Raw genomic sequence first — 461,373 nt, forward strand, 5'->3', positions numbered from 1 at the left:
CTTCTGGCCGCTCTGGTGCGGCCTCGGGCTGTTGTGGCTGATCGTGCAGCTGCCCTATCCGGCGTTGCTGGCCATCGGTCGTTTTCTCGGTGCCCTGATGTATCGCTTCGCCGGCGACCGGCGGCGCATCGCCAAGCGCAATCTGGAACTGTGTTTCCCGGAAAAGTCCGCCGCCGAACGCAAGCGCCTGCTCAAGGAAAACTTTGCCTCCACCGGCATCGCCTTCTTTGAAATGGCGATGAGCTGGTGGTGGTCGCGTCAGCGTCTGGCCAAACTGGCTCACGTCGAAGGTCTGGAGCATTTGCAAAAGGCCCAGCGCGAAGGCAAGGGCGTGATTCTGATGGCGGTGCATTTCACCACCCTGGAAATCGGCGCGGCGCTGCTCGGCCAGCAGCACACCATCGACGGGATGTACCGCGAACACAAGAATCCGCTGTTCGACTTCGTCCAGCGTCAGGGCCGCGAGCGGCACAACCTCGATTCGCTGGCGGTGGAGCGTGACGACGTGCGTGGCATGCTCAAGCTGCTGCGTTCCGGCCGGGCGATCTGGTATGCACCGGATCAGGACTACGGCGCCAAGCAAAGTATCTTCGTGCCGCTGTTCGGCATTCAGGCTGCAACGGTCACCGCCACCAGCAAGTTCGCCCGGTTGGGCAAGGCGCTGGTGGTGCCGTTTACTCAGGAGCGTCTGGCCGACGGCAGCGGTTATCGTCTGGTGATTCATCCGCCGCTGGAAGGTTTCCCGGGCGAGACCGAAGAGGAAGATTGCATCCGCATCAATCAGTGGGTCGAAAGCGTGTTGCGTGAATGCCCCGAGCAATACCTGTGGGCGCACCGACGCTTCAAGAGCCGGCCACCGGGCGAGCCGAAGCTGTACGCCAAACGCGGTTGATTTGACCCATCCCCACAAGCACCACGGAGCGTTGCGATGAGCCCAGCTGAACCGGTCACAGGTTTGATTCTTTCCGGCGGTGGGGCTCGGGCGGCGTATCAAGTGGGAGTGCTGGCGGCGATCGCCGAATTGCTGCCATTGGGGGCGGACAATCCGTTTCCGGTGATCGTCGGCACTTCTGCTGGTGCCATCAACGCGGTCAGCCTGGCCAGCGGTGCCACGGATTTTCGCGCCGCCATCGAACGTCTGACGCTGTTCTGGCAAGGCTTTCGCAGCCATCGCGTGCTGCGCAGCGACTGGCCGGGGGTGATCCGCCAGGCCAGTCGTTTTGTCAGCCACAGTCTGTTGGGCATGGGCCGGCAAGTGCCGGTGGCGCTGCTCGACAGTTCGCCGCTGCGTCATCTTCTCAATGAAAAACTGCACATGCCCGGCATCGCCGAATCCATCGCGCGCAAGCAATTGCACGCGGTTGCAGTGACGGCGTTCGGCTACGAGTCCGGGCAAGCGGTGACCTTCTACCAGGGCGGCGGCACCATCGATTCCTGGCTGCGTCACCGTCGCATCGGCGTGCCGACGCAGTTGTCGGTTGAGCACTTGCTGGCCAGTTCGGCGATCCCCCTATTGTTCGCGCCGGTGAAAATCGGCGAGGAGTATTTCGGCGATGGCGCGGTGCGGCAGTCAGCGCCGATCAGTCCGGCGCTGCACCTGGGGGCGAGCCGGGTGCTGGTGGTGGGTGTCAGCGGCAACCCGCGCGGTTTTGATCCGGCGCAACCACTGGAGCGCACCTACACCGGTCAACAGCCGACACTGGCGCAGATCGGCGGGCACATGCTCAACAGCACCTTCATTGATAGCCTGGAAAGCGATATCGAATTGCTTCAGCGTCTCAACCAGTTCAGCCGGCTGATGCCCGAAGGCACGCCGACCCGCGCGCTGGGTGTGGCGCCGGTTGAAGTGCTGGTGATTTCACCAAGTCAGCCGATCGATGAAATCGCGGCGCGGCATCGCCAGGAACTGCCGGCGGCGTTGCGGTTGTTCTTGCGTGGGCCGGGGGCGACCAAGACGAGCGGGGCAGGGGTGTTGAGTTACTTGCTGTTCGAGGCGGGGTATTGCAGCGAATTGATCGACCTTGGGCGGCGCGATGCCTTGGCCAAGCGCGATGAGCTGTGCCGGTTTCTCGGGATCGGCGAGGCGCTGGTTCCCGCTTGAGATTTGGGCGCAGCAATCGCTGGCAAGCCAGCTCCCACAGGGTTCTGCGGTGTACACAACCGCTGTGAACGGCGCGTGACCCTGGGGGAGCGAGCTTGCTCGCGATGGCGTCCGTAAGGACGCCGCCGGATCAGAAGTGGAATTTCACCAGGAAGCTGGTCACGTTCTGATTGGTGGTGAAGGCACGGGTGTCATCAATCCCGTACTTGTCTTTCCAGTAGTCGTATTCAACACCGACGTACAGCTGCTTCTCGCCGAAATTCAGCGCCTTGCCCAGGTCGTATTTGACCTGTGGGTTGAAGTGCAGGTTGGCGTGGTATTCGCCCTTGCTGTTAACGTCGTTGTCGACCACCCAGTCCATGAAACCATCGATCAGGATGTTCGAGTCGCCGACCGGAATGGTGTAAGACCAGACCGGTGTGATCTGCCAGACATTGTCGCCCGGACGCGAGCCTTCGGTGTGACGCTGATAGAAGTTCAACTGGAAGTAGTCGAAGCCGGGAATCGCCAGGTCGAAGCCTGGACCGATCAGGTAGGACTCGACGTCGCCTTCGCCGAACTCGTAGGTCATCGCCAGCAGCACGTCTTTGACCGGGCCGAATTCGATCTTCTGATCGAGGATCTTGCCTAACGACAGGCGTGGACTGAATTCGCCGTAGTAAGTGTTGTTGCCGACACCACCGTCAGGCTTGCCGTTGTAGAAAATCTTGTCGACGAACAAAAAGTTGTCCCCGTACTTCCAGGCATCGGCGTGCTCGAAGGTGACGGTCTGCTGGATGGCCGGGTTGACCTTGAAGTCCTTGCCGTAAAGGTAGGTCAGGCTGTTGTTCTGCCATTGCAGCAGGCCGTCGGCCATGGCCTGACCCCCTGCCAGCAGCGATCCCGCGAGCATCAGGCTGGTGCACATACGTTTCATTCGGTTGCTCCCAAAGTAGGTGTTCCACGTTTATTTTTTTGAGTCGGCGCTCTGGTGTGGCGCCTTTTTTCGTTGCAGCAAAAATCATCCATCCGGTCAGCTTTCATGCTGTTAGCAAGAGCTGAGCCAAGGCTTTTCGAAAAACAAAAAAACGCCCGTCGGCTGCTGAAAAACAGTCGATTGAGCGTGTTTTCGGGATGCCTCGGTACTGACCGCGGCCGGGATAAGTTGGCTTTTCGGTCAGGAATTAAATTCGGGCTTTTTTTTAGACCGAATTCAGGAGGCCGCGGAGAATACTGACTCAACGGCCAGGCCTCAAGTGCCCCGCAACAGAGCACCGACGACAGGTAAGGCGCACGGTTGCGGGTCATCTTAGAAGTGCACCTTCACCAGCAGGCTGGCGGTGTTCTGATTGGTGTCGAAACTGTGGGTGTTTTCGATGCCGTATTTATTTTTCCAGTAGCTGTATTCGGTGCCGACGTACACCTGCTTTTCGCCCCAGCCAAGGGCTTTGCCCAAGTCGTATTTGATCTGCGGGTTGATGTGCAGGTTGGCGTGATAGGTGCCGCGCGAGTTCTGGTCGTTGTCGACCACCCAGTCCAGATAGCCGTCGATGAGCAGGTCGGAATTGCCCACGGGAATGCTGTAGGACCAGCCGGGAGTGATCTGCCAGACTCCGTCGCCAGGGCGCGGGCCTTCGGTCTGGCGGCGATAGAAATTCAGGATGAAATAGTTGAAACCCGGCACCTTGAGGTCGAAGCCGGGACCGATCAGATAGGCCTCGCTGTCGCCTTCGCCGTACTCGTAGGTCATGGCCAGCAGCACGTCCCTGATCGGGCCGAACTCCAGCTTCCTGTCGAGGATCTTGCCGAACGACAGGCGCGGGCTGAATTCGCCGTAGAACGCGTGGGGGCCTTTGTTGCGGTCTTCCTTACCGTTGTAGAAGATCTTGTCGACGAACAGGAAGTTGTCACCGTATTTCCATTTGTCGGCGTGCTCGAACGTCACCGTCTGCTGGATCGACGGGTTGATCGCGAAGTTCTTGCCGTACAGGTAGCTCAGGCTGTTGGTCTGCCACAGCAATAAATCGCCGGCCATGGCCTGGGATGCGGCCAGCAGGCCGCCGCTCAACAACACGTTGGTTTGAGTCCGGATCATCTGTTGCTCCCTCTTGTTTTTATTGTTTGAGGCAAAGCTGTCGCGAGGGGCTGGCGTTGGCGAGCCCCTTTTTTACTCTTCGGATCAGTGCGGGTGTGCGTGGCAGTCGTTGATCGCGGCGCGTTCGGCGCCACCGAGAATGTTGAACAACAGGTTCAGCGTCAGCGCGCTCAGGGTGGCCATGGCGATCCCGCTGTGGGTGATCGGGCTCATCCACAACGGCAGGTGGGCGAAGAATTCCGGACGGACCACGGGAATCAGGCCCATGCCGATGCTCACCGCCACCAGCAATTGATTGCGCCGGTCGCCAATGTCGGCTTCCTGCAAAATCTTGATGCCGGTCGCCGCCACCATGCCGAACATCGCGATCGCCGCCCCGCCCAGCACCGCCGGTGGAATCGACGCCACCAGGAACGCCGCTTTCGGCAGCAGGCTCAGGACGATCAGCAAGCCGCCGGCAACGATGGTCACCGAGCGGCAGCGCACGCCGGTCATCTGCACCAGTCCGATGTTCTGCGCGAAGGAGGAGTGGGTGAAAGTGTTGAAGAATCCGGCGAAGAACGATGCGCCGGCATCACACAGCAGTCCGCGACGCAGCATGCGCGGGCAGACTTCCTGGCCGGTGATCTTGCCCAGCGCAAGGAACATCCCGGTGGACTCGACGAAGATGATCACCACCACCAGGCACATCGACAGGATCGGCGCCAGTTCGAACTTCGGCATGCCGAAATGCAGCGGGGTGACGAACTGAACCCATGGCGCGTTGGCCATGCCGCTCAGGTCGACCATGCCGATGGCGCCGCAGAGCACGTAGCCCAGGCACATGCCGATCAGCACGGAAATGTTGACCCAGAAACCACGCATGAAGCGGTGGATCAACAGAATGGTGGCCAGCACCAGTGCGGCGATGGCCAGGTAAATCGGTGAACCGAATTGTGCGGCGCCAGCGCCGCCACCGGCCCAGTTCACGGCCACGGGAAACAGCGACAAACCGATCGAGGTGATGACCGTGCCGGTCACCAGGGGAGGGAAGAAGCGTACGACCTTGGACATGAACGGCGCGATGATCATGCCGAAGAACCCGGCGGCTATGGTTGCGCCGAAGATTCCCTGCAGACCGATGCCGGGCATGCCGGCCATGGCGACCATGCTGCCGACGGCGGCAAAACTGGCGCCCATCATCACCGGCATGCGAATGCCCATCGGGCCGATCCCCAAGGATTGCACGATGGTGGCGATGCCGGCGACCAGCAGGTCGGCGTTGATCAGGAAGGCGATTTCTTCACGACTCAGGCCAGCGGCCTGTCCGATGATCAGCGGTACCGCGATGGCGCCGCCGTACATCAGCAGTACATGTTGCAAACCGACCAGGATCAGTTGCAAAAGGGGCAAACGCTGAATGGCGGGTGCGTCGGGGATGCGCGCTTTGGACAGCTCGGACATGCAACACCTCGGATCTTTTTTATTCTTGTGATGAACAGCTGCCGGGTTGCTCACAGCTGTTTCTTTGCATCAGGTAAACCGCGTTGCGGCTGATCGCTGGCAAGCCAGCTCCCACACAGGCAGTGCAAAACCCTGTGGGAGCCGGCTTGCCAGCGATGTTTTTACGGCTTAGTTGGTCTGGGCTCCCTGGGCGATCCATGCACCGATCAGGTCACGTTCCTGCTGGGTCATCTGTGTGATGTTGCCCAGTGGCATGATCTGCGTGGTGATGGCTTGCGCCTGGATCCGCGCCGCGTTCTGGCGGATCTGCTCGGGGGTGTCGAACATCACACCGGCCGGTGCAGCGCTGAACAGCGGGCTGGTCGGTTTGGCCGAGTGGCAGACCGCGCAGCGTTCCTGGATCACGTTGTGCACCTTGTCGAACGCAGGGCCGGCGTTGGAGGCCTGAGCGGGAGCGGCGGCCGGTGCAGCAGGGGCTGCTGGCTGCGCCGCTTCAGCCGGTTTCGCGCCACCACCCAAAGCCGTTTCCGGCAGCGGCTGGTACTCGATTTTCGCAGGCGCCTTGGCCACGTCCGGAGCGGTCGACATCGGCGCAGGGCCGGTGACGTACGCCAGACTGATCATGCCCACTGCTGCCACTGGCAGGGTCCAGGCAAATTTGTGGCTGTCGTGACGGGTGTTGAAGTAGTGACGCACCAACACCGCCAACACTGCGATCCCGGCCAGGATCAGCCAGTTGTACTGGCTGCCGTAAGTGCTCGGGAAGTGGTTGCTGATCATGATGAACAGCACCGGCAGGGTGAAGTAGTTGTTATGACGCGAACGCAGCAGGCCTTTGGCCGGCAGGGCCGGATCCGGCGTGCGGTTCTCGGCAATCGCGGCAACCAGTGCGCGCTGCGCTGGCATGATGATGCGGAACACGTTGCCGACCATGATGGTGCCGATGATCGCGCCGACGTGCAGGTACGCACCACGACCGCTGAACACCTTGCTGAAGCCATACGCCGCGCCGATGATCAGCACGAACAGGATGAAGCCGAGCAGGGCGGGTTTCTTGCCGAGGGGTGAATCGCAAAGGAAGTCGTAGATGAACCAGCCGGCGATCAGCGAACCGATGCCGATGGCCACGCCTTCAGGGCCGGTCAGGCCGCTGCCGGGTGCCACGAGATAGAGCACGGGGTTGGAGTAGAACACCACGCACAGCAGCGCGATCCCCGACATCCAGGTGAAATAGGCTTCCCATTTGAACCAGTGCAGGTTCTCCGGCATCGACGGAGGGGCCAGTTTGTATTTTTCCAGGTGATAGATACCGCCGCCGTGGATCGCCCACAGATCACCGGCAAGACCGGTTTTCGGGTTGACGCGGTTGAGGTTGTTCTCCAGCCAGACGAAGTAGAACGACGCGCCGATCCAGGCCACGCCAGTAATCATGTGAACCCAGCGCACGCTCAGGTTCAGCCATTCCAACAGATGTGCTTCCACAGTCTTTACCTCTCGCCTGTCACTCTTGTTGTCGAGTGATCAGACCTTCTCTTATTGGTGGGGGGCGAGGATCAAACGCTCATCCTCTTTGAAAAAATGCTCATCGCAGTTATTGCCTGTGCCACTGCGATCAACCACCAGGAAGTCATCCCGCTTTTCGATCGTCAGCACCGGGTGGTGCCAGACGCCGCGATGGTAATTGATGCCCTGCCTGCCGTTGGTGACGAAGGCGCGGACCAAGCCTGATACAGGTACATCGCCAAGTGGCGCGACCACGATCAGAAAGGGGTTGCCGAGCAGCGGAATGAAAGCCTGGCTGCCCAGCGGATGGCGTTCCAGCATGCTGACGGTCAGCGGCATGTCCTGCGCGTCGGCGCGGAAGATGCTGATGATCGCGTTGTCCTCTGGCGTCGCGGTTTCGACCGTCGCCAGTTTGTGGAAGCGCATGGTCGAACCGTTGTTGATCATGAAGTGATCGCTGCCGTCGGTTTCGATCACGTCACCGAAAGGGGCGAAGGCTTCTTTGGTCAGCGGTTCAATCGTCAGTGTGCGCATGCTGTTCTTCTTATCCGAATTCTGTGTTGTTTGATCTGACGCTTTCGCGAGCAAGCTCGCTCCCACAGGAGTTGCGATCAATGTGGGAGCGAGCTTGCTCGCGAATGGTCGCGCCGCTTACTTCGCTACCTTGCCGAGAACGCGCAGGCGGCTCACGCCACCATCCGGGAACACGTTCAGACGGATGTGGGTGATCGGGCCCAGTGCCTTGATCTGCTCGACGAAGGTGTGTTCGGCGTGCATTTCCAGCTTCTGGCTTGGCAGCAGTTCGCGCCAGAACAACGACTGGGTTTCGATCTGGCTGTCGGTGCCGCCCTTGACGAACGCGCCCTGGATCGAGCAAGTGTCCGGGTAGTTGCCCTTGAAGTGCAGGGTGTCGACGATGATTTTTTCGATCTCGCCCGGGTGGCCCAGCGCGACGATCACCCAGTCATTGCCTGGCGTGCGACGACGTGCGGTTTCCCAGCCATCGCCCATGTTGATGCCTCGGCCCGGGTTGAGGATGTTGCTCATGCGGCCGAAGTGTTCGTCGGAGCAGGCGAGGGCGCGGCCACCGTTGAGGGCTGCTGCCAGGTCGACTTGCTCGTTGTCGCCAACTGCCGACCAGTCGCGGAACGGAATGCCGTACACGCGCAGACGGGCCACGCCGCCATCCGGGTAGATGTTGAAGCGCAGGTGGCTGAACGCCTTGTCGTTGCTGATTTCGTGGTAGTGGTGGCTGTTGCCTTGCAGTTCGACGGCCGACAGCACCTCTGTCCACTGGGTGTTTTCGTCCGGCTCGCCCGACGCCAGGAAGCACGCTTCCAGCGAGGCCGATGGCGGGAAGTTGCCGGTAAAGAATGAAGTGTCGATGTCCACGCCTTTGATCGAACCCGGCACGCCCAGGCGGATCACCGCGCTGTCATAGCCTTCGAAGCGCTTGCGGCGGGACTCCCAGCCGTCCATCCACTTGCCGTTGTCATCGAACACGCCCTCCTTCCACACGGCCGGGGTCGGCTGAAACAGACGATTGGCGTCTGCGAACCAGTCATCGGTGACCGAGATGATTTTGGTGCCCAGACGGGCGTCGGCCAGGTTGACGAACTTCTCGAAAGGTACGGCGTAAGCTTTCATTCTTCTTGTCTGCCTTTAAATAAGTGGCTGGGGATGCTTGCAAGGCCCTGGGAAACGCAAGCGTTCTAGAGGTTTCTCGGGCCAGGCTTGCTAGAGAGTCAGTAATCGGAACAGGGCGATCTTGTTGATCTCCGCCAGCGCGCATTTGAACTCGGTGTCGACCGGGTTGTGAATGCGCGTTTCGAACGCCGCGAGGATCTGATGCCGGTTGCTGCCTTTTACCGCCATGATGAAGGGAAACTTGAACTTGGCTTTGTAGGCGTCGTTCAGCTCGGTGAAGCGCTGGAACTCTTCGGCCGTGCATTGGTGAATACCGGCGCCAGCCTGTTCATTGGTGCTGGCTTCGGTCAACTCGCCCTGGACGGCAGCTTTGCCGGCCAGGTCCGGGTGAGCGTTGATCAGTGCCAGTTGACTGGCGTGATCGGCGCTCAACAGGATGTCGCTCATGCGCTGGTGCAGGGTTTCGATCTGGTCGATCGACGCGTCCTGGCCCAGGTCGAAGGCCTTCTCGGCCACCCATGGCGAATGTTCGTAGATGTCGGCGAAGGCTTTGACGAAGGCGTCGCGGCTCAGGGTCGACGGTTGCAGGGTTTGAAAGGTGCTCATTTGGCAGCCCCTTGGTACGGGTGGGTTTCGTGCCAGTGACGCGCGATGTCGACGCGGCGGCTGAACCACACCTGCTCATGACTTTTAGCGTATTCGATAAAGCGCTTGAGCGAAGCCAGACGCGCCGGACGGCCCACCAGACGGCAGTGCAGACCGATCGACAGCATCTTCGGCGCTTCGGCGCCTTCGGCATAAAGCACGTCGAACGCATCCTTGAGGTATTCGAAGAAATCGTCGCCCTTGTTGAAACCCTGGACCTGGGTAAAGCGCATGTCGTTGGTGTCCAGGGTGTACGGGATCACCAGGTGCGGCTTGCCGGTCGGGTTGTTCGGTTCCCAGTAGGGCAGGTCGTCGTCGTAGGTGTCGCAGTCGTAGAGGAAACCGCCTTCTTCCATCACCAGGCGACGAGTGTTCGGGCCGGTGCGGCCGGTGTACCAGCCCAGCGGGCGCTCGCCGGTGAGTTCGGTGAGGATGCGGATCGCTTCGAGCATGTGCTCGCGTTCCTGCGCCTCGTCCATGTACTGGTAGTCGATCCAGCGATAACCGTGGCTGCAGATCTCGTGACCGGCATCGACCATCGCGCGGATCACGTCCGGGTGGCGCTGGGCAGCCATGGCCACGGCAAAGATGGTCAACGGAATGTCGAATTCCTTGAACAGTTTCAGAATCCGCCAGACGCCGGCACGGCTGCCATACTCGTAAAGCGACTCCATGCTCATGTTGCGCACGCCTTGCAGAGGCTGGGCCGCGACCATTTCCGAGAGGAAGGCTTCCGATTCTTTGTCGCCGTGCAGAATGTTGCGCTCGCCGCCTTCTTCGTAATTGAGTACGAACGACAGGGCGATCCGGGCGTTGCCCGGCCAGTGTGGGTGAGGAGGGTTACTGCCGTAACCGATCAGGTCGCGTGGGTAGTCAGCGCTCACTGCAGTCTTCCTTCTTATTCGTTGACAGATTGTGTGGCGCCCTGAAATTTGGATGGCAGGCTGGCGTCACAGCGATGGGCTGATTGTATACAACTTTATTCTCAATTTGTAAGCCTGATTTTTCGCATTTTTCGCCGGCTGTCATCTTTTGCTGTTAATGGCGTGAACCTGCAAGAAACCTGCCTGACCAGTCAGCTAATGGATTGGGGGTTCAATGAATGCAAGGTTGCACGGCAAATCACCGGAAAATCGAAGGATGGCGGGGGTGGCAGGAAAAATGTCGTTTTTATTGTGTACAATTTTTTTGAAAAGTGTCTTAATCAATCGCTCGCCGCAGCTTTTCGTGCTCCGAAACGGTGCGGTCTCCTTTTCAACTGACTTCGGGAGGCGCGAAGTCTGACTGCTCCACGCAGGCAGGCGCGCAGAATCAATGGGACGTTTGACAACACACGTTTTGGACGCTGCACACGGTTGCCCGGGCAGCTCGATCAAGGTCGAGCTGTACCGCGTTGAAGGTTCGCACCTGGAATTGGTCGCCAGTGCGCTTACCAACAGCGATGGCCGGGTTGATGCGCCGCTGCTGCAAGGCGATGACTACCGTACCGGTGTCTATCAGGTTCAGTTCCACGCCGGCGATTATTACCGCGCCCGTGGCGTCCAGTTACCGGAGCCGGCATTCCTGGACGTGGTCGTGCTGCGGTTCGGCATCTCTGCCGAACAGGATCACTACCACGTACCGTTGCTGATCTCGCCTTACAGCTATTCCACCTATCGGGGCAGCTGACCCCCAAGCGGCTGCCCCTGCCGGGAAGCGACTGCGCATATAGCTTCTTTGGTCTTTCGCCCGCTCACACTGCGGGCTTTTTTCGTGCCCCGAAAGACGTCCCGGATTAACGGTCGGGAAGCGCTCCAAACTTCGAATCATCATCCCTGACGATGAAAACGGAATCGGTCTGCGAAGCCAGGATCTGCGATCCTCCCTTGAGCCAGACCAGCCTTTTTTCGGCATGCGCCTGAAGCATTTCCTGATGGGCCGAATAGCCAACCTGAGTGGTCAGGCGCATATCGGCTGCCTCGGGAGCGAACCTCAAGTGTTGGTAAATTTTCTTTCCTCTGATGCGGTACAGGCTGATGAAAAAAACAAAAGGATGATTCTTGCGACGAAACACCAGCGCCGGATAAGCATCTGCCTGGGTCGGGGTAAAAACGTCATAACCCTGCCGGTTCAGGACACCGGCCATGACGCGCTTGAGTTCTGTGCCTGACTGCGTTGTTTTGAAATAGTCCCATTCCTTCTTCGTCAGATCGAAGTCCAGTCGCCGGAGAGGACCTTCCGGGGACGCGGAGGGTAGTTCCAGAATCCGGTTGAATCCCCCCTCGCTGGTGGTTGGCAGTATCGGGAGCATCAGTAACGGATCGGCCAGCTCCGGGCGGGGAGTGCTGTTGCCACTTTTCCAGTCATTGAATGTCTGCCTGAGCCGGGTCAGGCCGACGCTGGTTGCCATGTCCCCTTCATTGGCCAGACCGAATTGATGCCTGGCCACCTTGTTCACTGAGGTTTCGGACAGTTGAGGAAAAAAAGTGGCGATGTATTGCTTCAGTGGATGTTGGAAGGGGAGATTCGGATCTATCTCCCACTGATTGGCGGGCGGAACGCGGATCGCGCCTCTGGGTTGCTGCATCAGGTCTGTGCCAAGGATGCGTTCCATGTAATCGAAATCGTATACCCAGTGGTTCGGATTCTTGATGTAGGCGATCGGGTGATCCGGGTCGCTGCCTCGAGGCATCAGTGGAAACCGGATGCCATCGACTTCAATGCTGCCGAAGGGAGCGTGCTCGAGTGAAACACCCCAGTTTTTCCAGGGATCGGACCATTCATCATCCGTCGTAGTGGCAGAGCGTTTGGGCGCGACAATCTCTTCAGGATCTTCATCCGGGTTGCGCAGGCGTTTGAGCGTTAATGTGGAATCGCTGCTGCCAGCGCTGTTGTCAGTGGGTTTGACGCGCCACAAGAGCGAGCCCTCAACCTGTTCGACGCGTGGCCCGGTGGGTCTGTGGTCGCTGTTCAATCGGGCCCGAAAATGGTTTTCCGAATCGATGCCCAGCAATATCGTCCCCCCTTCCTGAAGGTCGACGAAGTGCCTTTGCGTCCCGAGTTCTCGAATGCCGGAAAGTGCATTTGGCGCCGGTAGTCGGGACAAGTGATTGGGCGGAAGGAAAAAGTGCTCGATCGGTGCATGGGTGATGACAGGGGTGACATGGGTGTCGCCCGGAAGATCGACGATCTCTAAAGCCAATGGTTGGGAGGAGGATGATTGAACTGGCGGGTCGACAGAGACTCTGCCTGCATCGTCGAGGGCGACGTTCAGCGGCAGCCTGTGCAGCGGCGGTAGCCCGACATCGGGACGGGTGAAAGGCGTTTCGGGGGAGGTGCTCGAGGCACCGGGTTTTATCGGGCGTTTGGGGCTCATGGGTAGTTCGCTCGCAAGGTTGATTCACGTTGATCTGGCCAGAAGGGCCGGATGTTCGGTGAATCAACTTCGCGAAGTGCGGTACATATATCTATGTGTGAGGCGAAATGTGGTCGGGTGTTGCCCGCCCTCTGTGGCCTCAGTGACTGCTCAACAATGAAGCTGCCCCAGCGCCGCCGAACAAACCGGCACTGATGCGGTTGAACCAGCTCTGGCCCTTGCCGCTGCGCAGGTAGCGTGCTGCACCGTGAGCGCCGAGGCCGTAGGTCAACTTGCACAGCAGATCAAGCACTGTCCAGGTCGCAATCATCACCAGCAGTTGTGGCAGAAACGGCTGCTCGGCGTTGAGGAACTGCGGCAGGAAAGCGGCGAAGAACAGGATGTCTTTCGGGTTGCTGGCGCCCAGCATGAACGCACGTCCAAAGAGCGCGCGAAAGCGTGGAACAGGCGCCGCCTGCGGTACTTCTGGGCCAACCGATGGCTGACGCGATTGCTGCCAGCTCTGCCAGGCGAGGTAGAACAAGTACAGCGCACCGACGACCTTCAATGCGCTGAAGAGTTTTTCCGAGGCCAGCAGCAGGGCGCCCAACCCCAGTGCCGAAGCGCTGAGCAGGCAGATCGACGCACTCACGCCTCCCAGAAAGGCCGGATAGGAACGGCGCAAACCGTAATTCAGACTGTTGCTGATCATCAGCAACGACAGCGGCCCCGGAATCAGGATCACCACCAGCGCAGCGCCGCTGAACAGCAGCCAGGTTTCCAGACTCATCACTTGCTCCTTTTTATCGTTATCAAGAATGTGCAAAAGCCCCACCCGTTGGGGTGAGGCTGTTTTGAAGCGTGAACCGCGTAGCGCTTACAGGAAGATGAACTTGGCGATGAAGATCGCGCAGAGCACCCACAGGCTGACGGAGATCTCTTTGTATTTACCGGTGCCGGCCTTCAGCGCGACATAGGTAATGAAGCCCAGCGCGATACCGTCGGCAACCGAGAAGGTCAGCGGCATCATGATCGCGGTGACGATCGCCGGAATGCTGTCGGTCGCTTCGTCCCATTCGATGTGCGCCATGCCGCCCATCATCAGCATCGCTACGTAAATCAACGCGCCGGCGGTGGCATAGGCGGGAATCATGCCGGCCAGCGGTGCAAAGAACATCGCGGCTATAAATAGCACACCCACGGTGACTGCGGTAAGACCAGTCCGACCACCAGCCGCTACACCGGCAGCACTTTCCACGTAGCTGGTGACCGGCGGAACGCCGACGACTGCACCGAATACGCTGGAGGCGGAGTCGGCTTTCATCGCGCGGGAAAGGTTCTCGATGCGGCCGTCAGCGTTCACCAGGTTGGCGCGCTGGGCGACGCCCATCAGGGTGCCGGCGGTGTCGAACATGTGTACGAAGAGGAAGGCCAGTACCACGCTGATCATGCTGACGTTGAATACGCCGGCGACGTTCATGGCCATGAAGGTCGGCGCCAGGCTTGGCGGGGCGGACATGATGCCCTCGTAGTGCACCAGACCAATCCCCCAGCCGGCGAGGGTGACGGTGATGATGCTGATGAGGATCGCGCCAAACACTTTGTGGTAGCTGAGGATCGCGATCATCAGGAAGCAGATGGCGGCAAGCAGCGGGCCGGGTTCACGCAGTGAGCCGAGTTTGATCAGGGTGGCCGGGCTATCGACCACAATGCCGGCGGTTTTCAGGCCGATCAGCCCGAGGAACAGACCCACGCCGGCGCCCATTGCATAGCGCAGGCTGACCGGAATGCTGTTGAGCAGCCATTCGCGAATCCGCGAAAAGGTCAGGATCATGAACAGCACGCCCGAGACGAACACCGCACCGAGGGCGGTTTCCCAGTTGTAGCCCATGGTGCCGACCACGGTATAGGTGAAAAACGCGTTGAGGCCCATGCCCGGCGCCAGGCCTACCGGCCAGTTGGCGTAGAGGCCCATCAGCAGGCAGCCCAGCGCAGCGGCGATACAGGTGGCGACAAAGGCTGCACCGTGATCGATCCCGGCATCGGCCATGATGTTCGGGTTGACGAAAATGATGTAGGCCATGGTGATGAAGGTTGTCAGACCGGCAATCAGCTCGGTCTTCACCGTGGTGCCATGCAAGCTGAGTTTGAAGATGCGCTCAAGCAGGCCAGTGCGTAACGGCGGCGAGAGTTCCAGCGTCGATGCTTCGGATTTGCGGCTTTCCACAGCGAGTACTCCTCAAGAGTTTTATTGTTATTTCCAGGACCGGACCCATGAGGGGTGGCAGCGGCCCTTTGAGGCATACGCGAATTTGTTGACCATGCGGTCAGGAACTCGCACGCTGTGGATTATGCTTTTGTGTACAAATAAAGCAAATATTGTTTTTGATTTTGTGGACGAAAAGATCGGCGATCGAGCTATATCACTCGTTCGGGCGATTGGTTCCCAGCGCCAGATTCACCGCCAGCCAACCGTTGACCGCCGTTTCGCCGGCTTCGGCAAAGACCCGCTCGAGCAATTTCACCTGCTCGCGGCGCAGCGCCTGTTCGAATTTCGCGCCTTCAACCGTCAGCTCCAGCAGGCGCTTGCGCTTGTCAGTCTCGGACGCCACGCTGTCCACCAGATGCATTTCCTGTAACTGACGCAACGGCATGTTCAGCGCCTGCTTGCTGACGCCGAGCAGCGCGAGCAATTCCTTGACGCTCAGGTTCGGGTAGCGGGCGATGAAAAACACAATGCGTTGGTGCACTCGGGACAAGCCGCGACGCTCAAGCATTTCATCGGCCTTGGCGGTGAATGCCTGGTAACCAAAGAAAAAGGCTTCCATGGCCTGTTGTTGGCTGGCGCAGTTTTTAAGGTCAAGCATATTGACGCTTCCAGTGAGGGTGTCGTAATTTCAGTCAACAAGTTTGACTCATTTTTCCCATGCCTCGCTAGCGGTGACTTCCATGGCTTTTTCCGAACGTGTCTCGCGCCTCAAAAGTTCTCTGATCCGTGAAATCCTTGCCGCGGCCCAGCGCCCGGAAGTCATGTCTTTTGCCGGCGGTTTGCCTGCAGAAGCCATGTTGCCGAAGGTCGAGTGGGCCGACATGCCGCTGTCTCTCGGCCAGTACGGCATGAGCGAAGGAGAGCCTGCACTGCGCGAAGCGCTGGCGGCAGAGGCGAGGGCGCTGGGTTTGCCGTGTGAGGCGAGTCAGGTGCTGGTGGTCAGCGGTTCTCAGCAGACCCTCGACCTGGCGGCCAAGCTGTACATCGACAAAGGCACCGAAATCCTGCTCGAAGCGCCGACGTATCTGGCGGCCTTGCAGATTTTCCAACTGTTCGGCGCCGATTGCCTGACCGTGCCGCTGGAGGCTGACGGTCCGAACCTTGCGCAATTGCGTCAGCGTCTGGAGCAGCATCGTCCGGCGTTCATCTATTTGATTCCGACCTTCCAGAACCCGTCTGCCGTGCGCTACAGCGAAGCCAGGCGCGAAGCCGTTGCAGCATTGCTCGACGAATTCGGCGTTACCCTGATCGAAGACGAACCCTACCGCGAACTGACCTTCGACGGCGGCAGCGCCCAGCCGATTGCCGGACGCCTGAAAAAATCCAGCTGGATCTACACCGGCACCGTGTCGAAAACCCTGTTGCCAGGCTTGCGTGTCGGCTACCTGATCGCCAGCCCGGAGCTGTTCCCGCACCTGCTCAAACTGAAGCAATCGGCAGATCTGCACACCAATCGTATCGGTCAGTGGCAAGCATTGCAGTGGATCGGCAGTGAGAAATATCAGCAGCACTTGAGTGAATTGCGCAGCTTCTACCGTCAGCGCCGCGATGCATTTCAAGCAGCGCTGGAAATCCATTTCGCCGACCTGGCGGACTGGAACACGCCGCAAGGCGGGCTGTTTTTCTGGCTGACACTGAAGCAACCGCTGGACACCCGAACGTTGTTGAATACCGCGCTGGCCAATGATGTAGCGTTCATGCCAGGCGAACCGTTCTTCCCCGAGCCCGATCGCAATCCCGGCCACCTGCGCCTGAACTTCAGCCACATTGATCCGGCTCGTCTGGACGAAGGGCTCAAGCGGCTGGCAGCGGTGGTGCGCCAGGCGCAGGCGGCGCAGGCGGCATGAAAAAGCCGGCCCTCAGGCCGGTTTTTTTTGAGTCAGACTGCGGCGAACCGCTGGTTCAGATATTCGATGATGGTGTTGGACTCGTACATCCAGGTGGTCTGGCCGTTCTCTTCGATGCGCAGGCACGGCACTTTGATCTTGCCGCCCTGTTCCAGCAGGGTCTGACGATCCTGCTCGTTGTTTTTCGCGTCCTTCAGGGCCACCGGAACGTTCAGACGGCGCAGGCTGCGGCGGGTCTTCACGCAGAACGGGCAGGCGTGGAACTGATACAGGGTCAGGTCCTTGGCGGCGGCGTCAACCTGAGCCTGGGCAGCGGCGGGGCGCTGTTTCTTGCCTGGGCGAGTCAGGAAATCAACGAAGATGATCAGTTGGCCGAGGCCGACACGAAGCGCTTTGACGAACACGTTACAAGCCTCACAGGGACATTGAAGAAGGCGCGCAGCTTACCCGATTTTTCACGGACGAAAAAAAACCGGCGATCAACGCCGGTTCTTTTCTGCAATCAATTACTTGATCAGGCTGAGAAACTCGCTGCGGGTCGCCGCGTTTTCGCGGAACTCACCGAGCATCACCGAGGTGATCATCGACGAATTCTGTTTCTCCACACCGCGCATCATCATGCACATGTGCTTGGCCTCGATCACCACCGCCACGCCCAGCGCGCCGGTGACCTGCTGGACCGCGTCGGCGATCTGGCGGCTGAGGTTTTCCTGGATCTGCAGGCGGCGGGCGTACATGTCGACGATCCGCGCGACCTTCGACAGGCCCAGCACTTTGCCGCTCGGGATGTACGCGACGTGGGCCTTGCCGATGAACGGCAGCAGGTGGTGTTCGCACAACGAGTAGAGCTCGATGTCCTTGACCAGCACCATTTCGCTGTTGTCGGAGCTGAACAGGGCACCGTTGGTGACCTCTTCGAGCGTCTGTTCATAACCGCGGCAGAGATACTGCATGGCTTTGGCGGCACGCTTTGGCGTGTCGCGCAGGCCCTCGCGGGAGACGTCCTCGCCCAATTGGCCGAGAATCGCGGTGTAATTCTGTTCCAGTGTCACAGAGGCTGATTCCATAAGGGTTTCAGAGGGGTACTGTTTCTGTCTGTACCAATTTTGTACCAATCAAGCTGTTTTCGAGCTTTCCGAGTTCACCCCAGTCGGTGCTGGAGTTGATCCATCGGGCGTAGGTCGATAGCAAAATCTGAACGCTATGACCGAGCTGAGTGGCAATAAACGCAGGGTTCATACCCGCCATGAGGCACATGGTAGCGTAAGTGTGTCGGCAGTTGTATTGCCGGTGGGCGCGGATTCCTTATTTGTTAGCACCATTAACTTAGATTGCACAGTCTGGACGGCAGCATTGCGCTCAGGTTTGTTTTGGCAGGCTTCGTAAAGCGTGCGCTGGAGTCGTGAAATTGACCTTTGCAGATTTGAGGTAATTTCGATCTTGAAGGGCAAACACTACATATAGTGGTTTATCCTTTGGATCCAGCCTCGCAACACAACATATTTGTGTATAAGTACTAGTGGCGAATTGCCATCACTTTCCGGTGGGCAAATTACGAAGCAATCCCTTTTGTTTATTGCCCTTGGAGATTTTCACCTCAACTGGACGCCACATCTTATCCACAGACTTATCCACAGATGATTGTGCATAAAAAAGGAGTTGATTTCTCTTAAAAGAGATGGTTATTATCTTCTCGCCGACCCTAGATGTAGGGGCGGCGTTTTGATGGGGTCTTTTTTGACGCCATAAAAAAGTCCCGAATGCTTTCGCACACGGGACTTCTAGGCTGACTTTGGGGACGATTTTCCAGACCTTCCCAAATCAGAAACCATAGCCAACAAGAAGCTACAGGTTTATTGATTCTATATGCGCTTGCGTTTCAACGCAAACGTAGTGATGTGTCTCAGTGTCTGTAGCTCCTTTTAGGCATCATTGCCAATTAGGAGAACCTCCATGGCAGACGGTAAAAAACCCGGTCAGAACACCGGAAAACAAGGCGGCATTTTTCAAGAGCAAGGCCCTCGTGGTGGCTTGAGGGATAACTACGCGGCGGTGCCTGACGGCAAGCCGTTACCTCCCACCAGCAAGCCAGGAAGCACGTGGGTTCCGACCCATACGACTCCTGATAGTAAGCGCTAAACAAAAGGCCGCGGATTTTTATCCGCGGCCTTTTTCTTTTATTGTTGATTTTGGACGAGGCGGCTTACTCGAATAGCCCCTTATGCATTTTACTTTTTCTTCTAGAAGAAGCTGCTCAGATTCTTGAAGGTTTGCACGTACGGCCAAATTGGATTTGTTACTCCAAAAAAAGCCCTAGCACTTGGCTAGGGCATCTTCTTTTTGCCATCAGTATCAGGCGCAAGCTTCTTCAGCTCGATGTGATACAACCTTAGACATTCCTACGCCTAGTGCTTGAAGCACTTTGAGAATGGTAGAGAGCTTTGGATCTCCACCTACAGCGATAGATCTGTAGAGATTGCCCCGGGCTAGGCCGGTGCTCTGAGAAAGGCTGACCATGCCACCCCTAGCTTCTACAAGGCGGCGAATGGCAACGAGGAAAGCATCCTCTCCACCGATTTCGTCGATTTCTTCAAGCGCGACGGAAAGATATTCGATGGCAAATGCTTCATCGTCTCTTAGCATTTCGAGAACGCTGTCTTCATGAGAACGAGTGCGAGTTGTCATTTTCTTTTTACCTTAAAAGAGTTCCAGAGAGCCTTGGCCTGATCGATGTCGTTTTGCTGTCTATCCTTGGAGCCTCCGCCCAATAGGAAGACCACCTTTTGTTCCTGAATTGCGTAATAGACGCGAAATCCAGGGCCAAAATTCAACTTCATTTCGAAGACCCCATCACCTACCGGCTCGGTGTCGCCAAAGTGCCCGAGGGAAGCTCGGTCCACTCTGGTGGTGATTCTTGCTTTGAATCGCATGTCTCGAACGGTGTCGAGCCAAGCTTGGTAAATATCCACTCCATTGGCAGACAGTACGTGTTCCACTTCGTACATCACAAATGTACCTTAAAAGAGACACTGCGTTGATTGATATTTTATATCGAGTCCAGTGGTTGGCCCGAATTTTCAGTGTGGTGGCAATGTTGTAACAGTGTATCTGTTATGCATCGGTATTGGGAGGAACCCAAAAATTTCAGCTCCTTTGAGGTGGTCAGGATGGGCATCTGTGACGATTTAGCCAGCTGGAGCAATATATAAGTTCCTGATTAATAAGATAAAAATATACATATGTGTTTTCTCAACGACTCCGGTTTCTTACCGAGCCATCTGGCGCTCAGTCAAATTTTTTTCAAGTTTCATGATTTCTCCCCAGTCTGTTTGAGAGTTGATCCATCGGGCGTATGTCGATAGCAGCATCTGAATGCTATGACCTAGCTGATTGGCAATAAATGCAGGGTTCATCCCCGCCATGAGGCATGCGGTAGCATAGGTGTGGCGGCAGTTATATTGTCGCCGTGAGCGAACGCCCAATTCGGTCAGTGCAGCCTGGAAGTGTTTGTCGGTCACACTCGATTGTTGAATGAACTCAAAGTTCTTCGTCGGCGGGAATACATAGGGCGATTCGGCGCGTTTGCGGCGGCTCTGCAAGGCGCGTAGTTGCGCCTCCAGCTCGGCCTGCTCGAGGGCGTGCAGCGCGCGGCTATTGAGCATGACCTGTCGCACGTTCCGGGTTTTGGTGCGCTCCTCGATCTTGTAGTCCGCGACGATCCGACACACGTTGACCAGTCGCTTTTCCTTGTCGACCTCTTCCCAACGCAGCGCCGCGATCTCGCTGGGGCGCATGCCGGTGTAGAAGGCGAACTCGAAGTAGGCCGCGTAGATCCGCATCGAGTGGGTCAGTGTCTTATATAGGTGATCAATAATCTGGTTGGCCTCGCCCACGGTGAAGGGATCGATGGGTTTCTTGGCCTTCACCGGCAGTTCGATGGACTCCACGGGGTTACGGTTGATCAGGCCGTCTTTCACTGCGGTACCGAACACTGTGGTTAGGCGCTGGATCGCCGCACGCTTCACGCCGGGCGTCGGCCATTCAGTGTTCGCTACCACTTTGCGCAGCATCACCGACGTGATGCTGTCGATGGGCAGCATTGCCAGATACGGCATCCAGTAGAGATTGAGCGAGCCGAGGTAGTTCTTGCGTGTCCCGGCCACGATCTCGCGACTGTTGAGCCACTCCTGGGCGTACTCCCCGAAACGGGGAGTCGCCGAGTAGTTGGCATAGGTGGAGTTGGGGAACAGTTCGGCATAGCGCTGATCATCCAGAACGCCGTGCTTGATCAGGCTGGTTACGTTAGCGCGTAGGTCGGCGGCAGCCTTAATCCCCTTCGGCGTTTGGGGATAGGGGAGGGTTTCGCAACGGCGTTGCCCGTTCCAAGTGAAGCGAATGCGGACGGACTGTCCAGCAAATTCAACTCCGGTGGGCAATCCCATTGGCTCTCGAGCCATGCTTCGTATCTCCTCAGGCTGTAATAAATGCGGCTATCGATGGTGTTCCAGACACCTTTGGGAATGACGCCTCTGGCGCGCTTGCCTTGCAGTGCTCGGCGGGTCGTGCCGACCAACTCGGCCATCTTGTCTTCTGGAATTTTGTCCAGGTGGTAGGTCGGTAGCGACAGTTCCGCAGTGGCATCGCAACGCTTGTCTTCCTCAGCAGGTAGCGCGGGTAAACGGTTGTTGCCAGTCGGAATTTGGTCGATCACATGTAGGCGCATGCTGCTTTCAACTGACATGCGATAGTGAGTTGGTCCGAAGCAGGAGAATGATTTGTTCATAAGCCTTCTCCTTGCACTACCACCTGCAGCAGTCCGGCCATGATCAGAGCCTGCTCGCGAAGGAACCGAGTGTCTCGTTCGAGTTTTTTGCCTGTGCGAAATGCACTGAATGTTTCAGCAGCCACCCGGAGGTGCTCTGCAATATCGAGCAGAACTCGCTGTTCTTTTGATCCGAATGCTTGGCTTTCTCTAAGTCGTCTGCACTGTCTCGCCAGATTTTTGTGATCAGTGCGAATGAACTGGGCGGAAGCCTCCAGCTGACGAATAGTCTTGGCGAACTCAGCGCGCTGGCTATCGTCCGCTTCTAGCTTTCCATCGCTACGTCCCATTTTGTAGCCGGCCCATACGAGGAGACCGGTGAAAGCGATTAGGATGATTAGCGCGCAAATTTGGATTGTGGTCATGTGCTGTGAGCCTCTATGAAACCCCCGCCGGGATGCTTGGTGAGAGGCCGGTGGGGGTGTAAGTGGTTAACCCAAGTTGAAATCAAGCTGCTTGCGTTGCCGCTTGGCCGTCGAGGAACTCGGCCAGGTCGTGCAGGTACACCACTCTTTGTGCGCGAGCCGACCCGTGCAGACGCTTCACAACCAGCGCGATCCGACCTGCCTTGATCTCGGCAAGTAGGTAGCGGTCAGTGCGAATGTGAGCGAAGTACTGTTCCCGAACTGCCGCCAGGGTCGGACATGGAGTAGCGAACTGACGTCGCAATAGTTCTAGTGTGTTGTTCACGCTGCGTTCTCCCCGAACCCCTCCGATGGGGGCAGCAACTTGAGGCGAATCAGCTCGGCGAGACCTTCTTTACTTTTGCCCATGGCAGCCGCGCAGATGTTGCCCTTGGCGTCAGCCACCACGGCGCCGAATGGGAACTCAGGCGAGTTGGTCGGCGTAACGTAGGCGACTTGCCCGTCAAGGATCACGTTGTTGACGCAGCGAAATACCTCGGCCAACTCGGTGCTTAGGGCGGGCATGCTTTCCAGTAGTTGGATGGCTTCCGTCGAGGCGCCAACAAGTGTTGCGCGGCTGACTACCCCCGGGCAGTTCAAGTAGATCGGGATCAGCTTCAGGGCGCCTAGGGCTTGCGTGTAGGCGTTGAGGTTGTTGGTTTTCATGCAGCTGCGTCCTTTTTAGTGATGGCGATTCCCAGCTTCTTGGCCAGCCATTCAACCCCTTCTTCCTTCACCATCACCACGGAGTAATGACGGCACTTGTTGAGGGATGGAATCAGGGAGCTGCGCGGATCCGAATACAGATAGCCGCGATCACGGTGCTGGCTGGCTAGATCGCCACTACTGTTGAGAATGCCCAGCTCGCGCAATCTGGTGCGGAAGGCGCGGGGCTTGAGTCCGAGCAATGCGGCTGTTGCGTCCAGGGTGTGGTTCGTCATTGCGCGATCCTCAGACGACTGCTGCGCGTGTGTGCAGCGTGTCCACAATCTCGTTGATATTGATTTGAAGGGCTTCAATGGTTCCGTCATTCGGAAGGAACCAGTCGTCCTCGGTACCCCGGATGCCGCTTTCGCTACGATGCGGCGCCACGGCTTCTGCTGCGGTGCGCTGGATATGGATCACAATTCCGCCGCGCTGGCGGATGAATGACGCTTCATTCTCGAATCGCAGGTCGCTGACTACGAAGCCGCGAGCGGTATCGTGGGTACGAGCCATTAGGTCAAGATTTTGCGAAGCCAGTAGCAGCCATAACTCGGGGTGCACTTTGTCACGGCCCCACTCGGTGCCGAGGGTCTGCATCAGGTAGCGTGGAGAGCGACCCAGCCACGGTAGAACTCGTTCCTTTTGCTCTCCTTCGAAGTCGCACGGACTCAAGTTGAGGATATGCATCAGGCCGTCACGCAGCGGGTCGGCGAATGCGTAGGACTGGAATCCATGATGGTTGACTAGATGGTGGGCGGCTGTGTCTTTGCCAGAACGAGCAACGCCAGCGAGGCCGATTAATAGAGGCTTCATGCTGCATCACCCCGAATGGTTCGGGTTTGATAGCGACGACATTTGCTTTCGAAGGCGCCAAGCGAGTGCCAGGCGGCGTGACAATTACCAGTAGGCCGGTGTGCTTTTGAATTGATTCAACGGCTGCTGGGTTAGTGCAAGCTGTTGGGTGTAGGTACACCGGGCAGCGAGTGTTGCTGTGCTGTGTGGTTTGCATGCTCGTACTCTTTGGTGAGAGATTTACCATGCAAACGATACAAATACGTATTGATCCAGTCAATACGAATGTGAATTGAATTTTTGCTTTTGCCAAAAAAACCCGCATCTCAGCGGGTCTTTTTTGGGCAGTGTATTAGAAAATTTCGAGCTTCGAGAATACTACGCCGCAAATTATGGCGTCGGTCCCTAATTCAATGATTGGCTCCGGCCATGCTGGATTCAGCGCTTTTAGAAATCGGCGGCTGCCCTCCATTACTAACTGCTTGAAAGTTGCTTCTTGGCTATCCATGAGTTTTGCAATCACGAGAGAACCATTTTCCGCGTCTTTCGCGGGATCAACAAAAATGATGTCTCCGTCTCGGAAGGACCTCCGTTCATATTGATTGAACATGGATAGTCCGCGTACTCGAAGGGCATAGCTTTGGCTGCTGTGGGAAGCGGCGCATGGCAGCCATATTTCTGCATCGTCAAGGGTCCTAACGTCCGCAATCTCACACCAAGCTCCGGCCTGAACCCATGAAATTAGAGGGACATAGCCTTTAACTGCTGGCCCAGGTTCGACGTTGGATTCATTCGCAGATGTAGCGCTCTGCTCAATCATCGGGTCTTTGTGTTCGCCTCCCTTCCAGAGCCAGTTGCTACTTACCTTCAAGGCTCTGCTGATCTTTTCGATATTTTCATGGCGTGGGCTGGCTACCGCATTCGTCACAATTCTATGAATCGTCGGTTGCGGAACGCCGGAGCGTCGGCCGAGTTCGCCTTCTGACAGTCCCAATTCCTGCATGCGTTGGGCGATGCGGTCTCCGATCACTTTTTCTCTGCCTTGATTCAAAAACGTATCGGCGAGTGTATTGAATCGTTCAATACGTTTGTGTATTGTGGCGACCAATGCGAAAGCGCATCGGTGAACGATATGACTATCCAAGAAATGCTTGCAGAGCTGCTGCGGTCTGGTTTGTCCCAGAGAGTTATTGCAGATCGCGTAGGAACAACACAGCCGACTATCAATCGCGCCGCGAAAGGTGCAGATGTTCGGTACGTAACGGGTAAGGCAATTGAATGCCTATATACCCAAGAGAAAGAAGCGGCCGATCTTAAGTCGGCAGCTTAAAAGGTGCTGAGCTGGGGCCTCTCACCAAAGAATCCCCCAGCCCAGCTACGACGATACACAGCACATGCACATCGGTCGTGGTCGTAGGATAGGGATTACCCTGGGCTATGGCTACACCGTAAATAGGGGATTTACGGTTATGAGTCGCACAGATCTTTTGCCGGACGCTGGTCCGGTCCTGCCACTACGCCAAGCGATCTATCGCGCTGGTCGTGACTACAAGGGCGGAATTACCGCCCTTGCCTTTGAAATGGTGTTGGACAACGACACCCTCCAGAAGAAACTCAAGCTCGATGAAGAACGCCGCTGGCTGAATCCAGATGAGCTTGAGGAAGTGATCAGACTGACCGCTGATCCACGCCTGCTGGACGCATTGATGCGACCAGCAGGTGCGGTTTGGTACCGGCCTGTACCCGTACCGGCAACCCGTGACGCCTTGAAAGCAGTCGGTAAGCTACTCGGGGAAACCGGTGAATTCGTGGCCAAGATGCATGACGGCGCGGCGGACAACATCTGGGAGCTTCATGAAGTCGTGGATCTCGAAAAGTACGGAATGGATGTGATTCGCGAAGTCCTGGGCATCATGGCGGGTGCTCGTCAGGCGATGGAGGATCGCATCAATGGCTGATGATATCGACCGCGCAAACGAGCAGGCGCAATACCTGCTTGATGTTGCTATTCATCGTAATCGCCGCGCGCCATCGAGCCGCGTCAGCGCGCAGTTCTGTGACGACTGCGACGAACCAATCCCGTTGCTACGACAGCAGAAGGTTGAAGGTTGCGAGACCTGCGTCGCTTGTCAGGAGCTGCGGGAGGCCCGGCGATGAGTGAATCGGGCAAAGGAACAGCCATCGCTACATGGGCAAAGCGTTACATCAGTACTTTTGACTTGGCACTGGTATCGATTGATCCAGGTGAAAAGGCCCCGAAAGGCCTAGGGTGGAATAAGCCGGGAGGCTATATCACCGACGCCGACGCGGCCGAAGCGTTCTGGCAACGAAACCCAAATCACAACCTTGGCGTCGTACTGGGGCCGAGCCGTGTTTGTTCATTGGATGTTGATGACGTTCAGTGGACGCGACATGTTCTGTATGAACTGTTGGGCCTGGACCTTGATGCGATGGCAGTGGTGTTCCCGACTATCGTCGGGAATCCGCTGCGATTCCGAGTGGTATTCAAGGTCCCCGAAGGCATCGAACTCACGCGTCACTCGCTTTCATGGCCAAATGAAAAAGACCCTGATGGTTCGATTTTCAAAGGGCTGATTGACAAGGCCAAGGCTGCGAAAGAGCAGGGTGATCTTGCCGCAGAAGCTGCTGCCCGAACCGAAGCCGAGCCGTTCAAACGCTTCACGGTCTTTGAGCTACGTGCGGGACTGGTGCAAGACGTATTTCCACCATCCATTCATCCCGGTACCGGCAAACCTTACATCTGGAAAACCGCTCCAAGTGCTACTGAAGGGCTGCCCACGCTGACCAAAGAGTTGCTTACCATTTGGCAGAATTGGGAGTTTTTTAAGAGAGATGCTGAAGCTGCGTGTCCATGGGCGATTGCGCCACCGAAGCCACCGGTCAAAGCCTCAAAGCGTCCTGCGCTCGGTGGCGGCAAACGCCCCTCCGTAATTGATGAATTCAACCGTTGTCACGATGTTGCGGAGCTTCTTCGCTCCCATGGGTACATCAAGCGAGGCAATAAGTGGCTGTACCCTCAAAGCAGCACCGGTCTGCCAGGGGTGACGATCAGTGAGGGCAAGGTTTATTCGCATCACGGTGCTGACCCTCTCGCGAACGGACATCAGAACGACGCCTTTGAAGTGTTCTGCTTACTCGAGCACGGCGGCGACCAGTCGAAGGCTGTGAAGGATGCTGCGCGAATGTTGGGCATGCAACACGCCGCCCGTCCAGATCCTAATGATCTTCCCCCCACCCCATCCGGTGAATTGAGCGGGCCGACCTCCGACGAAACAAACCCGTCCAGCGAGGCCGCTCCTGCTCCTGACGGGGGGGCGGGGGAGGTCATAACGGTGGACCACATACTGCGTCGTTTTGCGCTGGTAGAAGGCACCACGCACGTGTGGGATTGCGACCAATCGAAGGTAATGAAGAAGTCCGCCTTCGAAGCTCGTGTGGGCAAGCCACTGGCCAAAGCCTGGTTGGACGACACCGGAAAGAGACTGATTTCTGACGACCATGTTCGCGAGATCGAGCAGGCGCGCCGCATGGCTGGGAAGAAGGGCGGTGCATTCGGGATGTCCCCAACCGATCGATACGTTTACATCGATGGCACCAAAGACGTTTGGGATCGCGAAAAGAAGCGGCGCATAGCCGAGGGCGCGGTGAAGATGGCGCTGGGTGATACATACCCGTTGTGGCTGAACAGCAGCGAGCGCCGCACCGTCGATGTTGAACACATCGTGTTTGATCCGACCATGACGAAGGATCCTGCGGTGTACATCAATACCTTTGATGGGTTGCCACTTGAGCCAGTCAGGGATGATGCAGCGTGTGCAAACCTGCGTTGGCTGATCTCATTTCTTTGTAATCATGATGAAGCCGCGACCGATTGGTTAACTCGCTGGCTGGCGTATCCGCTGCAGCACTTGGGCGCCAAGATGGACACCGCTGTATTGATGCATTCGATCATGGAAGGTTCGGGCAAGAGCCTTTTGTTCGCTGACGCACTCGGCATGCTTTATGGCCAATACGCGGCGACTGTTGGTCAGACGCAGTTGGAAAGCAGTTTCAACGCGTGGCAAAGCCGCAAATTGTGGTCCGTCTTTGAAGAGGTGGTCAGTCGCGATCAACGTTATAACCAGGTGGGCAAGATCAAGCACTTGATCACTGGTAAAACGGTGCGGATGGAGTCGAAGTTTATTAATGGCTGGGAAGAAGCCAACCATATGAATGCGGTATTTCTCAGCAACGAGATTCTTCCTTGGCCAATCAGCGACAGTGATCGGCGAATGCTGGTCATGTGGCCTATGGAGACCCTACCAGTCGCTCGGCAAAAGGCGATTGGTCGTGAACTGGAGCAGGGTGGGGTGGCGGCGCTCTACGGTTGGTTACTGTCGGTCGATCTTGGGGACTTCAACCAGCGCACGCGGCCGCCATCGACCGAGGCGCGTGAGCGTTTGGTGGCCTTGAGTCGGGCCGGCTGGCAAACATTCTTGCATTTGTGGAAGTACAGCGAGCTGGGCCATGGGCTTTGGGGGCCATGTCTATCGACCGACCTCTATTCGTTGTTTCTCGAATGGTGTCAGCGCAACAAAGAGCATGTGATGAGTCAGACGAAGTTCTCTCTGTTCATCAGTTCCGAGGTGGATAAATCGCGAGCAATACCATGGACTGACGGCAATAACCGTCGTTTCGGCGCGTTTTTCTTTCCCGCGGACCTGGATGCTTCCCCGCCCCCATCACTCAAGGCGGCTGAGCTGGGCAAGCAGGTGGAAAACTGGCGGGCCAAGGCCAGGCTGGCGGGCTGGCACGTGGACAGCTGGGATCACATCAAGGCGCTTGCAGCATGACTATTTTCAAAAGTGTGTTGGGTGTGTTGAGTGTGTGTCGGGTTGATTTTGAATACTCCACACAATTTGAGTGCCCGAATCACATGCCTTTGCGGGGGTTGTGTGGGGTGTGTTGGGTTTTGTGTCGCGCACGCGCATACATGACGTTCTTTGCAACGAATTCAACGGAACGAATTTTTTCTTATGCGAAGACTGATAAACCCAACAAACCCAACACACTCAACTCAAGTTCGATTGAAGCATTGAATTTAAAGAGATTTATCTGTGTTGGGTTTGTGGCGGGTTGCGGTTTTTCTGTGTTGGGTTGGGTTTTACGGGGGGCAGGGCAATGATTGAGGCGATGGAGTTATTGCTGAAACATTGGGGCGAGCAATGCCGACATGCCGGTGAAGCGGGAGGCATGGGTAGCCCGATGGCGACGATCATGGAGTGGGGCGGTTGTGCGCCGCGGGGCACACCCGGTTCTCGGATCCTTCTCGGAGGTGGTGCGGGTCCAGATGCAATTGCGCAGGAAATTGGTGCCGCCCTTTCCGAGATTGCCCGGCAAGATGGTCGGGGTGAAAGGCTGCAACAGTTGGCAGTTATGCGTTACGGCTTTGACCCTGCACCGACATGGGCAGCGCAGATGCACGAACTGGGCTACGTCTCAAAGGCGAAACAAACCTACTACGATCTTGTGCACCGTCTTCATGTCCGACTCTTTGAGGTGCTGGCCGAGCGCAAGGACGCACGTAAGTGGCTTACCGTTGGTCGGGGCGCTTTACCTCAAAGTCTCCTCAAAGTTGCGTCAAAGTTGCGTCAAGTTGGATAACCGAAAATGCCCCCTTTTCGGTTCCGTACTCAGGGGGTAAAAAGTCCCCACGATATGGATTCTGCGCCTTGGCGCTCCCCCCGAGCACGTGCTGTGCACTACGTCCTGGCGTATGCCGCGACATTGAAAACCCTGCCCACCGGCGGGGTTTTCTTTTTTGTGTTCGGCATGCTCCTTCACTTGAGGCACAACATGACAAATGAGCAGCAAGCGCTGGCAGAAATGCCGATCTGGTTGGTGATCGTCCTGGCTCTGGTCGGTGGCGTATCCGGTGAGATGTGGCGAGCAGACAAGGATGGTGCTCGTGGCTGGGCGCTGATGCGTCGGCTTGCGCTTCGATCCGGTGCCTGCATTGTCTGCGGAGTCTCGGCAATGATGCTGATGATCGCGGCGGGCATGACGATCTGGACGGCAGGCGCCTTGGGTTGCCTGACGGCGATGGCTGGTGCCGATGTGGCCATCGGGTTGTACGAACGCTGGGCCGCCAAGCGGCTGGGCGTCAGCGAAGTCCCGCCAGTCGGAGGCGGGCAGGGGTGATGCACCGATCTGGGGCGCCGAAACTCGCCGGGGACCCTGAAGGTATCTGAGGGGCACGGGGTCGGAAACCCGCGGGAAACTGTTAGCCGCAGACTTCCCAGCTTACTGAAATTTCAATCATTGAAATCTTGAAAGGATTCATTGAAATACGTTGAAAAAGGAGGGCTCATGACAGAACCAACCTACCTGTCGAAGAGCGCCTTCGCGGCCCGGCTCGGCAGGTCGCCGAGTTACATCACCTGGCTGAAAGACAACAACCGTTTGGTGCTTTCGCCCAATGGCAAACAGGTTGATGTACATGCCACCGAAGCGCTGATTCGCGACACCGCCGACCCGAGCAAGGCCGCCGTTGCTGAACGCCATCAACAAGATCGGATTCAGCGCAACGTTTACAGCCAACTGTCGACCCAAACCGAGCCGACTTCCATGGCTGCGCCGCCGCTGGCGGCTCCGACGACAGACAAGCATCCGGATTTTCAGAAGGCACGCGCGCACCGTGAGTTCTACTTGGCGCAGATGGCCGAGATGGAGTTTCACAAAGCACAGGGCTCAACAGTCGAGGTTACGGCAGTTCAGTCCGGGGCATACAACGCCGGTCGCATGCTTCGCGACACGTTGCTGGGTATGCCTCCGCAACTGGCTCCGGAACTGGCGGCCATGTCGGATCCATGGGAGATCGAACGACACCTGACTGCAGCATTGAGACAACGGCTTGAGGACGCCGGCCGTATGTCCTCTGAGGAATTCGGCCACACACTGGATACTAACTGGGAGGTGATAGATGAACCTGACCAGATCTGATGGAGCGACGGTGTACTGCGAGGCTTATTTCCGGGGGCTCAAACCTGACCCGGATGTGTGGGTGGACGAGTGGGCCGACGAATACATGCGTATTCCGCGTGATTCAGGTGCGGCTGAGCCCGGCCAATACCGCACCTCTCGCACCCCTTACGCACGTGAGCCGATGCGCTGTTTATCGCCAGCTCACCCCTGCAAGCGCGTCGTTACGATGGTGGCTTCGCAGTTGATGAAAACCCAAATCGCCTTAAATTGGATTGGTGGCCTGATCCATATGGCACCGTCCAATATCCTGACACTGCTGCCGAGCCTTAGCCTGGCTAAGCGGGTGTCATCGAGGATCAGCAAGACCATCAAGGCCACGCCCGTTCTGCGTAAGCGAGTGGCGTCCAGTCGGTCTCGTGACTCCCGCAACACGATGGACACCAAAGAGTTTGAAGGTGGTTCGCTGTACGTTACCACTGCGGGTTCCGCGGCCAACTTGGCCGAGCTCTCAGCGCGTTATGTGTACGGCGATGAGGTGGATCGTTGGGAAGTCGACGTCGGAGAGGAGGGTGATCCCATCGAGCTGGCAGAGACTCGGGGCAGTACCTTTGGCCGGAATGCCAAGTTCTACTTCTCCAGCTCACCAACGATCAAAGGTGCTTCGCGTATCAGTGATCTGTTCGAGTCCAGCGATCAACGTTACTTCTACGTGCCGTGTCCAACTTGCGGGCACAAGCAGGTACTGGAGTGGGAACGTTTGCTCTACTCCAAGGATTACCAGCTCATTCACTACCATTGTGCTGGGCCTGAGTGCGACGTGTTGATCGAGGAGCACCATAAGGGCTGGATGCTTGCCAATGGCGAGTGGATAGCCCATGCCGAAGGTGATGGCGAAACGGTTGGCTTTCATCTCAACGCGTTGTACTCGCCACCAGGCTGGATGGACTGGCGTACGCTGGCCAGGCAGTACGAGAAGGCCAAGCGGGCACAGGCGAAAGGCGATCTTGAACCGATGCAGGTGTTCTACAACACCCGACTGGCCAAGGTCTGGGACAGCGCTCAAGAGCAAACTAAAGCCGATGTTCTTATGGACCGGGCGCGTCTGGAAAGCTACGGCCTCGGCTCAATGCCGTCCGGTTCGCTGATGCTTACCGCCGCCGTCGACGTTCAGGCTAACCGTCTGGAGTTGATGGTCATGGGCTGGGGCTTTGGTATGGAGCGTTGGGTGATTGATCACAAGGTGATCTCAGGCGATCCCGCTGATGAGCGAACTTGGGCGGTACTTGATGACTTGCTCAAAGCTCGCTACCGGCACCCTTGCGGTGTCGGCTTGGCGATTCTTGCCACGGCTGTCGACTCCGGGGGGCATCACACCGATGAGGTCTACCAGTTCTGCCGCATGCGGCGCTGGCGCAACATCTTCGCCATCAAAGGTGCGAGCAAGCCCGGCAGACCGGTGATTGCCCAGCGGCCCTCGATGGTCGACGTGACCTGGAAGGGTCAGACCGAGCGCCACGGCGCCGAGCTGTGGTTCGTCGGTACCGACACCGCCAAGGACTGGATCTACAACCGTTACCCGTTCCCGGATGGACCCGGCTCGCTGCATTTTGCCAACGATTTGCCGGACGACTTCTTCGCCCAATGTGTGGCAGAACGCAAGGTCGCTCGCTACGTCCGCGGTCATAAACGTGTCGAGTGGATCAAGGGCAAAGCCGAGCGCAACGAAGCTCTGGACCTGATGGTGTATTGCCTGGCCATGGCGCATTACCTGGGCATCAATCGGTACCAGGAGCATGACTGGGATCGGGTGCGGCAAGCTTTGGCACAATCCGGATTGTTCGACGATGCACCGGCCCAGCCTGTTCAGGCCCCACGTGTTGAACAAGCCCAAACAACCGAAACAGCGCCGCCGGCTGTTTTCCGGCAAGCCCAGCTTGCACCGCCTACACCGGCTGCACCTGTCGCACCCACGCGACCTGCTGCATCGCCATCACCACGCCGCAGCTCTACCAGCGGTTATCTGAAGAGACGCTGATATGTCCTTTACCCAACAGCACCTCGACGTAATCGAGAAGGCCATCGCGCGCGGTGAAAAAACCGTTCGCTTTGGCGACCGCACCGTCGAGTACCGCACCATCAACGAGCTTCTGCAGGCGCGCGAAGAAATTCGCACCTCGTTGCTCAACGCTGCCGGGCCGCGTTCACGCGTGGTCCGGCTTTATCACGGAGGCAAAGGACTGTAATGGCTCGTTATCCGACGCTGACCCGTAACGGATTCTTGCTGCCGTCGAATATTAAGGCCAGTTACGAAGGCGCCGGGGAGGGCCGTCGTTCTGCTGGCTGGGATGCGCCCGACAATGGCTTGAACACCATCAACACGCCAGCGCTGCGCAATCTGCGTTCCCGATCGCGGGCCGCAGTGCGCAACGACCCATATGCTTTCAACGTCATCGACAAACGCGTCAGTAACCTGATCGGCACCGGCATTAACCCCCGGCCGAAGACGGACGACGACGCCCTGCGTAAGCAACTGCAGGAGCTATGGGAAGACTGGGTCGATGAGTCGGACGCCGATGACCTCACCGACTTCTACGGTCAGCAAGCGCTCGCCGCGCGCACAGTCGAAACCTCCGGCGAATGTTTTATTCGGCTGCGACCACGCAGTCTGGACGATGGTCATGCGGTACCGCTGCAGTTGCAGTTGCTTGCACCGGAGTTCGTGCCGCACGACAAATTCGAAACCACCCGCGACGGTAACGTGATCCGTGCCGGCATTGAATTCAACTCGGTCGGCAAGCGCATGGCGTACTGGATGTACCGCTCGCACCCGGGCGATCCCTCGGCATTGAATTCCGGCTACAACCAGCTGGTGCGCGTGCCAGCCACGCAAGTGCTGCACATCTTCGAGCCCCTGGAGCCCGGACAGTTGCGGGGCGTGCCGCGCTTGTCGCCGGTACTCAAGCGCCTGCGCAGCCTCGACAACTACGACGACGCGGTGCTGTTTCGCCAGGAGGTCGCGAACCTGTTTGCGGGCTTTATCACCCGCCCGCCGCCGGACTCCGGTCCCATGCCGCGCGATCCGGTCACCGGTCAGCCACTGGTGACCGACCGCGACGGCTTCACGCCAATGGTCGCGCTTGAGCCGGGCACCATGCAGGAACTCGGGCCGGGCGAGGAGGTGGAATTCTCCAAACCACCGGACGCCGGCAACAACTACCCGGACTTCATGCGGCAGCAACTGATGGCCGCTGCCGCCGGTACCGGCACGCCCTACGAGATCCTCACCGGCGACATGCGCGAGATCAACGACCGCGCCTTGCGCGTCGTGCTCAACGAGTTTCGTCGGCGGCTCGAGCAGCTGCAGTTCAGCGTTTACGTGCATCAGCTGTGTCGGCCGGTTCGTGCCGCATGGATGGACATGGCGGTGCTGTCCGGTGCGCTTGTGCTGGAGGATTACGCCCAGCGTCGACGCGAGTATCTGCGCACCCGCTGGGTGCCGCAGGGCTGGGCTTACATTCAGCCGGTGCAGGACGTTCAGGCGCGCACGATGGAAGTCAAAGCCGGATTCGCTTCGCGTAGCGAGATGGTGCTGCGCACCGGCTACGACGCCGAAACGGTCGATGCGGAAAACGCCGCTGATCTTGCCCGGGCCGTTCGCCTGGGCCTCAACTACAACACCCTCGACGTCATCGAGTCGCTCGACGACAAGGAGCAACCATGAGCAAACAGGCGCGACCGCGCATTTACAACAAGGCCGGCGAGCGCGTGCAGGTCTCTGACAAGAGCTGGTACGCCATGCAGGCCAACGGCGACGCCGAGCAGCGCACCATTGAAGTGTTCGTCTACGGCGAAATCGGTACCTGGGGCATCACCGCCAATCAGTTTGTCCAGGATCTGCGCGCCATGGATGACGGCGTGTCTCCCGTGGTGGCTGCTTTCAACAGCGTCGGCGGCGATCTGTTCGATGGGCTGGCGATGCACAACGCGTTGTCGCGATTGGGCGAGCGTTGCACCGGCCGGGTTGATGCACTGGCGGCTAGCGCAGCCAGCGTTGCAGTGTGCGGAGCGCACCGAGTGGTGATAGCGTCCAACGCCATGTTGATGATCCATAACCCTTGGACCTACGCCGCCGGCGACGCCGAGAGCTTTCGCAAGGTCGCCGATGTGCTGGACCAGACGATGGAAGCCATCATCGCGGCTTACAAGGCCAAGGCTCCTGACATCGATGAGCCCGAGTTGCGCCGCCTGGTGGCGGCCGAGACCTGGTTGACGGCGAACGAAGCGGTGGCCTTGGGTCTGGCCGATGAGATCGGCGATGGCGTCAAAGTCAAAGCGTGTTTGGGGCAGGGCGCCGTGCTGCAGCGTTTCCAGCATGCCCCGGCCGCGCTGCTGGCTCAACTGGATGAACCGACCGATCCGGAGCCCGAACCTACACCGGAGCCTGCGCCGCCGATCCCGGATGACCCGCCAGCGCCGGCGACCAATGCCGCACAACTCGCGGTGCTGATCAGCCAGCGTTGCACGGCGGCGGGTATCAGCAACCTTATCGAGCCGCTGCTCGCTGTCACCAAGCTGGAAAGCGAAGCGGTGGTGCAGGCGTCGCTGACCCAGGCCAAAGCCATCAACGACTTGTGCGTCGCCGCGCGGTTACCGGAGTTCAGTGCCGAGTACGTTTCGGCGGGCCTGGATACCTCGGCGGTGCGTGCCCGGCTCTTCGACAAACTGGTGGGCAGCGGCAAAGGGTTCGAGATCGACAACAGCCTGCCGCTGGCCGATGACCCTCCGCCGAAAGTGCAGGCCAAACAGATTGACCAATCCTCGATCTGGTCCGCACGCCAAGCGGCGCAGACCGGCAAACGAACCTCACTTAATGGAGCTACTGCATGAACATTCAACGTGAACCGATGCACGCTGGGGAATTCCTCCTCTCCGAAGGCGCCGGCACCATTTCCCGCGAAGCAATCAACGTCGCCGCCGGCCCCGCGCTGGAGCCTGGCCAGATCCTGGGTCTGGTCACCGCCACCGGCGAATTCGCTCCGTACAACCCGACAGCCGAAGACGGCAGCGAGAACGCGCAGGCGATTCTCTTCGGCCCGCTGAGCACGTCCGACATTGTTCGTCGCGGGCGCGCCGTGGTGCGTCTGGCCGAGGTCAGTGAAGCACACCTGACCGGTCTGGATCTGGCCGCCGAGAAAGCGCTGGCCGCCCATAATGTGATCGTCCGCTAAGGCGATCGCCTTCAAATTTTCAGCCCGCCCTGTGCGGGTTTTTTGTTTTCTGGAGACTGCTGCATGGCTGACATTCAAATCTTTAATGACGAGGCATTCTCGGTGTCCTCGTTGACCGCCGCGATCAACGAACAGGAATACGTCCCCGGGCGCATTGGCAGCCTGGGCCTGTTCCAGGAGGAAGGCATTACCACCCTGACGGTGCAGATCGAGAAAGACGGCGACACCCTTGCCTTGGTGCCGGCCGGTGAGCGCGGCACCTCCGGTCTGGTGGTCTCGGGCAGCAAGCGCAACCTGATCCCGTTCAACACCGTGCACCTGCCAGAACGCTTCACCATCAGGGCTGACGAGATCCAGGGTATTCGTGCCTTTGGATCGCGCTCCGAGTTGCAATCGGTGCAGGACGTGGTCAATAAGCGTTTGGCCAAGGCGCGCCGTCAATTGGACGTCACCCATGAGTTCCAGCGGCTCGGCGCGCTGAACGGCAAAATCTACGACGCTGATGGCAAAACCGTACTGCTCGATCTTTATGATCGCTTCGGGGTTCAACGTCGGTCGTTGTCAATGAAATTGACCGGTGACAAAAAGTCTTTTCGTGTGCAATGCGGTGAAGCGCTGGACATGCAGGAGGAAGCTCTGGGCAGTGTGACCCGCAGCGGTTCGCGCGCGTTCTGCGGCAAGAACTTTTGGAATGCAATGTTGGAGCTTGATGAGGTAAATAGAACGTACCTCAATACGCAGCAGGCGGCTTCGCTGCGTGGTGATGCTCGCGAGAGTTTCGACTACGGAGGCATTACCTGGGAGCGTTATCGCGGCAAGATCGCCGGCATGACCTTCGTGCATGATGACAAAGCGCTGCTGATTCCCGAGGGCGTACCGGACCTGTATATCTCGGTGTTTGCACCGGCCGACTACATGGAAACGGTCAACACTGAAGGCGTGCCGTACTACAGCAAGATCGAACCCTTGCCGTTCAACAAGGGCATGGTCGGTGAGGCGCAGTCCAATCCACTGCATATGTGCACTCGGCCGCTGGCGCAGATCCTGCTGGAGATGTAGTCATGGGCATTCGCGAGCTGATGGCCGATGTCGACGACGTCGTCTTCGAAACCTTGGGCGACCGTGCGCGGATCGAGGGGCGCATCGAACCGGTGCTGGGCATGTTCTCGGCGCCCTGGTTGCAACCGCGTATGGGGCGGATCAATACAGCCATTCGTGAGCCGCGCTTCGAGGTCCGCGTCGCTGACGCCGATGGTTTGAGCAAGGGGCTGCTGGTAAGCGTCGACGTACCGGAACTGGACGGTGGTGGGGATTACGACCTGCTGCAGCTTGAGCCTACCGGTGACGGTCTGGTCGCCTTGATTTTGAGGAAACGACCATGAGTGTCGGCAGCTACTTCAAACCCTCGGCCGGCGGCGGAATGATCTCGCTGCAAACCTCGGCGGCAGACCTGAAAGCTTTTCAGGATTTCGCCGCTTTGGTACCCAAGGCCGCTGCTGCGGCACAGCGGCGAGCCATCAACAAAACGTTGCGATGGCTCGCCACGCAAATTGCTCGCGCCGTTGGCCGACAGGAGCGCATTGCGGTTGCTGCTGTGCGGCAGCGGCTGCGAGCTTACCCGGTCAGCGGTAGTGCGAACAGCGGCAAGCTGTGGTTCGGCCTCAACGCCATGGAAGCCAGCCGCATTGGCCGGCCTCGACAGAGCCGTTCCGGTGTGTCAGTGGCGGGGCGTCGCTTTGAGGGGGCGTTCTTCAAGAAGGTTTACGGCAACAGCGCGGACGTCTGGATCCGTACAACCAGCAAGCATTTCAACGCTAGTGACTACCCCGACAGCGACGTCAGTGGCGCGGGTGGGGTCAGTTCGGGCTGGATTGCCGAACACGGCAGTCGTTTCCCGCTGGCGAAAGCCAAGGTGTCGCTGGAGCAGGCGCGGCCACACTTCGAAAGCTGGATCCGCAAGGCCGACGAACAGTTGCTGCACGTCCTGCAGCAGGAACTCAATTTTGAACTGTGGAAACACCTGAAGGGGACATGACATGACGGACCAAGTCGATGAGCCGTTCAGCCTGGAGCAGTTGTATCAAGCCATTGAACGGCATATTCAGGATCACCTGCCAGGTATTCAGACTGTTGCAGTCTGGCCGCACATTGATGATCGCATCGCATTGCCGGCGGTTCTGATCGAGTTGGCAGAGATGGAGCCGGGACTCGATCCGGGAACGGGCGAAACGGGTCTGTCCTGCAAGTTTGAGGCGCGGGTGATTACCGACCCGATCCAGCCCGATCACCATCAGCAAGCGGTGTTCATCGCCGGGCAGTTGGCCGTGCTGCTGCGAATGCAGTCGTGGGGTGTGGAAGTCGAACCGGCAGAGTTTGTTCAGGCCATGCAGGACTGGACCAAGCCGGAGCTGGACGGCTACACCGTCTGGGTTGTGGAATGGACGCAGCAGATCTACCTCGGTGAAACGCAATGGCCGTGGCCTGATCAACCACCGGGCACGTTGCTGTTCGGCGTGGAGCCTGACACCGGTCTGGCCAACAAGGACAAGTACTTTGCGCCGGAGGATCTACCATGAGCGGCGGCTACGTTAGCGCCCAGCATGACCGCATGCTCGCCGGCCTGGTTAAGGACTGCTACGTGGTGGCGGTGGATCTTACGGCGTCACCACCGGTGTGCCGCGTTTCGGACGGTGAATGGGTCAGCGGTTGGGTGCGCTGGCATAGCGTCGCCGCCGGCAAGGCACGGCACTGGCGAGCGCCAAGCCTGAATGAGCAGGGCACCTTGATCAGTGCCAGTGGCGAAGTGGCACAAGGCACGTTCATTCCCGGCTTATACGGTAACGGCGGGCCACCGCCTGACAACCGTGACCACGTCGAAGTCTGGCGCTTTGAGGACGGCGGATCCCTGATCTACGACTGGGAAGCTAAGAGCTACACCATCAGTCTGCCAACCGGCACCGTCACCATTAAGGTCGGGTCAACTCAAGCCGAGGTGACCGACAGTGCTGTCACTGTGAAGTCGGGAACGATTGCTCTCGAAGCCAAGGTGAACATCAAGGGATCGCTGCACGTCACCGGAGACATCACCAGCGACGGCGCGATCCTGGACACGACCGGCAACAGCAACCACCACAAACATTAGTGAAACCATCCATCTCGGCCCGCCTTGTGCGGGTTTTTTCATGCCCGGAGCAATCATGGCCAAACCTCAAGACGATACATCGGGGCAGGATCCTGTCGCCGTAATCCTACCGGTTCCGATCACATCCGCAGTGAAATTTCGCGACGCCCTCTACACCTCCCGCACGGTGGTTCTGCCGGACGGTCGCACCCTTCCCGTGGTCAAGAGCCTGGTCATGGTCGAGGCGGGCGATGACGTCGCGCTGAAATACCTCAAGGCTCACCCTGAATACGAGCAGCTCAAGGAGTAGACCCGATGATCGGAATGGATCGCCACACCGGGCAGCCCATCTCCGGCATCGAGCATCTACGTCAGTCGGTTGCGGACATCCTCGGCACACCGTTGCTGAGCCGCCGCGAACGGCCGGAGTACGGCAGCAAGCTGCGGCGCATGGTCGACCTGCCGATCAACGAAGGTTGGAAGAGCGCGGCGCAGGCTGAGGCCGTGCGGGCACTCAACCAATGGGAGCCGCGACTCAAGCTTGAGCGCATCGTGGTTGTCTCCGTCCTCGGCGGGAAAATCAATTTCAAGATCAGCGGCGAATACCTCGGTGAGCGCGGCACGTTGGAGGTGTGGGTATGAGTACCCTGGTAGATCTGTCGGAGCTGCCGGCACCGGACGTGCTGGAACCGCTGGACTTTGAAGACACGTACAGCGAAGCGCTGGGCGTGTTCCGAGGGCACATGGGGCAGAACTGGACCGCCTCGCTGGAAAGCGATCCAGTGACCAAGCTGCTGGAGGTCGGCAGCTACATCAAGCTCGGTAACCGAGCACGCGTGAACGACGCGGCCAAGGCTCAGCTACTGGCCTACGCCACCGGCGCCGATCTGGATCACCTGGCCGCCAACGTCAACCTCAAGCGCCTAGTGATCCAGGCGGCGGATCCTCTGGCTGTGCCGCCGATTGCAGCGGTCATGGAATCCCATGATGCGTTGCGTGAGCGCGTGCAACTGGCCTATGAAGGGTTGACCACGGCCGGCCCCCGCAATAGTTACATCCTCCATGCACGGAACGCTTCGGCGCTGGTCGCTGATGCCACGGCGGAAAGCCCAGCGCCGGCCTGCGTGGATGTCACGGTGCTGGGACTTGAGGGTGACGGTACGGCCGAACCGGAACTGCTGGCCTTGGTCGCGAAGGCGGTGAACGATGACGACGTGCGGCCCGTTGGTGATCGCGTCACCGTGGGCGGCGCCGAGATCCTGCGTTACCGGGTCGACGCCGTGCTGCACATGAAAGGCGCCGGCCCGGAGAACGACGCGGCGCTTACCGAGGCGATTCGTCGATTGGGAGCCTGGATCAATCCACGGCGCCGGCTGGGCGTCGAGGTAGCTCGGTCTGGGGTCGATGCGCAGCTGCATGTTGCCGGTGTTGCGCGAGTGGAACTGAAGGATTGGCAGGATCTGAAACCCACCAAGGCGCAGGCCGCGTACTGCACGGGTTACACCGTCGTGCTGGGAGGCTGACATGCGCAGTCTTTTGCCGCTCAACAGCACTCCCCTGGAACGGGGTATCGAGGCGACCTTCGCCGAGACCACGTTGATTCCGTTGCGCACGTTGTACAACCCCGACACCTGTCCGGAGCACCTGCTGCCGCATCTGGCCTGGGCCTGGTCGGTCGACCGCTGGGATCCAGCCTGGTCGGAACCGGTCAAGCGCTCGGCCATCAAGGCGTCGTTCTTTATCCACAAACACAAGGGCACCATCGGTGCCTTGCGCAGAGTCGTCGAACCGCTGGGTTACCTGATCGAGATCGTCGAATGGTTCAACACGGTGCCAGAAGGCGTGCCGGGCACCTTTGCGTTGAAGGTCGGGGTGCTGGATACCGGCATCACCGAGGAAATGTACCTCGAACTCGAACGCCTGATTGATGACGCCAAACCGGTTAGCCGCAAGTTGACGGGTCTGGCCATCAGCCTTGAAACGCAAGGCAACCTGAATGTGGGTGCATGCCTTTACGACGGCGACGAACTCGACATTTACCCGCCTGAAATGCAGGACATCAACGTCACCGGCAACTTCGGTGTGGTTGGGCGGGAACACTCCATTGACACCTTGGACATTTATTCATGATTGATGAGAATTCGAAGTTCTTCGCGATCCTCACGGACGTGGGTGCCGCCAAGCTGGCGAATGCCAACGTGCTTGGGGTTCCCTGGAACATTACACAGATGGGCCTGGGCGATGCGAACGGCACTGACCCGCAGCCCAGCGCCAAGCAAACCAAACTGATCAACGAGTGGCGCCGGCGGCCGCTGAATCAGCTACGCATTGATCCGGTCAATGCGGCAGTAATCATCGCCGAGCAGGTGATTCCAGCCGATGAGGGTGGCCGCTGGATTCGTGAGGTCGGACTGTACGATGCGGACGGCGACCTGGTCGCGGTGGCCAACTGCGCGCCGAGCTTCAAGCCAGTTCTGTCGCAGGGTTCGGGACGCACGCAGGTGGTGCGGATGAACCTCATTGTTTCCAGTACCGCACAGATCAGCCTCAAGATCGATCCGGCGGTGGTGCTGGCAACGCGCGAGTGGGTCGATTCACGCATTCTTGAGGAACTGAGCAAACTCGACATCAAGCAGTCGGTGCGAGCAGCCACCACGGCTAATATCAACCTGGTCGGTTTGCAGGTGGTGGACGGGGTTTCGTTGAACGCCGGTGACCGGGTACTGGTGAAGAACCAGACGTTGGCCAAGGACAATGGTCCATGGGTGGCGGCGGTAGGTGCTTGGGTGCGGGCCAAGGATGCGGACAACAATACCAAGGTGACGCCGAATCTGACGGTGGCGGTCGAGGTTGGCGCAACTCAGGCTGACACGATCTGGCAGCTGGTAACGGATGGCCAGATTGTTGTGGGCACCACCGCACTGACGTTCAAGGACATCACAGACGGTTTTGCCCGGTTGTTCTCGCCGACGTTCTCCGGCAACCCCACGGCCCCCACGCCTGCGCAGTTCGATAGCAGCAAGTCGCTGGCGACGACTGAATTTCTCAAGCGGCGCGGTATCGAGTTCTCGGGGTTCACGACCAGCGATGCGAGCCTGGTGCTTTCGGCGGCGCACGTCGGAGGCCTTCACAGTTTCTCCGCCGCAGCACAGCTCACGGCGACCTTGCCGCCGACAGCAGGTGTTGCGCAGGGAGCCACGATCACGTTGGTCAGTGCTGGCCCGGGTGGCTTGAAAGTCGTGGGTTCGGGTACAGACGTGGTGTACACCTCGACCGGTGTGGCCGGGCCTCTGGTGTTGGCCCTGGGCGACACGGCCGAGTTTATCCGCCTGCAAGACCAGTGGCGACTGGTCGGCGGTTCGGCGCTATTGCGCTTTGCAGGCACGATGAGCGGCGCGCACTTCATCACGCAGCCGCAGTTCGATAGCGGCAAGGCGCTGGCCACGACGGAGTTTGCGCAGCGAGCACAGGGGAATTTTGCCGGGCGTGTGGATATCGGGGCGTTGCCCGCTTCACTCACTGCCTCGGCTGCTGGCTGTCGTATTGTGCTGGCGGCGTCAGGGACGCTGACCCTGCCGCCTCTGACGTCGGTGCCCAGTGGCACGAATTTTTATTTATTCAACTCCGCGCCTGGAGTGATCACCATTGCTCGTCAGGGTGCGGATTTTATTGCCGCGCTTACCGGCAATTTGCTGACTTCTGTGACTCTGCAATCGCTTTCTACCATCGTGATAACGGCGGGGAACGGGCAATGGGTCGTTGAAAGCGGATTGTCTGCTTTGAAATACGCGCCAGAGTTCGCTTGTAATAATGCCGTGGCCGGCTGGGTCAAGAACCCTAGCGGTTTGATCGAACAATGGGGCGTAGGGACAACGGATGCCAATGGTCAAGTTTACGTTTCTTTCCCGTTAGCCTTTTCCGGGGCCGGTGTGCGTAACGTTTCCCTATTGCATCAAGGCGGGCTGCCTGTGATGGCGTGTGTCGTCGCAGGAACTTTGAATAATTCCGGCTGCACTCTCCGCGTTGCGCAGGCCTCGGGCGGTCAAGCGGGATGGTCGGTTCTTTGGCGAGTAATAGGTTTCTAATTATGGATAAAGTTATTTTCTTTAGTCCTTCTACCTGCGGGGCTTACAGGTTGGATGTGCATGGCTCTGATATGCCAGCGGACGTGGTGGAGGTGCCCGAGGGCAATTGGCTTGGACTGCTCAAAGAGCTTGAAACCAGTCCTAAAAAAATGTCGTCCCGCCCCGACGGTCAGCCAGTGCTGATCGATCCGCCGCCGCTGGATGCTGCCGAGCTGGGGGCAATCGAGCGGGTTTGGCGTGACGCACAGTTGGCCCTGACTGATCCGTTGGTGTCTCGCCACCGCGACGAACTCGAGGAGGGTGGCGCGATTTCGCTCGCGGTCGAGCAGTACGCGGAGTTGCAGGCCTATCGCCGGATGTTGCGCGACTGGCCGCAAGGCTCACAATTCCCGCTCGCAGAACACCGACCGCTGGCGCCGACCTGGTTGGCAACGCAAACCACCTGAACGCCCCGCAATGACGGGGCGTTTTTCATTGCGCCTCACGCAACACCAACACCTCAAGCCTCGCAGACACGCGGGGCTTTTTCGTTTCTGGAGAACGAGCCTTATGAGTTTCTTTCACGGCGTCACGACCACAGCGGTCGACACCGGCGCGCGCACCATCACGCTGCCGTCTTCCTCGATCATCGGTTTGTGCGACACCTTCACGCCGGGTGTGCTCGGCGGCGGCACTGCCAAAGCTGGGGAACTGAAGCTGATCACCACTGAGCGCGAAGCCATTGCAGCGTTTGGTGCGGATTCGGCAATTACCCGAGCCTGCCAGGCGATCTACAAAAAAGCTAAGGCGGTGATCGTCGCCATCGGCGTGCCGAAGATGGACGACCCCGCGCTGCAGACCTCGGCGATCATCGGCGGCGTCCTGGCCTCCGGCCAGCGTACTGGCCTGCAGGCACTGCTCGATGGCAAAAGTCTGTTCAACGCCCAACCGCGTTTGTTGATTGCACCTGGTCATTCGGCCACTAAGGCGGTGGCCACCGCCATCGATGGTCTGGCGCAGAAGCTACGCGCCATCGGCATCATCGACGGGCCATGCACCACCGACGAAGAAGCCATGGCCTACGCCGACAATTTCGGCAGTCGCAACTTGTTTATGGTCGATCCCGGTGTGCAGTTCTGGGATTCAGGAGTAAGCAAGACGGTGGATGCTCCCGGCTCTGCCTGGACCTCCGGCCTGTTTGCTTGGACGGATGCGACCTACGGTTTCTGGGCCTCGCCGTCGAACAAGGAGTTCACCGGCATCACCGGCACTACTCGCGCGGTCGAGTACCTGGATGGCGACGAGACCTGCCGGGCCAACCTGCTCAACAACGCCAACATCACCACGATCATTCGCGACGACGGCTACCGCCTTTGGGGTAACCGCACGCTGTCGAGCGATCCGAAGTGGGCGTTCGTCACCCGCGTACGCACGCTGTTCATCCTCATGGATGCGGTGCAGGCCGGCCACAAGTGGGCGGTCGACCGCTCGATCACCAAGACCTACGTCAAGGACGTCACCGACGGCCTGGAAGCGTTCATGCGCGACCTGAAGAACCAAGGTGCGGTGATCAACTTCGAAGTGTTCCCGGATCACGAATTGAACACGGCCAGCCAGATCGAGCAGGGCAAGGTGTACTGGCGTATCCGCTTCACCGATGTGCCGCCAGCTGAAAACCCGAACTTCCTTTTTGAGGTCACCAACGAGTGGATGACCGAAGTGCTTGAACCTGCCTAAGGAGGCACCCTGATGATTCCTGAAGTTCTCTCCAACTGCGCCGGGTTTATCGACGGCGTCAGTTTTGCCGGCGAAATGCCGAGCCTGACCCTGCCCAAGGTGGTGCTCAAAACCGAAGCCTATCGAGGTGGCGGTATGGCCGGCGAGGTCGAGATCCCGACCGGCGTGGAAAAACTGGAAGCCGGCTTTACCACCAACGGTGTGCGGCGCGAAGCGCTCAAATTCTTCGGTTTGTCCGACCGCACCGCCTGCAGCGCTGTGTTCCGAGGTTCGTTCAAGGGGCTCAAGGGCAAGGTCACCCCGGTGATCGTCACCATGCGTGGCGGTATCAAGGAGGTCGACATGGGCGACTGGAAGGCCGGTGAGAAGGCTGAGACCAAACACAACATGGCATTGACCTACTACAAGCTCGAAGTCGCCGGCCGGGTGATTTACGAGATCGACATGCTGGGCATGGTGCTGGTCATCGATGGCGTCGACCAGCTCGCAGACGAACGTGCGGCCCTGGGCCTTTAAGGATTACAAACAATGAAGCAAGACATGCAATCGACCACTGATAAACCGCTGCCTAAGTGGCTGCAGCTGTCCGACGAAGGCTTTCGCATCAGCCTCAAATACCCGACAGAACTATCAGGTGTCACGGTGGACACCCTGATGATGCGTGCACCGTGCGTGCGTGATGTGCGAGCTGCGCAGGCGGCCTCCAACGGTGATGCTGAGCAGCGCGAAATGTCGCTGTTCGCTTCGCTGACCCAAACCCCTGAAGCGGATCTGATGAGTCTGAAGATGGTCGATTACCTGCGCCTGCAGGCCGGCTACTTTCGCCTGGTCACGGACGAGTAAATGCGACGGCAATACGTTGAAGATCCTGGCCAAGCGCATGGCCAAGGAGACCGGGTTCTCAGCAGCCGAGATCCTGGCCATGCCCTTCAACGAACTGGTGTGGTGGCTCTCTGACTGAGCCACCGCTCAACTCTTTCCGACGCATAAGGCACGCACATGGCGAAGAACCTCGCGCTTGGCTTTGTCATTGGCGGCGCCGTCGATCAGACGGTAGGCAAAGCGTTCAAGGACGTCGAAAGCAAGATCAAACATCTGGATTCGGTGGGCAGTAAGGCCCGAGTCCTGCAGAACACCATCGGCGACACCATGCGTCTACGCGAAGAGTGGCGCAAGGCTCACGCGACCGGCGCCGAAGGCGCGGACAAGCTGCTGGCCAAATATGAAAAGAACCTCGCGCTGCTCAAGAAACAGGGCGTCGAGGTCGGACGGCTGAGCAAGGCTTACGCGACCATGGGCCGCGTCGCCGCCGGTGCCGAACTGAAAGCGCTGGGACACCGGCAGATCGAGGAGGGGCGGGCCGGCCTGAAAAGCACCCTCGGTCAGGCTGGTGCGCTGACTGCCGCCGCAGCCATCCCGACCAAGGTCAGCGCCGACTACGGTGCGATCATTCGCGACATCGCGATCAAGGCCAACATTGCCAATTCACCGGAAGAGGCGCAGTTGTCCAAGACGGTGATCGACACGTCGCGCGACACCGGCATGGCGCGCAACCAAGTGGCCGAGGTAGTCAACGCGCTGGTCGGCGCCGGTATGGAGCTGGACAAGGCGTTGGCTTATGCACCGACGGCGGCCAAGTTTGCCGTGGGCCAAGGATCGGATGGCACTGAAACGGCCAAGATGATCAACGCACTGGGACAGAACGCCAAGATCACTGACCCCAAGGTGATGGAAAAAGCGCTGGAAGCCATCGCCTATCAAGGCCAGGCAGGCAGCTTTGAAGCGGTCGACATGGCCAAATGGTTCCCCGAGCTGCTGGCCGGCATGGGCAAGCTGGGTATCACCGGCATGGATTCGGTGACGCAACTGGGCGCCATGCTTCAGGTGCAGATGAAGACCGCCGGCGGTTCGGACGAAGCGGCGAACAACCTCAAAAACTGGATGGAAAAAATCGGCTCCGGCGAGACGGTCGACGCTTACAAAAAGGCCGGTATCGACTACAAGGGCTCGATGCAGACCGGTTTGCAAAACGGCATGTCCACACTGGAATCCAGTTTCGCCCTGGCGCAGAAGTACATCGAAGCGACCGATCCGAAACGGGCCGCCGAGATGGCTAAGGCCACAGCCGCGATCAGCAAAGAGGCTGATCCCGAAAAGGCCAAGGCCATGATGAAGTCTTTGGAGGAGGCTTTGCGCACCGGTGACCTGTTTGCCGACATGCAGGTGAAAGCGGCTCTGACCGCGTACATGCAGAACAAGGATCTGTACAACCAGCTGAAAAAGGATTCGGCCGATGCCACCGGGATCCTCGACAAGAACCTCGCCGAACGCCGGCAAACCTCAGCGCAGAAATGGTCCGAGATGGCCCAGTCCATGGATGACGCCATGCGCAGCATTGGCGATGCGATCCGGCCGGTTACCGACGCAGTGGCTGACGGCATCAACAACGTCAGCCGCAAGCTATCAGGCTTCGCCGATGAGTTTCCACGGGTCACGCTCGGCATTGGTACGGCCGTGGCTGGGCTGGTCGCACTCAAGGGTGCCGTCAGCGCTTTTAAGGTCGGCAAGGGGCTGATGAACCTCGGGCGCGGCACGCTGATGGGCAACCCGAACATCCCGCAAAAAGTGATCGTCACCAACCTGCCGGGTGCCGGCGGTGGATTGGATGCCGGTGATCTGGATGGCGGCGAAGGCAAGAAGGACAAAGGCGGGAAGGACGGGAAGGCCGGCGAAGGCAAGAAGAGCAAAGGCAGCCGGGGCGGCGGTCACGAAGGCGGCGGTCGCGGTGCCAAGATCGCCGAAGGCGTCAAGGGCCCGGCGTTCTTCGCGGTGGTTGATGCCGGCTTCAAAGCCTACGACACCTACGAAAATGCGGTGACTCAGGACGAAAAGGCCGAAGGCTACGGCGAGGCAGCAGGTGGGCTGGCCGGCACTTTGGCCGGTGCAGCTGCAGGCGCTGCTATTGGTTCGGCGGTGCCGATCATTGGCAACATCGTTGGCGGCATGATCGGCGGTTATCTCGGTTACATGGGCGGCGACGCAGCGGGAGGTTTTCTGGGAAAAAAACTGTTCGGCACCGACGAGTCGCTGAAGCGTGTACCGGACGCCGGGCCATTGATGATGGCCGATGCCGGAAAAAACCTGCCGCCGGTGATGGGTGACATCGCCCGATCATTCGCGCCGAAATCCGCCCCCGGCCCGCTTGCGCCGGATGCAACTTCACCTGCGGTGCCCACGGTCAGTAAGTTGCTCCCTGAGCGCCCAGCCGACGCTGCAGCGCTGGGCGATGTCGCCCGCTCGTTGACCACGCCTGCTAGCGCTCTGATTCCACCACTTCTGCTGGCCGCGCCGATCCCGGCACCCCGATCCGAAACACCGAAGGTCGAACAACGGGTCGAGATCTCGGCGCCGCTGCACATTACCGTGCAGGGCGATGCCAAGGATCCGGCACAGATGGCGCGGGAGCTACAGCCCTTCATCGCGCAGCAAATGCAGCAGGCCACACAACAGCTGCAGAACCGCAAACTCTACGATGAACCGCATGTGTAAGGAGGACTGATGGCCTACATGGAACAGCTGCAGTCAGGGCTCAAGCTACTGGCAGCGGCCGGGGAGACCGGGCGGCGTAGCCTCGACGGCATGATGGGACCGGTCAACGGCGCGATCAGCGAGATCAGCGGCGCGGCCTCGGAGCTGGAAGGCATTCCGATTGTCGGTCCGGCAGTCGGTGAAAAACTGCAGCGCGTGATGCGCGGGGTGAACGCCGCCCAGGCCAAGGTCGGGCAGGTGGTGGCCACCTACAACAAAGCCACGCGAGCTGTGTCGCAGATCGATGAACGCATGGGCGAGTTGAAGGAGCAGGCGGCGCGAGCGTCGACCGCGATCACCAAGATTGCTGGCAAGGTCAGCCCGTCGCTGGGGAATATCCTGCCCACCGGATCGCTGGCCGGTGACGCGACGCCGGTACCGGAAGCGGTGAAGCCATTTCCGCACCTGCTGATCGTACAGCCGCTGGATCCCAAAGCGGTTTCGTATTACTTCAACCTAGACACCGCCGCCTTCGAGGAACTGCGGCGCTCCACGGAATACCGCTGGGCCTCGCAGGAACGCCTGACCCGGCGGCCGGCGCAACAGGCGGTTGGCATTGGTGAGGAAAAGATCACGCTCAAAGGCGCGATCTTTCCGGGCTTCAAGGGTGGGATCAAGCAACTGGATACGCTGCGCAGCCTCGGCGCTCAGCAGCTGCCGCTGACACTTACCACCGGCTATGGCGACGTGCTCGGCACCTGGTGCTTGAAGAGCGTCGATGAAGAACAGAGCGCGTTGCTGCAAGGCGGGATCCCGCGCAAGCAGGCGTTCACTTTGGAGTTTGTGCGTTATGGCGATGACCTGCAGAACGTCTGACGGGGATCTGCTCGATACCCTGTGTTACCACGCTTATGGGCATCTCAGCGGAACGGTCGAGGCTGTTCTCGATGCCAATCAGGGGCTGGCCGATGAGCCGCAGCCGTATCGCGCCGGCATCGTGATCGAACTACCGGACCTGCCTGGTCCCATTCAAGAAGGCCTGGTACTTTGGAATTGATGGTCTACAGTCATAGCGTAGCCGTTGTTGTACCTGCAGCTACACCCCTTCAAAACCCGCCTTGTGCGGGTTTTTTTATGGAAAAAATAAATGACCCCAAACTTTCGTGTCGTGGCCGACGGCGCCGACATCACCCAGCGGATCAATGACCGCTTGCTGCAGCTGAAAACCACCGACAAACCCGGTATGGAGTCCGACGAGTTTGAATTGCGCATCGACGACCGCGACGGCGCGGTGGTGCTGCCGCCGCGCGGAGCCAGCATCGAGATTTACCTGGGCTACGCGGAAACCAAACTGACCCGCATCGGCCGTTACGTCGTCGATGAGATCGAGCTGTCCGGCCCGCCGGACACGTTGGTGATCAGCGGCAAGGCCAGCGACATGCGCGGCAGTGGCAAAACCACTCGCAGCGGCAGCTGGGAAAATGTGCCGTTGTCGCGGATCGTCGCTGATGTCGCCGCACGCAACGGCTGGCAGGCGGTCTGCCCGGTGCAGACCAAGGTGCCGCGCGCCGATCAGCTCAACGAGTCGGATTTCAATTTCATCACGCGCTTGGCCAAACAATACGACTGCACGGCCAAGGTGGCCGACGGCAAGTTGTTGGTCATGCCACGGCAAGCGGGGCAGAGCGCCTCGGGCAAGGCGTTCGGGGTGGTGACTATTCAGCGTCGGGATGTAAGCCGCTTTCAGTTCCGACTCGGCGACCGCAATACCCACAAGGCCGTGTCGACCAAGCACCAGGACAAAAAGACTGGAAAGCTCGCCGTGGTCACCCTCGACAACGACGAATCGCCGGATGGCTTGCCGCCGGTGCACACCGACCGCCATATCTACCCGAACAAGTCAGCGGCCGAGGCGGCAGCCCAGGCGCGTCTCACCGCATTCAACCGCTCCACGGCCGGCGTTCGGCTGGAGATGGCGGGGCGCACTGATCTGTTTGCCGAACGATCAATCAACGCCCAGGGCTTTAAGGTCGGGCTCGATGGCGAGTACCTGGTCGACTCGGTGGAACAGGTATTCACTCAGGCCGGCTGGAGCACGACAGTCGAGTGCAACGGCGGCAAAAAGGGTAAGGCGAAAGCCAAAGGCAAGAAGAAAAAGCCGGCGAAGGATCTGAAGGTTGTTCAGATCAAGCAGTAGCGCGGCATTCCCATCACCCAGGAGAAATTCATGTCACTAACGGAACAACAGCTGCAACGCATCATGCCCAACGCCCGCCGCCAAGCGGGCGTTTTTGTTTCCGCGCTCAATGCCGCTATGGCCTACCGGCAGATCAACACACCGAAACGCCAAGCCGCATTTCTCGCCCAGGTCGGACACGAATCCGGCGAGCTGAATTACGTGCGCGAATTGGGCGGTGACCAGTACCTGAGCAAGTACGACACCGGCACTCTGGCCGTGCGGCTGGGTAACACGCCCGAGGCCGACGGCGATGGCCAGCGTTACCGGGGCCGGGGCCTGATTCAGATCACCGGCCATAACAACTACCTGCGCTGCAGCTTGGCGCTGTTCGGCGATGAGCGATTGCTGCGCACGCCGGAGCTGCTAGAGTTGCCGCAGTGGGCTGCCGAGTCGGCCGCGTGGTTCTGGTGGGTTCGCGAGCTGAATGCCCTGGCGGATCAGGGCGAGTTCGAGGCAATCACCCGCAAGATCAACGGCGGCCTGAACGGTCTGCAGGAGCGCCTGCAGTTGTGGGGGCGGGCGAGGGCGGTGTTATGCGTCTCGGCGAACTGATTCCGGCGCCGTATCGGCTGCTGGTCAGCGTGTTGCTGCTGGCAATTCTCGCCGGCGGATCCGCGGCCACCGTCTGGCAAATTCAAGATTGGCGCTACGGCAAACAGCTCGCCGAGCAGGCGCGCCTTCATACCGAAACCCTCAATCAACTGGCCCTGGCCTCGGCCGCACAGCAGCGTGTCGAACAAGACAAACGCCTCGCGATCGAGCAGCGTCTGGCAGCCAGCGAACAAACCCATTACCGAGCCTTGAGCGATGTCCAACGTGATCAAGGTCGCCTGCGCGACCGCCTTGCCACTGCTGATCTGCGCCTGTCAGTCCTACTCGATGCCGCCACCGTTGCCGGCAAAGGATCGGTGTCAGCCACCACCGCCACCGGCGGCGTGGTTTATGGCCCCACAAGAGCCGAACTTGACTCAGCGCATGCTCAACGAATTATCGGCGTCACCGACGACGGCGACCGGGGGCTGATTGCCCTTGCAGCCTGTCAGGCATACGCCAAAGAAGTCTCAGCACCGAAGTGAAAAAGAGCGGCCGGTCCGGATGCGCCAACATCCGGATCGACCGCCGTCCCTGCAGATTGTCCCTGCAAGTCCAGCCAAGGCTCTTGCTCCGTGCACAAAGCGCGGCGAGCCTAGCACCTGTTTATACATACAGTAAAGGTCTTGCTTTTATGTCTACACCCATCATCCCTTGGATGGGCGGCAAACGCCGCCTGGCCGACCGCCTCCTTCCGCTTTTTCCGCCACACGAATGCTACGTCGAAGTCTTTGCCGGCGGAGCCGCGCTGTACTTCATGAAGCCCCAGCCATCGCCGGTCGAAGTCCTCAATGACATCAACGGCGACCTGGTCACGCTTTACCGCGTCGTGCAGAACCACCTCGAAGAGTTCGTGCGCCAATTCAAATGGGCGCTCAGCTCGCGACAGGTGTTCGAATGGCAGAAAATGACCCGCCCCGAAACCCTCACCGACATCCAGCGCGCCGCACGATTCTTCTACCTGCAGCACCATGCCTTCGCCGGCAAGGTCTCCGGTCAGACGTTCGGCACGGCGACTACCGCTCCGGCCATCAACCTGCTGCGCATCGAGGAAAATCTCTCGGCCGCGTGGCAGCGCCTGTCCGGCACCTACGTCGAAAATCTCCCCTGGCTTGAATGCGCGGAACGCTATGACCGTGCCCATACCTTCCACTACATGGACCCGCCTTACTGGCAGACCGCCGGCTATGGCGTGGACTTTCCGTTTGAGAACTATGAACGGATGGCCGACTTCATGGGCCGCTGCGAAGGCAAGGTGATGGTCAGCATCAACGATCATCCCGATATCCGCCGTGTGTTCAAAGGCTTCCACTTTGAGACTCTGGACATCCGCTACACCACAGCCAATCAGCGGCAGGGGAAGGCTGAAGTCAGTGGCGAGCTGGTAATCATGAACTGGGAGCCGGTAGTGTTGGGTGGATTGTTCTGACGGATGTTGGTTGTCATTTCTTTAGTCCCCGCCCTCCCGTTTATCCGATATTTCCTACAAAAATTGACCGAGTGCCGTTCTGAACGTTAACTGTATATTCGTACAGTATCGGAAGTCGTGCGTCATGAGCTTTTCAATCCTAAGCCCTATTGCTGTGGCCGGTCGGAAATTACCTCTCTGTCTTTTTCGGGTGCCGGCAGGCTTTCCTTCGCCGGCAGCGGATCACATCGAAACCCATATCTCGCTCGACGAAGTGCTCAATATTCGTGCCCCGCATGTTTACTTGGTGAGAATTGCCGGAGAGAGCATGCAGGGCGCAGGAATCTTTGACGGCGATTTGGCGGTAGTGGATCGCTCACTGGAGCCGGCGCACGGGCATATTGTTGTTGCGCTGCTTAACAATGATCCGCTTTGCAAGCGGCTGTGCATCCGTGGAAAAGAGGTGATCCTCCTGTCTGAAAATCCCAAGTATCCACCGCGCTACGTGCTGGAAAGCGACGAGCTTGCGATCTGGGGCGTGATCATTGGCAGCGTGCGCAGTCATGTCTAAGCGAGTGCCGGTGTTCGGCCTGATCGATTGCAACAGTTTCTACGCCAGCTGCGAGCGAGTGTTTCGTCCTGACCTGGCAAAGGTCCCCATCGTTGTCTTATCGAATAATGACGGCTGCGTCATCGCCCGCAGCTACGACGCCAAGCCTTACGTGAAGATGGGCGAGCCGTACTTCCAGATCAAACACAAGCTTAAGCAGCACGGCATCGTCCCGTTCTCCTCGAACTACGCGCTTTACGGAGACATGAGTGAACGCGTCATGACGCTGATTGAGTCGATGGTGCCGGCCGTTGAGGTCTATAGCGTCGATGAAGCCTTCGTCGAGCTCACCGGCATCAACGATTTGGACGGCCTTGGTCGAAAAATTCGGAGTCAGGTACTGAAGTGCGTTGGCATTCCAGTCGGGGTTGGTATTGCTCAGACCAAGACACTGGCCAAGTTGGCCAACCATACGGCCAAACGCCTACAGGCGCAGACGGGCGGTGTCGTCAATATTTGCGACCCAACTAAGCGTGACTGGGTGCTGCGCAACACTGATGTTTCAGAGGTGTGGGGTATAGGGCGTCGAATGAAAGCGCACCTGGATACGATGGGAATCAAGAGTGCGATGGATCTGGCAAAAGCTGATCCTTGGACGCTACGTAAAAACTTCAGTGTGGTGATCGAAAAGACGGCGCGAGAACTGGCCGGCACTCCCTGTCTGGAACTCGACGAGCCCGAACCTCCGAAGCAGGAGATCTGCTGCAGTCGAATGTTCGGCACCCGGCTGACGGAACTGGCACCGATCAAGGAGGCGGTGGCCACGTACATGATGCGAGCCTCAGAAAAGCTCAGGGCGCAAAACTCGCTGTGCAAGAAAGTGCGCGTGAGCATTCGCACCGGCATGTTCAATCCGGAGGAGGCGAAGTACGCCAATGGTGTGGTGATCGATATGCCTTACCCCACGGATGACGTCCGGCTACTGACCAAGTCCGCAGTCGATGCGCTGGATCGGGTATATCGCCCAGGGTTCAAGTACAGCAAGGCGGAAGTATTGCTGATGAACCTGTGTCAGCCAGGTGAATACACGGATGATCTGTTTGCGGCTTCTCAACCGACTGAATCTACCAAGGTCATGGCCGTACTTGATCAGATCAACGAACGGTGGGGAAGGGGGACGTTGCGAGCAGCTAGCGTCCCTAGCAACCCGGAGTGGGCCATGCGGCGAGAAATGATGAGCCAGAGCTACACTACACGGCTGGATCAGCTATGGACTGTGAATTGCAAATGACTCAACAGATGCGCTGATAGTCGCGTTTATATCGTGCATAAGCACTGATACCTGCCGAGTACAAAGCGAGGGCAGGGACGATACACGATGATCAGGCAGAGGCTCTGGCTTTTGGGTATAACAAGGTAAGAATGGTAGTAATTAACAGATCTGGCGACCACTGTTTGTGCAGATAGGTGATGTGAGCGGGAATAGTGGCGGGTTCCAAAAGGTGTCCGGAGGTGAGAATAGAGCGTACCGCCGGCCATTTTGCCCTAACCATTTCAATGAACTCACAGCCCTGAATCTTTCCTGGTAATCCCTGGTCGACAATCACCAGCGAACAATGGGCGTGCGTGCCAAGAAGATAGTTGAACGCCTCGTCAGCGCTGGTGAAAAGCACGGATTTGGCCCCAATTTCGTCGAGAATATCCTTTACCAACATCCGTATAACTGGATCGTCTTCGACCACGATTACAGTCCCGAAGATGGGGCGAGCCAACTCCCAATTCGCGTTCATCAATCAGGCTCCAAGGATTGGTAAGCCGCAATTGCGACGAACGCAGTTCTATCACCCTACTCCTTATAGTTGTACACGGCGATGCTTTTCACGGTCGGAGCCTAATTCTTTTTTCTGATGGCACACGGCTATGGCATGAGCACCGAGGTCCTAACGTCCGCTAACGGACGTTCGCATGCGACCGCTATCGGCCAGAAGCGGACATTCACATGCCACCGCTATCGGCAACCAGGGGATGCTCATGAGCGACCGAGCCGAGTCCAGACAGTTCGGGGCGTCAATACGAAACCAGTATTGAAGTGGAGATTCGCACAAGAAGTTTCTTGCTCTCAATCGAGACGCGTCCCGCTCCAAAACTCATTCTCAATTTTTAGAATTTCCTTGCGCTAAATCAATGCGCTATCCGCCTGATACAACACTGCAAGGAAGTTTTATCTCCATGAAAGCAATTAAGTTTCTGATGCTCGCCTCGGCTGCATTCACGATGACCAGTAATGCCTTCGCCGCCGATGGCACCATAAATTTCACCGGTGAAATTGTCGCTGCATCTTGCGTCGCTTCTGCAGGTGCAGGCTCCACCGTGGGTGGCAGCGCTGGTCAGCAGATTGTCGATGTCAATCTCGGCAAGATCAGCATGGACGCTATCAATGGTGCAGGTGAAGGCAATATCGCCGCCGGCACTGCTATCAACCTCAACCTGGACTGTGGTAACACGGCTGCCGGCCTTACAACTGTCAAGTTTAGTTTCGACCCGATGTCCGGCTCCGGTGTCGATCCTAAAAACAACAGTCTGCTGAAAATCACGGGCAGTGCTGAGGGCGTGGGCATCGGCATGTTTGACGATAACAACCAACTAATCAACATGTCTGGCAACGAAACCTACTCTGCTCCTTTGGTCGTTGAAGGTGAAGGTAAAGACGCGAAGTATTCAGCAGCTATGCGCATGCGGGCTTCTTACGTAGCCAATGGCGCCGAGCTAAAGCCCGGCACTGCCAATGGCACTCTGCCGTTCACTCTGACATACGAGTAAATCGTCCTAAAAAAGGGAGGGCTTATATGTCCTCCCGTTTTCTGCGAGTCGCTGATGAATACCGGTAACTTTGTTCGTATCTGCGTACTGTTCACGCTCTTATTGCTATCTGGAGTAACACTCGCAGGTATTCAAGTGAGTGGGACGAGAATCGTTTTTCCAGCGTCGGATCATGAAGCTTCGCTTCAGGTTCGTAACGAGGGTAACGATGACATTATGATCCAGTCTTGGATTGAGGCGGGTGCAGGAGAGGCCAATGGTGAAATCCCTTTTGCGATAACACCATCACTTGCACGCCTTAGCTATCGCAAGCAGCAGACGTTGCGCATTTTCTACCAAGGCAAAGGGCTGCCAGAAGACCGGGAGACTGCAGTCTGGGTGAGTGTTCAGGAAATACCTCAGGTCAGTGGTTCAGAAAACAGCTTGCAGGTGGCTTTCCGTCAACGCTTGAAGTTGTTTTATCGCCCTAACGGTTTGCCAGGGAGCGCAGATGAAGCCGCCGGCACGTTGAAGTGGAATATTCTGAGAACAGCAGGCCAAGCAGTATTGTTGGTAACCAATGACTCAGCCTTTCATGTCTCGTTCGCCAAGGTGAGCGTAATCGCGGATCAGAAAGAATATGTACTTGAGCCTACCATGATTGGTCCGCGTGGCTCCCAGAAGATGGCAATCAAGGGACTTCCAGCGTCGGTCGGAGGCGACGCACAAGTTGTCTGGGAATCTATCAATGACTACGGCGCGCTGATCGATCACAAGGCATCGATCAAATTCTGACGTAGCTGCATCTTTTTTAGCAATGTGATCCGCGCACGCCATGGGGAAGTCCCCAGTATTCCCCGTGCACAGGAAGTCGCTTTTTGACGGAATTTCGGCCTTATTCCATGCAAATTAGAAAATACAGAAGGAAGTCGCGGAAGGCGTGTGCTCAGCAGAAGCCTAGTAAATATCTTTCCTGCTTGGCCGCTGCAAGTATGTTGGGCGCTTCTGCTGCGTCCGCTGCGCAGTTCAACCCAATGTTCTTGAAGGACAAAGGCGCAAAGGTCGACCTGCGTTTCTTTGAACAATCAAATGGCGTAATGCCTGGCGTTTATAGCGTTGATGTTTATCTAAACCAGCGTCTTGAGCGACGCCAAGATATCTCTTTCGTTGCTGACGAAGATACGCCAAATGCTGATGCGCACCCCGTCCTGAGCTTCGGTTTGCTTCGTGAATTAGGTGTGGACGTCGAGCGGCTACTAAAAGAGGGCATTGTATCTAAAGGAGTTACAGAAGAAGAGCCCGTTAGCATATTGCGTATAGACGGGGCGGTAGTGGAAATGGATGTTTCCAAGTTGTCTCTGTCTATCAGTATTCCACAGGCGTATATCAAGCGGCGTTCGCGCGGCTATGTTGATCCATCGCTGTGGGATGACGGGATCACTGCTGCATTTACGAACTATCAGCTGAACTTCAACCGTAATACGGGGGGGGATTTGAGAGTAACTACGGGTATCTCGGATTACGTAACGGCTTCAACATAGGGCAATGGCGCTTTCGTAACAATTCTTCGCTCAGCCAGAGCACCGGTATGTCGCGAAGCTTTTCAAGCAACCGCACCTATCTTGAACATGACGTGACGTCCATCAAAGGCCGATTTGCAGTCGGACAGCTTTATACAAATGGCGACATTTTCGACAGTAGCCGCTTTCGAGGAATTCAGCTCGGTTCAGACATCGGTATGCTTCCTGATGACGAATCAGGTTATGCACCCGTTGTGCGCGGCATTGCTGAAACCCATGCCACTGTCGAAGTTCGTCAGAACGGTTACGTTATCTACTCTACCACTGTCTCGCCAGGTGCCTTTGAGATTCACGATATTTATCCTGGTGGTTCCAACGGCGACTTAGAAGTCACGATCATTGAATCCGATGGACGTCAGCGCAAATATACTCAAGCATATTCCTATTTGCCGGTGATGGTACGGCAGGGGACGTTCCAGTACAGCCTGTCTTTGGGCAAATACGACAACGAAGGGATGGAGTCTCCGAATTTAATTCAGGGAACAGCGGTCTACGGTGCAACCGATAATCTGACCACGTATGGAGGTGTGCTTAGTGCCGAAGGCTACAACGCTTTTAACTTTGGCCTCGGCCTGAACACGGGAATGGGGGGATGTCGCTCGATATCACCAACAGTCAATCGCGTCCGGATACTGGCAAGGCCACAACCGGGCAAAGTGCGCGCTTTCTTTATTCGAAAACTCTCAATAGCACCAATACAACATTCACGATGGTGGGTTACCGTTATTCCACATCGGGTTATCGAACGCTAAGCGAGCACATTCAGGAAAACAGCGAAGCTGACCAACAAAATTTCATCAGTGGTCGCCCCAAGAGTCGACTCGATCTGAACATCAACCAGACTATTGGTGGGCGTGGTTCTGTTTTTGTCAGTGCGGGTGAGACTAACTATTGGAACCGTGCCGGTAGTACCCGACGTCTGCAGCTGGGGTACAGTGGTAGTGTTGGCGAAGTTACCTACAGTATTACTGCTTCACATACGCAGAGTGGTGGCCGATCGCGGGAATCAGATAACCAACTTGCGTTCGCCGTGAGTATTCCCTTTGGTTCTAGTTCCCGTTCTCAGCGTGTATATAGCAACTTTACCCGTTCGGTCAAAGATGACGACAGTCTTCAGACTGGGGTTTCAGGTTATCTCGACGATGCCGGCAAGCTCTCTTATTCCGCCCAAGCGGGTACCTATGGTAGTCAGCGTTCCAGCAGTGTCGGTATGGGCTGGGATGCTCCAATGGCCAAAGTGGCAGGAAATTACTCGATGGCTGGCTCCTCCCGTCACATGGATCTATCCGCGTCTGGGTCTGTGGTCGCTCACAGTAGTGGTGTCACTTTTGGCCAACCTGTCGGCGAAACTTTCGCGCTGGTGGAGGTGCCGGGTGTCAAGGGCGCAACCGTCAATGGCGCAACTTCACGTACCGATAGCTCCGGATACGCGATTGAAAGTTACGTACAGCCTTACCGTTATAACGATATTGGTCTCGACACCCAGACACTTGGCACAGATGTGGACGTTCTTGAAACTTCTGCGCGAGTTGTGCCGCGCCGTGGGGCTGTGGTCAAGGCGCACTTCGATGCATCGTCTGGAAGACGTGTGCAGATCGATCTTGTACTACATGACGGAAAGAAGCTGCCATTTGGTGCTCAGGTAGAAGATGAGGGGGGCAAATTATTGGCAGTGGTTGATAACCAGTCGCGTGCACTGGTCTTCGGTATCAAGAATGAAGGATGGTTGAAAGTGAAGTGGGCGGACGGAATATGCTCCGCGCCTTATAAGTTACCTCCAAAAGACAATGCGTTGACCTATGACCGAATGAATATCACCTGCGGTTTTCAGGCTGATCGAGGAACCAAAAATTGAAGTGTCTAATGTCTGTTTTTTTAACCATTTTTTTCATGATGATAGGTAGTAATGCCAGAGCAGATAATTCTGCCAGATGTTATTGGTATGTAGGTGGTGTCAACCAGTATGTTAAAAGATTTTTTACTTCTGCGCCTTCGCCAAAAACACTTTATTTCGCTAAGATTGGCGATCGAATGGCTTATCAGTCAATAAATCTGGCGGCGCAGAGTTTAAATTACGTGAAGTGCCCAGGGTTAACATCTATTAATTTTACTTATACGATGGATGGTGAATTGGTTGATGGATTTAGTGATGTATATCAGACTAACATACCAGGGGTTGGAGTGCGTATGAAAAATCCGGAGCTCAACCAGAGTGTGCCCTTTTCGGGGAGTGGTAGAAGCTGTGCAAACTGTGTGGTAGGGCTTCCGAATAAATTTGACGTTGAATATGTTCGCACTGGTAGGGATGTGAAGACGGGGAATGTTTCGTTGAACTTTAAGGTTCGCGCTATGTTTCAAGACTGGGATGCTGCAGAAATTTCAATTATTGGTACGAATGAACTAAGCTCGCAAACCTTTTTTTCTGGATGTTCTGGTAGCAAAACTCAAGACATCCCTCTTGGTAAAGTGGCGATTGCTCTTCTTGAACAACAGACACCTCGCAATGTTGGCCTAGAAATCTTGTGCACCGGAGTTTTACCAGGGACGAAACTGCCCTTGAAAGTTTACTTTGAAGGGAGCAATGACGGCCCAGGGATGCTCAATCTGACACCAGGCGGCGCGGAGGGTATTGGTATCTCGCTGACCACGGCAAGCGGAGTGAAGCTACCTTTCAATAAGGCAGGGGGGCTTGCTATGAAATGGGTGAAAACCGAGCAAGACGGCGAATTGTATTCCTTCGATTTCGACGCGAAGTACGCACGCAAAGGGGGTGTTGAACCAAAACCCGGGCGGGCGGATGCTGTGTTGAACTACATCCTGGATTACAACTGAAGCCACTGTTTGCAGGTCGAGTGTTCAATGCTCGACCTACATGAAATCACGCTGCAAAATTATTGTTTCGCGAGGTGAGTCCCGCTAGGAGGGATTCAAATGGCATCGGGCGTGCGCAGTAATAGCCTTGCCCGATCCTTACTCCCATCTCTGACAGGCAGCAACGCTGCTCTTCCGTTTCTATTCCTTCCACAACCAGTTGTATGCCCAGCTCTCTAGCCAGCATGACCGTCGTCCGGGCGATACTGCGGTGTTTTGACGAACTGAGTATCTGCCGCGTGAATTCGCCAGCTAGTTTAATTTCATCGAAAGGTAGTTGGCACAAGCGAAACAGCGACGACTGGCCTGTCCCATAATCGTCTAGTGACAGACGTACACCGAGCTGACGAAGGCGAATTACACTCTTAATACAGACTTCGTCCGCTATTGTAGGACCATCCTCTGTTATTTCGAAAGTTACCGATGCCAAAGGTAGGGGATGCTTTTCTAGGCGACTGATCAGCTTTTCGAGAAAATTGGTATTGGATAATTGTGACAGGCTTAAATTAAAGGCGAATCCAAATCTATGACCTTTGTCGTGTAGGACAATTTGATGAGCAAGACCTTGCTGGAGGAGGTTGTGCAGCAAATCATCGAGCAGATTTTCGCGGAACATCGTTGGTATGAATACGGCGGGTGCCAAAAGGCCATGGTCAGGATGCTTCCATCGCGCAAGGACTTCCACTGAAAGCAGTGCATTGCTGTTCAGATCAAATTTCGGTTGTAGAAACGCCTTGAATTCGCCTTGACGCAACCCTTTACGAATTTCTTGGGCCTGCACTGTGTCAGTCTTTAACTGTGTGTCAGGTCGATTAAGGTCGCTGTCGGTATTTATGATGCAGAATGCAGTGCGCATGTCGTGAAGCCCTGGTTAAAATTTTCGACCAAGGGTATGTGAGTAATTAATTATGGCTTCAGAGATGTATCTGGATTGAATTCGAGATAAATCTTGAATTGGCCTGAGATTTTTCTTGGTGTCTAAGTCAGCGTACTAGCAGTGATTTATTTATGTTTTCCAGACAGCTGAGGATTGCCTGTCCTGAATCGTTAATGTCCCTGCCGATTCTTCCACTAGCAAGTTCTTCCATTTCTAGGCAACGTTCCAATAGAATCTGGTGATTCAACAGGTAAGCAGTGCCTTTTATTTTGTGGACAATGCGCTTGATTTCTACGAGATCGTGGGTTTCCAGCGCTCGGCGTAGCGCAGCACTTTCACCCTCGTTGCTCCTCGTAACCTGCTCGGCCATTTTTGCGCGGATATTACTCGTCCAGGATGGACCGCCGTGCGCGTTAGGCTGCTCGTGTCCAAACTTGGGAATCATCTGATTGAGCGCAGCGAGATCAGTAGGTTTCGCCAGCACGTGATCCATACCAGCAATTCGGCATGCTTGCTGGACTTCGCGCTGAGCATCCGCCGTCAGACCAATGATCAGACCGGGTTTAATGCCTCTGCCTTTCTCAATACGTCGAATCGACCGGGTCATTTCTAACCCATCCATTTCGGGCATGTTGCAATCAGTGATCACGATATCGACCTCATGCTCACTCCAGACTCCAAGTCCCTCCAGACCATTGTTAGCGGTTAGTGTGCGATGTCCTAGGTATTCAATTTGCTGAACGAGTAAATATTGACTCGGCAGGTGGTCTTCGACGATCAATACGGTGAGTATTTCATGAGCTTCTTGGGGCGCTTGTGCCTTCAGAGAAGGTAATACAGTAGCGTCAACGATCACCTTTTCAAGATTGATTGAAAAACTCATCTGGGTGCCGCTACCCAACTCGCTCTGGACCTGCAGGGTGCTTTGCATCAGCTTACAAAGTGCTTGGCTGATGGCCAGTCCTAGCCCGGCACCCGCATTAGGATCACTCACGGCGCCATCGGCCAGGTAAAATGGTTTGAATAGCTGATCCAGATGTATTGAATGGATACCCGCTCCGGTATCGCTGACACTGATACAAAAGCTCAATGTAGAGCTTCCAACTGCCTGTACCGAGCACTGGATACTAATTGTCCCGTACTCAGTGAACTTGATTGCGTTACTCAGCAAGTTTGAGACGATCTGTTTGATCTTGACGGCATCGGCCCAAACCTGTTCCTCCGCCAGTGCATCGATATTCAGTTTTATATGCAGCTGTTTCTGCCGTGCGAGTCCAGAGAACACATTGCTCACAGACTCCAGCAGATCCTTCATCCGCACCGGTTCAGGCGTCAGAACTAACTTGGCCGACTCTATGCGTGAGATATCAAGGATGTCGCCGATCAGGGCCAATAGGCTGATGGCCGATTCGTAGGCAATATGAATGGACTGCCGATTTAGCTCGGCGTCTACCTTGCGTGTCAGCACCAGCTCCAGCATGCCTATGATGGCATTGAGCGGAGTGCGAATCTCATGGCTCATCGTCGCGAGAAACACACTTTTGGCACGGCTGGCCCGATCCGCTGACTCTTTGGCAACCTGCAGTTCGTCCAGTAGCAACTGGCGCTGTTGTAAATCTAGCCGTTTACGACGGATACGACGACGCTGAGCTAGAATCAGGAGGCCAGCAACAACAAGCAAGACGCCGAGCACCTCAAAAGAACGCCAGACGTACGATGTTACCCCCTCCCAGTACTTGTCATCAGTCGCCGAGTTAGCGCGCCATCTACCAATAATCTGTAAGTTCTTGCGAGGCGTTATGTCAAGCATTGCCTTGTCGAGTATGGATATGAATAACATCTGATCCTTCGGTGCTGCAAACACGATTCCCACACCTGGACCGTTGAAGACACCTCCGATCCTCAGGCTACTTTCATATTTGTAGGATAGGTAGTAGCGGGCTACGTTGGCGGGCGCCAAGACCATATCGGCACTGCTTTCCCGTACCAGCTTGAAAGCCTCTCCCATCGTCTCGGTTTCTTTAAAAGCAACATTTGGATACTGGCGGCGCAACGATTTGGGATCGGCATAGCCTTTCGCAAACGCGACCACAGTTCGGCTTTTCGCATCAAGGTTGACTTGTGCTGCTTCTTGACGTTGTACAAAGAGATAGGGGGCTGTAGTCAGTGGCCTGGTATGAAGATACGGCAATGAAGTTGGTGATGTGGTCGGCAGTATGCTGAGAATCGCTTTGCCGTGATCAAGTAGCTCGTCAGCCTCGGTGATCGAGCTGACGCGATGAATATCGAAACGGATGCCTGCCTTGCGTCGAATGATGTCCAGAACGTCAGATGCGATGCCGTTGAACCGTCCTCGGCTATTGAAGAAGGCGTAAGGTGCCAGATCCTCACTGACAGCCAACGGCACCGTTGGAGACCGGTCGAGCCATTCACGTTCCGCGGCGCTGAGTCGATTACGAAACTCGCTCGGATTACAGTCCTCGGTATCGCCCCACAGGTATTGGGCATTGATGATTTGGCAGCGGTCCAGCCCCCCCAGCATTCGGTCAATAATGTCCTGCAATATTTTGTCATCCGGCCTCAGACCGAATCCGACTTTTACCTCAGGTAGCTTCGCACTTTGGTTAACGACAAGTTGACTGCTGAATAGCTGGCTGGACAAATAATGGCTGGAGAGTGTGTCACCCAGAAATACATCGTTCTCCCCGGTCAGCACCGATGCCATTGCCAGCAGGGCGGAGGGGTAATGTTGGAAGCGCCCCCGGCCTCCAATACTTTCAAACATGTCAAGAATTTTACTGTTGGAGAAGGCAATCCGGGTTTGTCCATCCTTGGTGCTGTATTCGTGTAAATCTCCGCCTTCGGAAAAAAGCGCTAGGTCTGTCAAAGCATAAGGAGAGCTAAGACTCAAACCCTGATTTTTGGCCATCAACGGGGTGACGTTGCTAACCATATCGATGGTTCCGTCACGCAGTGCAGCATACATGGCTTCGCGAGTTTGGAATGATTGCAGTCGAGTAGGAACGTGAAGCTCTCGCTGAAACGCCATCAGGTAGTCAGCCATCAAGCCTTCGAAGCGTTGGTCTTCCTCAAAGATTCGAAAGGGCGGCAGTGAATCCTCAAATACACCAACAACGAGCACTTTTTTCCGTGCAAGCCATTGCTGATCCGATTCGGAAAGATGGGCTACTAGCTCACTCAGTGATTGTCGTGCAACGGGTATCAATTCTTGGGCATATAAAAGCTTGCCGGAGCCACAGAGTAAAAGAAGCAATACTGACAGGATTTGAACGGGCTGCAGGTAGGCTTTCACGTGAGGCACCGCTATATCAAATTATGCCGGCGAGCAATGTCGGCCAGTTCGATCAGCGAGTTAGCACCCAACTTGCTTTGGATGTTGACCTTGTGCCCACTGACTGTCTTGGTGCTCAGGTTTAGGCGAGTAGCAATCTCAGCATTGGAAAAACCCTCAGCCAGCAACTTGAAGATCTGCAACTCCCTGTCGGTAAGACCTTCGACGTCGGTTGTCAGCTCGACGTTGCCAAGTAGAGGCATGGCATCTTTTGGAAAAAAAATGTATCCGTCTGCCACTGTCTCCATCGCTTTGACCAGCTTGCTGATAGGTTCGCTTTTGCTGACGAAACCACTGGCACCGGACTGCAGGCACCGCGATGCGTAGTTTTCCTTGGCCTGGGAGGTGTAGACCAGCACGCGGGTATCTAGCTTGTCTCGCCTGATGCGTTTTAGCACCGTCAGGCCGTCGACTTTTTCCAACCCTATGTCCAGGATCACTATGTCGGGCTTGAGCGACTCAATCATTCGCACGGCTTCAACGCCGTCGGCAGTTTCGCCTACGGCCTCAAAGCCGACCGGTTCGAGAGCTGAGCGAATGGCATGGCAGATCAGTGGATGATCATCAACGATCAGGATTTTTTTACTCATTCAGTCACCGAAATATGATGGCGTTTCACTCTGAGAATACGAGGAAGAGTCTTGGCTCACTTGGGTGATTTGCTCACCCCCTAATGCATTAGCCCACGTCCATTGACAACACGTTTCTCGCACTTCATCTGAAACCAGTGCTAATTCGTTAAACCAGTGTCGCAATGATATCTCTGGAGAACACGTCAGACATCCTTTCGTGTTGTTCGGGGTATTTTTCGAGGAAAAACCTCATGTTAAACAAGATTTTTCTTGTCTACCGCGCTCGCTCATTTGCATAGGCTGCTTGGAGTTATTCAGGAGCACAGTAATGCATCGTCAACAGGAACGAGTCGCCGTGATCGGCAAGCGCCCCGGCGGACTGCTGGAGTTCACGCGCTTGCTGAACGAGCTGGGACTTTTCGACATTTCACTTCGAAATACGGCAAATCAAATTGTGGAGTTGCTGGACAAAGGTCATCGGTTCAGTGCGCTTTTTTTTGACAACTTCGACATACACAAAGACGGCGAAAGCGTTAAGTCCATTGCGTGTTACAGAGCAATCGACCAGATCATCCTCACGGCAGACGTAAATTCTCAGGAGCGCCGCCAGCTCCTGGAGTGGGGTAAAAAGCGTTCAGTAGCGATGCTGCAAGTCATGCAGTTACCCATTCGTACCGAGGATTTGAAAAAGGTAATGAATCCGCCGCTTACGCGTTGAATCGCCCGTCCTACTGTAGAAACTTCAAAGGCTCAAGAAACGGCGATTAACGCTGCGAAACCGTCTGCTTTTGGCCGGAAGCCGCCATTCGATTTACGGCCAGGCTATCTTTCAACAATGAAACAAGCCCCGCATCGTTTCGAGCGATGCGGGGCTTGTTTCATGTACGTGGGATCTAAATGCCGTACCAATTTCTGTACCAATAACCGTGTTTTAGCACGAAATTCTGAGTTTTCCTCGGTGCTAAGCCCCTGATTTCATTACCCCTGAGAACCTACTCCCACCCCCTAAACATGGCGGTGTAATTCTGTTCCAGGGACATGAAACTACCTGTGGGGATTTTCGCAAAGGGCAAGGGTACGGTGGCGGACACGACCCTGCAAGTTCGGTGTAACGGGATTATTCGTCGCGGCCTTCCATCATGGTGCGTTTGAGCATCACATACACGGCGCCGGCACCGCCATGTTTCGCCTGGCACGAGCAGAAACCGAGCACTTGCGCGTGCTGGCGCAGCCAGGTGTTGACGTGGCTTTTGATCATCGGCCGCTTGCCGTCCAGACGCACAGCCTTGCCGTGGGTGACGCGCACGCAGCGGATTTCGAATTTGGTCGCTTCGGCCAGAAAGGCCCAAAGGGTTTCGCGGGCCTTTTCCACGCTCATGCCGTGCAGGTCGAGGCTGCCTTCGAACGGGATCTGCCCGATCTTGAGCTTGCGCATCTGGCTTTCCTGCACCCCGTCGCGAGCCCACATCAGCTCGTCTTCCGGGCCGACGTCAATCACGAACTGATCGGACAAGCCGTCAACGGTCGTGGTGTCGGTGCGCACGGTGGCAGACTGGCGCAGCTTGGCGATCCGGTCACGGTCAGCCTTGGGTTTGCCGGTGTCGGCGCGGTCGTGCTTGATCGGCTTGACGCCTTGGATCGCACTTTTGAACAGGGAAAAATCGTCGTCTTGCATGTCAGCCTCCGCGAAGGGCGGCCAGTTTACCCAAACAGACACAAAACGGCCCGGCAAAAAGCCAGGCCGTCGATTCAATCATGTTTTTTCATCAGGTGCGGGGACATGTTCAACTCCCGCGATTGCCGTGCGCGACGCCGGCACCGACGCCACAGGGCCACACCGAAATACAGGAACAGCAGGCCGACCGCGAGAATGATTGCCGAGCCGAGCGGTGTTGCATTCAGATCGCCGAGCGCCGGCGGGCGCCCCAGCAGGCTGGCGGCCCCGGCCATCGCCAGCAGCACGCCGAACGTGGCCAGAATGGCCGCGATCGCCGCGCCGAATCGAAATCGCCAGTTGCTTTGGCCTTTGGGCCGCAAGCGGCGTGCGTCAAATCCATCGGATAACTTCATTCCGACCTTCCTCAATGGGTATCGGCCCTTCGACCGGGAGTTGACCGGGTTGTTCCTGAGGCTAGGGTAATTGAAGCAAATGCGAGGTCTTTGCAGATGAGCGGCGGGCTGAGCCGCTCATTTTCGGTCGATCAGATCAGATCCTGGGTCAGCGCGAGGGTGGCGAAGTTGTCGGCCATGATTGCCATTTCCGCTTCCTGCACCTGTTCGGCGCTGAGCACGCGGCCCTTGAACGGCAGATCGCGGGTGGCGCAGGCGTCTTCGACGAGGGTGCAACGGAAACCCAGGTTTTTCGCCGCGCGCACGGTGGTGCTGACGCTGGAGTGGCTCATGAAGCCGCAGACGATCAGGTCCAGCGAGCCGATGGTTTGCAGACGATCGTAGAGTTCGGTGCCGTGAAAGGCGCTCGGCAGCAACTTGCCGATGATGGTTTCATCGCCCTGGGGTTCCAGGCCGGGGATGAACTCGCCGCGCTCGCCCTGCGGGTCGAACAGACCGCCGACAGTGCCGAGGTGACGCACGTGCACGATCGGCCGGCCGGCTGCACGGGCGGCGGCAACCAGTTGTTTGATGTTCGCAACCGCCGCGTCCATGCCGCTCAGGGCCAGCGGGCCGCTGAGGTACTCTTTCTGGGCATCGATGATGACCACGGTGGCATGGCTCAACGTGGCCGCTGCGTAACCGCGACCGCTGAGTTGAAACATCGTTTTTGGAACGGACATTCTGGGGCTCCTTCGGGTGGGGCTTTTGCGACATTGTCCTCTGGCTGAGCGGTTCTGTGAATCGCTACCATCGTAGGCACCGTCGTTGCTGGCCTGCAGCCTTGTCAAGTTACACGATCTGTTCAATAGCCGAGTGGAAAATCGGAAGCGTCCTACCGTCGCCCCGGAATCCTTCCTGCGTCGTCGTGGAGCGTTTTGGCTGCTAGAATCGCCAGTCGTTTTTTCTGGAGTTCTGCCCCGTGATCACTTCCCGACTTCGTACCCTGCGCGACCACATCCGTTGGGCCGTCAGCCGCTTCCATGGGGAGGATCTGTTTTTCGGCCATGGCACCGACAATGCCTGGGACGAAGCCCGACAGCTAGTGCTCGGTGCCTTGCACTTGCCATGGGAAATCGCCGACAGCTATCTCGATTGCGCGCTGGAAGACGATGAGCTGGTCAACCTTCAGCGCCTGCTCAAGCGCCGCATCGAAGAACGCATTCCGACCGCTTACCTGCTGGGCGAAGCCTGGTTCTGCGGCATGTCGTTCATCGTCGATGAACGCGTGCTGATCCCGCGTTCGCCGATTGGCGAGCTGATCGAAAACCGTTTTGCCCCATGGATCGGTGACGAACCCGCGCGCATTCTCGATCTGTGCACCGGCTCCGGTTGCATCGGTATCGCGTGCGCATACGAGTTCCAGAGCGCCGAAGTGGTGCTGGCGGATCTGTCATTCGAAGCGCTGGAAGTGGCGAACCAGAACATCGAGCGTCATGGCGTCGATGAGCGTGTGTTCACCGTGCAGGGCGATGGTTTCGATGGGCTTCCGGGTCAACGTTTCGACCTGATCGTGTCGAACCCGCCCTACGTCGATGCGGAAGATTTCGCCGACATGCCGGACGAATACCAGCACGAGCCGGAACTGGGCCTGGCCTGCGGCGACGATGGTTTGAACCTGGTGCGTCGGATGCTCGCCGAAGCGGCGGATCATCTGACCGAGAAGGGTTTGCTGATTGTCGAGGTGGGCAACAGCCAGGTACACGTCGAAGCGCTGTACCCGGAAGTCGATTTCGCCTGGCTGGAGTTCGAGCGCGGCGGGCATGGCGTGTTCATGCTGACTGCCGAACAGTGCCGCGAACATCAGGCGCTGTTCGCTTCCCGCGTCTGACCTGAAACGATCGTTCCCACCCCGGTGGGAACGATCATTGGCTTAGCGGTGCGTTGCAATCCAGATCAGCAGCCCGGCCTGAAACACCGCAAACGCCACCAGGCAGGTAATGGTGAAGCGCAATCCGGCGTCTTCGCGCTTGAACTTGCTGACCTTGTCTTCCTGCTTCTTCAGCTTCACTTCCTGCTCGGCCAGATTCTGCTCGGCCTGCTGCAGCATCTGTGCAGCTTCAAGAATTTCGACGATCTGCAGCTTTTCGCTGTTCCAGTCGCCCAGCAGGTCACCGACCTGGACTTCCTTGACGCTACCCTTCAAATGCTGGGCGTCGGCGTAAACCACGTCGAAGCCATGCACCCGCAGAAAGTGGTCGCGGCGCAGGCGGGTGTCTTCGTTCAGCGCGTCCTTGTTGTTCAAGTCCATGCCGTCGACGGTGTAGGTGGGCCAGCGCTTTTTCGCCCAATTGATGCCCTGGGCGGCCATGAAACGGCCGATGCCACGGTTCATCGGTTCGATCTGCAAACCGCTGTCCGGGCCGAAATGCACGCGTTTGGTCGCGTGGTCGACCCACACGTCCAGATGATTCTGTTCCTTGCGAACGCGCTGAGCGGGCAACTTGATCGCCATGCGCATCAGGCTGTGTTCTTTGCTGTTGCGTTCCGCGTAACCGAACTCAACGAAGCGCAGCGGCCGTCCGCCGGTGTTGCGGTCGGTCTGTAACGGCGCCAGGCGGAGCATCTTGTGGTGCTCGACGTGGACGTCCGCCCATGGCAGCTCGACCGCTGGCGGTGCGTCTTTTTCAGCGGTGGTGTCGGGTGAAGTCTGGGTATCAGTCATAACGGCGAGATCCTGTCCAAGCTGCTTGCCGCCAGCCGGTACGCTGGCGACAAAGGCTTATCGGCCGTTTTTCAAAGTCCTAGAGGGTCTGGGGGCGTTCTCAGCTAGTTTTTACGCGTGAAAACTAGCTGAGAACGCCCCCTAGCGCTTAACGGGTGCGAAGTCCGTCAATAAATTCAAGGACGCGGGTCCCCAGCTCCGCCGCCAGGGGCAAATTCGGGTCCTTGTAGGAAGCCAGTTGCCGCTTCACGTCGTTGGGCACGATGCGCAACACGTGGTTCATGCCTTCGATCAGCGCCAGTTGCGCGTCCGGTTTGGCGGCCTTGAGCAATTTCGCATCATCGACCTGAACTTGAATGTCGTTGCTGCCTTGCACGATCAGCGCCGGCATTTTCAGCCGGGCGAAGGCCGCTGCCGGATCCTGACGGAACAGCGAAATGAGGTACGGCTGCACGCTCGGACGGAAAATCACCTGCAACGGCGCCGGCACATTGTCGTCGGTGCGCCCGGCCTTGAGGCTGTCGAGCAGTTCATTGCTGCGCAGCATCAGCGCAGGAGGGAGGCTGCGGGCCAGTTGCCGGCGCAGCACCTGATCGATCGGTCGAGCCGTGCCGGAGAGCGAAATGACCGCCGCTGCGTCGACCTTTGGAGCAGCAAGGCTGGCAATCAGCGCGCCTTCGCTGTGGCCGAGCAGGATCAACGGGCCGAAGCGCGGATCGGCTTTCAGCTTCTGTCCCCAGGCCACGGCGTCCGCCACATAGGCTTCCACCGACAGGTTTCGCTCATCCGGGGTCGCCGCCAGGCTGGCAGCCACGCCGCGCTTGTCGAAACGCACACTGGCGACGTTGTGTCTGGCCAGCACCCAGGCCAATCGCTTGAGGCTGTCATTGCGCCCGCCATCGGGGTTGTTTCCGTCACGATCCGTAGGACCCGAGCCAGAAAGGATCAGGACAACCGGCACGGGGTTGTCGGATTTCGGCAGCAACAGCGAGCCGAAAAGTTTGCCGTTGTCGGTAGTCAACGTGACCGGACGTTGCAGGACAGTCGCCTGGACGAAGCCGGTAAACAGGGAAAGACTCAAGATCAAAACTCGCAGCATCATCACGCCATCATTTGCCAAGGTGCCGGTTGGACTCACCCGCACCGCTAAGGTTCGAGGATGAACTACTCGGTTAGCCTGCGTATACTGGCGCGCATCACGAATTTGGGTTCGATTTCACGGAGCGTCCTGCATGTCCGGCAATACCTACGGCAAGCTGTTCACTGTCACCACCGCGGGCGAAAGCCATGGTCCGGCGTTGGTCGCCATTGTCGACGGCTGCCCGCCGGGCCTGGAGATTTCCCTTGAAGACCTGCAGCGCGACCTCGACCGTCGCAAGCCGGGCACCAGCCGCCACACCACCCAGCGCCAGGAAGCCGACGAAGTCGAAATCCTTTCTGGCGTGTTTGAAGGTCGCACCACCGGCTGCTCCATCGGCCTGCTGATCCGCAACACCGACCAGAAATCCAAGGACTACTCGGCGATCAAGGACCTGTTCCGCCCGGCCCACGCCGACTACACCTACCACCACAAATACGGCGAGCGCGATTATCGCGGCGGCGGTCGCAGCTCCGCGCGGGAAACCGCCATGCGCGTCGCCGCTGGCGCCATCGCCAAGAAGTACCTGGCCAGCCAGGGCATCGTCATTCGCGGCTACATGAGCCAGCTGGGCCCGATCGAAATCCCGTTCAAGACCTGGGAATCGGTCGAGCAGAATGCATTCTTCAGCCCGGATCCGGACAAAGTGCCGGAGCTGGAAGCCTACATGGACCAGTTGCGCCGCGATCAGGACTCCGTCGGGGCGAAGATCACCGTGGTTGCCGAAGGCGTGATGCCGGGCTTGGGCGAGCCGATCTTCGACCGCCTCGACGCCGAACTGGCCCACGCGCTGATGAGCATCAACGCGGTCAAAGGCGTGGAAATCGGCGCCGGTTTCGCCTGCGTCGCCCAACGCGGCACTGAGCACCGTGACGAACTGACCCCGCAAGGTTTCCTCAGCAACAACGCCGGCGGCATCCTCGGCGGGATCTCTTCGGGTCAGCCGATCGTCGCGCACCTGGCCTTGAAGCCGACCTCGAGCATCACCACTCCGGGCCGTTCGATTGACATCGATGGAAACCCGGTCGAAGTGATTACCAAAGGCCGCCACGATCCGTGCGTCGGCATCCGCGCCACGCCGATTGCCGAGGCGATGATGGCCATCGTGTTGATGGATCACCTGTTGCGTCACCGTGGCCAGAACGCCGACGTGCGTGTAAGCACTCCGGTGCTGGGTCAGCTTTGATGGGTGATCTCAAAGCCGCCGCGGTCTGACCGTGGCGGCGCTCCCGTACTGGCGGCTGTCCAGTTTCTATCTGTTCTATTTCGCCTTGCTTGGCTCGACGGCGCCGTTTCTGGCGCTGTACTTCGATCACCTCGGATTCAGCGCCGCGCGCATCGGCGAGCTGGTGGCGATCCCGATGCTGATGCGCTGCGTGGCGCCGAACATCTGGGGCTGGCTTGGCGATTACACCGGCAGACGCCTGGCGATCGTGCGCTTTGGCGCGGTGTGTACGCTGCTGACCTTCTCACTGATCTTCGTCAGCAAGACCTACGCCTGGCTGGCGATGGTCATGGCCTTGCACGCTTTCTTCTGGCACGCGGTGCTGCCGCAGTTCGAAGTCATCACCTTGGCGCATTTACAGGGCCAGACCGCCCGCTACAGTCAGATTCGCCTGTGGGGCTCGATCGGTTTCATCATCACCGTGGTCGCCCTCGGGCGCCTGTTCGAATGGCTCAGCCTCGACATTTACCCGGCGGCGCTGGTGTTGATCATGGCCGGCATCGTGCTCAGCAGTTTGTGGGTGCCGAACGCTCAGCCGCCTCAGGGTAACCGGCCGACGGGCGAAGGCTTTCTCAAACAGTTGCGCAATCCCGGCGTGTTGGCGTTCTACGGTTGCGTGGCGCTGATGCAGATGAGTCACGGGCCGTATTACACGTTTCTGACCTTGCACCTCGAACGACTGGGTTACAGCCGTGGCGTGATCGGCATGCTCTGGGCGGTCGGCGTGGTGGCGGAAGTGCTGATGTTCATGGCCATGAGCCGGATCCTCGCGCGTTTTTCCCTGCGGCGGGTGCTGATGGCGAGTTTTCTGCTGGCGGCGCTGCGCTGGTTGCTGCTAGGTTCGTTCGCCGAATTCCTGTGGATCCTGTTGTTTGCCCAGGTGCTGCACGCGGCGACGTTCGGAAGCTTTCATGCGGCTGCCATCGCGGTCGTGGAACGTAGCTTCGGCGCGCGCCAGCAAGGGCAGGGCCAGGCGTTGTACGCAGCGCTGGCCGGCACGGGCGGTGCGCTCGGCGCGTTGTATTCCGGCTACAGCTGGAATGCCCTCGGCGCGACATTGACCTTTAGTATTGCCAGTCTCGCAGCGCTCGCCGCTGCCGTTATCATTGCCATTCGAATGCAAGAGGACAGGCCATGAGCCTTACCCGTGAACAGCTCGCCCAGCAAATTGTCGACGCCGGGCGTTTTCTTTATGGTCGCGGCTGGTCGCCGGCCACCAGCAGCAATTACTCGACGCGCCTGTCACCGAGCGAAGCGCTGCTGACCGTGTCCGGCAAGCACAAGGGCCAGTTGGGTCTGGACGATGTGCTCGCTACCGACCTGTCCGGCAACAGCCTGGAACCGGGCAAAAAACCGTCCGCCGAAACCCTGCTACACACCCAGCTCTATAGCTGGCGTCCGCAAATCGGCGCCGTGTTGCACACCCATTCGGTGAACGCCACGGTGCTGTCGCGCCTGACGCCGGAAGACTTTATCGAGTTCGAAGACTACGAACTGCAAAAGGCCTTCAGCGGCATCTCCACCCACGAATCCCGGGTGCGCGTGCCGATCTTCGACAACGATCAGGACATTGCGCGCCTTGCCGCCAAGGTGCAGCCTTGGCTCGACGCCCATCCCGATTGCGTCGGTTATCTGATTCGTGGCCACGGCCTCTACACCTGGGGCGCGCAGATGAGCGACGCGTTGCGCCAGATCGAAGCCTTTGAATTCCTGTTTGAATGCGAGTTGAAGACCCGCAGCGTCATGAACCGCCAAGGCTGACTTCACCAGAACCAGCCCATTTGCCTGATGAATGCAGTGCCCGACCGGTCTGAAAGAACCGGACGGCAAGGCCGATACCGAGGAGTGCCCCATGAGCAGCCTGTCCGTCTATCACGTTTCCAGCCCCGAAATTCCGAACAAGGTGCTGACCCATTTCGAAGACATCGCCTCGACCCTGGCCGAGCAGGGCGTACGCTTCGACCGCTGGCAGGCCGCCGCGAAAATCCAGCCCGGCGCCAGCCAGGAAGAGGTGATCAGTGCCTATAAAGAGCAGATCGACAAACTGATGACCGAGCGCGGCTACATCACGGTGGATGTGATCAGCCTCAACAGCGACCATCCACAAAAAGCCGAATTGCGCGCCAAGTTCCTCGAAGAACATCGCCATGGCGAAGACGAAGTGCGTTTCTTCGTCGCCGGTCGTGGCCTGTTTACCCTGCACATCGACGATTACGTCTACGCCGTGCTGTGCGAGAAGAACGACCTGATTTCGGTGCCGGCCGGTACCAAGCATTGGTTCGATATGGGCGAGAACCCGCATTTCGTGGCGATCCGCCTGTTCAACAACCCTGAAGGCTGGGTTGCCAACTTCACCGGCGAAGACATTGCCGGCCGCTTCCCGCGTCTGGAGGACTGAGCCGATGTCGATCAAGGTCATTCTCACCGACATCGAAGGCACCACCAGCGCGGTGAGTTTTGTGTTCGACGTGCTGTTCCCGTACGCAGCGAAACATCTGCCGGACTTCGTTCGCCAGAATGCCCAGCGCGCTGACGTCGCCGAGCAACTGGACGCGGTGCGCCGCGACAGCAACGAACCGCACGCCGACGTTGAGCGGGTCGTGGAAATTCTGCTGGCGTGGATCGCCGAAGACCGCAAAGCCACGCCGCTGAAAGCGTTGCAGGGCATGGTCTGGGAACAGGGTTATCAGGCCGGGCAGTTGAAGGGGCATGTTTACCCGGACGCCGTCGAAGCGCTCCAGCGCTGGCATCAGGCCGGATATCAACTGTTTGTTTATTCGTCCGGTTCGATCCAGGCGCAGAAGCTGATTTTCGGCTGCTCGCAAGCCGGGGATCTGACGCCGCTGTTCAGCGGCTACTTCGACACCACGTCGGGCCCGAAGCGCGAAGCGCAGTCATACAGCAATATCCAACAGGCCATCGGAGTGGAGCCGAAAGAAATTCTGTTCCTGTCCGACATCGTCCAGGAACTCGACGCCGCCAGGGCCGCCGGTTTGCAAACTTGCGGGCTGGCCCGTGAGGGCGGGGAGCTGGAAGGGCATGTGACCGTCGACAGCTTTACCGGGATCGAACCGGAAGCCTTCTGAGTTCACACAATCGACGCGTAAAAAAAACAGGCCTTGAAGCGAAAGCTTCACGGCCTGTTTTTTTACGGTGTTCGAATTACATCGAGTGATAGGTCGGCAGGGCAAAACGCTGCTGACTTTGCAGCATGCCGATTTGCGGCAGCTCGCTGGCTTGTTCCGCGAGATCACGGCGGATCGCGCTGATCGCCCACGATAATTGGTCGGCGGCGTGCAATTGCTGATAGGAGAGCACGCGTTTGAACACTTTGCCGTCGGCACTCTTCAGGGTCAGCAAAATCCCGCCATCAGGACGTGGCGCAGTGGTGACGGCGAAGTTGGAGAACAGGGAAGTAAATTTTTCTTGGATCAGGTTCATGTCTTTCGCTCCGTATGCACTTGAATGGCAAGCATGCGTAGGGAGTTGCAGCGATTGTGCCAGTATTTTCGTTTTTAAAAATCCTTATAAATCAACAAGATATAAAATTCATTGATTTCTCCTGTCGTGCAATCTGCATGAATGGCCATCGTGCATCCTGCATTTTGCGGGATCGTTGTCGATCTGATGGAACCATTCCGGACTGCCGCAATCGCGCTTCGTCTTGTAGCGCTGGCGGATACAAAACATTGCAAAAACCGCGTGTACAGCCCGCGAATCCCTGACGTATTTTCGGCCTCGACCCTCGCTCGAGAAGCGCCGGTTGCCTCACCCGATTGCCCGACAATAAAAATCCGGCCTGCACGTCAAGGTCGAACGGGAGCTGCCATGCGCCACGCGCCGAGCGACACGATTACCTGGGGCATGATGCTCCGCAAACTGCCGACGATTGCCAGAGCCATCCCGCGGGTGGTGAAAGGCATGAAGGTGGCCAACGTCAAGGATCCGACCCAAACCTGTGGCCTGGGCTGGACATTCGAGCAAGCGACCCTGCGTAACCCCGATGGCCCTGCGCTGCTCTCGGGCGAGGTGGTGCTGAGTTATTCACAGGTCAACCAGTGGGCCAACCGCATCGCCCACTATCTGATCGGGCAGGGCATAGGCAAGGGCGATGTGGTGGCGGTGTTCATCGAGAACCGCCCGGAACTGCTGGTGACGATTCTGGCGCTGGCCAAGGTCGGCGCCGTCAGCGCGCTGCTCAATACCTCGCAGACCCGCGATACGCTGATTCACAGCATCAATCTGGTGACGCCGGCGGCGATCGTCGTCGGCGAGGAACTGCTGCCGGCATTTGCGGCGGTACGCGAGCAAGTGTCGATCCCTGCAATGCGCATCTGGTTCGTCGCCGATCAGGATACCTTCAGCCATCCGGGCATCGCGCCCGAGGGCTATATCAACCTGATCAGCGCCAGTGCCGACGCCTCGGGCGACAACCCGGCCAGCAGCCGGCAGATTTTTTTCGACGACCCCTGTTTCTATATCTACACCTCCGGCACCACCGGTTTGCCGAAAGCCGGCGTGTTCAAGCACGGGCGCTGGATGCGCAGTTCGGCGAGCTTCGGCATGATCGCCCTCGACATGCGCCCGGACGACATCGTCTACTGCACCCTGCCGCTGTACCACGCCACCGGGCTTTGCGTGTGCTGGGGCTCGGCGGTCAACGGCGCGTCCGGCTTCGCCATTCGCCGCAAGTTCAGCGCCCGGCAATTCTGGAGCGATGTGCGCCGCTACCGCGCCACCACCATCGGTTACGTCGGCGAGTTGTGCCGGTATCTGGTGGATCAGCCGCTCAGCGCCGACGACAGCCGTCACGACGTGCGCAAGATGATTGGCAATGGTCTGCGGCCCGGCGCGTGGGCCGAGTTCAAGACCCGTTTCGGGGTGCAACACATTTGCGAGCTTTACGCCGCCAGCGACGGCAATATCGGCTTCACCAACATCCTCAACTTCGACAACACCATCGGTTTCTCGCTGATGGCCTGGGAGCTGGTCGCCTACGATCAGGACAGCGGCGAGCCGATTCGTGGCGCTGACGGGTTCATGTGCAAGGTCGACCGGGGCGAGCGGGGCCTGCTGCTGGCGCGAATCGACGACAAGGCGCCGCTGGACGGTTACACCGATCCGCAGAAAACCGCCAAGGTCGTGCTGCAGGACGTATTCACCAAGGGCGATCGCTTTTTTAACACTGGCGATCTGCTGCGCAACATCGGTTTCGGTCATGCGCAGTTTGTCGACCGCCTCGGCGACACCTACCGCTGGAAGGGCGAGAACGTCTCGACCACCGAGGTTGAAAATCTGCTGCTCCAGCACCCGCACATTTCCGAAGCCGTGGCCTATGGCGTGGAAATCCCCAACACCAATGGCCGCGCCGGGATGGCGGCTATCACCCCGGCCGAGTCGCTGGCAACCCTGGATTTCGCCGAATTGCTGGCCTTCGCCCGCCAACGGATGCCGGCCTACGCGGTGCCGCTGTTCTTGCGGGTCAAGGTGAAAATGGAAACCACCGGCACCTTCAAATACCAGAAGACGCGCTTGAAAAACGAAGGCTTCGATCCTGGCCTGACGGGGGATGACCCGATCTATGCCTGGTTGCCGGGGACCGAAACCTACGTGCAGTTGACGGATGAAATTCTCGCGGATATCCGGGCAGGCAAGTACCGCTATTGATATTGGCTATCGGAGGTCTTGGAAAAAAGGGGATGACAGCTATCGCCGCGCTCGGGAAACTATCGGCTTTCCGATTGACCGAAAGTGGAGTTGCCCAATGTCCGACCAAAGCCGCCAGATGACCCCCGAAGAAGCTGCCGAATTCACCGAACAGGTATTCAATAAGGCGCGCGAGGGCGATGCGGTGATGCTGGATCGCCTGATCACTGCGGGCCTACCGGTGAACCTGACCAACAGCAAGGGCGACACCCTGCTGATGCTCGCCAGTTACTACGGTCACGTGGACGCGGTGCAAGTGCTGCTCAAGCACAAGGCCGACCCGGAACAACGCAACGGCAACGGCCAGAGCCCGATTGCCGGCGCGGCGTTCAAGGGTGATCTGGCGGTGGTCAAGGCATTGGTCGCCGGTGGGGCGCAGATCGAAGGCGCTTCCTTTGACGGACGCACGGCGCTGATGATGGCGGCGATGTTCAACCGGGTTGAAATCGTCGACTACTTGATCGACCAGGGCGCGGACCCGAAAGCCAAGGATGCCAACGGCATCACCGCGCTGGACGCTGCCCGCACCATGGGCGCTGTGGACACCACCGCGCAGCTGGAAAAACTGCTGGGCTGAAGTCGCTGGCCGGAACCCGCTCTGTGGCGAAGGCGAGAATGCGCTATCCTTCGCGCCCTCAAAATTCCCTTCGCCACAGGATCCGCCCCCATGAAAGCCGCACTCGCCGAACTCATCAGCAAAATCAGCTCCGGCTGCATGGGCGAAGACGAGATCCTGAAGGTCGCTGACGAAGCGGCACAGGCCTACGCCGATGCCGACGCCTTTCTGACCGCCAACCCGGACATCAACTACGACGACACTTTCCCGATTCCGCTGGGCGAGTGGGTCGTGGTCGGCAGTCTGCCGGAGACCGTGCTGTTCCAGGCCGACACCTACGTTGACCTGTTCGCGCAGATCATTGCCTCGTTCGGGCCAGGCGTCGAGTTCAACCTCAAGCCCAAGCAACTGGCCAAGACCGAAGCGCTGACCGCGCTCAACCGCATCCAGGTGCAGATGAGCAGCCTGAACAAGGAAAACGGCGGTTACACGCTGATGAACTTCAGCCAGTTGCTCGACGACGAGCTGCAAGTGGTGCTGGTCTACGGCAACGACGTGCCACGGGTAATGGAACTGTGCGCCGAAGTCGGCATTGCTGCCGCGCCGTCGCTGGAGGCCCTGAAGGTCGCCGTTCACGTCTGAACGCAATAAAAGGGAACCCTGTGCGCGGCCGTCTATCCTAAAAGTGCATGCCACTATTCTGGAGCGACACTATGGGTTCCACGTTCAACGGCCTGGTCGGCCTGATCATTCTTGCGCTCGACATCTGGGCGATCATCAATGTGCTGAAAAGCGGCGCCGAGACCGGGATGAAAATCCTTTGGGTGCTGCTTATCATCCTCTTGCCGGTTTTGGGCCTGATCATCTGGGCGATTGCCGGGCCGCGAGGCAACGTGCGGATCTGACCGTTCGCACCCTGATTGGGTCGGACCGATGAACTGAGGTTCGACCTGTCATCTTCGGCAACGTAGAATGCGCGCCTTTCCCGGGCAATCGAACCTGACGATTGGCGCCCGCGCATTCATCGGAGCACTTCACCATGACCGTCACCAAGACCAGCGAATACCTGGAAACCCTGTACGAAGGCTACGGCCAGCGTTTTCGCATGGAAAAACTGCTGCACGAAGTGCGCACCGAACATCAGCACCTGGTGATCTTCCAGAACCCGCGCATGGGCCGGGTGATGGCGCTGGACGGCGTGATCCAGACCACCGAAGCCGATGAATTCATCTATCACGAAATGCTCACCCACGTGCCGATCCTTGCTCACGGCACCGCCAAACGCGTGCTGATCATCGGCGGCGGCGACGGCGGAATGCTGCGCGAAGTGACCAAACACGCGAGCGTCGAGCACATCACCATGGTCGAGATCGACGGCACCGTGGTCGACATGTGCAAGGAGTTCCTGCCGAACCACTCCAAGGGCGCCTACGACGATCCGCGCCTGAATCTGGTGATCGACGACGGCATGCGCTTCGTCGCCACCACCACCGAAAAATTCGACGTGATCATTTCCGACTCGACCGACCCGATCGGCCCGGGCGAAGTGCTGTTCTCGGAAAACTTCTACCAGGCCTGCCACCGCTGCCTGAACGAGGGCGGCATCCTCGTGACCCAGAACGGCACGCCGTTCATGCAGATCGAAGAAGTGAAAACCACCGCCGGCCGCCTGCGCAGCCTGTTCCCGGACTGGCACTTCTATCAGGCGGCCGTGCCGACCTACATCGGCGGTTCGATGACGTTCGCCTGGGGTTCGACCAACCCGGCCTACCGCAAGCTGAGCCGCGAAATCCTGCAACAGCGCTTCATCGGCAGCGGCATCGTCACCCGCTACTACAACCCGGAAATTCACATCGGCGCCTTCGCCTTGCCGCAATACGTGCTGCAAGCGGTGAACAAGCCAAGCAACGACTGATCCTTCGCGGGTAAGAAAAAGCCGAGGCCGGTGTGCGAAAACACACCGGCCTCGGCTTTTTTTTAATGTTCAAGGCTGCAATCCCCGGGAACGATCAATCCTGACAAAAGTCGAGATAGATGTAAGCCCACTTGCGGGTTTGATCGAGGAGGCTCCGATGTCAAAGTGGAAAGTCACTTTCGTGGACGATCATGGTGAAACGATCGACGAAGTCTTCGAGTGCGAGGAATGCCCCAGCCATGAACGGGCAGCCCGCCTCATCAAGGAACGATTGCTGCCGGTCGCCGCCGAGCTTGACCTGAACGACCTGGAAGGGCGCACCGCCGATGCCGGCGTAAAAAGCCTGAAAACCCAGCACAGCATCGAAATCCGCAGCATCACCCCAATCTGAATCTTCTTTTACATTACTTGCCAGGCCTTGGCAGCGGCTCTCTCTTGGGGCTACTCTGCAAGCGAGATCAGCGAACGGATCGCTAAGGTCTGGTCTTGTCAGCTACATGCTTGTTTCCCGGCGGCAACGCGGTTGCCGTAATGCCTGGGCTGTTCGGCCAGGTGCAGGGAATACGGAAAGTCTATCCATCTATGCGAGGGGGACGTTTCATGAGCACAGCCTATCAAGAAGACATCAGCAGCAGCGTGCTGCGCCGCATGAAAGAAGGCGGTTTCGATTTTTCCCGATTCCATCCCATCGAGTTCTACGCCATTTTCCCGGACGAGGAGCGGGCGCGCAGGGCGGCAGGCAAGTTTCGCGGTGAATCCATCAATGCCCAGGTCAGTGCGCGCGACGACGGCGCCTGGTCGCTGGAATTGAGCAAGGTGATGTACGCAACCTACGACGATATTGGCGATTTCGAGCAGGGCTTTTCGGCGGTGGTCGAGCCTTTGGGCGGCATCATCGAAGGCTGGGGCGTGAAACAGGAGATCCGCAGCCGGCACCGTTTGAACTGATTACTCTCGCAACACGTCGAGCTACGGCTGACCTTCGGGTCGGCCGTTGTCGTTTCTGCACCTTGAACATTGCACGGCAAAACCCTGAAACAAGAAACCGGCGCAAAAAAAAGCCACCTGAAGAGGTGGCTGAAAGGGAAGACCGGAAGGAGAGGAAACCGGTCAGGGTTACGGCCGGGAGGGCTGCCGAGGCAAGCCGGATCAGTGGGGCTGCGGGCTTCGTCAGGGACGTTTTTGCAGCGGATGCGCGGATTATCCTCAGCCGCCGGCGGGCAGTGAAATCAACTCTGACTATGCTGGTGATAGGCGACGGGACTGCGTCGCAATGAAGCGGGGGCGATCAGGTTGGGGCATTTGCCGCACAGGAATGGTGCGGTGCGTGCGACGTGAATATCCAACCGATTGATATCAAAGCGTTTATGCCGATGGCACGGGCCTTGCGATGGCCTGTATGTCCGGAGTGACAAGGAGTACGGCATGATCCGCACCTATTTTGATGAAATGTACGATGCCGGCGGCCAGATCCGCCCGCATTACCGGGAGTTTGCCCGCTGGCTGGCCGAGACGCCTGACGAATTGCTGGCCCAGCGGCGACGCGAGGCCGATCTGCTGTTCCATCGTGCCGGGATCACGTTCACGCTCTACGGGGACGAGCAAGGGACAGAACGCCTGATTCCCTTCGACACCATTCCGCGCAGCATCCCCGCCAGCGAGTGGCGGATTGTCGAGCGCGGCTGCATCCAGCGGGTCAAGGCGCTGAACATGTTCCTCGCCGACCTTTACCACGAGCAGCGCATCATCAAGGCCGGGATCATTCCCGCCGAGCAGGTGCTGGCCAACGAGCAATACCAGTTGGCGATGCAGGGGCTGGATCTGCACCGCGATATCTATTCGCACATTTCCGGCGTCGATCTGGTGCGCGACGGCGACGGCACGTATTACGTGCTCGAGGACAACCTGCGCACGCCGAGCGGCGTGAGCTACATGCTCGAAGACCGCAAGATGATGATGCGCCTGTTCCCCGAACTGTTCGCCGCCCAGCGCATCGCCCCGATCGACCATTATCCGAACCTGTTGCTCGACACCCTGAAAAGTTCAAGCCCGATCGACGACCCGAGCGTCGTGGTGCTGACACCAGGTCGTTTCAACAGCGCGTTTTTCGAGCACGCGTTCCTCGCTCGGGAAATGGGCGTGGAACTGGTGGAGGGCGCGGACCTGTTCGTGCGCGACGACAAGGTTTTCATGCGCACCACCGACGGCCCGAAAGCGGTGGACGTGATCTACCGCCGGCTCGACGACGCGTTTCTGGATCCGCTGGCCTTCCGCCCGGATTCGATGCTCGGCGTGCCGGGGCTGCTGTCGTCCTATCGCTCGGGCAATGTGGTGCTGGCCAACGCGATCGGCACCGGCGTGGCGGACGACAAATCGGTGTATCCGTTTGTCACCGAGATGATCCGTTTCTACCTCGACGAAGAACCGATCCTGAAGAACGTGCCGACCTGGCAATGCCGTAATCCGTCCGAGCTTTCCCACGTGCTGGCCAATCTTCCCGATCTGGTGGTCAAGGAGACTCAGGGCTCCGGCGGTTACGGCATGCTCGTGGGGCCCGCAGCGACGACAGCGGAAATCGATGCATTCCGCGAGCGGATCAAGGCCAAGCCTCACGCCTACATCGCGCAACCGACGCTGTCGCTGTCAACCTGTCCGACCTTTGTCGAAAACGGCATTGCGCCGCGCCATATCGACCTGCGCCCGTTCGTATTGTCCGGCCGCGAAACCCGGGTCGTGCCCGGCGGTTTGACCCGTGTCGCCCTGCGTGAAGGCTCCCTGGTGGTGAATTCATCCCAGGGCGGCGGGACCAAGGACACCTGGGTGGTCGAGGATTGAAGGAAGCCTGCCATGTTAAGTAGAACTGCCTCGGATCTATACTGGATGTCGCGTTACCTGGAGCGGGCGGAAAACCTCGCACGGATGCTCGATGTCAGCTATTCGCTGTCGCTGATGCCGCAGGACGGCCGTGGCGACGGTCTGCACGAACTGGCGATGCCGCTGCTGATCACCGGCACGCTGGACGATTATCTGGAACGCCACGGCGAGTTGCATGCCGAACGATTGCTGCACTTTTTCGCCCTCGATGCGGCCAACCCCGCGAGCATCTACAGCTGTCTCGGTGCGGCGCGAGCCAGCGCCCACGCGGTGCGCGGGCGAATCACTGCCGACATGTGGGAAAACATCAACGCCACCTGGCTGGAGATCCGCGGGATCGCCAATCAGGGCCTCAGCCGCTATGGCATGAGCCGCTTCTGCGAGTGGATCAAAGAACGTTCGCATCTGTTCCGGGGCGCGTCCTACGGCACCATCATGCGTAACGATGCGTTTCGTTTCATTCGCCTGGGCACGTTCATCGAGCGCGCGGACAACACGCTGCGACTACTCGATGCTCGCTATGAAATGGCGGGTGATCAAGCCGAAGCGGTCAGCGATGGCACCGCTCACGCCTATTACCAGTGGAGTGCGCTGTTGCGAGCGCTGTCATCGTTCGAGGCCTACACCGAGATCTATCGCGATGCGCCGGGCGCCCGGCATGTGGCCGAGTTGCTGCTGTTGCGTGCCGATGTGCCGCGTTCCTTGCGGGCCTGCACTGAAGAAATCGACCAGATCCTGGCGCAGTTGCCGGGGGCCAACGGTCGTCCCGCGCAACGGCTGGCGGCGGAAATGGACGCGCGTCTGCGCTACACCGGCATTCAGGAAATTCTCGAGGAAGGGCTGCACGCCTGGCTCACCGAATTCATCCCGCTGGTGCGCCAGCTGGGCAACGCCATTCACAGTTCTTACCTGGAGGCCGCATGAGACTTTCCATCAGCCACGAGACCACCTATCACTACGAAGATCAGGTGCGCGCGAGCATCCAGTATCTGCGCCTGACGCCCCACGACAGCGAGCGTCAGCATGTGCTGAGCTGGCAGCTCGACCTGCCGCGCCCGGTGCGCGCCCAGCTCGATCCGTTCGGCAACATCCTGCATGTGTTGACCATGGACGAGCCCCACGAGGCGATCATCATCGGCGCCCGGGGGCAGGTCGATATCGACGAGTTGCGCGAGGCGGAGCACGAGAGCCAGTCGGCGCTGCCGTTCCTGCGTTTCACCCGGCTCACCGAAGCTGACGAGGCATTGCGGGCGTTTGCCGAGAAATCCTGCAAACAACGGCGTGACCGCAACGCTCTGATCGACCTGATGCACGGGCTTAACCAGCACATGACCTACAAGCCGGGCGCCACCGAAGTCGACACCAGCGCCGCGCAGGCGTTTGCCGGCCGCGCGGGTGTTTGCCAGGATCATGCTCACGCGTTTCTGGCCTGCGCACGCAGCCTCGGGGTGCCGTCACGTTATGTGTCGGGTTATCTGTACAGCGAGGATTGCGAGCATCTGGCCAGCCATGCCTGGGCCGAGGCCTGGATCGATGACGCCTGGTACAGCTTTGATGTGACCAATGAACTGGCGCGGCCGGAGCGGCATCTGAAACTGGCAGTAGGGCTGGATTACCTCGACGCCTGCCCGGTGCGCGGCATGCGCCGGGGCGGCGGGTCTGAGCAGATGCACGCGAAAGTGCTGGTGTCGCCGACACCAGCGCCAATCATCTCGGTGCAGCAGCAGTAAACGATGTGGTCGGTTTACTTGGCGGGCGCAATCTTGCGCCCGGCCATGTGCTGCAAATACCCGATCAGTTTCTGCAGATCCGCATCCGGCAACACCTCGGCGGAAAATCCCGGCATCTTCGCTTGCGGCCACTGACGCAGACTCTGTGGATCGCGGATATAGCGCTTGAGGAAATCCGCGCCGAAGTACTCGGTCGGGTTGTACGGAATATTCAGGTCCGGCCCGAATTGCGCATCCCCCGCGCCATTCAGGCGATGGCAGGCCAGACAATTCTTCTGGAACAGCGCAAAACCCTGATTCACCGGGTCAACGGCCTTCAAGGCAGGGTCCGGCAGCAGGGCAGGGAAGCGTTCGGCCACTGGGGCGATGCGCTTGATGCTCGCCACTTCAAACGGCCATTGTTCCGGGCTGATATTGCCGGCCTGCGGATCGGTCCACACCAGATAGAACGGCCCGGCGCTGTGCTTGCCTTCCGACAGCGGCGGCCAGGGCTGCGCCGGATCCTCGATGGCCAGCCATGCGCGTGAACCCTTGTTGTTCAGGAGCGGCGCGGCAGACAGCTCTGCGGCAAAACCGTCCAGCGCCACGGCTTGCAGGTGATCCTCGGGTTTGATGCCGGTCAGCAGCGCGGCAACCGGCACGGCGCGATAAGTCATGTCCTTTTTGTAAGACACATCATTCTTGATCGTGAGGGTTTGCACCTGAGGATGCTTGAGTAATTCCTCTGTCTGCCAAGTGCGGCTGTTCGCGCCCAGCTCCAGGTTCAGCTGCGCGGCACACAGGGGCATGCTCAGCAGCATGGCCCCAAACATAATGAGCTTTTTCAAGTGATCGCCATCCATGTCGTGGAAATGCGCAAGGTTGGCACAGCCACGCTGGCCCGGGTAGCGGGCCAGGCACATTTTCAGTGGCGATGAACAATACCTGCCGCTTGAATCAGCCGATGACCTTGGTCAGGTTCGGCAGAATCAACAACAGCGTCGTGGCGAAAAGAATGAGCCCTGCTTGACGAACTTTCGGTTGTTTGAACATGGCTTGACCGCCTTTTTTGTTATTTCCTGATGCTTGCCTGCATATCCATGACGGCAAGCGCTGCACTTCCTGTAGCGAACGCCTGTCTCGGCAAAACCCGACGACAATGACGTACATCTTCACCTTAGGGCCCGCGTCACGCTTCGCTTAGATCCATTTCGTATGTATTTCATACTGATCGCGATTAAAAAGGCATGAGGCCCATTGCCAGCTTCTTTGTCGCCCTTTTGCTAGACAGCTCGCGCACCTGAACCGGTTAACCAAGGCACGGATGACCGTCCGTCTGAGCGTGCGCGTCAACGTCATTGAGCGCTGTGGTCATTGAATCCATGACCTGCGAAGACAACAGTGACAGCACGAATTTCACTCACCGCACAGGTTCGAGGACGTCATGACCCAAGCTTTGATTTTCGACGCGTTACGTACGCCCCGTGGCAAGGGCAAGGCCGACGGTTCGCTGCACAGCGTCAAACCGGTGAACCTGGTGGCCGGGCTCTTGAGCGCTTTGCAGGTTCGTACCGAACTGGACACCAGCCAGGTCGATGACGTCGTGCTCGGTTGTGTCACGCCGATTGGCGATCAGGGCTCGGACATCGCCAAGACTGCCGTGCAGGTGGCCGATTGGGACGTCAGCGTCGCGGGCGTGCAGATCAACCGCTTCTGCGCGTCAGGGCTGGAGGCGGTAAACCTGGGGGCGATGAAAGTGCGCTCCGGGTTCGAAGACCTGGTGGTGGTCGGCGGTGTGGAATCCATGTCCCGCGTGCCGATGGGTAGCGACGGCGGCGCTTGGGCGCTGGATCCGCAAACCAATTTGCACAGCCATTTCACACCGCAAGGCGTCGGCGCGGATCTGATCGCCACGCTTGAAGGTTTCAGCCGTCAGGACGTCGATGCCTACGCGCTGCACTCGCAGCACAAAGCCGCTCGCGCCCGGGCCGACGGTTCGTTCAACAAGTCATTGGTGCCGGTGCAGGACCAGAACGGCATCATCCTGCTCGATCACGATGAGTTCATTCGCGCCGAGTCGACCCTTGAAGGTCTGGGCAAGCTCAAGCCGAGCTTCGAGATGATCGGCCAGATGGGGTTCGACGCCACGGCATTGCGGGTCTACAGCCATGTCGAGCGCATCAACCATGTGCACACGCCGGGCAACAGTTCGGGGATCGTCGACGGCGCGGCACTGATGTTGATCGGCTCCGAGGCCAAGGGGCGGGCGCTGGGCCTGCAACCCCGGGCGCGGATCGTCGCCACGGCGGTCACCAGCACTGACCCGACCATCATGCTCACCGGCCCGGCGCCGGCCACTCGCAAGGCGCTGGCCAAGGCCGGGCTGCGGGTGGAAGACATCGACCTGTTCGAGGTCAACGAGGCGTTTGCCTCGGTGGTGCTGAAATTCATCAAGGACATGGCTGTCGACCCGGACAAGGTCAACGTCAATGGCGGCTCGATCGCCATGGGCCACCCGTTGGGGGCCACCGGTTGCGCGATCCTCGGCACCTTGCTCGATGAACTGGAAGCCCGACGCCTGCGCTACGGCCTCGCGACGCTGTGCGTCGGCGGCGGCATGGGTATCGCGACCATCATCGAACGCCTCTGACCCCAAGGAATCCTGTCATGACCCAAGCCATTCGTTACGAAAAAGGCCAGGACGGCATCGTCCTCCTGACCATCGACATGCCGGGCCAGAGCGCCAACACCATGAACGCGGTGTACCGCGAGGCCATGGCCGAAAGCGTCGCCCGATTGCAGGCGGAAAAAGATGACATCGCCGGGGTGATCATCACGTCGGCCAAGAAAACCTTCTTCGCCGGTGGCGACCTGAATGAACTGATCAAGGTTGGCAAGCCCGAAGCCAAGGCTTTCTACGACATGGTGCTGACCCTCAAGGGTCAGTTGCGCACCCTGGAAACCCTCGGCAAACCGGTGGTCGCGGCGATCAACGGCGCGGCGCTCGGCGGCGGCTGGGAAATCTGCCTGGCCTGCCACCACCGCGTGGCCCTGGACGATGCGTCGGTACAGCTCGGTTTGCCGGAAGTGACCCTCGGGCTGTTGCCGGGCGGCGGTGGCGTGGTGCGCATGGTGCGCATGCTCGGTATTGAAAAGGCTCTGCCATATCTGCTCGAAGGCAAGAAGGTTCGTCCGCAACAGGCATTGCAGGCAGGTTTGATCGATGAGCTGGCGGCGGATCGCGATGAATTGCTGGCCAAGGCCCGGGCCTGGATTCTGGCCAATCCTGCGGCCGTACAGCGTTGGGATGTGAAGGGCTATCAGATCCCCGGCGGTACGCCGTCGAACCCGAAAGTCGCGCAGATGCTGGCGATTGCGCCGTCGATCCTGCGCACCAAAACCCAGGGCACGTTGCCGGCGCCGGAGAAGATTCTGTGCGCGGCGGTGGAAGGCGCGCAGGTGGATTTCGACACGGCGCACCTGATCGAAACTCGTTATTTCACTGAACTGACCACTGGCCAGATCTCGAAAAACCTGATCGGCACCTTCTGGTTCCAGCTCAATGAAATCAATGCCGGCGGTTCTCGGCCGCAGGGTTTTGCGCCTTATGTGACGAAGCGTGTGGGCGTCCTCGGCGCGGGCATGATGGGCGCGGGAATCGCCTATGTCAGCGCGTCGGCCGGGATCGACGTCGTGCTCAAGGACGTCAACCTCGCGGCTGCGGAAAAGGGCAAGGCGCATTCGGCGGCGTTGCTGGACAAGAAAGTTGCTCGCGGGCAGATGACTGCGCAACAACGTGAAGCTGTTCTGGCGCGTATCCAGACCACTGAAAGCGATACCGATCTGGCAGGCTGCGATCTGATCATCGAGGCGGTGTTCGAGGATCGTCAACTCAAGGCCAAGGTCTCGGCAGCGGCGCAGCAAGTGGTCGGCGCCGACGCGGTGATTGCTTCCAACACCTCTACCTTGCCAATCACTGGTTTGGCGACCGCAGTACCGGATCAAGGCAAGTTCATCGGCCTGCACTTCTTCAGCCCGGTGGAAAAAATGCCGTTGGTGGAAATCATCAAAGGCGCGCAAACCAGCGACGAAACCCTCGCACGCGGGTTCGATTTCGTACTGCAAATCAAGAAAACCCCGATTGTGGTCAACGACAGTCGCGGCTTCTTCACTTCGCGAGTATTCGGCACCTTCATCAATGAAGGCATTGCGATGCTGGGTGAGGGCGTCAGTGCGCCGATGATCGAGACCGAAGCGCGCAAGGCCGGCATGCCTGTCGGGCCGCTGGCGATCTCTGACGAAGTTTCCCTCAGCCTGATGAGCCATATCCGTCAACAAACGGCCAAAGACCTTCAAGCAGAAGGGAAACCGCTGATTGAGCACCCGGCGTTTGCCGTGATTGACTTGCTGCTCAACGAATACAAGCGGCCGGGCAAGGCCGCGGGAGGCGGTTTTTATGAGTACCCGTTGGGTGGGCAGAAGCATCTGTGGCCCGAACTGAAAACCCGCTTCGAGAAAGCCGACGGGCAGATTTCGCCGAAGGACGTGCGTGATCGACTGCTGTTCGTGCAGGCGATTGAAACCGTACGTTGCGTGGAGGAGGGCGTGCTGACGTCGACGGCGGATGCGAACGTCGGCTCGATTTTCGGTATCGGCTTCGCGGCATGGACGGGCGGTGCGCTGCAGTTCATCAACCAATATGGGGTGAAGGACTTTGTCGCGCGGGCGCAGTACCTGGCGGAACAGTACGGTGAGCGTTTCGCACCGCCAGCGCTGCTGCTGGAGAAGGCTGCGAAAGGCGAGTTGTTCTAACGGGCTGGGAACGCATTTCGGGGCTTGCCTTGCCGGGTGGTTTCAAGGCAGGCTCTGGGGTGTGCATTATTCCCATCACGTGTCAGGTATTTTTTATGTCGCTACGCATCTGCATTCTGGAAACCGACATCCTGCGTCCGGAACTGGTCGATCAATATCAGGGTTACGGGCAGATGTTCCAGCGCCTGTTCTCGCAGCAACCGATCGCCGCCGAGTTCACGGTCTACAACGTGATGCAGGGCGATTATCCGAGTGATGACCTGACCTTCGATGCTTACCTGGTGACCGGCAGCAAGGCCGACTCGTTTGGTACCGATCCGTGGATCCAGACACTCAAGCAATACCTCCTGACCCGTTATGAGCGCGGCGACAAACTGCTGGGCGTGTGCTTCGGCCATCAGTTGCTGGCACTGCTGCTGGGTGGCAAGAGCGAGCGTGCTACGCAAGGTTGGGGCGTCGGCATTCACAATTACAAACTGGCGGCCAAGGCACCGTGGATGAGCCCGGTGCGCGAAGAGCTGACGCTTTTGATCAGCCACCAGGATCAGGTGACGGCGCTGCCGGAGAACGCAACGGTGATTGCTTCCAGCGATTTCTGCCCGTACGCGGCGTACCACATCAACGATCAGGTGCTGTGCTTCCAGGGACATCCGGAATTCATTCACGACTATTCGCGAGCGCTGCTGGATCTGCGTCAGGAAGCGCTGGGCGAGCAGGTCTACAGTAAGGGCGTGGCCAGTCTGGAACATCAGCACCACGGCACCACCGTGGCGGAATGGATGATGCGCTTCGTGGCGCACAAACCGACCGCTGCTTGAGCCCTGACGCCCTCGTGCCTTGCAACGGGGGCGTTTTTTCTTATAGCCAGCCGGATTTCTTGAAGCTTGCCCACAGGCTCACGCAGCCGACCGTGATAAATCCCAGCACGCCGAAATAGCCGTAATGCCAGCTCAGCTCCGGCATGTTCTGGAAGTTCATCCCGTAAATCCCGGCCACCGCCGTCGGGAACGCCAGAATCGCCGCCCACGCAGCGAATTTACGCTGCACGACGCTCTGGCGTGAGGCTTCCAGCAGCACGCCGATTTCGATGGTCTGGCTGGCGATGTCGGCCAGGGTGGTCAGATCTTCCATCTGCCGGTTCACGTGGATCTGTACGTCGCGAAAGTACGGGCGCATGTTCTTGTCGATGAAGGGGAAGCTCAGCTTCTGCAGTTCCTCGCCGATTTCCACCATCGGCGCGGCGTATCGACGCAAACGCAGGACATCGCGACGCAGGCCGTGAAGCTTCTGGATGTCGTGCTCATTCAGTGCGCTGCACAACACGTTGCGCTCCAGTTCATCTATCTCGGCGTGGATCGCTTCACCCACCGGCTGATAGTTTTCGATGACGAAATCCAGCAGCGCATACAGTACGAAATCTTCCCCGTGTTCCAGCAACAGTGGCCGCGCCTCACAGCGTTGGCGGACATGGGCGTAGGACGCCGAGTGACCGTTGCGGGCGGTGATGATGTAGCCCTTGCCGGCGAAGATGTGGGTTTCGATGAACTGCAGAATTCCGTGTTCGCGCACCGGCGAGTAGGTGACGATGAATAGCGCGTCGCCAAAGGTTTCCAGCTTCGGCCGGCTGTGCTTTTCCAGGGCGTCTTCAATGGCCAGTTCGTGCAGGTTGAACTGGCGTTGCAGGTTGGACAGTTCCTGAGCGTTCGGCTCTTCGAGGCCGATCCAGACGAAGTGGCCGGTCTTGGCGGCCCAGGCCGCGCCTTCGTCGAGGGAAATATTGGTGACTTTCTTACCGGCGCTGTAAACCGCAGCAGCAACAACTCGACCCATGGTGGTGATTCACTTCTTCTTGGCAGATGGCAGGGGGAAACATGACTTCAGCTTAGCCATGTCGCTGCTTGAGAGTCAGTGAAATCTGCACAGTTCACTGGGCAAAAGAAAACCCGCACTGGGCGGGCTTCTTTTTTATGCGGCTTGCAGTTGCCGATCCATTGCATCGATGCACTCGCGCATCTGCTCGCGGCACTGGCTGATGAGCATGGGCATGTCGTCCATGGTCAGTCCGGCGGTAGGAATGGCCGGCAGCGAGCGTATGAGAATTTTCCCGCTGTGCCAACGGTTCAGGCGCATGTGCTTGATGTAGCTGCTGACACACACCGGAACGATCGGCACTCCGGCGGCGATGGCCATCTGGAATGCGCCTTTTTTGAACGGCAGCATTTCCTCACCCAGGTTGCGGGTGCCTTCCGGGAAGACCCAGATCGAGGTGTCCTTGTGCTGCAAGGTGTCAGTGGTGGTCAGCATCGAACGGCGCGCCTTGTGCGCGTTCCCGCGATCGATCAACACATTGCCCGCCAGCCAGAACAGCTGCCCGAACAGCGGCACCCACTTCAGGCTTTTTTTGCCGATGCACACCGTACGACGCGGCACCACGTTACCGAACACGAACAGGTCGTAGTTGGACTGGTGGTTGGCAATGATCACGCAGCTGTCGGGTTTGTTCATCAATGGGCCCACATCGGCCTTCACCCGCAGACGCAAAATGCACATGGCCGGCAATGCATAGAGGCGGGCACACAGGCGACTGTTGTCCGGATTGAATGGCCGGCACAGCCCGAGTATCACTCCGAGTATTCCCGCAAGAATAAAGTGCAGGCTCATCAATAACATACGAAACACAAACAGCATTTTCAGGCCCATCGGGACAAAAGGTGGCGCAGTGTACGGATGTGCACTGTTTTCGGCAATTGCCGCTAAAGAGTCCGGAGATGGGCGATGTTTAAGCGCATGTTTCCGACTTGTTGGTCAGAGGCGTCCTAGAGCTGCTGCCGAGTTTTCAACAGAGCGTGCAAGAAAAAGCCCGACACGACGGTCGGGCTTTTCTGAATCGGGGCGAGCCGGGTATCAGCCCAGATGCTCCTGATCCTGGATGATCGCGTTGTCCAGAGTTTCCAGCAGCGCCTTGCGCACCTTCAACTTGGTGTTCTTGTGCGCAGTCATATTGATCTTCTTCAGCTGACGCGCGGCGGCGAGGGCGGCACCTTGCAGTTCCTCGGCAGAAACTACTTTGTCGAGGAAACCGGCATCCACTGCACTTTGCGGATCAAACATCTCGCCGTTGATCACCGAACGGTGGAAAGCCGAGCGACGCAGGCGATCACGGGCCAGCTCGATGCCGGCGTGGTGCATGGTCATGCCGATCTGCACTTCATTCAGACCAATGCTGAACGGGCCGTCGACACCGATCCGATAATCGGCGGACAACAGAATGAACGCACCTTTGGCCACGGCATGTCCCGGGCACGCAACGATCACCGGGAACGGGTGCGACAACAGGCGGCGGGCCAGGGTGGAACCGGCGGTCACCAGCGACACCGCTTCCTTAGGGCCGGCAGTCATCACTTTCAGGTCATAGCCGCCAGAGAGAATGCCCGGCTGACCGGTGATGATCACGACGGCACGATCCACCACTGCCTGATCCAGCGCCGCGTTGAAGGCTGCGATCACGTCCGGGGAAATGGCGTTGACCTTGCCGTTGCTCAGGGTCAGGGTCGCGATACCGTCTTCGAGGTGGTAGGCAATCAGGTCGCTCATGGCGCAATTCCTTATAAGAAAGATGGGCAGACGTTACCCACCGTCGCCGGTCAGGTAAAGCACTGTGACTGACCCGCCAGTCACTGTTTGCCGACTGACACGACGCGTGGCTGACGCATTCGCGCCCATATAGAAGGGCTGCGCTCACCGGAGATTGGCCGGATCGTCATCGTTCCTTGAGGGGGGTAACGACTTTTTCTCTTAACCGCATGAAAATTCTGAAAAAAGTTTGCCATCAGAAAAGCTTTCGACTACATTAGCGCGCCTCGACAGACAGAACATGTTTGAAGAGATACGGTGAAGTGTCCGAGTGGCTTAAGGAGCACGCCTGGAAAGTGTGTATACAGGAAACTGTATCGAGAGTTCGAATCTCTCCTTCACCGCCAAATTCGATGTAAACAAAACCCCTAGTTTCTATGGAAACTAGGGGTTTTGTGCATTCTGGCGCCAGTATTTTTTGGTCACAGAGACGGATTCGGCTTCCTTTTGCCAGGGCATTACAATCGCGGCTATTTCCTGCATGTAAAAGGACGACCTCCATGATCATTTCTACCACCCACTCCATCGAAGGCCGGCAAATTACGGCTTATCTGGATATCGTCAGTGCCGAGTCGGTGCAGGGCGTGAATGTGATTCGCGATATGTTTGCCGGGATGCGGGACTTTTTCGGCGGGCGTTCGCAGACGCTGGAGCGGGCGTTGAAGGAGGCGCGTGTTCAGGCGACTGACGAGATCAAGGAGCGCGCGCGGGCTTTGCAGGCGGATGCGGTGGTCGGGGTGGATTTCGAGATCAGCATGCCGGCAGGGAAGGGTGGCATGGTAGTGGTGTTTGCGACCGGCACGGCGGTCAAGTTGCGCTGAGGCATGTGAGCCCATTCAATGGAATGGGCCCTTTACTGACAATCAGCCCTGTGGTTTGAGCAGCGCGGTGCCTTTCAAGTCGTAGGTCAGCAGCGTTTTTAGCGGCGCGGGACCAATGGTTCGTCATTGTGTTTAATTTCCGTAGGCCATTCGTCGGCCCCCAGATGATCTGAATCACAAGTCCAGGAATGACCGGCTAGTCTCAAAAGCCTTGGAGGTCGATATTTTTTCAGGCAAAAGGGTTTGCCGGTGTCGGCCCGCATTTGAAAAGGGGTGATGAGATGACTGATCCGTACATCGAAGACGACGGGGCTGAATTTCCATTCAACAATTGCGTGCGCTGCGGCCAGACGGAGTATCAGGCCGGGTTTGGCGAGGACCCGGTGCAGACCGGCAAGATCAAGTCCACGGCACCCAAGGGGCCGAAGGCGAAGTTCCTGCCGAAGGTCACCACTCGCTCCAGAAAGTGATCCTTATCCTGCAAAGCCTCGTCATTGAACGGGGTTTTTTATGCTCTGCCTTGGTCAGGAAGCGTCTTACATCGATTGAGGATTTTGTCCGGTTTTTTTCACAAACTTTTCACACCTGCGTTAGTAGGGTGAAGCCATCCGTTAGAAAGCAAGTCTCCAGCCCGTCTCCCCAGCGGGCTTTTTTTTGCTCGTCATAAAACCTTTTCTGTATTCGCTGTCCAATCGGCGCCAAGCGCGTTGCGACGCTGGACATTGACGCGGCAAGAGCATTCAATCTGCGACCTTTTTTATTCCTTCTGTTGAGGTTTTTCGTCATGCGTTTAACTCTGCCTGCTCTGGTTCTGGGGCTTCTGGTTGCTCAAGGTGCGATGGCTGGCGACGGTACCGCCGCATTGGGTGGCGGTCTGGGCGGCGCTCTGGGTAACGTGGTTGGTCAGAAAATGGGCGGCAGCACCGGTGCAGCGATTGGTGCTGGTGTGGCGGGTGCGGCCGGCAGCGCATTGGCTGCCAAGAAAGGGGCTCGTACCAAAGCGGCCATTGGCGGCGGTGTCGGTGCGGCAGGCGGTTCGGTGATCGGTAACAGCCTGGGCGGCAAGACCGGCGCCACCATCGGTGCTGGCCTGGGCGGCGCAGCCGGTGGCGCGGTGGGCAGCAATCTGTCCAAGGGCCATAAGCGTCACTGATTGCCAACGCGTGACTGAAAAGGCCCGGCTTCATGCCGGGCCTTTTCGTTGCTGAACGTTTTTGCCGTATGCGCCTCCAATACCACATAGCCCCCTCCGCGGGCGTACCGTCCCGACTCGGGACCTGTGAGGTCTGTATGCGATTGACATTATCCGCATTGGTTTTGGGATTGTTCGTGGCCCAAGGTGCCATGGCCGCCGGCGATGGCACTGCCGCCGTGGGTGGCGGATTGGGTGGCGCGTTGGGCAATGTGGTCGGCGGCCAGCTCGGTGGCAGTACCGGCGCGGCGGTAGGTGCAGGCGTTGGCGGTGCGGCCGGCAGTGCCGTTGGAGCGAACAAACGCAATCGTACGGAAGCCGCCATTGGCGGCGGCCTCGGCGCCGCAGGCGGTTCAGTGGTCGGCAACAGCCTCGGTGGCTCGACCGGTTCGACCATCGGCGCAGGGCTGGGTGGCGCGGCGGGTGGTGCGGTCGGTAACAACCTGGGTGACGATGGCGGCAAGTCGCATTCCGGTGGTGGCCACAAGCACAAGTACAAACACAAGAACCGTCATCGTTGAGTGATGGGTTCTACAGAAACCCGGTTTTATGCCGGGTTTTTTTACGCCTGCGCGTCATGCGCAGGAACGAATGGCGACCATACTTTTCGAACGTCGTATACGAATGCGATTGACGAGGTGCGCCATGACTCCCGAAACCGAAGGCAAGGAAGAAAAAGGCCCGAGCGGATTGCCGTTTATCAATGATCCGGGGAATGAAGATCCGGGGTCGTTGATGGATGATGCGACGGTTCCGCTTATGGAGGGTGAGGACGAGCTTGAGTATGAGGATTTTGATGATGATGAGTAATTGTTGGGCAGATCCGGGGTGTGAGTATCGGCAATTCACACCTGGACCTAATCATTCTGGTTTTTTGAGGATGTACAGGTTATCCGAAGCAGACATTTTTTCTATTTTATGTAACGCCAAATACTCGTTGAATTCTTTTTCTAGTTCGTTTTTGTCGCAGTATTTTTTGTATTTCAAAGGTCTGTCACTGGCGTAAATGTAGAGGCGCCAAATATCAAAGCCGTCGATTCTATTGTTTGATCCGTAGTCGAAGTCCACAGACTCTGTAGGGAAGTGGATAGCGCATCCGACACCGTGCAGTTCGTATTCCACTGTATCTGTTATTTTTCCGCATCGTTTTATCTGATTGGAGCGCCACAACCTCAGAATATTTCGAGTGCCAAAATTTTCCTCCAGCAATTTCGTGCCGATATCTACTTTGTATAAAAAGTCAGTTATTAGATCTTCAAGGGTGCTGTCTCGTTCTGTCATCTTCTTCTGTGATGCTCCAATCTGTCATGGCCAGTGTTCGCTGCTGATTCTAAGACTTCTTCGATAGTGTTTAGAGTTCCTTTATGTTTTTTATATCAGTTACTAGTTTTATTATTACGTCTGTTGAGGTTTGCCGCGCAGCCGCTGCACGATGGTGGCCATCTAAAATATAGAGGTTGCCGTTGTGTTCTGCCACGTCGATGGGGAACTTATTGTCATACCCGGCAGTTCGCATGTTTTGTCCTAACTTTTCTACTCGTTTAGTTGAACCTTTTCCTACTATTGCATGCGTTCGTATCAAGGTTTTCGGGTCTACCTCGAAAAAAATGGTAGGGGGTTGTGGTTCACCTTTATTTACCTTTGAACCACCTACCCCATCCGGCACCGGACATCCCGGCCCGTTCGGCGGCGGACAATTGGACGTCAACCCCAACGGATCCACCCACCCCGTGGGATTCGGCACGTACCGGTACTGGTTCAGCCCCCCGGCCAGCTTCACCGGATCCGGCGTCAGGTACCGGCCCACCTCCGGGTCGTAATACCGATGCCGGTTGTAATGCAGTCCGCTTTCGTCATCGAAGTACTGCCCCTGAAAGCGCAGCGGCTGGTTCAGGTAGTCCTCGGTCGCCAGTTCCAGCGAGGTGACCTTGCCGTAGGCGCTGTATTTGGCTGACCAGACGATCTCGCCGCTGTAATCGGTCAACTCCTGCGGCGTGCCGAGGTGGTCGAGCTGGTAGTAGAACGGGCAGGCGCGTTTCGGGCCTTTGCCGTCGAGCATCGCCAGCGGGCGGAAGGTCCCCGGTTCGTAGATGAAGCTGCGGTGTTGTTGTTTGCTGCTTTCGGCGATCAGGTGGTCGCCTTGCCAGAAGAACTCGGTGGTCTGGCCGTCGACGGTCTTGCGGATGCGCCGGCCGAAGGCGTCGTATTGGTAGGTCGCGCTGGTGCCGTCGGGGCGGGTGAGGCCGATCAGGCGGTGCTGGCTGTCGTAGCGGTATTCGGTGACGAGTGTTTGCGCGCGGCCGCGGCGTTCGCGGATCAGGTTGCCGAAGGCGTCGTAGTCGTAATGGCGGTCGCCCTGCATCAACAGGCGGTTGCCCTTGATCTGGGTCGGGCCGGGGCGGTCCTGCATCAGCAGGTTGCCGGCCGGGTCGTGGGCGAAGTTTTCCGGCACATCGTCGCGGGTGTGGCGCACGCGAATCAGCCGGTCGAGGGCGTCATAGGTGTAGCTGCGCTGGCCGTGGCGGGTGTCGGCAATGTGTTCGAGGTTGCCGTTGGCGCTGTAGGCAAAGTCGCGGCGGTACAGCGCGCTGCGTTGATGGCCTACGGCGTGGGACTGCAAGCGGCCCTGTTCGTCGTAGGCATATTCGCTGAGCAGCAGGCCTTGCTGGCGCTGCTGTTCGCGGCCGTTCTGGTTGACGTGGCGGGTCAGCAAGGCGCCGTTGAGGTCGATCGCGGTCAGCGCACCGCCCTTGGCGTAGTGGTAATCGAGCTTGCTGTTGTCCGGCAGGCGCAGGCGGGTCAGTTGGCCGCAGGCGTCATAGGTGTAACGCAGGGTGCCCCAGCCCTGATGCTCGCGCACCAGTCGGTCCTGCAGGTCGTATTCGAAGGCCAGCGGGTGATCCTGGCCGTCGTCCACCCCGACCAGACGGCCTAAGCGGTCATAGCGATAGCTGACCTCGACCCCGTCCGGCAGGGTCTTGAGCAGCAGACGTCCGGCGCTGTCGCGTTGGTAAGCGGTGACCAGCGTCGAGCCGTCGTCGCCGAACTCGGTCTTTTCCAGCAGATGGCCGTTGCGGTCGTAGACGTACGCGGTGCGCCGGCCATCGAAGCAGGTTTCCTGTCGGATCAGTCCGGTCGGCGTGTAGTCCAGCCGGTACTTTTCGCCGGACTCGTTCTCGATTTCCGTGAGCAGCAGCTGCGCATGGTCGTAGCGGTACTGCACTCGTGTACCGTCCGGGTTGATCCGCCGGCTGACCAGGTGCAGGTCGTCGTCATACTCGTAACGGGTGATCCGCCCCTGTTCATCGCGTTCGGCGGTGATCTGGCCATAGGCGCTGTAGGACCAGGCGCGGGTGGCTCCGGTAGGCAGCGTCGTCTGGATCAGCCGGCCAACGGCGTCCCAGGCGTGGCGGGTGACCGCACCATGCTCGTCCTGAACCGTCGTCCGCCGCCCCAAGGCGTCGTAGGAAAACTTCCGAACCCCGCCGTCCGGCAGACTTTCCTCGACCAGTTGACCCAGGTCGTTCCAGACGAACACATGGCGACCACTGTCCGGATAACGGATCGACCGCAACCGCCCCTGCGCGTCAAAGTGGTAATGGGTGACATGACCGTCGGGATCGACCGCCTCGGTGACGTCACCCTGGGCATTGCGCCGGTACGTCCAAACGGCATCGCCGCGTGAACGGCTGTGCAGGAAACCGTTACGGTACTCGTAGGACGTCGGTGCATCGTCCGGCGGAATCAGCGCGATCAGCCGTCCGGCATCGTCGTAGCGGTACTCGGTGACCGCGCCCAGCGCATCCTGCTCGGCAACCAGCCGGCCCGCCGAATCGTAGGCCTTGAGCTGCTCGCCCCCGTCCGCCGACACCTGACGCACCAGCCGCGCCGTGTCGTCGTGGACGTAAGTTTCTTCAGTCCCGTCGACGTAATGCACGGTGACGCTGCCGGCGTCATCCCAGACGTAACGCGTGTCCATCTGCGAAAACGACGCCCAGTGCCGCACGCAACGCGCCGCCTTGCCGGACCGCTCCCATGCCCAGAAGAAGCTCGCACCGCCAGCCAGTTGCCGTTGCAGGATGACGTGCCGGTCGTCGTAGTCGTAACGCTCGCTTTCGCCGACGGCGTTGGTCGCCTCGATCAATCGATGGCGGGCATCAAAGCGGTAACTGGCCAGCGTCTGCTCGGTACGCCAGGCCGCCTCGCGCCAGACCTGATAATCGACCGCGACCAGATGCGCCCGCTCATAGCGCAGCAACAACGAACGACCGGCCCCGTTATCCAGGCGCTGAATCCGGTCGGAAAGATCCCGATGCACCGTCAGACGATTGCCGTACGCATCGCTGATGGCGATCAGACGCCCAACCCGAAAGTGATAAAACCGCGCGGCCTCACCCGCCAGCGCAACGATCAACTCTTCCGGTTCATCCCCGAGAAAGATCGCCGCCCGCGACAGACTGTTGTGAATCGCCGGCCGCTCAACGCTCGGCAACGGAAACCGCGTGCGCCGGTTCTCATGGTCGACCCAGACCACCGCCGCACCATCAACCTCCAATCGATGCGCCAGCGAATGGCTCCAGCCAAACCCCAATCCAGCATCGATCTCGGCCGCACTGCTGCGATACAAGCGGCTGAACTCGAACGGCAACAGCCCATCGAGTACACCGTCAGTCAACGTCAGCAGTTCTTCCCCGGTGACCATCGACACCGGACAGCCGTTGGTGCAGGTCAGCGGCGCACAATCGGCGCTGTCACCGTTGGGATTTTTCGCCTGATCCGAAGCATCATCGCGAGGCTCATGCCGTTCCATTCGCGTCATGCCGTGGGACTTGTCACGGACAATGGCGGCCGGATTCGCAACCGTCAGCATCTGTGCATCCGCCGTGCGAATCTCCAGCGGGACAGCGGGTGTTGGTCGCAACGGCGCCTGCCGCGCATTAACCATCAACGGCTTCAACGCACCCGCATGTCGGGTCAGATCGGGCGCCGAGGTCATCTGCGCCAGTCGCAACGCCGAAGCCGCCAGCCATTCCCGGGCACGCGGCGATTTGATCTTGCCCAGTACTTTGGTGCTCAACCGAAGCGGCACACCCATGCCACCTGACACGCACATCAGCAGAAAACTGACCAGAAGTTCAGCGCGTACCTCAGCCACCACCTCGGCCAGAAATTGCGGCGGCAACATCTTCAGCCAACTGGTAAAGGCCGCCAGGTAAATGAACAGCAACGGCTCGTCGCTGAGCATCAGCAGGCCGTTGGCGATGGCCTCGGTGGACGCCTCGAGCAAGGCATCCAGTTCAACGCTGGACAGGTATTGCAGAAGTTTTTCACTGTTGGCCTGCAAGTCGGCGAGCAAGGCAAACAGCTGTTTCACGTCATCCCAGACACCGTTCAGCGCGGATTCGAAACCGTGCCAGTCAGCCTGTTGCAACTGCCCGTAACGCTCGCTTAAACCGGCGCTGGAAAACTCCGTCCACTGCGGTTGAAACCCTTTCCATTCCTCACGCAACCAGCCTTCCAGACCATCAAGAAGGCCCTGATACGAGGCGTACAACGTCTGGATATGCGCCGCGGAAACATCGGGAAAGAAGGTGATGCGATAACGCTGGCCCCGGTCGCAGTCGTCGACCTTGAGAATGCCGCCGGGGCCGATGGTGTAACGCCGCGGTTCGCCAAAACCCGGAACACCGTCGACGTCGGAAATGACCGGTTCAAGGATCACGGGCGTATCGCCGATCGGCACAAACCGCGCGGCTTCGAACATGTGCACCAGCGTCAGGGAGCCGGTGGCGGAGCACATGGCCACGGAGGAACTGATGGGTTTGCGGCTGGTAACCGGTGCGCCGAGTCGGACGTCGTTGCCGACCTGGAACACTTGCTCGACACCCAGCGCGGTTACCGTCCAGAACTGCTCGGCCCAGGCGTCATAGTTGTTGAGACAAAGGCGAAACTCACGAACCAGCTTTTCGACGTCAGGCTTGTCAGGGTTCAGCGCAGCGACCACCAGCAAACCAATGCTGTTGTTCAGTTTCAGGAGCTGGTCAGATGGAAGCATGCAGTCACTCGCGCGCATCAGGGGAATGGCGCGAAACTTTGCGGGGGATCAAACAGGAAAGAAGTCAGCCGAGTAGGCGATGTCTGTAGGGCAATTCTGTAAATGTGCGGGAGGGCGTTCGGCGGACAACCGACATTGCCCGTTGCTCAACCTCGGCCACGCTCGTTATGCTGCTGAACCCTTTAATCAGATCCGAGCAGCGGCGCTCCCCACGCCGCCCGGGATGTCTTTGATAACGGATCCGATGATGAATGCACCGCTGAAGGCGTTCGGCCCGATCAAGGCCGTGATTTTCGATATGGACGGTTTGCTGCTGGACACCGAAGGCATCTACACCGAGGTCACCTCGCTGATTGCCGAGCGTTACGGGCGCACGTTCGACTGGAGCATCAAGCAGAACATCATCGGGCGTGGCGCCGGTGATCTGGCCCGTTATGTGGTCGAGGCGCTGGATCTGCCGATCACCGCCGAAGAGTTTCTGGTGATCCGCGAGCCACTGATGCGCGAGCGCTTTCCCACCGCGCAGGCGATGCCGGGCGCCGAGGAACTGATCCGCCACTTCAAGGCGCACAACATTCCGATTGCGGTCGGCACCAGTTCATCGCGCCAGTCGTTCGGTCAGAAAACCACCTTGCACCGCGACTGGTTCGCGTTGTTCGACTTCATTGTTACCGCTGACGATCCGGAAGTCGGCGCGGCCAAGCCGGCGCCGGACATCTTCCTCACCGCCGCTCGGCGCCTGGGTGTTGCGCCGCAAGATTGCCTGGTGTTCGAAGATTCACCGTTCGGCGTGACAGCCGCGAAAGCAGCCGGCATGACCGCCATCGCCATTCCCGATGCCGCCATGGCCGATGAAAAATACGCACACGCCGACGGGATTCTTCGTACGTTGAAAGCGTTCACGCCGAGTGCATGCGGATTGCCGGCGCTTGACTGGGCCTGATCAAACCGCAGACAAAAAAACGCCGCCCCTCTGTCAAAGGAGGGGCGGCGTTTTTCGTTATCGACTATCTGATCAATCAGGCGCCGAAACCACCGTCGATGGTCAGGCTGGCACCGGTGATGTAGCCGGCCTCCGGGCTTGCCAGGTACGCAACGAAGCTGGCGATCTCTTCGGCCTTGCCGTAGCGACCCACTGCCATCAACGGTATCAGACTGTCGGCAAAATCGCCGTGAGCCGGGTTCATGTCGGTATCGACCGGGCCGGGTTGCACGTTGTTGATGGTGATACCGCGTGGACCGAGGTCGCGGGCCAGGCCTTTGGTCAGGCCGACCAGGGCGGACTTGCTCATCGCATACACGCCGCCACCGGCGAAGGGCATGCGGTCGGCGTTGGTGCTGCCGATGTTGATGATGCGCGAGCCTTCGCCCATGTGTTTGGCGGCTTCCTGGCTGGCGATGAACACGCTGCGTACGTTGATTGCCAGGGTCTGGTCGAAGTCTTCCAGTTTGAAGTCTTCCAGCGGCGCGACGGCCAGCACACCGGCGTTGTTGACCAGAATGTCGAGGCGGCCAAAGGTTTCGACAGTGGCGTTCACCGCGTTGCGGATGGCGTCGGCGTCGGCGCTGTCAGCCTTGATCGCCAGGGCTTTGCCGCCGGTGGCAGTGATGCTGTTTTGCAGTTCTTCAGCCTTGGCGGCCGAGCTGACGTAGGTAAAGGCAACCGCGGCGCCTTCAGCGGCCAGACGTTTGACAATGGCGGCACCGATGCCGCGAGAGCCGCCTTGAATCAGAGCGACTTTACCGCTGAGGTGTTGAGTGGTCATGTTCGATCTCCAGAAGTTTCAAGGCGGGCTGCCTTGGTGTGGTGTCGAGTATCTGCCTCTCGCCCCCAGGCGAGTAGACCGTGGTTGCTATAGTCTGTGTAAACCAAAAGTTTAGAGTGGTGGCCATGGAAACCTTCAGCAGTATCGAATGCTTCGTGCGCAGCGCCGAAGTCGGCAGCTTTGCCGAAGCCGCACGACGCCTGAGCCTGACACCGGCCGCCGTGGGCAAAAGCGTGGCGAAACTGGAAGTGCGCCTCGGCGTGAGGCTGTTCCAGCGTAGCACCCGTCGGTTGACTCTGACGGAAGCGGGGCAATTGTTTCTGAGTGAGGTCAGCGGCAGCCTGACCACCATCCAGAATGCGGTAAACAATCTGGCCAGCGCTGGCGGGCAACCGGCGGGCACACTGAAAGTCAGCATGGGCACGGTGTTCGGCCGCTTGTACATCGTGCCGTTGTTGGGAGAGTTCCTGAAAAGGTTTCCGGCGATCAACCCGGACTGGCACTTCGATAACCGTCAGGTCGATTTGATCGGCCAGGGTTTCGATGCGGCGATTGGTGGTGGTTTCGAATTGCCCCAAGGCGTGGTGGCGCGCAGGCTGACGCCGGCGCATCGGGTATTGGTGGCTTGCGCCGATTATCTGGATCGGTACGCACCGATCAACGAGCCGGACGACCTTAAGTTGCACGACGGCATCCTGATCCGCTCACCGCAAACCGGGCGTGTACGCTCCTGGCAGCTGACGCATCGCACCCGACCACACAGCCCGCTGACCCTCAAGGCCCGAATGACCATGAGCGATTCCGAAGCCGCCTGCGCCACGGCGGCGCAGGGGTTGGGGATCGCGCTGGTGAGCATGCCGTTCGCCGTCGGCTACCTTGAGGCGGGGACTTTGCAGCGCGTCCTGCCGGACTGGTACGTCGACGATGGCAACATCTCCATCTATTACGCTGAACACAAACTGTTGCCGGGCAAGACTCGTGCGTTCGTCGATTTTGTCATCGAGCAGTTTTCAACCCTGGGCCTTGCCGAACGGTTCAACGCGCAAAACGAGCTGGCCAACCGATGATGGTTTTTGGACGCGGCGTCGCATACGTGCGCACCTTGGATGTCGACAGCCCCAGTCGCACCAGCGATTCGGCGATGGTCACGGCCGCAGTGACGCCATCCACCACCGGTACTCCGGTGCGCTGACGAATCTTCTCATCAAGTCCGGCCATGCCGCCGCAGCCGAGGCAGATCACTTCGGCCTTATCCTGAGTGACCGCCAGTTCCGCCTGATGCACGATCGCTTCCAACGCCCGTTGCGGCTCGTGCTCCAGCTCCAGAACCGCCAGGCCACTGGCGCGCACCGAGGCGCAGCGGTCCCACAGGCCGGACAGTTTCAGCCGATCCTCGATCAGCGGCACTGTGCGATCCAGTGTGGTGACCACCGAATACGCATGGCCCAGAAACATCGCAGTGCTCGCCGCCGCATCGGTGATGTCCACCACGGGTACGTTGAGCAGTTCCTGCAAACCTTCGCGACCGTGTTCGCCGTAGCCGGCCTGAATCACGGCGTCGAACGGCTGGTCGTAGGACATCACCCGGTCCATCACGGCGATGGCGGCCAGATAACTTTCGAAATTGCCCTCGACTGAATCGGCGCCGAAATGCGGGGTCAGGCCGACAATCTCGGTGCCGGGCGAGGCGACAGTCTGCGCCGAACGGGCGATGGCCTGGGTGATGGATTCGGTGGTGTTGACGTTGACCACGAGAATTCGCATGGGAAGTCCTTATTACGGTTGGTTCTGCGGCCCTGTGAAGAGCCGCCAAAAGATTCAGTGGCTGACGTTGTCGACGGCAATGGCTTCACCATCCACATCGGCGTAGTGCGGCTGGCGTTTGGCGATGATCAGGTAGAGCATCCCGGCAATGCCGGCGCCGATCAGCCAGGAGAAGGGTGAAACGTTATGGAAGCCCGGCACCAGTGCCAGGACGATGGCGATGAGCGCGGCCGGAATGAATGCCGCGACCGCCCGCAGATTGACCCCGCGGCTGTAGTAATACGCCCCGTTCGGGCTTTCGCTGTACAGCTGCGGCACATGGATCCGGCCTTTGCGGATCAGCCAGTAGTCGACCATGATCACGCCGTACAGTGGGCCGAGCAGGGCGCCGAGGCCGGACAGGAAATACACGATCACCAGCGGGCTGTTGTAGAGATTCCACGGCAGAATCAGCACGGCAATCGTTGCGCTGATCAGCCCGGCGCGACGGAAAGTCAGATACTTCGGCGCCAGGTTGCTGAGCACGAAGGCCGGGGCGACGAAGTTGGCCATGATGTTCACCGCCACGGTGACGATCAGAAAGGCCAGACAGCCGAGCACCAGAAAGAACGTATTGGGGATCGAAGCGATGATCTCGGTCGGGCTTTCGATGATCCGTCCGTTGATCTGAAATTGCGCACCGCACAGCAGGACGGTGATCCCGGCGAACACCAGAATATTTACCGGCAGACCCCAGAAGTTTCCGACCTTGATCGTTTTGCGGCACGGCGAGGAACGAGCGAAGTCGCAAAAGTTGAGGATCAGCGTGCCGTAGATCGCCAGCCACAAGGCACCGCCGGCAAAAATGTTGCGCCACATCTCGCCGCCGGTCAGTGGCTCGCGGATTGACCAGGCGATGGTCGCGTTGGCCTGGGTGTACATCCACGCGGCGAGGCAGGCGACGGTCAGCAGAATCACCGGCCCGGCGAAGGCTTCGTAGCGGCGGACCATTTCCATGCCGTAGGCGAGGATCGCCAATTGCACGAACCAGATCGCCACGAAACACACCCACCCCAGGCTCGACAGGCCGAGGATCGAGTTGTGGTCGTAATCGGCGAATCCGGGATGGATCGCCGTGAGCAACACGCGAAATACCACCGACGCCAGGTACGTCTGGATCCCGAACCAGGCGATGGCGATCACCGCCCGGATCAATGCAGGAATCTGCGCCCCGTGAATGCCGAAACTGATCCGGCTGATCACCGGAAACGGCACGCCGGTTTTCTGCCCCATGTAACCGGACAGGTTCATGAAGAAGTACACCAGCGCCGCGCCGATCCCCAGCGACAGCAGAATCTGCCAGCCGCCCAGCCCCAGGGCGTACAGACCGATGGCAAACGAGTAGTTGGCGATGTTGTGCACATCGTTGGTCCACAGGGCGAAGATGCTGTATTTGCCCCAGCGCCGTCCTTCGACCCTGGTCGGTGCGAGGTCACTGTTGTGCAGACGCGGGCTCAGTTGCAGCGGTTCGGTGATGCCGTCACCGGGCGCGCTGTGGTCGAGGGTGGAAGAGGCGGGCAGATTCAGCGCGATGTTGTTGTTGGAGAGACTCGTACGCATTCCGGCAGGCTCCTGATGTTCAGGCGGCGATGACTGTGCATGAGCGCTCGGGCTCGGCAGATCTTCGTCGCAGCGCTGGAACATCACTGGTTACGGGGCATCTGCAGCCTGTACGGGATAGGGCGCTTCAGGCTTGCGGATCGAAAGTGTGGGTTCATGTTTTGCGGTTTTGTATACAAAACATGTATGCACTAAAGCCAGATCTGTGCCAGTCCGCGATCTATGAAAAAGACCGCTGATTTCGAAAAGTTATTGAAGAGCGCCAAGTCGTTGAAATACGGGCGATATAAATTGACCGTTCGAACAGGTATTTATTTTTCGAAAGGAATTTTTGCGAGCGTCTGGAGGGAGTGCTTCTGGAGCTTGATGTAACTTTTCAGGGCGCAGAAACGAAAAGTGCACACATAAATGGCACCGATGGTGACATTCGTGTGTACACATTTTTCAAGGCGGGTAGAGAACACTGTGGGAGCTGATTGGCTCCCACAGTCGCATCATCGGGGCTGGGGATTTACCCCTTGCTGATGATATTCCCGGCATGCAACCCGCATTCCTTCTGGGTCGCTTCTTCCCACCACCAGCGACCCTCTCGCTCGTGCTGGTTCGGCAGGACAGGGCGGGTGCACGGTTCGCAGCCGATGCTGATGAAACCGCGCTCATGCAGACTGTTGTACGGCAGCTCCAGCATGCGGATGTAGCCCCAGATTTCCTCACTGGTCATCTGTGCAAGCGGGTTGAATTTGTACAAGGTGCGCTCCGGGGTGGAGAACGCTGTATCGATTTCCATCACCGCAACAGCGCTGCGGGTCCCGGGGCTCTGGTCGCGGCGCTGGCCGGTGGCCCAGGCTTTGACGCCGGACAGTTTGCGGCGCAGCGGCTCGATCTTGCGGATCCCGCAGCATTCGCCATGGCCGTCCTTGTAGAAACTGAACAGGCCTTTTTCCTTCACGAACGGTTCAAGTTTCGTGTAGTCCGGCGAGATCAGTTCGATGTCGATCTTGTAGTGCTCGCGCACCTGATCGATGAAGCGGTAGGTCTCCGGATGCAGGCGGCCGGTGTCGAGACTGAACACTTTGACGTTCTTGTTCAGCTTCCAGGCCATGTCCACCAGCACCACATCCTCGGCGCCGCTGAAAGATATCCACAGGTCATCGCCGAACTCGGCGAACGCGAGTTTGAGGATGTCCTGCGCGGATTTGTTGGCATAGGTCGTGGCGAGTTCCACGACGTCGAACGTTGGGCTCATCAGGGCGGCTTCCTACAGGTCGGTGGCGCTGGGCGCTCTATATGGCGGCGATGGTAACAAAAAGCAACGTCCGCCGGGGTAGCCTCTGCGTTGCGCGCTCCAGGTCGAGCCGCTAGAGTTCGGGCTCGCTCGACTCAATAAACATTACAAACGGGAGTGTCTTGTGGAAATCGCCTGTCTTGATCTTGAAGGGGTGCTGGTGCCGGAAATCTGGATCGCCTTCGCCGAAAAAACCGGAATCGAATCGCTCAAGGCCACCACCCGGGACATTCCCGACTACGACGTGCTGATGAAGCAGCGCCTGCGCATCCTCGACGAGCATGGCCTGAAACTTTCGGACATTCAGGAAGTGATCGCCACCCTCAAGCCACTGGACGGCGCTGCGGAGTTCGTCAACTGGCTGCGCGAGCGGTTTCAGGTGGTGATTCTGTCGGACACCTTCTATGAGTTTTCCCAGCCGCTGATGCGTCAGCTGGGCTTTCCGACCTTGCTCTGTCACCGACTGATTACCGATGACACCGGGCGGGTGACGAGCTACCAGTTGCGTCAGAAAGATCCGAAGCGTCAGTCGGTTCTGGCCTTCAAGAGCCTGTATTACCGTGTAATTGCGGCGGGGGATTCCTATAACGACACCAGCATGCTGGGCGAAGCGGATGCGGGGATTCTGTTCCATGCGCCGGATAACGTGATTCGCGAGTTTCCGCAGTTTCCGGCGGTGCATACGTTTGCCGAGTTGAAGCAGGAATTCCTCAAGGCTTCGAACCGCGACCTGACTTTGTAGCAACCACATGATCGTTCCCACGCTCTGCGTGGGAATGCCTCAATGGACGCTCTGCGTCCGCTTTGGGACGCAGAGCGTCCCGGGCTGCATTCCCACGCGGAGCGTGGGAACGATCACCGCAGTCGCCGCGACACGGGAACGATCAAGCGTCCTGGTCAGAGGTTCTGCAGGGTTTCGAGCAGCACTCTGACCTTGGTGATCGACTCCTGATACTCCGCCTGCCAGTCCGAATCGGCGACGATCCCGCCGCCGCCCCAGCAGCACACCTGTCCATCCTTTACCAGCAGACTGCGAATGGCGATGGAGCTGTCCATCTCGCCGCGCACGTCCAGGTACAGCAACGAACCGCAATACAAACCGCGTCGGGTCGGCTCCAGTTCGTCGATGATCTGCATCGCACGGATCTTCGGTGCGCCGGTGATCGAGCCGCCGGGGAAGCTGCCGGCGATCAGGTCAAGAGCGTCGCGATCTTCCGCCAGCTCACCGGTCACGCTGCTGACCAGGTGATGCACGTTCGGATAACTTTCCAGGCTGAACAACTCCGGCACCCGCACCGAGCCGATGCGGCAAGTGCGGCCCAGGTCGTTGCGCAGCAGGTCGACGATCATCAGGTTTTCCGCGCGATCCTTCGGGCTGGCCAGCAGTTCGGCAGCGTTCGCCGCGTCTTCGGCCGGGGTCGCGCCACGGGGGCGGGTGCCCTTGATCGGGCGGGTTTCCACCTGACGCTGGCTGACTTTAACGAAGCGCTCGGGCGACAGGCTCAACACCGCATTGCCGTCGGGCAGGCTCTGAAATCCTGAAAACGGTGTCGGGCAGGCTTCGCGCAATTTGCAGTAGGCCAGCCATGGATCGCCCTGGCACGGTGCGCGGAAACGTTGAGCGAAGTTGACCTGATAGCAGTCGCCGGCCTGGATGTAATGCTGGATGCGCTCGAATGCCTGACGGTATTCATCGGCCGAAAGATCGGCTGCCATCGGGTTGTTGAGCTTGAACGGGGTCAGAGCGGTGCTTGCCGGTTGGCTGAATACATCGATCAGCCGCTGTTTCTCGCTGGCGCTGACAGAGGGGTGAAACACCAATTGGCTGGTGGCCGATTGGTGATCGCTGATCAAGGCCCAGTCGTACAGACCAAAACGTGCATCGGGCAGTTGCAGGTCATCCCGGGCCTGGCTCGGCAGGTTTTCCAGATGCCGACCGAAGTCGTAGCTCAGGTAACCGATCAGGCCGCCAGCGAAGGGCAATTCGTACCCGTCGGGCAATTGCGCTTCGCCCAATCGGGTCAGATTGTCCCGCAGACGTTGCAGGAAATGGTCGCCGCGCTCGTCCGGCAAAACCGCCAGCTGTTCCAGCGGCCAGGCACTGAGCAGGTCATAACGGCCACGGTCGGCACTCGGCCGGCCACTGTCGAGCAGCACGGCGCCGGGCGCGTGGCGGACGGCCGCGAAATAGTCGGCGGGGTTGGCGCGGTAGGGCAGCGGGTGTACGGAACAGGTCAACATGGGCGGGGCAGATCGGCCATCGAGGCGGGGAGGGGATTGTAGTCCCCTCCGGGAATGGCTCCTAGAGGGGATGTCGTGGATTGGCAGATTGGCGGCAGGTATCGCGCTCGATCGCTTGATCGTTCCCACGCTCTGCGTGGGAATGCATCCCGTGACGCTCCGCGTCACCATGGACGCGGAGCGTCCATGGTGGCGTTACCACGCGGAGCGTGGGAACGATCATGAACGATGTCAGCCTTCGACCGCCGGAACATGCCCAAACAACTCCTGAGCAAACGCCACGCGCTCTTCAACCGACTCCGTCACCCCGCGCGCCTTGAGCTCTTCCAGATGCGCTTCCACCGCATGGGTGCGTAACGTCAGGCCGCAATCATTGGCAATCTGAATGTTCAGCCCCGGCCGCGCATTCAGCTCCAGAATCAGCGGGCCTTTTTCCTGATCCAGCACCATGTCCACGCCGATGTAACCCAGGCCACACAGCTCATAGCAACCGGCCGCGAGCTTCATGAAACCGTCCCAGTAGGGCAGTTGCACGCTGTCCACCGCGTTGGTGGTGTCCGGGTGTTTGGTGATGATGTTGTTCAGCCACGTACCGCGCAGGGTCAGGCCGGTAGCCAGGTCGACGCCGACGCCGATGGCGCCCTGGTGCAGGTTGGCCTTGCCGCCGGATTGACGGGTCGGCAGGCGCAGCATCGCCATCACCGGGTAACCCATCAGCACGATGATGCGGATGTCCGGCACGCCTTCGTAGCTGATGCTTTTGAAGATCTGGTCCGGGGTCACCCGATATTCGATCAGCGCCCGATCGCGATGGCCGCCCAGCGAATACAGACCGGTGAGGATGCTGGAGATATGATGCTCCAGCTCTTCATGGGCAATGATCTTGCCCGACACCGTGCGATAGCGGCCCTCGAAACGGTCGGCGACCACGATGATGCCGTCACCGCCGGCACCCTGGGCCGGCTTGATCACGAAGTCGTTGCGCCCGCCGATGATCTCGCCGAGCTTGTCGATTTCCTTCTCCGTGGAAATCACGCCATACAGTTCCGGCACGTGAATGCCGGCCTTGATTGCGCGTTCCTTGGTGATGATCTTGTCATCGACGATCGGGTACAGGCTGCGCTTGTTGTACTTGAGCACGTAGTCGGCGTTACGCCGATTGATGCCCATGATGCCCCGGGCTTCCAGGGCCTTCCAGGTCTTCCAGAAACCGAACATCAGCCGTCAGCCTTCTTCAGGAATGCCTTGAAACGCACCAGCTCGGTCAGGCGATAACCGCGGTAGCGACCCATGGCCAGCATGAAGCCCACCAGAATCAGCAGGATCGCCGGGAAGGTGAATACGAAGTACACCAGTTCCGGAACAGTCATGATCAGGTGCGCCAGGGACGCCGCGAAAAGCGTGCCGATCGCCACTTTCATGGCATGGCTGGCGCCGCGTTCTTCCCAGGTGATCGACAGGCGCTCGATGGTCATGGTCAGAATCACCATCGGGAACAGCGCTACCGACAGACCGCGCTCGAGTCCGAGCTTGTGACTGAACAGGCTGATCGCCGCAATCAGCACCACCACGAAGGTCAGCACCACCGACAGGCGCGGCAGCATTTGCAGCTTCAAATGTTCCAGATACGAACGCAGTGACAAACCAAGCGCGGTGATCACGGTAAACAGCAGGATGCCGAAGCCCAACTGCGTCTCGCGGAAGGCCAGGGCGATCAGCACCGGCGTGAACGTGCCGAGGGTCTGCAGGCCGATCAGGTTGCGCAGGATCAGGATCACCAGCACGCCGATCGGGATCATCACCATGATCATGAAGGTCTGCTGGGTTTGCAGCGGCAGGCCGTACAGCGAGTATTCAAGGAAGTTGGCGTCGGTGTTTTCGTCGGTCAGCTTGGCCAGACGAATCGCGTTCATCTCGCTGTTGTTCAGGCTGAAGGTCACGTTGGCTTTCTTGCCGCCGTCGACGGTGATCAGGTTTTCATCACCGCTCCACCACAGCAGCCGGTCAGTCGGCAGGCCTTGCTCGCCGGTTTCCGGGTTGAAGTACAGCCAGTCGGTGCCGTTGAAGCTGCGCAGCCACAGTTCAGGGGTTTGCGGTTGATCGGCGACGAGGCGGATGGTGTGGACTTTTTCCACCGGCACGTGGGCGATGGACAGCAGCAGTTCGACGATTTTGGCTTTGTGCGGCGTCGACGGATCGCCGGCCAGCAGCAGTTTCACGTTGTCGTCGTTGACGTTGTTGACGCGTTTGATCGCTTCGCCAATGAAGGTCTCGACGTCGGCCGAGTGTTGACGGATCGGGGCGAGCAGGGCTTCGGCGGCGATCTTTTCCGGGCCTTCGATGGCCATGCTGTCGCGGAACGTCGGGCCCTTGATCTTGGTTTTTTCAGCGGTGTAACGCTTGGTCAGCACCAGACGGTAATAAAGGGTCTGGTTGCCCTTGGCCCGGCGTGCCGACCACGTGACCTTGCGGTTGCCGTCGACCCGGTTGACCGCCACGCCGTAATTGTTGGAGATAAAGCTTTCATTGAGGCTGACGTAATCGCGGCTAAGGGGCGGCACGAACATCTGGATCTTCACCGGATCCTTGGTGCTGGCGACGAACTCGACCTTGGCGTCGATGTTCCACAAGTCGTCGGTGGCGTCTTCGGTCACCGGAATGCCGAGCACGAAAATCTGATAGGCCGTAACCGAAACGCCCAGCAACACCAGGATGGTGATCAAGACTTTCAGGTGGAAGGTTAGAGAACGCATGGAAATTACTCGGCGGTATGAGCGGCGATGGTGCAGGCGGGTTTGCCGGCAGCGTATTTAAGACTGGGATCGACCAGCGCATCGAAGCGTTTCAGCGCCTCGGAGCCAATCAAAAGCGGGTATTGGAACGCACTACGGTCGGTCAGGTTCACTTCGATGCTGCGCATTGCCGAACCCATGCAGATGTCCAGCTCGATCACCGGGCGGGCGGTGTACTTCTTGCCTTCTTCCGGGTCGTAGTCGCCGGCGCGGCGCTTGATCTTGCTGACCCGGGCCAGCGGCCGTTCGATCGGGTGCGAATGCGCGGCGTCGATGGCCAGGTAGAAACGTACCCAGGACTCGCCGTTGCGCTTGAAGCGTTTAATGTCGCGGGCGCTCAGGGAGGCGGTTTTCGCCCCGGTGTCGAGTTTCGCCGCCACTTCCAGGTTGATCCCGTCGAGGGCAGCGTATTCGTTGAGGCCGTACACGGTCTTTTCCCCCGCCGCAGCAAGGCCGGGCAGGCAAAACAATGCAAAGAATGTGGGGAAGGGCTTGAGTCTCATAAATCCTGGCGAGCAGCGTTCCGTTTCTCGGTTCAGGGCCATGGCATCAGGAAATCCTGTCTGCCCATGCGCCTTCGTGTGCCTATCAGCTTTTTATGACAAGCCGTGCAAATGACTCGCAAATGCGGGCGGCATTCTAGCACGGTGGTTTTATGGCGCCAGCGCCGGGACCGGTCTATAACCCTTGGGGTTGATTTGAAGGCTTGTTAGACGATTGTCGACAATCTCGATTTATCCTTTGACTGATGCGGGTTGATTCGCTAGTTTTTGCCGCATTGGATTTGAAGGTGTCGACAATATGCTGGATCAACTCGATCCCCCGGTGATCAATGGCGACGACTCCGAGACGCTCTCGGAAAACGTCTTCCGGCGCATTCAGGCGGCCATCGTCAAAGGTGAGATCGCTCCGGGCAGCAAGATCTCCGAGCCGGAACTGGCGCGCACCTATGGCATCAGCCGTGGGCCGCTGCGCGAAGCGATCCATCGTCTGGAAGGCCAGCGTCTGCTGGTGCGCGTACCGCACGTCGGTGCGCGGGTGGTGTCGCTCAGCCATGCCGAATTGCTCGAACTCTACGAAATCCGCGAATCCCTCGAAGGCATGGCCTGCCGTCTGGCGGCCGAACGCATGAGCGTCGAAGAAATCGACGAACTGCGCCGGGTGCTGGAAACCCATGAGCGCGACGCGGCGTTTCAGGCCGGCGTCGGTTACTACCAGCAGGAAGGCGACTTCGACTTCCACTACCGGATCATCCAGGGCAGCGGCAACCGCACCCTCACGCAAATGCTCTGCGGCGAGCTCTACCAGCTGGTGCGCATGTACCGCATCCAGTTTTCCACCACGCCCAACCGCCCGCGCCAGGCCTTTGCCGAACACCACCGGATTCTCGATGCCATCGCCGACCGTGACGGCGAGCTCGCGGAATTGTTGATGCGCCGTCACATCGGCGCCTCGAAACGCAACATCGCCCGTCACTACCAGGACGGCGCCGACAATAAGACAGCCACTGAACGAGGTGAGTCATGAGTTCCAACAAGAGCACCCCAGGCCAGCGTTTCCGCGATGCGGTCGCCAGCGAACATCCGCTGCAAGTGGTCGGGGCGATCAACGCCAACCACGCGCTGCTGGCCAAGCGCGCCGGTTTCAAGGCGATTTACCTGTCGGGTGGCGGGGTGGCTGCCGGCTCCCTCGGCGTACCGGACCTGGGCATCACCGGCCTGGATGACGTACTGACCGACGTGCGCCGCATCACCGATGTCTGCGACCTGCCGCTGCTGGTAGACGTGGACACCGGTTTCGGCGCCTCGGCGTTCAACGTGGCCCGCACCGTGAAGTCGATGATCAAGTTCGGCGCGGCGGCGATTCACATCGAAGACCAGGTCGGCGCCAAGCGCTGCGGCCACCGCCCCAATAAAGAGATCGTGACCCAGCAGGAAATGGTCGACCGCATCAAGGCCGCCGTCGATGCCCGCACCGACGACAGCTTCGTGATCATGGCCCGCACCGACGCGTTGGCCGTTGAAGGTCTGGAATCGGCACTGGATCGCGCTGCCGCGTGCATCGAGGCCGGTGCCGACATGATCTTCCCGGAAGCCATCACTGAACTGGAGATGTACAAGCTGTTCGCCAGCCGTGTGAAAGCGCCGATCCTGGCCAACATCACCGAATTCGGCTCGACGCCGCTGTACACCACCGAGCAGCTTGCGGGAGCAGATGTGTCGCTGGTGCTGTACCCGCTGTCGGCGTTCCGCGCGATGAACAAGGCTGCGGAAAACGTCTACACCGCGATCCGCCGCGACGGCACTCAGCAGAATGTCATCGACACCATGCAGACTCGCATGGAGCTCTACGATCGCATCGATTACCACACCTTCGAGCAGAAGCTCGACGCGTTGTTTGCGGCGAAGAAGTAAGCCGCAACCGTACTCCCTAATAAATTCAAGATTGGAGACAACAATGGCTGAAGCAAAAGTACTCAGTGGCGCCGGGCTCCGGGGCCAGGTTGCCGGGCAAACCGCACTGTCCACCGTGGGCCAGGCCGGTGCCGGGCTGACCTATCGCGGCTATGACGTGCGCGAACTGGCGGCAGACGCACAATTTGAAGAAGTAGCGTACCTGCTGCTCTACGGAGAGCTGCCGACCCAGGCACAACTCGCCGACTATCAAGGCAAACTGAGCAAGCTGCGCGACCTGCCGCAAGCGCTGAAAGAAGTGCTGGAACGCATCCCCGCCGACGCCCACCCGATGGACGTGATGCGTACCGGTTGCTCGTTCCTGGGCAACATCGAGCCGGAGAAAGACTTCTCCGAGCAACGCGACAAGACCGACCGCCTGCTGGCCGCGTTCCCGTCGATCATGTGCTACTGGTATCGCTTCAGCCACGACGGCAAACGCATCAATTGCGTGACGGACGAGCCGTCCATCGGCGGCCACTTCCTGCACCTGCTGCACGACAAGAAACCGAGCGAACTGCACGTCAAAGTGATGAACGTGTCGCTGATCCTCTACGCCGAGCACGAATTCAACGCCTCGACCTTCACCGCTCGGGTGTGTGCTTCGACCCTGTCCGATCTGTACTCGTGCATCACGGCAGCCATCGGCTCGCTGCGCGGCCCGCTGCACGGCGGCGCCAACGAAGCGGCGATGGAAATGATCGAGCGCTTCTCGTCGCCGGAAGAGGCGATCAAAGGCACCCTCGGCATGCTCGAGCGCAAGGACAAGATCATGGGCTTCGGCCACGCGATCTATAAGGACAGCGATCCGCGCAACGAGGTGATCAAGGGCTGGTCGAAAAAACTCGCCGACGAAGTGGGCGACAAGGTGTTGTTCCCCGTTTCCGAAGCCATCGACAAGACCATGTGGGAGCAGAAGAAACTGTTCCCCAACGCCGACTTCTACCATGCCTCGGCGTACCACTTCATGGGCATCCCGACCAAGCTGTTCACCCCGATCTTCGTCTGCTCGCGCCTGACCGGCTGGGCGGCGCACGTGTTCGAACAGCGCGCCAACAACCGCATCATCCGTCCAAGCGCCGAGTATGTAGGCGTCGAACAGCGCAAGTTCGTGCCAATCGAACGTCGCTGAATGGTGGGCTGACCTGGAGCTTGAGAACACCGATACACCCTGTGGGAGCGAGCTTGCTCGCGATTGCGGTACATCAGTCGACATCAGTGTTGAATGTCAGTCCGCTTTCGCGAGCAAGCTCGCTCCCACAAGGGGCTGTGTGAATCTTGAGACCCGTGCCAGGCCCCACCTTTTTGTTATCACCGTGACCGAGTCCTGACCGATGAACACAGAATTTCGCAAGAACCTGCCCGGCACGCCGCTGGACTTTTTCGACGTCCGTGCGGCTGTCGATGCGATCCAGCCCGGCAGCTACGACACCCTGCCGTACACCTCCCGCGTGCTGGCGGAAAACCTCGTGCGTCGCTGCGACCCGGCCACGCTCACCGATTCCCTGAAACAACTGATCGAGCGCAAACGCGACCTCGACTTCCCGTGGTTCCCGGCTCGCGTGGTGTGCCACGACATTCTCGGCCAGACCGCGCTGGTGGATCTGGCCGGCCTGCGCGACGCGATTGCCCAGCAGGGCGGCGACCCGGCGCAGGTCAACCCGGTGGTGCCGACCCAACTGATCGTCGACCACTCGCTGGCGGTAGAGGCGGGCGGTTTTGACAAGCAGGCGTTCGAGAAAAACCGCGCCATCGAAGACCGTCGCAACGAAGACCGATTCCACTTCATCAACTGGACCAGGAAGGCGTTCAAAAACGTCGACGTGATCCCGCCGGGCAACGGCATCATGCACCAGATCAACCTGGAGAAAATGTCCCCGGTGATCCAGGTGCGCGACGGCGTGGCATTCCCGGATACCTGCGTCGGCACCGACAGCCACACCCCGCACGTCGATGCACTGGGCGTGATCGCCATCGGTGTCGGTGGGCTTGAAGCCGAGAGCGTGATGCTTGGCCGCGCGTCGTGGATGCGCCTGCCGGAAAGCGTCGGCGTCGAACTGACCGGCAAGCTGCAACCGGGTATCACCGCCACCGACATGGTACTGGCGCTGACCGAGTACCTGCGCAAACAGAAAGTGGTCGGCGCATGGCTGGAGTTCTTCGGTGAAGGTGCTAGCGCGTTGACCCTAGGCGATCGCGCCACCATCTCCAACATGGCTCCGGAATACGGCGCTACGGCGGCGATGTTCTACATTGACCAGCAGACCATCGATTACCTGAAACTCACCGGCCGTGAAGACCAGCAAGTGCAACTGGTCGAGCAGTACGCCAAACAGATCGGTCTGTGGGCCGACAGCCTGAAAGGTGCGCAGTACGAGCGCGGCCTGACCTTCGATCTGTCTTCTGTGGTGCGCAACATGGCCGGCCCGAGCAACCCGCACGCCCGTGTGGCGGTGTCGGATCTGGCGGCCAAAGGTATCGCCGGCCAGTGGGAAGACGTGTCGGGGCAAATGCCCGACGGCGCAGTGATCATCGCTGCCATCACCAGTTGCACCAACACCAGCAACCCGCGCAACGTGATTGCCGCCGGCCTGCTGGCGCGCAATGCCAACAAGCTCGGGCTGACCCGCAAGCCGTGGGTCAAGTCGTCGCTGGCCCCGGGTTCGAAAACCGTGGCGCTGTACCTCGATGAAGCGGGGTTGACCACGGAGCTGGAGCAGCTCGGTTTCGGCGTCGTCGCGTTTGCCTGCACAACCTGCAACGGCATGTCCGGGGCACTGGATCCGGTGATTCAACAAGAAATCATCGACCGCGATCTGTACGCCACCGCTGTGCTGTCCGGCAACCGCAACTTCGACGGGCGGATTCACCCGTACGCCAAGCAGGCGTTCCTCGCTTCGCCGCCGCTGGTGGTGGCCTACGCGATTGCCGGGACCATCCGTTTCGACATCGAAAAAGACGTGCTCGGCGTGGTCGACGGCAAGGAAATCCGCCTGAAAGACATCTGGCCGAGCGACGAAGAAATCGACGCGGTGGTGAAATCTTCGGTCAAGCCTGAGCAGTTCCGTCAGGTCTACATTCCGATGTTCGCCATCCACGAAGACACCGGCCCGAAAGTCACGCCGCTGTACGACTGGCGCGAAATGAGCACCTACATCCGCCGTCCGCCTTACTGGGAAGGTGCGCTGGCCGGGGCGCGGCCGCTCAAGGGCATGCGCCCGCTGGCGGTGCTGCCGGACAACATCACCACCGATCACCTGTCGCCGTCGAACGCGATCATGCTCGACAGCGCCGCCGGTGAGTACCTGGCGAAAATGGGCCTGCCGGAAGAGGACTTCAACTCCTACGCGACCCACCGTGGCGACCACTTGACCGCGCAGCGTGCGACCTTCGCCAACCCGAAACTGTTCAACGAAATGGTCGTGGAAAACGGCAAGGTCAAGCAGGGTTCGCTGGCGCGCGTTGAGCCGGAAGGCCAAGTGATGCGCATGTGGGAAGCCATCGAAACCTACATGGAGCGCAAGCAGCCGCTGATCATCATCGCCGGCGCCGACTACGGCCAGGGTTCATCCCGCGACTGGGCGGCCAAAGGCGTGCGTCTGGCGGGTGTGGAAGCGATTGTCGCCGAAGGTTTCGAGCGCATTCACCGCACCAACCTGGTGGGCATGGGCGTGTTGCCGCTGGAATTCAAACCGGGCACCGACCGCAAGACCCTGGGTATCGACGGCAGCGAAACCTACGACGTGATCGGCGAGCGCACCCCTCGCGCCGACCTGACGCTGGTGATCCATCGCAAGAACGGCGAGCGCGTCGACGTACCGGTGACCTGCCGCCTCGACACCGCCGAAGAAGTGTCGATCTACGAGGCCGGCGGCGTATTGCAGCGCTTCGCTCAGGACTTCCTCGAAGAGTCGGCGGTTGCCGTTTAAATCAGTTAGTGCGAGCGCGGGTCGGTAGACCCGCGTTTGCGGATAAGGAGCACCATGGCTCACGCAGCTAAGTTCGCACCGCAGATCAAAATCCCCGCCACCTATATGCGCGGCGGTACCAGCAAAGGCGTGTTTTTCAGCCTCACCGACCTGCCTGAAGCGGCGCAGATTCCCGGCCCGACCCGCGATGCCCTGTTGTTGCGGGTAATCGGCAGCCCCGACCCCTACGACAAACAGATCGACGGCATGGGCGGCGCCACTTCCAGCACCAGCAAAACCGTGATCCTGTCGAAAAGCATCAAGGCCGATCACGACGTCGATTACCTGTTCGGTCAGGTGTCCATCGACAAGCCGTTCGTGGACTGGAGCGGCAACTGCGGCAACCTGTCGGCAGCGGTCGGTTCGTTCGCCATCAGCAATGGCCTGGTGGACGCCAGCCGCATTCCGCACAACGGCGTGGCGGTGGTTCGCGTGTGGCAGGCCAATATCGGCAAAACCATCATTGCCCACGTGCCGATCACCAATGGCGAAGTCCAGGAAACCGGTGATTTCGAACTCGACGGCGTGACCTTTCCGGCGGCCGAAGTCCAGGTCGAATTCCTCGACCCGGCGGCGGAAGAAGAGGGCGGCGGTGGCTCGATGTTCCCCACCGGCAACCTGATCGATGAGCTGGAAGTGCCGGGCGTCGGCACGTTCAAGGCGACGATGATCAACGCGGGTATCCCGACGATCTTCGTCAACGCTGAAGATATTGGTTACACCGGGACCGAATTGCAGAGCGCGATCAACAGCGACCCGAAAGCGTTGCAGATGTTCGAAACCATTCGCGCTTACGGTGCTTTGCGCATGGGGCTGATTTCCAATCTGGATGAAGCGGCCAAGCGTCAGCACACGCCTAAGGTGGCTTTCGTGGCCAAGCCTGCGGATTACGTGGCGTCCAGTGGCAAGACGATTGGCGCCGGTGATGTGGATTTGCTGGTGCGGGCGTTGTCGATGGGCAAGCTGCACCACGCGATGATGGGCACGGCGGCGGTGGCGATTGGTACCGCAGCGGCCATTTCCGGCACCTTGGTAAACCTCGCGGCGGGCGGTATTGAGCGGAATGCGGTGCGGTTCGGGCATCCGTCCGGAACGTTGCGCGTCGGGGCTGAGGCCAGTCTGGAAAACGGTGAATGGATCGTGAAGAAAGCGATCATGAGCCGTAGTGCGCGCGTCCTGATGGAAGGTTACGTCCGCGTGCCTGGGGATTCGTTCTGACGAACATTCGCTGAGAGCGAGCCTGATCGCTCTCAGCGCTTTGCGCATTTCAATAACAAGAAAAATTAGCCCTGAACCGAGGTCCCATCAACGAACCACTTTGAAGAGTGAATCGAACATGAGCGCCAACGTCGACCTGAACAACCGTCCCGACTACGACCGTGTCCTGCAGGACATCGCCGATTACGTCCTCACCTGTAAAATCGAATCCGCCGAAGCCCTCGACACCGCCCGCAACTGCCTGATGGACACCCTGGGCTGCGGCCTGCTGGCCCTGCGTTTCCCTGAATGCACCAAACACCTTGGCCCCATCGTCGAAGGCACCGTCGTGCCGTTCGGCGCCCGAGTGCCTGGCACGTCCTACCGCCTCGACCCGGTGAAAGCCGCGTGGGACATCGGCTGCATCGTGCGCTGGCTCGATTACAACGACACCTGGCTCGCCGCTGAATGGGGTCATCCGTCGGACAATCTCGGCGGGATTCTCGCGGTGGCCGATCACCTGTCGCAAAAGCGTCTGGCCAATGGCGAGGCGCCGCTGACGGTGCGCGATGTGCTCGAAGCGATGATCATGGCCCACGAGATTCAGGGCGTGATTGCCCTGGAAAACTCCTTCAACCGCGTAGGACTCGATCACGTCATTCTGGTGAAAGTCGCCTCGACTGCCGTGACCGCCAAACTGATGGGCGCCAACCGTGAGCAGCTGTTATCCGCGTTGTCCCATGCGTTCGCCGATGGTCAGGCATTGCGTACTTACCGCCATGCGCCGAACGCCGGCTCGCGAAAATCCTGGGCGGCAGGGGATGCATCGAGCCGGGGCGTGCGGCTGGCGGATATCGCGATGCGTGGAGAAATGGGGATTCCCGGCGTCTTGACTGCCAGACAATGGGGCTTTTACGACGTTCTCTTCAGCCACACCAACAACGATCTGGCGCTCAAGCCCGAAGACAAACGCGCCTTCAGCTTCTCGCGGCCGTTCGGCAGTTACGTGATGGAAAACGTTTTGTTCAAGATCAGTTTCCCCGCCGAATTCCACGCGCAAACCGCCTGCGAAGCCGCCGTGGCCCTGCACCCGCAAGTGCGCAATCGTCTGCATGAAATCGACCGGATTGTCATCACCACCCACGAATCGGCGATCCGCATCATTTCCAAGGTCGGGCCGTTGGCCAACGCCGCCGACCGTGATCACTGTCTCCAGTACATGACCGCTGTGCCGCTGGCGTTCGGCAATCTGGTGGCCGAGCACTACGAGGATGATTTCCACAAGGCCCATCCGGTCATCGACGTGCTGCGCGAGAAAATGGTCATCGTCGAGGATCCGCGTTTCACCCGCGAATACCTCGAAGCCGACAAACGCTCGATTGCCAATGCGGTGCAGGTGTTTTTCAAGGACGGTTCGAGCACGGAAAAAGTGGTGGTGGAATACCCGATCGGGCATCGCCGGCGCCGCGCCGAGGGTATCCCATTGCTGGAGGACAAGTTCAGGGCAAATCTGGCCACCCGGTTCACCGGGCAGCGCAGCGGGGAGATTGTGGCGCTGTGCAAGGATCAGGCGCGGCTTGAAGCCACGCCGGTGAACCGGTTTGTCGATTTGTTTGTTATCTGAGGGACCGCGTGATCGTTCTTCGCGGGCAAGCCACGCTCCCACAGGGTTTTGTTGTGAATGCAAAATCTGCGTACACCACAAAACCCTGTGGGAGCTGGCTTGCCAGCGATGGCGGCTGCAAGGGCGCTACAAATCTATTTGAAACGCCGCTCCACGCCTTTTTCCACGAGGATCTTCGCGGAGATTTCTTCCACCGAAAAATGCGTGGAGTTGATGTGCGGAATGTTCTCGCGGCGGAACAGGTTTTCCACCTCGCGGACTTCGAACTCGCACTGGGCGTAGCTCGAATAACGGCTGTTGGGCTTGCGTTCGTTGCGGATCGCGGTGAGGCGGTCCGGGTCGATGGTCAGGCCGAACAGCTTGTGCTGGTGGGCGCGCAGGGCGGCCGGCAGTTGCAGGCGTTCCATGTCGTCTTCGGTCAGCGGGTAGTTGGCCGCGCGGATGCCGAACTGCATCGCCATGTACAGGCACGTCGGCGTCTTACCACAACGCGACACGCCCACTAGTATCAGATCGGCCTTGTCGTAATAGTGCGTACGGGCGCCATCGTCGTTGTCGAGGGCGAAGTTCACCGCCTCGATCCGCTCCATGTAGTTGGAGTTATGGCCGATGGAGTGGGATTTGCCGACGGTGTAGGAAGAATGCTCGGTCAATTCCTGCTCGAGCGGGGCGAGGAACGTCGAGAAGATGTCGATCATGAAACCATTGGAGGTTGCGAGAATCTCACGGATGTCCTGATTGACGATGGTGTCGAAGATGATCGGCCGGAAACCGTCGGTTTCAGCGGCTTTGTTGATTTGTTGTACCATGGCCCGCGCTTTTTCAACGCTGTCGATGTACGGCCGCGTGAATTTGCTGAAGGTAATGTTTTCGAACTGCGCCAGAAGGCTTTGACCCAGGGTTTCGGCGGTGATACCGGTGCCATCGGAGATAAAGAAAGCAGATCGTTTCATTTGCACCTTGGGCCTTAAGCTAATGAGCATTTCTGGATATGATAGGCGCGATTTGCCGGCCGCCATCGGCCCGCATTCTCACTTATTTTCCAGGTCCAGGCCATACAGCCGGCCAACGCTCCCCCGAGCCGCCGGTTTCTGAGCTTTTCCAACACAGTTAGTGGAGAGATCACCTTGGTAGAGTACGTAGTTTCCCTCGATAAGCTCGGCAAACACGATGTTGAGCATGTGGGGGGCAAGAACGCATCCCTGGGCGAGATGATCAGTAACCTGGCCGGTGCCGGTGTTTCGGTCCCCGGCGGCTTCGCCACCACGGCGCAAGCCTATCGCGACTTCCTGGAACTGAGCGGTCTGAACGATCAGATCCACAAGGCCCTCGATGCGCTGGACGTCGATGACGTCAATGCCCTGGCCAAGACCGGCGCCCAGATCCGCCAATGGATCATGGAGGCCGAATTCCCTGAAAAACTGAACACCGAGATCCGCACCGCGTTCGCCGCGCTGTCGGCCGGTAATCCTGATGTGGCCGTGGCCGTGCGTTCCTCCGCCACCGCCGAAGACTTGCCGGACGCTTCGTTCGCCGGTCAGCAGGAAACCTTCCTGAACATCCGTGGCGTTGACAACGTCATCCGCGCGGCCAAGGAAGTGTTCGCCTCCCTTTTCAACGACCGTGCCATTTCCTACCGCGTGCACCAGGGCTTCGACCACAAGCTGGTCGCCCTGTCGGCCGGCGTGCAGCGCATGGTGCGTTCGGAAACCGGCACCGCCGGCGTGATGTTCACCCTCGATACCGAATCCGGCTTCCGTGACGTAGTGTTCATCACCGGCGCCTACGGTTTGGGCGAAACCGTCGTACAAGGCGCGGTGAACCCGGACGAATTCTATGTCCACAAGGGCACGCTGGCTGCCGGTCGTCCGGCGATCCTGCGTCGCAACCTGGGCAGCAAAGCCATCAAGATGATCTACGGCGACGAGGCCAAGGCCGGTCGTTCTGTGAAAACCGTTGAAGTCGACAAGACCGATCGCGCACGTTTCTGCCTGACCGACGCTGAAGTCAGCGAGCTGGCCAAGCAGGCGATGATCATCGAGAAGCACTATGGCTGCCCGATGGACATCGAGTGGGCCAAGGACGGTGACGACGGCAAGCTCTACATCGTGCAGGCCCGTCCGGAAACCGTGAAAAGCCGCACCCAGGCCAACGTCATGGAACGTTACCTGCTGAAAGAAACCGGCACCGTATTGGTTGAAGGCCGTGCCATCGGTCAGCGCATCGGCGCGGGCAAGGTACGGATCATCAAGGACGTCTCCGAGATGGACAAGGTCCAGCCGGGTGACGTGCTGGTCTCCGACATGACCGACCCGGACTGGGAACCGGTAATGAAGCGCGCCAGCGCTATCGTGACCAACCGTGGCGGCCGTACCTGCCACGCGGCGATCATCGCCCGTGAGCTGGGTATTCCGGCAGTGGTCGGTTGCGGCAACGCCACCCAACTGCTGAAGGATGGCCAGGGCGTGACCGTGTCCTGCGCCGAAGGCGACACCGGTTACATCTTCGAAGGCGAACTGGGCTTCGACGTCAAGAAGAACTCCGTGGACGCCATGCCGGAGCTGCCGTTCAAGATCATGATGAACGTCGGCAACCCGGACCGCGCCTTCGACTTCGCGCAACTGCCGAACGCCGGTGTAGGCCTGGCCCGCCTGGAATTCATCATCAACCGCATGATCGGCGTCCACCCGAAAGCGCTGCTGAACTACGACGGCCTGCCGCAGGACATCAAGGAAAGCGTCGACAAACGCATCGCCGGTTACGACGATCCGGTCGGCTTCTACGTCGAAAAACTGGTTGAGGGCATCAGCACCCTGGCTGCTGCGTTCGCACCGAAGAAGGTCATCGTGCGTCTGTCGGACTTCAAGTCCAACGAATACGCCAACCTGATCGGCGGCAAACTGTACGAGCCGGAAGAAGAAAACCCGATGCTGGGCTTCCGTGGCGCTTCGCGTTACATCAGCGAATCGTTCCGTGACTGCTTCGAACTCGAGTGCCGTGCGCTGAAGCGCGTGCGCAACGAGATGGGCCTGACCAACGTCGAAATCATGGTGCCGTTCGTCCGTACCCTCGGCGAAGCCAGCCAGGTGGTGGATCTGCTCGCCGAAAACGGCCTGGCCCGTGGCGACAACGGTCTGCGCGTGATCATGATGTGCGAACTGCCATCCAACGCGATCCTGGCTGAAGAATTCCTCGAATTCTTCGACGGTTTCTCGATCGGCTCCAACGACCTGACTCAGCTGACGCTGGGTCTGGACCGCGACTCCGGGATCATCGCGCACCTGTTCGACGAGCGTAATCCGGCGGTCAAGAAGCTGTTGGCCAACGCAATTGCCGCGTGCAACAAGGCCGGCAAGTACATCGGCATCTGCGGTCAGGGCCCTTCGGACCACCCGGACCTCGCCAAGTGGCTGATGGAGCAGGGCATCGAAAGCGTGTCGCTGAACCCGGACACCGTGCTGGAAACCTGGTTCTTCCTTGCCGAAGGCCAGGCGGCGGAATAAGCCGTGAATGAAGCCGCGGCCCGGTGAACCGGGTCGGGGCTTTAAGATTGAAGTAGGGCGAGCTCTCCGGATGCCGCCCTTTTTTGTGCAAGAGCATCATGCAAAGCAGCAGCAACCTATTTCCTGTCGCCCTGATCAGCGCCGAACGACGCGGTGATCTGAGCGAAGACGTTTACCGTTTGAAACCGGGCAACAGCCCTGACTGGTCCGTGGAAATCGCAGTGACCCGTCTCGGCATGGCCGATGAGCCGGCATCGCGCGGCGTGCCGGTGATCTTGCTGCACGGCAGTTTTTCCAACCGGCGCTTCTGGTTTTCGCCGAAGGGCCTGGGCCTGGGTGCGTATCTGACGCGTCTGGGATTCGATGTGTGGATCCCGGAAATGCGCGGTCACGGTTTGTCCCAGCGTAACGAGGACTACCGCCGCAACCGCGTCGCCGACTACGCCCGTTACGATCTGCCGGCGATTGCCGCGTTTGTGCGTGAGCAGAGCGGGCAGATTCCGCACTGGATCGGCCACTCGCTGGGGGGCATCACGTTGGCTGCCGCACTGGGCGGCGAATACCTGGGTGAGCCTGCGGTGGCGTCGGCGGCGTTTTTCGGCACCCAGGTCAGCCGCACATACTGGCCGCTGAAGATTCCGCCGGTGGAATGGAGCGGGCGCTTCATTCTCAAGCGTTTTGCCCAATTGTCAGGCTCGCGGCTCAAGCGCGGCCCGGAAGACGAACCGATCGGTCTGGCGCTGGAAAGCATGCGCTGGTACGGCCTGTTCGGTCGTTTCGGCGACAAGGACAAGGATTGGTGGGCAGGTCTTGCCGATGTGCGGGTTCCGGTGTTGGCGGTGAGCGCGGCAGGCGATCACCAGGATCCGGCCTGGGCGTGCCGCAAGCTGTTCGAGCAGATCGGCTCCGAGCACAAGCAGTTCATCAACTTGGGCCGTGAGCAGGGTTTCAATGATCAGTTCGGGCATGTCGAAATGCTGGTGAGCAAGGCGGCGCAGGCTGAAGTCTGGCCGCTGGTGGCGCGTTGGCTGGCGGATCAGCACACGTCGTTGCTCGGTGAGAAGCCGGATCTGGCGGCAGCGGTCTGAGTGCGGCGCCCTGAAAAGGGCATTTCGTTCGGGTCGGCTTGCGGCTAAGATATGACGCGCTGGACGGTTCTGGTCATATTTGGTGACTGTTTTGCTATTCCGTTTCAGCTTGTGTTCAGGTTCGTTCAGTGACCATGACATGGGCTAAGGTAAACAGCGACCGCCGGAACTCGTCTCAGAAGTGTGCGACATCCTTGATCGTCTTCCTTGTTACAGGAGTTATTCGATGAACCATTACCTTACGCCTGACCTGTGCGACGCCTATCCGGAGCTGGTTCAGGTGCTGGACCCGATGTTCAGCAATTTCGGCGGCCGTGATTCGTTCGGCGGCGAGATCGTGACCATCAAGTGCTTCGAAGACAATTCGCTGGTCAAGGAGCAGGTCGAACTCAAGGGTAATGGCAAGGTGCTGGTGGTGGATGGTGGCGGTTCACTGCGCCGTGCATTGCTGGGCGACATGCTCGCCGAGAAAGCCTCGAAAAACGGGTGGGAAGGGCTGGTCATCTACGGCTGCATCCGTGACGTCGACGTCATCGCCCAGACCGATCTTGGCGTGCAGGCCCTGGCCAGTCACCCAATGAAAACGGACAAGCGCGGTATCGGCGACCTCAACGTGCCGGTGACGTTTGCGGGTGTCACTTTCCATCCCGGCCAGTACATCTATGCGGACAACAATGGCGTGATCATCTCGCCAAGTCCGCTGAAAATGCCTGAATAAATCGCGGTAACCACAGGGGTGAGGATGTTCGAGGAAGAAAACGCGCAGTGGGGGCTGGTGCATGCCCTGGTGCTGGACGGTAAAGGCGGTGCGCGTTCGATAGCCCGGACTGATCTCGACGATCTGCAGTTGCAGGCTCATGAAAGCCTGTGGCTGCACTGGGATCGCAGTCACCCGCAGACCCAGACCTGGCTGCGCAAATCCAGTGGGCTCAACGAGTTCGCTTGCGATCTATTGCTGGAAGAAAATACTCGTCCACGTCTGTTGCCGTTGCCGGATTCCGAGCTGCTGCTGTTTTTGCGCGGGGTCAATCTCAACCCGGGCGCCGAGCCGGAAGATATGGTGTCGGTGCGCATTTTCGCTTCGGCCCAGCGAGTGATTTCCCTGCGATTGCGTCCGCTGCGAGCCACCGACGAGTTGCTGGTGATGTTGGGCGAGGGCAAAGGGCCGAAAACCTCGTCCGAACTGATGCTGTATCTGGCGCAACTCCTCACCAACAAGGTGCAGGATCTGGTGACTTGCCTCTCTGAAGTGGTCGATGAAGAGGAAGAAAAACTGGATGCCGACGAACGGTATACCCCCGAGCATGGCGCCATTTTGCACATCCGTCGCAGGGCCGCCGGACTCAAGCGTTTTCTGGCACCGCAGCGGGATATTTTCGGACAGCTGACAAGGATAAAACTGCCGTGGTTCGTCGATGACGATGCCGACTACTGGAACGAATTGAACAACAGCCTGACCCGTTATCTCGAAGAGCTCGAATTGACCCGAGAGCGCGTGGGGCTTGTGCTGGACGCCGAAGACCGGCGCTTGAGCGTGCGCATGAACCGCACCATGTACCGCTTCGGGATCATCACCTGCATCTTTCTGCCGATGAGTTTTCTGACCGGTCTGCTGGGCATCAACGTTGGCGGCATTCCGTTCTCGAGCAGCCCTTATGGTTTCCTGATCGCCTGCCTGACAGTGCTCGCCCTGGCCCTCGGACAATGGTGGTTGTTCCGCCGTTTGCGCTGGGTATGAAGATGCGCCATGTGACCCGACCAAATTTGCCCGCGTCTTTCACAGACATCACGAGAGGTGCGTATGCACGATCCGTTTGAACAGTCTTTGCGCGACATGCTCAACGCCTCGCCGTCCGGCCGCGACGACGATGCCTGCCTGGGCCGCGTACTCAAAACCGCCAACCGCCAGGTGGGCGCCGGCGATCTGTTCAGCCTGCTGGGCCGCTGGCTGCCCGCGCTGATGATCGCCCTGAACAACGGCTCGGCCCATGTCGCGCCGGTCTCCCGTCTCCGTAAACCTACCGCTCGCACTGCTGATAAGGCTGATTGAATATGGAACTTGATCTCTGGACTCAGAGCCTCGTCACTGCAATGACTGCGTTGTGGACCAAAGTCGCTAATTTCATTCCGAACCTGTTCGGCGCACTGGTTGTGCTGCTGTTGGGTTTTGTCGTGGCCAAGCTGCTGGACACCTTGCTGTCCAAATTGCTGGCCAAACTGGGTCTCGATCGCCTGATGGGCGGCACCGGCCTGACAAAATTGATGTCCCGCGCGGGGCTGCAAGTGCCGATCTCGACCCTGATCGGCAAGATCGTCTATTGGTTCGTTCTGCTGATTTTCCTGGTATCGGCAGCAGAATCCCTTGGACTTGAGCGAGTTTCAGCTACGCTTGACATGCTCGCGCTGTATTTGCCGAAAGTGTTCGGTGCCGCGCTGGTGTTGCTGGTGGGCGTCCTGCTCGCGCAACTGGCCAATGGCCTGGTTCGCGGGGCGGCAGAAGGCGTAGGCCTGGACTACGCTTCAGGACTTGGGCGAATCGCCCAGGGCCTGGTGATCATCATCAGCATTTCGGTCGCGATCAGTCAGCTGGAGGTCAAGACCGACCTGCTGAACCATGTGATCGTCATCGTATTGATTACCGTTGGTCTGGCTGTTGCCTTGGCCATGGGTTTGGGAAGCCGGGAAATTGCCGGTCAGATTCTTGCGGGAATCTATGTGCGTGAGTTGTATCAGGTTGGGCAACAAGTGCGTATTGGCGAGGTCGAAGGCCAGATCGAAGAGATCGGCACGGTTAAGACCACATTGCTGACCGATGAGGGTGAGCTAGTCTCTCTCTCCAATCGGATCCTGCTGGAGCAGCATGTGAGTAGCCGCTAACCCGGCAAACCCTGCTAATGTATGCCGCCGCAAAATGCCAGCTGATGCTGGCTGCGGTGGACATTGACCTGACTGTCGGCACGACTTGTTTTGAATAAAGCCCAAACGCTATCCACGCGCTACGACCCCCGCGAGCTCTCTGACGAGGAGTTGGTCGCGCGCTCGCATACCGAGCTGTTTCACGTGACGCGCGCCTATGAAGAACTGATGCGGCGTTACCAGCGGACATTATTTAACGTCTGTGCACGATATCTTGGGAACGATCGCGATGCAGACGATGTCTGTCAGGAAGTGATGCTTAAGGTGCTGTACGGCCTGAAGAACTTCGAGGGGAAATCAAAGTTCAAGACATGGCTCTACAGCATCACGTACAACGAATGCATCACACAGTATCGGAAGGAACGGCGAAAGCGTCGCTTGATGGACGCACTGAGTCTTGACCCCCTTGAGGAAGCGTCTGAAGAAAAGGCGCCAAAACCCGAGGAAAAGGGTGGACTGGATCGCTGGCTGGTGTATGTGAACCCGATTGATCGGGAAATTCTGGTGCTACGATTTGTCGCAGAGCTGGAGTTCCAGGAGATCGCAGACATCATGCACATGGGTTTGAGTGCGACAAAAATGCGTTACAAACGTGCTCTTGATAAATTGCGTGAGAAATTTGCAGGCATTGCTGAAACTTAGTTCGGCGCAAATATCTCTTACGTGTAGGCAAGTTCTGATAGACTTGCCGCCGAGTTGTCCCCCGGTTTGCGGGACTGCTTCACAATCACCAGATGGGGATTTAACGGATGAAACTGAAAAACACCTTGGGCTTGGCCATTGGTTCTTTGATTGCCGCCACTTCTTTCGGCGCTCTGGCACAAGGCCAAGGCGCAGTTGAAATCGAAGGCTTCGCAAAGAAAGAACAATTCGACAGCGCTCGTAACTTCAAGAACAACGGCAACCTGTTCGGCGGCTCGATCGGTTACTTCCTGACCGACGACGTTGAACTGCGTCTGGGCTACGACGAAGTGCACAACGTGCGTTCCGACGACGGTCGTAACATCAAGGGCGCCAACACCGCTCTGGACGCTCTGTACCACTTCAACAACCCAGGCGACATGCTGCGTCCATACGTATCGGCTGGTTTCTCCGATCAAAGCATCGGCCAGAACGGCACTGGCGGTCGTAACCGTTCTACCTTCGCCAACGTTGGCGGCGGTGCCAAGCTGTACTTCACCGAGAACTTCTACGCCCGTGCTGGCGTTGAAGCTCAATACAACATCGACCAGGGCGACACCGAGTGGGCTCCTAGCGTCGGTATCGGTGTGAACTTCGGTGGCGGCTCCAAGCCAGCTGCTGCTCCAGTTCCAGCTCCGGCTGAAGTCTGCTCCGACAGCGACAACGACGGCGTATGCGACAACGTTGACAAGTGCCCAGACACCCCAGCCAACGTAACTGTTGACGCTGATGGCTGCCCGGCAGTTGCTGAAGTTGTTCGTGTTGAGCTGGACGTGAAGTTCGACTTCGACAAGTCGGTTGTGAAGCCAAACAGCTACGGCGACATCAAAAACCTGGCTGACTTCATGAAGCAGTACCCATCCACCACCACTACTGTTGAAGGTCACACTGACTCCGTCGGTCCTGACGCTTACAACCAGAAACTGTCCGAGCGTCGTGCAAACGCCGTTAAGCAAGTTCTGACCAACCAGTACGGTGTTGAATCGTCCCGCATTCAGTCGATCGGCTACGGCGAATCCCGCCCAGTTGCTGACAACAAAACTGAAGCTGGCCGTGCTGTTAACCGTCGCGTAGAAGCGCAGGTTGAAGCTCAAGCTAAGTAATTAGCTGCCGCTGCGAGAAAAGCCCGGCTTATGCCGGGCTTTTCTTTGCCTGCGATTTGGGTAAACCGAGGATTGTCAGGCCAGGCGTTCGGCTGCCCAGTCAATCGAATCGACCTGGGTCGCAGCGGCTGCGACGGCGCCTATGACCAGAATCGCAGGGCTCTTGAGCCGGAAATCAAGGGCATCGTTTTCCATGGCTGCCAGGTCGCTACGGCATTCGCGTTGTTCCGGCAACGAGGCATTCTCGATCATCGCCACTGGCGTATCCGCCGCCATCCCCCCCGCCAAGAGCTGCTCGCGAATCTCGCCGAGCTTCGCCACCCCCATGTAAATCACCAGCGTCGTTCCGCCTTGCGCCAGCGCCCGCCAGTTCAACTGGCTGTCGTCCTGGGTGTGAGCGGTGACCAGCGTCACGCCCCGGGCCACGCCGCGCAACGTCAGCGGAATATCACATTGGGTCGCGCCCGCCAGCCCGGCGGTGATGCCATTGACCAACTCCACCTCGACCCCGCGCTCACGCAACCACTGCGCTTCTTCACCTCCACGCCCGAAAATGCACGGATCGCCGCCCTTGAGTCGCACCACGCCTTTGCACTGACGGGCGTAACGCAGCATCAGCCGATGGATGAACGCTTGGGGCGTTGAGCGGCAGCCGCCGCGTTTGCCGACCGCAATGATTCGCGCAGCAGGGCAGTGCTCAAGTACCGCCTCATTGACCAGATCGTCGATCAGCACCACCTCGGCTTCGCGCAAGGCACGCACTGCTTTAAGCGTCAGCAGCTCAGGATCACCGGGACCTGCGCCCACCAACCAGACTTTCGCGCTCATGGTGTTTCCTCTTTAAATGACGGCGACCGGACGCACTTCGGCGGCCAGCAAACGCTTGATTTCCGGGACGCAGGAACCGCATTGCGTGCCGCATCCCAACTTGTTTTTCAAACCCTGCAGATCCAGACCTTCACCAATACCGGCGCAGACCGCGCTGTGGCTGACGTTCTTGCAATTGCACAGGGTCTTGTCCGCCACAACCGGCGTGCCGGCATTGCCCGGCGGTGCACTCATCGGTGCCAGCAGCCAGCGCCGCAGTTGTTCGTCGGCGCGACCCTCCAGCCACAGGCCTTGCAACCAGTGCTGAGCGAGGGTTTCGCCAGCGAGGCGAATCGCAGTGATTCGTCCGTTTTCGATGCGTACCCGCTTGCCGATGGCACGGCGTGGATCGTCATAAGCCAGCACCGGCCCCTCGATCAGGGCCAGGCATTGGTCGATTTCATGCAGCAATTGCGGCTCTGGCGCCATAACGCTGGCTGCACGTATCAACAACGCAGGCCGTTCACGTCCGACAAGGCTGATACTTGTGTAGGAAAAAGCCTCACAGAGCGGTCGAAGCGCCTCGAAGTGCCGTTGAACATCGCCCTCGATCAGTGCGAACAGTTGCCATGGCAACTCCACCGGTTCCAGCCGCACACCGCTGTGCTTGAGTTCCGGTTGTTTCGACAAAGGATCAAAAGCCGGCAGGGTCAGGCTGTTCACGCCGCCCTTGAGGAAACGATCGCCCCAGTGCATCGGCAGGAACGCCTGGCCCGGACGTACGCTGTCATCGCTGGCGACCGCCACGATCACCGCGCCCCGACGACTTTTCAGATTCACCAAATCCCCCGACTGCAAGCGGTGGCGGCGCAACTCGTCCGGGTGCAGCCCCAACACCGCTTCGCTGACATGGCCGAACAACTGCGCCGCCGTTCCCGTGCGGCTCATACCGTGCCATTGATCACGCAGGCGGCCGGTGATCAGGGTCAGGGGAAAGCGCGCGTCGCGTTGTTCCTTGGCGGCGCGATAGGGATCGGCAACGAATTGCGCGCGCCCGTTCGGTGTAGGAAAGATCCCGTCGCCATACAGCCGGGCTGTACCCTGGCGGGCGCCAGCGGGGAAGGGCCATTGCTGTGGCCCCAGCTCATCAATCAATCCGTGGCTGATCCCGGACAAATCCAGATCGCGCCCCCGGGTCAGTTGTTTGTACTCGTCAAACAGCTGCGCCGATTGCTCGAAGGCAAACAGCCCCGGTTGTTGCGGGCGCAGACGTTTCTCCAGGCGTTGTGCGAAATCTACCGTGATCGCCCAGTCCGGACGCGCTTCACCCGGTGCGGCAATGGCTTTGCGAACGTGAGAAATCCGCCGTTCAGAGTTGGTCACCGAACCTTCCTTCTCGCCCCAACTGGCCGCCGGCAACAGCAGGTCGGCAAACGCCGCGGTTTCGGTGGTACGAAACGCTTCCTGCAATACCACGAACGGACAAGCTTCCAGCGCGGCGCGCACGGCGTTCTGGTCCGGCATCGATTGCGCGGGGTTGGTGCAGGCGATCCACAGCGCCTTGATCCGGCCGCTGCGCACCTGTTCAAACAGTTCGATGGCGCTGAGCCCGGTGTTTTCCGGCAGCTTATCCACACCCCAATACGCCGCCACTTCGGCGCGGTGCTCCGGATTGGCTACTTCGCGATGACCGGGCAACAGGTTGGAGAGACTGCCGGTTTCCCGCCCGCCCATGGCATTCGGCTGACCGGTCAAAGAGAAAGGTCCTGCCCCCGGTCGGCCGATCTGTCCGGTGGCCAGGTGCAGGTTGATCAGCGCACTGTTCTTCGCGCTGCCGGCGGTGGACTGGTTCAGGCCCATGCACCACAGCGAGAGAAAACTCGGCGCGGTGCCGATCCATTCGGCGCATTGCTGCAACTGCTCGGCACTGATCCCGCACAGCTGCGAAACCATGGCCGGGGTGTAATCGCGCACCAGACTTTTCAGCCCGGCGAGTCCTTCGGTGTGGGCCTTGATGAAGTCACGGTCGATCCAGTCTTCCCACAACAGTAGATGCAAAATCCCATGGAACAAGGCGACATCGGTGCCCGGCAGAATCGCCAGATGCAGGTCGGCCAGATCGCAGGTGTCGGTGCGTCGAGGGTCGATGACGACGACTTTCATGTGAGGGCGGTGGGACTTGGCTTCTTCGAGGCGGCGAAAAAGTACCGGATGAGCGTAGGCCATGTTACTGCCGACGATCACCACGCAATCGCTCGATTCCAGGTCTTCATAGCTGCACGGTGGGGCGTCGGCGCCGAGGCTGCGCTTGTAGCCGACCACCGCCGAAGACATGCACAGCCGCGAATTGCTGTCGATGTTGTTGGTACCGACCAGCGCCCGCGCCAGTTTGTTGAAGGCGTAGTAGTCCTCGGTCAGCAACTGCCCGGAGATGTAGAACGCCACGCTGTCCGGGCCGTGTTCGGCGATGGTTTCGGCGAAGACCTGGGTGGCATGGTCCAGCGCGGTGTCCCAGTCGCAGCGGCTGCGCGCCAGGCCTTTGCCCAGGCGCAATTCCGGGTACAACGCCCGGGCCGCAAGATCACCGGTCAGATGCAGGGTCGAGCCTTTGCTGCACAGTTTGCCGAAGTTGGCCGGATGCGCCGGATCGCCGCTGACGCCGAGGATGCGCTCGCCGTCATGCTCGATCAGCACGCCGCAGCCGACCCCGCAATAGCAGCAGGTCGAGGCGGTCGTCTGGCGGTTCATCAGACGGCGTCCCGCAGGGCCAGTTGCACGCGGCCGTTTTCCACCCGGGCCGGGTGATGATGTGCGCAACCGACGTCCGGCGCCTGGGCTTCGCCGGATTGCAGATCGATCTGCCAGTTATGCAGTGGGCAGGCCACGCGCTTGCCGTAAATCAGGCCTTGGGACAACGGGCCGCCCTTGTGCGGGCAGCGGTCATCGAGTGCGAAGACTTCGTCGTCGCTTGTACGAAAGATCGCAATGTCACCTTTGGGCCCGGCGATGATCCGCGAACCGAGGGCGTTGATCTCTTCCAGGGCACAGATATCGAGCCAGTTCATGCCGGCACCTCCAGGTTTTTCACAGGGATCACGTCGAATTCTTTCTTCAGTTGCGGCTGGGCGAGGCGTTCTTTCCACGGGTCCTGTTCGAACGACAGGGAGAATTGCAGGCGCTCGTTCAGGGCCTTGCGGCGCTCGGGATCTTCCAGCACGGCTTTCTTGATGTGCTCCATGCCGACCCGTTGCAGGTAATGCACGGTGCGTTCGAGGTAGAAGGCTTCTTCGCGGTACAGCTGCAGGAACGCGCCGTTGTATTCGCGGACCTCCTCGGCAGTCTTGAGCTTGACGAAGAATTCGGCGACTTCGGTCTTGATCCCGCCGTTGCCACCGATGTACATCTCCCAGCCGGAATCGACTCCGATGATTCCTACGTCTTTAATCCCCGCTTCCGAACAGTTGCGTGGGCATCCGGAGACCGCCAGTTTCACTTTGTGCGGCGACCACATGTTGAACAGGTCGTGTTCGAGGTCGATGCCCAACTGAGTCGAATTCTGCGTGCCGAAGCGGCAGAACTCGCTGCCGACGCAGGTTTTCACGGTGCGGATCGATTTGCCGTAGGCGTGGCCCGACGGCATGTCGAGGTCTTTCCACACGCCGGGCAGATCCTGCTTTTTGATCCCCAGCAAGTCGATGCGCTGACCGCCGGTGACCTTGACCATCGGCACCTGATATTTGTCCGCCACGTCGGCGATCCGCCGCAGTTCCGACGGGTTGGTCACGCCGCCCCACATCCGTGGTACCACCGAGTAGGTGCCGTCCTTCTGGATGTTGGCGTGGGCCCGTTCGTTGATCAGGCGCGACTGCGGATCGTCCTTGGCTTCGCCGGGCCAGGTGGAAATCAGGTAGTAGTTGAGGGCCGGCCGGCAAGTGGCGCAACCGTTCGGCGTGCGCCAGTTGAGGTAGCTCATGGTGCCGGCGATGGTCAGCAAATGCTGTTCGCGAATGGCCTGGCGAATCTGGCCATGGTTGAGATCGCTGCAACCGCAGATGGCTTTTTCGCTTTTCGGTTTGACGTCCGCCGCGCCGCCGACGGTGTTGATCAGGATCTGCTCGACCAGGCCGGCGCAGGAACCGCAGGAGCTGGCGGCCTTGGTGTGTTTCTTTACTTCGTCGACGCTGAACAGCCCGTGTTCCTGAATCGCCTTGACGATGGTGCCCTTGCACACGCCGTTGCAGCCGCAGACTTCGGCGTTGTCGGCCATGCTCATGGCCTTGTCCTGGCCCTGATGTCCTACGTCGCCAATTGCGTTTTCTCCGAACATTAAGTGATCGCGGATCTCGCCGATGGCGTGATTCTCACGAATCTGCCGGAAATACCAACCGCCATCTGCCGTATCGCCGTACAGACACGCGCCGACCAGCACGTCATCCTTGATCACCAGTTTTTTGTACACCCCGCCGATCGGGTCGGAGAGGGTGATGGTCTCGGTGCCTTCGCCGCCCATGAAGTCGCCGGCGGAAAACAGGTCGATGCCGGTGACTTTCAACTTGGTCGACGTCACTGAGCCCTGATAGCGCGCGAAACCCAGTTGCGCCAAGTGGTTGGCGCAGACCTTGGCCTGTTCGAACAGCGGCGCCACCAGGCCGTAGGCAATGCCACGGTGGCTGGCGCATTCGCCGATGGCATAGATGCGCGGGTCGTAGGTTTGCAGGGTGTCGTTGACCAGAATCCCGCGATTGCACGGGATGCCGGCCTTTTCCGCGAGTTCGGTGTTGGGGCGAATGCCGGCGGCCATGACGACCAGATCGGCAGGAATGATGTCGCCGTTCTTGAATTGCACCGAGCCGACCCGACCATTGCCGGCGTCGTGCAGGGCCTGGGTCTGTTCGCACAGGCGAAAGTGCAGGCCACGGGATTCGAGGGCGGTTTGCAGGAGCTGGCCACTGGTCTTGTCCAGTTGCCGCTCCAGCAGCCATTCACCGAGGTGCACCACGGTGACGTGCATGCCGCGCAGCATCAGGCCGTTGGCCGCTTCGAGGCCGAGCAAACCGCCACCGATCACCACGGCGTGTTTGTGGGTCTTGGCGGTATCGATCATCGCCTGGGTGTCGGCGATGTCGCGGTACCCGATCACGCCCTGCAAGGTGTTCCCGGGGATCGGCAGGATGAACGGGGTCGAGCCAGTGGCGATCAGCAGGCGGTCGTATTCGGCCTCAGTGCCATCCTCGGCGATCACCCGGCGTTTGACCCGGTCGATCTCGACCACTTTGCGGTTGAGCAGCAGTTTGATGCCGTTTTCCAGGTACCAGTCGAGGTCGTTGAGCACGATCTCTTCGAAGGTCTGTTCGCCGGCCAATACCGGCGATAGCAGGATGCGGTTGTAGTTGGTGTGCGGTTCGGCGCCGAAGACCGTGATGTCGTACAGCTCGTTGCTGAGCTTGAGCAGTTCTTCCAGGGTACGAACCCCGGCCATGCCATTGCCGATCATCACCAGTTTGAGTTTTTTCATCAGATTCTCCGGGAGCTTCGGGCTTGCCTCTTGTGGGCAGTCAGGCCTTGCTCGACAAAAATGGCGCAAACAAAAAAGGCGTCCCGCCAGTTACCTGGCGAGGACGCCTTTGTCCTTGTCCCGTTCTCTCGGGAAGCCCGGCCTTCGTCGTTGAAGGTCGGGCTTTTATGTCAGTTGAAAACGTTAATGCAGTGGCTGTGCCAAGTCGCGGTAAGCCGCGAATTCACTGGGGTAATGCGGGAATTGGCCAGATGTTCATTGTGGTTTTTGCACTGAATGGAAGCGGCACGCCCGTTTATGGAGCGCCGCATCAGCCATGAAACAACAGAAACAGCAGCACCAGATTGCCCAGCAACGCCAGCAACGCCAAAGTCCGCCAGACCTTCAGCGGCTCGCGTTCCAGCAAGGGGCGAGGGCGTACGTTCAGGCTGCGGCGCTCACCTTGCTCCAGAGTCAGCAGCCATTCCTCGGCGGTTTCATAGCGTTGCAAGGGATCGGCCGCCACACCGCGCTCCAGACACTGCGCCAGCCACTCCGGCAGATCCGGGCGATATCGCCCGGCACTCACCGGCACCCCGAAACGCGGGCGCTGGAAGGCTTCGATCTCGCCATAGGGAAAGTGCCCGGTGAGCAGGAAATACAAGGTCACGCCCACCGCATACAGATCCTGTTGCGCGCTGGGTGCTACGCCTTGAAAGGCTTCCGGCGCGATGTAGCTCGGGGTTCCGGGCAAGGTCGACGGTGCGTCCTGCGACAGGCCGGGGCAATACGCCAGGCCGAAATCCAGCAGGCGCAGCTCGCCGTCGTCCCCCAGATGCAGGTTTTCCGGTTTGATGTCGCGGTGCAGGATCTGCCGTCGATGCAACAGGCCGACTGCCCGCAGCAGACGTTCGGCCAGATCCTGCCATTGAGCCAGTGGCAGCGGGCCGCGTTGTTCAAACAACTGCGCCAGGGTTGTCCCCGAATATTCACGCATCACGTAGTACAAATGCTGACGCTGTCCGGCGCTATGGACTTCAGGAAAATGCCGCCCGGCGACGCGTTTGAGAAACCATTCTTCCGCCAGCAAGGCCTGGCCGGCCTGGGCATCGTCCGCCCATTGTGCGGGCAAGGTTTTCAACAGCCAGGTCTGGCCCTGACCATCGAGCACTCGATACAGCAACGATTGTTGGCTGCGCCCTATAACCTCCTGAACCCGCCAGCCTTCAAAGACCTGACCCGGTTTCAGCTGCGGGGGCAGAGGCCACTGCTGCAAATGAACCAGCGCATCGCCAAGGCTGGCCTCCCCGACGGCATCCACCCGCACCAACAGCGCACTGGCGTTGTCCTGACTGCCGGCCAGGTGCGCAGCGTTGACCAGTGTTTGCGCAGCGCTGTGCAGGTCCGGCTGATCGAGCAAAATTGCGGCGATGGCGGTGTCGCCGAGCGCTGCCCACACGCCATCACTGAGCAGCACGAAACATTCGCCGTCACGCAGCTCGCCGTCGAGAAAATCCAGCACCAGATGCTGATCCAGTCCCAGTGCGCGCTTGAGCACGTGCTGCATGCCCGGCTGATCCCAGACGTGATCCTCGCTGATCCGCTGCAAGGTCGCTGCGTGCCAGCGATAGACCCGGCAATCACCGACGTGCGCCAGGGTAAACCGCCGGCCACGCAGGACCAGTGCACTGATCGTGGTGAGCAGCGGCTGACCGCCACCGTTGGCCTGCAACCAGCGGTTTTGTGCGAGCAACAGACGATCGAGGGCCTGGGCCACGCTCCAGGTTTCCGGGGTGGCGTAGTAATCCAGCGCCAGTGCCTGCAAAGTCGAGCGCGCGGCCAGCCCGCCATCGGCGCACTGGCTGACGCCGTCGGCGATGGCGAACAGAAAACCTTTGCTCGCAGCCAGCGCCGGGGCCGGCGTGACCAGGCGCAAGGCGTCCTGGTTTTCCGCGCGTGGTCCGGTGGCGCTGGCTTCGGCGAAACTCAGTTGCAGAGCCATTCGGGCCTCAGACCCGGGCAGCGGTCACGGCCGCCGAACCCCAAGTGGTTCGCCAGCGACGTTTGACCCCGTGCAGACCGAACCACGCCAATACGCCAAGGCTGGCGAACAACCACAGCGCCAGTTGATAGCTGCCGGTGCTCTGTTTGATCGCGCCCATGCCTGCCGCCAGGGCAAACCCGCCGATGCCACCGGCCATGCCGATCAGCCCGGTCATCACGCCGATTTCGCGACGGAAACGCTGCGGCACCAGTTGAAAAACCGCGCCATTACCTGCGCCGAGGCCGAGCATGGTGCAGACGAAAAGTGCCAGCGCCGCGTAGGAACTTGGCAGGTTGAAGCCGACCGCTGCTATACAAACCGCTGCAACCGTGTACATCGCCAAGAGGGTGCGGATGCCACCGAAACGGTCAGCCAGCGCGCCGCCCAGTGGACGCATCAGGCTGCCACCGAACACGCAGGCGGCGGTGTAGTAACCGGCGGTCACCGGGCTCAGGCCGTATTGATCGTTGAAGTAGCCGGGCAGGGCGCTGGCCAGGCCGATGAAGCCGCCGAAGGTGACGCTGTAAAAAAACATGAACCACCAGCTGTCGCGATCACCCAGGGCCTTGAAATAGTCGGCCATGGATTTGGCTTTCGGCCGCTCGGGCGCGTTCTTCGCCAGCCAGGCGAACAGCACCAGGGTCAGGATCAGCGGAATCAGGGCGAAACCGAACACATTGCTCCAGCCGAACGCCGCCGCCAAAACCGGGGCAATCAACGCCGCGAAAACGGTGCCGGAATTGCCCGCCCCGGCGATGCCCATCGCCTTGCCTTGATGCTCCGGCGGATACCACTGCGAGGCCAGCGGCAGGGCCACAGCGAACGAGGCGCCGGCCATGCCGAGGAACAGGCCAAGCAGCAAAGCCTGTTCATAACTGTGGATGCCGAGTTTCCAGGCGCCGAGCAGCGCGCAGATCACGATCACCTGGCCGATCAGCCCGGCGGTTTTCGGCGACAGGCGATCGGCGAGCATGCCCATCGCAAAGCGCAGCACCGCGCCGGCCAGAATCGGCGTCGCCACCACGAGCCCGCGCTGTTGGGTGGTCAGATGCAGGTCGGCGGCAATCTGCACCGCCAGCGGGCCGAGCAGGTACCAGACCATGAAGCTCAGGTCGAAATACAGGAAGGCCGCGAACAGAGTCGGGGTGTGGCCGGATTTCCAGAAGCTTTTATTCATCGCGCACCTCAGCTGTAGAGAATCTCGAGAAGGAGTCAGAACCAGCACAGTGGGGCGCCGCCACGGCCGCACCACCGGCCCCGGGCTGTGGGGCCAAAACGCAAAAACGCCGCTACCCGGATCGCCGAAGGGGGCGAAGAAGGTGAGCGACGTCTTTGTCGTGGGTGGGGCAACCGCCGTTGGTTACCTGTGCGTAATGCTTAGCGAGATTTGTGCCAGATCGGTGTGGCTTGTTTCCACGCTTTGCGTGCAAACGCATCCGTCACGTTCAGAAGCGGACGCGGAGCGTCCATGGCTGCATTCCCACGCGGAGCGTGGGAACGATCAATGTGGGGGAGCACTTCAGCCCAGCAACTCGCTCATGGCAATGATCTGTTCAGCGACCTGAATCAGTTTCTGCTGACGGCTCATGGCCTGGCGGCGCATCAGGGTGTAGGCCTCTTCTTCGTTGCAGTCCTTCATTTTCATCAGTAACCCCTTGGCCAGTTCGATGCGCTTGCGCTCGGCCAGTTGCTGGTCGCGGGCCTGTAGCTGGGCGCGCAAGGCCTGATCGCTTTCGAAGCGGGCCATGGCGACATCGAGAATCGGCTGCAAGCGTTGTGCGTGAATGCCTTCAACAATGTAGGCACTGACCCCGGACTTGATCGCCTGACGCATCACGCCAGGATCATGTTCGTCGGTGAACATCACGATCGGCCGGGGCTGGTCGCGGCTGACCAGCACCACTTGCTCCATTACATCGCGGCTCGGTGACTCGGTATCGATCAGGATTACGTCCGGACGCACCGTTTCGACGCGCGCCGGCAGGTCGATGGTCAGACCCGACTCGTCGATCACCTCGAAACCGGCCTCGGTCAGCGCGGCTTTCAGGCGTCCGACTTTTTTCGCGGTGTCGTTGATCAGCAGAATGCGCAACATGTTCGCGGTCTCCTGTCAGCGCTGGGCGAGAAGGGGCGCGCTGTCGCTCAGCGCGTGCAGCTTGAAGCTTCGGGCATAGGCGGCCGGGTCGCTGCCGTCCCAGATTTTGCCGTCGATCAACTGGCTGCTGCGCATGTCCTTGCCCCGGGCCGCGACGCCCATGGCAGTCGCCGCGTCGCGATAGATCTCCAGTTGTTGCACCTGACGGGCGACGGCGAGGTAGTCCGGGTCATCGCGCAGCAAACCCCAGCGGCGGAACTGGGTCATGAACCACATCCCATCTGACAGGTACGGCAGATTCACCGCGCCATCGCCATGAAAACGCAGCGCGTGCAGATCCTGCCAGCGATGACCGAGGCCATCGTCGTAGTCGCCGAGAAAGCGCGGTTCGATGCAGGACAGCGGGGCGTCGAGGTATTCCGCCGCGCTCAGCAACTGGGCGGTGCTGCGGCGGTTTTCCGGGCTTTCTTCGATGAAGCGGCTGGCCTCGAGGATCGCCATCACCAGCGCGCGGGCGGTGTTGGGATATTGGTCGACGAAGGCGCGGGTGCAGCCAAGGACTTTTTCCGGGTGATCGGGCCAGATGGTCTGGCTTGTCGCCAATGTGAAGCCGAGATCCTGCTGTACGGCGCTGGCCGCCCACGGCTCGCCGACGCAGAAGCCATCAATGCGTCCGGCTTGCAAGTGCGCGACCATTTGCGGCGGCGGCACGACCACGCTGTCGACATCCTGCAACGGATGAATGCCTTGGCTCGCCAGCCAGTAATAAAGCCACATGGCATGGGTGCCGGTCGGGAAGGTCTGGGCGAAGGTCAGTTTTGCGCGGGTTTGGTGCACATGCCGGTGCAGTGCTTCAGGACCGGTCACGCCCAGGCCCTGCAAACCGTGGGACAGGTTGAGGCTCTGACCGTTCTGGTTCAGGCCCATCAGCACCGCCATGTCGGTCGGCGCGACACCGCCGATGCCCAGGTGCACCGCGTAGATCAGGCCGTAGAGGCTGTGGGCGGCATCGAGTTCGCCGCTGACCAGGTTGTCCCGCAGGTTGGCCCAGGAGTTTTGGCGCTTGAGGTTCAGGGTCAGGCCGTAAGGCTGGGCAAAGCCCTGGGTGGCGGCGACCACCAGCGAGGCGCAGTCGCTCAAGGCCATGAAGCCGAGGTTGATCGCGCTTTTTTCCGGGGCATCGCTGCCGTTGACCCAGGCCAGCGGCCCGGCGGAGGTTAGAGTCATAAAAGCCACCCTCAAAAAAAACGTCGTCCCAGGCTTTGCCCGCGCAAAACCGAGAGACGACGCCATTGTCCTTGCCTGCACGCCACCATTGGCCTGCGGGCTGATGCCGGGGAAGGTGCAAGGCATATGCCATGCGCACGGATTTACCCGTGCGCCTCGCGCGCTGGGGCGATGCCCGGCTATAATCGCCGCCTCTTTTCGCCGCCCGAGTCATAGCCGCCCATGTACACCCTGGCCCGTCAGCTGTTGTTCAAACTTTCCCCGGAAACCTCCCACGATCTGTCGCTGGATCTGATCGGCGCAGGCGGGCGTTTGGGCCTCAACGGCTTGCTGTGCAAGGCCCCGGCGTCGCTGCCGGTGAATGTCATGGGCCTGCAATTCCCGAACCCTGTCGGTCTGGCGGCCGGTCTCGACAAGAACGGCGCGGCCATCGACGGCTTCGCGCAGCTGGGTTTCGGTTTTGTCGAAATCGGCACCGTGACCCCGCGCCCGCAGCCGGGCAACCCGAAACCACGGATTTTCCGCCTGCCGGAAGCCGAGGCGATCATCAATCGCATGGGTTTCAACAACCTCGGTGTGGATAACCTGCTGGCGCGGGTGGCGGCGGCCAAATACAAGGGCGTGCTGGGGATCAACATCGGCAAGAACTTCGACACCCCGGTCGAGCGCGCGGTTGAGGACTATCTGATCTGCCTGGACAAGGTCTACGCCCACGCCAGTTACGTCACGGTCAACGTCAGTTCGCCGAACACTCCGGGCCTGCGCAGCCTGCAATTCGGCGATTCGCTCAAGCAATTGCTGGCAGACCTGGCCACCCGCCGCGCCGAACTGGCCCTGCGCCACGGCAAACATGTACCGCTGGCGATCAAGATCGCGCCGGACATGACCGACGAAGAAACCGCGCAAGTCGCCCAGGCGTTGATCGAAACCGGGATGGACGCGGTGATCGCCACCAACACCACCCTCAGCCGCGTGGGTGTCGAAGGCATGGAACACGGTGACGAGGCGGGCGGTCTGTCCGGCGCTCCGGTGCGTGAGAAGAGCACCCACACCGTGAAAGTGCTGGCGTCCGAGCTGGGCGGCAAGCTGCCGATCATCGCGGCGGGCGGCATCACCGAAGGCAAGCATGCGGCCGAGAAGATCGCTGCCGGCGCGAGCCTGGTGCAGATCTACTCCGGCTTCATCTACAAGGGCCCGGCGCTGATCCGCGAATCGGTGGACGCGATCGCCGCCAAACGCTGATCCTTTGTGAGAGCGAGCTTGCTCGCGATGGCGTCTGTTCAGTCAACATTTCGTGTGACTGATGCACCGCCATCGCGAGCAAGTCGAGTCGTCGCACCGTCGCTCCCACAGGTTTTGTGTATGGCATAAATAATTGGCAGGCATAAAAAAGGGCTCCTCGAAGGAGCCCCTGGGCCGTGGCCCGCCGTCCGGGAAGGACGTGCATGGTGATCAGGTTTTTACGAAATCAGATTGTCGTGTCGCAATAAGTGCCCTGTGTCAGCCGACGGCGTGAAGTTCGTTGAGTCTGTGGATTCCCGCAGTGCCGGTCATACCGTCCCAGTTGTCGCCGCGTCCTTCTCGCCAGCCGTTGATCCAGGCTTGACGTACCGACGGTAGAGTAAATGGGCAAAGCTCACGGGATTTGCCACCAACGCCATATTGATATCCGCGCAAAAAAGCTCTTTCCAACGGATCACGCTTAAGTCTTCTCATAGGGTGTTTCCCTCACTTGTTGACTGTTTTTGTCGCGTCGACCTCAATTGAGGTCTGGCAGAAAAACTCTGCCGTTGGCGGCTCGCTGCCGGCGTGGCGAGCCAAGGTGTTGACGCCGTTGCGACGTCAACCTGTGTGCAGTTCTAACCAATGAGTCACATCGATGGAATGACCGTTTTGTCATAAGGACGTAACGAAAAAGATGCTATGGCCATAAGTAACCGCGTATTTATCCAGTGTTTATTGGCCAAACCCCGGTATGATCGGCCCCGCGCTGGATGATGAGGTTAATCCTTTAGTGAGAATGACCCACGTTTACGCTGGGTTACTATTCGACGAAGGGTTGCTTTGAGTCATTTTGTTGCTTCAACTTCTTTATCTGTCCCGGCATCTAAGCTCTTTTAACCCGAGCAGCGGGGATGGAACGGCACACCTTCGTGCCACGCGGGCGTTCTTGTAGAAAAGCGCCTGATTGAAAACCGGACCGGCAATGCGTTGCCGGTTCATTAGCCAAAGGCTGTGAAAAAACCATGTCCGACCGTTTCGAACTCTTCCTCACTTGCCCCAAAGGCCTTGAAGGCCTGCTCATCGAGGAAGCCGTCGGGCTTGGCCTTGAAGAGGCCCGCGAACACACCTCCGCCGTGCGTGGCATGGCGACCATGGAAACCGCTTATCGTCTGTGCCTCTGGTCGCGTCTGGCCAACCGGGTGCTGCTGGTGCTCAAGCGTTTCCCGATGAAAAACGCCGAAGACCTGTACCACGGCGTACTCGACCTCGACTGGCAGGATCACATGCTGGCCGACGGCACCCTGGCCGTGGAGTTCAGCGGCCACGGTTCAGGCATCGACAACACTCACTTCGGCGCCCTGAAGGTCAAGGACGCCATCGTCGACAAACTGCGCACCCCGCAGGGCGACCGACCAAGCATCGACAAGCTCAACCCGGACCTGCGCATTCACCTGCGTCTGGATCGCGGCGAAGCGATTCTGTCCCTCGACCTTTCCGGCCACAGCCTGCACCAGCGCGGCTACCGCTTGCAGCAGGGCGCTGCGCCGCTGAAGGAAAACCTCGCGGCCGCGATCCTGATCCGTTCCGGCTGGCCGCGCATTGCCGCCGAAGGTGGCGCGCTGGCTGACCCGATGTGCGGTGTCGGCACGTTCCTGGTCGAAGCCGGCATGATCGCCGCCGATATGGCGCCGAACCTGCGTCGCGAGCAATGGGGCTTCACCGCCTGGCTCGGTCACGTACCGGCGCTGTGGAAAAAGCTCCACGAAGAAGCCGTCGAGCGCGCCGCCGCCGGTCTGGCCAAACCACCGCTGTGGATCCGTGGTTATGAAGCCGACCCACGGCTGATTCAGCCAGGCCGCAACAACGTCGAGCGCGCCGGCCTGAGCGAGTGGATCAAGATCTATCAGGGCGAAGTCGCGACCTTCGAACCGCGTCCGGACCAGAACCAGAAAGGTCTGGTCATCTGCAACCCGCCGTACGGTGAGCGTCTGGGTGATGAAGCCAGCCTGTTGTACCTCTACCAGAACCTTGGCGAGCGTCTGCGTCAGGCCTGCCTGAACTGGGAGGCGGCGGTGTTCACCGGCGCACCGGACCTTGGCAAGCGCATGGGCATCCGCAGCCACAAACAGTATTCGTTCTGGAACGGCGCACTGCCGTGCAAGCTGCTGTTGATCAAAGTCCTGCCGGATCAGTTCGTCACCGGCGAGCGCCGTACTCCGGAGCAACGCCAGGCCGAGCGCGAGCAAGCCGCTTATGAGCAGACGCCGAACGAGCCGCAAGAGCGCAAGTTCAACAAGAACGGCAACCCGATCAAACCGACGCCGGCCCCGGCGCCAGTGATCGAGCAGCCGCGCCTGAGCGAAGGCGGGCAGATGTTTGCCAACCGCCTGCAAAAGAACCTCAAGGCGTTGGGCAAGTGGGTCAAGCGCGAAGGCATCGATTGCTACCGCGTCTACGATGCGGACATGCCGGAATACGCGATGGCCATCGACCTGTACCACGACTGGGTGCACGTTCAGGAGTACGCCGCGCCGAAGTCGATCGACCCGGAAAAGGCCTCGATCCGCATGTTCGATGCGTTGGCGGCCATCCCTCAGGCGCTGAACATCGACAAGAGCCGCGTGGTGGTCAAGCGCCGCGAGCGTCAGAGCGGCACCAGGCAGTACGAGCGTCAGGCGGCCCAGGGCAAGTTCAATGAAGTGACCGAGGGCGGCGTGAAGTTGCTGGTCAACCTCACCGATTACCTCGACACCGGACTGTTCCTCGATCACCGGCCGATGCGCATGCGGATCCAGAAAGAGGCCGCCGGCAAGCGCTTCCTCAACCTGTTCTGCTACACCGCGACCGCCAGCGTACACGCGGCCAAGGGCGGCGCGCGCAGCACCACCAGCGTCGACCTGTCGAAAACCTACCTCGACTGGGCGCGTCGCAACCTCTCGCTCAACGGTTTTTCCGACAAGAACCGTCTGGAGCAGGGCGATGTGATGGCGTGGCTGGAAAACTGCCGCGAAGAGTACGACCTGATCTTCATCGATCCGCCGACCTTCTCCAACTCCAAGCGCATGGAAGGCATCTTCGACGTACAGCGTGACCAGGTGCAGTTGATCGACCTGGCCATGGCGCGTCTGGCAGCGGGCGGGGTGTTGTACTTCTCCAACAACTTCCGCAAGTTCCAGCTCGAGGACAACCTGGCCGAGCGTTACGCGGTCGAGGAAATCACCGCCAGCACCATCGACCCGGATTTCGCCCGCAACGGCAAGATCCATCGCGCCTGGAAAATCACGGCTCGTTGACACTCTGCAAAATTGGATCCACAGAGCCTTGATTTTTAAAGGCTCTTGGATCCGTTCAGAGCTAGCCAAATTAGTGGCTAATAGCTATAACTCACACACGGCCGATGGGGTTTTTCCCGCAGATGCTGACGTAGTGAGTGGCTTTTATGTCGTTGCACCCCGTGCGCCCGAAGATATTGGGTTTTATCAGCGAAGAAGTCTCGGCCTGGCTGGTCGCGCTGCTGGTATTGCTCGCCGGCGGGATTCTCACGGGGCTGCTCGCCTGGGGCACCCTCAATCAGTTTCACAGCCAGTTGCGCCAACGCTTTCAGCTACTGGCCAACGAGCGCTACAGCCGCATCGAAGAACGTTTTCAGGATCAGGAGCAACGCCTCGATGGCCTGCGACGGTTCTTCGCCAACTCCGAATCGGTGTCCCGCGCCGAATTCGACGGCTACACCCGACCTTTATTACTGCGCACCCAGGCCTATTCGTTCGCCTTGCGGGTGAGCGGCGCCGAGCGTGCAGCGTTCGAGAAACAGGTGCGAGACGAGGGCCTGACCACCTTCAGCGTGCGCGAACTCAATGCACGCGGCGAATTGCAACTGGCCGCGGCTCGCGATGAATACGTCGTGGTGGTGTACAGCCAGACCCAGAGTCGGCTCGGCTCGCCGCTGGGGTATGACTTGCTGGCGCAACCGTTGCGCCGATCGACCCTTGAACGGGCTGACCAGCTCCACGGTCTGGCGGTGTCGCAGCCGATGCATCTGGTGTCTATCGAGCCGGCTTATGCACGCGGCGTCCTGCTGGTCGCGCCAGTGGTTCGTCAGGGCGAAAACGTCTCTTTCGGTTATGTGATGGCAGTGATCAGCATGCGTCAACTGCTGGCGGACGGCTTGCCGGACGCACTCAATGACTATCTGTCAGTGCGCATTCTCGATCTGTCCAACAGCGATCAACATGAAGTGTTGTTCGAGTCGACCAATGAACCGGCGCCAAGCGATCTGTCCGCCACCCGGCTGGTGCGCATGGCCGATCACGACTATCAGGTGGATATTCTTCCCAGCGAAGCGTTCATGCAGGCCAACCATTCGTCGGTTGGCAGCGTGGTGGTGCTGGGCGGATTGCTCAGTCTCCTGCTGAGCGCGCTGCTTTATGTGCTGGTCAGTCAGCGCCAGCGCGCGTTGCGCATGGTCGAGTTGCGCACTCAGGAACTGCATGAGCGTGAACAGGAACTGCGCGGCACTCACGGCCAGTTGCGCGGGGTGCTGAACGCGGCAACCCAGGTTGCAATCATCGCCACCGATCTGCGCGGCGTGATCAACACCTTCAACCCCGGCGCCGAGCAGATGCTCGGTTATCACAGCAACGAAGTGGTCGGCCACATGACCCTGGAAAACCTGCACTTTCCCCGGGAACTGGTGGCTCGTGCTGCGGAGCTCAGCACCCGTTATGGCAAGGTCATTCCGACCTGTCAGGCGATGCTGGTGGAGGGCGGCGAAGTCGGCGGGCACGAAGCGCGGGAGTGGACGCTGGTACGCAAGGATGGCAGCCACCTGCCGGTGAACATGCTTGCCACACCGGTGCTGGACGAGCAGGGGCTGTGGGTCGGACACCTGGCGATCTGCATCGACATCACCGAGCGCAAGCGCGTGCACGAAGCGCTGGCCGCACGGGACGTGCTGTTGAAGAAGCTCAGCGCCCACGTTCCCGGCGGGATCTATCAATTCAAAATGGAGTTCGACGGGCGCTTCAGTGTGATCTACGCCAGCGACGGGATTCGCGAAATCTACGAGCTGGAGCCGGACGTGCTGCTGCTCAACGCCGAAGCGATCTTCACCCGCATCCATCCGCAGGACGTCAGTCGTGTGCGCAAGTCGATCCGCGCCTCGGCGGACAACCTCAGTCCGTGGCGCGAGGAATACCGCGTGCAGTTGCCCGAACGCGGCCTGCGCTGGGTTCGTGGCGAGGCGACCCCGGAGGAACTGCCGGGCGGCGGCGTGCTGTGGCACGGTTACATTTCCGACATCTCCGATCTGAAGCGCGTCGAAGAAGAGTTGCGTGCATTGTCGGTGACCGACGCCCTGACCGGGATTCACAACCGGCGCTATTTTCAGGAGCGCCTGACCACCGAAATGGCGCGGGTAGAGCGTGGCGGTGGTGAGTTGTCGGTAATCATGCTCGACATCGACCACTTCAAACGGATCAACGATCAGTACGGTCATGCGGTGGGCGACCGCGTGTTGCAGGCGGTCTGCGAGCGCATCGGCCATCGTCTGCGGCGTACCGACGTGTTCTGCCGGTTGGGCGGCGAGGAGTTCATGGTGCTGTGCCCGGACATCGACGGTGATCACGCCCTCATGCTGGCCGAAGAGTTATGGCACAGCCTGCGCAGTGCGCCGATCGACGTGGTGGGGGTGGTGACGGCCAGTTTCGGGATTGCCAGCTGGCGACCGGGAGAGGGCGCGGACGCGCTGTTGCTACGGGCGGATTCCGGGGTGTACGCGGCGAAGCAGGGCGGACGGGATCGGGTCGAGCGGCAGATGAACTGAGCCCCTCTGCCACCTGATCGTTCCCACGCTCTGCGTGGGAATGCCTCCGGGGAAGCTCCGCGTCCAGTGACGCGGAGCATCACGGGCTGTGTTCCCACGCAGACGGTTCGACGCCTCGACGTGGGAACAATCATTACAGGGTTACAGAACCGAAGCGGTCTGCGGCGTCCGCGGCTGTTTATACAGATCCAGCAGTACCTGATCCAGCACCGACGAGGCGCCGAACGGGGCCTTGTCGTTGAGGATCGCCACCACCGCCCAGGTGTTGCCGTTGACGTCGCGGCTGAAGCCGGCAATCGCCCGTACGGTGTTCAGGGTACCGGTCTTGACGTGGGCTTCGCCGCGCATCGCGGTGGTCTTCAGGCGTTTGCGCATGGTGCCGTCGGTGCCGGCAATCGGCAGCGAGCTGATGTATTCGGCAGCATATGGGCTGTGCCAGGCCGCTTGCAGCATGTTGGCCATTTCCCGGGCGCTGACTCGCTCGGAACGCGACAGACCGGAGCCGTTCTCCATCACCAGGTGCGGCGCGGTGATGCCTTTCTTCGCCAGCCACTGACGGACCACGCGTTGCGCAGCCTTGGCGTCATCGCCATCGGCGTCGTTGCGGAATCTCTGGCCAAGGCTCAGGAACAGTTGCTGAGCCATGGTGTTGTTACTGTATTTGTTGATGTCGCGGATGATTTCCGCCAGATCCGGCGAGAACGCCCGGGCCAGCACTTTGGCGCTGCTCGGGGTCGGGGCCAGACGATCCTTGCCCTGGATGCTGCCGCCCAGTTCCTTCCAGATCGCCCGCACGGCGCCGGCGGTGTAGGTTGCGTGGTCGAGCAGCGACAGATAAGTCTGCGAGCTGCAGCCTTCGCCCAATTGGCCGGCCACAGTCACGGTCACGCTGCCATCGGCCTGCGGCACCGGGTTGTAGCGCACGCCGCCGGTGCATTGTTTGGAATTGAGTGCCTTGACGGTGTTTTGGATATTGATGCTGGCAATCGGCGGCTCGACCGAGATCAACACCCGGCCATTGTCATTGCGGGCCACGAAACGCAGGGCCTTGAGGTTGACCAGCAGCGAATCCGGCTTGACCAGAAACGGCTTGTTCTCGTCGTTGCCGTCATCGTTGAATTCCGGCAGTTGCGGCTGCACAAAGAAGCTGCGATCCAGTACCAGATCACCGGTGACCTGAGTCACGCCGTTGGCGCGCAGGTCGCGCATCAGCAGCCAGAGTTTTTCCATGTTCAGTTTCGGATCGCCACCACCCTTGAGGTAGAGGTTGCCGTTGAGAATCCCGCCGTTAAGGTCGCCGTCGGTGTAGAACTCGGTTTTCCACTGGTGGTTGGGGCCGAGCATTTCCAGCGCCGCGTAAGTGGTGACCAGCTTCATGGTCGAGGCCGGGTTGACCGACACGTCGGCGTTGTACACGGTCGGCGTGCCCGGGCCGTCCAGCGGCACCATCACCAGCGACAGGGCAGTGGGCTGCAGCTTGCTGGCCTTGAGGGCTTTTTCGACGTTGGGGGTCAGGGCGGTGTTGATGGTGGCAGCGGAGACGGGCAGGGCCAGGGGGAGAAGAAGGCCGGCCAGGAGCAGAGGACGCAACGATTTGATCATATGAAATAAAACCCTACAGCCGAGGGGAAAAAAGACGAGGACATGGATGAAAAGGCCCTCAGTGATCATGAAAGTGTCGGCATTATGCCCCAAGGTGTAACAGCTTGTGCCTTTCGCAAGGGCGTCAATTCGTTATTTTTTTACAGGCGGTCGTACGCACGTCCCGGATAGGCGGGCAATCGCCGCCTTAAACTGGTAAAGTGCCGGCCGTTATTACTTAAGAGGATTGTTCCAATGGCGACTAACCGTTCCCAGCGTCTGCGCAAAAAACTGTGCGTCGATGAATTTCAAGAGCTGGGTTTCGAACTGAACCTGGACTTCAAAGAAGATCTGTCCGAAGAAGCCATTGATGCTTTCCTCGAAGCCTTCATCAAAGAAGCCATGGACGCCAATGGTCTGGGCTATGTCGGCGGCGAAGGCTTCGGTCTGGTTTGCCTGCAGAAGCGTGGTTCGGTTTCCGAAGAGCAGCGCGCTGCCGTGGAAGCCTGGCTGAAAACCCGCACCGAGCTGACCAAGACTGAAATCAGCCCGCTGCTGGACGTCTGGTATCCGGAAAAGCCGATCAACAAGGCTTGATTCCGAAATGAAGAACGGCGACCCGAAGGTCGCCGTTTTTTTATGCCTTTCGCCAGTTGAGGATCAGCAAGGTCAACACCCCCGCGACAATCCCCCAGAAGGCCGAACCGATGGAAAACAGCGTCAGCCCCGACGCCGTGACCATGAAGGTGATCAGCGCCGCTTCCCGTTCCTTCACTTCGGTCATGGCGATGCTCAAGCCGTTGATGATCGAGCCGAACAGGGCCAAAGCGGCAATCGACAGCACCAATTCCTTGGGCAGCGCGGCAAACAGCGCCGCCAGTGTGGCGCCGAACACCCCGGCAATCCCGTAGAAAATCCCGCACCACACGGCTGCCGTGTAGCGTTTGTTGCGATCCTCATGGGCATGCGGCCCGGTGCAGATCGCCGCGCTAATCGCTGCGAGGTTTATGCCGTGGGAACCGAACGGCGCCAGCAACAGCGACGCGATGCCGGTGGCGGTGATCAGCGGCGAGGCCGGAACGTTGTAGCCATCGGCCCGCAATACGGCGATGCCGGGCATGTTTTGCGAGGTCATGGCTACCACAAACAGCGGGATGCCGATGCTGATGGTCGCGGCCAGGGAAAAATGCGGCGTGGTCCAGACCGGTGTCGCCACCTCCAGGTGAAAACCGCTGAAGTCCAGCAACCCCATGACGCCCGACAGCGCGGTGCCGATCAGCAGCGCAGCGAGCACCGCATAACGGGGCGACAGGCGTTTGACGATCAGATAAGTGAAGAACATCCCCAGCACCAGGCCGGTGCGGTGCTGCGCAGCGACGAAGATTTCGCTGCCGATCTTGAACAGAATCCCTGCCAGCAGCGCCGCGGCGAGGGAGGCCGGGATCTTTTTCACCAGCCGTTCGAAGCTGCCGGTCAAGCCGCAAATGGTCACCAGCACCGCGCAGGTGATGTAGGCGCCGATGGCTTCGCCATAGGTCACGCCGCCAAGGCTGGTGATCAACAGCGCCGCGCCGGGCGTCGACCAGGCGATGGTGATCGGCGTGCGATAACGCAGCGACAGGCCGATCGAACACACCGCCATGCCGATGGAGATCGCCCAGATCCACGAAGAAATCTGCCCGCTGGTCAGGCCCGCCGCTTGCCCTGCCTGGAACATCAGCACCAGCGAACTGGTGTAGCCGGTCATCATCGCGATGAACCCGGCGACGATGGCGGAGGGCGAAGTGTCCGCCAGCGGGCGCAGTCGGGTGTGGGTAATTTCGTTCATGACAGCGGTATTCCTTGTACCAATGAAGATATTTGCTGCTATGCGAAACCCTTGTGGGAGCGAGCTTGCTCGCGATGACGGCGGAACAGTCGACATTAGAGTTGAATGTCCAACCGCTATCGCGAGCAAGCTCGCTCCCACAGGGATCGCGGATTCTGCGATCAAGCCTAAACTCAAACGTAACGAAGCGTTGCAATACAGCCAAAGCCACAAACAGCCGTACAGTCGTGTTGCCACCTTCCATTGTGTACAATCGCGCTGTTTTTTACGCGATACTTGCCAGCGACCCACTGTGCCGTATTACAGTCACGGTCAATTCGCCGCCGTTCTTCCCGACTCGAGTGCCCATGAACGAACAGTTGCAACCCCTCAAGAAACAACCGCGAGCAGGCAAGGCCGGCCGCAGCGGAACCCAGGACGACATTGTCTATGCGCATATATTCGAGGCCATCCTCGAACAGCGCCTGGCGCCCGGCACAAAGTTGAGCGAAGAAGCGCTGGGGGAAATTTTCGGGGTCAGCCGCACCATCATTCGCCGCGCGCTCTCGCGTCTGGCCCATGAAGGCGTGGTGCTGTTGCGGCCGAACCGTGGCGCGGTCGTCGCCAGCCCGAGCGTTGAAGAGGCGCGTCAGGTGTTTCTCGCCCGGCGTCTGGTGGAGCGCGCGATCACCGAGCTGGCCGTGCAACACGCCACCGCCGAGCAGATCGCCGAATTGCGCCAGATGGTCAACGACGAGCGCGACAGCTTCTCCCGTGGCGATCGCGGCGCCGGCATCCGTCTCTCGGGTGAATTCCACCTGAAACTGGCCGAGGCAGCGAAGAATGCGCCGTTGATCAGTTTCCAGCGCAGCCTGGTTTCGCAGACGTCGCTGATCATCGCCCAATATGAAAGCGGCAACCGTTCGCACTGTTCCTACGACGAGCACACCCAGTTGATCGACGCCATCGAAGCGCGCAACGGCGAGCTGGCAGTGGACCTGATGATGCATCACATGGATCACATCGACAGCAAGCTCAACCTCGACGAAGAAAGCGCTTCGGACGATCTGCATGCAGTGTTCTCGCACCTGTTGCAGACCAAGAAACCGGGGCGGCCGGCGGTCAAGCTCTGAGGCGAATCGACAGGCAATAAAAATCCCCCGGACTGCAAAGTGCCGGGGGATTTTTTTGCTCTCCTGATCGTTCCCACGTCGAGGCGTCGAACCGTCCGCGTGGGAATGCAGCCCGTGACGCTCCGCGTCACTGGACGCGGAGCGTCCCCAGAGGCATTCCCACGCAGAGCGTGGGAACAATCGAGCAATCAGTTAGCGCTGGTGCACCAGCGCGCCCGCCGCGTAGGTCTGAGCTACGGTGCGGTCATCGCCCAGGGTCATCAGCACGAACAGCGTTTCAGCAATGTTGTTGGCCTGCTTCAAGCGATAGCTCATCAGCGGCGTGGCGTTGTAGTCCAGCACCAGGAAGTCGGCGTCGGAGCCCGGTTGCAGGTTGCCGATCTTGTCTTCCAGACGCAGGGCCCGCGCGCCACCGAGGGTGGCGAGGTACAGCGACTTGAACGGGCTCAGGCGTGCGCCTTGCAACTGCATCACCTTGTAGGCTTCGTTCAGGGTTTGCAGCAACGAAAAACTGGTGCCGCCGCCGACGTCAGTCCCGAGCCCGACGTTCAGTTTGTGCTTCTCGGCCATCGGCAGGTTGAACAGGCCGCTGCCGAGGAAGAAGTTCGAGGTCGGGCAGAACGCGACCGCCGAACCGGTCTGCGCCAGGCGTGCGCATTCGTCGTCGCACAGATGCACGCCGTGGGCGAACACCGAGCGCTCGCCGAGCAATTGGTAGTGATCGTAGACGTCCAGATAGCCCTTGCGCTCCGGAAACAGCTCCTTGACCCACTCGACTTCCTTGAGGTTTTCGCTGATGTGGGTCTGCATGTACAGATCCGGGTATTCGCTGAGCAACTGACCGGCGAGCGTCAGCTGTTCCGGGGTGCTGGTCGGGGCGAATCGCGGGGTGACGGCATAGTGCAGACGGCCCTTGCCGTGCCAGCGCTCGATCAGCGCCTTGCTGTCGACGTAGCTCGATTCCGGGGTGTCGGTCAGGTAGTCCGGCGCGTTACGGTCCATCATCACCTTGCCGGCGATCATCCGCAGATCCAGCTTCTCTGCCGCTTCGAAGAACGAGTTCACCGATTGCGGATGCACGCTGCCGAACACCAGCGCGGTGGTGGTGCCGTTGCGCAGCAGTTCCTTGATGAAGATGTCCGCCACTTCATCGGCGTGGGCCTTGTCGGCGAACTGGCTTTCGCAAGGGAAGGTGTAGGTGTTCAGCCAGTCCAGCAGTTGCTCGCCATAGGCGCCGACCATGCCGGTCTGCGGCAGGTGGATGTGGGTGTCGATGAAGCCCGGGGTGATCAGCGCATCCTTGTGATGCGTGATCTCGATGTCCGCCGGCAGGGTCGGCAGCAGTTCGCTGGCGTGGCCGAGGGCGCTGATCTTGCCGCCATCGACCACCAGCAGGCCATCCTCGAAATACTCGTAGGAGGCTTCGATGCCGACCTCGGCGGGGTCGGCGATGCTGTGCAGGATGGCGGCGCGGTAGGCTTTGCGAGTCAGAGGCATGAGGGTTCTCTAATCAGTTTGAGGCTTTGAGTGTGGCGGCCTGACTGCGCCGGGAAACCGGCAGCAGTTTGGCAATCGGTTCGGCACTGGCGGTGTGCTGGCCGAAATTGGCGTTATAGGTGGCGATGATTTCGCCGGCGATGGAGATAGCGATTTCTACAGGCAACTTGCCTTTGACTTCACCGATGCCCATCGGGCAGCGCATGCGTTGCACGACGCTGGCGTCGAAACCACGGTCACGCAGGCGATGTTCGAACTTGGCCCGTTTGGTTTTCGAGCCGATCAGGCCGAACCAGGTGAAATCGTTGCGCTTGAGGATCGCGGCGGTGAGTTCCAGATCCAGCTGATGGTTGTGGGTCATGACGATGCAGTAGCTGCCGGCGGGCAAGTCGTCGATTTCATCCACAGGCTCTTCGGCGACGATTTTGCGCACGCCGTGGGGAATCTGCTCGGGGAATTCCTCCTCCCGGGAGTCGATCCAGCGCACCCGGCAGGGCAGGCTGGCGAGCAAGGGCACCAGTGCGCGACCGACATGACCGGCGCCGAACACGGCGATCTGCGCCTGCACCTGGCCCATCGGTTCGAACAGCAGCACCGTCGCGCCGCCGCAGCACTGGCCCAGACTGGCGCCGAGGCTGAAGCGCTCCAGATGGGTGTCCTGCTTGCCGCTGGCGAGCATCTCGCGAGCGATCTGCATGGCTTTGTATTCCAGGTGCCCGCCACCGATGGTGTCGAACGTCTGGCGGGCGCTGACGACCATTTTCGAGCCGGCATTGCGCGGCGTCGAGCCGAGCTCTTCGATGATCGTCACAAGAACACAAGGTTCGCCCTGGTTCTGCAGGTCGGCGAGGGCGTCGATCCAGTTGTACATATCTCACCTCTCAGATCGTTCCCACGTCGAGGCGTCGAACCGTCGCGTGGGAATGCATCACTGGACGCTCCGCGTCCGCTGTTCAGGATGCGACGCAGAGCGTCGCGGCTGCATTCCCACGCAGGCGTGGGAACGATCATCAAACAACCTCGGTTTCAGCTTCGACGGCCTTGACCGCCTTGAGCTGGCGCATCTGCTCGCAACCCCACAACACCCGCTCCGGGGTCGCCGGCGCGTCGATCTTCGGCTGATGCTTGTAGTCGCCGAGGCTGGCTACCGCATCCTTGATCGCGCACCACGCGGCGATGCCGAGCATGAACGGCGGCTCACCCACAGCCTTGGAGTGGAACACCGTGTCTTCCGGGTTCTTGCGGTTTTCCACCAGTTTTACCCGCAGGTCGAGCGGCATGTCCGCCACGGCCGGGATCTTGTAGCTGGCCGGGCCGTTGGTCATCAGCTTGCCCTTGTTGTTCCACACCAGTTCTTCCATGGTCAGCCAGCCCATGCCCTGGACAAAGCCGCCCTCGACCTGGCCGATGTCGATGGCCGGGTTCAGCGAGGCGCCGACGTCGTGGAGGATGTCGGTGCGCAGCATCTTGTACTCGCCGGTCAGGGTGTCGACGATCACTTCGCAGCACGCCGCGCCGAAGGCGAAGTAGTAGAACGGCCGACCACGGGCCTGGCTGCGGTCGTAGTAGATTTTCGGGGTCTTGTAGAACCCGGTGCTCGACAGCGACACCTGATTGAAATACGCCAGCTGAATCAACGCTTCGAAGGTCATGATGTGGTCGCGCACACGGACGTGGCCGTTGTGGAATTCCACGTCTTCTTCGCTGACCTTGTAGTGCCGCGCCGCAAATTCAACGAGGCGTTGCTTGATGATTTCCGCCGCGTTCTGTGCGGCTTTACCGTTCAGGTCAGCACCGCTGGAGGCCGCCGTAGGCGAGGTGTTCGGCACCTTGTCGGTGTTGGTCGCGGTGATCTGCACGCGATCCATTTCCACCTGGAACACTTCGGCCACGACCTGCGCGACTTTGGTGTTCAAGCCCTGGCCCATTTCCGTGCCGCCGTGGTTCAGGTGGATGCTGCCGTCGGTATAGACGTGCACCAGCGCACCCGCCTGGTTGAGGAAGCTGGCGGTGAAGGAAATGCCGAACTTCACCGGGGTCAGCGCCAGGCCTTTTTTCAGGATCGGGCTATTGGCGTTGTAGCGACGGATCGCTTCGCGGCGTTCGGCATACTGGCTGCTTTCTTCCAGCTCGGCGGTCATCTCTTCGAGCATGTTGTGCTCGACAGTCTGGTAGTAGTGGGTGACGTTGCGCTCGGTCTTGCCGTAGTAGTTGGCCTTGCGCACGGCCAGCGGATCGAGGTTGAGGTGACGGGCGATGGCGTCCATCACTTCTTCGATCGCGACCATCCCTTGCGGGCCGCCGAAACCCCGATACGCGGTGTTCGACGCGGTGTTGGTCTTGCAGCGGTGACCGTTGATGGTCGCATCGCCGAGGTAGTACGAGTTGTCCGAGTGGAACATCGCACGGTCAACGATCGAGGCCGACAGGTCAGGCGAGCAGCCGCAGTTGCCGGCCAGATCCATCGCGATCCCGTGCAGGCGCCCGTTGCTGTCGAAGCCCACGTCGTACTCGACATAGAACGGGTGACGCTTGCCGGTCATCAGCATGTCTTCGACCCGTGGCAGGCGCATCTTGGTCGGCTGGCCGGTGAGGTGCGCGATCACTGCGCACAGGCATGCCGGGCTTGCGGCCTGGGTTTCCTTGCCGCCGAAACCACCGCCCATGCGGCGCATGTCGACCACGATCTTGTTCATCGACACGTCGAGGACTTCGGCCACCAGCTTCTGCACTTCGGTGGGGTTCTGGGTCGAGCAGTAGACGATCATGCCGCCGTCTTCGGTCGGCATTACCGAGGAAATCTGCGTCTCCAGATAGAAGTGTTCCTGACCGCCGATGTGCAGCGTGCCTTGGATGCGGTGCTCGGCCGTGGCCAAGGCGTTGGCCGAATCGCCGCGCTGGTGGGTGTGGCTGTCGAGTACGAAGTGGCGTTTGCGCAGGGCTTCGACCACGTCCAGCACCGGCTCCAGATCTTCGTATTCGATGATCGCGGCCATCGCGGCCTTGCGAGCGGTTTCGAGGTCTTTGGCGGCCACCGCCAGTACCGGTTGACCGACGAACTGCACGTCATCGATGGCCAGCAGCGGATCGCCCGGCATCAACGGGCCGATGTCTTTCAGGCCCGGAACGTCTTCGTGAGTGATGGCGATGCGCACACCTTCGAAGGCGTAGCAGGGTTTGGTGTCGATGCTGATGATTTTTGCGTGGGCGCGATCCGACAACCGTGCGTAAACGTGCAACTGGTTAGGGAATTCCAAGCGGTCATCGATGTACTGCGCTTCACCGGACACATGCTTGGCGGCGCTGTCGTGCTTGACGCTGCGGCCGACGCCGGTGGTCAGGTCCCTGGCGAACAGTTCAGCCAGTTCAGCTTGTGTTTTCTCTACGCCGTGATGGTTAGACATAAGCGGTCACCCGAGTCTCGATGTGCGGTGTTTGCAGTTCGATGAAGTATTTGCGCAGCAGGTTCTGCGCGCTGAGCAGGCGGTACTCCTTGCTGGCGCGGAAGTCCGAGAGCGGAGTGAAATCCTCGCCCAGCGCAGTGCAGGCCCGTTCGACCACCGCGTTGTTGAACGGCTGGCCGAGCAGCACGGCTTCACAATGAGCGGCGCGTTTCGGGATCGCGGCCATGCCGCCGAAGGCGACGCGGGCGTCGGTGATCACGCCGTTTTCGACGCGCAGGTTGAACGCGGCGCAGACGGCGGAGATGTCATCGTCCAGACGCTTGGAGACTTTGTAGGCGCGGAAGCGCTGCTCGGCCGTGGCGCGAGGCACGATGATTTTCTCGATGAACTCGCTTTCCTGACGCGCGGTGACCCGGTAATCGATGAAGTAATCCTCGAGCGCCAGCGTGCGGCGCGTCTCGCCCTTGCACAACACGATCTGCGCGCCGAGGGCGATCAGCAGGGGCGGCGAGTCACCAATGGGCGAGGCGTTGCCGATGTTGCCGCCGAGGGTGCCCTGGTTGCGGATCTGCAGGGAGGCGAAGCGGTGCAGCAGTTCGCCGAAGTCCGGGTACTCGGCGTTCAACACTTCGTAGCAGTCGGAGAGGGCGGTGGCGGCGCCGATTTCGATGCGATCCTCGAAGTGCTCGATGCGCTTCATTTCGGCGACGTTGCCCACGTAGATCATCACCGGCAGGGTGCGGTGGAACTGCGTGACTTCCAGCGCCAGGTCGGTGCCGCCGGCCAACAGGCGGGCCTGTGGATAAGCATCGTAGAGGTCGGCCAGATCGGCCACGGTCAGCGGCACCAGGCAGCGTTTGTCGCCGCTGTTGAGTTCGCCGATCGATGTCGGGGCAATGGCTTTGAGGCGGGCAATGGTTTGCGCCTCACCGGCGTCGAACTGGTCAGGCTGCTTGCCGCAGCAGGATTGCTCGGCGGCGGCCAGGATCGGCCGGTAGCCGGTGCAGCGGCAGAGATTGCCGGCCAGCGCTTCGTGGGCCTTGGCATGATCCGGCGCATCGCTGTTCTTTTGCAGGGCGAACAGCGACATCACGAAACCGGGGGTGCAGAAACCGCACTGCGAACCGTGGCACTCGACCATGGCTTTCTGCACGCTGTGCAGTTCGCCCTTGTGCTTGAGGTCTTCGACGCTGATCAGTTGTTTGCCGTGCAGCGACGAAACGAACGTCAGGCACGAGTTGAGGCTGCGATAGCGAATGCGCTCGCGGCCATCGTCATCCGTCTGCAACTCGCCGACCACCACCGTACAGGCGCCGCAGTCACCGCTGGCGCAGCCTTCTTTGGTGCCGGGTTTACCCACGTGTTCGCGCAGGTAGTTGAGCACAGTCAGGTTCGGGTCCAGGGCGTGCTCGCTACGGAGTTCCTGGTTAAGTAAAAACTGGATCACGGAAGGCCTCGCAGACTCATTATTGTTGTTGAGCGACTTGAGCCGAATTTAGCAGGTCTGACTTTTCGGTCAATGGTTTTCTGACTTAAAGGTCAGGAAAAACCGTTTTGTCGCTCAACCACGTGTCTCTTCAGTATTGACCCTTATGGGATCAAGCGCTTTTTTGCGGGATTCGTGCCAAAAACCGCTGTGCGGGCACTCCGCCATGACCGCGCATTGCGCTACACTGCGCCGCTTGTGCAGATCGAAGAGTTTGAAGGACAACCATGACGTTCAAGGCGCCGGACAGCCTCGCCGAGCAAATCGCTCACCACCTCGCCGAACGGATCATTCGCGGCGAAATGAAGCCGGGAGAGCGCATCCAGGAACAGAAGGTCACGCTGGCGCTGAACGTCAGCCGCGGCTCGGTCCGTGAAGCCTTGCTGATCCTCGAGCGCCGTCACCTGATCGCGATCCTGCCGCGCCGCGGCGCCCACGTCACTGAGCTTACGGCGCACAAGGTGCAGAGCCTGTGCACGTTGATGAGCGAGCTGTACATCCTGCTCGGCAACGCGGTGGCCAATGGCTGGCAAGTCCAGTCCGACATGGCGCCGTTCGTGCAGATCCAGCAGCGCCTGACCGCCAGCTACGAGCGTCAGGACATTCGCACCTTCGTCGACGAAAGCTTCAATGTGATGCGCGCCGCGTACCCGTTCGCCAACAACCCGTACCTGCAGGAAACCGTCGAGAACCTGCAGCCGGCCATGAGCCGTGCGTATTTCCTTGCGCTGGAGCAGCGCAAGGCCGAGATGAGCGAATTCCTCGAACTGTTCGAACGCTTGCTCGCCGCCGTCCTCGCCCGTGACCTGCCGCAGATCCGCATCGTGCTGACGGCTTACGCCCAGCGCAGCTGCGATCTGGTGGTGGCCGCCCTGACGGTTGCCTGACCTTGCGGCTCAAGTGCATCAAACTGGCGGGGTTCAAATCCTTCGTCGATCCGACCACGGTGAACTTCCCCAGCAACATGGCGGCGGTCGTCGGGCCGAACGGTTGCGGCAAGTCGAACATCATCGACGCCGTGCGCTGGGTAATGGGCGAAAGCTCGGCCAAGAACCTGCGCGGCGAGTCGATGACCGACGTCATCTTCAACGGCTCGACCAGCCGCAAACCGGTGAGCCAGGCGAGCATCGAACTGGTATTCGACAACTCCGACGGCACCCTGCTGGGCGAGTGGGCGGCGTACGCGGAAATTTCGATCCGCCGCAAAGTGACCCGCGACAGCCAGACCACTTATTACTTGAACGGCGCCAAATGCCGTCGCCGCGACATCACCGACATCTTCCTCGGCACCGGCCTCGGCCCGCGCAGCTACTCGATCATCGAGCAGGGGATGATCTCCAAGCTGATCGAGTCCAAGCCGGAAGATCTGCGCAACTTCATCGAAGAAGCCGCTGGTATTTCCAAATACAAGGAGCGCCGGCGCGAGACCGAGAACCGCATCCGCCGCACCCACGAAAACCTTGCCCGCCTGACCGACCTGCGTGAAGAACTCGAACGCCAGCTCGAACGCCTTCACCGTCAGGCCGAGGCCGCCAAGAAGTATCAGGAATACAAGGCCGAAGAGCGCCAGCTCAAGGCGCAACTGTCGGCCCTGCGCTGGCAGGATCTGAACGATCAGGTCGGCCAGCGCGAATCGATCATCGGCAACCAGGAGATCAGCTTCGAAGCGCTGGTCGCCGAGCAGCGCAACGCCGACGCGGCCATTGAACGCCTGCGCGACGGTCACCATGACCTGTCCGAGCGCTTCAATCTGGTGCAGGGACGCTTCTATTCGGTCGGCGGCGACATCGCCCGGGTCGAGCAGAGCATCCAGCACGGCCAGCAGCGTTTGCGCCAATTGCAGGACGATCTGAAAGAGGCAGAGCGCGCGCGCCTGGAAACCGAATCGCACTTGGGCCACGACCGTACCTTGCTGCTGACCCTCGGCGAAGAGCTCGATCAACTGACCCCCGAGCAGGAAATCACCAACGCCGCCGCCGAAGAGGCCGCCGCAGCGCTGGAAGATTCCGAAACCGTCATGCACGGCTGGCAGGAGCAGTGGGACGCCTTCAACCTGACCGCCGCCGAACCCCGCCGTCAGGCCGAAGTGCAGCAGTCGCGCATCCAGCAGTTGGAAACCAGTCTGGAGCGTCTGGCCGATCGGCAAAAACGTCTGGGCGAAGAGCGGGCGTTGCTCTCGGCCGATCCGGAAGACGCGGCGATCATGGAGCTCAGCGAACAGCTCGCGGAGTCCGAAGCCACCCTTGAAGATTTGCAGACCAGCGAAGCAGCCCAGGTCGAAAAACTTGAGCAACTGCGCCAGGAGTTGCAGCAGGCGCTGACCGCGCAGCAGCAGGCGCAGGGCGATTTGCAGCGTCTCAACGGTCGCCTGGCATCGCTGGAAGCCTTGCAGCAGGCCGCGCTCGATCCGGGCACGGGCACCGCTGAATGGCTGAAGGAACACAACCTTGCCGAGCGTCCGCGTCTGGCCGAAGGCCTGAAGGTCGAGGCCGGTTGGGAGCTGGCGGTGGAGACCGTGCTCGGTGCCGACCTGCAAGCGGTGCTGGTGGACGATTTCGACGGCTTCGATCTGTCCGGTTTCGCCCAGGGTGATCTGCGTTTGCTCAGCCCCGGCAATGACGGCGTGCGCGTGGCCGGCAGCCTGCTGGACAAGGTCGAGGCACTGGTTGATCTGTCGCCCTGGCTCGCTCAGGTCAAACCGGTCGACAGTCTTGAGCAGGCGCTGGCCCTGCGCGGCCAGCTGGCTGCCGGGCAGAGCCTGATCAGCCGCGACGGTTACTGGGTCGGCCGGCATTTCCTGCGGGTGCGCCGCGCCAGCGAAGCCGAAAGCGGCATGCTTGCGCGTGGCCAGGAAATCGAAACGCTGCATGCGGAGCGCGAAGAGCGCGAAGCCACGGTCGAGGCCATGGAAACCCGTTTACAGACTCTGCGCGCGCAACAGCGTCAGCAGGAAAACGGTCGCGAGCATTTGCGTCGTTTGCTGCAAGACGAGGCCCGTCAGCAAGGCGAGCTGAAAGCTCAACTGTCCGCCGGCAAAGCCAAGGCCGAGCAGTTGAATCTGCGTCGCACCCGACTCGACGAAGAACTGGTCGAGCTCGCCGAACAGCGCGAACTGGAACACGAAAACATCGGCGAAGCGCGGATCCAGCTGCAGGACGCCCTCGACGCCATGGCCCTGGACACCGAACAGCGCGAATTGCTGCTGGCCCAGCGAGACAGCCTGCGCGAGCGGCTGGATCGGGTGCGTCAGGAAGCGCGCCAGCACAAGGATCACGCCCATCAATTGGCCGTGCGTCTGGGCTCGCTGCGCGCGCAGCATGATTCGACCCGCCAGGCCCTTGAACGTCTGGAAATGCAGGCCGAGCGCCTCACCGAAAAACGCGAACAGCTCAGCCTGAATCTGGAGGAGGGCGAGGCGCCGCTGGAAGAGTTGCGCCTCAAACTCGAAGAGTTGCTCGACAAGCGCATGAGCGTCGACGATGAACTCAAGACCGCCCAGATCGCGCTGGAAGACGCCGACCGCGAACTGCGCGACGCGGAAAAACGCCGGACCCAGGCCGAGCAGCAATCGCAAATGATCCGTGGCCAGCTCGAACAGCAACGCATGGAATGGCAGGCCCTGACCGTGCGCCGCAAGGCTCTGCAGGATCAACTGCTGGAAGACGGCTACGATCTGCACGGCGTGCTCAACACCCTGACCGCCGAGGCCAGCGAGAAGGGCGCCGAAGAAGAACTCGAGCGCATCGCCGCGCGCATTCAGCGCCTGGGCGCGATCAACCTCGCGGCGATCGACGAATACCAGCAACAATCCGAGCGTAAACGTTATCTGGATGCTCAGGACGCCGATCTGGTCGAAGCCCTTGAGACGCTGGAAAACGTCATCCGCAAGATCGACAAGGAAACCCGTAACCGTTTCAAAGATACCTTTGATCAGATCAATGGCGGTTTACAGGCGCTTTTCCCGAAAGTTTTCGGTGGTGGACGCGCGTATTTGGAACTGACGGGCGAAGATCTACTCGATACAGGGGTGACGATCATGGCGCAACCGCCCGGCAAGAAGAACAGCACCATCCATTTGCTCTCCGGTGGCGAGAAAGCCCTGACGGCACTGGCACTGGTTTTTGCGATCTTCAAGTTGAATCCGGCGCCGTTCTGCATGCTCGATGAAGTTGACGCACCGCTGGATGACGCTAACGTTGGACGCTACGCACGATTGGTCAAGGAGATGTCGCAGACTGTGCAGTTCATCTATATCACCCACAACAAGATCGCCATGGAAATGGCTGACCAGTTGATGGGCGTGACGATGCACGAGCCGGGTTGTTCGCGACTGGTAGCCGTGGATGTCGAGGAGGCGATGGCGATGGTGGATGCCTGAGCCGGCGCTGTCGGAAAAGGTATTTGTAGTCCGTAGGACTTATTTACCGGTTTCGAATGGCTGGCCAATCGACATAATCGCGCAAGCCAATGAGACAGACGGTGTAAAGTTGTCTTTGGTCGTGCTAGTTTAATGTCAATTTTTCGTATACGTGGGCAAAACGCCTGTCAGAACATAGAGTTGGCGCCACGTTTTAAAGCGGTTTGCACAGTGTAAACCCCTTATTTTTCAGCATTTTTTATAGAGGCACGGGATTACATGGAAATCGGTCTGCGCGAGTGGCTGATCGTCATCGGCATCATTGTGATAGCCGGTATTCTTTTCGATGGCTGGCGCCGTATGCGCGGCGGCAAGGGAAAACTGAAATTCCGTCTTGACCGAAGTCTGTCCAACCTGCCGGACGAGGACACCAGCGCCGAGCTGTTGGGCCCGGCCCGTGTGCTGGACACCCATAAAGAGCCGCAACTGGACGAACACGATCTGCCATCGGTGAGCATGCCGGCCCGCGAAGCACGCGAGCCTCGCGAATCCGGTTCCAAGCGCGGCAAGCGTGGCAGCAACGGTCCGGCCCAGGGCGACCTGAACCTCGATCTGGATCTGGACGGCGGTCCGAGCTTCAGCAGCCGCGACGATGATTTCGTCGAGTCTGCCGCCAAGTCGTCGCCGGCAGTGGCCGATAAAGATCAGCCGCAAGCCGAAGAAGTGCTGGTGATCAGCGTGATCTGCCGCGACCCGGCCGGCTTCAAGGGCCCGGCACTGCTGCAGAACATTCTGGAAAGCGGTCTGCGTTTCGGCGAGATGGATATCTTCCACCGTCACGAAAGCATGGCCGGCAACGGCGAAGTGCTGTTCTCCATGGCCAACGCGGTCAAGCCGGGCATCTTCGATCTGGACGACATCGACCACTTCAGCACCCCGGCGGTGAGCTTCTTCCTCGGCCTGCCAGGCCCGCGTCATCCGAAGCAGGCCTTCGACGTGATGGTGGCGGCAGCCCGCAAGCTGTCCCAGGAACTGAACGGCGAGTTGAAAGATGACCAGCGCAGCGTCCTGACCGCGCAGACCATCGAGCACTACCGTCAGCGCATCGTCGAATTCGAACGCCGCGCCCTGACCCAGAAGCGTTGATTGAAAAGGTTGCCTCGCAATAAAAGGGGCAATCGGCAAATAGATTGAGCAGCCTCGGCTGCTCTTTTGCTTTATGAGAGAACACCCATGACTGCCGCCAAAGACCGCATTCTAGAGCTGCGCGCTGAACTCGATCAGCACAACTACCGTTACCACGTCCTCGATGAGCCGAGCATTCCGGATGCCGAGTACGACCGGTTGTTCCACGAGCTCAAGGCGCTGGAAGCGGCCAATCCGGAACTGATCACCAGCGACTCGCCTACCCAGCGTGTCGGTAGCGTGGCCCTGACCGCGTTCACCCAGGTGCGTCATGAGGTGCCGATGCTCAGCCTCGGCAACGCCTTCGAAGAAACCGACATGCGCGAGTTCGACCGCCGGGTGACCGAAGGTCTGGATCTGCCGGCCGGTGACCTGTTCGGCGGTGGCGCGGCGGTGGAATACAGTTGCGAACCGAAACTCGATGGCCTGGCGGTCAGCCTGCTGTATCAGGACGGTGTGCTGGTGCGTGGCGCCACACGCGGCGACGGCACCACCGGTGAAGACATCAGCGTCAACGTGCGCACCGTGCGCAACATCCCGCTGAAGCTGCACGGCACGGGCTGGCCGGCGACCCTGGAAGTGCGCGGCGAAGTGTTCATGTCCAAGGCCGGTTTCGAGCGCCTCAACGCCTCGCAACTGGAAATCGGCGGCAAGACCTTCGCCAACCCGCGCAACGCCGCCGCCGGCAGCCTGCGTCAGCTGGATTCGAAGATCACCGCCAACCGTCCGCTGGAATTCTGCTGCTACGGCATCGGCCAGGTCTCTCACGATATTTCCGACACTCACATCGGCAACCTCAAGCAGCTGCAAGCCTGGGGGCTGCCGATCAGCCATGAATTGAAACTGGCCAAAGGCATCGGCGAATGCCTGGATTACTACCGCGATATCGGCGAGCGCCGTAATTCGCTGGCTTACGAAATCGACGGTGTGGTGTTCAAGGTCAACAGCATTGCCGACCAGCGCGAACTGGGCTTCCGCGCCCGCGAACCGCGCTGGGCCATCGCCCACAAATTCCCGGCCATGGAAGAGCTCACCGAACTGCTCGACGTGGAATTCCAGGTCGGCCGCACCGGCGCCGTCACGCCTGTGGCGCGCTTGAAACCGGTCAAGGTCGCAGGTGTGACCGTGGCCAATGCAACGCTGCACAACATGGACGAAGTCGCCCGGCTGGGCCTGATGATCGGCGACACGGTGATCATTCGCCGCGCCGGTGATGTGATTCCGCAAGTGGTGCAAGTCGTTGCCGAGCGTCGCCCGGAAGACGCGCGGCCGGTGCAGATTCCCGAGAACTGTCCGGTGTGTGGCTCGCACGTCGAGCGCACGCAACTGGTCAAGCGCAGCAAGGGCAAGGAAACCATCAGTGAGGGCGCGGTGTATCGTTGCGTCGGCCGACTGGCCTGCGGTGCGCAACTCAAGCAGGCGATCATTCACTTCGTATCGCGCCGGGCGATGGACATCGAAGGCCTTGGCGACAAGAGTGTCGAGCAACTGGTGGACGAAGGTCTGGTCAGTTCGCCGGCTGATCTTTACGCGCTGAAGTTCGAGGACATCGTCGACCTCGAAGGCTTCGCCGAAGTGTCGAGCAACAAGTTGCTGGCTGCCATCGAAGACAGCAAGAAGCCGGGGCTGGCGCGCTTCATCTATGCGCTGGGCATTCCGGATGTCGGCGAGGAGACGGCCAAAGTGCTGGCGCGTTCGCTGGGATCGCTGGAGCGTGTCCAGCAAGCCTTGCCGCAAGTGCTGACGTACCTGCCGGACATCGGCCTGGAAGTGGCGCACGAGATTCACAGCTTCTTCGAGGATGCGCACAACCGGCAGGTGATCAGCGAACTGCTGGGCCACGGTTTGCAGATTCAGGACCAGGGCGAGTTGGGTGCCGAGTTTGCCGCGAGTACCACGCTGGGCGGCTTCCTCGACAAGCTGCACATTCCTTCGGTGGGCCCGGGCGGGGCGCAGAAACTGGCGGACAAGTTCGAATCGCTGGAAGGGGTGATGAACGCTGACTGGCTGGACATGCGTCAGGCATTGCCGGAGAAACAGGCCAACTCGGTTCGCGGGTTCTTCGCCTTGCCCGAGCATCGTCAACTGGCCGAAGACGCCGAGAAGCAGCTGCGCGATTTCGGCATGCACTGGCAGAGCGAAAAGAAAGTCGTCGAAGGCCTGCCGCTGGCCGGCGAAACCTGGGTGCTGACCGGCAAGGTCGAGCTGATGAGTCGCGATGTCGCCAAGGAACACCTGGAAAGCCTCGGCGCCAAGGTCGCGGGTTCCGTGTCGGCCAAGACCCATTGCGTGGTGGCCGGACCGGGCGCCGGGTCGAAACTGACCAAGGCCAACGAGCTGGGCGTGAAAGTGATGGATGAAGAGGCGTTTATCACGTTCCTGAAAGGGCACGGTATCAGCGCCTGATTGATCGACAGATGCGCTCCGCGTGGGAATACCGCCCGGACGCTCCGCGTCCGCTGTGACGCAGAGCGTCACGGTATGCATTCCCACGCAGAGCGCGGGAACGATCTGCGTGCGGGAATGATCTAGTCTTGGCAAGCCCCAGGGAGAGATCACCATGTACCGCTTTTTCGAGCAGCTCAGTTCCCGCATCGTCGCGCCGTTCATGGGCGAATCCTCGCGCAACAGCAAGGTCTGGCCGTGCCGCTGCGGCCAGTCGCTGTTCTTTCGCAACAGCCAGTGCCTGGCCTGCAACGCGGCGCTGGGTTATCAACCGGAACACAGTCGGCTGACCTCGCTGCAACCGGGGCCGCAAGAGAACACCTGGACGCTGGACGTCGATCCCGAGGCCGGGCTGTTCCGGCGTTGCGCCAATCTCGACACTCCGGCCGGCTGCAACTGGCTGCTGCCCGCCAACGATCACGACACCCTGTGCGCGGCCTGCGCTCTGAATCGCACCATTCCCGACCTGTCCGTCCCGGAAAACCCCGAGCGCTGGCGCAAGGTGGAAATCGCCAAGCGGCGACTGGTGGCGCAACTGATTGGCCTCGGCCTGCCGGTCATCCCGAAAACCGTCGACGAAGAAACCGGCCTGGCCTTCGATTTTATCGGCGTCGATCTGCAAGGCAACGCGCCGATGACCGGCCACGCCAATGGCCTGATCACCCTCGACATCGCAGAAGCCGACGACGCCCACCGCGAGCAGGTCCGGGCGCAGATGCACGAACCCTATCGCACGCTGCTCGGGCATTTTCGCCATGAGGTCGGGCATTACTACTGGGATCGGTTGATCGCCAACAGCCCTTGGCTGGGCTCATTCCGCAACCTGTTCGGCGACGAACGCGCCAGTTATGCCGAGGCACTGGAGCGCCATTATCAGCAGGGCGCACCGGCCGACTGGTCGCAGCACTACGTCAGCGCCTACGCCACCATGCACCCATGGGAAGACTGGGCGGAAACCTGGGCGCATTACCTGCACATGATGGACGCGGTGGATACCGCGCTGGGCTTTGGCATGAGCGCCCGGGAGATGGACCTGGATTACCAGCCGTTCCCGTCCAGCACGTTGTACGACCCCGAGCATCCCGGCGGCGCGGCGTTCCTGTCGTTCGTCAATGCGTGGATCGAACTGGCCGGCATGCTCAACGAACTGTCGCGCAGCATGGGCCAGCCGGATTTCTATCCATTCGTCCTGCCGCCTGCGGCGATCGCCAAGCTGCACTTCATTCATCTGGTGATCCAGCAAGAGGGCGGTCGCGCGGACGAGGTGCTTCAGGCGCAATAGCAAGTGCTTGAAGCCCTTCATGTTTTTTATCTGCAACGAGCGGTTGTAACTTCGTCTCAGATAGGTACAATGGCGCGGCTCGCCGACAGGCGAGTGTCGTTATGGTGACCCTATCGGTCCCCCCGCAACGATTACCCGTGAACCTGGTCAGAGCCGGAAGGCAGCAGCCACAGCGGGAACATTGTGTGCCGGGGTGTGGCTGGTAGGGTTACCACCTTAACGAACATCGAACGAGTCAGACAGAACTGCATGGGTTTCGCCCACTGCGGTTTTTTTATGCCTGCGATTCGTCGTTCGAGTCAGCACACCCTGCTCGCGATGGCGTCGACACGGGGTAATCATTTCTCCTGCAATCGCGCATACTCGCCACAACCGAAATGAATGAAGAGTCTGACCGGGATCGACCTCAGGGGTTGTGCCCAGGTCGCGAGGTTTTATGCTCCCGGAACATTCCGATTTATCCAGCCCTGTGTTCTTGCCCGTCACGGATGAAACCTGCGCGAACCTGTTGCAGGCGGAGGGCGCAACAGCGCTCGAGAGCCTGACCGATCCGGAATTGGCGGCGGTGCTGGTTATTCAGAATCTGGTGCAGACGAAAGAGCAGGATCTCGGCGCAATTGCGGCAGAAAAGATTCTGGCCAAACTCTTGGCCTGGGCTGTCGAAAAACGTCAGTCAGCGACGGCTGGTCTGTTGTCAGAAGCCCGGCGGCTGTTCGACCCGCGCAAATTGTATTTCGGCCTGAAGGTTCTTAATCCTCTGAACCTGCGTTTTCTGTTGGCTGAAGAAATATCGGCGCGCGACTACTTGTTGCCCGATGGTCAGTGGGATTTCGAATACAAAGTCCGGCGTCATCGCCGCCATGACCCGTTCAGCCAGCCGATAGTGACGCCCCGTTACCGCGAGCGCTGGTTGAGCCCGGCCCAGGACAAACTGGTCAGAACCTTCCGCGCCAACCTGGACGAAGATCTGCACGTTCAAGGTTACGCAGGGATCGGCAAAAGCCATCTGCTGGTGGCCTTGCTGGAACATCTGCGCCCCGAAAAGACCCTGTTGCTGGCGCGCACCCCGGCCAAACTGGAGGTGCTTCGCCAGCGGATGGCGGGGCCGAGCGAGAAGAAGGCCGGCAAGACCTTCCTGGCGTTTGCGCAGTCGCTGATGCTCGGGCGCAGGCCGCAGGCGGAGGGAGGGCGAATCCCGACCCGGCAGGCGCTGGCGCAGGAACTGAATATCTTCGGTTTTCGCCACCACGACGGGCAGGCGACCCTTGAACTCTGCCTCAAAGTGATCGAACGCTACTGCCGCTTCCGCGATCACACCTTTTCGGCGAAGCATCTGCCGCATTTCAACCAGCCGCTCTCCAGCGTCGACGCTCAGGTGTTGCTGGAATATTCGAGCCGGGTGTGGGGCTACCTCGAACTCAATCCGGCGTGGGGCAGCCAGACCGGCTTCGAAGCGCTACTGATGATCAAGCGGGCCTGCATCGCTGGTTGCGTGGTGCCAGCGCGCTACACGCACGTGCTGATCGACGAGAGTCAGGACATTCCCGGGTCGCTGTTGCAGATCATCGAGCGCGGGCGTCAGGTGCTGATCACTCTCGGCGACGAGTATCAGCAGGCCAGCGGCGTGCCGGTCAAACGGCACCGTGAGGTTCGCCAGAGCGATATCAGCTATTCCGTGCGTTCGGGGCGCAATGTCGAGCGGCTGGTCAATCCGCTGATCGCCCGGCACTCGCAGAAGGGCAAGATTCCGTTCGAGGGTGCCAGTGATGCTGACGTCGTCATCAAGGAATACCCGGAAGGCTTCGTGCCGTCCGAAGGTTGCGTGGTGCTGACGGCATCGCCATGGGACAGCATGATCTGGGCGATCCATCTGCACGATTCCAACCGCAAGTTCAGATTCCCGGACAAGCGAACCCAGGATGATCTGAAGCATTTCATGGCCACCGCCATCGAGCTGTTCAAACCGGATTTCTACCGTTCCGAATTCAGCGAAAACGGCGTGCATCCGTATTTCAGCGACCTGCCTGACTGGCAAGCGGTGTGCGACGCAAACCGGTTCGACGAATCGTTTCTGCGGGTCAAGGACAAGCTGGAAAACGGCTTCATGATTGCCGACCTGACGCGCCTGAACCGAATGATCGACAACGCCGGCAACGGCTGCCTGTTGATGCTCGCGCAAGAGGCGGGGGGCATGGAGTTCGACAAGGTCCTGCTGACGCCGGGGTTGCTGACCAACGAGAAATTCAAGGATGCCTACGCGTTCGATCAGCGGATCTGCGCCGTGTACATCGCCATCTCCCGCGCCAGGCTGAAGCTTTATGTGCCGTACGATGTGGTGGCGTGGGTCGAGTATCACGAGTACCAGCAATTTCGCGATACGGCGGGGCATTGAAGGCCCGTCTCACGGTTCACTGGCCGATCCTCCGGTATACAACCGGATAATGTCATCAATCTCCCCGACATTTTCATCCGCAGCAGCGTCCGCAAGATCCGCTGCACCGGCACATTCGGGTCGTTGCGGATGTAGCAGCCGACCTGCTGCTCCTGCAATACCGCCACCCCTTGCAGTTGCTGCCCCGGCAGCAGGCGCTGGTTGAACCAGTCCAGTGTCCATTGATTGCTTACGGCATAGCGATAACGGCCGGCCAGCAACTTGTCCAGGACCTGTTCCTGATTGCGCGCGTCTTCGCGCCGTAAGCGGTCGGTTTCAAACAGTGGTTGCAAGGTGGGGTAGCTGTAACCGAGCACAGTGCCGATCGCCTGGCGAGGCAGAAGGGCAGGATCGGCTTCGGTTGGCTGATTCTGACGGCTGATGAGCAGGTCGCGCTGGAAAAAAAGCGGAATGCTCCAGATGTAATCCCCGGACAGATTCGGCAGCCAGGATTGTGCGGCATAGCAGCGCACATCGACTTCGCCGTGTTCCATGGCGTTCTGCACACGGTTGCGGGGCAGGACGTGAAATTGCGCCGGCACGCCAACCTGAGTCGCCAGGCTGAGCATGATGTCGTAAAGGATGCCCTGGGTCGGGCGGCCGCGTTCGATCTGCACCATCGGCATCGCCCAGCTGTCGGCAACGACGAAGCGCAGCGGCGGTTGCGACGCCATCGCGCTCAGGCTCAATCCCAGTAATGCCCCCACGGCCCACCGCATAAATGCTCCGGTAATTCCCGATCCCGAGCCGACAAAAGCCCTCGCTCATGCAGCTTAGCCAGAATAGACGAGCACACCGGATGCAATTTTGCCCTTGCTCCGCTAGCATTAGCCGCTTCTGCTTCCTTTGCCGCGACGGTTTTCGATGAGTTATCAGGTTCTTGCACGTAAATGGCGTCCGCGCTCGTTCCGCGAAATGGTCGGCCAGACCCATGTGCTCAAGGCTCTGATCAATGCCTTGGACAGCCAGCGCCTGCACCACGCCTACCTCTTCACCGGTACGCGGGGCGTTGGCAAGACCACGATTGCGCGGATCATCGCCAAATGCCTGAACTGTGAAACAGGTATCACTTCAAGCCCGTGCGGCGAGTGTTCGGTGTGCCGCGAGATCGATGAAGGTCGTTTCGTCGACCTGATCGAGATCGACGCCGCGAGCCGGACCAAGGTCGAGGACACCCGCGAGCTGCTCGACAACGTGCAATACGCCCCGAGCCGCGGGCGCTTCAAGGTCTACCTGATCGACGAAGTGCACATGCTCTCCAGCCATTCCTTCAATGCGCTGCTGAAAACCCTCGAAGAGCCACCGCCCTACGTCAAGTTCATCCTGGCGACCACCGACCCGCAGAAACTTCCGGCAACGATTTTGTCGCGATGCCTGCAGTTCTCTCTGAAGAACATGACACCTGAGCGTGTTGTCGAGCATTTGACTCATGTCCTGACCGCCGAAAACGTACCGTTCGAAGACGACGCCCTGTGGCTGCTCGGCCGCGCCGCCGACGGTTCGATGCGTGACGCCATGAGCCTGACCGACCAGGCCATCGCCTTCGGTGAAGGCAAGGTGCTGGCCACCGATGTGCGGGCAATGCTCGGTACGCTGGATCATGGCCAGGTTTACGACGTGCTGCACGCGCTGATCGAAGGTGATGCCAAGGCGTTGCTCGAAGCCGTGCGTCACCTGGCCGAACAGGGTCCGGACTGGAACGGCGTGCTCTCGGAAATTCTCAACGTGCTGCACCGCGTCGCCATCGCCCAGGCCCTGCCGGAAGGTGTCGATAACGGCCACGGCGACCGTGACCGGGTGCTGGCGCTGGCCCAGGCCCTGCCGGCCGAAGACGTCCAGTTCTATTACCAGATGGGCCTGATCGGCCGCCGCGACTTGCCGCTGGCGCCGGACCCGCGAGGCGGTTTCGAAATGGTGCTGCTGCGGATGCTGGCCTTCCGGCCGGCAGACACGGCGGACGCCCCGAGGCAACCGCTAAAGCCAGTGGGGATCAGCCAGGCCACAGTTGATTCCGCAAACTCAGTGGCTGCCGCGCCGAAACCTGCGCCGGTAGTGGCTGCCGCTGTTGCGCCGGCTCCGGTGGTTGCACCGGCACCTGCGCCTGCGCCTGTTCCCGAGCCTGTACCGGTTGCCGCGGTGATTGCGCCTGAACCCGTTCCTGAGCCAGAACCCGAGCCGGTCGTGGCCGAAGAAGTCGTCGACCTGCCGTGGAATGACCCGGTAGAACTTGCACCTGGGCAGCAGCCAGCGGTCGAGCCCGTGCTGGAAACCACCGCCGAACAGCCGGATCTGCCGCCTATGCCGCTGCCGACCCCGGACAGCGTCGTGCCGGACGCCCCGGAGTGGGCCGCCGCGCCGATCCCCGAGCCGTCAGTGGCCGAAGTCGATGCCGCCACACCGGGCATGGACATGGACGACGAGCCGCCGCTCGACGAGGACTACATCGAGCCGGACATGGATTCGGCCTACAGTTACCTCGACGATCTGGCCAGCGAACACGCCGCAGAACCGGCTCCCGAACCCGAGCCGGAACCTGCCGCCGCGCCGGCCACAGGTCTGGCCCTGCAATGGCTGGAGCTGTTCCCGCAACTGCCGATCTCCGGCATGACCGGTAGCATCGCCGCCAACTGCACGCTGATCGCGGTCGATGGCGACCACTGGCTGATGCACCTGGACCCGGCCCACAGTGCCTTGTTCAACGCCACCCAGCAGCGTCGTCTGAACGATGCGCTGAACCAGTTCCACGGACGCACGCTGACCCTGACCATCGAGCTGATCAAGCCCGAGCAGGAAACCCCGGCCCAGGCTGCGTCCCGGCGCCGTGCCAACCGTCAGCGCGAGGCGGAGGAGTCGATCCACGGCGATCCGTTCATCCAGCAGATGGTCCAGCAGTTCGGTGCGGTCGTGCGACACGATACTATTGAACCTGTCGACGCCCTGGTCAGTCAGGGCTAATAACTGAGGGCGTCCGGCCTGTGTGGCCGGGCGCTGTTTTGATCCAAGTACTTTTGAGGTGATTCCCATGATGAAAGGTGGCATGGCCGGCCTGATGAAGCAGGCGCAGCAAATGCAGGAAAAAATGGCCAAGATGCAGGAAGAACTGGCCAACGCCGAAGTCACCGGCAAAGCCGGTGGCGATCTGGTCACCGTGGTGATGACCGGCCGTCATGACGTGAAGAAGGTCAGCATCGACCCGAGCGTACTGCCAGGCCTGGACGAAGACGACCGTGAAGTGGTCGAGGATCTGGTGGCTGCAGCCGTCAACGCCGCCGTGCGTCAGATCGAAGCCAACAGCCAGGCGAAAATGGGCAGCATGACCGCTGGCATGAACCTGCCGGCCGGTATGAAACTGCCGTTCTGATTCGCCTTGGCGGGTTGGATGAGCGACAAAAAATGCCAGGCATCGTGCCTGGCATTTTTTTTGGCCTGTTGATCGTTCCCACGCTCTGGACTGACCCCGACAAAGTGGACGATTCGATACCTCGACGATCGCTTATCAAACGGAACGCACCATCCCCACCAAGGTCTGCTCCCTATACCACCGAATTCATCATTCAAAGGAGACGCTGACATGTCCGACTCTCTGACCCTCAATCAACGCTTCGTGCTGGCCTCGCGACCGGTGGGCGCGCCAACGCCCGAGAACTTCCGTCTGGAGCGCGAGGCGCTGCCGGACCTTGAAGACGGCCAGGTGTTGCTCAAGACCCTGTACCTGTCACTCGATCCCTACATGCGCGGGCGCATGAGTGATGCGCCGTCCTACGCGGCGCCGGTACAGATCGGCGAGGTGATGACCGGCGGCGCTGTCAGCCGTGTAGAACAGTCGCGTCATCCGAAATTCCACCCCGGCGATCTGGTGGTGGGTGCCACCGGCTGGCAAAGCCACAGCATCAGCGACGGCCGCAACATCATCCCGATCCCGTCCGGCCTGCCGAGCCCGTCGATGGCCCTCGGCGTGCTGGGCATGCCCGGCATGACCGCCTACATGGGCCTGATGGACATCGGCCAGCCAAAAGAAGGGGAGACTCTGGTGGTCGCCGCCGCTTCCGGTGCAGTGGGCTCGGTGGTCGGCCAGGTGGCGAAGATCAAAGGCCTGCGCGCCGTCGGCGTGGCCGGTGGTGCCGAGAAGTGCAAATACGTGGTCGAGCAATTGGGCTTCGATGCCTGCATCGATCACAAGGCACCGGACTTTGCCGAGCAACTGGCCAAGGCCTGTCCCAATGGCATCGACATCTATTACGAAAACGTTGGCGGCCATGTTTTCGATGCGGTCGTCCCTCTGCTCAATCCCAAGGCGCGGATCCCGCTGTGCGGCCTGATCGCCGGCTACAACGCCTCGGAAGCGCCGAAAGGCCCGGATCGCTTGCCTGCCTTGCAACGCACCTTGCTGACCAAACGCGTACGGATTCAGGGCTTCATCGTGTTTGACGACTATGGCGACCGTCAGCCGGAATTCATCAGCGCCATGGTGCCGTGGGTGCGCGATGGCAAGGTGAAATTCCGCGAGGACGTGGTCGAGGGCCTGGAGCAGGCACCGCAGGCGTTTATCGGGCTGCTGGAGGGGCGTAACTTCGGCAAACTGGTGGTGAAGGTTGCACAGGACTGAGGATTTGACGCTGGCCGGAGGCGCGGGTATAAACCGCGTCTCGTCGTTTTGTCGGACTTTTTCCCCATGAGCTTCAGCCCTTTGATTCGCCAACTGATCGACGCCCTGCGAACTTTGCCGGGCGTGGGTCAGAAAACTGCCCAGCGTATGGCGTTGCAGTTGCTCGAGCGTGACCGCAGCGGCGGCACGCGCCTGGCCCAGGCCCTGAGCCAGGCCATGGAGGGGGTCGGACACTGCCGTCAGTGCCGCACGCTGACCGAAGACGATCTGTGCCCGCAATGCGCCGACACCCGCCGCGACGACACGCTGTTGTGCGTGGTGGAAGGGCCGATGGATGTCTACGCGGTCGAGCAGACCGGGTTCCGCGGTCGCTACTTCGTGCTCAAGGGGCACCTGTCGCCGCTGGACGGCCTGGGCCCGGAAGCCATCGGCATCCCGCAATTGATGGCGCGGATCGAAGAGGCGGGCACCTTCACCGAAGTCATCCTCGCCACCAACCCGACCGTGGAAGGTGAAGCAACCGCCCACTACATTGCTCAGTTGCTGCAGAGCAAAGGCCTGATCGCCTCGCGCATCGCTCACGGCGTACCGTTGGGTGGCGAACTGGAACTGGTGGACGGCGGCACGCTGGCTCACTCGTTTGCAGGGCGCAAGCCGATTTCCCTCTGAGCCACACAATCCTGTTGAAAACCAAGCAAGCGCTCGGTTAAGTTCGGCGAACCCTTCCATGGAGTTCGCCGATGCCCGCCTTCCAGGAATACTTCGACCCCAGCCACCAATTGGTCCGCGACAGCGTCAGACGTTTCGTCGAGCGCGAGATCCTGCCGGACATCGATACGTGGGAAGAAGCCGAAAGCTTCCCCCGTGAGCTTTACCTCAAGGCCGGTGCGGCCGGCATCCTCGGCATCGGTTACCCCGAAGCGCTGGGTGGCAGTCACGAAGGAGATCTGTTCGCCAAGATCGCCGCCAGCGAAGAACTGATGCGTTGTGGTTCCGGCGGGCTTGTAGCCGGGCTCGGTTCGCTTGATATCGGTTTGCCGCCGATCGTCAAATGGGCCCGGCCCGAAGTCCGTGACCGGGTCGTCCCTCAAGTGCTCAGCGGCGAGAAGATCAGCGCCCTGGCAGTGACCGAGCCGGGCGGCGGCTCCGACGTCGCCAACCTGCAGACCCGCGCCGTGCGCGATGGCGATCATTACCGGGTCAGCGGCAGCAAAACCTTTATCACCAGTGGCGTGCGCGCCGATTACTACACCGTCGCGGTGCGCACCGGTGCGCCCGGTTTTGCCGGCATCAGCCTGCTATTGATCGAGAAGGGCACACCCGGTTTCACTGTTGGCCGGCAACTGAAGAAAATGGGCTGGTGGGCGTCGGACACCGCTGAATTGTTCTTCGACGATTGCCCGGTGCCGGTGGGCAATCTGATCGGCGCGCAGAACATGGGGTTTGCCTGCATCATGGGCAACTTTCAGAGCGAGCGTCTGGCGTTGGCCTTGATGGCCAACATGACCGCGCAACTGGCGCTGGAAGAGAGTCTGAAATGGGCGAAGGAGCGGCAGGCGTTCGGCAAGCCCATCGGCAAGTTCCAGGTGATCAAGCATCGCCTTGCGGAAATGGCCACGGCGCTGGAAGTCTCGCGGGAGTTCACCTACCGGCAGGCGGCGAAGATGGCGGCGGGGCAGAGCGTGATCAAGGAAATCTCCATGGCCAAGAACTTTGCCACGGACACTTCGGATCGCATTACCAACGAGGCGGTGCAGATTCTTGGCGGGCTGGGTTATATGCGCGAAAGCCTGGTGGAGCGGCTGTACCGGGATAACCGCATTCTGTCGATTGGCGGCGGGACGCGGGAAGTGATGAACGAGATCATCAGCAAGCAGATGGGACTGTAATCCTCGGTGTTGATCGTTCCCACGCTCTGCGTGGGAATGCAGCCCGGGACGCTCCGCGTCCCTTCCAAAGCCGAACGCGGAGCGTCCGTTGAGGCATTCCCACGCAGAGCGTGGGAACGATCGGGCGCGGGGTTTTACTTGTCAGTCAACGCAAACTGCGTCAGGCAGAACGTCGCAATCCCCATGTCCTCAAGACGCTGCGAACCACCCAGCTCCGGCAGATCAATGATCGCCGCCGCTTCGTGAACACGGGCGCCCATGCGGCGGATCAGGTTGGCCGCTGCGATCAGCGTGCCGCCGGTGGCGATCAGGTCATCGAACATCACCACCGAATCGCCTTCACACAGGCTGTCGGCGTGCACTTCGAGGAACGCTTCGCCGTACTCGGTTGCGTAGCCTTCGGCCAGCACATCCGCCGGCAGTTTTCCTTGCTTGCGAAACAGCACCAGCGGCTTGTTCAGCTGATAGGCCAGCACCGACCCGATCAGGAAACCGCGAGCGTCCATCGCGCCGATGTGGGTGAAGTCGGCTTCCACATAGCGGTGGGCGAAGCTGTCCATCACCAGGCGCAGGGCCTTGGGCGACTGGAACAGCGGGGTGATGTCGCGAAAGATCACACCCGGTTTCGGGAAGTCGATCACGGGGCGGATCAGGGATTTGATGTCGAAGGAGTCGAAGACCATCGTCGAGGTGTCCTGGCAGGGCTGCAAACGGCGCAGTATACCCGCGGCTGAAACGATACGCTCGGCCGCGGGTCGAGATCAGACTTCGAGCGAGCCGCCGGCCAGGGCGCAGAGCTGGATCGGGTCGAGGATATGGATTTCCTTGCCCTCGGCTGCGATCAGTTCGTTCTGCTGGAAGCGGGTGAAGACCCGGGACACGGTTTCCACCGCCAGCCCCAGGTAGTTGCCGATTTCATTGCGGGACATGCTCAGGCGGAACTGGTTGGCCGAGAAGCCGCGAGCGCGGAAACGCGCCGACAGGTTGACCAGGAACGTGGCGATGCGCTCGTCGGCGGTTTTCTTCGACAGCAGCAACATCATTTGCTGGTCATCGCGGATTTCGCGGCTCATCACGCGCATCAACTGACGGCGCAGCTGCGGCAATTGCAGGGCCAGTTCGTCGAGGCGTTCGAAGGGAATTTCGCAAACCGAAGTGGTTTCCAGCGCCTGGGCGGAAACCGGGTGTTTCTCGGTGTCCATGCCGGACAGCCCGACCAGTTCGCTCGGCAGGTGGAAACCGGTCAGTTGTTCTTCGCCGGTGTCGCTCAGGCTGAAGGTCTTCAGGGCGCCGGAGCGTACTGCATAAACGGAATCGAAGGTGTCGCCCTGACGGAACAGGAACTCACCCTTTTTCAGCGGGCGGCCACGTTTAACGATTTCGTCCAGCGCATCCATGTCTTCCAGATTCAGCGAAAGTGGCAGGCAGAGAGGGGCCAGGCTGCAATCCTTGCAATTAGCCTGGTTGTGAGCGCGCAGTTTAACTGGCTCGGACATTTCTTAAATCCTTGTGGGAAAACACACATAAGGCGTAAGGGTAACCCAGCGGAGGACATTCAGGCCAGCCTGTGGCGAGATTGCCCCCAAGGCATGAAGCCGCAGGGATGACGGCCGATAAACGTGTCTCGGACGGCGTGCAAGGCACCGTTTCGATGACCGTGATACCCGGACAACCCCTGCGTTGTGCTTGAAAAAGCTAGATCACCCGCGAGAAACGCTGGCGGTTTTGCTGTTCCAGGTAGGCGTCGAACACCATGCACACCGAACGTACCAGCAGGCGACCGGCCGGCAGCACGGTGATGCGCTCGCGATCCAGTTCGATCAGCCCGTCCTGCGCCATGCCCTGCAATTGCGGCCAGAGCGCGCCGAAATAACCCTGAAAATCGATGTTGAAGCTGCGTTCGATCTCGGCGAAATCCAGGCTGAAATTGCAGATCAGTTGCTGGATCACTGCACGACGCAGGCGATCGTCAGCGTTACACACCAGACCACGACTGGTGGCCAGTTGCGCGCCGGCGAGGGTGTTCTGGTAGTGATTGAGGTCGCTGCTGTTCTGGCAGTACAGGTCGCCGATCTGGCTGATGGCCGACACGCCAAGCCCGATCAGGTCGCAATGACCGTGAGTGGTGTAGCCCTGGAAGTTGCGCTGCAGGGTCGATTCTTCCTGAGCAATCGCCAGTTCATCGTCGGGCAGGGCGAAGTGGTCCATGCCGATGTAGCGATAGCCGGCGGCGGTCAGTTGTTCGATGGTGCGTTGCAGCATTTCCAGTTTCTGCGCCGGGCTTGGCAGTTCGTTGCCGTTGATCCGCCGCTGTGGCATGAAGCGTTCCGGCAGGTGCGCGTAGTTGAACACCGAGAGCCGGTCCGGTTGCAGGCTGATGACTTCCTCGACGGTGCGGGCGAAATTGTCCGGGGTCTGTTTGGGCAGGCCGTAGATCAGGTCGATGTTGATCGAGCGAAATTGCAGAGTCCGCGCTGCGTCGATCACCGCGCGGGTTTCTTCCAGGCTTTGCAGGCGATTGACCGCCCGTTGTACCGCCGGGTCGAGGTCTTGCAGGCCGATACTGACCCGGTTGAAGCCTAATTCGCGCAGCAGGCCCATGGTCGACCAGTCGGCTTCGCGCGGGTCAATCTCGATGCCGTAGTCGCCGGAATCATCGTCCAGCAGATTGAAGTGCTTGCGCAGGTGCGCCATCAACTGGCGCAGTTCGTCGTGGCTGAGAAAGGTCGGCGTGCCGCCGAAGTGCAGTTGCTCGACTTTCTGTGCGGGGTCGAGGTGGCAGGCGATCAGCTGGATTTCCTGCTCGAGCCGTTGCAGATACGGCAGCGCGCGGCCGCGATCTTTGGTGATGACCTTGTTGCAGGCGCAGTAGTAGCAAATGTTCGCGCAGAACGGTACGTGCACGTACAGCGACAACGGGCGCAGGGCCTTGCGGCTGTCGCGCAGGGCGTGGAACAGGTCGAAGGTGCCGACCTGACTGTGAAATTGTACGGCCGTCGGGTACGAGGTGTAGCGCGGCCCCGCCAGGTCGTAGCGGCGGATCAAATCGGTGTCCCAACGAATGGCGTCGAGCATGCGGGCATTCCCCCGGATAGGCTGGCAGTGTGCCGAGTCTAGGGGAGGGCGCGAAAAAGCATCTTGATTTGCATCAACGGGATCAGTGGCCCATCAGCCAGTGCTGGTGCGGGCCCGGCAGAGTCCAGATGCCGAACAGGATCACCAGCAGACCGCCGGCCATGCGCACGCTGCGTTTGCGCAACAGCGCCGTGACCCGCTCGGCCGCGAGGCCGGTCGCCAGCAGCACCGGCCAGGTGCCGAGCCCGAAAGCGAGCATCAGCAATGCACTGTCGAGAGCATTGCCCTGACTGGCCGACCACAGCAACGTGCTGTAAACCAGCCCGCACGGCAGCCAGCCCCACAGTGCGCCGAGCAATAAAGCCCGGGGCAGGCTCGACACCGGCAGCAGGCGATTGGCGACAGGCTGAATGTAGCGCCACAGCCCGCGACCGAGGCTTTCGATGCGAGTCAGGCCGCTCCACCAGCCTGCCAGATACAGGCCCATGGCGATCAGCAGCAAACCCGCAAGCACGCGCATGAACAGCGCAGCAGGACTGTTCGCCACGGCCCATCCCGCCAGTCCGATCAGCAATCCCGCCGTGGCATAGCTGAGAATCCGCCCGAGGTTATAGGCCAGCAGCAATCGAAAGCGTCGGCTGCGTTGTTCCTTGGGAATCGCCAGGGTCAGCGCGCCCATCAGACCACCGCACATGCCCAGGCAATGCCCGCCGCCGAGCAGGCCGAGAATCAACGCAGACACCAGCAGCGGCGCCAGTTCAAGCATGGGGTGGCGCCTTGTCGTCCGGTTTCGCGGGGTTGGCTTCGTCCACAGCGGCGGTATGGTTCGGATCCTGATCGTCGAACAGGATGCTGTGGGCCGGGCCGTCGAGGTCGTCGTACTGGCCGCTGTCCACCGCCCAGAAAAAGATGTAGACGGCGATGGCCACGATCAGCAGCGCGGCCGGAATCATCACGTAGAGAGCTGGCATCTGTACTCCATGCCCGCGCGGCTCAGGCCGGCAGCGGGCGGGTTTCTGACGTGGCGTTGACGGCCGGCGCGCTCGGCAGGCGAGTCAGGCGCAGGGCGTTGAGCACCACGGTCAGCGAACTGATCGACATGCCGACGGCGGCCCACACCGGAGTGATCCAGCCGAGGGCGGCGAACGGCAACATGAGGCCATTGTACAGCGCGGCCCACAACAGGTTCTCGATGATCACCCGGCGGGTGCGGCGGGCCAGCGTGAAGGCTTGCACCAGTGCGTCGAGACGGTTGGACAGCAACACTGCGTCGGCGCTGGTTTTCGCAAGATCGGTGGCCGAGCCCATGGCCACGCTGATGTCGGCGGCGGCCAGTACCGGCACATCGTTGACCCCGTCACCGAGCATCAACACCTTGCGGCCGTCCTTGTGCAGTTGTTGCAGCACTTGCAACTTATCGTCCGGGCGCAGACCGCCGCGCGCCTCATCGATGCCCAGTTCGGCGGCGACGCTGGCGACCATCGGCGAACTGTCGCCCGACAGCAGCAGCGTGCGCCAGCCGCGCGCCTTGCATGCGGCGAGCAGGGCCGGGGCGTCATCGCGCAGACGGTCGTCGAGGGCGAACCAGGCCAGCGGCCCCTGACGGTCACCGAGCAGTAGCCATTGACCCGGTTCCTTCGGCATCGAAGGCACCGGCGCGCCGCTGAGATCACACACAAACGCCGCTTGACCGATGCGCAAACGCTGCTCATCGACCGACCCTTCAAGCCCCAGGCCAGGCGTGCTGTGGACGTCTTCGGCAGCCAATGGCGCGCGACCGAAGGCGCGGGCAATCGGGTGTTCCGAACGGTTTTCCAGGGCGGCGGCGAGGCTCAGGCATTGATCGCTGTCGAGGGCGCCAAGCGGTCGGATCGAACGCAGCACCAGTCGGCCTTCGGTGAGGGTGCCGGTCTTGTCGAAAATCACCGTGTCGATCTGGTTCAGCCCTTCCAGCACATGGCCGCGCGTCAGTAGCAGGCCGAGTTTGTGCAGGGTGCCGGTGGCGGCGGTGAGGGCGGTTGGCGTCGCCAGCGACAGCGCGCACGGGCAGGTCGCCACCAGCATGGCGAGGACGATCCAGAATGCTCGCGACGAATCCAGCTCCCACCACAGCAGGCCAATGGCGGCCGCCGCGATCAGCGACAACAACAAAAACCACTGCGCAGCGCGGTCGGCGATTTCCGCCAGCCGTGGTTTTTCTGCCTGGGCGCGATCCAGCAGGCGGACGATGGCCGACAGTCGTGTGTCCTGGCCCAGAGCCTGCACCTCGACGATCAGCGCGCCTTCCACGTTCAGCGTGCCGGCGGTGACAGCATCGCCTATGGCGCGCGGCTGCGGCAGGTATTCGCCGGTCAGCACCGATTCGTCGATGCTCGACTGGCCATCGAGGATCTTGCCGTCCGCCGGCAGCACCGAGCCGGGCTGCACCAGCACCCGATCACCGAGGCGCAATTCGCTGAGCAGGATGCGTTCACTCTGGCCGGCATCGTCGAGACGCAGACACGAGGCGGGCAACAGATTGACCAGTTGCGCGGTGGCAGCGGCGGTGCGCTCGCGGGCGCGGCGTTCGAGGTAGCGCCCGGCAAGCAGGAACAGCGCAAACATGCCCACCGCGTCGAAATACAGTTCGCCGACCCCGGTGATCGAGGTCCAGATCCCGGCGACATACGCCGCGCCGATCGCCAGCGACACCGAGACGTCCATGGTCAGGTGACGGGTGCGCAGGTCACGCATGGCGCCCTTGAAAAACGGCGCGCAGCTGTAGAACACAATCGGCGTGGTGAGGAACAGCGCGACCCAGCGCAGGATGGTGTGCAGCTCCGGGCTGAGATCGATGTTGAATTCCGGCCAGGTAGCCATGGTCGCCATCATCGCCTGGAACCACAGCAGGCCGGCGACGCCGAGTTGGCGCAGGGCGAGGCGGTTTTCGCTGGCCAGTTGTTCGCTCGCGCGGTCGGCCTGATACGGGTGTGCGGCATAGCCAATGTGGCGCAGTTCACTGAGGATCTGGCTCAGCGGCAACTGAGCGTCAGCCCAGCGCACATGCAGGCGATGATTGGACAGGTTCAATCGCGCCTCGGCCACGGCGGGCAGCGTGCGCAGGTGTTTCTCGATCAGCCAGCCGCACGCGGCGCAACTGATGCCTTCCATCAGCAGCGTGGTTTCGGCCAGTTCACCTTCGTGGCGCACGAAGGGTTGTTGCACGTCGGCGCGGTCGTACAACTCAAGCTCATCGACCAGTTGCACCGGCAGCGCTTCGGGGTTGGCCGAGGCTTCGCTGCGATGCTGGTAATAGCTTTCCAGGCCACCGGCGACGATGGCTTCGGCCACCGCCTGACAGCCGGGGCAGCAGAACTCGCGGGATTCCCCGAGCACGACGGCGGTGAAGCGGCTGCCGGACGGGGCGGGCAGGGCGCAGTGGTAGCAGGGGACTGGAATGGTCATGAGGCTTTCCGATGATCGTTCCCACGTTCCGCGTGGGACGGCCTCCACGGACGCTCCGCGTCCGCTTCGGCCGGGACGCGGAGCGTCCGTGGCTGCGTGCCCACGCAGAGCGTGGGTGCGATCAGAGTAAGGCTTAGTGCTTCAGGTCTTCAGCGCCCTGCAACGGCTCATCACCGAGCAACAAATCCTTGTCATGGCTGACCAGCTCTTCCTCGAACATCCGCCACACGTGATCGTCCTGGGTGCCCAGCAATTCAACAAAACGCCGGCCTTCGATCTTGTCGCTCAACTGGCCGATGTACCGGCCCTGTTCGGTCTCGCTACGGGCCAGGACAATCTTGCGATCCTTCTCCGGTTGAGTCGGCGAGATCAGGTTCAGTTCCAGGGTTTTCGGCTGGCTGTCGCCGCTCAGGCGCAGATCGACTTCGCCGGTGACATCATCCAGATGCACGGCAGCGCGCATCTTCAAGGTCTGCGCCAGCAGTTCGCGATCCAGTGAACGGTTGATGCCTTTGCCGGCCTCGTAGTAGTTATCGTTGACCAGGTTGTCCGGGTTGTTCACCGCAATGGTCACCATGGACAGCGTCAGGGTCACCGAACAGGCCAGAATCCCGATGATGATCCATGGCCAAAGGTGCTTGTACCAGGGACTTGCGGAGTTTGCTGCGGGCATGTTCAGTTCTCTCAACGATTTTGTGGGCCGATGAAACGGCTCTTGGCTTCTACGTGGACGCTGTCGTCATCGGCATCCTTGAGGATGAATTTCACCTCGTTGGTGCTCGATGGCAATTGTTCAGGTGCGCTCGACAGTTCGACCGGCATGCTGAAGATTTCCCCGGCCGGCACCTTGATCTCGCGTTTGCCTTGCAGGCGCAGATCCGGCAAGCCGGCAGCTTCCAGCACATAAGTGTGGTCGCGCTGATCCTTGTTCATGATCTTCAGGCTGTAGACGTTTTCGATCCGGCCTTCGGCGTTTTCACGGTAAAGCACGCGGTCTTTGCTGACGTCGAAACCCACCAGCGAACGCATGAAGAATGCGGTCACCAACAGGCTGATCATCGCCAGCAGCACCACGGCGTAGCCGATCAGGCGCGGGCGCAGTTTATGGGTCTTCTGCCCGGATAAATTGTGTTCGGTGGTGTAGCTGATCAGCCCGCGCGGGTAATCCATCTTGTCCATGATGCTGTCGCAGGCGTCGATGCATGCGGCGCAACCGATGCACTCGATCTGCAGGCCGTCGCGGATGTCGATGCCGGTCGGGCAGACCTGAACGCACATGGTGCAGTCGATGCAGTCGCCCAGGCCCAGGGCCTTGTAGTCGACGCCTTTCTTGCGCGGGCCACGGCTTTCGCCGCGCCGCGGGTCGTAGGAAACAATCAGGGTGTCCTTGTCGAACATCACGCTCTGGAAGCGCGCATACGGACACATGTAGATGCACACCTGCTCCCGCAACCAGCCGGCGTTGCCGTACGTGGCGAGGGTGAAGAAGCCGACCCAGAAATACGACCAGCCATCGGCTTGCCCGGTGAAGAAGTCAAAGACCAGTTCACGGATCGGCGAGAAGTAGCCGACGAAGGTCATGCCGGTGACGAAACCGATCAGCAACCACATGGCGTGCTTGGCGAACTTGCGCAGGAACTTGTTGGCACTCATCGGCGCCTTGTCCAGCTTGATGCGCTGGTTGCGGTCGCCTTCGGTGACCTTTTCGCACCACATGAAAATCCACGTCCACACGCTTTGTGGGCAGGTATAACCACACCAGACCCGGCCGGCATACACCGTGATGAAGAACAGGCCGAATGCGGCAATGATCAGCAGGCCCGAAAGCAGGATGAAATCCTGGGGCCAGAAGGTGGCGCCGAAAATGAAGAACTTGCGTTCCGGCAGGTTCCACCACACGGCCTGATGGCCGCCCCAGTTCAGCCACACCGTACCGAAATACAACAGGAACAGCGCCGTGCCGCCCATCATCCGCAGATTGCGGAACAGGCCGGTGAAAGCTCTTGTGTAGATTTTTTCTCGAGCGGCGTAAAGATCGACGCTGTTGTTCGCGTTCTTGTCGGGCGGCGTGACGTCGTGTACCGGAATCTGGTTGCTCATCATTGCATCCCACGGCAGTGGAAAAATGCCTCGGTCGATACGTGCCGACCGGGGTCAAAAAGGGGTGTTGCAGTGGCCCAATGATACGCCTGTACCACCGACGAACGGGTGCGACCTTTGGTCGCGTTGGGGAAAAAACCTGAATGGTGTAGCGAATGCAGCAAAGCATGATGCAGATCAATTGACTATAGACGACAGGCACTGCTGACATTGAGGCGGCTGCGCTGCACAAGAGCAGACGCAGCCGCTTTCATCGGTCGTTCACAGTATCCGGCCGCCGCCAAGGCTATCCATTCCACCGGTGCCTTTTTTTCTGTCAGCTGCGACATTGCCTTTCGTGGAGCGCTTTTGTCGTTTCAGGCTGTCGCTATCGGTCACATCGTTTTGTGGGGTCTGTTCATCCGTTTGAATCGGCTCATCACCGCCCTGATTCTGATGTTGTTCGTTCATCGTATGCCTTCCTTGCAAGATGAGTTGTGAGGTCGCAGCGCATCGGCTGCCGAAGGACGTTATCGCTTGCCAGCCAATGTGCCCAACGAATTTCGGTTGCGAGATGTGAAGCTGCGATGTGGTTCTTTTAGCCCCACAGATTGATCTGCGTACTCGAAAAATGTCGGAGAGGTTCGTTTCTCAGCGGCGCAGCGTCCCAGCAGACGTACCTGACAGCTAGCTTTTCGGATGATCGCAAGCAACTGCATGTCAATCTGATCGAGAACAATGATTGGCAAAAACCGCAATTCGCGGACAGGTTCCGCTGAAATCCATCTGGGCCAGTCGGCCATAAGCAAAAGCCCCGCCAATTCTCATTGGCGGGGCCGTTTTTTTTGCTTCAAACGTTGGCCTTACTGGGCCTCGGCTTCCGCTGGTTTTTCACCGTGGGACAGGCTGTAAACATAAGCCGCCAGCAGGTGAACCTTGTCGTTGCCTTGCAGTTGTTCCTGGGCAGGCATCTGGCCCTGGCGGCCGTAACGGATGGTCTGCTGCAGCTGCGCGAAGCTCGAGCCGTAGATGAACGCGGCCGGGTGGGTCAGGTTCGGGGCGCCCATTGCCGGGGTGCCTTTGCCTTCCGGACCGTGGCACGCCACGCAGTTGGCAGCGAACAGTTTCTGGCCGTTGGCCGGATCCGCCTTGGTGCCTTCCGGCAGCTTGCGGCCATCGAGATTGGTCAGCACGAACGCGGCCACGTCGGCCACGCCTTGCTCACCGATCACTTCCGCCCAGGCCGGCATCACCGCGTGACGACCGCCCATGATGGTGGTCTTGATGGTTTCCGGTTCGCCGCCCCAGCGCCAGTCGGCGTCGGTCAGGTTAGGGAAACCATAAGCGCCCTTGGCGTCGGAACCGTGGCAGACCGAGCAGTTGGAGGCGAACAGACGGCCACCCATCTTCAGGGCTTGCGGATCCTTCGCGACTTCCTCGATCGGCATCGCCGCGAACTTGGCGAAGATCGGACCGAACTTGGCGTCCGAGCGAGCCATTTCCTTTTCCCACTCGTGAACGCCGGTCCAGCCGGTCTGGCCGTTGGCGAACGGGGTCTGCTTCTCGGTATCGAGGTAGTTGTAGCCCGGCAGCAGGCCTTTCCAGCTGCCCAGGCCCGGGTACAGCACCAGATAACCCAACGCGAACACGATGGTACCCACGAACAGCATGAACCACCATTTCGGCAGCGGGTTGTCGTACTCCTCGATCCCGTCGAAGGAGTGGCCGACCGTCTCGTCGGTCTGCTCGGCGCGCTGACCCTTGCGGGTCGACAGCAACAGCCAGGTCAGGGAAAAGATCGTACCGAGACTGAGGACTGTGACGTACAGACTCCAGAATGTAGTCATTCTTTGTTACTCCTAGAAGCTTGCTCGACGTGCTTGATGGCTTCGGGATCATCCGCGAAGGGCAGCAAGGTCGCGTCTTCAAACTCCGACTTGCGCTTGGGGCTGAACACCCACAACGCCAGGCCGATGAAGGCGACCATCACGACAACGGTGCCCAGGCCTCGAATCATCCCGATATCCATCAAGAATCACCGTTTGCTTTTGATGATGGTGCCCAGGCCTTGCAGATAGGCCACCAGCGCGTCCATTTCGGTTTTGCCCTTCACGGCATCCCTGGCACCGGCGATGTCTTCGTCGGTGTAAGGGACGCCGAGCGTGCGCAACACTTCCATTTTCCTGGCCGTGTCTTTGCCATCGAGCTTGTTTTCTACGAGGAACGGGTAGGCCGGCATTTTCGACTCAGGCACTACGTTGCGCGGGTTGTACAAGTGCGCACGCTGCCAGTCATCGGAGTAACGACCGCCGACGCGGGCCAGGTCCGGGCCGGTACGCTTGGAACCCCACAGGAACGGGTGATCCCAGACGCTTTCACCGGCGACCGAGTAATGGCCGTAGCGTTCGGTTTCGGCACGGAACGGACGGATCATCTGCGAGTGGCAGCCGACACAGCCGTTGGCGATGTAAACGTCGCGGCCTTCCAGTTCAAGGGCGGTGCGCGGCTTCATGCCTTCGACCGGCTTGTTGGTGACGTCCTGGAAGAACAGCGGAACGATTTGGGTCAGGCCACCGACGCTGACGGCGATGACCATGAAGAAGGCCAGCAGGCCAATATTCTTCTCGACAGCTTCATGCTTCATCAGTGAGCTCCAACTACGGCGATCTTGGCGGCGGCTTCAGCTTCAGCCGGGTCCGAGGCGCGAACGGTGCGCCACACGTTGTAGGCCATCAACAGCATGCCGCTGGCGAAGAACGCACCGCCCAGGGCACGGACGATGTAGCCAGGATGGCTGGCCTGCAGCGCTTCGACGAACGAGTAGGTGAGGGTGCCGTCGTCGTTGATTGCACGCCACATCAGGCCTTGAGTGATGCCGTTGACCCACATCGAAGCGATGTACAGCACGGTACCGATGGTCGCGAGCCAGAAGTGCGCGTTGATCAGACCGACGCTGTGCATCTGCGCGCGGCCGAACAGTTTCGGGATCATGTGGTAGATCGCGCCGATCGAGATCATCGCTACCCAGCCGAGTGCACCGGCGTGTACGTGGCCGATGGTCCAGTCGGTGTAGTGCGAGAGCGAGTTGACGGTCTTGATCGCCATCATCGGACCTTCGAAGGTCGACATGCCGTAGAACGCCAGCGATACCACGAGGAAACGCAGGATCGGGTCGGTGCGCAGCTTATGCCAGGCGCCCGACAGGGTCATCATGCCGTTGATCATGCCGCCCCAGCTCGGCGCCAGCAGGATGATCGACATTGCCATGCCCAGCGATTGTGCCCAGTCCGGCAGAGCGGTGTAGTGCAGGTGGTGCGGGCCGGCCCAGATGTACAGGGTGATCAGCGCCCAGAAGTGCACGATCGACAGACGATAGGAGTAGATCGGACGTTCGGCCTGTTTCGGCACGAAGTAGTACATCATCCCCAGGAAACCGGTGGTCAGGAAGAAGCCCACGGCGTTGTGGCCGTACCACCACTGGATCATCGCGTCGGTGGCGCCCGAGTAGGCCGAGTAGGACTTGAACAGGCTGACCGGCAGCGACATGTGGTTGACGATGTGCAGCATCGCGGTCACCACGATGAACGCACCGTAGAACCAGTTACCGACATAGATGTGCTTGGTCTTGCGCTTGGTGATGGTGCCGAAGAACACCAGACCGTAGGTGACCCAGACAATGGCCAGCAGAATGGCGAGAGGCCATTCCAGTTCCGCGTATTCCTTGGTGGTGGTGTAACCCAGCGGCAAGGTAATGATCGCGCCGACAATGACCGCTTGCCATCCCCAGAAGGTGAAGGCCGCGAGGCTGTCGGAAATCAGTCGCGTCTGGCAGGTTCGCTGCACGACATAGTAGGAAGTGGCAAACAGTGCACAACCACCGAAGGCGAAAATCACCAGGTTTGTGTGCAACGGGCGCAGGCGTCCAAAGCTCGTCCACGGCAGACCGAAATTCAGCTCCGGCCAGACCAGTTGCGAGGCGATGAAGACACCGAGCCCCATGCCAAGGATCCCCCAGACCACCGTCATGATGGCGAACTGGCGGACTACCTTATAGTTATAAGCAGTCGGACTGATTGCTGTGCTCATTCTAAGGTTCCACGGTTTGGGTGTTTTATTAGGATTAAAATCGGCCGCAAGTATGTAGAAAGCAGGGGGTCAATGCAACGCGCCATGACCTGGGTCAATGCTTTCCAACGCTGATTCTGCGGCCTTTCCATGCGCCGCGTAAGGACAAAATTGCCCTCGGGCAAAATGTCGCAGCGGACGAAAAAAGCGAGGGGTCCCGGTCGGATGTAACGGGGTGTGTTCGAGCGCTCGGTTCGGGTGACGGACGGTAATCGGCACGACAGCCGGTATCTACCGGCCTTTGCGGCCATGTCAGTCAGCCGATTCGTTCAACGCCTCGCTCAGGGTCGACCTGGAACCGGCACGGGCCAGTCCGCATCGAGCAAGCGTAGACCCGAATCCGGGTAACCGAAAGGAGAGGGGCTGAAGGGGTGCGACAATGCGTCGCAAAGGGGCTGGAAACTGCCGCACTGGAAACGTGCGGCAGTGTTGTACGCAATGATTACTTTTTGTTGTCTTCAGTAATCAGTTTTTCTGTATTCAATCCATTGCTAAGGCTGTACACATAAGCGGCAAGCAATTGCACTTTATCGTTGCCCAACAGCTCGTTCTGAGCTGGCATGTGGCCTTGACGGCCATGGCGAATGGTCTGCTCGAGTTGGGTCAGGCTGGTGCCGTAGATGAAACCGGCCGGGTGCGTCAGATTCGGCGCGCCCATGGCTTCAGTGCCCTGGCCGTTTGCCCCGTGGCAGGCAATGCAGGTGGTGCTGAACGCCTGCTGACCGGCTTGCAGATCCGCCTTGTTGTCCGCCGGCAATGGCAGCCCCGCCAGTTCATGACGCACATAGGCGGCAACGTTTTTCACGCCAGCCTCGCCCAGCACTTCACCCCACGCCGGCATCGCCGCCATCCGGCCACCCATGATGGTGGTCTTGATGGTTTCGGCGCTGCCGCCCCAACGCCAGTCCTTGTCGGCGAGGTTAGGGAAGCCGAACGCGCCTTTGGCATCCGAGCCATGGCACACCGAGCAGTTGGAGGCGAACAGACGGCCACCCATTTTCAGCGCCTGCGGATCCTTCGCCACTTCTTCCACCGGCATCGCGGCGAACTTGGCGAAGATCGGCCCGAATTTGGCGTCGGCCTTGCTCATTTCCTTTTCCCACTCGTGGACGCCGGTCCAGCCGTCCTCGTAGCCGGGCAGGATGCCTTTCCAGTTGCCGAGGCCCGGATAAAGGATCAGATAGCCCACGGAAAACACCAGCGTGCCGGCAAACAGCATGAACCACCACTGCGGCAGCGGGTTGTCGTACTCCTCGATGCCGTCGAAGCTGTGGCCCATGGTCTGGTCGACGCTGCCCTTGGTTTCGCCCCGACGGGTGCCGACCAGCAGCCAGGTCAGGCCGATCAGGCTGCCGATGGTCAGTACGCAGATCCACGTACTCCAGAAGGTGGTCATGACCGGGTACTCCTTGTTTCAGTTGCAGGGGTTGGGTCGGGTTGCGGCTCGTCGGCAAACGGCAGCAGGCGCGCTTCGGCAAATTCCGGCGTGCGTTTGCGGTTGAATACCCACAGGGTCAGGCCGACGAAGGCCACGAACACCACGACCGTGCCGAGGCCGCGAATCAGCCCCGCGCTCATTTCAAAGGCCATCTCAATCACCTCTTGCTCTTGATCGCAGTGCCAAGCACTTGCAGGTAGGAGACGAGGGCGTCCATTTCGGTCTTGCCCTTGAGGCTGGCCACCGCACCGCTGATGTCGTCGTCGGTGTACGGCACGCCGAGGGTGCGCATGACCTTGAGCTTGGTTTCGGTGTGGCTGCTGTCGACCGGCTGGGTAACCAGCCACGGGTAGGCCGGCATTTTCGATTCCGGCACGACGTTGCGCGGGTTGTACAAGTGCGCACGGTGCCAGTCATCCGAGTAACGCGAACCGACCCGGGCCAGGTCCGGACCGGTACGTTTGGAACCCCACAGGAACGGGTGATCCCACACGCTTTCCCCAGCCACCGAGTAGTGGCCGTAGCGTTCGGTTTCGGCGCGGAAGGGACGGATCATCTGCGAGTGGCAACCGACGCAGCCTTCGCGGATGTAGATGTCGCGGCCTTCCAGTTGCAGCGCGGTGTAGGGCTTCATGCCTTCCACCGGTTTGTTGGTCACATCCTGGAAGAACAGCGGGACGATCTGGGTCAGGCCGCCGATACTCACGGCGAACACCATCAGCAGCATCAGCAGGCCGACGTTCTTTTCAATCGTTTCGTGTTTCATGGCGGACTCCTCAGGCCATCTGCGCGGCAGCAACGACGTCAGCAGGCTGCGAGGCCCGCACGGTGCGCCAGGTGTTGTAAGCCATCAGCAACATGCCGCTGAGGAAGATCGCCCCGCCGATCAACCGCACGACGAAGCCCGGGTGGCTGGCCACCAGGGTTTCGACGAATGAATAGGTCAGCGTGCCGTCCTCGTTCACCGCACGCCACATCAGGCCCTGGGCGATGCCGTTGACCCACATCGAGGCGATGTAGAGCACGGTGCCGATGGTCGCGAGCCAGAAGTGCGCGTTGATCAGGCCGATGCTGTGCATCTGCTCTTTGCCGAACACTTTCGGGATCATGTGGTACAGCGCGCCGATCGAGATCATCGCCACCCAGCCGAGGGCGCCGGCGTGTACGTGACCGATGGTCCAGTCGGTGTAGTGGGAGAGGGCGTTGACGGTCTTGATCGCCATCATCGGACCTTCGAAGGTCGACATGCCGTAGAACGCCAGCGACACCACCAAAAAGCGCAGGATCGGGTCGCTGCGCAACTTATGCCAGGCGCCCGAGAGGGTCATCATGCCGTTGATCATGCCGCCCCAGCTCGGGGCCAGCAGAATCAGCGACATCACCATGCCCAGCGACTGCGCCCAGTCCGGCAGCGCGGTGTAGTGCAGGTGGTGCGGGCCGGCCCAGATGTACAGGGTGATCAACGCCCAGAAGTGCACGATCGACAGGCGATACGAATACACCGGACGTTCGGCCTGTTTCGGCACGAAGTAGTACATCATCCCGAGGAAACCGGCGGTGAGGAAAAAGCCTACGGCGTTGTGGCCGTACCACCATTGCACCATCGCATCGGTTGCACCGGCGTATACCGAGTAGGACTTGGTGAAGCTCACCGGCAACTCAAGGTTGTTGACGATGTGCAGGATCGCCACGGTGATGATGAACGCGCCGAAAAACCAGTTGCCCACATAAATGTGCTTGGTCTTGCGCTGCATGATCGTGCCGAAGAACACGATCGCGTAGGCGACCCAGACGATGGTGATCAGAATGTCGATCGGCCATTCCAGCTCGGCGTATTCCTTGGAACTGGTGTAACCCAGTGGCAGGCTGATGGCCGCCAGCAGGATCACAAGCTGCCAGCCCCAGAAGCAGAAGGCGGCGATTTGCGGCGCGAACAGTTGCGTCTGGCAGGTGCGCTGCACCGAGTAGAACGAACTGGCGAACAAGGCACAGCCACCGAACGCGAAGATCACCGCGTTGGTGTGCAGCGGGCGCAGGCGTCCGAAGCTGGTCCACGGCAGGTTGAAGTTGAGTTCGGGCCAGACCAATTGAGCCGCGAGAAAAACCCCGAGCCCCATGCCGACGATGCCCCACACCACCGTCATAATGGCGAATTGGCGGACCACCTTGTAGTTGTAGGCGGTACTGATAGAAGTGTTCATGGTTCCCCATCCACGGTTCAGCCGAAGTGAGTGCGCGCAGAAAACGCCGCGAACCCTTCGCCTGGAGTTATAGGCAGACTAAAAGCGAGGCAAGCATGGACAAACAGCACAAGGCCAGTATTGACGGGGATCAATGGGCGCAGTGCCTGCGGGATCACGGGTGGCTTTGGGATGCCGCTGTTGGCGAGGCTTCGGCGACGCTCATTCTTGCCCATGGTGCCGGGGCGCCGATGGACAGCGACTGGATGAACGATATGGCTGGGCGCCTTGCCGGGCTTGGTATCAACGTGTTGCGGTTTGAGTTTCCTTATATGGCGCAGCGGCGGGTTGATGGCAGCAAACGCCCGCCGAATCCGGCGCCGAAGTTGCTCGAATGTTGGCGTGAGGTGTATGGCCTGGTGCGACTTCATGTCGCTGGGGTTTTGGCGGTTGGCGGGAAGTCGATGGGGGGGCGGATGGCCAGTCTCCTGGCGGACGAGTTGGGTGCGGATGCGTTGGTGTGTCTGGGGTATCCGTTTTATGCGGTTGGGAAACCTGAGAAACCGCGGGTCGAACATCTGGCTTCTTTGCGGACTCGGACGTTGATTGTTCAAGGCGAGCGGGATGCGCTTGGCAATCGGGACGCTGTTGAGGCTTACGATTTATCACCGAGTATTGAGGTTTTTTGGTTGGCCTCTGGGGATCATGATTTGAAGCCGCTGAAGGTTTCCGGGTTTACGCAGGAGCAGCATTTGGCTTCGGCGGCGGAGAGGGTTGCCGGGTTTCTTCGGTGAGGTTTGGTTTTTGGGTGTATATCCGTTGCTGCGGTTATGGCTGCTTAGGGTTCCGCCCTTACGGCGGGTCACTTTTGGCAAACGCCCCAAAAGTAACCAAAAACGCTTGCTCCTACGTCCGGCCCACTCGCTAAAGCTCGGGGTTCCTTCGCTCCGGGATTCATCCGGGGGGGCATCGCCTACGGTTTGCTTCGCTGCACCTCCTCTCGATGTGTTTGGCTTCGCCAAACGGTCGCTGCGCTCCCACCCCGGATAAATCCCTCCACTCAGCCTTCCGACGTCGCCCGAAGATCAAAAGCGGTACTCGAGCTAACGCTCATCGTTTTCTGTGGGAGCCAGCCTGCTGGCGATGGCGGCCTGACAGCCGACCAGTTTTTGCAGACTGCATGCAATCCCTGTGGGAGCGAGCTTGCTCGCGAAAGCGGCCTGACAGCCGACCAGTTTTTGCAGACTGCATGCAATCCCTGTGGGAGCGAGCTTGCTCGCGAAAGCGGCCTGACAGCCGACCAGTTTCCTGCAGACTGCATGCGATCCTTGGGGTAGCGAGCTTGGTCCGGGCGGCGATCCGACGAAAGCGGTCTACCAGAGCACAGCAAAGGAAAGGTCAAACATCCGGCTTTTTGGCGCATAAACGTAATTCTGCAAGCGCGTTTAAAGTACACGAACCGTTACGCCATAAGGGCTACAACACCTTGCGTCGTTGCCTACACGTACGCCAGAATCCGCCGGCTTACGCGGCTTGGAGAGGGCTATATCGTTTCCCTGTCACTGAAAAACAGTGATCGGGTTTGGTAGCCCGTCTGTAATAGCTGTGTGGCAACACCGTATGCAGTCCTTTTCTTGGGGCTCGGTTTTATGGTGGTCATGCGTGGGGCTCATTCGTGAGCGCCGGGTTCCTATTGCAGCCGGTCTACCAACCCGCGTATGGCCGCCACCCATCGTTTGGTAGCGTGGGTGATGGCTCCTTGAAGTCTGCGATAGGAGTTACATCTATGTTCAAAGCCACACCAAACCCGCCAAAAACCGATCCAACCTCCAACGACCCCGAGCTTGAGTCCCAAAAGACAAAAGCCGCCGCCGACCGCGCACTCGACTATTACCTCGGCCCCGAAGTCCCGAAGTACTTCCCGCCCAAGGTCCGCCCCATCTACATGGTCGATCCCACGCTCGATGACGAAACACTGCTGGTTGAAGCCTGCGAATCACTGTCGTCAGCCAACGCCATGGCCGGCAATATCGCCAACTCGGTGAAAGGTCCTGAGCGCAAACCGTTGCTGGCGCTGCAACAGCTGATCATGTTGAACGAGCTGCTGGTGAATCGTCTGCTGGACAAGCTTCGTTTGCCGCAGTAGTCGTCAATCGCCGTAAATAACAAACAAAAAACCCCGGAAGCTTTCGCTGTCCGGGGTTTCTTTATTGCCAGAACAATCAGCGGTTAAACCGCTCCACCAACGAATACTGCGTATTAGCCGTCTTCGTCAGCTCCTCACTCAACAACGCCGAGTTATGCGCCTGTTCCGAGGTCTGGTCCGCCAGTTCCGAGATGTTGCTGATGTTGCGGCTGATTTCTTCAGCCACGGCACTTTGCTCTTCGGTCGCGGCGGCGATCTGGGTGGTCATGTCGGTGATGTTGGCCACCGCTTCGCTGATGCCGACCAGGGCCTGATCCGCTTCCAGAACCCGTGCCACACCTTCTTCCGCCTGGCGATGGCCGGCTTCCATGGTTTGTACGGCGCTGGATGCAGTCTGTTGCAGCTTGGCGATCAGGGCGTGGATCTGGCCGGTAGATTCGCTGGTGCGTTGCGCCAGTTGGCGGACTTCGTCGGCCACCACGGCAAAACCACGGCCCATTTCGCCGGCACGCGCTGCTTCAATCGCGGCGTTGAGTGCGAGCAGGTTGGTCTGGTCGGCGATGCCTTTGATCACGTCGACCACACCGCCGATTTCGTCGCTGTCCTTGGCCAGTTGGGTCACGGTCAGGCCGGTCTCACCGACGACGACCGACAGGCGCTGGATGGCTTCGCGGGTTTCACCGGCGATATCGCGGCCGCGACCGGTCAGGCGGTTGGCTTCCTGGGTGGCGTCGGCGGTGCGCTGTACGTGGCTCGCCACTTCTTGCGTGGTGGCGGCCATCTGGTTGACGGCGGTGGCGACCTGTTCGGTTTCCACGCGCTGACGTTCCAGACCGCTGGAGCTGTTGTGCGCCAGGGCGTCGGACTGTTTGGCCTGATCGGTCAGGTGCTCGGCGGTGTCCTGCAGACGGGTCAGGCAGGTTTTCAGACGGGCTTCCTGGCTCAGGATCGACATTTCCAGACGCGCCTGAGGGCCACGGCTGTCGGTGTACATCTGCGCGATCAACGGGTCGGAGGTGGTTTGCTCGGCCAGACGCAGCAGGCGCTTGAGCCCGCGTTGTTGCCATTGCAGACCCAGCAGGCCCAGCGGCACCGACAGACCGGCGGCGAGGGCGAAGCCCCACTGCGAGTTCAGGGTGGCGCCGATCATGAAGCTCAACTGGCTGACCAGAATGAACGGCAGCCAGTCCTGCAGCACCGGCAGCCACTTGTCTGTTTGTGGAATCGCCGACTTGCCCTGGTTGATGCGTTGGTAGAGCGCTTCGGCACGGCGGATCTGTTCGGCGGTGGGTTTGACCCGCACCGACTCGTAACCGACCACCTGATTGCCATCGAACACCGGCGTTACATAGGCGTTCACCCAGTAATGATCACCGGTCTTGCAGCGATTCTTGACAATGCCCATCCATGGCAAGCCTTGTTTCAGTGTGCCCCACATGTGCGCAAACACCGCCGCCGGGACGTCGGGGTGACGAACCAGGTTGTGCGGCGCACGGATCAGTTCCTCACGCGAAAACCCGCTGATTTCGACGAACGCGTCGTTGCAGTAGGTGATCACGCCCTTGGCATCGGTTGTGGAAATCAACCGCTGCTGAGCCGGGAAAGTCCGTTCGCGTTGTGTAATGGGCTGGTTATTACGCATGGTTTTTCAATCCGCAAGGCTTTGAAGGGTTGTCGGCGGGGTCGGCGATTTATTGAAGTTTTTTTTCATTTATAAGTACGGCGTCGCAAAACGACCCTTGCTTCAACCCGCGAGCATCGGATAGGTGAACAGACCGAAATGCAGCAGGTTCAGGCCAAAGTGCGTGGCGATTGCCGCACCAAGCCCGCCGAAACGATAGGCCAGACCATAGCCGACACCCGCCAGGCTCGCCAGCAGCACCCATTGCCAGCCAGCGCCCACATGCACCAGGCCGAACAGCAGGGACGCAAGCAGCAGCGCGAGGTTTTCGCCGTAAGGCAGGTGCTTGAAACGCCGGCTGAGGCCGCCCTGTATATAGCCGCGAAACAGCGCTTCTTCGACCAGCGTCACCAGCAGCAGATTATTCAGCACCCACAGCCACGCTTGGTCGGGCCATTTCGGCGCCCAGGTGATCATGCCCAGCAACACCGCGCCGCCCAACGCCAGAATCACGCTCAGCGTCAGTGCCAGCGCGGTCGCGTAGACGGTCAGGCGCAACGAGCGCCGCGCGACGATCCATGGGCAGACCAGCAGCAGCCAGAAGCCAATCAGTGGTTTGTCGAGATTCAGGTACATCGAGAACGGCACCGCGTTGTCGGTGAAGCGCTGCGGTTCGATGACCCGACCGTTGTAGAAGCCCGGAAGCCAGTGCAGGGCCAGCGCCAGCGCCAGCACGATAAACAGGCCATGGCCGAGATATCGCCCGACCGGCACGGTTTGCTGGCGCACGGCGTAACCGGCGAAAACCAGCAGTGCAATGGAGATCAGCGCCAGCCAGCCGAGCTGGCCGAAACTCAGCGCTAATCCGTAACCAAGGCTGAGAAGCCCGAGATAGAGCCATGGCAGAGCGGTCATGGAAAGTCCTTGTGCACGATTTGTGGACAGGCTTTCTACACGTCCGGGGGCGAGGGGACAAGTGAAGGTGTACGGGAAATCAGGGACAGCACCACTCCCTGTATGAGACGTGAAGGAGGGCAAGGCCCCCTGTGGGAGCGAGCTTGCTCGCGATGGCGGTGGGTCAGTGGCACAAAGGTCAACTGACACGCCCTCATCGCGAGCAAGCTCGCTCCCACAGGGCTTTGTGTCTGGCTGAAAGATCAGCGCAGGTTCAATTTCGCCGCAGCGCGCTCGGTGATTTCCCGGCGCAGTTTCAGCGAAGGTGCCGCACGCTTGCGCGCCTCATCGACAATCCCGCTCGGCGCAGTGTCCGGTCTGCCCGCATCAAACGGCGGCGCCGGCGCATATTCCAGCTGCAACTGCACCAATTGCGCGGTGTCGACGCCGACCAGTTCCTGCGACAGGGTCAGGGCAAAATCGATCCCGGCGGTGATACCGCCCCCGGTAAACAGATTGCCGTCACGTACCACCCGATCCTTTACTGGAATTGCGCCCAGTATCGGTAGCAAATCGTGATAAGCCCAATGCGTGGTCGCGCGCTTGCCTCGCAACAGACCCGCCGCCCCGAGCACCAGCGAACCGGTGCACACCGACGTCACGTAACGCGCCTGCGCCGCTTGCGTCTTGATGAACGCCAGCGTCTGCTCATCCTCCATCAACGACCCGACCCCGGCGCCGCCGGGTACGCAGATGACGTCCAGATCCGGGCAATCCTCGAAGGTGGTGGTCGGTTTCAGCAGCAACCCGGTGCTGGAAGTCACCGGCACCAGATCCTTCCAGACCAGATGCACCTGCACGTCCGGCAACGAGGCCAGCACGTCATACGGGCCGGTCAGGTCGAGTTGCTGCACTTGGGGAAACAACAGAAAACCGATCTGCAACGCCATGGTTCTTCTCCGTGAAAAGGGGGTAGACGGCTTCACTGTAGGCGCGTAGGTTTTGGCGCATACGCCAATCAGCCCTCGAATTACGCCAAATGCCGAAAACCATCCACCTACTCGCCTTCGCCAATGTGCAATTGCTCGATGTCACCGGCCCGTTGCAGGTTTTCGCCTCGGCCAACGATATCGCCCGCCAGCAGGGTCTGCCTGCGCCTTACGCGCCATTGGTCATCGCCAGCAGCGGCGGGGCGGTGAACTCCTCCGCCGGGCTGGCGATGCTGGCCGAGCCGCTGCCGAGACAGCCCAGCGATACCCTGATCATCGCCGGCGGCTGGGGCGTATACGCCGCTGCCGAAGACGCCGAATTGGTGAGTTGGGTGCGCGAACATGCCAATGGCTGCCGACGCGTGGCTTCGGTCTGCACCGGCGCATTTCTGCTGGCCGCCAGCGGCTGGCTCGACGGTCGCCGGGTCGTCACCCACTGGACCCGTTGCGAGCAGCTGGCGCAGCAACATCCACGCTTGCAGGTCGAGCCCAATCCGATCTTCATCAACGACGGTCCGGTCTGGACCTCGGCGGGCGTCACCGCCGGCATCGACCTGGCGCTGGCCATGGTCGAAGACGACCTCGGCCGCGACATGGCCCTGGACGTCGCCCGGCAACTGGTAGTGTTCCTCAAGCGACCGGGCGGGCAGTCGCAATTCAGCGTGACGCTGTCACTGCAAAAACAGGGCAACCGCTTCGATGATCTGCACGCGTGGATCGCCGAACACCTGACTTGCGATCTGGGCATCCCGACCCTCGCCGAACAGGCCGGCATGAGCGAACGCAGTTTCGTGCGCCACTACCGCGCCGACACCGGCCAGACCCCGGCCCGGGCCATTGAACTGATCCGCGTCGAAACCGCGCGCCGGTTGTTGAGTGATACCGGGTTGCCGATCAAGCGGGTCGCGGCCAATTGTGGTTTTGGCAGTGAAGAGACGTTAAGACGCAGTTTCCTGCGGGCCATGGGCGTGACGCCGCAGGCGTATCGGGAGCGGTTTTCGGTCAGCGCTGGAGCAGGTCCAGTAATGCCTTGAGCGTTTCGCCCGGCGCTTCTTCGGGAATGTTGTGCCCGACACCCGCCAGCACCCGCCGCTCGTAAACCCCGGTGAAGTGCTGCGCATCTTCATCGTCTTCCGGAGCCGGGCCGACGCCATCATCGGCACCGCACAGCGAAATCGTCGGAACGCTGATCGCCGGTTGTTTCTCCAGCGCCTGCTCCATGCCTTCCAGCGCCGGATCACCCGGCGCGTACATGAACCGATGGCGATAAGAGTGAATCACCACCTCGACGAAATCCGGGTTGTCGAACGCCGGCGCACTCAGTGGATAACGCTCGGCGTTCCGCGCCCAGGTCGGTGACCACAATTGCCACAGCAGCTCGCACAGCGCCCGACGATTCTGCGTCAGCCCTGTAACGCCACGGGGCGTGTGGAAGTAGTACTGATACCAATAACGGTGCTCGCTCTGCGGATCCAGCGGCTGGACCGAATTCGGAATGTCTTGCAGGTTGTAGCCATCGCCCGTCACCAACCCACGCACCCGCTCGGGATACAACGCCGCCACAATGCAAGCCGCCCGACCGCCCCAGTCGTAACCGCACAACGTCGCTTGCTCGATACCCAGCGCATCCATCAGATCCAGCAGATCCTGAGCCAGCGCCGCTTGCTGGCCGGAACGCAACGTGTCCGCGCTGTTGAAACGGGTCGGGCCGTAACCGCGTAGGTACGGCACGATCACCCGATAACCCTCGGCGGCGAGAGGCGGGGCAATTTCGTCGTAGGCGCGGGGGAGTAGGGGAAGCCGTGAAGCAGGATGACCGGCATGCCGTCTTCAGGGCCGTGATGCTCATAGGCGATGGTCAGACTTTCAGTCTTGCAAAACGGCATCACGGCTTGGGTCATACGGGATTCCTCAAGTTTCAGCTTCCGCCACCTGATTGAAATACTTGCTGCGATCCGGCGTAAACGTCACCACCATTTTCGTCCGCGAGCAGGTCATGACCCGCTCTGAACCCAAATCAATATCCAGATCCTCGCCACGCAACCCCTGCCACTGGGCCAGGTATTTCAGTGATCCGTACTTTTCATTCTTCTTCAGGCTGCGGCTGACCCCGCCTTTCCAGCCCAGCACCGGCAGTTCGTCGGCGCTGCAGCGTTGGGCGAGGTCGGGGAAGCGGATGGCGCGCTGGCGGCCGATTTCCCAGCATTTGATCAGGCCCTTGTCGGCGGCTTCCCACAGTTCGTCGCGGGTCAGGCCCGTACGCAGAGGGGAATCGATGGGGCGGTGGATGCGTTGGCTCATTCTGGTTCCTTGAATCGGGTTTTTATTGGACAGCTCCGCTGTGCCCGTTGCGGTGGATGGTAGGGGTGGATGTAACAGCTGGCAACAAGGTATTTCGGGGTGTAAGTGCGAGTTGCGGGCCAAGCGTTACACGGGGTTGGCAGGTTTTTGCAGGCCGTGCCATCAACCAGTTGTATCGAAAGGAATAGATTGTGTGGGCCGGCCCGCCAAGGGCAAGGCTCGGGGTTGTTTGCCGTTCGTCGGTGGCCTTCCTACAAACGGCAATTGGATTTGCGATTTTTCTTACAGGCTCTGGCGAAGAAATATGACTACGGCTGCCAGTAATTCTTCTCCCCACTCAACTTGCGATCCAGAAAACTCGCCGCGCTGATCAGCGCCAGGTGGGTCAATGCCTGTGGCGTATTACCCAGATGCCGGCCACGGTTATCGAATTCCTCCGCGTACAACCCAAGTGGATTGGCATAACGCAGCAGTTGCTCGAACTCCAGATGGGCCTTTTCCACTTGCCCGGCGCGGGCCAGGCATTCGACGTACCAGAACGAGCACGCGGCAAAGGCGCCCTCAGTGCCGGACAAGCCATCGATGCCGGCATCGTCATTGCGATAGCGATAAACCATGCCGTCACGCACCAAGTGTTTTTCGATGGCTTCCAGCGTCGCCAGCCATTTCGGATCCTTGGCGCTGACAAAACGCACCAGCGGCATCAGCAGCATCGAGCCATCGAGCGCCGTGCCGCCCTGGTATTGCACGAAATGCCCACGCTCTTCGTTCCAGAAGTTGTCCCAGATGTCGGCATGAATCGCCTGACGGGTCTGGTCCCAGCGGGCGAAGGGCGCCGGCAGCGAGCGTTTCGAGGCCAGGCGGATCGCCCGGTCCAGCGCCACCCAGCACATCAGTCGTGAATGAAGGAAGTGATGTTGCTCACCGCGCATTTCCCAGATGCCTACATCCTTGGTCTGCCAGGTCTCACAGACCTGATCGATGACTTCCATCACATGTTTCCAGCCTTCGTGGGAAATCGCGTCGCCGTACTTGTTGACCAGATAAACGGCGTCCATCAGTTCGCCGAAGATATCCAGCTGGATCTGGTCGTAGGCGCCATTGCCGATGCGCACCGGTTTTGCGCCGCCGTGTCCGGATAAATGCGTGAGTTCGGTTTCCGGGAGTTCCTGGCGACCGTCGATGGCGTAGAGGATGTTCAGCTTCATCCGATGGCCGCTGCAATCGCTGACCCGCCCGCGTAGCCAGCGCATGTAGCCGTTGGCCTCGTCGACAAAACCCAGGCGCATGAAGGCGTAGACGGTGAACGAGGCGTCGCGGATCCAGGTGTAGCGATAGTCCCAGTTGCGTTCGCCGCCGGGGGTTTCCGGCAGGCCGAAGGTGGCGGCGGCGAGGATCGCGCCGTGCTGGCGCGAGGTCAGCAACTTCAGGGCCAGGGCCGAGCGGTTGACCATTTCCCGCCAGCGACCGCGATAGTTGGACTGGCCGATCCAGTCGCGCCAGAACTTCAGCGTGCGCTCGATACACAACTGCGCGGCGCCTTCGGCAAAGCGCGGATCATCGCTGGCGCCGAGCATGAACGCGGCGGTCTGATCCTGCTTGAGGGTGAATTGCGCGACGGCGGCGTCCTGACCGACGCTCAAGGGCTGGTCCGAGGCCAGCCGCAGTGTTGGCTGCCCGCTGGCGCTGAACAGCACATCCTTTTGATCGATAACGGCGCGGGTTTGCGCGCGGGCATAGTCGTGCCGAACGGCGCAGTGCAGATGAAACGTCGCCTGCCCGCTGACCACCCGCACCCGGCGCATCAACAGCGGCAGTGCATCGTCGTTGTCGCCGATGGGCAGCAGATCGGTGATTTCCACCACGGCGTGATCGCTGAGCCAGCGAGTCTGCAAAACGTTGGTGTCCGGCAAGTAGATCTGCTCGCGCCGGGCGTCGGGCAGGTCCGGGGCCAACTGGAAAATCCCCGCATCGGGGGTATCGAGCAGCGAGCAGAAGATCGACGGGCTGTCGAACTCCGGCCAGCAGAAAAAGTCCACGCTGCCCTTGTCATTGACCAGCGCGGCGCTGCGCAGGTCGCCAATGATGCCGTGGGCGTCGATGGGGCTTTGTCGTTCGGATTGATGCTCAACCATTGCCACGGAACTCCGGATAGAGGCTCATGCCGCCGTCGATGAACAGGGTGGTGCCGACGATGTAGTCGGAGGCATCGGAGGCGAGGAACACCGCCGCATTGGCCACGTCCTCGACATCGCCGATGCGCCCGTAAGGGATGAGTTTGAGCAGGGCCTGGCCCGCGTCGCCTTCGGTGGCGTCCTTATTGATCGCCGTGCGGATCGCCCCCGGCGCGATGCCGTTGATGCGGATTCGCTGGTGGCTGACCTCCTGGGCCAGAGTCTGCATCAACTGATCGACGCCGCCCTTGGACGCTGCGTAATTGACGTGCCCGGCCCAGGGAATGCGCTGGTGCACCGAGCTTATGTGGATGATCTTGCCGGCAGCCCGGGACACGCCTTCGCGCACGCCCTGGCGGTTGAAGATCTGCAGCGCGGCGCGAGCGCAGAGGAACTGGCCGGTGAGGTTGACGCCGATTACCGTGTTCCAGTCGTCCAGCGACATATCCACAGCCGCCGCGTCTTTTTGCAGACCGGAATTGGCCACCAGAATGTCCAGTGTTCCGAAGGTATCGAGGGTCTGTTGGAACAGCCGCTCTACATCTTCTTCCTTCGATACATCCGCGCCTATGGCGATGGCCTGACCGCCGTCGGCGACGATCTGCCGGGCCAGCGCTTCGGCCGGCTCGGCCTGGCGGTTGTAGTTGATGACGACGGCAGCACCGGCGGCGGCCAGGGCTTTGGCGGCGCCGTGGCCGATGCCGGAACTGGCGCCGGTGACGAGTGCCACCTGACGGGCGAGGGAAATCTGCATGCAGGATCGCGCCTTGGGTTGAGGGCTTACTTAGCTGACTGATGGGCGGCGGCGAGAGTTCATCCGCGTACATGAAATGATCGACAGGTTTCTTTTGGGCGTTCCCGAGTCCACATGGGACGCAGAGCGTCCCGGGCTGCATTCCCCACACGGACGGTTCGACGCCTCGACGTGGGAACGATCAACGCAGCAGCGATTGGCCCTGCGCGCGTTGGGGACTTCACACTCCACCAACAATTGCGCGCTTCCCCGGCCGTCAGGCTTTGTGGCAACTTGGCCGCCCCTGATGAGGCTGCATCCGATGGCAAACCCTTACCGCGAGTTGTTCAACGCCCCCGGCGCCCGGGCCTTTGTGATGGCCGCGATGATCGCGCGCATGCCGATTTCCATGACCGGTATCGGCGTGATCACGATGCTCTCGCAATTGACCGGCGGCTACGCGTTGGCGGGTGGGGTGGCAGCGACGTTTGCCCTGGCCACGGCGTTTTGCGCGCCGCAGGTGTCACGACTGGTGGATCGCTTCGGTCAGGGGCGAGTGCTGCCGGTGGCGGCGCTGATCGGTGGGGGCGCGCTGCTGATGTTGCTGCTGTGCACCCGTTTGCAGGCGCCGACCTGGACCCTGTTTGTCTGCGCCGCACTGGCCGGATGCATGCCGAGCATGTCGGCGATGGCGCGGGCACGCTGGACCGAAATCTATCGCGGCCAGCCGCAATTGCAGACCGCCTATGCGCTGGAGTCGGTGCTCGACGAGGTCTGCTTCATCGTCGGCCCGCCGTTGTCGGTGGGGCTGTGCGTTGGCGTGTTTCCCGAGGCCGGGCCACTGGCGGCGCTGATCATGCTGGCGATTGGCGTGACGGCGTTTGTTGCCCAGCGCAGCACCGAGCCGCCGGTGCATCCGCGTGAGTCGCAGCATCAGGGTTCGATCATTCGTTCGACCGACGTGCAATGGTTGCTGGCGTTGATGCTCGCCATGGGCGTGATTGTCGGCGTGGTGGATGTGGTCAGCGTCGCGTTCGCCCAGCAGCAGGGCCAGCCGGCGGCGGCCAGCATCGTGTTGTCGGTGTACGCCATCGGTTCCTGTCTGGCCGGCATTGCCTTCGGCGCGATGCGTTCGAAACTGCCGCTGCCGCGCCTGTTTCTCTACGGCGGTCTGGCGACAGCGGTGACCACGCTGCCGTTGCTGCTGGCGAGCAATATTTTCGGCTTGGCTGTCGCGGTGTTCATCGCCGGGCTGTTCTTCTCGCCGACCCTGATCGTGGCGATGGCGTTGATCGAACGCATCGTGCCGCCGGCCAAGCTCACCGAAGGCCTGACCTGGCTGGTCACCGGCCTGAGCATCGGTGTGGCCATCGGCGCTGCCGGTTCCGGCGCATTGGTGGATGCGTTCGGCGCCCGCAGCGGTTTCTGGCTGGCGATTGCCGCCGGGGCGGTGGTGCTGGGCTCCGCGGTGCAGAGTTTCCGCCACTTGAAATGACTGAACAGACGCGCGCGGGCTAATTTCTGCAGGGCTGCCTTCGTTCTTCTATACAGACAACTTTTCGAGGTGAGCCGGGTGACTCAGCTGACATTGCTGTGCCTTCCTTATTCGGGCGCCAGTGCCATGGTCTACAGCCGCTGGCGACGCAAATTGCCGCAGTGGCTGACGCTGCAACCGGTCGAGCTGCCGGGTCGCGGCGCACGTTTTGGCGAGGCGCTGCAAACCGATATGCGCGCGCTGGCCCGACAATTGGCCAGCGAACTGCAAACGACCCTGCGCGCGCCTTATGCCATTTTCGGCCACAGCCTCGGCGCGCTGCTGGCCTGCGAGCTGGCCCATGCCTTGCGCGCCCTGGGATTGCCGGAACCGGTTGCGCTGTTCGCCTCCGGTACGGCGGCGCCGACGCTGCGCAGTGACTATGACCGCGGTTTCGCCGAACCCAAGAGCGATGCCGAACTGATCGAGCAGTTGCGCACCTTGAATGGCACCAGCGAAGACATTCTCGCCAACGCCGAATTGATGAGCCTGACCCTGCCGGTGCTGCGTGCCGACTTCCTGTTGTGCGGACGTTTTCAGCCGATCCAGCGCCCGCTGCTCAAATGCCCGGTGCATGTACTGGGCGGTACCACCGACCGCGCGACCACCGAGCAATTGATCGGCTGGAGCAAGGAAACCCTCGGCAGTTTCTCCGTGGACATGCTGGCCGGCGGTCATTTTTTCATCCATGAACACGAGGCCAAAGTGCTGAAGGTCATCAAGGATCAGCTCGACGTACATCACCGCCGGCACTCGATGCCCGCCATTGCCTGAATTTTCAATCGACGACTGCAGGCTGTCTGCCTGTAGTCGTTTCTTCTTTCAGCTCGCAGCTTTGGGCTTGCGGTTGACCTGCTGATACTTCTTCTCATTCGCTAATTTTTCCGGTGTGCATTCGTTTTATAGGGACGACGTGCCTTTGTGCTTCCTGCCTACTGATCCGGATGCTGAGAAATGAATGCTGAAGACTCCTTGAAACTTGCTCGCCGGTTTATCGGGTTGCCCCTGGAAAAGCGCCAGATGTTCCTCGCGGCCCTGCAAAAGGAGGGCGTGGATTTCGCCCGTTTCCCGATTCCCGCCGGGATCGAGGCCGACGATCGCCAGGCGTTGTCCTACGCGCAGCAACGGATGTGGTTTCTCTGGCAGCTGGATCCGCATAGCGGCGCCTACAACTTGCCGGGCGCGGTGCGCCTGACCGGACGGCTGAACCTGTCAGCGCTGGAGCAGGCATTTGCTGCGCTGGTGGAGCGACATGAAACCTTGCGCACGGTGTTCCAGCGCCAGGCGGATGACAGCCTGCTGCAAGTGCCGGCCCCGACCACCTTGAACATCCAGCACGAAGATTTCAGTGCGCTGCCGGCCACCGAGCGCGAGCAGGCTGTCGTGCGTGCCGCCGAGCAGCAATCGGTATTGCCGTTCGATCTGGCGGTCGGGCCGTTGCTGCGGGTGACGTTGCTCAAGCTCGCCGAACAGGAGCACGTCTTGCTGCTGACCCTGCACCACATCGTTTCCGATGGCTGGTCGATGAATGTGCTGATCGACGAATTCATCCGCTGCTATGACGCCTTTGACGCCGGCCAGTCGCCCGCGCTGGCGGCCCTGCCGGTTCAGTACAGCGATTACGCGCTGTGGCAGCGTCGCTGGCTGGAGGCTGGCGAGCAAGCGCGGCAACTGGAGTACTGGCAGGCGCAGCTGGGCGACGAGCATCCGGTGCTGGAACTGCCGCTGGACCATTCGCGTCCGGCCATGCCGAGCTATCGCGGTACGCGCTACGAGTTTGCCGTCGACGGCCCGTTGGCCGACCAGTTGCGCACCACCGCGCAACAGCATCAGGTCACCTTGTTCATGTTGTTGCTCGGCGCGTTCAATGCGCTGCTGCACCGTTACACGGGGCAGACCGATATCCGTGTCGGCGTGCCGATTGCCAACCGCAATCGCGCCGAGATCGAAGGCCTGATCGGTTTCTTCGTCAACACCCAGGTGCTGCGCACCCAGATCGATGGCCAGACCCGCGTCGATGCGTTGTTGCAGGCGATCAAAGAGACGGCGCTCGGCGCCCAGGCGCACCAGGATCTGCCGTTCGAGCAACTGGTCGAAGCGCTGAAACTGGAGCGCAGCCTCAGTCACACGCCGCTGTTCCAGGTGATGTACAACCACCAGTCGCAGGTGGCCGATATCGCCGCCCTCGGCACCGCGTCGGGCCTGGTGCTCGACAGCCTCGACTGGCAAAGCCGCACCACTCAGTTTGACCTGACACTCGACACCTACGAGAAGGGCGGCAAGCTGCACGCCGCCCTGACTTACGCCAGCGATCTGTTCGACGCGCCGACCATCGAGCGTATGGCGCGCCACTGGTTGCGTCTGCTCAAGGCCATGGTCGCTGATCCCGCGCAACGCGTTGGTGAACTGCCATTGCTGGACGCAGATGAGCAGCACAGGCTGGTTCATGCCTGGAACGCGACAACAGCGGTTTATCCGACCGGGCAACCCGTTCATCAATTGATCGAAGCCCAGGTGGCCCGTACCCCGGATGCACCGGCGCTGGTGTTCGGCGAACAAACCCTGAGCTACGCGCAACTGGATGCGCGAGCCAACCAACTGGCTCATCTGTTGCGTGAGCAAGGCGTGCGCGCCGACAGCCTGGTGGGGATCTGCGTCGAGCGTTCGCTGGAAATGGTGATTGGCCTGCTGGCGATTCTCAAGGCTGGCGGCGCCTATGTGCCGCTGGATCCGGAATACCCGCAAGAGCGCCTGGCCTACATGATCGAGGACAGCGGCATCACCTTGCTGCTGACCCAGAGTGCGCTGCTGTCGTCGCTGCCGACTGCCGGGGTGAAAGTGATTACCCTCGATCAGGAAGCCGACTGGCTGGATCGCTACAGCGAAAGCCGTGTCGAGGGCGGCGTCGATCCGCAAAACCTCGCGTACGTGATTTACACCTCCGGTTCCACCGGTAAACCCAAAGGCGCCGGCAACAGTCATGCGGCGCTGGTCAACCGGTTGTGCTGGATGCAGGAGGCTTACGCACTGGATGCCAGCGATTCGGTGCTGCAGAAAACCCCGTTCAGCTTTGACGTGTCGGTCTGGGAGTTTTTCTGGCCGCTGCTGACCGGTGCGCGTCTGGTCGTGGCAGCGCCGGGCGCGCACCGCGATCCGTCGCTGTTGATCGAGACCATCAACCGCTACGGCATCAGCACGCTGCACTTTGTCCCGTCGATGTTGCAGGCGTTCATTCATGAGCCGGGCGTCGAGGCCTGTGTCGGGCTCAAACGGATTGTCTGCAGCGGCGAAGCGCTGCCGCTGGACGCGCAACTGCAAGTGTTCGCCAAACTGCCGAATGCCGGACTCTACAACTTGTACGGCCCGACCGAAGCGGCCATCGACGTCACCCACTGGACCTGTGTCGACGAAGGCGCCGACAGCGTGCCGATCGGGCGGCCCATCGCCAACCTGCGCACCCATGTGCTCGACGCCGAACTGTTGCCGGTGCCGAGCGGCGTGGCGGGTGAGTTGTATTTGGGCGGAGCGGGGCTGGCGCGCAGTTATCACCAGCGTCCGGCGCTGACCGCCGAGCGTTTTGTACCGTGCCCCTTCCACGAAGGCGCGCGCCTGTACCGCACCGGTGACCGGGTCCGCCAGCGTGCCGACGGCGTCATCGAATACCTCGGGCGTCTCGACCATCAGGTGAAGCTGCGTGGCTTGCGTATCGAGCTGGGCGAAATCGAAACCCGCCTGATGCAGCATCCGCTGGTGCGCGAAGCGGTGGTGCTGGTGCAGGGTGGTAAACATCTGGTCGGCTACCTGGTGCTGGAAACCGCTCAGGCAGACGAACAGTGGCAACAGGACGTCAAGGCCTGGCTGCTCGGCAGCCTGCCGGAATTCATGGTGCCGACTTACCTGATGACGCTGGCCAGGTTGCCGGTCACCGCCAACGGCAAGCTGGATCGCAAAGCCTTGCCGCAGCCGGATGCCGCGCCGCAGCAAGCTTTTGTCGCGCCGCAGGATGCCATGCAGAAAGCCTTGGCGGCGATCTGGGAAGACGTGCTCGGTTTGCAACGCGTGGGTCTGGAAGACAACTTCTTCGAGCTGGGCGGCGATTCGATCATTTCGATTCAAGTGGTCAGCCGCGCGCGGCAGGCCGGGATCCGTATCAGCCCGCGCGATCTGTTCCAGTATCAGACCGTGCGCAGTCTGGCGCTGGTCGCGATCCTCGACCGTCACAGTTCGGTGGATCAGGCGCCGGCCACGGGCGAAGCCTTGTTGGGGCCGATCCAGCAGCAGTTCTTCAGCCGCGCGATGCCCCGGCGTGAGCACTGGAACCAGTCCCTGCTGCTGACCCCGCGCGAGGCGCTGAATGCTCAGTGGCTCGACGCCGCGTTGACCCATGTGATCAATCATCACGATGCCTTGCGCCTGCGTTTTGTCGAGGGTGCCGAAGGCTGGCAGCAAGCGTACGCCGCACAGGTCGAACGCGCTGACCTGTGGCAGCGCACGGCCGAAACGGCCGAGCAACTGACCGCCCATTGCGACGAAGCCCAACGCAGTCTTGATCTGGGCAACGGGCCGTTGTTGCGTGCCGTGTTGGTGAGCATGGCCGATGGCACTCAGCGCTTGTCGCTGATCCTCCATCACCTGGTGGTCGACGGCGTGTCCTGGCGTGTGTTGCTGGAAGATTTGCAGCAAGCCTACGAACAGCTCGCGGCGGGCGGTGGCGTGCAATTGCCGGCCAGGACCAGCGCGTTCCAGAGCTGGACTGCGCGCCTGAGCACCGAGGCTGCGCGCTTCGACGATCAACTGGCTTACTGGAAAGCCCAGCACAACGGCACACGGGATCTGCCGTGCGAACGTCCTGGAGGCAGCCTGGAAAACCGTTTCGGGGAAAAGATCGAATGGCGTCTGGACGCCGAGCGCACGCGCCAATTGTTGCAACAGGCACCGGCGGCGTATCGCACGCAAGTCAACGATCTGTTGCTGACGGCCCTGGCGCGGACCATCAGTGGCTGGAGCGGGCAGCCCGGCACCCTGATTCAACTGGAAGGCCATGGTCGTGAAGACCTGTTCGACGACATCGACCTGACGCGCACCATCGGCTGGTTCACCAGCCTGTTCGCCGTCAATCTGGTGGCGACCGAGGATCTCGACGGTTCGATCAAGGCGATCAAGGAACAACTGCGTGGGGTGCCGGACAAAGGTCTGGGTTATGGCGTGCTGCGTTATCTGGCCGCGCCGTCGGTGCGCGAAGAACTGGCCGCATTGCCTGCGCCGCGCATCACCTTCAACTATCTGGGGCAGTTCGACCGTCAGTTCGATGAGCAGGCGCTGCTGGTGCCATCCGCCGAGTCCGGCGGTGTCGCCCAGGATTCACAGGCGCCGCTGGACAACTGGCTGACCGTCGAAGGCCAGGTCTACGGCGGCCAATTGAGCCTGAGTTGGGGCTTCAGTTCGCAGATGTTCGACCGTGCCACCGTGCAAAGCCTGGCTGATCGCTACGCGGCCGAACTGACGGCGCTGATCGAGCACTGCTGCGCCCTCGACACTGCGCAAGCCACGCCATCGGACTTCCCGCTGGCGCGCATCAGCCAGGCGCAACTGGATGCGTTGCCGGTCGCCGCTGCTGTCATCGAAGATGTCTATCCGCTGTCGCCGATGCAGCAGGGCATGCTGTTCCACACCCTGTATGAGCCGCAGGCCGAGGCGTACATCAGCCAGATGCGTCTGGACATTCAGGGCCTCGATCCGCAGCGTTTTGCCAGCGCCTGGCAAGCGGCGCTGGCGCGTCATGACGTGCTGCGCAGCAGCTTCCACTGGCAAGGCCTGGACAGCGCCCATCAGGTGATCAGCCGTCAGGTGCAACTGCCGCTGCAAGTGCTGGACAACACCGACACCGATGCGCTGGCCGAGACGGAGCGGGCGCAGGGTTTCGAACTCGACTGCGCGCCGCTGCTGCGCCTGAAACTGGTGCGCACCGGCGACGATCACTGGCATTTGATCTACACCAGCCACCACATCCTGATGGACGGCTGGAGTAATGCCCAGTTGCTCGGCGAGGTGATTTCTCACTACGCCGCCGGGCGCTCACTGCCGGCACCGGTCGGGCATTACCGCGATTACATGGGCTGGTTGCAGCAGCAATCGGCAGACGCCGGCAAGGCGTTCTGGAAGGCTGCGCTGGCGCCGTTGCAGGCGCCGACGCTGCTTGCCGATGCCCTGCGTCCGCCCGTGGGCGGCCATGGCACTGACGAACATCGCGAGGTGATCGACGAAGCTGCAACGCGGCGTCTGGGCGAGTTCGCCCGTCAGCAGAAAGTCACCCTCAACACGTTGCTGCAAGCGGCCTGGAGCCTGTTGCTGCAACGCTACACCGGGCAGGATTGCGTAGCGTTCGGCGCCACAGTGGCCGGTCGTTCGGCGCCGCTGCCGGGCATCGAGCAGCAACTGGGGCTGTTCATCAACACCTTGCCGCTGGTGTGCAACCCGCGCCCGGATCACCGCGTCGGCCAGTGGCTGAGTGATCTGCAAGCGCAGAACCTGGCTCTGCGCGAGTTCGAACATGTGCCGCTGTACGACATTCAGGGCTGGGCAGGGCAGCAGGGTTCGGCGCTGTTCGACAGCCTGCTGGTGTTCGAAAACTTCCCGGTCGCCGAGGCGCTGAAACAGGGCGCTCCGGCCGGGTTGACCTTCGGCAACCTGCACAACCACGAACGCACTCACTATCCGCTGACGCTGGGTATCGAACTCGGCGCCACGCTGAGCCTGGAGATGAGCTACGACGCTGCGCGATTCAGCGCCGCCCAGGTGCACAGGCTCTGCGCCAACCTGCGCCACTTGCTTGAGCAACTGATCGCCGACGCCACAGATTGCCTCGGCAACCTGACGCTGCTCGATGAAGCCGCCACACACGCCATGCTCGCCCACTGCCGGCCACCCGCGCTGCTGCTGCAGCACACCGGGCTGGTGCACGAGCGTATTGCCGCGCAGGCCAAAGCCACACCGCAGGCCCTGGCCGTACAGTGCGGTGACCAGCGCCTGAGCTATGACGAACTGAACCGCCAGGCGAATCGCCTGGCCCACCGTCTGCTGGCCAGCGGTGCGGCGCCGGGCAAACGTGTCGGCCTGGCGCTGCGCCGTGGCCCGCAAATGATCGTCAGCCTGCTGGCGGTGCTGAAAACGGGCGCCGCCTACGTGCCGCTTGATGCCAACTACCCGGCCCAGCGTCTGGCCTACATGATCGAAGACAGCCGGGTCGATCTGCTGCTCGACGAATCCGCTCTCCTGCAAGACGTGCCGCTTGCGGCGGGCCTGGAGTATTTGCAACTGGGCGACCTCATCGAAACGCTGGACGCTTACCCGGACAGCGATCCGCTGAATCACGCCACGGTCGATGACCTGGCCTACGTGATTTACACCTCGGGCTCCACCGGTCAGCCAAAAGGCGTGGCGATTGCTCACGCGGCGCTGCGCGAGTTCTGCCAGACCGGTGCCGAGTATTCGGCGCTGAGTGCCGATGATCGCGTGCTGCAATTTGCCACCTTCAGCTTCGACGGTTTTGTCGAGCAGTGTTACCCGCCGCTGTGTGTCGGCGCGGCGCTGATCATGCGCGGCGACGAACTCTGGGATGTGATCCGGTTGGCGGACGAGATCGTCGGCCATGGCGTGACGCTGGCGGACTTGCCGGCGGCTTACTGGTTCTTGCTGGCGCGTGAATGCGCTGGCGGCAACATCGCGAGTCTGGGCGCGTTGCGCCAGGTGCATGTCGGTGGCGAAGCCATGTCGGTCGAAGGCCTGCGCCTGTGGCACGAAGCAGGGTTGAGCCACGTGCGCTTGCTCAACACCTACGGTCCGACCGAGGCGACGGTGGTGTCGAGCGTTCACGACTGCCGCCTGAGCGATGCCAGCGACACCTTCGGCATTCCGATTGGCCGGGCCATTCCCGGCCGCGCGTTGTACGTGCTCGACAGCGCCGGGCATTTGTTGCCGGCCGGTGGCGTCGGCGAGTTGTGCATCGGCGCGAGCGCCTGTCTGGCCCAGCAGTATTTCGATCGTCCGGCCCTCACCGCCGAACGCTTCCTGCCAGACCCGTTTGCCAGCGAGGCGGGGGCGCGTCTGTATCGCAGTGGCGACCTGGCGCGTTACAACGAAAGCGCTGATCTGGAGTACGCCGGACGTATCGACCACCAGGTGAAGATTCGTGGCTTGCGCATCGAGATGGGTGAAATCGAAGCCTGCCTGCAAGCGCAGGAGGGCGTGCGCGCCGCGGCCGTGATCGCTCAGGATTTCCCGGGTGGCGCGCAACTGGTGGCTTACGTGGTGCCCGAAACAGGCACCGAACCTGCGACCGCGCAGGCGCAGTGGCTGGACTCGCTCAAGGCTTCGCTGCAACAGGTACTGCCGGATTACATGGTGCCGGCGCACCTGCTGGCGCTGGACGCATTGCCCCTGAACAACAACGGCAAACTTGATCGCACCGCGCTGCCAAAAGTCGAGCTGAGCCAGGCCCGGTGCGTTCATGCAGCGCCGCAAACCTTGCTGCAAGTGCAGCTGGCGCAGATCTGGGAAGCCGTGCTGGAGTCCGGCGCGGTGGGGCTCAACGATCACTTCTTCGAACGAGGCGGCCATTCGCTGCTGGCCACCCAGGTGATTTCCCGGGTCCGCCAGACACTCAAAATTGATGTGCCGATGCGCACCCTGTTCGAGCAACCGACGCTGCAAGCCTTTGCCGCCGCCTGCGCCACCCTGCAACATAGCGAAAGCGTGCCGATGACGGCGCTGCAACGCGGTGATGCACTGGCGTTGTCTTATGCCCAGGAGCGGCAGTGGTTCCTCTGGCAGCTGGAGCCGGACAGCGCCGCTTACCACGTGCCAAGTGCGCTGCGCTTGCGCGGTGCGCTGGACATCGCCGCGTTGCAGAACAGCTTCAATCAACTGGTGGCGCGTCACGAGCCGTTGCGCACCACGTTCCGTCAGGACGACGAGCGCACTGTGCAGGTGATTCATGCGCAGGGCCAACTGACGATTGAACAGCACAGCCTCGACGCCGAGGACACTCTTTCGAACTGGGTGCAGGCGCAGATTCGCCGGCCGTTCGATCTGCTGAACGGGCCGCTGCTGCGCGTCAGCCTGCTGCGTCTGGCGGCGGATGATCACGTGCTGGTGATCACTCAGCACCACATCGTTTCTGACGGCTGGTCGATGCAAGTGATGGTGCGCGAACTGATGGCGATGTATGCCGCACAACGCGCCGGCCAACCGCTCGAACTGCCCGCGCCGGCGCTGCAATACGCCGATTTCGCGCAGTGGCAACGGCAATGGATGGAGGCGGGCGAGCGTCAGCGTCAGCTCGATTATTGGGTGGGCCAACTGGGCGGCGAACAACCGGTGCTGGAGCTGCCGCTCGATCATTCGCGTCCGGCGGTGCAGAGCTACCGCGGCGCGCGACTGGATGCACCACTGGAATCCGCGTTGAGCATCCAATTGCAGGAGCTTGCCCGACGTGAGGGCGTGACGATGTTCATGCTCCTTTTGGCCTCGTTCCAGACCCTGTTGCACCGCTACAGCGGTCAGGACGATATCCGCGTCGGCGTGCCGATTGCCAACCGCAACCGCGCCGAAACCGAGGGCCTGATCGGCTTCTTCGTCAACACCCAGGTGATGCGTGCACAGTTTGCCGGCGACCTGAGTTTCCGTGATCTGCTGGCGCAGACACGGCAGGCTGCAATGGGCGCCCAGGCGCATCAGGATCTGCCGTTCGAGCAATTGGTGGAAGCGCTGGCGCCAGAGCGCAGCCTCAGCCACAGCCCGTTGTTCCAGGTGCTGTTCAACCACCAGCGCGATGCGGCGCCTGTCACCGATGTGGCGGATTTGCGCATCGAAGGCCTGCCATGGAACAGCGCCACCGCACAATTCGACCTGACCCTGGACACCACGGAAACCGCCGCCGGGCTGATGGTCAGCCTGACCTACGCCAGCGACTTGTTTGAAGCGTCGACCATTGCGCGCCTGTTCGAACATTGGCAGGCATTGTTGCGGGCGATTGTCGCTGAGCCGCAGCAAGCGATCGCCGCGTTGCCGATGCTCGCCGCGCAAGAGCGTCAGCAGATCCTTGAAGACTGGAACGCCACTGCCACCGAATACCCGCTACACCTGAGCGTGCAGCAGTTGATCGAAGCGCAAGTGCTGCGCACCCCGGACGCCCCGGCGCTGAAGTTCGCCGACGAATGCCTGAGTTACGCGCAGCTCAATGCCCGCGCCAACCGCCTGGCGCACAAGCTGATGGCGCAGGGTGTCGGACCTGAAAGCCTGGTCGGCATCGCTGCCGAACGTTCGATCGAAATGGTCGTCGGTCTGTTGGCCGTGCTCAAGGCCGGGGGCGCCTACGTGCCGCTCGACCCGGAATACCCGCAGGATCGCTTGGCCTACATGATCGAAGACAGCGGCGTGCAGCTGTTGCTGACTCAGGCGCATCTGCTCGATGCCTTGCCATTGAGCGGGCAGGTGCAAACCCTGTTGCTCGAGGAATCGCTTGAGGGCTTCGCCAGCGACAATCCGGCCGTGGCGGTCACCGGTGAAAACCTCGCCTATGTGATCTACACCTCCGGTTCCACCGGCAAACCGAAAGGTGCCGGCAACCGTCATGTCGCCCTGACCAACCGTCTGTGCTGGATGCAACAGGCCTATGAGATCGGCGCGGGCGACAGCGTGTTGCAGAAGACGCCGTTCAGCTTTGACGTTTCGGTGTGGGAGTTCTTCTGGCCATTGATGACCGGCGCACGGCTGGTCGTCGCAGCGCCGGGCGATCACCGCGATCCGGCAAGACTGGTGGCGTTGATCAACCGCGAACACATCACCACGCTGCACTTTGTGCCGTCGATGTTGCAAGCCTTCCTGCAGGACGCCGACGTCGCCACGTGCACCCGCCTGCAACGCATCGTGTGCAGTGGCGAAGCGCTGCCGGCGGACGCGCAACAGCAAGTCTTCGCCAAACTGCCGGCGGCCGGGCTTTACAACCTTTACGGCCCGACGGAGGCCGCCATCGACGTCACGCACTGGACGTGTGTGGAGGAGGGCCGCGACAGCGTGCCGATCGGACAGCCGATTGCCAACCTCGGCTGCTACATCCTTGACGACAACCTCGAGCCGGTGCCGACCGGTGTGCTCGGCGAGTTGTACCTGGCGGGCGTCGGCCTGGCGCGCGGTTACCACCAGCGTCCGGCGCTGACCGCCGAACGTTTTGCCGTCAGCCCCTATGGCGATGGCGAGCGGATCTACCGCACCGGCGACCTGGCGCGCTACCGCGCCGACGGCGTGATCGAATACGCCGGCCGGATCGACCATCAGGTCAAGCTGCGCGGCTTGCGTATCGAACTCGGTGAAATCGAAGCGCGTCTGCTGGAGCATGGCAACGTCCGTGAGGCGGCGGTGCTGGTGATCGACGGCAAGCTGCTGACCGCTTACGTGGTGTTGAACGAAGAAAGCGCAGACTGGCGCGACAGCCTGATGCTTCACCTGCACGCCGGACTGCCGGAGTACATGGTGCCCAATCAGTGGCTGAATCTTGCGCAGATGCCGTTGAGCCCCAACGGCAAGCTGGATCGCAAGGCGCTGCCGAAACCCGAATTGGGCGCCGGCAAGGCCGAATACATCGCGCCGCGCAATGAGCTGGAGCAACGTATCGCGGCGGTGTGGGCTGATGTGCTGAAGCTGCCGCGAGTAGGGCTGGGCGATAACTTCTTTGAACTGGGCGGCGATTCGATCATTTCGATTCAAGTGGTGGCCCGTGCCCGTCAGGCCGGCATCCGCTTTACCCCCAAGGACTTGTTCCAGTATCAGACCGTCCAGGCACTGGCAGGCGTCGCGACGCTGGGCGATGGTGCGGGGCCGATCGACCAGGGCCCGGTCAGCGGTGCCACGCCGTTGCTGCCGTTCCAGCAGTGGTTCTTCGCGACGGACATTGCCGAGCGTCATCACTGGAACCAGTCGGTGATGCTCAAGCCGGCGATCTGCATTGAGGCCGATGCACTTGAACAAGCCTTGCAGGCGTTGGTTGCGCATCACGATGCCTTGCGTCTGTCGTTCACTGAAACGAGCGACGGCTGGAGCGCAAATCACCACGCAACAACCGTCAGACACGCGCTGTTGATGCAGGCTTCGGTCAGCGATGAACAACAGTTGCAGGACGCCTGCCTTGCGGCGCAGCGCAGCTTCGACCTGGCTCAAGGTCCGCTGTTGCGTGGCTTGCTGGTGAGCCTGGCCGATGGTTCACAACGCTTGTTGCTGGCGGTGCACCACCTGGTGGTGGACGGGGTGTCCTGGCGGATTCTGCTGGAAGATTTGCAAAGCGCTTATCAACAGCGCATCGATGGCAACCCCCTGCGCCTGCCGGCCAGGACCAGCGCCTTCAAGCACTGGGCCGAACGCTTGCAACAGCACGCGCCGCAACTGGCGGGTGAACTCGATCTGTGGCGCGCACAACTGGCTGATGCACCCGTCGACCTGCCGTGCATCAATCCGCAGGCCCGTCTGCAAAACCGCGATGCGCACACCGTACAGACGCGCCTCGATCAAGCGCTGACCCGACAACTGCTGCAACACGCGCCGGCGGCGTATCGCACTCAGGTCAATGACCTGCTGATGACCGCGCTGGCCCGGGTCATCTGCCGCTGGACGGGGCAGGCTTCGACCCTGATTCAGCTGGAAGGGCACGGTCGTGAAGACCTGTTTGACGACCTTGACCTGAGTCGCAGCGTCGGCTGGTTCACCAGTCTGTTCCCGGTTCGCCTGACCCCGACCGCGTCGCTCGACGGTTCAATCAAGCAGATCAAGGAGCAGTTGCGGGCGATTCCCGGCAAGGGCCTGGGCTTTGGCGTGCTGCGTTACTTCGGTGATGAAGCGACCCGCCGCGAGCTGGCGGCGCTGCCGACACCGCGCATCACGTTCAACTACCTCGGCCAATTCGACAGCCAGTTCGATGACGGCGCACTGTTCGCCCCGGCCAGCGAAAAGGCCGGGGACGAACAAAGTCCGTTGGCGCCGCTGGGCAACTGGCTGGAGCTCAATGGTCAGGTCTACGGTGGCGAGCTGAGTCTGGGCTGGACGTTCAGCCGCGAGATGTTCGATGAAGCGACCATTCAACGTCTGGCGGATGAGTACGCGAGCGAACTGGCGGCGCTGATCGAGCATTGCTGCGCTGCACGCAATGCCGGCGTCACGCCGTCGGACTTTCCGTTGGCGCCGCTCAACCAGCAACAGCTCGATGCCTTGCCGCACGCCGGTGCCGAGGTCGAAGACATCTACCCACTGTCGCCGATGCAACAGGGCATGTTGTTCCACAGCCTGTACGAACAGGGTTCGGGGGATTACATCAACCAGATGCGCGTCAGCGTCGAAGGTCTTGATCCCGAGCGTTTGCGTCAGGCCTGGCAGGGCGCCGTCGATCGGCATGCGATTCTGCGCACGCGCTTCGTGTGGATCTCCGAGCAGGAGCAGCCGCTGCAAATCGTCCAGCGTCGTGCCCAATTGCCGTTCAGCCTGCATGACTGGCGCGGTCGGCCTGACCTGGCGGGAGCGCTCGACGGGCTGGCGCAGGAGCAACTGCAACAAGGCTTCGACCTGTTGCAGGCGCCCTTGCTGCGCCTGGTGCTGGTCCGCACCGGCGATGACCGCTTCGAGATGATCTACACCAGCCATCACATTCTCATGGACGGCTGGAGCAACTCGCAGTTGCTCGGCGAAGTGATGCAACGCTACGCCGGTGAAACCCCGGCCGCGCCGGTGGGCCGCTATGGCGATTACATCGGCTGGCTGCAGCGTCAGGACGGTCAGGCCAGCGAGCGTTTCTGGACGGAGCGTCTGGCCGACCTGGACGAGCCGACCCATCTGGCCCGCAGTTGCCTCGATACACTGGCGACTGCCGGCCAGAGCGGTTACGACCAGCAGACCCATTGGCTGGACCGTGAGCAGACACAACGTCTGGGGGCGTTCGCCCGTCAGCACAAGGTCACCCTCAACACCGTGGTGCAGGCCGCCTGGCTGCTGCTGTTGCAGCGTTACACCGGGCAACCGACCGTGGCGTTCGGCGCTACGGTCGCCGGGCGTCCGGCCGAGTTGCCAGGTGTCGAGCAACAGATCGGTCTGTTCATCAACACGCTGCCGGTGATCGCCACCCCGCGTGTCGAGCAATCCCTCGGTGAGTGGCTGCAAACCGTGCAGGCGCTGAACCTGGCCATGCGCGAATTCGAATACACGCCACTGGCGGACATTCAGCGCTGGTCCGGGCAACGCGGTGAAGGCTTGTTCGACAGCCTGCTGGTGTTCGAGAACTACCCGGTGTCGGAGGCGCTGAACAACGGTGCGCCGCAAGGCTTGCGTTTCGACCAGGCGCGCAGCCAGGAGCAGACCAACCTGCCGTTGACGGTGCTGGTGGACCTGAGCGACAGCCTGTCGTTGCAGTTCGCCTATGCCCGTCAGCATTTCAGCGCAGCGCAGATCGAGCAGATCGCGGGTCACCTGCAGCACCTGTTGCAGCAAATGGCCGACTCGCCCGCGCAACGTCTGCTGGCCGATCTGAGCCTGTTCGATGACGCACAACAACAGGCGATGTTGCACGACTGGAACCGCGCGCCGGCCACCTTTGCGCAAACCCGCACCTTGCCACAGCTGATCGAAGCGCAAGTGCGGCGGGCGCCGCAGGCGATTGCCGTGAGCCTGGGCGAGGAGCAATTGAGCTACGGCGAACTCAACGCCCGCGCCAACCGCCTGGCCCATGCTCTGATCGCGCGGGGCGTCGGGGCCGATGTGCTGGTGGGACTGGCAGCCGAGCGCTCGATCGAAATGATCGTCGGCCTGGTCGCCATCCTCAAGGCTGGCGGGGCTTACCTGCCGCTGGATCCGCAGTACCCGGCCGAGCGCCTGCAATACATGATCGAAGACAGCGGCATTGCCTTGCTGTTGATGCAGCCGGGTGTGCTCGATCATCTGGAGGTTGCCGAGCGCGTCGAAACCCTGCTGCTGGGTGATGACAGCCGCTGGCAGGATCAATTGGCAACCGATCCGCAGGTCTGGGCCGACAGCGCCAGCCTCGCTTACGTGATCTACACCTCGGGCTCCACCGGCAAGCCGAAAGGTACGCTGCTGGCTCACGACAACGTGCTGCGTCTGTTCGAGGCCACGCAGCCCTGGTTCAACTTCGGTGCCGAGGATCGCTGGACGCTGTTCCACTCGTACGCGTTTGACTTTTCGGTCTGGGAAATCTTCGGCGCACTGTTGCATGGCGGGCGTCTGGTGATCGTGCCGCACAGCGTCAGCCGCTCGCCGCAGGAGTTCCATGCGCTGCTGTGCCGTGAGCGCATCACCGTGCTCAACCAGACGCCGTCGGCATTCAAGCAACTGATGCAAGTCGCTTGCGATGCGCCGCAGGTTCCGCAACTGTCGTTGCGTTACGTCGTGTTTGGCGGTGAAGCGCTGGAAGTGCGCAGCCTGCGTCCATGGTTCGAACGCTTCGGCGATGCCGCGCCACAGCTGATCAACATGTACGGCATCACCGAAACCACGGTTCATGTGACCTACCGACCGTTGACCCTGGCCGATCTCGAACAGGATGCCGGCAGCCCGCTGGGCGAGCCGATCCCGGATCTGGGCTGGTACGTGCTCGACGCCGACCTGAAACCGGTGGCCAAGGGCTGCATCGGCGAGTTGCACGTCAGCGGTGCCGGGTTGGCACGCGGTTATCTCAAACGCGCCGACCTCAGCGCCTTGCGTTTCGTGCCGAACCCGTTCGCTGGCGACGGTGCGCGGCTGTACCGCACCGGTGACCTGGCGCGCTATCGCGCCGATGGCCGGATCGAGTACGCCGGGCGCATCGACCATCAGGTGAAGATCCGTGGCTTCCGTATCGAGCTGGGTGAAATCGAGGCGCAACTGTTGGCGCTGCCGCAAATCCGTCAGGCCGTGGTGCTGGATCAGCCTGGCGCCGGCGGCGTGCAGCTGGTTGCGTATCTGGTGGCCGATCAGTCGGTCGACCTTGACCAGCAGGGCCAGTGGCGTGAGCGCCTGCGCCAGGCGCTCAAGCACAACTTGCCGGATTACATGGTCCCGGCGCACCTGTTGCTCCTCGACAGCCTGCCGCTGACCGCCAACGGCAAGCTTGATCGCAAGGCCCTGCCACAACCGGACGCCAGCCTGCTGCAAAACAGCTATGTGGCGCCTGAAACTGAACTGCAACGGCAGGTCGCCGGGGTCTGGGCCGATGTCCTGAAACTGGAGCGGGTCGGCCTGACAGACAATTTCTTCGAGCTCGGCGGTCATTCGCTGCTGGCCACGCAGGTGGCCCTGCGTCTGCGTGAGTTGCTGGGCTTCGAAGTGCCGTTGGCCAGCCTGTTCGCCAGTGCCGACCTGGCGGCTTTCAGCGAAGCCGTACAAGCCCTGCAACCCGATTTGCAGCCCGTTCATGATGTTTTGGCTAAATCCTTGGAGGCTCTCAATCGTTTATCAGCAGATGAACTTGAAAAACTGATTTCCTGAGAGGACCACGGCATGCAGCAGTTGATTGAATCGGTAGGCGCGCTTTCTCCCGAGAAACGCAAGGCGCTGGCGATTCTACTGGGCAAACAGGGCATTAACCTTTATGGCATCGCGCCGATTTTCCGGCGCGCCGAAGGTGAACCGCTGCTTTTGTCTTATGCCCAGGAGCGGCAGTGGTTTCTCTGGCAGATGGAGCCGGACAGCGCGGCGTACCACATTCCCACGGCGTTGCGCTTGCGCGGCGCCCTGGACATGGCGGTGCTGCAGCGCAGTTTCGATACGCTGATCGAGCGTCACGAAAGTCTACGCACCGGGTTTGCCCGAGGTGATCAGGACAGGGCCATTCAGCTGATCAAGGCGCCGTTTGCCTTGCAGATCGAGGTTCGCGAGCTGGAGGGCGAAGTCGATGAGCCGCGTTTGCGTGCGGCCATCGAAGCCGAGATTGCCCGCCCGTTCGATCTGGAACAGGACACCTTGCTGCGGGTCTGCCTGCTGCGGCTGGCACCGGACGATCACGTTCTGGTGATGGTGCAACATCACATCATTTCCGATGGCTGGTCGATGCAAGTGATGGTTGGCGAACTGATCGAACTCTATGCCGGGTTCAGTCAGGGCGCACCGGCCACGCTGGCACCGTTGCCGATCCAGTACGCCGATTTCGCCCAGTGGCAACGCAGCTGGATGGACGCCGGTGAGCGCGAGCGGCAATTGAGCTATTGGGTCGAACATCTGGGCTCGGATCCGGGCGTGCTGGAACTGCCGGCCGATCATCCGCGCCCGCTGGTGCAAAGCTATCGCGGTGCACGTCTGGACATGCAGCTGGACGCGGCGTTGAGCAAAGACCTGCAGGACCTTGCGCGCCGTGAAGGCGTGACGATGTTCATGCTGTTGCTGGCCGCGTTCCAGACCTTGCTGCATCGTTACAGCGGTCAGGACGACATTCGCATCGGCGTGCCGATTGCCAACCGCAACCGCGCGGAAACCGAAGGGCTGATCGGCTTTTTCGTCAACACTCAGGTCCTGCGTGCCACCCTCGACAGCAGCATGACGTTCAGCGCCTTGCTGGCCCAGGCCAGGCAATCGGCGCTGGGCGCGCAGGCGCATCAGGATCTGCCGTTCGAGCAATTGGTCGAAGCCCTGGCGCCGGAACGCAGCCTGAGCCGCAGCCCGTTGTTCCAGGTGATGTTCAACCATCAGAGTGGCGCGCGGCAGGCCCGGCAGGCCATGCAGTTGCCGGGGCTGGCGGTTGAAAGCGTGAACTGGGACAGCCTCACGGCGCAGTTCGACCTGACCCTGGAAACCCACGAATCGCCGGAAGGCGTGTGGGCCTCGCTGATCTACGCCACGGACCTGTTTGAAGCCGCCTCCATCGAGCGTATGGGCAGGCATTTGCAGGCGTTGCTCAAGGGCATCGTCAGCGATGCGCAACAACGTGTCGGCGAATTGCCGTTGCTTGATGCCAGTGAGCGGCAGGTATTGCTGCACGACTGGAACCCTGTCGACGCACCGTTTGCCAGCGACCTGTGCATTCATCAGTTGATCGCCCGGCAGGCCGCGCAGACCCCGAATGCACGCGCGGTGACGTTCGCCGAGCGGCATCTGACCTATGCCGAGCTTGAAGCACGGGCCAACCCGTTGGCGCATGCGTTGATCGAGCGAGGCGTCGGTCCGGAGGTGCGCGTCGGCGTGGCGATGCAGCGTTCGGAGAATCTGCTGGTCGCGCTGCTGGCCGTGCTCAAGGCCGGGGGCGTGTACGTGCCGCTCGACCCGGATTACCCGGCCGACCGCGTCGCCTACATGCTCGAAGACAGCCGGGCGCTGTGCCTGCTGACCGAACGGGACGTCGCCGCCAGTCTGGCGACAGCGGCGGGCACCGACGTGCTGCTGATGGACAACGTCGCCGAGGATTTCGCCGCCTATCCGGCGCATGCGCCGCAAACGCGGGTGTCGGCCGACAACCTGGCGTATGTGATTTACACCTCCGGTTCGACCGGCAAACCGAAAGGCGTGGCGATTGCCCATCGCAACGTACTGGCGCTGATCGACTGGTCGCAATCGGTGTACAGCCGCGACGATATTCAAGGCGTGCTGGCCTCGACGTCGGTGTGTTTCGACCTGTCGGTGTGGGAGCTGTTTGTCACTCTGGCCAACGGTGGTTCGCTGATCATCGCTCGCAATGCCCTGGAGTTGCCGCAGTTGCCGGCCCGCGATCAGGTGCGCCTGATCAACACCGTGCCGTCGGCGATTGCCGCCCTGCAACGCAGCGGCGAGATCCCGCCGAGCGTGCGCATCATCAATCTGGCCGGTGAGCCGCTCAAGCAGTCGCTGGTCGACACCTTGTATGCGCAACCGACGGTCGAGCATGTTTTCGACTTGTACGGCCCGTCGGAAGACACCACTTATTCAACCTGGACACGGCGCACGGCGGGTGGCCAGCCGAGCATCGGCCGGCCGCTGAAACACACCGCCAGCTATGTCCTCGATGGCGAGTTGCAACCGGTGCCGCAAGGCGTCGCCGCCGAACTGTACCTGGCCGGTGCCGGCATCACCCGCGGTTATCTGGCCCGGCCGGCGTTGACCGCAGAAAAGTATCTGCCGAACCCGTTCGGCGCTCCGGGCGAGCGTTTCTACCGCACCGGTGACCTGACGCGTTATCAGCCTGACGGCAACCTGCAATACGTCGGGCGTATCGACCATCAGGTCAAGGTGCGTGGTTTCCGCATCGAGCTGGGTGAGATCGAAGCGCGTTTGCTGCAACAAGACACGGTGCGCGAGCTGGCGGTGCTGGCGCAGGAAGGCGCGAGCGGTCAGCAACTGGTCGCCTACATCGTGCCGAGCGCTGCCCTGGGTAACGCCGAAGAACAAGCGCGGCTGCGCGAAGTGCTCAAGACCGCTCTGCGCGAGCACCTGCCCGAATACATGGTGCCGGCGCATTGGCTGTTCCTCGAAAAACTGCCGCTGACCCCCAACGGCAAGCTTGATCGCAAGGCGCTGCCCAAACCTGACGCAGTGCTGGAGCAGCACACCTATCTGGCACCGGGCAACGACAACGAACGGCAATTGTGCGAGATCTGGCAAGCCGTGCTCGGGCTGGAACAGGTGGGCGTCACGGATAACTTCTTTGCCCTTGGCGGCGATTCGATCATCTCCATCCAGGTGGTCAGCCGTGCACGTCAGGCCGGCCTGCGCATCACTCCCAAGGATTTGTTCCAGTACCAGACCGTGCAAGGTCTGGCCCGGGTCGCCCAGCGTGGCGACGCGGCGTTCGGCATCGAGCAGGGCGCCGTCACCGGCAGCACGCCGTTGCTGCCGTTCCAGCAACGATTCTTCGAGCTGGCGATTCCCGAGCGTCAGCGCTGGAACCAGTCGTTGCTGCTGAAACCTTCGCAAGCGGTCGACGCCGATGTCCTCGAGCACGCCTTGCAGGCACTGGTTGCGCATCACGACGTCTTGCGCCTGAGCTTCAGCGAAGGTGCCGAAGGCTGGACGGCCACGCACCGCGCGCCGGATAACCGGCCGTTGCTGCAACAGGCGAGCGTGCAGCACGCCGACGAAATCGAAGCGGTGTGCGACGCCGCGCAAGGCAGCCTCGATTTGCAAGACGGCCCGCTGTTGCGCGCCGTGCTGCTGAATGTGGCCGATGGCAGCCAGCGCCTGTTGCTGGCAATCCATCACCTGGTGGTCGACGGTGTGTCCTGGCGCGTGTTGCTGGAAGATTTGCAGAACGCTTGCGAGCAGCTGCAGAACGGCCAGACAGTCAAACTGCCGGCCAAGACCAGCCCGTTCAAGGACTGGGCGCAACGCCTGCAAACGTTCGCCGGTGGTGAGCTGCAACAGGAACTGACGTGGTGGGCCGGCCAGTTGGGCGAAGCGCCCTCCGACCTGCCTTGCGACAACCCTGCGGCAAGCTTGCAGAACCGTCACGCGGTGAGCGTGGAAACCCGCCTGAATGCGGATCAGACCCGCCAACTGTTGCAGCAGGCGCCCGCCGCCTATCGCACGCAGATCAACGATCTGCTGCTGACGGCGCTGGCGCGGGTGATCTGCCGCTGGACCGGTCAGGCCTCGACCCTGATCCAGCTCGAAGGTCATGGCCGTGAAGCGCTGTTCGACGACATCGACCTGAGCCGCACCGTGGGTTGGTTCACCAGCCTGTTCCCGGTGCGTCTGACCCCGGCCATGGGCCTGGCCGACTCGCTGAAGGCGGTCAAGGAACAGCTGCGTGGCGTACCGAACAAGGGCCTGGGTTTTGGTGCCCTGCGTTACCTGGGCGACGAACACGCGCGGCAGACGCTCGCCGCGCAGCCGGTGCCGCGCATTACCTTCAACTACCTGGGGCAGTTCGACAGCCAGTTCGACGAGGCCGCGCTGTTCGTGCCCGCCAGTGAAAGCACCGGCCGCGAGCAGAGTTCGCTGGCACCGTTGGCCAACTGGCTGGACATCAACGGCAAGGTCTATGGCGGTGAGCTCAGCCTCAGCTGGTCGTTCAGCCACGAAATGTTCAATCAGGCGACGATCCAGCGTCTGGCTGACGACTATGCACAAGAGCTCAATGCGCTGATCGCCCATTGCTGTGAGGCGCACAACCGCGGTGTGACGCCGTCGGACTTCCCGCTGGCTGACCTGACTCAGGCGCAGCTCGATACGCTGATCACCGATCCGCCATCGGTGGACAACATCTATCCGCTGTCGCCGATGCAACAGGGCATGCTGTTCCACACCCTGTACGAACAGGGTTCGGGCGATTACATCAACCAGATGCGGGTGTCGGTGGAAGGGCTTGATGTCGAGCGTTTCCGTCAGGCCTGGCAAGCGGCGCTGGAGGCCCATGACATTCTGCGCACGCGGTTTGTCTGGGGCGGGGCGCAGGCTCAGCCGCTGCAAATCGTCGAACGCTCGGCCACGCTGCCGTTCACCGTTCACGATTGGCGCGGCCAACCGGACGAAGCGCTGGATGCGCTGGCCGAAGCCGAGCGCAACCGTCCGTTCGATCTGAACGAGGTGCCACTGTTGCGCCTGGTGGTGGTACGCACCGCGCAAGACCGCCATGAACTGCTCTACACCAGCCACCACATTTTGCTCGACGGCTGGAGCAACTCGCAGTTGCTCGGTGAAGTGCTGCAACGCTATGCCGGGCAGGTGCCTGCAGCGCCCATTGGCCGCTACAGCGATTACATCGCCTGGCTGCAGCGTCAGGACAGTCAGCTCAGCGAGCAATTCTGGCTCGAGCGTCTGGCTCAATTTGATGAGCCAACCCGCCTGGCCCAGGGACTGGCTGATCGGTCGACGAGCGCCGAGGGCGGTACCGGGCACTATCAGCAGTGGATCGACGCCACGGGCACATTGCGCTTGAGCGAGTTTGCCCGTCAGCAAAAAGTCACCCTCAACACCCTGGTGCAAGCGGCGTGGCTGTTGCTGTTGCAACGTTACACCGGGCAATCGACCGTGGCCTTCGGCGCCACTGTGTCGGGGCGTCCGGCCAATCTGCCGGGGGTCGAGCAGCAGGTCGGCCTGTTCATCAACACCCTGCCGGTGATTGCCCGTCCAGAGCCGCAACTGACGGTCAGCCTGTGGCTGCAAACCGTGCAGGAACTCAACGTTGGCCTGCGTGATTTCGAACACACGCCACTGGCCGATATCCAGCGCTGGTCGGGGCAGGGCAGCGATGGCCTGTTCGACAACCTGTTGGTGTTCGAGAACTACCCGATCTCCGAAGCACTGGAGCAAGGCTCGTCGCTGGGCCTGAATTTCGGCGCGGTCGACACCCGTGAACAAACCAACTTCCCGCTGACGGTCGGGGTCAACCTCGGCGAAACCCTGTCGGTGCATTACAGCTATGCCGCCGCCCGTTTCAGCGCGCAGGCGATTGTGCGTTTGCACGCGCAACTGGCTTCGTTGCTGGAGCAGTTCGTGCAGTCGGCGAATGCGCGTCTCGGCGCGTTGACCCTGCTCAGCGGTGAAGAACAGCGCCGTCTGCAGGACAGCAATCGTGCGCAACCGTGCACGGATCCGTTGCTGGTGCATCAGCGCATCGCGGTGATCGCGGCGCAGCAGGCGCAACGGGAAGCCGTGCGTTGTGGCGATCAGGCGTTGACTTTCGCCGAGCTTGAAAGCCGGGCCAACCGCCTCGCGCATTTGCTGATCCATGAAGGCGTCGGGCCGGAAGTGCGTGTCGGCGTCGCCCTGCCGCGCAGCCCATCGATGCTGGTGGCCTTGCTTGCGGTGCTCAAGGCCGGCGGCGCCTATGTGCCACTGGATGCCAGTTATCCGCGCGAGCGCCTGGCCTATCTGATTGAAGATTCGGGCATCGCGCTGTTGCTCAGCGATTCGCAACTGCGCCCGCGGTTGCCGCTGAGCACCGGTTTGCGCGCACTGGATCTGGACACGTTGCCGACCGCCGAGTGGCCAGACGTGGCGCCGCAGGTCGAGGTGCAACCGCGAAACCTTGCTTACGTGATTTACACCTCCGGTTCCACCGGCCAGCCCAAGGGTGTATGCGTGGAACACGGACCGCTGGCGATGCATTGCCAGGCGATCGGTCAGCGCTATGAAATGACCCCGGACGATTGCGAGCTGCACTTCATGTCGTTCGCTTTCGACGGCGCTCATGAACGCTGGTTGACCCCGCTGACCCATGGCTCGCGGCTGTTGCTGCGCGATGACAGTCTGTGGAGTCCGGAGCAGACCTATGCCGCCATGCAACAGCACGGCGTGACGGTGGCGGCGTTCCCGCCGGTGTACTTGCAGCAATTGGCCGAGCACGCCGAACAGGTCGGCCAGCCGCCAGCGGTGCGCATCTACTGTTTCGGCGGCGATGCCGTGCCCAACGACAGTTTCGAGCGGGCGCGTGCGGCGCTGGCGCCGCAGCACATCATCAACGGTTACGGGCCGACCGAAACCGTGGTCACCCCGTTGATCTGGAAGGCCGGGCGCGGCGACGTGTGCGGCGCGGCCTATGCGCCGATCGGTACGCGGATCGGCGACCGCAGCACCTGCGTGCTCAGTGCTGACCTCAACGCATTGCCACAGGGCGTGATGGGTGAGTTGTATCTGGGCGGCACCGGACTGGCCCGGGGTTATCTGGATCGTCCGGCGATGACCGCTGAACGCTTCGTACCCGATCCATTCGGGGCGCCGGGCAGTCGTCTGTACCGCAGCGGAGACCTGGTGCGTGAACGCGCCGATGGCGTGTTCGACTATCAGGGCCGCGTCGACAATCAGGTGAAAATCCGTGGTTTCCGCATCGAACTGGGCGAAATCGAAGCGCGCCTGCTGGAGTTGAGCCGGGTGCGTGAAGCCGTGGTGCTGGCGCACACCGGGCCAAGCGGCAAGCAACTGGTGGCCTATCTGGTACCGACGCAGCCGGTGGAGGAGGCACAACTGGGCGAATGGCGCGACAGCGTGCGCGACGCCCTCAAGGAGAGTCTGCCGGCGCACATGGTGCCGGCGCACTTGATGGTGCTGGCGAACCTGCCGGTGACCCCGAACGGCAAACTGGACCGCAAGGCGCTGCCGGCACCGGACGCCAGCCTGATGCAGAACAGCTACGTGGCGCCGCGCAATGACATGGAGCAACGCATCGCCACGATCTGGGCCGATGTCCTGCGCCTCGAGCGGGTCAGCGCTACGGACAACTTCTTCGAACTGGGTGGTGATTCGATCATCTCGATTCAAGTGGTCGGCCGTGCGCGGCAGGCCGGTATCCAGTTCACGCCCAAGGATCTGTTCCAGCACCAGACCGTGCAGGCACTGGCGGCGGTCGCACAATCGGGCGGCACGGTGCTGAGCATCGATCAGGGGCCGGTCAGCGGGGCGACGCCGTTGTTGCCGTTCCAGCAATGGTTCTTCGCCAGCGAGATCCCCGAGCGGCATCACTGGAACCAGTCGCTGCTGCTCAAACCGGCGATGACTCTGCATGCCGGGACCGTCGCGCAGGTGCTTCAGGCACTGGTTGCGCATCACGATGCCTTGCGCCTGTCGTTCATTGAAACGACTGAAGGCTGGACCGCCACGCACCGCCCGCCCGAGCCTGTGCAGGAACTGCTCTGGCAGCGCACGCTGACGGATTCGGCTGACATCGAAGGGATCTGTCAGCAGGCCCAGGGCAGTCTCGATCTGCTCGACGGGCCGCTGCTGCGCGGTGTGTTGTTCGATCTGCCGGATCACACTCAGCGCTTGATGCTGGTGGTGCATCACCTGGTGGTCGATGGTGTCTCGTGGCGGATCCTGCTGGAAGATCTGCAAACCGCATTCAGCCAGATCCAGGCCGGGCGCGAGGTCGCGTTGCCGGCCAAGACCAGCGCCTTCAAAGCCTGGGCCGAACGCTTGCAGGCACACACCGCCAGCCTCGATGACGAGCAGGCCTTCTGGCGTGAGCACTTGCGCGGGGCGACCGCCACTTTGCCGTGCGAACGTCCGGACGGCAGCCTGGAAAACCGCTACGCGCAAAGTGTGCAGACGCGCCTTGCGCCGGAGCTGACCCGACAATTGTTGCAACAGGCCCCGGCGGCTTATCGCACGCAGGTCAACGACTTGCTGTTGACCGCACTGGCGCGGGTCATCAGTCGCTGGAACGGGCATGCTTCGGCACTGATTCAGCTGGAAGGTCATGGTCGTGAAGACCTGTTCGACGACATCGATCTGAGCCGCACCCTCGGCTGGTTCACCAGCGTGTTCCCGGTACACCTGACGCCGGCCAGCGGTTTCGCTGAATCGATCAAACAGATCAAGGAGCAACTGCGTGCGATTCCCCACAAGGGCATCGGTTTTGGCGCCTTGCGTTATCTGGGCGATGCCTCGGCGCGTGAGGCGCTGGCAGCGCTGCCTGTGCCCAAAATCACCTTCAACTACCTTGGCCAGTTCGATAGCCAGTTCGACGAAGCCGCGCTGTTCCTGCCGGCCGGCGAAAGTGCCGGCAGTGACCTCGGCGAACGGGCCCCGCTGGGCAACTGGCTGTCGGTCAACGGTCAGGTGTATGGCGGTGAACTGAGCCTGTCGTGGAGCTTCAGCGAGCAAATGTTCGACAGCGCGACCGTGCAGGCCGTGGCCGATGAATACGGGCGTGAACTGACGGCGCTGATCGAACACTGCGTGACCCCGGGCAACCACGGCCTGACGCCGTCGGACTTCCCGCTGGCGGCGCTGGGCCAGGCACGTCTGGACGGTTTGCCAGTGCCGGTCGCGGACATCGAAGACATCTATCCGTTGTCGCCGATGCAGCAGGGCATGTTGTTCCACACCTTGTCCGATGATGGCGACGATCTTTACGTCAACCAGCTCAACCTGTCGGTCGAAGGCCTCGATATCGAGCGCTTCCGTGCCGCGTGGGAATGCGTGGTGCAGCGTCACGAAATCCTGCGCACGTCGTTCCATTGGCAAGACAGCCAGGCGTCACCGGTGCAGGTTGTCCACCGTCAGGGCATTGTTGACCTGCAAGCGCTGGACACGCCGTTGGATGAGGCGCAACTCGCCGAGTTCGCCCGCCAGCAGCGGGTTCAGGGTTTCGAGCTGGATCGCATGCCGTTGCAACGCACGCGCCTGATTCGTCTGGACGCCGACAAGTACCAGTTGATCTGGACCAGCCATCACATCCTGATGGACGGCTGGAGCAGTTCGCAGTTGTTCGGCGAGGTCCTGCAGCACTACGCCACCGGCCAGATCGAGGGCGAGAGCGGTCGTTACCGCGACTTTATCGCGTGGTTGCAGCAGCAGGATTCGGCGCAACTCGAGCAGTTCTGGCGCGGCCACTTGCAGACACTGGTGGAACCGACCGCGCTGAGCCAGGCGATGCACCCGCGTCACGAATCCACCGAGCATGGCCACCAGGCGTTGTACACCCGTTGGGATGCGCAGCAGACCGCCTTGTTGCAGCAGCATTGCCGGGCTCAGGGCATTACCGCCAACACCTTGATTCAAGGCGCATGGTTGCTGTTGTTGCAGCGCTACACCGGTCAGCACAGCGTGGCGTTCGGTGCCACCGTGGCCGGGCGCCCGGAAGGGTTGCCGAATGCCGGCAACATGCTGGGGCTGTTCATCAACACCTTGCCGGTGATCCAGACCCTCGATCCGGCGCAGCCGCTGAATGCCTGGCTGAGCAGTCTGCAGGCCTATAACCTCGATCTGCGTGAACATGCTCACGCACCGCTGGCGGATATTCAGCGCTGGTCGGGGCAGGGCGGGCAAGCCTTGTTCGACAGCATCATCGTGTTCGAGAACTACCCGATCGACCAGCGTCTGGAACAGGCACCGGGCGGCCTGCGCTTCGGCGCCTCGGCGAGCCATGACGTGACCAACTTCCCGATGGACCTGGCGGTGCATCTGGGAGAAGAGTTCTCCATCGAGTACCTGTTCCTGCGTGATCGTTTCAGTGTCGAAGCGGTCGAGCGGATCCGCCAGACCATGGAAGTGTTGCTGCACAGCATGATGCGGCAGCCGACGGAGCGTCTGGGCAACCTGCAGCGTCTGGCCGCGGCACAATGGCAGGCCTTGCAGCAGTGGGGCGCAGAACCGGCGGCGGTGCATCGGCGCGCGCTGTTGCCGGCGATGATTGCCGCGCAACGCCCTGAGGCCATTGCCGCCGAATGTGGTGACGAGCAGTTGAGCTACGCGCAACTCGAGTGCCGTGCCAATCAGCTGGCGCATCATTTGATCGCCGCGGGTGCCGGTCCGGAAGTGCTGATCGGTGTCGCACTGGAACGTTCGCTCGACATGCTGGTGGCTCTGCTCGCCGTGTTCAAAAGCGGCGCTGCCTATGTGCCGCTGGACATCGACTATCCGGCCGATCGCCTGGCTTTCATGATCGAAGACTCCGGCATGCGTCAGATGATCAGCCGTGGCGCCGCCAGCCAGCGTTTGCCATTGCCGGCGAACCTGCCATTGCTTGATCTCGATCTTTTCGACGGCAATCAGTACCCCGACACGGCCCCGCCAGTACAGACCTGTGATGACAGCCTCGCCTACCTGATCTACACCTCGGGCTCCACCGGTTTGCCCAAAGGTGTGGCGGTGACCCACGGACCTCTGAGCATGCATTGCCAGGCAATCCGTGAGTTGTACGAGATGGATGCCGGCACGCGCGAATTGCACTTCATGTCGTTCGCGTTCGACGGCGCCCATGAACGCTGGCTGACCACCCTGGCCTTTGGCGGCACGCTGGTGCTGCGCGATCATGAACTGTGGACACCGGAGCAGACCAGCCACGCCTTGCTCAACCGTTCGATCGATATTGCCTGCTTCCCGCCGGCCTACCTCAAACAGGTGGCTGAGTATGTCGAGGCCAGCGGCATGGCCGTGCCGAAGGTGCGCATTTACTGCCTTGGGGGTGACGCGGTGCCGGAGCAGACCCTGGCGCAAGTGCGCCGCGTGTTGCAGCCGCAGTTCATCACCAACGGTTACGGCCCGACCGAAACCGTGGTCACGCCAATGCTCTGGAAAGCGCCGAACGATGAAGCCTGCGCTGCCGCCTATGCGCCGATCGGGCGAGTGGTCGGCCAACGCTCGCTGTGGGTACTGGACGACGATCTCAATCCGCTGCCACAGGACTTGTCCGGCCAGTTGTATATCGGCGGCTACGGGGTTGCCCGTGGTTACCATGGCCGTGCGGCCATCACCGCCGAGCGCTTCGTGCCGGATCCGTTCGGGGCACCGGGCAGCCGTCTGTACCGCAGCGGCGACCTGGTGCGCCTGCGCCATGACGGCATCCTCGATTACGTCGGCCGCGCCGACCATCAAGTGAAGATTCGCGGTTTCCGCATCGAACTGGGTGAAATCGAAGCCTGCCTGCGCGCTCAGGACGGTGTCACCGATGCCGTGGTCATCGCCCGTGACGGCGTCTCCGGCAAACAGTTGATCGGCTATGTGGTCAGCACCGACGACAACGCCGGCGAGCGTCTCAAGACCCTGTTGCGCGCACAGTTGCCCGAATACATGGTGCCGCTGCAGATCATGAGTCTGGCGCGCCTGCCGATCTCGCCGAACGGCAAACTGGACCGCAAGGCGCTGCCCGAGCCTGAGTTTTGCGCCGATCAATATCAGGCGCCGCGCAACGAGCAGGAAACGTGGCTGGCCGAGATCTGGGCCGATGTCCTGCAAGTGGAGCAGGTCGGCATCAGCGACAACTTCTTCGAGTTGGGCGGTGATTCGATTCTCAGCCTGCAAGTGATTTCCCGGGCGCGGAACCATCCGCAACTGAAACTGGACATCAAGCTGCGCGACCTGATGCGCTTCCAGACCATTGGCAACCTGTTCGACCAGCAAGCGGTCGCGCGCTCGAGCCAGACCGCCGACAGCAGTCATGTAGCGCAGGCGGGGGCGTTTGGTCTGTTGCCGATCCAGGAATGGTTCTTCGCCGAGGGGATGAGCGAACCGCATCATTTCAACCAGGCGATGATGCTGCGTTCGCGCCAGGCGCTGGATGCCCCGGCGCTGGAGCAGACGCTGCGGTTGATGCTGGCGCAGCACGACTCATTGCGGCTGCGCTTCTATCAGGATCAGGGCCGCTGGTTGCAGCACTATCAAACGCTGCAGGACAGCTTGTGCATCGCCGGGCACAACCCGTTGCTGTGGCAGCGTGAGATCAGCGACATCGAGCAACTCGACGCACTGGTCAATGAAGCCCAGCGCAGCCTCAACCTGCTCGAAGGGCCACTGATGCGCGGCCTGCTGGTGAATCTGCCGGACGGCGAGGTGCGCTTGCTGTTGGTGGTGCATCACCTGGTGATCGATGCGGTGTCGTGGCGGGTGTTCCTGCAAGACCTGCAACTCGCGTACGAGGCGTTCAGCCAGGGTCGCGAGCCGCAACTGGCGCAGCGCACCAGCAGCTATCGCGCCTGGGCCGATGGCCTGGCGGCGCAGGTGCCGGCACTGGTCGGGCAAGAGCTGGATTACTGGCTCGGACAACTGGATCAGCCGGGCAAGGATCTGCCGTGTGACAACCCGCGCGGCAAGAACCTGGTGCGTTTTCGCGAAGAAACGTTCATGGGGCTCGACGCCACCCGCACCGGGCAACTGCTCAAACAGGCGCCGGCGGTGTACGGCACCCAGATCAACGATCTGCTGCTGACTGCCCTCGGTCGTGTGCTGTGTCGCTGGAGCGAGGCCGAGTCGGTGCTGGTGCAACTGGAAGGGCACGGTCGTGAGGACCTGGTCGAAGGGCTGGATCTGAGCCGCACGCTTGGCTGGTTCACCACCATGTTCCCGGTGCGGCTGGCGCCGTTGGCGGAGCAGGATTTTGGCGCTTCGATCCTGGCGGTCCGCGAGCAGTTGGCTGCTGTGCCGCAGAAAGGCGTCGGCTACGGCGCGCTGCGCTACATGGCTGATGCGTCGGTGCAACAGCGTCTGGCGGCGTTGCCCCAGGCGCGGCTGACCTTCAACTATCTGGGGCAGTTCGACCAGACCTTTGACGAGCAGGCGATGTTGATGCCGGCGCACGAGCACATCGGCGATGTCTACAGCCTGGATGCCAACCTCGGCAACTGGCTGGAAATTGTCGGTCAGGTGTTCGACGGCAAGCTGTCGATGCGTTGCATGTATAGCACCCGTCGCTTCCGCCCAAGCACCATCGAGACCTTGATGCAGCAGTATCAGGCCGAGCTGGAAGCGCTGGTCGAGCATTGCCTGCAACAGTCGGCGGGTTGAGCCGGTCTTTAACTTTTTGAGAGGGCCGGTGCGCATTGTGCGCATCGGCCCGGGATGGGGTGCATGTCATTGAATTCGGAAGTAGCGGCGTTTCTTGATCTGGTCGAAGACAGTCGGAACGTTGCGTTTCACCAAGGGACACCCGAGCAGGCCCGGGAGGCGTTCGAGCAGTCCTCGCAACAGATGCGTTGGGAGGTGCCGGATGTCGAAGTGAGTGAGGTGCGACACCTTGCCCGCGACGGCGCCGAGCTGACCTTGCGGCTGTACCGTCCGTTGCACAAGGACGGTGTCTTGCCGGTGCTGCTGTTTTTGCACGGCGGTGGTTTCGTCGTCGGCAGCCTCGACTCCCACGACGGTATTTGCCGTGAGTTCTGCGCGCGCACACCGTGTGCGGTGCTGTCGGTGGGTTACCGCCGCGCGCCGGAACACAAATTCCCGGTGGCGTTGCACGATTGTGCCGATGCCCTGGATTGGCTGCGCGAACAGGCCGGCGAATTCGATCTCGATCTGTCGCGCCTGGTGTTTGGCGGCGACAGCGTCGGCGCCACGCTGGCGACCGTGCTGGCGCTTGAGGCGCGTGCGCCCGGCGCGCTGAAACCGTGCCTGCAATTGCTCTGCTACCCGGTGACCGACGCCTCGCAGCGCCGAGAGTCGATGGACTTGCTCGGTGAAGGCTACCTGCTGGAAAGCGAAACGCTGGAATGGTTCTACCAGCACTACGCCCGCAGCATCGAGGATCGCCGCGACTGGCGCTTCTCGCCACTGCTGAGCCCCGACCTCCAGGGCGCAGCCCCGGCCTACGTGGCGCTGGCCGGTTTCGATCCGCTGGTCGATGAAGGCCGCGCCTACGCCGAGCGTCTGGCGGCGGCGGGCGGCTTGCTCGAATGCCGCGAGTTCGGCGGCCACGTGCATGACTTTTTACGCATGCGCATGGTCACCGAAGAGGTCGAGGCGATCTATCAGGAACTGGTGAGCGTGCTGCGCACCGTGATGTATCCCGAAACGGTCTGATCCGCCCTGGCCTGATGTGCGCTTCATTCCACATCAGGCCTTCAATACCCGTCCCTGTGGGAGCGAGCCTGCTCGCGAAGAGGCCGGTCGTGACGTCCGGTTTCAGGCGCTTGGCTGTTCCGGTTTGAAACCTTGTCTGCCGTTGGTGTAGTTCGAATTACACCTGGCTTCCTTCCGCATGCTTTGCTGTGTCATTAAACGTTCATCCCAAAAAAAAGCGCCCCGGTCAGACCGGGGCGCTTTTTGTATTGCAGCGGTTAAATCAGAACGTGTACTTGAAGCCGGTCATGATGTTGCGCGGGGCGCCGTACATGCCGTGGTCGCCGGCGTAGCTGAGGTATTCGCGGTCGAATACGTTGTTCAGGTTGACCGAGGCGCTGAGGTTTTTGCTGATGTCGTAGCGTGCCAGCAGGTTGGTGACGGCGTAGCTGCCTTGCTGGAAGGTATGCAGGTCGGCACCGGTCTTGCTCTGCCAGTTCACGCCGCCGCCGACGGTGACTTTGTCCAGAATGCCCGGCAGGCGATAGCTGGTGAAGGTCTTGAGGCTGTGACGGGGCAGGGTGGTGACGATGCGGTTGTCATCGGCATCGGTGCTGACGGCATAGGCGTAACCGGCAGACGCTTGCCAGCCTTCGGCCAGTTCGCCATCGAGGGTGAATTCAGCACCTTTGGTGGTGGTGCCCTGTTCGGACTTGTAGGTGTTGCCGCCCGGGGTGTCGATCCAGATCGCCAGGTTGTCCTGCTCGATCTTGAACAGCGCGAAGCTGGAGTTCAGCTTGCCATCGAAGTGGCTGCCCTTGACGCCGACTTCGTAGCCGGTGCCTTCCATCGGATCCAGAGGCTTGTTGTTGATGTCGCGAACCCAGGACGATTGCGGGTTGAAGATCTTGGTGTAGCTGGCATACAGCGACCAGGTGTCGTTGACGTCGTAGACCACACCCGCGTAAGGAATGTAGACACCGGTTTCCGATTCTTTGGTCTTGGTTTCTGCTGCGCCGTACGGCTTGTCTTCGGTGTCACGATGCCAGTCGACCACGCGGCTGCCGAGCAGGATGCTCAGGTCATCGGTGGCGCGCAGCCGGGTGGCCAGGTAAGCGGCGTATTGCGTTTCATCGACGGTGGATTTGCCGGTGACGTTGAATTCGGGTTTGACCGAGTTACCGTTCCAGTTCAGCAGGTTGTCGATGGCACCGGCCGGGGAATTGGAGTAGTCGGTTTTCCAGCCACCGTAGCTCGGCACGTTTTCGTAGTAGTTGGACAGGGTCACACCGGCGATCAGCTCGTGCTCGCGTCCCAGCAGGCCGAACGGGCCGGTCAGGTAGGCGTCGATGTTGTTCTGGCGCGGGGTGCCGGAGAAGCGTACCGGCAGTTGGGTGGTGCCGCTGCCGTCGGGGTTCAGGGTGCCGTTGACGTAGTTGAAGACCTCGTCGAATTTGTTTTCGGAGTGAGTCAGTTCGACCTTGCCGCTCCAGCCATTGCCGAACTGTTGTTCGATCGAGGTGAAGAAGCTGGTTTGTTCGTGGTCGTTGTAAGACCAGGTCTGCGCCGAGTTCAGGGAACGCTTGAGGTTGGTGCGCGAACCGTCGGTGAAGCGCGTCGGCAGGCCCGAACGCATTGGCGAATCGACGTCGGTGCGCTGGTAGCTGAAGCCCATGGTCAGCAAGGTGTCTTCGCTCAGGTCGAATTCGGTGATGCCATACATCAGCTGCGAATCCTGCTTGTAGCGGTCAATCCAGGACTGTTCGGTCTTGAAGTCGCCGACCAGACGGCCACGGATGTTGCCGGTTTCGGTCAACGGCCCGGAGACATCGAAACCGGTGCCGTAGCGATCCCAGTTGCCGGCCTCGGCGGTGACGCTGGCCTGAGCCTCGGCGGTCGGGCGCTTGCGGATCAGGTTGATGGTGGCCGAAGGGCTGCCCAGGCCGCTGATCAGGCCGGTGGCGCCACGCACCACTTCCACCCGGTCGTACATCGCCATGCTCTGGGTGTAGTTGTCCATGCGCTTGACGGTCGGCACGCCGTCGATTTCGAAGTTCTGGATCTCGAAACCACGGGAGAAGTAGCCGTCGGACTCGGCGCCCTGACCGTCACGCAGCACGATGATGCCCGGAGTGGCGTCGAGGGTATCGCTGAGGTTGGTCAGGTGCTGGTCGTCCAGGCGCTGACGGGTCATGACGGTCAGTGACTGCGGGGTTTCCTTGGGAGTCAGGTTAAGGCGCGTCGAACTGCTGGACGAGTACGTGGTGTACAGCCCGGACCCTTCAGTGGTCGAGCCCGGCGCCTTGCCGGAAATCGATACCGCGCCCAGCTCCAGCGCGTTTCCCGCGTCTGCACCGGTGGCTGGCACCAGCGAAACCGAGTTGCCGGTCAGTTGATAGGTCATGCCGCTCCCCAGCAGCAAGTTGTCCAGCGCCTGTTTCGGTTCCAGGTGACCGGATACCGCGGTCGAGTTCAGGCCAGCCAGGGATTCCGGGCTGTAGAGAATCTGCAGATTGGCTTGTTGCCCAAGCTGTTGCAGTGCCCGGGACAGCGGTTGCGCAGGGATGTTGACGTCGACCGGCGTCGCTTGAACCTGGGTGCTGCCCAATAGCATCAGCGTCAGCAGAGCACCTGACAGCATTGCGCCACGCGGATTGCGGCGGGAGATGGCCTCGGCCAGAGGGGTGCGGGACAACTTTAAGGCTTGCATTTGCTCGGGATGCTCCTGAAGTGCGAGTGCAGTTTTATTAGTTAATGATAATTAGACGCAACACTGCGTAAAAACCGGAAAAAATCCCGCGACCCGTGAAGAACTCTGCTATCGCGCGAAAGCGGGATCAGCTCATCCCTGAGCGGTTGGCGTATCAGGCCGGGTTGAGCGCGGTTTTGACTTTGCCGGCATCCATGCGCACCAACTGGTCGGCGACATCGAAATAACGGTCATCGTGGGAGATCACGATGATGGTCTTGCCCAGTCGTTTGAGGTCGGGCAGCAGCTCGGTGTAGAAGATCCGGCGGAAGGTCGGGTCCTGATCCGCGGCCCATTCGTCGAACACCAGCACCGGGCGCTCCTCCAGCCACGCATTGACCAGCGCCAGACGCTTGCGCTGCCCGGTGGACAGGTCAGTGGTGGTGAAGCTGCCGTCCTGCACACTGACCTTGTGGGCGATTTCCAGGCGTTGCAGGTATTTGTTGGCATCGTCGGGAATGTGCGTATCGCCTTGCACCACGTCATCGAACAGGTAGTAGTCGGCAAAGACCGTGGTGAACAACTGGCGGTAATCATCGCGGGTGAGGGCGGTCACGCATTCGCCGTTGAGGCGGATTTCTCCCTGCTGCGGCGGATACAGACCCAGCAGCAGTTTGATCAGGGTGGTCTTGCCGCAGCCGTTCTCGCCGACGATGAAGACGATGTCGCCTTGTTCGATCTTCAGATTCACCGGCCCCAGCGTGAACGGCTTGGCCTCGCCCACGGCCGGGAAGGCGTAGCGCACGTCTTTGAGTTCCAGGCTCTGCACCGGCTCGGCTTTCTGGCCCTGATCGCTGAGCAGCAGATGCGGCTCGGGCGAGGAGAATTGCGCCGACAGTTCAGCGATGCGGCGGAAGGCGATCTGCGCGCGGCTGACCACCGGCAAGGTGCCGACCAGGTGTTCCAGCGGACCTTTCATGTACAGCAGCACCAGAACAAAACCGCTCATCACGGTTTTGTCAGCGCTGGGCCAGAACGATTGCAGGGCCAGCGCCAGACCGATGACCACAAAGAACAGCATCGAGCCGAAACTCTTGGCAATCACGAACGTGTTGATCGATTTGATCTGGGTCTTGCAGATGAAATCGGCAGTGCCCTTGATGCCGCTGTTGAACATGCGCTGGCGGCGCGGGCGATGAATGCGCAGTTCCTTGGCCCCTTCGGCAATCGCGTTGTAGTGCTTTTGCAGTTCGTCTTCAGCGTCACGGGCGGCGAAGAAGCCCTTGATCCCGCGACCCTGGGCGAAGTACTGGATGCCAGTGCCGATCAGGATCGCCACAACCATGATCAGGAACATTGGCCACGACAGCATCGCCAGGTAGCCCATGCAACCGAGGGTGACGGTCAGCGAGATGGCCAGGGGGGCGAAGGCGAAGGCGAAGTCGCTGATGGTGTCAACGTCATGCGTCAGCACCGGAATCAGGCGATGGCTGCGATAGCGTTCAATCTGCTCGATCGGTGCCGACAGCACTTTCTCACCCAGCTGTTTGCGCAGGGTGGCGATGATGTGCTGGCCGACATAGTTGGTGCCGATGTCGGAACAGATCGAGCTGAGCAGTGCCAGCACGCACAGGCCGCCGAACAGCGCGACTACGCCTTGGGTCAGACCGGATTCGGAGTGCAGCGCATTATTGATGGTGGCCAGCAGGACCGTGACACTCAGGCCACCGACCATACCCAGAATGACCGACAGTGCGACGACGAGCCGAAAAGGTTTGAGTAGGGTGAACAATTCATGAATTGCACCGCGCGTAGGCTGGGTCATGACAGGACAGTTCCTTGGGTCGTAAGGCAGATACCCAGTAGAACGTCTGATCAGGTGCGTAATTTAGACGGTCGCCGACTGGCGGCGACCGGGGGAGGGGGAGAAGCGTTACTGCCGATTACAACTCACGCACGACACGGAAACCGATCCAGTCGCCACGGGTTTTCGGATCGATGTCGTTGCGGTTGCCCGAGCGGGAGAATACCGGCGCCTCACCCCAGTCATTGCCGCGAATGCGCAGGGTCTCGCAGTTGGGTTCAAGCCACGCGCTGCCATCGGTTGGCGCACCGTTGTAGTCCGGGTGATAGCAGTCTTCGACCCACTCATAGACATTGCCGTGCATGTCGTACAGGCCAAAGGCATTGGCCGGGTAGCTGCCCACCGGCGAGCTGAAGCTGTACCCGTCCGCCGGGCCGTAGGTGTTGGCGTGTTTGGCGATGCTGTAGCCCTTGCCCTCGTCGAACGGGAAGGGGAACGGTCCTTTGGATCCTGCCCGGGCACCGTATTCGCGCTGGGCTTCGCTGAGCATGCTGTATTTCTGCCCGGTTTTTTTCGACAGCCAGGCGACGTAGTTCTTGATGTCCTGGAAATCCATGCACACGGCCGGCTGACGCGGGGTTTGCGGGTAGCGCGGTTTGCTTGCGATGCACTCGCGACCAGGGCGCGTGTCGCCGTTGGCGATCACCGCACCGCTCTCGCGAATGTAGCTGTCCCATTCACCCGCGGTGATCTGGAAGCGGCTCATGGCGAAGGGTTTGGCGAAGGTCACTTCATGCATCGGGCCCTCGTCGGGTTCGCGGCCCACTTCATCCTCCGGCGTGCCCATGGTGAAGGTGCCGGCCGGCAGTACGACCATTTCCGGGCAGTCTTTGCAGTCCTTGAATACTTTGCCTGCGGCAGGCGGTGTCGCGGCCTGCGCGGCGCTCGGCAGCAGACCGGTCATGAGGGCGGCGAGGGCCAGTGCCTTGAGCGCGCTGGCGCCGTGGGCAGGGGTCAACAGATCACGTTTCATGAGTCATCTCGTTTAAAGGAAAGCGGAGTGTCACAACTGTTTGTCGAGTACGGCCATGAAACGCTCGATGTCGTTTTCGCTGTTCAGCAGGCCGGGCGCAATGCGGATCACCGGGCCGACGTCGCGTTCCACTGCGTCACACACCACGCGGTTTTGCATGAGCCGGGCGGCGACCTGATCGCAGTCGCGATCCTTGATCCGGAAGAAGGTGAAACCGGCGGACAGATCGGTGCTGCGGGGTGTCACCAGTTCAATCGAGCGGTGTTCCAGCAAGCGGTTCTTGGCGTAGGTGTTGAGTTCGTGAATGCGCGTTTGCACCTCGCGCTTGCCCAGCGACAAATGCAGCTTGAACGCTTCGTCCAGCGCCCAGCGGTGTTCGAAACTGTGATACCCGCCGGGGGTCATGATGGTCGAGAACGTGGTGGCTTCAGAGAAGGTCGGGATGGTCGGGGTGACGTCCTTGAGTTCGCTGGAACGTGCGCAAATGATCCCGGTGCCACGGGGGCCGAACATCCACTTGTGGGTGCCGGCGATAAAGAAGTCGCAGTGCATGTCGGGGAAGTCGAGGTCGTCGACACCGAAACCATGCACGCCGTCGACGACGTACAGGATGCGATCCTTTTCCTCGCGCTGGCGATTGTGCCGGTCCACCAGTTTGCCGATCTCGCCGATCGGCAGTTTCACGCCGCTGCCCGATTGCACCCAGGTCATGCCCAGTACGCGGGTTTCGGGGCGAATGCCCTGGTCGATACGGGTCAGTATTTCGTCGACGGACGCCTTTGCGCTGCTGTCGAACAACTTCAGTTTGCGCACCTTTACGCCATCTTTCTGTTGGCGATAACCCAGCGTGTAGTGGGTTGAGTAGTGCTCGTGTTCGGTGGTGAGAACTTCCTGATCGGCACGCACATGGATGCCGCCATAGATCAGCGCCAGACCTTCGGTGGTGCTGCCGGTGAGTGCGATCTGTTCGGGCTTGGCCTTGAGGTAGCGACCGGCCCATTCGCGCACGGCTTGCTCGCGTTTTTCGGTTTCACCCAGATCCCAGTCCATCGCTCGTCCGGGATTGCGGTCGAGGGTCACTCGATAGCGTTCGATGGCTTCGCGTACCGGGCGCGGATGGGATGTCACGAGGAAGTTGGCGAAATGCAGATAATCCGGATCCTGATCGAACAGCTGGCGCAATCGGTCCCATTTGTTCCCGGCGAGCGGTTGTGGGTTGGCGGCGCGGGCCGGCAGGTTGATGGCAGCGCCCAGGGGCAGGCCGGCGGCAAGGATGCCGGCCTGCTTGAGGAAAGAACGACGGTTGGTCATGAGTTCTGATCGCTTGTTCGAGAGGTGTCAGCGGTTGACGACAGGTTTGGAGGATTTTTGTACCTGTTCCCAGACCCGCAGGAAGTTCCCGCCCCACAATTTGGCAATGTCGGCCTCGCTGTAACCACGGGAGATCAACTCGGCGGTTACGTTGCGCGCTTCGCTGACGTCCTTCCAGCCGTCCAGGCCGCCGCCGTCGTTGAAGTCGGAACTGATCCCGACATGGTCGATACCGATTTTCTTCACGGCGTAATCAATGGCGTCGCCGAAATCCTTGAGGTTGGCTTTGGGCTCTTCGTCGACGATTGCGTAGAGCTGGCCGGCGTACTCGCCAAAGCGTTGTTCCGGCCACACGGTGATGATCGGGTCGCCCGGCATCAGTGCCATCTCCAGGCCCTGCAACGGCTGCAGGTCAAACCTGGCCCGCAATGCGTTGAGCTTGTCCTGGGTCGCCTGGCTCAACGGGCGCAAGTAAGTCGGGAAACCGACGATCTGCACCACGCCGCCGCTGTTCTTGATCAGTTGCATTTCCTGGTCGCTGATATTGCGCGGGATATCCACCAGCGCCCGCGGTGCCGAATGGGAGGCCACGATCGGTGCGCGACTCAGCTGTGCGACCTGTTCCAGTGCCTTGGTCGACATCTGCGAGACATCGATGATGACGCCCAGATCGTTGAGGCGATGCACGGCTTGCTTGCCAATGTCCGACAGACCGCCAAGCGCGTCGCGGGTGTCGTTGAAAAACGGCAGTGGTCGCGAAGAATCGGCCCAGTCGTTGTTGCCCACGTAACTGAAGCCGAACATGCGCATGCCGCGTGCGGCCCACTTGTCCAGGGCGTTCAGATCATTGCCCAGTGGATAGGCGTTGAGCATGCTCATGAAAATCGCAAACTTACCTTCGCCATGCAGGCGGCGGAAATCGTCCGGGGTGTAGGCGATGGCAACCTGATTGGGGAAATCGCGCACCAGGGAGCTGATGATCTTGTAGCGGGTTTCCTGTTCCAAGCGTGCTTCTTCGACAAACCCGGCAGTCGGACGGTGTGGCGCGTTGGCGCCGTTCCAGATTTCCGGCCAGCCGAAGATCGTCAGGGCGGCCCCGGACAGGCGTCCGCGGGCGGTTTTCACCAGATCGAACTGGCCGCTGCCATCCTTGTCGGCTTCGTTGCCGGCCGTGCCGAAATCCAGCGGCACGGTGATGTGGCTGTCGAAAGAGAGGATGCGATCCTGCAGCGCATCGGCTTGCTGCATGACTTTGACCGGGTAACCGGGATTGTCCTTGAACCAGTGCTCCCAGACCGCAAAGCCTGCGGCAGCACTGATCGCCAGGGCCAGCGGCAGGCCGATGTAAAGAGCCTTTTTCGAACGTGGTTTTGTCATTGCCATCTCAGTCAGGTTCGCCGTCGAGGTGCAGGCGCAGGGGCCTTTGCTATCTGGGTGGAACGACTGAGCAGCCGGGTAATTTAGGTCTGGCGCAAAAGAACACAGTTTGAGGCAGGCACTGCCCAGGGCTGCGATCTTTCCGGGACGCCATAAATTTCCCTCTGCAACAAACGTTCTAGCTTGGATAAAGCCTGCTTCATGGCTGACACAGGTAGGGCAATGAAGATTTCTCGACGATGGTTCATGGCGGGCCTGGCATTGACCGGCGCCGCTGTGCCTGCAGCGTATTTTGGGCATCGTGAATGGACGAAGCCGGATCCGACGATCACCCCGGGTGAGGCGTCGTTCGATATCGCGGATGTTGCCGGGCAGCGCCTGGCGGATGCGCTGCGCGGTGTCTGGCAGATTCGTTTCGAGGGCCATGACGCCGGTATCGCGGGTTTGCCCGGAGACGGTCTGGAAGTGTTTCTCGATGTTGCCCACAAAGGGCGCGGCGTGACCGGTTTTCTCGACACGGCCGAGCGTTTGCGCTCGTCACAGGCGCCGCGCTATCGAATTCTCGCGGACCTCGCCGACGTCAAAGCCTCGCAATTGAGTTGGCGTCTGGTCAGCACATCGGCGGCCGACGGTGCACCGGACTACGAATTCAACATGGCGCTGGATGAAGTCTGGGGCGGTTTCGGCAACGCCGGCAGCGGCAGCCTCAGCGGGCGCGTCCTCAACCTTGATCGACCCTTGATGCTGCCGGCGCAGGACCATCGTTTCATTGCCGTCAAGCGTGTGTTCCCCGAGGCCCGCGAACGCACAGGGTTGAACCCGACGTTGCTGGCCTGGCTGATCTCTCCCGAGCACCGCTTGTTCCATCAGCTCTGGCACGCCAGCCGCGACAAGTGGCATACCTTGAGCGAGGAAAAACGCGGCGCCCTGCGCGGTATCGGCTGGCAGCCCGGCCCGCGTGACAAGGAGCGTGACGCCCGTGGCCCGCGCAAGGATCGCAATGGTTCGGGGATCGATTTCTTCTTCATGCACCGCCACATGCTGGGCACGGCGCGTTCAATGCAGGATCTGCCGTCGTGGCTGCATTTTCCGCTGCCGCAGCCGGAGTTGATCCGCGATCGCCAGGGTTTCGCCGCCTACTTCGACAACCACGACGGCACTTCGCTGCCGCCGACCTGGCTGGCCGAGGACGATGACGAATATTCGCAATGGGTCAGCGACATCAAGACGGCCGAGACGTATCACAGTAATTTCCTGGTGTGGGAATCGCGCTACCGTGACCCGCGCTACCTGGCCAAGCTGACCCTGGGACAGTTTGGCTCGGAAGTTGAACTGGGGCTGCACGACTGGCTGCACATGCGCTGGGCGTCCGTGCCGCGCGATCCTTCCAACGGGCAACCGGTGCCGTTTGCGCGTGATCCGGCCGATTTTTCCGCGCGCTGGTACGCCGCTGAAAACGATTTCCTGGGTGATCCGTTCTCCTCTCATGTGAGCCCGGTGTTCTGGGCGTTCCATGGCTGGATCGATGATCGCCTGGAGGACTGGTTCCGCGCGCACGAACGCTTTCATCCGGGCGAAGTCAGTCGCTTGCAGGTCAATGGTGTGCCGTGGTTTGCGCCGGGACGCTGGGTGGAAGTCGCCGATCCGTGGCTCGGGCCGATCACTCACGGCTGCAGCACGGTGCCGGGCCTGCAGCCTGGCAAGTCCGTGGAGATGGATCCGGAAACCATGAAGCTGGCCCTGCGCATCACCTTCAGTGACGACGAGAAGGTGTTGTCGTCGTTGTTCCGCAAGGTGCCGCGGCGTCCATGGTATGCGCGTCATCTGAAGCCCAAACAGACGCCGGTCTGAGACGCTCTTCACTGCACTCGCCGGCAGGTCGACGCCCACGCATTCAGTTGCATCGATGAATGTTGTGGGCTTCGGCCTGCTGGCGATTGCATTCGCAGGTCAGCGTGATGCCAGTGTCTGCCAGCCGCCGCCCAACGCCTTGTACAACGCGATGCTTGCCTGCATTCGCGACAATCGCAACTGCACATTCAAGTCCTGCGCGGCATAGAGCGTGCGTTGGGTTTCCAGTACCGTCAGCAAGTCCTCTGCGCCGGCCTGGTAGCGACTCTGGGCGATGTCGAACGCCGTCTGCGCTTGCCGCAGTTCCTCGCTTTGCCATTGCCGTTGTTCATCGAGGCCGCGAATGCTGTTCAAGGCTTTTTCGACATCGGCGAAGCCGTTGATGATCGCGCCGCGATAGTTCTGCAGCAGTTCATCCTGACGTGCAGTGGCCTTGTCGCGCTCTGCGCCGAGACGACCGTTATTGAAGACCGGCCCGATGAGTCCGGCGGTCAGGTTATAGAAGGGGCTGCGCAGAACGTCGCGGAACTGGTCGGCCCCCGAGCCGATACTGGCACTCAAAGTGACAGTGGGCAGCATCGCGGCGCGGGCGACTTTGACGTCGGCCTTGGCGGCGGCCAGTTGTGCTTCGGCACGGGCGATGTCCGGGCGGCGATTGAGCAGATCGCTTGGCACGCCCGCGGCGATTTCCGGCCAATGCAGTTGATCGAACGATTCCCGGTTCAGCGCAAGTTCCTGAACCGGGCGACCCAGCAGGGCTGCAAGGCTGATTGAAGCGTCCCGGGCCTGTTGCTGCACCCGCGGCAATTGCCGTAGCTGGGCGGCTACCAGGCTTTTCTGCTGAGCCAGTTCCAGGGCGGTTGCCGAGCCTGAGTCAAAACGCGTTTGCACCAGTTTCAAAACGTTCTGCGCGTTGGTCAGATTGAGTTCGGCAATGCGGCTCTGCTCGCGCAGCGACAAGGTTTGCGCATAGGTGTCGGCGACACTGCCGAACAAGGTCAACTCCACCGTGGCGCGGTCGAACTCGCTGGCCTGCAAGGCGAATTGCGCACTGTCGCGCAAGGCCTGTTTGCCACCCCAGAAGTCGATTTCGTAACTGGCATTCAGATTGGCGTCGAAGTAATCCACGGCCTTGTTGCTGCTGTCGGCGTCCAGTTGGCTGTAGCCATTGCCGCGCAACAGTTTCTGCCGATTGGCATTGAGCCTGGCCTGCACTTCAGGCAGTTGTGAGCCGCCGGCGATCACGGTGCCGGCCCGGGCCTGGCGTACCCGGGCCATGGCGGCGGCGAGGTCGAAACTGCCGGCGCGAGCCTGTTCGATCAGACGATCAAGTTCCTGGCTGCCGAATTGTTTCCACCATTGCGCATTGATGCGGTCGACGCTGGCGCCGTGGGGCGATTGCCAGTTGGCGGGCGGTTGCAACCCGCTGTCGGGACGCTGGGCGGGACTGCCGCAGGCGCTGAGCAACAGGCACACGGTCAATAAACTGAGGCGCGGTTTCATAGATCGATCATTCACTGGTAAGGGCCGTGACCGGGTCGAGCCGGGCAGCTTTGCGGGCCGGCATGAAGCCGAAGACAACGCCGGTGACAAGGGCGCAGCCAAAAGCGCCGAGCACCGCCAGCAACGAGAAGGCGACGGCAACGTCGCTGAGGATCAGCACGCCGCCGACGATCAGCGCCAAGCCAATCCCGGTGATCCCGCCGACCACCGAGAGCATCACCGCTTCGGTGAGGAACTGCCGCAGAATGTCGCGCTGGCGAGCGCCGGTGGCCATGCGAATGCCGATCTCGCGGGTGCGTTCGCGCACGGTCATGAGCATGATGTTCATCACGCCGATCCCGCCGACCAGCAGCGAAATCGCCGCAATCGAACCGAGCATCAGCGACAGGGTATTTTGCGTGCGCGCTTCGGCCTGGATCATGGCGGCGTTGTTGGTCAGTTCGAAATCCTTTTTGCCGTTGTGCAGGCGCAGCATCAATTGCTCGATGGCGTGTTCGGCTTCCTTGACCTTGCGTGCATCCGCCGCGGCGATGGCGACGTATTCCGGATTGCGCGTGCCGAACAGCCGCACGCTGGCAGCGGAGTAGGGGATGGCGATGCGGTCGTCGCTGTCCTGATCGCCGGAGCTGGCGCCTTTTTCCTGGAGCACGCCGACCACCTGGAACGGCACGTTCTCGATCAGGATGTATTGGCCGATGGGGTTGAGCACATCCTTGAGCAGTTTGTCGCGAACCTTCTTGCCGATCACCGCCACCGCGCTGGCGTTGCGCTCATCGGCATCGGTGAAGTAGCTGCCCTCGACCACCGGCCAGTTGAAGATCGCCGGGAAGTTGGTGTCGTTGCCGCCGACGTAGCTCATGTGGTCGGCGTTGCCAAACCGCACACCAGCCTCCGCGCCGTTGACCGGCATGATCCGTTTGACCTGCGGCAGGCTGGCCAGCGCCGCCACGTCATCGAGGGTGATGATGCCGGGCGGCGTGCGCGGATTGGGTGCCGAGCCGCTGAGGTAAATGATGTTCGAACCGAAAGCCCCCATCTGCGCCATGACCTGACGCTTGCTGCCTTCGCCCACTGCGAGCATGACCACCACCGAAGCGACGCCGATGATGATCCCGAGCAGGGTCAGCGCGGTGCGGAAGCGATTGATCCACATCACCCGCCATGCGGCGTGCAGAGCGTCCACCAGTTCGCCTTTCCAGGCCCCCGAGGCTTGTGCGCCCTCGGTCAGGCGTTTGCGCAGGTCGACCGCTTGCAGGGCGCCGGGGCTGGCTGTAGTCCGGGCGTCGGGACTGTCCTGGGCGCTGTCGCTGATGATCAGGCCGTCGCGGATCTCGATAATGCGCTTGGCCCGCGCTGCGACTTCGCGGTCGTGGGTGATCAGGATCACCACGTGGCCCTGGCTCGCCAGCTCGTCAAGCAACGCCATGACTTCTTTGCCGCTGTGGCTGTCGAGGGCGCCGGTGGGTTCGTCGGCGAGGATGATGTGGCCGCCGTTCATCAGTGCCCGGGCGATCGACACCCGCTGCTGCTGACCGCCTGACAATTGATGGGGGCGGTTGCCGGTGCGCGAGGCCAGGCCGAGGCGGTCGAGCAGGGCGGCAGCGCGGGCGTGGCGTTCGGCGGCGGGAGTGCCGGCGTAGATTGCCGGCATCTCGACGTTCTCCTGGGCCGAGCCGGACGGAATCAGGTGATAGCCCTGAAACACGAAACCGAAGGCTTCGCGCCGCAGCCAGGCCAACTCGTCGGTGTCGAGGTCGGCGACGTTTTCCCCGGCGAAACGGTATTCGCCGCAGGTGGGCCGGTCGAGGCAGCCGAGGATGTTCATCAGCGTCGATTTGCCGGAGCCGGACGCGCCGACAATCGCCACGAATTCCCCGGCGTGGATCGACATGTCGATCCCGCGCAACACATGCACTTCAGGGGCGTCGCCACCGCCGTAGGATTTGCGGATGTCCCGCAGGTCGATCAAGGGCGTCTGCATTTAGCCACCGCTGCCGTCGGCCGGGCCGATCAACAGGTGATCGCCTTCGTTCAAGCCTTCCAGCACCTGGACTTTCAAGCGGTCGCTGATGCCGGTGTGCACTTCACGGGACTGGATGTCGCCATTGGCGGCCATCACCTGCGCGGTCTGCCGGTTCGCGGTGGCTGTGCCTTGCAGGGCGGCAACCGGTGCAGTGAGAACGTCTTTGGCCTGGCTGGCGACGAAGAATACCTGGGTGGTCATTTCCGCCATCAGTGCGTTGTCGGCGTTGTCGACATCCAGCAGCACGGTATAGAGCACCACGCGCGCGCTGCCGCTTTTGCTGGAACTGGCAGGACTGCCGCCGCCCTGGCTGGTCTGATCCAGGGGTTTGGGCGGTACCGGCAGGATTTGCCGCACGGTGCTGGTCCAGCGTCGATGGCCGCCGCTGAGGGTAGTGAAGTAGGCGGTCATGCCCGGTTTGACGTGGCCGATGTCGGCTTCGGAAACTTCCGCCCACACGGTCATCGGCGACAGCTTGGCGATCCGCAGGATCAGCGGTGTCTGTTGTTGGGCGTTGAGGGTCTGGCCTTCGCGGGCATCGAGGGCAACCACGGTGCCGGCCATTGGCGCATAAATGCGGGTATAGCCGAGCTCGGCCTGATCGCTGCGCAGGCTGGCTTCGGCCTGACGGATCTGGGCCTGGAACATGTCGATGCGCGCCTGGGTGGCTTTCAGTTCGGCGCGGGCGGTCTGCACGTCTTCTTCGCGGGTGGCACCGCCAGCGGCCAGGTTCTGCTGACGCTGGTATTTCTGCTGCGCGAGCTCGTGCTGGGCTTTCTGTTCCTGCAACTGGGCCTTGAGGTTTTCGATGGAGAAACGTCCGGCGTCGAGTTTGGCTTTCTGGGTGGACGGATCGATTTCCACCAGCAGTTGACCTTCCTTGACCACGTCGCCGACTTCCACATGAATCTTGCGGATCTGCCCCGACGCCTGGGCGCCGACGTCCACATAACGCCGTGGTTGCAGGGTGCCCAGCGCGGTGACGCTGCTTTCGATATCGCCGCGGGTCACTTGCACGGTGGCGAACTTGTCCCGTCCTGGAGGCAGGATCTGCCAGGCGGCGTAGGCGACAACAGGGATCAGACAAAGGACTACGAGCAGGGCGCGTCGGGCGGGGCGGGGACGTTTCATGCAGGGTTCCGGCCAGTGGAAATCGGCCCGTCATTCAGAGGGGTGCGCAGGATCGGGCACCGTTGAACGCTGCCGCAGGGCGCGACAGACACGGGGGGCTGTCCTGTAAACGATGAAAGCGGAGGGGAATTTAAGCGGCGACACAGGTTGTTACAGCAATCTGTAGGTATAGCCGGACACTATTTGTCGGGCAACGACAAACACCACTTTAAATCTATATGAGAATTACTATAAATTACGCGCCTCAAGTTGCCACTATCTTGCTACTGCCTTGTGCGGCTCAGCAGAACGGTGTGCTCAAGGACAGAACCCGCATTCAGGCGGCCGGGAGTCATGTTGGAAAACTACTATCGAGAGCTGGTGTGTTTCCTGAACGCCAAGCTCGGCAACCGTCAGGTGGCCGAAGATGTGGTGCATGACGCTTATGTGCGGGTCCTGGAGCGTTCCAGCGATACGCCGATCGAACAACCCCGGGCCTTCCTTTATCGCACCGCGCTGAACCTGGTGATCGACGACCACCGGCGCAATGCCCTGCGTCAGGTCGAGTCGCTGGAAGTGCTCGACAGCGAAGAGCGCTATTTCACCCCGTCTCCCCACAGCACCCTCGATCATGGTCAACGTCTGGAGATGTTGCAGCGTGCGCTGGCCGAGCTTTCACCGCTGTGCCGCGAGAGCTTTCTGTTGCGCAAGATCGAAGGCCTGTCGCACCCCGAGATCGCCGAGCGCCTTGGCATTTCCAAGGCTCTGGTGGAAAAGCACATCGTCAACGCCATGAAACATTGCCGCGTGCGCATCAAGCAATGGGATGCCCATTGAGCCGTCGTCGTTAAATTTCATTTCACTGTCCTCGTTCCTACTCAACAGACGATCTGCTGTCCTGCTCCGGGCCGGCCGGTCACCCAAGCTCTTCCTCCGCGCTGTTCGGGGTTCATCCAGAGGACACTGGAAATGACACAGGCAATTGCATCGCCCATCGTTCACGACCTGATCGGCGTCGGTTTCGGCCCTTCGAACCTGGCGCTGGCCATCGCTCTGCAAGAGCGCGGCCCGATCCAGGGCGAGCTGGATGTGCTGTTTCTCGACAAGCAACCCAACTACAGCTGGCACGGCAATACCCTGTCGACCCAGAGCGAGCTGCAGATTTCCTTCCTCAAGGATCTGGTGACCCTGCGCAACCCGACCAGCCCGTATTCGTTCGTCAACTACCTCAAGCACCACGGTCGTCTGGTGGACTTCATCAACCTCGGGACCTTCTACCCGTGCCGCATGGAGTACAACGACTACCTGCGCTGGGTGGCCGCGCAGTTCACCGAACAGAGCCGCTATGGCGAAGAAGTGCTGACCATCGAGCCGGTGCTGCACAACCATCAGGTTGAAGCGCTGCGGGTGATTTCCCGTGGTACGGACGGCCAGCAGTTCGTGCGCACCGCGCGTTCCGTTGTGGTCAGCGCCGGCGGCACGCCACGCATTCCCGAGGCGTTCAAGGCGCTGAAGGGCGACGGTCGGGTGTTCCACCACTCGCAGTACCTGGCGGAAATGGCCAAGCAGCCGTGCGTGAACAATCAGCCGATGAGCATCGCGATCATCGGTGGCGGGCAGAGCGCGGCGGAAGCCTTTATCGATCTGAACGATTCGTTCCCGTCGGTGCAGGTCGACATGATCCTGCGCGGCTCGGCCCTGAAACCGGCGGACGACAGCCCGTTCGTCAACGAAGTGTTCTCGCCGGAATTCACTGATCTGATCTTCCAGCAGAAGAGCAGCGAGCGTGAGCGTCTGGTCAACGAGTACCACAACACCAACTACTCGGTGGTCGACATCGACCTGATCGAACGCATCTACGGCATCTTCTACCGCCAGAAGGTCTCCGGTGTTGCCCGTCATGCGTTCCGTACCCTGACCACCGTCGAGCAAGCCACCGCCACCGAACGCGGTATCGAACTGACTGTGCGCAACAACGCCACCGGCGAAGTCACCGTGCGTGTCTACGACGCGGTCGTGCTGGCCACCGGTTACGAGCGTCAGATGCACCGCAAACTGCTCGCGCCGCTGGAAGAGTACCTGGGCGACTTCGAAGTCGATCGCAACTACAAGCTGATCACCGACGAGCGCTGCAAGGCCGGCCTGTACATGCAGGGCTTCTGCCAGGCCAGCCATGGTCTGAGCGATACGCTGTTGTCGATCCTGCCGATCCGTGCGGACGAGATTGCCGGCTCGCTGTATGAGCATGGCAAGAACCGTGGGCACAGCCGTTCGATGGCGGATCTGTTGCTGGCGACTGCCAGCTAAGTATTCTTTCAGCCTCCACACTGATCATTCCCACGCTCTGCGTGGGAATGCCTCAAGGGACGCTCCGCGTTCCAATGGGGCGCAGAGCGTCCCCGGCTGCATTCCCACGCAGAGCGTGGGAACGATCTCGGCGATCTCGGGGGCAATCCTGAACCCTTCCTGAACACCCGACACATTCCCCGACACACTTCCTTTTCCGGGTTTACTCTCCAGATATCGGGGCGTAAGCTTCGCGCGTTTTCATCAATAGCGGAGACCCACAGTGGGTACTTGTTCGAGTGACAGTTGTCGGCCGGTCCTTGTAACCGGCGGATTCTCGGCAAGATAACGCGCATTCCTTTGTGCCGTTGTCTCGCCGAACAGCGAGCAGCGGCATCCCGATCATGACCGGTCCCGGTCATGTCCCGACGTCCTTCTCATCGACACTGAAAAGCCTGTGAAGTCGACTTCATCGTCGTCATTGCAGCCTATCGACACGCCTGTCTTTCTGACCGGCGCGCCACGCCTTGCCGTGCCGGTTTTGCGGTGCCCAGGACGAGGACGTACCTGCTCGACGGTTTCCCGGCTGACCATAGGGGCAACAGCCATGAAACTTACGCTCAAGGAATTTTTCGCAGGCTTCCTGCGGACCCGTCACATCGCCCGGCACTTCCGTCGCCTGGCCTTGCTGGAAACCCTCGGCGACACCACGGTCAGCCGTGAAGTGCCGCCCACTCTGGCCAATACACTGGTGGACGCCGCCCATTGCGACAGCGGCGTGCTGCTGACGAACCTCGGCACCCACACCGACGGCCTGACCGATTTCGAAGTCGATGTGCTGCGTGCGCAGCATGGCCTCAACGAAGTCGAACACGAGCAACCGCTGCCGTGGTGGACCCACCTGTGGCATTGCTACAAAAACCCTTTCAATCTGCTGCTGACCCTGTTGGCGGTGATCTCGTGGCTGACCGAAGACCTCAAGGCCGCCATCGTGATTTTCTCGATGGTGGTGTTGTCGACGCTGCTGCGCTTCTGGCAGGAAAGCAAATCCAATCAGGCGGCCGATGCGCTCAAAGCGATGGTCAGCAACACTGCCACCGTGCTGCGCCGGGATGCGCCGCGTGCTGAACTGCCGATCAAACAACTGGTGCCCGGCGATCTGATCGTGCTGTCGGCCGGCGACATGATTCCTGCCGATTGTCGGGTGCTCAGCGCCAAGGACCTGTTCGTCAGCCAGGCAGCGATGACCGGTGAATCGATGCCGGTAGAGAAATTCCCGCGTCAGGCCGATCGCGATACGCGCAATCCGCTGGAGCTCGACAACATTCTGTTCATGGGCACCAACGTGGTGTCCGGCACGGCGGTGGCGGTGATTCTCACCACCGGCAACAGCACCTATTTCGGTGCGTTGGCGCAGCGGGTCGGGGCGACTGATCGCGCGGTGACTTCGTTTCAGCAAGGCGTGAACAAAGTCAGCTGGCTGCTGATCCGCTTCATGTTCGTGATGGCGCCGCTGGTGTTGTTCATCAACGGTTTCACCAAGGGCGACTGGACCGAAGCACTGTTGTTCGCGCTGTCGATTGCCGTGGGCCTGACCCCGGAAATGCTGCCGATGATCGTCACCTCGACCCTGGCCAAAGGCGCGGTGTTCCTGTCGCGCAAGAAAGTCATCGTCAAACGCCTGGACGCGATCCAGAACTTCGGCGCCATGGACGTGCTGTGCACCGACAAGACCGGCACCCTGACCCAGGACAAAATTTTCCTGGCACGCAACGTCGACGTCTGGGGCGAAGACTCCGATGACGTGCTGGAAATGGCCTACCTCAACAGCTACTACCAGACCGGCCTGAAAAACCTGCTGGATGTGGCAGTGCTGGAGCACGTGGAAATCCACCGTGAGCTGAAGGTCGGCACGGCGTTTCGCAAGGTCGATGAAATCCCGTTCGACTTCAACCGCCGGCGCATGTCGGTGGTGGTCGAAGGGCGCGGTCAGCCGCATCAACTGATCTGCAAGGGGGCGGTGGAAGAGGTTCTGTCGGTGTGCAGCCGGGTTCGTCACGGTGAAGTGGACGAAGCCTTGAGCGATGAATTGCTGGCGAAAATCCGTCAGGTCACAGCAGCATTCAACGCTGAAGGCCTGCGCGTGGTAGCGGTGGCGGCCCGCTCGATGCCGCAAGGGCGCGACACTTACAGCCTGAGCGACGAGCAGGAGCTGACGCTGATCGGTTACGTGGCGTTTCTCGATCCACCCAAGGAAAGCACCGCGCCGGCGCTCAAGGCCCTGGCCGAACACGGCGTGGCCGTGAAAGTGCTGACCGGCGACAACGAACTGGTGACCGCCAAGATCTGCCGCGAAGTGGGCCTGGCCCAGCAAGGCCTGCTGATGGGCAATGACATCGAACGCATGAGTGATGCTGAACTTGCGGTGGCGGTGGAAACCACCAACGTGTTCGCCAGGCTGACGCCGTCGCACAAGGAGCGCATCGTGCGCATCCTCAAGGGCAACGGTCATGTGGTCGGGTTCATGGGTGACGGCATCAACGACGCGCCGGCGCTGCGCACCGCAGACATCGGGATTTCCGTGGACAGCGCGGTGGACATCGCCAAGGAAGCGGCCGACATCATCCTGCTGGAGAAGAGCCTGATGGTACTGGAGGAGGGCGTGCTGGAAGGGCGCCGGACCTTCGCCAACATGCTCAAGTACATCAAGATGACCGCCAGCTCGAACTTCGGCAACGTGTTCTCGGTGCTGGTGGCCAGTGCGTTCATTCCGTTCCTGCCGATGCTGCCGATGCACCTGCTGGTGCAGAACCTGCTGTATGACATTTCGCAGATCGCGATCCCGTTCGACAACGTTGACGACGAAATGCTGAAACAGCCGCAGCGCTGGCAGCCGGGTGATGTGGGGCGCTTCATGCTGTTCTTCGGCCCGATCAGCTCGATCTTCGACATCACAACGTTCGCCTTGATGTGGTACGTGTTCGATGCCAACACCCCGGATCACCAGACCCTGTTCCAGTCCGGCTGGTTCGTCGTGGGACTGCTGACCCAGACGCTGATCGTGCACATGATCCGCACGCCGAAGATTCCGTTCCTGCAAAGCCGTGCGGCCATGCCGTTGCTGGTGATGACCGCAATCATCATGGCCGTGGGCATCTTCCTGCCGATGGGACCGCTGGCGCACTACTTCAAATTGCAGGCGCTGCCGTCGATGTACTTCGTGTTCCTGCCGGTGATCCTGCTGGCGTACATGGCACTGACTCAGGCCGTGAAAGGCTTCTACATCCGCCGGTTCGGCTGGCAGTAACAGGCAAGTTTCCCCCCCTTGTGGGAGCAAGGGGGGGGTCAAGGAGTTCGACATGCAAGCCATCAACAATCTCAACCTCACCTCATTGCTCGACACCCTGGTCAGTCTCAGCGCGGCCTTCATCCTCGGCGGCCTGATCGGCTTCGAACGCCAGTACCGGCAACGCACGGCGGGTTTGCGCACCAACGTGCTGGTGGCGGTCGGTGCGGCGATTTTCGTCGACATGGCCAACCGTCTGGCCGGTGCCGAAGGTGCGGTGCGGGTGGTCGCCTACGTGGTGTCCGGTATCGGCTTTCTCGGTGCCGGGGTGATCATGCGCGAAGAGGGCAACGTGCGCGGCCTCAACACCGCCGCCACACTCTGGACCTCGGCAGCGGTCGGCGCCTGTGCCGGCGCCGACCTGCTGGCCGAAGCGGTGCTGGGCACCTTGTTCGTGCTCGCCGCCAACACCTTGCTGCGGCCGATCGTCAACAACATCAACCGTCAGCCGCTCGATGTGGTTTCGGCAGAAGTCACCAACATCGTTTACGTCATCGCCCGGCGTTCGCAGCAGAAAGCCGTGTTTGCGCTGCTTGAAGCCGAGCTGGAACGCAGCAATTACCCGGCCAGTGATGTCGATGTGCACGCTTTCGGAGCCGATGAAATCGAGATCGAAGCCACTCTGGCGACGACTTCGGTGGACGGTGATGAGCTGGATGCGCTGGTAGCGCGAATCTCGACCTCGGCGCTGGTGGTGCAGGCGTTCTGGAGTCCGAGTACCACGGAGTAACTTTTTTGTCCGGATGAGTGACATCTTTTTTCGGAAAAGTCCTACAGAGCATGCCTCGGCGCTTGGGTAGTCTTGCCGCCACTTGAAGCGACTACCCGGACTTTCACGTTGACCGACAAAACCCTGCGCATCCTGATCGCCGACTTGCAGCACTTTCACCGGATGAAGATCGAGCGCCTGTTCAACGGGCTCGATTACTACCGCATTGCCCCGGTGCAAAACCTTGCCGAACTGCTGACGCTGGTCGATTACGGCTGTGAGCCATTCGATGTCCTGGTGATCAATGCCGAACTGGCGGGCGGGATAGCGGATCTTCGTGGTTTCCTGTTTGATCATCCGCAAGTCCGGCGGGCGCTGGTCTACGGTGAACCGGCGGACGCCTCAGGGGTTCCCGAGCACTTTGGCGCAAAGATCATCACCAGTCCTGCGCCTCTGCCTTCAATCCGCGCGATCGAGCAGTTGATGACTTCGGTCGAGGCTTCATTTGGGCCCTCATCGGGCGCTCAATCACAGATCGCTCTATCGAACAACTGTCAGATCTGACAGGTGATCCAGCGTTCACACCGTGCAACAGTTGTAGCGCGGCTACCAATAGTCCCGTTCATGCAAGATCGGCGGCGTCATGGCATGTATTCGCCTCGGGAGTGGTCATGGGTTCAGCATTGATCGTCGATGATCATCCGGTGGTGGTGGGTGCCCTTCGCCTGGTTCTGGAGTCGGCGGGTTACCAACCGATTCATGTGACTACCAGCGGTGTCGATGTGGTGCCAATGCTCCGGGAGCACGCGCCGGAACTGGTCGTGCTCGACCTGAAGCTCAACGGATTCGGTGGTCTGGAGGTGTTGGCGCGCATCAGGGCCGTCGGGCTGGTCTGCAAGGTGGTGATTTTCACCTCGGCCGATCCTGAACACTATCTGATGCGCTGCCGACGTGCGGGGGCGATGGCTTTTGTCGCCAAGTCCGCCTCGATGCAGCATTTGCAAAATGCAATCAAGGCCGTGCGGTCGGGTTATACCTACTTCCCCGAAATGCCTGCGGTCAATACCGGGCAAACCGAAGCGCATCGCGATGAGCGAGAGCTGATCGCACTTCTGTCCACCCGTGAAATGGAGATCATGCTGAAGCTGGCCAGAGGCGAGTCCAACAAGCACATTGCTCTGGCGATGAACCTCAGTCACAAAACCATCAGTACCTACAAGACCCGCTTGATGCAGAAACTCGGAGTGACCTCGCTGGTGGTCTTGCGAGAGTTCGTCAAACGCAACGGCCTGTTTTGATCGGTTGCCCCATGATAGGTCGTCTGCGGGTTGTGCTTCTGTCGATACTGTTGCTTGCAAGCGCAGTGCACGCCTCCGAGGCGCAAAGGCTGGAAATCGTCTCCCGCACCCGTCTGGAGGGGGTGCAGATTCGTCTGGATGAGCAGGACAGACAGTGGCTGAGCGCGCACCGGGTATTGCGCATCGGTGCCTCCTGGCCGGATTACCCGCCCTTTGAACTGACCCGCAAACGCCATGAACTGGAAGGTCTCACGGCCGATTACGCCGACGCGATCGCCCAGATACTTAACATTGCCGTCGAGGTCTGGTGCTATCCCGACCGCGAAAGCGCCATGGCCGCCCTCAAGGCCGGGGAACTTGACCTGCTGGGCACGTCGAACAACTTCGAAATCGCCGATCCCCAACTGATGCTGTCGCGCGCCTATGCCGAGGATCAGCCGATGTGGCTGACCCGGCTCAATGAGGCGTTGCCGAGTGATCTCACCGGCAAACGCATCGCCATGGTGGACGACTATCTGCCCGCTTCGACCATCGAAGAGGCTTACCCGCAAGCTTCCCTGCAGCGCTATCGATCGATCCTCGATGCCCTCGGCGCCGTCGCGTTTGGCCGGGATGATCTGTACCTCGGCGATTTCATCAGCGCCAGCTACCTGATCAACACCCATTTTCAAAACGACCTGCAACTGGCCGGGCCCTCGGGCCTGGACGCCAACCCCTTCGGTTTTGCCCTGACCCGCAGCAACAACCGCTTGAAACGTCTGGTCGACAAAGCCCTGCTGGCGATTCCCATGGAGCAGCGGCTGGCGATGGAGCTGCGCTGGAGTGCCGGGCGCGCCGACAGGGCGGCGCAGTCGCGGGTAAGCCTGAGCGACAGCGAGCAACAATGGCTGGATCAGCATCCGGTAGTGCGGGTCGGTGCTGTCGATGACTTTGCGCCACTCGCGTTCTTTGACGCCGACGGTCGCTTCAGTGGGCTGGCGGCCCAACTGCTCAACCTGATCAGTCAGCGCAGCGGGCTGACGTTCGAGGTGGTGCGCGGTCAGTCTCTGGATCGTCAGGTCGAACAACTCAGAAGCGGAAAACTGGACCTGTTGTCTGTGATGACACTGAGCCGCGAGCGCGAAACAGAAATGCTGTTCACCCGGTCGTACGTCAACAGCCCCTTTGTGCTGATTGCCGATTCGAAGGCGCAGGGGCCGCGTAGCCTGGACGACATGACGGGCAAGCGTGTGGCGCTTTATCGCGGCGATCCGTTGCGTGATTACCTGCTGGAGCATGTGCCGCAGATCAACCTGATCGAGTTGCCGAGTCCGGCCGATGGCACACGGGCGCTGCTCGATGGTCGGGCTGATGCGACATTGAGTTCGTTGCTGGTAGCGCGCTACCAGATCGATCACCAGTACCGCGATCGCTTGCGGATTGTCTCCACGCTGGGCGATCAGCCGGCCCGGGTTGCCATGGCCACGGCGCTCGACTCGCCTCAGTTGCAATCGATTCTGAACAAGGCACTGCTGAGCATCGCGCCGCAGGAAATCGACGGCCTGGTCGCACGCTGGAGTCGTAACGTGGTGCTGCAAGACAGCTATTGGCAGCGTCATCGCGAGCAAATATTGCGCGGGTTTGCCGTTGCTGCCGGGTTGCTGTTGCTGGCATTGGGCTGGATCGGTTTTCAGCGTCGGCAGATCCGCCAGCGTCAGCAATGGCTCAGTCAGTTGCAGGAGGCCAAGGAGGCGGCCGACGAAGCCAATCGTGCCAAAAGTACGTTTCTGGCGACCATGAGTCATGAAATCCGCACACCGATGAATGCCCTGACCGGCATGCTCGAACTGGCGCTCAAACGTGCCGATGAAGGCGTGACCGATCGCCAGGCTATCGAAGTCGCGTCCACTGCCGGGCAGCAATTGCTGGCATTGATCGGCGACATTCTCGACATCGCACGCATCGAGTCCGGGCATTTGTCACTGGCCCCCGAGCGCGCCAATCTGCGCGAAGTGGTCGTGTCGGTGTGTCGGATTTTCGAGGGTCTGGCCCGGCAGAAACAATTGTTGTGGCATGTCGAACTGGATGAGCTCAGCAACGTCGAGGTGATGCTCGATCCCCTGCGTTTCAAGCAAGTGCTGTCGAACCTGCTGAGCAATGCCATCAAATTCACCGACAACGGCGAAGTGAGCCTGCGCTTGCGCGTGTTCGCAGAACGGGACGGGCTGATTGAAGTGGGCGTGATCATCGAAGACAGTGGGCGGGGGATCAGCATTGAGGATCAGCAGCGACTGTTCAGTCCGTTTGTACAGGTCGGCGATCATCAGTCCGTGGCGCATGGCGGTTCAGGTCTGGGGTTGGTGATCAGTCGCAACCTGTGCCGGATGATGGGCGGTGATTTATGGATGAGCAGCGAGTTGAACCGCGGCACTCAGCTCATGCTGCGCCTGGAGCTGCCTGTGCTGGCGCCAATTGGACAAGAAGCTGCACCGCCGCCAGTGGCGACGACGGTGAAGTCGCTGAACGTGCTGGTCGTGGATGACCATCCGGTGAATCGCCTGTTGTTGTGTCGGCAGTTGAGTGAACTGGGGCATCGCGCCGTCGACTCCGGTGGCGGTGAAGAGGGGCTGGTGCTGTGGCGAAGGCAATCCTTCGATGCGCTGATCACCGATATCAACATGCACGGGCTCAACGGTTACGAGCTGGCGCGAGCAGTGCGCCAGGAAGAAGCCGCGACGGGCAGGGCGCCCTGCCTGATCCTCGGCTTTACCGCCAATGCACAGATGGAAGAAAAGCAGCGATGCCGGGCGGCCGGGATGGACGATTGCCTGTTCAAACCGGTGCTGCTGCACGAATTGAACCAGGCCCTGATGGCCGCCGTACCGGAGGGCGCGCAGGCCGCCAGCGTGGACGATTCGGCAGTGGCCGAGTTCGACCTGAGTGCGCTGTTGCAACTGGCAGGCGCCGACAATCCGCTGATCGAACAGTTGCGTGGGGAAATGCTGAGCAGCTTGCGCATCGACCTGCAGCGTCTGGACGAATCAGGCCGACACGGTGATCGCGCGGGATTGCGCGATCTGGCGCATCACGTCACGGGCGGGGCACACATGATCGGTGCCGAGCGCGTGATCTCGGCGTGTCGAGGACTTGAGCAAGCCTGCCATGACGATCAACCCGACGCGGCATTGACGGCCGCCATCGATTTGCTGCGCGTGGCCATGCAAGACCTCGCGCAGCAGCTTAAGGCCTGACCGGTCAGTCCCACTGCGGCGCGATGCCTGTGGGGCTGGTCAGGCGATGGCTGCGATCCAGTGTGGCGATCAGCGCCATGTCGGCGTCGCTCAGGGTCAACGCCGTGGCGCCCAGGTTGCCTTGCAGGTTGGTGCGTTTGGTCGACGACGGAATCACCGCGTATCCCGACTGCATCGCCCACGCCAGGGTGACCTGAGCCGGAGTGGCTTGCAGGCGCTCGGCGATCTGTACGATCAGCGGATCCTTCAGCACTTCACCATAGGCCAGGGTCATGTACGACGTGATCTGAATGCCCTGACTCCGGGCGAATTCCACGACCTTGCGGTTTTGCAGGTACGGGTGCAGTTCGATCTGGTTGGTGGCGATGTTCTGCGCACCGACCGCAGCAATTGCCTGTTTCATCAGGTCGATGGTGAAGTTGGACACGCCGATCTGCCGGGTCAGACCCAGGCGCTTTGCTTCCAGCAGGGCGCCCATGAATTCCTCGACCGATACCTGATCTTCCGGCGACGGCCAGTGGATCAGCGTCAGGTCGAGGTAGTCGGTCTGCAACTTTTGCAGGCTCTCCTTGAGGCTTTCAATCAGGCGGTCTTTGGCGAAGTTGGCGATCCAGATCTTGCTGGTGATGAACAGTTCGTCGCGGGCGATGCCGCTGGCAGCGATGGCCTCGCCCACGTCGGCTTCGTTTTCGTAGATCTGTGCGGTGTCGATGACCCGGTAACCGAGCTCAAGGGCAGTGCTCACCGAATCGATGACCACCTGACCTTGCAGACGAAACGTACCAAGACCGAAAGCGGGAACAGACATGCAGGACTCCAGGGTTGCAGTGGGAATGAGCAGGAGTATCCGCGTCTGATTCCTTGGGAAAAACCGCTGTCGGCACAAAGTACTGTTGACTGAAAGTCACGAATCACCACGCTTGCTCATCGTTCCATTAATGGAACGATGAGGACGGTTTTGGCCGACTAGTGCTAAATACGTAGCGAATTTATGATCGGCCCCACGATCAACCTGATGACGGAGTCCACCATGAAAAACCTTATCGGTATCTACACCAGCCCTCGCGGCCACTGGGTCGGCGATGGGTTTCCGGTGCGTACCCTGTTTTCCTACGACAACCTGGGCAAGCACATCAGCCCGTTCCTGCTGCTGGATCACGCCGGGCCTGCGCAATTCACCCCGACCACCGAACGTCGGGGCGTGGGCCAGCATCCGCACCGTGGCTTCGAGACCGTCACCATCGTGTACGAAGGCGAAGTGCAGCACCGCGACTCCACCGGCAGTGGCGGCACCATCGGCCCGGGTGATGTGCAGTGGATGACCGCGGCTTCGGGAATCCTGCATGAAGAATTCCATTCGGAAAACTTCGCCAGAACCGGCGGCAACCTGGAAATGGTGCAGCTGTGGGTGAATCTGCCAGCCAAGGACAAAATGGCCGCGCCGGGTTACCAGACCATTCTGGACAGTGATATCCCGCAAATCGCGCTCAAGGACGGCGCCGGCAGCCTGCGCCTGATCGCCGGCGAGTTCGACGGTCAGAAGGGCCCGTCCCGCACGTTCACGCCTATCGATGTGTGGGATCTGCGACTGAACACCGGCAAGTTGCTTTCGCTGGATCTGCACGAAGGCCGTAACACGGCGTTGGTGGTGTTGAAGGGGGCGGTCCGGATCAACGGTGTGGAGTCGATGCGCGAAGGGCAACTGGCGCTGTTTGAACGTGATGGCAAGCGAATCACCCTCGAAGCCAGCCAGGACGCGGTGGTGTTGCTGCTCAGTGGCGAGCCGATTGACGAGCCGATCGTCGGCCACGGCCCGTTCGTGATGAACACCGAGCAGGAAATCCACCAGGCCTTCGCCGACTTCCAGTCCGGCCGCTTCGGCCAGATGCACGGCTGAAAATCCCGGCAGGCGCCACGCGCGCCTGCCGGTTTTTTTTGCGCGTGCGCAGTGGCACTCATCCGGCCAAATCAATTACTCCTACACTGAGCCCAATCTGTGCGATCTTCTCGCGATTGGCCCCTGTCGGAGTTGTTTGATGCTGTCTCTGCTCACCGATCATCCGTTGTTTTGCGCCTTGATCCTGATCCTGATCGATCTCGGTCTGTGGCGTCTGATCAGCTCCCACGGCAGTGCGTGGAAACTGTTGGTACGGGTGCTGATCTTTGCTCTATTCAGCTTTCTGCTGTTCAACGAAGGGCTCAACCCGATGGAGCCTGCGCCGTGGGCCGACAACGTGCCGTTGCACCTGGCGGCGACCGGGTTGCAGATCGGCTGGTGGCTGTTCGGCGCGCGCACCCTGACGGTGTTGATCGGCGCGGTGATGATGCAGCGGGTCGGGCACACCGGGCGGCTGTTGCAGGATCTGCTGGGTGCGGTGATCTTCCTGATTGCGATCATCGCGGCGCTGGCCTACGTGCTGGACCTGCCGGTCAAAGGCGTACTGGCGACGTCCGGGGCGTTGGCGATCATCGTCGGTCTGGCGTTGCAGAGCACCTTGAGCGACGTGTTTTCCGGGATCGTGCTCAACACCACCAAGCCTTATCAACTGGATGACTGGATTTCCATCGACGGTACGGAAGGGCGGGTCACCGACATCGACTGGCGCGCCACGCGCCTGCAAACCAGTCAGGGCAGCATGGCGGTGATTCCCAACTCGCTGGCGGCCAAGGCCAAGATCATCAACTTCAGCCGGCCGAGCAATATGTTCGGGGTCGCCGTCAGCGTGCAGGTCAGCCCCCATGCGCGGCCCAGCTCGGTGATCGATGCCCTGGAACGGGCGATGCAGGGCTGTCGCCAATTGCTGGAGAGCCCCGCGCCGAGTGTCGCGCTGAAGAGCTCCAGCAGTGCCGGCACCGAATATGAAATCAGCGGGTTTGTCGCCTCGATGAGCGAAAAACGTATGGTGCGCAATCAGCTGTTTGATCTGGCGTACCGGCATCTGCAGGCGTCCGGGGTCAATCTGCTGTCGAGCGTTGAGCCGGGCGTGTCGAGCAATCTCTCGCGGCCACGGGCGTTGCTCGACAGCTCGCCGATTTTCTCTACGCTTCGTCAGGAAGAGAAAGAAACCTTCAGCCAGAACATGACCCTGCAAACTTTCCGTGCCGGCGAGGTGATTCTTGCGGGCGGCGAGGTCAGTGATCACCTGTTCATCATCGAATCCGGTGTGGTCTCGGTGACGCTCAAACGCCACGGCACGCCGTTCGAGTCCGGACGGATGGGACCGGGCGAAGTGATCGGCGAAGCGGGAATACTGTCCGATACGTCATTGCCGGCCGACTTCTCCGCCAAGACCTTCTGTGCGCTGTATCGCATCGAGAAGTCTTATCTCAAACCGTGTCTGGACGCCCGTCACGACATCAACGACGCGATGAAGGCGCTGCTCGATTTCCGCCTGCACAAGGCGCAATCCCTGACGGAAGAAACACCGGTGACAGTGCCGAAAAAAGGTTTCCTGCAATGGTTGCGCAACCGCGTGTAAACGGAGGATCCAACGCAACCGTCGCGGTGCGCCTGGTGTCACAGTTTTTATCGGTCAATGGCAGGAACCCGGACGATGAAAAAAATGCGCATTGCCACGTTCAACGTCAACGGCCTGCGGGCCCGTCTGCCGAATCTGCTGGAGTGGCTGAGGCGCGAGCAGCCGGACATCGTCTGTTTGCAGGAACTGAAACTGGTGGACAGCGCGTTTCCTGCCGCCGATCTGGAAGCCGCCGGTTACGGCGCCATCTGGCACGGTCAGGCGTCATGGAACGGCGTGGCAATTCTTGCCCGCGATGCGCAACCGCTGGAGAGCCGGCGCGGTCTGCCCGGCGATCCCGACGATAAACACAGCCGCTACCTCGAAGCGGCGGTGCACGGGGTGTTGGTGGGCTGCCTGTACCTGCCCAATGGCAATCCGCAACCGGGGCCGAAGTTCGACTACAAACTGGCCTGGTTCGAGCGCCTGATCAATTACGCCCGGGATCTGCAAAGCAGCGATCACCCGGTGGTGCTGGCCGGCGATTACAACGTGGTGCCCACGGATCTGGATATCTACAACACTCGATCCTGGCTCAAGGATGCGTTGTTGCAACCGCAAAGCCGCGAGTGCTACCAGCGATTGCTGGATCAGGGCTGGACGGATTCGTTGCGGCATCTTTATCCCGAAGATCGGCTGTATACCTTCTGGGATTATTTCCGCCAGCACTGGCAGAAGAACTCCGGGCTGCGGATCGACCATCTGCTGCTCAATCCCAAGCTGAGCCCTTATCTGCATGAGGCCGGTGTGGATGCCTGGGTGCGCAACGAACCGCATGCCAGCGACCACGCGCCGACGTGGATTCGCATCGACTCCCGTAAACGACGCTAAAAAGGTGATTGGTTAATTCAATTGTCGATTCGATGCCCGGATCCCGTATACATGGCGACCATCGGCGGAACGATCCGCGCCCATGCAAAAGGACCCGGCAATGAGCGAGCCACGCCTGACGAATCTGAAACAGTATCTGCAACGCCTGGGATTCGATGCGCCTCCGGCACCGACCCTTGAAACCCTGCGCCTGTTGCAATTGCGCCATACCGGCGCCTTTCCTTTCGAAAACCTGTCGACGCTAAGCGGCGAACCCGTTCTGATCGATCTGCCCTCCATCGAACGCAAGGTCTTTAACGACGCCCGTGGCGGCTACTGCTACGAGCTGAACAATCTGTTTCTGGCGCTGTTGCTGGAACTGGGGTTCGAGGCGCGGGGCATCAGTGGACGTGTGGTCATTAATCGGCCCGAAGGCAGCTGGACGGAGCGCACCCATCGCTTGAGTCTGGTGACCCTCGACGGCGTGCGCTACATCACCGATGTCGGCTTCGGCGGCATGGTGCCGACCGCTCCGCTGGTGCTGGATACCGACGCTGAGCAATCCACGCCGCACGAACCGTATCGCATCGAAGTGCAGGCCGATGGCTACATGCTGCGGGCCAGGGTCGCTGGCGAATGGCGGCCGATGTACCTGTTTGACCTGCAACGCCAGGAAGACATCGATTACACCCTCGGCAACTGGTATGTCTCGACTCACCCGGACTCGCCATTCGCCCAGCGCCTGATGGTCGCGCGGACCGGCGACGGCTGGCGACGTACGCTGAACAACGGCAGTTTCGCGATCCACCGAATGGGCGCCGAGAGCGAGCGGCGTGAGGTAACGGATATCGATGAGCTGATCGAACTACTGGAACGGGAATTCGGCTTGCGCTTGCCGCACCAGCCCGGTGCACGTCTGGCGCTGGCGCGCTTGATTCAGCCAGTCTGAAACCTAAGGTTTTGCCTCCGGCTCCAGCACCCGCCGGATCTCGTTCACGGCCGCCGACAGTTTTTTCTCAAGACTCTTCAGGTCGGTGGCGGTGATGCCTTGCTTGAATTGCCCGCTGGAGTGTTCGAGTTCATCGGCGTCGCCACGGTTGTTAAGCAGTGCGTGGCGCAAGGTGTTGTTGATTACCGTCTGATAGCCATAGCCCTCGCTCTCAGCGACCTCGCGCGCGGCTTCGATCACCGCGTCATCGAGCATGATGGTGATGCGGGTCTTGCCCTTGGTGGGCGCGATGGCGCCGCGTTTACCTTGGCTGAAATCGTACTCATCCTTCATTGATCACCTCTGCGCAAAGTTGCCCTCGCTCGCTGGGCTCGAATGCGTTGGCAGCATTCTTGCTTTTATCGAACTGAATCTTGAATGACTTCATTATGCATACTTTATATGTATAAAAAAGGGTGCGACCGCGCCGTCGGTCGCCATGAACACTTCAGCCTGGGCGGATAAAACGTGGACTCGAATGAGGATGTGTTGCCGGATTTGTGGGGGATGAAAGCAGCGGGATAGAAGGTTGGGTGGCTAGCTAACCATTATGTGACTGATAAGTTGTATACAAGTCTATGGACATTTGTCCTGACTCTTGCATACAGTGTGCGCATAACAAAAACCAGGGAACTCCCCCACCATGAAAACGCCCCATGTTTCACACCAACGGCCCGAGGACGAGAATCTCGGGGTCGGCGCGAATATGGCTTACGGCCTGCAACACGTTCTGACCATGTATGGCGGTATCGTCGCGGTGCCATTGATCATCGGTCAGGCCGCCGGGCTTTCGCCTGCGGACATTGGTCTGTTGATTGCTGCTTCATTGTTTGCGGGGGGCTGGCCACGTTGCTGCAAACCCTGGGTTTACCGTTTTTCGGATGTCAGTTGCCGCTGGTGCAGGGTGTGTCGTTCTCCGGCGTTGCCACTATGGTGGCGATTGTCAGCAGTGGCGGGGAGGGCGGCTTCCAGTCGGTGCTTGGCGCGGTGATTGCGGCGTCGCTGATTGGCTTGCTGATCACGCCGGTGTTTTCACGAATCACCAAGTTTTTCCCGCCGCTGGTCACGGGCATCGTGATCACCACCATCGGTCTGACGCTGATGCCGGTGGCTGCACGTTGGGCCATGGGCGGCAACAGTCACGCGCCTGACTTCGGCAGCATGCAGAACATCGGTCTGGCGGCGGTCACGCTGGTGCTGGTGTTGCTGCTGAGCAAAGTCGGCAGCTCCACCATCTCGCGTCTGTCGATCCTGTTGGCCATGGTGATCGGTACGGTGCTGGCGGTGTTCCTCGGCATGGCGGACTTCTCCAACGTCACCCAGGGCCCGATGTTCGGCTTCCCGACACCTTTCCATTTCGGCATGCCGACCTTCCACTTCGCTGCAATCCTGTCGATGTGCATTGTGGTCATGGTGACTCTGGTGGAAACCTCGGCGGACATCCTGGCAGTCGGTGAAATCATCGGCACCAAGGTCGACTCCAAGCGTCTGGGCAACGGCCTGCGGGCGGACATGCTGTCGAGCATGTTTGCGCCGATCTTCGGCTCGTTCACCCAGAGCGCCTTCGCCCAGAACGTCGGGCTGGTGGCGGTGACCGGGATCAAGAGCCGTTATGTGGTGGCCACCGGCGGTATCTTCCTGGTGATCCTCGGCCTGCTGCCGTTCATGGGCCGGGTCATCGCGGCAGTACCGACTTCGGTGCTCGGCGGCGCCGGTATCGTGCTGTTCGGCACGGTGGCGGCGAGTGGCATCCGCACGTTGTCCAAGGTTGATTACCGCAACAACGTCAACCTGATCATCGTTGCCACCTCGATCGGCTTCGGCATGATCCCGATTGCCGCGCCGAACTTCTACGATCACTTCCCGAGCTGGTTCGCGACCATTTTCCATTCGGGCATCAGCTCGTCGGCGATCATGGCGATTCTGCTGAACCTGGCGTTCAATCACTTCACGGCGGGCAACTCGGATCAGCAGTCGGTGTTTGCGGCGGCAGAAGAGCGGACCCTGCGTTATCGCGATCTGGCAGCGCTGCGTGAAGGCGACTACTTCAGCGACGGCAAGCTGCATGACTGCGATGGCAATGAAGTGCCGGTGATCGATCCGGATTCGGATCACGTTCATGGCGCGCCAAAGGTACACGCCAAGAGCAGCGAGCACGTCTGACCGCTGTTGCTGAATAGAAAAGGGCCGATCAGTTGCGAAACTGATCGGCCCTTTTTATGGCGCCGACTTTTTCAATGCCGACAAAAAAGCCCCTGAATCTTTCGATTCAGGGGCTCTGTATTTGGCTCCACAACCTGGACTCGAACCAGGGACCCAGTGATTAACAGTCACTTGCTCTACCAACTGAGCTATTGCGGAATTGGTGCGTATGTTACTGATTTAAAAAGACTAGTCAAGCATCGGCGTGATTTTTTTACCGAACGGCTTTCAGCCACCGAAGGTAAAGGTCCCCATCAGCAGTTTTGCGTACAACGCCGTGGCCGCCAGTTGCACGAGCCACAAGGCCAGTCCGCCGAGAAACACCCCGGCCGCCACTTGCAGCACCAGGCTCTTTTCGCGTTTGCCCGAGGTGCGGGGTGGATAGTAGTCCAGCTCATCGCGGTCGGCGCGCAGGTCATCGTTTTTCATGTCGGCTCTCTGAAATATCGTCTGTGTGCAGTCTAGAGGGTGTAGCGGCATTTCTTCAGACAAATAAAAAACGGGAAGCCCGAAGGCTTCCCGTTTTCAGTGCGGCGCCGGATCAGATGACCTGAACGATGGCGTCTGTCACGGCTTCGATGTTGCTCTGGTTCAGCGCGGCCACGCAGATGCGGCCGGTGTCCAGGGCGTAGATGCCGAACTCGTTGCGCAGGCGGTGAACCTGTTCGGTGGTCAGGCCGGAGTAGGAGAACATGCCGCGCTGACGACCGACGAAGCTGAAGTCACGCTGCGGGGCTTTCTTCGCCAGCAGAGCAACCATCTGCTCGCGCATGCCGCGAATGCGCAGACGCATCTCGGCCAGTTCGGCTTCCCACTGGGCGCGCAGTTCCGGGCTGTTCAGCACGGCGGCGACCACGCTTGCACCGTGGGTCGGCGGGTTGGAGTAGTTGGTGCGGATCACGCGTTTGACTTGCGACAGGACGCGGGCGCTTTCCTCTTTCGATTCGCTGACGATCGACAGCGCACCGACGCGCTCGCCGTACAGCGAGAACGACTTGGAGAACGAACTCGACACGAAGAAGGTCAGGCCGGATTCGGCGAACAGGCGCACGGCAGCGGCGTCTTCGGCAATGCCGTCACCGAAACCCTGGTAAGCCATGTCGAGGAACGGCACGTGACCTTTGGCCTTGACCGCTTCCAGCACGTTGTTCCAGTCCGAAGGGCTCAGGTCGACGCCGGTCGGGTTGTGGCAGCAGGCGTGCAGCACGATGATCGAGCCGTTCGGCAGGGCGTTGAGATCTTCCAGCAGGCCGACACGGTTCACATCGTGGGTGGCGGCGTCGTAGTAGCGGTAGTTCTGCACCGGGAAACCGGCGGTTTCGAACAGCGCGCGGTGGTTTTCCCAGCTCGGATCGCTGATCGCCACAACGGCATTCGGCAGCAGTTGCTTGAGGAAGTCGGCACCGATTTTCAGTGCGCCGGTCCCGCCGACGGCCTGAGTGGTGACAACGCGACCAGCTGTCAGCAGTGGCGAATCATTGCCGAACAGCAGCTTTTGCACGGCCTGATCGTAAGCGGCGATGCCGTCGATTGGCAGGTAGCCGCGCGAGGCGTGCTGAGCGGCGCGAATGGTTTCGGCTTCGATGACGGCGCGCAGGAGTGGAATTCGCCCCTCTTCGTTGCAGTACACACCCACCCCGAGATTGACCTTATTGGTCCGGGTATCGGCGTTGAATGCTTCGTTGAGGCCCAGGATTGGATCGCGGGGTGCCATTTCGACAGCGGAGAACAGGCTCATTTTTACGGCAGCTCTAATGGAGAGTGGAGGGACGTGTGGCGCTCCAGCCGAATGCACTAGAGCGGTGCACAAACGGGGAGCTAGTATAGAGGCCATCATCGAACAATGGCGACAGGCGAATCGGCTTTTAAGGTAAGTTTTTCCGATTATTTCTCGACCGTTAGTCGAATGGATTTGTCAGAAGCTTTACCGGATGTAGGACGTTTGCCTTGAAAGGCGAGGCAATCGGCTCCACATTCAGCACAATCTTCGTTTTTCCTTGCGCGACATCGGTCGTTTGCGGTCTTTCTCGTGGGCCTGCGCTTTGTCGTCGGCGTCGCGACTCCAGAGGTGTTTATGTCTGAATTCCAGCTCGTCACCCGTTTCGACCCCGCCGGCGATCAACCCGAAGCCATTCGCCAGATGGTCGAAGGCATCGAAGCCGGGCTGGCGCACCAGACGCTGCTCGGGGTGACCGGGTCGGGCAAGACCTTCAGCATCGCCAACGTGATCGCCCAGGTGCAGCGTCCGACCCTGGTGCTGGCGCCGAACAAGACCCTGGCTGCGCAGTTGTACGGCGAGTTCAAGTCGTTCTTCCCGAACAACGCCGTCGAGTACTTCGTTTCCTACTACGACTACTACCAGCCCGAAGCCTATGTGCCGTCGTCCGACACCTTCATCGAGAAGGATGCGTCGATCAACGACCACATCGAGCAGATGCGGCTGTCGGCGACCAAGGCCTTGCTTGAGCGCAAGGACGCGATCATCGTCACCACGGTGTCGTGCATCTACGGCCTTGGCAGCCCGGAAACCTATTTGAAAATGGTCTTGCACGTCGATCGCGGCGACAAGCTCGATCAACGTGCGCTGGTTCGGCGCCTGGCCGACCTGCAATACACCCGCAACGACATGGATTTCGCCCGGGCGACGTTTCGGGTACGCGGCGACGTGATCGACATTTATCCGGCCGAATCCGACCTCGAAGCGATCCGGATCGAGCTGTTCGATGACGAAGTAGAAAGTATTTCCGCGTTCGACCCGCTGACCGGTGAGGTCATCCGCAAGCTGCCGCGCTTCACCTTCTACCCGAAGAGCCACTACGTGACGCCCCGGGAAACCTTGCTCGACGCCATCGAGGGGATCAAGGTCGAGTTACAGGAGCGCCTGGAATACCTGCGCAACAACAACAAACTGGTGGAAGCCCAGCGGCTGGAGCAGCGCACCCGGTTCGACCTGGAGATGATCCTCGAACTCGGCTACTGCAACGGCATCGAGAACTACTCGCGCTACCTGTCGGGCCGTCCGGCTGGCGCGCCGCCGCCGACCCTCTACGATTACCTGCCGGCCGACGCGTTGCTGGTGATCGACGAGTCCCATGTCAGCGTGCCGCAGGTCGGCGCGATGTATAAGGGCGACCGTTCACGTAAGGAAACACTGGTGGAATACGGTTTCCGCCTGCCATCGGCGCTGGATAACCGGCCGATGCGTTTCGACGAGTGGGAAGGGGTGAGCCCGCAGACGATCTTCGTTTCGGCCACGCCCGGCAACTACGAAGCCGAGCACGCCGGTCGGGTGATCGAGCAAGTGGTGCGACCGACCGGTCTGGTCGATCCGCAGGTTGAAGTACGTCCGGCGCTGACTCAGGTCGACGATCTTTTGTCGGAAATCACCAAGCGGGTGGCGTTGGAGGAGCGGGTGCTGGTCACCACGCTGACCAAGCGCATGGCCGAAGACCTGACCGATTACCTGGCCGACCACGGCATTCGTGTGCGTTATCTGCACTCCGATATCGACACCGTCGAACGGGTCGAAATCATCCGCGACCTGCGTCTCGGCACGTTCGATGTGCTGGTGGGGATCAACCTGCTGCGTGAAGGCCTGGACATGCCGGAAGTGTCGCTGGTGGCGATTCTCGACGCGGACAAGGAAGGTTTCCTGCGTTCCGAGCGCTCGCTGATTCAGACCATCGGCCGGGCGGCGCGTAACCTCAATGGCCGGGCGATTCTCTACGCGGATCGCATGACTGGTTCGATGGAGCGCGCCATCGGCGAAACCGAGCGCCGTCGCGACAAGCAGATCGCCTTCAACCTGGCCAATGGCATCACGCCCAAGGGTGTGTTCAAGGACGTCGCCGACATCATGGAAGGCGCCACCGTGCCCGGTTCGCGCAGCAAGAAGCGCAAGGGCATGGCCAAGGCCGCCGAAGAGAGCGCCAAGTACGAAGCCGAACTGCGCTCGCCGAGCGAGATCACCAAGCGCATCCGCCAACTTGAAGAGAAGATGTACCAGTTGGCCCGCGACCTGGAGTTCGAAGCGGCGGCGCAAATGCGCGACGAAATTGCAAAGTTGCGTGAGCGCCTTTTGGCCGTCTGAAGGTTTGCAGTGTTTGGTCGGGCCTCTTCGCGAGCAAGCTCGCTCCCACATTGGAGTTGTGTCGTTCACAAAAAAACTGTGGGAGCGAGCTTGCTCGCGAATGGGGCGACTCGGTCTTAATGAGACTCCCCGGCCTTCAGTCCGGCGGGCAGTTTCTTGGTGAGCAAGATCGCCAACATGCTGATCCCCAACGCAATCCCGACAAAATGAAACGCATCGTTGTAGGCCATGATCAGCGACTGCTGATGAACGATCTCGCTTAATTTGCCCAACGCCGCCGTGTCACTGCCGAACCGATCGGTCATCGACGCCAGGCGTTCGGCCACCTGCGGATTGGTCGGCACCACCGCTTCACGCAAGTAATCGAAGTAAGTCTTGGTGCGCGCGTCCAGCAACGTCGCAAGCAGGGCGATGCCGATGGCGCCGCCGAGGTTGCGCAAAATGTTGAACAGACTTGATGCCGAGCCCGCGTCCTGCGGCAGGATGTAAGCCGTGGCGATCAGCGAAATGGTCACCATGATCAGTGGTTGACCGAGGGCGCGGATAATCTGGATCTGATTGAACTGCGGCCCGGCGAAATCCGGGTTTAGCACGCCAGATGAAAAACTCGCCAGCCCGAACAGGCCAAAACCGATCGTGCACAGCCATTTTGGCGAGACGAATTTCATCAGCTTCGGCACCAGCGGAATCAGAAACAGCTGCGGCACGCCCATCCACATGATCACCTCACCGATCTGCAGGGCGTTGTAGTTCTGGATCTGTGCCAGGTACAGCGGCAACAGATAGATCGAGCCGTACAGCCCGACGCCCATGCCGAGGCTGGAAATACTCGACAGACCGAAATTGCGGTTGCGCAGGATGCCCAGGTTGATCAGCGGATTGGGCTTGGAGATCTGCACGATCACGAAGGTGATCAGGCTCAGCAGGGCGATGCTGCCCAGCGTCACGATCAGATTCGATTCCAGCCAGTCCTTGCGATGGCCTTCCTCAAGGAAAACCTGCAAGCAACCGAGGCCGACGCCCAGCGTGAGAATGCCGGTGTAATCGGTGCTTTTCAGCAGTTCCCAGTGCGCTTCTTTCTTCTCCAGGCCGTACATCAGCCCGGCGATCATGATCAGTCCCGGCGGGATGTTGATATAGAAGATGTACTCCCAGCCCCAGTTTTCCGTGAGCCAGCCGCCGAGGGTCGGGCCGATGGACGGGGCGAAGGTGGCGGTCATGGCAAACATGGCCATGCCTTTGGCCCGGTGGTGTTCGGGGAGTTTGATCAGCGTCAGGGTGAACGCCAGCGGGATCAGCGCGCCGCCGGTGAAGCCTTGCATGGCGCGAAACACGATCATGCTTTCCAGGCTCCAGGCCATCGAGCACAGCAGCGACGAAATCAGAAAACCCAGCGAAACCCACACCGCCAGCCGCCGGGCCGACAGCAACTGCACCAGCCAGGCGGTCAGCGGAATCATGATGATTTCCGCCACCAGATAAGACGTCGAAATCCACGAGCCTTCTTCCAGCGTCGCCGACAGGGCGCCTTGAATGTCCTTGAGCGATGAGTTGGTGATCTGGATGTCGAGCACCGCCATGAAGGCGCCGAGCATCACGCTCATCACGGCGATCCAGTCCCGCCGGGTCGGTTCGCCGGCCGGGCGGATCAGTTGGTCACCGGCCATTGTCAGGGGCGTCTTTGATATTCACGGTTGCGGTGACCGACATGCCCGGACGGATTTTGCCGTGCAGCGGGTTATCGGCCTTGAAGGTCAACTTGACCGGAATCCGCTGCACGACCTTGGTGAAGTTGCCGGTGGCGTTGTCCGGCGGCAACAGGCTGAACTGCGCGCCGGAGGCCGCGAACAGGCTGTCCACCCGCGCTTCGATCGGCGTATCGCCGTAGGCATCGAAGATCAGCTCGGCCTTCTGTCCCGGCTGCATGTGGCCGATCTGGGTTTCCTTGAAGTTGGCCTGGACCCAGATGTCCTCGTCCGGAACGATCGACAAAAGATAGGCGCCGGCCTGCACAACTTGCCCATTGCGGGCGGCGCGCTGGCCGATCAGGCCGCTGATCGGTGCGTGGATTTCGCTGCGGGTCAGGTTCAGTTCGGCCTGGGCAAGGTCGGCGCGGGCGTTGGCGATCTGCGCGTCGAGGCGTTTGATTTCGGCGGTCAGTGCATTGACCTGCTGGCGCTGGCTCTGGGCATCGGCTTGCGCCTTGGCCACTTGCGAGCGGGCGATGTGGGCTTCGGCAGAAAGGGTGGTGACACGCTCCTCGGAAACGTAGCCGGGTTTGCGCAGGGTTTCTGCCCGCGACAAATCCACCTGCGAGCGGCCGAGTGTCGCCTGGGTGGTGGCCACTTGTGCGTCGCTGGCGGCGATCAGGCTGGCTTGCTGGGTCAGTTTGCTCTGGGCTTGCAGACGCTCGGCCTCGCGGGTGGCGAGGGCGGCGTTGGCCCGATCGACGGCAAGGCGAAAGTCATCGCCTTCGAGACGGATCAGCAATTGGCCTTTTTCCACGTGCTGATTGTCCTGCACCAGCACTTCGTCGATACGCGCGCTCAACTGGCTCGACACACGGGTGATTTCACCCTGGACATAGGCGTTGTCGGTGCTTTCATAAAAGCGGCCCTTGAAAAACCAATGGGCGAAAAAGCCCCCGGCAATCAACAGGACCAGCAACAGGAAAATGAACAGGCGACGCTTGAGTTGGGCAGGCATGGGCAAACTGTAGTCGAGGAATTGTAAGGAAAGTTATCAGCAGGCGAATCTGGCATACAGCCGATGAGCGGTAAATGCCGTCTGTTGATAATCGGCCATTCATCACGGCCAACGGGCGTTCCAGACGCAACCTTGGCTTAAATGCCCTGCCCGCTGGAGCGGGGCGGGTGTCGCCTGTTACCATTCGCCGCTTGATTGTTCTTTGCTTTTCATTCTTTTCGAGACATGCCATGACCACCGTCCGCACTCGCATCGCGCCATCGCCTACCGGGGATCCCCACGTAGGTACCGCTTACATCGCACTGTTCAACTACTGCTTTGCCAAGCAGCACGGCGGTGAGTTCATCCTGCGGATCGAAGACACCGATCAGTTGCGTTCGACCCGCGAGTCCGAACAGCAGATCTTCGACGCTCTGCGCTGGCTGGGTATCGACTGGAGTGAAGGCCCGGACGTCGGCGGCCCGCACGGCCCATACCGTCAGAGCGAGCGCGGCGACATCTATCAGAAGTACTGCCAGCAACTGGTCGACATGGGCCACGCCTTCCCGTGCTTCTGCACCGCCGAAGAGCTGGACCAGATGCGCGCCGAGCAAATGGCGCGCGGCGAAACCCCGCGTTACGACGGCCGTGCGCTGCTGCTGTCCAAGGAAGAAGTCGCCCGTCGCCTGGCTGCCGGCGAACCCCACGTGATCCGCATGAAAGTGCCGACCGAAGGCGTCTGCGTGGTGCCGGACATGCTGCGTGGCGACGTCGAGATCCCGTGGGATCGCATGGACATGCAGGTGCTGATGAAGACCGACGGCCTGCCGACGTACTTCCTGGCCAACGTGGTCGACGATCACCTGATGGGCATCACCCACGTGCTGCGCGGTGAAGAATGGCTGCCGTCGGCGCCGAAACTGATCCTGCTCTATGAATACTTCGGTTGGGAACAACCGCAGCTGTGCTACATGCCGCTGCTGCGTAACCCGGACAAGAGCAAGCTGTCCAAGCGCAAGAACCCGACCTCGGTGACGTTCTACGAGCGCATGGGCTTCATGCCGGAAGCGATGCTCAACTACCTGGGCCGCATGGGCTGGTCGATGCCGGACGAGCGCGAGAAGTTCTCGCTGCAGGAAATGGTCGACAACTTCGACCTCAAGCGTGTGTCGCTGGGCGGGCCGATTTTCGACATCGAGAAGCTGTCGTGGCTTAACGGCCAGTGGCTGCGTGATCTGCCGGTCGAAGAGTTCGCTGCTCGTGTACAGAAGTGGGCGTTCAATTCTGAATACATGATGAAGATCGCGCCGCACGTTCAGGGCCGTGTCGAAACTTTCAGCCAGGTTGCACCGCTGGCCGGATTCTTCTTCGCCGGTGGCGTGAATCCGGATGCCAAGCTGTTCGAGTCGAAAAAGCTCTCGGGTGATCAGGTTCGTCAACTGATGCAGTTGATCCTGTGGAAACTGGAAAGCCTGCGTCAGTGGGAGAAGGACAGCATCACCGCGACGATTCAGGCGGTGGTCGAATCCCTCGAGCTGAAGCTGCGTGATGCGATGCCGTTGATGTTTGCGGCGATCACCGGTCAGGCGAGCTCGGTGTCGGTGCTTGATGCGATGGAAATCCTCGGGCCGGACCTGACCCGTTTCCGTCTGCGCCAGGCGATTGACCTGCTGGGCGGCGTGTCGAAGAAAGAAAACAAAGAGTGGGAAAAGCTGTTGGGCGCCATCGCCTGATTGGGTTTGACTCTGCAGGATGCGCCGCAGGTCAGGATCTTTTGATCCCGTCCTTCGGCGTTTTCTCCCGAATTTATGGGGGGAGGGTGGTAAGTGATTGTTATGCCGACAAAAAATTTTGAAATTTTTCAAAAATAAGTTTGACAGCCTTTCGATACGCCCTTAAGATTCGCCCCGTCCTCAGCGATGACATCAACGATGAGGGGCTATAGCTCAGCTGGGAGAGCGCTTGCATGGCATGCAAGAGGTCGACGGTTCGATCCCGTCTAGCTCCACCAATTTACACTTCGAAGCCTGGCCACGCCGGCTTCGAAGCGATCAACACTCAGCGTTGATCAGTTGTATAGAAGGGTTTGCGTCCCCTTCGTCTAGTGGCCTAGGACACCGCCCTTTCACGGCGGTAACAGGGGTTCGAGTCCCCTAGGGGACGCCAGTTTTACAGAAGCGATGTTGCAAGATGTCGCTCCGCCGAGAGGCGAAAAATCCGGGGCTATAGCTCAGCTGGGAGAGCGCCTGCATGGCATGCAGGAGGTCAGCGGTTCGATCCCGCTTAGCTCCACCAATTTACAGTTCAAGGTCTGGCCACACCGGCCTTGAATCGATCAGTACTCAGCGCTGATCAGTTGTATAGAAGGTTTGTGTCCCCTTCGTCTAGTGGCCTAGGACACCGCCCTTTCACGGCGGTAACAGGGGTTCGAGTCCCCTAGGGGACGCCACGATTACCCGCTTTGCGGGATTTTATAAGGGTCATTCAATTATTGAATGGCCCTTTTGTTTGTCTGGCGTTTGGCCAAATCCTCTTTTTCCTTAACACTGTGCTTCAGACCAGCGGTCACTCGTGTGACTTGCGGAATATTATTATGAGAATAATATTGCTATCGTAATATTCGGAGGCGACGATGAACGACAAGAAAGCTCAAACCCGCGAACGCATTCTCAAGGCCGCCAGCGCTGCACTGATCCAGCGCGGCCCCGCTGAACCGAGCGTGGGCGAAGTGATGGGCGCTGCCGGCCTGACCGTCGGTGGCTTCTACGCACACTTCGAAAGCAAGGACGCAATGATGCTCGAGGCGTTCAAGCAATTGCTCGGTCGCCGTCGCGACCTGATTGCCGACATGGACAGCGAGCTGACCGGTGAAGAGCGCCGCGCCCTGGTGGCTGCGTTCTACCTGTCGCGCAAACATCGCGATTCCAGCGATTCGGCGTGCCCGATTCCGGCCTCCATTGGTGAGCTGGGCCGTCTGCCAGAAGCGTTCCGGATCGCATTGAACGAACACCTGGAATTGATGATTGCGCAGTTGGCCGCAACGCCGGAAGACACCGATAAAGCGTTGGCCGACGTGGCCTTGATGGTAGGTGGTCTGGCGCTCGCGAGGGCGTTGGGTCCTGGGGATTTATCCGATCGATTGCTGCGCGCTGCCAAGTCGGCGGTGCGTTGACCTGAAGGCTACAAGCCCGAGGAGAGAGCGATGAGCACGTTGAAGTGGGTTCGTGGCGTTAATGGCACCTTGGGCTGGTTCGCACCGAAACTGGTGGCGAGCAAAATGCGGCTGGCGTTCATGACGCCGCGCGCGAATGCGCCGCGGGACTGGGAATTGCCGCTGCTGGAGAAATCCGAGCGCATCACGTTGCGTTTCGGTCTCTCGGCCCTCCGTTGGGGGCAAGGCCCGACTGTCTTGCTGATGCACGGCTGGGAAGGGCGGCCCACCCAGTTTGCCGCATTGATCACGGCGCTGGTCGAAGCGGGTTACACCGTAGTCGCGCTGGATGGCCCGGCCCACGGCCGCTCGCCGGGGCGCGAAGCCAATATGGTGTTGTTCGCTCGTGCGATGCTTGAGGCCGCTGCAGAGTTGCCACCGTTGCAAGCGGTCATTGGCCACTCCATGGGCGGTGCCAGCGCCATGCTCGCCGTGCAATTGGGCTTGCGCACTGAAACCTTGGTGAGTATCGCCGCTCCGGCGCGAATCCTTGGTGTTTTGCGCGGATTCGCCCGTTACGTCGGCATGCCACCCAGAGCTCGTTCCGCGTTCATTCGTCAAGTCGAGCAGGACGTTGGCATGCGCGCAGCCACTCTCGATGTCGCCCACTATCAACTGGATATGCCAGGCCTGATCGTACATGCCGAGGACGACACGTTCGTCCCGGTCAAGGAATCCCGACTGATCCACGAATCCTGGTTCGACAGCCGCTTGCTGCGTCTGGAAACCGGCGGCCATCAGCGAGTGCTGGCCGACCCTCGGGTGATTGATGGTGTGTTATCACTGCTGGCCGGGCGAAGCCTTCAGGCGCGGCAATCGGCGTAGTCATCCGTTACACTGCCCCGGTTGAATAATCTGACCGGGAGTAGGGCATGGGCTGGGATCGGGCGACGCCGTTTACCATTGATCTGCAAGTGGGCGCCGAGGACATCGACGGGCTGGGCCACGCCAACAACGCGGTGTACGTGACCTGGCTCGAGCGCTGCGCCTGGCGCCACTCGCAGCGCCTGGGTCTGGATCTGGTCGAGTACCGGCGTCTGGATCGGGCAATGGCCGTTGTACGACACGAAATCGATTACCTGGCGGCCGCCTACGAAGGCGACGAGCTGCAACTGGCGACCTGGATCGTCGATTGGGATCAGCGCCTGAAAATGACCCGTCACTTCCAGCTGATTCGCCCCAGCGACAACGCCACGCTGCTGCGCGCCCAGACCACCTTCGTCTGCATTGAGCTGTCGACCGGCAAGCCCAAGCGCATGCCTGCCGAGTTCATCGAAGGCTACGGCCCGGCCATACAGACGGCGGACATGGGTTTAACCCGCGAAACCCAGTAAACTGCCGCACGTTTTTCCTTGAGTGTGTGTTTCCCATGCAAATTGCTCTGGCGCCGATGGAAGGGTTGGTCGACGACATCCTGCGCGATGTCCTGACCCGTGTCGGCGGTATTGACTGGTGTGTGACCGAGTTCATCCGGGTCAACGATCAGTTGCTGACCCCGGCCTATTTCCACAAGTTCGGCCCCGAACTGCTCAACGGTGCGCGCACGGCTTCCGGCGTGCCACTGCGCGTGCAGTTGCTGGGTTCCGATCCGGTGTGCCTGGCGGAAAACGCGGCACTGGCCTGCGAGTTGGGTTCTGAGGTGATCGACCTGAACTTCGGCTGCCCCGCCAAGACCGTCAACAAGTCCCGTGGCGGTGCGGTTCTGCTCAAGGAGCCGGAACTGCTCAACCAGATCGTCGAGCACGTCCGTCGCGCTGTCCCTGCGCACATTCCGGTCACTGCCAAGATGCGCCTGGGGTTCGACAGCCCGGATGGTTCGCTGGTATGCGCCACGGCGCTGGCCGAGGGCGGTGCCGAGCACATCGTGGTTCACGCCCGGACCAAGATGGACGGCTACAAACCGCCGGCTCACTGGGAGTGGATTCCGCGTGTGCAGGACGTGGTCAAGGTGCCGGTGTTTGCCAATGGCGACATCTGGAGCGTCGAAGACTGGCGTCGCTGCCGGGAAATCAGCGGTGTCGAAGACATCATGCTCGGTCGTGGCCTGGTGTCGCGTCCGGATCTGGCCCGTCAGATCGCCGCCGCCCGTGCCGGCGAGGAAGTCGTCGAGATGACCTGGGCCGAGCTGCTGCCGCTGATCCAGGACTTCTGGCTGCAAGCCAAGGCACAGATGACCGCGCGTCAATCGCCGGGCCGCCTGAAGCAATGGCTGGCGATGCTGACCCGCAATTACTCCGAAGCCACCGAGCTGTTTACCGTGCTTCGCCGCGAAACCGAACCGGATCAGGTCTCGCGTTTGCTGGGCTTGCCGGTCGCCGAAGCGGCCTGAAAAAAATCTTCAAATCGTCTCTTGAAAACAAAATGCAGGTCCCTATCTAAGGGTTACGCGATGCCGAATTCGGGTCGCGGAGACAAAAAACTTGCTGATTGTTTTCAGGAGATTTGAACCATGAGTACTGCATTTTCCCTCGCTCCACTGTTCCGTTCCTCGGTAGGTTTCGACCGTTTCAATGACCTGTTCGAAACCGCCCTGCGCAACGAGCCAGGCAGCAGCTATCCTCCTTACAACGTCGAAAAACACGGTGACGATCAATACCGCATCGTCGTGGCGGCGGCCGGTTTCCAGGAAGAAGACCTGGAACTGCAAGTCGAGAAAGGTGTGCTGACCATCAGTGGCGGCAAGCGTGACGCGAACGAAGGCGTCACTTTCCTGCACCAGGGCATCGCCCAACGTGCATTCAAGCTGTCCTTCCGCCTGGCCGATCACATCGAGATCAAGGCTGCCGACCTGCGTAACGGTCTGTTGAGCATTGACCTGCTGCGAGTGATCCCGGAAGAAGCGAAAGCCAAGCGCATCCCGATCAACGGGGCGGAGAAGCCGGTCCTGCAATAAGCCGACCGGGAAGAAGGGCGCCGAAAGGCGCCCTTTTTTGTGCCCGTCATTCCAGCAATCCTTTCAACCCCTCCAGCGGCAACGGCCGGCTGTGCAGATAACCCTGATACAAATGGCAACCCAGCCCCTGCAGGAAGGCCAGCTGTTCCGGGGTTTCCACGCCTTCGGCGATCACTTCCAGTTCCAGGCTGCGGGCCATGGCGACAATGGCGCGGATGATTTCGGCGTCGTTGGGGTCGCTGGTGGCGTCACGGATAAACGATTGATCGATCTTCAGCGTGTCCACCGGCAATCGCTTCAGGTAGGTCAGCGATGAATAGCCGGTGCCGAAATCGTCCATGGCAAAGCTCACGCCGAGTTTTTTCAGGCGACGCATTTTGCTGATGGTGTCTTCCAGGTTCTGGATGACGATGCCTTCGGTGATTTCCAGTTTCAGCAGTGAGCAGGGCAGGCCGTGGCTGCTCATGCTGTGCTCGATGCGCTCGACGAAGTCGTTCTGGCGGAACTGCCGGGGGCTGATGTTCACGCACAGGGTGAAGGCCAGAGGATCGATCAGCTGTTCGGCGATCAATTGCTTGAAGGCTTCGCACGCCTCGTCGAGGATCCAGGTGCCGACCTCCAGAATCAGCCCGCTGTCCTCCAGGACCTTGATGAATTCGGCGGGCGATTGCGCGCCGAGTTCCGGGTGGTTCCAGCGCACCAGGGCTTCAGCGCCGATGATGCGATTGTCCCGGGCGTCGATCTGCGGTTGGTAATGAACGTCGAATTCACCCCGGGACAGCGCCAGGCGCAGGTCGGTCTCCATGCGCAGCCGTTCGCTGGCCGCTTTCTGCATGGTGTTGTGGTACATCTGGGTGGTATTTCGTCCGGAATCCTTGGCGCGGTACAGCGCAATGTCGGCACGTTTGAGCAGATCGGTCGGCGTCGAGCCGTGATCGGGAATCAGCGCCACGCCGATGCTCGGCGTCACTTGCAGGCGCTGGCCGTCGAGGAACATCGGCTCCGACAGCAACTCGCGAATGGTGTCGGCCAGCTCGCGCACCTGGGCGCTGACTTCATTACGCGTGCCTTCCAGACCACTGAGCAACACCACGAATTCATCGCCACCGAGTCGCGCCACGGTGTCTTCCATGCGCACGCTGGCTTCAAGGCGCGCGGTGATGATTTTCAGCACCGTGTCGCCGACCGGGTGGCCGAGCGAATCGTTGATGTGCTTGAAGTGATCCAGATCGAGAAACAGCAGCGCGCCTCGCAGGTTGTGGCGCTTGAGCAGGGCGATCTGCTGGCTCAGTCGATCCATCAGCAGCGCGCGGTTGGGCAGGTTGGTCAGCGGATCGTGATAGGCCAGGTGGCGGATCTGCGCCTCGGCGTTCTTCAGCAGGCTGACATCCCGGGCCGTGAGCAACAGGCAGGCGGTTTCATTGAGGGTGATCGGTTCGACCGAGACTTCCACCGTCAGTATCTCGCCGCGCTTGTTGCGCCCGAGCATTTCCTGATGATGCACGCGGCCTTTGATCTGAAGTTCGGCGAGCAACGCCGAACGCTGTTTTTCCTCGGCCCAGATGCCGATCTGATACACGGTTTTACCCACCACTTCGTCGGCGCGGTAACCGGTCAGGCGGCAGAAACCGTCATTGACCTCAAGATAGCGCCCGGTGTCGCGTTCGGTGATGGTGATGGCGTCGGGGCTTGAGTGAAACGCCTTGGCGAATTTCTCTTCACTGGCCTTGAGTGCCGCTTCCGAGCGCTGTTGCTGAGTAATGTCGCGCAATGTGGTGACGATGCACGGCTGGTTGCCAACGCTGATCTGGCGGCTGGAAATCACGCAGGTCAGCGACTGGCCGTCCTTGTGCTGGACGATGATCGCGACATTGCTCAGGCCCTGTTCGCGGATCACCCGTTCGATGCGTTGCAGACTTTTCGCCGAGGCGTCCCACAGGCCGATTTCTTCGGCGGTATGGCCGATCACATCGCTGGCGCTCCAGCCGAAAGTCTGGGAAAAGCTGGAATTGATCTCGATGAATTCCCCGGTTTCCTGGCGCGTCACGCAGATCGGGTCGGGACTGACCTGGAACAGCGTGGCGAATTTCTCTTCCGAAGCCACCAGTCGTTGTTCGCGCTCGACCTGATCGGTAATGTCCAGCAGGGTGCCGGCCATCCGCAGCGGTACGCCGTTGTCGTCGCGATAGAGGCGGGCGCGGCTTTCCAGGTAGCGCGAGCTGCCATCCGGCAGTTGCACGCGGTAAGTCAGCTGATAATTGCCCGCCGGGCCTTCGCGCAGGCTGCGATAGGCGTCGCGCATGCTGTCGCGCTCTTCGCCGGGGACGCCCTCGAAGAATTCTTCGAACGATTCATGGAATGGTTTCGGCTCAAGACCGTGCAATTGCGCGGCCCGGGCCGAGCCGTAGAGCATGCCGCTGGGAATGTGCCAGTCCCAGGTGCCGAGCTGTGCCGAATCCAGCGCCAGGTCGAGGCGTTCCTGACTGTCCTTCAGGGCATGCTCGGCGGCCTTGCGTTCGGTGGTGTCGAGAAAGGTGCTAAGCAGGTACGGCTGGCCTTCGAGTTCGACCTTTTGCGCGCTGAGGATGCCGTCGTGGATCTGGCCGTTGCTGGCGCGGAACTGCACCTCCATGCTGATCAGTTCGCCCTTGGCCTTGGTCTTCTTGACCAGCTCCGCCCGTTGTTCGGGATGGACCCACAGGCCCAGCTCCAGGGTGGTGCGACCGATGGCGCTCTGCACCGGCCAGCCGAACAAGCTTTCGAAATACTGGTTGGCCTCGCTGATCAGGCCGTCTTCCTGACGGGTCAGCAGCACCATGTTCGGGCACAGGTGAAACAGCGTGGCGAAACGTTTTTCAGAGCTGCTGAGCGCCTGTTCCCGTTGCCGCTGGTGGGTGATTTCGCGGATGACCCCGATCATTCGGGGCCGGCCGTGTTTGTCCGGCAGCAGGCTGCCGTTGATCTCCAGCCAGTGCAGGCTGCCGTCGGGCCAGCGGATGCGGTGGTGCATCGCCTGTTCCAGCGGCGCGCCGGCGATGACCGCGTGGAAGGCGCGAATGGTTTTCGCCCGGTCTTCCGGTGGCAACAAGTCGAGGTATTCCAGGTCTTCGGGCAGCGGTTGCCGCGGGTCGAAGCCGAACAGGGCCTGAGTGCCGCGCGACCAACTGATCTGCCCGCGCTCGATATCCCAATACCAGGCACCAAGCCGAGCGCCGTTGAGCGCCGCGAGCAATTGCGGCGCGCTCTCCCAGCTCTGCTCGGAACGCCGTGGGTCAATGGCCTGAATACGCGGCATCGGCGGAATACGGTCAACAGATTTCGGCATTGTTAAGGGGCCTTGAGCTGATGTGGGCGTTTGGCACAGGGACGGCAGCTCTATAGGAGTAGCACAAGTTAGCCGAGAGTCCCTGGCAGATCGATTTGAGCGTCCAGCAGGGCCATAAATGCCCGTGCAGCATTCGACAGCGTCCTTTCAGTGTGCAGGATATAGCCTAGCTGGCGACGAAGCTGTATGCCCGGTAAAGGTATGCGCGCCACCTGTTCATCGAGCATCGTGCGCGGCAAAACGCTCCACGCCAGACCGATCGACACCATCATCTTGATGGTTTCCAGGTAGTTGGTGCTCATCGCGATGTTCGGCGTCAGGCCCTGAGCCTCGAACAGCCGTTGGACAATATGGTGGGTGAAGGTGTTGCCGCCGGGGAAAACGGCCGGATGACCGGCAATGTCCGCCAATGTGACGGCGCCGTTGCTGATCAATGAATGTTCGGGGGCGACCACGAAATCCAGCGGGTCATCCCAGACCGGCGTGGCCTTGACCAGCGTATGTGGTTCCGGCGCGAGCGTGATGACCGCCAGTTCCGCCCGGCCGTGAAGAATCTCTTCGTAGGCCACTTCCGAATCGAGGAACTGAATATCCAGCGCAACCTGTGGGTAGCGGCGAGTGTATTCCCTTAATAAGGGCGGTAAGCGGTGCAGACCGATGTGGTGACTGGTGGCCAGGGTCAGGCGGCCCGTGACTTCGCCGGTCAGGTTGGTCAGGGCGCGGCGGGTGTCATCGAGCACGTTGAGAATCTGATAAGCCCGTGGCAGCAAGGCGCGGCCGGCCTCGGTCAGGCCCACTTCACGACCGAGCCGGTCGAACAGTCGCACATTCAATTGCTGTTCCAGCCCGGCGATGCGTTTGCTGATGGCCGGTTGCGTCAGGTGCAGGCGTTCACCGGCGCCGGAGAAGCTTCCGGTTTCGGCAATCGCGATAAAAGCATTGAGGTTGGCCAGGTCCATGTTTGTATTCCAGCTGGTTATCCAAAGCATAAAAAATATGAATTTGAGTTATTTAATCTAACGCCATAGGATCGGCCTCACAAGCCAAAGGGTTATTGATAAGCCCAGGGCATAGAAACAAGCTGATGAGGAACCGTCTGATGGCCGGCAAAACGCTCTACGACAAGCTCTGGGATTCGCATTTGGTCAAGCAGCGCGACGATGGCTCGGCGCTGATCTATATCGATCGTCACATCATTCACGAAGTGACCTCGCCGCAGGCCTTCGAAGGTCTGCGTCTGGCCGGGCGCAAGCCGTGGCGCATCGATGCCAACATCGCCACCCCGGACCACAACGTACCGACCACCCCGGAGCGCAAGGGCGGCATCGAAGCCATTGCCGACCAGGTCTCGCGTTTGCAGGTTCAGACCCTCGATGACAACTGCGATGAATACGGCATCGTCGAGTTCAAGATGAATGACGTGCGCCAGGGCATCGTTCACGTGATCAGCCCGGAGCAGGGCGCGACCTTGCCGGGCATGACCGTGGTCTGCGGCGACTCGCACACCTCGACTCACGGCGCGTTCGGCGCCCTGGCTCACGGGATCGGCACTTCCGAGGTCGAGCACGTACTCGCCACCCAGTGCCTGGTCGCCAAGAAAATGAAAAACATGCTGGTGCGCGTCGAAGGCCAGTTGCCGTTCGGCGTGACCGCCAAGGACATCGTCCTCGCCGTCATTGGCAAGATCGGCACCGCTGGCGGTAACGGCCATGCCATCGAGTTCGCCGGCAGCGCGATCCGCGATCTGTCGATCGAAGGCCGCATGACCATCTGCAACATGTCCATCGAAGCCGGCGCCCGCGTGGGTCTGGTAGCGGCGGACCAGAAGACGGTGGATTACGTCAAGGGTCGCCCATTCGCTCCGAAAGGCGCCGAGTGGGATCTGGCGGTCGAGTCCTGGAAAGATCTGGTGTCCGACGCCGACGCGCATTTTGACACCGTGGTCGAGCTCGACGCCGCGCAGATCAAGCCGCAGGTCAGCTGGGGCACTTCGCCGGAAATGGTCTTGGCCGTTGATCAGAACGTGCCGGACCCGGCCAAGGAAATGGATCTGGTCAAACGCGACTCGATCGTCCGCGCCTTGAAATATATGGGTCTGACCGCCAATCAGGCGATCACCGACATTCAGCTCGATCGCGTATTCATCGGCTCCTGCACCAACTCGCGCATCGAAGATTTGCGCGCTGCCGCGGTGATCGCCAAGGGCCGCAAAGTTGCGTCGACCATCAAACAGGCCATCGTGGTGCCGGGTTCGGGTCTGGTGAAGGCACAGGCTGAAGCCGAAGGTCTGGACAAGATTTTCCTGGAAGCCGGTTTCGAGTGGCGCGAGCCGGGTTGCTCGATGTGCCTGGCGATGAACCCGGACCGTTTGGAGTCCGGCGAGCACTGTGCGTCGACCTCCAACCGTAACTTCGAAGGCCGTCAGGGCGCCGGTGGCCGTACCCACCTCGTCAGCCCGGCCATGGCCGCTGCGGCGGCGGTGAACGGTCGTTTCATCGACGTTCGTGAATTGATCTGAGGAGCGCAGCATGAAAGCTTTTACCCAGCACACCGGCCTTGTCGCACCTCTGGATCGTGCCAACGTCGACACCGACCAGATCATCCCGAAGCAGTTCTTGAAATCGATCAAGCGCACCGGCTTCGGCCCGAACCTGTTCGACGAGTGGCGTTACCTCGATGTGGGTCAGCCGTATCAGGACAACTCCAAGCGCCCGCTGAACAAGGAATTCGTGCTCAACGCCGAGCGTTATCAAGGCGCCAGCGTGTTGCTGGCCCGCGAGAACTTCGGTTGCGGTTCCAGCCGTGAGCACGCGCCGTGGGCGCTGGAAGAATACGGGTTCCGCAGCATCATCGCGCCGAGCTACGCCGACATCTTCTTCAACAACAGCTTCAAGAACGGTTTGCTGCCGATCATCCTGAGCGACGCAGAGGTCGACGAGCTGTTCAAGCAGGTCGAGGCCGAGCCGGGCTATCAGTTGCAGATCGATCTGCAAGAGCAGACCGTGACCAGCCCGAACGGCAAGGTCTATCGCTTCGAGATCGATGCCTTCCGCAAACACTGCCTGCTCAATGGCCTGGACGACATCGGCCTGACCCTGCAGGACGGCGATGCGATTGCCGCGTTTGAAGCCCGGCATCGCGCGAGCCAGCCGTGGTTGTTCCGCGACGCGTGATTGATTCGAGATGATGTAGTCAGGGCTGGACCCTTCGCGGGCAAGCCCGCTCCCACATTTGAAGTGCATTCCCCTGTGGGAGCGAGCTTGCTCGCGAAAAGGGCAGTTCAAACAACATAGAAATCAGGATGTGACCATGACCAGCACCGCCCACAGTCAGGTTGTACAAAAGCAATTCGGTGAGCAGGCCGCCGCCTACCTGAGCAGCGCCGTTCACGCTCAAGGCACTGAATTTGCGCTGCTGCAGGCTGAGCTGGCGGGGCAGGGCGAGGCGCGGGTGCTGGATCTGGGTTGCGGCGCCGGGCACGTGAGTTTTCACGTTGCTCCGTTGGTGAAGGAAGTGGTCGCGTACGACCTGTCGCAGCAGATGCTCGACGTGGTCGCCGCCGCTGCCGTTGATCGCGGATTGAGCAACGTGTCCACGGTCAACGGCGCCGCCGAGCGTCTGCCGTTTGCCGATGGCGAATTCGACTTCGTGTTCAGCCGCTATTCGGCGCACCACTGGAGCGACCTCGGCGTGGCCTTGCGCGAAGTGCGTCGGGTGCTGAAGCCGGGCGGCGTGGCGGCATTCATTGATGTGCTGTCGCCGGGCAGTCCGCTGTTCGACACCTATCTGCAGAGCGTCGAAGTGCTGCGCGACACCAGTCATGTGCGCGATTATTCGGCCGGTGAGTGGTTGCGCCAGGTCAGCGAGGCCGGTCTGCACACACGCAGCACCACGCGTCAGCGCCTGCGTCTGGAGTACAGCAGCTGGGTCGAGCGCATGCGCACGCCAGAAGTGATGCGCGCCGCGATCCGCCAGTTGCAGCAATCGATGGGCAACGAAGTGCGCGAATATTTTGAGATTGAGGCCGATGGATCGTTCAGTACAGATGTACTGGTGCTCTGGGCCGAGAAATAAACTTAGAACGACAAGCATTTTTCCGGGCGCGCCAGTCGATGGGGCACCGATTGAAGACACGAGGAAAGCATGAGCAAGCAGATTCTGATTCTCCCAGGCGACGGTATTGGTCCGGAAATCATGGCCGAAGCGGTCAAGGTGCTGGAGCTGGCCAACGACAAGTACAGCCTGGGTTTCGAGCTGAGCCATGACGTGATCGGTGGCGCCGCCATCGACAAGCACGGCGTGCCGCTGGCCGACGAAACGCTCGATCGCGCTCGCGCTGCCGATGCCGTGCTGCTGGGCGCCGTGGGCGGCCCGAAATGGGACACCATCGAGCGTGACATCCGCCCTGAGCGCGGCCTGCTGAAAATCCGTGCGCAACTGGGCCTGTTCGGCAACCTGCGTCCGGCGATCCTTTACCCGCAACTGGCTGACGCTTCGAGCCTGAAACCGGAAATCGTTTCCGGCCTGGACATCCTGATCGTCCGTGAGCTGACCGGCGGCATCTATTTCGGTGCGCCGCGCGGCACTCGTACCCTGGAAAACGGCGAGCGCCAGTCCTACGACACGCTGCCGTACAGCGAAAGCGAAATCCGCCGCATCGCCCGTGTCGGTTTCGACATGGCCATGGTCCGCGGCAAGAAGCTGTGCTCGGTGGACAAGGCCAACGTGCTGGCGTCTAGCCAGTTGTGGCGTGAAGTGGTCGAGCAGGTGGCCAAGGATTACCCTGAAGTCGAACTGAGTCACATGTACGTCGACAACGCTGCCATGCAACTGGTGCGGGCACCGAAGCAGTTCGACGTGATCGTCACCGACAACATGTTCGGCGACATTCTGTCCGACGAAGCGTCGATGCTCACCGGCTCCATCGGCATGCTGCCGTCGGCCTCGCTGGATGCCAACAACAAGGGCATGTACGAGCCTTGCCACGGTTCGGCACCGGACATCGCCGGCCAAGGCATCGCCAACCCGCTGGCGACCATCCTGTCGGTGTCGATGATGCTGCGTTACAGCTTCAATCTGCACGAAGCGGCGGATGCCATCGAGAAAGCGGTCAGCGTGGTGCTGGATCAAGGCCTGCGCACCGGCGACATCTTTTCGACCGGTTGCACTAAAGTCGGTACGCAGGAAATGGGTGACGCAGTAGTCGCCGCGCTGCGGAATCTGTAATCTCTCGGGCCCGCTGCGAAATTCAATACAAAGCAGCGGCCCACTTTTCAAGAAGGTGTAGTTGCGATGAAACGTGTAGGTCTGATCGGTTGGCGCGGCATGGTCGGTTCCGTGCTCATGCAGCGGATGCTGGAAGAGCAGGATTTCGATCTTATCGAGCCGGTGTTTTTCACCACTTCCAATGTCGGTGGCCAAGGCCCGTCCGTGGGCAAGGACATTGCTCCGCTCAAGGACGCTTACAGCATTGAAGAGCTGAAGACCCTCGACGTGATCCTGACCTGCCAGGGCGGCGACTACACCAGCGAAGTATTCCCCAAGCTGCGCGAAGCCGGCTGGCAGGGTTACTGGATCGACGCGGCCTCGAGCCTGCGGATGAACGACGACGCCGTCATCATCCTCGACCCGGTCAACCGCAAGGTCATCGACCAGCAACTCGACGCGGGCACCAAGAACTACATCGGCGGCAACTGCACCGTCAGCCTGATGCTGATGGGCCTGGGCGGCCTGTTCGAGGCCGGTCTGGTCGAGTGGATGAGCGCCATGACCTATCAGGCGGCCTCGGGTGCCGGCGCGCAGAACATGCGTGAACTGATCAAGCAGATGGGCGCGACCCACGCCGCTGTCGCCGATCAACTGGCCGATCCGGCCAGCGCGATTCTCGACATCGACCGTCGTGTGGCCGAAGCCATGCGCAGCGACGCTTACCCGACCGAAAACTTCGGCGTACCGCTGGCCGGCAGCCTGATCCCGTGGATCGACAAGGAATTGCCGAACGGCCAGAGCCGCGAAGAGTGGAAGGCCCAGGCCGAGACCAACAAGATCCTCGGTCGCTTCAAGAGCCCGATCCCGGTCGACGGTATCTGCGTGCGCATCGGCGCCATGCGCTGCCACAGCCAGGCGCTGACCATCAAACTGAACAAAGACGTGCCGATCGCCGACATCGAAGGGCTGATCAGCCAGCACAACCCTTGGGTCAAGCTGGTGCCGAACAACCGTGAAATCAGCATGCAGGAGCTGAGCCCGACGAAAGTCACCGGCACCCTGAACGTACCGGTCGGTCGTCTGCGCAAGCTGAACATGGGTTCGCAGTTCGTTGGCGCGTTCACCGTCGGCGACCAGTTGCTGTGGGGCGCTGCCGAGCCGCTGCGTCGCATGCTGCGGATCCTGCTGGAGCGTTGATCGCTTGACGCAATGAAAGAACCCGCGCCTTGCAAGAGGCGCGGGTTTTTTTGTACCTGTTGATCGTTCCCACGCTCTGTGTGGGAAATGCAGCCATGGACGCTCCGCGTCCGCTCTTCGCGGCGGGCGCGAATTGCCTGTGTGCGACTCACCCGGTAAAGTGCCGCTCCCCCCGTTTCGCCAGAGGTAGCAACATGACCCAGACCCTTGATATTGCCGTGATCGGCGCCACCGGTACTGTCGGCGAAACGCTTGTGCAGATTCTCGAAGAGCGCGACTTCCCGGTTGGCACACTGCATCTGTTGGCCAGCAGCGAATCGGCTGGCAGCTCAGTGTCGTATCGTGGCAAGAACGTGCGGGTGCGTGAGGTCGATGAGTTCGACTTCGCCAAGGTCAAACTGGTTTTCTTTACCGCGGGGCCTGCGGTCACCCTGAGTTACGCGGCTCGCGCTCATGCCGCGGGTTGTTCACTGATCGATCTGTCCGGTGCCTTGCCGGCCGACCAGGCCCCGCAAGTGGTGCCGGAAGCCAATGTCGAGGTGTTGGCCGGTCTGAAAGCGCCGTTTCAGGTCAGCAGCCCGAGCCCGTCGGCCACTGCGCTGGCCGTGGTGCTGGCGCCATTGCGCGAGCTGATCGAGCTGCAATACGTGCATGTCACCGCCAGTCTGGCCATTTCCGCTCAGGGGCGCGAAGCAGTCTCCGAGCTGGCGCGCCAGACCGCTGAACTGTTGAATCTGCGTCCGCTGGAGCCGAAATTCTTTGATCGGCAGGTGGCATTCAACGTACTGGCCCAGGTCGGTACGCCGGATGCGCAAGGCCATACGCTGCTGGAAAAGCGCCTGGTCCGCGAACTGCGTCAGGTGCTGGCGCAGCCTTCTTTAAAGATTTCCGCGACTTGCATTCAAGCCCCGGTGTTTTTTGGCGATAGCTTTAGCGTGACCTTGCAGTCAGCGAGCGCGGTCGACCTGGAAAAGGTCAATGCTGCGCTTGAAGATGCCGAGGGTATCGAGCTGGTCGAGGCCGGCGATTATCCGACTGCTGTCGGTGATGCGGTCGGGCAGGACGTGGTCTATGTCGGGCGGGTGCGCGCCGGTGTCGACGAGCCGTCGGAACTTAATCTGTGGCTGACGTCAGATAACGTACGCAAGGGTGCGGCCCTCAACGCCGTGCAGGTCGCCGAGTTGTTGATAAAAGACCTGCTGTAAAAGATACTTGGCAACAATTTGTCGACTGATTCTAGGCGAGCGCTATGCTTGCCCCGAGCACTCGATGACGTGTCACCCTCCGGGACTTTCCGGGGCATCAAAGAAATGATCGCGCGCGGCATGCTGTCGTCGTCGCGCGCAATGCCTTACGGCAGCGACAATCAACATCTTCTCGCTGGCCGAGGAACGTTCAAACAAAGGAAGAGGCTATGGTTCAAGTTCGCAAACTGGTGTTAGCAATAGCGGCCGCCTCGGCGCTGTCCTCCGGTATGGCGCATGCCCTCGGGCTCGGGGAGCTGACCCTGAAGTCGACCCTGAACCAGCCGCTGGTGGCGGAAATCGAGCTGCTCGATGTCAAGGATCTGACCGCTGCCGAAGTGGTGCCGAGCCTGGCCTCGCCGGAAGATTTTGCCAAGGCCGGCGTCGATCGCCAGGCCTTCCTCAATGATCTGACCTTCACCCCGGTGCTCAACGCCAGCGGCAAAAGCGTGCTGCGCGTAACATCGAGCAAGCCGCTGTCGGAACCGATGGTGAAATTCCTCGTGCAGGTGATGTGGCCAAACGGCCGTCTGCTGCGTGACTACAGCGTCCTGCTGGATCCGTCGAAGTTCTCGCCGCAGACCGCTGATGCTGCCGCTCAACCAGCGCCAGCGCAAACCATCACCGCACCGACCACCGGTGCCACGCATTCGACCCACACCACCACGCCGCGCGACACCCTGTGGGAAATCGCCGCCAAGGCGCGCACCGGCGGTTCGGTGCAGCAGACCATGCTGGCGATCCAGGCCCTGAATCCGGACGCGTTCATCGACGGCAACATCAACCGCCTGAAAACCGGCCAGGTGCTGCGTCTGCCGGATCAGGTGCAAAGCACTGCGCTACCGCAATCCAAGGCCATTGCCGAAGTGGCCGCGCAGAACGAAGCCTGGCGTCAGGGCCGTCGTTATGCGGCCAGACCGGGCACCGGTCAGCAGCAGCTCGATGCGACCAATCGTGGGCGCGCCAATACCGGCGCTGCGCAAAACACCAAGGACAACCTGAGCCTGGTGTCCGCCGAAAGCGCCAAGGCGCGTGGCAAGGGGCCGGCCGGCGATGCCAAGGCTCTGAGCAACAAACTGGCGGTGACCCAGGAAAGTCTCGACACCACCCGTCGCGACAACGAAGAACTGAAAAGCCGCATGGCCGATCTGCAAAGTCAGTTGGACAAGCTGCAGCGCCTGATCGAGCTGAAGAACAGTCAACTGGCGAAAATGCAGGCCGAAGGCTCGGGTGCTGCCCCAGCCGGCGCTGCCACTGCGCCAGTGGTGCCGGCGATCACCGCGGAACTGGCTGCCACGCCGCCGGCAACTCCGGCAGAGGCTGCTCCGGCCGCGCCTGTGCCTGAGGCTGCTCCTCCGGCCCCGGTCGAGCCGGTTGTCGAGCCTGTGGTTGAAACCACGCCCGCCGCCGATGACGAGAAGAACTTCAATGAACTGCTGACCAATCCGATCCTGCTGGGTCTGGTTGGTGGCGGTGCAGTGGTTCTGCTGCTCCTGCTGTTGCTGCTGGCGCGTCGCCGCAAGGCGCAACAGGAAGCCGAAAAGCACTTGCGTATGGCCCGTGCTCTGGAGGAGCAATCCTTCTCCCAGGACCTCGACCTGCCGGAAAGCAGCTTCGAAGGTCTGGAAGTACCAGCCGCCAGCGTCAAGCTGACCCCGGCTCCGGCTCCGGCTCCGGCACCTGCTGCCGCTGCCGTGGTTGCTCCGGTGGTAATGGCCGAGCCGATCGCCGCGCCGTTGGTGGCGCCGGCTGCCGAGCGTTCCGACGACGTGCTGGACAAGGCGCAGTCGCACATCGACGGCGGTCGTCTGAACCAGGCCGCCGCGTTGCTGGAGGAGGGCGTGAGCCTGGAGCCGCAGCGCAGCGATCTGCGTCTGAAACTGATGGAGGTTTACGGTCGCCAGGGTGATCGCGATGCCTTCGTCGGTCAGGAGCGCCAACTGGTTGCCAATGGCGACAACTTCGCCAAGGTCGAAGAGCTGAAAAGCCGCTTCCCGGCCATGGCGGTCGTCGCGGCCAGCGGCCTGGCAGCAGCGGCCATTGCTGCCGAGCTGGACGCGGAATACGTCAAGGAGCTGTTGCTCGATGAGCCTGAAGCGCCTGCTGCGGCAGATAACGAACTGGACAGCGCTTTCGACCTGAGCCTCGACGATCTCGACAACATCACGCCGGTAGAACCTGTGGCTGCTGTCGAGCCTGACGCGCCGGTCGAGCTGGACGCATTCCCGACTGACGACGATCTGAGCTTCGAGTCGGTTCTGCAACAGCAGGCCGACATCAAGGAAAACCTCGACGACCTGTCGGACTTCGACCTGGATCTGGACCTCGGTGCCGATCCTGCGCCTACGCCGGTCGAGCTGGCGGACGATGATTTCCTGCTGGATCTGGACGAAGGCGTGAAGGATCTGCCGCTGGTCGACACCCCGGCCGTGGCCGACGTGCCGCAGGACGATCTGGAACTGCCAGCCGATTTCGACCTGTCTCTGGCTGACGAAATGGACGCGGCGCCTGCCGAGCCGGATGCGTTCGCCGCCGAACTGGACGACGTCAACGCCGAGCTGGATCGCCTGTCGAGTAGCATCAACGAGCCAAGCTTCACCGAAGCTGATGCCGCGTTGGGCGATGATCTGGGTGAGGATGACTTCGACTTCCTGTCCGGCACCGACGAAGCCGCTACCAAACTCGATCTGGCTCAGGCCTACATCGACATGGGCGACAACGACGGTGCACGGGATATCCTCAATGAAGTCATCAGCGAGGGGAACGACAAGCAGAAGAGCGAAGCGAGCGAAATGCTCTCGCATCTGGCCTGAGTCGGCATTCAGCACTAAACAAAACGGCAGCCCATGAGGTTGCCGTTTTTGTTTGGGTCTGGTTTCCCCGTCCCGCCGCCTTATAATGCCCGCCTTTGTAGATCAGCAGGCTGTACCGACTTGGCAAACATAGATAACCCGGCCGCCGAAATGGCCCCCGAAGGCTTTTTCCGCGTCGCGCTGGGCGTTGAATACAAGGGCTCGCGCTACAGCGGCTGGCAGCGCCAGTCCACCGGTGTGCTCACCGTGCAGGAAACCCTGGAAAACGCCCTGTCGAAGGTCGCCGATTCGCCGATCTCGCTGCAATGCGCCGGGCGCACTGACGCCGGTGTGCATGCCTGCGGGCAAGTGGTGCATTTCGATACCCGGGTCGACCGCTCGCTGAAGGCCTGGGTCATGGGCGCCAACATCAATCTGCCCCACGACATCAGCGTCAGTTGGGCGAAGGTCATGCCGGCGCATTTCCATGCGCGATTCAAGGCAATTGCCCGACGCTATCGCTACGTGATCTACAACGATCAGATCCGCCCGGCGCATCTCAACGAAGAGATCACCTGGAATCACCGTCCGCTGGACGTCGAACGCATGGCCGAAGCCGCGCAGTACCTGATCGGTACCCATGATTTCAGTGCCTTCCGTGCTGGCCAGTGCCAGGCCAAGTCGCCGATCAAGAAGATGCATCACTTGCGCGTGACCCGTCACGGCAAAATGATCGTTCTGGATATCCGCGCTAACGCGTTCCTGCACCACATGGTTCGCAACATCGCCGGCGTGCTGATGACCATCGGTGCGGGCGAGCGGCCGGTGGAGTGGATGAAAGAAGTGCTGGAGAGTCGCGAGCGGCGTTCCGGCGGCGTCACGGCGCATCCGTTCGGTCTGTATCTGGTGCAGGTCGAGTACCACGACGAGTTCCCGTTGCCCGAGCGTTTCATCGGGCCACATTTCCTTACGGGTTTCTCGGAACTTGACGGCTGACGCCCTCGAACGCATTTGTTACCATCCGGGACTTTCTCGGGTTTGCCTTGGGGTTTTTATCGACATGTCAGCCGTTCGCAGCAAGATTTGCGGGATTACCCGCATGGAAGATGCGTTGGCAGCCGTCGAGGCCGGGGCCGATGCCATCGGATTTGTGTTCTACGCCAAAAGTCCCCGGGCGGTGACCGTGCAGCAGGCGCGGGCGATCATCGCCGCCTTGCCGCCGTTCGTGACCACGGTCGGGCTGTTCGTCAATGCCAGCCGCTGCGAGCTTGGGGAAATCCTCGATGCCGTGCCGCTGGATCTGCTGCAGTTCCACGGCGACGAAACCGCCGCCGAGTGTGAAGGCTGGCACCGGCCATACATCAAGGCCTTGCGGGTCAAGGCGGGCGATGACATTGCCGCCGCCTGCGATGCCTACCCGAGTGCCAGCGGCGTGCTGCTCGACACTTATGTCGAAGGCGTGCCCGGCGGAACCGGCGAAGCGTTTGACTGGTCATTGATTCCGCAAGGCTTGAGCAAGCCGTTGATTCTGGCCGGCGGCCTGACGCCGGAGAACGTCGCCGATGCGGTCGCCCGGGTGCGGCCGTATGCGGTGGATGTCAGCGGTGGGGTGGAGGCGAGCAAGGGCATCAAGGATCACGCAAAGATTCGTGCATTCATCAACGCCGTACGCTGATGTGACGGCTGGCAGACTGCCGCCGTCCACAGCTCTGTAGAAAAGAGGCTGAGGGTCTTTTCGGGGTGTACGCAGGTCAGTTCCGCTGACCCGGCAGCCCGGACGATCATCGCCACACATGAATTTAGCTGAAGGGCATACGCGGGGCCGCGAACCAGAGCGTTCGGGCCGCCGGTACTGGAGAAAGAAAGCATGAGCAACTGGTTGGTAGACAAGCTGATCCCTTCGATCATGCGTTCCGAGGTCAAGAAGAGCTCGGTGCCTGAAGGTCTGTGGCACAAATGCCCGTCCTGCGAGGCCGTGCTGTATCGTCCGGAGCTGGAAAAGACCCTGGACGTTTGCCCTAAATGCAACCACCACATGCGCATCGGGGCACGCGCGCGCATCGACATCTTCCTGGATGCAGAAGGTCGTGTTGAGCTGGGTGCCGACCTGGAGCCGGTTGACCGTCTGAAATTTCGTGACGGCAAGAAGTACAAGGATCGCCTGACTGCTGCGCAGAAGCAGACCGGCGAGAAAGACGCGCTGGTTTCCATGAGCGGCACCCTGCTGGGCATGCCTGTCGTGGTTTCGGCGTTCGAATTCAGCTTCATGGGCGGCTCCATGGGCGCCATCGTCGGTGAGCGCTTTGTGCGCGCCGCCAACTACGCGCTGGAAAACCGTTGCCCGATGGTCTGCTTCTCCGCCTCCGGTGGTGCGCGGATGCAGGAAGCCCTGATCTCGTTGATGCAGATGGCCAAGACGTCGGCTGTGCTGGCGCGTCTGCGTGAAGAAGGCATTCCGTTCATCTCCGTGCTGACCGACCCGGTCTACGGCGGCGTTTCCGCCAGTCTGGCGATGCTGGGTGACGTGATTGTCGGCGAGCCAAAAGCCCTGATCGGCTTTGCCGGTCCGCGCGTAATCGAGCAGACCGTGCGTGAAAAACTGCCGGAAGGCTTCCAGCGCAGCGAATTCCTGCTGGAACACGGTGCAATCGACCTGATCATCGACCGTCGCGAGCTGCGTCCGCGTCTGGGCAACCTGTTGGCGCAGCTGACTGGTCAGCCCACGCCGACATTTGTCGCTGCACCTGTTGAGCCGATCGTCGTTCCGCCGGTGCCTGCCAACGTATGACCGAGCGCACCCTTGGCGAGTGGCTCGCCTACCTCGAACAGTTGCATCCATCGGCCATCGACATGGGGCTGGAGCGTTCGCAACAGGTAGCGTCCCGCATGGGACTGGGCCAGCCGGCGCCACGGGTGATTACGGTCACTGGCACCAACGGCAAGGGTTCGACCTGCGCTTTCATGGCTTCATTGCTGCGGGCGCAGGGCCTCAACGTCGGTGTCTACAATTCTCCGCACCTGTTGCGTTACAACGAGCGGGTGCAGCTCAATGGCGTCGAAGCCACTGATGCGCAGTTGTGCGAAGCCTTCGCAGCGGTCGAGGCGGGGCGCGGCGACACTTCCCTGACTTACTTCGAAATGGGCACCCTGGCGGCGTTCTGGCTGTTTCAACAGGCCGGGCTCGACGCGGTGGTGCTGGAAGTCGGGCTGGGCGGGCGCCTGGACACGGTCAACGTGGTCGATGCCGATATCGCGCTGGTCACCAGCATTGGCGTCGATCATGCCGATTACCTGGGCAATACCCGCGAATCCGTGGCTTTCGAGAAGGCCGGTATTTTCCGTCAGGGCAAACCCGCGCTGTGCGGCGATCTGAATCCTCCACAACCCCTGCTGGACAAGGCGCGCGAGCTGGCTTGCCCGTTCTTCCTGCGCGGGCGTGATTTCGATCTGGGTATCACGGATCAGTTCTGGCAATGGCGCGGCACCGATGCTGAGGGTCAGCTCGTCGAGCTGCACGATTTGCCTTTGCTCGATCTGCCGATGGAGAACGCCGCGCTGGCGTTGCAGGCTTATCTGCTGCTCGGTTTGCCATGGAATGCCGGGCAGATTGTTGCGGCGTTGCAGGCGACTCGCGTGGTCGGTCGTCTTGATCGTCGTTCGTTCGAATGGAATGGCAAGCGTCTGAATCTGCTGCTGGACGTTGGCCATAACCCGCATGCGGCGGAATATCTGGCGCGGCGTCTGGCTGCGCGTCCGCCGGTCGGCAAGCGTCTGGCGGTGTTCGGCCTGTTGGCGGACAAGGATCTGGACGGTGTCATCGGTGAATTGAATGCCAGCGTCCAGCATTGGGCGGTGGCGCCGTTGGATTCGCCGCGTGCGCGTCCGGTGGCCGAATTGAATGCTGCACTGCAGAACCTTGGCGCGTCGGTCACGTCTTATGACAGCGTGGCGGCCGCTTTGGAAGGGCAGTGTGCAGTGGCCACCAGCGACGACGAGATCTTGCTGTTCGGATCATTTTATTGTGTCGCCGAGGCCCTCGAATGGCTGTCTCGGCGCTCCACGGAGGAAGCGGCAAATGGCTTTGCTGGATAAAGCGTACAAGCAGCGCATGGTCGGTGCCCTGGTGCTGGTGGCGCTGGCGGTGATTTTCCTGCCGATGCTGTTTTCCCGTCAGGATGAACAGCGTCAGGTAACCGTCGAGGCACCGGCAGCGCCGCAAGCGCCTGCCGTGGCGCAAATCCAGATGGAAACCGTGGCCGTGCCCGAGCCGCAGGTTCTGCCGCAAGAGCCAGTACCAAGCGATGACGAAGTCGCCGAGCAATCGGCGCCAGCAGCGCCGATTGCTTCCGCTGCACCAGCCCCGGCTCCGGCGCCGGTAGCCAAACCGGTTGCGCCGGCTCCGGCTCCCGCTCCGGTGGTAAAACCTGCTACAGCACCTGCTCAGCCGATCGCCGCGCTTTCCACCAAGCCTGATACCACTCAAAGCCGCGTCGACGCCAATGGCCTGTCGGTGAGCTGGTCGGTGCAACTGGCCAGTCTGTCGAGTCGCGCCAGCGCCGAAAGCCTGCAGAAAACCCTGCGTAGCCAGGGCTATAACGCTTACATCCGTTCCGCCGATGGCAAGAACCGGGTGTTCGTCGGTCCGCTGATCGAGCGCGCCGAAGCCGATCGTCTGCGTGATCTTTTGAGCCGCCAGCAGAACCTGAAGGGGTTTGTGGTGCGCTTCCAGCCTGAGCGTGGCTGAAATCTATCGCCCCGATTGAAATGCACTGACATTCGCAGCTTACCGACAGCCCTGCGCTCTGCTAAAATGCGCCGCCTTATCCGTCTGTAGGCTGCACTGTGCCATTTACCTGGGTTGACTGGGCGATCGTTGCAATCATCGCCATCTCCGCTTTGATCAGTTTGAGCCGCGGCTTCGTCAAAGAAGCATTGTCGCTGGTGACCTGGATCATCGCAGGAGTTGTTGCCTGGATGTTCGGTGGCTCACTGTCCGAGTACCTCGCCGGATACATCGAAACACCGTCGGCTCGTGTGATCACGGGCTGTGCCATCATGTTTGTCGCCACACTGATCGTGGGCGCAATGATCAATTATCTTATCGGCGAGTTGGTTCGCGTCACCGGGTTGTCCGGGACCGATCGATTCCTCGGCATGGCCTTCGGCGCTGCGCGTGGCGTGTTGCTGGTGGTCGTGGCGGTCGGGCTATTGAGCCTGGGGCCGGTACAGCAGGACGGGTGGTGGAAAGAATCACAGCTCGTGCCAAAGTTTCTATTGGTCGCAGACTGGTCCAAAAACCTGATTCTTGGGTGGAGCAGTCAGTGGCTTGCCAGCGGAATCAGCGTACCCGCTGATATTCCGTTCAAGGAACAACTCTTGCCGTCGGCCAAAACGCCTCAGTGAGTGTTGTTCAGTTCAGATCCATTAAGTAGGGGTTGCGTCGCATGTGTGGCATCGTCGGTATCGTCGGTAAGTCGAACGTCAATCAGGCGCTGTATGACGCGCTAACCGTGCTCCAGCACCGCGGCCAGGACGCTGCCGGTATCGTGACCAGCCATGATGGCCGGTTGTTCTTGCGCAAGGACAATGGCCTGGTGCGTGACGTGTTTCAGCAGCGTCACATGCAGCGCCTGGTCGGCCACATGGGTATCGGCCACGTCCGTTACCCGACTGCCGGCAGCTCGACGTCGGCCGAGGCTCAGCCGTTCTACGTCAACTCGCCGTACGGCATCACCCTGGCGCACAACGGTAACCTGACCAACGTTGAACAGTTGGCCAAAGAGATCTACGAATCCGATCTGCGTCACGTCAACACCAGTTCCGACTCGGAAGTGTTGCTCAACGTGTTCGCCCATGAGCTGGCCCAGCGCGGCAAGCTGCAACCGACCGAAGAAGACGTGTTTGCCGCCGTGACCGACGTGCACAACCGTTGCGTCGGTGGTTACGCCGTCGTGGCAATGGTGACCGGTTACGGCATCGTCGGCTTCCGTGATCCGCACGGCATCCGTCCGATCGTGTTCGGCCAGCGTCACACCGACGAAGGCGTCGAGTACATGATCGCCTCCGAAAGCGTTTCGCTGGACGTGCTCGGCTTCACCCTGATTCGCGACCTGGCGCCGGGCGAAGCGGTGTACATCACTGAAGACGGCAAGCTGCACACCCGTCAATGCGCGACCAACCCGTCCCTGACCCCGTGCATCTTCGAACACGTCTACCTGGCGCGTCCGGATTCGATCATCGACGGCGTGTCGGTCTACAAGGCCCGTCTGCGCATGGGTGAAAAGCTGGCCGAGAAGATCCTGCGCGAGCGCCCGGAGCACGACATCGACGTGGTCATCCCTATTCCGGACACCAGCCGCACTGCCGCGCTGGAGCTGGCCAACCATCTGGGCGTGAAATTCCGCGAAGGCTTCGTCAAGAACCGTTACATCGGTCGTACCTTCATCATGCCCGGCCAGGCTGCGCGCAAGAAGTCGGTACGTCAGAAGCTCAACGCCATCGAGCTGGAATTCCGCGGCAAGAACGTGATGCTGGTGGACGACTCGATCGTTCGCGGCACCACCTGCAAGCAGATCATCCAGATGGCCCGTGAAGCCGGCGCGAAAAACGTCTACTTCTGCTCGGCGGCTCCGGCCGTTCGCTTCCCGAACGTTTACGGCATCGACATGCCGAGCGCTCACGAGTTGATCGCGCACAATCGTTCGACCCAGGATGTGGCTGATCTGATCGGCGCCGACTGGCTGATCTATCAGGATCTGCCTGACTTGATCGAAGCGGTTGGTGGCGGCAAGATCAAGATCGAAAACTTCGATTGTGCAGTGTTCGACGGCAAGTACGTCACCGGCGACGTCGACGAGGCTTACCTGAACAAGATCGAACAGGCACGCAACGATGCCTCGAAGGTCAAGACCCAGGCGGTCAGTGCGATCATTGATCTGTACAACAACTGAGTTTCAACCGGCCCTTAGGGGCCGGTTTTGTATCTGGCAAAAGACTTTTTATTTATCGAGAAAAGGGCAAGGAGTGACAGCATGAGTCAGGAATGGGATGCCGGTCGGCTGGACAGCGACCTCGAAGGCGTAGCGTTCGATACCCTGGCCGTACGTGCCGGTCAGCACCGTACGCCGGAAGGCGAGCACGGTGATCCGATGTTCTTCACTTCCAGCTACGTGTTCCGTACCGCCGCTGACGCCGCCGCACGGTTTGCCGGGGAAGTGCCGGGCAACGTTTACTCGCGCTACACCAACCCGACCGTCCGCGCGTTCGAAGAGCGCATTGCGGCGCTGGAAAGCGCCGAGCAAGCGGTGGCCACGGCGACCGGCATGGCCGCGATCATGGCGGTGGTGATGAGCCTGTGCAGTGCCGGCGATCATGTGCTGGTGTCGCGCAGCGTATTCGGCTCGACCATCAGCCTGTTCGAGAAGTACTTCAAGCGTTTTGGCGTGGAAGTCGATTATGTGCCGTTGGCCGATCTGTCGGCCTGGGACGCAGCGATCAAGTCCAACACCAAATTGCTGTTCGTCGAGTCGCCGTCCAATCCGTTGGCTGAGCTGGTGGATATCACCGCGCTGTCGGAAATCGCGCACGCCAAGGGCGCGATGCTGGTGGTCGACAACTGCTTCTGCACGCCTGCCTTGCAGCAGCCGCTGAAGTTGGGCGCAGATATCGTTGTGCACTCGGCCACCAAGTTCATCGATGGCCAGGGCCGTTGCATGGGCGGCGTGGTTGCTGGTCGCAGCGAGCAGATGAAAGAAGTCGTCGGTTTCCTGAGGACGGCCGGGCCGACCCTGAGCCCGTTCAACGCCTGGATCTTCCTCAAGGGTCTGGAAACCCTGAACCTGCGGATGAAGGCGCACTGCGCCAACGCCCAGCAACTGGCTGAATGGCTGGAGCAGCAGGACGGCATCGAGAAGGTGCATTACGCCGGTCTCAAGAGCCATCCGCAACACGAGTTGGCTCGGCGTCAACAAAAAGGCTTCGGCGCAGTTGTCAGTTTTGAGGTGAAGGGTGGCAAAGAGGGCGCTTGGCGTTTCATCGATGCGACCCGTTTGATTTCGATCACCGCCAATCTCGGTGACAGCAAGACCACCATCACTCACCCGAGCACGACGTCCCACGGCCGTCTGGCGCCGCAGGAACGTGAAGCTGCCGGGATTCGTGACAGTCTTATCCGCATTGCGGTCGGTCTGGAAGACGTGGCTGACCTGCAAGCCGACCTGTCGCGCGGCCTGGCGGCGTTGTGATCGAGTTGCCTACGCCGAAGACTGGCACCCATGGCCGCGTTGCATTGGTCACGGGTGCTGCGCGCGGGATAGGTCTGGGAATCGCAGCGTGGCTGATCAGCGAAGGCTGGCAGGTGGTGCTGACGGACCTGGATCGTGCGCGGGGTTCGAAAGTGGCAAAGGTGCTGGGCGAAAACGCCTGGTTCATCGCCATGGACGTGGCGGACGAAAGTCAGGTGGCGCTCGGAGTCGCGGAAGTGCTCGGGCAGTTTGGCCGCCTGGATGCGCTGGTGTGCAATGCTGCCGTGGCCGATCCGCACAACATCACGCTGGAAAGCCTCGATCTGGCTTACTGGAATCGGGTGCTGGCAGTGAACCTCGGTGGGCCGATGTTGCTGGCCAAGCACTGCGCGCCGTATCTGCGTGCGCACAACGGGGCGATCGTCAATCTGGCCTCGACCCGTGCGGCGCAGTCGGAACCGGATTCGGAGGCATATGCCGCGAGCAAGGGCGGATTGCTGGCACTGACGCACGCGCTGGCGGTCAGTCTGGGGCCGGAGATTCGCGTCAATGCGGTCAGCCCGGGCTGGATCGATGCGCGGGACCCTTCTGCCCGACGCGCGGAGCCGCTGAGCGATACCGATCATGCCCAGCATCCTGCGGGCAGGGTAGGTACGGTTGAGGACGTTGCGGCGATGGTGGCGTGGTTGCTGTCGAAGAATGCAGGGTTTGTGACCGGGCAGGAATTCGTGGTCGATGGCGGCATGACCAAGAAGATGATTTATACGGAATGAAGCAATTTCGTCTTTTTTAGAAAAACTTCAATCCTGCTATTGACTTAGGTTCGCTACCTGCGTAAATTTCGCGGCCTCGGAGATGCAAACGGGTGATTAGCTCAGCTGGGAGAGCGTCTGCCTTACAAGCAGAATGTCGGCGGTTCGATCCCGTCATCACCCACCACTCCCGAGATACTTGCGTAAGCAAGAACGTAGGCTGAAAGTGCCTGCACCGACGCGCAGCGGTAGTTCAGTCGGTTAGAATACCGGCCTGTCACGCCGGGGGTCGCGGGTTCGAGTCCCGTCCGCTGCGCCATATTTAACGAATCAGGCAATGTCTGGTTCGCGATTGAAAAGCACCGAAGCTTTCAGTCAAACGAGTTACTTGAGTTCAAGCTCAAAGCGATACGCAGCGGTAGTTCAGTCGGTTAGAATACCGGCCTGTCACGCCGGGGGTCGCGGGTTCGAGTCCCGTCCGCTGCGCCATATCTGTTTCAAGGACTACTGAACGCCTTGAGACACCGAAAGCAACCTCTGGTTGATTCGGAATCGATAGCAAAGACCCTGGTCGAAAGACCGGGGTTTTTTGTGTCTGAAATTTGACCTTTCCCAAACTTCTCCTCTTTAGCCGGCGATGAGCGCGAGCCGTGGCTCGTTCGATGCTGCCGCGCAATCTGGCCTGCGGCCACGGGCCGCTGCGCTGCAATGCCGCATTGATTTTGATTCTTTGGTCAAATTTTTGTAACTGGTTGTTTGCTGCGAGCCCAGAAACCTTTAAAGTTAACCTTTCGGTCAGCTTTGCACTGTCATCACGCCCTTTGTTTAGCCAAAAAGGGCTTCTGCAAGACTCGAGATTCCCAGTAGATAACCAGAAGGGCGGATCCATAACCGTCCAGAGGATGATCCATGTCCAACCGTGAAATATCCCGGCGCTCGTTCCTTCAGGGCGGGCTGGTGGCGGGTGTGAGCGTTACACTCACACCGCTCAGCAGTCAGGCGCTCGGTGCCTTGATGGAAAACAGCGTGACCGTGCCGTCCGAGCAGTGGCTCGGCAACAATGGCAAGGCACGCCAGCGTAACGATGCCTTGTCCAAGGTCTGCGGCAGCAAGGTATTTGCCCGCGACATCCGTTCCAAGGACATGCCGGGCTGGCCCCAGCAGCAAGGCCACGCCATGTTGCTGAAAACCATCAAGGCCGACCGCATCTACGACGGATACGACCTGTCGTGGCTCGGGGCCGATCTGCAGCCTGATCGTATCGTTACCGCCGCCGATCTGGACAAGGACGGCATCGTGTTCCCTGAAGAGCACGCGCCGGATCCTCTACTGCCGGAAGGCAAGGTACCGATGTTCATCGGTCACCCGGTCGCGATCCTGATCTGGAACGACTTCGAGCGTTTCCGCCAGGCCAAGAACAAACTCAAATTCAATGACAAGGCAATTCGTTACGGTGCCCAAGTACCGTTCTACGAAGGCGATCCCTATGGCAGTTTCCGCTACGTGCGCGTCGGTGGCCCGACGTCGGCGGACGAGGATGAGTTCGCCAGCCTCAAGGATTCGATCCTGTTCCCGATGCTGAAAAACCGTCGTCCGGTGTGGAATTCTCAGCCGAACCTGCACGGCAACCTGACCGAGCGCGGCCTGTTTTACGCCGACCGCATGAAGAAAGAGATCGACACCCCGCCGGACAACTGGCTGGTGTTCGACGAGCGCTACAAAACCCCGTCGATCGAACCGGCCGCAATGGAACCGGACAACGGTAACGGCTGGTACGACCCGGCGACCAAGACCCTGCATTTCGTCGTCGCCACCCAATGTCCGCTGGAAACCGCTACCGAGACCGCGAAGATGATCGGGCCGTCGCGTTTCGGCCTGGCGAACCTGAACATGCACCCGGGTTACACCGTCGGTTACGGTTCCAAGGACCACAACATTTTCGTCTACTACGCGGCTCTGGCGGCGTTGTACGGCGCAGGTGTGCCGATTCGCCTGGCCAACGACCGCTACGAGCAGTTCCAGAGCGGCATCAAGCGTCACCCGTTCGACATCCGCTACCAGTTGGCGGTGGACAAGACCGACCACAGCTTCAAGATTTTCCGCGCCGAAATGAGCGTCGACGGTGGCGGCCGGATCAACTACAGCCCGTCGGTAGCGGCCGTTGGCGCCACGGCGGCGCAGTCAATCTACTACATGCCGCAGAACGACCTGCAGGTCACCGCTTACCATTCCCGCGCGGTTGAGGCGGGTTCGATGCGCGGCTACGGCACGCTGCAGAGCATGGCTTCCACCGAGATGATGGTCGACGAAATTGCCGATCGCCTTGGTGTCGACGCGATTGATCTGCGCCGCAAGAACGCACTGCGTTCTGGGATGAAAAACACCCAGGGTGCGATCCCGGCCGGTGCGTTGCGCCTGCACGAAATTCTCGACAAGGCTTCGCTGCACGAAGTCTGGAAAAACCGCGACGCGATCAAGAAACAGCGTGAAGCGGCAGACCCGGACAACTGGTATGGCGTAGGTTTCGCCATTTGCCAGAAAGACTTCGGCACCGGTTCCGAAGCGCCGATGGCCAGCATCGAGTTCACCGCCGACGGGCGCATTTCCCTGCGGCACATCGGTATCGAGATCGGTACCGGCATGTCCACCTCGCAAGCGTTGGTGGTGGCTGACTTCCTCGGCAGCGCGGCTCACGATGTGAAGACCGGTGAAACCGAGTGGGATGAACTGCAGCTAGTGACCGCCGGCAACCCTTACATCATGAGCCAGGCCGAGCAGGACAACTTCCTGCGCAATCCGCGTTGGGTCGGCAAGCTGGCTTCCGCGTCGTCCGCGACCAACTCTGCCTACTACTTCAGCCACGCCACCCGTGAAGCGGCGCGCGTGCTGTTCAACCACGGTCTGTGGCCGGCAGCGCTGGAGATCTGGCGTCAGGGCCCATACGGCGGCCAGGCCAACCCCTACGTGGTACGCCGCGAAGATGCGCATTGGGTTGACGGCAAACTCACTGCCAACGGCATGCAGCCGCTGACCTTCGAAGAGCTGGCCAAGCGTGCTCACGAGCGCGGTCTGGTCACTGGCGCCACGGTTCACGGTTTCAACCGCTGGAGCTGGGCAGAAGCTGAATACAGCATCGACGGCGTGCGCGAACGTCTGCCGCTCGACGGTCTGGCGGTGAAATACGGTGATGGTGCGCCAAAAGCGAAAAAGGCACAGATGACCAGTGCCGGTTTCCACCTGCTGGATCGGCAGAACATCGCCTATCCGGTGGTTCAACTGAACAACGCCGCCGTGACCTACTACAGCCCGGTCGCAACGCTGGTCGAGTTGAAGGTCAACAAAGGTTCGGCAGAAGTCGAAGTGCTCAACCATCACTCGTGGCTGGAATGCGGTCGAGTACTGGTCGAAGAACTGGTGCGTGGCCAGCTCGAAGGCGGAATCGCCATGGGCATCGGTCACGCCTTGATGGAAGAGATGCCGCTGTACGAAGGCGGGCCGGGGGAGGGTGACTGGAACTTCAACCGTTATCGCCTGCCGATGGCGCGCCATGTGGCGGTGTGGAAGCAGACGTCGGAAATCCTGCCGCCGCTGTCCTCAAGCGACCCGTCCAAAGGCATTGCCGAAGTGGTGATGATCCCGGTGGTCGGTGCCATCGGTAACGCCGTGGCCCACGCCATCGGTAAACGTGTTCGCGATTTGCCAATCACTGCTGCGCGCATCAAGGAGGCCCTCAATGGCTAACCGTCCGCTTCAACTGACCCTCAACGGTCAATCCGTCGGCCCGGTGGACATCCCTGATGACCTGCCGATGATCGATTATCTGCACGAATACAAGAACCTCACCGGCTCGCGCCTGGGTTGCGGGCAAGGCATCTGTCACGCCTGCGTGGTGATCGTCGACAACCCGGACGGCACCAGCGAAGAAGTGCGCACCTGCATCACCGGCGCGCATTACTTCGAGGGCAAGAAAGTCCGCACCATCGAAGGCCACGCCAAACGTGACGAGCAAGGCCAGGTCATCGAACTGAACCCGATCCAGCAGCGTTTCGTCGACGAATTCGCCTTCCAGTGCAGCTACTGCGCCCCGGGCTTCGTCAACGCCGCAACCGTGCTGGTGGAAAAGCTGCAACGCCAGCCGATCGTCAAAAGCAAACTGGAACAAGTCATCGAGGACAGCCTCGGCCATCACGTCTGCCGTTGCACCGGGTACGTGCGTTACTACAACGCCACCCGCAATGTGCTGACCGATCTCGGCCTGGTCAAGGAGGGTTAAGCATGAAGCAATTACTGACCCGCCTGACCCTGGCGGTCGGGCTGGCCGTGCCTGTGTTGGCGGTGCACGCGGATGATCAGGTCAAGCGCGGCGAATACCTCGCCCGCGCTGCCGACTGCATGGCTTGCCATACAGCACCAGGCGGCGCGCCGTTTGCCGGCGGCCTGCCGATCGTGTCGCCGTTCGGCACGATCTATGGCACCAACATCACTCCAAGCAAGGAGCACGGCATCGGTCTTTACACCGATGAAGAGTTCTTCGCCGCGCTCACCGAAGGCAAGCGTCGTGACGGCGCCAATCTGTACCCGGCGATGCCGTATACCTCGTATCACTTGATGCCGCGTGCCGATTCGGATGCGATTCATGCGTATCTGAAAACCATCGAGCCGATTGAGCGTGCAGCGCCGGTGACGAGTCTGAGCTTTCCGTTCAACGTCCGTCCGGGCTTGATCGGCTGGAACATGATGTACGGCAAAGCCTTGAAGCTGGAGCCGGCCGAAGGAAAAAGCGACGCCTGGAAACGCGGCCAGTACATGGTCGAAGTGCTCGGCCACTGCGGCGAATGCCACACGCCACGCGGCCTTCCGGGCGCGATGCAGTTGGACAAGCGCCTGATTGGCGGCATCCTCAATGGCTATCTGGCACCGAGCCTGCTGGCCACTGATCTGGCGGCGCGCGGCTGGAATCATCAAGACCTGAGCACGTTCCTCAAGCACGGCATGAGCGCCCAGGGCACGATGTTCAACGAGATGTTCCCGGTGTTCCACAACAGCACTCAGGGCCTGAATGATCCGGATCTGGCAGCGATGGCAACCTTCCTGCTCGGCGACAAGCCGCCGGCGGCAAAAGAACTGACCGAAGTGCCCCTGGAAAAACTCAGTGCCAGCGCTCAACGCGGCCGACAGGAATACTTGAACGTCTGCGCCGGCTGTCACGCGGCGGGGGGCGAGGGCAAGCCGCACATCGCGGTGGCCATGCGCGGCAACACTACGCTGCGCCTGGAAGACCCGCGCAACCTGTTGCGAGTGATCGAGGATGGTATCGGCGAACAGAAATTCGCCGGGTTCGAACACATGCAGCCAATGCCGGGTTTTGCCGACAAGCTCAGTGCCGAACAGCTGACCGATCTGCTGAACTATCTGCGCCAGGGTTGGGGTGGTCAATCGGCCGAGTTGGCGGTCGGCGATGTGCAGAAGCTTCAGGCTAACGCCCCGTCCATCGAACACAAGGCGCACTGATCATGCAGCATCTCGATCTGCAGGTCGTGCGTCGGGCGCTGGAGTGGGCGACGGCGGGGCAGCGCATCTGGTTCTGCACCGTCCTGACGACCTACGGTTCGGCGCCGCGCGCGCCGGGTTCGCTGCTGGCGGTGAACGACGGCGGGCAGTGGATCGGGTCGCTGTCCGGTGGTTGCGTCGAGGAAGACTTTCTCGAGCGCGTCGCCGAAGGTGCGTTTCTCGATGCGATCAACGTCGTGGGTTATGGCGAAGGTGACGATCCGCGCTCGCGGGTCAGCCTGCCGTGCGGTGGCATTCTCGACGTGCTGGTAGAGAAATTTGACGCCGACTGCGATGTGCAGGCGCACCTGCGTGAACTCGAATCGGCATTGCTGGGGCAGCGTCGATTGATTCGCGAGGTCGATCTGGCCACGGGCGCGCGTAGCCTGTTTGCCGATCGCGAGCAAGGTGCACGGATCGAGCGTGAAATCGACCGGGTGCGGATTCGCATCGGTGCCGCTCAGCGTTTGCTCCTGGCGGGGTATTCCAGCGTGGCGCAGGCCTGTGCGGAGTTCGCGGTCGGTCTCGGCTTCGAAGTGATTCTCTGCGACCCGCGTGATGAAGTACTGGAAGGCGTATCGCTCAGCGGTGTGGAGATTCGCCGGCAACTGCCGTCGGTGTTCATCGCCGATGGCGGGTGCCACCGTGATACGGCGGTGGTGGCGTTGACCCACGATCCGCGCATCGACGATCTGGCGATGATGGAGGCCGTACGCACCGAGGCTTTCTACATCGGCGTGATGGGGTCGTTGCAGACGTCACAGAAGCGCTTCGAGCGCTTGCGCCGGATCGGTAGTCTGGGGGAGAGCGAGCTGGCGCGGATTCATGCGCCGATCGGCCTTAATCTGGGCAGCAAGACCCCGTCTGAAATCGCTTTGGCGGTGCTGGCGGATATCCTGCGGATTCGCAACGGGATCGCGCGGGATCAGTTGTGATTGATGCCGGATGTTAAAAGGGCCGCTGTTCAGCGGCCCTTTTTTTGCTCAGAAACCGAGCTTGTCGCGCAGTCCGTAGTACCACGCGCCCAGTGCGGCAAATGGTGTGCGCAGCAGTTGCCCGCCGGGGAACGGGTAGTGCGGCAGATCGGCAAATGCATCGAAGCGCTCGGCTTGTCCGCGCAGTGCCTCGGCCAATACCTTGCCGGCCAGATGCGTGTACGTCACGCCGTGGCCGCTGCAACCCTGGGAGTAATAGATATTGTCGCCCAGGCGTCCGACCTGCGGCAGGCGCGACAGGGTCAGCAGGAAATTGCCGGTCCAAGCGTAGTCGATCTTCACGTCCTTGAGCTGCGGGAAGGCCTTGAGCATTTTTGGGCGGATGATCGCCTCGATGTTCGCCGGATCCCGCGCGCCATACACCACGCCACCGCCGAAGATCAGGCGTTTGTCGCCGGTGAGGCGGTAGTAGTCGAGCAGGTAATTGCAGTCTTCGACGCAGTAGTCCTGTGGCAGGAGGGATTTCGCCAGCTCATCGCCCAATGGCTCGGTGGTGATCACCTGAGTACCGCACGGCATCGATTTGGCCGCCAGTTCCGGCACCAGATTGCCGAGGTAGGCGTTGCCGGCGACGATGATGAATTTGGCCCTGACTTTGCCCTGCGGCGTGTGCACGATCGGATTGGCGCCGCGTTCGATGCGCACGGCCGGCGACTGTTCATAGATGGTACCGCCCAGGGATTCCACGGCAGCGGCTTCGCCCAAAGCAAGGTTAAGCGGGTGGATGTGGCCGCCGCTCATGTCGAGCATGCCGCCAACGTATTGATCGCAAGCCACCACTTCGCGGATGCGGCGTTGATCGAGCAGTTCCAGTTGGGTGTGGCCGAAGCGTTCCCACAAGCGCTTCTGCGATTCCAGGTGGCCCATTTGCCTGGCGGTGAGGGCGGCGAATACGCCACCGTCCTTCAAGTCGCACTGAATGTTGTACTTGCTGATGCGCTCACGAATGATCCGGCCGCCCTCGAACGCCATCTGCCCGAGCAATTGTGCCTGTTTTGGGCCGACGCTACGTTCGATCACGTCGATGTCACGGCTGTAGCTGTTGACGATTTGCCCGCCATTGCGCCCCGAAGCACCGAAGCCAACCTTGGCGGCCTCCAGCACGGTCACGCGAAAACCGTTCTCAAGCAGGAACAGAGCCGAGGACAGTCCCGTGTAACCAGCACCGATCACACAGACATCCGTCTCCACGTCATCCTGCAGGGCAGGGCGTGGTGGTACGGCGTTGGCCGACGCAGCGTAATAAGACTCTGGGTAAGGGGTGTTCGCCATCCTGCAGCCTCTGTTTAATATATTTTACGAGTGAGGCGATCCTACCCCAGTTGAAAAACCTCCGCCAGCCACCGGGAAATCTTCTTGTGGCGGGTCGAAATTAAATATTTTGCATATTCATAGGGTTAGGTGAAAAAAAGGTGTTGACACCCCTCCGGAATTCCGTAGAATGCCGCCTCACAGCAGGCACGTAGCTCAGTTGGTTAGAGCACCACCTTGACATGGTGGGGGTCGTTGGTTCGAGTCCAATCGCGCCTACCAAACAAAATCCGCTCTGCTGGGCGGTCTGAAAGGGCTCACCGAAAGGTGGGCCCTTTTTTGTTGTCTGCGATTTCACAGCATTTGCAAATTTCGGTTCGGTCGATCACAGCTGCACTCCGGCACATTTGCAGGAATGTATTCATGATTCGCCAACTCAGGCGCGCGGGTTCAGGCGATATTGAAAGTTTGTTGAAGATTGATTCAGTCGATGGAAAAGATAGCTTCTGTCGCAAGAGTCGTGAGAGCAGGGAGAGTGCTGGTCTGCATGCGAGATGAGCGCTCCCTCCGGCTACGGATGCCTGGGTCTAAATTTTCACGCTGAGTTGTTCATACGTCTCGTGGTCGTCTCCGGTGCGAACAGGCGTTGCGGCGTGGGACGACTGATACGTCCAACTCGCTGATGCGAGAGCTGCTGATCAATCTCGGGTATCCGCACAGCGGAACGGTGAAGAACCTTGATCCGGGCGATCCTGACTCATTCTTGTAAAATCCTGGGTCAGGCGCTTATTGGCTGCGATGGATTTTGATCCATTCGTCGCCGATTTCGCGATCTCCCTTTTAAATAGTGTGGATATTTAATGGGTTACGGATTTTATTAACCATCCGGTTATCAAAAATACGTTGTTACAAGACGAATAAGTCAGTAATATCCGCCCCGCGTTCACCACCACGGTTTATGCATTTTTAAATCCCAAGCTTCCATCAGCTGCTTGGGATTTTTTTTGCCTGCTATTTGCCTTTCCCACACCTCTGCCCGTTTCTCGTCTCGCTCGCTCCTGTTTCCGGGAAGGGTGACAGGCAAGTCCACACTTTTTCGACTACTACTGTCAGGCGGATTTCAACTCTGCCGGACGGGAGCACATCGATGCTGGTTCACTGGTTTCTTGCGGCGATACATTTACTGGCATTTGCCATGGGTTTCTGGGCGGTGTTGACCCGTGGGACGTCTTTCAGCCGCCTGGCGTCCGGCTCGGGTGAGGTGGGGCGCGTATTGCTTGCCGACAGTCTATGGGGGCTTTCGGCGCTGGTGTTGCTTATCACCGGTGGCATGCGGGCTTTTGGAGGTTATGAGAAGGGAACCGATTACTACCTGCACCAGCCGCTGTTCCATCTAAAGATGACGTTGTTTGTGCTGATTCTGCTTCTGGAGCTTTTGCCGATGATCACCCTGATCAAATGGCGCGTGGCCAAGGCGCGCGGCACTGCCCCTGATACTGGGCGAGCAAAGGTGTTCGCGCGGATCAGTCATGCCGAAGCGCTGCTGTTGATATTGATGGTCGTGGCGGCTACCGGGATGGCGCGTGGCGTCACATTTGGTTAAGCAGGCGAGATTCCCGGCTGCTATTCGGAAATGTCCGACAGCCAGCCCATTGAATGAAGGTTAGTATCGGTTGCGAAAAGGCTTGAGGCAGGAAGGGGCGTGGCGCGCGCCGTCACCAGGGAGGTGGGGGAATGGCAATACGGCGCTTGAATCTTTAGCCAGTCATTGCGCGCAGGCAAAACTGGCTACTGACTACGATAGGGCTCAGGGCGTTTGTGGCTTGTCCGGTGCGGTCAGGCCCGCCTGGATGCGCTGGTAGATTTCTTCCCGGTGCACTGCAACGTTCTTTGGAGCATTGATGCCGATTCGAACTTGCTGGCCGCTGACGCCAAGAATGGTGATCGTGATGTCATCACCAATGTTTATGCTTTCACCGACTTTGCGGGTGAGTATCAGCATGGTCTTCTCCTTGATTGCTTTGTAGGGCACCTGATTCAGACAGTGCAGAGGTCGGTGGTACGTATAGATTAGTGCGAAGTCTTACTGTTTGGGTGCCTCTTTCTGACGCGCAGCAGCGGCATTAATTCCCAGCGCGTAACTATACAGGGGCCGCCAGCATCAATCTCGTAGTTTTGTGCCCATTTTGCGGGGCTCAGAAACTATTCTCGAATGTTAAGATCGCCGCTTTGAAAATTCAGAGGGAAGCGTTGTGCGCAAATTGGTCTGGGTAGTCGCGGCACTGGCACTGGCAGGATGTGGCGAAGGCAAGAGTGTGGATGCGCAAAAGCCGAAACCGGCGGCGGTAACGGCGCCTGCTGCGGTGGGCCCGCAGTGGGATCTCGAAGTGCGCGGTGAAACACCTCAAGCCGTCAGCGACCTCAGCGGCTGGCTGATCGAGCATGGCTTTGTGGCCAGTGTCATCAAGGACGCCAGCGGCAAGACCCGGATTCTCCTTGGCCCTTTCAATTCGAAGGCTGACGCCGAGGCGCGTCAGGCGGATGTGAATGCCGCGCTGATCAAGGCGAAGAAGCAGAACATCGAGACGCTGGTACTTGAGCGCACGGCCGCGCAATAAGCGATCCATTCGGCGGAGCTGACTAAAGGGTGTCCCACGTGATTCGTTTTTAAAGCCATCACTGAAGACACTCAAAAGGAGCTCCGCATGGCCTCCGCCAATCCTTACAAGTTGTTCGACGTTGTTTTGCGTCACAAGCAGCAGTTGAGCCCGCATCTCATGCGAGTCACGCTCGCAAGCCCCGCTGTCACCGAGATGGCAACCTGGGCACCGGATCAGCGAGTGAAACTGTTTTTTCCGGCAGCAGACGGTTCGCCCGCCAGGCTTTCTGAGGGGGAGGGGTGGTATGCCCGGTTTCGCTCGATGCTGGTTGATCGTCGCCCGGTGATGCGCACCTACACCATCCGTCATTTGCGCGCTGGGTCAGGTGAGGTCGATATCGATTTCGTCCTGCACGGCGGGACCGGCCCGGCCTCCCGATGGGCGTTGCGAGCACAGCCCGGCGAGTCGATGCAGATTCTAGCCCCCGACAGCCAATTCTCGGCACAAGAGGCGGGGGGATTTGAATGGAAGCCTCCGCAAACGCTCAAGCAACTTCTCCTGGTCGCCGACGCGACAGCATTGCCGGCCGCCATGGGAATTCTGGAAGAGCTGGCGACGCTGGCTGAACCGCCGCAGACTCAGGCGTTTTTTGAAGTCGAAAGTCGTGATGACATGTTGGCCGTTCCTGACTGGCCCGGGCTTTCGGTGCAATGGCTGATTCGCGATCACGCGGCTGCGGGTACGTTGATGGTGGAGGCTGTGCGGCAGGCGACGTTGCCTGTTGACGCATCGCCGGTTGGGCAAGCGGTCGAACTGGCGGATGTCGACATCGAAGAAGAGATTCTGTGGGAGATCGCCGATACGGCCAGCGAGGGATTCTATGGTTGGGTCGCAGGAGAATCCGCGGCGGTCATGAGCCTGCGCAAATACCTGATAAAGGAGCGCGGCATCCCTCGCGAATCACTCAATCTGATGGGTTACTGGCGTTACAACAAGTCCGGCGGTTGAGCAAAAAAAGGCCTTGAGTTTATCGCTCAAGGCCTTTTCTTTTGATCAAGCAATCATCCGCAGGCTTTTAGGTTCACCGGGCCGACGAAATCGTTGCCGCGTCCCATCACACACGCCACGCTCTGGTTTCGCTGGCGTTCCCAGTCTTGCACCGGGTAAGTCTTGTCCCAGGCTTCGTACAATTGCCGATCCTGCTTCGACAAGCGCAAGCCATATTGTTTGCTCATGTAAAAGTAGGTGCGGGCGATCATGCCGCGAATCGAAGGGCGGGGCATGACCTTCTTTGCCTTGAAGTCAACCTGTGTCAGGCATGAGCCGTACTGACCTTTTTCGACCGGCAGCCAACCGTAGCTGAAATTACTGCGGTCACCATTCACCTCGCCGATGCTCGGCACCAGGTTGTGCAGGTCGGCTTCGGCTTTCTGATAACTCGGGTCGTAGCGGGTGCAATTCTTGCGTCCGCCTTCCTGCCAGCATTGGCGCTGATGGCCGAACTCCCAGGCCGGAACAATGTGCTCCCATTCGATGCGGGCCGCTCGCTTGGCGTTCTTGCGCGGGACATAGCCGCAGGCGGCCAGATCGACCTTGTTGCCGGTGTATTTGCACCCGCAATAGAACTCGGTGGATTGTGGGGCGTACAGCTTCCAGGCGACCTTCTTGGCCTCGGTGAAAGTACGCGGCGCGCCAGCTTGCGCACCCACGGAAATGAACAGCAACAGCACAGCAGCAAAACGCAGAATCATTGAATCAATCTTCCTTCGGCACAACCCAGAAAATCTGCACGCCGCCATCGTCGCGGTAGGCGAGGGTGACGTTGTCGTTTTCGTCGATCTCTTCCAGCAAGCGCTCCCACTCATCCACCGGTTCGTCCGGAAGGCGGAAGATCAGTGCGGCTTTGGCTTTTTGTGCGGTGGGGGAGTTGATAATTTTTTGAACGCGCATGCCCATGCGTTCGTAAGCGTCAGGAGCATCAGGGGAAGTGACCACGAGGTTATCCTTATTAAGCTGTACGTGCATACAGTATTTAACTGTAGGCATTTTCGCAACTGCTTAAATTTCAAGAAAATCCTCTGACAATGGTTTTCCGGTTTTGATGTCACGCAGATGAAATTTTTCTTTGAGCGAGGCGGGAGCTTCACCCTCCGTCAGGTTGACGAAGGGTGAAGCCAGTGGCCGATCAGGAAAGGATCGGACGAAGGCAAATCAATATTCCCAGAACATCCGTTGCAGCTCTTTGCTGTCGTTGGTCTTGGTCAGCGCGACCATGGCCAGGATGCGGGCTTTCTGTGGGTTCAGGTCGTGAGCCACCACCCAGTCGTATTTGTCATCAGGCTGTTCGGCGTTACGCAGGACGAAACCGCCGGCATTGACGTGTGACGAGCGAATGATCTGCACGCCGTCCTTGCGCAGCGCTTGCAGGGTCGGAACCACGCGGGAGGAAACGGAACCGTTGCCGGTGCCGGCATGGATGATCGCCTTGGCGCCGGACTGGGCGAGAGCCTTGTATGCGGTGTCGCTGACATTGCCATAGGAATAGGCGATTTCTACATCAGGAAGGCTCTTGATGTTCTTGATATCGAACTCCGAATCCATGGTGTGGCGCTTGGCTGGCAGACGGAACCAGTAGGATTTGCCTTCAACCACCATGCCGAGCGGGCCCCAGGCGCTTTTGAAGGCTTCGGTCTTGATGTTGATCATCTTGCTGACATCGCGACCCGACTGGATTTCATCGTTCAGGGTCACCAGTACGCCTTTGCCGCGAGCCTCTTTGCTGCTGGCGACGGCCACGGCGTTGTACAGGTTCAGCATGCCGTCCGCCGACATGGCAGTGCCCGGGCGCATGGAGCCGACGACGATGATCGGCTTGTCGGTTTTTTCCACCAGGTTCAGGAAGTACGCGGTCTCTTCCAGTGTATCGGTGCCGTGGGTGATGACGATGCCGTCGACGTCTTTGCTGTCGGCCAGCTCGGAAACGCGACGACCCAGTTGCAGGAGGTTTTCGTTGGTGATGCTTTCCGAGGCGATTTGCATGACCTGTTCGCCACGCACATTGGCCAGCGTACTCAGTTCGGGGATGCCGGCGATCAATTGTTCGATGCCCACTTTCGCAGCCTGATAGGTCGCGCTATTGGCTGCACTGGCGCCAGCGCCGGCGATGGTGCCACCGGTGGCCAGTACCACCACGTTGGCCAGTTTGGCCTGGGTTTCAGCTTCTTTTGCCTGGAGGGCGGTGGGCAGGAGCAGGAGAAGGGCCAAAGCGCCCGGAACGAAACTCTTCAAAGCAGATGTCATTATTTTTCTCTCTAGTAGTGAGACGGTGCTGATGCAGGTTCATCTAGATGCGCCCCGGGCCAATCTGAATGCCAGGGGTGCAGGTAGGGAGCAGGATCTGTACCAGTCGTAATCTGCTTCAGAGAAATGTTTAACCTTATGATTTAAATCAAGATTTATTCGAAGGCTGGCTGTGAGCTTCCGTCACTCATCCGGGTTTCCGAACGCGGGATGTTTTCTTGTTCGGCTCACCGAAAAGGACTACGAATCTCGTCCACAGCCTGAGCTGGCAGCTTTTCAGATCTCAGCTAAAGAAAACGGTGCGTTAGCCGATGCGTCTTGATAGGGATCCAATTTTTCAGGAGTTCAAATGTCATTGACTATCGGTTTGCCAAATCCCGGCGCGGTCACTATCGGCGGAAAAACGGCTGCTACGATCAATGCAATGAGTGAAGCTGAAGCCGACGCGTCTGCTCAGGCACTGGGTATCGAGAAGGTTGAAACCAATCAGGTCAGAACCGGTGGTCCTGCCCAGGAAGCAAGCGCGCGCGAGGCTGAAGGCGGTGACAATCTGAGCGTCACTATCAAGACGCTGTTGAAACGCATGCAGGAATTGCAAAAGCAGCTTCAGGAGCAGCAACAGCAACTGGCTGCCGCGCAGGCTGCGAGTTATCCAACGCCCGAAGCCAAGTCGCAAGCGGTGATGTCAATCCAGGGGCAGATCGCCCAAACCAGCGGTGCGCTGCTGGAGGTCTCCGCTGCACTGGTCAAGGAAATGTCGAAGGGCTCCTCCGCCGGTAACGTGGTCAACACCACGGCTTGAGCACTCCAGGGGCGGATCGATGGATTCGCCCTGCAACGCAATACCGATTTCTGATTGTTGACAAATGTCGGCGTGATTCGCATAGTTCGGTCTACGCAAACGTTTGCGCGGCCTTCGCGATGATTGATCATCGTGGGGTGCAACGAGCTTACGCCAGCGCAAGCGTTGCTCACAATAATCATAAGATCGGAGTGAACCCATGAAGCTGCCATTCGCTGGACGTCTTCTTGCTGTCGCCATGCTGGCTGCCGCATCCGCCGCACTGCCTGTCTCTTCGGCTTTCGCCGAATCCCCTGAAAAACCCAAAGTCGCCCTGGTCATGAAATCCCTGGCCAACGAGTTCTTCCTGACCATGGAAGACGGTGCCAAAGCCTACCAGAAAGAACATTCCGCCGATTTCGACTTGATCTCCAACGGCATCAAGGACGAAACCGATACGGCGGGGCAGACGCGCATCGTCGAGCAGATGATTCTGGCGAAGGTCAACGCTCTGGTCATCGCACCGTCTGATTCGAAGGCGATGGTGCCGGTGATCAAAAAGGCGGTCGATGCCGGTATCACCGTGATCAACATCGACAACCAGCTCGATCCGGCCGTGATCAAAAGCAAAAACATCAGCGTTCCGTTCGTAGGTCCGGACAACCGCAAGGGCGCGCGTCTGGTGGGCGAATACCTGGCCAAGCAACTGAAGGCCGGTGACGAAGTCGGCATCATTGAAGGTGTCTCCACGACGACCAACGCCCAGCAGCGTACTGCTGGCTTCAAGGATGCGATGGAAGCTGCGCAGATCAAGGTTGTTTCCCTGCAGTCCGGCGATTGGGAAATCGACAAAGGCAACAAGGTGGCCGCTTCGATTCTCAGCGAATACCCGGACGTCAAGGCGCTGCTGGCCGGTAACGACAGCATGGCCGTGGGTGCTGTTTCCGCCGTGCGCGCTGCCGGCAAGGCCGGTCAGGTGCAGGTTGTCGGTTATGACAACATCAATGCCATCAAGCCAATGCTGAAGGACGGCCGCGTTCTGGCGACTGCCGACCAGTACGCCGCGAAACAAGCGGTGTTTGGCATCGAGACCGCGCTGAAAATCATCAAGGGCGAGAAAGTCGACAGTGGTGCAAATGGCGTGATCGAAACGCCGGTCGAGCTGGTCACCAAATAAGTCCTTTGGCGACACAACGGCGCTCGTCCGTCCGGGCGAGCGCATGGAGATTTTTATGTCAGTTTCCGCTCCGAACGCTGTCCTCTCGGTCAGCGGTATCGGCAAGACCTACGCGCAACCGGTTCTGACCGGCATCGACCTGACGTTGATGCGCGGTGAAGTACTGGCGCTGACCGGTGAGAACGGTGCCGGCAAAAGCACCTTGTCGAAGATCATCGGCGGGCTGGTCACACCCACCACCGGTCAGATGCAGTTTCAGGGCAAGGAATATCGCCCCGGCAGTCGCACGCAAGCTGAAGAGCAGGGTGTGCGCATGGTCATGCAAGAGCTCAATCTGCTGCCGACGCTTTCGGTGGCGGAGAACCTGTTCCTCGACAATCTGCCGAGCAACGGTGGCTGGATCAGCCGCAAGCAACTGCGCAAGGCCGCCATCGAAGCCATGGCTCAAGTCGGCCTCGATGCCATCGATCCGGACACACTGGTCGGCGAGCTGGGCATCGGTCACCAGCAAATGGTCGAGATCGCCCGTAACCTGATCGGCGATTGTCATGTGCTGATTCTCGACGAGCCGACCGCGATGCTGACCGCCCGCGAAGTCGAGATGTTGTTCGAGCAAATCACCCGGTTGCAGGCGCGCGGCGTCTCGATCATCTACATCTCTCACCGTCTCGAAGAACTGGCCCGGGTCGCACAGCGCATTGCCGTGTTGCGCGACGGCAACCTGGTTTGCGTCGAGCCGATGGCCAATTACAACAGCGAGCAACTGGTCACCCTGATGGTTGGCCGCGAGCTGGGCGAGCATATCGATCTGGGGACTCGCCATATCGGCGCGCCGGCCTTGACGGTCAAAGGCCTGACCCGCTCCGACAAGGTTCGCGACGTGTCCTTTGAAGTGCGCGCCGGTGAGATTTTTGGCATTTCGGGGCTGATCGGGGCAGGGCGCACCGAGCTTTTGCGGCTGATCTTCGGCGCCGACGTCGCGGACAGCGGCACGGTGGCGCTCGGTTCGCCGGCCAAAACGGTGAGCATTCGTTCGCCCGTCGATGCTGTGCGCAACGGCATCGCCTTGATCACCGAAGATCGCAAGGGCGAAGGCCTGCTCCTGAGTCAGTCGATCAGCGCCAACATTGCCTTGGGTAACATGCCGGAAATTTCCAGCGGCGGGTTCGTCAACAACGGCGATGAAACGAAGCTCGCGCAGCGGCAGATCGACGCCATGCGCATCCGCAGTTCCAGCCCGACCCAGTTGGTGTCCGAGTTGTCCGGTGGCAACCAGCAAAAAGTCGTGATCGGCCGCTGGCTGGAGCGCGACTGTTCGGTGCTGCTGTTCGACGAGCCCACTCGCGGTATCGATGTCGGCGCCAAATTCGACATTTATAACCTGCTTGGTGAACTGACCCGTCAGGGCAAGGCGCTGGTTGTGGTGTCCAGCGACCTGCGCGAGCTGATGCTGATCTGTGATCGTATTGGCGTGCTGTCGGCAGGGCGCCTGATCGACACTTTCGAGCGCGACAGCTGGACCCAGGACGACTTGCTTGCTGCCGCGTTCGCCGGCTACCAGAAACGTGATGCGTTGCTCAACGAAGCAGCGCCTAGGGATCTCCCATGAAAACTGCATCTTCCGCCGGCAAATCCAGTGGCAATTTCTACGGCCTCGGCACTTATCTGGGCCTGGCTGGCGCCTTGCTGGCAATGATTGCGCTGTTCTCGGTCATGAGCAGCCATTTCCTGTCGTACAACACCTTCAGCACTCTGGCCAACCAGATTCCCGATCTGATGGTTCTGGCGGTGGGCATGACGTTCGTACTGATCATTGGCGGAATCGACCTGTCGGTAGGCTCGGTACTGGCACTCGCGGCATCCACTGTCAGCGTGGCGATTCTTGGCTGGGGCTGGAGCGTAATGCCGGCTGCCTTACTGGGTATGGCCGTCGCGGCGTTGGCCGGCACAGTTACCGGCTCGATTACCGTGGCGTGGCGAATTCCGTCATTCATCGTGTCTTTGGGTGTCCTGGAAATGGCCCGTGGCCTGGCCTATCAGATGACCGGTTCGCGCACCGCCTATATCGGTGATTCCTTCGCCTGGCTTTCGAACCCGATTGCCTTCGGCATTTCGCCATCGTTCATCATTGCCTTGCTGGTCATTTTTATTGCCCAGGCCGTTCTGACCCGTACCGTGTTCGGTCGCTACCTGATCGGCATTGGCACCAACGAAGAAGCGGTGCGGCTGGCGGGGATCAATCCAAAACCCTACAAGATCCTGGTGTTCAGCCTGATGGGGCTGCTCGCCGGTATTGCGGCGCTGTTCCAGATTTCCCGGCTGGAAGCGGCCGACCCGAACGCCGGTTCCGGCCTGGAGCTACAAGTGATCGCCGCTGTGGTGATCGGCGGTACCAGCCTGATGGGCGGGCGTGGTTCGGTGATCAGTACCTTTTTCGGTGTGTTGATCATCTCCGTGCTGGCGGCCGGTCTGGCGCAGATTGGCGCGACCGAGCCGACCAAGCGCATCATCACCGGTGCGGTGATCGTGATCGCCGTGGTGCTCGACACCTACCGCAGTCAACGTGCAAGCCGACGGGGCTGATAAATGGCAACGATCAAGGATGTGGCGGCACTTGCAGGAATTTCCTACACGACCGTGTCCCACGTAGTAAACAAGACCCGACCGGTGAGCGAAGAAGTGCGGCTCAAGGTCGAGGCGGCGATCAAGAGTCTCGACTATGTGCCGAGCGCCGTGGCCCGTTCGCTGAAAGCGAAAACCACTGCAACCATCGGTTTGTTGGTGCCCAACAGTCTCAACCCGTACTTCGCCGAACTGGCGCGCGGGATCGAGGATTACTGCGAGCGTAACGGTTACTGCGTGATCCTCTGCAACTCCGACGACAACCCGGACAAACAGCGCAGCTATCTGCGGGTCCTGCTGGAAAAACGCATCGACGGCCTGATCGTCGCCTCTGCCGGTGGTGACAGCGGCCTGGCGCAAGGGCTGGCGGGCGTGAAGACGCCGATGGTGATCGTCGACCGTGGACTCGAAGGCGTAGACGCCGACCTGGTGCGCATCGACCACGAATATGGCGCGTACCTCGCGACACGGCATCTGCTTGAACTCGGGCATCGCGACATCGCCACGATCGGTGGTCCTGCCAGTACCAGTGTTGCGCAAATGCGTCAGGCCGGTTTTTCTCGAGCGCTGAAAGAGGCCGGGATTGAAGTGTCCCCGTCGCGCGTGCTGGAAAGCGACTACACCAGCACCGGCGGTTACAACGCGGCTTCGGTCCTGCTTGAACGCAACCCGCCGAGCGCGATTTTCGCTGGTAACGACATGATCGGCATCGGTGTGTTGCGGGCTGCGGCGGAACGCAACGTGCGCGTGCCCGCCGAGCTTTCAGTGATCGGCTTCGACGATATCCAGATGAGTCGCTACGTATATCCCGCGCTGACGACCGTGGGCCAGTCGATCCTTCAGTTGGGAGAAATGGCGGCGGAAGTGTTGTTGCGAAGAATTGCCGCTCCGGGTCTGGCGACGGATCAGCGGATCGTGACCCCGAGTATTGTCCTGCGTGAATCGACTGCACCGCTGTCCGGCGTGTTCACCGAATACCGCTGAAACGAATTGAAGAGTAGTGATGTATGTCCGCAAATGTAGTGGTAATAGGCAGCCTGAACATGGACCTGGTCACCCGGGCGCCGCGTTTGCCCCGGGGCGGTGAGACGCTGATCGGCCATTCCTTCGCGACCGTGTCCGGTGGCAAGGGCGCCAATCAGGCGGTGGCCGCTGCTCGATTGGGTGCGCAAGTGTCGATGGTTGGTTGTGTCGGCAATGATGACTATGGCCTGCAATTGCGCGACGCGTTGCTGGCCGAGCAGATTGATTGTCAGGCAGTCAGCGTGGTGGAGGGTTCCAGTGGTGTGGCGCTGATCGTGGTCGATGACAATAGCCAGAACGCGATTGTCATCGTGGCCGGCGCCAATGGTTCGATGACCCCGGCGGTCATCGACCGGTTCGACGCAGTGCTGCAGGCGGCCGACGTGATCATCTGCCAGCTGGAAATTCCCGATGCGACTGTGGGCCATGCGCTGAAACGCGGGCGTGAACTGGGCAAGACGGTCATCCTCAACCCGGCGCCGGCCAGTCGTCCGTTGCCGACGGACTGGTTTGCCGCCATCGATTACGTGATTCCCAACGAGAGCGAGGCCGCCGCCCTCAGCGGTTTGCCGGTGGATTCGCTGGAGACCGCCGAGAAAGCCGCTGCACACCTGATTTCACTGGGCGCTGGCAAGGTCATCATCACACTGGGCGCTCAAGGTTCACTGTTCGCCGATGGCAAGGGTTACCAGCATTTTCCGGCACCCAAAGTGGAGGCAGTCGATACCACCGCCGCCGGGGATACCTTTGTCGGCGGATTTGCGGCTGCACTGGCGGCCGGCAAAACCGAGGACGAGGCCATTCGTTTCGGGCAAGTAGCGGCGGCCCTGTCGGTTACCCGGGCAGGTGCCCAGCCGTCCATTCCCACTACCTCCGACGTACAGGCATTCAAATCCGCATGAAAAAGACTCCTTTGCTCAATGTCGCCCTGTCGAGGCTGGTTGCCTCCCTCGGTCACGGCGACATGGTCGTGATCGGTGATGCCGGCCTGCCGGTGCCGCCGGGTGTTGAACTGATCGATCTGGCGTTGACGCACGGCGTCCCGGATTTCGTCAGCACCCTGAAAGTCGTGCTCAGCGAGATGCAGGTGGAAAGCCATGCGCTGGCCAAGGAGATTTTCGACAAGCAACCGACCGCGCTGTCCACGCTGGAAGAGCTGAATGACGAAGGCTCGCTCGGGCGGCGCGATCTGCTCAGTCACGAGCAATTCAAGGTACTCAGCCGACAGGCACGAGCGATTGTTCGTACGGGAGAATGTCAGCCGTACTGCAACATCGTGCTGGTGTCCGGAGTTACATTCTGACGGGGTTCGCCCCTTTTGATTTCATCTGCACAAGGAATGCGCCATGCAACGCTATGCTCAAAAAATTCATCAATTGATTCGGAGTCTGCTGCTTTTGTCTGTGATAACAGCGACCGGCGCCCACGCGGCGGAAAAGATCGACCTGATCATCGATACCGATCCGGGCGCCGACGACGTGGTCGCCCTGTTGTTTGCCCTGGCCTCCCCGGAGGAGCTGAACATTCGCGCGTTGACCACCGTGGCTGGCAACGTCCGTCTGGACAAGACTTCGCGCAATGCCCGGTTGGCCCGTGAGTGGGCAGGGCGGGAAGAGATTCCGGTATACGCCGGTGCGCCTAAACCGATGATGCGTACGCCGATCTACGCCGAAAACATCCATGGCAAGGAAGGCCTTTCGGGTGTCACGGTACATGAGCCGAAGAAAGGCCTGGCTGAAGGTAATGCGGTCAATTACCTGATCGACACTCTGAAAAAAGCCAAGCCGCACAGCATCACCATCGCGATGCTCGGTCCGCAGACCAACCTGGCCCTGGCACTGATTCAGGAGCCGGAGATTGTTCAGGGGATCAAGGAAGTGGTGATCATGGGCGGCGCTCACTTCAATGGCGGCAACATCACGCCAGTGGCCGAGTTCAACCTGTACGCCGACCCGCAAGCGGCTGAGGTGGTGCTCAAGAGCGGTGTGAAACTGACTTACCTGCCGCTGGACGTGACCCACAAGATCCTGACCAGCGATGCACGCCTCAAGCAGATTGCGGCACTGAACAACAATGCGAGCAAGATTGTCGGCGACATCCTCAACGAGTACATCAAAGGGGATATGGAGCACTACGGCATTCCGGGTGGTCCGGTGCATGACGCTACCGTCGTGGCTTATCTGCTCAAGCCTGAGCTGTTCACTGGTCGTTCGGTGAATGTGGTGGTCGACAGCCGTGAAGGCCCGACGTTCGGCCAGACCGTTGTCGACTGGTATGACGGTCTGAAGGCGCCCAAGAACGCCTTCTGGGTGGAGAACGGCGACGCCCAGGGCTTCTTCGATCTGCTGACCGAGCGTCTGAAGCGTCTGAAATAAGCCATGCGCCTGCAGGTGCCAGTTTGCGGGCTTTTACTCCCTCTCGGTACCCGATGTCCCTTTGAAGGCATCGGGATACTTTTCGAACAGCTGGGCAATGAAGGATTGCGCGCCCTGTGTTCCCAACGTCTTCACCAGCAAGTCGATGCTGATCAATGCCAATTCCTCCGGGCTGCCCGGACTGTAAGAGCTATGCCCTTGTGGCCAGGTGGCCTTTATGTCGGCGGTGATGCTTACGGTGGTCATGGCGGGGCTCGGTCACGGGATCGGAGTTTTGAGTTAACCACTTTGCCGAGTGTTTGGCACTGCGACTTAGGCATGAGCGCAGGGCTATGCGACACTTGGTCATTTCCGCAAAAAACAAGGATTGCGCTGTGCAGATCGATTTGAACAGCCCCGACGGCCTGACTCTTCATGCTGTGCGTCGCATGCTGGCGTCGGCCAGTGATGACGAGCACACCCAGCTGCGCGTGACCAAGGGCGGCATCGCTTATATCTCTTCGGGCGTCACTGGCGGCCAGGAGATCGATGGCCTGCTGTTTCGTCTGGAGACCTGGGCAAAAGGCTCGGGATACGTGGGAAATGTCGCGGCCAGCGACGAAGTCTGGGTCATGCAGATTTTCAATGCGCTCAAGGACAACTGGCCGAACCCGCCCTATGACTACATTGATGTCTATTGAACGTCATTAATATTCAGTGACGTTTTACGGGGTGATGCTTCAGGTGATGCTCAGGCACACTCGGCGTTTTTCCGATCGTAGGGCAGGGTGATAGCACTCACCGTGAAACCAAACGCTGTATTGGCGGTCGCACGATCTCTGCTCAAAATTGAAATAAGGAGGCTTCAATGCCTTGCAAGTTCGCGTCACTGGGTGCACTGATGGTCGTTGCTCTTTTGGCTGGTTGCTCTACAACCTCCAGCGAGTCGCAGAAGGATCCCGTGGCGACTGAGGCTGGCCATGGTCGTTGTGAGGCATCTGCTGCGGAGTTCGCTCTCGGCAAGAAAGCTTCGCCGGAGCTGTTGGAGCAGGCACGCAAAAAGGCCGGTGCGCAGAACGCCCGGTTCCTCAAGCCCAATGACATGATTACTCTGGAGTACCGATCCGATCGCCTCAACCTGAATACCGATCAGAACCTGGTGGTTACACGCGTCAACTGTGGCTGAGCCTTTCGGGCTTTTGTTTCACCCATAAAAAACCCCGTCACATGGACGGGGTTTTTTTAGTGCGCCGGGAAATTACTCTGGGCGAACTTGTGCAGCTTGCATACCCTTTTGGCCTTTCTCAGCCACGAAGGAAACGGTTTGGCCTTCTTTCAGGCTTTTGAAACCGTCAGCTTCGATAGCTTTGAAGTGTACGAACAGGTCGTCACCGCCACCTTGAGGAGTGATGAAGCCGAAGCCTTTTTCATCGTTGAACCATTTAACGGTGCCGGTTTGGCGATTAGACATGGTGTATCTCCAAGAAACATATATTTTCAGTAGTACTGTGCTGCTCAGGCCAACTGGGCACACCGGGGTATCATAGTCGAAATGTTCGCTTTGGTAGCCCCCCGGACGTGCTGTTTGCCAATCGGTCTTGTTTTCTTGTCTGCCTGTTTCGGCTGGAGGCCCCGGTTTAAAAGGCCTCGAGCGAAAAATAAAGACAATAAAAAAACCTGTAAAACCTGCATAAATCGTACGAAAAAGCCTGAATCAGATGCTTTTCAGCGGTGCCGGAGGCATTGAAAAGGCATGTTTCATCATTTTTTTGCCGGGACGTTGGCCTTGCATTTGGCAATTTGTCCCAGGGCTTTCTGCTGCAATTCCTGACTGGCCTTATTGTCCATCAGCGCCTGAATATCGCTGGCAGGGTAGGACTTGATGGCATCGGCGCCGCATGCACAGTGGGATTTCGCGGCAGCAGCACCGATTTGCGGAGTCGCGGCCTGGGTGCACTGAGCCATGTATTTCTCACGCTCGCCCTTGGGCCAGTCGGCGTGGGCGCTCAACGGCAGCAGCAAAATGAGAGGGGCGACTGCGGCAAGCAGGGTGTTAAGACGCATGCGGGGATGCTCCTTGTGGGTCAATGTCTTGTTATTTGAGGGCCTGAAGGCCGATCAAGTTCAGCACTCTCGCATAAAACAGACGATTTGCCTCCCGGTAAAAACCAGAGTGCATCGGTGACCGTTCATCTGTGCTAGCATGCCTCGCTCGGGCGTTCGCAGGCTCCGGATGACCTTCAGTCCCGGTGGCGGCAATGTACGAATTTCTGATTTGAATCCCAGTCACTCTGGTTCGGTTTTCCGGTTGGCCGCAAGGCTCCTGCCGCTGTAAGGCAGGCGTTCGTCATTGAATGGCCTGGATCGGATCTTGTACTGGCTCATCCCAACCCACGTGACCTTTGGTAGGGGTCACCACTAGGAGAGGAGGCGCCATGCCAACTATTACTCTTCCCGACGGCAGTCAACGTTCATTCGATCACCCGGTTTCCGTAGCCGAGGTCGCCGCATCCATTGGCGCAGGTCTGGCCAAAGCCACCGTGGCCGGCAAGGTCAATGGCAAGCTGGTCGACGCCTGCGACATCATCGACAGCGACGCGACGCTGCAAATCATCACGCCAAAGGATGAAGAGGGGCTGGAAATCATTCGCCACTCTTGCGCTCACCTGGTTGGCCATGCGGTCAAGCAGCTGTACCCGACGGCCAAAATGGTCATCGGTCCGGTCATTGACGAAGGCTTCTATTACGACATCGCCTTCGAACGTCCTTTTACTCCGGACGACATGGCTGCCATCGAGCAGCGCATGCAACAGCTGATCGATACCGAATACGACGTCATCAAGAAAGTCACTCCGCGCGCCGAAGTGATCGAAGTCTTCAAGGCTCGCGGCGAAGATTACAAGCTGCGCCTTGTCGAGGACATGCCGAACGAGCAGGCCATGGGCCTGTACTATCACGAAGAATACGTCGACATGTGCCGCGGTCCGCACGTGCCGAACACTCGCTTCCTGAAATCCTTCAAGTTGACCAAGCTGTCCGGCGCCTATTGGCGCGGTGATGCCAAGAACGAGCAATTGCAGCGCGTTTATGGCACCGCTTGGGCAGACAAGAAGCAGCTGGCAGCTTACATCCAGCGTATCGAAGAAGCTGAAAAGCGCGATCACCGCAAGATCGGCAAGCGCCTGGGCCTGTTCCACACCCAGGAAGAAGCGCCGGGCATGGTGTTCTGGCACCCGAATGGCTGGACGCTGTACCAGGTGCTTGAGCAGTACATGCGCAAAGTGCAGCGCGACAACGGCTATCTCGAGATCAAGACGCCGCAAGTCGTTGACCGCAGCCTGTGGGAAAAGTCCGGGCACTGGGCCAACTACGCCGACAACATGTTCACCACTGAGTCGGAAAGCCGCGACTACGCGATCAAGCCGATGAACTGCCCATGCCATGTGCAGGTGTTCAACCAAGGCCTGAAGAGCTACCGCGAGCTGCCGATGCGACTGGCCGAGTTCGGTGCCTGCCACCGTAACGAGCCATCGGGTGCCCTGCATGGCATCATGCGTGTCCGTGCATTCACCCAGGATGATGCCCACATCTTCTGCACCGAAGAGCAGATGCAGGCTGAATCCGCTGCGTTTATCAAACTGACCATGGATGTTTATCGCGACTTCGGCTTTACCGATGTCGAGATGAAGCTGTCTACTCGCCCGGAAAAACGCGTCGGTTCCGACGAGCTGTGGGATCGCGCCGAAGCGGCCCTGGCTGCAGCGCTTGATAGCGCCGGCCTGCCATACGATCTGCAACCGGGTGAGGGGGCGTTTTATGGTCCGAAAATCGAATTCTCGCTGAAAGATTGCCTCGGTCGTGTGTGGCAGTGTGGTACCTTGCAGCTCGATTTCAACCTGCCTGTGCGCCTGGGAGCCGAATACGTCTCCGAAGACAACAGCCGCAAGCATCCAGTGATGTTGCACCGTGCGATCCTCGGTTCGTTCGAGCGTTTCGTCGGGATTCTGATTGAGCACTACGAAGGTGCATTCCCTGCGTGGCTCGCGCCAACCCAGGCGGTGATCATGAATATCACTGATAAACAGGCAGATTTCGTCGCTCAGGTCGAAAAAACTCTCAACGAAAGCGGGTTTCGTGCCAAGTCCGACTTGAGAAATGAAAAGATCGGCTTTAAAATCCGCGAGCATACTTTGCTCAAGGTTCCATATCTCTTGGTTATTGGGGATAAGGAAGTCGAGATGCAGACTGTCGCTGTGCGTACTCGTGAAGGTGCTGACCTGGGCTCGATGCCCGTCGCCCAGTTCGCTGAGTTTCTCGCGCAAGCGGTTTCCCGGCGTGGTCGCCCAGATTCGGAGTAATTATTATTAAGCGTGAAATGAGACAAGATAAACGAACTGCACCGAAAGCCCCGATCAACGAGAATATCTCGGCACGCGAGGTTCGGTTAATTGGCGCTGATGGCGAGCAGATTGGCATCGTCTCGATTGATGAAGCGCTTCGTATTGCTGAAGAAGCAAAGCTTGATCTGGTAGAAATCTCTGCCGACGCAGTCCCACCGGTTTGCCGTGTGATGGACTACGGCAAATCGATCTTCGAAAAGAAGAAGCAGATTGCTGCGGCGAAGAAAAACCAGAAGCAGATTCAGGTAAAAGAAATCAAGTTTCGTCCAGGGACGGAGGAAGGGGATTACCAGGTAAAACTGCGCAACCTGGTACGTTTCCTGAGTGACGGGGACAGGGCCAAGGTATCCTTGCGATTCCGCGGCCGTGAGATGGCCCACCAGGAGCTGGGGATGGAGCTTCTCAAGCGGGTTGAACAAGACCTGCTCGAGTACGGTTCGGTCGAACAGCATCCTAAGATGGAAGGACGCCAGCTGATCATGGTCATCGCCCCGAAAAAGAAGAAGTAATCAACAGGGCACGGCAGGCCTTCTGATTATGTTTATCAACTGAATGCGGAGTATCCGAACATGCCAAAGATGAAAACCAAAAGTGGTGCTGCTAAGCGGTTTCTGAAAACTGCTAACGGTATCAAGCACAAGCACGCTTTCAAGAGCCACATCCTGACCAAAATGTCGACCAAGCGTAAGCGTCAACTGCGCGGTAGCAGCTTGCTGCATCCGTCTGACGTGGCAAAAGTCGAGCGCATGCTGCGCCTTCGTTAATTTTTGGATCAAGAATAGAGGAAGTAACTCATGGCTCGTGTAAAGCGTGGCGTCATTGCCCGTAAACGTCACAAAAAAATTCTGAAACTTGCTAAAGGCTACTACGGCGCACGCTCCCGCGTATTCCGTGTTGCCAAGCAAGCGGTAATCAAGGCAGGCCAATACGCCTACCGTGACCGTCGTCAGAAAAAACGTCAGTTCCGCGCTCTGTGGATCGCTCGTATCAACGCTGGTGCTCGTGTTAACGGTCTGTCCTACAGCCGTTTCATCGCTGGCCTGAAAAAAGCGTCCATCGAGATCGACCGTAAGGTTCTGGCTGATCTGGCAGTGAACGAAAAAGCGGCGTTTGCTGCGATTGTCGAGAAAGCTAAAGCCACCTTGGCTTAAGTACCCCCGACAGTCACCCGGCTTCACCTCTGTGGGGCCAGGTGTTAAACGTCATAAATAGGGGAAGAGCCTTCAAGCTCTTCCCCTATTTTGTATCTGGAGTCTGTACATGGAAAACCTGGATGCGCTGGTCTCTCAAGCACTAGAGGCTGTGCAAAGCGCTGAAGATATCAATGCCCTGGAGCAAATCCGGGTTCAATACCTTGGCAAAAAGGGTGAATTGACTCAGGTGATGAAGACCCTGGGGAATTTGCCGGCAGAAGAGCGTCCGCAGGTCGGCGCGCTGATCAACGTTGCCAAGGAACGTGTCACAGGCGTTCTCAATGCGCGCATGGCTCTGTTTGAGGAAGCCGAACTGGCTGCCAAGCTGTCTGCCGAATCCATTGACGTGACCCTGCCGGGCCGCGGTCAGACCTCCGGTGGTCTGCATCCGGTAACCCGGACTCTGGAACGTATCGAACAGTTTTTCACCCATATCGGCTACGGCATTGCCGAAGGCCCTGAGGTCGAAGACGACTATCACAACTTCGAGGCGCTCAACATCCCAGGTCATCACCCGGCCCGGTCGATGCACGACACCTTCTATTTCAATGCGAACATGTTGCTGCGCACCCATACCTCGCCGGTACAGGTCCGCACCATGGAATCGAAAAAGCCGCCGATCCGCATCGTCTGCCCAGGCCGTGTGTATCGCAGCGACTCCGATATCACCCACTCGCCGATGTTCCATCAGGTCGAAGGCCTGCTGGTTGATCGCGACATCAACTTCGCCGACCTGAAAGGCACCATCGAAGAGTTCCTGCGGGTGTTCTTCGAAAAAGAACTGGCCGTGCGTTTCCGTCCCTCGTACTTTCCGTTCACCGAGCCTTCCGCCGAAGTCGACATGGAATGCGTGATGTGCAGCGGTAAAGGCTGCCGCGTCTGCAAGCAGACCGGCTGGCTGGAAGTAATGGGCTGCGGCATGGTTCACCCGAACGTGCTGCGCATGTCCGGGATCGACCCGGAAGAATTCTCGGGCTTTGCCTTCGGCATGGGCGTCGAGCGACTGGCCATGCTGCGTTACGGCGTGAACGACTTGCGTCTGTTCTTCGACAACGACTTGCGGTTCCTCGCGCAATTTCGCTAGTCGTAACGAATTCTTAGGAGAGCAGGATGAAATTCAGTGAACAATGGCTGCGTGGCTGGGTCAGCCCGCAGGTAGATCGCGACGCGCTGGTTGCACGTCTGTCGATGGCCGGTCTTGAGGTCGATAGCGTTACGCCGGCCGCCGGTGTTTTCAGTGGCGTGGTGGTGGGCGAGGTGCTCAGCACCGAGCAGCATCCCGATGCCGACAAACTGCGCGTTTGCCAGGTCAGCAATGGTGCGGAAACTTTCCAGGTCGTGTGCGGTGCGCCAAACGTGCGTCCGGGCCTGAAGATTCCGTTCGCGATGATCGGTGCCGAGCTGCCGGGCGACTTCAAGATCAAGAAGGCCAAGCTGCGCGGCGTCGAGTCCAACGGCATGCTGTGCTCGCAATCCGAGCTGCAGGTCGGTGAAGGCAATGATGGTCTGATGGAACTGCCGGCCGATGCGCCGGTGGGCGAAGATTTCCGTGTTTATCTGGACCTGGAAGACGCCAGCATCGAAGTCGACCTGACTCCGAACCGTGGCGACTGCCTGTCCCTGGCCGGTCTGGCCCGTGAAGTCGGAGCGCTGTACGACGCTCCGGTCACTCGCCCGGTGGTGATGACCGTTCCGGCGGTGCACGACGAAGTGCGTTCGGTAGAGGTCCTCGCACCTGCTGCCTGCCCGCGTTATCTGGGCCGGGTCATCCGTAACGTTGACCTTTCCAAGCCTACGCCGCTGTGGATGGTTGAACGCCTGCGTCGCGCGGAAGTCCGCAGCATCGACGCTGCCGTCGACATCACCAACTACGTGATGCTCGAGCTGGGTCAGCCGCTGCACGCGTTCGATCTCGCCGAAATCAATGGCGGCATCCGGGTACGCATGGCGGAAGAGGGCGAGAAGCTCGTGCTGCTCGACGGTCAGGAAGTCAGCCTGCGTAGCGATACGCTGGTGATCGCCGACCACACTCGCGCTCTGGCCATTGCCGGCGTGATGGGTGGCGAGCACAGTGGTGTGTCCGCGACCACTCGTGACGTATTCCTTGAAAGTGCGTTCTTCGATCAGATCGCTGTGGCGGGCAAGGCTCGGTCCTACGGTCTGCACACTGACGCTTCGCACCGCTACGAGCGCGGGGTGGACTGGCAACTGGCCCGTGAAGCCATGGAGCGCGCCACTGGTTTGCTGCTGGAAATCACTGGTGGCGAAGCTGGCCCGATCATCGAAACCGTCAGCGAGCAGCATCTGCCGTCGATCGCGGCCATTACTCTGCGTGCTCAGCGCATCACCCAGATGCTGGGCATGGAAATGGATTCCGCCGAAGTCGAGCGTCTGCTCAATGCTTTGGGTTTGAAGGTTTGCGCCGACGGAGCTGGGCAATGGCGCGTGGAAGTGCCAAGCCATCGCTTCGATATCAGCCTGGAAGTCGATCTGATCGAAGAGCTGGCGCGTCTGTACGGTTATAACCGCCTGCCGGTTCGTTACCCGCAAGCTCGTCTGGCGCCACAAGCCAAGGCTGAAGCGCGTAGTGATCTGCCAGAGCTGCGTCGTCTGCTGGTAGCTCGTGGCTATCAGGAAGCAATCACTTATAGCTTCATCGATCCGAAGCAATTCGAGCTGTTCAACCCGGGCGTCGAGCCGCTGCTGTTGGCGAACCCGATCTCCAATGACATGGCTGCCATGCGTTCGTCGCTGTGGCCAGGGCTGGTCAAGGCGTTGCAACACAACCTCAACCGTCAGCAGGATCGTGTCCGCCTGTTCGAGAGCGGTCTGCGCTTTGTCGGTCAGCTGGAAGGTCTGAAGCAAGAGCCGATGATCGCCGGTGTGGTGTGCGGCAGCCGTCTGCCGGAAGGCTGGGCGCAAGGTCGCGAGACCGTGGATTTCTTCGACGTCAAGGCTGACGTAGAAGCGGTGCTGGGTTTTGCCGGTGCGCTGGATCAGTTCACTTTCGTACCGGGCAAACACCCTGCGCTGCATCCGGGTCAGACCGCGCGCATCGAGCGGGAAGGGCGTGAAGTCGGTTTTATCGGCGCGATTCACCCTGAGCTTTCGAAATCCCTGGGTCTCGACCGTCCGGTCTTCGTCTTCGAGCTGGTTCTGGCCGAAGTCGCTCTGGGGAAAATGCCGAAATTCCACGAGTTGTCGCGCTTTCCTGAAGTGCGTCGTGACCTGGCACTGATTGCGCACAAAGACGTTGCAGCCTCGGCTGTACTGGACGTAATCCGTGAAAATGCAGGCGAATGGCTGACAGACCTCAGGCTATTTGACGTGTATCAGGGTAAAGGCATTGATCCTGATAGAAAAAGCCTCGCAGTCGGCTTGACCTGGCAGCATCCATCGCGCACTCTTAATGACGATGAGGTGAATTCGACGACGCAAAATATCCTCACCTCGCTCGAACAAAGGTTGAACGCCACGTTAAGGAAGTGACGTATGGGGGCTTTGACGAAAGCAGAGATGGCGGAACGTCTGTATGAAGAGCTGGGCCTGAACAAGCGGGAAGCCAAGGAATTGGTTGAACTGTTTTTCGAGGAAATCAGGCACGCTCTTGAAGACAACGAGCAGGTCAAACTGTCGGGTTTCGGCAATTTCGACCTTCGGGACAAACGCCAGCGGCCTGGCCGCAACCCGAAAACGGGGGAAGAAATCCCGATCACGGCTCGCCGTGTGGTCACCTTTCGTCCAGGGCAGAAGTTGAAGGCCCGAGTTGAGGCTTATGCTGGAACCAAGTCATAACGACGAACTACCCGTCATCCCGGGCAAACGCTACTTCACCATTGGTGAAGTCAGCGAGCTGTGTGCGGTGAAACCGCACGTGCTGCGCTACTGGGAGCAGGAGTTTCCTCAGCTCAACCCCGTCAAACGCCGCGGAAACCGCCGGTATTATCAGCGCCAGGACGTGCTGATGATCCGGCAGATCCGCGCGCTCCTTTACGATCAGGGGTTCACCATCGGCGGCGCGCGCCTGCGTCTGTCCGGCGATGAAGCCAAAGACGACACCACCCAATACAAGCAAATGATCCGCCAGATGATCGCCGAGCTCGAAGATGTGCTGGTGGTTCTCAAAAATAATTTCCTGCTTTTAAATACTTCCAGTTTTCAAAAGCTTGCGATATATTCTTGAGCGTTCTTCGAGATGAAGAACGAGTTTCAAACCTAGTCGGGGCGTAGCGCAGTCCGGTAGCGCACTAGCATGGGGTGCTAGGGGTCGAGTGTTCGAATCACTCCGTCCCGACCATAATTCCTGAGTAACATCAGACACTTAAGCCGATCATCTGGATCGGCTTTTTTGTGCCTGCGCAAAACCCGCGCAAAATTACCCGGTAATTTCGCTGATATTCAGGTCCGAAGCTGCGTCCGACCAGACGATTTTCGCACGGTCCTTCTGTTAGTTTTTGGTCGTGCTCTCACTGGCATGGCCTGCGATTTTCTGCCCATCCTTTCCGACTTTCTGATACAGGTTGCAGCGGCAATCCTCGTACATCATAGAAGCCCTGCATTTCCTCTTCTTTCCATCCCTTGTAACAACCAGCCGCCCCTCGAGCCTTTTTATGCCTGCAAAAACTTATGAGGCGGCTAACTCGCTCAGGGCTTCTTTTCTTTCATCCCATCCTTTGAGCCGCTGGACGTTTGCGCATCCTTCTCGGTTTCATGGGCCTCTGCACCGGAGTTCGAGCCCGAGGCCTCTTCACCCTTTTTGTCGGCCTTTTCTTCCTTGGACTCGGTGCCTCCCTGGTTGACCCCGGGAATGCCGGTTGGCGGGACGCTGCTTCCCGCCATTGCGAGGGAGGCATTGGCGGATAAAAGACTTCCAAGCATGAGGGCTGCAATGGTTCGGTTCATCGTCGGGCTTCCGCGTCAGGTTGATAGACGTTGGAAGTTCTGACCCGGGGTAAAGTGCCGGTCAACTGACGGGCGGAACTCGTAGCTATTCGTTCACGGATGCCCGCTATAGATATGGTTCAGTAAGAACAGCTCGATGATCGCCACGAAGACGCAGGTCACTACAAATCCGCGGGTGAAGACTCTGCGAGGCTTTTGGCCGGACGTCTGGAAGCTATTCAGAGCCGATAGCAGGTTTGAAAAAAACTCCAGTAAGTCCATCCGTTTTTGTCCTTTGTTCGGTGCCGGTATCGCGGTGCGGCGCAGTTTATCTCATCGACCCAATTGGCTACGGTCATGTTTCACTGCTCGCGCAACTGGTTCCAGTCAATGCCGAACCGCCCGAGGTACTTCCTCAATCGGTCGGCATCATTGGGCTGCGCTTTGGCCTGTCGCGACACGCCGAACAGTCGTCTGCCGGCATCCGACAGGCTGTCTGCCTGGCGGCAAACTTCCAGCACCGCCTTCAATTGCAATCGATCGAACAGGTCCAGTGTCTCGGCATTGCCCGGCAGTTCATCAGTCACGCCTGTCGGTTGCGCCAGCCCCCACGCGTACCGCAGTCGATCAATTTCCTCCTCGACCTGCGCTTCATCGATTCGCCCGCTGTCGGCCAGTGTCGCCATGCGCGTGATCGAGGCCGAAAGCTCGCGGAAGTTACCCAGCCACGCAGCTTCCCGTGAGCTGGCAAACCCCAGGTAGCGCCGTCGGGCTTCAAGGTTAAAGCGCACCATTTGGCCGTGTTCGCGCGCGTGGCGTTCAAGCTCGAAATCGATGTTGGGTTCGATGTCTTCGCGGCGGCCCGCCAAGCCTGGCAGGTCGAACGTCCAGAGGTTGATCCGAGCGTAGAGATCTTCCCGGAACAGGCCTTCGGCGACACGACTGCGCAGGTCGCGGTGGGTGCCTGCGATGATCAGGAAGTCGCTGTCGACTTCCTTGTCCGAGCCCAGCGGGAAGAAGCGCTTCTCTTCGATGGCCTTGAGCAGCATGGCTTGTTCGTCCGTGCCCAGTTCGCCGATCTCATCGAGAAACAACATGCCACCGTCAGCCGCTCGCAATAGGCCGTCGCGTGCGTTTTGTGCGCCGGTAAAGGCGCCTTTGACGTGGCCGAACAGCGCGGACATTGCACCGTCCCCACGCAGGGTGGCGCAGTTGACTTCAACGAAGCGTCCCTGCATTTGATGGCGACTGCGTTTGAGCTCGTAAATGCGTCGGGCGAGAAAAGACTTGCCGGCGCCGGTCGGACCGATCAGCAGCATCGGCGCTTTGGAGCGTACGGCCACGCGTTCGATCTGTTCGATGGAGCGGTTGAACGCGGTGTTTCGGGTGGCGATGCCGGACTTGAGAAACTCCAGGCCTTCCAGGCGTCTGTGAGTGAAGCGAGAGGCAATCCGGTCGTAGCGCGACAGATCCAGGTCAATCAGGGCGTGTGTGCCGGTGGCCGGTTCTTCTTCATTCTTGCGGCGGGCGGGGGAGGTCTGGATCAGGCGTGCCGGCAAGTAGCGCGCCTCGGTCAGCAAGAACCAGCAGATCTGCGCGACGTGGGTTCCTGTGGTGATGTGCACCAGATAGTCCTCACGCTCGGTATCGAAAGTGTATTCGGAGGTGAAGTCATGGAGCGCGCCGTAGACCTCTTCGAAATCCCAGGGATTACGCAACGGCATCGGGTGCAGGCGCACTTCTGTGCCGGGCGACACCTGATGGATGTCCTCGCGAATGCGTTCGGCCAGGCTCGTGTCCCGGGCGTCTGTGCCGTGTATCAGTTCCAGTTGATGGATCAATACATCCGGTTGCTGGCACAGGCCCACGCTAGGCCGCCAATGGTTCCAGCGGTTGGCGCCTTTGCCTACGCGATCAAGGGTGGCGCCGATGAAACCGATGGCGACGGTGCGCTTGCCGGACATTGATGATCCTTAAAGATAAATGACGATACCCAATGATAATGTTTAAGCGTGTTATTTGTCGTGATGAGAGTTCATAGGTAATTGAAACTAAAATAAAATCTTTAAAAATCAAATAGATAAGAATAATTTTCGAACTTTTTCAAAAGCTGGCACAGCGACTGCAATACCTGTCGCAACGAACAGGACAACATAGCGAGACGCCACGAATGGCCAATTTCAACCTCTTCAATACGCAATCGAAAAGCCTGCCGGCGTGCGACGCCTTGAATGCTTCCGGTGCCGCGGCTTATGCCTACACACCCAAGCATCAGCTGGCCCAGCTGGCAGTCACCGGTTGCCTGAATTCGACCTTTTACGCATCCGCTCAAAGTCAGTTGGATCAGGTGTTGAAGCTGGTGGCGGAGCTGGACAGCCGTTTCGTGGCAAATGTCGCTCTTTATGCTCGCCAGAAAGGACACATGAAAGACATGCCGGCCTTGTTGCTGGCAGCGCTGACGGCTCAGCGTTCGGCTCTGGTGCCGGAGGTGTTCGAGAAGGTCGTGGACAGCGGCAAAATGCTGCGCAATTTCGTGCAAATCCTGCGCAGTGGCGCCACCGGTCGCCGCTCCCTGGGTTCTCAGCCCAAGCGTCTGGTGCAGAACTGGCTGAACAGCGCGACCGAACGCCAGCTCTTGCAGGCATCGATCGGCAATCAGCCTTCGCTGGCGGATGTGGTGAAGATGGTTCACCCAAAACCGTCCGAGGCCTGGCGCGAAGCGTTTTTTGCCTGGGTGATCGGCAAACCGGTGGATGCACAGGCGTTGCCCGGATTGACTCGCGATCTGCTGGCATTTCGCAGCGGAGCGAGTGATCAAGTGCCTGAAGTGCCTTTTCAATTGCTCGGTAACGAAACGTTGAGCAAGGAACAATGGGCAGAGCAGGCGCGAAACATGGGCTGGCAGGGGCTGCGGATCAACCTCAATACGCTTGCGCGCCATGGTGCTTTTGAAGTGACGGGTTGCACCGAAACCGTGGCCGCACGGTTGGCGGATCCCGAAGCAGTGGTCGGGGCACGGGTGTATCCGTACCAGTTGCTGGCAGCGTACCGGATGGTCGGCGATGACGTGCCGGCGCTGATTCGCGAGGCTTTGCAGGATGCGCTGGAGCTGTCGTTGGCCAATGTGCCGAAGCTTCAGGGGGCTGTGGTGGTTTGCCCGGATGTTTCCGGATCCATGGGGAGCCCGCTGACCGGTTATCGTCAGGGCGCGACCACCGCGGTGCGCTGCATCGATGTGGCGGCGCTGATTACGGCGGCGGTGTTGCGTAAACAGCCGACGGCACGGGTGATGCCGTTCGAATGGAAGGTGGTGGATATCACCCTCAACCCGCGCGACAGTGTGATCAGCAATGCCGAAAAACTTGCGGGCATTTTCGGCGGCGGAACCTGCTGCTCGGCGCCGTTGAAGAAACTGGCGGACAGCAAGGCCAGGGTCGATACGTTGCTCATGGTGTCCGACAACGAATCCTGGATCGATGCGCGACGTCAGGGCGCCAGCGAGACAATGTTGCAATGGGAGCGAATAAAGCGGATCAACCCGCAGGCACGCCTGATTTGCATTGACCTGCAACCAGGTTGGGCGACACCGGTGGCGGATCGTGACGACATCCTGAATGTCGGCGGTTTCAGTGATGCGGTGTTTGATGTGATCGAGCAGTTCACTGCCGGCCGGTACGGACCGCAGCACTGGGTCGAAGCGATTGAATGCATGGGATGAGGCAATCAGCCACCCAATGAATTGATTTGTCACGGGCACTGAATGCCGGTGGGACTACATCCAAGACGTCTCACCAAACCCTTGTCAGTGCGCGTGACGGCACGAATGCCGATGGCTGTACATCTGAGGCCGGCTAATCCCGGTGCGCGGTAACGCGCAACAGTCACCAACCTTTGTCGTGCCACCTTTTTTGAATCTGCCGGCGAATACCGGTGGAACTACCTGAAGAATCGAGATGATGAAAGAACACACTTACCAACTGCTGGAAGTCGCCAACGGCAAACCGATCAAGCTCTGGACCGAGGGCGTCCCGGTGGAAAACGAAGCTCGCGAGCAGTTGATGAACACGGCGAAGATGCCCTTCATCTTCAAGCATCTGGCTGTCATGCCGGACGTCCATCTGGGCAAGGGCTCGACCATCGGCAGCGTGATTCCCACGGTCGGCGCGATCATCCCGGCAGCGGTCGGGGTGGACATCGGTTGCGGCATGATTGCCGCGCGCACCTCGCTGACCGCGGCCGATCTGCCGGACAACCTGCATGGCCTGCGCAGTGCCATCGAGCAAGCGGTGCCTCATGGCCGCAGTTCGACCCGATCGCGCCGTGACAAAGGCGCCTGGGACGAGATTCCGCAACAGGCGGATCAGGCCTGGGCGGCGCTGAACCCACGGTTCAAGGCGATCACCGACAAGTACCCGAAACTGGCCAACACCAATAACCGCGGGCATCTCGGAACACTGGGCAGCGGTAACCACTTCATTGAAGTGTGCCTGGATGAAGCCAACCGGGTCTGGTTCATGTTGCACAGCGGCTCGCGCGGTGTCGGCAACGCCATCGGCAACCTGTTCATCCAGATGGCCCAGGCGGATATGCGCCAGCACATCGCCAACCTGCCGGATCGTGATCTGGCGTATTTCGAAGAAGGCAGCCGGCACTTCGATGATTACGTGGAAGCCGTGGGCTGGGCCCAGGATTTCGCCAAGCAGAACCGGGAGCTGATGATGCGAGCGGTGATTCAGGCCACGCGGCAGATCATACGCAAGCCATTCGAAGTCGCGCTGGAAGCGGTGAACTGCCACCACAACTATGTGCAGAAAGAGCGGCATTTCGGCGAGGACATTCTGGTCACCCGCAAAGGCGCGGTGTCAGCGAAGAAGGGCGAGTTGGGGATCATTCCCGGTTCGATGGGCGCCAAGAGTTTCATCGTGCGTGGTCTGGGCAACGAAGAATCGTTTTGCTCCTGCAGCCACGGTGCCGGTCGGACCATGAGCCGTACCAAGGCCAAAAACACCTTCACCGTCGAAGATCAGATCCGCGCCACCGCGCATGTTGAATGCCGTAAGGATGCTGCGGTGATTGATGAAATTCCGATGGCCTACAAGGACATCGACAAAGTCATGCACGCCCAGCGTGAGCTGGTTGAAGTGCTGCACACCCTGCGTCAGGTGGTGTGCGTCAAGGGATAACGCGTGCCGAAAGGCGCGCCGGAACAAGGATTGAAAGACATGAAATTCGAAGAACGACATCCGCTGTGCAGCGCCATGCGCGCCCGGGTGCTGGAAGAACTGGCGCGCATAGAGCGTGAGCGCAATGTCACGGTGCTGTATGCCTGCGAATCAGGCAGCCGGGCCTGGGGTTTTGCCTCGCCGGACAGTGATTACGATGTGCGCTTCGTTTATGTAGAGAAACCGGAGTGGTTCGTCCAGGTCGATGCGCCAGGTGATGTCATCGAGCGGCCTTTGGATGACGAGCTGGATGTCAGTGGCTGGGAGCTGCGCAAGACCCTCGGGCTGTTGCGCAAATCCAACCCGACCTTGCTGGAGTGGCTCGACTCCCCGCTGGTTTATCGCAGCGAGACCGCAGCGGTTGCGCAACTGCGGGCGCTGGCCGAGGCGTTCTACAGCCCGCCAGCCGCGCGCAATCATTATCTGTCGATGGCGAAGAAGAACTTCCGTGGTTATCTGCAGGGTGAAAGCGTGCGGTTCAAGAAGTATTTCTACGTACTGCGGCCGCTGCTGGCGGTGCGCTGGATCGATCAGGGGCGTGGTCGGCCGCCGATGACGTTCAGCGATCTGCTGAGTACCGTCGATGATCGTGCATTGCTCGATGAAGTCGACGAACTGCTCGCGCTCAAACGCAATGCCAACGAGAGCGCTTACGGTCCTCGTCGTCCGGCGTTGCATGCGTTCATCGAGGCGGAACTCGAGCGTGCGGTGCCGGCATTGCCAAGAACCCGGGAAGATTCGCGGCAGTTCGATCGATACCTGCGGGAAACCGTTGGTTTGTACGCATAAGGAAAAAAATGAAACAGGACGTTATTGAACTGGACGGCGCCATCGGTGGTGGCCAGGTGTTGCGTAGTGCGCTGAGTCTGTCGATGGTGACGGGCCAGGCGTTCCGCATCGAGCGGATTCGGGCCAGACGCAGTCGTCCCGGACTGTTGCGCCAGCACCTGACCGCGGTGACTGCGGCTGCTCAAGTCTGTGGTGCAAAGATCCAGGGGGCTGAGCTGGGCTCGCAGACATTGAGCTTCGAGCCGGGGCCGATTCGCGGTGGCGATTTTCGCTTTGCCATTGGAACCGCCGGCAGTTGCACATTGGTGTTGCAGACCTTGCTGCCCGCTTTATTGCTTGCGCCGCAAGCCAGCCGCGTGCGGATCAGCGGCGGCACGCATAATCCGCTGGCGCCACCGACCGACTTTCTCAGCCGCAGCTGGTTACCGCTGCTGCGACGGATGGGCGCGGAGGTTGAACTGACGTTGCTGCGCCACGGGTTCGTACCGGCGGGTGGCGGTGAAATCGACGTCAGGGTGCAACCATCGAAGTTGTCAGCACTGCACCTGTGCGAGCGCGGCTTGCCGCTCTCGCAACAGGCGTGTGCGCTGACGGCGGGACTGGCGCCGAGTGTTGGTGTCCGCGAGCTCGAAAGGGTGGCCCAGCGATTGAACATGGCGTCAGCGGAGTTGAACGCGGTCATTCTTGATCCGGCCTGCGGACCGGGCAACGTGTTGCTGCTGGAATATGCGTTTGAACACGTCACCGAAGTTTTCAGCGCTTTCGGTCAAGCGTCTCTACGTTCGGAGAAGGTGGCGGACGCCGTGATCGATCAGGCGGCCGATTGGTTGCACAGCGGTGCAGCGGTGGCAGAACATCTGGCGGACCAGTTGCTGTTGCCGATGGTGCTGGCCGGAGGTGGATCGCTTACCACGCCCAGGATGACCGAGCATTTGCACAGCAACATTTCGGTGATCGAGCGTTTTGTACCGATCGTCATCCAGTGCGAGGAAGAGGGCGCATCCCGGTTGAGGGTTGAAGTTCGCGCACGAAAGCAATAGGCGGCAAATTGCTGGCCCCCGAATGTTTCCGGTCCCGGCAAACTCGCCTTTTTTCAAAAGGTTAGGTGGGCTATATGCGGACGATTGTCATCACCGTAGCAACGCTTTCCCTCGCTCTGTTCGCGGTGGAGGCCCAGGCCAGGGAACTGAGCAAGAGCCATCGTTTTGCTTGTACCTGGGGGTCGGACATCGCCGCCGGCGCACAACAGTCGAAGCTGTCCGGGATTTCCCTGTATGGCGCACGCAAGCGCTTGCAGGCGCGCAAGTTTCAGCAACCCTGGATGCGCATGACCGCCATGGGCATCACCGAGCAGACCTACGACAGCGCGTCGCGGCTCAAGCCGGCGGCCGTCAAGCAGACCTATTACGAACAGTGCGTTCGGCACGAGTTGGCCCAACGTTGAACGAAAAAGCCCGACCTGAAGAGGTCGGGCTTTTTCATCTCCGGTGCAATGACAGCATCATTTGTCACTTTCGCAATTGACCATCCACGACACGCCAAAACGATCCACCAGCATGCCGAAGCGGGCGGCCCAGAAGGTGGCTTCCAGCGGCATGTCGATGCGACCGTCTCTGGCCAGCGCGTTAAACACTCGTTCGGCCTCGGCGATGCTGTCGACATTCAGCGAAATCGAGCATCCGCTCATGCCTTGGGTCGGGCGGTCGGGTGTGGTGTCCGAAGCCATGAGCATCTGGTCACCGACTTTCAGGCAGGTGTGGATGATCAGGTTGTGATGCTCTTTGGGCACATGTTCGGCGGCTGGGGTTTCGCCGAAGGTCATCATTGCTTCGAGCTTGCCTTGCAGGCATTGCTCGTAAAACGTGAAAGCTGCGCGGCAATCGCCGTTGAAGATCAGGTACGGGTTGATTTTCATGGTAGTGCTCCCGAATAGGCAGTGGAACGCTGCGCGGCCGGGTGTGCCGAAACAGCATCATGGATTGACTCCATCCAGCAAAGCGTTGGAACGCCGGTTTGCCAGCCGATGCTGCAAGAATTTCCTGTCGGGGCGACCGATGGTCTGCGCAGAGGGCGTCAGGAGTCGCGCGGGTTCTTCTGCACCGCTGCGCCCGCCACCCGGGCGACAGGTCGGGTTTGCATCAGCGCATCGATCGCTTTGCGATAGTTCTGTCCGCCCAGCGCCATGCTGTTGTTGTGCGTTGCGCCGGGCACCAGCAGCAGGTGTTTCGGCTGCCGGGCGGCGGCGAACAGTTGCTCGCTGAAACGTGACGGCACAAACGCATCGGCAAGACCGTGTACCACCAGCAACGGCATGTGGATCTCGGCGATCTTGTCGATGGAGTCGAACTTCTGCGACAGCAACCAACGGACTGGAAGGGAGGTGTTGGCCACGGCTGCCGCTACATCCGCCAATGAAGTGAAGGTGGATTCGATGACCAGTCCGCGCACCGGCAATGGGGTGTGATTTCTGGCGGCATCGCGGCCGAGTTCGGCAGCCAGGTCGACGGCGACCGCGCCCCCCAGCGAGTGGCCGTAGATCAGGCGTTTGTTCGGATCAGGTTGCAACAGCTGGAAGCGTTCCCAGGCCACACGGGCATCTTCGTAAACCGTGCTTTCCGACGGCAGATCACCACGGCTTTGGCCGAAGCCGCGATAGTCGATGGCCAATACCGAATAACCCGCCGCGCGCAGTTGCTCGATACGGAACAGTTGCCCGGTCAGATTCCAGCGTACGCCGTGCAGATAAAGGATGGCCGGCGCATCGGCACGTTCCGCCGGCCACCACCAGGCGTGAATGTTTTGCCCGGCCTTGAAGCTTTTCGGTTGCAGGTCGAGTTCCTGCACGCTGCCGGGCAATCCGTGATACCAGCCGGCGGTGCCCGGTTCAATGCGAAACAAGAGTTTGCGTTCGGTGTGTTCCAGCACGGCACAACTCGCCGGCACGCCGATGATCAGGGCAGCCATGCAGGCGAACGCCAGACGGCGGCGTCGAAGTCGGGTCATGAAGGCAAGGAACATTAAACGTTTCACCACGGCGTGGACAAAGAACGCTTTTTACCAGATGCCTTGACCCGCGCGTGACATTTTCGACCACCGCACGCCTGCAACGATTACAAAATGCTGCAACGACTCAGTTGACCTTCAGCACGATCTTGCCGATGTGGTCGCCCGCTTCCATGCGCGCATGGGCTTTGGCCGCTTCGGCGAGCGGGAAGATCTGGTCGATGATCGGCAGGCAGCGTCCGGCGGCCAACACCGGCCAGACGTGTTCGCGCAATTGATCGGCGATGGCTGCCTTTTCCGCAGAGGTCCGGGCACGCAGCAGGGAGCCGGTGACCACCGCACGCTTGCCGAGGATCGCCAGCAGATCGATGTCATTGGCTCGCGCGCCACCGAGGAAACCGAGCATCACCAACCGCCCATCCATCCCCAAGGCGCTGATGTTCCCGTTGAGGTACGAGCCGCCCATGATGTCGAGGATCACATTAACGCCCTGGCCGGCGGTTTTCTCGGCGATAACAGTCGCGAAATCCTGTTCCCGGTAGTTGATGGCTTCGCCGCCCAGACTGCGGATCACTGCGCATTTGTCCGCGCTGCCGGCGGTGGCGAAGGCTTCGATGCCAAACTCGCGGCACAGCATCAGCGCGGTGGTGCCGATGCCGCTGGTGCCGCCATGGATCAGGGCGCGCTGACCACGGCTGGCGCCGCCGAGGCCGAACAGATTGGCCCACACCGTGAAAAAGGTTTCCGGAATTGCCGCTGCCTGAATCCAGTCCAGCCCATCGGGGATTGGCAGGGCCTGGCCGGCCGGGACTGTGCAGTACTCGGCATATCCTCCGCCGTTGGTCAGCGCGCAGACCCGGTCACCCACCGCAAATCTGCTGACACCGCTGCCAATCGCCACAACCTCGCCGGCCACTTCAAGGCCCGGAATCGGGTTCATGCCGGGTTTCATCGGGTACTGGCCGGCGCGTTGCAAAGCGTCCGGGCGATTGATGCCGGCGGCGTGCACGCGGATCAGTATTTCGCCTTCTGAAGCAATCGGCAGCGGCACGCGTCGGGATTGCAGAACTTCGGGCCCGCCCGGTTCGGTGATTTCGATGCGGGTCATTTCAGTGGGCAATGTCATTTTCAGTTCCTCTTGAAACAAGTGATCAGTAGATGGGAGCGCAGTCAGGGCCTAATGATTCCCGTCAATGGGCGCAGCGGCGTTGTTCGATCGAGGAGGGCAGCAGTTTCATGACGTGCTCAAGTATCAGTGCGATCACGATGGCACCGCCGGCAATCACGAACAGCAGCACATGCTGTCCACCTGTGGCGTTGAACAGCGCCGAATAGGCGAAGCCGGCCAGCGCCTGAAACGTGGCGAACGACACCGTGGCGCGGCTCCACGCCACCTGTTGGCGATGATGATCCGGTACCAGCTCATGCACCCGGGCCAACGCCAGCGGGACAATGCCCGGCGGAAACGAACCGAGCACAACCGCCAGCAGTGCCAGCGCCACGAACGAATGCGAAACGGCCAGCAAGCCAAGAGTGATCGCCTGTATCACAAGCACCAGACGAATGCCGGTCCGCGCACCGAGATGGTCGGCGAGAAAACCATAGCTCACCGGGCCGACGATGGCGCCCAGACCGTACATGACCCAGACCAGCGCGCCGACGTGCGCCCCGGCGCCCAGCCCACGGGCGACGTAATCCACCAGGAAAACCATGGCTGGCACCAGCCCGGCGGCCATGAACGCGTACTGGGCAAACAACAGATACACCGCAGGCGGTGTGGGTTCTGCCGGATCCACCTGAGCCGTTGTGGTAATTGCTTGGGGCAGCTCCGAAGGCCAGCCGAACCAGCTCAATGCCGTCAGTGTCAGCGACAGCGCGCCCAGTCCCAGCCAGGTCGCTTGCAGGCCCAGACTCAACAGCAGGGGGACGATCGTGCCGGAGCCGGCGATGCCCAGACCGATGCCGAGGAAAATCGCACCACTGGCCAGGCCCTTGCGCGCGGCAGGTACATGGGGCAATACAGTCGCGGCCACCAGCACCATGATCGCGCCGCCCGCGATGCCGGACAGCAGGCGCCAGCCGAAATACCAGCTCACCGATACGGGGTATGCACAGGCAAAAAACGCCACGGTCACCGCCAGCATCATCAGGCGCAGAGCTGTTCGCTGGGTGACCCGGCGTGCCAGCGGGCGACCGAGGAGGGCGCCGATCAGGTAACCGACCAGGTTGGCCGCGCCGAGGTAAACCACATCATGGGCGGAAAACCATTGCGCCTGAATCAGCGAAGGGATCAGCGGTGTGTAGGCGAAACGCGCCAGTCCGATGCTGACCAGGCTGGCGCAGAGTCCGGCGAAGATCGCCAGCCAGACACTCGTGTCCGGGCGTTCGGGCGAAGCAGTTGTAGTGCGCATGATGGCGGTCCTGGGGAAAGGTTTATGGCGCCCAGCATATCGGCTATCGTTGCTGCGTTAATGCAGCGAGTTTGCGTTGTTATGATGCGTTTATGCATCAATGGGGAATGTTATGAACTGGGATGATGCAAGGGTTTTTCTTGCGGTCTGCCGCGAGTCGACATTACGCGGCGCTGCGCGCGTGCTGGGCGTGGATCAGGCGACGGTCGGGCGACGCATCACGGCGCTGGAAAAGTCGCTGGACGCGACCTTGTTTCTGCGCACCTCCGAGGGCTATGCGTTGACGGCAGTCGGTGAAGCCGCGCTCAAGTCAGTGGAAAAAATGGAGCATTCGGCGCTCGAGCTGGAGCGGCGTATCCAGGGCCTGGACGATCGCCTGACCGGCAGCGTTCGGGTCAGCACCACCGATTCACTGGCCATCGATTTCCTGATCCCGGCCATTGCGCAGTTGCACGAACAGCATCCGGACGTGCGCGTGCAGCTGGACGCTTCCACGCAGATCCTCAGCCTGGCCAAACGAGAAGCGGACATCGCCGTGCGCAACACCCGCCCGGACAACCCGGACCTGATCGCCCGGCGCATCGCGCGTTGGCCGGTGGGGTTGTTCGCTTCGCAGGCCTATGTCGACCACCATGGCGTGCCGGCGCCGGGCAGTGCATTCGAGGGCCATGATCTGGTGGTGTACCAGCCGTATCTGCAAGGCAACAAGGACCTGACTTTGGTGAACGAGCCCGTGACTCGCGGGCGGATCGTCGCCGGTCTGAGTTCCAGCTTGCTGGTACGACGCTCGATTGCCGCCGGTCTGGGTGTAGGAGAAATACCGGTTTACATGGGCGAGCGCGATGGTCTGGTCAGACTGTGGCCGGAGCGCACGCGGCCGCTGCCTTATGAAGTGTGGCTGGTGACCCATGCGGATTTGCGCCATACCGCGCGGGTCAGGGCGGTGATCGAACACATTGTCGAAGCGTTCGTACTGGAGAATGAGTAGTTCATTGAGGCGGTGCAAGACGGCTACATCAGTTGGCGATCTTGCCTGCAGAATGAAAAACGGCCTTCAATGAAGGCCGTTTTTGTCGAGCGATGAAACCACCGAATCATGGCATTTCCGGCAGTTCCTGCGGGCGCAGATCAAACACCAGGACTTCGGCGTCCTGGCCATTGCTCAGGGTCAGTGCCTGCTCTTCACGAACCCGTACGCCGTCGCCTTCCTTCAACTGCAGGCCGTTGAGTTCAACGCTGCCGCGAGCGACGTGAACATAGGCGAAGCGGTTGGCAGGCAGCTTGAGGGTGGCACTTTCCTCGCCATCGAACAGCCCGGCATACACCCGTGCATCCTGGCGCACTTTCAGCGAGCCGTGGTTGCCTTCGGGCGAGATGATCAGTTGCAGACGACCGCGTTTTTTCTGCTCGCTGAAGTGCTCTTGCTGGTAACGCGGTTTCGCGCCGCTGACGTCCGGTACGATCCAGATCTGCAGGAAGTGCACAGGTTTGGTCGCCGAATGGTTGAACTCGCTGTGGGCCACGCCGCTGCCGGCGCTCATCAGTTGCACATCGCCGGGGCGAATCACCGAGCCGGTGCCGAGGGTGTCCTTGTGTTCCAGGGCGCCTTCGAGCACATAGGAGAAAATCTCCATGTCCCGGTGGGGGTGTTGGCCGAAGCCCTTGCCGGCGGCGACGCGGTCATCGTTGATCACCAGCAGGTCGGAGAAACCCTGTTCACGCGGGTCACGGTAGCTGGCGAAGGAAAAGGTGTGGAACGACTTCAACCAGCCATGATTGGCCAGACCGCGGTCGGAAGCTTTACGAAGGGTCAGCATGATGAAATCTCCTTTCAGGACGTTGATTCGTCCGAGTGAGGAGAAGGTTACTGGTAACCCTGGGATGCAATAAGTAGATGAAAATTGAAATACTGTCCCTTTAGAGTTGACAGTTGTGTGCACTGGATCACGTATTCTTTCCGACGGCTCCAGCGTATCCGGCCATAATGCGCAGACTTATGATTTTGCATGGATTTTGGTGATACCCCCATGAAGACCGTGGCAATGGTGCTGTTCCCGGAGTTTCTGCTGCTCGACATGGCCGGGCCGCTGGAGGTCTTTTCAGTTGCCAACCGTTACCTGAAACCGCAAGCCCACTATCATCTGACGACCCTGGGCACCGAGCACGGGCCGTTGCGTGCGTCCAATGGCGTCCTCGTGCACGCCGATCGGCACATCGACGAAGCCGATGAGCGTTATGACTTGTTGCTGGTGCCGGGCGGCCCCGGCGCCTACAACGAAAAACACCCGCCGTTGCTCGCCTGGCTGCAGGGCGCGGTCACGCGTGCCGGGCAATATGGCTCGATCTGTACCGGTGCCTTCGTGCTTGGACACGCCGGTTTGCTCGACGGCTACCGTGTAACCACCCACTGGAATTACACCGAACGCCTGATCAAGGGCTTTCCAATGGCAAACGTCGCAACTGACCAGATTTTTGTCGAGGATCGCAATCTGATCACGTCCGGGGGCGTCACGGCCGGCATCGATATGGCGTTGGCGGTGGTCGCTCGCGATCATGGCAAAAAGATTGCCCAGGACGTGGCCAAGGTGTTGCTGGTGGTGATGAAACGTCAGGGCGGACAAGCGCAGTTCAGCCCGTTGATGGCAGCAGTGGCGCCCCAGCAAACACCGATTACCCGGGTGCAGAACCATGTGCTGGAGCATCTGGAGGAAGCTTTCACTGTCGAGCGTATGGCAAGTCTTGCGAACATGAGTGCACGACACTTCGCTCGGGTGTTTGCCCGCGAGGTCAACATGACACCCATGGAATTCCTGCAAAGTGCGCGCATCGATTGCGCGCGCAACCTGCTGGAAACCAGCGATCTGCCGTTGAAGACCGTTGCCTATAAAAGCGGTTTCGGCAGCGTGCGGCACATGCGTTTCCTGTTCGGCGAAAAGCTCGGGCTGACCCCCACGCAATATCGCGAACAGTTCAGCTAGAGCGGTTCTGTCCGTTACGGGCATCCGGATGTCCGTGTTGGACCCCGCGTGGTGGTTGTTCCGTCATCGAGGCCTGCGAAGATAACGGACATGAACAGCTTCAACGAATTGAACTCGGCGTCGGTCCTGCGTTTCGGGCCGTACGCGTTCCATTTGCGTCAACGGCTGATCCTCGAAGGGGATCGGCAATTGCGCATGGGCGGTCGTGCGCTGGACATTCTGCAGGTGCTGGTCGAGCGCGCCGGGCGGGTGGTCAGCAAAGAGCAGTTGATTGCTCTGGTGTGGCCGACCTCGGTGGTCGAGGAGATCAACCTGCGGGTGCACATCGCCGCGTTGCGCCGGGCCCTCGGCGACGGCGAGAACGGTCAACGCTACATCGTCAATGTGCCGCAATGCGGGTACAGCTTCGTGGCACCGGTGCAGGGCGACAGCGTTGCTCAGGTGGTTTTCGAAAGCCTGCAAGCGCCCCAGCACAACTTGCCCGCACGGCTGACACCGGTCACCGGGCGCGACTCACTGGTCGGCGGTCTGGTCCGGCAACTGCCGTTGTCCCGGCTCCTGACGGTGACGGGACCTGCCGGCGTCGGCAAAAGCACCGTGGCGCTGCGCGCAGCGGAATTGCTGCTGCAACATTTTCGTGACGGCGTTTGGCAGGTCGATCTCTCGCTGGTCGACGAAGATACTCCGCTCCTCGATTACCTGCTGAAAACCCTCGACATCGACTTCCCCACACTGGCCGCGCGCCACGCCTTGCTGGTGCTGGACAACTGCGAGCACCTGCACGAAGCCTGCCGGAGCCTGCTGGAAACGTTGCTCGACGTTTCCCCCCGTCTGTCGATTCTTGCCACCAGCCGCGAACCGTTGCGTCTCGGTCTGGAAGTATTGCAACCACTGCCGTCCCTGACCCTTCCCAAAGCCACGGCGCTTAACAGCGTCGATGAGGTCATGGGCTATTCGGCGGTGCAGCTGTTTGTCAGTCGTGCCCGTGCGCGTCAACACGGGTTCGGTCTGCGTGAGCAGGATCTGGAAACGGTGCGCGATATCTGTCGACGACTCGACGGCCTGCCGCTGGCGATCGAACTGGCAGCGGCGCAGATCGATGCGCTGGCGCTGGTCGGCCTTCAGACGCAACTGGATCAAGGTCTGCAAGTCCTGAGTCACGGTCGCCGCACCGCCGTGCCACGCCATCAGTCGATGAAGGCTGCGCTGGACTGGAGCTATCAGCGCTTGAGCGAGCAGGAAAAACGAGTGCTGCAAAGGTTATCGGTGTTCAAGATGGCATTCACCCTGGACGCCGCCATCGGCGTGATCAGTTGTGCCCAATTACCACCCTCGACGCTGGTGGCTGTGGTTGAACGGTTGGCGTCCAAGTCGCTGCTGACAATGGATCGATCCAGCGGAACACTGCGCTATCGAATGCTCAACACCACGCGCCGATACGCCCGCGAGCAACTCGAGCAGAGCGGCGAACTGAACGATGTCGAGCGTCGGCACGCGCGTTACCTTGGCCGCACACGGCCAGCCTCACGCAGCCGGCTGACCGCCCAATTCGTCGAGCAGTAAACGCACTTTGCGCAAATCGGGGGTGGCATAGCCTTCGGTGAAGCGCTGGTAGATCGGTGTCAGCAATTGGAGTGCTTCACGAAAACGCGACTGGCGCTGCCACAACCGAGCCAGCGACGTTGCGCTGCGCAGTTCCCAGGCCAGTGCGCCTTGTGCCCGGGCAATTTCAAGGGATTGCTGCAAGGCGCTTTCGACCGTGTGATGGCAGGGCGATTCAGCCGCCAGCAATCGCTCGGCGCGGGCCCGCAAAATCTCCGCAGTGCTCCAGCCGGCCGCTCCGCTTTGTGCTCGTTCGAGCAAGGCATCATCAACGAAAACCGGATCCAGCGTGACCATGATCTCCCTGACCAGACCGCTATCGGCGGGCGGGGTGGCGGGGGCCTTGTCGGCGTCGATCACCTGCGCGTAGTGCCGCGCCCAGGTGTAGAACAGCAGCACCGAATGCTTCTGCGCCTGTTCGAGCAGCAGTTGCAGCAGCGCGCGAGCGTTCTGTACGTCGCCGTTGTAATGGGCGATCAGGCACGAGGCGAGTGCCAGGGTGTAGCAGATCGAGGTGCCGTGGTTGATCTGCACCGCGATGTCCAGCGCCTGCCGCGCCGTGCGCCAGGCCTGCTCGGGAAAACCTTGCAGCCACAGCACCCGGGCGAGGACGGTCAGCGAGGCGACGCTCTGATCGTATTGCACGCCGAAACCGTGCGTGAAGCGGTTGAGGTGGCCGCTGTGGGCCATGCGCTGGATCACCTGTTCGGCGTGGATCCGCGCCTGATGCTGATCGCCGGCGTAATGCAGCGCGAGCACCCGCAAGCGGTGGGTACTCAAGGACAACTGCGCATCGCCGTGCACGCCGAGGCTTTCGAATTGCTCGCTCTGCTCCAGCGCCATCTGGTAATGCCCGCAACTGAGATTGACCGCCATGTGCCCCGATATGGCGCGCAATTGCCCGGCCATGTCGTCGTGCCGTTGCGCCAGCAGACGGGCGCTGACGAAGGCTTCGATGGTTTCCGGTGTGCCGCCCCAGGTGTGATAGCAGGCGCTGCCGAGGGCCAGTTTCAAGGCGATTTCCAGTCGCGGGCAGGGCTCGTCGGATGACGCCAGCAATGCGAGTGCCCGCCGCACGTGAACGCCGTATTCCTTTAGCAGAGACAACTCTTGCCACAACGGCGCCGAGGTCGCCGTCAGTCGAACGCCGAGAGGGCGCGAGCCTTCGTCATTCAGCGTCCAGTCCAGCGCCGCGCGCAGGTCTTCGAGGCTACGGGCGTAGCGCTCGATCCAGACTTCAGTCGCGGTGTTCTCCCAGTCGGCCTGGGCCTGGTGCATCAGCGCCAGGCTGCGTTCGGCATGGCGTTCGCGGGTTTCGCCGAGCTCGGCAGCCTGATCAAGTTTTTCCAGTGCATAGCGGCGGGTGGTGTCGAGCAGGCGATAGAACACCTCTTCATCACCGACCTCTACGGTGAGCAGCGACTTGGCCACCAGTTGCGTGATCGAGGCGAACACTTCGTTCGGCTCGATGTGCTGACCGACGATGACCGCCGCCGCAGATTCCAGCGTGAAGGCGCCACGGAACACACTCAATCGGCGCAGGCCGGTCTGTTCGCAGGCGTTGAGCAGATTGAAGCTCCAGTCCAGCGTAGCGCGCAGCGTTTCGTGCCTGCCGAGACGCGTCTGATTGCCTGCCGGCAACCGCCCCTGAAGTTGACTCAGCAAACCGTCCAGCCCAAGGCCCGCCACCTGCGCGGCAGCCAGTTCCAGTGCCAGCGGGATGCCATCCAGTCGGCGGCAGATTTCGATGATCGAGGGCAGATCAGCGTTGCCCGGCTCAAAGTGTTCGTGGGCCGCCATCGCCCGTTCGACGAACAGTTGCAGCGCAGAAAACCCCATCGCCTGATCACGTTCGAGCACCGCAATCGGCGGTGGACAATCAAGAGACTCCAGGCGCTGCACATACTCGCCCTCGGCTCGCAGGCTTTCGCGGCTGGTGGCCAGAATATGCACCTGCGGCGCGCCGCGCAGAATGCTTTCACTGAGCAATGCCACGGCATCGATCAAATGCTCGCAGTTGTCGATCACCAGCAGCATCTGCCGCTCTCGCAGACTGTTGATCAGGCATGCCATCGGTTCACTGTCGTGCAGCGAAAGATCCAACAGGGCGGCGAGGTGCGAGCAGATCGAAGCAGGGTCATCGAGCGGTGCCAGATCCAGTAGACGAATACCGTTGCGATAACGGCCGATCAGTTGCTCGGCGACGCGCAGGGCCACGGTAGTTTTGCCGATGCCACCGGGGCCGACCAGGGTGATGCAGCGCTGGCGCGGCAGTTGGGTGATCAGGCTGTCGACCACCGACTGGCGACCGATCATCCGCGTGCGACGCAGTGGCAGGTTATGCTGGCCGAGGTGGGTGGCGGCAGGGCGTTGTTCAATCGATTGCAGCACGACCGGCGCGACGAAACTGTAACCGCGTTGCGCAACGGTGATGATATAGCGCTGGCCGTTCTGACCGTCGCCGAGGGCCTTGCGCAGCGCGGCCATGTGCACTCGCAGATTGATGTCTTCCACCACGCTGTCCGGCCATACCCCGGCGATCAGTTGCTGCTTGCTCACCACCTCGCCGGCGTTGGCCAGCAGGATCAGCAGAATGTCCATGGCACGCCGGCCCAGGCGCAAAGGCTGGTCGCCTTCAAGCACCAGCCGCTGGCCGGGGTGGATCCGATAGGGGCCGAAACCGATGGCCTGATTCGGGGAAAGACTCAACCGCTCACTCCTTCGACGTTTTTTTGATCCTGATCCGTCGGGGTGAAGAATCCGTGACGGGCAGGGCGCAGAGCGACTCGAAGGTCACGCAAGCCGTCTGATCCGCAGTATCCGGGCATATTCCTCAGGATTTGCCGCCAGTGCAACTTGCGCGAGAGGCAGGCGTTCGGGCACCGCTCGGCATCCAGCGCCTTCACCACTGTATTTAAAGGGCAGAACCTGTGCCCGCTCAGCCGACAGCCGGGAAAAATTAACAACGATTAACTCGTCCGCGCCCGCGTCAGAGCCAAAACTCCGGGGCAATGGAATGCATACGTCCGGAGGACGCTGCGATGAGCAAAGTAGTGGTGGTCTATCACAGTGGCTACGGGCACACCCGCGTCATTGCGCAGGCAGTGGCCCAGGGGGTGGAGCGCCACGTGGGCAGCACCTGCCTGTTGCTGGCGGTGGAAGACGTCGAAACCCGCTGGGATGACCTGCACCGCGCCGACGCCATCATCTTCGGCGCGCCGACTTACATGGGCAGCGCCTCGGCCGCGTTCAAGCAATTCATGGAGGCCACGGCGTCGTTCTATCTCGCCCGGCCATGGCGCGACAAACTCGCGGCAGGCTTCACCAATTCCGGCAGCCTGTGCGGTGACAAACTCAATACCCTGCTGCAAATGGCGGTGTTCGCCGCCCAGCATTCAATGATCTGGGTCGGGCTCGATCTGCTGCCGGCGCGTGCGTGCGAAGGGGTGTTCGACGGCCAGTTGAATCGCCTCGGCAGCTCCCTCGGGGCGATGTCCCAGTCCTCGGTCGAGCAACCGCCTGAACAAGCCCCTCCGCCGGAAGACCAGTTGACCGCCGCACACCTGGGCGAGCGGGTGGCACGCCTGGCTCAGCGGATGGCTCGGGAGTGAAACCGCCTCAGCGGTTTTTCATGACCTGACACCGCCACGCAAACGGATTGATTCCTTCGCTGCGGGTGAAGATGTGGCAGAAGTGCGCCTGATCGCAGAATCCGCATTCCAGGCTGATCTGTGTAAGGCTGTGGTTGGTGTGCTGGATCAACAACTTGGCCCTGGCTATGCGCTGGGTACGGATCCAGTCTTGCGGCGAGTACCCGGTGCTGCACTTGAACGCCCGGGAAAAATGACTGCGTGAGAGTGAGCAGGCGCTGGCCAGTTCGGTGACTTCGAGGCTGTCGCCCAGGCGTTCGAGTATCAGTTGTTTCACCAGCCGCTCCCGCTGCGGGCTGAGGCCGCCCGTACCGGTTCTGCGTGGTTCGATGGCAGGAGCGAGGGCGACGGTTTGTTGTGAATGAGCCATGGCCAGGGTCCGTGTCGGGGGGAATGCACTGTCAGGCTTTCCCTTGGTTCAAAAAACAACGTTGCGCAGAGGGTTTCATTGTTCGGCGAGGGGCGAGGGCTGACGAGTTAAACGTTGTTAATTACGCTGGCTGAACCTGAACTCAGCACACCGCTGCAAGTCCTCGCGGCGCAGGCCGGGCAGGATGGCAAGGACAGGCGGACCATTGGGGGCCGCAGTTTCGGGCTCGACCAAGGGGATACGCATGAAAGGATTGTTCAGCGCCGTGACTGGCCTGGCGCTTGCCGGTGTGATGAGCAGTGCCATGGCGCAAGCGCCACAGATCGGTACTCAGGCACCTGGTTATTTCCGTCTGGCACTGGGCGATTACGAAGTCACCGCGTTATTCGACGGCTACAACGATCTGTCGCCGAAACTGTTGCAGGGCCTGAGCCAGAGTCAGATCCGTGCATTGCTGGCCCGTCGCTCGATTGAAACGCCGGGTGTGCAGACCGCGTTCAATGCGTTTCTGGTCAATACCGGCAAGCAACTGATTCTGGTCGATACCGGCGCGGGCCAGTGCATCGGCGCCACCGCCGGCCAGCTCTCGGCAAACATGCAGGCCGCCGGATACAGGCCTGAACAGGTCGATGCGATTCTGCTGACCCATCTGCACCTGGATCACGTTTGTGGATTGGTCGACGGCCAGCAACAGCCGATCTTCGCCAACGCTACGGTCTACGCCGCCAAGGCTGAAGCCGATTACTGGCTTGATCCGCAGGCAATGGCCAAGGCGCCGGCCGGTGCCCGGGAGTTTTTCAAGATCGCCCAGGACTCCACTGCGCCTTACGTGGCGGCCGGGCGCTTCAAGACGTTCGCAGAGGGCCAGTCGCCTTTGCCGGGTGTGGTCGAAGCCACACTGGAAGCCGGGCACACGCCGGGCAGCACCACCTACCGCTTCACTTCGCAGAACCAGAGCATCGTGTTCATGGGCGATCTGGTGCATAACCTGGCGGTGCAGTTCGATCATCCCGAAGTGTCGATCAGTTTTGACGTCAACAATCAGCAAGCGATCAAAAGCCGTCATGCAGTGTTCAGCGCAGCGGCCGCCAGCAAAACCTGGGTGACGGCCGCGCATTTGCCGTTTCCGGGTATCGGCCACATCACGGCGGTCGACAAGCACTTCCAGTGGGTACCGGTTGAATACGGCCCCTACAAACGCGCGGCCAAAGTACCGCTGATCGAGTAAAGTGCCCACCTTTCACGTCAGGCTCAAACAAGGAAAACGTGCCCTATGAACCGTAATGATCTGCGCCGCGTCGACATGAACCTGCTGGTGATTTTCGAAGCACTGATGTTCGAAAAAAACCTGACCCGCGTTGCTGAAAAACTGTTCATGGGCCAGCCGGCGGTAAGCGCGGCGCTGGGCCGTTTGCGCGATCTGTTCGACGATCCACTGTTGCTGCGCAACGGTCGCGGCATGGAGCCGACGGCGCGGGCGCTGGCGATTCTTCGGGAGCTCCAACCGGCGATGGACGTGATTTCCGGCGCGGTCAGTCGGGCCAAGGAGTTCGATCCGGCCACCAGCTGCGACGTGTTCCGCATCGGCCTGTCGGATGACGCCGAATTCGGTCTGTTCCCGCCATTGCTGCGCCAGTTGCAGGAAGAGGCGCCGGGGATCGTGGTCGTGGTGCGCCGTGCCAACTATCTGCTGATGCCGACGTTGCTGGCCTCCGGGGAAATCTCCGTCGGCGTGAGTTACACCACCGATCTGCCGGCAAACGCCAAGCGCAAGAAACTGCGTGACATTCCGTGCAAGGTGCTGCGCGGCGACAACCGCCCGGGCCCGCTGACTCTGGATGAATACTGCGAGCGGCCTCATGCGATGGTGTCTTTCTCCGGCGACCTGAGCGGCAACATCGACGTGGACCTGGCCAAGGTCGGTCGCAGCCGTCGTGTGGTGCTCGGCGTGCCGCAATTCAGCGGTTTGCGCGCGCTGCTGGCCGGCACCGAGATGATCGCGACCGTGCCGGATTACGCGGCGTGTGCGTTGGTTGAGGGGTGTGCGTTGCGGGCTGAAGATCCACCGTTTCCGATTGATGCGGCGCAACTGTCGATGGCGTGGAGCGGGGTGCATGACAACGATCCGGCGGAGAAATGGCTGCGTTCGCGGATCAGTCAGTTCATGTCGGTGTCGCTGGATATTCCGGCGGTTTAGTTACTCGGATACAGGAAAACGGCCAGTGGGCCGTTTTTTTATCGGTGGCAAATAGGGGGACCGTTCGTCTTAAACCCGCCCGCACCTGTAATTTCTGACAGTAGCCAGCCTCGGTTCAGCGCCATTCAATACCTCCATCGCCCCGCCATTCGATCGGAGTTCACGCCATGACTGTCAACATTCCCGCTGGTTCATCACCCCTGCTGCTCAAAGCGCTCGACATTCCCGGGCGCACCGGCCCCGTGTCGCAATCGCCGGATGTCTGGGGCCTCAACCTTGCGGCCGTGCGGGACAACTTCCCCAAACAGGGCCTGTTGTGCCGCGCCGGGCCGTGGGGGGCCATGTACCGGGGCGACCGGTTGGTGATTTATTTGGACGGCCAGCCGGTGTTCAACAAAACCGTCGACGATCATGAGGTCGGCACGGCGCTGTCGATGTTTGTGCCCGCCGCGCGCTTCAGTGATGGCTCGTCCACGCTGTCCTACGCCGTCACCCGGCAGGGTGGAACGGCCGAGCCCTCCGAAGTGATGCAGGTGCTGATCAAGCTCACCCGCCCCGGTGGCCATGACACCGACGAAGGGCCGGGGCACTCGAAACTGAAAATGACGATCCCCAGGGAAATTCTCGATGGCGGCATCGACAAGGACAACATCGCCGCCGGTGTGCCGATCACCATTGGTCCCTCCGACGACGGCCCGCAGCCTTACGCCAATGCAACGGCCGGCGATTTGGTTCAGGTGACCTGGGGCGGGGTGTTCGTCATCCACGGGCCGCTGACTCAGGAGGAGGCCGACGGTACAGTGCCGCTTGTCGTGCAGATCACCGAGGCAACCATTCGCGAGGCGGGTGACTCCGCAGATGCCGGTCTCGCCGTGGCCTTCGAGCTCTACGACATGGTCGATAACCGCTCCGAAGACTGGAGTTACGCGCAGCGTGTCAGGGTGGAGTCCGATACCGACAGACTGGCCGCCCCCATCTGCAAGGAAGCGGTGAATAACGAGCTGGATGCCGACAAGCTGGGGGATGCCTGTGGCACGGCGCAGATCCTTGCCGTGGACAGCAACAAGTTCAAGGTGGGTGACACCCCCATCGTCCGGCTCAAGGGCACACCGGTTGAAGGGGCACCGATCGACATGGAAATCACCGGCGAGGCGCTGGCCAGTGTCCCCAGCATCCCCGAGATCCCGATACCCAATGCCGCGCTGCGGCAGTTGGCCAAGACCCAGATCAGCCTGTCCTTTCGCCTGAAAAAAGCCGACGGTTCCGCCGACCTGCTGTCCAAGACCCAGTTCATCAATGTCATCGGCGAGATCCAGCGGTTACAGGCCCCGGTCGCCCTCGACGCGGCACAGGGCGCGCTCGATCCGGACTTGGCACAGGTGCGCATCGAGATTCCATTCGACAGCGCCTTTGCGGCCGGCCAGGCGATCAAGCTGATCTGGCTCGGCACCCGGCCTGACCTGAGCACCTACCTGCCTGACCTGCCGCTGCGCCCGATTACCAATGGCGATATCACGGCCGGTGTGCCCTTGCTGATCAACGTCCCGGGCCTTCATCTGAAACAGATCGAAGGCGGCACGCTGGATCTGTATTACCAGTTGCTGATCGACGACGCGGTGCTGGGAACGATGAACCGCGTCAACGCCACCCACGCCATCCGCGACTCGATTCACGCCGAGATCCTGAACGTCGGCGAACCGAGGAAAGAGCTGCCGGAGCCGAAAGTGGACGGCGTGGTGGACGGCGTATTGCCGGCGGACACGGCCGGCACCACGTTGACCGTTGAATACCTGAACACCGTCAAGGGTGACGAGGTGACCGGTGTGTGGCTGGGCTCGAAAACCGGTCGGTATGACGACTCGCTCAAGCTGTCCTCGTTTACTGCCGGTCAACCGGTGCCGTTCCCCATCAACGCCGAGTTGATCAAGGACAATGAAGGGGGAACGGTCGAGGCGTTCTACTCCATCAAATGGGCGGATGGACGGCCGACCAGTTATTCCGATGAGAAGGCATTCAGTGTGGGTGTGGCGCTGGACCTGACGGCACCGCGCATCAAGGAAGCGCCGAATGACCTCAGCCTGATCCCGAATAACGCCAAGGATGCCCTGACCGCCATTGTGGATTACGCCGGCATGCAGCTCGGTGACAAAATCATTGCCACCTGGACCGGTGCGGCGGGCACACCAGCAGGAGGCTCACACACGGCGCCGGAAAAAACCGTCACCGTGCTCGGGCCGCAGGAGATACCGCTGGCCAACAGCGTGGTGGCTTTCAACCTGAACAAAACGGTGACGGTCAGCTACACGGTGAAACGCGGGAATGCGACACCACTGCCTTCGAATACCCGTACTTTGGCGGTAGAGTCGCTGGTGCTGGATTTTTCCAACGTGCCGAAGATCGTTCAGGCGGCCAACCACGGTGACGGGCCGGAGCTGGACGTCGCGGCTCTGACCGGCAATGCGACCTTGCGCGCCATGGTCTGGCCGTTCATTGCGTTGGGGCAGAGAGTGTGGATGCGCCTGTCCGGTACGAACAATGACAACACGCCTTATGCGAAAACCATCTGGAATGGTGGAAACGCTGGGACAAACCAGGGCTGGATCGACCGTGGCTACTACGACTCAACGGTGTTGAAGACCGAGATACAGGCGCTCAAGGATGGCTCGTCATTCACGATCGAATTCAAGGCCGGGTTGAGTGGCAGTCTGCAGGAAAGCGATGCGGTGACCTTTCCGGTGCGGACTTACACCATCAAGGCCGTGGAGGATGTGAAACCGGTCATCACCCGAGCGGAGGATTCCGAAGGCTTCGAAATCCCCGACGGCGGCACCATTGTAGAAACCAGCGTGACGCTCATCGGCACGGCCGCCGAGAACCAGAAGGTCGAGGTATTCGATGGCACGACATCTAAAGGGCAGCCTCCCGCCGATCCGACGACCGGGATCTGGACGCTGACAGTGACCGACCTGACCGTAGCGCCCCACAGCTTCACCGCCAAGGCGTTGTATGGTTCCGGCCAGACGTCGGCAGCGTGGACGTTGACCGTAACCCCCGCCACGGCGCCGACCATCACCTCGGTCAAGGGCTTGCCAAGCAATAAAGAAATTTCCAACGGAGATACTACTGTCGAAACCAGCGTGATCCTGTCCGGCATCGCCGCCAAGGGTCAGAAAGTCGAGGTATTCGATGGCACGACATCCAAAGGGCAGCCTCCCGCCGATCCGGGGACCGGGATCTGGACGCTGACAGTGACCGACCTGACCGTAGCGCCTCACAGCTTCACCGCCAAGGCGTTGTATGGTTCCGGCCAGACGTCGGCAGCGTGGACGTTGACCGTAACCCCCGCCACGGCGCCGACCATCACCTCGGTCAAGGGCTTGCCAAGCAATAAAGAAATTTCCAACGGAGATACTACTGTCGAAACCAGCGTGATCCTGACCGGCATCGCCGCCAAGGGTCAGAAAGTCGAGGTATTCGATGGCACGACATCCAAAGGGCAGCCTCCCGCCGATCCGGGGACCGGGATCTGGACGCTGACAGTGACCGACCTGACCGTCGCGCCTCACAGCTTCACCGCCAGGGCGTTGTATGGTTCCGGCCAGACGTCGGCAGCGCGGAGCTTCACCGTATTAAGTCCTCTATGGATTGATCCATCTCAGATGAATTTGAATGGAGCCAATGTCTCAATCGCGGGTACTTCGCTCAAGTGGGAGAAAGTCGGCAATCCTCCCGGAACTAGTGCGACGCGCCAAGCAACAGGCGGAATCGGTCCATACATATATAAAACCTCTAACAGCTTGATTGCCTCGGTTGATGATGATGGAGTTGTGTGCAGTGAGGGGAACGGAACGGCCGACATCACAGTGGAGGATAAAACAGGCCAAGTAAAAAGTTATAAGGTTACTTGCAGCAATGTAAAAAGATACGTACACATTCAAAGTAGCTCAACTATTTCTCACTCTCAATACCTGCAATGGGCAAGAGAAAAAAACGCAACCCCGTATGCATCATACGCACAAATGCTCGGTGACGCGATAATACTTGAAATCAAATTTATTGTTCTCAACTCGTTTTCAGACCTTCTGAATGCATCAACTGAATTACAAAGCAGCAGCCGCTATTACGTCATGCATCAATTTAAGGGACGGAGTCCGGGACCTGGATCTCCAGGGAATGACAATATATATGAGAGCATTGCTATATTGAATCAATAGAACTAAAAGTGGAGAAATCAAAACTAAGAATAAAAGAGAATAAAAGGGGGCGCATTTATTTATCAGTCCCCACTATGAAAACCCGCACTTCCTTTCAACGGGGAGCGCGGGTTTTGTCGTTTCCGAGCCTTCGGAAACCCTCGTTGAAGAGTGTTGAAACTTATGTCCGCAAAGCTACATAACCTTGCGCCTTTGCCTACGCATCCGCCAGAATCCGCCGGCTTGTGCGCCTAGGGGGCGGGTTCTATTGTTTGGCGGTCGCTGAAAAGCAGCGATCGGGTTTAGCGATCCGGCTCCCTACAGACGCAACAACGCCCAATACCAATTGCAGTCTTTTCTCTGCACTTGGCGTAATGGTGGCTGTGCGTGGGAGACCTTCGGGTCTACCCGGGGTTTCTGTGACCCGGATCGCTAACCTGCGTACAGCCGCCACCTTTACTTGTTTAGCGATGAGTCGTGGCGGCTCAGTCCCATCACGGAGATTTGCCATGATCAAACCCACGCCAAACCCTCCGGAAGTCGATTCGACTTCCCCCTACGAAACCCTCGACTCCAAGAAATTCCACGAAGCCGCCGAACGCGCCCTCGATCACTATCTCAATCCGCTGCTCCCCCGCAAACCACTGCTCAAACCCAATACCCGCTACCTCATCGCCCCCGGCATCGACAGCGAAGAACTGCTGGCCGACGCCTGCGAAACCCTGACCTCGGCCAAGGTCATGGCCAATGACTTCGCCGGACTGGTGGACGGCCCGCAGCGGCATGTGCTGTTGGGGATTGCGCAACTGATCATGCTGGGGGAACTGGCGGTGAATCGGGTGCTGGATAACCTGGAGGTGAAGGCTGAGGCGCCCGCTATAGCCTGATCGTTTCCACTGATCGTTCCCACGTCGAGGCGTCGAACCGTCCGCGTGGGAATACCTCATTGGACGCTCTGCGTCCGCTCTTTGGGACGCGGAGCGTCCCGGGCTGCATTCCCACGCAGAGCGTGGGAACGATCACGGTTCCGGCCCTGAACACGCCAAAGAGAGCACACCCATCCAATTTCCCCCGATCAATCGTTGCACCATGCCTGCAATGATTGATCAAGGATGGGCCCATGAACGCTGTACAACGCAATGACCAGGCGCAAAACCTCGGCCTGCTGTTCCTGCGGGTGACCGGCGGGTTGTTTCTGCTGTTCGTCCACGGCTTGCCCAAGCTGCTGGACTTCACTGCGCAGCTGCAACTGATCGAAGATCCGTTCCACCTCGGTGCCCACCTCACTTTGATTCTGGCGATCTTTGCCGAAGTCCTCTGTCCGCTACTGATCGTCGCCGGGGTGCTGGCGCGTCTGGCGTGCTTGCCTATTCTGTTTGTGTTGCTGGTGGCGCTGCTGCTTGTGCATCCGCAATGGAGTGTGGCCGAAGGGCAGTTTGGCTGGTTGCTGTTGATCCTGTTCACCACTGTTCTGATCGCCGGGCCCGGACGGCTGGCGCTCAATGTTCGTTTGCCCGGAGTACTCCGTTATGCCTGATGCCCAGACCCTGAAAAAACCGGGGCCCGAAGAAACCGTGACGCTGATCGTCAAGCACCGGGTCAAGGCCGGTTTTGAGCAGCCGTACGAAGCCTGGCTGCGCAATATCGTCAGTGTGGCGGGGCGCGAAGAAGGGCATCTGGGCGTGGACGTGATGCGCAGCCAGCAGGGCGGGCTCGCGCTGTTCACCTGCGTGCTGCGTTATTGCTCGACCGACGCGATGCAGCGCTGGCTCGATTCACCGCAGCGTCAGAAGCTGATCGACGAAGCGGCACCGATGCTCGCCGACGGCGACCAGACCGAAGTCAATACCGCCAGCGAATTCTGGTTCACGCCGACCGACGAGGCCGGTTCGCCGCCACCGCGCTGGAAGCAGGCCGTGGTCACGCTGCTGGTCATCCTGCCGCACACCTTGCTGGTGCCGCTGATCTGGGGGCCGCTGCTGCAGCTCAATGCCTTCCTCTCCAACTACGTGGTCGCCACATTCCTGATCACCCTGACCATCGTGTTGTCGGTGGTCTACGTGTTCATGCCGCCGGTGACCCGTCTGTTCGCGCCGTGGCTGGAAGCCGGTCAGTCACACAAACACCTCGAATCCAATGCCAATCCGCCGCGCTGAAGTGGTGGGTCCGGGCTCCGTTTCACTTATCTCGAAGGAACTGCGATGAACGCCGATCTGATTCTGTTCAATGGCCAATTTCATACGGTAGACCGCGAAAAACCCCTCGCCAGCGCCGTGGCGATCAAGGACGGGCGCTTCGTCGCCGTCGGTAACGATGCCGAGGCGATGGCGCTCAAAGGTGCTGGCACTCAAGTGGTCGACCTCAAGGGCCGCTGCGTGATCCCCGGCCTCAACGACTCGCACTTGCACCTGATCCGTGGTGGCTTGAACTACAACCTCGAACTGCGCTGGGAAGGCGTGCCGTCGCTGGCCGATGCGCTGCGCATGCTCAAGGATCAGGCCGACCGTACGCCGACTCCGCAATGGGTACGCGTGGTCGGTGGCTGGAACGAATTCCAGTTCGCTGAAAAACGCATGCCGACCCTTGAAGAGATCAACCAGGCGGCCCCGGACACCCCGGTTTTCATCTTGCACCTGTATGACCGCGCGCTGCTCAACCGCGCCGCGTTGCGCGTCGCCGGCTACACCCGCGACACGCCGAACCCGCCGGGCGGCGAGATCGTGCGCGATGCCAATGGCAACCCGACCGGCATGCTGGTGGCGCGGCCGAACGCGATGATTCTGTACTCGACGCTGGCCAAGGGGCCGAAGCTGCCGCTGGAATATCAGGTCAACTCGACCCGTCAGTTCATGCGCGAACTCAATCGCCTCGGCCTGACCAGCGCCATCGATGCCGGCGGCGGTTTCCAGAACTACCCGGACGATTATCAGGTGATCGAGCAACTGGCCAAAGACGACCAGTTGACCGTGCGCATCGCCTACAACCTGTTCACCCAGAAGCCCAAGGAAGAACTGACCGATTTCCAGAACTGGACCGGCAGCGTCAAGTTGCATCAGGGCGACGACTTCCTGCGTCACAACGGCGCCGGCGAAATGCTGGTGTTCTCGGCGGCGGACTTCGAAGACTTCCTCGAACCGCGCCCGGACCTGCCGCAGACCATGGAACAGGAGCTGGAGCCGGTGGTGCGCCACCTGGTCGAACAACGCTGGCCGTTCCGTCTGCACGCGACCTACAACGAATCGATCAGCCGCATGCTGGATGTGTTCGAGAAGGTCAACCGCGACATTCCGTTCAACGGCTTGCCATGGTTCTTCGACCACGCCGAAACCATCACCCCGCAGAACATCGAGCGGGTGAAAGCGTTGGGCGGCGGCATCGCGATTCAGGATCGCATGGCGTTCCAGGGCGAATATTTCGTTGACCGTTATGGCAAGCAAGCCGCCGAAGCCACGCCGCCGATCAAGCGCATGCTTGCCGAAGGCGTGCCGGTCGGCGCGGGCACCGATGCCACGCGGGTGTCGAGCTACAACCCGTGGACTTCGCTGTACTGGATGGTCAGCGGTCGCACCGTCGGCGGTCTGGCGCTGTACGAAGAAGGTCTGCCACGCAGCACCGCGCTGGAACTGTTCACCCATGGCAGCGCCTGGTTCTCGTCCGAGCAGGGCAAGAAGGGCCAGATCAAGGTCGGGCAACTGGCGGATCTGGCAGCGTTGAGCGCGGACTTCTTCAGTGTCGAGGAAGAAGCGATCAAGTGGATCGAGTCGGTGCTGACCGTGGTCGGCGGCAAGATCGTTTATTCCGCCGGCGACTTCGAAGACCTCGGCCCGCGTGCCTTGCCGGTGCTGCCGGACTGGTCGCCAGTGGTGAAAGTCCCGGGCCACTGGCGCCCGAATTCGCCATTGCAGGCCCAGGTCCACCAATGCAGCGGCCCGTGCGCGGTGCATACCCACAGCCATGAAAAAGCGCGGATGTCGAATGCACCGGTCAGCGATTTTGCCGGTTTCTGGGGCGCGTTCGGTTGCTCCTGCTTCGCTTTCTGATTCCGTAAACGGCGCCGGTCTTCGTGGCCGGCGCTTGCCGCATCACCCATCCCGAGGAGTTTCACATGAGCAACGTTCCTTACAAACGCCTGAACAAAGACGACGCCGTGGTCCTGCTGGTCGACCACCAGACCGGTCTGATCTCGCTGGTGCAGGATTTTTCGCCGAACGAGTTCAAGAACAACGTGCTGGCGCTGGGTGACATCGCCAAGTTCTTCAACCTGCCGACCATCCTCACCACCAGTTTCGACAGCGGCCCGAACGGCCCGATCGTGCCTGAACTGAAAGAGCAATTCCCGGATGCGCCGTTCATCGCCCGCCCTGGCCAGATCAACGCCTGGGACAACGAAGACTTCGTCAAGGCCATCAAGGCCACCGGCCGCAAGCAACTGATCATCGCCGGTGTGGTGACTGATGTGTGCGTGGCGTTCCCGACTCTGTCGGCCATCGCTGAAGGTTTTGAAGTGTTTGTGGTGACTGACGCTTCCGGCACTTTCAACACCACTGTGCAGCAAGCGGCCTGGGCGCGCATGTCGGCGGCGGGTGCACACCTGCTGAACTGGTTTGCTGTGGCGTGTGAGCTGCAGGGTGACTGGCGCAACGACATGGAAGGTCTGGCGAATCTGCTGTCCCAGCGCCTGCCTAACTATCGCAACCTGATCAACAGCTATACCAAGTTCACTGCCAAGTAAGCTTGTAACGAAGAGGCCCGCCAAAGTGGCGGGCCTCTTTTTGTCTTCTGAAAAGGGCTCAGCGTTTTTGCAACCAGCCCAGGAATCCACCTTTCCTCACTGGCGCAGGCTTGGCCATCAACGCCAACCGGCTATTCTGCTGCCGTACCGCCTGCAGTTTATTCAACGCCCGACCCACTTCACTGCGCTGTTCCATGCACTGGCGAGTCAGGTTTTTGTCGAGGCGATAAATGATCGAAGACGTCAGTGCGGTAAACGTCGCCTGCGAAGGCGTATCCGCCAGAATGCTCTGTTCGCCCATGACTTCACTCGGCCCCATGCGCCCGGCCTCGGTGAATCCGTTGCCGTCGGGCACGCTGGCGCTGACCACGCCGGTAGCGATCACGAACAGACTGTCCGGGACTTCCTCCAGATTGAGCACCACCTGCCCGGCGCTGTACTGCTGCGCGACCATCGATTCGGCAAGACGATCGCGTTCCTCATGGCTCAGCGAGCGGAAGATTTTCACTTCATCGAGCAAGGCACGGGCGCGGGTCGAAGGTTCGATCACGCCGTCGGGGTGGCGCGAAATACCGGCCGCTTCGAGGTGGCGGTGGGCGAGGTCGAACAGTTGATTGCGCACGTCGCTTTTCTTGCCCAGTTCGGCGATGAATCCGCTGGCCACGTACTCGGACATTTCTTCGCCGGCCTCTTTCAGCACCGCTTTCGGTGCAGGCGACAGCAACAGACTGCTGCTGCCCTGCAGCGTGCGGTCGAGGGCGTCGAGTACCCGGCGCGGGCGTATGTGGTTCGGCACCTTGATGCTGATCGACACGCCGTGCAGGTTGTTCGGGCGGCTGAGGTTGACGATCTTGGCCTTGGCCGCCACCGAGTTCGGCACCACGGCCAGGGTGCCGGTGCTGGTCAGCAGGTGCGTGGCGCGCCAGTTGATGTCGAGCACTTTGCCTTCGACGCCGTCGATGACCACCAGATCATCCACCTGATACGGCTTGGTGGTGTTGAGCACGATGCCGGAAAACACGTCGGCCAAGGTGCTTTGCAGCGCCAGACCGATGACGATCGCCACCACGCCGGAGGTCGCGAGCAGACCTTTGACCGGCAGATCCAGCACATAACCGGCTGCCGCGACGATGGCCGCCAGAAACACCAGCGCACCGATCACGTCCTGCAACAGACGGCCGCTGTGGCCGATGCGGCGCATCAGGATCAGGCCGATGACTTCGGTGAGCACCCGCGCGGCGTAAAGCCACCAGAGAATCCCCAGGGCCGTCGCCCCGAGTTGCGCCACCGGGTCATCGGCGAACATGGGCACCTGCAACGGGCTGACGCCGGCGTTGATGACCAGTGCGTTGAAGGCCAGAAACAGCACCAGTCGCACAGCGACCCGTTGCGCGCGATGCTTGAACGGCGCGAGGTGCCAGATCAGCGCGTCGAGCACCAGCAGCAGGGCACTCCAGGACAGCAGATGGGCAGAAAAAAGGCTCATGAGGTGAACTCCGGCGGGCACAAAAGAAAACGCCACACCCGAAGGTGTGGCGAGGGGTTGCACTCAGTTCAGGTGGGTCTTGAGTTCTGCCGCTGCCTGGCGCACGGCGGCTTTCACCTCGGGGATGCCGTTCAGCGGGTTGAGCAGGCCGAAGTCGTGAATCATCCCGTTGTAACGCACCGAGGTCACCGGCACACCCGCCGCGTCGAGGTGGCGGGCGTAGCCTTCGCCTTCGTCACGCAACACGTCGAACTCGGCGGTCTGCACCAGCGCGGCGGGCAGGCCCTTGAGCTGTTCGGCGCTGGCGTTGAGTGGCGAGGCATGGATCTGCGCGCGCTCGGCCGGGTTGGTGGTGTAGTTGTCCCAGAACCACTGCATCATGCCTTTGGTCAGGAAGTGGCCCTCGGCGAATTGCTGGTACGAGCCGTTATCGAACCCGGCGTTGGTCACCGGCCACATCAGCAGCTGGAAGCGCAGGGCCGGGGTTTTCTGCTCCTTGGCCATCAACGCCACGACCGCCGCCATGTTGCCGCCGACGCTGTTACCGGCCACCGCCAGACGCTTGCCGTCGACCCCGATGTCCTTGCCGTGCTCGGCCACCCATTTGGTTGCCGCGTAAGCCTGATTGATCGCAGTCGGGTACTGCGCTTCCGGCGACGGCGTGTAATCGACATACACCGCAACCGCGCCAGAGCTCACCACCAGATCACGGATCAAGCGTTGGTGCGTCGGGAAGTCACCCAGCACCCAGCCGCCACCGTGGAAGAACATGAACACCGGCAGCTCGCCCTTGACCTTGGCCGGACGCACCACTTTCAGGTTGATCGTCTGGCCATCGACCTTGATCGCCTTGTCGCTGACTTCAACGCCGGACAGGTCAACCTTCACCGAAGCCTGGGCACCGGTCAGCACCGCACGGGCGTCTTTCGGGCTCAGTTGCTCCAGCGGTTTGCCACCACCGGCGGCGAGGGCATCGAGGAAGGCCTGGGTGTTGTGTTCGACGCCAGTGTTCTGGGCGGCGAATGCGTTGCCGATGGACAGGGCGAGGAGGGACGCGGCGAGGGTTTTCTTGATGTTCATGTGTAATTCCTTTTTAAGTCGTTTGAGTTTTTGTATGCCTTGGGATCGGGCTGCTGTGGCGCTGGGCTTCAGGCCTCAGCAACACCGTGAGCACAGATTAATGAGGTGCCGGAAAGTGAAAAAGCGGCTATAAAGCGTTTAACTGTCAACCAGAGAGTGACAATGAACCCGTTCGAAGACATGCGTATTTTTTGCCAGGTGATGGACTCCGGCAGCTTTACCGCGGCGGCCGATCAATTGGGCCTGTCCAAGCAGTTCGTCAGCCGTCGGTTGATGCAGCTGGAAGAACGCCTCGGCGTTCGATTGCTCAACCGCTCGACCCGGCGCCTGGACGTGACGCCGCTGGGCCAGAGTTATTACGAGTCGGCTCTGCGTTTGCTCGGCGAAGTGGAATCGGTGGAGCAGAGCATCGCCGGGCAGACCGCCGAGCCGCGCGGGGCGATTCGCGTGAGCGCACCGCTGTCGTTTGCACTGGCGCATTTGGGCTGCCTGCTGCCGCCGTTTCTGCAGCGTTATCGCGAGGTCACGGTGGAAGTGGATCTGAGTGATCGGCCGGTGGATCTGCTGGGCGAGGGTTACGATCTGGCGCTACGTATCGGTGTGCTGGAAGACTCGACCTTGATCGCCCGCCGCATCGCGTCAATCGAGCGGGTTTACTGCGCCAGTCCGGGGTATTTGGCCGAGCGCGGTACGCCGGTCAAACCGGAAGATCTGCTCGGCCACGACTGCCTGCCTTACGGCCACGGGCGTTCGGTGCAGTGGCGGTTCAACGCGGGGCAGGGCAAGCCGCTGCTGGTGAACGTCACCGGGCGGATGCGCGTCAACAACGGTGAATTGCTGCGGGATGCGGCGGTGGCGGGGATGGGGATTACCTATCTGCCGACGTTCATTGTCGGCGCGGCGCTGAAGGATGGGCGGCTGGTGCCGGTGCTGGACGAGTTTCGGCCCGAACCGCTGACGTTGTCGGCGGTGTATCCGCAACATCGTCAGGCGTCACGGCCGGTGCAGGCGTTGATCGAGTTTTTGCGTGAGCGGCTGGATAAGGCACAAGCGATTTTGTAGCCGCTCAAAAATTCAGTAGCCGATAACTGTGGGAGCGAGCTTGCTCCGGGCGGCGTTCCGACGAAAGCTCTCTGTCTGCCTTCGAAGAGGTTGTGTGTGCCGACGCCTTCGCGAGCAAGCTCGCTCCCACAGGTGGTGTGTTTCAACGTGAGTCAGTTGGCCCGCTTGTCATCGCCAGGCTCACCGCCGACATGTACGCCGCGATCATCACCGGGTTCGCCCGCCGCATGCTGGCCCCGGTCATCGCCGACTTCACCGGCACGGTGTACGCCATGGTCATCGCCGACTTCACCGGCGCGGTGTACGCCATGGTCATCGCCGACTTCGCCGGCGCGGTGTACTCCATGGTCGTCGCCGACTTCGCCCGCGCGATGCACACCGTGGTCATCGCCGGGTTCCGAATGCGTTCCGCTGCGACCCGATGACGCCGTGCTGCCGGAATGGCCCGAACCGTGGTCACTGCCGCTGTGGCCACTGTTGCCTCCGCCGCCACTGCCACTGTTGCCACCACTGCCGCTGCCGCCGTGACTACCACCATTGCCACTGCCGCTGCCGCCGTGACCACCACCATTGCCACCGCCGCCACCTCCATTACCGCCACCACCGCCTCCGCTGCCACCACCGCCGTTACCGCCTCCACCACCGCCGTGTCCACCGCCGCCGCCACCGCCACTACCTCCACCACCGCCGCCACCGCTACCCCCTTCCTTGGCCTGAACACTCGACAGCCCGGACAGGTTGTCCGGAATCAGTACGGTAGACGCCGACAGGACTGCGCCGATGGCCATTGCGAGCACTAGCTTTTTAATGTGCATATCGTTCTCCGTCTTTGTTGTCTTGATTGGGAACGTGGATGTGCCTTGTTTTTGCGTGTGATCCGACCCGTTCCCGAGGTCAGTGGATACTCGAAGCCAGTTCGAAGATCGGGATGTACATCAGGATCACGATCACCCCGATCAACAGGCCGATGAAGGTCATGAGCAGCGGTTCGAACAGACGCACGAACCACTCGATCCAGCGGCTGATTTCCTCATCGTAGAAATCGGCGCTGCGTTCCATCATTTGCCCGAGGTTGCCGGACTGTTCGCCGGCGCGCAGCAGGCGCAGGGACACGGGTGTCACCAGCCGGTTGAGCTCAAGTGCGGTGGACAGCGATTGCCCCTCGCGCACCCGCTCGCAGGCCTGATCCAGCCGCGCCCGCGAGGCTACGGTGAGCAGGCCGCGCACCATGCCCATGGCCGTCACCAGTGGAATCCCGCCTTGCAGCAGAATCCCCAGAGACCGGTAAAACCGCGCCAGCTCATACATGAAAATCCGCTGGTGCACGGCGGGCAGTTTCTCCACCAGCCGATCCAGCCCACGGCGAAACGCCGGTTGTTTCTGCAGCACGGCGAGGGCGATGACGATTGTCGCCAACAGGCCGAAAAACTCACCCTGATGGGCGTGCAGAAACATGCCGCTGCTCATCAGGATCTGCGACAGCCACGGCAGGTTCGAGCCCAGCCCTTCGAACACCAGGCTGAAGCGCGGCACCACGTAGCCCATCAAAAACAGCACCACGCCACCGCCGACCACCAGCAACAACAGCGGGTAGATCGAGGCGCTGACGATCTTCTGCCGCACCTCGTCCATGCGCTGGCGATAGCTCACGTAGCGGCCCAGCGCATCGCCGACCGCACCGGTCTTCTCGCTGGACTGTACCAACGCCACGTACAACGGCGGGAAAACCGCCGACAACTGGCCCAGTGCCTGGGAGAAGGATTTGCCTTCGTACAGCAGTCGCACCAGCTCGCTCAGGGTTTTGCGGGCGGCGGGGGCGGTTTCTTTTTCGGCCAGGCTTTCCAGTGCATCAATCAGTGGCAGGCCGGCGTTGAGCAGGGTGGTCAGTTCCTGGCTGAACAGCACCAGGTTGAAGGTTTCACGCTTGCTCAGACGCAACGAGCGCCAGTGACGCTCGGCGTGCAGGCTGACCACGCGCAAGCCTTGATCCTCGGCGATGCGCCGCGCTTCGCTCTGGCCGGGCGCCTCGACGCTCAGCGACACCACCCCGGCCTTGCCCACTGCCTTCAAATGAAAACGCATGCGCTGTACTCCGCTCATTGCCAGTTGGTGACTTCGGCGTTTTCGCCTTCGCCGCCGGGCTGGCCGTCCTTACCCATCGAGAGCAGATCGTACTCGGCGTTTTCGCCGGGATAGCGGTAGGTGTAGTTACGCCCCCACGGATCCTGCGGCAGTTTTTTCTGCAAGTACGGGCCGGTCCATTTGGCTTCGTCGCTCGGTGCGGTCACCAGCGCCTGCAAGCCTTGTTCGGTGGAGGGGTAGTGGCCGACTTCCAGCCGATACAGATCCAGCGCCTTGCTCAGGCCTTCGATCTGCGCCTTGGCGACCTTCACTTCGGAACGCCCCAGCTGGGCGAAATATTTGGGCGCGACGATCCCGGCCAGCAGGCCAAGCACCACCAGCACCACGAGCAATTCGAGCAGGGTGAAACCGCGTTGGGCATGCGGACGAAAATGCAGCTTCATGATGACCTCCCGTGAGTGGCAGCCGTGTCGCCACAGGGGCTTATGCAATTGCCATGCTCAGCCCCCGATAAATTCGGCTGTCGGGCTGTAGCCCTTGTATTACGGGCTCTTCAAGATTCGGCACAGTGCTTGCGTAGGGCTGGATGACGACGGGTCAGTGGGGCATTTCCCCCAATTTTTCGGGGCCTGTCAGGGGAGGCCCAATGATCCGTTCATTCACTGCAGGACTGCTCGGCTGCGTGCTGTCAGTCGGTGTCGCGCAAGCCGATGTCTTCGTATCCGTGGACGCCAAGGGCAGCTACGTGCTGTCCAACGTCCACCGTCCCGGACGCACTTACGAGCGGGTGATCCGCGAAGCCGATGCGCCGCTGGTCAGCCTTGACCGGCAACCACAATTGATCGCCAACCAGCCCTATGCCGAGCTGGTGTCAGCGGCGGCCAGCGCCAATCAGCTGCCTGAAGCCTTGCTGCACGCGGTGATCAAGTCCGAATCCAATTACAACCCCGGCGCCACCTCGCCCAAGGGGGCCGGCGGACTGATGCAATTGATGCCCGACACCGCCCGCGAGCTGGGGGTGAAAGACGTCTACGACCCCAAGGCCAACATCCAGGGCGGGGCCAAATACCTCAAGCGCCTGATGACCCTGTTCGACAACGACATCGCCCTGGCCGTGGCGGCTTACAACGCCGGACCTGACGCGGTGCTCAGCCGCGGCCGGGTGATCCCGCCGTTCGCCGAAACTCAACGTTACGTGCCCAGCGTCTTGCGCCAGTACCGGCGTCTGCAAGGGCTGGCAGTGGACGCGCCGTTGTAGGTCCGGACACGGATTTTCCCCACTTTCGGGGCAAATCCGAGGGGCCGGAAAAGTGGGGAAACGGGTGGGGAATATCCCCCGGATTCTCAAATGGCTTGTGTAACTGATTGAGATGGAAAGCAATTTTTTGTGGCATGCGGATTGCTCCAAGGGGTTTATCGAGAATCGTTCCCTGTGAGCACCCACTACGAGGTTTCCGATCATGGTTGGCATTCACCACGCACCGTCCCTGTTGAACTGGCTGCTGTTGCTGGTCTCGATGCTCAGTGTCGAACTGGCCAGCGCCACCGTGCGCTGTGAGCGCAATCTGGTGGCCAACGTCGTCGCCTTCGATCAACCGCTGATGTTCAACCGCCTCGGTGCGCAGAATGCCAACGGGATGATGTACGCGCTGCGCCGCGATGTGGTGGATGAGCATGACGTTTCGCTGGCCAATGGCGGCAGCGCGGTGCCGGGCAAAGTCTCGCTGCGGCCGGACAAGCGCCCGCGGCCGCTGGTGCTGCGGGTGGCCGCCGGTGATTGCCTGACGATCAACCTGCAGAACCTGCTCGATTATCAGGCCAACCCGAACAAGCATTTCGAAGGCCCTGAAGGCGAAGAAGGCGAGGAGGGCACCGAGAACGCCAACGGCGCCGATGCTTTCAAAGTCGACGAGCAGGTCGCCGACCGCCATGTCGGTTTCCAGGTCAACGGCCTGCAAGCGGTGAACAGCATCGACGACATTTCCTCCTATACCGGGCGTAACGCCAATACCCTGGTGCCGCCGGGCGCGAGCCGTTCGTATGTGCTGTACGCCGAGCGCGAAGGAGCGTTTGCCGTCAGCAGTCGCGGCGCGACATTCGGTGGCGAGGGCGCGGCCGGGAATACCGCCAATGGTCTGTTCGGCCAGGTCGTGGTGGTGCCGAAGTCGGGCCGCACCTATCGCAACACTCTCACTGAAGAAGAAATGCGTCTGGCCACCACCGGTCGCACACCGGCCGGTCAACCCATCGTCGATTACCAGGCTCGCTACCCGCAGCGCGAACCATGGCTGCGCGAAGGCAAGGCTGGCACGCCGATCATCAGCATGGTCGACGGCAACGAAATCATCTCCAGCGAAAGCGATGCGATTGTCATGGGCAGCAATGCCGATGGCAGTTTTGCGCCCAGCACCTATCCGTTGGAATCGATGGGCAAACGCAACCCGGCGATCCCCAACCGCCTCGAACCATTTCGCGATTTCGCCTCGCAGTTCCAGGATGAAACTGCCGCCACCCAGGCATTCCCCGCCTACTGGGCCGACCCGGTCATGGCCCATGTGCTGGAGCCGACCCGCGACTCGTTCATGATCAACTACGGTTCCGGCGGCATGGGCGCTGAAGTGGTCGCCAACCGTCTCGGCGTGGGGCCGATGCACGATTGCCTGTCCTGCGCCTACGAAGAATTCTTCCTCAGCTCGCACACCGTCGGTGACGTGGCGATGCTGGTGGATGTGCCGGCCAACACCGGGCTCGAGAGCATCGCCCCCGGCCAGACACCCAGCGCCGATCAGGTCGGCGTCAAGGCCACCATGGCCCTTTATCCGTCGGAGCCGTCGAACGTCAACCACAGCTACATCGGTGACTTCGTCAAATTCCGCAACACCCACAACGGCCACGAGCAGCACATCTTTCACCTGCACGGTCACCAGTGGCTGTTCAACCCCAATGATGACAACTCCGATTATGTCGATGCCCAAGGCATTGGTCCGGGCGCCGGCTATACCTACGAAATCGCCAACGGCGGCTCCGGCAACCGCAACCGGGTGGCCGGCGATGCGATCTATCACTGTCACTTCTATCCGCATTTCGCTCAGGGCATGTGGTCGATGTGGCGGGTGCACGATGTGTTCGAAGAAGGCACCCGGCTGGAAGTGTCGCAACAGGGCGCCGATGGTTATCACAGCGAACCTTACGCACTGCGCAGCGGTAAACCGGCTGCCGGTGCCCGCGCCTTGCCGGATGGCGAGATCATTGCCGGCACGCCGATTCCGGCCGTCGTGCCGCTGCCCGGCAAAGCCATGGCCCCGATGCCGGGCAAAGTGGTGGTCGTGCCGAAAATCGGTGAAACCCTGGTCGCCGGCCACGATGACGACGATGAGGAAGAAGAGGGCGATGACGATGGCGAACACCATAGCGGCAACGGCGGATCGCAAGCCATCGGTTCCCTGGCATTGGTCGATCGCAGCGAAGCCAACCGCAACGCCGACGGCAGCCTGAAAAACCCCGGCTATCCATTCTGGATTGGCGGCATGGAAAGTTCGGTGGGTCAGCGTCCGCCAACCCCACCGCTGGACATGCTCGACGCCGCCACCGCGCAATCGTTGAAAGCCAGCGGCAAGGCGCTGTGGGCCAACCTCGACCCGAACCAGTCCGGCGGCTGGGATGGCGGCTTGCAGCGGCACGCCCTCGACGGAGTGGCGGCCGGAGGCGAGGCACACACCGTGACCACTTCGCTGGACTTCTCCAAGGAAGTCACTCGCGCCAAACCGATTTACCTGCCCGAAGAGGGCACGGAAGTGGAACAGGCCGCGATGGCGTTCCACGCGAAAAAAGACCACCCAAGCTTTGCCTTGCTGCCCGGCAATCAAATCGTGGCCAAGGCCTTCCGCACCAACGGCGCCTTGCCGATGGCCGGCGCGCCGTACTACGAACCGTGCATGGACGACCGGCAAAAACGCCTGACCAGCAGCGCCGGCAGCGGTGAATTCGCCAGCGGCGACCGGCTGGACGGCATGTCCTTCGTCGGCGCTTCGACCTTCACCGCCGACCGGCCACGGATCTACAAGGCCGCCAACATCCAGTTCGATGCGGTCTACAACAAGGTCGGTTATCACTTCCCGCAAGCCCGGATTCTGGCGCTGTGGGAAGACGCCTGGCCGGTGATCACCAAGCAGCGTCCGCCAGAGCCGCTGGTGATGCGCATGAACACCTTCGACTGCGTGCAATACCAGCAAACCAACCTGGTGCCCGCCACCTACGAGATGGACGACTATCAGGTGCGCACCCCGACCGACGTGATCGGCCAGCACATCCACCTGCCGAAGTGGGACCTGACGTCCGCCGACGGTTCCTCCAACGGCTGGAACTACGAGGACGGCGTGCTCTCCCCAGGCGCTGTTCAGGAACGCATTCACGCGATCCGCGAGTACAACCAGTGCGAGGGCAGCGACCCGCGCGACGGCACCCAGGCGTGCCCGAAAGCCAAGGCGCATCCATTCTTCGGCCAGTTCGGGCGCAGCGACTGGATGGGCGCACGCACGGCCATGCAACGGTGGTTCGTCGATCCGGTGGTCAACGCCAAGGGCGTGGACCGGGGGCTGGGCACGATTTTCACCCACGACCACCTCGGCCCATCGACTCACCAGCAGATCGGGCTGTATGCCACGGTGCTGGCGGAGCCGGCCGGTTCCACCTGGTTTCACGCCGAAACCGGCGAGCCTCTGTACAGCGGCGCGCGCCAGGACGGCGGGCCGACCTCGTGGCAGGCGGTGATCAACACCGGCGACCTCGACGGCGACGGCAAGAACGACAGCTTCCGTGAGTTCTTCCTCGAATACAGCGACTTCCAGCACGCCTATGAAGCCGGTGTGTACGTGGGCGCCGGCCCTAACGGCGTGCCTGATCCGCAAGCGTTTCCGGCCACCGCCGACAGCTTCCGCTACGCGATCAACCCGCCGGTGCGCAGCAACGCCAGCTCCTTGCTTGAGGGCGTGCTGGAAATGCAGGGCGGTCAGGTGCCGGGCTGCCCGAGCCGGCCTTGCCCGCAAGCGATCTCCGTGGATGATCCGGGCATGTTCGTCGTCAACTATCGCAACGAGCCGCTGGCCCTGCGGGTCTACGACCCGAACAAGGTCGGCCCGGACGGCAAGCGCGGCATGCAGGCCGACGGCCTCGGCGGCGATCTGGCGTACGCCATGCAAAGCCGTACCGACCGGGCGATCCCGGCGATGAACCTGGCGCCGAATCTGGTGACGGCTGCCACCGGCCCGACCGGCGGCACCACGCTGTTCCCGCCGCACATCAACAAGGGCGGCAGCGAGCCGGGCGATCCGTTCACCCCGATGCTGCGTACCTACACCGGCGACAACGTGCGTCTGCGGGTCCATGCCGGCGGCCACGAGGAAGAGCACAACGTCACCCTGCACGGCGTGAAATGGCTGCAGAGCGGTTCCGGTTTCGGCAACAGCTCCAACTCTGGCTGGCGCGCCTCGCAGATGATCGGCATCTCTGAACAGATGGGCTTCATCGCACCCGTGTCGATGCTGTCCAGTTCCGCCGCGACCACCGGTGACTATCTGTACTCGATGGACGCTTCGATCGAAGGCTACTGGAGCGGGATCTGGGGCGTGATGCGCAACTACACGGCCAAACGCAATGACCTGTTCGCCATCCCCAACAACCCGAACCCGGCCGGCATGCGCAACACCGTGGCGTTTGAAGGCAGCTGCCCACGGATCAGCGCCAACCCCAACGGCATCGGCACCCGGCCGACGGTGCAGCGCAACTATGAAGTGGTCGCCGCGCTGGCCAACGACATCCTCGGCAATTCGCTGGGCCTGAGCATCGGCGATTCGGCCGGGCTCGGTCAGCATGTCGGCGGGCCGCTGAATCCGGCGGGCGGCACCCTGGTGCTGAACTCGCGCACGGTGAGCATCCCGCAAGTGACCGTGACTGATCCGGAGGACGGCGAGACCATCACCATCGGTGGCCAGAGCGGGCCGCTGCATGATCCGACGGCGATCCTGTACGTGCGCAAATCCGACCTCGATCCGGTCAGCGGCAAGCTCAAACCCGGCATTCCGGTCGAACCGCTGGTACTGCGCGCAGCGGCGGGGGACTGCATCAACATCACCCTGGAAAACCGTCTGCCGAGCGTGATGCCGGACCTGACCCAGACCGCGGTGATGCAAGGCATCGTCAAGCGCGACCGCAACAGCGGCCTGGGCTCGACCACTTTCAGCAACAACCTGATGCGGCCGTCCAGCCACGTGGGGCTGCACGCCCAACTGCTGGCCTACGACATCACCAAATCCGACGGTGCCAACGTCGGCGCCAACCCGATCCAGACCGTGCCGCCACGGGTTGGCAGCAGCGGCGCCTACCCGACCCGTACCTATCAGTACTACGCCGGGCACCTGGAGCGTGAAGGCAAACCGGTGACTCAACTGGGGCGCAGTGTCGACAACATCAACGCCACGGCCGTGGAATTCGGTGGCTTGAACATCACCCCGGCGGATGTGATCAAGCAACCGCAAAAAGGTCTGGGGGGTGCGATGAGCATCCTGCCGATCGGCGCGACCTGGGTCGACGATGCGCGCAAGGTCAACGCCACGGTCACCGCACCGGGGCAGACGACTTACCGCGACTTCGCGATGGTCTGGCACAAGGCGCTGAACACGCGCTGGGCCAATGGCCGGCCGGTCGAAGGCATCGCTGCCGAGGGCTTCGGTGTGCCGACCGATCCGCAAGACAACTCGAGCATGGCCATCAACTACAAGACCGAGCCGCTGTGGTATCGCTTCGGCCTCGCTCCGGATGCGCCGTTCGGCCATGCCGATGGCGCCGGCTACGGCGACATGACCAACGCGCACATGGCCTACAGCAATGCGCTGGTGGGGGGCGATCCGCAGACGCCGGTGCTGTATGCCAAACCGGGGCAGCCGTTGCGTACGCACATCCTGATGCCGAGCGGCGGCAGTCGCGGCACGACGTTCCAGCTCGACGGACATGTCTGGTCGCTCAACCCGTTCCAGGCCGAGAAGAGCGACACCGGTGGCTACCCGATGGGCACGCCGGGTGTGGGCTCGGTGCGCTTCGGCTACAACCCGATGTCGATGTACATCGGCGCTCACGAGAGCGTTCTGCCGGCGGCGCACTTCAGCTTCATGATCCCGAGCGCCGGGGGCAGCAACGCGATACCGGGGGACTACCTGTTCCGCGATTACGCCGCCTACGGCAATACCTCGGGGCTGTGGGGATTGCTGCGGGTGACCAATGAGCCGGAGCCGGCGCCGCCTGCTCAGTAGCTGGAATGCGATGGATCGGTGGATGCAAAAACTGTGGGAGCGAGCTTGCTCGCGAATGAAAGCAACTCGGTTTCGAGGGGTGAGGCGTCTGACGCCTTCGTCGGAACGCCGCCCGGACCAAGCTCGCTCCCACAGGGCGGTGGTGTTTCGGACAATGTGTCAGGGGAGAGCGACATGAACAGGATCATCAACATTATCGGCATCTGCCTGCTGGCGATGGCCGGCGCGCTGCTGACGCTGAGCGAGATAGCCCTGGCGCAAACCGGCGCCGGGCAGGTGCTGACCCGCGACGGCGTATCGATCGCCTTCAACCTGAAGCCGCTGGCCAGCGACGGCCAGTTACGTGAGGGCGAGTTCGCCGACGTGCAGTTTCGCGTCACGGACGGCGCGTCCGGCCAGCCGTTGTCCGGTGTGGCGCCGGGGGCGTGGATCGATCCGCAAACCGTTGCCGCCGATCAGGCCCAGGGCCGCGATCAGAGCTGCAAGTCGCGGGTCGGCACGTTCCTCAAATCCAACATCGGCGCGCGGCCATTGCTCGATCTCAACAGCTATTTCCTGTTGGTGATGAACCGCGATGCCAGCGTTTCGGTGGTCGATCCCTCTGTCTCGGTCGGCGGCATCACCAGCACGCTCGCGCGGATCGAACTCAAGCAATCGCCGATGGATTGGGTCACGCCCAAGGACAACAAAAAGGTCTTCGTGTCGATGCCGGCGGCGGGAGAAGTGGCGGTGATCGACAGCGAGCAGTTCAAGGTCATCGACTCGGTGGCCGCCGGCAGCCAGCCAGTGCGAGTCGCGCTGCAACCGGACGAGCGCCTGCTGTGGGTCGGCAACAACGCAAGCAAGGCTGAAGCGTCAGGCGTCACGGTGATCGACACCCAGAGCCTCAAACCGCTGAAACACCTGGCGACCGGTCGCGGCCACCACGAAATCACCTTCAGCAAGGACAGCCGTTTCGCCTTCGTCAGCAACCGCGACGACGGCACCCTCAGCGTCATCGACGTCGCCAGCCTGAGCCTGCTGCAACAGGTGCAAACCGGTTCCAGCCCGCTGTCGGTGGCGTACTCGCCGCTGTCCGGCGCGGTGTACGTGGCCGATGGCAAGGACGGCACCGTCACCGTGATCGACAGCAACAGCCGCGCCGTAAGGCGGGTAATCAAGCTGCAACAGGGCCTCGGCCCGATGGGTTTCAGCGCCGACGGCCGTTTTGGCGTGGTGCTGAACACGGTGGAGAACCGCGCCACGGTGATCGACGCGGCCAACGATTCGGCGATCCATGACCTGGAGGTTTTAGCCGAACCCTATCAAGTGGTGTTCACCCAGGCCTATGCCTACGTGCGCGGACTGGCCTCGCCGAAAGTCACCATGATCAACCTGTCTTCGCTGGGCGAAGGGCGTCAGCCGATTACTCAGGGTTTCGAGGCCGGGCCGCAGCCGCCACGGCTGGCCGGGGACCTGCCGCTGGCGTCGAGCCTCGCGGTATCGCGCGATGACAACGCGGTGTTCGTGGTCAACCCGGTGGACAACACCACCTATTTCTACGCCGAAGGCATGAACGCGCCGATGTCCGGTTACCCCAACCGAGGTCAGATCGCCCGTGCCGCGCTGGTGATCGACCGCAGCCTGCGCGAGGTATCGCCGGGGCTCTACAACGCACGGGTCAAGCTGCCGGCGGCGGGGCGCTTCGACGTGGCGTTCCTGCTCAACCAGCCAAACATCATTCATTGCTTCACCGCGCAGATAGCGTCCGACGGCGCGCCTGAAAAACATCTGGGCGTGCCCAAAGTCGAGTTCCTGCTGGACAAGACCGCCGTGGCCCTCAACGACCCGTACGTGGTGCGTTTTCGCATCGTCCAGGGCAAACAGAAGATCCAGCGCAGCGGCGTGACCGACGTGCAGTTGCGCTACTTCCTCGCGCCGACCTCGCGCCCCCGCGAAGTGGCGGCACAGGAAGTCGCCGACGGCGTGTACGAAGCGCCGGTGACCCTCGACCGCAGCGGCGCCTGGTACCTGCATGTGCGCGCGGCCTCGCTGGGCGCCGGTTTCGACGACAAGACATTTGCCAGTGTCCGGGTGCTGCCCGGCCAGACCCAGTGACGAGGTAACGACCATGAACCGATTTGCATCCCGTGGCCTGCTGACCCTGTGCCTGTTGACCGTCGGTATCCAGCAGGCCAGCGCCCACTCGGCGGACGAGCATGCCGGGCACACGGCCCCAGTCGCCAACAGCCAGGAGCATGCCCAGGTCAAATTCGCCGACGTGCCGCTGCTCGACCAGAACGGCAAGACCGTGCACCTGGAGCAGGATCTGGTGCACAACAAAATCGTGGTCATGAGTTTCATCTACACCAGCTGCACGACGGTGTGCCCGGTGGTCTCGTCGATCATGGGCAAGGTGCAGAAACAGCTCGGTGCCCGGGTCGGCACCGAAGTGCAACTGGTGTCGATCAGCATCGACCCGCAGCGCGATGACCCGAAACGTTTGCAGGATTACGCCCGCACCTTCCAGAAAGGCCCGGGCTGGAGCTGGCTCACCGGTTCGCCGCAATCGATCACCGCCACCCTCAAGGGCCTCGGCAGTTTCAGCGGCGACTTCAAGAATCACCAGCCGCTGATCCTCGTCGGTGACGGCAACAGCCGCCACTGGACGCGCTATTACGGTTTCACCGACCCGGCATTGCTGGCCAGGGAAGTCGAGAAACTCAGCGGCCTGCGCACCCACGCCAAACACACCGCGATTGCCATGGAGCAACAACCATGAGAACCCTGGACTGGATCACCCTGACGTTGTGTTTCTGGATTTTCAGCGCCATGGCCCTGGCCCACGAAGGCCACGAACAACCTGCACCGACAACGGCCAGCGCTGCGCCGGCACCGGCCAAAGGCACCCACGACGCGAAAACCTGGTTCACCGACACGCCGCTGCTGGATCAGAACGGTGACGTCCAGCGTTTCTACAGCGACGCGCTGCACAACCGCGTGGTGCTGCTCAACGTGATCTTCACCCGTTGCAATGACGCCTGCCCGCTGATCACCCGCAAGCTCAAGGAAGTCCGCGAGCTGTTGGGCGACGAGGCCGACGGCATCACCTTCATTTCCCTTACCAGTGATCCGCTGCGCGACACGCCGGCGGTGCTCAAGGCTTACACCTTGAAGCAGGGTGCCGATGACCCTCACTGGCTTTTCCTCACCGGCGACAAGGCGCAGATGGACCTGGTGCTGGGCCGCATCGGGCAGATCGTGCCGACGCCCGAGCAGCACTCGACCCAGTTGATCGTCGGCGATGTCGCCAACAAACGCTGGAGCAAAATCCGTCCCGATGCCCCGGCCGCCGCCATTGCCCAGCGCTTGCAGTTGCTGACAATGCCCGTGGCCGGCCGCTGAGTCCGCGCCATGAACCTCGGCCGCGTCCTCGCCCTGATCCTGCTCGCTGGCGTCAGCCTCGGCGCGGCCGCGTTGCCGCTGACCGATGAAGAAAGCGCCGGCAAGCGCCTGTACCGCGAAGGTTTGTCCGCCAGCGGCGAACCGATCATGGCGCGGGTCGGCGCGGCGGATGTGTTGCTGCCGGCCACCAGCCTGCCGTGCGCCAACTGCCACGGCGCCGACGGTCTCGGTCGGCCCGAAGGCGGGGTGCGTCCGCCGGAACTCAACTGGTCGCGGCTGACCAGCGTCCACGGTCAGCAGCAAATCAATGGCCGCCATTACCCGGCTTACACCGAGAGCAGTCTGGCGCAGGTGATCCAGCAGGGCCGCGACCCCGGCAACAATCGCCTCGACCCGAGCATGCCGCGCTTTCTGCTGTCGATGAAGGATCAGCGCAACCTCACCGCCTACCTCAAACGCCTGGCCGATGACCGCGATCCGGGGCTAGATGACCAGACCTTGCACCTGGGCACCTTGCTGCCCAGCCAGGGGCCGCTGGCCGAGGAGGGCGCAACCATCGCGGCGGTGCTCAACGGCAGCGTGGCGCGGATCAATCAGGCCGGCGGGATTCACGGCCGGCAGTTGCGCCTGACCGTGGCCGATCCCGGCCCGGATCGCGCGAGTGCTGAACGGGCCCTGCAACGGCTGATCGATGAGGAAAAAGTCTTCGCCCTGATCGCACCGCTGGCCCCGGCGCTGGACAGTGAGCTGGCGCCGCGCCTGGAACAGTCCGGTGTGCCGTTGATCGGCGCCATGTCGCTGCTCGGCCCGGTACAGGCCAGCCCGCAGATTTTCGAACCGCTGCCGGGTCTGCGCGAACAGTTGATCGCGCTGGCGGACTACGCTGCCGCCAGTCTGCGCGTGCTGCAAGGGCCGACGCTGATCGCCTATCCCGATGACCCGGCGCAAGTGCTGGCGGCGCAGACCCTCGGCCGTTATCTGCAGGATCACGGCTGGCAAAAAGTCCATCTGCAGGCTTACGACCCGGCGGCGGACAGCTTGCCGCTGGGCTCACGCTCGGTGTTTTACCTGGGCAGCGGTGGTGGTTTCAGTCGGCTGGCGACCGGATTGCAGAATGCCGGGCAGGTGCCTTATCTGTTTGCCGCATCGAGCCAGGTGGCGGGGGATCTGCTGCAAGTGCCGGAGGGATTTTCCCGGCGAGTGTTTCTGGCGTATCCGTTCGTGCCCAGCGACTGGACCCAGGCCGGGCGCATGGCGCTGACGCTGTTGCGCGAACATCAGGGCCTCGGCGCCCAGCACGCGGTGCTGCAAGTCGGCGCTTACGCCTCGATGCTGTTGTTCAGCGAAGGCATGAAGCAGGCCGGCCGCGACGCCAGCCGCGAAAAACTGGTGGCGGCGCTCGAAGGCCTGCACGACTTCGACACCGGCCTGACCCCGCGCCTGAGCTTCGGCCCCGGCCGACGATCAGGCCTGAGCGGGGCGCACGTGGTCACCGTTGACTTGCCCGACCAGCGTTTTTACCTAGTCGCTCCCTACAAACCGATTATTGCCACGCCCTGACCGGAGGCCCTGATCATGAAGCTCAAAACCCTGTGTTTGCTGCTGACAGGCTGGTTGTCGGTGGCGCTCGCGAACGATGAACCGGTGGCCGCCCGGGTCAACGGCGAGGCGATTTCCGGGTTTCGCCTGGAACGCTATTTCGCCGAGTACCTGGAAGATCAAGGCCGCGCGGTGGCGAGCATCCGCAACCCGAAGGCCTATAAACAACTGCGGCAGGCCGCGCTGGATGCGTTGATCGACAAGGAACTGCTCTGGCAGGAATCGCGCAAGCGCGGGGTCAGGATCGATGAGCAAACGGTGCGCGATCAGGTCGAGCAGACCCGTACCGCGATCGGTGGCACCGATAAATTCCTCCAGCGTTTGCAAGACGCCGGTTTCGACGAGACCTCGTTCACCGAGTACACCCACCGCGAACTGGCGGCGCAGCGGATGTTCGCCGAGCTGACCCGGGTCCAGGCCCCGGACGAGCAAACGGTGCGGGCTTTCTTTGAAGAACACCGCGCTGAAATGGGCGCGCCGGAGCAGGTGCAGGCCCGGCACATTCTGATCAAGGTTGCCGGCGATGCCGACGCCGCCACGGTTGAAGCGGCGCGGCTACGCTTGATGCAAATGCGGGCGGCTATCGCTGAGGGGCAAACCTTTGCTAGCGTCGCCCAATCGGGATCGGAAGATGTCACCGCCCGCCAGGGCGGGGACCTGGGGTATTTCGCCCGTGGGCAAATGGTGCCGGCCTTTGAAACGGCGGCGTTTGCCCTCAAGCCTGGCGAAGTCAGCGAGGCGGTGCGTACACCGTTCGGCTGGCATTTGATTTTTGTCGAGAACCACAAGGAGGCGGCCGATGTCCCAGAGGAGCAAGGGCTGGAAACAGTCAGGGCGTACCTCGCCCGACAGCAACAGACCCAGGCTCGTCGTCAGGTGCTCGCGCAGTTGCGGGCAGAGAACAGGATCGAACGAATTGACGACGACTGAAGGTTCCCCCCCAAAAGTGGGGAATGGCTTCGATGCCCATTCAGGTGCTTCCCCGTTTCTGGGGAACGGGGTACCGGGACGAGCGGGCATTTCCATTCAATTCAAGGACATGAAGACAAAAAATTACCGGCACTCAGCCTGGCATGAAGTGTGCGTTACCTCTTGTGAGGCGCACTCCAGCAGGTTCGGGTCATTGAATTTCAATTGCCGGCACTTGAGGTTTCAGGGAGTCCACCTTGGTTAACAAAGTACTGGTTGTCGAAGACGAACAGCTGCTTGCACAGAACCTTCAGGATTATCTGTCGGCGCAAGGGCTGGAAGTCCGGATTGCACATGACGGCGCAGAGGGAATCGGCCTGGCCGAGACTTTCGCCCCCGACGTGCTGGTGTTCGATTACCGCTTGCCCGATATGGAAGGGTTCGAGGTGCTCGACGCGGTCCGCCAGAACAGGACGTGTCATTTCGTGCTGATAACGGGTCACCCGACCGCTGAAGTCTGTGAGCGGGCGCGGCAACTGGGGGTCAGTCACATCCTGTTCAAACCGTTTCCACTGGCGGAACTGGCCCGAGCTGTCTGTGACCTTCTGGGGATCCAGCGCGAAGAGAAACCCGGTGCGAGCCCATCCGAAGGCTTCGTCGAACGACGCCAGAGCAGGACCGAGAGCTTCCCGTTGCAGTTGTACGATGGCAGTTGGGTGCTGGCGGACCGCCGACGAAACCGGTCGGAGGCCATGGCACCGGACGACGATCAAATGCTCACCGGGGAGTAATGGCGCGATAGACGTTCCGGCACTCGCCGAACCCGCCTCCCGCGCCGTCAGGGCCTCAAGCCCCGGGTGTTGGAGAGCAAGCCATGGATCGTCTGTCCGTTGTCGTCGAACCGCTGTCGGTCACTCCTCCACAGGAGGCACAGACCCCGCCCCGCTTTTCCAGTGAGCAACTGGCCCAGGCCCGGGCACGGGCCAGCACTTCCGGGGAACGGGTGCTCGATGCGCTGGCCGTGCTCTGTGAGCTGGCGCCGATGCCGTTCATTGCCAGCCTTGGCGCCACCCTGCATTACCCGGTGCTCGACACCGACACGCTGTTTCTGGCGACCCCGGTGTTCGACCGGGTCACCCTCGCGCAATGCCTCAAACGTGAATTCATCCTGCTGCGCCACAACGACGAAGTCATCGGCGTCTTCGCCGACCCCTTCGACACGTCGCGCCTGGCCTGGATCGACGAATGCCTGCACGGCGCGCCGCTGTACCTGGTGCACGCCGACGACCTCAAGGCCTATCTGGCCCGCCACGAAGAAAGCTTCCACGCCGTCGAATCGCTCAACGCCCAGGCCGATGCCGGCAGCGAGACCGACACCCTGCAAAGCCTGTCGCTGACCAGCATCAGCGAAGACTCGAGCGTGGTGGTGAAACTGGTCAACTCGACCCTGTACGACGCGCTGAAAATGCACGCCAGCGACATCCACCTCGGCACCACCGGCCATGGCCTGGTGATCAAGTACCGGATCGACGGCGTGCTGAACAACATCGGCAAGATCCAGGGCAGCGAGTTCGCCGAGCAGGTGATCTCGCGGGTCAAGGTCATGGCCGAACTGGACATCGGCGAAAAACGCGTGCCCCAGGACGGTCGCTTCAAAATCGGCATCAGCGGCCGGCAGATCGACTTCCGGGTGTCGATCATGCCGAGCATCTTCGGCGAAGACGCGGTGCTGCGGGTGCTGGACAAACAGGACCTGGCCGACAAGGTCTGCGGCGTACAACTTCAGGCGCTGGGCTTTGAAGACGAAACCCTGCGGCAACTGCGCCGTCTGGCTGCCGAACCCTACGGCATGGTGCTGGTGACCGGCCCCACCGGCAGCGGCAAGACCACCACGCTGTACGCGATGATCACCGAGATCAACCACGGTGTGGACAAGATCATCACCATCGAAGACCCGGTGGAATATCAGCTGCCGGGGGTGTTGCAAATTCCGGTCAACGAGAAGAAGGGCCTGACCTTCGCCCGTGGCCTGCGCTCGATCCTGCGTCACGACCCGGACAAGATCATGGTCGGCGAGATCCGCGACCCGGACACCGCGCAGATCGCCGTGCAATCGGCACTCACCGGGCACCTGGTGTTCACCACCATTCACGCCAACAACGTGTTCGACGTGATCGGTCGTTTTACCCAGATGGAAATCGACCCCTACAGTCTGGTGTCGGCGCTCAACGCGATTCTCGCCCAGCGCCTGATCCGGCTGGTGTGCAGCAGTTGCAGCACTCCGGTCAACCCGAGCGATGAAGAGCTGCGTGCCTCGGGCCTCGATCCACAGCAAGTCGATCACTACCACTTCGTCCACGGCAAAGGTTGCGGCCACTGCCGCGGCAGCGGCTATCGCGGTCGGACGGCGATTGCCGAGCTGCTGCATCTGGACGACGAACTGCGGCAGATGATCGTCGAGCGCCAACCCATCACCCAGATCAAAGCCCTGGCCTGCGCCCGTGGTTTGCGCCTGTTGCGCGAATCGGCACTGGAACTGGTGGAGCACGGTCGGACCACGCTGGAGGAGATCAATCGTGTCACTTTTATCGCGTGATCAATTCATCGCCGTGCTCGGCGCCAGCGGTGTCGGCCTCGGCCAGCGCCGGGGCAGCGACACCCTGTGGCTGGGCAGCGTCGGCTACATCGACGAAGGCTTCCAGAGCTACGCGGTGGCGCTGGACACCCTCGACCGTCTGCTCGGCGAACACACCCGCGCCGGTGCCGAGCTGAGCGTGGTGATCTCCGGCCATTTCAGCCGCTTTTGCCTGGTGCCCTGGAGCGAACAGATCAGCAGCCCTGAAGAACTGCGCGGCTTCGCCCGGTTGTGCTTCGAAGACCTGTTCGGCGCACCGACCCAACCGTGGAGTCTGGTGCTGTCGGCCGAGCCGGCCGGGCATGACCGGATCGCCAGCGCCTTGCCGCAGGATTTGCTGGAACGCCTGCGCACGCTGGTCACGGGTCGCGGCCTGCGTCTGCGCTCGGTGCAGCCGTACCTGATGACTGCGTTCAACCGCTTCGACAAAAGCCTCGACGCCGGCGACTTCCTGTTCATCGTCGCCGAACCGCAACGCAGCGTGTTGCTGCTGGCAAGGGAAGGGCGCTGGTCGTCGGTGCGCTCGGTGGGCGGCAGCGACAGCGACGCGGCACTCAGCGCGCTGATCGGTCGCGAACGGCAACTGCAAGCTTCCACCAGCGAGCGCGCCTTCAACGTTTACCTGCACGCCCCGGCACGCCTCGATGCGCAACCGGCTGTGGCGGGGGTGCACCTGCGCACCCTCGAAGACGAATCGATGACTGTGCGTGACGCCTTGTACGTCATGTCCCGGGCGGTGGCCTGACATGCGCGCCTTGAACCTTGACTTCCAGCCTCGTCCGCGTTCCGGCCCGTTGGGCTGGAGCCTGTTCGGCGGCGGCGTATTCCTTGCGCTGGCGTGCTTCGGCGTGCAGCAGCACCTCGACGATCAGGCCGAACAACAGCAAGGTCACTTGCAACACACCCAGCGCCAGCTCACCGGCGACAGCGGCGCCAAGACCACGCTGAGCCCGGCAGAAACCCGCGAGCAGGCGCAGAACCTCGCCGAAATGCGCAAGGTCTCGCAGCAACTGCGCCGCCCCTGGGAACGCCTGTTCGCCATGCTCGAAGCCATGCCCCGCGACGACATCGCCTTGCTGACCCTGACCCCGGATGCACGCAAGGGCCAGGTGCGGATCAGCGCCGAGGCGCGGGATCTGCAAGCGATGCTGGATTTTCACAAACGGCTGGAAGCCAGTGACGAGCTGTCCGACGTGTCGCTGCTGAGCCACGAAATCGTCGTCAAATCGCCGGAGCAACCGGTGCAATTCAACCTGTCGGCGACCTGGGAGATGGGCGATGCGAATCCCTAGACTGATCGTTCACGAGTACCTGCAAGGTCTCGGTGTTCCAGGCCTGGCCGGACTGGCGCTGCTGCTGGTCACGGTTGCCTGGGCACTCGGCGGTTTGCTGCCGGGCTGGCAATCGCTGCAACAGCTCAGCCAGCAAACCCAAGAGGCCAGCGAATACCTGGCCAGAGTCGAGGACGGCAGCATCGCGCCGCCCTTGGTGCCGCAACGTCAGCTCGACGATTTTCGCAACAAGCTGCCGGCCCAGCCGCAAGCCACAGTCGCCATCGACCGCATCTACGCCCTGGCCGCTCAGGAACACATCACCCTGGCGCGCGGTGAATACGCCCTCGGCGTCGATCCCAAGACGCATCTGGCGCGCTACCAGATCCTGTTGCCGGTGCGCGGCAGCTACCCGCAACTGCGCCGCTTCCTGCACGCCTTGCTCGGCCAGTTGCCGGCGGTGGTGGTGGAAGACGTCGAATTTCAGCGCAAGAAAATCGCCGACACCGACCTCAGCGGCCGGATCCGTATGACCCTCTATCTGTCGAGGTCGTGATGGACAGCAAACGCATAACCGGCTGGGTGGCGTTCTTCGGCGTGGCGGCGGCGCTGGCCTGGTTGCCGGAATATTTCTCGCCGAGCGACGAGGCGGATTCGACCGAGGTTGCCGTGGCCAGCCCGGCGAAAACCACTGCCCGTGGCGCCTTGCCCGCCAGCAGCGCCAAGGCGGATGCGGCGCCGATCAAGGACCTGAGCCCGGCCGGCGATCTGTTTGCGAGCAAATCCTGGAAGGCCGCGCCGACTTTGGCGACGGTCACCGAACAAGCGATCAACCCGACCCCGGTGGTGCAAGCCCCGAGCCTGCCACCGGTGCCGTTCCAGTTCGTCGGCAGGCTGCATGACCGCAGCGACCTGCAGGTGTTTTTGCAGGACGGCGAGAAAATCTACGTCGTGCGCAGCGGGGATGTGATCGACGACACCTGGAAGATTGCGGCGATTTCCGATCTGGAGCTGAGCCTGGTCTACCTGCCTTTGCATTTGTCGCAGACCTTGTCTGTGGGGAGTACGCAATGAACAGATCCCGTTTGCTGATGAGCCTGGGCCTGTGTGCCGGGCTGGCCGCGTGCAGTTCCGCGCAGGTCGCCAACAAGGAAGCCGCCGACCTGATCGAACAGGGGCAGTACGAGGCGGGCCTGGCCCGGATCGAGGAAGGCTTGCGGGAAAATCCGCGCGACACCGAGTTGCACCTGCTGCTCAACAGCGGCCGGGCCAAGGCAATCACTGCGCTGTTGACCTCCGGCGACACCGACCGCGCCCGCCGCGATTTCGCTTCGGCGCGTACCGCCTACAACCGCGTGCTGACCATCGAGCCCAACAACCGCCGCGCCCAGGACGCACTGCGCCAGCTCGAATACTTGCGCAGCATGGACGAAAAGATCGAACTGGCCCGTGGCGACCTGCGCCGGGGTGACATTTACGGCGCCGACCGCCAGGTGAAACAGGTACTCGAACTCGACCCGACCAACGAAGGCGCGCTGGAGCTGCAAGGCAATATTCGTCTGGTGCAGAGCCGCAACGTGGTCCAGTACCCGCAACTGCGCACCCGGCTCGACCGCCCGGTGACCCTGGAATTTCGCGACGCCAACCTCAAGACCATTTTCGAAGTGCTGTCGCAGGTCGCCGGCCTGAACTTCATCTTCGACAAGGACCTGCGCCCGGACATGAAAGCCACGATCTTCGTGCGTGACGTGCGCATCGAAGACGCCGTGCAACTGCTGCTGCAACAGAACCAGTTGCACCAGAAAGTGGTGAACGAAAACACCTTGCTGATCTTTCCGGACTCGCCGCAGAAGCTGAAGGACTATCAAGAGCTGGTGATGCGCACCTTCTACCTGACCAGCATCGACGCCAACACCGCGCTGAACATGATCAAAACCATGCTCAAGACCCGCGACGTGTTCGTCGACGAACGCCTCAACACCCTGACCATGCGTGACACCGAAGACGCGGTGCGCATGGCCGAGAAACTCCTGCAATCGCAAGACCAGTCCAACCCCGAAGTGGTGCTGGAAGTGGAAGTGATGGAAGTTGCCACCCAGCGCATTCTCGACCTCGGCCTGCAATGGCCGAACACCTTCGGGTGGTCAACAGCGACGGTTCGGCGGTGACCATTCTCGATCAACTGAAAGGCATCAACTCCAGCCGGATTTCGATCTCGCCGTCGCCGCAAGCCAAGATCAACGCCCAGGACAACGACATCAACACCCTGGCCAGCCCGGTGATCCGCGTCAGCAACCGCGAACAGGCGCGCATCCACATCGGTCAGCGCGTGCCGATCATCAGCGCCACCTCGGTGCCTTCGACTCAAGGCCCGGTGATCACCGAAAGCGTGACCTACCTCGACGTCGGCCTGAAGCTCGAAGTGCAGCCGACCGTGCACCTGAACAACGAAGTGGCGATCAAGATCGCCCTGGAAGTGAGTAACGCCACACCGCTGGAACCGACCCGCCAGGGGACGATTCCGGTGCAGGTCGATACCCGCAACGCCCAGACTTCGCTGCGTCTGCATGACGGCGAAACCCAGATCCTCGCCGGCCTGATGCGCAACGACCACGGCGCCACCGGCAACAAGATTCCGGGCCTCGGCGACATTCCCGGTCTGGGCCGGCTGTTCGGCAGCAACAAGGACACAATCGGCAAATCGGAACTGGTGCTCTCGATCACCCCACGGATCGTGCGCAACCTGCCGTACCAGAGCCCGTCGGACATGGAATTCCCGACCGGTACCGAAACCAGCATGCACATCCAGGCGCCGGACCGTTCGCAGAACTACACCATGCCAGCGCCTGCCGCGCAGCCTCGTGCAGTCGGTGAAGCGGCCGTGGCAACCACTCACGTGACCGTCGAGAAGCCTTGATCATGAACGCCTCCCAGCGCGGTTTTACCTTGATCGAAGTCGTGGTGACGCTGGCCCTGATCGGCCTGCTGGCCGGCATGGCCGCGCCGCTGACCGAAACCCTGGTACGGCGTGGCAAGGAGCAGGAACTGCGTACCGCGCTGTATCAGATCCGCGATGGCATCGACGCCTACAAGCGTGCCTTCGATGCCGGCTACATCGAGAAATCCCTGAACAGCAGCGGCTATCCGCCGAACCTGAAAGTGCTGGTCGAAGGCGTGCGCGACGTGCGCAGCGCCAAGGGGGCGAAGTTCTATTTTCTGCGCCGGATACCGCGGGATCCGCTGGTGCCGGCCAAGCGTGACGACAACGGCGGTTGGGGCCTGCGGGCCTACAACAGTTCGGCCCAGAACCCGCGCGATGGCGAGGACGTGTTCGACGTCTACTCCCATGCCCGGGGCAAGGGTCTCAACGGCATCGCGTACCGCGAGTGGTGACTCTCATGCGCCGGGAAAAGGGGTTTACCTTGCTCGAGCTGATGGTGGTGATGGCGATCATCGCGACCCTGATGACCATCGCCTTGCCGCGCTACTTCAACAGCCTTGAGGCCTCGAAAGAGACCACGTTGCACCAGAGCCTGTCGGCCATGCGCGAGGCGCTGGATCACTACTACGGCGACACCGGGCGCTATCCCGACTCCATTGAGCAACTGGTGGAGATGCGTTACCTGCGCAACGCGCCGCTGGACCCGATCACCGAACGCAATGACCAATGGGTGCTGATCGCTCCACCGGACGGCGTGGCGGGCGGCGTTGCCGACATCAAGAGCGGAGCTACCGGGAGGGCGCGCGATGGCAGCCAGTATTCCGAGTGGTAAGCACGCGGAGCAGGGTGGGTTCACCTACCTGGGCGTGCTGTTCCTGATCGTGATCATGGGCATGGGCCTGGCCAGTGCCGGCGAGTTGTGGTCGACCGTGTCGCGCCGCGATCGCGAGAAGCAACTGCTGTGGGTCGGCACCCAATACGCCCAGGCGCTGCGCAGCTACTACCGCAGTTCGCCGGGGCTGGCGCAGTACCCGAAAGAACTGGTGGACCTGCTCGATGACGAGCGTTTTCCCGAGGCGCGTCACCATATCCGCCAACTCTATCCAGACCCGATCGGTGGCGGCGAATGGGCACTGCAACGCGGCTTCGACGGGCGCATCACCGGCATCAACAGTGCCTCCACCGAGGTGCCGTTGAAGCAGGCGGACTTCCCGTCGCAGTGGTCGGATTTCGAGGGCATGCAGCGTTATTCGGACTGGCAGTTCGTGGCCGAGAAAGCCTTTCTCGATGGCGCCGGCTCCGGCAGCGGGGGGCCGGCCAAAGGCCAGTCGGCCCTGCCGCAGGCGTTGCAGCCATGAACGCAAAAGGGTGGTGCGCGTTGATCCTCTCGCTAGCGGCGGCCTGCGCCATCGCCAGCGAGGAAGACGAAATGATGGGCTTCATCGTCGACGACACGATCTCGCACATCGGCCACGACTTTTACTACTCGTTCAGCGAACGCCTGCGCGACACCAGCCGCATGGATTTCAACCTGGTGGTGCGCGAGCGCCCCGACGCGCGCTGGGGCAGCCTTGTGACCGTCGAATATCAACAACGCCTGGTGTATCGGCGCTTCCTGCCGCCGAACACCGTGGAACTGAAGGACGAGGCCTACGAGGCCGCCGACTCGGTTCGCCTGGAGGTCGTCCGGCGCAAGCTGGAAGCCCTGTTGCAGGACACCACCGACCTTGAGAAGGACGAACTATGAACACGACAACGTTCTCACGGCGCAGCGGATTCTGGATCTCGGGGTTGTTGATCGGGCTTGCCAGCGCCGCTGCCGTCCAGGCCACCGAACTGGTCTACACGCCGGTCAACCCGTCGTTCGGCGGCAACCCGCTCAACGGCACCTGGCTGCTCAACAACGCCCAGGCACAAAACGACCACGACGATCCGGATCTCAAGAAGCGCTCGACGGTGGCCGGCACCTCGGCACTCGAACGTTTCACCAGTCAATTGCAGTCGCGGTTGCTGGGGCAACTGCTGGACAACATCTCCACCGGCAACACGGGGAGCCTGTCTACCGACGCTTTTATCGTCAACGTCGTTGATGACTCGGGGGCACTCACGATTGAAGTGACCGACCGAGCGAGTGGCGAAGTTTCCGAAATTCAGGTGAACGGCCTCAATCCATGACGGGATGACGGTTCCGGGGAGTGATGGACATGAAAAAAATAATCGCGCTAGGGCTGATGTTGGCAGCATTACAAGGGTGCAGTCTGCGCGAGCCGATGCCGGCCGAGCAGGACACCGAGACCCCGACCCTGACCCCCAGGGCCTCGACTTATTACGACTTGCTGAAAATGCCGCGACCCAAGGGCCGGCTGATGGCGGTGGTGTACGGCTTCCGTGACCAGACCGGGCAGTACAAACCGACCCCGGCCAGTTCGTTTTCCACCAGCGTCACCCAGGGCGCGGCGTCGATGTTGATGGACGCCATGCAGGCCAGCGGCTGGTTTGTGGTGCTTGAGCGGGAAGGTCTGCAGAACCTGCTGACGGAACGCAAGATCATTCGGGCGTCGCAGAAGAAGCCGAATACGCCGGTGAATATTCAGGGTGAGCTGCCACCGTTGCAGGCGGCGAACATGATGCTCGAGGGCGGGATCATCGCTTACGACACTAACGTGCGCAGCGGTGGGGAAGGGGCGCGGTATCTGGGGATTGATCTGACCCGGGAGTATCGGGTGGATCAGGTGACTGTGAATTTGCGCGCGGTGGATGTGCGCAGCGGGCAGGTGTTGGCGAATGTGATGACCAGCAAGACGATTTATTCGGTGGCACGCAGTGCCGGGGTGTTCAAGTTTATCGAGTTCAAGAAGTTGCTTGAGGCTGAGGCGGGGTACACGACCAATGAGCCGGCTCAGCTTTGTGTGTTGTCGGCGATCGAGGCGGCGGTGGGGCATTTGCTGGCGCAGGGGATTGAGCGGCGGTTGTGGCAGGTGGCGGGGGATGCTTCTACGCCTTCGCAGGATGATGTTTTGAATCGGTACCTGACTCAGAACAAGATTGATCCGGATGCGGAGTGAACGTGGCGGCCTTTGGGCCGACCAGGTTCCTTTGGGGGGTGTGAATATCCGTTTCTTTGGGTGCGGCCGCTGACGGTTCCGCCCTTACGGCGGGTCACTTTGGCAAACGCCCCAAAGTAACCAAAGGTCTGGGCCCCGGCGTTCGGCCCCTCGCTGGGGCTCGGGGTTCCTTCGCTCCGGGATTCATCCGGGGGCATCGCCTACGGTTTGCTTCGCTGCACCTCCTCTCGATGCATGCGGCTGCGCCGCACGGTCGCTGCGCTCCCTCCCCCGGATGAATCCCTCCACTCAGCCTTCCGAAGGGGCCAGCACGTCAAAAGCTTTACTCGAGCTAACGCTCATTGTGTTGAGTGGTGAGAAGCGAAAAGCGAAAAGCGGATTGCTTTTGCTTTGATCGTTCCCACGCTCCGCGTGGGAATGCAGCCCGGGACGCTCCGCGTCCCATTCTCGAATGTTTAAAAGTTGTGTCTGTTTCAGCGATCCTTCCCACAAGGTTTTCAGGTTGTCCGTCGGAAGCGCGGGCTCTAGCCTGTTTCGGTCGCTGCCAATTCAGCGGCCGGGCCTGGAAACCCGGGAATGTGAGAAGGCGAAAACGCTGTTCATAACGTATGCTTGCGCACCTTCATTGTGTGCACGCTGTTATGGCGGCTGTGCGCGGGAGACATTTATGTCTGCCGGGTCGCGTTCTCCCCCGGATTTCCAGCCCGCGTACAGCTGCCACCCATTCTTCCTGGAAGTCGATTGGGCCGGCTGCAATCATCAATGAGGACGAAATGACCATGAAAAAACCAACGCCAAACCCACCCGAAACCCAATCCAACCTCGAAACCGACCCAACCTCCCCATACACCTCCATCAACTCGAAAAAACTCCACGAAGCCGCCGAACGCGCCCTCGATCATTACCTCTGCCCCGGCGCCCACATCATGGGCAGCGTCAACGAACCCGCCCCGATGTACTTCGCCAACCCGGCCTACAACACCGAATCCCTGCTCGCCAACGCCAGCGAATCCCTGGGCTCGGCCAGCGAAATGCTCAACAACTTCGCCGCCACCCTCGACCCCGCCCACCGAAAAACCGCCCTGGGCATCGCGCAGATCCTCATGCTGGGTGAACTGGCCGTGAATCAGGCCTTGGATCACGTCGAACTGAAGGGCTGATCCAGCACATCCCCAATAAAAAAAACGCGGCCCAGTAATGGGTCGCGTTTTTCACATTCAAACTGGAGCCACCATGAATCCCCTGATTTCAGAAGTCGTTGCGGACTTCGAAAGCGAAGAGCAGGCCGCCAGCTACGACCGCTGGTTGATTGCCAAAGTACAGGCTTCAATCGATGACCCACGACCCAGCATTCCGAATGAGCAGGTGATTGCTGAAATGTCGGCCCTGATGGAGGAAAAACGAAGAAAGCTTGAGGCGATATAAGTGCTTTGCGTTGCTGACGGCAAGAAGGCTCGAGCCGCTATAAACCGCATATTTCATCTCAATTAGCTGAGTACTGAGATACAAAAAAACCGTACTTCCACGGGAAGCACGGTTTTTCGTGTTGATACGAGGACGCGATCTTAACTGGGGTCGCGTCGAGGGTATTCCTGACGCGCATGCAAGATGCTCACAATCTCAATTCGGTCCGCCACTTGATAAACGACGAGATAGTTCGGGCTTACCACAATCTCCCGAGTGCCGGGAGAGCGACCTTTGCGATACAGGTGTGGATGCCAAGGAAGCGCAGATGTAGTTTTTACGACTGACTTGTGAAGTGCTGTCGCCGCTACAAAATTTCGCTCGCCAATGTACTTCAGTATTTTCGAGAGTTCGACCCGAGCCTTGGGTCGCCACTTAATCTGCATCAGCGCTTTTGCGCATTGATTCCATCAAGGCGTTTATTTCCGCCATCACTTGCTCATGGGGAATACTCGGACGCGGATCATCGAGAGAGGCCTGTACTTCGGCCCGAAACCAACGGTCATAACTCGCAGCCTGCTCCTCGGGACCAAGATCCGAAACAACCGGGCACAGTGGGTCGATCAAAGACGGGTCGATCATGGAACCTCCGGGTTTGGTGCCTGGAAGTCTATTCGGTAACGGTATCGCTGTCGTCGCTGTCTGGATGAATTGCATGTTGGCCAAGCTCCATGAGGATCAAGTTGTCCCGGCAAATCCTAGAGCCTGCACTTCCGACGGCCAACCGCCAGAATTCGTCAGAAAAGTCCCCGATTTTCTGAAAACGGTATGTTTTCCGTAGGACGCCACTCAAGCGTCAGCGCAAAAAAAAACCGCGACCCTCAACAGGTCGCGGTTTTCCAACACCCAACCCTTACTGCTGCAACACTGTCGCCTGGTTAGCCGACCCGAACTGTTGAATATTCGCGGTCTGCGTCATCCCGCTCTGATCCACATTGGCAATGTTCCCGGTCCCGCCCTGGGTCACGTACGCCACGTTCATGGTGTCAGCCTGTTTGACCGTGATCATGTTGTCGCTGCCGTACAGCTGCGCGGTGTAGGCCTGGTTGCCAGTGCCGGATTGATCGAATTCGGCGCTGTTGCCCGAGCCGTTCGACGAGCCCTGAACCAGGTTGGTGGTGCCGCGCTGGTCGGCGATGAGGATGTTGTCGCTGCCGTTCTGATCGAAGTACAGCTCGTTGTAGGAGTCCGCCTGGCTGACCGTGGTTTTGTTGCCGGTCCCGGTCTGGTTGGTGGTCATGATGTGGCCGACGCCGTCCTGGGTGAAGCTGGCGATGTTGCCGTTGCCGGCCTGATTGACCGTCGCACGCTGGTTGCTGCCGAACTGGCCGCCGTGTTGCGGGCCTTTCCAGTTGCTGGCGTAGACCTTGTTGTCGTTGCCCACCGAGGTGGCGTTGAGGGTGTGGCTGTCGCCGTTCTGGTAGGTGTAATGCACGTTGCCGTTGCCGACTTGATAGAGCGCCAGCGTCGAGTTGACCGACTCGAACTGGTCGGCGTAGATGGCGTTGGTGTTGCCGACCTGGGTGACGGCGGCGGTGTTGTTTTCGCCATAGCTCTGGTCGACCACGGTTTCGTTGCTGTCGCCGTGCTGGTTGACGGTGGCCTGGCTGGCCAGTTGCGAGTCTTGCCAGATTTCGCTGCCGTTGAGGTTGCCGAACTGGTTGATGGTGATGTTGCCGCCGGTGCCGTTGCGCTGGTCGCCATAGGCGTAGTTGGTTTCACCGGCCTGGTTGATGCCGATCTGGCCGCCGTTGTGCAGTACTTGTTCGGCGGTGCCGTAGTTGGCGGTGCCGTATTGGGTAATCACCGAGCTGTTGCCGGTGCCTTCGTACAGTTGCTCGATGTTGGCTTCGTTGCTGTCGCCGAACTGGAAGGTCTTGCCTTCGCTGCCGTTCTGCGAGTCCTGGTAGACGAACGAGAAGTTGCCGGTGCCTTGCTGTTGTTGCAGGGCCTGGTTGCCGGCGCCGAAACCGAGGGACTGGCTGGCGTGGGCGGTGTTGAAGGCGCCGGTCTGTTGTTGGGTGATGGTGCTGTTGTCTTCATACAGCTGTTCGGCGTAACCGGCGTTGTAATCGCCGACGGCGTCCTGAGTGATGACGCTGGTGGCGGTGTCTTGCACGGCGGCGGCGTTGTTGCCCTGGCCCAGTTGGGTCTGGGTCGCGGTGCTGAACGGGGCCTGGGTCTGCTTCACATCAGCGATGTTGGCGGTGCCGAGCTGGCTCTGGGTGGAAATGCTGTCGTCGGCCATGGCCTGGGCACTGATCATGACCAGGATGGCGGCGGTGAGGGGCGTCAGTTTGAACATGATGAACTCTCCGATGATTGCAGTGCTTAGCGATATTGCTTGACCGAAACGCTCATGCCGTTGCCCGACTGGGTCACGGCGCTTTGCAGCCCCGTGCCCGCCTGCTCGATGCTGGCGTCGTTGTTGTTGCCGTTTTGCGAAATCTGCGCACGGTTGTGGCTGCCGGTTTGCGTGATGGACGCGGCGTTGCCGGAGCCGTTTTGGGTGATCAAGGCCATCAGGTCGCTGCCTTGTTGCAGGATGTACGCCTCCTGATTGCTGCCCGACTGCACGATTCTGCCCAGCAGCGACTGACCGTTCTGTGAGAGCAGGGAAAGGTTGACCTGGCCGTTCTGGTCGATCAGGGCTTGCTGGCCCACGGGGGGCGGCAGTTCGCCGAGATCGGCGCTGTTGGGCGCCAGGTCATCGTTTTCCATCAGGTCGTCGGCGCGCACGCCCGCACTGACGCACAGGGCGAGCAGGCAAAGCAGGGCGGCGGTCGGCGTGTTCATGGCGTTGTCCTGTGTTTTCCTGAATCCGAAATCCGGGCTGAGCGGGCCCCACCCACTGCGCATTGAACGGTGTGGGGTGGGTGGGGCATGGGCTCAGAGCGTGGTCACCGATACGGTGCGAACGGTGCCCTGGGACGAACGGATAGTGGCGGTCGGGTTGGCCGACGGCACGACCAGCGTGTTGTTCAGCGTCAGCCGCCAGCGTCCGGTCACCGGTACCGTGGTTGTACCCAGCGTCACCAATCCGCTCGGGGTGGTGACCTGCACGGTGATGGTGTTGCCGGTGGTCACCGATGAGGTGCCCGCGAAGTCCCAGTTGAAGCGTCCGCCGGAGCGGGCCTGCACGGTCGAGGTGGTGATCGTGAAGGTTTCCGCCGCTGGCCGTGGCGACACTTGCACCGTGACGGTCGCCGGCGTCGACTGGGCGCCGAAGCTGTCCCGGGCGATGTAGGTGAAGGTCGTGGTGAAGGCCGTGGTCACGGTGGCCGGTGGGGTGTAGGTGATCACCGTACCATCGGTGCTGACCGTGCCGCGTCCTGCCGGCGGTTGGGTCAGGCTGGCGACGCCCAGCGGTGTGTTGCCTTCCGGATCGGTGTCGTTGGCCAGGACGTTGATCGGGATTGCGACACCCAGCGTGGCAACGCTGTCGGCGACGGCGGTCGGTGGCCGGTTGGGCGCGACGGAGATCGTCACGGTCGCCGGGTTGGCCGAGGCCAGGCCTTTGCTGTCCTGGGCCTTGTAGGTGAAGGTGGTGGTCAGCGGAGTGTTGACCACGGCTGGCGGGGTGTAGACCACCGAGGTGGTGCCGCTCAGCGCGACGGTGCCCTGGCCTGCGGCCGGTTGCGTCAGCGCGGTAATGGTCAGCGGCACGTTGTTGTCCGGGTCGCTGTCGTTGGTCAACAGGCTGAGGGTGATCGGCACGCCGAAGCTGGTGCTGCCGGTGTCTGCAACGGCTAGCGGTGCCTGGTTCTCGCCGGTGTCCGGTGCGGTACCGACCACCACCACTGGCTCGGTGTCGCTGCCGCCGGCGGCGGACTTGACCGTGACGGTGGCCGGAGGCTGGGTCAGGTCGGCCACGGTGATTTTTTGCAAAGTCCCGGATTTCGAAAGGCGTCCGTAACCTTGCGCGACCATGTCCGGCACCGCGACTTCATCGGTCGAGGTGGCTTCGATCAACAGGCTATGGTTGGCCCAGCTGTAGCGGGCGGTCTGGATTTTCACCACGTCGGTGAGCTTGGCCGAAACGGCGGTCGGACGGGTCGTGCCGGCCGGGTTGGTCGCGGTCACGACCACCACCGACGGCAGGGTACCGGTGCCCAGACGCTGGCCGAAGAACAGCCCGTTGTTGTCACCCAGCAGGCTGGTCTGGCACGGCGTCGGCGGTGGGCCGGGCAGCAACGCCAACGTTTCACGGAAGCACAGGGTCGAGCTGCTGTCGGCCTCGGCGAACACCTCGGCGCGCACACCGGCCGAAGTACGGCGATAAGTGGCGCGGTCGACGGCGACATGGGTCTGTTGCCGGTTGTCGAGGACCTTGCCGGCGACCGTGAACAGGTTGGTCTGAATCGAGCCGGCACCCGACGGACCATCGATCCGCAGGAAGTTGGTGTTGAACGGGCTGCCGGTCACCGCTTCGGTGAGGTTCGGGTCGCCGACAAAGGTTTCGATGCCGCCGGTGTCCGGGTTCACTTCGGTGTACGGGCCGTTGATGCTGCGCAGGAATGGGCCGATGGCCCCGTTGAGCGCACCGCTGAAGTTGCCCGGGGCGCCGATACCGACGTCCTTGGTGATGTTGATTGCCCGCCGGCCCGGCGTGGTGACATTGACGGTTTCAACACCGTACGGGTGGGTGATGGTGTAGGTGCCGGCCACCGGGACGTTCACCCGGATGCGGATCCGCGCGAAGCTTTGCTGATCGCCATCGACCGGATTTCCCGAGGCGAACGCCGCTTCGATACCGGCCACGTAGGCATCCACGCCGAAACCGGCGCCGTTGTTCGGGATGTTGGTTTCCGCCAGGAACCAGAAGGCTTCCGGTGGCCAGTTGTCGGGAAACACCATCGGCAGTGTGTCATCGAACACGCCCGGTTCCGGCAGCAGGGTGCACATGTACGCCGGCGGGGTGCTGACCGGCACCCGCGAACTGGCGGCGCGGGACTGGCAGAGCTCCATCGACAGTTGATTGTTGTCCTGGTACCACATCGGGAATTTCCCGGTGGCGAAGGTGTAGGGGCCGGGATCGACGGCGGCCAGTTGCGCGAACGCACTGCCGGTCAGCGAGATTGTCAGCCCGAGCGCGTTGAGCGCGAAACGTGGCCACTTGTTCATGATGCCTCCTGATGCGGATCTGGGCATGTGAGCGTTCATTGCACGATGACCACTTCTTCGGTATCGCTGCCGCCGTTGGACGACGTCACCCGAACCCTGGCCGGTGGAATCGGTGTGATCCCGGTGGACAGGGTTTTCACCGCGCCATCACCGCCCAGCGCACCGATGGTGGCGCCGGTGCCGGAGGTCGCGGTGAGTACCGGTGGCGAAGTTTCGTCACTGGTCGAAGCCTCCACAGTCAATTGCCCGGAACTGAGGCTGTACTCAGCGCGCTGGATCACCACCAGGTCGGTCAGGGTCATGGGCAGGGTGGTCGGTGAACTGGTGGCGATCGCCAGGTGGTTGTCGGCGGTCACTTGCAGCACGGTCGGCAAGGCCGGGTTGACCGCCGATTGCGCGTACCAGCTGCCGGTGCTGTCGGCTTCTGTCATGTTCACCACGGGTGTGCTGCTGGTGATGGCGGCGGTACCGGGCGCTGGCGGCGCCTGGACAAACACGTCCTGCTGGGCCACCGGCGCACTGTCGCCGGGTTTGCGCGAGTAGGTGCTGCGCTGCGCAATCAGCGGGGTTGGCCGCACCACCGTCGACAACTTGCCGGACACGGCGAAGGTCGTGGTGCGCAGGTCAATGCCCCCCGGGCCTTCGATCCGCACGTAGTTGGTGTTGAACGGGCTGCCGGTCACCGCTTCGTTGAGGTTCGGGTCGCCGACAAACTGCTCGGCCGCACCGGTCAATGGGTTGGTCTCGGTGTAAGGCCCGTTGACGCTGCGCAGGAATGGACCGATGTCACCCTTGAGCGCGCCGTCGTAGGTTTGCGGGGTGCCGATGCCGATGTCGCGAGTCATGTTGATCGCGCGGCGACCGGGGGTGTCGACGGTGAACACATCGACGCCGTAGGGGTGGGTGATGACGTAGGTGCCGGCGGTGGGCACGTCGACCCGGATGCGGATCCGCGCGAAGCTGATCTGGTCGCCTTCCGCAGGGTCGCCGCCCCCGAACGCGGCCTCGACGGCGCTGACGTAAGTCAGGTCGATGCCGCGTGCCGCATCGACGATGGAAGTATCGCCGGTGAACCAGAATGCTTCATCGGGGAAGTTGGTGGGGAATACGAGCGGTTGCGTGTCATCGAACACGCCGGGGGTCGGCAACAGCGAGCACATGTACGACGGGGCGCCCGGTGTGCTTGGCACGCGGGAGCTGAGCGCTTTGGACAGGCACAGATCCAGGGTGCGACCGTGGGTGTCCTGATACCAGCTGGCGAAACCGCCATTGGCCGGTGTGTAGGGACCCGGGTCGACGGCGAACAGAGCGGCCTGGGCAATGCCCTGGGCCAAGGCGCTTACGACCAGGACGGTCGCGGTTTTGGACAGTAAAGGGTGCATGAGTTAATCCCTCTATCAAAGTACCTGCCCCTTGGGGATGGGTCAGTTGCAGAGGGCTTTACAACTTCCATACCAACGACGCGCCAGCTGGCGGCAAAGGCCCGTGGCGCAAGGGTTCGCGGCTTGCCGTGGGGGACAGGGACGCCCGCCCGGACAGGGCGACTTTCCCCAGCATTGGGGATTGTGGGGAGGGCGCTGGTTATCCGGGGGCTTGTGGGGACCCGCATCCGGGCAAACACCCAACCGTGGGCTATAACCCTATAGGGACGTATCGGGAAGTCGCCGCCATGAACATGCAGTCAACATCGCTACCGGTCGAGCAGGGCAGCCAGCGGCTGAGCTCGCCCAAACAGTCGTTCAACCTGTTGCGCTGGTTTTCACTGATCAGCATGGCGGTGATCGGCACTGTGGCCGTAGCGCTGGGGGCGGTGTCGACACGGTTCGTGATCGAGGAAAGCGTGCAGCGCGATGCCTTGCTGACCGCGCAGTTCATTCAGGCCATCGCCTCGGCCGAAGTGCGCCACGTCTCGATCCCCAATATCCGCACCATGGGGGAGCTGCTTGACCCTCGTCAGGACAACGACTTTCCCGATGTGAACCCGCAAGCCAGGGCCAGCGCGCGGGGCGAATTTCTTGATCACATCGAACATTTGCCGGATGTGATCCTTGCCAACGTTTATGCGCCGGATCGAACCGTGATCTGGTCGACCAATCCCGCACTGGTCAACACCCGCATTCATGCCGACGAAGACCTCGACCGGGCGTTCGATCAAAGGATTCCGGTGTCGGCCAGCTATCACGATGTAGACAAGGCCCGTGAAGAGCAGAAATTCGTGGTGCCGCCGGAATACATCTTCATCGAAAACTACATCCCGCTGTTCGACGCCGAGGGCAAGAACGTCACGGCGATGGTCGAGATCTATAAAGAGCCCAAAGACCTGATCGCCCGCATGGAGCGCGGGTTGGCGCTGATCTGGCTGGCCACCGCGCTGGGCGGCGGACTGATTTATCTGGGGCTGTACTGGATCGTGCGCCGGGCGGCAATCCTGCTGGCAGCCCAGCAAAAACAACTGATCGCCAACGAAACCTTTGTCGCCCTGGGTGAGATGTCTTCGGCGGTGGCTCACAGCCTGCGCAACCCGCTGGCGACCATCCGTTCCAGTGCCGAGCTGGCGCTGGAGTTCGATGCGGGACCTGCGCAGAAAAACATCAAGGACATCATCGGCCAGGTCGATCGCATGTCGAAGTGGGTGCGCGAGCTGCTGCAATCGTTGCGACCGCTCAATGACGACCCGGAACCGGTGAACCTGGTGGCGGCGCTGCACGACAGCCTGATGGCGTTCGAGCAGCAGATCGCCAAGGCCGGCGTGCACGTGGTGTTTCATCCCCAGCAGACGCCGATGGTGCTGAGTCAGCCGGTGCAGCTCGCACAGATCCTCAACAGCCTGCTGGCGAACGCGCTGGAAGCGATGGACAAGGGCGGCACGCTGACTATCACCCTCGAACCGGGCGACAGCCGTGGCGTGATCGTCATGCTCAGCGACACCGGCAAAGGCATGAACGAAGAACAGCGCAGCATGGCGTTCCGGCCGTTCTTCACCACCAAACAGGGCGGCCTTGGCGTTGGGCTGGTGCTGGTCAAACGGATCATGGAGCGCTTCGGCGGCGGTGTGAGTCTGGACAGCCGCGAAGGCGAAGGCACCACCGTTCGTCTGGCGTTTCAGCTCATTCAGTAAGTTGGGGTGAACTTTCCCCCAGCAGTGGGTGTCAGGCCCCGGTCACCGGGGAGTGGGGAATGCAACAGCGCGCGCAAGCCACTGTTACAACTGGAAAAGATTTTTTGGCGAGGTAATTGCAAAACATCATCACCCCTTCCTTAGATGAGGCGGTTGGTGATGGACAGAACAACGCGTGACCCCAAAAAGCTATTCCTGTTGACGCCACTGAGCGTCGTTCTGATGTTGACCCTCGGCAATATGTCCGGGGTTCGAGCGAGTCCGATCGACGACGAAAACCAGCCGGAAGCGTCCGACCCGTCGGCGTACTACGACGAGCCGGCCGATGAACCGGCGGCACTCAACGCCATCCTGACGATGCCCGAGGCCAACGAAGACTCCTTCGATCTGCCCGACGGGGTCAAAGGCACGCGCAACACGACGCGCACGGAAAACATCCTGCCGCCCGCCGTCCAGACCAGTTTCAATTACCCCACCAACGGCAAGCCGAGCCCGCTGTACGGTGCCCAGCCGTTCACTCAGCAACTGGTGCTGTTCGAAGAATTCGGCCCGGAAAAACTCGACCCCACCACACCGGCAGCGCCCTTGAGTTTCCCGCCAGCGGCCATCGGCCCGGCACCGGCGCAGGACCCGAACAACATCGCCCGCAGTGCGCCTCCCGGCACCGCGCTGGACGCGTTTTTGCGTCAGCCGGGGCTCACGCCATTCCCGAGCCAGTTTGCCAACGTGGTTGACCGCAACCCGTGGCAGGCGCAGATCGAACTGTTCCTCAACCGTCATATCGGCTCTTCTGCCGAAGGCCGGCCACCGGGAAAAGGCTGGGCCCACCAGCGCTGGAACGAGTTCTACCCGCAAGTCGCCTACAAGACCGTGCAGACCGGTGCGCGGCTGAACGGCGGCCTGCGTGACAGTCGGCAAATGCACGGTTATGCGGTTGGCGAGTTCGGCCCCGGTGGTCTGTACCATAACGTCGCGGGTGTGCCTGCGACCGATGGCACGGCCAAGGGTGTCGATGCGCGCTTCCACCCGGCGATGCCGGTGCAGGACCACAATTCGGTGTGGACCTTTGACGGCACGCTGCCACCGAAACTGTTGATGGTGCGCTACGGCCAACCGGTGCTGATGCGTCATTACAACGGCTTGCCGATCGACCCTTCCGCCAACCGCGGTTTCGGTCTGCACACCATCACCACCCACGAGCATAACGGCCACGCGCCGGCGGAAAGCGATGGTTATGCCAACGCGTTCTTCTTTCCCGGCCAGTACTACGACTATCGCTGGCCGATCCAGCTCGCCGGTTACGACAGCATCAACACCAAGGCTGAAGACCCACGCGCGGCATTCCCGTGCGCGCCGGGGGAAACCCTGTGGGTCAACGACGTGCAGCCTGCGAAAAAGACCTGCGACCACGGCACCATCAAGATTCGTGGCGACTGGCGCGAAACCATGAGCACCCACTGGTTCCACGACCACATGCTCGATTTCACCGCGCAGAACGTCTACAAGGGCAACGCGGCGATGATGAACTACTACAGCGCCCTGGATCGCGGCAATGAATCGGTGAACGACGGCGTCAACCTGCGATTCCCCAGCGGCAGCGCGTTGCCGTGGGGCAACCGCGACTACGACGTCAACCTGGTGTTCGCCGACAAGGCCTGGGATCAGCAAGGTCAGTTGTGGTTCAACCCGTTCAACACCGATGGCTTCATCGGTGATCAGGTGCTGGTCAACTGGCAATGGAAGCCGACCCTCGACGTGCGGGCGCGCAGTTATCGCTTCCGCATCCTCAACGGTTCGGTATCGCGTTACTTCAAGTTCGCGCTGGTGCGTGAAGTCAAAGGCAACGGCGGCGAATTCCCGGGGCCGAAAAACGCCGGTGTGTCGTACAGCCGTGTGCCGTTCCACATGATCGCCAACGACGGCAACATCATGGAACACAGCGTGCCGTTCGACGGTTCGATGGACCTTGATGCCGACGGCGACAAACAGAACCACAATGCGATTCTGCCGACCCAGGGCATCGCCGAGCGGTTCGACATCATCGTCAACTTCGCGAAAAACGGCATCAAGCCGGGTGACAAGCTGTTCTTCGTCAACCTGCAGGCCCAGGACGACGGCAAAGGTCCGAAAGAAGTGATCCCGCTGGCCGACGTGCTCTCGGAGAAATACCTGCCGGTGATCAAGCAGACCAGCAAGGGGCCGCAGTGGGACAGGGGTGACCCGGTGGTGGGCAAGGTCCTGCAACTCAACGTCAAGGCCTACACCGGTCAGGACCTGGCCATGGACCCGGCGGCCTACGAGCCGGCCAAACCGGGCAAGGCCGAAGGCATGGTAATGATTCCGCTGAAGATCCACCGCGACAACGCTGCCGACAAGGCGCTACTCGCCAGGGCGCTGCACCGGACCTTCATCTTCGGTCGCGCCGACGGCACCGACGAAGCGCCGTGGACGATCAAGACCGATGGCGGTTTCGGCTTTCACATGGATCCGCGCCGGTTGAATGCCTCGACCAAACTGGCCAGCGGCCCGACCGACGCCGGGGTCAGCGGTATCGGCACCCTGGAGGTCTGGAATATCAAGGCCGGCGGCAAGGGCTGGAGCCATCCGGTGCACGTGCACTTTGAGGAAGGCATCATCCTCAGCCGTGGCGGCAAGGCTCCGCCTGAGTGGGAAAAATGGGCCCGCAAGGACGTCTACCGGATCGGTTCGGAAGCCGACGGGCTGGATAACGTCGAGATGGCGATCAACTTCCGCGAGTTTGCCGGGACCTACATGGAGCACTGTCACAACACCCAGCATGAGGACAACTCGATGCTGCTGCGCTGGGACCTGGAAAAACCCGGGCAACTGCAGTTGATGCCGACGCCGCTGCCGAGCTGGGATGGCGTGCGCTACGTCAACTCCGCCGCGCTGCCGACCTTCCGCACCGGCGACGGCTTCGGCCCGCAAGTGACCGTGAAACCATGAGCAGGGAGGGAGCCGACATGACCCAGCCAACGCCGCGCTCCCGCGCCCTGGGCATGCACCTGATTCTGGTGCTGGTCACCTGCCTGCTTGGCAGTCAGGTGCTCATCGCCCATCAGGCGCAGCCCGACGGCGCCAGTGAATCCGCCACCCCGTGGGGTGGCGACTATTTCCCCAACACCCTGCTGACCGATCAGGACGGTCGGCAGGTGCGTTTTTTCGATGACCTGATCAAAGACAAAGTGGTGGTGATCAACTTCATCTTCACCTCGTGCAGTGACTCCTGCCCGCTGGAAACCGCGCGCCTGCGCCAGGTGCAGAAGCTGCTGGGGGACCGGGTCGGCAAAGACATTTTCTTCTACTCGATCACCATCGATCCGCTGAGCGACACCCCCCAAGTGCTCAAGGCCTATTCGCAACGCTTCAAGGTCGGCCCCGGCTGGAAATTCCTCACGGGTGAATTCGAAGACGTCACCGAGCTGCGCAAGAAGCTCGGGCTGTTCATCGAAGGCGTCGACAACGGTCGCACCAAGGATCACAACCTGAGCCTGATTGTCGGTAACCAGAGCACCGGGCGCTGGATGAAAGCCTCGCCGTTCGAGAACCCGTGGATCCTCGCCGATCAGCTCGCCAATACCTTGCAGAACTGGAAACAGGCCAGCACTGAAGAAAGCTATGCCGACGCCCCGCAGATCCGTCCGCCGAGCAATGGCGAAGAACTGTTCCGCACCCGTTGCGCTTCGTGTCACAGCCTCGGCCCGCAGGACGGCGAGGGCATCGGCATGCGCAACATCGGCCCGGACCTGATCGGCGTGACCCGCCAGCGTGACCCGGCCTGGCTCAATCGCTGGATCCGCGAACCGGATCGCGTGCTGGCGGAGAAAGACCCGATCGCACTGCAACTGTTCGAGCAATACGAGCGCATCCCGATGCCGAATCTGCGTCTGGACGAGGCTTCGGCGCAGTCGATCATCGACTTTCTGAGTGCCGAAACCGAGCGTCAGCATCCGTCCGTGCAGCCCTTGGCCGACGGGGCGTTGACGCCAGTAAAACCGGGCTCTGCCAGCGAAGCGGTGAGTCGTATGCAGTAGCGGCTAAATAGCATCATTGAACCGTATGCCACGGTCATTGCCACCTACACTCATTCGAGAAGGCGGCTGTAACGGGCTCGACACAAAAACGCCAGGGCATTCCCATGCAGCGACTGGAAGAACAAAAAACAGCAGCGCCGAACGTGGCGTTGGCAGCCATCAAGAGTTGGGGCAGACAGTTCAACCTGCTGCGCTGGTTCTCGCTGGCCAGTTTTTTCATCATCGCGGCCGTGGCGCTGGGGCTGGGTTATATCTCCACGCGCTTCGTGGTTACCGAAAGCGTGGAGCGCGATGCACTGCTCACCGCGCAGTTCGTGCAGGCCATCGGCGATGCGGAAATGCGCCACGCCAACATCACGCCGCAACGGACCATGGGCGAAATGCTCGACCCGCGCCAGGATCAGAATTACCCCGACGTCGATCAATTGGCCCATGCCGCGGCCCGCGCGGAGTTTCTCGATCATGTCGAACACCTGCCCGACGTGTTGCTGGCCACGGTGTATGCCCTGGATCGCACGGTCATCTGGTCGACCAACCCCGAGCTGATCAACGTCAAGTTTGAAGACGACGACGAACTGGATGAGTCGTTCGAGATGAAAGTCCCGGTGTCTTCCAGCTATCACAAGATCGACGATGAAAAACCCGAGCAGCGGCTGTCGCGGGAACCGAAATACCTGTTCATCGAAAACTACATTCCGATGTTCAACGCCGACAAAAGCAAAGTGGTCGCCATGGTGGAAATCTACAAGGAACCGGCGGATCTGGTGGACCGCATCGATCGAGGGTTCGCTTCGATCTGGGCCGCGACCCTCCTCGGCGGCGCGGTGATTTACCTGGGGCTGTTCTGGATCGTGCGGCGCGCCTCGACCCTGCTGCAGAGCCAGCAACGGCAACTGATCAGTAACGAAACCTTTGTCGCCCTGGGCGAGATGTCCTCGGCGGTGGCCCACAGTTTGCGCAATCCGCTGGCGACCATTCGCTCCAGCGCCGAACTGGCCCAGGAAGTCGCCAGCCCCGGTGCGCAGCGCAATATCGGCGACATCATCAGCCAGGTCGACCGCATGTCGCGCTGGGTGCGCGAGCTGTTGGTGTCGTTGCGTCCGATGAGTGACGACGGCGAGGCGGTGGAACTGCTGGCGGCGGTCGAGGACACCCTGGGGGCGTTTGACGCGTTGATCCGGCGCAATGGCGTCGAAGTGCGATTCACGCCACAAAATTGCCCGCCGGTCATCAGCCAAAAGGTGCTGCTGACGCAAATTCTCAATAGCCTGTTTGCCAACGCCCTGGAAGCGATGCCCAAGGGGGGCGTACTGAGTGTCGAGATTGAAACACCGCACACCGGTCATGTGCGCATGACCCTGAGCGACACCGGCAGAGGCATGAGCGCGCAGCAGCAACAACTGGTGTTCAAACCGTTTTTCACCACCAAACAGGGCGGCCTCGGGGTCGGCCTGGCGCTGGTCAAAAGAATCATGGAGCGGTTTCAGGGTTCGGTCGTGCTGACCAGCCGGGAGCAGGAAGGAACCCGCGTCAGTCTCAACTTTAGAGTGGCATCGGGAGGGGAATATGGAACACAGCATTCTGCTGGTCGAGGATGACGAACTGCTGGCCGAGAATATTCAGACCTACCTGGAGCGCAAAGACTTCGAGGTGACGGTCTGCCACTCGGCCGAGGACGCGCTGACGCAGCTGGAAAGCTTCATGCCGGACATCGTCCTGACCGACAACTCGCTGCCGGGCATGAGCGGTCACGATCTGATCCAGAAGCTGCGCATCAGCGCGCCGGAACTGAAAGTGATCATGATGACCGGTTACGGCAACGTCGAAGACGCGGTGGTCGCCATGAAGGAGGGCGCCTTTCATTACGTCACCAAACCGGTCGCGCTGCCGGAACTCAAACTGCTGCTGGACAAGGCCCTGGCCACCGAACGGATGGAGCGCACGCTGTCGTTCTACCAGGAGCGCGAAGCGCAGAAATCCGGCGTGCAGGCGCTGATCGGCGAGTCGTCGCCGATGCAGTACCTGAAAAACACCATCGGCCAGTTGCTCGACGCCGAGCGGCGCATGGCCAACACCGACCTGCCGCCGGTACTGGTGGAAGGTGAGACCGGTACCGGCAAGGAACTGGTGGCCCGCGCGCTGCACTTCGACGGTCCGCGCAGCAAAGGCCCGTTCGTTGAATTCAACTGTGCGTCGATTCCGTCCAACCTGGTGGAATCAGAACTGTTCGGCCACGAGAAAGGCGCATTCACCGACGCCAAGGATCGCCGGGTCGGACTGGTGGAAGCGGCGGACGGCGGCACCTTGTTCCTTGACGAGATCGGCGAAATGGACCTGCTGTTGCAGGCCAAGCTGCTCAAACTGCTCGAGGATCGGACCATCCGCCGGGTCGGCTCGGTGAAGGAGCGCAAGGTCAACCTGCGGGTGATCAGCGCCACCAATTGCAACCTTGAGCAGATGGTCCAGCAGGGCAAGTTTCGCCGTGATCTGTTTTTCCGTTTGCGGATCATCTCGATCAAGGTGCCGCGTCTGTATGCCCGTGGCGAAGACATCCTGCTACTGGCCCGGCACTTCCTCGCCAGCCACGGCAAGCGCTACGGCAAACCGAACCTGCACTTCAGCGATCAGGCCGAGCAACTGCTGCTCAGTTACACCTGGCCGGGCAATGTGCGCGAATTGCGCAACATGCTCGAACAGACCGTGTTGCTGGCGCCGAACGACACCATCGCCGCGCATCAACTGAATGTCTGCATGAGTCTGTGCGATGACCTGCCACCGCAGCATCAGCACGAAGTGCAGCATTTCGAACCACGTCCGGCGAGCAACACCGAGTCGATGAACCTGCCGGAAGTCGAACGCGACATGGTGCGCAAGATGCTCGACAAGACCGACTGGAACGTCACCAAATCGGCGCGCCTGTTGGGCCTGAGCCGCGACATGCTGCGCTACCGCATCGAAAAACTCGGCCTGGCCCGTCCGGACAAGCGTCAGTGGTAAACGGCGTTGCTGCGTGGATTCGGCGGGCTCAGGCATTCGAGCACGCACGTCGGGTCCAGCACTTCGTCGTTGACGTAAATGCCGCGCTCGGCATCGTAGGTGCGGATGAACACCCGCACCGTCGCATCGGCCACTGTGGGCAGTTGCGAGTCATGGAACACGTGGCGATCCGGGATGACGATGAAATCCTGCGGCGGCGTGTCATCGAACGGCCGGGGTGGCTGAGCGGACAGCGACGGCGGAGCGGGGTGGGCGAAAGGCTGGTCGGAACCGTAGTAATTGAAGTTGCTGTCCAGCGCCTGAGCCTGGGTGGCGGCGAGTAGACAAACGGACAGCAGCAATCGACTGAACATTCCCATGGCAGCACCTGTGGAAGCGGATTTCCCCAAGGCTGTTAACTATAGCTGTCCGTGATGCAGGCGTTGGTGCAAGTGTTGTCGGCTTACAAGTTCGCAACAACCTGTAGCGCGAGGCTGAACTAGACTCGGGCCGCTCGATTGTGAGCATCGCCCGGAGTGCGCCATGGAAGTGCCAAACAATAAAAATGCCGTCGAGAGCAATCGTCAGGCGTGGAATGATTCCGCCCGTCATCATCAGGATTCGCCCGACTGGCAGGCCTTGCTGACCGAAGTCACGCAGGCTGACTTTTCCTGCCTCGACGACACCCTTCGCGGCTTGCTCGAGCAGGTCGGTGTCGATGGCAAAGACGTCGTTCAGCTGTGTTGCAACAACGGCCGCGAGAGCCTGTCACTCTTCGCCCTCGGCGCACGGAGCGTGGTCGGTATCGATCAGTCGAGCGCGTTTCTCGAACAGGCCCGCGAACTGAACAAGCGTTCGCCGCACAATGCCGAATTCATCGAAGCCGATATTCATCATTTGCCTGAAGCGCTGCGCGCCCGTTTCGACGTCGCGCTGATCACCATCGGCGTCTTTGGCTGGATGCCCGACATCGGCGAATTCTTCCGCCACGTCGCCTCGACCCTCAAGCCGGGCGGACGGCTGGTGATCTACGAAACCCACCCGTTCCTGGAAATGGTCGACCCCGAGGCCGAAGACCCGTTTCGCCTCGCCACCTCGTATTTCCGCCAAGAACCTTTCGTGCTGGAAAAACCGATCGTCTACGTCGGCAAGGTCGAACAGCCGGCGGCGAAGTCCTACTGGTTCGTGCACAGCCTCGGCGCAATCTTCACCGCCGCCATCGAGGCCGGCCTGAACATCACGCACTTCAAGGAATACCCGCACTCGAACCGGGAAGACGTGTATGACCAGTACCAGAACCGCGAGGCGCAGATGCCGATGTGTTTTACGTTGGTAGTCATTAAAAGCTGAAGTTCTGGCGAACCGGTGTGTTGAGCTTACGAGCCCCTTCGCGAGCAAGCTCGCTCCCACAGTGTTTGCGGCGTACACAAATATGTAGTTCACCGAGAATTACTGTGGGAGCGAGCTTGCTCGCGAAAGCGATAGAGAGAACGCCGCAAATCTCAAAACTGGATCAAGCCTGCGCAGCCGCCGTCACCACCGGCCGTCCCGGTTTGCGCAGCGGGTCCAGGCGTGAGCCGGCGTAGCGGGTTTCGCGGAAGAACCGCCATTTGCCGAACAGGCAATAGACGTGGGTGACGCGGCCCTGTTCGTGGTAGCCCATGCGGATGTGCAGTTTCAGCGCCGGGATGTTGTGGGTTTCGCAGACATCCACCACTTTGTGGCAGCCCTGAGCGGCCATGGCCTCCCAGAGGGCGACCTGGACGTCCACTGACAGGCTGCTGCCGAAGTAGGCGCGGGTCATTTCGCCGCCGAATTCGAAGAACTCGCCGGGTTTGACCGGGAAGGTGCAGCCGTAATAGTGGCGGTCGTGGTAGTCGCGAATGCTGCCCCAGATGAACGCCACCGCATGGCCGTCGGCGTCCAGGTACATGTGCCCGGTGTGGCCCTCGTTGGCCAGTTCGGCCATGGTCTGCACGCGGTCACCGAAGTGTTTGGCGAACGCGCCGGCATTCTCGGCGGTGATGTCGACTTTGCGCAGGCCGTCGTAGGGGCGCAGCTTGTGCGGCGGTACCGGGCTGACCAGGTCGCGCTCCATCCACAACAGTTCCCAATGGAAGAACACGTAGCGTTTCCACAACGTGCCGAAGGTGCGGCTCAGGCCTTTTTGCTTGATACGTTCGCGCAGCTTTTGAATGACGCTCATGATGCCCTCCGTGGCCGAAGCCCGGGTGTTGTGGATGTCGCTTTTGTGGGTATAGATCAAGCCTTGCCAGTTCATGTCAAAGCGCCAGCTTTGAATTTATTGCAAGTTATGTAACCGTTCAGAGTGCCGCGGCACCGCGTAGGAAATCCCTGTTCAAGTCGGCATAGGAAACCCGTGGAACGCCCGCCAGCCGCTGCTCTAGCACAAGGCTCAGAGACTCTCCGGGTTGCAAATAGGCATCACCGAAGTCCGCCCCGAGCTGGTTTGGATGGGCGACTATTTCCAGCACACCGTCGGTCGGCGCGGGCGCGTTGCGCAGGTCCACCGGTGTGCAGACGTAATCCGCCGTAACCCCGGCCAGACCTTGCAACCGACGGTTGAGCAACCCCTTGAACACGCGTTTGGGCAGGCTGAGGTTTTGCCCCAGGTTGCGCGCCAGGCGCACCGGCACCCCTTGATGGGCGGCGAAGCGCGCGACGATCTCGCCGATCGGCCAGATGTTGTGCACGTGCTGATGTGAATCGAGGTGGCTGGGACGCACCCCGTGATCGACGCAGCGCTGCCACTGCGCCTGCAATTCTTCCTGCACCGCCTCGCGATCTTCCCGGCTCAGCCACAAGCTGTGGCGAGGCAGGTTGAGGTCGAACACGCCGTGGCTGTCGCAGAAAGTGCGACGTTCGAGAATCGCCCGGCTCAAGGGTCGGCCGTAGGTCAGATTGAAGTGCAGGCCGATCCGGCCTTCCAGCAGCGGCAGCCGGGCCAAGGCGCAGGCCGCTTCGAACGCCGGCATGTTGGCCATGGCGGTGGCGGAACTGATGACCCCGGCCTGGAATGCACCGAGAATCACCGCGTTTTCGTTCGGGCTCAGGCCGAAATCGTCAGCGTTGACTATGACTTGGCGAGGCATGTTTGCCCTCCTTGGTCGGGTTGATCACTGCTGTCGCAATGGCCGCCGCTTTGGCCGCCGCACGCTTCGCCCGCCATTGTTGCAACGCAGGCTTGAGCCGGTGCCAGACGCGCAGCCCCAGCCCGAGCAACAGACCGCTCGGGCGCCACGAATAGAAGCTCCAGCGCCAGTGTTCCAGTTGCCCGGTCATGCGTTCGTGCAGTTGATGGCTGGAGTTTTCCAGGCTGACCCGCGAGGCATCGATCCAGCGCCAATTGTCGTCCAGCCCCCAGCGTATCCATTCCTCCAGCAACACCCGGCCGCTGCCCAGATCGGCGTATTGCGGCAGGAAGGCGAGGTTGTAGTCGTAGAGCCGGCCCTGTTCGAACAGGCCGAGCCGATAGCTGATGCAACGTCCGTCCAACTCCAGCATCACCACGCGGACCCGATCCGAAGCGGCGAGGGCGGTGAAGGCGTTTTCCATGCAGCGGCGGCTGCGCTCGCTGGCAAAGATTCCGACGCCTTCGTCGCCTTTCCAACTGACCGCTTCGACTTCACTGATGGCCTGCAGCAACGGGCCCATGCTGGTCGCGTCAGGAATGATCCGCCGGACTTCGGCGCCGCACGCGGCAATCCGTTTGCGCGCCCGGCGCAGCTTATAGCGCGGGTCGCCCGAGACTTCCTGGCGATCGGCGTCGCTGATCAGGTGCACCGGCACCCGGCAGCTCAAGCGACGTTCGCCGGTGGAGCTGTGGGCCATCCATTCGGTGAGCAGGCTTTCGGCGCCGACCGGCTCGGCGATTTCGTTGAGTTGCAACAGGGCGTGGGGCACTCGCTGGCGAATCAGCCGCAAGGCCTGGCGCATGTCTTCGGCATTCAGCCGTGATAACAACGCCAGGCGATCGGCCAGCGGATAACCCAGGTGGTGCACCACCCGAAACGGCAAACCGAAAAACCGTTCATGGCTCGCCACCAGCGGCAGGCACAAGCGCAATTCGTCCGCTTCCCAGCCCAGCAATACATGCAGCCGCTCGTGCGCGTCGAGCGCCTGCTCTGCCGCACGCAGCCAGTCGAGGCTGTTGAACGGCGTGTGATCCGTCACCCGCAGGCGCAGCGCTTCATGAGCCGCCGTCGGGAAGTCAGGTGCGCACAACGAGGTGCGCCATTCGAATCGCGCCATAGGCTCAGGTCGCCGTTGCTGTGACAGGTGGACGGGAAGGTTTGCGCAGCGCGTCCAGACGCGATCCGCTGTAGCGGGTTTCGCGATAGAAGCGCCAGCGACCGAACAACTCATACACATTCATGATCCGGCCCTGTTCGGTATAGCCCATGCGCAGGTGCAGCTTGAGCGCCGGAATGTTGTGGAACTCGCAGACGTCCACAACCTTGTCGCAGCCCTGGGCGGCCATGGCTTTCCACAGTTGCAGTTGCAGGTCCACCGACAGTTCGGTGCCCCAATACGAGCGGGCCAGTTCGCCGCCGAACTCGAAGAATTCACCGGGTTTCACCGGGAACAGGCAGCCGTAATAGTGGCGGTCGAAATAGTCCCGGGCGGTGCCCCAGATGAAGGCCACCGCATGGCCCTGATCGTCCAGATGCATGTGCCCGGTGTGATGTTCCCGGGCCAGTTCAGCCATGGTGCCGACGCGGTCGCCGAAGTGGCGGGCGAAGGCGCTGACGTTGTCCGGGGTAATTTTCACCACCCGCAGCGGCGGGTAGGGCTTGAGGCTGTGGGGCGGCACCGGACTGACCAGATCGCGCTCCATCCACAGCAGTTCCTGATGAGAAAAGACGTAGTGCTTCCACACCTTGGCCATGGTGGCCCGCAGGCCTTTGCGTTTGATGTGATCGCTGACTTTTTGCAGAACATTCATGGTCGTTGCTCCTGATGGCGAGTCATCGCGCGGCCAGGGGCCAGCGCGGCCGGACATCAACAGGGCGGTCATGAGGCGCTCCAGCTCAGGGCAAACAGGGTCTGCCCGGGCAGCTCGAAGCGCACGCGACCGTCCTGACAGCGAAAAGGTGCGTCGCGACTGCGGTTGTCGGCGCCGAAATAACGCAGCGCGCCGTTGTTCAACGGGCATTTGGCACCCGCCAGATCGACACGCTGCAAACGCGTGCCTTTGTTCACGCCGAGCAGTCCGCGCTGATCGTCGCTAGACATCGCCAGCACATCGACTTCGAACGCATCGTTCTCCAGCCACAGCACGTTGTGCAGCCAGTGCTGCTGAATGAACTGCTGGGCCAGGCCCACCGGTTTCAATTCGAAGCGGTCATCGCCCAGCACCCGCAACATGCCTTTGGGGTATTGCGGCTCATCGGCGGCCTGGAACCAGTTGAGCAGGGTCAGCAAACCGTCCTGAGAGGCGTTGATCACCACCGAGGCCCACCACAGCGAGGTGAAATGGGTTTCCTGATCGTAGGGGCTCAGGCTTGAGCCGCTGGACAGATTGGTCTGGTCCAGCAACAAGGCTTTGCGTGGCTGACCCTTGGCGTCGAGGCCGACCAGATCCGCCGCCCGGCGCACGCTGTCGCGGTAGACGCGGGTGGCGAGCAGGTCGCGAATCATCCACTCGTGCCAGGCCAGCGCATCGACCTGATCGGCGGACTCACTCAGCAGGCGCCGCGCCCAGTCGATGCCACGCTTGTTCGCCGCGTTGTCAGCGAACGGCCCGTTGACCAATCGCGAACTGGCCGGCATCGCAATACGCACACCGGCCTGGGCATTGGCCGGATCGCTGCGCACTTGCCGGGCCATGCTGGTGAAGATCGAACGGTATTGCTCGTAACTCGAATAATTCAGGTTGGGCTCGTCGGCGAACCCGATGTAGTGGGTGCCTTTACCGCCCAGCGCACGGGTGCCGGCGAGCCAGGCGTCGAGGCCGCTGTTGCTTTGCACGTCGGCGCGCAGATCGGCCTGACGTTGGCTGCCGGCGAGCAAGGTGATGTCCTGACGAATGCCGAAACGATCCTGATAGACCTGGCGAAACGCATCTTCGAAGTGCGGATTTTTCGCCGTCACGTCGACAAAACTGTAGTAACTGGCGGCTGTCGGTTTCAGCGCATCGAGCAGCGGATGACTGGCCGGCGGCGGCATCACGTAGGGCAGGGCGATGCCCAGATCCGGGGTGCGGCCGAGGACTTTGTCGTGCAGGGTCAGGCGCGTCTGGCCGTCGTCTTCGCGCAGCGGTTTGAGCTGTTGCGGGGTCTGTGCAAACAGATTGGCCGTGCCATCGAGCCAGAACGCCGCTTTGCCACTGCCTTGCAGACGCAGGCGCCAGACCTGTTCGCGTTCGCTGACCGGCAACGCCACCTGATCGAACTGCCAATAGGCGCGATAGGGTTTGAGTGCCAATGACAGCTGTTGTCCATCGCCGATTCGCTGCGCTTGCAGGCCGCTGACACCGCCGTGGAACTTGCCCGCCAATATCGCGTGCTCACCCGCAGCGACCTTGAAATACAGTTCATCGCCGTTACGGGTTTGCGCACTGAAATGCACCTTGGCCGGGGCGAACAGCGCCACGGTGTTTTCGTCGTGTTCGACCCGGTATATGCGGAAGCTGTAGCCGGGGATTTCCAGCTGATAACTCGCGGCGCCCGGCGCCAATGGCCAGCTCTGACTGCCACGGGTTTCGCTGGCTTTTATGAAGCGGTCGCCCTGCAATTGGCCCCGGCCGTCGAGCAGGTAAATGTGCTCTTCGTTGGCCTGCGCCTGCCACGCCGGCGCCCAGCGCACGGTTACCGTATCGGGGCGATCGGCTTGCAGGTACAGGCTGCCGTCGCGAATGTCGCCCCAGCGCATCGACGCCGCGAAGGCGTCCAGTGACAGACCGAGACCGAGCAGCAGGGCCAGGCCTTTCATGCCGATTTTCGCTGTAAAAAGCGACGCTGCAACATCAGCCACATCGGCGTGAGGTCGTTAGGCAGAATGATCAGGGTTTGCCAGAACGCCACGCCGCTCAACCGGCAGTACAACACCAGCATCGCCACGGTCACCGCCAGATAGGCAATCGACGAAGCCGCCGCCGCGCCGACGATGCCGTAGGCCGGAATCAGCAAAAGATTCAGCGCAAGGTTGAGCAGCGCGCCAATCCCCATCATCAACGACACCGTGCCGGGGCGATTCTTGCCGATCAGGTCCAGGCGCAGGATGCTCGCGTAGCACAGGCCCAGCAGCCCCGGCAGCAACGCCAGCAGTGCCGGATACGCCGGTTGGTAGGCGACGCCGAACAGGGTGACGATCAGCCATTCGCCGATCACGGCCATGGTCAGGCAGGCGCCGAGCATCACCGTGGCGGTCAGGCGCAGGGCCAGCGGGGTGACCTTGTCCATGCCTTCGTCCTGTTGCAGCAGGCGTTTCATCAGCGGCGTGGTCACCGCTTCCGGGACGATCAGCAGCAACTCGGCGGCGGCGCTGGCCATCGCGTAATGCCCGAGGGCGGTGCTGCCGAGCAGGGCGCCGATGAACAGGTAATCGGAACGCAGGATCACCTGCTGGAACAGCAGATCGGGATGGCTGCGCGCACTGAAGCGCAGCAGTTCGTTCTGGCTGGCGCGGTCCCATTGCAACTGCAACGGCTGCGCGCGTTTGAGCCACAGCCAGCCGACCAGTACCACCAGACTGATGCCGGCCAGCCAACTGATCAGCGCCGCTTCAAGCGCCGCTTCTTTCCACATCCAGAACAGCGCGAGAAACAGCAGCAGCGGCGCCAACGATTCCACCAGGCGCAAGGCATTGAACGCGACCACCCCGCCGGACGCATTGTGCAAGGTCAGCAAGCCGCTTTTGAGTACGGTCAACGGCACCGCCAACAGCAACAGCCACGCCAGCAGACCGAGTTGCATGGTCACGTCCAGTTCACTGCCGAACTCGCGCACCAGCGCCACCACCAGCAAGGTCAACAAACCGGCGAGCAAGCAGCCGAACACCAGCACCTGAGCCAGCAGCAACCCCATCGGCCGTTGCTTGGCCGCCTGATAACCGACCGCCGAATTAAGACCGCCGCTGGTGGCCGCGCTGATCAGATCGGGCAGGGTGCTGAGCAGGGCGAACAGGCCCCGTTCGCTGGGGCCGAGGATCCGCGCCAGCAGCACATTCCTCAGCAGACGCAGGCTGATCATCGCCAGTTTGGTGCCCATGCTCAGCGCCAGGTGCTTGAGGTAATTGCCTCGACTCATGGCCGCGCCCCGCGATAGATCCGCCACGACAGCAGTTCCGGATTGCGCGCGGTGCGCTGGCTGACGCCGAAGCGCGGCAGGTTCAGCGGATCACTGTTGCCACGATAAATGCCGCTGCCGGTGCCGAGCGCGAACGGGTAATCGTGACTGGCAATCTGTTCGCGAACCCGTGCGTCGTTGTCACCGTTGGGGTAGCAATACACCGGCAATGGCCGGTTGCAGCCATTGAGCAGGGCATCGCGGCTGCGACTGATTTCTTCGCCTAGGCGCACATCGTCAAGGCCGGTGAGGATGGCGTGACTGGCGCCGTGGGGGCCGAAACGCACCAGGCCTGAAGCCTCCATCAAACGCACCTGATGCCAGTCCAGCGCCTGGGGTTGCGACTCTTGCGGGCACTGGTCGGTCAGGTGTTCGAGCATCATCGGGTCAAGTGCCTTAAGCCCTTGCAGGTAATGCAACAAAGTCAGACTGCGCCGATCCACGTCGATGTCGTCCAGCAGTACTGGCAACGGCTGGCCGATCGATCGCAGGCATTCGATCAGGTGCGTGCGGGCTTTTTCGCCATGGCTGCCCCACAGGGTTTCGCCGATGCTTTCCCACCAGAAACGCTGACGGCTGCCGATGAAATCGGTGGAGAGAAAAATGCTCGCCGGCACCTGATGTTTCTGCAGCAGCGCGAAGGCGTTGGCGGCGTTGTCGCGCCAGCCGTCGTCGAAGGTCAGCGCCACTTGCGGACGCTCGGTGCGCAAGGCGTTGGGCTGCAGGATCTCCATCAGCGGCACGCAATCGAAATGCCTGCGCAGCCACACCAGCAAATGTTCGAAGGCCTTGGGCCCGACGCACAGTTCGTTGCGGTGCGGCAGGTCGGCGGCGCGGTCGTTGGACAGCACCCGGTGCAACATCAGGATCACGCCGGCGCCGTGCAACTGGTTTCGTCCCACGGACGAGTTGAGATAGAGCCAGCCGCTGGTGCGTTTAATCAGTTGTTTGATCGCCATGGCGCTGTCCCTCTCAACGGTTTTGGTCAGGGTTCCACTGGGCATAACGCTGGCCGCGCAGGAACTGCCACAGGCCGATACTCATGCCCGCCAGTGTCACCAGCAGGAATGCCGCAAGGCGAAACGGTTTGGGCAAGCGGTGTTGCGAATCCAGCAGGCCGGCAATCGCGATGGCGTAGCCGACCAGTTGCGCGATCAGGCAGAGGCGATAGAAACCGTGCTCTTCCCACAGCCATAAATTGCTCAGAAGCAGTGGCAGCAACAGGATCGGCGCCAGGCGGCGGATCAACTTGTGGCTGATCAACGCAATCGAATACAGCCCATGCTTGAACGGATTGAGCAGTTCACTGCGTTGCGCCAGGCTTTGCAGGCCACCGACAGTAACCCGCTGGCGACGGCGAAACTGCTTGTCGGCTTCATCCACGCCGTGGTCGATCACTTGCGCTTCGGGCACGTAGACGATGCGTTTGAATTTCACCGGCGCGCAGGTGCTGATGAAGAAATCGTCGTTGACCTCCGCCGGTACGTTCTCGAACAGTTCGCGGCGCAGGGCGAGCAGGGCGCCGTCGGCGGAGACCATGCAACCGGTGCGATTCTCTACCCGGCGCAACCAGCCCTCGTAATGCCGGTACAGGCTGTCACCGACGCTCAAGCCGCCACCGGTAACCGGGATCACCATGTGCCCGGCGCAAGCGCCGACTTGCGGATCGCTCAGGGGCGCCAGCAGGTAGCCGAGGGTTTCCCGCGACCATTGGTTGTCGGCGTCGGTGAACACCAGAATGTCGCCCGTGGCCAGCGCTGTACCGGCATTCAGCGTGGCAGCCTTGCCCTGGCGGGGCAGGTCGAGCACGGTGATTCGCGGGTCGACGACTTTGTGCGCGCAGGCCACCGTGTCGTCGGTGGATCCGTCGCTGGCCAGAATGATTTGCAGGGAGGCCGGCTGATAGTCCTGCGACAGCAGCGAGCGCAGCTTGTGTTCGATGTGCCGCGCCTCGTTGTGGGCGGCGATGACGATGCTGATGTTCAGCGGCGGTGCCGGGCTGTGGCGCCACGCCGGGAACAGCGGAGCGAGCAGCGTCAGCAGCAGTGGATAGCCGACATAGGCGTACACCGGCAGCAGCAGGCACATCCAGAAAATGAATTCAGCCACGGGCAGGCCTCCTGGCGTTCCAATGACACAGACTGAGAATGAACGCGGCGCCCGCCAGGTGCAGGCGCATCCAGTGCAGGCCCCACAGTTGCAGGGTGAAACCGAGGTCATGTTGCCGGTGGCTCTGGCGCACGCTGAGTAACAGCCCCGGAAGCAGCGTCAGCATCACCATGACCGCGGCGTGATGGGGGAAACCGTCGAGCAGGGCGGATATCGCCAGAAAATCGAGAATCCAGACCAGGATCGACAGCATCGGAAACCGCAGCAGGCGCAGGCTGAAACCGTGGGTACGGAGCAATTGCAGATGACTGCCCTGACGCCACAGTTCCTTGCCCATCCATTCGCGCCAGTTCATTTCATAGCCCCAGTGCAGCGCGACGTTTTCATTGATCGACAGCAGCCGCGCGCCGTGTTCGTGCAGGCGCAGGGTGAATTCCTTGTCTTCGCCGGTGCGCAGGTTTTCATTGAAACCGCCGACCTTGTCGAACCAGCGCCGGCGCAGCAGCAGGTTGGCACTGGGCAGCCAGTCGACGACATGGCTGGTGTGCGTGGTCGGGCGCAAGGTACGGCGTTGCCACGCGGTGGCGTACCACGGCGCGGCGGCGGGCGTGTGCAGATCGAGACCGAAGACGTCGGCCTGGCCGCTGGCTTCGATGTCGAACAACGGCCGCAGCCAGTCTTCCGGCATCTCGATATCGGCGTCGATGAACGCCAGCCATTCCCCGGTGGCAATGGCCGTGCCGCGATTGCGCAACGCGCCGATCAGCAGTCCCGGCATCACCAGCACCTGGGCGCCGAACTGCCGGGCGATCTGCGGGCCGTCGTCGCTGGAGCCGTTGTCGACCACGATCAGCTCGCATTCGACATCGGCGGCGTGGGCGGCTTTCTGCGCGGCCAGCAGGGTGCGACCAATGTGCCGCGCCTCGTTGAACATCGGGATGACAATACTGATCCGGCTCATGCTTTGGCCTCCGTCATCGGCGCCTGCTCGGCTTTCAGGCGCAGGACGCTGGTCAGCGCAAGCATGATCCACAGGTATTTCTGGTTCGGCGCGCTGAGGAACATCAGGAACAGCGTCAGCGACAGGAAACTCACCCCGAGGTGGGTCATCAGATCCGCCTGTTGCCAGTTGCGCCGCTGCATCCATTCCTTGCGTGCCCGCATCAGGTTGTACAGGCCCAGCGCGAGCATGCCGACGAACATCAGACCGGCGGGAACCCCCAGTTCACTGAAGATTTCCAGGTAGGTGTTGTGCGCCCGACGGTACAGATCGCCGATCTTGCGGTTGGCGGAAAACGCCTTGGCATAGCCGGTGGTGGCGTAGTGCAGGGGGAAGGTGCCGGGGCCGGAACCGAGCAGCGGGTTCTCGCGCATCATCTGGCCGCCGACCACGATGTATGAGGCACGGCGACCGAGGGATTCATCGTTGTGCCCCTTGGCGCCGGCGCTCAACACGCTGAGGGACTGGATGCGCGCGATGTAACCGGCGGGCATCGCGTAGATCGCCAGCGGAATCACGATCGCCGCGCCGAGCATGGCAAAGCCCAGGTGACGGGGACGAATGCGCGTCAGTTGTGCGCGGTAGTGCCAGCAACCGATCACCAGACTCAAGGCCAGCACCACCAGCCCGGAGCGCGATTCGGTCTTGGTCATGCCGCCGAGCAGCAGCAGGCAGCAACCGCCCCAGAACAGCCGATGCAGCAAGTTCGGGCTGCGGATCACCAGCAGCAGCCCCAATGGAATGGCAAACGCAATCAGCAGGGCGAAGGCGTTGGGGTCTTCGAGCAGGCCGGCGGCGCGGCCCTGATCCTGGAATTTGGTGGAGAACATGGCCATGGCGCAGGTCATGCTGACGGCCAGGGTCACCAGCCGGGCGAACAGGTCAAGATTCAGCTCGCGGCCGATCAGCAGGGTGATGACAAACAGGATCAGGCCGACGCTGATTTCCCGCAGGTGGCCGAGCGACATGCCCATGTCATCGGTGTCGAGCAGGCTCAGAAAGTACAGGGTCATGAAGGCGATCAGAAAGCGCCAGATATTGCTGCGCAGACGATCCGAGGGAATCTGGTGCATCGCCAGTTGCAGCATCAGGATCACCGCCAGCGAAGCGCCGATCAGTTTGCTGCCGGACAGTGAGCTGTCCTTGAAGAAACCCTCGAACGGTACCAGGGCGGCAATGCCGAGCAGGCCCCAGGTCGGTTTGCGGTACAACACCGCGAACCCCACCAGACCGAGCACGGCGCCCGGCGCGAGATAGGGCCAGGGGCTGGCCAGCAGAGCGATGCAGACCAGGCCCAGCAGACTGACGATCGAGAGCGGGAAAATCATGCGCGTGCCTCCCGTGCCGTGCGGATGTACAGCTGCGACCAGCGTTCGGCCAGGGCCTTGAGGTCGTAGCGGTCCTGTTGCGTGCGTTTTGCGTTGTCGCGCAGTTGCCGCGCCAGGCCTGGCTCGGACAGCAACGTGTCGAGCTGGCGGGCGAGGGCGGCGCTATCGGTCGGGGCAGCGAGCAAACCGTTGTGGCGGTTCTCCAGCACGTCGGGAATTCCGCCGACGCCGAATGCCACCACCGGCACCCCGGCCTGCATCGCTTCCAGCAGAATCATCGGCGTGCCTTCGGTGCGCGAGCTGATCACCAGCGCATCGAGTTGCTGCCACCAATGCCGCATGTCGGTCTGATAACCCGGCAAGCGGATGCGCTGTTGCAACCCGGCGGCGTCGATTCGCGCCTGCAAGTCTTCGCGTTCCGGGCCGTCGCCGAGCATCACCGCATCGAGTTGCGGGTGTTGGTGACACAGCGGAATCAGCGCGTCGAGAAACAGATCCGGGCCTTTTTCACTGCTCAGACGCCCGACGTAACCGGCGAGCCAGCGTTGCCGGGGCGCTTCGGAAAGCAACGCGGCGGCTGCCGGCAGACCGTTAGGAATCACCTGCAACTTCTCCGCGCGCACGCTGGCCTGACGGTGCAACTGCGCGATGCTTTCGGCGACGCACACCACCCGATCCACCGACGCCGTGCGGCACAGTTGCAGGCTCAGCCAGGTGTAGAACTTTTGCTTGCGGCTGCGCGGGGTGAAGCCGTGTTGAGTGATCACCAGTGGCAGGCGCAACAGCGTGGCGCCGACCCAGCCGAACAACAGGCCTTTGAAATTGTGAGTGTTGATCAACGGACGTTCACCGCGCCGCTGACGCAAGTGCCGCAGCAGGGCAGCGAGCCCTGCGCAGCCTTGTGCATCGACGCCGGCTTCGCGAAAGCGCGCGATCAGTTCCGGCGGCGCATCGAGGAACAGCACCTGGTGCTGCCCCGGCGTCGCCAGGCAATGATCGAGCAACATCCGCTCGGCCCCGTAGAACCCGCCGCTGCTGAGCAAATGCACGATCGGCAGGGCGGCGTTCGGGTGGCGGGCGTGTTCAATTGCGCACCCAGTGCACGAAGCTTGGCACGGTCCAGTTCTTGTGCGGATTGCTCGGCTGCGCGTTCTGGTCGTTGATCACCAGCAGCACCGGCAGGCCCAGTTCGTGGCTGATTTGCGCCGGGTGTTTGAAGCGGTGGTCGAAGAACTCACGCACGTAGACCAGTGCAATCGCCAGCAACAGGCCGGTGAACAAACCGAACGGAATGATCAGCATCGGTTTGGGAAACGCTGCTTCGGTCGGCTCGAACGGTGGGCTCAACACCCGGGCGTTGGACAAGTCGTCGCTCAGCGAGCGGGTGGTGCTGCTTTCGGCAAAGCGCTGGGCGTAGGTCGAGAACGCGGCGTGCAGGGCATCGATTTCAGTGTCCATCTGCCGCAGCTTGCTCTGGGTCTGCTGCAACTCATGGATACGCGCCTTGAAGTCGGCGATGCGCGCGGTTTTCTGATCGATCACTTGCTGGACCACCGCCAGGTCGTTGGTGCGTTCCTGGATGCGGTTACTCACCACTTTGAGGAACTGCTGACGGGTGCGGGCAATCTGTTCGCGGGTCAGCAGCATCGGTTCGCTGCCGGGCTGGAACACCGCCAGATCGTTCATGTAGCGGCTGACCTGGGTGGTCAATTGCTCGCCCATCTGTTTGATTTCCCGGTCCTCGAACGCCACGTTGTCGACGGTGGTGGTGAAGGTGTAGGGGAAGGTGTAGTCGTTGAGTTTGCTGTTGCTGGCGGCGGCCAGCGCGGTCTTCAGGTACTCGAGCCAGCGCTGGCTCTGCAGCAGGCGGTCGCGGTACAGGTTCAGCGCCTGCTCCTCGGTGTTGATCGCGTTGAGGCGGAAGGTGATTTCCTCCTTCGGATCCGACGCGCCGACACTTTCCAGCAGCGCCTGGCGATTGCCCTCCAGACCATCGAGGCGCACCTGATACAGATGCTTCTTGGTTTCGTAGAAGGACTGCGGCAGATCGATCGATTGCAGCGCCTGACGGCTCACCAGGTAGTTCTGCAACAGGGCAGCGACGAAAGTCGTGCCTTGATGCGGGTCGGGGAAGCTGTAGATGATCGAGATCACGTTGGAGCCGGGCAGGGTCTCGATTTTCAGGCTGTCGATGGCTTGCTGGGTCAGCGCATCGAGCGCGGTGTCGCGCACCGGATCGGTTTCAAGCCCGAGGGTGTTGCGCACCGGGTTGATCACGTACTGGCGCAACGGCGAGCTGATGAAGCGCTTGAACGGTTCGCCCACCAATTTGCTGAACAGGCCCGGCGACGGAGTGTATTCGCCCTTGTCGCGCAGCTCGCTGATGGTCTGACGGATCAGCGCCGGCGAGCGCAGGATATTGCTCTCGGTTTCCATGTCCGCCAGCGACGGCGGGATGAAGGTGGCGTTGTCCACCGTCAGCGACGTGGTGGCGTCGCCCTGGGAGAGTTTTTTTGACTGCACGATCACCTGGGCGGTGATATCGAAGCTCTGTTTGAGCAGCAGCGGCAGCACCAGGGCGATCACTGCAAAGATCAGGAAGACGCGCTTCACCAGTTGCTTGTTGGCGAAGAAGATCCTGAAGAACTCATGCAGGTAGTTTTCCTTTGGATTCATGGTCGGTCACCTGAGAGTCAGTTGTTGTTGCTGTCTTTGTTGTCGACGCGGTAGCCGAAGCTGAAGCCCACGCCCTGGAACAGCACCACGTCGGCCAGTTGCCGGGCGAGTTCGCCGGCGCTGGCCAGTTTGGTTTTCGGCACGTACAGCATGTCGTCCGGTTGCAGGTAGGCGATTTGCGGCGCCTCGCCCGACAACGCTTTCTCGACGTCATAACGCACGGCCTGCACCTGATTGCCGTTGCGCCGCATGATCACCACCGAATCGAGCCGCGCCTTGACGTTGGTGCCGCGCGCCAGGGTCAGCGCCTCAAGCACCGACACTGGCCGGCGGATCGGGTAGGAGCCCGGCTGACCGACTTCGCCCAGCACGTAGATCTCGTTGCCGGCGGTGGACTTGAGCAGCACGTCCACGGTCATCCGGCCCGGCAGTTGCGCGTACTTCTTGTTGAGGAAGGTTTCGAGCTGGTTGACGGTCATGCCTTGCAGCGGCACCGCGCCGATTTCCGGGAAGCTCGCGTAACCGTCGGTGCCGACGGTGATCTCGCGGCTCATGCCGGTGGCCGGGTGGTTGAGGGCGTTTTTCAGATTCTGCTCGTTGGTCAGCGGGCTGATGATCTGCACCGTCAACTGATTGCGGTTGGGCTGGAACAGCTGTTTGCGTTGGTAGGCGCGCTGGATTTCCTGGCGCGCTTCGTCGCTGGTCAGCCCGGCGATTTTCACCGAAGTGTTGGCGCCCGGCAGTTCGATGGTGCCGTCCGGCAGCACCAACTGGTTGCCGTTGAGCTGACTGGCGGCGGTGAAGTTCAGGCCGATCTGGTCACCCGACTGCACGCGGTAGGCGTCCGAGCCGCTGGTGCTGATGTGGAAGATCACGTCCAGCACGTCTTGCGGGCGCAGGGTCTGTTCGACCTTGGGCATGTCGGTGGCCTGGGCGTTGGCCGGGGTGGCGGTGAGAATATTCACCGGCATGTTCTGGGTTTCGGAAGTGCTTGAGCAACCTGCAAGCGGCAGCATCAGCAGAACCAGTATCTTGGCGTTCATGGCGTCATCCCTCGCGGTTGCTTACAGGTTTTTGTACAGCCATTTGGGCATGTAGTACTTGCGCCGGTTGAACACGCTGCCGACCACTTTCGCCCCGGCCTGGGTCAACCGCTGCACCGCCGCTTGCGCGACTTCCCAGCGGGTGTCTTCGGCCCGTACCACGAACACCACGCCGTCGACCTGGGTGCTGATGACCAGCGTGTCGGCAGCCGAATACACCGCGTCGCCGTCGATCACCACAAAGCGGTACTGGCTGCCCAGTTGATCGAGCAACGGGCTCAGGCGCTCGGCGGTCAGGTGTTCCATGGTGCGGATCGGCCGGCCGTTGGGCAGCACGTGGAACGGCAGACTCGACACCTGCACCACGCAGTCCTGCAACAGCGGCGGATTATCCGGATTGAACAGCAGGTCACGCAGGCCGCGCTCCTTGCTCAGGTTCAGTTGCTGGGTCAGGTTGCTCACCGACTGGCTGGCGTCGACGTACAGCACCTGGCCGCTGCTCATTTGCGCCAGTTGACTGGCCAGTGCCAGCGCGCTGGTGGTGGTGCCGGCGCCGGGGTTGGCGGCGGTCAGGAACAGGATCCGCAGATCCAGGTCCAGCACGGTCGAAGTCAGGTTCGACTCGCTGGGGCTGGCAATGCTCAGGCTTTTGTTGGTTGAACCGTCCATTAGCTTGCTCCGTGGCCGCTGAATACTTTGAAGGGGGTTTTCAACAGAATCTTCAGATCAAGCAAAAGGCTCTGCTCGGCGATATAGCTGAGGTCCAACTCAACGCGCTGGTCGAAGTCGATGTTGCTGCGTCCGGAGATCTGCCACAGGCCGGTCATGCCGGGGTAGATCGCCAGACGAGCGAGGTGACTGTCCTTGTAGCGGTAGGCGTTGAACGAGGTCGGGCGAGGGCCGACCAGGCGCATGTCGCCGGTCACTACATTGATCAGGTTGGGCAATTCATCGAGGCTGGTACGCCGCAGGAAACCGCCGATCCCGGTGATGCGCGGGTCCTTGTCGATCTTGAAATCGATGGCGTCGGCACCGTGCTTGTTCAGATGGCGCAGCGACTCCTTGAGCTCTTCGGCGTTGGCGACCATGGTCCGGAACTTGTACATGCCGAACTTGCGGCCGCGGTAGCCGGTGCGTTTCTGCACGAACATCACCGGGCCTTTGCTGGTGAACTTGATGGCCAGCGCCAGACCGATCAGCAGCGGCGAAATCAGCAGCAGAATCATCAGTGCGCCGAGGCAGGCCACCACCCGGTTGGTGCGCGACAGTTGCCACGGCCGGCCACCTTCGCGACCGGTCACCCAGCCCTGGCCCTGACGATGGATCGCCGCGTCGAGGCGCATTCGCTGTTCCGGATCCATGCGTTTGTCACGCACCAGATGTTGGATCGGTACACCTTTTTCATGTCCAGTCATGGAGTCCTCCGCTGATGGTCAGCCGCGTGCGGCGCGTGGGCGATAGGCAGTGGGGTAGTAATCGCGGAACCAGGCGATGAACCGCCCCAGTCCCTCATCCAGCTCGATCCGGGGCTGAAACCCGGTGGCCTGGGCCAGATCGCCGGCCTCGGCGCAGGTGTTGAGCACGTCGCCCGGTTGCAGCGGCAGCAGCTCGACCACGGCTTTCTGGCCGAGGTGCTTTTCCAGCAGGGCGAGGTAGGTCTTCAGCTCGACCGGGTGCTGGCCGCCGATGTTGAACAGGCGCCACGGGGCCATGCTGCTGGCCGGGTCGGGCTGTTCGCGGTTCCACTCGGGATTGGCCCGGGGCGCGCGCTCGATCAGGCGTGCGATGCTTTCGATGATGTCGTCGATGTAGGTGAAATCACGCTGATGCTCGCCGTAGTTGAACAGCTTCAGCGGCGAGCCTTCACTGATTGCCCTGGCGAACTGGATCGGCGACATGTCCGGCCGGCCCCAGGGCCCGTACACCGTGAAAAACCGCAGCCCGGTGCAGGCGATGCCGAACAGATGGCTGTAACTGTGGGCCATCAATTCATTGGCTTTCTTGGTCGCGGCGTACAGCGACAGCGGGTGATTGACGCCGTCCTGTACCGAGTAAGGCGTGTGCTGGTTGGCGCCGTATACCGAACTGGACGAGGCGTAGATCAGGTGCTCGACCGGGTGCCGGCGGCAGCACTCCAGGATGTTCAGGAAACCGTCGAGGTTGCTGTCCAGATAGGCCCGTGGATTTTCCAGCGAATAACGCACCCCGGCCTGCGCCGCGAGGTGGACCACGACTTGCGGCCGTTCGCTTGCGAACAACGCTTGCAGAGCCGACGCGTCCGCCAGATCGATCATGGCGAGCTGAAAGTCGCCGATCTGCTCGCGCACCCAATCCACCCGATCGTGCTTGAGCTGCGGATCGTAGTAGCCGTTGAAATTGTCCAGGCCGATCACCTGATGGCCGTCGCGCACCAGCCGCAGTACGCAATGAGCACCAATGAACCCGGCCGCACCGGTGACGAGGATTTTCATGGCCGCAACCCGTCAGGCGCGATGTGGCGCAGACCGATGCCGCTGTAGTGCAGGCCGGCGGCTGCGACTTGTTCCGGGTTGTAGAGGTTGCGCCCATCGATGATGACTTTCGAGCGCAGCTTGCTGGCCAGCAGCTCGAAATCCACCACGCGGAAATTCTTCCACTCGGTGCAGATCACCAGTGCGTCGGCGTCTTCCAGGGTGTCGTCGCGGGTGGCGCACAGGTGCAGGTCATTGCGGTAACCGTAAATGCGCCGGCATTCGGACATCGCTTCCGGATCGTAGGCCTGCACGCTGGCGCCTTCGGCCCACAGCGCATCCATCAGATAACGGCTGGGGGCTTCGCGCATGTCATCGGTGTTCGGCTTGAACGCCAAACCCCAGATCGCGATCGACTTGCCGGCCAGGCCTTGAGGGAATTGCGCCTTGAGCTTGCTGAACAGGATGTGCCGCTGGCTGTCGTTGACGTCGGTGACGCTGCGCAGCAGTTTGAGCGGCATGCCGTTGTGTTCGGCGGTGTGCAGCAGGGCGCGCAGGTCCTTGGGAAAGCACGAACCGCCAAAACCGCAGCCGGGGTAGATGAAGTGATAGCCGATGCGCGGGTCGGAACCGATGCCCTTGCGCACCGCTTCGATATCGGCGCCGAGCAGTTCGGTGAGGTTGGCCAGCTCGTTCATGAAGCTGATGCGGGTGGCGAGCATCGCGTTGGCCGCGTACTTGGTCAGCTCGGCGCTGCGGTTGTCCATGAACATCAGTTTTTCGTGGTTACGGCAGAACGGCGCGTACAGCTCGCTCATTTGCTCGCGGGCCAAATCGTCGCGGGTGCCGACGATGATCCGGTCCGGACGCATGCAGTCGGCGAGGGCACTGCCTTCCTTGAGAAATTCGGGGTTGGACACCACTCGCACCGCCAGAGCGCTTTTGCCGCGCCGTTGCAGTTCTTCTTCAGCGGTGTGCAGCACCTGATCCGCCGTGCCGACCGGCACCGTGGATTTGATGATCAGCGTGCGATCGTCCTCCATGAAGCTTGCGATCTGCCGTGCCACGTTGAGCACGTGGCTGAGGTCGGCGGAACCGTCTTCGTCGGCTGGCGTGCCCACGGCGATGAAGATCAGTCCGGCATGTTCCACCGCATCGCTGGCCTGGGTGCTGAATAACAAACGCCCGGCCTTGATGTTTTCTTCCAAAGTTGCCGAGAGACCCGGTTCGCTAATAGGCGGTACTGCCTGTTGCAGTTGTTTAATTTTGTTCGGGTCAATATCGACGCACAATACGCGATGTCCGACATCGGCAAGTGCGGCTGCTTGTATCAGGCCAACATAGCCCGTACCAAATACGCTCACGTCCATATTGGCGTGCCTCGTAAGACGGTGATGGAAGATCGAAATTGAACTGTCAAAAGGGGTATAGCGCAGCGTGGGAAAAGCGTGTCAGCAAAATGACATGTTGCAGGTGTATAACACCCCCAAATTTGGGGACGAATGGCCATCAAGTGCTTGCTGTAGATGGATTTGTCCCGTCCTTGACATGTTTTTCACAATTCGAAGAAAACGATAAACGGTCGTAGACCGCGAAATTCAAGGGTTTTAACGACTTGGGTGTGTCAGATTTGAGTCAACAGTTTTTTGACGCTTTTTGATTATGTCCGACATTTCTTGCGCTTTGATGGCCCGGTGCTAGTGTCAGATTTTGACCGACAATCCCTTGACAATGCTTCGTCGGACGCGCCCGGAATTGCCATGTTTCGATATCTGAAAGAACTGCTTTTAATTATTTATCTGCTGCTTTATTTCGAATATTACCTTGACCGCTTAAATGCGATGGGTATGGGGTTGGCAGTACTTCTTTTTGGCGCGATGTTTTTGACGCTAACGTTTTCGTTATTACTAACGGCCTATATACGTCAGACTTTCATCCGGCATTTGTTCGCATTGACAATGTTTGTTTCGGCGGTGTTCTTCGATGTGTATACAAGGGTGACCGCCGATTACCTGACCTACAGCAGTTTCGTTTCGCTGGTGTACTCCGGCGGCTTCATCCAGGAAGCGGCGTATCAGTACCGGGGGGCGATCATCCACGGGCTGCTCAACGGGTTGTTGCTGTTGTTCGGGATCGGCCTCAAGCCACGGCACGCGATTGCGGTACCCAATGCCCTGCGGATCGCTGCGCCGGTGTGCGGTGTGTTGCTGCTCAGCGCCGTGTTGTTCGTGCGGGCCGGCGAGGGCGCGCGCGGATTGCCGATCATGTATACGCCGCTGGCCTATCTGAACCTGTTCGGCTACGAAGCGCTGCACAACACCGTCGGCCCGCGTGAGCCGGTGACCCTGGCACGCAATGGCCCGGCGGTCGGTCATGACATCGTGCTGATCATCGACGAAAGCATTTCCGGCAATTACCTGGACATCAATGCGCCGTTCGGTGTGCACAGCAACCTCAAGCAGGCCCGTCCGGGCGTCGAAATCTTTAATTACGGTTACGCGGCGTCCATCGCCAATTGCAGCGCCGACACCAACATCACCTTGCGCTACGGCGGCACCCGCGCCGACTACATGCGCATCAACAGCACACTGCCGTCGATCTGGCAGTACGCCAAAAAGGCCGGTATGCGCACGGTCTACATCGACGCGCAGCGCACCGGCGGCAACCTGCAGAATCTGATGAACGACGCCGAGAAAAAGGACATCGACGAATTCGTGCAATTTGACCAGACCAGCGTGCGCGACCGCGACATGGCCGCCGCGGCCAAGCTGATCGAACTGCTTAACGACGACAAGCCGGAGCTGGTGCTGATCAACAAGGTCGGCGCGCATTTCCCGGTGCACGACAAATACCCCGACGCCTTTATGGCCTACCGCCCGACCTTGCCTCGCGGGCAGTTCACGGAAGTCGCCGATACCGGCGAACGCACCGGTTTCAACGGCCAGCCGGATGACTGGGTGCTGTATCGCAACGCCTACAAGAACACCGTGCTGTGGAATGTCGGCGAGTTCTTCTCGCGGGTATTTGCCCAGGCCAATCTGCACAACGCGCTGCTGATCTACACCTCCGACCACGGCCAGGATTTGCACGAGCGGGGGAATCCGGGACTCAACACCCACTGCGGCGGCGATCCGGTGGAAGAAGAAGGGCTGGTGCCACTGGTGGTGATCCAGGGCGATCAGTTACAGACGCTCGACTGGTCGGCGCAACTGGCGGCGAACAAGGACCGTTCCAGTCACTACAACATCTTCCCGACCCTGCTGCAGTTGATGGGCTACGACCTGCCGGGAATCGAAGCGGTGTACGGCAAACCGCTGAGCGTGGCGACGGCGGATGAATTCACCTTCAACTACCGCTTCAACGCGCGGCTGGGGGCCAAACCCGAGTGGAAACACATCGACCTGAGCAGCATCGTGACGCCGGGTGAGGCGCCGACGAGTGTGGCGGTGGGTCAGTGATTTATGGGTTGTCCAGGCTGGCCTCATCGCGAGCAAGCTCGCTCCCACATTTGGAATGCAGTTTCCTGTGGAAGCGAGCTTGCTCGCGATGAGGGCGGATCAGACAAAGCAGAGTTCAGATCCATTCCTTGTATCCGCTATCCTTGGCCGACACGGATCGATCGGATGGCGGCATGCTCCAGGTTCAAAACGTCTTCAAAAGCTACCTCACCCCGCAAGGCCCGCTGCCGGTGCTGCAAGGCATCGACCTGACGCTCAAGCCCGGCAGCAGCCTGGCGCTGATGGGCGAGTCGGGCAGCGGCAAGAGCACGCTGCTGCACCTGATCGCCGGGCTCGACAAGGTCGACAGCGGCAGCATCAGCAGCGGCGAGCACCGTCTGGACCGGATGAACGAGGCGCAACTGGCCAACTGGCGGCGCACCGAAATCGGTCTGGTGTTCCAGCAGTTCAACCTGATCGGCAGTCTGCGGATCGAGGACAACCTGGCGTTTCAGGCGCGGCTCGCCGGTCGACATGACCCGAACTGGCAGCATCATCTGGTGCAACGCCTGGGGCTGGGCGAATTGCTCAAGCGCTATCCCGAACAACTCTCCGGCGGCCAGCAACAGCGGGTCGCGCTCGGTCGGGCACTGGCCGCACAACCGAAACTGCTACTGGCCGACGAGCCCACCGGCAGCCTCGACGAAAACACCAGCGATGAAGTGCTGCGGCTGTTGCTGGAATTACTCGACGACACACCGACCACGCTGCTGATGGTCACCCACAGTCAGCGCGTGGCAGCGCGGCTGGCGGAGCGGGTGGTGTTGTCCAGCGGTCGATTGACGTGAAGGTTTTCCGCCACGCGCTGACGGCGCTGCTCAGTCACTGGCGGCGCCATCCGGTGCAGTTTTTCAGCGTGCTGACCGGGTTGTGGCTGGCCACCAGCCTGTTGACCGGAGTCGAAGCGCTCAACAGTCAGGCGCGGGACAGTTACGCCCGGGCCAGCCAGTTGATCGGCGGCGAACCCCAGGCCAGCCTCAGCACGCCGAACGGCGCGACCTTCCCGCAACAATGGTTCGTTGACCTGCGGCGTCAGGGCTGGCCGGTGTCGCCGGTGCTGCAAGGTCGCCTGACGCTCAAGAATCACGAAAACCAGCGTCTGCAATTGATGGGCATCGAGCCCGTGTCCTTGCCCGGTGACAGCGCGGTGGCCGGGCAGGCGATGCCGATCGAGCGGATTGTCGAGTTCTTCAGCCCGCCGGGCAGCACCTGGATTTCTCCCGAAACCTTGCGGGCGCTGAACCTCGCCGACGGCGCGACGCCAACCACTGAATCCGGGCAGACGTTGCCGCCGCTGCGAGCGCAAACCGACATGGCCCCCGGCGTGCTGTTGGTGGACATCGGCGTCGCTCAGCGCGTGCTCGAACAACCCGATCAGCTGTCACGTCTGCTGCTGCCGAAGGATTTTCACGCCGAGGTGCCGGCCGCGTTCAACAGCCAGTTACAGCTCAAGAGCAGCGGCGAGGAAAACAATCTGGCGCGACTGACCGAGAGCTTCCACCTCAACCTCGATGCCCTCGGGTTTCTCTCGTTCATTGTCGGTTTGTTCATTGTTCACGCGGCTATCGGTCTGGCGCTGGAACAGCGCCGGGGATTGCTGCGCACCTTGAGAGCCTGCGGTGTCAGCGCGCGGATGCTGATCGCTTGCCTGATCGTCGAGCTCGGCGCGTTGGCGTTGATCGGCGGGTTGTTCGGCGTGGTCAGCGGTTACTGGCTGGCGAGCGTGCTGTTGCCGGACGTCGCGGCCAGCCTGCGCGGTCTCTACGGCGCGGAAGTGGCGGGGCAGTTGCGTCTGAGTCCATGGTGGTGGTTCAGCGGCATCGGTTTGAGCCTGCTCGGCGCGTTGCTGGCCGGGGCCAACAGTTTGCTGCGGGCGGCGCGTCTGCCGTTGCTGGCGGTGGCGGATCCGCAGGCCTGGCATCAACAACATGCGCGCTGGTTGCGACGTCAGGGCTGGGTGGCCGGCGTATGTGCGGCGATTGCGTTGGCCGCGCTGGTGTGGGGCAACAGTCTCGCCAGCGGTTTTGTGTTGATGGCGGGATTGTTGCTCGGCGCCGCGCTGGCGCTGCCAGTGTTGCTCAGTGCGTTGCTCAACGGGTTGCTCGGGCGCAGCCGCTCGGTGCTCGGTCAGTGGTTTCTCGCCGATTGCCGCCAGCAATTGCCGGCGCTGAGTCTGGCGTTGATGGCGCTGCTGCTGGCAATGGCGGCGAACATCGGCGCCGGCAGCATGACCGCCGGTTTCCGCCAGACCTTCGACGATTGGCTCGAACAACGGCTCACCGCCGAGCTTTATCTGAACCCGAGCAACCCGGCTCAGGCGCGGGAGCTGTACACCTGGCTCAAACAGCAATCGAGCGTCACCGCGATCATGCCCAACTGGCAGGTCTCTGTGACGCTGCAAGGCTGGCCGGCGGACGTCTTCGGGATCATCGATCATCCGCACTATCGTCAGCACTGGCCGTTGCTCGAAGCGCGGGGCGATGACCCGTGGGCGGCGCTGGCCAAGGACGATGCAGTGATGCTCAGTGAACAACTGGCGCGTCGCTTGAAAGTGAGGCCGGGCGATCACCTGACGATTCCCACGCCGGGCGGGTCGTGGTCGCCACGCATCGTCGGCATCTACGCCGACTACGGCAACCCCAAGGGCCATGTGCTGGTCAACAGCAATCATCTTTTGCGCGGCTGGCCGCAACTGACGCCGAACCGTTTCAACCTGCGCATCGACCCGCCGAATATCCCGGCGCTGCTCAGTGCCTTGCAGGCGCGCTTTCAGCTTGATGACAGCCGCATCGTCGATCAGGCTCGGCTCAAAGGCTGGTCGGTGCAAGTCTTCGAACGCACCTTTGCCGCGACCGCCGCCTTGAATAGCCTGACGCTGGCCGTCGCCGGTGTGGCGCTGTTCATCAGCCTGCTGACCCAGAGCCAAAGCCGCCTCGGCCAGCTCGCGCCGTTGTGGGCCCTGGGCGTGACGCGACGCCAGTTGATGCTGCTCAACCTTGGGCAAACGTGGCTGCTGGCGCTGTTGACGCTGGTGCTGGCCTTGCCGTTGGGCATCGGTCTGGCGTGGTGTCTGGACGCGGTCATCAATGTGCAGGCCTTTGGCTGGCGTCTGCCGCTGCGGGTGTTTCCATTGCAGTTGCTGCAACTGATGGGGCTGGCGCTGCTGGCGACGTTGCTGGCCTCGGCGTGGCCGCTGTATTCGCTGTACCGCACGCAACCGGCGGACTTGTTGAGGACGTTTGCCCATGAGGACTAGGTTTGCGGTGGTGTTTCTGGCGGTTTTTCTGGCGTCGTTGCTCAGTGGTTGCGACAACCCCGCACCGGAACAGAAGGGCTTCGCCGGGATGGGCGCCCAGGCGCAGGCCTTCACGCCGGTGGTGCCGGGGCGAGTGTTCAGCTTTCCGGCGGATCACGGCGCCCATGACGGTTTCCGTATCGAATGGTGGTATGTGACGGCCAATCTCAAGGATGCGCAGGGCAACGATTTCGGCGTGCAGTGGACGTTGTTTCGCAGCGCTCTGAACGCCTCGCCGCAGCAGCCGGGCTGGGCCAACCAGACGATCTGGCTCGGGCACGCGGCGGTGACCTCAGCCAGCGTCCACCACGCTGCCGAGCGTTACGCCCGTGGCGGCGTCGGGCAGGCCGGGGTGCATGCAGTGCCGTTCGAGGCGTGGATCGATGACTGGCGTTTCGTCAGTCAGGCAAGCGATCCGCTGGCCGACCTGCAACTCAGCGCTCGGGATAAAAACTTCAGCTACCAACTGCGCCTGACTTCCAGCCGTCCGCTGGTGCTGCAGGGTGACAAGGGTTTCAGCCAGAAATCCGAACAGGGGCAGGCGTCGTATTACTACAGCCAGCCGTTTTTCCAGGCCAGCGGTACCCTGCAGATCGACGGTCAGACCTACACCGTCAACGGCCCGGCCTGGCTTGATCGCGAGTGGAGCAGCCAGCCGCTGACCGCCAACCAGACCGGGTGGGACTGGTTCTCCCTGCATCTGGACAGCGGCGAACACGTCATGCTCTACCGCATGCGTCAGAAGGAAGGTGCGCCTTATCTCACCGGTACGTGGATTGCTGCCGATGGCCAGACTGAAACGCTGCAGGCCGGGCAGATCAAGCTGACCCCGCAGGACACTGCGAAGGTAGCCGGACGTTCGATGCCGGTGCGCTGGTCGATCGGCATTCCGGAAAAAGATCTGCAGATCACCCTCGATGCAATCAATCCCGATGCCTGGATGAACCTGCGCATTCCGTATTGGGAAGGGCCGGTGCGCCTGAGCGGCAACCGGGGCGGGCAGGGCTATCTGGAGATGACCGGGTACTGATTCCGCGCTCCGGGCCGGAGAAGAAATCGATTGGAACTCTCTCCAGAATGCCGCCTCTACCGAGGAACATGGCCGAGGATCCGATCCATGAGCGAGGAACTGAAACCGCCAGACCTGACGACCTGGCAGCAAATGTTTGACGATCAGACGTACTGGCAACAATCCCCCGATGCCCATTACTTTGATTTGCAGCGCATCGCTGACGATCTGTTGGGGCAGGGTGCGATCGATCTTGAGCAGTGGCAGCTGCTCAAAGCCAAGGCCGATGACCTGCACAAGGACTCGCCCGCGGTGAACGTCGCGCGGCAACTTGATGACCCCGAAGCCTGAGGAGGCCTGGCATGAATACTGTCCTTGATAGCGAGCACCCCGACGAACCTCGTCCGCCGGGTGAAACCGAACGCGACAATGATGCACTGCGTCCCACCGATCCCAAACAGCGGCAGCGTTCCGGGAAAGGCACCGCCAGTGGCGAGTCCACGGCGCAGGACACCGCGCAGCGATCGCGGAACAAACCCTGATGCGCATCTATGCTCAGTGGCACTCCAATCGCTGAATACGTTGGCGATGGGGGCTGCCATCCATCACAGGGAATGTACCGCTTATGAAGCTCCAAGCACTGACGCACGCCATTGCACTTGCAACTGTTCTGTCTGCTTCCACGGCGTTCGCTGCCGATATTCCATTGTCGGCGACTGTCGAAAAGGATCAGGTCACCACCAAGGTGCTCGCAGTTGATCCGGCCAATCATCAGGTTGTCCTTGAAGGCGAAGAAGGTCGCCAGGTGCACATTCAGCTCAGCGACAAGGCGAAAAATCTGGGAAATCTGAAGGTGGGTGATCTGGTCAAGATCGAGGTTCAACATTCGATCGCCGCTTTCCTGGACACCGATGTGGATAAAGGTCTGCCTGGCTCCACTGAGCGCACAGGTGAACTGCGCAACGCCGTGGGCAGCAGCAATCCCGGTGGCGAGGCCTTCCGCCAGATTCAGGTGCAATTGAAAATCACCAAAATTGATTTGGCGACAAACCGGGTCACTCTGGAAAACCCGTCGGGCCAGTCCAAAACCCTCAACGTCGAAAAGCCTGAGATTCAGGCCAAACTGAAAAACCTGAAAGTGGGGCAGAGCGTCATCGTCACTTACACCGATGTATTAAAAGTGACCAGTCAGCATGAAAGTTGAGTATTGACTCTACAGCGTGACTGTTCTTGTACAAGTAATTGTATGAGAGCAGTCATATGAAGTGTTCGAGGTGGTGAATTCAGAAAGTTTGTCGGGAAATATCGATGAGCAATATTCTTTAACTTTTCAGTACATAAAATTCATCTTCAATTAGCACGACATATCCGCCAACTTCCATTAAAATCCCTCCCGTTCGCCCAGTGTCAGGGCTCTTTACCGGTGCATGGATTGCCAGGCCATCACACTGGGCGAACACCTCCTCGGAGTAGAGGCCAAAGAATTCAGATGCAAAAAGGGCGACTTTAAAGTCGCCCTTTTTAATTGCCTTACGATTTGGCAGGTCGCATGCCCCGTTGTAACTGAAGGCGCTTGAGCGTTTCCTGATACATGGTGGTGCGGCGGTGCTGTGTGCCGTATCCACCGATAGCTGCCACGGTGCCGGCCTGGATGTGATCGAGGTAGCGGAAGATGGTGCGCGGCGAGAGGCATTTGATGCCGTAGCCAAGGGTGCTTAAACGATCCTGCAGCGTGTATCCCGGGACCCGGTCGTCCATCGAAAAATGCAGCCCGTGAGCTTTGATCAACCGTGCATTCCACAAGGTGCAGAAGCTTTTCAGGTGAGTTTCCCGGTAGGGTTTCGGATCTCGGGAGGGCAACCCCAAGTGCTGTTTTGCCCGGCGGAAATAGTGTTTGAAGTAACGCGAAGACAAGCGCCAGGTGTCTCTAAGGACGCCGCGATCTAATTGCTCGACGCAACCGACCGCTGCTGTATCCAAAGATTGCATACATTCATTCATCATCATCGAAAAGACAGTGCTGTCAAAAACGAAAGTATCGGTGTGCAGCAAAAACAGGTAATCGGTTTCAACTTTTGCAAGTGCCAGATCAAGTGCCTTGCCATGAGCAATATGCCCCGCTTCCTTGCCGGGGGAAGGGCGCTCGATCAAGTTGATCCAGTCCAGAGACCGCAAGTAGACCAGGCTTTCATCGGCGGAATCATTGTCCACCACCCACACCGGAATTTGATGCTCCTTGACGTATTGCTGGAGAAACTCCAGGCACATCCGGGTTATTTCCGGCGTCTTGTAATTGACCAATACAAGGCTGAAGGCGGGCAGTTGTTTTGAGGTGGAATCGATCGCACTCATGGTCCGGGCTCACTTCAAGGTGAAGGGTTCTGCTGACAGCAATCAGCACACAGAACCGTTGCTTTGTGGCCCGGATGGTAGGTACGCAACCTTAGTTCAAACTTAATTTTCGAGCGCCCGGTCCGGGTGACTTGTTACGGCTTGCGACGCAGGCGAGGCGCTTGGCGATCAAGCGCGGTTCCACGGTAAGATGCGCCGCCATTACAAGCTCAAGGAAGACAACGGCTTGCGCCGTTCGCCACGGATGAAACCACTTTCCCTCTAACGCCCGGGCTACGTCGAAGGCATGGAACTCTCATTCGGCTAAGCCCGCATCGGCGGCGGCATCTGCCAACTCAGCAACCACATCCACTGGATGGCCATTCACTCACCCTTGATCGTCATCGAACGCGCTAACCACAGCTTCGACCCGTTCCTGGAAGACGGCCGCGTCCTGCCATTCGGCTCCGGCGCGGCGATCTTCTACAACTACATCGACCTGGTGCTGCACAACCCGACGGATCGCAGCTTTCAGCTGAAGCTGAAGGTGGGGGAGACGTAGTTGGAGGGCGAGTTGTTTTGTGATCGGGAGCGGGCGTATCGGTATCACGTATTCGAGGTGGGGCATCGGTTTGTGCGGGAGGGGGAGCGGGTGTATCGGGAGAATGAAATTTGGCGGGAGGTGAGGGAGAAGGGGCAGGTGGGGGCTTTGGTGGAGAGGGAGAGGTTGTATGGGAATCGGGTGGTGGTTAAGTATGAGGTTTTGGAGGGGGTGATTGAGGGGAGATAGTGGTGATGTCGCTTTAGTCATTTGGTTTGCTTCATGTGTCGGAAGCGTTTGTCGATTCTAGCTTTCCAGGTTTTTTAATATGTTCTCTAGCGCGATTTTCAGCTCTGCCCAGTTTTTGGCTTTTCACAATGAGTAGGATTTTGCCAGTCTTGATTGCGGATTAGAGAGATTACAAAGGAACCGTATGTGCTGAATTCTGGATGCCATCCGATATCGAGTATTTGGCCGCATGGGAAAGTCGCTTGAAAAAGGTCTTCCTTTAAGTTTTCTATTTCGAGAGAAGTGTCGATTGTTTTATCAAGCTGGGAAATGTCATCGAGAGTTATTTTGGCTCCGAGAGTGATGATTTTGCTTGTGTTCATTTAGTGATATCCAAGGGGTATTTGAGGGGGGTTGAGCACTACTCAGGTGTTGGTTGGGTAAAGGGTGATTTGAATGGCTGAAATCTCTATAAAGCTCGGAAAAATAAGATCTCTATTTTCGTTTTTTAGTGAGATGAGGATGATGGAGTTGCCGAGTTTTAGCGAGCTGCATCCATCTTTGCTAATAGAAATCAGCTCTGCTGTTATATAGGTTGTTTCTGCTTCGTGGCGAATTGATGGTGTGTTGCTCATTGATGTGGAGATGTTTTTACCCCAATAAAAATCATCATCAATATTTATTTCGACGTCATAGGAACGGTTTTCTATTGCCTCTAGATTGAATAAGCTTGAAAGACCTTCTCCGTAAGGGGTGGAGAATTCAACAAGGGTCTTTTCTGTGTGGATTTTAACTATGCGCGATATTGTGATTTTCATGAGTTTATTAAGTAAAAGGGGGCGGATTAGAGTAAAAGGGGACGGATTTATTTTCTTTAACGAAAAATAAATCTGTCCCCTTTTGGTCTATTTTCGAAGTTTAAATGATAAGCGGCGTAGATTGCGATCCACTTTCGAAGTGACTCATCCTGTGAAGGTAGCTCTTGAGCAATTTCTGTATATGATTTTGCCTCAAAGCCCCACCAGATTTTCCTCGGGATTGTCTTCTGAAGACTCATTTTTTATCCTTTAAACTTGTGTGAAAAGGGGAGGGATTTATTTTCTTAAAAATAAATCTGTCCTCTTTGGATTGAATACACATATTTGGATAAGATGTTGGGTGTGGATGTTTTTAATCTTCTTCATTCCATTTTGTATGGGTCTCAATCGCTATTTTTAGCCATGCGCTAAAGTCAGGATGTTCTCCGTGAAGCTCCCACCCCTCTGAAGCATATGCATGTATTATTAGCACTTTTGGATTGCCGGATAAATCATCGCCGTCAAAGCAAGCAATATCATCATTGGCGTTGAACTTTGCGAAAGGAACTAACGTGCGGTTGGGATACAGATTTTTTAGCGTGTTGTGCCAGTAGTTTATTTTTCCCTCTTGATATATTAGTAACCACCAAGGTTCAATGTCCGGTTCAGGTTCCGTAGTCGCGAATTTTATAAATGTACTAGGGAAGTTATAGTTTTTCAGGTGTTCAATGTTGAGAAAAATTTTCATTTTGTTTGTTCGAAAAGGGGATAAATTGTCCCTTTGATTCTGTTTTTTAGTTAAGACCATTCTATGGAAAGGTTGTCTGGCCAATCAGTGGGTACTATTGCTAATGTGCCGCTTGATGAATGAATATGGATGCTGCTGTTGTGAATGATGATTTTTTCAAATGGATTGGTTCCGCTCAATACGATCAGTCAGACTAGTTCGTTGGTGTCTTTTTTGCAGTGCCATTCAGATCTGTCCCCTTTGACTTTGGGTTTGAAAAGGAGACAGATTTGTCAATTTTTGTTGAGTTCAGTCTAGCGGGTACTCGCAGGTCCATGGGGGCGTAAATAGCTCGGGGTTTATGTTATTTTCATAAAGAAAAGAGTTTATTTCTTCCTCTGTTTCCATGGTTTTGCACTTTGTGATTGTTGTGTCGTTGGCGCCAATGCTGTCTCTTGTTTCGAGAAAGTGGATTGGGAGAGTGAATTCTATAATGACGTATTTAGAATTTTTTGCATCCTCTAGAAATTTGTAGTAACTCTCTCCAGGGTATCTATTTTCAAAGTTTAAATGATAAACAGCATAGATTGCGATCCACTTTCTAAGTGACTCATCCTGCGAAGGTAGTTCCTGCGCAATCTCTGTATATGATTTTGCCTCCAAACCCCACCAAACTTTTCTAGGGATAGTCTTCTGGTTGCTCATTTTTGTCCTTCAAATTGGTTTGGCCAATAGATTCTTATAACTTCCCCTTTCACAGGGTGAAGCTGCAAATGTGGATGATCACCATGTGGGTCGCTCGGGTCGTGGTTCGCCATTGTGACCTTTCTTGTATTAATGTCTGAAACCGGTGTGTCATCCCAGTGATAGTATTTTTCGGGTTCTTTTGTTTTTCTGAAATGCGTTTTGGCAGTCGCGGAGTTGAATTCTTCGGCGTTTCTATATCCTTGGCCTACATATTTCCCTAAAAATAGCTCTTCAGCTTCAGCTCTGCTGTTCACGGTGACGGAGGTAGCACCTCGATCAAGTGCGTCTGATGCCCTTTTTACAGAACCATTCGACCACGGGATATCGGGTGCCGAAGGTTCTTTCGTATCGACTCGCGCCTTCTCTGTTGGTGCAGTTGGGTTTCCTTGACCATCTCCATCTGGTGGGCATCCATTCAAACCCAACGGATCCACCCACCCCGTGGGGTTAGGCACGTACTGGTAGTTATTCAACCCACCCGCAAGCTTGATCGGATCCGGAGTCAGAAAACGCCCAGTCCCCGGATTGTAGTAGCGATGACGGTTGTAGTGTAGGCCCGTCTCTGCGTCGAAATACTGACCCTGGAAGCGCAACGGGTTGTCGATTTCGCTGACGTCCAGCGCCGCGAGGTTGCCGTAGGCGCGGTACTTCGCGGACCACATGATCTCGCCACTGTAGTCGGTGAGTTCCTGCGGTGTGCCCAGATGATCGAGCTGGTAGTAGAACGGCGTTGCCTTACGCGGGCCTTCGCCGTCGAGCATGGCCAGCGGGCGGAAGCTGCCGGGTTCGTAGATGTAGGTGCGATAACGGTTATCGCCGCTTTCGGCGATCAGGCGTTCGCCTTGCCACAGGAACTCAGTGGTGTGACCGTCGACATTTTTTTCGATTCGGCGACCGAAGGCGTCGTATTTGTAAGACGCGGTGCTGCCACCCGGCAGGCTGACGCCGATCAGTCGATGCTGGCAGTCGTAGCGATATTCGGTGACGAGTTTCTGGCCAGCGCCACGGCGCTCGCGGATCAGGTTGCCATAGGCGTCGTAGTCGTAATGGCGGTCGCCCTGCATCAGCAAGCGGTTGCCTTTGACGTTGGCGAGGTTGGCCGTACCTTCGTTGTTCTGGCCGAGCAGGTTGCCGGCCGGGTCGTGGGCGAAGCTTTCCGGTGTCGCGCCACGCACGTTGATCAAGCGATCCAGCGGGTCGTAGTGGAAGCTGCGGTTGCCTTTGCGGCTGTCGTCGATGCCGGCGAGGTTGCCGTTGGCGTCGTAGTTGTAGCGACGCTGGAAAAGGTTTTTCTCGCGTTGGCTGACGCTGTGGGCTTGAAGGCGGCCTTGTTCGTCATATTGATACTGGCTGAGCAACAGGCCTTGCTGGCGTTGCTGTTCGCGACCACCGTTGAACTGGTGAGACGTCAGGCGCGAGCCATTGAGATCGATGCCGCTGAGCATGCCGCCGGGTTGGTGGCGGTAGTCGAGTTTGCTGCCATCGGGCAGGCGGCAGTGCTTGAGCTGGCCGACGCTGTCGTACTCATAACGCAAGGTGCCCCAGCCTTGATGTTCGGTGACGAGGCGATCTTGCAGGTCGTATTCGTAGGCGAGCGGCCAGTGTCCGTCGTCGACGTTGACCAGGCGGCCGATGGCGTCGTAGCTGTAGTGGATTTCTTCGCCGTCGGGAAGCGTCTTCACCAGAAGCCTGCCAGCCGCATCACGTTGGTATTCAGTTACCAACTCGCTGCCGTCATCGCCGAATTCCGTTTTCTTCAGCAACTGGCCATTGAGGTCGTATTCGTATGCAGTGCGACGACCGTCGAAGCCGGTTTCCTGCTGGATAAGGCCGTTCGAGTAGTAGTCGAGTTTGTAATGCTCACCACGTTCGTTTTCGATCTCGGTCAACAACAGGCGCGAGTTGTCGTAGCGGTAGCGCAGCTGGCTGCCGTCAGGATTGATGCGACGGCTGACGAGATGCAGGTTATCGGCGTATTCGTAGCGGGTGACGCGGCCGAGTTCGTCGCGTTCGGCGGTGACGCGTCCGTACGGGTTGTAGGTGAACGCACGGGTGGCGCCGCCGGGGAGCGTTACCTGGGTCAGGCGATCGACGGCATCCCATTGATAATGGGTGATGGCGCCGAATTCGTCCTGGCGAGTGATCTGGCGTCCAAGTGCGTCGTAGCGATACTTGCGTTGACCACCGTCCGGAAGACGCTCCTCCAGCAATTGGCCGAGATTGTTCCAGCCCAGTTGATGGCGGCTGCCATCAGGATGGTGAATTTCCAGCAGGCGACCCTGGCGGTCGTAGCTGTAGTGGGTTTCGTTGCCCTGTGGGTCGATTTGCCGGGTGATGTCGCCTTGACGGTTACGGTTGTATTGCCAACGTGCCTTACCTCGTCGGACATCGATGAGTTGACCATTGAAGTAGTTGTACCGAGTGGATTCGCCTTCTGGAGGAATTACCGCTATCAGACGGCCGGCTTCACTGTATTGGTACTCAATGACCGCACCCAGTGGGTCCTTAATCGCAACTAGTCGCCCTTCATCATCATAGGCCTTCTGTGTTTCACCGCCATCGGGTGCAGTTTCGCTGACCAGACGTGCCTTGTCGTCATGCACATAAATTTGCTCGCTGCCATCGGCGTTATAGACGGTGACCGAACCTTTATCGTCCCACTCGTAACGTGTTTCGAGTAACGAGTAGTTCGCCCAATGGCGGACACAACGAGAATGCTTGCCCTCGTGCTCCCATTCCCAAAAGAAGCTGGCGCCACCCGCCAATTGTCGCTCAAGGATGACGTGCTGGTCGTTGTAGCTGTAATGCTCGGTTTCGCCGGCGGCATTGGTCGCGGATACCAGTTGGTTCTGCGTGTTGTAGCGATAGCTGACCAGCGTCTGAATGGTCAACCATGGATCCTGGCGTTCGCCCCGCTCGTTGTACTCAGGGCGCTGTTGTTGGTAGTCCACTGCGACGATGTGTCGGTTGTCGTAACGTAGCAGCAAGGAGCGACCCGCGCCGTTATCGATACGCTGGACACGGTCAACCAAGTCATAGCTGATGTGTAACTGGTTGTCGTAGGCATCGCTGATCGTTATCAAGCGTCCAGCACGGAAGTGATAGAAGCGTGAGCTCGATCCTGCTTGAGTCAGGATCAACTCGCCGGGGGCATCACCCAGGAAGATTGCCGCCTGAGCCAGGCTGTTAGTAATGGCCGGACGTTGTTCGGTTGGCATCGGGAAGCGTGTCTGGCGGTTTTCGTTGTCAGTCCACAGCACGCCCTCATCATCGAGTTGCAAGCTGTGGGAGAGCGAATGACTCCAGCCACGCCCCAGACGACTGTCTATTTCGACTGCACTGCTACGGTACAGGCGCGTCCATTCGAAGGGCAGCAGGCCATCCAATTTGCCATCGGTGAGTGTCAGCAACTCTTCACCGGTCACCATGGAGACCGGATCACCGTTCTTGCAGGTACTGGCTGCACATTCGCTGGGCTTGTCCGCCGGGTTCTTTGATTGTTCCGGAGCGTTTTGAATAGACTCTTTTTGTTCCAGACGCGTTTCGTTCTGAGTCTTGCGTCGCGTGTGGATCTGAGAGTCCGGTTCAACCTTAGCACCCGCAGCCGGTGTGGGATGTTTGGGCTGAACGGCCGATTGGGCTGGCGTGTGAGGTGAGATCTCTGCCGCGACTTTTTTGCTTGAGTTGGTCACTCCAACGCCGGAAAGCCTCAACGGGGCGGCTGCCTCCGCGTGTACTTTTGAGCGAATGCGGCTGATTTCGATCAGCTTGGCGGTGAGCTTCTCTACCAGTTTGAGAGCTTTTTCAGCCTGCAACGTTGATGTGACAGTTTTGGCGCCAGCACGTAATGCAACACCAAGGCCGGCAGTGAAGATAATCCCGAGAATAATGTAAACAATTTCAGTCTTGAGTCGTGCGACAACTTGCGCGCGCGTTTGCGGTGGCAGCATAGTGACCCAAGCCCATACCGCAGAGATATAAACCCATAGAAGTGGCTCATCACATGCAATCAAGAATGCGGTTCTGAGAGACTCCTTCGATGAGTTATATATCTTTTTGATGGCTTCTTCGGTGAAGTACTTTTTGAGCTTTTCATAATTTTTTCGAGGGTTAGTAACCAAGTCGTAGAGCGACGTGATGTCGCTCCAAATGCTCATTATGAAACTCCAGAAACCATCCCAGTCTGCCTGCATTTTCTGCCAGAGCTTTTCTGACAAGGATGCGTTGCTGTGCTCCTTCCAGAGTGGCAGGCATGTTGTGCTCCATTCATTTTCAAGCCATTTTGTCAAGTCACCCATGACGTCATCATAGGATTTGAACAGGCGTTCAAGGTCTGCAGGTGTCGGATTCGGAAAGAAGGAGACCCGATACCGTTGGTGCGGCTTGAGGTCGGAAATAACCTCAATACCGCTAGGGCCGATTTTCTTCGTTAGGGCGGGCCCCATCGGTTTGTTTTCTTTATCGACGGGTATTAGCTCGATTGGAGTGTTTCCAATAGGAACGAACCTTGCGGACTCGAAGCTATGAATGAGTGTTAGCTTTCCATTTTCAGGACAAGTTGCATAGTTTACGGCCCTTTCTTTACTGTCCTTGGGCGCAGGTTTTAATACTTCGTCACCGACCTGAAACTGTTGCTCCACGTCAAGGCCAGGTAAGTATCTGGCCTTGGAACGATAACCTGAGAGGCAATTTTTGAACTCGGCAATTATCTTTTTCGGGTCTGGCTGTTTCTCGGTGAGATAAATAAAAGTTTCGCCCAGGCTCATACATCTACCTCACTTTCCAGATGGGCCTTCAGCAGGCCGGTAAAATTTTCTTCCGTGAGTGGCGTGCGTTTTACGAAGCGCGCCACTTTCTTTTGCAGGTTTGATTCCGGGAACGAGAAGTACAGGTCTGCATGCTCCTCCTGCAACCACTGCATCATGTTGCCGATGATGGTCGACGGGTTTTCGGCCATCAGGCTGTCCAGTAGATCTTTCGGCACCTCCCACCACGGCCAATCCCTCACCTTCGGCACCACCCTCGGTCCGACTTCCAGCGTTCTGCCATTGATCAGATACCGCTCAAACACCGGCAGCACTTCCCCGGCCGTCTCCCCCAGCCCTTCAAGAATCGGATAGATATGCCGTCCATCCCAGAACCGGAAAAACACTTCGGTCCCGTCTGGCATCTTCACCTGGGTCAAACTGCGCAGGTGTTCGAAGACTTCGTTGGGTTCGGAGCGGGAGACGGCCAGCCAGCCCCAGTCGAGGGCGTCGGTTCCGGTGATCCAGGGCAGGAAGGCCGAGTTGGCCTTGAGTTCGGCGACGTAGGGCATCACCGGTTGCCAGGTGGCGTAGGGCGTGCCGCCCCAGATGGGAATGGCCTGGACGGTGGGCTCGCTTTGGTAGAGGTTTTTCAGTGCGTCGGCATCGCTGGCGGCGCTGACGATCAGGTACAGGCGTTCGTCTTTTTTCAACGGCTGTTGTGCCAGCCAGTCCTTGGGTGTCAGTCGATTAGATGGCACAGGCACCTGCCTTGCATTTTTCGCATTCTTCACAGAACGGCGCGTTGCGTTTGAGCGTATTGATTTGCGCCGGGGTCAGTACGGCACCTGCCTTGTCGGCGTCGGCCTGTTTCAGCACGCCGGGCAGCAGCGGGGCGGCGCCGGAGCCGCTGCCCGGGCCACCGCCGGAGTTGATATTGATCGCCGGCCCGCTCATGGTCACGCCGCCGCCATCGATCTTGATGAAGCTGCCGCCACCGACCAGCGTCAGCTCAGCCCCGGCCTCCAGCACGACTTTCATGCCGCTGCTCAGGTGGATTTCCTGCCCCGCGTCGATGAATTGCCCCGTGCCGATCTTGATGTGCTGGTTCACGCCCACGGTCAGATGGTCGTTGGCGCGGGCTTCGACTTTGCGGTCTTCGTAGACGGTGTGGTGTTCCTCGGCCTTGAATTCCGTGTAGCTGTTCTTTTCCACGACGTCGTGGCGTTCGTTGCCGACGCGGATCTTCTGGTCGTGTTCGATGTTCTCGTCCCAGTCGCGCTGGGCGTGCAGGAAAATCTGTTCCTGGCCTTTCTTGTCTTCTATGCGCAGTTCGTTGAAGCCACCGCCACCCATCGAGCTCAGGGTCTTGAAGGTGGTGCGCGTCTTGTTCGCCGGCAGGGCGTACGGGACGGTATTTTCCTTGTGGTACAGGCAGCCGCTGATCAGCGGTTGGTCGGGGTCGCCTTCGAGGAAAGTGACCAGCACTTCCATGCCGATGCGCGGGATGGCGATGCCGCCGTACTGGGCGCCGGCCCAGGCAGACGACACGCGCAGCCAGCAACTGGTCTTGTCGTCGGCCTGGCCTTCGCGGTCCCAGTGGAACTGGACTTTCACGCGGCCGTATTCGTCGCAGTGGATCTCTTCACCTTTCGGGCCGGTGACCACGGCGCTCTGGCTGCCAAGGATGCGCGGTTTCGGGTGGCGCAGGGGCGGGCGGTTGGGCACGTCCCACGGGGTGGCCTGAAAGCGGTTGCGGTAGCCCTGATGGAAATCGTCTTTAAGCGCCGTGGTGTCGCTGGTGACCGACTCTTCCAGCACCTGCGGCTGCTTGCCTTCGTGGTGGACTTCGGTGAGCAGCCACAGATCATTCCACTTGGCTTTCGGGTGTTCTTTCAGCGCGAGGAAATGGCCGCTGACCAGCAACGGCTGATCACTACGCCCCTCGGCGAGCTGGAAGTCGCTGCGATGACGTTCGAGGGCGCGTTTGGCCAAATGCTTGCCGCGCTCGCGGTCGATGAAGCGGCCCGGGTAGTCGTAATCCTCGAGGTCGGGCAGAGCGTCGCCGCGGTTTTCGCTTTCCAGCGTCAGGCGCGGTTTTTCGAAGTCGTAATCGCGGCGGGTGGTGCGACTGGTGCGGGTTTCCAGGCGCAGGTCGAAGCGCTTGATCACCGGGTCGCTGGCGACCATGCCGGAGTCCTGCTGATAGGCCACCGGCGCCAGTTTTTTAAACACCGTCTGGTCATCGCCGAACACCAGTTTGTGCGCCGTGGCGCTGTGCTGGAAGTGGTAGTGAATGCCTTCTTCTTCGCACAGGCGCTGGATGAAATGCAGGTCCGATTCGTCGTACTGCACGCAGTAGATACGCTCGGGGTAGATCGAACCGGTCTGGAATTCATAGGCATTGCTCTGGATGCCATGTTCCTCGAGGACCTTGCCGATGATTTTCGGCACGCTGAGGTTCTGGAAGATCCGCTGGTTGATGCGGTGTGCCAGATACGCCAGTTGCGGGCGCAGGGTCACGGAGTAGCGCGTCAGGCGTTTGCCGGAGTCGCCTTGCGCGGCGCGGTAGATCAGGCCGTGGATGCCGCTGCCGTCGGGCGACAGCTGCAAAAAGGCCGGCTTGTGCAGCAGGGTTTCGAGGTCCAGCGACGGCTGCTCACTGACCAGCTCCACCTCGAAGGCAAACGGCTGGCTGATGGCTTCCCGACCGGTGAGGGTAAACACCTGGAAATCGGCGGAAAGCCCTTCGATGGTCAGGGCAAAGTGGGTTTCATTGGCCGGCGCGAACATCCCTTGTTCCTCGTGCTGTACAGCGGCGCCCGTCGACCGGAAAAACCGGTCAACGCACGCGAAATTCTGGAGGGGCGTAAACAACATCGACCAGCAGAGCTGGCCGATGCTTGAAACGATCAGCCGTAATTAAACGACTGGAGCACGCCAGTCATCGGAACCCGAAGTACCGGATACTTCGTGGGTCCAGGTGATTTTGCGGTAGGTGAACTGCACTTCTTCCAGGTGGGTGAAGTGCGCGTTGCCTGGATCCTGGCAGTTGTGCATTTTGTTGTTGATGGCGACGATGATCGCGTCTTCCAGTTTGGTGGTGTAGTAGTGCTCTTGGGTACCTTGAGCCGAAGTGCGGTACCACTGGATAACGATTTCGCTCATGCGCTCGCCGGAGGTCAGAGCGGCTTGCAGCAGAGGCGAAGCCTTGTCGTAGACCTTGGTGATCACAACTGGCTTGTGAACGCGCTGACCGGTTGGCTGACCGGATTGCGGGTCACGCGGGATGATCACGTCGTGGGTGAAAGCCTGAACCATGACCTGGTCTTCGTGGCCTTCCTGGTAGGTGTTGCCAACGGAGTCGGCGGTGAAAGCGCCGGCAGTGATCAGGCCTTGTTTTTCGCCGGTAACCGACATGTACGCTGGTGTTGCCATGGGAGGTGCTCCTTGCGGATAAAGTTAGGGTGCCCGGGAGGCGAAATCGCCCGGTGGGTGCCTGACTGTTATCAAGGAGCGTGCCAGTTTTTTAGAAGCCTTATAAATCAACGGGTTGGAGCTGATTGGTGCCGGTTTTGACGAAAGCGGGCGGGGATTAAGGCAAAAAGTGCGCAAGAAGTTGCGCAGTGCTGCGCAACTTCTTGCGCACTTGGCTGGAGGCCTCGTAGCGCAAGGGTTTCAGAGGTTTTGTAGGAAGTTTAATACGGAGAACTGCGCAACTTCTTGCGCAGTATGGCTAATCGCCGCGTTATCGAGTCAACACCGCGAGGCAGTCCTCAATCGAGCGTTGCTGCGTCTCGGCATACAACCTCAATTCATCAATGGTCGAACGCCCCAGCGCCTGCTCGAACGCCTGTCGGTTGGAATGCTCGCCATAGTGCGTCTGCGCCGCATCCCCCAGGTTCGACTGAAAAATCCCTGCCGCACTGACTGGCAGGAAATCTTCGTACACCAGCGGTTCGGCTTTCACATAGCCGTCGCGTAATAACCCTTGCAGCGTTACATCTGCGGGACGACCTACTTTGTCTGTCGGGAAGTAACGGAAGTACGCCAATTCCTGCTCGCGCATGCCCTCGAGGCTGTCAGGGAATTCGCTGAAATGCTGCGCCATCAGCGCGTTGTAGCGTGAGGCGTTGGCTTCGTTGGGGAAATCCCCCAGTTCATCGCGCGCCGCATTCAGCAGGCGGTCGTACAGCGCCCGGCCCTTGGGGGTCAGCGCTGCGCCGCGTTGCTCGATTTCGCCGAAGCGGGCGCTGTGACTGCCGCGGGTTTGCGTCTGGTCGGTGAAGGCGATTGGCTCGTCCAGCGCCTTGAAGCTGGTCTGACGCAACAGAATCGGATGTTGCCGGCGCGGTGGGCCTTCGATCACCGCTTTGGGCGTAATGCCCTGCAGCGGCATCTGCGCCTGAACAATGTCGATGTCCAGCGTGCGCGGGGTCAAGTGGTTGATGTGCGGGCCCTTGAATGCAACGACATCGGCGATCAGACGATGCTGGGCACTGAGGGTCTGGTACTGCGCGGCGGTGACGGTAGCGCTGTGGTGCCAGCGAAACGTCTCCAGCGCTTGCAGGACGAATTCCCCGGCCTCTGCTTCATTCAGGCCACCAGCAGACTCGGCCTGTTCGATCAGCTTTAGCGCCGCCGAGGTGAAGATCGAACGCTTATCCAGCACCGATGCAGCAAAGGCTCGCAACTCGGGGTCTTCAATCAATTCCAGTCGCAGCAACGAAGTGAACACCCGGAACGGGCTGACCTGCAGCGCCTCTTCATGCACCGCACGGAATGCCGTCGAATGCACCGGCACCCCGGCGGGCGTCAGGTCGTAATAACCCACCGGCTGCATGCCCATCACTGCAAACAGGCGGGCGAGGGTGGCCAGTTCAGCAGCGGTGCCGACGCGGATCGCACCGTGGCGTTCCATGTCCAGCCGTTCGATTTCGCCCGTGCTTTGCAGTTGATTGGCGACTTGCGGCTCGCGCGCCAGCACATCGCGATTGGTCTGTTCCACCAATTCCATCAACGCGCCGTATAGCGGCACTTCTTCGCGGTACATGTCGGACATCGCTTTGGAGAAGCGTTGGCGGATCAGGTCGGGGCTGACGAAAGGCTGCACGGTCATGAAAAAAATTCCTGGCACGGTCACGTAAAGGATGTCGGAAAAGATCGCAGCCTTCGCCGACGCGGGCAAACGAAGAATCCTACGGACTTCATTCTGCCAACGACTGACCGTTTACCTGTCCTGACGCGAATGCTCCCCCAGAAACTCCTGGTACAGACGCGCTGTGTTCGAGGGCTGCTCGACCATCGGCATATGCCCGACGCCATCCCACACATCTACCCGCAGATTGGCGATGCCCTTGCTCCATACCGGCACACTGCTGACATCGATCAACCGGTCCTTGCGGCCCCAGAGCAGCAACGCCGGGCATTTGATGTCCGGCAACTTCGGCTCCATCGGCGGGCTGGCGCGAAAATCGCGGAAGATCTCTTCCAGTTCGTCTCGCTGTTGCTCGTAGCGCTGGGCAATGGCGTCGAGTACCAGACCCGGCACCCACGGTGGCGAGGCCATGGTCATGGCATAGAAACGTCGGAATTCTTCCCGGGAGTTGATGAGGAACGGATTGTGCCCACGAGCCAGGTGACGCTCCATGTCGCTGGCCTCGGGCGCAGTGACGCCCGCCGGGTCGATCAGCGCCACCGAAGCGATGCGGTCAGGGTAGGTCGCCGCCAGCCACGCGGCGATGTAGCCGCCCATCGAGTTGCCGATCACGTGGACCTTCTCGACGCCGCAGACGTCGAGCAACTGGATCATGCGCTTGGCTTGCACCGGAATGTCATAGCCACCGCCGGCCTTGAAGCCGGTTTCGCCGTGGCCGGCCAGGTCCGGGATGATCACTCGGTACTGGCCGACAAAATGCCGGGCGAAGCGCAACCACAGGTTTTTTTCGGCGCTGTAGCCGTGCAGCATCAAAATGCTGCTCGACGCTTCATAAGGCCCGCCTTGCCAGGTCGACACAGTCATTTCGGTAATCGGCACTTCAATCTTGTGCAACCGGTACAGCCTGGCCTCCAGGGCCGCACTCAGATCGTAGAGCCAGTGGCCGACCGCCGGATAACTCAACCAGCTCCAGGCCACGAAAACCGCGAGGGCGACAAACAGCAAAAGCATCGTGGATCTTCCTTGTTCAAGACAGAATGTGGTCGGCCGGTTTCAGCGCCCGGGTCAATCGGTGGTAGCTGAAACTGAAGCCGGGAAACATCGCGATCACATGACCGCTCCTGCTTTGATACCAACTGTGGCAGCCGCCGGTTTTCCAGACCGTGCGCTCCATTTCCCGGTGAATCATCTGAGTGTAGGTACGTTCCGCTTCGGGGCGAACTTCGATGCTGCGCAGACCTTTGGCCTGCAAGGTGCGGATGCAGTCGAGGATGTAGTTCATCTGCGATTCGATGATGAACAGCGCCGACGTATGCCCGATGCCGGTGTTCGGCCCGGTGACGATAAACAGGTTGGGAAAGTCCGGCAGGCTGGTGCCGAGGTAGGCGCGTGGGTATTGCGCCCAGACATCGCGCAGTTGCACGGCGTTTTTTCCCCTGACCGGATAGGAAATCACGCCGTCGGTGGCGTCGTAACCGGTCGACCAGACAATCAGATCGACGTCGATGTGCTGGCCGTCCGTGGTGACGATGCCGGTTTCGTCGAGGCTGGCGATACCCTGTTCGCGGCTGTGTAACGTGACGTTGGGTCGGGTCAGCGCCGGGTAGTAGGTGCTGGAGAGCAACACCCGTTTGCAGCCGATGGTGAAGTCCGGTGTCAGTTTTTTCCGCAACTGGGGATCAGTCACCTGGCGTTCAAGAAACTTCAGGGCCTGGCGTTGCACCATGTGAATCGCCGGTTTCGAATACTTGAAGGCGATGACCCGGGTTTCGAATTGCCAGTAAATCATCCAGCGCAGCAGTTTGTAGGCGGGTTTCAGACCCAGCAGCCAACGCTGGAATCGCCCGAACGTGCGGTCGGCGCGGGGCAGCACCCAGTGCGCTGTACGCTGAAACACGTGCATCCGGGCGACCTTCGGTGCAATTGCCGGAATCACTTGGGCCGCACTGGCACCGCTGCCGACAATCGCTACCCGTTTACCGTGATAGTCATAGCTGTGATCCCAATTGTTTGTATGAAAGGTCCTGCCCTGAAAGCGATCCTGACCGGGGAAGTGTGGGATGACCGGTTGGCTCAACGGCCCGGTGGCATTGATCAGGAACTGCGCATAAAAAGTGCCTTTCGCGCCGGTATGGACGGCCCAGCGTTTTTCGGCATCGTCCCACTCGACACATTCGACGTTGGCCTGCAACTCCACCCGGTCGCGCAGGCCGAAGCGTTCGACCACATGATCGGTGTAGCGGTGCAGTTCGGCCTGTTCGGCGAACATCTGCGTCCAGCGATAAGGCGCAAATGACAAGGAATACAGCGGCGACGGCACATCCACCGCTGCGCCGGGGTAGGTGTTCTGGCACCAGGTGCCACCGAAAAAGTCCCGGCGTTCCAGCAAGCGAAAGTCGTCGATACCCGCCTTGAGCAGATTGACCGCCGCGCACTGGCCGCCAAAACCGCTGCCGATGATCAGCACTTGGTAGGTTTGCATGCGCCTCCTTCTTAGAGTCTTTTTTCCATTTTCTTCCTTTCATGTATAGCCAATCATTTGCCCGCCGTGTGTCGCCGATGACGGGGCATTCGGCCCGCTGGCCGGTGATGGCTATTTAACGTTGCCCTGTTAGACTCCCAGCACATACGGTCTGCGGTCTGCGCAGTGCCGTCGAG

Annotated in this window: 384 protein-coding genes, 11 tRNA genes, 1 other RNA gene and 8 pseudogenes (1 of these 404 cut by a window edge); 237 read left to right on the forward strand and 167 right to left on the reverse strand. The window is 60.5% G+C overall.

Features of this window, described 5'->3' with window-relative positions; translation table 11 throughout:
• Both I5961_RS08620 and I5961_RS08625 read left to right on the forward strand, forming a co-directional pair.
• Nucleotides 1-892 carry the 3' portion of a lipid A biosynthesis lauroyl acyltransferase gene (locus I5961_RS08620; RefSeq protein ID WP_085701123.1) on the forward strand. Its footprint begins 41 nt before the window's first position, so only the last 892 of its 933 coding nucleotides appear in the window; the start codon falls outside the window, past its left edge; the stop codon is at nt 890-892.
• A 36-nt stretch (nt 893-928) separates the two neighbouring features.
• Nucleotides 929-2,101, forward strand: coding sequence for a patatin-like phospholipase family protein (locus tag I5961_RS08625; protein ID WP_085705323.1), 1,173 nt, complete (start codon nt 929-931; stop codon nt 2,099-2,101).
• Between the two features lie 130 nt (nt 2,102-2,231).
• Here the strand turns inward: I5961_RS08625 and I5961_RS08630 are convergent, their stop codons facing one another.
• The 9 genes from I5961_RS08630 to puuE form a co-directional block, all read right to left on the reverse strand.
• Nucleotides 2,232-3,017, reverse strand: a complete 786-nt coding sequence (locus I5961_RS08630; RefSeq protein WP_085701125.1) for an outer membrane protein OmpK — start codon at nt 3,015-3,017, stop codon at nt 2,232-2,234.
• Nucleotides 3,014-3,388 (reverse strand): hypothetical protein, encoded by a 375-nt coding sequence (locus tag I5961_RS08635; protein WP_139832634.1) that lies wholly within the window; start codon nt 3,386-3,388, stop codon nt 3,014-3,016. The genes I5961_RS08630 and I5961_RS08635 overlap by 4 nt, the downstream gene beginning before the upstream one ends.
• 1 nt (nt 3,389) lies before the next feature.
• Entirely contained in the window at nt 3,390-4,175 is a 786-nt protein-coding gene (locus I5961_RS08640; RefSeq protein ID WP_227234914.1) for an outer membrane protein OmpK, read from the reverse strand.
• A gap of 84 nt (nt 4,176-4,259) precedes the next feature.
• Nucleotides 4,260-5,618, reverse strand: coding sequence for a nucleobase:cation symporter-2 family protein (locus I5961_RS08645; protein WP_011333188.1), 1,359 nt, complete (start codon nt 5,616-5,618; stop codon nt 4,260-4,262).
• A gap of 168 nt (nt 5,619-5,786) precedes the next feature.
• Nucleotides 5,787-7,100: a urate hydroxylase PuuD gene (locus tag I5961_RS08650; protein WP_064378710.1), complete on the reverse strand. Its 1,314-nt coding sequence runs from the start codon at nt 7,098-7,100 to the stop codon at nt 5,787-5,789.
• Between the two features lie 51 nt (nt 7,101-7,151).
• Entirely contained in the window at nt 7,152-7,655 is a 504-nt protein-coding gene (locus I5961_RS08655) for an ureidoglycolate lyase (protein ID WP_027613342.1), read from the reverse strand.
• A 117-nt stretch (nt 7,656-7,772) separates the two neighbouring features.
• Entirely contained in the window at nt 7,773-8,768 is a 996-nt protein-coding gene (gene alc / locus I5961_RS08660; RefSeq protein ID WP_007960036.1) for an allantoicase, read from the reverse strand.
• A 90-nt stretch (nt 8,769-8,858) separates the two neighbouring features.
• Nucleotides 8,859-9,374 carry a 2-oxo-4-hydroxy-4-carboxy-5-ureidoimidazoline decarboxylase gene (uraD, locus tag I5961_RS08665; protein ID WP_085748493.1) on the reverse strand — a complete coding sequence of 172 codons (516 nt, stop codon included), beginning with the start codon at nt 9,372-9,374 and terminating at the stop codon, nt 8,859-8,861.
• Entirely contained in the window at nt 9,371-10,297 is a 927-nt protein-coding gene (puuE, locus tag I5961_RS08670; RefSeq protein WP_085701129.1) for an allantoinase PuuE, read from the reverse strand. The genes uraD and puuE overlap by 4 nt, the downstream gene beginning before the upstream one ends.
• Nucleotides 10,298-10,727: 430 nt before the next feature.
• On the opposite strand from puuE, the gene uraH reads away from it, so the two are divergent.
• Nucleotides 10,728-11,081 carry a hydroxyisourate hydrolase gene (gene uraH / locus I5961_RS08675; protein WP_011333195.1) on the forward strand — a complete coding sequence of 118 codons (354 nt, stop codon included), beginning with the start codon at nt 10,728-10,730 and terminating at the stop codon, nt 11,079-11,081.
• Nucleotides 11,082-11,187: 106 nt separating this feature from the next.
• Here the strand turns inward: uraH and I5961_RS08680 are convergent, their stop codons facing one another.
• The 4 genes from I5961_RS08680 to I5961_RS08695 form a co-directional block, all read right to left on the reverse strand.
• Nucleotides 11,188-12,768: a hypothetical protein gene (locus I5961_RS08680; RefSeq protein WP_227234916.1), complete on the reverse strand. Its 1,581-nt coding sequence runs from the start codon at nt 12,766-12,768 to the stop codon at nt 11,188-11,190.
• A gap of 139 nt (nt 12,769-12,907) precedes the next feature.
• Nucleotides 12,908-13,537, reverse strand: a complete 630-nt coding sequence (locus I5961_RS08685) for a LysE family translocator (RefSeq protein ID WP_227234917.1) — start codon at nt 13,535-13,537, stop codon at nt 12,908-12,910.
• An 87-nt stretch (nt 13,538-13,624) separates the two neighbouring features.
• The gene (locus I5961_RS08690) at nt 13,625-14,974 is read right to left on the reverse strand and encodes an NCS2 family permease (protein ID WP_039769903.1); all 1,350 of its coding nucleotides are present in this window, start codon (nt 14,972-14,974) and stop codon (nt 13,625-13,627) included.
• Nucleotides 14,975-15,170: 196 nt separating this feature from the next.
• The gene (locus tag I5961_RS08695) at nt 15,171-15,614 is read right to left on the reverse strand and encodes a MarR family winged helix-turn-helix transcriptional regulator (protein ID WP_011333199.1); all 444 of its coding nucleotides are present in this window, start codon (nt 15,612-15,614) and stop codon (nt 15,171-15,173) included.
• 82 nt (nt 15,615-15,696) lie between these two features.
• Here I5961_RS08695 and I5961_RS08700 point away from each other — a divergent pair, with 82 nt between their 5' ends.
• The gene (locus I5961_RS08700) at nt 15,697-16,863 is read left to right on the forward strand and encodes a PLP-dependent aminotransferase family protein (RefSeq protein ID WP_085701132.1); all 1,167 of its coding nucleotides are present in this window, start codon (nt 15,697-15,699) and stop codon (nt 16,861-16,863) included.
• Nucleotides 16,864-16,895: 32 nt separating this feature from the next.
• On the opposite strand, the gene I5961_RS08705 is transcribed toward I5961_RS08700, so the two are convergent.
• From I5961_RS08705 to I5961_RS08765, 13 genes and pseudogenes are all read right to left on the reverse strand, one after another.
• Nucleotides 16,896-17,267, reverse strand: coding sequence for a glutaredoxin family protein (locus tag I5961_RS08705; RefSeq protein WP_039769909.1), 372 nt, complete (start codon nt 17,265-17,267; stop codon nt 16,896-16,898).
• Between the two features lie 102 nt (nt 17,268-17,369).
• A complete protein-coding gene (folE, locus tag I5961_RS08710; RefSeq protein WP_085701133.1) occupies nt 17,370-17,915 on the reverse strand; it encodes a GTP cyclohydrolase I FolE in 546 nt (181 codons plus the stop codon).
• Between the two features lie 22 nt (nt 17,916-17,937).
• Nucleotides 17,938-18,168, reverse strand: a pseudogene (locus I5961_RS08715) (site-specific integrase); the annotation flags it as partial.
• A 1,047-nt stretch (nt 18,169-19,215) separates the two neighbouring features.
• A complete protein-coding gene (locus tag I5961_RS08720; RefSeq protein ID WP_227234919.1) occupies nt 19,216-19,548 on the reverse strand; it encodes a DNA-binding protein in 333 nt (110 codons plus the stop codon).
• Nucleotides 19,545-19,868: a type II toxin-antitoxin system RelE/ParE family toxin gene (locus I5961_RS08725; protein WP_227234920.1), complete on the reverse strand. Its 324-nt coding sequence runs from the start codon at nt 19,866-19,868 to the stop codon at nt 19,545-19,547. The genes I5961_RS08720 and I5961_RS08725 overlap by 4 nt, the downstream gene beginning before the upstream one ends.
• A 261-nt stretch (nt 19,869-20,129) precedes the next feature.
• The gene (locus I5961_RS08730) at nt 20,130-21,260 is read right to left on the reverse strand and encodes a tyrosine-type recombinase/integrase (protein WP_227235569.1); all 1,131 of its coding nucleotides are present in this window, start codon (nt 21,258-21,260) and stop codon (nt 20,130-20,132) included.
• The gene (locus I5961_RS08735) at nt 21,161-21,646 is read right to left on the reverse strand and encodes a hypothetical protein (protein WP_227234922.1); all 486 of its coding nucleotides are present in this window, start codon (nt 21,644-21,646) and stop codon (nt 21,161-21,163) included. Before I5961_RS08735 ends, I5961_RS08730 begins: the two co-directional genes overlap by 100 nt.
• A complete protein-coding gene (locus tag I5961_RS08740) occupies nt 21,643-22,050 on the reverse strand; it encodes a hypothetical protein (protein ID WP_227234924.1) in 408 nt (135 codons plus the stop codon). The genes I5961_RS08735 and I5961_RS08740 overlap by 4 nt, the downstream gene beginning before the upstream one ends.
• Before the next feature lie 82 nt (nt 22,051-22,132).
• A complete protein-coding gene (locus I5961_RS08745; protein WP_210559055.1) occupies nt 22,133-22,375 on the reverse strand; it encodes a pyocin activator PrtN family protein in 243 nt (80 codons plus the stop codon).
• Nucleotides 22,372-22,755, reverse strand: a complete 384-nt coding sequence (locus I5961_RS08750; RefSeq protein WP_227234926.1) for a hypothetical protein — start codon at nt 22,753-22,755, stop codon at nt 22,372-22,374. Before I5961_RS08750 ends, I5961_RS08745 begins: the two co-directional genes overlap by 4 nt.
• Nucleotides 22,752-23,030, reverse strand: a complete 279-nt coding sequence (locus I5961_RS08755) for a phage antirepressor KilAC domain-containing protein (RefSeq protein WP_227234928.1) — start codon at nt 23,028-23,030, stop codon at nt 22,752-22,754. Before I5961_RS08755 ends, I5961_RS08750 begins: the two co-directional genes overlap by 4 nt.
• Nucleotides 23,031-23,040: 10 nt before the next feature.
• Complete coding sequence (locus I5961_RS08760; RefSeq protein WP_227234930.1) at nt 23,041-23,607, reverse strand: deoxynucleotide monophosphate kinase; 567 nt, start codon at nt 23,605-23,607, stop codon at nt 23,041-23,043.
• A gap of 331 nt (nt 23,608-23,938) precedes the next feature.
• A complete protein-coding gene (locus tag I5961_RS08765; RefSeq protein ID WP_227234932.1) occupies nt 23,939-24,730 on the reverse strand; it encodes a LexA family protein in 792 nt (263 codons plus the stop codon).
• A gap of 325 nt (nt 24,731-25,055) precedes the next feature.
• Here I5961_RS08765 and I5961_RS08770 point away from each other — a divergent pair, with 325 nt between their 5' ends.
• The 35 genes from I5961_RS08770 to umuC all read left to right on the forward strand — a co-directional run bounded on the left by I5961_RS08770 (nt 25,056) and on the right by umuC (nt 54,327).
• Complete coding sequence (locus I5961_RS08770; protein ID WP_227234934.1) at nt 25,056-25,544, forward strand: phage regulatory CII family protein; 489 nt, start codon at nt 25,056-25,058, stop codon at nt 25,542-25,544.
• The gene (locus tag I5961_RS08775) at nt 25,537-25,743 is read left to right on the forward strand and encodes a TraR/DksA C4-type zinc finger protein (RefSeq protein WP_227234935.1); all 207 of its coding nucleotides are present in this window, start codon (nt 25,537-25,539) and stop codon (nt 25,741-25,743) included. The genes I5961_RS08770 and I5961_RS08775 overlap by 8 nt, the downstream gene beginning before the upstream one ends.
• Nucleotides 25,740-28,439 carry a DUF5906 domain-containing protein gene (locus I5961_RS08780; protein WP_227234937.1) on the forward strand — a complete coding sequence of 900 codons (2,700 nt, stop codon included), beginning with the start codon at nt 25,740-25,742 and terminating at the stop codon, nt 28,437-28,439. Before I5961_RS08775 ends, I5961_RS08780 begins: the two co-directional genes overlap by 4 nt.
• Complete coding sequence (locus I5961_RS08785) at nt 28,436-28,771, forward strand: hypothetical protein (RefSeq protein WP_227234939.1); 336 nt, start codon at nt 28,436-28,438, stop codon at nt 28,769-28,771. The genes I5961_RS08780 and I5961_RS08785 overlap by 4 nt, the downstream gene beginning before the upstream one ends.
• Nucleotides 28,768-29,250 (forward strand): hypothetical protein, encoded by a 483-nt coding sequence (locus I5961_RS08790; protein WP_227234940.1) that lies wholly within the window; start codon nt 28,768-28,770, stop codon nt 29,248-29,250. The genes I5961_RS08785 and I5961_RS08790 overlap by 4 nt, the downstream gene beginning before the upstream one ends.
• A 192-nt stretch (nt 29,251-29,442) precedes the next feature.
• Nucleotides 29,443-29,787, forward strand: a complete 345-nt coding sequence (locus tag I5961_RS08795) for a phage holin family protein (RefSeq protein ID WP_227235570.1) — start codon at nt 29,443-29,445, stop codon at nt 29,785-29,787.
• Nucleotides 29,788-29,955: 168 nt separating this feature from the next.
• Nucleotides 29,956-30,588: a terminase small subunit gene (locus tag I5961_RS08800; RefSeq protein ID WP_095139909.1), complete on the forward strand. Its 633-nt coding sequence runs from the start codon at nt 29,956-29,958 to the stop codon at nt 30,586-30,588.
• The gene (locus I5961_RS08805) at nt 30,569-32,605 is read left to right on the forward strand and encodes a phage terminase large subunit family protein (RefSeq protein WP_227234942.1); all 2,037 of its coding nucleotides are present in this window, start codon (nt 30,569-30,571) and stop codon (nt 32,603-32,605) included. The genes I5961_RS08800 and I5961_RS08805 overlap by 20 nt, the downstream gene beginning before the upstream one ends.
• Nucleotide 32,606: 1 nt before the next feature.
• Complete coding sequence (locus tag I5961_RS08810) at nt 32,607-32,813, forward strand: phage head-tail joining protein (RefSeq protein WP_095139911.1); 207 nt, start codon at nt 32,607-32,609, stop codon at nt 32,811-32,813.
• Nucleotides 32,813-34,291 (forward strand): phage portal protein, encoded by a 1,479-nt coding sequence (locus I5961_RS08815; RefSeq protein WP_227234944.1) that lies wholly within the window; start codon nt 32,813-32,815, stop codon nt 34,289-34,291. The genes I5961_RS08810 and I5961_RS08815 overlap by 1 nt, the downstream gene beginning before the upstream one ends.
• On the forward strand, nt 34,288-35,457 hold the full coding sequence (locus I5961_RS08820; protein ID WP_227234945.1) for a head maturation protease, ClpP-related: 1,170 nt from the start codon (nt 34,288-34,290) through the stop codon (nt 35,455-35,457). The genes I5961_RS08815 and I5961_RS08820 overlap by 4 nt, the downstream gene beginning before the upstream one ends.
• On the forward strand, nt 35,454-35,798 hold the full coding sequence (locus I5961_RS08825; RefSeq protein WP_095139914.1) for a head decoration protein: 345 nt from the start codon (nt 35,454-35,456) through the stop codon (nt 35,796-35,798). The genes I5961_RS08820 and I5961_RS08825 overlap by 4 nt, the downstream gene beginning before the upstream one ends.
• A 63-nt stretch (nt 35,799-35,861) precedes the next feature.
• Nucleotides 35,862-36,857 (forward strand): major capsid protein, encoded by a 996-nt coding sequence (locus tag I5961_RS08830; RefSeq protein ID WP_227234947.1) that lies wholly within the window; start codon nt 35,862-35,864, stop codon nt 36,855-36,857.
• A 2-nt stretch (nt 36,858-36,859) separates the two neighbouring features.
• Nucleotides 36,860-37,180 (forward strand): hypothetical protein, encoded by a 321-nt coding sequence (locus tag I5961_RS08835; RefSeq protein ID WP_227234949.1) that lies wholly within the window; start codon nt 36,860-36,862, stop codon nt 37,178-37,180.
• On the forward strand, nt 37,177-37,833 hold the full coding sequence (locus I5961_RS08840; protein ID WP_227234950.1) for a hypothetical protein: 657 nt from the start codon (nt 37,177-37,179) through the stop codon (nt 37,831-37,833). Before I5961_RS08835 ends, I5961_RS08840 begins: the two co-directional genes overlap by 4 nt.
• Nucleotide 37,834: 1 nt before the next feature.
• Nucleotides 37,835-38,374, forward strand: a complete 540-nt coding sequence (locus tag I5961_RS08845; RefSeq protein ID WP_227234952.1) for a hypothetical protein — start codon at nt 37,835-37,837, stop codon at nt 38,372-38,374.
• On the forward strand, nt 38,371-38,940 hold the full coding sequence (locus I5961_RS08850; protein ID WP_227234953.1) for a phage baseplate assembly protein V: 570 nt from the start codon (nt 38,371-38,373) through the stop codon (nt 38,938-38,940). Before I5961_RS08845 ends, I5961_RS08850 begins: the two co-directional genes overlap by 4 nt.
• A gap of 55 nt (nt 38,941-38,995) precedes the next feature.
• Nucleotides 38,996-39,229, forward strand: coding sequence for a hypothetical protein (locus I5961_RS08855; protein ID WP_227234955.1), 234 nt, complete (start codon nt 38,996-38,998; stop codon nt 39,227-39,229).
• A gap of 5 nt (nt 39,230-39,234) precedes the next feature.
• Entirely contained in the window at nt 39,235-39,561 is a 327-nt protein-coding gene (locus tag I5961_RS08860) for a GPW/gp25 family protein (RefSeq protein ID WP_085683149.1), read from the forward strand.
• Nucleotides 39,558-40,442 carry a baseplate J/gp47 family protein gene (locus I5961_RS08865; RefSeq protein WP_227234957.1) on the forward strand — a complete coding sequence of 295 codons (885 nt, stop codon included), beginning with the start codon at nt 39,558-39,560 and terminating at the stop codon, nt 40,440-40,442. The genes I5961_RS08860 and I5961_RS08865 overlap by 4 nt, the downstream gene beginning before the upstream one ends.
• 1 nt (nt 40,443) lies before the next feature.
• On the forward strand, nt 40,444-41,049 hold the full coding sequence (locus tag I5961_RS08870) for a phage tail protein I (protein WP_227234958.1): 606 nt from the start codon (nt 40,444-40,446) through the stop codon (nt 41,047-41,049).
• Complete coding sequence (locus I5961_RS08875; RefSeq protein WP_227234960.1) at nt 41,046-43,004, forward strand: phage tail protein; 1,959 nt, start codon at nt 41,046-41,048, stop codon at nt 43,002-43,004. The genes I5961_RS08870 and I5961_RS08875 overlap by 4 nt, the downstream gene beginning before the upstream one ends.
• Before the next feature lie 2 nt (nt 43,005-43,006).
• On the forward strand, nt 43,007-43,450 hold the full coding sequence (locus I5961_RS08880) for a phage tail assembly chaperone (protein WP_227234962.1): 444 nt from the start codon (nt 43,007-43,009) through the stop codon (nt 43,448-43,450).
• A 103-nt stretch (nt 43,451-43,553) separates the two neighbouring features.
• On the forward strand, nt 43,554-44,720 hold the full coding sequence (locus tag I5961_RS08885) for a phage tail sheath family protein (protein ID WP_227234963.1): 1,167 nt from the start codon (nt 43,554-43,556) through the stop codon (nt 44,718-44,720).
• Between the two features lie 12 nt (nt 44,721-44,732).
• Nucleotides 44,733-45,236, forward strand: coding sequence for a phage major tail tube protein (locus I5961_RS08890; protein WP_085683143.1), 504 nt, complete (start codon nt 44,733-44,735; stop codon nt 45,234-45,236).
• A gap of 12 nt (nt 45,237-45,248) precedes the next feature.
• Nucleotides 45,249-45,563, forward strand: coding sequence for a phage tail assembly protein (locus I5961_RS08895; protein WP_227234965.1), 315 nt, complete (start codon nt 45,249-45,251; stop codon nt 45,561-45,563).
• A gap of 156 nt (nt 45,564-45,719) precedes the next feature.
• Entirely contained in the window at nt 45,720-48,269 is a 2,550-nt protein-coding gene (locus tag I5961_RS08900) for a phage tail tape measure protein (protein WP_227234967.1), read from the forward strand.
• A 9-nt stretch (nt 48,270-48,278) separates the two neighbouring features.
• The gene (locus I5961_RS08905; RefSeq protein WP_227234968.1) at nt 48,279-49,124 is read left to right on the forward strand and encodes a phage tail protein; all 846 of its coding nucleotides are present in this window, start codon (nt 48,279-48,281) and stop codon (nt 49,122-49,124) included.
• Nucleotides 49,099-49,305, forward strand: coding sequence for a tail protein X (locus I5961_RS08910; protein WP_227234970.1), 207 nt, complete (start codon nt 49,099-49,101; stop codon nt 49,303-49,305). The genes I5961_RS08905 and I5961_RS08910 overlap by 26 nt, the downstream gene beginning before the upstream one ends.
• Nucleotides 49,306-49,395: 90 nt before the next feature.
• Nucleotides 49,396-50,445, forward strand: coding sequence for a phage late control D family protein (locus I5961_RS08915; protein WP_227234972.1), 1,050 nt, complete (start codon nt 49,396-49,398; stop codon nt 50,443-50,445).
• Nucleotides 50,446-50,475: 30 nt separating this feature from the next.
• On the forward strand, nt 50,476-51,039 hold the full coding sequence (locus tag I5961_RS08920; protein WP_227234973.1) for a glycoside hydrolase family 19 protein: 564 nt from the start codon (nt 50,476-50,478) through the stop codon (nt 51,037-51,039).
• A complete protein-coding gene (locus tag I5961_RS08925) occupies nt 51,021-51,563 on the forward strand; it encodes a lysis protein (protein ID WP_227234975.1) in 543 nt (180 codons plus the stop codon). The genes I5961_RS08920 and I5961_RS08925 overlap by 19 nt, the downstream gene beginning before the upstream one ends.
• A 149-nt stretch (nt 51,564-51,712) precedes the next feature.
• A complete protein-coding gene (locus I5961_RS08930) occupies nt 51,713-52,507 on the forward strand; it encodes a DNA adenine methylase (protein ID WP_227234977.1) in 795 nt (264 codons plus the stop codon).
• Nucleotides 52,508-52,631: 124 nt separating this feature from the next.
• Nucleotides 52,632-53,057 (forward strand): LexA family protein, encoded by a 426-nt coding sequence (locus I5961_RS08935; protein ID WP_227234978.1) that lies wholly within the window; start codon nt 52,632-52,634, stop codon nt 53,055-53,057.
• Nucleotides 53,050-54,327, forward strand: coding sequence for a translesion error-prone DNA polymerase V subunit UmuC (gene umuC, locus I5961_RS08940; protein WP_227234980.1), 1,278 nt, complete (start codon nt 53,050-53,052; stop codon nt 54,325-54,327). The genes I5961_RS08935 and umuC overlap by 8 nt, the downstream gene beginning before the upstream one ends.
• A gap of 91 nt (nt 54,328-54,418) precedes the next feature.
• On the opposite strand, the gene I5961_RS08945 is transcribed toward umuC, so the two are convergent.
• Nucleotides 54,419-54,826 carry a response regulator gene (locus tag I5961_RS08945; RefSeq protein WP_227234982.1) on the reverse strand — a complete coding sequence of 136 codons (408 nt, stop codon included), beginning with the start codon at nt 54,824-54,826 and terminating at the stop codon, nt 54,419-54,421.
• Between the two features lie 439 nt (nt 54,827-55,265).
• On the opposite strand from I5961_RS08945, the gene I5961_RS08950 reads away from it, so the two are divergent.
• The 4 genes and pseudogenes from I5961_RS08950 (at nt 55,266) to I5961_RS08975 (ending at nt 60,247) form a co-directional block, all read left to right on the forward strand.
• Complete coding sequence (locus I5961_RS08950; RefSeq protein ID WP_170929786.1) at nt 55,266-55,856, forward strand: fimbrial protein; 591 nt, start codon at nt 55,266-55,268, stop codon at nt 55,854-55,856.
• A gap of 54 nt (nt 55,857-55,910) precedes the next feature.
• The gene (locus tag I5961_RS08955; RefSeq protein ID WP_085700737.1) at nt 55,911-56,630 is read left to right on the forward strand and encodes a molecular chaperone; all 720 of its coding nucleotides are present in this window, start codon (nt 55,911-55,913) and stop codon (nt 56,628-56,630) included.
• A 197-nt stretch (nt 56,631-56,827) separates the two neighbouring features.
• Nucleotides 56,828-59,270: pseudogene (locus tag I5961_RS28790) on the forward strand (fimbria/pilus outer membrane usher protein).
• Between the two features lie 8 nt (nt 59,271-59,278).
• The gene (locus I5961_RS08975; protein ID WP_227234985.1) at nt 59,279-60,247 is read left to right on the forward strand and encodes a fimbrial protein; all 969 of its coding nucleotides are present in this window, start codon (nt 59,279-59,281) and stop codon (nt 60,245-60,247) included.
• Nucleotides 60,248-60,293: 46 nt separating this feature from the next.
• Here I5961_RS08975 and I5961_RS08980 read toward each other — a convergent pair whose 3' ends face one another.
• The 3 genes from I5961_RS08980 to I5961_RS08990 all read right to left on the reverse strand — a co-directional run bounded on the left by I5961_RS08980 (nt 60,294) and on the right by I5961_RS08990 (nt 65,105).
• A complete protein-coding gene (locus I5961_RS08980) occupies nt 60,294-61,142 on the reverse strand; it encodes an EAL domain-containing protein (protein ID WP_227234986.1) in 849 nt (282 codons plus the stop codon).
• 127 nt (nt 61,143-61,269) lie between these two features.
• The gene (locus tag I5961_RS08985; protein WP_227234988.1) at nt 61,270-64,476 is read right to left on the reverse strand and encodes an ATP-binding protein; all 3,207 of its coding nucleotides are present in this window, start codon (nt 64,474-64,476) and stop codon (nt 61,270-61,272) included.
• A gap of 11 nt (nt 64,477-64,487) precedes the next feature.
• Nucleotides 64,488-65,105, reverse strand: a complete 618-nt coding sequence (locus tag I5961_RS08990) for a response regulator (protein ID WP_085700734.1) — start codon at nt 65,103-65,105, stop codon at nt 64,488-64,490.
• A gap of 310 nt (nt 65,106-65,415) precedes the next feature.
• On the opposite strand from I5961_RS08990, the gene I5961_RS08995 reads away from it, so the two are divergent.
• Nucleotides 65,416-65,805, forward strand: coding sequence for a hypothetical protein (locus tag I5961_RS08995; protein ID WP_085700733.1), 390 nt, complete (start codon nt 65,416-65,418; stop codon nt 65,803-65,805).
• A gap of 399 nt (nt 65,806-66,204) precedes the next feature.
• On the opposite strand, the gene I5961_RS09000 is transcribed toward I5961_RS08995, so the two are convergent.
• From I5961_RS09000 to I5961_RS09010, 3 genes are all read right to left on the reverse strand, one after another.
• The gene (locus I5961_RS09000; protein WP_039769915.1) at nt 66,205-66,762 is read right to left on the reverse strand and encodes a Smr/MutS family protein; all 558 of its coding nucleotides are present in this window, start codon (nt 66,760-66,762) and stop codon (nt 66,205-66,207) included.
• A gap of 74 nt (nt 66,763-66,836) precedes the next feature.
• Complete coding sequence (locus tag I5961_RS09005) at nt 66,837-67,157, reverse strand: hypothetical protein (RefSeq protein ID WP_007960009.1); 321 nt, start codon at nt 67,155-67,157, stop codon at nt 66,837-66,839.
• Between the two features lie 131 nt (nt 67,158-67,288).
• Nucleotides 67,289-67,879: a cysteine hydrolase family protein gene (locus tag I5961_RS09010; protein ID WP_011333204.1), complete on the reverse strand. Its 591-nt coding sequence runs from the start codon at nt 67,877-67,879 to the stop codon at nt 67,289-67,291.
• A 239-nt stretch (nt 67,880-68,118) separates the two neighbouring features.
• Here I5961_RS09010 and prmB point away from each other — a divergent pair, with 239 nt between their 5' ends.
• Entirely contained in the window at nt 68,119-69,027 is a 909-nt protein-coding gene (prmB, locus tag I5961_RS09015; protein ID WP_227234989.1) for a 50S ribosomal protein L3 N(5)-glutamine methyltransferase, read from the forward strand.
• A gap of 42 nt (nt 69,028-69,069) precedes the next feature.
• On the opposite strand, the gene I5961_RS09020 is transcribed toward prmB, so the two are convergent.
• Together I5961_RS09020 and I5961_RS09025 are read right to left on the reverse strand one after the other, a co-directional pair.
• Nucleotides 69,070-69,861, reverse strand: a complete 792-nt coding sequence (locus I5961_RS09020; protein WP_085701179.1) for a hypothetical protein — start codon at nt 69,859-69,861, stop codon at nt 69,070-69,072.
• A 148-nt stretch (nt 69,862-70,009) separates the two neighbouring features.
• Nucleotides 70,010-70,963: an alpha/beta hydrolase gene (locus I5961_RS09025; protein ID WP_227234991.1), complete on the reverse strand. Its 954-nt coding sequence runs from the start codon at nt 70,961-70,963 to the stop codon at nt 70,010-70,012.
• A gap of 130 nt (nt 70,964-71,093) precedes the next feature.
• On the opposite strand from I5961_RS09025, the gene aroC reads away from it, so the two are divergent.
• The 5 genes from aroC (at nt 71,094) to mtnC (ending at nt 75,310) form a co-directional block, all read left to right on the forward strand.
• Complete coding sequence (gene aroC / locus I5961_RS09030; RefSeq protein WP_227234993.1) at nt 71,094-72,185, forward strand: chorismate synthase; 1,092 nt, start codon at nt 71,094-71,096, stop codon at nt 72,183-72,185.
• A gap of 31 nt (nt 72,186-72,216) precedes the next feature.
• Nucleotides 72,217-73,362: an MFS transporter gene (locus tag I5961_RS09035; protein ID WP_227234995.1), complete on the forward strand. Its 1,146-nt coding sequence runs from the start codon at nt 72,217-72,219 to the stop codon at nt 73,360-73,362.
• Complete coding sequence (locus tag I5961_RS09040; RefSeq protein WP_227234996.1) at nt 73,359-73,985, forward strand: methylthioribulose 1-phosphate dehydratase; 627 nt, start codon at nt 73,359-73,361, stop codon at nt 73,983-73,985. The genes I5961_RS09035 and I5961_RS09040 overlap by 4 nt, the downstream gene beginning before the upstream one ends.
• A gap of 91 nt (nt 73,986-74,076) precedes the next feature.
• Nucleotides 74,077-74,622: a 1,2-dihydroxy-3-keto-5-methylthiopentene dioxygenase gene (locus tag I5961_RS09045; RefSeq protein ID WP_227234997.1), complete on the forward strand. Its 546-nt coding sequence runs from the start codon at nt 74,077-74,079 to the stop codon at nt 74,620-74,622.
• A 4-nt stretch (nt 74,623-74,626) separates the two neighbouring features.
• Complete coding sequence (mtnC, locus tag I5961_RS09050; RefSeq protein WP_085701184.1) at nt 74,627-75,310, forward strand: acireductone synthase; 684 nt, start codon at nt 74,627-74,629, stop codon at nt 75,308-75,310.
• A gap of 76 nt (nt 75,311-75,386) precedes the next feature.
• Here the strand turns inward: mtnC and I5961_RS09055 are convergent, their stop codons facing one another.
• Nucleotides 75,387-75,665: a DUF3509 domain-containing protein gene (locus I5961_RS09055; RefSeq protein ID WP_085701185.1), complete on the reverse strand. Its 279-nt coding sequence runs from the start codon at nt 75,663-75,665 to the stop codon at nt 75,387-75,389.
• Between the two features lie 387 nt (nt 75,666-76,052).
• On the opposite strand from I5961_RS09055, the gene I5961_RS09060 reads away from it, so the two are divergent.
• From I5961_RS09060 to I5961_RS09105, 10 genes are all read left to right on the forward strand, one after another.
• A complete protein-coding gene (locus I5961_RS09060) occupies nt 76,053-77,891 on the forward strand; it encodes a long-chain-acyl-CoA synthetase (RefSeq protein WP_227234999.1) in 1,839 nt (612 codons plus the stop codon).
• A 97-nt stretch (nt 77,892-77,988) separates the two neighbouring features.
• Nucleotides 77,989-78,507 carry an ankyrin repeat domain-containing protein gene (locus tag I5961_RS09065; protein WP_085705301.1) on the forward strand — a complete coding sequence of 173 codons (519 nt, stop codon included), beginning with the start codon at nt 77,989-77,991 and terminating at the stop codon, nt 78,505-78,507.
• Between the two features lie 90 nt (nt 78,508-78,597).
• A complete protein-coding gene (locus I5961_RS09070; RefSeq protein ID WP_085701188.1) occupies nt 78,598-79,128 on the forward strand; it encodes a hypothetical protein in 531 nt (176 codons plus the stop codon).
• A 71-nt stretch (nt 79,129-79,199) separates the two neighbouring features.
• Nucleotides 79,200-79,391, forward strand: coding sequence for a PLDc N-terminal domain-containing protein (locus tag I5961_RS09075; RefSeq protein ID WP_007959984.1), 192 nt, complete (start codon nt 79,200-79,202; stop codon nt 79,389-79,391).
• Between the two features lie 134 nt (nt 79,392-79,525).
• On the forward strand, nt 79,526-80,401 hold the full coding sequence (gene speE, locus I5961_RS09080) for a polyamine aminopropyltransferase (protein WP_227235001.1): 876 nt from the start codon (nt 79,526-79,528) through the stop codon (nt 80,399-80,401).
• A 157-nt stretch (nt 80,402-80,558) separates the two neighbouring features.
• Nucleotides 80,559-80,792 carry a hypothetical protein gene (locus I5961_RS09085; protein WP_085690506.1) on the forward strand — a complete coding sequence of 78 codons (234 nt, stop codon included), beginning with the start codon at nt 80,559-80,561 and terminating at the stop codon, nt 80,790-80,792.
• A 209-nt stretch (nt 80,793-81,001) separates the two neighbouring features.
• Entirely contained in the window at nt 81,002-81,349 is a 348-nt protein-coding gene (locus I5961_RS09090) for a ribonuclease E inhibitor RraB (protein ID WP_085701190.1), read from the forward strand.
• A gap of 477 nt (nt 81,350-81,826) precedes the next feature.
• Nucleotides 81,827-83,236 (forward strand): circularly permuted type 2 ATP-grasp protein, encoded by a 1,410-nt coding sequence (locus tag I5961_RS09095; protein WP_039769936.1) that lies wholly within the window; start codon nt 81,827-81,829, stop codon nt 83,234-83,236.
• 12 nt (nt 83,237-83,248) lie between these two features.
• Nucleotides 83,249-84,199, forward strand: coding sequence for an alpha-E domain-containing protein (locus I5961_RS09100; protein ID WP_007959974.1), 951 nt, complete (start codon nt 83,249-83,251; stop codon nt 84,197-84,199).
• Entirely contained in the window at nt 84,196-85,005 is an 810-nt protein-coding gene (locus I5961_RS09105) for a transglutaminase family protein (RefSeq protein ID WP_085701191.1), read from the forward strand. Before I5961_RS09100 ends, I5961_RS09105 begins: the two co-directional genes overlap by 4 nt.
• Before the next feature lie 14 nt (nt 85,006-85,019).
• Here I5961_RS09105 and I5961_RS09110 read toward each other — a convergent pair whose 3' ends face one another.
• Complete coding sequence (locus tag I5961_RS09110) at nt 85,020-85,847, reverse strand: c-type cytochrome (RefSeq protein WP_227235572.1); 828 nt, start codon at nt 85,845-85,847, stop codon at nt 85,020-85,022.
• A gap of 94 nt (nt 85,848-85,941) precedes the next feature.
• The gene (locus I5961_RS09115) at nt 85,942-86,154 is read right to left on the reverse strand and encodes a hypothetical protein (protein WP_170929801.1); all 213 of its coding nucleotides are present in this window, start codon (nt 86,152-86,154) and stop codon (nt 85,942-85,944) included.
• A 274-nt stretch (nt 86,155-86,428) separates the two neighbouring features.
• Here I5961_RS09115 and I5961_RS09120 point away from each other — a divergent pair, with 274 nt between their 5' ends.
• From I5961_RS09120 to I5961_RS09130, 3 genes are all read left to right on the forward strand, one after another.
• Entirely contained in the window at nt 86,429-87,634 is a 1,206-nt protein-coding gene (locus I5961_RS09120) for an acetyl-CoA C-acetyltransferase (protein ID WP_085701193.1), read from the forward strand.
• A 17-nt stretch (nt 87,635-87,651) separates the two neighbouring features.
• Nucleotides 87,652-89,796, forward strand: a complete 2,145-nt coding sequence (locus I5961_RS09125) for a 3-hydroxyacyl-CoA dehydrogenase NAD-binding domain-containing protein (protein ID WP_227235003.1) — start codon at nt 87,652-87,654, stop codon at nt 89,794-89,796.
• 95 nt (nt 89,797-89,891) lie between these two features.
• Nucleotides 89,892-90,614, forward strand: a complete 723-nt coding sequence (locus tag I5961_RS09130) for an amidotransferase (RefSeq protein WP_085701195.1) — start codon at nt 89,892-89,894, stop codon at nt 90,612-90,614.
• Nucleotides 90,615-90,654: 40 nt separating this feature from the next.
• Here the strand turns inward: I5961_RS09130 and I5961_RS09135 are convergent, their stop codons facing one another.
• From I5961_RS09135 to I5961_RS09145, 3 genes are all read right to left on the reverse strand, one after another.
• Nucleotides 90,655-91,626: a magnesium and cobalt transport protein CorA gene (locus I5961_RS09135; RefSeq protein WP_011333223.1), complete on the reverse strand. Its 972-nt coding sequence runs from the start codon at nt 91,624-91,626 to the stop codon at nt 90,655-90,657.
• Nucleotides 91,627-91,761: 135 nt separating this feature from the next.
• Nucleotides 91,762-92,484, reverse strand: coding sequence for a 1-acylglycerol-3-phosphate O-acyltransferase (locus I5961_RS09140; protein WP_085705347.1), 723 nt, complete (start codon nt 92,482-92,484; stop codon nt 91,762-91,764).
• A gap of 216 nt (nt 92,485-92,700) precedes the next feature.
• Nucleotides 92,701-93,390, reverse strand: coding sequence for a crotonase/enoyl-CoA hydratase family protein (locus I5961_RS09145; protein ID WP_227235005.1), 690 nt, complete (start codon nt 93,388-93,390; stop codon nt 92,701-92,703).
• A 296-nt stretch (nt 93,391-93,686) separates the two neighbouring features.
• Here I5961_RS09145 and I5961_RS09150 point away from each other — a divergent pair.
• The 6 genes from I5961_RS09150 to I5961_RS09175 all read left to right on the forward strand — a co-directional run bounded on the left by I5961_RS09150 (nt 93,687) and on the right by I5961_RS09175 (nt 96,252).
• Nucleotides 93,687-93,776: transfer RNA gene (locus I5961_RS09150), tRNA-Ser, on the forward strand.
• A gap of 153 nt (nt 93,777-93,929) precedes the next feature.
• Entirely contained in the window at nt 93,930-94,250 is a 321-nt protein-coding gene (locus tag I5961_RS09155) for a YbjQ family protein (protein WP_007959944.1), read from the forward strand.
• A 281-nt stretch (nt 94,251-94,531) separates the two neighbouring features.
• Nucleotides 94,532-94,720, forward strand: coding sequence for a hypothetical protein (locus I5961_RS09160; protein ID WP_085701198.1), 189 nt, complete (start codon nt 94,532-94,534; stop codon nt 94,718-94,720).
• Nucleotides 94,721-95,034: 314 nt separating this feature from the next.
• A complete protein-coding gene (locus I5961_RS09165; protein ID WP_039769955.1) occupies nt 95,035-95,403 on the forward strand; it encodes a glycine zipper domain-containing protein in 369 nt (122 codons plus the stop codon).
• A gap of 137 nt (nt 95,404-95,540) precedes the next feature.
• On the forward strand, nt 95,541-95,963 hold the full coding sequence (locus I5961_RS09170) for a glycine zipper domain-containing protein (protein ID WP_085701200.1): 423 nt from the start codon (nt 95,541-95,543) through the stop codon (nt 95,961-95,963).
• 124 nt (nt 95,964-96,087) lie between these two features.
• Nucleotides 96,088-96,252 carry a hypothetical protein gene (locus I5961_RS09175; protein ID WP_170929804.1) on the forward strand — a complete coding sequence of 55 codons (165 nt, stop codon included), beginning with the start codon at nt 96,088-96,090 and terminating at the stop codon, nt 96,250-96,252.
• A gap of 51 nt (nt 96,253-96,303) precedes the next feature.
• Here the strand turns inward: I5961_RS09175 and I5961_RS09180 are convergent, their stop codons facing one another.
• Both I5961_RS09180 and I5961_RS28795 read right to left on the reverse strand, forming a co-directional pair.
• On the reverse strand, nt 96,304-96,723 hold the full coding sequence (locus I5961_RS09180) for a DUF6896 domain-containing protein (RefSeq protein ID WP_085701202.1): 420 nt from the start codon (nt 96,721-96,723) through the stop codon (nt 96,304-96,306).
• A gap of 70 nt (nt 96,724-96,793) precedes the next feature.
• Nucleotides 96,794-101,497: an RHS repeat-associated core domain-containing protein gene (locus tag I5961_RS28795; protein ID WP_227235007.1), complete on the reverse strand. Its 4,704-nt coding sequence runs from the start codon at nt 101,495-101,497 to the stop codon at nt 96,794-96,796.
• 247 nt (nt 101,498-101,744) lie between these two features.
• Here I5961_RS28795 and I5961_RS09190 point away from each other — a divergent pair, with 247 nt between their 5' ends.
• Nucleotides 101,745-102,440, forward strand: coding sequence for an HAD-IA family hydrolase (locus tag I5961_RS09190; RefSeq protein ID WP_227235008.1), 696 nt, complete (start codon nt 101,745-101,747; stop codon nt 102,438-102,440).
• Nucleotides 102,441-102,516: 76 nt separating this feature from the next.
• On the opposite strand, the gene I5961_RS09195 is transcribed toward I5961_RS09190, so the two are convergent.
• On the reverse strand, nt 102,517-103,263 hold the full coding sequence (locus tag I5961_RS09195) for a 3-oxoacyl-ACP reductase family protein (protein WP_085700261.1): 747 nt from the start codon (nt 103,261-103,263) through the stop codon (nt 102,517-102,519).
• A gap of 125 nt (nt 103,264-103,388) precedes the next feature.
• On the opposite strand from I5961_RS09195, the gene I5961_RS09200 reads away from it, so the two are divergent.
• The gene (locus I5961_RS09200) at nt 103,389-104,330 is read left to right on the forward strand and encodes a LysR family transcriptional regulator (protein WP_085700260.1); all 942 of its coding nucleotides are present in this window, start codon (nt 103,389-103,391) and stop codon (nt 104,328-104,330) included.
• On the opposite strand, the gene I5961_RS09205 is transcribed toward I5961_RS09200, so the two are convergent.
• The 3 genes from I5961_RS09205 to I5961_RS09215 all read right to left on the reverse strand — a co-directional run bounded on the left by I5961_RS09205 (nt 104,299) and on the right by I5961_RS09215 (nt 107,872).
• A complete protein-coding gene (locus I5961_RS09205) occupies nt 104,299-105,027 on the reverse strand; it encodes an aspartate/glutamate racemase family protein (protein ID WP_227235010.1) in 729 nt (242 codons plus the stop codon). The genes I5961_RS09200 and I5961_RS09205 overlap by 32 nt on opposite strands.
• Nucleotides 105,028-105,081: 54 nt before the next feature.
• On the reverse strand, nt 105,082-106,626 hold the full coding sequence (locus I5961_RS09210; RefSeq protein ID WP_085703554.1) for an NCS1 family nucleobase:cation symporter-1: 1,545 nt from the start codon (nt 106,624-106,626) through the stop codon (nt 105,082-105,084).
• Between the two features lie 511 nt (nt 106,627-107,137).
• Entirely contained in the window at nt 107,138-107,872 is a 735-nt protein-coding gene (locus I5961_RS09215; protein WP_085700258.1) for a phosphoadenylyl-sulfate reductase, read from the reverse strand.
• 163 nt (nt 107,873-108,035) lie between these two features.
• Here I5961_RS09215 and thrH point away from each other — a divergent pair, with 163 nt between their 5' ends.
• Nucleotides 108,036-108,653: a bifunctional phosphoserine phosphatase/homoserine phosphotransferase ThrH gene (gene thrH, locus I5961_RS09220; protein ID WP_085700257.1), complete on the forward strand. Its 618-nt coding sequence runs from the start codon at nt 108,036-108,038 to the stop codon at nt 108,651-108,653.
• Between the two features lie 155 nt (nt 108,654-108,808).
• On the opposite strand, the gene pabB is transcribed toward thrH, so the two are convergent.
• The 4 genes from pabB to I5961_RS09240 form a co-directional block, all read right to left on the reverse strand.
• Nucleotides 108,809-110,152 (reverse strand): aminodeoxychorismate synthase component I, encoded by a 1,344-nt coding sequence (gene pabB, locus I5961_RS09225; RefSeq protein WP_085700256.1) that lies wholly within the window; start codon nt 110,150-110,152, stop codon nt 108,809-108,811.
• A gap of 231 nt (nt 110,153-110,383) precedes the next feature.
• Nucleotides 110,384-111,370 carry an alpha-L-glutamate ligase-like protein gene (locus I5961_RS09230; RefSeq protein ID WP_085700255.1) on the reverse strand — a complete coding sequence of 329 codons (987 nt, stop codon included), beginning with the start codon at nt 111,368-111,370 and terminating at the stop codon, nt 110,384-110,386.
• Complete coding sequence (locus tag I5961_RS09235; RefSeq protein WP_085700254.1) at nt 111,370-112,905, reverse strand: inactive transglutaminase family protein; 1,536 nt, start codon at nt 112,903-112,905, stop codon at nt 111,370-111,372. The genes I5961_RS09230 and I5961_RS09235 overlap by 1 nt, the downstream gene beginning before the upstream one ends.
• A gap of 5 nt (nt 112,906-112,910) precedes the next feature.
• On the reverse strand, nt 112,911-113,447 hold the full coding sequence (locus I5961_RS09240; RefSeq protein WP_085690221.1) for an ATP-dependent zinc protease: 537 nt from the start codon (nt 113,445-113,447) through the stop codon (nt 112,911-112,913).
• Between the two features lie 301 nt (nt 113,448-113,748).
• On the opposite strand from I5961_RS09240, the gene I5961_RS09245 reads away from it, so the two are divergent.
• The 6 genes from I5961_RS09245 (at nt 113,749) to prpD (ending at nt 122,186) form a co-directional block, all read left to right on the forward strand.
• The gene (locus I5961_RS09245; RefSeq protein WP_173892848.1) at nt 113,749-114,471 is read left to right on the forward strand and encodes a GntR family transcriptional regulator; all 723 of its coding nucleotides are present in this window, start codon (nt 113,749-113,751) and stop codon (nt 114,469-114,471) included.
• Nucleotides 114,468-115,358 (forward strand): methylisocitrate lyase, encoded by an 891-nt coding sequence (gene prpB / locus I5961_RS09250; RefSeq protein WP_007951973.1) that lies wholly within the window; start codon nt 114,468-114,470, stop codon nt 115,356-115,358. Before I5961_RS09245 ends, prpB begins: the two co-directional genes overlap by 4 nt.
• A gap of 43 nt (nt 115,359-115,401) precedes the next feature.
• On the forward strand, nt 115,402-116,529 hold the full coding sequence (gene prpC / locus I5961_RS09255) for a 2-methylcitrate synthase (RefSeq protein WP_227235012.1): 1,128 nt from the start codon (nt 115,402-115,404) through the stop codon (nt 116,527-116,529).
• 202 nt (nt 116,530-116,731) lie between these two features.
• Entirely contained in the window at nt 116,732-119,326 is a 2,595-nt protein-coding gene (gene acnD / locus I5961_RS09260; RefSeq protein WP_227235013.1) for a Fe/S-dependent 2-methylisocitrate dehydratase AcnD, read from the forward strand.
• Nucleotides 119,327-119,380: 54 nt separating this feature from the next.
• Nucleotides 119,381-120,583: a 2-methylaconitate cis-trans isomerase PrpF gene (prpF, locus tag I5961_RS09265; RefSeq protein WP_227235015.1), complete on the forward strand. Its 1,203-nt coding sequence runs from the start codon at nt 119,381-119,383 to the stop codon at nt 120,581-120,583.
• Between the two features lie 118 nt (nt 120,584-120,701).
• Nucleotides 120,702-122,186, forward strand: coding sequence for a 2-methylcitrate dehydratase (gene prpD, locus I5961_RS09270; RefSeq protein ID WP_227235016.1), 1,485 nt, complete (start codon nt 120,702-120,704; stop codon nt 122,184-122,186).
• 134 nt (nt 122,187-122,320) lie between these two features.
• Here the strand turns inward: prpD and I5961_RS09275 are convergent, their stop codons facing one another.
• The gene (locus I5961_RS09275; RefSeq protein WP_011333245.1) at nt 122,321-123,139 is read right to left on the reverse strand and encodes a pyruvate, water dikinase regulatory protein; all 819 of its coding nucleotides are present in this window, start codon (nt 123,137-123,139) and stop codon (nt 122,321-122,323) included.
• Nucleotides 123,140-123,313: 174 nt separating this feature from the next.
• Here I5961_RS09275 and ppsA point away from each other — a divergent pair, with 174 nt between their 5' ends.
• The 8 genes from ppsA (at nt 123,314) to I5961_RS09315 (ending at nt 131,477) form a co-directional block, all read left to right on the forward strand.
• The gene (gene ppsA, locus I5961_RS09280; protein WP_085700247.1) at nt 123,314-125,689 is read left to right on the forward strand and encodes a phosphoenolpyruvate synthase; all 2,376 of its coding nucleotides are present in this window, start codon (nt 123,314-123,316) and stop codon (nt 125,687-125,689) included.
• Nucleotides 125,690-125,787: 98 nt separating this feature from the next.
• A complete protein-coding gene (locus tag I5961_RS09285) occupies nt 125,788-126,777 on the forward strand; it encodes an alpha/beta fold hydrolase (RefSeq protein WP_085700246.1) in 990 nt (329 codons plus the stop codon).
• 226 nt (nt 126,778-127,003) lie between these two features.
• Entirely contained in the window at nt 127,004-127,495 is a 492-nt protein-coding gene (gene rraA / locus I5961_RS09290; protein ID WP_007951984.1) for a ribonuclease E activity regulator RraA, read from the forward strand.
• A 24-nt stretch (nt 127,496-127,519) separates the two neighbouring features.
• On the forward strand, nt 127,520-128,515 hold the full coding sequence (locus tag I5961_RS09295; protein WP_085700245.1) for a zinc transporter ZntB: 996 nt from the start codon (nt 127,520-127,522) through the stop codon (nt 128,513-128,515).
• Between the two features lie 63 nt (nt 128,516-128,578).
• Complete coding sequence (locus tag I5961_RS09300) at nt 128,579-128,827, forward strand: CrfX protein (RefSeq protein ID WP_085700244.1); 249 nt, start codon at nt 128,579-128,581, stop codon at nt 128,825-128,827.
• Between the two features lie 2 nt (nt 128,828-128,829).
• Complete coding sequence (locus tag I5961_RS09305) at nt 128,830-129,654, forward strand: mechanosensitive ion channel family protein (protein WP_007951987.1); 825 nt, start codon at nt 128,830-128,832, stop codon at nt 129,652-129,654.
• Nucleotides 129,655-129,744: 90 nt separating this feature from the next.
• Nucleotides 129,745-130,335: an RNA polymerase sigma factor SigX gene (sigX, locus tag I5961_RS09310; protein ID WP_011333251.1), complete on the forward strand. Its 591-nt coding sequence runs from the start codon at nt 129,745-129,747 to the stop codon at nt 130,333-130,335.
• Nucleotides 130,336-130,442: 107 nt separating this feature from the next.
• Complete coding sequence (locus tag I5961_RS09315; protein ID WP_085700243.1) at nt 130,443-131,477, forward strand: OmpA family protein; 1,035 nt, start codon at nt 130,443-130,445, stop codon at nt 131,475-131,477.
• Between the two features lie 75 nt (nt 131,478-131,552).
• On the opposite strand, the gene cobA is transcribed toward I5961_RS09315, so the two are convergent.
• The 8 genes from cobA to I5961_RS09355 all read right to left on the reverse strand — a co-directional run bounded on the left by cobA (nt 131,553) and on the right by I5961_RS09355 (nt 143,144).
• The gene (gene cobA / locus I5961_RS09320; protein ID WP_227235018.1) at nt 131,553-132,305 is read right to left on the reverse strand and encodes a uroporphyrinogen-III C-methyltransferase; all 753 of its coding nucleotides are present in this window, start codon (nt 132,303-132,305) and stop codon (nt 131,553-131,555) included.
• Nucleotides 132,306-132,317: 12 nt separating this feature from the next.
• Nucleotides 132,318-135,032: a nitrate reductase gene (locus I5961_RS09325; RefSeq protein WP_227235020.1), complete on the reverse strand. Its 2,715-nt coding sequence runs from the start codon at nt 135,030-135,032 to the stop codon at nt 132,318-132,320.
• Complete coding sequence (gene nirD, locus I5961_RS09330; RefSeq protein ID WP_007951992.1) at nt 135,032-135,349, reverse strand: nitrite reductase small subunit NirD; 318 nt, start codon at nt 135,347-135,349, stop codon at nt 135,032-135,034. The genes I5961_RS09325 and nirD overlap by 1 nt, the downstream gene beginning before the upstream one ends.
• Nucleotides 135,346-137,799: a nitrite reductase large subunit NirB gene (gene nirB / locus I5961_RS09335; RefSeq protein WP_085703556.1), complete on the reverse strand. Its 2,454-nt coding sequence runs from the start codon at nt 137,797-137,799 to the stop codon at nt 135,346-135,348. Before nirB ends, nirD begins: the two co-directional genes overlap by 4 nt.
• 310 nt (nt 137,800-138,109) lie before the next feature.
• A complete protein-coding gene (locus I5961_RS09340) occupies nt 138,110-139,780 on the reverse strand; it encodes a bifunctional protein-serine/threonine kinase/phosphatase (protein WP_227235021.1) in 1,671 nt (556 codons plus the stop codon).
• A 7-nt stretch (nt 139,781-139,787) separates the two neighbouring features.
• On the reverse strand, nt 139,788-140,999 hold the full coding sequence (locus I5961_RS09345; RefSeq protein ID WP_085690197.1) for a nitrate/nitrite transporter: 1,212 nt from the start codon (nt 140,997-140,999) through the stop codon (nt 139,788-139,790).
• 342 nt (nt 141,000-141,341) lie between these two features.
• Complete coding sequence (locus I5961_RS09350; RefSeq protein ID WP_007916390.1) at nt 141,342-141,917, reverse strand: ANTAR domain-containing response regulator; 576 nt, start codon at nt 141,915-141,917, stop codon at nt 141,342-141,344.
• Between the two features lie 15 nt (nt 141,918-141,932).
• A complete protein-coding gene (locus I5961_RS09355) occupies nt 141,933-143,144 on the reverse strand; it encodes a CmpA/NrtA family ABC transporter substrate-binding protein (protein ID WP_227235023.1) in 1,212 nt (403 codons plus the stop codon).
• Between the two features lie 222 nt (nt 143,145-143,366).
• On the opposite strand from I5961_RS09355, the gene I5961_RS09360 reads away from it, so the two are divergent.
• Nucleotides 143,367-144,386 (forward strand): quinone-dependent dihydroorotate dehydrogenase, encoded by a 1,020-nt coding sequence (locus I5961_RS09360; protein ID WP_085700237.1) that lies wholly within the window; start codon nt 143,367-143,369, stop codon nt 144,384-144,386.
• Nucleotides 144,387-144,644: 258 nt separating this feature from the next.
• On the opposite strand, the gene rmf is transcribed toward I5961_RS09360, so the two are convergent.
• The gene (gene rmf / locus I5961_RS09365) at nt 144,645-144,860 is read right to left on the reverse strand and encodes a ribosome modulation factor (RefSeq protein ID WP_003223300.1); all 216 of its coding nucleotides are present in this window, start codon (nt 144,858-144,860) and stop codon (nt 144,645-144,647) included.
• A gap of 530 nt (nt 144,861-145,390) precedes the next feature.
• On the opposite strand from rmf, the gene rlmKL reads away from it, so the two are divergent.
• A complete protein-coding gene (gene rlmKL / locus I5961_RS09370; protein WP_227235024.1) occupies nt 145,391-147,661 on the forward strand; it encodes a bifunctional 23S rRNA (guanine(2069)-N(7))-methyltransferase RlmK/23S rRNA (guanine(2445)-N(2))-methyltransferase RlmL in 2,271 nt (756 codons plus the stop codon).
• A gap of 146 nt (nt 147,662-147,807) precedes the next feature.
• Entirely contained in the window at nt 147,808-150,192 is a 2,385-nt protein-coding gene (locus tag I5961_RS09375) for a diguanylate cyclase (RefSeq protein WP_085703543.1), read from the forward strand.
• A 141-nt stretch (nt 150,193-150,333) separates the two neighbouring features.
• Here the strand turns inward: I5961_RS09375 and dacB are convergent, their stop codons facing one another.
• A complete protein-coding gene (gene dacB / locus I5961_RS09380) occupies nt 150,334-151,794 on the reverse strand; it encodes a D-alanyl-D-alanine carboxypeptidase/D-alanyl-D-alanine-endopeptidase (protein ID WP_085700234.1) in 1,461 nt (486 codons plus the stop codon).
• A 234-nt stretch (nt 151,795-152,028) separates the two neighbouring features.
• Between dacB and I5961_RS09385 the strand changes: the two genes are divergently transcribed.
• The gene (locus tag I5961_RS09385; protein ID WP_085700233.1) at nt 152,029-152,370 is read left to right on the forward strand and encodes a YggL family protein; all 342 of its coding nucleotides are present in this window, start codon (nt 152,029-152,031) and stop codon (nt 152,368-152,370) included.
• A 40-nt stretch (nt 152,371-152,410) separates the two neighbouring features.
• Here I5961_RS09385 and I5961_RS09390 read toward each other — a convergent pair whose 3' ends face one another.
• Nucleotides 152,411-153,601, reverse strand: a complete 1,191-nt coding sequence (locus I5961_RS09390; RefSeq protein ID WP_085700232.1) for a benzoate/H(+) symporter BenE family transporter — start codon at nt 153,599-153,601, stop codon at nt 152,411-152,413.
• A 347-nt stretch (nt 153,602-153,948) separates the two neighbouring features.
• Between I5961_RS09390 and I5961_RS09395 the strand changes: the two genes are divergently transcribed.
• Complete coding sequence (locus tag I5961_RS09395) at nt 153,949-154,713, forward strand: GntR family transcriptional regulator (protein WP_007952027.1); 765 nt, start codon at nt 153,949-153,951, stop codon at nt 154,711-154,713.
• Between the two features lie 192 nt (nt 154,714-154,905).
• Here the strand turns inward: I5961_RS09395 and guaD are convergent, their stop codons facing one another.
• The 4 genes from guaD to xdhA form a co-directional block, all read right to left on the reverse strand.
• Nucleotides 154,906-156,210 carry a guanine deaminase gene (gene guaD, locus I5961_RS09400; RefSeq protein WP_227235026.1) on the reverse strand — a complete coding sequence of 435 codons (1,305 nt, stop codon included), beginning with the start codon at nt 156,208-156,210 and terminating at the stop codon, nt 154,906-154,908.
• 13 nt (nt 156,211-156,223) lie between these two features.
• Nucleotides 156,224-157,081 carry a xanthine dehydrogenase accessory protein XdhC gene (gene xdhC / locus I5961_RS09405; protein ID WP_007952025.1) on the reverse strand — a complete coding sequence of 286 codons (858 nt, stop codon included), beginning with the start codon at nt 157,079-157,081 and terminating at the stop codon, nt 156,224-156,226.
• Between the two features lie 139 nt (nt 157,082-157,220).
• A complete protein-coding gene (xdhB, locus tag I5961_RS09410; protein WP_085700230.1) occupies nt 157,221-159,614 on the reverse strand; it encodes a xanthine dehydrogenase molybdopterin binding subunit in 2,394 nt (797 codons plus the stop codon).
• Complete coding sequence (xdhA, locus tag I5961_RS09415; protein WP_085703541.1) at nt 159,607-161,061, reverse strand: xanthine dehydrogenase small subunit; 1,455 nt, start codon at nt 161,059-161,061, stop codon at nt 159,607-159,609. The genes xdhB and xdhA overlap by 8 nt, the downstream gene beginning before the upstream one ends.
• A 266-nt stretch (nt 161,062-161,327) precedes the next feature.
• On the opposite strand from xdhA, the gene I5961_RS09420 reads away from it, so the two are divergent.
• From I5961_RS09420 to I5961_RS09450, 7 genes are all read left to right on the forward strand, one after another.
• The gene (locus tag I5961_RS09420; protein WP_085700228.1) at nt 161,328-161,987 is read left to right on the forward strand and encodes a GntR family transcriptional regulator; all 660 of its coding nucleotides are present in this window, start codon (nt 161,328-161,330) and stop codon (nt 161,985-161,987) included.
• Nucleotides 161,988-161,989: 2 nt separating this feature from the next.
• A complete protein-coding gene (gene smc / locus I5961_RS09425) occupies nt 161,990-165,478 on the forward strand; it encodes a chromosome segregation protein SMC (protein WP_085700227.1) in 3,489 nt (1,162 codons plus the stop codon).
• 258 nt (nt 165,479-165,736) lie between these two features.
• Nucleotides 165,737-166,603 carry a cell division protein ZipA gene (zipA, locus tag I5961_RS09430; protein ID WP_085613290.1) on the forward strand — a complete coding sequence of 289 codons (867 nt, stop codon included), beginning with the start codon at nt 165,737-165,739 and terminating at the stop codon, nt 166,601-166,603.
• A gap of 87 nt (nt 166,604-166,690) precedes the next feature.
• Nucleotides 166,691-169,048: an NAD-dependent DNA ligase LigA gene (gene ligA / locus I5961_RS09435; RefSeq protein WP_227235027.1), complete on the forward strand. Its 2,358-nt coding sequence runs from the start codon at nt 166,691-166,693 to the stop codon at nt 169,046-169,048.
• Between the two features lie 154 nt (nt 169,049-169,202).
• Nucleotides 169,203-170,369 (forward strand): putative zinc-binding metallopeptidase, encoded by a 1,167-nt coding sequence (locus tag I5961_RS09440; protein WP_085700225.1) that lies wholly within the window; start codon nt 169,203-169,205, stop codon nt 170,367-170,369.
• A 111-nt stretch (nt 170,370-170,480) separates the two neighbouring features.
• An RNA gene (gene ffs / locus I5961_RS09445) (signal recognition particle sRNA small type) lies at nt 170,481-170,577 on the forward strand.
• A 228-nt stretch (nt 170,578-170,805) separates the two neighbouring features.
• On the forward strand, nt 170,806-172,761 hold the full coding sequence (locus I5961_RS09450) for a hypothetical protein (protein WP_227235028.1): 1,956 nt from the start codon (nt 170,806-170,808) through the stop codon (nt 172,759-172,761).
• Nucleotides 172,762-172,770: 9 nt separating this feature from the next.
• Here the strand turns inward: I5961_RS09450 and I5961_RS09455 are convergent.
• Nucleotides 172,771-173,519: pseudogene (locus I5961_RS09455) on the reverse strand (substrate-binding periplasmic protein).
• A 145-nt stretch (nt 173,520-173,664) separates the two neighbouring features.
• On the opposite strand from I5961_RS09455, the gene dnaX reads away from it, so the two are divergent.
• The 5 genes from dnaX to I5961_RS09480 all read left to right on the forward strand — a co-directional run bounded on the left by dnaX (nt 173,665) and on the right by I5961_RS09480 (nt 179,295).
• Nucleotides 173,665-175,755: a DNA polymerase III subunit gamma/tau gene (gene dnaX, locus I5961_RS09460; protein WP_227235030.1), complete on the forward strand. Its 2,091-nt coding sequence runs from the start codon at nt 173,665-173,667 to the stop codon at nt 175,753-175,755.
• Between the two features lie 67 nt (nt 175,756-175,822).
• Complete coding sequence (locus I5961_RS09465) at nt 175,823-176,161, forward strand: YbaB/EbfC family nucleoid-associated protein (RefSeq protein ID WP_007951650.1); 339 nt, start codon at nt 175,823-175,825, stop codon at nt 176,159-176,161.
• 210 nt (nt 176,162-176,371) lie between these two features.
• A complete protein-coding gene (locus tag I5961_RS09470) occupies nt 176,372-177,406 on the forward strand; it encodes an NADP-dependent oxidoreductase (protein ID WP_085700220.1) in 1,035 nt (344 codons plus the stop codon).
• A 66-nt stretch (nt 177,407-177,472) separates the two neighbouring features.
• Nucleotides 177,473-178,075, forward strand: a complete 603-nt coding sequence (gene recR, locus I5961_RS09475; protein WP_085700219.1) for a recombination mediator RecR — start codon at nt 177,473-177,475, stop codon at nt 178,073-178,075.
• Nucleotides 178,076-178,146: 71 nt separating this feature from the next.
• The gene (locus I5961_RS09480; RefSeq protein ID WP_085700218.1) at nt 178,147-179,295 is read left to right on the forward strand and encodes an acyl-CoA dehydrogenase family protein; all 1,149 of its coding nucleotides are present in this window, start codon (nt 178,147-178,149) and stop codon (nt 179,293-179,295) included.
• A gap of 134 nt (nt 179,296-179,429) precedes the next feature.
• On the opposite strand, the gene I5961_RS09485 is transcribed toward I5961_RS09480, so the two are convergent.
• The 9 genes from I5961_RS09485 to I5961_RS09525 all read right to left on the reverse strand — a co-directional run bounded on the left by I5961_RS09485 (nt 179,430) and on the right by I5961_RS09525 (nt 188,364).
• Nucleotides 179,430-179,978: an adenine phosphoribosyltransferase gene (locus tag I5961_RS09485; protein WP_085700217.1), complete on the reverse strand. Its 549-nt coding sequence runs from the start codon at nt 179,976-179,978 to the stop codon at nt 179,430-179,432.
• A 78-nt stretch (nt 179,979-180,056) separates the two neighbouring features.
• Entirely contained in the window at nt 180,057-180,791 is a 735-nt protein-coding gene (fnr, locus tag I5961_RS09490) for a fumarate/nitrate reduction transcriptional regulator Fnr (protein ID WP_007951654.1), read from the reverse strand.
• A 199-nt stretch (nt 180,792-180,990) separates the two neighbouring features.
• Entirely contained in the window at nt 180,991-182,370 is a 1,380-nt protein-coding gene (hemN, locus tag I5961_RS09495; protein WP_227235032.1) for an oxygen-independent coproporphyrinogen III oxidase, read from the reverse strand.
• Nucleotides 182,371-182,452: 82 nt separating this feature from the next.
• A complete protein-coding gene (locus tag I5961_RS09500) occupies nt 182,453-183,136 on the reverse strand; it encodes a sulfite exporter TauE/SafE family protein (RefSeq protein ID WP_039770036.1) in 684 nt (227 codons plus the stop codon).
• Complete coding sequence (gene ccoS, locus I5961_RS09505) at nt 183,129-183,341, reverse strand: cbb3-type cytochrome oxidase assembly protein CcoS (RefSeq protein WP_007951659.1); 213 nt, start codon at nt 183,339-183,341, stop codon at nt 183,129-183,131. Before ccoS ends, I5961_RS09500 begins: the two co-directional genes overlap by 8 nt.
• 22 nt (nt 183,342-183,363) lie before the next feature.
• The gene (locus I5961_RS09510) at nt 183,364-185,814 is read right to left on the reverse strand and encodes a heavy metal translocating P-type ATPase (RefSeq protein ID WP_227235033.1); all 2,451 of its coding nucleotides are present in this window, start codon (nt 185,812-185,814) and stop codon (nt 183,364-183,366) included.
• A gap of 133 nt (nt 185,815-185,947) precedes the next feature.
• Nucleotides 185,948-186,487, reverse strand: coding sequence for a FixH family protein (locus I5961_RS09515; protein WP_227235035.1), 540 nt, complete (start codon nt 186,485-186,487; stop codon nt 185,948-185,950).
• Between the two features lie 11 nt (nt 186,488-186,498).
• Entirely contained in the window at nt 186,499-187,914 is a 1,416-nt protein-coding gene (gene ccoG, locus I5961_RS09520) for a cytochrome c oxidase accessory protein CcoG (RefSeq protein ID WP_085700214.1), read from the reverse strand.
• Between the two features lie 261 nt (nt 187,915-188,175).
• The gene (locus tag I5961_RS09525; RefSeq protein WP_227235036.1) at nt 188,176-188,364 is read right to left on the reverse strand and encodes a hypothetical protein; all 189 of its coding nucleotides are present in this window, start codon (nt 188,362-188,364) and stop codon (nt 188,176-188,178) included.
• Between the two features lie 176 nt (nt 188,365-188,540).
• Here I5961_RS09525 and I5961_RS09530 point away from each other — a divergent pair.
• Nucleotides 188,541-188,698 (forward strand): annotated as a pseudogene (locus I5961_RS09530) (phosphoesterase); the annotation flags it as partial.
• 58 nt (nt 188,699-188,756) lie between these two features.
• Here the strand turns inward: I5961_RS09530 and ccoP (I5961_RS09535) are convergent.
• The 8 genes from ccoP (I5961_RS09535) to ccoN (I5961_RS09570) all read right to left on the reverse strand — a co-directional run bounded on the left by ccoP (I5961_RS09535) (nt 188,757) and on the right by ccoN (I5961_RS09570) (nt 195,657).
• Nucleotides 188,757-189,740 (reverse strand): cytochrome-c oxidase, cbb3-type subunit III, encoded by a 984-nt coding sequence (gene ccoP / locus I5961_RS09535; RefSeq protein ID WP_085700211.1) that lies wholly within the window; start codon nt 189,738-189,740, stop codon nt 188,757-188,759.
• Nucleotides 189,737-189,922, reverse strand: coding sequence for a CcoQ/FixQ family Cbb3-type cytochrome c oxidase assembly chaperone (locus I5961_RS09540; RefSeq protein WP_003175465.1), 186 nt, complete (start codon nt 189,920-189,922; stop codon nt 189,737-189,739). The genes ccoP (I5961_RS09535) and I5961_RS09540 overlap by 4 nt, the downstream gene beginning before the upstream one ends.
• 6 nt (nt 189,923-189,928) lie before the next feature.
• Nucleotides 189,929-190,537 carry a cytochrome-c oxidase, cbb3-type subunit II gene (ccoO, locus tag I5961_RS09545; RefSeq protein ID WP_085700210.1) on the reverse strand — a complete coding sequence of 203 codons (609 nt, stop codon included), beginning with the start codon at nt 190,535-190,537 and terminating at the stop codon, nt 189,929-189,931.
• Nucleotides 190,537-191,979: a cytochrome-c oxidase, cbb3-type subunit I gene (gene ccoN / locus I5961_RS09550; RefSeq protein ID WP_085690137.1), complete on the reverse strand. Its 1,443-nt coding sequence runs from the start codon at nt 191,977-191,979 to the stop codon at nt 190,537-190,539. The genes ccoO (I5961_RS09545) and ccoN (I5961_RS09550) overlap by 1 nt, the downstream gene beginning before the upstream one ends.
• 481 nt (nt 191,980-192,460) lie before the next feature.
• Complete coding sequence (gene ccoP, locus I5961_RS09555) at nt 192,461-193,414, reverse strand: cytochrome-c oxidase, cbb3-type subunit III (RefSeq protein WP_085700209.1); 954 nt, start codon at nt 193,412-193,414, stop codon at nt 192,461-192,463.
• Nucleotides 193,411-193,608 carry a cbb3-type cytochrome oxidase subunit 3 gene (locus I5961_RS09560; RefSeq protein WP_085700208.1) on the reverse strand — a complete coding sequence of 66 codons (198 nt, stop codon included), beginning with the start codon at nt 193,606-193,608 and terminating at the stop codon, nt 193,411-193,413. The genes ccoP (I5961_RS09555) and I5961_RS09560 overlap by 4 nt, the downstream gene beginning before the upstream one ends.
• Nucleotides 193,609-193,613: 5 nt before the next feature.
• Entirely contained in the window at nt 193,614-194,222 is a 609-nt protein-coding gene (gene ccoO / locus I5961_RS09565) for a cytochrome-c oxidase, cbb3-type subunit II (protein WP_085700207.1), read from the reverse strand.
• Nucleotides 194,223-194,232: 10 nt separating this feature from the next.
• Nucleotides 194,233-195,657, reverse strand: coding sequence for a cytochrome-c oxidase, cbb3-type subunit I (gene ccoN, locus I5961_RS09570; protein WP_065259700.1), 1,425 nt, complete (start codon nt 195,655-195,657; stop codon nt 194,233-194,235).
• A 95-nt stretch (nt 195,658-195,752) separates the two neighbouring features.
• Here ccoN (I5961_RS09570) and I5961_RS09575 point away from each other — a divergent pair, with 95 nt between their 5' ends.
• Nucleotides 195,753-196,430, forward strand: coding sequence for an alpha/beta family hydrolase (locus tag I5961_RS09575; RefSeq protein WP_227235038.1), 678 nt, complete (start codon nt 195,753-195,755; stop codon nt 196,428-196,430).
• Between the two features lie 992 nt (nt 196,431-197,422).
• Nucleotides 197,423-197,782 (forward strand): DUF6124 family protein, encoded by a 360-nt coding sequence (locus I5961_RS09580; RefSeq protein WP_227235039.1) that lies wholly within the window; start codon nt 197,423-197,425, stop codon nt 197,780-197,782.
• Nucleotides 197,783-197,858: 76 nt separating this feature from the next.
• On the opposite strand, the gene I5961_RS09585 is transcribed toward I5961_RS09580, so the two are convergent.
• From I5961_RS09585 to inhA, 3 genes are all read right to left on the reverse strand, one after another.
• Nucleotides 197,859-199,424, reverse strand: a complete 1,566-nt coding sequence (locus I5961_RS09585; protein ID WP_085700204.1) for a methyl-accepting chemotaxis protein — start codon at nt 199,422-199,424, stop codon at nt 197,859-197,861.
• 102 nt (nt 199,425-199,526) lie between these two features.
• Entirely contained in the window at nt 199,527-200,318 is a 792-nt protein-coding gene (locus I5961_RS09590) for a CPBP family intramembrane glutamic endopeptidase (RefSeq protein ID WP_085700203.1), read from the reverse strand.
• Nucleotides 200,319-200,560: 242 nt separating this feature from the next.
• Complete coding sequence (inhA, locus tag I5961_RS09595) at nt 200,561-201,247, reverse strand: isonitrile hydratase (protein WP_227235041.1); 687 nt, start codon at nt 201,245-201,247, stop codon at nt 200,561-200,563.
• 89 nt (nt 201,248-201,336) lie between these two features.
• On the opposite strand from inhA, the gene I5961_RS09600 reads away from it, so the two are divergent.
• On the forward strand, nt 201,337-202,320 hold the full coding sequence (locus I5961_RS09600) for a GlxA family transcriptional regulator (protein WP_227235042.1): 984 nt from the start codon (nt 201,337-201,339) through the stop codon (nt 202,318-202,320).
• On the opposite strand, the pseudogene I5961_RS09605 reads toward I5961_RS09600, so the two are convergent.
• The 4 genes and pseudogenes from I5961_RS09605 to I5961_RS09620 form a co-directional block, all read right to left on the reverse strand.
• Nucleotides 202,289-203,187: pseudogene (locus tag I5961_RS09605) on the reverse strand (alpha/beta fold hydrolase). The gene I5961_RS09600 and the pseudogene I5961_RS09605 sit on opposite strands and share 32 nt — an antisense overlap.
• Nucleotides 203,188-203,197: 10 nt before the next feature.
• Nucleotides 203,198-203,587 (reverse strand): hypothetical protein, encoded by a 390-nt coding sequence (locus I5961_RS09610; RefSeq protein WP_085700197.1) that lies wholly within the window; start codon nt 203,585-203,587, stop codon nt 203,198-203,200.
• Between the two features lie 308 nt (nt 203,588-203,895).
• The gene (locus tag I5961_RS09615) at nt 203,896-205,722 is read right to left on the reverse strand and encodes a glycoside hydrolase family 15 protein (protein ID WP_227235044.1); all 1,827 of its coding nucleotides are present in this window, start codon (nt 205,720-205,722) and stop codon (nt 203,896-203,898) included.
• On the reverse strand, nt 205,715-206,515 hold the full coding sequence (locus tag I5961_RS09620) for a glucose 1-dehydrogenase (RefSeq protein ID WP_227235045.1): 801 nt from the start codon (nt 206,513-206,515) through the stop codon (nt 205,715-205,717). Before I5961_RS09620 ends, I5961_RS09615 begins: the two co-directional genes overlap by 8 nt.
• A gap of 301 nt (nt 206,516-206,816) precedes the next feature.
• On the opposite strand from I5961_RS09620, the gene I5961_RS09625 reads away from it, so the two are divergent.
• The 5 genes from I5961_RS09625 (at nt 206,817) to I5961_RS09645 (ending at nt 239,189) form a co-directional block, all read left to right on the forward strand.
• On the forward strand, nt 206,817-207,989 hold the full coding sequence (locus tag I5961_RS09625; protein WP_085703520.1) for an MFS transporter: 1,173 nt from the start codon (nt 206,817-206,819) through the stop codon (nt 207,987-207,989).
• 78 nt (nt 207,990-208,067) lie between these two features.
• Nucleotides 208,068-208,802 carry a thioesterase II family protein gene (locus tag I5961_RS09630; protein ID WP_085700193.1) on the forward strand — a complete coding sequence of 245 codons (735 nt, stop codon included), beginning with the start codon at nt 208,068-208,070 and terminating at the stop codon, nt 208,800-208,802.
• 180 nt (nt 208,803-208,982) lie between these two features.
• Entirely contained in the window at nt 208,983-224,543 is a 15,561-nt protein-coding gene (locus I5961_RS09635) for a non-ribosomal peptide synthetase (protein WP_227235047.1), read from the forward strand.
• A gap of 12 nt (nt 224,544-224,555) precedes the next feature.
• Entirely contained in the window at nt 224,556-238,178 is a 13,623-nt protein-coding gene (locus tag I5961_RS09640; protein ID WP_227235049.1) for a non-ribosomal peptide synthase/polyketide synthase, read from the forward strand.
• Nucleotides 238,179-238,241: 63 nt separating this feature from the next.
• Nucleotides 238,242-239,189, forward strand: coding sequence for an alpha/beta hydrolase (locus tag I5961_RS09645; protein WP_227235050.1), 948 nt, complete (start codon nt 238,242-238,244; stop codon nt 239,187-239,189).
• A gap of 262 nt (nt 239,190-239,451) precedes the next feature.
• On the opposite strand, the gene I5961_RS09650 is transcribed toward I5961_RS09645, so the two are convergent.
• From I5961_RS09650 to pvdM, 5 genes are all read right to left on the reverse strand, one after another.
• Nucleotides 239,452-241,878, reverse strand: a complete 2,427-nt coding sequence (locus I5961_RS09650; RefSeq protein ID WP_085700189.1) for a TonB-dependent siderophore receptor — start codon at nt 241,876-241,878, stop codon at nt 239,452-239,454.
• Between the two features lie 154 nt (nt 241,879-242,032).
• Entirely contained in the window at nt 242,033-243,682 is a 1,650-nt protein-coding gene (locus I5961_RS09655; protein ID WP_227235052.1) for a cyclic peptide export ABC transporter, read from the reverse strand.
• A gap of 118 nt (nt 243,683-243,800) precedes the next feature.
• Entirely contained in the window at nt 243,801-244,694 is an 894-nt protein-coding gene (locus I5961_RS09660; RefSeq protein WP_085700187.1) for a formylglycine-generating enzyme family protein, read from the reverse strand.
• Nucleotides 244,695-244,724: 30 nt separating this feature from the next.
• Nucleotides 244,725-246,005: an aminotransferase class V-fold PLP-dependent enzyme gene (locus I5961_RS09665; protein WP_227235054.1), complete on the reverse strand. Its 1,281-nt coding sequence runs from the start codon at nt 246,003-246,005 to the stop codon at nt 244,725-244,727.
• A 27-nt stretch (nt 246,006-246,032) separates the two neighbouring features.
• On the reverse strand, nt 246,033-247,382 hold the full coding sequence (gene pvdM / locus I5961_RS09670) for a pyoverdine-tailoring dipeptidase-like protein PvdM (protein ID WP_227235055.1): 1,350 nt from the start codon (nt 247,380-247,382) through the stop codon (nt 246,033-246,035).
• A 222-nt stretch (nt 247,383-247,604) separates the two neighbouring features.
• Between pvdM and I5961_RS09675 the strand changes: the two genes are divergently transcribed.
• Nucleotides 247,605-249,233: a PvdJ/PvdD/PvdP-like protein gene (locus I5961_RS09675; RefSeq protein WP_227235057.1), complete on the forward strand. Its 1,629-nt coding sequence runs from the start codon at nt 247,605-247,607 to the stop codon at nt 249,231-249,233.
• 99 nt (nt 249,234-249,332) lie between these two features.
• Here I5961_RS09675 and I5961_RS09680 read toward each other — a convergent pair whose 3' ends face one another.
• Genes I5961_RS09680 through I5961_RS09690 form a run of 3 tightly spaced genes read right to left on the reverse strand, consistent with a single transcriptional unit; the run spans nt 249,333 to nt 253,890 of the window.
• Complete coding sequence (locus I5961_RS09680) at nt 249,333-250,736, reverse strand: efflux transporter outer membrane subunit (RefSeq protein WP_227235059.1); 1,404 nt, start codon at nt 250,734-250,736, stop codon at nt 249,333-249,335.
• A 7-nt stretch (nt 250,737-250,743) separates the two neighbouring features.
• Nucleotides 250,744-252,717 carry a MacB family efflux pump subunit gene (locus I5961_RS09685; protein WP_227235060.1) on the reverse strand — a complete coding sequence of 658 codons (1,974 nt, stop codon included), beginning with the start codon at nt 252,715-252,717 and terminating at the stop codon, nt 250,744-250,746.
• Nucleotides 252,718-253,890: an efflux RND transporter periplasmic adaptor subunit gene (locus I5961_RS09690; RefSeq protein WP_227235061.1), complete on the reverse strand. Its 1,173-nt coding sequence runs from the start codon at nt 253,888-253,890 to the stop codon at nt 252,718-252,720. It lies immediately after the preceding gene.
• A gap of 333 nt (nt 253,891-254,223) precedes the next feature.
• On the opposite strand from I5961_RS09690, the gene I5961_RS09695 reads away from it, so the two are divergent.
• The 7 genes from I5961_RS09695 (at nt 254,224) to I5961_RS09725 (ending at nt 264,738) form a co-directional block, all read left to right on the forward strand.
• Nucleotides 254,224-254,706, forward strand: a complete 483-nt coding sequence (locus tag I5961_RS09695) for a sigma-70 family RNA polymerase sigma factor (protein WP_085700180.1) — start codon at nt 254,224-254,226, stop codon at nt 254,704-254,706.
• 132 nt (nt 254,707-254,838) lie between these two features.
• Nucleotides 254,839-256,176, forward strand: a complete 1,338-nt coding sequence (locus tag I5961_RS09700; protein ID WP_085700179.1) for a lysine N(6)-hydroxylase/L-ornithine N(5)-oxygenase family protein — start codon at nt 254,839-254,841, stop codon at nt 256,174-256,176.
• Between the two features lie 586 nt (nt 256,177-256,762).
• Nucleotides 256,763-259,462 carry a magnesium-translocating P-type ATPase gene (gene mgtA / locus I5961_RS09705; protein ID WP_085703512.1) on the forward strand — a complete coding sequence of 900 codons (2,700 nt, stop codon included), beginning with the start codon at nt 256,763-256,765 and terminating at the stop codon, nt 259,460-259,462.
• Nucleotides 259,463-259,514: 52 nt separating this feature from the next.
• Nucleotides 259,515-260,231, forward strand: a complete 717-nt coding sequence (locus I5961_RS09710) for an MgtC/SapB family protein (protein WP_064594791.1) — start codon at nt 259,515-259,517, stop codon at nt 260,229-260,231.
• Nucleotides 260,232-260,339: 108 nt separating this feature from the next.
• The gene (locus tag I5961_RS09715) at nt 260,340-260,774 is read left to right on the forward strand and encodes a chemotaxis protein CheY (protein ID WP_227235063.1); all 435 of its coding nucleotides are present in this window, start codon (nt 260,340-260,342) and stop codon (nt 260,772-260,774) included.
• A 107-nt stretch (nt 260,775-260,881) separates the two neighbouring features.
• Nucleotides 260,882-261,508 carry a response regulator transcription factor gene (locus I5961_RS09720; RefSeq protein WP_085700176.1) on the forward strand — a complete coding sequence of 209 codons (627 nt, stop codon included), beginning with the start codon at nt 260,882-260,884 and terminating at the stop codon, nt 261,506-261,508.
• A gap of 11 nt (nt 261,509-261,519) precedes the next feature.
• Nucleotides 261,520-264,738, forward strand: a complete 3,219-nt coding sequence (locus tag I5961_RS09725) for a transporter substrate-binding domain-containing protein (RefSeq protein WP_227235064.1) — start codon at nt 261,520-261,522, stop codon at nt 264,736-264,738.
• Nucleotides 264,739-264,742: 4 nt separating this feature from the next.
• On the opposite strand, the gene dkgB is transcribed toward I5961_RS09725, so the two are convergent.
• Nucleotides 264,743-265,546, reverse strand: a complete 804-nt coding sequence (gene dkgB, locus I5961_RS09730) for a 2,5-didehydrogluconate reductase DkgB (protein WP_227235066.1) — start codon at nt 265,544-265,546, stop codon at nt 264,743-264,745.
• A 222-nt stretch (nt 265,547-265,768) separates the two neighbouring features.
• Here dkgB and I5961_RS09735 point away from each other — a divergent pair, with 222 nt between their 5' ends.
• The 4 genes from I5961_RS09735 to I5961_RS09750 all read left to right on the forward strand — a co-directional run bounded on the left by I5961_RS09735 (nt 265,769) and on the right by I5961_RS09750 (nt 270,015).
• Nucleotides 265,769-266,635: a pirin family protein gene (locus I5961_RS09735; protein WP_227235067.1), complete on the forward strand. Its 867-nt coding sequence runs from the start codon at nt 265,769-265,771 to the stop codon at nt 266,633-266,635.
• A 139-nt stretch (nt 266,636-266,774) separates the two neighbouring features.
• Complete coding sequence (locus I5961_RS09740; RefSeq protein WP_085700172.1) at nt 266,775-268,217, forward strand: mechanosensitive ion channel family protein; 1,443 nt, start codon at nt 266,775-266,777, stop codon at nt 268,215-268,217.
• 75 nt (nt 268,218-268,292) lie between these two features.
• Nucleotides 268,293-269,087 (forward strand): exodeoxyribonuclease III, encoded by a 795-nt coding sequence (locus tag I5961_RS09745; protein ID WP_085703508.1) that lies wholly within the window; start codon nt 268,293-268,295, stop codon nt 269,085-269,087.
• 100 nt (nt 269,088-269,187) lie between these two features.
• Nucleotides 269,188-270,015 carry an arylamine N-acetyltransferase family protein gene (locus I5961_RS09750; RefSeq protein WP_085700170.1) on the forward strand — a complete coding sequence of 276 codons (828 nt, stop codon included), beginning with the start codon at nt 269,188-269,190 and terminating at the stop codon, nt 270,013-270,015.
• A 3-nt stretch (nt 270,016-270,018) separates the two neighbouring features.
• Here I5961_RS09750 and I5961_RS09755 read toward each other — a convergent pair whose 3' ends face one another.
• The gene (locus I5961_RS09755) at nt 270,019-270,348 is read right to left on the reverse strand and encodes a BrnA antitoxin family protein (protein ID WP_227235068.1); all 330 of its coding nucleotides are present in this window, start codon (nt 270,346-270,348) and stop codon (nt 270,019-270,021) included.
• Nucleotides 270,349-270,697: 349 nt separating this feature from the next.
• On the opposite strand from I5961_RS09755, the pseudogene I5961_RS09760 reads away from it, so the two are divergent.
• A pseudogene (locus tag I5961_RS09760) lies at nt 270,698-272,217 on the forward strand (nucleobase:cation symporter-2 family protein).
• 122 nt (nt 272,218-272,339) lie between these two features.
• Here the strand turns inward: I5961_RS09760 and I5961_RS09765 are convergent.
• The 3 genes from I5961_RS09765 to I5961_RS09775 form a co-directional block, all read right to left on the reverse strand.
• A tRNA-Asn gene (locus tag I5961_RS09765) sits at nt 272,340-272,415 on the reverse strand.
• 69 nt (nt 272,416-272,484) lie between these two features.
• Nucleotides 272,485-272,685, reverse strand: coding sequence for a hypothetical protein (locus I5961_RS09770; protein WP_065257405.1), 201 nt, complete (start codon nt 272,683-272,685; stop codon nt 272,485-272,487).
• Nucleotides 272,686-272,797: 112 nt separating this feature from the next.
• Complete coding sequence (locus I5961_RS09775) at nt 272,798-273,994, reverse strand: amino acid aminotransferase (protein WP_227235070.1); 1,197 nt, start codon at nt 273,992-273,994, stop codon at nt 272,798-272,800.
• 336 nt (nt 273,995-274,330) lie between these two features.
• On the opposite strand from I5961_RS09775, the gene uvrB reads away from it, so the two are divergent.
• Entirely contained in the window at nt 274,331-276,346 is a 2,016-nt protein-coding gene (gene uvrB / locus I5961_RS09780; RefSeq protein ID WP_085700166.1) for an excinuclease ABC subunit UvrB, read from the forward strand.
• A 116-nt stretch (nt 276,347-276,462) separates the two neighbouring features.
• On the opposite strand, the gene I5961_RS09785 is transcribed toward uvrB, so the two are convergent.
• Nucleotides 276,463-277,953 carry an MDR family MFS transporter gene (locus I5961_RS09785; RefSeq protein WP_227235574.1) on the reverse strand — a complete coding sequence of 497 codons (1,491 nt, stop codon included), beginning with the start codon at nt 277,951-277,953 and terminating at the stop codon, nt 276,463-276,465.
• A 49-nt stretch (nt 277,954-278,002) separates the two neighbouring features.
• Nucleotides 278,003-279,052 carry an HlyD family secretion protein gene (locus I5961_RS09790; protein WP_227235072.1) on the reverse strand — a complete coding sequence of 350 codons (1,050 nt, stop codon included), beginning with the start codon at nt 279,050-279,052 and terminating at the stop codon, nt 278,003-278,005.
• 230 nt (nt 279,053-279,282) lie between these two features.
• Between I5961_RS09790 and gltX the strand changes: the two genes are divergently transcribed.
• From gltX to I5961_RS09840, 10 genes are all read left to right on the forward strand, one after another.
• Nucleotides 279,283-280,764, forward strand: a complete 1,482-nt coding sequence (gltX, locus tag I5961_RS09795; RefSeq protein ID WP_085700163.1) for a glutamate--tRNA ligase — start codon at nt 279,283-279,285, stop codon at nt 280,762-280,764.
• Between the two features lie 202 nt (nt 280,765-280,966).
• A tRNA-Ala gene (locus I5961_RS09800) sits at nt 280,967-281,042 on the forward strand.
• 79 nt (nt 281,043-281,121) lie between these two features.
• Nucleotides 281,122-281,197: transfer RNA gene (locus I5961_RS09805), tRNA-Glu, on the forward strand.
• 53 nt (nt 281,198-281,250) lie between these two features.
• Nucleotides 281,251-281,326, forward strand: a tRNA-Ala gene (locus I5961_RS09810).
• Nucleotides 281,327-281,404: 78 nt separating this feature from the next.
• Nucleotides 281,405-281,480: transfer RNA gene (locus I5961_RS09815), tRNA-Glu, on the forward strand.
• Between the two features lie 183 nt (nt 281,481-281,663).
• Complete coding sequence (locus I5961_RS09820) at nt 281,664-282,203, forward strand: TetR/AcrR family transcriptional regulator (RefSeq protein WP_011333341.1); 540 nt, start codon at nt 281,664-281,666, stop codon at nt 282,201-282,203.
• Between the two features lie 30 nt (nt 282,204-282,233).
• Nucleotides 282,234-283,067 carry an alpha/beta fold hydrolase gene (locus I5961_RS09825; RefSeq protein WP_227235074.1) on the forward strand — a complete coding sequence of 278 codons (834 nt, stop codon included), beginning with the start codon at nt 282,234-282,236 and terminating at the stop codon, nt 283,065-283,067.
• Between the two features lie 47 nt (nt 283,068-283,114).
• Nucleotides 283,115-283,576 (forward strand): acyl-CoA thioesterase, encoded by a 462-nt coding sequence (locus I5961_RS09830; RefSeq protein WP_127797473.1) that lies wholly within the window; start codon nt 283,115-283,117, stop codon nt 283,574-283,576.
• 35 nt (nt 283,577-283,611) lie between these two features.
• Nucleotides 283,612-284,571, forward strand: a complete 960-nt coding sequence (locus I5961_RS09835; protein ID WP_085703504.1) for a tRNA dihydrouridine synthase — start codon at nt 283,612-283,614, stop codon at nt 284,569-284,571.
• Between the two features lie 120 nt (nt 284,572-284,691).
• Entirely contained in the window at nt 284,692-285,135 is a 444-nt protein-coding gene (locus I5961_RS09840; protein ID WP_065261390.1) for an Hsp20 family protein, read from the forward strand.
• 46 nt (nt 285,136-285,181) lie between these two features.
• Here the strand turns inward: I5961_RS09840 and I5961_RS09845 are convergent, their stop codons facing one another.
• Both I5961_RS09845 and I5961_RS09850 read right to left on the reverse strand, forming a co-directional pair.
• A complete protein-coding gene (locus tag I5961_RS09845) occupies nt 285,182-288,460 on the reverse strand; it encodes a PAS domain S-box protein (RefSeq protein ID WP_085703503.1) in 3,279 nt (1,092 codons plus the stop codon).
• 68 nt (nt 288,461-288,528) lie between these two features.
• On the reverse strand, nt 288,529-289,419 hold the full coding sequence (locus I5961_RS09850) for a LysR family transcriptional regulator (protein WP_085701270.1): 891 nt from the start codon (nt 289,417-289,419) through the stop codon (nt 288,529-288,531).
• A gap of 140 nt (nt 289,420-289,559) precedes the next feature.
• Between I5961_RS09850 and leuC the strand changes: the two genes are divergently transcribed.
• The 24 genes from leuC (at nt 289,560) to I5961_RS09970 (ending at nt 314,381) form a co-directional block, all read left to right on the forward strand.
• Entirely contained in the window at nt 289,560-290,978 is a 1,419-nt protein-coding gene (leuC, locus tag I5961_RS09855) for a 3-isopropylmalate dehydratase large subunit (protein ID WP_074687686.1), read from the forward strand.
• 10 nt (nt 290,979-290,988) lie between these two features.
• Nucleotides 290,989-291,633, forward strand: coding sequence for a 3-isopropylmalate dehydratase small subunit (leuD, locus tag I5961_RS09860; RefSeq protein WP_085701269.1), 645 nt, complete (start codon nt 290,989-290,991; stop codon nt 291,631-291,633).
• A gap of 136 nt (nt 291,634-291,769) precedes the next feature.
• The gene (locus I5961_RS09865; RefSeq protein WP_085701268.1) at nt 291,770-292,534 is read left to right on the forward strand and encodes a class I SAM-dependent methyltransferase; all 765 of its coding nucleotides are present in this window, start codon (nt 291,770-291,772) and stop codon (nt 292,532-292,534) included.
• Between the two features lie 69 nt (nt 292,535-292,603).
• Nucleotides 292,604-293,686, forward strand: a complete 1,083-nt coding sequence (gene leuB / locus I5961_RS09870) for a 3-isopropylmalate dehydrogenase (protein WP_085701267.1) — start codon at nt 292,604-292,606, stop codon at nt 293,684-293,686.
• 66 nt (nt 293,687-293,752) lie between these two features.
• Nucleotides 293,753-294,865, forward strand: a complete 1,113-nt coding sequence (gene asd, locus I5961_RS09875; protein WP_011333354.1) for an aspartate-semialdehyde dehydrogenase — start codon at nt 293,753-293,755, stop codon at nt 294,863-294,865.
• A gap of 194 nt (nt 294,866-295,059) precedes the next feature.
• A complete protein-coding gene (locus I5961_RS09880) occupies nt 295,060-296,070 on the forward strand; it encodes an aspartate-semialdehyde dehydrogenase (protein ID WP_085701266.1) in 1,011 nt (336 codons plus the stop codon).
• A 209-nt stretch (nt 296,071-296,279) separates the two neighbouring features.
• A complete protein-coding gene (locus tag I5961_RS09885; protein WP_227235076.1) occupies nt 296,280-298,922 on the forward strand; it encodes a FimV/HubP family polar landmark protein in 2,643 nt (880 codons plus the stop codon).
• A gap of 150 nt (nt 298,923-299,072) precedes the next feature.
• Nucleotides 299,073-299,897 (forward strand): tRNA pseudouridine(38-40) synthase TruA, encoded by an 825-nt coding sequence (gene truA, locus I5961_RS09890; RefSeq protein WP_085701264.1) that lies wholly within the window; start codon nt 299,073-299,075, stop codon nt 299,895-299,897.
• Between the two features lie 64 nt (nt 299,898-299,961).
• Nucleotides 299,962-300,576 carry a phosphoribosylanthranilate isomerase gene (locus I5961_RS09895; RefSeq protein ID WP_085701263.1) on the forward strand — a complete coding sequence of 205 codons (615 nt, stop codon included), beginning with the start codon at nt 299,962-299,964 and terminating at the stop codon, nt 300,574-300,576.
• Between the two features lie 192 nt (nt 300,577-300,768).
• Complete coding sequence (gene accD, locus I5961_RS09900; RefSeq protein ID WP_085701262.1) at nt 300,769-301,689, forward strand: acetyl-CoA carboxylase, carboxyltransferase subunit beta; 921 nt, start codon at nt 300,769-300,771, stop codon at nt 301,687-301,689.
• Nucleotides 301,686-302,993 carry a bifunctional tetrahydrofolate synthase/dihydrofolate synthase gene (folC, locus tag I5961_RS09905; RefSeq protein ID WP_085701261.1) on the forward strand — a complete coding sequence of 436 codons (1,308 nt, stop codon included), beginning with the start codon at nt 301,686-301,688 and terminating at the stop codon, nt 302,991-302,993. The genes accD and folC overlap by 4 nt, the downstream gene beginning before the upstream one ends.
• Nucleotides 302,977-303,645, forward strand: a complete 669-nt coding sequence (locus tag I5961_RS09910) for an SPOR domain-containing protein (RefSeq protein WP_085701260.1) — start codon at nt 302,977-302,979, stop codon at nt 303,643-303,645. Before folC ends, I5961_RS09910 begins: the two co-directional genes overlap by 17 nt.
• Before the next feature lie 98 nt (nt 303,646-303,743).
• A complete protein-coding gene (locus I5961_RS09915) occupies nt 303,744-304,304 on the forward strand; it encodes a CvpA family protein (RefSeq protein WP_085701259.1) in 561 nt (186 codons plus the stop codon).
• A gap of 41 nt (nt 304,305-304,345) precedes the next feature.
• The gene (gene purF, locus I5961_RS09920) at nt 304,346-305,851 is read left to right on the forward strand and encodes an amidophosphoribosyltransferase (RefSeq protein WP_007956466.1); all 1,506 of its coding nucleotides are present in this window, start codon (nt 304,346-304,348) and stop codon (nt 305,849-305,851) included.
• Nucleotides 305,852-305,932: 81 nt separating this feature from the next.
• Nucleotides 305,933-307,144 (forward strand): O-succinylhomoserine sulfhydrylase, encoded by a 1,212-nt coding sequence (locus tag I5961_RS09925; RefSeq protein ID WP_085701258.1) that lies wholly within the window; start codon nt 305,933-305,935, stop codon nt 307,142-307,144.
• Nucleotides 307,141-307,917, forward strand: a complete 777-nt coding sequence (locus I5961_RS09930; protein WP_085701257.1) for an SDR family oxidoreductase — start codon at nt 307,141-307,143, stop codon at nt 307,915-307,917. The genes I5961_RS09925 and I5961_RS09930 overlap by 4 nt, the downstream gene beginning before the upstream one ends.
• Before the next feature lie 90 nt (nt 307,918-308,007).
• A tRNA-Val gene (locus I5961_RS09935) sits at nt 308,008-308,083 on the forward strand.
• Between the two features lie 55 nt (nt 308,084-308,138).
• Nucleotides 308,139-308,215: transfer RNA gene (locus I5961_RS09940), tRNA-Asp, on the forward strand.
• A gap of 93 nt (nt 308,216-308,308) precedes the next feature.
• Nucleotides 308,309-308,385: transfer RNA gene (locus I5961_RS09945), tRNA-Asp, on the forward strand.
• Nucleotides 308,386-308,546: 161 nt separating this feature from the next.
• Nucleotides 308,547-308,819, forward strand: a complete 273-nt coding sequence (locus I5961_RS09950; RefSeq protein WP_227235077.1) for a hypothetical protein — start codon at nt 308,547-308,549, stop codon at nt 308,817-308,819.
• Nucleotides 308,806-311,637, forward strand: a complete 2,832-nt coding sequence (locus I5961_RS09955) for a xanthine dehydrogenase family protein molybdopterin-binding subunit (protein ID WP_227235079.1) — start codon at nt 308,806-308,808, stop codon at nt 311,635-311,637. The genes I5961_RS09950 and I5961_RS09955 overlap by 14 nt, the downstream gene beginning before the upstream one ends.
• Nucleotides 311,630-312,169 carry a (2Fe-2S)-binding protein gene (locus tag I5961_RS09960; protein ID WP_227235080.1) on the forward strand — a complete coding sequence of 180 codons (540 nt, stop codon included), beginning with the start codon at nt 311,630-311,632 and terminating at the stop codon, nt 312,167-312,169. The genes I5961_RS09955 and I5961_RS09960 overlap by 8 nt, the downstream gene beginning before the upstream one ends.
• A gap of 2 nt (nt 312,170-312,171) precedes the next feature.
• Entirely contained in the window at nt 312,172-313,407 is a 1,236-nt protein-coding gene (locus I5961_RS09965) for a c-type cytochrome (RefSeq protein ID WP_227235082.1), read from the forward strand.
• Nucleotides 313,408-313,409: 2 nt separating this feature from the next.
• On the forward strand, nt 313,410-314,381 hold the full coding sequence (locus I5961_RS09970; RefSeq protein ID WP_227235083.1) for an XdhC family protein: 972 nt from the start codon (nt 313,410-313,412) through the stop codon (nt 314,379-314,381).
• A 48-nt stretch (nt 314,382-314,429) separates the two neighbouring features.
• Here I5961_RS09970 and I5961_RS09975 read toward each other — a convergent pair whose 3' ends face one another.
• Nucleotides 314,430-315,713 carry an NAD(P)/FAD-dependent oxidoreductase gene (locus I5961_RS09975; protein ID WP_227235085.1) on the reverse strand — a complete coding sequence of 428 codons (1,284 nt, stop codon included), beginning with the start codon at nt 315,711-315,713 and terminating at the stop codon, nt 314,430-314,432.
• 184 nt (nt 315,714-315,897) lie between these two features.
• On the opposite strand from I5961_RS09975, the gene I5961_RS09980 reads away from it, so the two are divergent.
• Nucleotides 315,898-315,974, forward strand: a tRNA-Val gene (locus I5961_RS09980).
• Between the two features lie 865 nt (nt 315,975-316,839).
• A complete protein-coding gene (locus tag I5961_RS09985) occupies nt 316,840-317,295 on the forward strand; it encodes a DUF2214 family protein (RefSeq protein ID WP_085701238.1) in 456 nt (151 codons plus the stop codon).
• Nucleotides 317,296-317,499: 204 nt separating this feature from the next.
• Here the strand turns inward: I5961_RS09985 and csrA are convergent, their stop codons facing one another.
• Complete coding sequence (csrA, locus tag I5961_RS09990) at nt 317,500-317,694, reverse strand: carbon storage regulator CsrA (protein ID WP_003179932.1); 195 nt, start codon at nt 317,692-317,694, stop codon at nt 317,500-317,502.
• A gap of 250 nt (nt 317,695-317,944) precedes the next feature.
• Here csrA and I5961_RS09995 point away from each other — a divergent pair, with 250 nt between their 5' ends.
• A complete protein-coding gene (locus I5961_RS09995) occupies nt 317,945-318,310 on the forward strand; it encodes an SPOR domain-containing protein (protein WP_085701237.1) in 366 nt (121 codons plus the stop codon).
• A gap of 87 nt (nt 318,311-318,397) precedes the next feature.
• Complete coding sequence (locus I5961_RS10000) at nt 318,398-319,300, forward strand: siderophore-interacting protein (protein WP_227235087.1); 903 nt, start codon at nt 318,398-318,400, stop codon at nt 319,298-319,300.
• Nucleotides 319,301-319,353: 53 nt separating this feature from the next.
• Here I5961_RS10000 and I5961_RS10005 read toward each other — a convergent pair whose 3' ends face one another.
• From I5961_RS10005 to I5961_RS10015, 3 genes are all read right to left on the reverse strand, one after another.
• Nucleotides 319,354-320,043 (reverse strand): endonuclease, encoded by a 690-nt coding sequence (locus tag I5961_RS10005; protein ID WP_227235088.1) that lies wholly within the window; start codon nt 320,041-320,043, stop codon nt 319,354-319,356.
• A gap of 4 nt (nt 320,044-320,047) precedes the next feature.
• Complete coding sequence (locus I5961_RS10010) at nt 320,048-320,317, reverse strand: DUF1654 domain-containing protein (protein WP_371917949.1); 270 nt, start codon at nt 320,315-320,317, stop codon at nt 320,048-320,050.
• A gap of 186 nt (nt 320,318-320,503) precedes the next feature.
• A complete protein-coding gene (locus I5961_RS10015) occupies nt 320,504-321,592 on the reverse strand; it encodes an asparaginase (protein WP_007956004.1) in 1,089 nt (362 codons plus the stop codon).
• A gap of 349 nt (nt 321,593-321,941) precedes the next feature.
• Between I5961_RS10015 and I5961_RS10020 the strand changes: the two genes are divergently transcribed.
• The 8 genes from I5961_RS10020 (at nt 321,942) to I5961_RS10055 (ending at nt 329,570) form a co-directional block, all read left to right on the forward strand.
• Entirely contained in the window at nt 321,942-322,394 is a 453-nt protein-coding gene (locus I5961_RS10020; protein ID WP_227235090.1) for a hypothetical protein, read from the forward strand.
• A 199-nt stretch (nt 322,395-322,593) separates the two neighbouring features.
• Nucleotides 322,594-323,550, forward strand: coding sequence for a sugar ABC transporter substrate-binding protein (locus I5961_RS10025; protein WP_007956008.1), 957 nt, complete (start codon nt 322,594-322,596; stop codon nt 323,548-323,550).
• A 55-nt stretch (nt 323,551-323,605) separates the two neighbouring features.
• Entirely contained in the window at nt 323,606-325,159 is a 1,554-nt protein-coding gene (locus I5961_RS10030) for a sugar ABC transporter ATP-binding protein (RefSeq protein ID WP_085701232.1), read from the forward strand.
• A complete protein-coding gene (locus I5961_RS10035; RefSeq protein ID WP_085701231.1) occupies nt 325,156-326,133 on the forward strand; it encodes an ABC transporter permease in 978 nt (325 codons plus the stop codon). Before I5961_RS10030 ends, I5961_RS10035 begins: the two co-directional genes overlap by 4 nt.
• 3 nt (nt 326,134-326,136) lie before the next feature.
• Nucleotides 326,137-327,156 (forward strand): LacI family DNA-binding transcriptional regulator, encoded by a 1,020-nt coding sequence (locus I5961_RS10040; RefSeq protein WP_085701230.1) that lies wholly within the window; start codon nt 326,137-326,139, stop codon nt 327,154-327,156.
• A gap of 23 nt (nt 327,157-327,179) precedes the next feature.
• Entirely contained in the window at nt 327,180-328,097 is a 918-nt protein-coding gene (rbsK, locus tag I5961_RS10045; protein ID WP_085701229.1) for a ribokinase, read from the forward strand.
• Nucleotides 328,094-328,498: a D-ribose pyranase gene (rbsD, locus tag I5961_RS10050; RefSeq protein ID WP_085701228.1), complete on the forward strand. Its 405-nt coding sequence runs from the start codon at nt 328,094-328,096 to the stop codon at nt 328,496-328,498. The genes rbsK and rbsD overlap by 4 nt, the downstream gene beginning before the upstream one ends.
• Nucleotides 328,499-328,541: 43 nt before the next feature.
• Nucleotides 328,542-329,570 carry a nucleoside hydrolase gene (locus tag I5961_RS10055; protein WP_085701227.1) on the forward strand — a complete coding sequence of 343 codons (1,029 nt, stop codon included), beginning with the start codon at nt 328,542-328,544 and terminating at the stop codon, nt 329,568-329,570.
• A 33-nt stretch (nt 329,571-329,603) separates the two neighbouring features.
• Here I5961_RS10055 and I5961_RS10060 read toward each other — a convergent pair whose 3' ends face one another.
• Nucleotides 329,604-329,816 (reverse strand): hypothetical protein, encoded by a 213-nt coding sequence (locus I5961_RS10060; protein ID WP_085701226.1) that lies wholly within the window; start codon nt 329,814-329,816, stop codon nt 329,604-329,606.
• A gap of 128 nt (nt 329,817-329,944) precedes the next feature.
• Here I5961_RS10060 and I5961_RS10065 point away from each other — a divergent pair, with 128 nt between their 5' ends.
• Both I5961_RS10065 and I5961_RS10070 read left to right on the forward strand, forming a co-directional pair.
• Nucleotides 329,945-330,250 carry a hypothetical protein gene (locus I5961_RS10065; RefSeq protein ID WP_227235092.1) on the forward strand — a complete coding sequence of 102 codons (306 nt, stop codon included), beginning with the start codon at nt 329,945-329,947 and terminating at the stop codon, nt 330,248-330,250.
• Nucleotides 330,251-330,417: 167 nt separating this feature from the next.
• A complete protein-coding gene (locus tag I5961_RS10070; RefSeq protein WP_085701225.1) occupies nt 330,418-330,735 on the forward strand; it encodes an I78 family peptidase inhibitor in 318 nt (105 codons plus the stop codon).
• A gap of 72 nt (nt 330,736-330,807) precedes the next feature.
• On the opposite strand, the gene I5961_RS10075 is transcribed toward I5961_RS10070, so the two are convergent.
• Together I5961_RS10075 and I5961_RS10080 are read right to left on the reverse strand one after the other, a co-directional pair.
• Nucleotides 330,808-331,020 (reverse strand): cold-shock protein, encoded by a 213-nt coding sequence (locus I5961_RS10075; RefSeq protein ID WP_017904083.1) that lies wholly within the window; start codon nt 331,018-331,020, stop codon nt 330,808-330,810.
• 290 nt (nt 331,021-331,310) lie between these two features.
• Nucleotides 331,311-331,613 (reverse strand): hypothetical protein, encoded by a 303-nt coding sequence (locus I5961_RS10080; RefSeq protein WP_227235093.1) that lies wholly within the window; start codon nt 331,611-331,613, stop codon nt 331,311-331,313.
• A gap of 371 nt (nt 331,614-331,984) precedes the next feature.
• Here I5961_RS10080 and thrS point away from each other — a divergent pair, with 371 nt between their 5' ends.
• From thrS to I5961_RS10125, 9 genes are all read left to right on the forward strand, one after another.
• The gene (thrS, locus tag I5961_RS10085; RefSeq protein ID WP_007956031.1) at nt 331,985-333,907 is read left to right on the forward strand and encodes a threonine--tRNA ligase; all 1,923 of its coding nucleotides are present in this window, start codon (nt 331,985-331,987) and stop codon (nt 333,905-333,907) included.
• Nucleotides 333,907-334,458, forward strand: coding sequence for a translation initiation factor IF-3 (gene infC / locus I5961_RS10090; RefSeq protein WP_170929631.1), 552 nt, complete (start codon nt 333,907-333,909; stop codon nt 334,456-334,458). The genes thrS and infC overlap by 1 nt, the downstream gene beginning before the upstream one ends.
• A gap of 60 nt (nt 334,459-334,518) precedes the next feature.
• On the forward strand, nt 334,519-334,713 hold the full coding sequence (rpmI, locus tag I5961_RS10095; RefSeq protein ID WP_002553160.1) for a 50S ribosomal protein L35: 195 nt from the start codon (nt 334,519-334,521) through the stop codon (nt 334,711-334,713).
• Between the two features lie 30 nt (nt 334,714-334,743).
• Nucleotides 334,744-335,100 carry a 50S ribosomal protein L20 gene (gene rplT, locus I5961_RS10100; RefSeq protein WP_002553161.1) on the forward strand — a complete coding sequence of 119 codons (357 nt, stop codon included), beginning with the start codon at nt 334,744-334,746 and terminating at the stop codon, nt 335,098-335,100.
• 109 nt (nt 335,101-335,209) lie between these two features.
• The gene (gene pheS, locus I5961_RS10105; RefSeq protein WP_011333387.1) at nt 335,210-336,226 is read left to right on the forward strand and encodes a phenylalanine--tRNA ligase subunit alpha; all 1,017 of its coding nucleotides are present in this window, start codon (nt 335,210-335,212) and stop codon (nt 336,224-336,226) included.
• A 26-nt stretch (nt 336,227-336,252) separates the two neighbouring features.
• Nucleotides 336,253-338,631: a phenylalanine--tRNA ligase subunit beta gene (gene pheT, locus I5961_RS10110; protein ID WP_085705366.1), complete on the forward strand. Its 2,379-nt coding sequence runs from the start codon at nt 336,253-336,255 to the stop codon at nt 338,629-338,631.
• A gap of 3 nt (nt 338,632-338,634) precedes the next feature.
• A complete protein-coding gene (gene ihfA, locus I5961_RS10115; RefSeq protein ID WP_002553164.1) occupies nt 338,635-338,937 on the forward strand; it encodes an integration host factor subunit alpha in 303 nt (100 codons plus the stop codon).
• Nucleotides 338,918-339,325 (forward strand): MerR family transcriptional regulator, encoded by a 408-nt coding sequence (locus I5961_RS10120; protein WP_227235095.1) that lies wholly within the window; start codon nt 338,918-338,920, stop codon nt 339,323-339,325. The genes ihfA and I5961_RS10120 overlap by 20 nt, the downstream gene beginning before the upstream one ends.
• Before the next feature lie 37 nt (nt 339,326-339,362).
• Nucleotides 339,363-339,439: transfer RNA gene (locus tag I5961_RS10125), tRNA-Pro, on the forward strand.
• Between the two features lie 347 nt (nt 339,440-339,786).
• Here the strand turns inward: I5961_RS10125 and I5961_RS10135 are convergent.
• On the reverse strand, nt 339,787-340,044 hold the full coding sequence (locus I5961_RS10135; protein ID WP_085701222.1) for a hypothetical protein: 258 nt from the start codon (nt 340,042-340,044) through the stop codon (nt 339,787-339,789).
• 341 nt (nt 340,045-340,385) lie between these two features.
• Complete coding sequence (rtcR, locus tag I5961_RS10140) at nt 340,386-341,987, reverse strand: RNA repair transcriptional activator RtcR (protein ID WP_227235096.1); 1,602 nt, start codon at nt 341,985-341,987, stop codon at nt 340,386-340,388.
• Nucleotides 341,988-342,193: 206 nt separating this feature from the next.
• On the opposite strand from rtcR, the gene I5961_RS10145 reads away from it, so the two are divergent.
• The 5 genes from I5961_RS10145 to I5961_RS10165 all read left to right on the forward strand — a co-directional run bounded on the left by I5961_RS10145 (nt 342,194) and on the right by I5961_RS10165 (nt 347,478).
• A complete protein-coding gene (locus I5961_RS10145; protein ID WP_227235098.1) occupies nt 342,194-343,741 on the forward strand; it encodes a vWA domain-containing protein in 1,548 nt (515 codons plus the stop codon).
• Between the two features lie 238 nt (nt 343,742-343,979).
• Nucleotides 343,980-345,206, forward strand: coding sequence for an RtcB family protein (locus I5961_RS10150; protein WP_227235099.1), 1,227 nt, complete (start codon nt 343,980-343,982; stop codon nt 345,204-345,206).
• 39 nt (nt 345,207-345,245) lie between these two features.
• Nucleotides 345,246-346,034, forward strand: coding sequence for a nucleotidyltransferase domain-containing protein (locus tag I5961_RS10155; protein WP_227235101.1), 789 nt, complete (start codon nt 345,246-345,248; stop codon nt 346,032-346,034).
• A gap of 8 nt (nt 346,035-346,042) precedes the next feature.
• Nucleotides 346,043-347,074: an RNA 3'-terminal phosphate cyclase gene (rtcA, locus tag I5961_RS10160; protein ID WP_085705359.1), complete on the forward strand. Its 1,032-nt coding sequence runs from the start codon at nt 346,043-346,045 to the stop codon at nt 347,072-347,074.
• Nucleotides 347,075-347,148: 74 nt separating this feature from the next.
• The gene (locus tag I5961_RS10165; protein ID WP_064378879.1) at nt 347,149-347,478 is read left to right on the forward strand and encodes a hypothetical protein; all 330 of its coding nucleotides are present in this window, start codon (nt 347,149-347,151) and stop codon (nt 347,476-347,478) included.
• Between the two features lie 57 nt (nt 347,479-347,535).
• On the opposite strand, the gene I5961_RS10170 is transcribed toward I5961_RS10165, so the two are convergent.
• The 4 genes from I5961_RS10170 to I5961_RS10185 all read right to left on the reverse strand — a co-directional run bounded on the left by I5961_RS10170 (nt 347,536) and on the right by I5961_RS10185 (nt 351,448).
• Entirely contained in the window at nt 347,536-347,949 is a 414-nt protein-coding gene (locus I5961_RS10170; protein ID WP_085701217.1) for a VOC family protein, read from the reverse strand.
• 158 nt (nt 347,950-348,107) lie between these two features.
• Nucleotides 348,108-349,052 carry an alpha/beta hydrolase gene (locus I5961_RS10175; protein WP_085701216.1) on the reverse strand — a complete coding sequence of 315 codons (945 nt, stop codon included), beginning with the start codon at nt 349,050-349,052 and terminating at the stop codon, nt 348,108-348,110.
• A gap of 112 nt (nt 349,053-349,164) precedes the next feature.
• Nucleotides 349,165-350,163, reverse strand: coding sequence for an NAD(P)H-quinone oxidoreductase (locus tag I5961_RS10180; RefSeq protein WP_227235103.1), 999 nt, complete (start codon nt 350,161-350,163; stop codon nt 349,165-349,167).
• A 64-nt stretch (nt 350,164-350,227) separates the two neighbouring features.
• The gene (locus I5961_RS10185) at nt 350,228-351,448 is read right to left on the reverse strand and encodes a YbfB/YjiJ family MFS transporter (RefSeq protein WP_227235105.1); all 1,221 of its coding nucleotides are present in this window, start codon (nt 351,446-351,448) and stop codon (nt 350,228-350,230) included.
• 112 nt (nt 351,449-351,560) lie between these two features.
• Between I5961_RS10185 and I5961_RS10190 the strand changes: the two genes are divergently transcribed.
• Nucleotides 351,561-352,436: a LysR family transcriptional regulator gene (locus I5961_RS10190; protein WP_227235106.1), complete on the forward strand. Its 876-nt coding sequence runs from the start codon at nt 351,561-351,563 to the stop codon at nt 352,434-352,436.
• A gap of 106 nt (nt 352,437-352,542) precedes the next feature.
• Here the strand turns inward: I5961_RS10190 and I5961_RS10195 are convergent, their stop codons facing one another.
• Nucleotides 352,543-353,265 (reverse strand): pirin family protein, encoded by a 723-nt coding sequence (locus I5961_RS10195; protein WP_085701212.1) that lies wholly within the window; start codon nt 353,263-353,265, stop codon nt 352,543-352,545.
• A gap of 210 nt (nt 353,266-353,475) precedes the next feature.
• Here I5961_RS10195 and I5961_RS10200 point away from each other — a divergent pair, with 210 nt between their 5' ends.
• Both I5961_RS10200 and I5961_RS10205 read left to right on the forward strand, forming a co-directional pair.
• Nucleotides 353,476-354,426: a GlxA family transcriptional regulator gene (locus tag I5961_RS10200; RefSeq protein ID WP_085701211.1), complete on the forward strand. Its 951-nt coding sequence runs from the start codon at nt 353,476-353,478 to the stop codon at nt 354,424-354,426.
• A gap of 90 nt (nt 354,427-354,516) precedes the next feature.
• Nucleotides 354,517-355,989, forward strand: coding sequence for an ATP-binding protein (locus I5961_RS10205; RefSeq protein ID WP_227235108.1), 1,473 nt, complete (start codon nt 354,517-354,519; stop codon nt 355,987-355,989).
• Here I5961_RS10205 and I5961_RS10210 read toward each other — a convergent pair.
• Nucleotides 355,951-358,737 (reverse strand): ATP-binding protein, encoded by a 2,787-nt coding sequence (locus I5961_RS10210; RefSeq protein WP_227235110.1) that lies wholly within the window; start codon nt 358,735-358,737, stop codon nt 355,951-355,953. The two genes, I5961_RS10205 and I5961_RS10210, sit on opposite strands and share 39 nt — an antisense overlap.
• Before the next feature lie 332 nt (nt 358,738-359,069).
• Between I5961_RS10210 and I5961_RS10215 the strand changes: the two genes are divergently transcribed.
• Nucleotides 359,070-359,639 (forward strand): flavodoxin family protein, encoded by a 570-nt coding sequence (locus tag I5961_RS10215; protein WP_227235111.1) that lies wholly within the window; start codon nt 359,070-359,072, stop codon nt 359,637-359,639.
• Between the two features lie 7 nt (nt 359,640-359,646).
• Here the strand turns inward: I5961_RS10215 and I5961_RS10220 are convergent, their stop codons facing one another.
• The gene (locus I5961_RS10220; protein WP_085701207.1) at nt 359,647-360,048 is read right to left on the reverse strand and encodes a helix-turn-helix domain-containing protein; all 402 of its coding nucleotides are present in this window, start codon (nt 360,046-360,048) and stop codon (nt 359,647-359,649) included.
• Nucleotides 360,049-360,292: 244 nt separating this feature from the next.
• On the opposite strand from I5961_RS10220, the gene I5961_RS10225 reads away from it, so the two are divergent.
• The 8 genes from I5961_RS10225 (at nt 360,293) to ycaC (ending at nt 371,170) form a co-directional block, all read left to right on the forward strand.
• Nucleotides 360,293-361,276, forward strand: coding sequence for an MBL fold metallo-hydrolase (locus tag I5961_RS10225; RefSeq protein WP_085701206.1), 984 nt, complete (start codon nt 360,293-360,295; stop codon nt 361,274-361,276).
• Nucleotides 361,277-361,321: 45 nt separating this feature from the next.
• Complete coding sequence (locus I5961_RS10230; protein ID WP_085701205.1) at nt 361,322-362,245, forward strand: LysR family transcriptional regulator; 924 nt, start codon at nt 361,322-361,324, stop codon at nt 362,243-362,245.
• Nucleotides 362,246-362,412: 167 nt separating this feature from the next.
• Nucleotides 362,413-366,459: an Ig-like domain-containing protein gene (locus tag I5961_RS10235; RefSeq protein ID WP_227235113.1), complete on the forward strand. Its 4,047-nt coding sequence runs from the start codon at nt 362,413-362,415 to the stop codon at nt 366,457-366,459.
• Between the two features lie 488 nt (nt 366,460-366,947).
• A complete protein-coding gene (locus I5961_RS10240; protein WP_085698569.1) occupies nt 366,948-367,325 on the forward strand; it encodes a DUF6124 family protein in 378 nt (125 codons plus the stop codon).
• 233 nt (nt 367,326-367,558) lie between these two features.
• The gene (locus tag I5961_RS10245) at nt 367,559-367,975 is read left to right on the forward strand and encodes a DoxX family protein (protein WP_085698570.1); all 417 of its coding nucleotides are present in this window, start codon (nt 367,559-367,561) and stop codon (nt 367,973-367,975) included.
• Nucleotides 367,968-368,594 carry an antibiotic biosynthesis monooxygenase gene (locus tag I5961_RS10250; RefSeq protein WP_085698571.1) on the forward strand — a complete coding sequence of 209 codons (627 nt, stop codon included), beginning with the start codon at nt 367,968-367,970 and terminating at the stop codon, nt 368,592-368,594. Before I5961_RS10245 ends, I5961_RS10250 begins: the two co-directional genes overlap by 8 nt.
• A gap of 45 nt (nt 368,595-368,639) precedes the next feature.
• On the forward strand, nt 368,640-370,478 hold the full coding sequence (locus I5961_RS10255) for an amidohydrolase (protein WP_085698572.1): 1,839 nt from the start codon (nt 368,640-368,642) through the stop codon (nt 370,476-370,478).
• A gap of 65 nt (nt 370,479-370,543) precedes the next feature.
• Nucleotides 370,544-371,170 (forward strand): isochorismate family cysteine hydrolase YcaC, encoded by a 627-nt coding sequence (ycaC, locus tag I5961_RS10260; RefSeq protein WP_011333417.1) that lies wholly within the window; start codon nt 370,544-370,546, stop codon nt 371,168-371,170.
• A 58-nt stretch (nt 371,171-371,228) separates the two neighbouring features.
• Here the strand turns inward: ycaC and I5961_RS10265 are convergent, their stop codons facing one another.
• Complete coding sequence (locus tag I5961_RS10265; protein WP_085704822.1) at nt 371,229-372,656, reverse strand: mechanosensitive ion channel family protein; 1,428 nt, start codon at nt 372,654-372,656, stop codon at nt 371,229-371,231.
• A gap of 63 nt (nt 372,657-372,719) precedes the next feature.
• Entirely contained in the window at nt 372,720-373,736 is a 1,017-nt protein-coding gene (locus tag I5961_RS10270; protein ID WP_227235114.1) for an alpha/beta hydrolase, read from the reverse strand.
• Nucleotides 373,737-373,898: 162 nt separating this feature from the next.
• Here I5961_RS10270 and I5961_RS10275 point away from each other — a divergent pair, with 162 nt between their 5' ends.
• Entirely contained in the window at nt 373,899-374,798 is a 900-nt protein-coding gene (locus tag I5961_RS10275; RefSeq protein ID WP_227235116.1) for a LysR family transcriptional regulator, read from the forward strand.
• Between the two features lie 152 nt (nt 374,799-374,950).
• On the opposite strand, the gene I5961_RS10280 is transcribed toward I5961_RS10275, so the two are convergent.
• The 3 genes from I5961_RS10280 to gspG all read right to left on the reverse strand — a co-directional run bounded on the left by I5961_RS10280 (nt 374,951) and on the right by gspG (nt 377,323).
• On the reverse strand, nt 374,951-375,613 hold the full coding sequence (locus I5961_RS10280; protein ID WP_227235118.1) for a hypothetical protein: 663 nt from the start codon (nt 375,611-375,613) through the stop codon (nt 374,951-374,953).
• 79 nt (nt 375,614-375,692) lie between these two features.
• Nucleotides 375,693-376,880, reverse strand: a complete 1,188-nt coding sequence (locus I5961_RS10285) for a type II secretion system F family protein (protein WP_115077250.1) — start codon at nt 376,878-376,880, stop codon at nt 375,693-375,695.
• Between the two features lie 14 nt (nt 376,881-376,894).
• A complete protein-coding gene (gspG, locus tag I5961_RS10290; RefSeq protein WP_085698578.1) occupies nt 376,895-377,323 on the reverse strand; it encodes a type II secretion system major pseudopilin GspG in 429 nt (142 codons plus the stop codon).
• Nucleotides 377,324-377,526: 203 nt separating this feature from the next.
• Here gspG and I5961_RS10295 point away from each other — a divergent pair, with 203 nt between their 5' ends.
• The 22 genes and pseudogenes from I5961_RS10295 to I5961_RS10400 all read left to right on the forward strand — a co-directional run bounded on the left by I5961_RS10295 (nt 377,527) and on the right by I5961_RS10400 (nt 401,413).
• Nucleotides 377,527-378,138, forward strand: a complete 612-nt coding sequence (locus I5961_RS10295; RefSeq protein ID WP_413541590.1) for a lytic transglycosylase domain-containing protein — start codon at nt 377,527-377,529, stop codon at nt 378,136-378,138.
• A 202-nt stretch (nt 378,139-378,340) separates the two neighbouring features.
• Nucleotides 378,341-384,184 carry a manganese-oxidizing multicopper oxidase MnxG gene (mnxG, locus tag I5961_RS10300; protein WP_319633927.1) on the forward strand — a complete coding sequence of 1,948 codons (5,844 nt, stop codon included), beginning with the start codon at nt 378,341-378,343 and terminating at the stop codon, nt 384,182-384,184.
• Between the two features lie 174 nt (nt 384,185-384,358).
• Nucleotides 384,359-386,281 (forward strand): YncE family protein, encoded by a 1,923-nt coding sequence (locus tag I5961_RS10305; protein WP_227235119.1) that lies wholly within the window; start codon nt 384,359-384,361, stop codon nt 386,279-386,281.
• A gap of 13 nt (nt 386,282-386,294) precedes the next feature.
• Nucleotides 386,295-386,945, forward strand: coding sequence for an SCO family protein (locus I5961_RS10310; protein WP_227235121.1), 651 nt, complete (start codon nt 386,295-386,297; stop codon nt 386,943-386,945).
• Nucleotides 386,942-387,568, forward strand: coding sequence for an SCO family protein (locus I5961_RS10315; protein ID WP_227235122.1), 627 nt, complete (start codon nt 386,942-386,944; stop codon nt 387,566-387,568). The genes I5961_RS10310 and I5961_RS10315 overlap by 4 nt, the downstream gene beginning before the upstream one ends.
• 9 nt (nt 387,569-387,577) lie before the next feature.
• Nucleotides 387,578-389,128 (forward strand): ABC transporter substrate-binding protein, encoded by a 1,551-nt coding sequence (locus I5961_RS10320; RefSeq protein WP_227235124.1) that lies wholly within the window; start codon nt 387,578-387,580, stop codon nt 389,126-389,128.
• Nucleotides 389,129-389,143: 15 nt separating this feature from the next.
• A complete protein-coding gene (locus tag I5961_RS10325; protein WP_085698585.1) occupies nt 389,144-390,097 on the forward strand; it encodes a peptidylprolyl isomerase in 954 nt (317 codons plus the stop codon).
• A 236-nt stretch (nt 390,098-390,333) separates the two neighbouring features.
• Entirely contained in the window at nt 390,334-390,867 is a 534-nt protein-coding gene (locus tag I5961_RS10330) for a response regulator (RefSeq protein WP_085698586.1), read from the forward strand.
• An 83-nt stretch (nt 390,868-390,950) separates the two neighbouring features.
• Nucleotides 390,951-392,672, forward strand: coding sequence for a GspE/PulE family protein (locus tag I5961_RS10335; protein ID WP_085704843.1), 1,722 nt, complete (start codon nt 390,951-390,953; stop codon nt 392,670-392,672).
• On the forward strand, nt 392,653-393,456 hold the full coding sequence (locus I5961_RS10340) for a hypothetical protein (protein WP_085704845.1): 804 nt from the start codon (nt 392,653-392,655) through the stop codon (nt 393,454-393,456). The genes I5961_RS10335 and I5961_RS10340 overlap by 20 nt, the downstream gene beginning before the upstream one ends.
• Nucleotide 393,457: 1 nt before the next feature.
• Nucleotides 393,458-394,003, forward strand: coding sequence for a PilN domain-containing protein (locus I5961_RS10345; protein WP_085698589.1), 546 nt, complete (start codon nt 393,458-393,460; stop codon nt 394,001-394,003).
• The gene (locus I5961_RS10350; RefSeq protein ID WP_227235126.1) at nt 393,990-394,538 is read left to right on the forward strand and encodes a GspMb/PilO family protein; all 549 of its coding nucleotides are present in this window, start codon (nt 393,990-393,992) and stop codon (nt 394,536-394,538) included. The genes I5961_RS10345 and I5961_RS10350 overlap by 14 nt, the downstream gene beginning before the upstream one ends.
• Complete coding sequence (locus tag I5961_RS10355) at nt 394,538-395,056, forward strand: hypothetical protein (RefSeq protein ID WP_085704849.1); 519 nt, start codon at nt 394,538-394,540, stop codon at nt 395,054-395,056. Before I5961_RS10350 ends, I5961_RS10355 begins: the two co-directional genes overlap by 1 nt.
• Nucleotides 395,053-396,899, forward strand: a pseudogene (locus I5961_RS10360) (secretin N-terminal domain-containing protein). Before I5961_RS10355 ends, I5961_RS10360 begins: the two are co-directional and overlap by 4 nt.
• A gap of 2 nt (nt 396,900-396,901) precedes the next feature.
• A complete protein-coding gene (locus I5961_RS10365) occupies nt 396,902-397,375 on the forward strand; it encodes a type II secretion system protein (protein WP_007956136.1) in 474 nt (157 codons plus the stop codon).
• A 5-nt stretch (nt 397,376-397,380) separates the two neighbouring features.
• Nucleotides 397,381-397,755, forward strand: a complete 375-nt coding sequence (locus tag I5961_RS10370) for a type II secretion system protein (protein WP_011333435.1) — start codon at nt 397,381-397,383, stop codon at nt 397,753-397,755.
• A complete protein-coding gene (locus tag I5961_RS10375; RefSeq protein WP_085704853.1) occupies nt 397,730-398,281 on the forward strand; it encodes a type II secretion system protein in 552 nt (183 codons plus the stop codon). Before I5961_RS10370 ends, I5961_RS10375 begins: the two co-directional genes overlap by 26 nt.
• The gene (gene csgE / locus I5961_RS10380) at nt 398,278-398,670 is read left to right on the forward strand and encodes a curli production assembly/transport protein CsgE (RefSeq protein WP_085698595.1); all 393 of its coding nucleotides are present in this window, start codon (nt 398,278-398,280) and stop codon (nt 398,668-398,670) included. Before I5961_RS10375 ends, csgE begins: the two co-directional genes overlap by 4 nt.
• A complete protein-coding gene (locus I5961_RS10385; protein ID WP_007956141.1) occupies nt 398,667-399,098 on the forward strand; it encodes a curli assembly protein CsgF in 432 nt (143 codons plus the stop codon). Before csgE ends, I5961_RS10385 begins: the two co-directional genes overlap by 4 nt.
• 29 nt (nt 399,099-399,127) lie before the next feature.
• Nucleotides 399,128-399,988, forward strand: a complete 861-nt coding sequence (locus I5961_RS10390) for a CsgG/HfaB family protein (RefSeq protein WP_227235128.1) — start codon at nt 399,128-399,130, stop codon at nt 399,986-399,988.
• Between the two features lie 779 nt (nt 399,989-400,767).
• Nucleotides 400,768-401,148, forward strand: coding sequence for a DUF6124 family protein (locus I5961_RS10395; protein ID WP_227235130.1), 381 nt, complete (start codon nt 400,768-400,770; stop codon nt 401,146-401,148).
• 73 nt (nt 401,149-401,221) lie between these two features.
• The gene (locus tag I5961_RS10400; protein WP_085698598.1) at nt 401,222-401,413 is read left to right on the forward strand and encodes an antitoxin; all 192 of its coding nucleotides are present in this window, start codon (nt 401,222-401,224) and stop codon (nt 401,411-401,413) included.
• 140 nt (nt 401,414-401,553) lie between these two features.
• On the opposite strand, the gene I5961_RS10405 is transcribed toward I5961_RS10400, so the two are convergent.
• The 6 genes from I5961_RS10405 to I5961_RS10430 all read right to left on the reverse strand — a co-directional run bounded on the left by I5961_RS10405 (nt 401,554) and on the right by I5961_RS10430 (nt 407,958).
• Nucleotides 401,554-401,838 (reverse strand): type II toxin-antitoxin system RelE/ParE family toxin, encoded by a 285-nt coding sequence (locus tag I5961_RS10405; RefSeq protein WP_080770598.1) that lies wholly within the window; start codon nt 401,836-401,838, stop codon nt 401,554-401,556.
• The gene (locus tag I5961_RS10410; RefSeq protein WP_103387228.1) at nt 401,828-402,034 is read right to left on the reverse strand and encodes an antitoxin; all 207 of its coding nucleotides are present in this window, start codon (nt 402,032-402,034) and stop codon (nt 401,828-401,830) included. The genes I5961_RS10405 and I5961_RS10410 overlap by 11 nt, the downstream gene beginning before the upstream one ends.
• A gap of 271 nt (nt 402,035-402,305) precedes the next feature.
• A complete protein-coding gene (locus I5961_RS10415; protein WP_227235132.1) occupies nt 402,306-403,757 on the reverse strand; it encodes a curlin in 1,452 nt (483 codons plus the stop codon).
• 26 nt (nt 403,758-403,783) lie between these two features.
• On the reverse strand, nt 403,784-404,248 hold the full coding sequence (locus tag I5961_RS10420; RefSeq protein WP_227235133.1) for a curlin: 465 nt from the start codon (nt 404,246-404,248) through the stop codon (nt 403,784-403,786).
• Nucleotides 404,249-404,341: 93 nt separating this feature from the next.
• Nucleotides 404,342-406,576, reverse strand: coding sequence for an Ig-like domain-containing protein (locus I5961_RS10425; protein WP_227235135.1), 2,235 nt, complete (start codon nt 406,574-406,576; stop codon nt 404,342-404,344).
• Between the two features lie 35 nt (nt 406,577-406,611).
• Nucleotides 406,612-407,958 carry a hypothetical protein gene (locus tag I5961_RS10430; RefSeq protein ID WP_085698601.1) on the reverse strand — a complete coding sequence of 449 codons (1,347 nt, stop codon included), beginning with the start codon at nt 407,956-407,958 and terminating at the stop codon, nt 406,612-406,614.
• Nucleotides 407,959-408,245: 287 nt separating this feature from the next.
• Here I5961_RS10430 and I5961_RS10435 point away from each other — a divergent pair, with 287 nt between their 5' ends.
• From I5961_RS10435 to I5961_RS10455, 5 genes are all read left to right on the forward strand, one after another.
• Nucleotides 408,246-409,694 carry a sensor histidine kinase gene (locus I5961_RS10435; protein WP_085698602.1) on the forward strand — a complete coding sequence of 483 codons (1,449 nt, stop codon included), beginning with the start codon at nt 408,246-408,248 and terminating at the stop codon, nt 409,692-409,694.
• Nucleotides 409,695-409,853: 159 nt separating this feature from the next.
• Nucleotides 409,854-412,661, forward strand: coding sequence for a multicopper oxidase domain-containing protein (locus tag I5961_RS10440; protein ID WP_227235136.1), 2,808 nt, complete (start codon nt 409,854-409,856; stop codon nt 412,659-412,661).
• 17 nt (nt 412,662-412,678) lie between these two features.
• Entirely contained in the window at nt 412,679-413,749 is a 1,071-nt protein-coding gene (locus I5961_RS10445; protein ID WP_413541591.1) for an SCO family protein, read from the forward strand.
• A gap of 104 nt (nt 413,750-413,853) precedes the next feature.
• Nucleotides 413,854-415,347: an ATP-binding protein gene (locus I5961_RS10450; RefSeq protein WP_085704863.1), complete on the forward strand. Its 1,494-nt coding sequence runs from the start codon at nt 413,854-413,856 to the stop codon at nt 415,345-415,347.
• Nucleotides 415,316-416,746, forward strand: coding sequence for a sigma-54-dependent transcriptional regulator (locus I5961_RS10455; protein ID WP_085698606.1), 1,431 nt, complete (start codon nt 415,316-415,318; stop codon nt 416,744-416,746). The genes I5961_RS10450 and I5961_RS10455 overlap by 32 nt, the downstream gene beginning before the upstream one ends.
• Here the strand turns inward: I5961_RS10455 and I5961_RS10460 are convergent.
• Nucleotides 416,737-417,105, reverse strand: a complete 369-nt coding sequence (locus I5961_RS10460) for a hypothetical protein (protein WP_085698607.1) — start codon at nt 417,103-417,105, stop codon at nt 416,737-416,739. The genes I5961_RS10455 and I5961_RS10460 overlap by 10 nt on opposite strands.
• 163 nt (nt 417,106-417,268) lie before the next feature.
• Between I5961_RS10460 and I5961_RS10465 the strand changes: the two genes are divergently transcribed.
• Nucleotides 417,269-418,075: a class I SAM-dependent methyltransferase gene (locus I5961_RS10465; protein WP_227235140.1), complete on the forward strand. Its 807-nt coding sequence runs from the start codon at nt 417,269-417,271 to the stop codon at nt 418,073-418,075.
• Nucleotides 418,076-418,238: 163 nt separating this feature from the next.
• On the opposite strand, the gene I5961_RS10470 is transcribed toward I5961_RS10465, so the two are convergent.
• From I5961_RS10470 to I5961_RS10550, 17 genes are all read right to left on the reverse strand, one after another.
• Nucleotides 418,239-418,931, reverse strand: coding sequence for a GNAT family N-acetyltransferase (locus I5961_RS10470; protein WP_085698904.1), 693 nt, complete (start codon nt 418,929-418,931; stop codon nt 418,239-418,241).
• 118 nt (nt 418,932-419,049) lie between these two features.
• Nucleotides 419,050-419,838, reverse strand: coding sequence for a ChbG/HpnK family deacetylase (locus I5961_RS10475; protein WP_085704867.1), 789 nt, complete (start codon nt 419,836-419,838; stop codon nt 419,050-419,052).
• Nucleotides 419,810-420,997, reverse strand: a complete 1,188-nt coding sequence (locus I5961_RS10480; protein ID WP_227235142.1) for a GNAT family N-acetyltransferase — start codon at nt 420,995-420,997, stop codon at nt 419,810-419,812. Before I5961_RS10480 ends, I5961_RS10475 begins: the two co-directional genes overlap by 29 nt.
• A gap of 4 nt (nt 420,998-421,001) precedes the next feature.
• Nucleotides 421,002-421,691: a GNAT family N-acetyltransferase gene (locus tag I5961_RS10485; protein ID WP_085698906.1), complete on the reverse strand. Its 690-nt coding sequence runs from the start codon at nt 421,689-421,691 to the stop codon at nt 421,002-421,004.
• Nucleotides 421,692-421,759: 68 nt separating this feature from the next.
• The gene (locus tag I5961_RS10490; protein WP_227235143.1) at nt 421,760-423,679 is read right to left on the reverse strand and encodes a hypothetical protein; all 1,920 of its coding nucleotides are present in this window, start codon (nt 423,677-423,679) and stop codon (nt 421,760-421,762) included.
• On the reverse strand, nt 423,676-424,995 hold the full coding sequence (locus I5961_RS10495; protein WP_227235144.1) for a lipopolysaccharide biosynthesis protein: 1,320 nt from the start codon (nt 424,993-424,995) through the stop codon (nt 423,676-423,678). The genes I5961_RS10490 and I5961_RS10495 overlap by 4 nt, the downstream gene beginning before the upstream one ends.
• The gene (locus I5961_RS10500; protein ID WP_227235146.1) at nt 424,992-425,993 is read right to left on the reverse strand and encodes a polysaccharide deacetylase family protein; all 1,002 of its coding nucleotides are present in this window, start codon (nt 425,991-425,993) and stop codon (nt 424,992-424,994) included. The genes I5961_RS10495 and I5961_RS10500 overlap by 4 nt, the downstream gene beginning before the upstream one ends.
• Before the next feature lie 13 nt (nt 425,994-426,006).
• Nucleotides 426,007-427,143: a glycosyltransferase gene (locus tag I5961_RS10505; RefSeq protein WP_085704877.1), complete on the reverse strand. Its 1,137-nt coding sequence runs from the start codon at nt 427,141-427,143 to the stop codon at nt 426,007-426,009.
• Complete coding sequence (locus tag I5961_RS10510; RefSeq protein WP_085698615.1) at nt 427,136-428,104, reverse strand: glycosyltransferase; 969 nt, start codon at nt 428,102-428,104, stop codon at nt 427,136-427,138. The genes I5961_RS10505 and I5961_RS10510 overlap by 8 nt, the downstream gene beginning before the upstream one ends.
• Entirely contained in the window at nt 428,101-429,471 is a 1,371-nt protein-coding gene (locus I5961_RS10515) for an O-antigen ligase family protein (protein WP_085704880.1), read from the reverse strand. The genes I5961_RS10510 and I5961_RS10515 overlap by 4 nt, the downstream gene beginning before the upstream one ends.
• Complete coding sequence (locus tag I5961_RS10520; protein WP_413541596.1) at nt 429,468-430,478, reverse strand: glycosyltransferase family 4 protein; 1,011 nt, start codon at nt 430,476-430,478, stop codon at nt 429,468-429,470. The genes I5961_RS10515 and I5961_RS10520 overlap by 4 nt, the downstream gene beginning before the upstream one ends.
• Nucleotides 430,479-430,554: 76 nt before the next feature.
• Nucleotides 430,555-432,147, reverse strand: a complete 1,593-nt coding sequence (locus tag I5961_RS10525; RefSeq protein ID WP_227235147.1) for a GumC family protein — start codon at nt 432,145-432,147, stop codon at nt 430,555-430,557.
• Between the two features lie 17 nt (nt 432,148-432,164).
• Nucleotides 432,165-433,190 carry a polysaccharide biosynthesis/export family protein gene (locus I5961_RS10530; RefSeq protein WP_085698619.1) on the reverse strand — a complete coding sequence of 342 codons (1,026 nt, stop codon included), beginning with the start codon at nt 433,188-433,190 and terminating at the stop codon, nt 432,165-432,167.
• Nucleotides 433,191-433,211: 21 nt separating this feature from the next.
• On the reverse strand, nt 433,212-433,859 hold the full coding sequence (locus I5961_RS10535; protein WP_227235149.1) for a CpsD/CapB family tyrosine-protein kinase: 648 nt from the start codon (nt 433,857-433,859) through the stop codon (nt 433,212-433,214).
• Nucleotides 433,859-434,605 (reverse strand): sugar transferase, encoded by a 747-nt coding sequence (locus I5961_RS10540; RefSeq protein WP_085698621.1) that lies wholly within the window; start codon nt 434,603-434,605, stop codon nt 433,859-433,861. Before I5961_RS10540 ends, I5961_RS10535 begins: the two co-directional genes overlap by 1 nt.
• 18 nt (nt 434,606-434,623) lie before the next feature.
• Nucleotides 434,624-435,661: an NAD-dependent epimerase gene (locus I5961_RS10545; protein ID WP_085698622.1), complete on the reverse strand. Its 1,038-nt coding sequence runs from the start codon at nt 435,659-435,661 to the stop codon at nt 434,624-434,626.
• On the reverse strand, nt 435,658-437,010 hold the full coding sequence (locus I5961_RS10550) for a UDP-glucose dehydrogenase family protein (protein ID WP_085698623.1): 1,353 nt from the start codon (nt 437,008-437,010) through the stop codon (nt 435,658-435,660). Before I5961_RS10550 ends, I5961_RS10545 begins: the two co-directional genes overlap by 4 nt.
• A 390-nt stretch (nt 437,011-437,400) precedes the next feature.
• Between I5961_RS10550 and I5961_RS10555 the strand changes: the two genes are divergently transcribed.
• The 7 genes from I5961_RS10555 (at nt 437,401) to I5961_RS10585 (ending at nt 444,645) form a co-directional block, all read left to right on the forward strand.
• On the forward strand, nt 437,401-439,098 hold the full coding sequence (locus tag I5961_RS10555; RefSeq protein WP_085704886.1) for a sulfatase-like hydrolase/transferase: 1,698 nt from the start codon (nt 437,401-437,403) through the stop codon (nt 439,096-439,098).
• 173 nt (nt 439,099-439,271) lie between these two features.
• Complete coding sequence (locus I5961_RS10560; protein WP_227235150.1) at nt 439,272-439,925, forward strand: ABC transporter ATP-binding protein; 654 nt, start codon at nt 439,272-439,274, stop codon at nt 439,923-439,925.
• The gene (locus I5961_RS10565; RefSeq protein WP_085698626.1) at nt 439,922-442,393 is read left to right on the forward strand and encodes an FtsX-like permease family protein; all 2,472 of its coding nucleotides are present in this window, start codon (nt 439,922-439,924) and stop codon (nt 442,391-442,393) included. The genes I5961_RS10560 and I5961_RS10565 overlap by 4 nt, the downstream gene beginning before the upstream one ends.
• Nucleotides 442,383-443,462 (forward strand): lipocalin-like domain-containing protein, encoded by a 1,080-nt coding sequence (locus I5961_RS10570; protein WP_227235152.1) that lies wholly within the window; start codon nt 442,383-442,385, stop codon nt 443,460-443,462. The genes I5961_RS10565 and I5961_RS10570 overlap by 11 nt, the downstream gene beginning before the upstream one ends.
• A gap of 87 nt (nt 443,463-443,549) precedes the next feature.
• Nucleotides 443,550-443,792 carry a hypothetical protein gene (locus I5961_RS10575; RefSeq protein WP_227235153.1) on the forward strand — a complete coding sequence of 81 codons (243 nt, stop codon included), beginning with the start codon at nt 443,550-443,552 and terminating at the stop codon, nt 443,790-443,792.
• A gap of 11 nt (nt 443,793-443,803) precedes the next feature.
• Nucleotides 443,804-443,983, forward strand: coding sequence for a hypothetical protein (locus tag I5961_RS10580; RefSeq protein ID WP_227235155.1), 180 nt, complete (start codon nt 443,804-443,806; stop codon nt 443,981-443,983).
• Between the two features lie 83 nt (nt 443,984-444,066).
• Nucleotides 444,067-444,645 carry a hypothetical protein gene (locus I5961_RS10585; RefSeq protein ID WP_227235156.1) on the forward strand — a complete coding sequence of 193 codons (579 nt, stop codon included), beginning with the start codon at nt 444,067-444,069 and terminating at the stop codon, nt 444,643-444,645.
• A gap of 326 nt (nt 444,646-444,971) precedes the next feature.
• Here I5961_RS10585 and I5961_RS10590 read toward each other — a convergent pair whose 3' ends face one another.
• Complete coding sequence (locus I5961_RS10590) at nt 444,972-445,793, reverse strand: glycosyltransferase family 2 protein (protein WP_085698631.1); 822 nt, start codon at nt 445,791-445,793, stop codon at nt 444,972-444,974.
• A 265-nt stretch (nt 445,794-446,058) separates the two neighbouring features.
• Here I5961_RS10590 and I5961_RS10595 point away from each other — a divergent pair.
• Nucleotides 446,059-446,562: pseudogene (locus tag I5961_RS10595) on the forward strand (VanW family protein); the annotation flags it as partial.
• A gap of 98 nt (nt 446,563-446,660) precedes the next feature.
• Here the strand turns inward: I5961_RS10595 and I5961_RS10600 are convergent.
• The 11 genes from I5961_RS10600 to I5961_RS10650 form a co-directional block, all read right to left on the reverse strand.
• Nucleotides 446,661-446,924, reverse strand: a complete 264-nt coding sequence (locus tag I5961_RS10600; RefSeq protein ID WP_227235158.1) for a hypothetical protein — start codon at nt 446,922-446,924, stop codon at nt 446,661-446,663.
• Nucleotides 446,925-446,966: 42 nt separating this feature from the next.
• Nucleotides 446,967-447,359, reverse strand: coding sequence for a hypothetical protein (locus I5961_RS10605; RefSeq protein ID WP_139834878.1), 393 nt, complete (start codon nt 447,357-447,359; stop codon nt 446,967-446,969).
• 352 nt (nt 447,360-447,711) lie between these two features.
• Nucleotides 447,712-448,086 (reverse strand): hypothetical protein, encoded by a 375-nt coding sequence (locus I5961_RS10610; protein ID WP_227235160.1) that lies wholly within the window; start codon nt 448,084-448,086, stop codon nt 447,712-447,714.
• A 288-nt stretch (nt 448,087-448,374) separates the two neighbouring features.
• Nucleotides 448,375-448,770 (reverse strand): hypothetical protein, encoded by a 396-nt coding sequence (locus tag I5961_RS10615; protein ID WP_085704910.1) that lies wholly within the window; start codon nt 448,768-448,770, stop codon nt 448,375-448,377.
• Nucleotides 448,767-453,578, reverse strand: coding sequence for an RHS repeat-associated core domain-containing protein (locus I5961_RS10620; protein WP_227235161.1), 4,812 nt, complete (start codon nt 453,576-453,578; stop codon nt 448,767-448,769). The genes I5961_RS10615 and I5961_RS10620 overlap by 4 nt, the downstream gene beginning before the upstream one ends.
• Nucleotides 453,575-454,318 (reverse strand): DUF4123 domain-containing protein, encoded by a 744-nt coding sequence (locus I5961_RS10625; RefSeq protein ID WP_227235163.1) that lies wholly within the window; start codon nt 454,316-454,318, stop codon nt 453,575-453,577. Before I5961_RS10625 ends, I5961_RS10620 begins: the two co-directional genes overlap by 4 nt.
• Nucleotides 454,308-456,350 (reverse strand): type VI secretion system tip protein TssI/VgrG, encoded by a 2,043-nt coding sequence (gene tssI, locus I5961_RS10630; RefSeq protein ID WP_227235165.1) that lies wholly within the window; start codon nt 456,348-456,350, stop codon nt 454,308-454,310. Before tssI ends, I5961_RS10625 begins: the two co-directional genes overlap by 11 nt.
• Nucleotides 456,351-456,479: 129 nt before the next feature.
• A complete protein-coding gene (locus I5961_RS10635) occupies nt 456,480-456,995 on the reverse strand; it encodes an Hcp family type VI secretion system effector (protein ID WP_007949952.1) in 516 nt (171 codons plus the stop codon).
• Between the two features lie 310 nt (nt 456,996-457,305).
• Nucleotides 457,306-458,676: a VOC family protein gene (locus I5961_RS10640; protein WP_227235166.1), complete on the reverse strand. Its 1,371-nt coding sequence runs from the start codon at nt 458,674-458,676 to the stop codon at nt 457,306-457,308.
• Between the two features lie 111 nt (nt 458,677-458,787).
• Complete coding sequence (locus tag I5961_RS10645; RefSeq protein WP_085698640.1) at nt 458,788-459,726, reverse strand: alpha/beta fold hydrolase; 939 nt, start codon at nt 459,724-459,726, stop codon at nt 458,788-458,790.
• Between the two features lie 16 nt (nt 459,727-459,742).
• Entirely contained in the window at nt 459,743-461,197 is a 1,455-nt protein-coding gene (locus I5961_RS10650; protein WP_227235168.1) for a flavin-containing monooxygenase, read from the reverse strand.
• Between the last annotated feature and the right edge of the window lie 176 nt (nt 461,198-461,373).

Origin of the sequence: Pseudomonas sp. IAC-BECa141 (assembly GCF_020544405.1) — a bacterium.
Lineage (GTDB): Bacteria > Pseudomonadota > Gammaproteobacteria > Pseudomonadales > Pseudomonadaceae > Aquipseudomonas.

What these genes read in the sequence shown, in the direction of transcription:
- I5961_RS08625 (WP_085705323.1), top strand. Translation starts at nt 929, where the DNA reads ATGAGCCCAGCTGAACCGGTCACAGGTTTGATTCTTTCCGGCGGTGGG.
- I5961_RS08630 (WP_085701125.1), bottom strand. Translation starts at nt 3,017, where the DNA reads ATGAAACGTATGTGCACCAGCCTGATGCTCGCGGGATCGCTGCTGGCA.
- I5961_RS08635 (WP_139832634.1), bottom strand. Translation starts at nt 3,388, where the DNA reads ATGACCCGCAACCGTGCGCCTTACCTGTCGTCGGTGCTCTGTTGCGGG.
- I5961_RS08640 (WP_227234914.1), bottom strand. Translation starts at nt 4,175, where the DNA reads ATGATCCGGACTCAAACCAACGTGTTGTTGAGCGGCGGCCTGCTGGCC.
- I5961_RS08645 (WP_011333188.1), bottom strand. Translation starts at nt 5,618, where the DNA reads ATGTCCGAGCTGTCCAAAGCGCGCATCCCCGACGCACCCGCCATTCAG.
- I5961_RS08655 (WP_027613342.1), bottom strand. Translation starts at nt 7,655, where the DNA reads ATGCGCACACTGACGATTGAACCGCTGACCAAAGAAGCCTTCGCCCCT.
- alc (WP_007960036.1), bottom strand. Translation starts at nt 8,768, where the DNA reads ATGAAAGCTTACGCCGTACCTTTCGAGAAGTTCGTCAACCTGGCCGAC.
- uraD (WP_085748493.1), bottom strand. Translation starts at nt 9,374, where the DNA reads ATGAGCACCTTTCAAACCCTGCAACCGTCGACCCTGAGCCGCGACGCC.
- uraH (WP_011333195.1), top strand. Translation starts at nt 10,728, where the DNA reads ATGGGACGTTTGACAACACACGTTTTGGACGCTGCACACGGTTGCCCG.
- I5961_RS08680 (WP_227234916.1), bottom strand. Translation starts at nt 12,768, where the DNA reads ATGAGCCCCAAACGCCCGATAAAACCCGGTGCCTCGAGCACCTCCCCC.
- I5961_RS08685 (WP_227234917.1), bottom strand. Translation starts at nt 13,537, where the DNA reads ATGAGTCTGGAAACCTGGCTGCTGTTCAGCGGCGCTGCGCTGGTGGTG.
- I5961_RS08695 (WP_011333199.1), bottom strand. Translation starts at nt 15,614, where the DNA reads ATGCTTGACCTTAAAAACTGCGCCAGCCAACAACAGGCCATGGAAGCC.
- I5961_RS08700 (WP_085701132.1), top strand. Translation starts at nt 15,697, where the DNA reads ATGGCTTTTTCCGAACGTGTCTCGCGCCTCAAAAGTTCTCTGATCCGT.
- I5961_RS08720 (WP_227234919.1), bottom strand. Translation starts at nt 19,548, where the DNA reads ATGACAACTCGCACTCGTTCTCATGAAGACAGCGTTCTCGAAATGCTA.
- I5961_RS08725 (WP_227234920.1), bottom strand. Translation starts at nt 19,868, where the DNA reads ATGTACGAAGTGGAACACGTACTGTCTGCCAATGGAGTGGATATTTAC.
- I5961_RS08735 (WP_227234922.1), bottom strand. Translation starts at nt 21,646, where the DNA reads ATGAACAAATCATTCTCCTGCTTCGGACCAACTCACTATCGCATGTCA.
- I5961_RS08740 (WP_227234924.1), bottom strand. Translation starts at nt 22,050, where the DNA reads ATGACCACAATCCAAATTTGCGCGCTAATCATCCTAATCGCTTTCACC.
- I5961_RS08750 (WP_227234926.1), bottom strand. Translation starts at nt 22,755, where the DNA reads ATGAAAACCAACAACCTCAACGCCTACACGCAAGCCCTAGGCGCCCTG.
- I5961_RS08755 (WP_227234928.1), bottom strand. Translation starts at nt 23,030, where the DNA reads ATGACGAACCACACCCTGGACGCAACAGCCGCATTGCTCGGACTCAAG.
- I5961_RS08760 (WP_227234930.1), bottom strand. Translation starts at nt 23,607, where the DNA reads ATGAAGCCTCTATTAATCGGCCTCGCTGGCGTTGCTCGTTCTGGCAAA.
- I5961_RS08770 (WP_227234934.1), top strand. Translation starts at nt 25,056, where the DNA reads ATGAGTCGCACAGATCTTTTGCCGGACGCTGGTCCGGTCCTGCCACTA.
- I5961_RS08775 (WP_227234935.1), top strand. Translation starts at nt 25,537, where the DNA reads ATGGCTGATGATATCGACCGCGCAAACGAGCAGGCGCAATACCTGCTT.
- I5961_RS08780 (WP_227234937.1), top strand. Translation starts at nt 25,740, where the DNA reads ATGAGTGAATCGGGCAAAGGAACAGCCATCGCTACATGGGCAAAGCGT.
- I5961_RS08785 (WP_227234939.1), top strand. Translation starts at nt 28,436, where the DNA reads ATGACTATTTTCAAAAGTGTGTTGGGTGTGTTGAGTGTGTGTCGGGTT.
- I5961_RS08790 (WP_227234940.1), top strand. Translation starts at nt 28,768, where the DNA reads ATGATTGAGGCGATGGAGTTATTGCTGAAACATTGGGGCGAGCAATGC.
- I5961_RS08795 (WP_227235570.1), top strand. Translation starts at nt 29,443, where the DNA reads ATGACAAATGAGCAGCAAGCGCTGGCAGAAATGCCGATCTGGTTGGTG.
- I5961_RS08800 (WP_095139909.1), top strand. Translation starts at nt 29,956, where the DNA reads ATGACAGAACCAACCTACCTGTCGAAGAGCGCCTTCGCGGCCCGGCTC.
- I5961_RS08805 (WP_227234942.1), top strand. Translation starts at nt 30,569, where the DNA reads ATGAACCTGACCAGATCTGATGGAGCGACGGTGTACTGCGAGGCTTAT.
- I5961_RS08810 (WP_095139911.1), top strand. Translation starts at nt 32,607, where the DNA reads ATGTCCTTTACCCAACAGCACCTCGACGTAATCGAGAAGGCCATCGCG.
- I5961_RS08815 (WP_227234944.1), top strand. Translation starts at nt 32,813, where the DNA reads ATGGCTCGTTATCCGACGCTGACCCGTAACGGATTCTTGCTGCCGTCG.
- I5961_RS08820 (WP_227234945.1), top strand. Translation starts at nt 34,288, where the DNA reads ATGAGCAAACAGGCGCGACCGCGCATTTACAACAAGGCCGGCGAGCGC.
- I5961_RS08825 (WP_095139914.1), top strand. Translation starts at nt 35,454, where the DNA reads ATGAACATTCAACGTGAACCGATGCACGCTGGGGAATTCCTCCTCTCC.
- I5961_RS08830 (WP_227234947.1), top strand. Translation starts at nt 35,862, where the DNA reads ATGGCTGACATTCAAATCTTTAATGACGAGGCATTCTCGGTGTCCTCG.
- I5961_RS08835 (WP_227234949.1), top strand. Translation starts at nt 36,860, where the DNA reads ATGGGCATTCGCGAGCTGATGGCCGATGTCGACGACGTCGTCTTCGAA.
- I5961_RS08840 (WP_227234950.1), top strand. Translation starts at nt 37,177, where the DNA reads ATGAGTGTCGGCAGCTACTTCAAACCCTCGGCCGGCGGCGGAATGATC.
- I5961_RS08845 (WP_227234952.1), top strand. Translation starts at nt 37,835, where the DNA reads ATGACGGACCAAGTCGATGAGCCGTTCAGCCTGGAGCAGTTGTATCAA.
- I5961_RS08850 (WP_227234953.1), top strand. Translation starts at nt 38,371, where the DNA reads ATGAGCGGCGGCTACGTTAGCGCCCAGCATGACCGCATGCTCGCCGGC.
- I5961_RS08855 (WP_227234955.1), top strand. Translation starts at nt 38,996, where the DNA reads ATGGCCAAACCTCAAGACGATACATCGGGGCAGGATCCTGTCGCCGTA.
- I5961_RS08860 (WP_085683149.1), top strand. Translation starts at nt 39,235, where the DNA reads ATGATCGGAATGGATCGCCACACCGGGCAGCCCATCTCCGGCATCGAG.
- I5961_RS08865 (WP_227234957.1), top strand. Translation starts at nt 39,558, where the DNA reads ATGAGTACCCTGGTAGATCTGTCGGAGCTGCCGGCACCGGACGTGCTG.
- I5961_RS08870 (WP_227234958.1), top strand. Translation starts at nt 40,444, where the DNA reads ATGCGCAGTCTTTTGCCGCTCAACAGCACTCCCCTGGAACGGGGTATC.
- I5961_RS08875 (WP_227234960.1), top strand. Translation starts at nt 41,046, where the DNA reads ATGATTGATGAGAATTCGAAGTTCTTCGCGATCCTCACGGACGTGGGT.
- I5961_RS08880 (WP_227234962.1), top strand. Translation starts at nt 43,007, where the DNA reads ATGGATAAAGTTATTTTCTTTAGTCCTTCTACCTGCGGGGCTTACAGG.
- I5961_RS08885 (WP_227234963.1), top strand. Translation starts at nt 43,554, where the DNA reads ATGAGTTTCTTTCACGGCGTCACGACCACAGCGGTCGACACCGGCGCG.
- I5961_RS08890 (WP_085683143.1), top strand. Translation starts at nt 44,733, where the DNA reads ATGATTCCTGAAGTTCTCTCCAACTGCGCCGGGTTTATCGACGGCGTC.
- I5961_RS08895 (WP_227234965.1), top strand. Translation starts at nt 45,249, where the DNA reads ATGAAGCAAGACATGCAATCGACCACTGATAAACCGCTGCCTAAGTGG.
- I5961_RS08900 (WP_227234967.1), top strand. Translation starts at nt 45,720, where the DNA reads ATGGCGAAGAACCTCGCGCTTGGCTTTGTCATTGGCGGCGCCGTCGAT.
- I5961_RS08905 (WP_227234968.1), top strand. Translation starts at nt 48,279, where the DNA reads ATGGCCTACATGGAACAGCTGCAGTCAGGGCTCAAGCTACTGGCAGCG.
- I5961_RS08910 (WP_227234970.1), top strand. Translation starts at nt 49,099, where the DNA reads ATGGCGATGACCTGCAGAACGTCTGACGGGGATCTGCTCGATACCCTG.
- I5961_RS08915 (WP_227234972.1), top strand. Translation starts at nt 49,396, where the DNA reads ATGACCCCAAACTTTCGTGTCGTGGCCGACGGCGCCGACATCACCCAG.
- I5961_RS08920 (WP_227234973.1), top strand. Translation starts at nt 50,476, where the DNA reads ATGTCACTAACGGAACAACAGCTGCAACGCATCATGCCCAACGCCCGC.
- I5961_RS08925 (WP_227234975.1), top strand. Translation starts at nt 51,021, where the DNA reads ATGCGTCTCGGCGAACTGATTCCGGCGCCGTATCGGCTGCTGGTCAGC.
- I5961_RS08930 (WP_227234977.1), top strand. Translation starts at nt 51,713, where the DNA reads ATGTCTACACCCATCATCCCTTGGATGGGCGGCAAACGCCGCCTGGCC.
- I5961_RS08935 (WP_227234978.1), top strand. Translation starts at nt 52,632, where the DNA reads ATGAGCTTTTCAATCCTAAGCCCTATTGCTGTGGCCGGTCGGAAATTA.
- umuC (WP_227234980.1), top strand. Translation starts at nt 53,050, where the DNA reads ATGTCTAAGCGAGTGCCGGTGTTCGGCCTGATCGATTGCAACAGTTTC.
- I5961_RS08945 (WP_227234982.1), bottom strand. Translation starts at nt 54,826, where the DNA reads ATGAACGCGAATTGGGAGTTGGCTCGCCCCATCTTCGGGACTGTAATC.
- I5961_RS08950 (WP_170929786.1), top strand. Translation starts at nt 55,266, where the DNA reads ATGAAAGCAATTAAGTTTCTGATGCTCGCCTCGGCTGCATTCACGATG.
- I5961_RS08955 (WP_085700737.1), top strand. Translation starts at nt 55,911, where the DNA reads ATGAATACCGGTAACTTTGTTCGTATCTGCGTACTGTTCACGCTCTTA.
- I5961_RS08975 (WP_227234985.1), top strand. Translation starts at nt 59,279, where the DNA reads ATGTCTGTTTTTTTAACCATTTTTTTCATGATGATAGGTAGTAATGCC.
- I5961_RS08980 (WP_227234986.1), bottom strand. Translation starts at nt 61,142, where the DNA reads ATGCGCACTGCATTCTGCATCATAAATACCGACAGCGACCTTAATCGA.
- I5961_RS08990 (WP_085700734.1), bottom strand. Translation starts at nt 65,105, where the DNA reads ATGAGTAAAAAAATCCTGATCGTTGATGATCATCCACTGATCTGCCAT.
- I5961_RS08995 (WP_085700733.1), top strand. Translation starts at nt 65,416, where the DNA reads ATGCATCGTCAACAGGAACGAGTCGCCGTGATCGGCAAGCGCCCCGGC.
- I5961_RS09000 (WP_039769915.1), bottom strand. Translation starts at nt 66,762, where the DNA reads ATGCAAGACGACGATTTTTCCCTGTTCAAAAGTGCGATCCAAGGCGTC.
- I5961_RS09005 (WP_007960009.1), bottom strand. Translation starts at nt 67,157, where the DNA reads ATGAAGTTATCCGATGGATTTGACGCACGCCGCTTGCGGCCCAAAGGC.
- I5961_RS09010 (WP_011333204.1), bottom strand. Translation starts at nt 67,879, where the DNA reads ATGTCCGTTCCAAAAACGATGTTTCAACTCAGCGGTCGCGGTTACGCA.
- I5961_RS09020 (WP_085701179.1), bottom strand. Translation starts at nt 69,861, where the DNA reads ATGACTGATACCCAGACTTCACCCGACACCACCGCTGAAAAAGACGCA.
- I5961_RS09025 (WP_227234991.1), bottom strand. Translation starts at nt 70,963, where the DNA reads ATGATGCTGCGAGTTTTGATCTTGAGTCTTTCCCTGTTTACCGGCTTC.
- aroC (WP_227234993.1), top strand. Translation starts at nt 71,094, where the DNA reads ATGTCCGGCAATACCTACGGCAAGCTGTTCACTGTCACCACCGCGGGC.
- I5961_RS09040 (WP_227234996.1), top strand. Translation starts at nt 73,359, where the DNA reads ATGAGCCTTACCCGTGAACAGCTCGCCCAGCAAATTGTCGACGCCGGG.
- I5961_RS09045 (WP_227234997.1), top strand. Translation starts at nt 74,077, where the DNA reads ATGAGCAGCCTGTCCGTCTATCACGTTTCCAGCCCCGAAATTCCGAAC.
- mtnC (WP_085701184.1), top strand. Translation starts at nt 74,627, where the DNA reads ATGTCGATCAAGGTCATTCTCACCGACATCGAAGGCACCACCAGCGCG.
- I5961_RS09055 (WP_085701185.1), bottom strand. Translation starts at nt 75,665, where the DNA reads ATGAACCTGATCCAAGAAAAATTTACTTCCCTGTTCTCCAACTTCGCC.
- I5961_RS09060 (WP_227234999.1), top strand. Translation starts at nt 76,053, where the DNA reads ATGCGCCACGCGCCGAGCGACACGATTACCTGGGGCATGATGCTCCGC.
- I5961_RS09065 (WP_085705301.1), top strand. Translation starts at nt 77,989, where the DNA reads ATGTCCGACCAAAGCCGCCAGATGACCCCCGAAGAAGCTGCCGAATTC.
- I5961_RS09070 (WP_085701188.1), top strand. Translation starts at nt 78,598, where the DNA reads ATGAAAGCCGCACTCGCCGAACTCATCAGCAAAATCAGCTCCGGCTGC.
- I5961_RS09075 (WP_007959984.1), top strand. Translation starts at nt 79,200, where the DNA reads ATGGGTTCCACGTTCAACGGCCTGGTCGGCCTGATCATTCTTGCGCTC.
- speE (WP_227235001.1), top strand. Translation starts at nt 79,526, where the DNA reads ATGACCGTCACCAAGACCAGCGAATACCTGGAAACCCTGTACGAAGGC.
- I5961_RS09085 (WP_085690506.1), top strand. Translation starts at nt 80,559, where the DNA reads ATGTCAAAGTGGAAAGTCACTTTCGTGGACGATCATGGTGAAACGATC.
- I5961_RS09090 (WP_085701190.1), top strand. Translation starts at nt 81,002, where the DNA reads ATGAGCACAGCCTATCAAGAAGACATCAGCAGCAGCGTGCTGCGCCGC.
- I5961_RS09095 (WP_039769936.1), top strand. Translation starts at nt 81,827, where the DNA reads ATGATCCGCACCTATTTTGATGAAATGTACGATGCCGGCGGCCAGATC.
- I5961_RS09100 (WP_007959974.1), top strand. Translation starts at nt 83,249, where the DNA reads ATGTTAAGTAGAACTGCCTCGGATCTATACTGGATGTCGCGTTACCTG.
- I5961_RS09105 (WP_085701191.1), top strand. Translation starts at nt 84,196, where the DNA reads ATGAGACTTTCCATCAGCCACGAGACCACCTATCACTACGAAGATCAG.
- I5961_RS09110 (WP_227235572.1), bottom strand. Translation starts at nt 85,847, where the DNA reads ATGGATGGCGATCACTTGAAAAAGCTCATTATGTTTGGGGCCATGCTG.
- I5961_RS09115 (WP_170929801.1), bottom strand. Translation starts at nt 86,154, where the DNA reads ATGTACGTCATTGTCGTCGGGTTTTGCCGAGACAGGCGTTCGCTACAG.
- I5961_RS09120 (WP_085701193.1), top strand. Translation starts at nt 86,429, where the DNA reads ATGACCCAAGCTTTGATTTTCGACGCGTTACGTACGCCCCGTGGCAAG.
- I5961_RS09125 (WP_227235003.1), top strand. Translation starts at nt 87,652, where the DNA reads ATGACCCAAGCCATTCGTTACGAAAAAGGCCAGGACGGCATCGTCCTC.
- I5961_RS09130 (WP_085701195.1), top strand. Translation starts at nt 89,892, where the DNA reads ATGTCGCTACGCATCTGCATTCTGGAAACCGACATCCTGCGTCCGGAA.
- I5961_RS09135 (WP_011333223.1), bottom strand. Translation starts at nt 91,626, where the DNA reads ATGGGTCGAGTTGTTGCTGCTGCGGTTTACAGCGCCGGTAAGAAAGTC.
- I5961_RS09140 (WP_085705347.1), bottom strand. Translation starts at nt 92,484, where the DNA reads ATGCTGTTTGTGTTTCGTATGTTATTGATGAGCCTGCACTTTATTCTT.
- I5961_RS09145 (WP_227235005.1), bottom strand. Translation starts at nt 93,390, where the DNA reads ATGAGCGACCTGATTGCCTACCACCTCGAAGACGGTATCGCGACCCTG.
- I5961_RS09155 (WP_007959944.1), top strand. Translation starts at nt 93,930, where the DNA reads ATGATCATTTCTACCACCCACTCCATCGAAGGCCGGCAAATTACGGCT.
- I5961_RS09160 (WP_085701198.1), top strand. Translation starts at nt 94,532, where the DNA reads ATGACTGATCCGTACATCGAAGACGACGGGGCTGAATTTCCATTCAAC.
- I5961_RS09165 (WP_039769955.1), top strand. Translation starts at nt 95,035, where the DNA reads ATGCGTTTAACTCTGCCTGCTCTGGTTCTGGGGCTTCTGGTTGCTCAA.
- I5961_RS09170 (WP_085701200.1), top strand. Translation starts at nt 95,541, where the DNA reads ATGCGATTGACATTATCCGCATTGGTTTTGGGATTGTTCGTGGCCCAA.
- I5961_RS09175 (WP_170929804.1), top strand. Translation starts at nt 96,088, where the DNA reads ATGACTCCCGAAACCGAAGGCAAGGAAGAAAAAGGCCCGAGCGGATTG.
- I5961_RS09180 (WP_085701202.1), bottom strand. Translation starts at nt 96,723, where the DNA reads ATGACAGAACGAGACAGCACCCTTGAAGATCTAATAACTGACTTTTTA.
- I5961_RS28795 (WP_227235007.1), bottom strand. Translation starts at nt 101,497, where the DNA reads ATGCTTCCATCTGACCAGCTCCTGAAACTGAACAACAGCATTGGTTTG.
- I5961_RS09190 (WP_227235008.1), top strand. Translation starts at nt 101,745, where the DNA reads ATGAATGCACCGCTGAAGGCGTTCGGCCCGATCAAGGCCGTGATTTTC.
- I5961_RS09195 (WP_085700261.1), bottom strand. Translation starts at nt 103,263, where the DNA reads ATGACCACTCAACACCTCAGCGGTAAAGTCGCTCTGATTCAAGGCGGC.
- I5961_RS09200 (WP_085700260.1), top strand. Translation starts at nt 103,389, where the DNA reads ATGGAAACCTTCAGCAGTATCGAATGCTTCGTGCGCAGCGCCGAAGTC.
- I5961_RS09205 (WP_227235010.1), bottom strand. Translation starts at nt 105,027, where the DNA reads ATGCGAATTCTCGTGGTCAACGTCAACACCACCGAATCCATCACCCAG.
- I5961_RS09210 (WP_085703554.1), bottom strand. Translation starts at nt 106,626, where the DNA reads ATGCGTACGAGTCTCTCCAACAACAACATCGCGCTGAATCTGCCCGCC.
- I5961_RS09215 (WP_085700258.1), bottom strand. Translation starts at nt 107,872, where the DNA reads ATGAGCCCAACGTTCGACGTCGTGGAACTCGCCACGACCTATGCCAAC.
- pabB (WP_085700256.1), bottom strand. Translation starts at nt 110,152, where the DNA reads ATGTTGACCTGTTCCGTACACCCGCTGCCCTACCGCGCCAACCCCGCC.
- I5961_RS09230 (WP_085700255.1), bottom strand. Translation starts at nt 111,370, where the DNA reads ATGTTCGGTTTCTGGAAGACCTGGAAGGCCCTGGAAGCCCGGGGCATC.
- I5961_RS09235 (WP_085700254.1), bottom strand. Translation starts at nt 112,905, where the DNA reads ATGCGTTCTCTAACCTTCCACCTGAAAGTCTTGATCACCATCCTGGTG.
- I5961_RS09240 (WP_085690221.1), bottom strand. Translation starts at nt 113,447, where the DNA reads ATGAGACTCAAGCCCTTCCCCACATTCTTTGCATTGTTTTGCCTGCCC.
- prpB (WP_007951973.1), top strand. Translation starts at nt 114,468, where the DNA reads ATGAGTTCCAACAAGAGCACCCCAGGCCAGCGTTTCCGCGATGCGGTC.
- prpC (WP_227235012.1), top strand. Translation starts at nt 115,402, where the DNA reads ATGGCTGAAGCAAAAGTACTCAGTGGCGCCGGGCTCCGGGGCCAGGTT.
- acnD (WP_227235013.1), top strand. Translation starts at nt 116,732, where the DNA reads ATGAACACAGAATTTCGCAAGAACCTGCCCGGCACGCCGCTGGACTTT.
- prpF (WP_227235015.1), top strand. Translation starts at nt 119,381, where the DNA reads ATGGCTCACGCAGCTAAGTTCGCACCGCAGATCAAAATCCCCGCCACC.
- prpD (WP_227235016.1), top strand. Translation starts at nt 120,702, where the DNA reads ATGAGCGCCAACGTCGACCTGAACAACCGTCCCGACTACGACCGTGTC.
- I5961_RS09275 (WP_011333245.1), bottom strand. Translation starts at nt 123,139, where the DNA reads ATGAAACGATCTGCTTTCTTTATCTCCGATGGCACCGGTATCACCGCC.
- I5961_RS09285 (WP_085700246.1), top strand. Translation starts at nt 125,788, where the DNA reads ATGCAAAGCAGCAGCAACCTATTTCCTGTCGCCCTGATCAGCGCCGAA.
- rraA (WP_007951984.1), top strand. Translation starts at nt 127,004, where the DNA reads ATGAACCATTACCTTACGCCTGACCTGTGCGACGCCTATCCGGAGCTG.
- I5961_RS09295 (WP_085700245.1), top strand. Translation starts at nt 127,520, where the DNA reads ATGTTCGAGGAAGAAAACGCGCAGTGGGGGCTGGTGCATGCCCTGGTG.
- I5961_RS09300 (WP_085700244.1), top strand. Translation starts at nt 128,579, where the DNA reads ATGCACGATCCGTTTGAACAGTCTTTGCGCGACATGCTCAACGCCTCG.
- I5961_RS09305 (WP_007951987.1), top strand. Translation starts at nt 128,830, where the DNA reads ATGGAACTTGATCTCTGGACTCAGAGCCTCGTCACTGCAATGACTGCG.
- I5961_RS09315 (WP_085700243.1), top strand. Translation starts at nt 130,443, where the DNA reads ATGAAACTGAAAAACACCTTGGGCTTGGCCATTGGTTCTTTGATTGCC.
- cobA (WP_227235018.1), bottom strand. Translation starts at nt 132,305, where the DNA reads ATGAGCGCGAAAGTCTGGTTGGTGGGCGCAGGTCCCGGTGATCCTGAG.
- I5961_RS09325 (WP_227235020.1), bottom strand. Translation starts at nt 135,032, where the DNA reads ATGAACCGCCAGACGACCGCCTCGACCTGCTGCTATTGCGGGGTCGGC.
- nirD (WP_007951992.1), bottom strand. Translation starts at nt 135,349, where the DNA reads ATGAACTGGCTCGATATCTGTGCCCTGGAAGAGATCAACGCCCTCGGT.
- nirB (WP_085703556.1), bottom strand. Translation starts at nt 137,799, where the DNA reads ATGAAAAAACTCAAACTGGTGATGATCGGCAATGGCATGGCCGGGGTT.
- I5961_RS09340 (WP_227235021.1), bottom strand. Translation starts at nt 139,780, where the DNA reads ATGGCTCTGCAACTGAGTTTCGCCGAAGCCAGCGCCACCGGACCACGC.
- I5961_RS09345 (WP_085690197.1), bottom strand. Translation starts at nt 140,999, where the DNA reads ATGAATAAAAGCTTCTGGAAATCCGGCCACACCCCGACTCTGTTCGCG.
- I5961_RS09350 (WP_007916390.1), bottom strand. Translation starts at nt 141,917, where the DNA reads ATGTTGCGCATTCTGCTGATCAACGACACCGCGAAAAAAGTCGGACGC.
- I5961_RS09355 (WP_227235023.1), bottom strand. Translation starts at nt 143,144, where the DNA reads ATGACTCTAACCTCCGCCGGGCCGCTGGCCTGGGTCAACGGCAGCGAT.
- I5961_RS09360 (WP_085700237.1), top strand. Translation starts at nt 143,367, where the DNA reads ATGTACACCCTGGCCCGTCAGCTGTTGTTCAAACTTTCCCCGGAAACC.
- rmf (WP_003223300.1), bottom strand. Translation starts at nt 144,860, where the DNA reads ATGAGAAGACTTAAGCGTGATCCGTTGGAAAGAGCTTTTTTGCGCGGA.
- rlmKL (WP_227235024.1), top strand. Translation starts at nt 145,391, where the DNA reads ATGTCCGACCGTTTCGAACTCTTCCTCACTTGCCCCAAAGGCCTTGAA.
- I5961_RS09375 (WP_085703543.1), top strand. Translation starts at nt 147,808, where the DNA reads ATGTCGTTGCACCCCGTGCGCCCGAAGATATTGGGTTTTATCAGCGAA.
- dacB (WP_085700234.1), bottom strand. Translation starts at nt 151,794, where the DNA reads ATGATCAAATCGTTGCGTCCTCTGCTCCTGGCCGGCCTTCTTCTCCCC.
- I5961_RS09385 (WP_085700233.1), top strand. Translation starts at nt 152,029, where the DNA reads ATGGCGACTAACCGTTCCCAGCGTCTGCGCAAAAAACTGTGCGTCGAT.
- I5961_RS09390 (WP_085700232.1), bottom strand. Translation starts at nt 153,601, where the DNA reads ATGAACGAAATTACCCACACCCGACTGCGCCCGCTGGCGGACACTTCG.
- I5961_RS09395 (WP_007952027.1), top strand. Translation starts at nt 153,949, where the DNA reads ATGAACGAACAGTTGCAACCCCTCAAGAAACAACCGCGAGCAGGCAAG.
- guaD (WP_227235026.1), bottom strand. Translation starts at nt 156,210, where the DNA reads ATGCCTCTGACTCGCAAAGCCTACCGCGCCGCCATCCTGCACAGCATC.
- xdhC (WP_007952025.1), bottom strand. Translation starts at nt 157,081, where the DNA reads ATGTACAACTGGATCGACGCCCTCGCCGACCTGCAGAACCAGGGCGAA.
- xdhB (WP_085700230.1), bottom strand. Translation starts at nt 159,614, where the DNA reads ATGTCTAACCATCACGGCGTAGAGAAAACACAAGCTGAACTGGCTGAA.
- I5961_RS09420 (WP_085700228.1), top strand. Translation starts at nt 161,328, where the DNA reads ATGACGTTCAAGGCGCCGGACAGCCTCGCCGAGCAAATCGCTCACCAC.
- zipA (WP_085613290.1), top strand. Translation starts at nt 165,737, where the DNA reads ATGGAAATCGGTCTGCGCGAGTGGCTGATCGTCATCGGCATCATTGTG.
- ligA (WP_227235027.1), top strand. Translation starts at nt 166,691, where the DNA reads ATGACTGCCGCCAAAGACCGCATTCTAGAGCTGCGCGCTGAACTCGAT.
- I5961_RS09440 (WP_085700225.1), top strand. Translation starts at nt 169,203, where the DNA reads ATGTACCGCTTTTTCGAGCAGCTCAGTTCCCGCATCGTCGCGCCGTTC.
- I5961_RS09450 (WP_227235028.1), top strand. Translation starts at nt 170,806, where the DNA reads ATGCTCCCGGAACATTCCGATTTATCCAGCCCTGTGTTCTTGCCCGTC.
- dnaX (WP_227235030.1), top strand. Translation starts at nt 173,665, where the DNA reads ATGAGTTATCAGGTTCTTGCACGTAAATGGCGTCCGCGCTCGTTCCGC.
- I5961_RS09465 (WP_007951650.1), top strand. Translation starts at nt 175,823, where the DNA reads ATGATGAAAGGTGGCATGGCCGGCCTGATGAAGCAGGCGCAGCAAATG.
- I5961_RS09470 (WP_085700220.1), top strand. Translation starts at nt 176,372, where the DNA reads ATGTCCGACTCTCTGACCCTCAATCAACGCTTCGTGCTGGCCTCGCGA.
- recR (WP_085700219.1), top strand. Translation starts at nt 177,473, where the DNA reads ATGAGCTTCAGCCCTTTGATTCGCCAACTGATCGACGCCCTGCGAACT.
- I5961_RS09480 (WP_085700218.1), top strand. Translation starts at nt 178,147, where the DNA reads ATGCCCGCCTTCCAGGAATACTTCGACCCCAGCCACCAATTGGTCCGC.
- I5961_RS09485 (WP_085700217.1), bottom strand. Translation starts at nt 179,978, where the DNA reads ATGGTCTTCGACTCCTTCGACATCAAATCCCTGATCCGCCCCGTGATC.
- fnr (WP_007951654.1), bottom strand. Translation starts at nt 180,791, where the DNA reads ATGTCCGAGCCAGTTAAACTGCGCGCTCACAACCAGGCTAATTGCAAG.
- hemN (WP_227235032.1), bottom strand. Translation starts at nt 182,370, where the DNA reads ATGCTCGACGCCATTCGTTGGGACACCGATTTGATCCGCCGCTACGAC.
- I5961_RS09500 (WP_039770036.1), bottom strand. Translation starts at nt 183,136, where the DNA reads ATGCTTGAACTGGCGCCGCTGCTGGTGTCTGCGTTGATTCTCGGCCTG.
- ccoS (WP_007951659.1), bottom strand. Translation starts at nt 183,341, where the DNA reads ATGCCAGCTCTCTACGTGATGATTCCGGCCGCGCTGCTGATCGTGGCC.
- I5961_RS09510 (WP_227235033.1), bottom strand. Translation starts at nt 185,814, where the DNA reads ATGACCATTCCAGTCCCCTGCTACCACTGCGCCCTGCCCGCCCCGTCC.
- I5961_RS09515 (WP_227235035.1), bottom strand. Translation starts at nt 186,487, where the DNA reads ATGCCCGCAGCAAACTCCGCAAGTCCCTGGTACAAGCACCTTTGGCCA.
- ccoG (WP_085700214.1), bottom strand. Translation starts at nt 187,914, where the DNA reads ATGAGCAACCAGATTCCGGTACACGACGTCACGCCGCCCGACAAGAAC.
- I5961_RS09525 (WP_227235036.1), bottom strand. Translation starts at nt 188,364, where the DNA reads ATGAACGAACAACATCAGAATCAGGGCGGTGATGAGCCGATTCAAACG.
- ccoP (WP_085700211.1), bottom strand. Translation starts at nt 189,740, where the DNA reads ATGACTACATTCTGGAGTCTGTACGTCACAGTCCTCAGTCTCGGTACG.
- I5961_RS09540 (WP_003175465.1), bottom strand. Translation starts at nt 189,922, where the DNA reads ATGGATATCGGGATGATTCGAGGCCTGGGCACCGTTGTCGTGATGGTC.
- ccoO (WP_085700210.1), bottom strand. Translation starts at nt 190,537, where the DNA reads ATGAAGCATGAAGCTGTCGAGAAGAATATTGGCCTGCTGGCCTTCTTC.
- ccoN (WP_085690137.1), bottom strand. Translation starts at nt 191,979, where the DNA reads ATGAGCACAGCAATCAGTCCGACTGCTTATAACTATAAGGTAGTCCGC.
- ccoP (WP_085700209.1), bottom strand. Translation starts at nt 193,414, where the DNA reads ATGACCACCTTCTGGAGTACGTGGATCTGCGTACTGACCATCGGCAGC.
- I5961_RS09560 (WP_085700208.1), bottom strand. Translation starts at nt 193,608, where the DNA reads ATGGCCTTTGAAATGAGCGCGGGGCTGATTCGCGGCCTCGGCACGGTC.
- ccoO (WP_085700207.1), bottom strand. Translation starts at nt 194,222, where the DNA reads ATGAAACACGAAACGATTGAAAAGAACGTCGGCCTGCTGATGCTGCTG.
- ccoN (WP_065259700.1), bottom strand. Translation starts at nt 195,657, where the DNA reads ATGAACACTTCTATCAGTACCGCCTACAACTACAAGGTGGTCCGCCAA.
- I5961_RS09575 (WP_227235038.1), top strand. Translation starts at nt 195,753, where the DNA reads ATGGACAAACAGCACAAGGCCAGTATTGACGGGGATCAATGGGCGCAG.
- I5961_RS09580 (WP_227235039.1), top strand. Translation starts at nt 197,423, where the DNA reads ATGTTCAAAGCCACACCAAACCCGCCAAAAACCGATCCAACCTCCAAC.
- I5961_RS09585 (WP_085700204.1), bottom strand. Translation starts at nt 199,424, where the DNA reads ATGCGTAATAACCAGCCCATTACACAACGCGAACGGACTTTCCCGGCT.
- I5961_RS09590 (WP_085700203.1), bottom strand. Translation starts at nt 200,318, where the DNA reads ATGACCGCTCTGCCATGGCTCTATCTCGGGCTTCTCAGCCTTGGTTAC.
- inhA (WP_227235041.1), bottom strand. Translation starts at nt 201,247, where the DNA reads ATGGCGTTGCAGATCGGTTTTCTGTTGTTTCCCCAAGTGCAGCAACTC.
- I5961_RS09600 (WP_227235042.1), top strand. Translation starts at nt 201,337, where the DNA reads ATGCCGAAAACCATCCACCTACTCGCCTTCGCCAATGTGCAATTGCTC.
- I5961_RS09610 (WP_085700197.1), bottom strand. Translation starts at nt 203,587, where the DNA reads ATGAGCCAACGCATCCACCGCCCCATCGATTCCCCTCTGCGTACGGGC.
- I5961_RS09615 (WP_227235044.1), bottom strand. Translation starts at nt 205,722, where the DNA reads ATGGTTGAGCATCAATCCGAACGACAAAGCCCCATCGACGCCCACGGC.
- I5961_RS09620 (WP_227235045.1), bottom strand. Translation starts at nt 206,515, where the DNA reads ATGCAGATTTCCCTCGCCCGTCAGGTGGCACTCGTCACCGGCGCCAGT.
- I5961_RS09625 (WP_085703520.1), top strand. Translation starts at nt 206,817, where the DNA reads ATGGCAAACCCTTACCGCGAGTTGTTCAACGCCCCCGGCGCCCGGGCC.
- I5961_RS09635 (WP_227235047.1), top strand. Translation starts at nt 208,983, where the DNA reads ATGAATGCTGAAGACTCCTTGAAACTTGCTCGCCGGTTTATCGGGTTG.
- I5961_RS09640 (WP_227235049.1), top strand. Translation starts at nt 224,556, where the DNA reads ATGCAGCAGTTGATTGAATCGGTAGGCGCGCTTTCTCCCGAGAAACGC.
- I5961_RS09645 (WP_227235050.1), top strand. Translation starts at nt 238,242, where the DNA reads ATGTCATTGAATTCGGAAGTAGCGGCGTTTCTTGATCTGGTCGAAGAC.
- I5961_RS09650 (WP_085700189.1), bottom strand. Translation starts at nt 241,878, where the DNA reads ATGCAAGCCTTAAAGTTGTCCCGCACCCCTCTGGCCGAGGCCATCTCC.
- I5961_RS09655 (WP_227235052.1), bottom strand. Translation starts at nt 243,682, where the DNA reads ATGACCCAGCCTACGCGCGGTGCAATTCATGAATTGTTCACCCTACTC.
- I5961_RS09660 (WP_085700187.1), bottom strand. Translation starts at nt 244,694, where the DNA reads ATGAAACGTGATCTGTTGACCCCTGCCCACGGCGCCAGCGCGCTCAAG.
- I5961_RS09665 (WP_227235054.1), bottom strand. Translation starts at nt 246,005, where the DNA reads ATGACCAACCGTCGTTCTTTCCTCAAGCAGGCCGGCATCCTTGCCGCC.
- pvdM (WP_227235055.1), bottom strand. Translation starts at nt 247,382, where the DNA reads ATGACAAAACCACGTTCGAAAAAGGCTCTTTACATCGGCCTGCCGCTG.
- I5961_RS09675 (WP_227235057.1), top strand. Translation starts at nt 247,605, where the DNA reads ATGAAGATTTCTCGACGATGGTTCATGGCGGGCCTGGCATTGACCGGC.
- I5961_RS09680 (WP_227235059.1), bottom strand. Translation starts at nt 250,736, where the DNA reads ATGAAACCGCGCCTCAGTTTATTGACCGTGTGCCTGTTGCTCAGCGCC.
- I5961_RS09685 (WP_227235060.1), bottom strand. Translation starts at nt 252,717, where the DNA reads ATGCAGACGCCCTTGATCGACCTGCGGGACATCCGCAAATCCTACGGC.
- I5961_RS09690 (WP_227235061.1), bottom strand. Translation starts at nt 253,890, where the DNA reads ATGAAACGTCCCCGCCCCGCCCGACGCGCCCTGCTCGTAGTCCTTTGT.
- I5961_RS09695 (WP_085700180.1), top strand. Translation starts at nt 254,224, where the DNA reads ATGTTGGAAAACTACTATCGAGAGCTGGTGTGTTTCCTGAACGCCAAG.
- I5961_RS09700 (WP_085700179.1), top strand. Translation starts at nt 254,839, where the DNA reads ATGACACAGGCAATTGCATCGCCCATCGTTCACGACCTGATCGGCGTC.
- mgtA (WP_085703512.1), top strand. Translation starts at nt 256,763, where the DNA reads ATGAAACTTACGCTCAAGGAATTTTTCGCAGGCTTCCTGCGGACCCGT.
- I5961_RS09710 (WP_064594791.1), top strand. Translation starts at nt 259,515, where the DNA reads ATGCAAGCCATCAACAATCTCAACCTCACCTCATTGCTCGACACCCTG.
- I5961_RS09720 (WP_085700176.1), top strand. Translation starts at nt 260,882, where the DNA reads ATGGGTTCAGCATTGATCGTCGATGATCATCCGGTGGTGGTGGGTGCC.
- I5961_RS09725 (WP_227235064.1), top strand. Translation starts at nt 261,520, where the DNA reads ATGATAGGTCGTCTGCGGGTTGTGCTTCTGTCGATACTGTTGCTTGCA.
- dkgB (WP_227235066.1), bottom strand. Translation starts at nt 265,546, where the DNA reads ATGTCTGTTCCCGCTTTCGGTCTTGGTACGTTTCGTCTGCAAGGTCAG.
- I5961_RS09735 (WP_227235067.1), top strand. Translation starts at nt 265,769, where the DNA reads ATGAAAAACCTTATCGGTATCTACACCAGCCCTCGCGGCCACTGGGTC.
- I5961_RS09740 (WP_085700172.1), top strand. Translation starts at nt 266,775, where the DNA reads ATGCTGTCTCTGCTCACCGATCATCCGTTGTTTTGCGCCTTGATCCTG.
- I5961_RS09745 (WP_085703508.1), top strand. Translation starts at nt 268,293, where the DNA reads ATGAAAAAAATGCGCATTGCCACGTTCAACGTCAACGGCCTGCGGGCC.
- I5961_RS09750 (WP_085700170.1), top strand. Translation starts at nt 269,188, where the DNA reads ATGAGCGAGCCACGCCTGACGAATCTGAAACAGTATCTGCAACGCCTG.
- I5961_RS09755 (WP_227235068.1), bottom strand. Translation starts at nt 270,348, where the DNA reads ATGAAGGATGAGTACGATTTCAGCCAAGGTAAACGCGGCGCCATCGCG.
- I5961_RS09770 (WP_065257405.1), bottom strand. Translation starts at nt 272,685, where the DNA reads ATGAAAAACGATGACCTGCGCGCCGACCGCGATGAGCTGGACTACTAT.
- I5961_RS09775 (WP_227235070.1), bottom strand. Translation starts at nt 273,994, where the DNA reads ATGAGCCTGTTCTCCGCTGTCGAAATGGCACCCCGCGATCCAATCCTG.
- uvrB (WP_085700166.1), top strand. Translation starts at nt 274,331, where the DNA reads ATGTCTGAATTCCAGCTCGTCACCCGTTTCGACCCCGCCGGCGATCAA.
- I5961_RS09790 (WP_227235072.1), bottom strand. Translation starts at nt 279,052, where the DNA reads ATGCCTGCCCAACTCAAGCGTCGCCTGTTCATTTTCCTGTTGCTGGTC.
- gltX (WP_085700163.1), top strand. Translation starts at nt 279,283, where the DNA reads ATGACCACCGTCCGCACTCGCATCGCGCCATCGCCTACCGGGGATCCC.
- I5961_RS09820 (WP_011333341.1), top strand. Translation starts at nt 281,664, where the DNA reads ATGAACGACAAGAAAGCTCAAACCCGCGAACGCATTCTCAAGGCCGCC.
- I5961_RS09825 (WP_227235074.1), top strand. Translation starts at nt 282,234, where the DNA reads ATGAGCACGTTGAAGTGGGTTCGTGGCGTTAATGGCACCTTGGGCTGG.
- I5961_RS09830 (WP_127797473.1), top strand. Translation starts at nt 283,115, where the DNA reads ATGGGCTGGGATCGGGCGACGCCGTTTACCATTGATCTGCAAGTGGGC.
- I5961_RS09835 (WP_085703504.1), top strand. Translation starts at nt 283,612, where the DNA reads ATGCAAATTGCTCTGGCGCCGATGGAAGGGTTGGTCGACGACATCCTG.
- I5961_RS09840 (WP_065261390.1), top strand. Translation starts at nt 284,692, where the DNA reads ATGAGTACTGCATTTTCCCTCGCTCCACTGTTCCGTTCCTCGGTAGGT.
- I5961_RS09845 (WP_085703503.1), bottom strand. Translation starts at nt 288,460, where the DNA reads ATGCCGAAATCTGTTGACCGTATTCCGCCGATGCCGCGTATTCAGGCC.
- I5961_RS09850 (WP_085701270.1), bottom strand. Translation starts at nt 289,419, where the DNA reads ATGGACCTGGCCAACCTCAATGCTTTTATCGCGATTGCCGAAACCGGA.
- leuC (WP_074687686.1), top strand. Translation starts at nt 289,560, where the DNA reads ATGGCCGGCAAAACGCTCTACGACAAGCTCTGGGATTCGCATTTGGTC.
- leuD (WP_085701269.1), top strand. Translation starts at nt 290,989, where the DNA reads ATGAAAGCTTTTACCCAGCACACCGGCCTTGTCGCACCTCTGGATCGT.
- I5961_RS09865 (WP_085701268.1), top strand. Translation starts at nt 291,770, where the DNA reads ATGACCAGCACCGCCCACAGTCAGGTTGTACAAAAGCAATTCGGTGAG.
- leuB (WP_085701267.1), top strand. Translation starts at nt 292,604, where the DNA reads ATGAGCAAGCAGATTCTGATTCTCCCAGGCGACGGTATTGGTCCGGAA.
- asd (WP_011333354.1), top strand. Translation starts at nt 293,753, where the DNA reads ATGAAACGTGTAGGTCTGATCGGTTGGCGCGGCATGGTCGGTTCCGTG.
- I5961_RS09880 (WP_085701266.1), top strand. Translation starts at nt 295,060, where the DNA reads ATGACCCAGACCCTTGATATTGCCGTGATCGGCGCCACCGGTACTGTC.
- I5961_RS09885 (WP_227235076.1), top strand. Translation starts at nt 296,280, where the DNA reads ATGGTTCAAGTTCGCAAACTGGTGTTAGCAATAGCGGCCGCCTCGGCG.
- truA (WP_085701264.1), top strand. Translation starts at nt 299,073, where the DNA reads ATGGCCCCCGAAGGCTTTTTCCGCGTCGCGCTGGGCGTTGAATACAAG.
- I5961_RS09895 (WP_085701263.1), top strand. Translation starts at nt 299,962, where the DNA reads ATGTCAGCCGTTCGCAGCAAGATTTGCGGGATTACCCGCATGGAAGAT.
- accD (WP_085701262.1), top strand. Translation starts at nt 300,769, where the DNA reads ATGAGCAACTGGTTGGTAGACAAGCTGATCCCTTCGATCATGCGTTCC.
- folC (WP_085701261.1), top strand. Translation starts at nt 301,686, where the DNA reads ATGACCGAGCGCACCCTTGGCGAGTGGCTCGCCTACCTCGAACAGTTG.
- I5961_RS09910 (WP_085701260.1), top strand. Translation starts at nt 302,977, where the DNA reads ATGGCTTTGCTGGATAAAGCGTACAAGCAGCGCATGGTCGGTGCCCTG.
- purF (WP_007956466.1), top strand. Translation starts at nt 304,346, where the DNA reads ATGTGTGGCATCGTCGGTATCGTCGGTAAGTCGAACGTCAATCAGGCG.
- I5961_RS09925 (WP_085701258.1), top strand. Translation starts at nt 305,933, where the DNA reads ATGAGTCAGGAATGGGATGCCGGTCGGCTGGACAGCGACCTCGAAGGC.
- I5961_RS09955 (WP_227235079.1), top strand. Translation starts at nt 308,806, where the DNA reads ATGTCCAACCGTGAAATATCCCGGCGCTCGTTCCTTCAGGGCGGGCTG.
- I5961_RS09960 (WP_227235080.1), top strand. Translation starts at nt 311,630, where the DNA reads ATGGCTAACCGTCCGCTTCAACTGACCCTCAACGGTCAATCCGTCGGC.
- I5961_RS09965 (WP_227235082.1), top strand. Translation starts at nt 312,172, where the DNA reads ATGAAGCAATTACTGACCCGCCTGACCCTGGCGGTCGGGCTGGCCGTG.
- I5961_RS09970 (WP_227235083.1), top strand. Translation starts at nt 313,410, where the DNA reads ATGCAGCATCTCGATCTGCAGGTCGTGCGTCGGGCGCTGGAGTGGGCG.
- I5961_RS09975 (WP_227235085.1), bottom strand. Translation starts at nt 315,713, where the DNA reads ATGGCGAACACCCCTTACCCAGAGTCTTATTACGCTGCGTCGGCCAAC.
- I5961_RS09985 (WP_085701238.1), top strand. Translation starts at nt 316,840, where the DNA reads ATGCTGGTTCACTGGTTTCTTGCGGCGATACATTTACTGGCATTTGCC.
- csrA (WP_003179932.1), bottom strand. Translation starts at nt 317,694, where the DNA reads ATGCTGATACTCACCCGCAAAGTCGGTGAAAGCATAAACATTGGTGAT.
- I5961_RS10000 (WP_227235087.1), top strand. Translation starts at nt 318,398, where the DNA reads ATGGCCTCCGCCAATCCTTACAAGTTGTTCGACGTTGTTTTGCGTCAC.
- I5961_RS10005 (WP_227235088.1), bottom strand. Translation starts at nt 320,043, where the DNA reads ATGATTCTGCGTTTTGCTGCTGTGCTGTTGCTGTTCATTTCCGTGGGT.
- I5961_RS10010 (WP_371917949.1), bottom strand. Translation starts at nt 320,317, where the DNA reads ATGCACGTACAGCTTAATAAGGATAACCTCGTGGTCACTTCCCCTGAT.
- I5961_RS10015 (WP_007956004.1), bottom strand. Translation starts at nt 321,592, where the DNA reads ATGACATCTGCTTTGAAGAGTTTCGTTCCGGGCGCTTTGGCCCTTCTC.
- I5961_RS10020 (WP_227235090.1), top strand. Translation starts at nt 321,942, where the DNA reads ATGTCATTGACTATCGGTTTGCCAAATCCCGGCGCGGTCACTATCGGC.
- I5961_RS10025 (WP_007956008.1), top strand. Translation starts at nt 322,594, where the DNA reads ATGAAGCTGCCATTCGCTGGACGTCTTCTTGCTGTCGCCATGCTGGCT.
- I5961_RS10030 (WP_085701232.1), top strand. Translation starts at nt 323,606, where the DNA reads ATGTCAGTTTCCGCTCCGAACGCTGTCCTCTCGGTCAGCGGTATCGGC.
- I5961_RS10035 (WP_085701231.1), top strand. Translation starts at nt 325,156, where the DNA reads ATGAAAACTGCATCTTCCGCCGGCAAATCCAGTGGCAATTTCTACGGC.
- I5961_RS10040 (WP_085701230.1), top strand. Translation starts at nt 326,137, where the DNA reads ATGGCAACGATCAAGGATGTGGCGGCACTTGCAGGAATTTCCTACACG.
- rbsK (WP_085701229.1), top strand. Translation starts at nt 327,180, where the DNA reads ATGTCCGCAAATGTAGTGGTAATAGGCAGCCTGAACATGGACCTGGTC.
- rbsD (WP_085701228.1), top strand. Translation starts at nt 328,094, where the DNA reads ATGAAAAAGACTCCTTTGCTCAATGTCGCCCTGTCGAGGCTGGTTGCC.
- I5961_RS10055 (WP_085701227.1), top strand. Translation starts at nt 328,542, where the DNA reads ATGCAACGCTATGCTCAAAAAATTCATCAATTGATTCGGAGTCTGCTG.
- I5961_RS10060 (WP_085701226.1), bottom strand. Translation starts at nt 329,816, where the DNA reads ATGACCACCGTAAGCATCACCGCCGACATAAAGGCCACCTGGCCACAA.
- I5961_RS10070 (WP_085701225.1), top strand. Translation starts at nt 330,418, where the DNA reads ATGCCTTGCAAGTTCGCGTCACTGGGTGCACTGATGGTCGTTGCTCTT.
- I5961_RS10075 (WP_017904083.1), bottom strand. Translation starts at nt 331,020, where the DNA reads ATGTCTAATCGCCAAACCGGCACCGTTAAATGGTTCAACGATGAAAAA.
- I5961_RS10080 (WP_227235093.1), bottom strand. Translation starts at nt 331,613, where the DNA reads ATGCGTCTTAACACCCTGCTTGCCGCAGTCGCCCCTCTCATTTTGCTG.
- thrS (WP_007956031.1), top strand. Translation starts at nt 331,985, where the DNA reads ATGCCAACTATTACTCTTCCCGACGGCAGTCAACGTTCATTCGATCAC.
- rpmI (WP_002553160.1), top strand. Translation starts at nt 334,519, where the DNA reads ATGCCAAAGATGAAAACCAAAAGTGGTGCTGCTAAGCGGTTTCTGAAA.
- rplT (WP_002553161.1), top strand. Translation starts at nt 334,744, where the DNA reads ATGGCTCGTGTAAAGCGTGGCGTCATTGCCCGTAAACGTCACAAAAAA.
- pheS (WP_011333387.1), top strand. Translation starts at nt 335,210, where the DNA reads ATGGAAAACCTGGATGCGCTGGTCTCTCAAGCACTAGAGGCTGTGCAA.
- pheT (WP_085705366.1), top strand. Translation starts at nt 336,253, where the DNA reads ATGAAATTCAGTGAACAATGGCTGCGTGGCTGGGTCAGCCCGCAGGTA.
- ihfA (WP_002553164.1), top strand. Translation starts at nt 338,635, where the DNA reads ATGGGGGCTTTGACGAAAGCAGAGATGGCGGAACGTCTGTATGAAGAG.
- I5961_RS10120 (WP_227235095.1), top strand. Translation starts at nt 338,918, where the DNA reads ATGCTGGAACCAAGTCATAACGACGAACTACCCGTCATCCCGGGCAAA.
- I5961_RS10135 (WP_085701222.1), bottom strand. Translation starts at nt 340,044, where the DNA reads ATGAACCGAACCATTGCAGCCCTCATGCTTGGAAGTCTTTTATCCGCC.
- rtcR (WP_227235096.1), bottom strand. Translation starts at nt 341,987, where the DNA reads ATGTCCGGCAAGCGCACCGTCGCCATCGGTTTCATCGGCGCCACCCTT.
- I5961_RS10145 (WP_227235098.1), top strand. Translation starts at nt 342,194, where the DNA reads ATGGCCAATTTCAACCTCTTCAATACGCAATCGAAAAGCCTGCCGGCG.
- I5961_RS10150 (WP_227235099.1), top strand. Translation starts at nt 343,980, where the DNA reads ATGAAAGAACACACTTACCAACTGCTGGAAGTCGCCAACGGCAAACCG.
- I5961_RS10155 (WP_227235101.1), top strand. Translation starts at nt 345,246, where the DNA reads ATGAAATTCGAAGAACGACATCCGCTGTGCAGCGCCATGCGCGCCCGG.
- rtcA (WP_085705359.1), top strand. Translation starts at nt 346,043, where the DNA reads ATGAAACAGGACGTTATTGAACTGGACGGCGCCATCGGTGGTGGCCAG.
- I5961_RS10165 (WP_064378879.1), top strand. Translation starts at nt 347,149, where the DNA reads ATGCGGACGATTGTCATCACCGTAGCAACGCTTTCCCTCGCTCTGTTC.
- I5961_RS10170 (WP_085701217.1), bottom strand. Translation starts at nt 347,949, where the DNA reads ATGAAAATCAACCCGTACCTGATCTTCAACGGCGATTGCCGCGCAGCT.
- I5961_RS10175 (WP_085701216.1), bottom strand. Translation starts at nt 349,052, where the DNA reads ATGTTCCTTGCCTTCATGACCCGACTTCGACGCCGCCGTCTGGCGTTC.
- I5961_RS10180 (WP_227235103.1), bottom strand. Translation starts at nt 350,163, where the DNA reads ATGACATTGCCCACTGAAATGACCCGCATCGAAATCACCGAACCGGGC.
- I5961_RS10185 (WP_227235105.1), bottom strand. Translation starts at nt 351,448, where the DNA reads ATGCGCACTACAACTGCTTCGCCCGAACGCCCGGACACGAGTGTCTGG.
- I5961_RS10190 (WP_227235106.1), top strand. Translation starts at nt 351,561, where the DNA reads ATGAACTGGGATGATGCAAGGGTTTTTCTTGCGGTCTGCCGCGAGTCG.
- I5961_RS10195 (WP_085701212.1), bottom strand. Translation starts at nt 353,265, where the DNA reads ATGCTGACCCTTCGTAAAGCTTCCGACCGCGGTCTGGCCAATCATGGC.
- I5961_RS10200 (WP_085701211.1), top strand. Translation starts at nt 353,476, where the DNA reads ATGAAGACCGTGGCAATGGTGCTGTTCCCGGAGTTTCTGCTGCTCGAC.
- I5961_RS10205 (WP_227235108.1), top strand. Translation starts at nt 354,517, where the DNA reads ATGAACAGCTTCAACGAATTGAACTCGGCGTCGGTCCTGCGTTTCGGG.
- I5961_RS10215 (WP_227235111.1), top strand. Translation starts at nt 359,070, where the DNA reads ATGAGCAAAGTAGTGGTGGTCTATCACAGTGGCTACGGGCACACCCGC.
- I5961_RS10220 (WP_085701207.1), bottom strand. Translation starts at nt 360,048, where the DNA reads ATGGCTCATTCACAACAAACCGTCGCCCTCGCTCCTGCCATCGAACCA.
- I5961_RS10225 (WP_085701206.1), top strand. Translation starts at nt 360,293, where the DNA reads ATGAAAGGATTGTTCAGCGCCGTGACTGGCCTGGCGCTTGCCGGTGTG.
- I5961_RS10230 (WP_085701205.1), top strand. Translation starts at nt 361,322, where the DNA reads ATGAACCGTAATGATCTGCGCCGCGTCGACATGAACCTGCTGGTGATT.
- I5961_RS10235 (WP_227235113.1), top strand. Translation starts at nt 362,413, where the DNA reads ATGACTGTCAACATTCCCGCTGGTTCATCACCCCTGCTGCTCAAAGCG.
- I5961_RS10240 (WP_085698569.1), top strand. Translation starts at nt 366,948, where the DNA reads ATGATCAAACCCACGCCAAACCCTCCGGAAGTCGATTCGACTTCCCCC.
- I5961_RS10245 (WP_085698570.1), top strand. Translation starts at nt 367,559, where the DNA reads ATGAACGCTGTACAACGCAATGACCAGGCGCAAAACCTCGGCCTGCTG.
- I5961_RS10250 (WP_085698571.1), top strand. Translation starts at nt 367,968, where the DNA reads ATGCCTGATGCCCAGACCCTGAAAAAACCGGGGCCCGAAGAAACCGTG.
- I5961_RS10255 (WP_085698572.1), top strand. Translation starts at nt 368,640, where the DNA reads ATGAACGCCGATCTGATTCTGTTCAATGGCCAATTTCATACGGTAGAC.
- ycaC (WP_011333417.1), top strand. Translation starts at nt 370,544, where the DNA reads ATGAGCAACGTTCCTTACAAACGCCTGAACAAAGACGACGCCGTGGTC.
- I5961_RS10265 (WP_085704822.1), bottom strand. Translation starts at nt 372,656, where the DNA reads ATGAGCCTTTTTTCTGCCCATCTGCTGTCCTGGAGTGCCCTGCTGCTG.
- I5961_RS10270 (WP_227235114.1), bottom strand. Translation starts at nt 373,736, where the DNA reads ATGAACATCAAGAAAACCCTCGCCGCGTCCCTCCTCGCCCTGTCCATC.
- I5961_RS10275 (WP_227235116.1), top strand. Translation starts at nt 373,899, where the DNA reads ATGAACCCGTTCGAAGACATGCGTATTTTTTGCCAGGTGATGGACTCC.
- I5961_RS10280 (WP_227235118.1), bottom strand. Translation starts at nt 375,613, where the DNA reads ATGCACATTAAAAAGCTAGTGCTCGCAATGGCCATCGGCGCAGTCCTG.
- I5961_RS10285 (WP_115077250.1), bottom strand. Translation starts at nt 376,880, where the DNA reads ATGCGTTTTCATTTGAAGGCAGTGGGCAAGGCCGGGGTGGTGTCGCTG.
- gspG (WP_085698578.1), bottom strand. Translation starts at nt 377,323, where the DNA reads ATGAAGCTGCATTTTCGTCCGCATGCCCAACGCGGTTTCACCCTGCTC.
- I5961_RS10295 (WP_413541590.1), top strand. Translation starts at nt 377,527, where the DNA reads ATGATCCGTTCATTCACTGCAGGACTGCTCGGCTGCGTGCTGTCAGTC.
- mnxG (WP_319633927.1), top strand. Translation starts at nt 378,341, where the DNA reads ATGGTTGGCATTCACCACGCACCGTCCCTGTTGAACTGGCTGCTGTTG.
- I5961_RS10305 (WP_227235119.1), top strand. Translation starts at nt 384,359, where the DNA reads ATGAACAGGATCATCAACATTATCGGCATCTGCCTGCTGGCGATGGCC.
- I5961_RS10310 (WP_227235121.1), top strand. Translation starts at nt 386,295, where the DNA reads ATGAACCGATTTGCATCCCGTGGCCTGCTGACCCTGTGCCTGTTGACC.
- I5961_RS10315 (WP_227235122.1), top strand. Translation starts at nt 386,942, where the DNA reads ATGAGAACCCTGGACTGGATCACCCTGACGTTGTGTTTCTGGATTTTC.
- I5961_RS10320 (WP_227235124.1), top strand. Translation starts at nt 387,578, where the DNA reads ATGAACCTCGGCCGCGTCCTCGCCCTGATCCTGCTCGCTGGCGTCAGC.
- I5961_RS10325 (WP_085698585.1), top strand. Translation starts at nt 389,144, where the DNA reads ATGAAGCTCAAAACCCTGTGTTTGCTGCTGACAGGCTGGTTGTCGGTG.
- I5961_RS10335 (WP_085704843.1), top strand. Translation starts at nt 390,951, where the DNA reads ATGGATCGTCTGTCCGTTGTCGTCGAACCGCTGTCGGTCACTCCTCCA.
- I5961_RS10345 (WP_085698589.1), top strand. Translation starts at nt 393,458, where the DNA reads ATGCGCGCCTTGAACCTTGACTTCCAGCCTCGTCCGCGTTCCGGCCCG.
- I5961_RS10350 (WP_227235126.1), top strand. Translation starts at nt 393,990, where the DNA reads ATGCGAATCCCTAGACTGATCGTTCACGAGTACCTGCAAGGTCTCGGT.
- I5961_RS10355 (WP_085704849.1), top strand. Translation starts at nt 394,538, where the DNA reads ATGGACAGCAAACGCATAACCGGCTGGGTGGCGTTCTTCGGCGTGGCG.
- I5961_RS10365 (WP_007956136.1), top strand. Translation starts at nt 396,902, where the DNA reads ATGAACGCCTCCCAGCGCGGTTTTACCTTGATCGAAGTCGTGGTGACG.
- I5961_RS10370 (WP_011333435.1), top strand. Translation starts at nt 397,381, where the DNA reads ATGCGCCGGGAAAAGGGGTTTACCTTGCTCGAGCTGATGGTGGTGATG.
- I5961_RS10375 (WP_085704853.1), top strand. Translation starts at nt 397,730, where the DNA reads ATGGCAGCCAGTATTCCGAGTGGTAAGCACGCGGAGCAGGGTGGGTTC.
- csgE (WP_085698595.1), top strand. Translation starts at nt 398,278, where the DNA reads ATGAACGCAAAAGGGTGGTGCGCGTTGATCCTCTCGCTAGCGGCGGCC.
- I5961_RS10385 (WP_007956141.1), top strand. Translation starts at nt 398,667, where the DNA reads ATGAACACGACAACGTTCTCACGGCGCAGCGGATTCTGGATCTCGGGG.
- I5961_RS10390 (WP_227235128.1), top strand. Translation starts at nt 399,128, where the DNA reads ATGAAAAAAATAATCGCGCTAGGGCTGATGTTGGCAGCATTACAAGGG.
- I5961_RS10395 (WP_227235130.1), top strand. Translation starts at nt 400,768, where the DNA reads ATGAAAAAACCAACGCCAAACCCACCCGAAACCCAATCCAACCTCGAA.
- I5961_RS10400 (WP_085698598.1), top strand. Translation starts at nt 401,222, where the DNA reads ATGAATCCCCTGATTTCAGAAGTCGTTGCGGACTTCGAAAGCGAAGAG.
- I5961_RS10405 (WP_080770598.1), bottom strand. Translation starts at nt 401,838, where the DNA reads ATGCAGATTAAGTGGCGACCCAAGGCTCGGGTCGAACTCTCGAAAATA.
- I5961_RS10410 (WP_103387228.1), bottom strand. Translation starts at nt 402,034, where the DNA reads ATGATCGACCCGTCTTTGATCGACCCACTGTGCCCGGTTGTTTCGGAT.
- I5961_RS10415 (WP_227235132.1), bottom strand. Translation starts at nt 403,757, where the DNA reads ATGTTCAAACTGACGCCCCTCACCGCCGCCATCCTGGTCATGATCAGT.
- I5961_RS10420 (WP_227235133.1), bottom strand. Translation starts at nt 404,248, where the DNA reads ATGAACACGCCGACCGCCGCCCTGCTTTGCCTGCTCGCCCTGTGCGTC.
- I5961_RS10425 (WP_227235135.1), bottom strand. Translation starts at nt 406,576, where the DNA reads ATGAACAAGTGGCCACGTTTCGCGCTCAACGCGCTCGGGCTGACAATC.
- I5961_RS10430 (WP_085698601.1), bottom strand. Translation starts at nt 407,958, where the DNA reads ATGCACCCTTTACTGTCCAAAACCGCGACCGTCCTGGTCGTAAGCGCC.
- I5961_RS10435 (WP_085698602.1), top strand. Translation starts at nt 408,246, where the DNA reads ATGAACATGCAGTCAACATCGCTACCGGTCGAGCAGGGCAGCCAGCGG.
- I5961_RS10440 (WP_227235136.1), top strand. Translation starts at nt 409,854, where the DNA reads ATGGACAGAACAACGCGTGACCCCAAAAAGCTATTCCTGTTGACGCCA.
- I5961_RS10445 (WP_413541591.1), top strand. Translation starts at nt 412,679, where the DNA reads ATGACCCAGCCAACGCCGCGCTCCCGCGCCCTGGGCATGCACCTGATT.
- I5961_RS10450 (WP_085704863.1), top strand. Translation starts at nt 413,854, where the DNA reads ATGCAGCGACTGGAAGAACAAAAAACAGCAGCGCCGAACGTGGCGTTG.
- I5961_RS10455 (WP_085698606.1), top strand. Translation starts at nt 415,316, where the DNA reads ATGGAACACAGCATTCTGCTGGTCGAGGATGACGAACTGCTGGCCGAG.
- I5961_RS10460 (WP_085698607.1), bottom strand. Translation starts at nt 417,105, where the DNA reads ATGGGAATGTTCAGTCGATTGCTGCTGTCCGTTTGTCTACTCGCCGCC.
- I5961_RS10465 (WP_227235140.1), top strand. Translation starts at nt 417,269, where the DNA reads ATGGAAGTGCCAAACAATAAAAATGCCGTCGAGAGCAATCGTCAGGCG.
- I5961_RS10470 (WP_085698904.1), bottom strand. Translation starts at nt 418,931, where the DNA reads ATGAGCGTCATTCAAAAGCTGCGCGAACGTATCAAGCAAAAAGGCCTG.
- I5961_RS10475 (WP_085704867.1), bottom strand. Translation starts at nt 419,838, where the DNA reads ATGCCTCGCCAAGTCATAGTCAACGCTGACGATTTCGGCCTGAGCCCG.
- I5961_RS10480 (WP_227235142.1), bottom strand. Translation starts at nt 420,997, where the DNA reads ATGGCGCGATTCGAATGGCGCACCTCGTTGTGCGCACCTGACTTCCCG.
- I5961_RS10485 (WP_085698906.1), bottom strand. Translation starts at nt 421,691, where the DNA reads ATGAATGTTCTGCAAAAAGTCAGCGATCACATCAAACGCAAAGGCCTG.
- I5961_RS10490 (WP_227235143.1), bottom strand. Translation starts at nt 423,679, where the DNA reads ATGAAAGGCCTGGCCCTGCTGCTCGGTCTCGGTCTGTCACTGGACGCC.
- I5961_RS10495 (WP_227235144.1), bottom strand. Translation starts at nt 424,995, where the DNA reads ATGAGTCGAGGCAATTACCTCAAGCACCTGGCGCTGAGCATGGGCACC.
- I5961_RS10500 (WP_227235146.1), bottom strand. Translation starts at nt 425,993, where the DNA reads ATGGCGATCAAACAACTGATTAAACGCACCAGCGGCTGGCTCTATCTC.
- I5961_RS10510 (WP_085698615.1), bottom strand. Translation starts at nt 428,104, where the DNA reads ATGAGCCGGATCAGTATTGTCATCCCGATGTTCAACGAGGCGCGGCAC.
- I5961_RS10515 (WP_085704880.1), bottom strand. Translation starts at nt 429,471, where the DNA reads ATGATTTTCCCGCTCTCGATCGTCAGTCTGCTGGGCCTGGTCTGCATC.
- I5961_RS10520 (WP_413541596.1), bottom strand. Translation starts at nt 430,478, where the DNA reads ATGTTGCTCGATCATTGCCTGGCGACGCCGGGGCAGCACCAGGTGCTG.
- I5961_RS10525 (WP_227235147.1), bottom strand. Translation starts at nt 432,147, where the DNA reads ATGAATCCAAAGGAAAACTACCTGCATGAGTTCTTCAGGATCTTCTTC.
- I5961_RS10530 (WP_085698619.1), bottom strand. Translation starts at nt 433,190, where the DNA reads ATGAACGCCAAGATACTGGTTCTGCTGATGCTGCCGCTTGCAGGTTGC.
- I5961_RS10535 (WP_227235149.1), bottom strand. Translation starts at nt 433,859, where the DNA reads ATGGACGGTTCAACCAACAAAAGCCTGAGCATTGCCAGCCCCAGCGAG.
- I5961_RS10540 (WP_085698621.1), bottom strand. Translation starts at nt 434,605, where the DNA reads ATGACTGGACATGAAAAAGGTGTACCGATCCAACATCTGGTGCGTGAC.
- I5961_RS10545 (WP_085698622.1), bottom strand. Translation starts at nt 435,661, where the DNA reads ATGAAAATCCTCGTCACCGGTGCGGCCGGGTTCATTGGTGCTCATTGC.
- I5961_RS10550 (WP_085698623.1), bottom strand. Translation starts at nt 437,010, where the DNA reads ATGGACGTGAGCGTATTTGGTACGGGCTATGTTGGCCTGATACAAGCA.
- I5961_RS10555 (WP_085704886.1), top strand. Translation starts at nt 437,401, where the DNA reads ATGTTTCGATATCTGAAAGAACTGCTTTTAATTATTTATCTGCTGCTT.
- I5961_RS10560 (WP_227235150.1), top strand. Translation starts at nt 439,272, where the DNA reads ATGCTCCAGGTTCAAAACGTCTTCAAAAGCTACCTCACCCCGCAAGGC.
- I5961_RS10570 (WP_227235152.1), top strand. Translation starts at nt 442,383, where the DNA reads ATGAGGACTAGGTTTGCGGTGGTGTTTCTGGCGGTTTTTCTGGCGTCG.
- I5961_RS10575 (WP_227235153.1), top strand. Translation starts at nt 443,550, where the DNA reads ATGAGCGAGGAACTGAAACCGCCAGACCTGACGACCTGGCAGCAAATG.
- I5961_RS10580 (WP_227235155.1), top strand. Translation starts at nt 443,804, where the DNA reads ATGAATACTGTCCTTGATAGCGAGCACCCCGACGAACCTCGTCCGCCG.
- I5961_RS10585 (WP_227235156.1), top strand. Translation starts at nt 444,067, where the DNA reads ATGAAGCTCCAAGCACTGACGCACGCCATTGCACTTGCAACTGTTCTG.
- I5961_RS10590 (WP_085698631.1), bottom strand. Translation starts at nt 445,793, where the DNA reads ATGAGTGCGATCGATTCCACCTCAAAACAACTGCCCGCCTTCAGCCTT.
- I5961_RS10600 (WP_227235158.1), bottom strand. Translation starts at nt 446,924, where the DNA reads ATGAACACAAGCAAAATCATCACTCTCGGAGCCAAAATAACTCTCGAT.
- I5961_RS10605 (WP_139834878.1), bottom strand. Translation starts at nt 447,359, where the DNA reads ATGAAAATCACAATATCGCGCATAGTTAAAATCCACACAGAAAAGACC.
- I5961_RS10610 (WP_227235160.1), bottom strand. Translation starts at nt 448,086, where the DNA reads ATGAAAATTTTTCTCAACATTGAACACCTGAAAAACTATAACTTCCCT.
- I5961_RS10615 (WP_085704910.1), bottom strand. Translation starts at nt 448,770, where the DNA reads ATGAGCAACCAGAAGACTATCCCTAGAAAAGTTTGGTGGGGTTTGGAG.
- I5961_RS10620 (WP_227235161.1), bottom strand. Translation starts at nt 453,578, where the DNA reads ATGAGCCTGGGCGAAACTTTTATTTATCTCACCGAGAAACAGCCAGAC.
- tssI (WP_227235165.1), bottom strand. Translation starts at nt 456,350, where the DNA reads ATGTTCGCGCCGGCCAATGAAACCCACTTTGCCCTGACCATCGAAGGG.
- I5961_RS10635 (WP_007949952.1), bottom strand. Translation starts at nt 456,995, where the DNA reads ATGGCAACACCAGCGTACATGTCGGTTACCGGCGAAAAACAAGGCCTG.
- I5961_RS10640 (WP_227235166.1), bottom strand. Translation starts at nt 458,676, where the DNA reads ATGACCGTGCAGCCTTTCGTCAGCCCCGACCTGATCCGCCAACGCTTC.
- I5961_RS10645 (WP_085698640.1), bottom strand. Translation starts at nt 459,726, where the DNA reads ATGCTTTTGCTGTTTGTCGCCCTCGCGGTTTTCGTGGCCTGGAGCTGG.
- I5961_RS10650 (WP_227235168.1), bottom strand. Translation starts at nt 461,197, where the DNA reads ATGCAAACCTACCAAGTGCTGATCATCGGCAGCGGTTTTGGCGGCCAG.